At 53.4% G+C, this 461,373-nt stretch carries 368 protein-coding genes, 17 tRNA genes, 4 pseudogenes and 1 riboswitch (2 of these 390 running past the window's edge); of the genes and pseudogenes, 98 read left to right on the forward strand and 291 right to left on the reverse strand.

Translation table 11 applies throughout. The features are described from left to right. Positions 1-572, forward strand: partial view of a uracil-xanthine permease family protein gene (locus HMPREF9156_RS0103120; RefSeq protein ID WP_007147347.1) — the end only. 880 nt of this gene lie to the left of the window's left edge; the window shows 572 of its 1,452 coding nt (coding positions 881-1,452); its start codon lies off the left edge, out of view; it ends in the stop codon at positions 570-572. 114 nt (positions 573-686) lie between these two features. Further along, positions 687-1,691 (forward strand): alpha/beta hydrolase, encoded by a 1,005-nt coding sequence (locus HMPREF9156_RS0103130; RefSeq protein WP_007147348.1) that lies wholly within the window; start codon positions 687-689, stop codon positions 1,689-1,691. 165 nt (positions 1,692-1,856) lie between these two features. Here the strand turns inward: HMPREF9156_RS0103130 and HMPREF9156_RS0103135 are convergent, their stop codons facing one another. The 8 genes from HMPREF9156_RS0103135 to HMPREF9156_RS0103170 form a co-directional block, all read right to left on the reverse strand. After that, positions 1,857-2,624 carry a carboxymuconolactone decarboxylase family protein gene (locus tag HMPREF9156_RS0103135; RefSeq protein ID WP_007147349.1) on the reverse strand — a complete coding sequence of 256 codons (768 nt, stop codon included), beginning with the start codon at positions 2,622-2,624 and terminating at the stop codon, positions 1,857-1,859. A 79-nt stretch (positions 2,625-2,703) separates the two neighbouring features. After that, positions 2,704-3,354 carry an SDR family oxidoreductase gene (locus HMPREF9156_RS0103140; protein ID WP_231198058.1) on the reverse strand — a complete coding sequence of 217 codons (651 nt, stop codon included), beginning with the start codon at positions 3,352-3,354 and terminating at the stop codon, positions 2,704-2,706. A 318-nt stretch (positions 3,355-3,672) separates the two neighbouring features. Then, a complete protein-coding gene (locus HMPREF9156_RS0103145) occupies positions 3,673-4,800 on the reverse strand; it encodes an SPFH domain-containing protein (protein ID WP_007147351.1) in 1,128 nt (375 codons plus the stop codon). An 18-nt stretch (positions 4,801-4,818) separates the two neighbouring features. Further along, positions 4,819-5,337, reverse strand: coding sequence for a hypothetical protein (locus tag HMPREF9156_RS0103150; RefSeq protein WP_231198059.1), 519 nt, complete (start codon positions 5,335-5,337; stop codon positions 4,819-4,821). Between the two features lie 315 nt (positions 5,338-5,652). Then, positions 5,653-6,744 carry a response regulator gene (locus tag HMPREF9156_RS0103155; RefSeq protein WP_007147353.1) on the reverse strand — a complete coding sequence of 364 codons (1,092 nt, stop codon included), beginning with the start codon at positions 6,742-6,744 and terminating at the stop codon, positions 5,653-5,655. Continuing rightward, positions 6,737-8,944, reverse strand: a complete 2,208-nt coding sequence (locus HMPREF9156_RS0103160; RefSeq protein ID WP_007147354.1) for a sensor histidine kinase — start codon at positions 8,942-8,944, stop codon at positions 6,737-6,739. The genes HMPREF9156_RS0103155 and HMPREF9156_RS0103160 overlap by 8 nt, the downstream gene beginning before the upstream one ends. After that, the gene (locus tag HMPREF9156_RS0103165; protein WP_007147355.1) at positions 8,944-10,197 is read right to left on the reverse strand and encodes a DNA cytosine methyltransferase; all 1,254 of its coding nucleotides are present in this window, start codon (positions 10,195-10,197) and stop codon (positions 8,944-8,946) included. The genes HMPREF9156_RS0103160 and HMPREF9156_RS0103165 overlap by 1 nt, the downstream gene beginning before the upstream one ends. A gap of 38 nt (positions 10,198-10,235) precedes the next feature. After that, positions 10,236-10,688, reverse strand: coding sequence for a very short patch repair endonuclease (locus HMPREF9156_RS0103170; protein WP_007147356.1), 453 nt, complete (start codon positions 10,686-10,688; stop codon positions 10,236-10,238). Between the two features lie 801 nt (positions 10,689-11,489). Here HMPREF9156_RS0103170 and HMPREF9156_RS0103185 point away from each other — a divergent pair. Next, on the forward strand, positions 11,490-12,422 hold the full coding sequence (locus HMPREF9156_RS0103185; protein ID WP_007147358.1) for a Fic family protein: 933 nt from the start codon (positions 11,490-11,492) through the stop codon (positions 12,420-12,422). 78 nt (positions 12,423-12,500) lie between these two features. Here HMPREF9156_RS0103185 and guaA read toward each other — a convergent pair whose 3' ends face one another. After that, positions 12,501-14,063 (reverse strand): glutamine-hydrolyzing GMP synthase, encoded by a 1,563-nt coding sequence (guaA, locus tag HMPREF9156_RS0103190; RefSeq protein ID WP_007147359.1) that lies wholly within the window; start codon positions 14,061-14,063, stop codon positions 12,501-12,503. A 348-nt stretch (positions 14,064-14,411) separates the two neighbouring features. Between guaA and HMPREF9156_RS06850 the strand changes: the two genes are divergently transcribed. The 6 genes from HMPREF9156_RS06850 to glgX all read left to right on the forward strand — a co-directional run bounded on the left by HMPREF9156_RS06850 (position 14,412) and on the right by glgX (position 25,411). Further along, entirely contained in the window at positions 14,412-15,290 is an 879-nt protein-coding gene (locus HMPREF9156_RS06850; RefSeq protein WP_007147360.1) for a GDSL-type esterase/lipase family protein, read from the forward strand. A 189-nt stretch (positions 15,291-15,479) separates the two neighbouring features. Then, positions 15,480-17,957, forward strand: a complete 2,478-nt coding sequence (locus tag HMPREF9156_RS0103200) for a phosphoketolase (protein ID WP_007147361.1) — start codon at positions 15,480-15,482, stop codon at positions 17,955-17,957. A gap of 226 nt (positions 17,958-18,183) precedes the next feature. Beyond that, positions 18,184-19,920 (forward strand): phosphate acetyltransferase, encoded by a 1,737-nt coding sequence (pta, locus tag HMPREF9156_RS0103210; protein ID WP_231198060.1) that lies wholly within the window; start codon positions 18,184-18,186, stop codon positions 19,918-19,920. A 256-nt stretch (positions 19,921-20,176) separates the two neighbouring features. Further along, complete coding sequence (locus HMPREF9156_RS0103215) at positions 20,177-20,869, forward strand: DUF3862 domain-containing protein (protein WP_007147364.1); 693 nt, start codon at positions 20,177-20,179, stop codon at positions 20,867-20,869. 155 nt (positions 20,870-21,024) lie between these two features. Continuing rightward, positions 21,025-22,251, forward strand: coding sequence for an acetate/propionate family kinase (locus tag HMPREF9156_RS0103220; protein WP_007147365.1), 1,227 nt, complete (start codon positions 21,025-21,027; stop codon positions 22,249-22,251). A 910-nt stretch (positions 22,252-23,161) separates the two neighbouring features. Then, on the forward strand, positions 23,162-25,411 hold the full coding sequence (glgX, locus tag HMPREF9156_RS06855) for a glycogen debranching protein GlgX (protein ID WP_007147366.1): 2,250 nt from the start codon (positions 23,162-23,164) through the stop codon (positions 25,409-25,411). Between the two features lie 14 nt (positions 25,412-25,425). Here the strand turns inward: glgX and HMPREF9156_RS0103240 are convergent, their stop codons facing one another. Further along, positions 25,426-26,688, reverse strand: a complete 1,263-nt coding sequence (locus HMPREF9156_RS0103240) for a hypothetical protein (protein ID WP_007147367.1) — start codon at positions 26,686-26,688, stop codon at positions 25,426-25,428. 149 nt (positions 26,689-26,837) lie between these two features. Between HMPREF9156_RS0103240 and HMPREF9156_RS0103245 the strand changes: the two genes are divergently transcribed. The 3 genes from HMPREF9156_RS0103245 (at position 26,838) to HMPREF9156_RS0103255 (ending at position 28,749) form a co-directional block, all read left to right on the forward strand. Further along, positions 26,838-26,911 (forward strand) — tRNA-Pro (locus HMPREF9156_RS0103245). Positions 26,912-27,574: 663 nt separating this feature from the next. Further along, entirely contained in the window at positions 27,575-28,207 is a 633-nt protein-coding gene (locus HMPREF9156_RS0103250; protein ID WP_007147368.1) for a GyrI-like domain-containing protein, read from the forward strand. 8 nt (positions 28,208-28,215) lie between these two features. Further along, entirely contained in the window at positions 28,216-28,749 is a 534-nt protein-coding gene (locus HMPREF9156_RS0103255; protein WP_007147369.1) for a PadR family transcriptional regulator, read from the forward strand. 322 nt (positions 28,750-29,071) lie between these two features. Here HMPREF9156_RS0103255 and HMPREF9156_RS07365 read toward each other — a convergent pair whose 3' ends face one another. From HMPREF9156_RS07365 to HMPREF9156_RS0103280, 6 genes are all read right to left on the reverse strand, one after another. After that, a complete protein-coding gene (locus HMPREF9156_RS07365; protein WP_007147371.1) occupies positions 29,072-29,902 on the reverse strand; it encodes an IS1249 family transposase in 831 nt (276 codons plus the stop codon). Next, complete coding sequence (locus tag HMPREF9156_RS07385) at positions 29,848-30,072, reverse strand: transposase-like zinc-binding domain-containing protein (RefSeq protein ID WP_457851263.1); 225 nt, start codon at positions 30,070-30,072, stop codon at positions 29,848-29,850. The genes HMPREF9156_RS07365 and HMPREF9156_RS07385 overlap by 55 nt, the downstream gene beginning before the upstream one ends. 172 nt (positions 30,073-30,244) lie before the next feature. Continuing rightward, positions 30,245-31,168, reverse strand: a complete 924-nt coding sequence (locus HMPREF9156_RS0103265) for a Nif3-like dinuclear metal center hexameric protein (protein WP_007147372.1) — start codon at positions 31,166-31,168, stop codon at positions 30,245-30,247. 66 nt (positions 31,169-31,234) lie between these two features. Beyond that, positions 31,235-34,351, reverse strand: coding sequence for a DNA polymerase I (polA, locus tag HMPREF9156_RS0103270; protein WP_007147373.1), 3,117 nt, complete (start codon positions 34,349-34,351; stop codon positions 31,235-31,237). 141 nt (positions 34,352-34,492) lie between these two features. After that, entirely contained in the window at positions 34,493-35,197 is a 705-nt protein-coding gene (locus HMPREF9156_RS0103275) for an ANTAR domain-containing response regulator (RefSeq protein ID WP_007147374.1), read from the reverse strand. A gap of 104 nt (positions 35,198-35,301) precedes the next feature. Next, a tRNA-Leu gene (locus tag HMPREF9156_RS0103280) sits at positions 35,302-35,375 on the reverse strand. 178 nt (positions 35,376-35,553) lie between these two features. Between HMPREF9156_RS0103280 and HMPREF9156_RS0103285 the strand changes: the two genes are divergently transcribed. Further along, positions 35,554-36,150, forward strand: coding sequence for an NUDIX domain-containing protein (locus tag HMPREF9156_RS0103285; RefSeq protein WP_007147375.1), 597 nt, complete (start codon positions 35,554-35,556; stop codon positions 36,148-36,150). A gap of 176 nt (positions 36,151-36,326) precedes the next feature. After that, positions 36,327-37,796: a L,D-transpeptidase gene (locus tag HMPREF9156_RS0103290; RefSeq protein WP_007147376.1), complete on the forward strand. Its 1,470-nt coding sequence runs from the start codon at positions 36,327-36,329 to the stop codon at positions 37,794-37,796. 83 nt (positions 37,797-37,879) lie between these two features. On the opposite strand, the gene pyk is transcribed toward HMPREF9156_RS0103290, so the two are convergent. The 6 genes from pyk to HMPREF9156_RS0103325 all read right to left on the reverse strand — a co-directional run bounded on the left by pyk (position 37,880) and on the right by HMPREF9156_RS0103325 (position 46,110). Next, the gene (gene pyk, locus HMPREF9156_RS0103300; protein WP_007147377.1) at positions 37,880-39,322 is read right to left on the reverse strand and encodes a pyruvate kinase; all 1,443 of its coding nucleotides are present in this window, start codon (positions 39,320-39,322) and stop codon (positions 37,880-37,882) included. A gap of 167 nt (positions 39,323-39,489) precedes the next feature. After that, complete coding sequence (locus tag HMPREF9156_RS0103305; protein WP_017147453.1) at positions 39,490-40,476, reverse strand: TerC family protein; 987 nt, start codon at positions 40,474-40,476, stop codon at positions 39,490-39,492. Positions 40,477-40,516: 40 nt separating this feature from the next. Beyond that, positions 40,517-42,649: an excinuclease ABC subunit UvrB gene (gene uvrB / locus HMPREF9156_RS0103310; RefSeq protein ID WP_007147379.1), complete on the reverse strand. Its 2,133-nt coding sequence runs from the start codon at positions 42,647-42,649 to the stop codon at positions 40,517-40,519. Positions 42,650-42,736: 87 nt separating this feature from the next. Beyond that, the gene (gene coaE / locus HMPREF9156_RS0103315; RefSeq protein ID WP_007147380.1) at positions 42,737-43,369 is read right to left on the reverse strand and encodes a dephospho-CoA kinase; all 633 of its coding nucleotides are present in this window, start codon (positions 43,367-43,369) and stop codon (positions 42,737-42,739) included. A 140-nt stretch (positions 43,370-43,509) separates the two neighbouring features. After that, entirely contained in the window at positions 43,510-44,991 is a 1,482-nt protein-coding gene (gene rpsA, locus HMPREF9156_RS0103320; RefSeq protein WP_007147381.1) for a 30S ribosomal protein S1, read from the reverse strand. Positions 44,992-45,225: 234 nt separating this feature from the next. Further along, positions 45,226-46,110: a bifunctional methylenetetrahydrofolate dehydrogenase/methenyltetrahydrofolate cyclohydrolase gene (locus HMPREF9156_RS0103325; RefSeq protein WP_007147382.1), complete on the reverse strand. Its 885-nt coding sequence runs from the start codon at positions 46,108-46,110 to the stop codon at positions 45,226-45,228. Positions 46,111-46,294: 184 nt separating this feature from the next. Here HMPREF9156_RS0103325 and HMPREF9156_RS0103330 point away from each other — a divergent pair, with 184 nt between their 5' ends. From HMPREF9156_RS0103330 to HMPREF9156_RS0103340, 3 genes are all read left to right on the forward strand, one after another. Further along, complete coding sequence (locus tag HMPREF9156_RS0103330; protein ID WP_007147383.1) at positions 46,295-47,305, forward strand: metal ABC transporter solute-binding protein, Zn/Mn family; 1,011 nt, start codon at positions 46,295-46,297, stop codon at positions 47,303-47,305. Between the two features lie 72 nt (positions 47,306-47,377). Next, a complete protein-coding gene (locus HMPREF9156_RS0103335; protein ID WP_007147384.1) occupies positions 47,378-48,307 on the forward strand; it encodes a metal ABC transporter ATP-binding protein in 930 nt (309 codons plus the stop codon). Next, a complete protein-coding gene (locus tag HMPREF9156_RS0103340; RefSeq protein WP_007147385.1) occupies positions 48,300-49,142 on the forward strand; it encodes a metal ABC transporter permease in 843 nt (280 codons plus the stop codon). Before HMPREF9156_RS0103335 ends, HMPREF9156_RS0103340 begins: the two co-directional genes overlap by 8 nt. Before the next feature lie 18 nt (positions 49,143-49,160). On the opposite strand, the gene HMPREF9156_RS0103345 is transcribed toward HMPREF9156_RS0103340, so the two are convergent. After that, the gene (locus HMPREF9156_RS0103345) at positions 49,161-49,877 is read right to left on the reverse strand and encodes a CarD family transcriptional regulator (RefSeq protein ID WP_007147386.1); all 717 of its coding nucleotides are present in this window, start codon (positions 49,875-49,877) and stop codon (positions 49,161-49,163) included. A 202-nt stretch (positions 49,878-50,079) separates the two neighbouring features. Here HMPREF9156_RS0103345 and glgB point away from each other — a divergent pair, with 202 nt between their 5' ends. From glgB to HMPREF9156_RS0103370, 5 genes are all read left to right on the forward strand, one after another. Beyond that, positions 50,080-52,326: a 1,4-alpha-glucan branching protein GlgB gene (gene glgB / locus HMPREF9156_RS0103350; protein WP_007147387.1), complete on the forward strand. Its 2,247-nt coding sequence runs from the start codon at positions 50,080-50,082 to the stop codon at positions 52,324-52,326. A 118-nt stretch (positions 52,327-52,444) separates the two neighbouring features. After that, complete coding sequence (locus tag HMPREF9156_RS0103355; RefSeq protein WP_007147388.1) at positions 52,445-53,179, forward strand: response regulator transcription factor; 735 nt, start codon at positions 52,445-52,447, stop codon at positions 53,177-53,179. A 2-nt stretch (positions 53,180-53,181) separates the two neighbouring features. Then, a complete protein-coding gene (locus HMPREF9156_RS0103360; RefSeq protein WP_007147389.1) occupies positions 53,182-54,420 on the forward strand; it encodes a sensor histidine kinase in 1,239 nt (412 codons plus the stop codon). A gap of 102 nt (positions 54,421-54,522) precedes the next feature. Continuing rightward, positions 54,523-54,996, forward strand: coding sequence for a LexA family protein (locus HMPREF9156_RS0103365; protein ID WP_007147390.1), 474 nt, complete (start codon positions 54,523-54,525; stop codon positions 54,994-54,996). Beyond that, positions 54,977-56,302, forward strand: a complete 1,326-nt coding sequence (locus tag HMPREF9156_RS0103370; protein ID WP_007147391.1) for a Y-family DNA polymerase — start codon at positions 54,977-54,979, stop codon at positions 56,300-56,302. The genes HMPREF9156_RS0103365 and HMPREF9156_RS0103370 overlap by 20 nt, the downstream gene beginning before the upstream one ends. On the opposite strand, the gene HMPREF9156_RS0103375 is transcribed toward HMPREF9156_RS0103370, so the two are convergent. Together HMPREF9156_RS0103375 and HMPREF9156_RS0103380 are read right to left on the reverse strand one after the other, a co-directional pair. Beyond that, positions 56,299-57,144 (reverse strand): ComF family protein, encoded by an 846-nt coding sequence (locus HMPREF9156_RS0103375; RefSeq protein ID WP_017147455.1) that lies wholly within the window; start codon positions 57,142-57,144, stop codon positions 56,299-56,301. The genes HMPREF9156_RS0103370 and HMPREF9156_RS0103375 overlap by 4 nt on opposite strands. A 224-nt stretch (positions 57,145-57,368) precedes the next feature. Beyond that, positions 57,369-58,205, reverse strand: coding sequence for an HAD-IIB family hydrolase (locus tag HMPREF9156_RS0103380; RefSeq protein ID WP_007147393.1), 837 nt, complete (start codon positions 58,203-58,205; stop codon positions 57,369-57,371). Positions 58,206-58,314: 109 nt separating this feature from the next. Here HMPREF9156_RS0103380 and HMPREF9156_RS0103385 point away from each other — a divergent pair, with 109 nt between their 5' ends. Then, a complete protein-coding gene (locus HMPREF9156_RS0103385; protein ID WP_017147456.1) occupies positions 58,315-58,800 on the forward strand; it encodes a metallopeptidase family protein in 486 nt (161 codons plus the stop codon). A gap of 55 nt (positions 58,801-58,855) precedes the next feature. Here HMPREF9156_RS0103385 and HMPREF9156_RS0103390 read toward each other — a convergent pair whose 3' ends face one another. Continuing rightward, complete coding sequence (locus HMPREF9156_RS0103390; RefSeq protein ID WP_007147395.1) at positions 58,856-60,556, reverse strand: DUF5719 family protein; 1,701 nt, start codon at positions 60,554-60,556, stop codon at positions 58,856-58,858. Then, entirely contained in the window at positions 60,556-63,756 is a 3,201-nt protein-coding gene (locus HMPREF9156_RS0103395; RefSeq protein WP_007147396.1) for a hypothetical protein, read from the reverse strand. Before HMPREF9156_RS0103395 ends, HMPREF9156_RS0103390 begins: the two co-directional genes overlap by 1 nt. A 237-nt stretch (positions 63,757-63,993) precedes the next feature. Between HMPREF9156_RS0103395 and HMPREF9156_RS0103400 the strand changes: the two genes are divergently transcribed. The 4 genes from HMPREF9156_RS0103400 (at position 63,994) to HMPREF9156_RS0103415 (ending at position 69,487) form a co-directional block, all read left to right on the forward strand. Then, on the forward strand, positions 63,994-65,427 hold the full coding sequence (locus HMPREF9156_RS0103400; protein ID WP_007147397.1) for an LCP family protein: 1,434 nt from the start codon (positions 63,994-63,996) through the stop codon (positions 65,425-65,427). Between the two features lie 26 nt (positions 65,428-65,453). Beyond that, the gene (locus HMPREF9156_RS0103405) at positions 65,454-66,875 is read left to right on the forward strand and encodes an LCP family protein (protein WP_007147398.1); all 1,422 of its coding nucleotides are present in this window, start codon (positions 65,454-65,456) and stop codon (positions 66,873-66,875) included. A gap of 105 nt (positions 66,876-66,980) precedes the next feature. Next, positions 66,981-69,128 carry an FtsK/SpoIIIE domain-containing protein gene (locus tag HMPREF9156_RS0103410; protein WP_007147399.1) on the forward strand — a complete coding sequence of 716 codons (2,148 nt, stop codon included), beginning with the start codon at positions 66,981-66,983 and terminating at the stop codon, positions 69,126-69,128. Positions 69,129-69,217: 89 nt separating this feature from the next. Then, complete coding sequence (locus tag HMPREF9156_RS0103415; protein WP_007147400.1) at positions 69,218-69,487, forward strand: WhiB family transcriptional regulator; 270 nt, start codon at positions 69,218-69,220, stop codon at positions 69,485-69,487. 42 nt (positions 69,488-69,529) lie between these two features. Here HMPREF9156_RS0103415 and HMPREF9156_RS0103420 read toward each other — a convergent pair whose 3' ends face one another. Beyond that, positions 69,530-71,029: a sensor histidine kinase gene (locus HMPREF9156_RS0103420; RefSeq protein WP_017147457.1), complete on the reverse strand. Its 1,500-nt coding sequence runs from the start codon at positions 71,027-71,029 to the stop codon at positions 69,530-69,532. A 111-nt stretch (positions 71,030-71,140) separates the two neighbouring features. Between HMPREF9156_RS0103420 and trhA the strand changes: the two genes are divergently transcribed. Then, the gene (gene trhA / locus HMPREF9156_RS0103425) at positions 71,141-72,076 is read left to right on the forward strand and encodes a PAQR family membrane homeostasis protein TrhA (protein WP_007147402.1); all 936 of its coding nucleotides are present in this window, start codon (positions 71,141-71,143) and stop codon (positions 72,074-72,076) included. A gap of 54 nt (positions 72,077-72,130) precedes the next feature. Here the strand turns inward: trhA and HMPREF9156_RS0103430 are convergent, their stop codons facing one another. From HMPREF9156_RS0103430 to HMPREF9156_RS0103480, 11 genes are all read right to left on the reverse strand, one after another. Next, on the reverse strand, positions 72,131-72,616 hold the full coding sequence (locus HMPREF9156_RS0103430) for a GreA/GreB family elongation factor (protein WP_007147403.1): 486 nt from the start codon (positions 72,614-72,616) through the stop codon (positions 72,131-72,133). A 135-nt stretch (positions 72,617-72,751) separates the two neighbouring features. Beyond that, the gene (locus HMPREF9156_RS0103435; protein WP_007147404.1) at positions 72,752-73,165 is read right to left on the reverse strand and encodes an FKBP-type peptidyl-prolyl cis-trans isomerase; all 414 of its coding nucleotides are present in this window, start codon (positions 73,163-73,165) and stop codon (positions 72,752-72,754) included. A gap of 146 nt (positions 73,166-73,311) precedes the next feature. Continuing rightward, positions 73,312-73,398, reverse strand: a tRNA-Leu gene (locus HMPREF9156_RS0103440). 54 nt (positions 73,399-73,452) lie between these two features. Further along, on the reverse strand, positions 73,453-74,448 hold the full coding sequence (locus HMPREF9156_RS0103445) for a Ppx/GppA phosphatase family protein (protein WP_007147405.1): 996 nt from the start codon (positions 74,446-74,448) through the stop codon (positions 73,453-73,455). Positions 74,449-74,542: 94 nt separating this feature from the next. Then, positions 74,543-75,196 carry a DUF501 domain-containing protein gene (locus HMPREF9156_RS0103450; RefSeq protein WP_231198090.1) on the reverse strand — a complete coding sequence of 218 codons (654 nt, stop codon included), beginning with the start codon at positions 75,194-75,196 and terminating at the stop codon, positions 74,543-74,545. Between the two features lie 196 nt (positions 75,197-75,392). After that, a complete protein-coding gene (locus tag HMPREF9156_RS0103455) occupies positions 75,393-76,163 on the reverse strand; it encodes an FtsB family cell division protein (RefSeq protein WP_017147458.1) in 771 nt (256 codons plus the stop codon). A 124-nt stretch (positions 76,164-76,287) separates the two neighbouring features. Continuing rightward, positions 76,288-77,583, reverse strand: a complete 1,296-nt coding sequence (eno, locus tag HMPREF9156_RS0103460) for a phosphopyruvate hydratase (protein WP_007147408.1) — start codon at positions 77,581-77,583, stop codon at positions 76,288-76,290. Positions 77,584-77,654: 71 nt separating this feature from the next. Beyond that, on the reverse strand, positions 77,655-81,344 hold the full coding sequence (mfd, locus tag HMPREF9156_RS0103465; protein ID WP_007147409.1) for a transcription-repair coupling factor: 3,690 nt from the start codon (positions 81,342-81,344) through the stop codon (positions 77,655-77,657). Continuing rightward, positions 81,331-81,933 (reverse strand): aminoacyl-tRNA hydrolase, encoded by a 603-nt coding sequence (gene pth / locus HMPREF9156_RS0103470; protein WP_007147410.1) that lies wholly within the window; start codon positions 81,931-81,933, stop codon positions 81,331-81,333. Before pth ends, mfd begins: the two co-directional genes overlap by 14 nt. Before the next feature lie 402 nt (positions 81,934-82,335). Beyond that, entirely contained in the window at positions 82,336-83,421 is a 1,086-nt protein-coding gene (gene ychF / locus HMPREF9156_RS0103475) for a redox-regulated ATPase YchF (RefSeq protein ID WP_007147411.1), read from the reverse strand. 97 nt (positions 83,422-83,518) lie between these two features. Then, positions 83,519-84,910 carry an alpha/beta fold hydrolase gene (locus tag HMPREF9156_RS0103480; protein WP_007147412.1) on the reverse strand — a complete coding sequence of 464 codons (1,392 nt, stop codon included), beginning with the start codon at positions 84,908-84,910 and terminating at the stop codon, positions 83,519-83,521. 150 nt (positions 84,911-85,060) lie between these two features. Here HMPREF9156_RS0103480 and HMPREF9156_RS0103485 point away from each other — a divergent pair. Together HMPREF9156_RS0103485 and HMPREF9156_RS0103490 are read left to right on the forward strand one after the other, a co-directional pair. Further along, positions 85,061-85,134, forward strand: a tRNA-Arg gene (locus HMPREF9156_RS0103485). A gap of 31 nt (positions 85,135-85,165) precedes the next feature. Next, positions 85,166-86,359, forward strand: a complete 1,194-nt coding sequence (locus tag HMPREF9156_RS0103490) for an SLC13 family permease (RefSeq protein WP_007147413.1) — start codon at positions 85,166-85,168, stop codon at positions 86,357-86,359. 74 nt (positions 86,360-86,433) lie between these two features. Here the strand turns inward: HMPREF9156_RS0103490 and HMPREF9156_RS0103500 are convergent, their stop codons facing one another. After that, positions 86,434-88,968 (reverse strand): ATP-binding cassette domain-containing protein, encoded by a 2,535-nt coding sequence (locus HMPREF9156_RS0103500; RefSeq protein WP_007147414.1) that lies wholly within the window; start codon positions 88,966-88,968, stop codon positions 86,434-86,436. Between the two features lie 81 nt (positions 88,969-89,049). Further along, on the reverse strand, positions 89,050-89,727 hold the full coding sequence (locus tag HMPREF9156_RS0103505; protein WP_007147415.1) for an ECF transporter S component: 678 nt from the start codon (positions 89,725-89,727) through the stop codon (positions 89,050-89,052). Positions 89,728-90,002: 275 nt separating this feature from the next. Between HMPREF9156_RS0103505 and HMPREF9156_RS0103510 the strand changes: the two genes are divergently transcribed. From HMPREF9156_RS0103510 to glnA, 4 genes are all read left to right on the forward strand, one after another. Then, on the forward strand, positions 90,003-90,683 hold the full coding sequence (locus HMPREF9156_RS0103510) for a DUF3043 domain-containing protein (protein ID WP_007147416.1): 681 nt from the start codon (positions 90,003-90,005) through the stop codon (positions 90,681-90,683). 12 nt (positions 90,684-90,695) lie between these two features. Beyond that, positions 90,696-92,225 (forward strand): dihydrolipoyl dehydrogenase family protein, encoded by a 1,530-nt coding sequence (locus tag HMPREF9156_RS0103515; protein ID WP_007147417.1) that lies wholly within the window; start codon positions 90,696-90,698, stop codon positions 92,223-92,225. Between the two features lie 74 nt (positions 92,226-92,299). Beyond that, entirely contained in the window at positions 92,300-93,106 is an 807-nt protein-coding gene (locus HMPREF9156_RS0103520) for a DUF4191 domain-containing protein (protein ID WP_007147418.1), read from the forward strand. A 116-nt stretch (positions 93,107-93,222) separates the two neighbouring features. After that, complete coding sequence (gene glnA / locus HMPREF9156_RS0103525; protein WP_007147419.1) at positions 93,223-94,659, forward strand: type I glutamate--ammonia ligase; 1,437 nt, start codon at positions 93,223-93,225, stop codon at positions 94,657-94,659. A 159-nt stretch (positions 94,660-94,818) separates the two neighbouring features. On the opposite strand, the gene HMPREF9156_RS0103535 is transcribed toward glnA, so the two are convergent. The 5 genes from HMPREF9156_RS0103535 to HMPREF9156_RS0103555 all read right to left on the reverse strand — a co-directional run bounded on the left by HMPREF9156_RS0103535 (position 94,819) and on the right by HMPREF9156_RS0103555 (position 106,945). Then, positions 94,819-96,114 carry a hypothetical protein gene (locus HMPREF9156_RS0103535; protein ID WP_007147420.1) on the reverse strand — a complete coding sequence of 432 codons (1,296 nt, stop codon included), beginning with the start codon at positions 96,112-96,114 and terminating at the stop codon, positions 94,819-94,821. A gap of 72 nt (positions 96,115-96,186) precedes the next feature. Further along, complete coding sequence (locus HMPREF9156_RS0103540; protein WP_007147421.1) at positions 96,187-99,141, reverse strand: multicopper oxidase domain-containing protein; 2,955 nt, start codon at positions 99,139-99,141, stop codon at positions 96,187-96,189. Continuing rightward, positions 99,138-100,358 carry a P-loop NTPase gene (locus tag HMPREF9156_RS0103545; RefSeq protein ID WP_100214500.1) on the reverse strand — a complete coding sequence of 407 codons (1,221 nt, stop codon included), beginning with the start codon at positions 100,356-100,358 and terminating at the stop codon, positions 99,138-99,140. The genes HMPREF9156_RS0103540 and HMPREF9156_RS0103545 overlap by 4 nt, the downstream gene beginning before the upstream one ends. A 124-nt stretch (positions 100,359-100,482) precedes the next feature. After that, the gene (gene ligA, locus HMPREF9156_RS0103550; protein ID WP_007147423.1) at positions 100,483-103,086 is read right to left on the reverse strand and encodes an NAD-dependent DNA ligase LigA; all 2,604 of its coding nucleotides are present in this window, start codon (positions 103,084-103,086) and stop codon (positions 100,483-100,485) included. A gap of 91 nt (positions 103,087-103,177) precedes the next feature. After that, positions 103,178-106,945 carry a tetratricopeptide repeat protein gene (locus HMPREF9156_RS0103555; RefSeq protein ID WP_007147424.1) on the reverse strand — a complete coding sequence of 1,256 codons (3,768 nt, stop codon included), beginning with the start codon at positions 106,943-106,945 and terminating at the stop codon, positions 103,178-103,180. A gap of 92 nt (positions 106,946-107,037) precedes the next feature. On the opposite strand from HMPREF9156_RS0103555, the gene HMPREF9156_RS0103560 reads away from it, so the two are divergent. Beyond that, entirely contained in the window at positions 107,038-109,491 is a 2,454-nt protein-coding gene (locus HMPREF9156_RS0103560; RefSeq protein ID WP_007147425.1) for a hypothetical protein, read from the forward strand. Positions 109,492-109,501: 10 nt separating this feature from the next. On the opposite strand, the gene HMPREF9156_RS0103565 is transcribed toward HMPREF9156_RS0103560, so the two are convergent. Together HMPREF9156_RS0103565 and ppgK are read right to left on the reverse strand one after the other, a co-directional pair. Then, on the reverse strand, positions 109,502-110,725 hold the full coding sequence (locus tag HMPREF9156_RS0103565; protein WP_007147426.1) for a pyridoxal phosphate-dependent aminotransferase: 1,224 nt from the start codon (positions 110,723-110,725) through the stop codon (positions 109,502-109,504). A 57-nt stretch (positions 110,726-110,782) separates the two neighbouring features. Next, on the reverse strand, positions 110,783-111,553 hold the full coding sequence (gene ppgK, locus HMPREF9156_RS0103570; protein WP_007147427.1) for a polyphosphate--glucose phosphotransferase: 771 nt from the start codon (positions 111,551-111,553) through the stop codon (positions 110,783-110,785). A 131-nt stretch (positions 111,554-111,684) separates the two neighbouring features. On the opposite strand from ppgK, the gene HMPREF9156_RS0103575 reads away from it, so the two are divergent. From HMPREF9156_RS0103575 to HMPREF9156_RS0103600, 6 genes are all read left to right on the forward strand, one after another. Further along, positions 111,685-112,506, forward strand: a complete 822-nt coding sequence (locus tag HMPREF9156_RS0103575) for a nitroreductase family protein (protein WP_007147428.1) — start codon at positions 111,685-111,687, stop codon at positions 112,504-112,506. Between the two features lie 52 nt (positions 112,507-112,558). After that, a riboswitch (FMN riboswitch) is annotated at positions 112,559-112,676 on the forward strand. Between the two features lie 3 nt (positions 112,677-112,679). After that, positions 112,680-113,246 carry an ECF transporter S component gene (locus HMPREF9156_RS0103580; RefSeq protein ID WP_007147429.1) on the forward strand — a complete coding sequence of 189 codons (567 nt, stop codon included), beginning with the start codon at positions 112,680-112,682 and terminating at the stop codon, positions 113,244-113,246. A gap of 9 nt (positions 113,247-113,255) precedes the next feature. Continuing rightward, positions 113,256-115,820, forward strand: coding sequence for an energy-coupling factor transporter ATPase (locus HMPREF9156_RS0103585; protein ID WP_007147430.1), 2,565 nt, complete (start codon positions 113,256-113,258; stop codon positions 115,818-115,820). 274 nt (positions 115,821-116,094) lie between these two features. Next, entirely contained in the window at positions 116,095-116,367 is a 273-nt protein-coding gene (locus HMPREF9156_RS0103590) for a type II toxin-antitoxin system RelB/DinJ family antitoxin (protein WP_007147431.1), read from the forward strand. Then, on the forward strand, positions 116,364-116,654 hold the full coding sequence (locus HMPREF9156_RS0103595) for a type II toxin-antitoxin system YafQ family toxin (RefSeq protein WP_007147432.1): 291 nt from the start codon (positions 116,364-116,366) through the stop codon (positions 116,652-116,654). Before HMPREF9156_RS0103590 ends, HMPREF9156_RS0103595 begins: the two co-directional genes overlap by 4 nt. A 221-nt stretch (positions 116,655-116,875) precedes the next feature. Then, positions 116,876-117,706, forward strand: a complete 831-nt coding sequence (locus tag HMPREF9156_RS0103600; RefSeq protein WP_007147433.1) for a type III pantothenate kinase — start codon at positions 116,876-116,878, stop codon at positions 117,704-117,706. Positions 117,707-117,766: 60 nt separating this feature from the next. Here HMPREF9156_RS0103600 and HMPREF9156_RS0103605 read toward each other — a convergent pair whose 3' ends face one another. From HMPREF9156_RS0103605 to map, 11 genes are all read right to left on the reverse strand, one after another. Continuing rightward, positions 117,767-119,518, reverse strand: a complete 1,752-nt coding sequence (locus HMPREF9156_RS0103605; RefSeq protein ID WP_007147434.1) for an MDR family MFS transporter — start codon at positions 119,516-119,518, stop codon at positions 117,767-117,769. Positions 119,519-119,591: 73 nt separating this feature from the next. After that, complete coding sequence (locus HMPREF9156_RS0103610) at positions 119,592-120,428, reverse strand: pseudouridine synthase (RefSeq protein ID WP_007147435.1); 837 nt, start codon at positions 120,426-120,428, stop codon at positions 119,592-119,594. After that, positions 120,425-121,459: an ADP-dependent NAD(P)H-hydrate dehydratase gene (locus HMPREF9156_RS0103615; RefSeq protein ID WP_007147436.1), complete on the reverse strand. Its 1,035-nt coding sequence runs from the start codon at positions 121,457-121,459 to the stop codon at positions 120,425-120,427. Before HMPREF9156_RS0103615 ends, HMPREF9156_RS0103610 begins: the two co-directional genes overlap by 4 nt. Positions 121,460-121,483: 24 nt before the next feature. Then, positions 121,484-123,370: a glutamine--fructose-6-phosphate transaminase (isomerizing) gene (gene glmS, locus HMPREF9156_RS0103620; protein ID WP_029246346.1), complete on the reverse strand. Its 1,887-nt coding sequence runs from the start codon at positions 123,368-123,370 to the stop codon at positions 121,484-121,486. 197 nt (positions 123,371-123,567) lie between these two features. Then, positions 123,568-124,140: an NADPH-dependent FMN reductase gene (locus tag HMPREF9156_RS0103625; protein ID WP_007147438.1), complete on the reverse strand. Its 573-nt coding sequence runs from the start codon at positions 124,138-124,140 to the stop codon at positions 123,568-123,570. A 129-nt stretch (positions 124,141-124,269) separates the two neighbouring features. Then, positions 124,270-124,755 (reverse strand): SsrA-binding protein SmpB, encoded by a 486-nt coding sequence (smpB, locus tag HMPREF9156_RS0103630; RefSeq protein ID WP_007147439.1) that lies wholly within the window; start codon positions 124,753-124,755, stop codon positions 124,270-124,272. A gap of 116 nt (positions 124,756-124,871) precedes the next feature. Then, a complete protein-coding gene (locus HMPREF9156_RS0103635; RefSeq protein WP_007147440.1) occupies positions 124,872-126,326 on the reverse strand; it encodes a CHAP domain-containing protein in 1,455 nt (484 codons plus the stop codon). A gap of 192 nt (positions 126,327-126,518) precedes the next feature. Continuing rightward, positions 126,519-127,442, reverse strand: coding sequence for a permease-like cell division protein FtsX (ftsX, locus tag HMPREF9156_RS0103640; RefSeq protein WP_007147441.1), 924 nt, complete (start codon positions 127,440-127,442; stop codon positions 126,519-126,521). Continuing rightward, a complete protein-coding gene (gene ftsE / locus HMPREF9156_RS0103645; RefSeq protein ID WP_007147442.1) occupies positions 127,442-128,488 on the reverse strand; it encodes a cell division ATP-binding protein FtsE in 1,047 nt (348 codons plus the stop codon). The genes ftsX and ftsE overlap by 1 nt, the downstream gene beginning before the upstream one ends. A 48-nt stretch (positions 128,489-128,536) precedes the next feature. Then, complete coding sequence (prfB, locus tag HMPREF9156_RS0103650; protein ID WP_007147443.1) at positions 128,537-129,658, reverse strand: peptide chain release factor 2; 1,122 nt, start codon at positions 129,656-129,658, stop codon at positions 128,537-128,539. 183 nt (positions 129,659-129,841) lie between these two features. Continuing rightward, positions 129,842-130,639: a type I methionyl aminopeptidase gene (gene map / locus HMPREF9156_RS0103655; RefSeq protein WP_007147444.1), complete on the reverse strand. Its 798-nt coding sequence runs from the start codon at positions 130,637-130,639 to the stop codon at positions 129,842-129,844. A gap of 147 nt (positions 130,640-130,786) precedes the next feature. Here map and HMPREF9156_RS0103660 point away from each other — a divergent pair, with 147 nt between their 5' ends. Then, the gene (locus HMPREF9156_RS0103660; RefSeq protein WP_007147445.1) at positions 130,787-132,880 is read left to right on the forward strand and encodes a M13 family metallopeptidase; all 2,094 of its coding nucleotides are present in this window, start codon (positions 130,787-130,789) and stop codon (positions 132,878-132,880) included. A 121-nt stretch (positions 132,881-133,001) separates the two neighbouring features. On the opposite strand, the gene HMPREF9156_RS0103665 is transcribed toward HMPREF9156_RS0103660, so the two are convergent. From HMPREF9156_RS0103665 to orn, 4 genes are all read right to left on the reverse strand, one after another. Then, positions 133,002-133,571 (reverse strand): single-stranded DNA-binding protein, encoded by a 570-nt coding sequence (locus tag HMPREF9156_RS0103665; RefSeq protein WP_007147446.1) that lies wholly within the window; start codon positions 133,569-133,571, stop codon positions 133,002-133,004. A gap of 252 nt (positions 133,572-133,823) precedes the next feature. Then, positions 133,824-135,617 (reverse strand): proline--tRNA ligase, encoded by a 1,794-nt coding sequence (locus HMPREF9156_RS0103670; RefSeq protein WP_193378044.1) that lies wholly within the window; start codon positions 135,615-135,617, stop codon positions 133,824-133,826. Positions 135,618-135,736: 119 nt separating this feature from the next. Further along, entirely contained in the window at positions 135,737-137,170 is a 1,434-nt protein-coding gene (locus HMPREF9156_RS0103675) for a PIF1 family DEAD/DEAH box helicase (protein WP_029246347.1), read from the reverse strand. A 72-nt stretch (positions 137,171-137,242) separates the two neighbouring features. Next, a complete protein-coding gene (orn, locus tag HMPREF9156_RS0103680; protein ID WP_007147449.1) occupies positions 137,243-137,968 on the reverse strand; it encodes an oligoribonuclease in 726 nt (241 codons plus the stop codon). 241 nt (positions 137,969-138,209) lie between these two features. On the opposite strand from orn, the gene HMPREF9156_RS0103685 reads away from it, so the two are divergent. Beyond that, positions 138,210-139,976 (forward strand): glycoside hydrolase family 13 protein, encoded by a 1,767-nt coding sequence (locus HMPREF9156_RS0103685; RefSeq protein WP_007147450.1) that lies wholly within the window; start codon positions 138,210-138,212, stop codon positions 139,974-139,976. 25 nt (positions 139,977-140,001) lie between these two features. Next, positions 140,002-140,535, forward strand: coding sequence for a peptidylprolyl isomerase (locus HMPREF9156_RS0103690; RefSeq protein ID WP_007147451.1), 534 nt, complete (start codon positions 140,002-140,004; stop codon positions 140,533-140,535). Between the two features lie 108 nt (positions 140,536-140,643). Here HMPREF9156_RS0103690 and guaB read toward each other — a convergent pair whose 3' ends face one another. The 13 genes from guaB to HMPREF9156_RS0103755 form a co-directional block, all read right to left on the reverse strand. Continuing rightward, positions 140,644-142,194, reverse strand: a complete 1,551-nt coding sequence (gene guaB, locus HMPREF9156_RS0103695) for an IMP dehydrogenase (RefSeq protein ID WP_007147452.1) — start codon at positions 142,192-142,194, stop codon at positions 140,644-140,646. 94 nt (positions 142,195-142,288) lie between these two features. Continuing rightward, complete coding sequence (locus HMPREF9156_RS0103700; protein ID WP_007147453.1) at positions 142,289-142,840, reverse strand: hypothetical protein; 552 nt, start codon at positions 142,838-142,840, stop codon at positions 142,289-142,291. Then, positions 142,824-144,170 carry a glycosyltransferase family 4 protein gene (locus HMPREF9156_RS0103705; protein ID WP_007147454.1) on the reverse strand — a complete coding sequence of 449 codons (1,347 nt, stop codon included), beginning with the start codon at positions 144,168-144,170 and terminating at the stop codon, positions 142,824-142,826. The genes HMPREF9156_RS0103700 and HMPREF9156_RS0103705 overlap by 17 nt, the downstream gene beginning before the upstream one ends. 38 nt (positions 144,171-144,208) lie before the next feature. Next, positions 144,209-144,907 (reverse strand): L-threonylcarbamoyladenylate synthase, encoded by a 699-nt coding sequence (locus HMPREF9156_RS0103710; RefSeq protein ID WP_007147455.1) that lies wholly within the window; start codon positions 144,905-144,907, stop codon positions 144,209-144,211. 66 nt (positions 144,908-144,973) lie between these two features. Then, positions 144,974-145,600 (reverse strand): YesL family protein, encoded by a 627-nt coding sequence (locus HMPREF9156_RS0103715; protein ID WP_029246350.1) that lies wholly within the window; start codon positions 145,598-145,600, stop codon positions 144,974-144,976. Between the two features lie 155 nt (positions 145,601-145,755). Continuing rightward, complete coding sequence (locus HMPREF9156_RS0103720) at positions 145,756-147,084, reverse strand: ABC transporter substrate-binding protein (protein ID WP_017147468.1); 1,329 nt, start codon at positions 147,082-147,084, stop codon at positions 145,756-145,758. A 199-nt stretch (positions 147,085-147,283) separates the two neighbouring features. Next, positions 147,284-148,153 carry a carbohydrate ABC transporter permease gene (locus HMPREF9156_RS0103725; protein WP_007147458.1) on the reverse strand — a complete coding sequence of 290 codons (870 nt, stop codon included), beginning with the start codon at positions 148,151-148,153 and terminating at the stop codon, positions 147,284-147,286. Then, the gene (locus HMPREF9156_RS0103730; RefSeq protein WP_007147459.1) at positions 148,150-149,004 is read right to left on the reverse strand and encodes a carbohydrate ABC transporter permease; all 855 of its coding nucleotides are present in this window, start codon (positions 149,002-149,004) and stop codon (positions 148,150-148,152) included. Before HMPREF9156_RS0103730 ends, HMPREF9156_RS0103725 begins: the two co-directional genes overlap by 4 nt. Before the next feature lie 116 nt (positions 149,005-149,120). Next, a complete protein-coding gene (locus HMPREF9156_RS0103735; protein ID WP_007147460.1) occupies positions 149,121-149,882 on the reverse strand; it encodes a TraX family protein in 762 nt (253 codons plus the stop codon). 52 nt (positions 149,883-149,934) lie between these two features. Next, complete coding sequence (locus HMPREF9156_RS0103740; protein ID WP_007147461.1) at positions 149,935-150,879, reverse strand: HAD family hydrolase; 945 nt, start codon at positions 150,877-150,879, stop codon at positions 149,935-149,937. Positions 150,880-151,008: 129 nt separating this feature from the next. Continuing rightward, a complete protein-coding gene (locus tag HMPREF9156_RS0103745) occupies positions 151,009-151,863 on the reverse strand; it encodes a sugar ABC transporter permease (RefSeq protein ID WP_231198091.1) in 855 nt (284 codons plus the stop codon). A 56-nt stretch (positions 151,864-151,919) separates the two neighbouring features. After that, positions 151,920-153,326: a carbohydrate ABC transporter permease gene (locus tag HMPREF9156_RS0103750; RefSeq protein ID WP_007147463.1), complete on the reverse strand. Its 1,407-nt coding sequence runs from the start codon at positions 153,324-153,326 to the stop codon at positions 151,920-151,922. Between the two features lie 121 nt (positions 153,327-153,447). Continuing rightward, the gene (locus HMPREF9156_RS0103755) at positions 153,448-154,674 is read right to left on the reverse strand and encodes an extracellular solute-binding protein (protein WP_007147464.1); all 1,227 of its coding nucleotides are present in this window, start codon (positions 154,672-154,674) and stop codon (positions 153,448-153,450) included. Positions 154,675-154,938: 264 nt separating this feature from the next. On the opposite strand from HMPREF9156_RS0103755, the gene HMPREF9156_RS0103760 reads away from it, so the two are divergent. Beyond that, the gene (locus HMPREF9156_RS0103760; protein ID WP_007147465.1) at positions 154,939-156,705 is read left to right on the forward strand and encodes an alpha-amylase family glycosyl hydrolase; all 1,767 of its coding nucleotides are present in this window, start codon (positions 154,939-154,941) and stop codon (positions 156,703-156,705) included. A gap of 1 nt (position 156,706) precedes the next feature. On the opposite strand, the gene HMPREF9156_RS0103765 is transcribed toward HMPREF9156_RS0103760, so the two are convergent. The 7 genes from HMPREF9156_RS0103765 to HMPREF9156_RS0103800 form a co-directional block, all read right to left on the reverse strand. Beyond that, positions 156,707-157,894 (reverse strand): N5-glutamine methyltransferase family protein, encoded by a 1,188-nt coding sequence (locus HMPREF9156_RS0103765; RefSeq protein WP_007147466.1) that lies wholly within the window; start codon positions 157,892-157,894, stop codon positions 156,707-156,709. Further along, entirely contained in the window at positions 157,860-158,954 is a 1,095-nt protein-coding gene (gene prfA, locus HMPREF9156_RS0103770) for a peptide chain release factor 1 (protein ID WP_007147467.1), read from the reverse strand. The genes HMPREF9156_RS0103765 and prfA overlap by 35 nt, the downstream gene beginning before the upstream one ends. A 221-nt stretch (positions 158,955-159,175) precedes the next feature. Next, positions 159,176-159,388: a 50S ribosomal protein L31 gene (rpmE, locus tag HMPREF9156_RS0103780; RefSeq protein WP_007147468.1), complete on the reverse strand. Its 213-nt coding sequence runs from the start codon at positions 159,386-159,388 to the stop codon at positions 159,176-159,178. Positions 159,389-159,581: 193 nt separating this feature from the next. Beyond that, positions 159,582-159,655, reverse strand: a tRNA-Ile gene (locus HMPREF9156_RS0103785). Between the two features lie 132 nt (positions 159,656-159,787). Beyond that, complete coding sequence (locus HMPREF9156_RS0103790) at positions 159,788-161,104, reverse strand: hypothetical protein (protein ID WP_007147469.1); 1,317 nt, start codon at positions 161,102-161,104, stop codon at positions 159,788-159,790. A gap of 285 nt (positions 161,105-161,389) precedes the next feature. Then, positions 161,390-162,070 carry a DUF4097 family beta strand repeat-containing protein gene (locus HMPREF9156_RS0103795; protein ID WP_007147470.1) on the reverse strand — a complete coding sequence of 227 codons (681 nt, stop codon included), beginning with the start codon at positions 162,068-162,070 and terminating at the stop codon, positions 161,390-161,392. Positions 162,071-162,108: 38 nt separating this feature from the next. Beyond that, positions 162,109-162,369 (reverse strand): hypothetical protein, encoded by a 261-nt coding sequence (locus HMPREF9156_RS0103800; RefSeq protein ID WP_007147471.1) that lies wholly within the window; start codon positions 162,367-162,369, stop codon positions 162,109-162,111. Between the two features lie 148 nt (positions 162,370-162,517). Between HMPREF9156_RS0103800 and ettA the strand changes: the two genes are divergently transcribed. Both ettA and HMPREF9156_RS0103810 read left to right on the forward strand, forming a co-directional pair. Then, entirely contained in the window at positions 162,518-164,197 is a 1,680-nt protein-coding gene (gene ettA / locus HMPREF9156_RS0103805) for an energy-dependent translational throttle protein EttA (protein WP_007147472.1), read from the forward strand. A 92-nt stretch (positions 164,198-164,289) separates the two neighbouring features. Further along, on the forward strand, positions 164,290-165,291 hold the full coding sequence (locus HMPREF9156_RS0103810; RefSeq protein WP_007147473.1) for an acyl-CoA thioesterase: 1,002 nt from the start codon (positions 164,290-164,292) through the stop codon (positions 165,289-165,291). 53 nt (positions 165,292-165,344) lie between these two features. Here HMPREF9156_RS0103810 and HMPREF9156_RS0103815 read toward each other — a convergent pair whose 3' ends face one another. The 9 genes from HMPREF9156_RS0103815 to HMPREF9156_RS0103855 all read right to left on the reverse strand — a co-directional run bounded on the left by HMPREF9156_RS0103815 (position 165,345) and on the right by HMPREF9156_RS0103855 (position 176,296). Then, a complete protein-coding gene (locus HMPREF9156_RS0103815; protein WP_007147474.1) occupies positions 165,345-166,268 on the reverse strand; it encodes a hypothetical protein in 924 nt (307 codons plus the stop codon). Continuing rightward, positions 166,269-166,802 carry a DUF3180 domain-containing protein gene (locus HMPREF9156_RS0103820; protein ID WP_007147475.1) on the reverse strand — a complete coding sequence of 178 codons (534 nt, stop codon included), beginning with the start codon at positions 166,800-166,802 and terminating at the stop codon, positions 166,269-166,271. Further along, positions 166,799-167,857 carry a 2-amino-4-hydroxy-6-hydroxymethyldihydropteridine diphosphokinase gene (folK, locus tag HMPREF9156_RS0103825; protein WP_007147476.1) on the reverse strand — a complete coding sequence of 353 codons (1,059 nt, stop codon included), beginning with the start codon at positions 167,855-167,857 and terminating at the stop codon, positions 166,799-166,801. The genes HMPREF9156_RS0103820 and folK overlap by 4 nt, the downstream gene beginning before the upstream one ends. Before the next feature lie 9 nt (positions 167,858-167,866). Then, the gene (gene folP / locus HMPREF9156_RS0103830; RefSeq protein WP_007147477.1) at positions 167,867-168,826 is read right to left on the reverse strand and encodes a dihydropteroate synthase; all 960 of its coding nucleotides are present in this window, start codon (positions 168,824-168,826) and stop codon (positions 167,867-167,869) included. Between the two features lie 62 nt (positions 168,827-168,888). Then, positions 168,889-171,483, reverse strand: a complete 2,595-nt coding sequence (ftsH, locus tag HMPREF9156_RS0103835) for an ATP-dependent zinc metalloprotease FtsH (RefSeq protein WP_007147478.1) — start codon at positions 171,481-171,483, stop codon at positions 168,889-168,891. Beyond that, positions 171,480-172,046 carry a hypoxanthine phosphoribosyltransferase gene (gene hpt, locus HMPREF9156_RS0103840; RefSeq protein WP_017147473.1) on the reverse strand — a complete coding sequence of 189 codons (567 nt, stop codon included), beginning with the start codon at positions 172,044-172,046 and terminating at the stop codon, positions 171,480-171,482. The genes ftsH and hpt overlap by 4 nt, the downstream gene beginning before the upstream one ends. A 57-nt stretch (positions 172,047-172,103) precedes the next feature. Continuing rightward, positions 172,104-173,378 (reverse strand): tRNA lysidine(34) synthetase TilS, encoded by a 1,275-nt coding sequence (tilS, locus tag HMPREF9156_RS0103845; RefSeq protein ID WP_007147480.1) that lies wholly within the window; start codon positions 173,376-173,378, stop codon positions 172,104-172,106. A gap of 6 nt (positions 173,379-173,384) precedes the next feature. Beyond that, entirely contained in the window at positions 173,385-174,635 is a 1,251-nt protein-coding gene (locus tag HMPREF9156_RS0103850) for a glycosyltransferase family 2 protein (protein ID WP_007147481.1), read from the reverse strand. Continuing rightward, a complete protein-coding gene (locus HMPREF9156_RS0103855) occupies positions 174,635-176,296 on the reverse strand; it encodes an AI-2E family transporter (protein ID WP_231198061.1) in 1,662 nt (553 codons plus the stop codon). Before HMPREF9156_RS0103855 ends, HMPREF9156_RS0103850 begins: the two co-directional genes overlap by 1 nt. Before the next feature lie 179 nt (positions 176,297-176,475). Here HMPREF9156_RS0103855 and HMPREF9156_RS0103860 point away from each other — a divergent pair, with 179 nt between their 5' ends. Beyond that, complete coding sequence (locus tag HMPREF9156_RS0103860; protein ID WP_007147483.1) at positions 176,476-177,375, forward strand: glycosyltransferase family 2 protein; 900 nt, start codon at positions 176,476-176,478, stop codon at positions 177,373-177,375. 61 nt (positions 177,376-177,436) lie between these two features. On the opposite strand, the gene HMPREF9156_RS0103865 is transcribed toward HMPREF9156_RS0103860, so the two are convergent. Beyond that, entirely contained in the window at positions 177,437-178,009 is a 573-nt protein-coding gene (locus HMPREF9156_RS0103865; RefSeq protein ID WP_007147484.1) for a TetR/AcrR family transcriptional regulator, read from the reverse strand. A gap of 129 nt (positions 178,010-178,138) precedes the next feature. Here HMPREF9156_RS0103865 and HMPREF9156_RS0103870 point away from each other — a divergent pair, with 129 nt between their 5' ends. Continuing rightward, complete coding sequence (locus HMPREF9156_RS0103870; protein ID WP_007147485.1) at positions 178,139-178,648, forward strand: HXXEE domain-containing protein; 510 nt, start codon at positions 178,139-178,141, stop codon at positions 178,646-178,648. 6 nt (positions 178,649-178,654) lie between these two features. Here the strand turns inward: HMPREF9156_RS0103870 and HMPREF9156_RS0103875 are convergent. Continuing rightward, positions 178,655-178,726 (reverse strand) — tRNA-Glu (locus HMPREF9156_RS0103875). A gap of 132 nt (positions 178,727-178,858) precedes the next feature. Beyond that, positions 178,859-179,725 (reverse strand): tRNA (guanosine(46)-N7)-methyltransferase TrmB, encoded by an 867-nt coding sequence (trmB, locus tag HMPREF9156_RS0103880; protein WP_007147486.1) that lies wholly within the window; start codon positions 179,723-179,725, stop codon positions 178,859-178,861. Positions 179,726-179,835: 110 nt separating this feature from the next. Here trmB and galE point away from each other — a divergent pair, with 110 nt between their 5' ends. The 3 genes from galE (at position 179,836) to HMPREF9156_RS0103895 (ending at position 181,115) form a co-directional block, all read left to right on the forward strand. Then, on the forward strand, positions 179,836-180,846 hold the full coding sequence (gene galE / locus HMPREF9156_RS0103885) for a UDP-glucose 4-epimerase GalE (RefSeq protein ID WP_007147487.1): 1,011 nt from the start codon (positions 179,836-179,838) through the stop codon (positions 180,844-180,846). Positions 180,847-180,924: 78 nt separating this feature from the next. Beyond that, positions 180,925-180,998, forward strand: a tRNA-Asp gene (locus tag HMPREF9156_RS0103890). Positions 180,999-181,042: 44 nt separating this feature from the next. Beyond that, positions 181,043-181,115 (forward strand) — tRNA-Phe (locus HMPREF9156_RS0103895). Between the two features lie 461 nt (positions 181,116-181,576). Here HMPREF9156_RS0103895 and HMPREF9156_RS0103905 read toward each other — a convergent pair. From HMPREF9156_RS0103905 to HMPREF9156_RS0103915, 3 genes are all read right to left on the reverse strand, one after another. Next, on the reverse strand, positions 181,577-182,104 hold the full coding sequence (locus tag HMPREF9156_RS0103905; RefSeq protein WP_007147488.1) for a low molecular weight protein-tyrosine-phosphatase: 528 nt from the start codon (positions 182,102-182,104) through the stop codon (positions 181,577-181,579). Positions 182,105-182,265: 161 nt separating this feature from the next. Continuing rightward, positions 182,266-182,961, reverse strand: a complete 696-nt coding sequence (locus HMPREF9156_RS0103910; protein WP_007147489.1) for a dihydrofolate reductase — start codon at positions 182,959-182,961, stop codon at positions 182,266-182,268. A 75-nt stretch (positions 182,962-183,036) separates the two neighbouring features. After that, positions 183,037-183,912, reverse strand: a complete 876-nt coding sequence (locus HMPREF9156_RS0103915; protein ID WP_029246354.1) for a thymidylate synthase — start codon at positions 183,910-183,912, stop codon at positions 183,037-183,039. A 205-nt stretch (positions 183,913-184,117) separates the two neighbouring features. Here HMPREF9156_RS0103915 and HMPREF9156_RS0103925 point away from each other — a divergent pair, with 205 nt between their 5' ends. Continuing rightward, a complete protein-coding gene (locus tag HMPREF9156_RS0103925) occupies positions 184,118-184,528 on the forward strand; it encodes an OsmC family protein (protein WP_007147492.1) in 411 nt (136 codons plus the stop codon). A 20-nt stretch (positions 184,529-184,548) separates the two neighbouring features. Here the strand turns inward: HMPREF9156_RS0103925 and HMPREF9156_RS0103930 are convergent, their stop codons facing one another. From HMPREF9156_RS0103930 to manA, 3 genes are all read right to left on the reverse strand, one after another. Next, entirely contained in the window at positions 184,549-185,625 is a 1,077-nt protein-coding gene (locus HMPREF9156_RS0103930) for a universal stress protein (RefSeq protein ID WP_007147493.1), read from the reverse strand. A gap of 102 nt (positions 185,626-185,727) precedes the next feature. Continuing rightward, positions 185,728-186,819 carry a CHAP domain-containing protein gene (locus HMPREF9156_RS0103935; RefSeq protein ID WP_007147494.1) on the reverse strand — a complete coding sequence of 364 codons (1,092 nt, stop codon included), beginning with the start codon at positions 186,817-186,819 and terminating at the stop codon, positions 185,728-185,730. 118 nt (positions 186,820-186,937) lie between these two features. After that, positions 186,938-188,266 (reverse strand): mannose-6-phosphate isomerase, class I, encoded by a 1,329-nt coding sequence (gene manA, locus HMPREF9156_RS0103940; RefSeq protein WP_017147476.1) that lies wholly within the window; start codon positions 188,264-188,266, stop codon positions 186,938-186,940. A 126-nt stretch (positions 188,267-188,392) separates the two neighbouring features. Here manA and HMPREF9156_RS0103945 point away from each other — a divergent pair, with 126 nt between their 5' ends. Next, entirely contained in the window at positions 188,393-188,659 is a 267-nt protein-coding gene (locus HMPREF9156_RS0103945) for a DUF2530 domain-containing protein (RefSeq protein ID WP_007147496.1), read from the forward strand. Positions 188,660-188,943: 284 nt separating this feature from the next. On the opposite strand, the gene HMPREF9156_RS0103950 is transcribed toward HMPREF9156_RS0103945, so the two are convergent. Genes HMPREF9156_RS0103950 through lysS form a run of 3 tightly spaced genes read right to left on the reverse strand, consistent with a single transcriptional unit; the run spans position 188,944 to position 192,519 of the window. Then, positions 188,944-189,684 carry a phosphoglyceromutase gene (locus HMPREF9156_RS0103950; RefSeq protein ID WP_007147497.1) on the reverse strand — a complete coding sequence of 247 codons (741 nt, stop codon included), beginning with the start codon at positions 189,682-189,684 and terminating at the stop codon, positions 188,944-188,946. Between the two features lie 41 nt (positions 189,685-189,725). Then, positions 189,726-190,880, reverse strand: coding sequence for a prenyltransferase (locus HMPREF9156_RS0103955; RefSeq protein WP_007147498.1), 1,155 nt, complete (start codon positions 190,878-190,880; stop codon positions 189,726-189,728). Then, positions 190,873-192,519: a lysine--tRNA ligase gene (gene lysS / locus HMPREF9156_RS0103960; RefSeq protein ID WP_390156898.1), complete on the reverse strand. Its 1,647-nt coding sequence runs from the start codon at positions 192,517-192,519 to the stop codon at positions 190,873-190,875. Before lysS ends, HMPREF9156_RS0103955 begins: the two co-directional genes overlap by 8 nt. 339 nt (positions 192,520-192,858) lie before the next feature. Here lysS and HMPREF9156_RS0103965 point away from each other — a divergent pair, with 339 nt between their 5' ends. Both HMPREF9156_RS0103965 and HMPREF9156_RS0103970 read left to right on the forward strand, forming a co-directional pair. Then, positions 192,859-193,224, forward strand: coding sequence for a YhbY family RNA-binding protein (locus tag HMPREF9156_RS0103965; RefSeq protein ID WP_007147500.1), 366 nt, complete (start codon positions 192,859-192,861; stop codon positions 193,222-193,224). Positions 193,225-193,442: 218 nt separating this feature from the next. Then, positions 193,443-193,519, forward strand: a tRNA-Pro gene (locus tag HMPREF9156_RS0103970). A gap of 92 nt (positions 193,520-193,611) precedes the next feature. Here the strand turns inward: HMPREF9156_RS0103970 and HMPREF9156_RS06860 are convergent. The 8 genes and pseudogenes from HMPREF9156_RS06860 to HMPREF9156_RS0104015 all read right to left on the reverse strand — a co-directional run bounded on the left by HMPREF9156_RS06860 (position 193,612) and on the right by HMPREF9156_RS0104015 (position 201,990). After that, positions 193,612-194,808, reverse strand: a pseudogene (locus HMPREF9156_RS06860) (IS1249 family transposase). Positions 194,809-195,513: 705 nt separating this feature from the next. Next, positions 195,514-195,726 carry a hypothetical protein gene (locus HMPREF9156_RS0103985; protein ID WP_007147502.1) on the reverse strand — a complete coding sequence of 71 codons (213 nt, stop codon included), beginning with the start codon at positions 195,724-195,726 and terminating at the stop codon, positions 195,514-195,516. A 979-nt stretch (positions 195,727-196,705) separates the two neighbouring features. Then, positions 196,706-197,074 carry an ATP-binding cassette domain-containing protein gene (locus HMPREF9156_RS07370; protein WP_390156756.1) on the reverse strand — a complete coding sequence of 123 codons (369 nt, stop codon included), beginning with the start codon at positions 197,072-197,074 and terminating at the stop codon, positions 196,706-196,708. After that, positions 197,007-197,513, reverse strand: coding sequence for an EXLDI protein (locus tag HMPREF9156_RS0103995; protein WP_231198062.1), 507 nt, complete (start codon positions 197,511-197,513; stop codon positions 197,007-197,009). Before HMPREF9156_RS0103995 ends, HMPREF9156_RS07370 begins: the two co-directional genes overlap by 68 nt. Before the next feature lie 65 nt (positions 197,514-197,578). After that, positions 197,579-197,725, reverse strand: a complete 147-nt coding sequence (locus HMPREF9156_RS0104000) for a hypothetical protein (protein ID WP_155998855.1) — start codon at positions 197,723-197,725, stop codon at positions 197,579-197,581. 48 nt (positions 197,726-197,773) lie between these two features. Further along, on the reverse strand, positions 197,774-198,199 hold the full coding sequence (locus tag HMPREF9156_RS06985; protein WP_155998857.1) for a hypothetical protein: 426 nt from the start codon (positions 198,197-198,199) through the stop codon (positions 197,774-197,776). Between the two features lie 496 nt (positions 198,200-198,695). Next, positions 198,696-200,384 carry a UvrD-helicase domain-containing protein gene (locus HMPREF9156_RS0104010; protein WP_007147508.1) on the reverse strand — a complete coding sequence of 563 codons (1,689 nt, stop codon included), beginning with the start codon at positions 200,382-200,384 and terminating at the stop codon, positions 198,696-198,698. A 1-nt stretch (position 200,385) separates the two neighbouring features. Further along, positions 200,386-201,990 carry an ATP-dependent nuclease gene (locus tag HMPREF9156_RS0104015; protein WP_007147509.1) on the reverse strand — a complete coding sequence of 535 codons (1,605 nt, stop codon included), beginning with the start codon at positions 201,988-201,990 and terminating at the stop codon, positions 200,386-200,388. A gap of 45 nt (positions 201,991-202,035) precedes the next feature. Here HMPREF9156_RS0104015 and HMPREF9156_RS07265 point away from each other — a divergent pair, with 45 nt between their 5' ends. The 4 genes from HMPREF9156_RS07265 (at position 202,036) to HMPREF9156_RS0104040 (ending at position 205,378) form a co-directional block, all read left to right on the forward strand. Continuing rightward, entirely contained in the window at positions 202,036-203,175 is a 1,140-nt protein-coding gene (locus HMPREF9156_RS07265) for a helix-turn-helix domain-containing protein (protein ID WP_231198063.1), read from the forward strand. A gap of 247 nt (positions 203,176-203,422) precedes the next feature. After that, a complete protein-coding gene (locus tag HMPREF9156_RS0104030; protein WP_007147511.1) occupies positions 203,423-203,881 on the forward strand; it encodes a hypothetical protein in 459 nt (152 codons plus the stop codon). 362 nt (positions 203,882-204,243) lie between these two features. Next, positions 204,244-204,507: a hypothetical protein gene (locus HMPREF9156_RS0104035; protein ID WP_007147512.1), complete on the forward strand. Its 264-nt coding sequence runs from the start codon at positions 204,244-204,246 to the stop codon at positions 204,505-204,507. Between the two features lies 1 nt (position 204,508). After that, positions 204,509-205,378: a hypothetical protein gene (locus tag HMPREF9156_RS0104040; protein WP_007147513.1), complete on the forward strand. Its 870-nt coding sequence runs from the start codon at positions 204,509-204,511 to the stop codon at positions 205,376-205,378. A gap of 142 nt (positions 205,379-205,520) precedes the next feature. On the opposite strand, the gene HMPREF9156_RS0104045 is transcribed toward HMPREF9156_RS0104040, so the two are convergent. The 5 genes from HMPREF9156_RS0104045 to HMPREF9156_RS0104070 all read right to left on the reverse strand — a co-directional run bounded on the left by HMPREF9156_RS0104045 (position 205,521) and on the right by HMPREF9156_RS0104070 (position 209,365). Beyond that, entirely contained in the window at positions 205,521-205,919 is a 399-nt protein-coding gene (locus tag HMPREF9156_RS0104045) for a hypothetical protein (RefSeq protein WP_231198064.1), read from the reverse strand. Positions 205,920-205,988: 69 nt separating this feature from the next. Further along, positions 205,989-206,198 carry a hypothetical protein gene (locus tag HMPREF9156_RS0104050; protein ID WP_007147515.1) on the reverse strand — a complete coding sequence of 70 codons (210 nt, stop codon included), beginning with the start codon at positions 206,196-206,198 and terminating at the stop codon, positions 205,989-205,991. A gap of 1,284 nt (positions 206,199-207,482) precedes the next feature. Further along, positions 207,483-207,731, reverse strand: a complete 249-nt coding sequence (locus HMPREF9156_RS0104060; RefSeq protein ID WP_007147518.1) for a hypothetical protein — start codon at positions 207,729-207,731, stop codon at positions 207,483-207,485. Positions 207,732-208,296: 565 nt separating this feature from the next. Then, on the reverse strand, positions 208,297-208,536 hold the full coding sequence (locus HMPREF9156_RS07270) for a hypothetical protein (RefSeq protein ID WP_231198065.1): 240 nt from the start codon (positions 208,534-208,536) through the stop codon (positions 208,297-208,299). A gap of 358 nt (positions 208,537-208,894) precedes the next feature. Continuing rightward, a complete protein-coding gene (locus HMPREF9156_RS0104070; RefSeq protein WP_007147520.1) occupies positions 208,895-209,365 on the reverse strand; it encodes a GNAT family N-acetyltransferase in 471 nt (156 codons plus the stop codon). Between the two features lie 347 nt (positions 209,366-209,712). Here HMPREF9156_RS0104070 and HMPREF9156_RS0104075 point away from each other — a divergent pair, with 347 nt between their 5' ends. The 4 genes from HMPREF9156_RS0104075 (at position 209,713) to gdhA (ending at position 214,935) form a co-directional block, all read left to right on the forward strand. Then, positions 209,713-212,049: a DUF4037 domain-containing protein gene (locus HMPREF9156_RS0104075; RefSeq protein ID WP_007147521.1), complete on the forward strand. Its 2,337-nt coding sequence runs from the start codon at positions 209,713-209,715 to the stop codon at positions 212,047-212,049. A 1-nt stretch (position 212,050) separates the two neighbouring features. Then, the gene (locus tag HMPREF9156_RS0104080; RefSeq protein ID WP_007147522.1) at positions 212,051-212,740 is read left to right on the forward strand and encodes a DUF4125 family protein; all 690 of its coding nucleotides are present in this window, start codon (positions 212,051-212,053) and stop codon (positions 212,738-212,740) included. Positions 212,741-212,910: 170 nt separating this feature from the next. Beyond that, positions 212,911-213,465, forward strand: coding sequence for an amidohydrolase family protein (locus HMPREF9156_RS0104085; protein ID WP_007147523.1), 555 nt, complete (start codon positions 212,911-212,913; stop codon positions 213,463-213,465). Positions 213,466-213,585: 120 nt separating this feature from the next. Further along, positions 213,586-214,935 (forward strand): NADP-specific glutamate dehydrogenase, encoded by a 1,350-nt coding sequence (gdhA, locus tag HMPREF9156_RS0104090; RefSeq protein ID WP_007147524.1) that lies wholly within the window; start codon positions 213,586-213,588, stop codon positions 214,933-214,935. Positions 214,936-214,993: 58 nt separating this feature from the next. Here the strand turns inward: gdhA and HMPREF9156_RS0104095 are convergent, their stop codons facing one another. From HMPREF9156_RS0104095 to HMPREF9156_RS0104130, 8 genes are all read right to left on the reverse strand, one after another. After that, positions 214,994-215,290, reverse strand: coding sequence for a hypothetical protein (locus HMPREF9156_RS0104095; protein ID WP_007147525.1), 297 nt, complete (start codon positions 215,288-215,290; stop codon positions 214,994-214,996). Beyond that, on the reverse strand, positions 215,283-215,630 hold the full coding sequence (locus HMPREF9156_RS0104100) for a hypothetical protein (RefSeq protein ID WP_007147526.1): 348 nt from the start codon (positions 215,628-215,630) through the stop codon (positions 215,283-215,285). Before HMPREF9156_RS0104100 ends, HMPREF9156_RS0104095 begins: the two co-directional genes overlap by 8 nt. Then, the gene (locus HMPREF9156_RS0104105; RefSeq protein WP_017147486.1) at positions 215,621-216,277 is read right to left on the reverse strand and encodes a hypothetical protein; all 657 of its coding nucleotides are present in this window, start codon (positions 216,275-216,277) and stop codon (positions 215,621-215,623) included. The genes HMPREF9156_RS0104100 and HMPREF9156_RS0104105 overlap by 10 nt, the downstream gene beginning before the upstream one ends. Further along, entirely contained in the window at positions 216,268-216,924 is a 657-nt protein-coding gene (locus HMPREF9156_RS0104110) for a hypothetical protein (RefSeq protein ID WP_017147487.1), read from the reverse strand. The genes HMPREF9156_RS0104105 and HMPREF9156_RS0104110 overlap by 10 nt, the downstream gene beginning before the upstream one ends. Further along, positions 216,915-219,023 carry a hypothetical protein gene (locus HMPREF9156_RS0104115; protein ID WP_007147529.1) on the reverse strand — a complete coding sequence of 703 codons (2,109 nt, stop codon included), beginning with the start codon at positions 219,021-219,023 and terminating at the stop codon, positions 216,915-216,917. Before HMPREF9156_RS0104115 ends, HMPREF9156_RS0104110 begins: the two co-directional genes overlap by 10 nt. Positions 219,024-219,096: 73 nt before the next feature. Beyond that, entirely contained in the window at positions 219,097-220,308 is a 1,212-nt protein-coding gene (locus HMPREF9156_RS0104120; RefSeq protein WP_007147530.1) for a hydroxymethylglutaryl-CoA synthase, read from the reverse strand. Further along, positions 220,308-222,059 carry a hydroxymethylglutaryl-CoA reductase gene (locus HMPREF9156_RS0104125; RefSeq protein WP_007147531.1) on the reverse strand — a complete coding sequence of 584 codons (1,752 nt, stop codon included), beginning with the start codon at positions 222,057-222,059 and terminating at the stop codon, positions 220,308-220,310. The genes HMPREF9156_RS0104120 and HMPREF9156_RS0104125 overlap by 1 nt, the downstream gene beginning before the upstream one ends. Further along, positions 222,059-223,438, reverse strand: coding sequence for a thiolase family protein (locus HMPREF9156_RS0104130; RefSeq protein ID WP_007147532.1), 1,380 nt, complete (start codon positions 223,436-223,438; stop codon positions 222,059-222,061). The genes HMPREF9156_RS0104125 and HMPREF9156_RS0104130 overlap by 1 nt, the downstream gene beginning before the upstream one ends. Positions 223,439-223,646: 208 nt before the next feature. Between HMPREF9156_RS0104130 and HMPREF9156_RS0104135 the strand changes: the two genes are divergently transcribed. Beyond that, positions 223,647-224,699 (forward strand): aldo/keto reductase, encoded by a 1,053-nt coding sequence (locus tag HMPREF9156_RS0104135; RefSeq protein ID WP_007147533.1) that lies wholly within the window; start codon positions 223,647-223,649, stop codon positions 224,697-224,699. Between the two features lie 19 nt (positions 224,700-224,718). On the opposite strand, the gene HMPREF9156_RS0104140 is transcribed toward HMPREF9156_RS0104135, so the two are convergent. The 5 genes from HMPREF9156_RS0104140 to HMPREF9156_RS0104160 form a co-directional block, all read right to left on the reverse strand. Next, entirely contained in the window at positions 224,719-226,029 is a 1,311-nt protein-coding gene (locus tag HMPREF9156_RS0104140; protein ID WP_007147534.1) for an NAD(P)H-dependent oxidoreductase, read from the reverse strand. A gap of 105 nt (positions 226,030-226,134) precedes the next feature. After that, on the reverse strand, positions 226,135-226,800 hold the full coding sequence (locus tag HMPREF9156_RS0104145) for an NADPH-dependent FMN reductase (RefSeq protein WP_007147535.1): 666 nt from the start codon (positions 226,798-226,800) through the stop codon (positions 226,135-226,137). Positions 226,801-226,902: 102 nt separating this feature from the next. Then, on the reverse strand, positions 226,903-227,898 hold the full coding sequence (locus HMPREF9156_RS0104150; RefSeq protein WP_007147536.1) for an FAD:protein FMN transferase: 996 nt from the start codon (positions 227,896-227,898) through the stop codon (positions 226,903-226,905). A 30-nt stretch (positions 227,899-227,928) separates the two neighbouring features. Then, positions 227,929-228,096 (reverse strand): hypothetical protein, encoded by a 168-nt coding sequence (locus HMPREF9156_RS0104155; protein ID WP_007147537.1) that lies wholly within the window; start codon positions 228,094-228,096, stop codon positions 227,929-227,931. 653 nt (positions 228,097-228,749) lie between these two features. Continuing rightward, positions 228,750-231,023 carry a hypothetical protein gene (locus tag HMPREF9156_RS0104160; RefSeq protein ID WP_007147538.1) on the reverse strand — a complete coding sequence of 758 codons (2,274 nt, stop codon included), beginning with the start codon at positions 231,021-231,023 and terminating at the stop codon, positions 228,750-228,752. A gap of 809 nt (positions 231,024-231,832) precedes the next feature. Between HMPREF9156_RS0104160 and HMPREF9156_RS0104165 the strand changes: the two genes are divergently transcribed. After that, positions 231,833-232,951, forward strand: a complete 1,119-nt coding sequence (locus tag HMPREF9156_RS0104165) for a GmrSD restriction endonuclease domain-containing protein (RefSeq protein WP_007147539.1) — start codon at positions 231,833-231,835, stop codon at positions 232,949-232,951. Positions 232,952-233,187: 236 nt separating this feature from the next. Here the strand turns inward: HMPREF9156_RS0104165 and HMPREF9156_RS0104170 are convergent, their stop codons facing one another. Then, positions 233,188-233,997, reverse strand: a complete 810-nt coding sequence (locus HMPREF9156_RS0104170; protein WP_007147540.1) for an alpha/beta fold hydrolase — start codon at positions 233,995-233,997, stop codon at positions 233,188-233,190. Positions 233,998-234,232: 235 nt separating this feature from the next. Between HMPREF9156_RS0104170 and serS the strand changes: the two genes are divergently transcribed. From serS to HMPREF9156_RS0104210, 7 genes are all read left to right on the forward strand, one after another. Then, entirely contained in the window at positions 234,233-235,519 is a 1,287-nt protein-coding gene (gene serS / locus HMPREF9156_RS0104175; protein WP_007147541.1) for a serine--tRNA ligase, read from the forward strand. 114 nt (positions 235,520-235,633) lie between these two features. Further along, positions 235,634-235,716: transfer RNA gene (locus HMPREF9156_RS0104180), tRNA-Ser, on the forward strand. A gap of 308 nt (positions 235,717-236,024) precedes the next feature. After that, positions 236,025-237,314 carry a diacylglycerol/lipid kinase family protein gene (locus HMPREF9156_RS0104190; RefSeq protein WP_007147542.1) on the forward strand — a complete coding sequence of 430 codons (1,290 nt, stop codon included), beginning with the start codon at positions 236,025-236,027 and terminating at the stop codon, positions 237,312-237,314. Between the two features lie 73 nt (positions 237,315-237,387). Then, positions 237,388-239,064, forward strand: a complete 1,677-nt coding sequence (gene pgm / locus HMPREF9156_RS0104195) for a phosphoglucomutase (alpha-D-glucose-1,6-bisphosphate-dependent) (protein ID WP_007147543.1) — start codon at positions 237,388-237,390, stop codon at positions 239,062-239,064. Positions 239,065-239,265: 201 nt separating this feature from the next. Further along, entirely contained in the window at positions 239,266-239,835 is a 570-nt protein-coding gene (locus HMPREF9156_RS0104200) for an NAD-dependent epimerase/dehydratase family protein (protein WP_029246359.1), read from the forward strand. A gap of 4 nt (positions 239,836-239,839) precedes the next feature. Beyond that, entirely contained in the window at positions 239,840-240,292 is a 453-nt protein-coding gene (locus HMPREF9156_RS0104205) for an SRPBCC family protein (protein WP_007147545.1), read from the forward strand. After that, positions 240,289-240,774, forward strand: a complete 486-nt coding sequence (locus tag HMPREF9156_RS0104210) for an RrF2 family transcriptional regulator (protein WP_007147546.1) — start codon at positions 240,289-240,291, stop codon at positions 240,772-240,774. The genes HMPREF9156_RS0104205 and HMPREF9156_RS0104210 overlap by 4 nt, the downstream gene beginning before the upstream one ends. 127 nt (positions 240,775-240,901) lie before the next feature. Here HMPREF9156_RS0104210 and HMPREF9156_RS0104215 read toward each other — a convergent pair whose 3' ends face one another. The 4 genes from HMPREF9156_RS0104215 to HMPREF9156_RS0104230 form a co-directional block, all read right to left on the reverse strand. Next, the gene (locus HMPREF9156_RS0104215) at positions 240,902-243,556 is read right to left on the reverse strand and encodes a polyribonucleotide nucleotidyltransferase (protein ID WP_007147547.1); all 2,655 of its coding nucleotides are present in this window, start codon (positions 243,554-243,556) and stop codon (positions 240,902-240,904) included. 172 nt (positions 243,557-243,728) lie between these two features. After that, a complete protein-coding gene (gene rpsO / locus HMPREF9156_RS0104220; RefSeq protein ID WP_007147548.1) occupies positions 243,729-243,998 on the reverse strand; it encodes a 30S ribosomal protein S15 in 270 nt (89 codons plus the stop codon). Positions 243,999-244,139: 141 nt separating this feature from the next. Then, complete coding sequence (mscL, locus tag HMPREF9156_RS0104225; RefSeq protein ID WP_007147549.1) at positions 244,140-244,565, reverse strand: large conductance mechanosensitive channel protein MscL; 426 nt, start codon at positions 244,563-244,565, stop codon at positions 244,140-244,142. A 112-nt stretch (positions 244,566-244,677) separates the two neighbouring features. After that, positions 244,678-245,334 carry a hypothetical protein gene (locus HMPREF9156_RS0104230; RefSeq protein WP_231198066.1) on the reverse strand — a complete coding sequence of 219 codons (657 nt, stop codon included), beginning with the start codon at positions 245,332-245,334 and terminating at the stop codon, positions 244,678-244,680. Positions 245,335-245,426: 92 nt separating this feature from the next. Here HMPREF9156_RS0104230 and HMPREF9156_RS0104235 point away from each other — a divergent pair. Together HMPREF9156_RS0104235 and HMPREF9156_RS0104240 are read left to right on the forward strand one after the other, a co-directional pair. Next, positions 245,427-245,500, forward strand: a tRNA-Gly gene (locus tag HMPREF9156_RS0104235). Positions 245,501-245,537: 37 nt separating this feature from the next. After that, entirely contained in the window at positions 245,538-247,682 is a 2,145-nt protein-coding gene (locus tag HMPREF9156_RS0104240) for a DUF6020 family protein (protein ID WP_007147551.1), read from the forward strand. A gap of 148 nt (positions 247,683-247,830) precedes the next feature. Here HMPREF9156_RS0104240 and HMPREF9156_RS06885 read toward each other — a convergent pair whose 3' ends face one another. From HMPREF9156_RS06885 to HMPREF9156_RS0104300, 12 genes are all read right to left on the reverse strand, one after another. Then, positions 247,831-248,688, reverse strand: a complete 858-nt coding sequence (locus HMPREF9156_RS06885; protein ID WP_007147552.1) for a ribonuclease HII — start codon at positions 248,686-248,688, stop codon at positions 247,831-247,833. Continuing rightward, on the reverse strand, positions 248,663-249,511 hold the full coding sequence (gene lepB, locus HMPREF9156_RS06890) for a signal peptidase I (RefSeq protein ID WP_017147493.1): 849 nt from the start codon (positions 249,509-249,511) through the stop codon (positions 248,663-248,665). The genes HMPREF9156_RS06885 and lepB overlap by 26 nt, the downstream gene beginning before the upstream one ends. Before the next feature lie 109 nt (positions 249,512-249,620). Next, positions 249,621-250,004 (reverse strand): 50S ribosomal protein L19, encoded by a 384-nt coding sequence (gene rplS / locus HMPREF9156_RS0104255; RefSeq protein ID WP_007147554.1) that lies wholly within the window; start codon positions 250,002-250,004, stop codon positions 249,621-249,623. 295 nt (positions 250,005-250,299) lie between these two features. After that, positions 250,300-251,889, reverse strand: coding sequence for an NAD(P)/FAD-dependent oxidoreductase (locus tag HMPREF9156_RS0104260; protein ID WP_007147555.1), 1,590 nt, complete (start codon positions 251,887-251,889; stop codon positions 250,300-250,302). Positions 251,890-251,973: 84 nt separating this feature from the next. Beyond that, positions 251,974-252,285, reverse strand: coding sequence for a DUF2469 domain-containing protein (locus HMPREF9156_RS0104265; protein ID WP_007147556.1), 312 nt, complete (start codon positions 252,283-252,285; stop codon positions 251,974-251,976). A 112-nt stretch (positions 252,286-252,397) separates the two neighbouring features. Then, positions 252,398-253,813 carry a GNAT family N-acetyltransferase gene (locus tag HMPREF9156_RS0104270; protein WP_007147557.1) on the reverse strand — a complete coding sequence of 472 codons (1,416 nt, stop codon included), beginning with the start codon at positions 253,811-253,813 and terminating at the stop codon, positions 252,398-252,400. A gap of 45 nt (positions 253,814-253,858) precedes the next feature. Beyond that, the gene (gene gatB, locus HMPREF9156_RS0104275; RefSeq protein ID WP_007147558.1) at positions 253,859-255,358 is read right to left on the reverse strand and encodes an Asp-tRNA(Asn)/Glu-tRNA(Gln) amidotransferase subunit GatB; all 1,500 of its coding nucleotides are present in this window, start codon (positions 255,356-255,358) and stop codon (positions 253,859-253,861) included. 24 nt (positions 255,359-255,382) lie between these two features. After that, a complete protein-coding gene (gene gatA, locus HMPREF9156_RS0104280) occupies positions 255,383-256,951 on the reverse strand; it encodes an Asp-tRNA(Asn)/Glu-tRNA(Gln) amidotransferase subunit GatA (RefSeq protein ID WP_007147559.1) in 1,569 nt (522 codons plus the stop codon). A gap of 20 nt (positions 256,952-256,971) precedes the next feature. Further along, positions 256,972-257,265, reverse strand: a complete 294-nt coding sequence (gene gatC / locus HMPREF9156_RS0104285) for an Asp-tRNA(Asn)/Glu-tRNA(Gln) amidotransferase subunit GatC (RefSeq protein WP_007147560.1) — start codon at positions 257,263-257,265, stop codon at positions 256,972-256,974. Positions 257,266-257,371: 106 nt separating this feature from the next. Next, the gene (locus tag HMPREF9156_RS0104290) at positions 257,372-258,064 is read right to left on the reverse strand and encodes a TrmH family RNA methyltransferase (protein ID WP_007147561.1); all 693 of its coding nucleotides are present in this window, start codon (positions 258,062-258,064) and stop codon (positions 257,372-257,374) included. A 78-nt stretch (positions 258,065-258,142) separates the two neighbouring features. Continuing rightward, positions 258,143-259,033, reverse strand: a complete 891-nt coding sequence (locus HMPREF9156_RS0104295) for a hypothetical protein (protein WP_017147495.1) — start codon at positions 259,031-259,033, stop codon at positions 258,143-258,145. Between the two features lie 143 nt (positions 259,034-259,176). Beyond that, on the reverse strand, positions 259,177-260,133 hold the full coding sequence (locus HMPREF9156_RS0104300) for a hypothetical protein (RefSeq protein ID WP_017147496.1): 957 nt from the start codon (positions 260,131-260,133) through the stop codon (positions 259,177-259,179). A gap of 500 nt (positions 260,134-260,633) precedes the next feature. On the opposite strand from HMPREF9156_RS0104300, the gene HMPREF9156_RS0104305 reads away from it, so the two are divergent. Beyond that, the gene (locus tag HMPREF9156_RS0104305; RefSeq protein ID WP_007147564.1) at positions 260,634-263,210 is read left to right on the forward strand and encodes an HAD-IC family P-type ATPase; all 2,577 of its coding nucleotides are present in this window, start codon (positions 260,634-260,636) and stop codon (positions 263,208-263,210) included. 213 nt (positions 263,211-263,423) lie between these two features. After that, positions 263,424-264,590 carry a low temperature requirement protein A gene (locus HMPREF9156_RS0104315; protein ID WP_007147565.1) on the forward strand — a complete coding sequence of 389 codons (1,167 nt, stop codon included), beginning with the start codon at positions 263,424-263,426 and terminating at the stop codon, positions 264,588-264,590. A 102-nt stretch (positions 264,591-264,692) separates the two neighbouring features. Here the strand turns inward: HMPREF9156_RS0104315 and HMPREF9156_RS0104320 are convergent, their stop codons facing one another. From HMPREF9156_RS0104320 to HMPREF9156_RS07205, 12 genes are all read right to left on the reverse strand, one after another. Next, complete coding sequence (locus tag HMPREF9156_RS0104320; RefSeq protein ID WP_007147566.1) at positions 264,693-265,166, reverse strand: flavodoxin; 474 nt, start codon at positions 265,164-265,166, stop codon at positions 264,693-264,695. A 47-nt stretch (positions 265,167-265,213) separates the two neighbouring features. Beyond that, positions 265,214-265,447: a putative quinol monooxygenase gene (locus HMPREF9156_RS0104325; protein WP_007147567.1), complete on the reverse strand. Its 234-nt coding sequence runs from the start codon at positions 265,445-265,447 to the stop codon at positions 265,214-265,216. 128 nt (positions 265,448-265,575) lie between these two features. Next, positions 265,576-266,124, reverse strand: a complete 549-nt coding sequence (locus tag HMPREF9156_RS0104330) for an NAD(P)H-dependent oxidoreductase (protein ID WP_007147568.1) — start codon at positions 266,122-266,124, stop codon at positions 265,576-265,578. Between the two features lie 234 nt (positions 266,125-266,358). Continuing rightward, the gene (locus tag HMPREF9156_RS0104335) at positions 266,359-267,399 is read right to left on the reverse strand and encodes a zinc-binding dehydrogenase (RefSeq protein ID WP_007147569.1); all 1,041 of its coding nucleotides are present in this window, start codon (positions 267,397-267,399) and stop codon (positions 266,359-266,361) included. Between the two features lie 52 nt (positions 267,400-267,451). Further along, entirely contained in the window at positions 267,452-270,118 is a 2,667-nt protein-coding gene (gene clpB / locus HMPREF9156_RS0104340) for an ATP-dependent chaperone ClpB (RefSeq protein WP_007147570.1), read from the reverse strand. 156 nt (positions 270,119-270,274) lie between these two features. Continuing rightward, positions 270,275-271,312, reverse strand: coding sequence for a nucleoside hydrolase (locus tag HMPREF9156_RS0104345; protein WP_007147571.1), 1,038 nt, complete (start codon positions 271,310-271,312; stop codon positions 270,275-270,277). Between the two features lie 27 nt (positions 271,313-271,339). Further along, entirely contained in the window at positions 271,340-272,464 is a 1,125-nt protein-coding gene (locus HMPREF9156_RS0104350; RefSeq protein WP_007147572.1) for an ABC transporter substrate-binding protein, read from the reverse strand. A 244-nt stretch (positions 272,465-272,708) separates the two neighbouring features. Continuing rightward, positions 272,709-274,481, reverse strand: a complete 1,773-nt coding sequence (argS, locus tag HMPREF9156_RS0104355; RefSeq protein WP_007147573.1) for an arginine--tRNA ligase — start codon at positions 274,479-274,481, stop codon at positions 272,709-272,711. A gap of 45 nt (positions 274,482-274,526) precedes the next feature. Continuing rightward, positions 274,527-274,599 (reverse strand) — tRNA-Arg (locus tag HMPREF9156_RS0104360). A 192-nt stretch (positions 274,600-274,791) separates the two neighbouring features. Further along, positions 274,792-275,505: an ABC transporter ATP-binding protein gene (locus HMPREF9156_RS0104365; RefSeq protein WP_007147574.1), complete on the reverse strand. Its 714-nt coding sequence runs from the start codon at positions 275,503-275,505 to the stop codon at positions 274,792-274,794. Between the two features lies 1 nt (position 275,506). Continuing rightward, the gene (locus tag HMPREF9156_RS0104370) at positions 275,507-276,145 is read right to left on the reverse strand and encodes a hypothetical protein (protein WP_231198067.1); all 639 of its coding nucleotides are present in this window, start codon (positions 276,143-276,145) and stop codon (positions 275,507-275,509) included. Then, positions 276,138-276,491 carry a hypothetical protein gene (locus HMPREF9156_RS07205; RefSeq protein WP_017147500.1) on the reverse strand — a complete coding sequence of 118 codons (354 nt, stop codon included), beginning with the start codon at positions 276,489-276,491 and terminating at the stop codon, positions 276,138-276,140. The genes HMPREF9156_RS0104370 and HMPREF9156_RS07205 overlap by 8 nt, the downstream gene beginning before the upstream one ends. Before the next feature lie 314 nt (positions 276,492-276,805). On the opposite strand from HMPREF9156_RS07205, the gene HMPREF9156_RS0104380 reads away from it, so the two are divergent. Beyond that, positions 276,806-277,435 (forward strand): CYTH domain-containing protein, encoded by a 630-nt coding sequence (locus HMPREF9156_RS0104380; protein WP_007147577.1) that lies wholly within the window; start codon positions 276,806-276,808, stop codon positions 277,433-277,435. A 74-nt stretch (positions 277,436-277,509) separates the two neighbouring features. Here HMPREF9156_RS0104380 and HMPREF9156_RS0104385 read toward each other — a convergent pair whose 3' ends face one another. The 3 genes from HMPREF9156_RS0104385 to HMPREF9156_RS0104395 all read right to left on the reverse strand — a co-directional run bounded on the left by HMPREF9156_RS0104385 (position 277,510) and on the right by HMPREF9156_RS0104395 (position 281,409). Further along, entirely contained in the window at positions 277,510-278,529 is a 1,020-nt protein-coding gene (locus HMPREF9156_RS0104385; protein WP_007147578.1) for a co-chaperone YbbN, read from the reverse strand. A 131-nt stretch (positions 278,530-278,660) separates the two neighbouring features. Further along, entirely contained in the window at positions 278,661-279,728 is a 1,068-nt protein-coding gene (locus HMPREF9156_RS0104390; protein ID WP_007147579.1) for a hypothetical protein, read from the reverse strand. Continuing rightward, positions 279,721-281,409 carry a prolipoprotein diacylglyceryl transferase gene (locus HMPREF9156_RS0104395; RefSeq protein ID WP_007147580.1) on the reverse strand — a complete coding sequence of 563 codons (1,689 nt, stop codon included), beginning with the start codon at positions 281,407-281,409 and terminating at the stop codon, positions 279,721-279,723. Before HMPREF9156_RS0104395 ends, HMPREF9156_RS0104390 begins: the two co-directional genes overlap by 8 nt. 172 nt (positions 281,410-281,581) lie before the next feature. Here HMPREF9156_RS0104395 and HMPREF9156_RS0104400 point away from each other — a divergent pair, with 172 nt between their 5' ends. Beyond that, the gene (locus HMPREF9156_RS0104400) at positions 281,582-282,547 is read left to right on the forward strand and encodes an FKBP-type peptidyl-prolyl cis-trans isomerase (RefSeq protein ID WP_007147581.1); all 966 of its coding nucleotides are present in this window, start codon (positions 281,582-281,584) and stop codon (positions 282,545-282,547) included. Between the two features lie 38 nt (positions 282,548-282,585). On the opposite strand, the gene HMPREF9156_RS0104405 is transcribed toward HMPREF9156_RS0104400, so the two are convergent. Then, positions 282,586-284,211, reverse strand: a complete 1,626-nt coding sequence (locus HMPREF9156_RS0104405) for a malolactic enzyme (RefSeq protein ID WP_007147582.1) — start codon at positions 284,209-284,211, stop codon at positions 282,586-282,588. A gap of 147 nt (positions 284,212-284,358) precedes the next feature. Between HMPREF9156_RS0104405 and HMPREF9156_RS0104410 the strand changes: the two genes are divergently transcribed. Further along, complete coding sequence (locus HMPREF9156_RS0104410; RefSeq protein ID WP_007147583.1) at positions 284,359-285,264, forward strand: LysR family transcriptional regulator; 906 nt, start codon at positions 284,359-284,361, stop codon at positions 285,262-285,264. Positions 285,265-285,279: 15 nt separating this feature from the next. On the opposite strand, the gene nucS is transcribed toward HMPREF9156_RS0104410, so the two are convergent. The 3 genes from nucS to HMPREF9156_RS0104425 are packed head-to-tail and all read right to left on the reverse strand — an operon-like array spanning position 285,280 to position 289,935. Further along, the gene (gene nucS, locus HMPREF9156_RS0104415) at positions 285,280-286,065 is read right to left on the reverse strand and encodes an endonuclease NucS (RefSeq protein ID WP_007147584.1); all 786 of its coding nucleotides are present in this window, start codon (positions 286,063-286,065) and stop codon (positions 285,280-285,282) included. Positions 286,066-286,077: 12 nt separating this feature from the next. After that, positions 286,078-289,047, reverse strand: coding sequence for an ABC transporter permease (locus tag HMPREF9156_RS0104420; protein WP_007147585.1), 2,970 nt, complete (start codon positions 289,045-289,047; stop codon positions 286,078-286,080). Positions 289,048-289,065: 18 nt separating this feature from the next. Continuing rightward, the gene (locus HMPREF9156_RS0104425; protein WP_007147586.1) at positions 289,066-289,935 is read right to left on the reverse strand and encodes an ABC transporter ATP-binding protein; all 870 of its coding nucleotides are present in this window, start codon (positions 289,933-289,935) and stop codon (positions 289,066-289,068) included. A 389-nt stretch (positions 289,936-290,324) separates the two neighbouring features. Between HMPREF9156_RS0104425 and HMPREF9156_RS0104435 the strand changes: the two genes are divergently transcribed. Next, positions 290,325-294,125, forward strand: coding sequence for an ABC transporter ATP-binding protein/permease (locus HMPREF9156_RS0104435; protein ID WP_007147587.1), 3,801 nt, complete (start codon positions 290,325-290,327; stop codon positions 294,123-294,125). Positions 294,126-294,147: 22 nt separating this feature from the next. On the opposite strand, the gene HMPREF9156_RS0104440 is transcribed toward HMPREF9156_RS0104435, so the two are convergent. The 12 genes from HMPREF9156_RS0104440 to HMPREF9156_RS0104495 all read right to left on the reverse strand — a co-directional run bounded on the left by HMPREF9156_RS0104440 (position 294,148) and on the right by HMPREF9156_RS0104495 (position 310,157). Beyond that, positions 294,148-295,464, reverse strand: a complete 1,317-nt coding sequence (locus tag HMPREF9156_RS0104440) for a C1 family peptidase (RefSeq protein ID WP_007147588.1) — start codon at positions 295,462-295,464, stop codon at positions 294,148-294,150. 385 nt (positions 295,465-295,849) lie between these two features. Continuing rightward, positions 295,850-296,965, reverse strand: a complete 1,116-nt coding sequence (locus HMPREF9156_RS0104445; RefSeq protein ID WP_029246363.1) for a glycoside hydrolase family 5 protein — start codon at positions 296,963-296,965, stop codon at positions 295,850-295,852. Positions 296,966-297,085: 120 nt separating this feature from the next. Continuing rightward, positions 297,086-300,655 carry a DNA polymerase III subunit alpha gene (gene dnaE, locus HMPREF9156_RS0104450; RefSeq protein WP_007147590.1) on the reverse strand — a complete coding sequence of 1,190 codons (3,570 nt, stop codon included), beginning with the start codon at positions 300,653-300,655 and terminating at the stop codon, positions 297,086-297,088. A 42-nt stretch (positions 300,656-300,697) separates the two neighbouring features. After that, entirely contained in the window at positions 300,698-301,645 is a 948-nt protein-coding gene (locus HMPREF9156_RS0104455) for an RluA family pseudouridine synthase (protein WP_007147591.1), read from the reverse strand. Continuing rightward, positions 301,645-302,247, reverse strand: a complete 603-nt coding sequence (locus HMPREF9156_RS06900) for a signal peptidase II (RefSeq protein WP_007147592.1) — start codon at positions 302,245-302,247, stop codon at positions 301,645-301,647. Before HMPREF9156_RS06900 ends, HMPREF9156_RS0104455 begins: the two co-directional genes overlap by 1 nt. Then, a complete protein-coding gene (locus HMPREF9156_RS0104465; protein ID WP_007147593.1) occupies positions 302,222-303,586 on the reverse strand; it encodes a DivIVA domain-containing protein in 1,365 nt (454 codons plus the stop codon). Before HMPREF9156_RS0104465 ends, HMPREF9156_RS06900 begins: the two co-directional genes overlap by 26 nt. Positions 303,587-303,770: 184 nt before the next feature. Beyond that, entirely contained in the window at positions 303,771-304,052 is a 282-nt protein-coding gene (locus HMPREF9156_RS0104470; protein ID WP_029246364.1) for a YggT family protein, read from the reverse strand. A 119-nt stretch (positions 304,053-304,171) separates the two neighbouring features. Beyond that, positions 304,172-304,648 (reverse strand): cell division protein SepF, encoded by a 477-nt coding sequence (locus HMPREF9156_RS0104475; protein WP_007147595.1) that lies wholly within the window; start codon positions 304,646-304,648, stop codon positions 304,172-304,174. 27 nt (positions 304,649-304,675) lie between these two features. Next, positions 304,676-305,986, reverse strand: a complete 1,311-nt coding sequence (ftsZ, locus tag HMPREF9156_RS0104480; RefSeq protein WP_007147596.1) for a cell division protein FtsZ — start codon at positions 305,984-305,986, stop codon at positions 304,676-304,678. A 240-nt stretch (positions 305,987-306,226) separates the two neighbouring features. Further along, a complete protein-coding gene (gene dusB / locus HMPREF9156_RS0104485; RefSeq protein WP_007147597.1) occupies positions 306,227-307,396 on the reverse strand; it encodes a tRNA dihydrouridine synthase DusB in 1,170 nt (389 codons plus the stop codon). A 13-nt stretch (positions 307,397-307,409) separates the two neighbouring features. Next, positions 307,410-308,840, reverse strand: coding sequence for a glycine--tRNA ligase (locus tag HMPREF9156_RS0104490; protein WP_007147598.1), 1,431 nt, complete (start codon positions 308,838-308,840; stop codon positions 307,410-307,412). 54 nt (positions 308,841-308,894) lie between these two features. Further along, complete coding sequence (locus tag HMPREF9156_RS0104495) at positions 308,895-310,157, reverse strand: glutamate-cysteine ligase family protein (protein ID WP_007147599.1); 1,263 nt, start codon at positions 310,155-310,157, stop codon at positions 308,895-308,897. 132 nt (positions 310,158-310,289) lie between these two features. On the opposite strand from HMPREF9156_RS0104495, the gene HMPREF9156_RS0104500 reads away from it, so the two are divergent. Then, on the forward strand, positions 310,290-312,374 hold the full coding sequence (locus HMPREF9156_RS0104500; protein WP_007147600.1) for an aryl-sulfate sulfotransferase: 2,085 nt from the start codon (positions 310,290-310,292) through the stop codon (positions 312,372-312,374). Between the two features lie 32 nt (positions 312,375-312,406). Here HMPREF9156_RS0104500 and HMPREF9156_RS0104505 read toward each other — a convergent pair whose 3' ends face one another. The 8 genes and pseudogenes from HMPREF9156_RS0104505 to HMPREF9156_RS0104540 form a co-directional block, all read right to left on the reverse strand. Continuing rightward, a complete protein-coding gene (locus HMPREF9156_RS0104505) occupies positions 312,407-313,090 on the reverse strand; it encodes a peptide deformylase (RefSeq protein ID WP_007147601.1) in 684 nt (227 codons plus the stop codon). Between the two features lie 90 nt (positions 313,091-313,180). After that, positions 313,181-314,575 carry a phosphoglucosamine mutase gene (glmM, locus tag HMPREF9156_RS0104510; protein ID WP_007147602.1) on the reverse strand — a complete coding sequence of 465 codons (1,395 nt, stop codon included), beginning with the start codon at positions 314,573-314,575 and terminating at the stop codon, positions 313,181-313,183. A gap of 40 nt (positions 314,576-314,615) precedes the next feature. Next, positions 314,616-317,231, reverse strand: a complete 2,616-nt coding sequence (gene pepN, locus HMPREF9156_RS0104515) for an aminopeptidase N (RefSeq protein ID WP_007147603.1) — start codon at positions 317,229-317,231, stop codon at positions 314,616-314,618. Between the two features lie 87 nt (positions 317,232-317,318). Beyond that, on the reverse strand, positions 317,319-319,172 hold the full coding sequence (locus HMPREF9156_RS0104520; RefSeq protein WP_007147604.1) for a ribonuclease J: 1,854 nt from the start codon (positions 319,170-319,172) through the stop codon (positions 317,319-317,321). 121 nt (positions 319,173-319,293) lie between these two features. Further along, on the reverse strand, positions 319,294-320,625 hold the full coding sequence (locus tag HMPREF9156_RS0104525) for an MFS transporter (RefSeq protein WP_390156901.1): 1,332 nt from the start codon (positions 320,623-320,625) through the stop codon (positions 319,294-319,296). Positions 320,626-320,791: 166 nt separating this feature from the next. Continuing rightward, positions 320,792-321,478: pseudogene (locus tag HMPREF9156_RS0104530) on the reverse strand (GNAT family N-acetyltransferase); the annotation flags it as partial. Between the two features lie 106 nt (positions 321,479-321,584). Then, positions 321,585-326,252, reverse strand: coding sequence for an ATP-dependent DNA helicase (locus HMPREF9156_RS0104535; RefSeq protein WP_007147607.1), 4,668 nt, complete (start codon positions 326,250-326,252; stop codon positions 321,585-321,587). Further along, the gene (locus tag HMPREF9156_RS0104540) at positions 326,245-331,110 is read right to left on the reverse strand and encodes a PD-(D/E)XK nuclease family protein (protein ID WP_007147608.1); all 4,866 of its coding nucleotides are present in this window, start codon (positions 331,108-331,110) and stop codon (positions 326,245-326,247) included. Before HMPREF9156_RS0104540 ends, HMPREF9156_RS0104535 begins: the two co-directional genes overlap by 8 nt. A gap of 473 nt (positions 331,111-331,583) precedes the next feature. On the opposite strand from HMPREF9156_RS0104540, the gene HMPREF9156_RS0104545 reads away from it, so the two are divergent. Beyond that, complete coding sequence (locus HMPREF9156_RS0104545) at positions 331,584-332,618, forward strand: alpha/beta fold hydrolase (RefSeq protein WP_007147609.1); 1,035 nt, start codon at positions 331,584-331,586, stop codon at positions 332,616-332,618. A gap of 363 nt (positions 332,619-332,981) precedes the next feature. Here HMPREF9156_RS0104545 and HMPREF9156_RS0104550 read toward each other — a convergent pair whose 3' ends face one another. Beyond that, the gene (locus HMPREF9156_RS0104550) at positions 332,982-333,404 is read right to left on the reverse strand and encodes a PIN domain-containing protein (protein WP_007147610.1); all 423 of its coding nucleotides are present in this window, start codon (positions 333,402-333,404) and stop codon (positions 332,982-332,984) included. Continuing rightward, the gene (locus HMPREF9156_RS0104555; protein WP_007147611.1) at positions 333,401-333,616 is read right to left on the reverse strand and encodes a type II toxin-antitoxin system Phd/YefM family antitoxin; all 216 of its coding nucleotides are present in this window, start codon (positions 333,614-333,616) and stop codon (positions 333,401-333,403) included. The genes HMPREF9156_RS0104550 and HMPREF9156_RS0104555 overlap by 4 nt, the downstream gene beginning before the upstream one ends. A 237-nt stretch (positions 333,617-333,853) precedes the next feature. Between HMPREF9156_RS0104555 and HMPREF9156_RS0104560 the strand changes: the two genes are divergently transcribed. Continuing rightward, positions 333,854-334,954, forward strand: a complete 1,101-nt coding sequence (locus HMPREF9156_RS0104560) for a glycerol dehydrogenase (RefSeq protein WP_007147612.1) — start codon at positions 333,854-333,856, stop codon at positions 334,952-334,954. A gap of 185 nt (positions 334,955-335,139) precedes the next feature. After that, on the forward strand, positions 335,140-336,456 hold the full coding sequence (locus tag HMPREF9156_RS0104565; protein ID WP_007147613.1) for a PucR family transcriptional regulator: 1,317 nt from the start codon (positions 335,140-335,142) through the stop codon (positions 336,454-336,456). Here the strand turns inward: HMPREF9156_RS0104565 and gmk are convergent. From gmk to HMPREF9156_RS0104605, 8 genes are all read right to left on the reverse strand, one after another. Further along, a complete protein-coding gene (gene gmk / locus HMPREF9156_RS0104570) occupies positions 336,410-337,048 on the reverse strand; it encodes a guanylate kinase (protein ID WP_007147614.1) in 639 nt (212 codons plus the stop codon). The genes HMPREF9156_RS0104565 and gmk overlap by 47 nt on opposite strands. Beyond that, the gene (gene pyrF, locus HMPREF9156_RS0104575) at positions 337,048-338,049 is read right to left on the reverse strand and encodes an orotidine-5'-phosphate decarboxylase (protein WP_007147615.1); all 1,002 of its coding nucleotides are present in this window, start codon (positions 338,047-338,049) and stop codon (positions 337,048-337,050) included. The genes gmk and pyrF overlap by 1 nt, the downstream gene beginning before the upstream one ends. A 47-nt stretch (positions 338,050-338,096) precedes the next feature. Beyond that, positions 338,097-338,729, reverse strand: a complete 633-nt coding sequence (gene nusB / locus HMPREF9156_RS06905) for a transcription antitermination factor NusB (protein WP_007147616.1) — start codon at positions 338,727-338,729, stop codon at positions 338,097-338,099. A gap of 15 nt (positions 338,730-338,744) precedes the next feature. Then, positions 338,745-339,308, reverse strand: coding sequence for an elongation factor P (gene efp, locus HMPREF9156_RS0104585; RefSeq protein ID WP_007147617.1), 564 nt, complete (start codon positions 339,306-339,308; stop codon positions 338,745-338,747). A gap of 51 nt (positions 339,309-339,359) precedes the next feature. Further along, complete coding sequence (locus HMPREF9156_RS0104590) at positions 339,360-340,574, reverse strand: amidohydrolase (protein WP_007147618.1); 1,215 nt, start codon at positions 340,572-340,574, stop codon at positions 339,360-339,362. A 4-nt stretch (positions 340,575-340,578) separates the two neighbouring features. After that, complete coding sequence (locus tag HMPREF9156_RS0104595) at positions 340,579-341,193, reverse strand: methionine ABC transporter permease (RefSeq protein ID WP_231198093.1); 615 nt, start codon at positions 341,191-341,193, stop codon at positions 340,579-340,581. Positions 341,194-341,321: 128 nt separating this feature from the next. After that, positions 341,322-342,542 (reverse strand): methionine ABC transporter ATP-binding protein, encoded by a 1,221-nt coding sequence (locus tag HMPREF9156_RS0104600; RefSeq protein ID WP_390156791.1) that lies wholly within the window; start codon positions 342,540-342,542, stop codon positions 341,322-341,324. Between the two features lie 110 nt (positions 342,543-342,652). Beyond that, complete coding sequence (locus HMPREF9156_RS0104605; RefSeq protein ID WP_007147621.1) at positions 342,653-343,714, reverse strand: MetQ/NlpA family ABC transporter substrate-binding protein; 1,062 nt, start codon at positions 343,712-343,714, stop codon at positions 342,653-342,655. A 363-nt stretch (positions 343,715-344,077) separates the two neighbouring features. Between HMPREF9156_RS0104605 and HMPREF9156_RS0104615 the strand changes: the two genes are divergently transcribed. Then, positions 344,078-345,097: a C40 family peptidase gene (locus tag HMPREF9156_RS0104615; protein ID WP_007147622.1), complete on the forward strand. Its 1,020-nt coding sequence runs from the start codon at positions 344,078-344,080 to the stop codon at positions 345,095-345,097. 148 nt (positions 345,098-345,245) lie between these two features. Here HMPREF9156_RS0104615 and ribF read toward each other — a convergent pair whose 3' ends face one another. Beyond that, positions 345,246-346,469 (reverse strand): bifunctional riboflavin kinase/FMN adenylyltransferase, encoded by a 1,224-nt coding sequence (gene ribF, locus HMPREF9156_RS0104620; RefSeq protein WP_007147623.1) that lies wholly within the window; start codon positions 346,467-346,469, stop codon positions 345,246-345,248. A 155-nt stretch (positions 346,470-346,624) separates the two neighbouring features. Continuing rightward, the gene (locus HMPREF9156_RS0104625) at positions 346,625-347,221 is read right to left on the reverse strand and encodes an NAD(P)H-binding protein (protein WP_007147624.1); all 597 of its coding nucleotides are present in this window, start codon (positions 347,219-347,221) and stop codon (positions 346,625-346,627) included. Between the two features lie 195 nt (positions 347,222-347,416). On the opposite strand from HMPREF9156_RS0104625, the gene HMPREF9156_RS0104630 reads away from it, so the two are divergent. From HMPREF9156_RS0104630 to HMPREF9156_RS0104640, 3 genes are all read left to right on the forward strand, one after another. Next, a tRNA-Ser gene (locus HMPREF9156_RS0104630) sits at positions 347,417-347,503 on the forward strand. Positions 347,504-347,740: 237 nt separating this feature from the next. After that, positions 347,741-348,262 carry a Panacea domain-containing protein gene (locus HMPREF9156_RS0104635; RefSeq protein ID WP_007147625.1) on the forward strand — a complete coding sequence of 174 codons (522 nt, stop codon included), beginning with the start codon at positions 347,741-347,743 and terminating at the stop codon, positions 348,260-348,262. Positions 348,263-348,264: 2 nt separating this feature from the next. Continuing rightward, the gene (locus HMPREF9156_RS0104640) at positions 348,265-348,744 is read left to right on the forward strand and encodes a Fic family protein (protein WP_007147626.1); all 480 of its coding nucleotides are present in this window, start codon (positions 348,265-348,267) and stop codon (positions 348,742-348,744) included. Between the two features lie 19 nt (positions 348,745-348,763). Here the strand turns inward: HMPREF9156_RS0104640 and HMPREF9156_RS0104645 are convergent, their stop codons facing one another. The 6 genes from HMPREF9156_RS0104645 to HMPREF9156_RS0104670 form a co-directional block, all read right to left on the reverse strand. Beyond that, positions 348,764-349,720: an EamA family transporter gene (locus HMPREF9156_RS0104645; protein ID WP_007147627.1), complete on the reverse strand. Its 957-nt coding sequence runs from the start codon at positions 349,718-349,720 to the stop codon at positions 348,764-348,766. A 149-nt stretch (positions 349,721-349,869) separates the two neighbouring features. Next, a complete protein-coding gene (locus HMPREF9156_RS0104650) occupies positions 349,870-350,601 on the reverse strand; it encodes a holo-ACP synthase (protein ID WP_007147628.1) in 732 nt (243 codons plus the stop codon). Position 350,602: 1 nt separating this feature from the next. Then, positions 350,603-360,280 carry a type I polyketide synthase gene (locus tag HMPREF9156_RS0104655; protein ID WP_029246370.1) on the reverse strand — a complete coding sequence of 3,226 codons (9,678 nt, stop codon included), beginning with the start codon at positions 360,278-360,280 and terminating at the stop codon, positions 350,603-350,605. 115 nt (positions 360,281-360,395) lie between these two features. Beyond that, entirely contained in the window at positions 360,396-362,033 is a 1,638-nt protein-coding gene (locus HMPREF9156_RS0104660; protein ID WP_007147630.1) for an acyl-CoA carboxylase subunit beta, read from the reverse strand. Further along, positions 362,033-363,994 (reverse strand): ATP-binding protein, encoded by a 1,962-nt coding sequence (locus HMPREF9156_RS0104665; RefSeq protein WP_007147631.1) that lies wholly within the window; start codon positions 363,992-363,994, stop codon positions 362,033-362,035. The genes HMPREF9156_RS0104660 and HMPREF9156_RS0104665 overlap by 1 nt, the downstream gene beginning before the upstream one ends. Before the next feature lie 21 nt (positions 363,995-364,015). Next, complete coding sequence (locus HMPREF9156_RS0104670; RefSeq protein WP_007147632.1) at positions 364,016-365,077, reverse strand: biotin--[acetyl-CoA-carboxylase] ligase; 1,062 nt, start codon at positions 365,075-365,077, stop codon at positions 364,016-364,018. Positions 365,078-365,342: 265 nt separating this feature from the next. On the opposite strand from HMPREF9156_RS0104670, the gene HMPREF9156_RS0104675 reads away from it, so the two are divergent. Next, a complete protein-coding gene (locus HMPREF9156_RS0104675) occupies positions 365,343-365,978 on the forward strand; it encodes a biotin transporter BioY (protein WP_231198070.1) in 636 nt (211 codons plus the stop codon). Between the two features lie 89 nt (positions 365,979-366,067). Here HMPREF9156_RS0104675 and HMPREF9156_RS0104680 read toward each other — a convergent pair whose 3' ends face one another. The 6 genes from HMPREF9156_RS0104680 to HMPREF9156_RS0104710 form a co-directional block, all read right to left on the reverse strand. Then, a complete protein-coding gene (locus tag HMPREF9156_RS0104680; protein WP_231198071.1) occupies positions 366,068-366,397 on the reverse strand; it encodes a hypothetical protein in 330 nt (109 codons plus the stop codon). Between the two features lie 100 nt (positions 366,398-366,497). Then, a complete protein-coding gene (locus HMPREF9156_RS0104685; RefSeq protein ID WP_007147635.1) occupies positions 366,498-366,905 on the reverse strand; it encodes a hypothetical protein in 408 nt (135 codons plus the stop codon). Between the two features lie 68 nt (positions 366,906-366,973). Further along, entirely contained in the window at positions 366,974-367,513 is a 540-nt protein-coding gene (locus tag HMPREF9156_RS0104690) for a hypothetical protein (RefSeq protein ID WP_162097891.1), read from the reverse strand. A gap of 591 nt (positions 367,514-368,104) precedes the next feature. Beyond that, positions 368,105-368,707, reverse strand: a complete 603-nt coding sequence (locus HMPREF9156_RS0104700) for a hypothetical protein (protein WP_007147638.1) — start codon at positions 368,705-368,707, stop codon at positions 368,105-368,107. A gap of 5 nt (positions 368,708-368,712) precedes the next feature. Further along, complete coding sequence (locus HMPREF9156_RS0104705) at positions 368,713-369,309, reverse strand: hypothetical protein (RefSeq protein WP_029246371.1); 597 nt, start codon at positions 369,307-369,309, stop codon at positions 368,713-368,715. A 5-nt stretch (positions 369,310-369,314) separates the two neighbouring features. Beyond that, complete coding sequence (locus HMPREF9156_RS0104710; protein ID WP_007147639.1) at positions 369,315-371,408, reverse strand: hypothetical protein; 2,094 nt, start codon at positions 371,406-371,408, stop codon at positions 369,315-369,317. Positions 371,409-371,600: 192 nt separating this feature from the next. Here HMPREF9156_RS0104710 and dinB point away from each other — a divergent pair, with 192 nt between their 5' ends. Next, positions 371,601-373,001: a DNA polymerase IV gene (gene dinB / locus HMPREF9156_RS0104715; RefSeq protein ID WP_007147640.1), complete on the forward strand. Its 1,401-nt coding sequence runs from the start codon at positions 371,601-371,603 to the stop codon at positions 372,999-373,001. A gap of 13 nt (positions 373,002-373,014) precedes the next feature. On the opposite strand, the gene fdxA is transcribed toward dinB, so the two are convergent. After that, positions 373,015-373,362, reverse strand: a complete 348-nt coding sequence (gene fdxA, locus HMPREF9156_RS0104720; protein ID WP_007147641.1) for a ferredoxin — start codon at positions 373,360-373,362, stop codon at positions 373,015-373,017. Between the two features lie 96 nt (positions 373,363-373,458). Further along, entirely contained in the window at positions 373,459-374,685 is a 1,227-nt protein-coding gene (locus HMPREF9156_RS0104725) for an FAD-binding protein (RefSeq protein ID WP_007147642.1), read from the reverse strand. Between the two features lie 234 nt (positions 374,686-374,919). Between HMPREF9156_RS0104725 and HMPREF9156_RS0104730 the strand changes: the two genes are divergently transcribed. After that, a complete protein-coding gene (locus tag HMPREF9156_RS0104730; protein WP_007147643.1) occupies positions 374,920-375,513 on the forward strand; it encodes a DUF4854 domain-containing protein in 594 nt (197 codons plus the stop codon). A 193-nt stretch (positions 375,514-375,706) separates the two neighbouring features. Here HMPREF9156_RS0104730 and HMPREF9156_RS0104740 read toward each other — a convergent pair whose 3' ends face one another. The 9 genes from HMPREF9156_RS0104740 to HMPREF9156_RS0104785 form a co-directional block, all read right to left on the reverse strand. After that, positions 375,707-377,212 (reverse strand): amino acid permease, encoded by a 1,506-nt coding sequence (locus HMPREF9156_RS0104740; RefSeq protein WP_007147644.1) that lies wholly within the window; start codon positions 377,210-377,212, stop codon positions 375,707-375,709. 312 nt (positions 377,213-377,524) lie between these two features. Then, positions 377,525-377,695 (reverse strand): 50S ribosomal protein L33, encoded by a 171-nt coding sequence (gene rpmG, locus HMPREF9156_RS0104750; protein ID WP_007147645.1) that lies wholly within the window; start codon positions 377,693-377,695, stop codon positions 377,525-377,527. 84 nt (positions 377,696-377,779) lie between these two features. Beyond that, a tRNA-Met gene (locus HMPREF9156_RS0104755) sits at positions 377,780-377,853 on the reverse strand. A 1-nt stretch (position 377,854) separates the two neighbouring features. Continuing rightward, a tRNA-Thr gene (locus tag HMPREF9156_RS0104760) sits at positions 377,855-377,929 on the reverse strand. Position 377,930: 1 nt separating this feature from the next. Next, positions 377,931-378,012, reverse strand: a tRNA-Tyr gene (locus HMPREF9156_RS0104765). Between the two features lie 96 nt (positions 378,013-378,108). After that, the gene (locus tag HMPREF9156_RS0104770; protein WP_017147516.1) at positions 378,109-379,203 is read right to left on the reverse strand and encodes a histidinol-phosphate transaminase; all 1,095 of its coding nucleotides are present in this window, start codon (positions 379,201-379,203) and stop codon (positions 378,109-378,111) included. 228 nt (positions 379,204-379,431) lie between these two features. Further along, a complete protein-coding gene (groES, locus tag HMPREF9156_RS0104775) occupies positions 379,432-379,725 on the reverse strand; it encodes a co-chaperone GroES (protein ID WP_007147647.1) in 294 nt (97 codons plus the stop codon). Positions 379,726-379,933: 208 nt separating this feature from the next. Beyond that, complete coding sequence (locus tag HMPREF9156_RS0104780) at positions 379,934-381,010, reverse strand: hypothetical protein (RefSeq protein ID WP_017147517.1); 1,077 nt, start codon at positions 381,008-381,010, stop codon at positions 379,934-379,936. 76 nt (positions 381,011-381,086) lie between these two features. After that, positions 381,087-381,839: a GNAT family N-acetyltransferase gene (locus HMPREF9156_RS0104785; RefSeq protein ID WP_007147649.1), complete on the reverse strand. Its 753-nt coding sequence runs from the start codon at positions 381,837-381,839 to the stop codon at positions 381,087-381,089. A gap of 204 nt (positions 381,840-382,043) precedes the next feature. Between HMPREF9156_RS0104785 and HMPREF9156_RS07050 the strand changes: the two genes are divergently transcribed. Beyond that, a complete protein-coding gene (locus tag HMPREF9156_RS07050; RefSeq protein ID WP_081482457.1) occupies positions 382,044-382,256 on the forward strand; it encodes an FmdB family zinc ribbon protein in 213 nt (70 codons plus the stop codon). Between the two features lie 592 nt (positions 382,257-382,848). Continuing rightward, a complete protein-coding gene (locus HMPREF9156_RS07175) occupies positions 382,849-383,604 on the forward strand; it encodes an SAF domain-containing protein (protein ID WP_007147651.1) in 756 nt (251 codons plus the stop codon). 77 nt (positions 383,605-383,681) lie between these two features. Here HMPREF9156_RS07175 and HMPREF9156_RS06920 read toward each other — a convergent pair whose 3' ends face one another. The 15 genes and pseudogenes from HMPREF9156_RS06920 to HMPREF9156_RS07055 all read right to left on the reverse strand — a co-directional run bounded on the left by HMPREF9156_RS06920 (position 383,682) and on the right by HMPREF9156_RS07055 (position 399,748). After that, positions 383,682-384,002: a hypothetical protein gene (locus HMPREF9156_RS06920; protein WP_007147652.1), complete on the reverse strand. Its 321-nt coding sequence runs from the start codon at positions 384,000-384,002 to the stop codon at positions 383,682-383,684. A gap of 9 nt (positions 384,003-384,011) precedes the next feature. Then, complete coding sequence (locus HMPREF9156_RS0104810; protein ID WP_007147653.1) at positions 384,012-387,941, reverse strand: hypothetical protein; 3,930 nt, start codon at positions 387,939-387,941, stop codon at positions 384,012-384,014. Next, a complete protein-coding gene (locus tag HMPREF9156_RS0104815) occupies positions 387,938-389,065 on the reverse strand; it encodes an FHA domain-containing protein (RefSeq protein ID WP_007147654.1) in 1,128 nt (375 codons plus the stop codon). The genes HMPREF9156_RS0104810 and HMPREF9156_RS0104815 overlap by 4 nt, the downstream gene beginning before the upstream one ends. Before the next feature lie 274 nt (positions 389,066-389,339). Further along, a complete protein-coding gene (rplL, locus tag HMPREF9156_RS0104820; RefSeq protein ID WP_007147655.1) occupies positions 389,340-389,723 on the reverse strand; it encodes a 50S ribosomal protein L7/L12 in 384 nt (127 codons plus the stop codon). A 105-nt stretch (positions 389,724-389,828) separates the two neighbouring features. Continuing rightward, positions 389,829-390,350, reverse strand: coding sequence for a 50S ribosomal protein L10 (rplJ, locus tag HMPREF9156_RS0104825; RefSeq protein WP_007147656.1), 522 nt, complete (start codon positions 390,348-390,350; stop codon positions 389,829-389,831). 213 nt (positions 390,351-390,563) lie between these two features. Then, complete coding sequence (locus HMPREF9156_RS0104830) at positions 390,564-390,896, reverse strand: hypothetical protein (RefSeq protein WP_007147657.1); 333 nt, start codon at positions 390,894-390,896, stop codon at positions 390,564-390,566. A 52-nt stretch (positions 390,897-390,948) separates the two neighbouring features. Further along, positions 390,949-391,314, reverse strand: coding sequence for a hypothetical protein (locus tag HMPREF9156_RS0104835; protein WP_007147658.1), 366 nt, complete (start codon positions 391,312-391,314; stop codon positions 390,949-390,951). Between the two features lie 2 nt (positions 391,315-391,316). Next, positions 391,317-392,585, reverse strand: a complete 1,269-nt coding sequence (locus HMPREF9156_RS0104840; RefSeq protein ID WP_007147659.1) for an alpha/beta hydrolase family protein — start codon at positions 392,583-392,585, stop codon at positions 391,317-391,319. 38 nt (positions 392,586-392,623) lie between these two features. Then, positions 392,624-393,205: a DUF1310 family protein gene (locus tag HMPREF9156_RS0104845; RefSeq protein WP_007147660.1), complete on the reverse strand. Its 582-nt coding sequence runs from the start codon at positions 393,203-393,205 to the stop codon at positions 392,624-392,626. Between the two features lie 195 nt (positions 393,206-393,400). Then, a complete protein-coding gene (gene mtnN, locus HMPREF9156_RS0104850; protein WP_007147661.1) occupies positions 393,401-394,102 on the reverse strand; it encodes a 5'-methylthioadenosine/S-adenosylhomocysteine nucleosidase in 702 nt (233 codons plus the stop codon). Between the two features lie 40 nt (positions 394,103-394,142). Further along, positions 394,143-395,474 (reverse strand): C1 family peptidase, encoded by a 1,332-nt coding sequence (locus tag HMPREF9156_RS0104855; RefSeq protein WP_007147662.1) that lies wholly within the window; start codon positions 395,472-395,474, stop codon positions 394,143-394,145. 114 nt (positions 395,475-395,588) lie between these two features. Next, positions 395,589-396,905: a hypothetical protein gene (locus HMPREF9156_RS0104860; RefSeq protein WP_007147663.1), complete on the reverse strand. Its 1,317-nt coding sequence runs from the start codon at positions 396,903-396,905 to the stop codon at positions 395,589-395,591. A 93-nt stretch (positions 396,906-396,998) separates the two neighbouring features. After that, on the reverse strand, positions 396,999-397,658 hold the full coding sequence (locus tag HMPREF9156_RS0104865) for a pyroglutamyl-peptidase I (protein ID WP_007147664.1): 660 nt from the start codon (positions 397,656-397,658) through the stop codon (positions 396,999-397,001). 22 nt (positions 397,659-397,680) lie between these two features. Then, a complete protein-coding gene (locus HMPREF9156_RS0104870) occupies positions 397,681-398,850 on the reverse strand; it encodes a polyphenol oxidase family protein (RefSeq protein ID WP_017147523.1) in 1,170 nt (389 codons plus the stop codon). 4 nt (positions 398,851-398,854) lie between these two features. Next, a pseudogene (locus tag HMPREF9156_RS07055) lies at positions 398,855-399,748 on the reverse strand (aldo/keto reductase). A gap of 298 nt (positions 399,749-400,046) precedes the next feature. Here HMPREF9156_RS07055 and HMPREF9156_RS0104885 point away from each other — a divergent pair. The 3 genes from HMPREF9156_RS0104885 (at position 400,047) to HMPREF9156_RS0104900 (ending at position 404,045) form a co-directional block, all read left to right on the forward strand. Beyond that, positions 400,047-400,781, forward strand: coding sequence for an ABC transporter ATP-binding protein (locus HMPREF9156_RS0104885; RefSeq protein WP_007147668.1), 735 nt, complete (start codon positions 400,047-400,049; stop codon positions 400,779-400,781). Then, positions 400,781-402,304 carry an ABC transporter permease/substrate-binding protein gene (locus HMPREF9156_RS0104890; RefSeq protein ID WP_007147669.1) on the forward strand — a complete coding sequence of 508 codons (1,524 nt, stop codon included), beginning with the start codon at positions 400,781-400,783 and terminating at the stop codon, positions 402,302-402,304. Before HMPREF9156_RS0104885 ends, HMPREF9156_RS0104890 begins: the two co-directional genes overlap by 1 nt. Positions 402,305-402,899: 595 nt before the next feature. Then, on the forward strand, positions 402,900-404,045 hold the full coding sequence (locus HMPREF9156_RS0104900; protein ID WP_007147670.1) for an ATP-binding protein: 1,146 nt from the start codon (positions 402,900-402,902) through the stop codon (positions 404,043-404,045). Positions 404,046-404,125: 80 nt separating this feature from the next. On the opposite strand, the gene pulA is transcribed toward HMPREF9156_RS0104900, so the two are convergent. The 3 genes from pulA to fmt form a co-directional block, all read right to left on the reverse strand. Then, positions 404,126-409,723 carry a type I pullulanase gene (gene pulA, locus HMPREF9156_RS0104905; protein WP_007147671.1) on the reverse strand — a complete coding sequence of 1,866 codons (5,598 nt, stop codon included), beginning with the start codon at positions 409,721-409,723 and terminating at the stop codon, positions 404,126-404,128. A 196-nt stretch (positions 409,724-409,919) separates the two neighbouring features. Further along, positions 409,920-411,452 carry an RsmB/NOP family class I SAM-dependent RNA methyltransferase gene (locus tag HMPREF9156_RS0104910; RefSeq protein ID WP_231198072.1) on the reverse strand — a complete coding sequence of 511 codons (1,533 nt, stop codon included), beginning with the start codon at positions 411,450-411,452 and terminating at the stop codon, positions 409,920-409,922. Beyond that, positions 411,445-412,425, reverse strand: coding sequence for a methionyl-tRNA formyltransferase (gene fmt / locus HMPREF9156_RS0104915; RefSeq protein WP_007147673.1), 981 nt, complete (start codon positions 412,423-412,425; stop codon positions 411,445-411,447). Before fmt ends, HMPREF9156_RS0104910 begins: the two co-directional genes overlap by 8 nt. 188 nt (positions 412,426-412,613) lie before the next feature. On the opposite strand from fmt, the gene HMPREF9156_RS07060 reads away from it, so the two are divergent. After that, positions 412,614-413,960, forward strand: a complete 1,347-nt coding sequence (locus HMPREF9156_RS07060; protein ID WP_017147525.1) for an MFS transporter — start codon at positions 412,614-412,616, stop codon at positions 413,958-413,960. Between the two features lie 35 nt (positions 413,961-413,995). On the opposite strand, the gene HMPREF9156_RS0104925 is transcribed toward HMPREF9156_RS07060, so the two are convergent. The 52 genes and pseudogenes from HMPREF9156_RS0104925 to rbfA form a co-directional block, all read right to left on the reverse strand. Next, positions 413,996-416,302, reverse strand: coding sequence for a primosomal protein N' family DNA-binding protein (locus HMPREF9156_RS0104925; protein ID WP_231198073.1), 2,307 nt, complete (start codon positions 416,300-416,302; stop codon positions 413,996-413,998). Between the two features lie 41 nt (positions 416,303-416,343). After that, entirely contained in the window at positions 416,344-417,582 is a 1,239-nt protein-coding gene (metK, locus tag HMPREF9156_RS0104930; protein ID WP_007147676.1) for a methionine adenosyltransferase, read from the reverse strand. Between the two features lie 131 nt (positions 417,583-417,713). After that, positions 417,714-418,004, reverse strand: a complete 291-nt coding sequence (gene rpoZ, locus HMPREF9156_RS0104935; protein WP_007147677.1) for a DNA-directed RNA polymerase subunit omega — start codon at positions 418,002-418,004, stop codon at positions 417,714-417,716. Between the two features lie 155 nt (positions 418,005-418,159). Beyond that, the gene (locus tag HMPREF9156_RS0104940) at positions 418,160-419,104 is read right to left on the reverse strand and encodes an aldo/keto reductase (RefSeq protein ID WP_007147678.1); all 945 of its coding nucleotides are present in this window, start codon (positions 419,102-419,104) and stop codon (positions 418,160-418,162) included. A 185-nt stretch (positions 419,105-419,289) separates the two neighbouring features. Further along, entirely contained in the window at positions 419,290-423,378 is a 4,089-nt protein-coding gene (locus HMPREF9156_RS0104945; RefSeq protein ID WP_007147679.1) for a DNA-directed RNA polymerase subunit beta', read from the reverse strand. Between the two features lie 57 nt (positions 423,379-423,435). Further along, positions 423,436-427,011 (reverse strand): DNA-directed RNA polymerase subunit beta, encoded by a 3,576-nt coding sequence (gene rpoB, locus HMPREF9156_RS0104950; RefSeq protein ID WP_007147680.1) that lies wholly within the window; start codon positions 427,009-427,011, stop codon positions 423,436-423,438. Between the two features lie 258 nt (positions 427,012-427,269). Beyond that, a tRNA-Ser gene (locus HMPREF9156_RS0104955) sits at positions 427,270-427,355 on the reverse strand. 82 nt (positions 427,356-427,437) lie between these two features. Further along, complete coding sequence (locus HMPREF9156_RS0104960; protein WP_007147681.1) at positions 427,438-428,193, reverse strand: ABC transporter permease; 756 nt, start codon at positions 428,191-428,193, stop codon at positions 427,438-427,440. After that, positions 428,193-429,002, reverse strand: coding sequence for an ABC transporter ATP-binding protein (locus HMPREF9156_RS0104965; RefSeq protein WP_007147682.1), 810 nt, complete (start codon positions 429,000-429,002; stop codon positions 428,193-428,195). The genes HMPREF9156_RS0104960 and HMPREF9156_RS0104965 overlap by 1 nt, the downstream gene beginning before the upstream one ends. Positions 429,003-429,132: 130 nt before the next feature. Next, positions 429,133-430,125, reverse strand: a complete 993-nt coding sequence (locus HMPREF9156_RS0104970; protein WP_007147683.1) for a tRNA pseudouridine synthase A — start codon at positions 430,123-430,125, stop codon at positions 429,133-429,135. A gap of 448 nt (positions 430,126-430,573) precedes the next feature. After that, a pseudogene (gene rplQ / locus HMPREF9156_RS07275) lies at positions 430,574-431,017 on the reverse strand (50S ribosomal protein L17); the annotation flags it as partial. A gap of 73 nt (positions 431,018-431,090) precedes the next feature. Next, a complete protein-coding gene (locus tag HMPREF9156_RS0104980; protein WP_007147685.1) occupies positions 431,091-432,086 on the reverse strand; it encodes a DNA-directed RNA polymerase subunit alpha in 996 nt (331 codons plus the stop codon). A 77-nt stretch (positions 432,087-432,163) separates the two neighbouring features. Then, positions 432,164-432,562, reverse strand: a complete 399-nt coding sequence (rpsK, locus tag HMPREF9156_RS0104985) for a 30S ribosomal protein S11 (RefSeq protein ID WP_007147686.1) — start codon at positions 432,560-432,562, stop codon at positions 432,164-432,166. Between the two features lie 70 nt (positions 432,563-432,632). Then, a complete protein-coding gene (gene rpsM / locus HMPREF9156_RS0104990; RefSeq protein ID WP_007147687.1) occupies positions 432,633-433,007 on the reverse strand; it encodes a 30S ribosomal protein S13 in 375 nt (124 codons plus the stop codon). A 121-nt stretch (positions 433,008-433,128) separates the two neighbouring features. Beyond that, positions 433,129-433,242 (reverse strand): 50S ribosomal protein L36, encoded by a 114-nt coding sequence (rpmJ, locus tag HMPREF9156_RS07065; RefSeq protein ID WP_006291230.1) that lies wholly within the window; start codon positions 433,240-433,242, stop codon positions 433,129-433,131. A gap of 50 nt (positions 433,243-433,292) precedes the next feature. Continuing rightward, entirely contained in the window at positions 433,293-433,511 is a 219-nt protein-coding gene (gene infA, locus HMPREF9156_RS0104995) for a translation initiation factor IF-1 (RefSeq protein ID WP_007147688.1), read from the reverse strand. Between the two features lie 151 nt (positions 433,512-433,662). After that, positions 433,663-434,352, reverse strand: a complete 690-nt coding sequence (locus HMPREF9156_RS0105000; protein ID WP_007147689.1) for a LemA family protein — start codon at positions 434,350-434,352, stop codon at positions 433,663-433,665. Positions 434,353-434,420: 68 nt separating this feature from the next. Continuing rightward, positions 434,421-436,739 (reverse strand): DUF2207 domain-containing protein, encoded by a 2,319-nt coding sequence (locus tag HMPREF9156_RS0105005; protein ID WP_007147690.1) that lies wholly within the window; start codon positions 436,737-436,739, stop codon positions 434,421-434,423. An 88-nt stretch (positions 436,740-436,827) separates the two neighbouring features. Next, complete coding sequence (locus HMPREF9156_RS0105010; RefSeq protein WP_007147691.1) at positions 436,828-437,391, reverse strand: adenylate kinase; 564 nt, start codon at positions 437,389-437,391, stop codon at positions 436,828-436,830. Between the two features lie 144 nt (positions 437,392-437,535). Continuing rightward, the gene (secY, locus tag HMPREF9156_RS0105015; RefSeq protein ID WP_007147692.1) at positions 437,536-438,876 is read right to left on the reverse strand and encodes a preprotein translocase subunit SecY; all 1,341 of its coding nucleotides are present in this window, start codon (positions 438,874-438,876) and stop codon (positions 437,536-437,538) included. Between the two features lie 164 nt (positions 438,877-439,040). Further along, positions 439,041-439,502 carry a 50S ribosomal protein L15 gene (rplO, locus tag HMPREF9156_RS0105020; RefSeq protein WP_007147693.1) on the reverse strand — a complete coding sequence of 154 codons (462 nt, stop codon included), beginning with the start codon at positions 439,500-439,502 and terminating at the stop codon, positions 439,041-439,043. 2 nt (positions 439,503-439,504) lie between these two features. Further along, a complete protein-coding gene (gene rpmD / locus HMPREF9156_RS0105025) occupies positions 439,505-439,696 on the reverse strand; it encodes a 50S ribosomal protein L30 (RefSeq protein ID WP_007147694.1) in 192 nt (63 codons plus the stop codon). Then, positions 439,696-440,445, reverse strand: coding sequence for a 30S ribosomal protein S5 (gene rpsE / locus HMPREF9156_RS0105030; RefSeq protein ID WP_007147695.1), 750 nt, complete (start codon positions 440,443-440,445; stop codon positions 439,696-439,698). The genes rpmD and rpsE overlap by 1 nt, the downstream gene beginning before the upstream one ends. After that, the gene (gene rplR, locus HMPREF9156_RS0105035; protein WP_007147696.1) at positions 440,442-440,813 is read right to left on the reverse strand and encodes a 50S ribosomal protein L18; all 372 of its coding nucleotides are present in this window, start codon (positions 440,811-440,813) and stop codon (positions 440,442-440,444) included. The genes rpsE and rplR overlap by 4 nt, the downstream gene beginning before the upstream one ends. Next, entirely contained in the window at positions 440,813-441,352 is a 540-nt protein-coding gene (gene rplF / locus HMPREF9156_RS0105040; RefSeq protein ID WP_007147697.1) for a 50S ribosomal protein L6, read from the reverse strand. The genes rplR and rplF overlap by 1 nt, the downstream gene beginning before the upstream one ends. 12 nt (positions 441,353-441,364) lie before the next feature. Beyond that, positions 441,365-441,763, reverse strand: coding sequence for a 30S ribosomal protein S8 (gene rpsH / locus HMPREF9156_RS0105045; RefSeq protein ID WP_007147698.1), 399 nt, complete (start codon positions 441,761-441,763; stop codon positions 441,365-441,367). A gap of 80 nt (positions 441,764-441,843) precedes the next feature. Beyond that, the gene (locus tag HMPREF9156_RS0105050; protein ID WP_007147699.1) at positions 441,844-442,029 is read right to left on the reverse strand and encodes a type Z 30S ribosomal protein S14; all 186 of its coding nucleotides are present in this window, start codon (positions 442,027-442,029) and stop codon (positions 441,844-441,846) included. Position 442,030: 1 nt separating this feature from the next. Next, the gene (gene rplE, locus HMPREF9156_RS0105055; RefSeq protein ID WP_007147700.1) at positions 442,031-442,600 is read right to left on the reverse strand and encodes a 50S ribosomal protein L5; all 570 of its coding nucleotides are present in this window, start codon (positions 442,598-442,600) and stop codon (positions 442,031-442,033) included. Next, positions 442,597-442,932, reverse strand: a complete 336-nt coding sequence (rplX, locus tag HMPREF9156_RS0105060) for a 50S ribosomal protein L24 (protein ID WP_007147701.1) — start codon at positions 442,930-442,932, stop codon at positions 442,597-442,599. Before rplX ends, rplE begins: the two co-directional genes overlap by 4 nt. Beyond that, the gene (rplN, locus tag HMPREF9156_RS0105065) at positions 442,932-443,300 is read right to left on the reverse strand and encodes a 50S ribosomal protein L14 (RefSeq protein WP_007147702.1); all 369 of its coding nucleotides are present in this window, start codon (positions 443,298-443,300) and stop codon (positions 442,932-442,934) included. The genes rplX and rplN overlap by 1 nt, the downstream gene beginning before the upstream one ends. Positions 443,301-443,372: 72 nt before the next feature. Beyond that, complete coding sequence (rpsQ, locus tag HMPREF9156_RS0105070) at positions 443,373-443,639, reverse strand: 30S ribosomal protein S17 (protein ID WP_007147703.1); 267 nt, start codon at positions 443,637-443,639, stop codon at positions 443,373-443,375. A gap of 2 nt (positions 443,640-443,641) precedes the next feature. Next, the gene (gene rpmC, locus HMPREF9156_RS0105075; RefSeq protein WP_007147704.1) at positions 443,642-443,896 is read right to left on the reverse strand and encodes a 50S ribosomal protein L29; all 255 of its coding nucleotides are present in this window, start codon (positions 443,894-443,896) and stop codon (positions 443,642-443,644) included. Continuing rightward, positions 443,896-444,315: a 50S ribosomal protein L16 gene (gene rplP, locus HMPREF9156_RS0105080; protein ID WP_007147705.1), complete on the reverse strand. Its 420-nt coding sequence runs from the start codon at positions 444,313-444,315 to the stop codon at positions 443,896-443,898. The genes rpmC and rplP overlap by 1 nt, the downstream gene beginning before the upstream one ends. Positions 444,316-444,319: 4 nt before the next feature. Continuing rightward, positions 444,320-445,153 carry a 30S ribosomal protein S3 gene (rpsC, locus tag HMPREF9156_RS0105085; RefSeq protein ID WP_007147706.1) on the reverse strand — a complete coding sequence of 278 codons (834 nt, stop codon included), beginning with the start codon at positions 445,151-445,153 and terminating at the stop codon, positions 444,320-444,322. Beyond that, the gene (rplV, locus tag HMPREF9156_RS0105090; RefSeq protein ID WP_007147707.1) at positions 445,153-445,512 is read right to left on the reverse strand and encodes a 50S ribosomal protein L22; all 360 of its coding nucleotides are present in this window, start codon (positions 445,510-445,512) and stop codon (positions 445,153-445,155) included. The genes rpsC and rplV overlap by 1 nt, the downstream gene beginning before the upstream one ends. Before the next feature lie 21 nt (positions 445,513-445,533). After that, positions 445,534-445,812 (reverse strand): 30S ribosomal protein S19, encoded by a 279-nt coding sequence (gene rpsS / locus HMPREF9156_RS0105095; RefSeq protein WP_007147708.1) that lies wholly within the window; start codon positions 445,810-445,812, stop codon positions 445,534-445,536. 15 nt (positions 445,813-445,827) lie between these two features. Next, positions 445,828-446,658: a 50S ribosomal protein L2 gene (gene rplB / locus HMPREF9156_RS0105100; protein ID WP_007147709.1), complete on the reverse strand. Its 831-nt coding sequence runs from the start codon at positions 446,656-446,658 to the stop codon at positions 445,828-445,830. Between the two features lie 30 nt (positions 446,659-446,688). Further along, positions 446,689-446,985 carry a 50S ribosomal protein L23 gene (gene rplW / locus HMPREF9156_RS0105105; protein ID WP_007147710.1) on the reverse strand — a complete coding sequence of 99 codons (297 nt, stop codon included), beginning with the start codon at positions 446,983-446,985 and terminating at the stop codon, positions 446,689-446,691. 2 nt (positions 446,986-446,987) lie between these two features. Further along, entirely contained in the window at positions 446,988-447,647 is a 660-nt protein-coding gene (gene rplD, locus HMPREF9156_RS0105110; protein WP_007147711.1) for a 50S ribosomal protein L4, read from the reverse strand. A gap of 2 nt (positions 447,648-447,649) precedes the next feature. Then, a complete protein-coding gene (gene rplC, locus HMPREF9156_RS0105115; protein ID WP_007147712.1) occupies positions 447,650-448,300 on the reverse strand; it encodes a 50S ribosomal protein L3 in 651 nt (216 codons plus the stop codon). Between the two features lie 13 nt (positions 448,301-448,313). Continuing rightward, the gene (rpsJ, locus tag HMPREF9156_RS0105120) at positions 448,314-448,622 is read right to left on the reverse strand and encodes a 30S ribosomal protein S10 (protein WP_006288664.1); all 309 of its coding nucleotides are present in this window, start codon (positions 448,620-448,622) and stop codon (positions 448,314-448,316) included. A 225-nt stretch (positions 448,623-448,847) separates the two neighbouring features. After that, positions 448,848-451,550: a bifunctional acetaldehyde-CoA/alcohol dehydrogenase gene (adhE, locus tag HMPREF9156_RS0105125; RefSeq protein WP_007147713.1), complete on the reverse strand. Its 2,703-nt coding sequence runs from the start codon at positions 451,548-451,550 to the stop codon at positions 448,848-448,850. A 342-nt stretch (positions 451,551-451,892) separates the two neighbouring features. Next, the gene (adhP, locus tag HMPREF9156_RS0105130) at positions 451,893-452,903 is read right to left on the reverse strand and encodes an alcohol dehydrogenase AdhP (protein WP_007147714.1); all 1,011 of its coding nucleotides are present in this window, start codon (positions 452,901-452,903) and stop codon (positions 451,893-451,895) included. Positions 452,904-453,187: 284 nt separating this feature from the next. Continuing rightward, positions 453,188-453,673 carry a 30S ribosomal protein S9 gene (gene rpsI, locus HMPREF9156_RS0105140; protein WP_007147715.1) on the reverse strand — a complete coding sequence of 162 codons (486 nt, stop codon included), beginning with the start codon at positions 453,671-453,673 and terminating at the stop codon, positions 453,188-453,190. 22 nt (positions 453,674-453,695) lie between these two features. Continuing rightward, on the reverse strand, positions 453,696-454,145 hold the full coding sequence (gene rplM, locus HMPREF9156_RS0105145) for a 50S ribosomal protein L13 (protein WP_007147716.1): 450 nt from the start codon (positions 454,143-454,145) through the stop codon (positions 453,696-453,698). Between the two features lie 232 nt (positions 454,146-454,377). Further along, positions 454,378-456,579 (reverse strand): 4-alpha-glucanotransferase, encoded by a 2,202-nt coding sequence (gene malQ / locus HMPREF9156_RS0105150; protein ID WP_007147717.1) that lies wholly within the window; start codon positions 456,577-456,579, stop codon positions 454,378-454,380. Between the two features lie 91 nt (positions 456,580-456,670). Continuing rightward, positions 456,671-457,261, reverse strand: coding sequence for a hypothetical protein (locus tag HMPREF9156_RS0105155; protein ID WP_007147718.1), 591 nt, complete (start codon positions 457,259-457,261; stop codon positions 456,671-456,673). 32 nt (positions 457,262-457,293) lie between these two features. After that, the gene (locus HMPREF9156_RS0105160; protein WP_007147719.1) at positions 457,294-457,995 is read right to left on the reverse strand and encodes an IMPACT family protein; all 702 of its coding nucleotides are present in this window, start codon (positions 457,993-457,995) and stop codon (positions 457,294-457,296) included. After that, positions 457,970-459,451, reverse strand: a complete 1,482-nt coding sequence (locus HMPREF9156_RS0105165; RefSeq protein WP_007147720.1) for an Mbeg1-like protein — start codon at positions 459,449-459,451, stop codon at positions 457,970-457,972. The genes HMPREF9156_RS0105160 and HMPREF9156_RS0105165 overlap by 26 nt, the downstream gene beginning before the upstream one ends. Before the next feature lie 80 nt (positions 459,452-459,531). Then, complete coding sequence (locus HMPREF9156_RS0105170) at positions 459,532-459,738, reverse strand: hypothetical protein (protein ID WP_007147721.1); 207 nt, start codon at positions 459,736-459,738, stop codon at positions 459,532-459,534. 148 nt (positions 459,739-459,886) lie between these two features. After that, the gene (truB, locus tag HMPREF9156_RS0105175; protein ID WP_050958432.1) at positions 459,887-460,969 is read right to left on the reverse strand and encodes a tRNA pseudouridine(55) synthase TruB; all 1,083 of its coding nucleotides are present in this window, start codon (positions 460,967-460,969) and stop codon (positions 459,887-459,889) included. Beyond that, positions 460,947-461,373: the 3' portion of a 30S ribosome-binding factor RbfA gene (gene rbfA, locus HMPREF9156_RS0105180; RefSeq protein WP_007147723.1), read on the reverse strand. It continues 65 nt past the right edge of the window; 427 of the gene's 492 nt are visible here — the last part of the coding sequence; its start codon lies off the right edge, out of view; its stop codon occupies positions 460,947-460,949. Before rbfA ends, truB begins: the two co-directional genes overlap by 23 nt.

Below are 461,373 nucleotides of genomic sequence, written 5' to 3' on the forward strand. Positions count from 1 at the left end.
CCATTGCGGGCGACGGATTTATCTCTTCTGTCGCAGGCTTCTTCGGTGTTATGCCGCTGACCTCTTTTGCCCAGAATATTGGCCTTGTCGCCATGACTAAAGTCGTCAACCGCCGCGTCATCCTGTCCGGCGGCCTTATCCTCGTCCTGGCGAGCTTCTTCCCGCCTGTTGCTGCTGTTTTCAATTCGCTGCCTCCAGCTGTACTGGGCGGCTGCACGATAGTCATGTTTGGGAACATTGCCGTATCCGGCTTCCAGATGATAGCAAAAGCAGGCTTTACTGAACGCAACATCACCATTGTTGCCCTGTCGCTGACGATGGGGATAGGCTTTACCCAGGTCCCTGAGATATTCAAATATGCGCCCGCGCTTGTCCGGCAGATTTTCGCCAATAATGCGATTGCTATTGCCTTCATCGTAGCCCTCGCCCTTGCCTGGGTGCTTCCCGGGGACAGCAAAGCTGACAAAACCGGTGCCGCGGCGGCGTCGCGGAAAACAGAAACGGCAGGGACAGCGCAGGCGGCAGAGACGGTAAGGGCAGCAACTACAGCGACGGATAGCCTATCGGCGTGAGCCGTAACAGCAACGGCACAGAAATTCAGGCAGCCTCACAGGAAGCAGGCAGCCTGACTGGCGATAACGTCAGGTATTTTAAGTACTAAAATATTAGAGCATTAAAGGAGGATCATGCCGGCATCAGTCAAATCTATAGCATCGGCAAAGGCTATGCGCCTTCTCATCAGGAAAAATGACGACAGGCGGGATAAAGGCCTCCCCACCGAGGTCAAAGGCGTTACCCGATTCAATGATATCAGCTACGGCCCTGCGGAGAAATGGAACCTTCTTGATATTTATGTGCCTGCTGCTTCATCGGATGACAAGTATCCCCTGCCCTCTGCCTCTGCTCATGGCTCCAACGGCACCACTGCCTCTGCTGCGGATAGCGCCTCAAATGCTGCTTCTCCGTCCGGACCATCACACAGGCGGCCTGTACCTGCGATCATCAATATCCATGGAGGCGGATGGATCTACGGCACAAAGGAGACTTACCAGTTTTACGGCCTGAGCCTTGCCCGGCAGGGTTTTGCATTCGTCAATTTCAATTACCGTCTGGCCCCTGAAGCTGTATTCCCTGAAGAGCTTGACGATGTAAACAGCGTTTTCCATTGGGTAGCAGGCCATGCAGAACAGTATGGGCTTGATGCAGATAATATTTTTGTGATCGGCGACAGCGCAGGAGGCCAGATGGCCTGCCAGTATCTGACCGCCCTTGCCGATCCGGGATTCCGAGCCAAGTTCGGCTATGAAGTGCCGCGCCTGACTATCAGGGCTGCGGCCATCAACTGCGGTGCCTCTTTTATTGATACCCCTGAAGCGGTAGCGGGGGCTGCCGAATGCTATTTCACTCCAGAAGTTTTCAGGGATAAAGCAGATATGCTCAGGACTGAGGACCATATGACTGATGGCTTGCCTCCGCTGTTTATACAGACGGCGAACCATGATTTTATCCGTGACTGCAGCGTCAGGCTTGACGGGTTCCTTACAGGCAAAGGTATCTTTCACGAATTCCACTCGTACGGGACAGATAAACATCCCCAGGAACACGTTTTTGAATGCAATATCCGCAATAAGGAAGCCCAGAAATGTAACCGTGACGAGCTGGATTTCTTCCGGCGGTATATCCGGCAGTAGCCTCCGCGCTCAGCAGCTTTCAAAAGTAAACAAACAGTACCATCGTAACAATACCCGTTATATCTGTGTATCTGCGTATCTTGGTATCTTTCTGCTGTCAGACTGAGTTAGTGCCGGACCGTAATCCGGTCTGGCCTATTTTTGGCAGACGGCTGGCCGATGTCGTCAGGCCAGGGAATTGTATTCTTCCTCGTCCACCGGTTCGAGCCATTCATTGCCAGTATCCCGCCCCGGCACCATGAATGCCAGATGCGAGAACCAGCTGTTCGGCGAAGCGCCGTGCCAGTGCCTGGTATTCGGCGGGATGAAAACTGTATCTCCCGGAAGCATCTCTACAGGCTCATGACCCTCCAGCTGATAGTATCCGCGTCCGCCAACAGCTATGAGCATCTGTCCGCCGCCCTGGGAAGCGCGGTGGATATGCCAGTGGTTGCGGCATCCCGGTTCAAAAGTGACATTAGAGATAGCCACCCCCTCAGCCTCTACAGGAGCCAGGTAGCTGTGCCCGTCGAAATACTGGGCATATGCATCATTCGGCTCCCCGACAGGGAAGAAAATAGTTTTTGCATATTCGTTTAATTCAGGGCTCCCGTTGCCGGCATCACCGCTGTCATCAGCCCAAATATCCTTAGCCATATTAAAGACCGCCCACGCTACAGGCCAGCCCGCATAAAATGCCGCGTGGGTAATAAGCGCCGTGATCTCTTTTTTGGTGATGCCGTTCTTCTTGCCTATCTGCAGATGCGCTTTCAGAGACGGATCAACAAGCCCGCGGCCCATGAACACAGAGATCGTAATGATACTGCGTGTTTTTGCCGTGATATCCTCATTGTTCCATTCTTCGCCGAAAAGCACATCATCGTTGAAATGGGCGAACTGCGGGGCGAAATCACCCAAATTGTCACGCCCTGCTGTCTGTACTATTTTTGCCATTATTAGGCCCTCCTTGTCGGCTGGATCTAATCAGACCCAGATAGTATATACCCTTATAGGACTATCGCTATTACTGCTGTCAGGCTTCAGACACGGCCTCATCTACCGGCGTCTGCCCGTTCGACATGAGGAAGGTTTTGCCGACCGTATTATCGTGCCAGAGCGAGCTGACCAGTACAGCCGCCACATCCTCATACGTGTTGCTGCCGGTCTCGCCAATAGTGACTTTCCCTGTGCCGGGGTCATCCGTTATCGGCCCGGGCTGCACAATGGTGTAATCAAGCCCGGAATCATTGATCAGCCACATATCAGAAAAATACTTGGCAATATTATAGTCCGTTATAGAAGCGAGAGACGGCACTTTCACCCACATATCCTGGTCTGTTGCATATGCTGAACTCAGCTGGATATACCGTTTTATGCCCAGCTGCCGCGCAGCTTCCATTATTTTGACAGCACCATTGAGGTCAGTCTGCAGGAGGTCTTTCCCGCGCGACCCTGCAGTAAATATAACGGCGTCGCTGCCTTCAAGAAGCGGTTTGATCTGCCCGAGCGGATTGTGGAAATCAAGCACCACCTTACGGACCTTCCCGTCTGTCTCCGTGATGCCTTCCGGGTACCGCGAACCGGCGACTACCTCATACCCTGCTTTTACAAGATCCGATACGACTGCATTTCCGACCCGCCCTGAGGCCCCTGCCACGAATACTTTCATTGTTTCCCCTTTCATTGGCTGTGACTTTACATTGAACCAGGTATATCGCTTTCACACTCAGTACTGCTGGATACTACCTAATACCTTAAATTCTAAGCCTGCATCGCTAACAACTCGCCTGTGTCTGCTCGCAGCTGATTCTATAGGGCTCCCTAGCCGGCATGCTATCTGCACCACTATTACCCAAGAGAGAAACTCTGCATGGCTGACTCTAGTTTTCTATAGGGCGCATTATATGCATATGCAAAGTTGCTCAATAACATTCGGAGAAGTATCCCAGCGAAGAGGTCGGGGGCTGGGGACTTTTGTGCCATAGCTTGGCATATCTGAAAATCAGAATCCCATGACCTCTTTTTTCTTCGCATCGAATTCGTCCTGTGTCAGAACACCCATATCGACCAGTTCCTTCAGCTTTTTCAGAGTCTCGATCTGGTCGTCCAAAGATTTCTGCGGAGCTCCGCTTCCGGCTGCGGGCTGGCCCTGAGGCCCTATCCCCTGTGCCATATTCATCCCGAGCAGCATACCTCCCGCATTGCCAAAACCGTTATCCTGGATACCCTGTGCGATCTTCTGCTGAGCTACGACGTTAGATGCCTGCTGGGAAACATCTTCGTAAGCTTTCATGCCCATCCTATCGGATGAGAAGCGATTTACCAGTTCCCTTGATTCCTCAGAAAACTCGATATTCTCAACAGCAACTCTTGTGATTTCAAAACCAAAACGGTCTTTCCATGAACCCGCATTATAAGCATCTTCGCCGATCCTTCGGGCGATCTCGGTAGCTTGGGAAGGAAGCTGCGATATCCTGTACGCAGTAGAAAGCGAATTCAACGCCGCAATGAATGATTGGGTGAATTCTGCTAATATCTGCGCTCTGACTTTTGGATCGGCAAAAGAATAGTGGCTGACATTAGCAGGCACAAAATTCAGTATAAACTTTTTGGCATCAACGATCCTGATTGAAAAACTGCCATAAGCGTATATTTCCAGATCACAGTTATAATAAAGATCGTTGTATACTTGGGGACCACGGGTCCCGAACTTGATACCGCGTATTTCACGCAGGTTGACAAAGGCTATTTTCTTTTCAGAATCTGATATACCGCCATATCCAAATCTGTTCTTAGCCTGACCGAAAATAGACTTCTTTATCCCATCGCCATTGAAGACACTATTCTCACCATTCTGATACTCGTAGCCGCCCGGGACTGTGATGATATTTTCTATGCCGCCCTGACTGAAAATAAATGCAGCCGTATTTTCAGGAATGAAGATTTTTGAACCATTAGATATTACATCCGTTGAGCCATTCCTGTTAACACCTCGACCGTTGTTCGAATTCTTCAAAATTCCCGGTGATACTGCTGTATACTCATCGAAGTACCCGGCTGTAATCAGATCCTTCCACTGATCTGCCAATACCCCTCCGACTGAATCTGTAAAAGCTCTTAATATTCCCATATCGATATATCTCCTATTTTATAATGTCTGTTCGGTGTCACAGTAGCTGCAGCGGATACGCTGCCCCGCTGTACCAACGATAGGTGCCATGCACCCGATACACCTTTTCGTGACGGTTCCCGATATACTGCCATTCTTTGGTTTGATACCGAAAGTATCTTTAAATACGCCAACTGTATCCTTTATGGTTCTCGCCAAATACTCCGTTCCCGGAATTGCAGTCTGCTTCCGTCCCTCTTCCGTATTTACCGAGGAAATATGACCAGTCAAAACCTTACTAATTTCGTTTATCCACTCTATGATCTCTTTTTTCCCCGTGCTCCCAAACTGGAAATACTCCTGACCTCCAATAAAGTAAAGCTGAAGCTCGGAATATCCACCTGAGTTTTTTCCCAAGCGGGCCTGCACCTCCCCATTTATGATTTTAAGATGACTAAGAGAATATTTTTGTATGCTCTTAGTTTTCCCAAACATACTTTTGCTGATAAGGATGATATTCAGATTAGTAAGCAGCAGTTCATCAGAATAATTTTCCATAAAACTGCCGGTCTTATGCAGAACGCCAGTGCTCTGCATAATGACCGATTCGTTTGGCTCCAGCTAGACTTTTTCCATAATGTTATGCCTTTGTTTCGCTCTTTAAGCTTTATACCCTATGAACTTCTATCCAATAAGCCGTTTACAGCTTACTTACAACTCTTAAAATACCCCCTTCCCTCACCATTTTTCAGAGGCGTGTCGGGAGAACCTATATCACACTCTCACAACTCTCGCAGAAAATATGCCGAGTCTATCTCCCAAGTGTATAGATATTTGACTGAATATCTCGCTGATGTTTATTAGTTGATAGAGCTATTTATTTTCTTCAGTATCTTCCTTTCTAGCATCATGTAGGATCCTAGATAGTTCATCGAAATCAAAATCCGGCTGTCCTTGGCGGGAATAAAATACCGAAAACCGGTTAAGAATATTCTTCACAAAATCATTCTGCACTTTAACTATAGGCTTCGAAAACAGCTTTGAGAATTCTTCCTGAGAATAAGTCTCAATTCTCCTAAAATTAATAAAACCTCCCTCAAATAGTTTATTTGAAGGCAGCCAATGATAATAGTTTTTTCTGTTATTCTTTATAATCTCTTTAATACGGTTCTCCTTTTTATTTTTTGCTTTTATATCTTGCAACTCTTGGCAAAGTATATCATCATGATTTTCGATTTCACAGGTTAAAATACGATCAGTCTTAAACGTACTATCGCGAACAGCAAGATCGCATGGGGGAGATAGAACAATACAGAACATATCATCATCTTTTCGCTGTACCAAACTTCCTGTTTCTAAATTGTCCGTCAAAGGCGGACTAATATACATCTCCTCGGTCTCATACAGTACGCTATTGCTCACAGTTTCCTGTATATGTGATATAACGTAGCGCAGCAAAATTCTCTCAGTTTCCTTATTGTTATTACTCTTTTCTATCCAAATATCAAGTTGCTGGTATATATTGTCCCAGAAAATTTTCCTGAGAATTCTTTCAATTTCTCCCCTTCCACCCAAAACCTTAAACATGCCGGTTCCTATTATAGAATCCAAGTACTTAATAATATCTTCCTGCTCAGCCTTGCCTTTAATATAAATAGGAACCTGTAGTGATTTCAGGTCCTCTATTTCCGGAGTACCCGTGAAGATAACAACAGGTACGCGATAATTACTTTTTATCCAACCAATTATATCGCTGCCATCATTCCCGTTCGATAACTTAATATCTACAATAATACCTTCATAGCCATTGATTTCTTTATCAAAATCTTCGCGACTAAATTCTTTCTTAGTAGCCAGCTCATGTTTATCATCTTCTTTATTAATCTCATAATTCATTCGTTCAACAGTATCCCTGAACGATTGAATATCCTGATCATTATCTTCAATAAGTAAATATTTAATCACGGTTACTCCTCAATATAAAATGTGCACCATTATCATCATGAACTGCAGTCAATTCTAGATCATTTCTTGAAGCAGCTTCACCTGCAATAGCAAGGCCTAATCCTGTTCCATTCTCTTTCGTCGTAAACTCAGGTTCAAAGATAACACTATTTTCAAGTAATTCATCGCTTATTCCTGGACCAGAATCAGTATAATCTAATTGGAATATACCATCTATCCTTCGCGCATTAAAAGAAATAACACGCGAAACGCATTCTTTCTCATTAAACCAGAATATACTGTTATCCAATAGATTGACAAAAATTGCAATAAAATCCTGTTTCCATCCTTGAATTGATAAATCCTTATCACAATTAATCACAACATTAATCTTGTCTTTTTCGCAGTCAGCATTGAAGATAGCTACAGCTTCATTAATTGCTTCAGCAACAAGAATTTTTCTTTTCGAAATCCTTGTCCGGGCTGAAAGAGTATCCAGTCTGCCAAATAAATCAGCAAAACTATCAGCATTTTGGGCTATGCCTGCAGTCAATTCTATGACTTTCTGATATGCGTTATCATTCCGGCTCTTCTTAAACTCAACACCATAATAAGAGAGGTTTTTACTCTGGTTCTTTATATAATTTAAGGGTCTTCTACCTTCATGCAGAATAACATTAATCACTTTCCCTAAAGTAGCCTGTCCCTGATAAATTGCTACAGCTTTTTTGATCTCTTCGGCTGTTTTATTCTTTTTCTGCGCTTCTTTGGAAATAATATCATCAACTTGGTTAATTACAGTTTCAGACAATTCAGCTTTTTTCAAAGTTCTGGAAATTGAATGGCTTAGCTCAGAATAATCAAATAATATATCAATGTTGTCTGCAACCTTTTTCGTTGGATCAATCAGAGCAGATTTCCTTCTGAAAATAAACCTCCTTTTTTCAAGTTCGCTGATAACCTCTTTCGTAACACGCCTCAAGGCATTATAGGCATCATTCTCTTTAAGACCATCGCGAGCACTTTTCTCTTCCAAGCCGGAACTCTCTTCTGATTGAATATGCACATAACCAACAACTTGGTTACTGCCAATTTTGATGGAAGGACGCTGCACCCTTTGCTCATTCAATTTCAGCCAATCAAAATCTGCATCTCCTAAAGGTCTAATTCTAAATCCATTCCGATACACTCCAATACCGTTAACGTCATTCAGCAGCGCCCTAGCCTGGTTTTTTTTAACATACGAGCCACGTTCATCCTTAAGTCCCCTTGAAATTAACTGCTCTATAGATTCTTTATCGCGATCATAAACTCGAATATCGATATCTAATGAACCGCAGCCAGTTTCTCCATAATTTATAAGCACAGTTTCAGTCTCAATTGGCTCAATCTTATGATTTTCATAAATGAGTTCCCCTCCCCCGGATGCTTCGATTTTGCCGCTTATACGATAATCAAAATAATCCAGAATAGGGTATGGCTTGATTGGCTCCACAGTATTATCCTCCGTATTCTCAAAATAATTATCAAATTTTAAACTAATATCAAATACAGAAGAGCTATCTTCCTTCCCAACCGTTGGAGGAATTAACTTCTTGAGCTCAAAACGTAATTTACTAAATGTATTCTCATTCCAGTATTTATTATCAGTAAATTTGGAACGCATTATCAATTTTGTTCCTGGACCTTTCTCAGTCCGGTAGGTTCTTATCGGAAATTGGACCTGATCCAAGTACTCATATTCTTTAAACTGACTCCAGTCAATAGCAACTTCAGTAAGAACATGCTGCGAATCAACAGTCTGCATTATTAGATTATTTCCCAGAATACTTGCAGCATATCTTCCTATTCCTTTTCTCCCCTGCATAATCCTTCCTTTAGGACTAAAACGTTTCGACGCTTTATAATCTGTTGAAGGTACGAGCCACTTTTCTGTAACATCTTTCGTTGTCATTCCATGACCATGATCAATAACTTGAATCTCTAAAATATCTTCTTCAACTACACGTTTAAAAACAATAATAGCATCAGGAGAATCTGCATCATAGCAATTTTTGACTAATTCAACAATCGCGGCATATGGGTCCTGAATAAGTTCAGCTCCAATCGTAAGAATGTGCCTCCCTGCAGGTCTCATCTTATAAAGTGACGAAGCATTATTCTCAATTGAGGAATTGACTTGCGAAATATGCTCTTTATTCCTGTTTATTTCGTCTTTCATTACCATACCTCTAATAATGTTTTTGCTATTTTCTCTGCCAGCAGTACCGGAACAGCATTGCCTATCTGACGATACGCTGCTGTACGTGAAGGCTTGCCAGAAACAGACTCAAAATAATAATTATCTGGGAACGTTTGTAATCTTGCAGCTTCTCGAGGAGTCAACGATCTATTCTGATTGATATCAGGATGAATAAAATAATGTCCATCCTTAGACATATGAGCTACTACGGTCTGTGAATATGGCAAATTATCCGCAACCACCTTGAATCTGTCACAGAAAGACGTTATATTTTTCTGCGACCGCAGCCTGTCAGGCAAATCATTATAGCGCAGTCTTTTCCTCTCTTTATTCCACGACATTACGACTCTATTATATATTTCTAAATCCTGCTCGGTATTAGGCCTAGAACATTGTTGCGTTACACTCTCTCTATCGTAAGATTTAATTCCCGCAGCATATAGATATTCTCCGTAATAGTGACTAGTTTTAACAGCAAACCACTCTCCTTCTCCAGATTTAACTTTTGGCAAGTCTGTGAATATTTCTCGTACTAAACAATCAAAATGACCTTTTGGAATATTAGGATAAAACTTAGAATGGTTTCCCAGCTTGCCTATCAGGATAATCCTCTTCCTATTTTGAAGAACTCCGTAATCCTTGGCATTTAATACATCGTATTCTATTGAATATCCTATTGAAGAAAATAAATCCTGCATTTTTATAAAATGCAGCTTTCCATCAATATCTTTTGCAGAAAGCAGTCCAATCACATTTTCAAATACAAAATATTTCGGTCTGTATCTCTTCAGAAATTCAGCGTACAAAACATAAAGATAATTTCGTTTATCTCCTGTCATGCTATTCTCATCACGAGCCCTGCCGACTAATGAATACGCTTGGCATGGTGGACCGCCTATAATTAAGTCAAGATGTTGTCCTTCTAATCGATTATCGACTTCACCAAATATCCTCGACAGATTTCTCACGGAAATTTCATAGTTTAAAACAGAATTCAGTAATTGTTCAGGAACCTTACTATATAAAAACTGGCGATCAATTTCTCCTTTAAGATAGCAATTATATATGCTATCCTTCTGATTATTTTTTAAGTAATTAAAAGCTAGTCGTGTTTTCAAAGTAAAGCATGCTGCTTCATCCATCTCGATATGCGCCAGAGGCCTATACCCCACTCTGGCAAAACCTTCAGACAAACCTCCCGCTCCAGCAAAGAGATCCAAGTAGTTCAGCATCAGTTACCTCCTAAAATAAACTAAAAATAATCATACATCTAAAACTCTCCATGTTTTTCATCAGACAATATAAAATCTATAATTTGTGTAAGTATTTTTTGTCTATACTCGGGGTTTTTCTTCATTTTCTTCAGTGTGCATTCCCAAATTATTAGCTGCCGAATTCCTTGCTTCTCTAGTTCACTTCGAACTCGCCTGTCTCTGTTTATATTCGAAGCAAATTTTTCCCGCCAATATTTGATATTTGTCTTAGGTATAGTGGCGTATTTACAGTTTATATGTCTGTGCCAAAAACAACCGTTAACGAATACGGCAAGATTATATTTCTTAATAAAAAGATCAGGTGTTCCGATAATTAAACGGTTTGAAATTCTATATCTAAAACCTCGCGCGAATAACAGCTTACGAATATATATCTCAGGAATCGTATTCTTTGAATGAATCGCAGACATGTTCTTACTGCGCTGCCTTTTACTTATTCTATCAGTCATAACCCATCTTTTCCTAAATGTTTAAGAACTAACCAACGATTTTACGCTTAAACAGTTAATCAACATAGTTTCGGCGCTTCTCAAATTATAGAATTGTCTTTTCTCTTTACGCCTACAGTATTTCCTTCAGCTTATCCAGAAAAGCTTCTTCACCGAAGACATCGACTTTGAAGAATATCGCCTAGCTACCGCCTGAAATGATTGTGAAAAGATGTATCAGCCCATTCTTCTCATCAGTATAACGTCGCATTCAGGCTGACACGGTTTCCTCCCGAAACTGTACCGCTCCAATACGCAGACGCCGCACTGACTTTTAGCGTCAGTAAAGTCACCGCTGTCTTCAGAAGTTGCGGATCTGCTGCCCCTCAATACCTGTTTTCAATACGGCTGACCAGCCCATGAAATCCTCACGAAGGGTAGTCTCAAATCTTGCCACGATAGTGCTCCTTCCACTGTTCTTTCATATATCATCAAATACTTATACCTTTCTCTATAGTCCTTCTCATGAGATAAATCCAGCAATAGCCTGTGCAACCATATTATGCCCTTCTGATTCCTAACCTAATTCCTAACTGCCTCATCTTAATCTTATCTGCATCATTTGTATATAGTATGAGGCAGTTTATATTTATATTTGAATGATGTAGAAAAGGAATGCCTATGTCAATGAAGACATTCGATTATTCGGCAACATCTGAAATCATTTTAACGGCGGAAACTATGCATTTCATCTCTGCCATCCACGAATATAAAGACCGGCAGGACCTTTATCTGTCATAACAGCCCGGCATCCTGGACACTATGGTTGAGGTCGCAAAAGTGCAGTCTACTGAAACCTCAAACCGCCTTGAAGGGATCCATACAAGCGATAAGCGGCTCCGTGAAATCATGCAGGAGAATACAAACCTCAGGTCGCGCGATGAAGAGGAAATTGCCGGCTATCGTGATGTGCTCAAAGCTATACATGAAAGCTATGAATACATTGATGTTACACCCAACATTATCCTTCAGCTGCATCGTAATCTGTATCGCCACACCGCATCATCAATGGGAGGGAATTTCAAAATAGGCGATAATGAGATACATGGCATCCGAAACGACGGAACCGAATATGTCCGTTTCAAAACTGTCCCCGCAGTATCGACCCCCGATGCCATGGAACGGCTATGCGCCGCGTTTCGCGAAGGATTCGGCACCGGAGCACTCGACCCGCTCCTGATATCACTGGAGTTCGTTTTTGATTTCACATGCATCCACCCGTTCAACGACGGCAACGGACGTATAAGCTGGCTACTCACGCTGCTGCTGCTTTATAAATCAGGATATAAGATTGGCAAATACGTATCCCTTGAGAAAGAGATTGAACGCACAAAAGGAGATTACTATGATGCACTGGCTATCAGCTCCAGAGGCTGGGAAAATGGTACAAACGATCCAGGCCCGTTCGTGCGCTATATGCTGGGGGTCATCCTTGCCACATACCGTGATTTTGAGGACAGGGCTGTAACAGTTTCCGCGGCAAAACTGACTAAGGCGGAGCGGGTCGAGAAGGTTCTGCAGAACAGCATAGGCAAGATCACGAAATCAGAAATCGCAGATGCCTGTCCTGATATCAGCATAACCACTATTGAGAGGGTCTTGTCAACCCTGCTCAAAACCGGGAGAATCAGGAAAGTCGGCGGCGGACGCAGCACCGGATATATGTGGATGGGTCACGCGGCGGTTCAGAAATAGAATAAGGCTTGCAGTGCGCTATGAGCGTGGTTCCCCTGTACAACACAACATGCCAGCGCAGACCAGCAAGGATCCGGCCTACTCCCACTCGATAGTCGCGGGGGGCTTGGACGTCACGTCAAGGACCACGCGGTTGATGCCGCGGCATTCATTGGTGATGCGTGTTGAGATCACCGCGAGGACATCGTAAGGCACACGCGACCAGTCCGCAGTCATGGCGTCTTCGGAACTGACCGGGCGCAGCACAACAGGGTTGCCGTAGGTACGTTCATCGCCCTGGACACCCACCGAATGGACATCTGCAAGCAGAACGACCGGGCACTGCCAGACATCCCTGTCAAGGCCAGCCCTGCTCAGCTCCTCGCGCGCAATAGCATCAGCATCCCGCAGCAAGCCAAGGCGTTCCCGCGTGATCTCGCCGATGATCCTGATAGCAAGCCCCGGCCCGGGGAACGGTTGCCTCCATACCATTTCCTCCGGCAGCCCCAGCTGAGTGCCAATGGCACGCACCTCATCCTTGAACAGGGTGCGCAACGGTTCAATAAGCTCGAAACCAAGGTCTTCCGGCAGTCCGCCCACATTATGGTGGCTCTTGATATTAGCCGTACCGTCGCCGCCCCCGGACTCCACAACATCGGGGTACAGCGTCCCCTGAACAAGGAACTTTACTTCCCCGCCTTCGCTGCCGGCCTGCGAAACGATATCCCGTGCGGCCTTCTCAAAAGTACGGATAAATTTCTCGCCGATGACCTTACGTTTACGTTCCGGCTCGCTCACACCTTTAAGCGCGCCAAGAAAATCCTCGGAAGCATCCACAGCAACCAGTTTTATCCCTGTCGCCTCGACAAAATCATGCCGGACCTGTTCGGCCTCACCTTTACGGAGGAAACCATGGTCTACGAACACGCATGTCAGCCGGTCGCCGATAGCTTTATGCACAAGCGCAGCGGCAACAGCAGAATCCACCCCGCCGGAAAGCCCGCAGATCACCTGGCTATTGCCGGCCTTTTCCCGTATCTGCTTAACCTGCTCATCGATAATGCCGGAAGGGTCCCAGCTGCGTGGGAGCCCCGCTTCCTGATGCAGGAAATTCTCAAGAAGGTCCTGCCCCAAGGGGGTATGCTTCACCTCGGGATGCCACTGCACACCATACAGTTTCCGCGACTTATCTTCCATAGCGGCTATAGGGGCGCCGTCGGTATGCGCCAGCACTGTAAACCCCTCCGGAGCCTTACGCACTGCCACGCCATGACTCATCCATGTGGACTGCCCCGCAGGGGAACCTGACAGGATGCCTTCCGCCTTGTCAACAACTGCCTCAGTTTTGCCGTACTCCCCCAGCGCAGCCTTATCAACATCCCCCCCAAGCTCATGCGCCATGACCTGGAAACCGTAGCAGATGCCGAGCACAGGAACGCCTGAATCAAATATCTTCCTGTCAACGCTGGGAGCGCCGGGCTCGTATACAGACGAAGGGCCGCCCGACAGGATGATAGCTTGGGGATTTTTCGCCAGCATCTCATCAGCCGGCATAGAATGCGGGACCAGCTCGGAATACACGTTAGCCTCGCGCACACGCCGGGCAATAAGCTGCGCATACTGTGCGCCGAAATCAACAACGAGAACCGGTCCTTGAGCCATGCCCGTTACCCTCCAAAGCAAAATCATACTGCGGCCAGACGCAGAACAGTAATGGAAACGATCTGCGTTACATTATCCCGGCTTAATACGACAACCGGGGTCATGCTGCACTGCGCATCTCAATACCTGAAACCAGGTAGAGGCAGCGCCGCACATGCACAATACACAGCATCGCGCGGGATACTTGGTATGCCGCCGCCCGCGCACACAGGACGTTACAGGGCACACATACGTACCGCACAAGTAATCGTGCACAGTAGTGCCGCATAAGGCTACACACTGGATACCGCGCATGCAATGCCCGCAGCAAAACGCTGTTGTCTCACTGAAAAGCTTAGGATGGAGTATATGACGTCACCTACACCTTTTTCTGAGCAGACACAGCACGATAAAGACAGCGGCGGTAATGCCGGCAGGGATATCAGCAAGGAAACCGGCTCTGAGCCCGGCGTCTCTGGCAGCCCCAGCGTACCCAACGGGCTTGCCGGCAGGCTCAGCTACGGCGAAAAACTCCTCGCCCGCATAGAAGGCCTGTATGCAAGCAAAACAGTGCATCTGGCACCGGAACCTGAAGGCGGGCGCCATGGGATCATCGGCGTAGACGGCATGGATATGGGAGCCACCCAGCCCTCGCCGTATCTGAAAACCGCGATCTTGGGGGATTCGATGGCCGCCGCATGCGGAGTGGAAAACCAGAGCGAAGGCCTGATGCCGAGGATAGCGCATGGCATTGCGCAGCGTATAAACAGGCCTGTTTCATGGGAGACTTACGGCCGGCTTGGAGCAACGATGAGGCGCGTACGCTTCCGCGAGTTCCCGGAAGTTGCCGGCACGGATTATGACATCATGTATATTTGTGCAGGGTCCAATGATCTTATGGCACAGCGTTCCACTGCCGAATGGCGTGAAGACCTTCTCGCTGTCATCAGGCAGGCAAAAGAGAAATCAAAGGCAGTCATCATCCTCAGTCCCGGACAGCTCTACAACAGCCCTTCCCTGGGCCGTGCGCTGCGCAAGGCCATGCTTATTGCCAGTGACCGTCAGACTGCTGAAAGCGAGCGTATCTGCAAGGCACAGGGCGTGACCTACCTTAACCTGACACATGTTGAAGTGAACGCCGATGTCCCAGAGTTCTATGCCTATGACCATTTCCACCCCGGAAAGCAGGGATACCAGATCATTGCTGATTATGTGACGGAACACACACCTTTGAGCAGTATCATTTAGCTGGCCGGCCGGGCACATTTTTATGACCGCAGGTTCCAAAATGCCGGGAAATAAGCAACATTCTGCGCCTGAACACGCACTGTGAAAGTCGAATGGCTCACGTAACATTATTAGCGAAACGGGACAGTTCTCTGTCTCTGAACAGTAATAATCAACCGCACTGAAAAGTGCAAAAGTACAGGAGTATTTATGACAAGTCCTGTTATTGGAACTCCGTGGAAGAAGCTGGACCGCCCGGTGACGGATGATGCCCTTGAAGGCATCGACAAATACTGGCGCGCGGCCAACTACATGTCCATTGGTCAGATTTACCTTCGCAGCAACCCGCTTATGAAAGAGCCTTTCACGCGCGAAGATGTCAAGCATCGTCTGGTAGGCCACTGGGGAACGACTCCGGGCCTGAACTTCCTGTTCGGCCATATCAACCGCCTCATCGCAGACCACCAGCAGAACACTGTGTTCATCATGGGGCCAGGTCACGGCGGACCTGCCGGCACTTCACAGTCCTACATCGACGGCACATACACCGAATACTTCCCTAAGATCACAAAGGATGAAGCTGGCCTGCAGAAGTTCTTCCGCCAGTTCTCCTATCCGGGCGGTATCCCCTCCCATTATGCGCCTGAGACCCCGGGCTCCATCCATGAAGGCGGCGAGCTTGGTTATGCACTGTCCCATGCATATGGTGCTGTAATGAATAACCCAAGCCTTTTTGTCCCTGCTGTCGTTGGTGACGGCGAGGCGGAAACAGGCCCTCTGGCTACAGGGTGGCAGTCAAACAAGCTTGTTAACCCGCGCACTGACGGTATCGTCCTGCCGATCCTCCACCTTAATGGGTATAAGATCGCCAATCCGACCATCCTCGCCCGCATCACTGATGAAGAGCTTCATGACTTCTTCAGCGGCATGGGCTACAACCCATACGAGTTTGTTGCTGGTTTCGATGATGAAGACCATATGTCGATCCATCGCCGCTTTGCTGACCTGCTTGAGACCGTATTCGATGAGATCTGCGATATCAAGGCAACGGCAGAGACCAATGATGTTGACCGTCCGTTCTATCCGATGATCATCTTCCGTACCCCTAAGGGCTGGACTTGCCCGAAGTTCATTGACGGCAAGAAGACTGAAGGCTCATGGCGTGCCCATCAGGTCCCGCTGGCTTCCGCCCGCGATACCGAAGAGCATTTCCAGATCCTCAAGAACTGGCTCGCTTCCTACAAGCCTGAAGAGCTCTTTGACGCAAACGGCGCACTGCGCGAAGAAGTCACCGAGTTCATGCCGAAAGGCGAACTGCGCATCGGTGCAAACCCGAATGCTAACGGCGGCGTGATCCGCGAAGAGCTCAAGCTTCCAAAGCTTGAAGACTACGAGGTCAAGGAAGTTCAGGAGTATGGCCACGGCTGGGGCCAGCTTGAAGCTACCCGCCGTCTGGGCGTATATACCCGCGATGTCCTTAAGCTCAACCCTGACAGCTTCCGCATTTTCGGGCCTGACGAGACCGCTTCCAACCGCCTCCAGGCTGCATACGAAGTCACCAATAAGCAGTGGGATAACGGCTATCTCTCTTCTCTCGTAGACGAGCATATGGCTGTGACCGGCCAGGTGACCGAGCAGCTATCTGAGCATCAGATGGAAGGCTTCATCGAAGGCTATGTGCTTACAGGCCGCCATGGTATCTGGAGCTCTTACGAATCCTTCGTCCATGTGATCGATTCCATGCTCAACCAGCATGCCAAGTGGCTTGAGGCTACAGTCCGCGAGATCCCATGGCGCAAGCCCATCTCTTCTGTGAACCTTCTGGTCAGCTCCCATGTATGGCGCCAGGACCATAATGGCTTCAGCCATCAGGATCCAGGCGTTGTATCGGTGCTCCTCAACAAGACCTTCAACAACGACCGCGTTATCGGCATCTATTTCGCAACAGATGCGAATATGCTGCTGGCTATCGGCGAGAAGGCCTACAAGTCCACTAACAGGATCAATGCGATCATCGCCGGTAAGCAGCCTGCGGCAACATGGCTGACCCTTGATGAGGCACGTGCAGAACTTGACAAGGGTGCTGCTGAATGGAAGTGGGCAAGCACAGCTCAGAATAATGATGAAACTGAGATCGTCCTTGCTTCTGTTGGTGATGTGCCGACGCAGGAGATCATGGCTGCGGCTGACAAGCTCAAGGCTTACGGCATCAAGTTCAAGATCGTGAATGTAGTTGACCTCCTGTCGCTGCAGAACCCGAGCGAAAACAGCGATGCCCTGAGCAATGAAGAGTTCACTGAGCTCTTTACTGCCGACAAGCCTGTCCTCATGGCATACCACTCTTATGCACGCGAGGTCAAGGGCCTGATCTTTGAGCGTCCGAACCACGATAACTTCAATATCCATGGTTACCAGGAGCAGGGCTCCACGACCACGCCGTATGACATGGTCAGGGTCAATGATATTGACCGTTATGAGCTTACTGCCGAGGCACTCCGCATGCTTGATGCAGATAAGTATGCTGAAGATATCAAGAAGCTGGAAGACTTCCGACAGGAAGCATTCCAGTTTGCGGTAGACAAGGGCTATGACCACCCGGACTACACTGACTGGGTATGGTCGGGCGTTAAGACAGAAAAGCCCGGTGCTGTTTCTGCGACTGCCGCTACCGCCGGAGATAATGAGTAAATAAACCCGTAACCGGCTGCCTTAAGCAGCATGTCCCCTCTGTCCGGAAGGCAGAGGGGACATTATATATACCTAAATACTATATATATACGATTTATGCACGTTCCCTACTACACTGGTATACATGCCTATACACACGTATACACGCATGATATATGCCCGGTAAACCGGCACAGCAGCCGCGAAATCCGGCATACCAGGGCCTGGAAAGGCCTGAAACAAGGTAATGGGAACAAATAGCAAATCAAAACAAAGGAACAAAGGAGTGCAGACCGTGTCCCTGACAACAATATTCATTGCAAGCCCTGAAGGTGCTAACGGCCGCAATGTGGTGGCCAATGGAGTAACCGCGGCCCTGGCCCAGGATAACAGGAAAACAGCAATTTTCCACCCAATAACCTGCCGCCATGATGCATTCACTGATGTACTGATCCATACAGCGGGAGCGGATGAGACACTGGAGCAGGCCCGCGTGATATGCCCGAACAGGGCTATCCTTGACCATGATACAGCCCGTGATGAGATAGTCCGCCGCTGGGAAAGCTTTGTCCCGGAAATGGGAGCAGATGCTGTAGTGATCGTCGGCAGGGATAAACGCCCGACTTTTGACCCTGAAGGCTTTACCCTTGACACACAGGTTTCCGCAGATCTGAAAGCCCCTGTTTTCCTCGCTGTATGCTGCATCAGCCGCAGTCCGAAAGAAGTCCAGCGTACAGTCGCAGCATGTGCCAGCGAAACCGCTAAGGCAGGAAGCTCCGTAGCCGGCATATTCATTACCGGATGGGATCCCCATGATATCGATAAAGCTAAAGATATCAGGGAAGAGCTTTCCGCTTCGGCAGCCCCTGTATGGATCATCCCCGCACACAGCTGCACAACAGATGAGGAGGCGGCTGCTTCGCTGAAACTGTTCCAGCAGGCTGCGCCTGCAGCTGAAGTACTCGCGGCCATCGACCGGTCTGATTTCCGGCGCCCGGAGACCCCCTACGCTTTCCAGGCTGAGCTTCTTACCCGCGCAAAAGCAGACAAAAAGACTATCGTCCTTCCGGAAGGTGAAGAAGGGCGTATCCTCAAGGCTGCTGATTACCTTCTGGAACGGGATATCGTTGACCTTATCATCGTAGGCCGGCAGGATAAAATCCTCAGCCATGGCAGGGAGCTTGGCCTGCAGAACCTCAGAAAGGCACACTTCCAGGCAATGGATGATGAATCGGTCCTCGGGCCAATGGCTGACAAGCTCTGCGAACTGCGAGCAAAGAAAGGTATGACACCCGAACAGGCACGCGAAACACTTAAAGACCCGTCATACTTCGGCACAATGCTGGTTGTCCTTGGAAAAGCTGACGGACTGGTGTCAGGATCTGTCAACACGACAGCTGCCACAGTACGCCCTGCACTCCAGCTCATCAAGACCAGGCCGGATGCGTCGCTGGTGTCAGGGGCATTTATTATGTGCTTCCACGACCATATTGCCGTATTCGCAGACTGCGCTATAAACCTTAATCCCACCGCACAGCAGCTGGCGGATATCGCTGTCCAGTCTTCCCAGACAGCCCGCGCTTTCGGAATAGACCCGAAGGTAGGCATGCTCAGCTATTCCACCCTCGGCTCCGGTTCCGGCCCTGATGTTGACCTTGTTGAAGAAGCGACAAGACTGGTCTCGGAGAAAGCCCCAGAACTGCCCGTCGTCGGGCCCATCCAGATGGATGCCGCATGGTCCCCTGAAGTTGCTGCAACAAAAGCCAAAGGCAACCCGGTAGCCGGACACGTCAATGTGTTCGTGTTCCCCAGCCTGTCTGTAGGGAATATCGGGTACAAAGCTGTCCAGAGGTCTTCCGGTGCGCTCGCCATCGGGCCTGTGCTCCAGGGGCTGAACAGGCCGGTCAACGACCTCTCGCGAGGCGCGCTGGTGGCTGATATCATCAACACTATTGCCCTGACCGCTGTATACGCACAGGAATAGGCGTGTCCTGCAGCAGCTGACGCTGAGAGACAGCTTGCTAAGCGGGTATCAATATGCTGCTTTTCCGTAAAAGGCATACTGATACCCGCCGTTTTTATGTAATGGATCGCTATAGCTGCTGTGCAATCAGCATATATTTGTATAATCGTTCCTGCAAGGCACTCCCTTTTCCCGTCTTAATCAAAGAATTGTATATATATATATATAATTTCTTCTGTTCAGACTCAACGATTCCATAGCATCAAAGGAGAAAAATATGTCCGAACAGAATGAAACTTTACCTGTTAAATCCACAAAACCGGGAAAGAAGCGATTCTATAAACGTGTGTGGTTCTGGGTGCTTGTAGTTGCAGTTATAGCCATCTGTATCCCCTTGGCTAACAGCCGTAACACAACTCCGGCAGACAGCACACACAGCCCCGTGGAAAACTCTGCTGCAAAGAACAATAATACGACTGGCTCAGATAAAACAATCTCTCAGGATGAAGAATTCAGAAAGAATTTTGATTCAATAAAAGTCGGCGACCTTATGAAGAGCGGAGAAGGCGGATCTATAGAATCAGATGTAGAGAAACTACTTGGGAAACCTTTCTCTTCTTCAACATCAGATTTCCAGGGAGTAAAAACTCAAATCAATATGTGGTCAAAAGGTAGTGTAAGCATTACAGTCCAATTTACTGACAGCAAGACAGTTTCTAAAAATATCACTGGTTTCAAATTCTCCCGTCAGCCCAAGCTGGATATCAATGCTTATAATACTATCTCAGACGGCTCAAGCTACAACGACGTTGTGGCTAAATACGGTGAACCGGATGGATTAAATGAGATGCTCGTAAGCGGACAGAGGACTGTTACTGCATACTGGTTTACAGGGGCTAAAAACGGTTCAGCAGTACTTACCTTTACCAACGGCCGATTGACTTCAAAAAGCCAAAGCAATCTGGAGTAAGAAAATATAAACCGTGCAGAACCACGAGCCTGGATATTTAGGCTGAAGCAGCCGGATCGGCAGGCCGATACGCCTCACATCCCTGTGCAGACGTATCGGCTTACGAGTATATTAAACAGTGTTAATTACACCACTAGTGATACAAAGGAGCCGTAATGGCGAAAACCGTTCTGGTTATTAATTCAGGTTCAAGCTCAATCAAGTATCAGCTTGTTGATCTGGAAAACGGGGAGGGCCTGGCCTCCGGACTCGTAGAAAAGATCGGCGAACCGACCGATGGCATTTATACCCATAAATTCAACGGCGAAAAGCATACGTTCACTGAAAAGATCGAAAACCATGAACAGGGCCTTAAGAAGGTCCTGGGGTTCTTCGATGAGTTTGGCCCCAACCTTAAGGATTATGAGCTTGTGGCGGTTGGCCACCGCGTGGTCCAGGGCGGGTACATCTTCCCTACGCCTGCGCTGGTGACCCCTGCAACTATCCAGCAGGTCAAGGATCTGGCGGTGCTCGCACCTCTCCATAACGGCCCTGAGGCGATCGGCGCCGAAGTTATGACGCGTCTGCTTCCTGATGTCCCGCAGGGATTCGTTTTTGACAGCTCCTTTTTCTTTGAACTCCCTGAAGCTTCGAGCACATATGCCCTCAACAAGGAAGTTGCTGAAAAGTACCATATCCGCCGCTACGGCGCGCATGGGACAAGCCACGAGTATATCGGCTCCGTTGTCCCTGAGACCGTTGGCAAACCGGCTGAGGGGCTTAGACAGATCGTGCTGCACATCGGCAACGGGGCATCCGCTTCGGCGCAGGTATCAGGCCGCCCCGTAGAGACTTCCATGGGGCTGACCCCGCTGGAAGGCCTTGTTATGGGCGGGCGGACCGGGGACATTGACCCTGCTGTCGTTTTCCACCTCATCCGCAATGCCCATATGGATGTTGACCAGCTTGATACGCTGTTCAACAAGGAGTCAGGCATGATGGGGCTTACCGGCCATGGTGATATGCGCGATGTTGACGACCTGCGTTCCCATGGTGATAAAGATGCCCAGCTGGCATTCGATATTTATATCCATCGCATTGTCAGCTACATTGGGGCATACACTGCACAGATGGGCGGATGCGACGTGATCACATTCACTGCCGGCGTCGGCGAGAATGATGCGTCCGTACGTGAAGCTGTGTGCGATAAGCTTGCACCTTTCGGTGTTAAACTCGATAAGGAAAAGAATGCCGTCCGCTCCGGCGATCCGCGCGTCATTTCCGCGCCGGACAGCTCTGTGACCATTGCAGTGATCCCGACAAATGAGGAGCTCGCTATTGCCCGCAAGGTTGCAAAGCTCGCTGAAGAGGGCGATGCGTACGGGAATGTTTTTGGGCGTTAAGGTAACCATATTAGGCCTGAAGAGGCAATAAGCGCTAATAAGCCCATTTCAGGCCTGGAATAAGGATTTTAGAGGTATGCCATTCTGGCATGCCTCTTTTTTATTGCCCGGCTCCATTCTTTAATACCCACTCTGCTGACTCTGGTGGTAAAACACGCAGATATAAAAACGAAAAATGTGGAAAACCGCCGAAACAGATTTTATATCTGCGTGTTTTACCACCAGCAGCTACATAACTGCGATTGCATAGCTGCCCAAATCGCATATATCCCCTGACATACCTGGCGAGCCGCCCCCTCCTCCCCCATAAACGCATAAAGCCGGGAGAACATTTTGCGCGCTATGTCCGCATTGCATATCCGCACATCCGGAATATACAGTCTGGCCATAGCTGCAAGTGCAGGCACAAACCCGCCGGAATCAGACAGGCCGCAGTCCCCCACCCCTTTCACTGGTCATGCTGCCGGCCAGCATATAGTATCCTGGCGTCCTATGGATATGCAGTAAACCGGAGATCCTGGTGTCTTCGTGACGAAGGATTATCCCGCCGGGATATCTGCTCCCACCATAAGCAGCCCGGAGACGAACTAAGATGACCTTGAAGAATATTGCAACTGTGCGTATATCCCTCCTGCATCTGCCTCTGCATAAAATCCACGCTGGTTGAGGAGTATAGCGGGAAACCTGCTATTTTTTGCTTCCTTGCCTGTCACAGCCCTTGCAGCAGAAGCCTTCACCGTAGGGAACATTTTATTATTAACATCATTGGACTATATTAATGCTTTGTTGACGGGTACGCCCCATGCGCGGGATATTCTGCCAAAATCACTGATAAATATGGTATCCGCAGCTATCCGGCTTCCCACACGCTGATATACAAAATCTATGTATTATATGAGAGAATAGTAATATGCAAATCAGACCTGGTTCTATGTATCCGCTGGGCTCAACTTTTGATGGCGCAGGCGTTAATTTTGCTCTTTATTCTTCCGCGGCTACGCGCGTGGAATTATGCTTGTTTGACGACAACAACCGTGAAACACGTATAGAAATTACCGAGTGCAATACTTTTGTATGGCACGTTTACATAGTAGGGATACAGCCCGGGCAGCGCTACGGCTACAGGGTGTATGGGGCTTACGATCCCGACAGCGGGCTGCGGTGTGACCCCTCAAAGCTCCTCCTTGACCCTTATGCCAAGGCGATAGAAGGGATGATAGACTCAGACGCCAGCCTGTTTTCCTATGACATTACGAAACCTGACGACCCTGATGCCCGGAATACTGAAGACTCCGCCGCACATACAATGAAATCAGTGGTTATCAATCCGTTCTTTGACTGGGGCAATGACAGGCATCCGCAGATCGCTTACCATGACAGCGTCATCTACGAAGCCCATGTACGCGGTATGACTAACCTCAATGAAGAGGTCCCTCCCGAGATCCGCGGCACATATGCAGGCCTTGCCCACCCCAGTGTGGTGAAGTATCTGAAAGACCTGGGGATCACCGCGCTGGAGCTGATGCCCGTCCACCAGTTCATCAACGATTCTTTCCTGCAGGCAAAAGGCCTGAGCAATTACTGGGGATATAACACGATCGGCTTTTTTGCGCCTCATAATGCATATTCAAGCTCCGGACAGCGCGGCGAGCAGGTCAATGAGTTCAAGTCCATGGTGCGGGCATACCATGACGCAGGTATTGAGATCATCCTTGACGTGGTTTATAACCACACAGCGGAAGGCAATAATATGGGCCCCACGCTGAGCTTCAAGGGGATCGACAACCGGTCGTACTACCGCCTCGTTGACGGCAATGAACGCCACTATTTCGACACTACGGGGACGGGGAATTCCCTGCTTATGCGCTCCCCCCATACCCTTCAGCTGATCATGGATTCACTGCGGTACTGGGTCTCCGAAATGCATGTTGACGGTTTCCGGTTCGACCTGGCCGCCACGCTTGCCCGCCAGTTCTCTGAAGTTGACAAGCTCTCTGCCTTCTTCGATATTATCCAGCAGGATCCGGTCATTTCCCACGTCAAGCTTATTGCCGAGCCCTGGGATATCGGTTCCGGAGGATACCAGGTAGGCGGGTTCCCCCCGCTGTGGAGCGAGTGGAACGGCATGTACCGCGATACCGTGCGCGATTTCTGGAGATCACAGCCCTCCAAACTCCCTGAGTTTGCAAGCCGCATTATGGGCAGCTCCGACCTGTACCGCGCAGACGGGCGCCGCCCCGTTGCATCCATCAACTTTATTACAGCCCACGACGGCTTTACTATGAACGACCTCGTCAGCTATAACGATAAGCATAATGAGGCTAACGGTGAAGACAACCGCGACGGCGATAATAATAACCGTTCATGGAACTGCGGTGTGGAAGGCCCTACAGACGTGACTGACGTCAATGAGCTCAGGGCCCAGCAGATGAGGAATTTCATTTCAACTATGATGGTCAGCCAAGGCATCCCCATGCTCGACGGCGGCGATGAGATCATGCGCACGCAGCAGGGCAACAACAACGCTTATTGCCAGGACAACCCCATATCATGGACACATTGGGACCTTGATGAGAGGCGCCAGCAGCTTCACGATTTTACGCAGAAAATGATCCATCTGCGGCTGAGGCATCCCGTACTCCACCGCCGCAAGTTCTTTGATGCGGAAGCAGAAGGCAATAATGCTCCGCAGGTAGAATGGTTCGACCATACGGGTTCTGTTATGGACCAGGAAGACTGGGACAATACCAATGCCCTGACGCTGATGGTCTTCCTCAACGGCCATGCCATACCTGAAGCCGACGTCAACGGGAACCAGATCAAAGACAACGATTTCATCCTTATTTTCAATGCCTATTATGAACCTATGATGTTCAGGCTCCCTGGAGAAAAATACGGCAGAAAATGGCGCCTGCTGGTAGATACCCATGACCAGTTCTCCCCGGAGCTTGCTTTCGAAGCGAACTTCGGCATCATGGCCCAGGCCCGCAGCTTCATGCTCCTGGTAAGCGATGAGGGCGATATCTCCGGTACAACGCATCAGGTCCAGGAAATCAAGGTCATTGAGAAGCCTCAGGATGACCAAGATAACAGTTCGGCACCAGATACCGGCGCGGAAACATCCAGCCCCACAGAACAGGCTGAGGGTAGTGAGAAGTAGTACAGGGCCTTCTGCTACGTTGCCGGACTGAGACGGGAAGCTATCTCCTGCGAACCGTTAGCATACATGCTTGAATACATAAGCATTTCTGACTGCAGCCTGTCAGCTTCCATCGCAGCGATCTGCCGCGAGAAAATGACGAACCACGCCATGAAAAGGAATACTGCCAGAGCTTCAACATTAGTGAATGTGGTACCTCCGCGTACCCAGTCGATCGCAGAAGCCGATATAACAACAATGATCAGATCGGAAACAACGTAGATCGTTTTGGAAAGCTGCGGGGCAAGCCACGGCAGGAAAACCATCAGCGCAGTCAGGGGGAATGCAAGCCCCCGGGCACCTACATTATGCAGGATCGGATGGGGCGTATACCGGAAAAGCCCGACGCTCATGAAGCACAGCGCGGTAAGGATAAGAAGCACTCCCATAATGATGATGCGGGCCATAAAATGCCTGATAGGAAGCTCTACACGGCGCGGTTCTGCAAGCCTGCCCAGTGACATCTTCAGCTTTGCCCCCCGGGAAGTGCCGCCGCTACTGCCGGTACTATCATCACCTGCGCCTTCTTTACCCTGTACATCCTCAGTCGGTTTGCCGGCCATCAGCTGGGGATGCGCCAGCGAAAGCCTGTAATTGGTAATCAGCTCTGACAGGGAGAAGTAGCTGATGATGATAATGCATATCCCGGCCATAACGATCGTATAGTTGAAAAGCGTGGCCGCAAAAGTAGTCCTGTCGCCCAGCTGAGAGAAGTTATTGCGCCACCAGACCGGGTCGTCTGACGTCATCCCTGCGGTCGTCACCCCGGACACAACGAAGAACGGGAGAAGCGATGCGACTGTTTTCGCACTCAGCTGGCTTCCCTGGACAAAAACAATATACCCGCTGACGGCAGCCAGCCCGCCTACAAGCCAAACCAGATACTGCCCGAACTCAGCGCCGAAAATATTGCTGATAGTTGTCAGAGCAGCAAGGACAATGAAGAAGATCGTCGTAGCATAGACTACCGTCAATGAAACGATCTCCAGCAGACGGCGGACAGGCACCCACCATCCGCTCCTGAGGTCCCACGACCGAGAATGCCGCGCATACCCAACCACAAACGCAATACTGCTGAAAACCGCGACTATAGCAGAACCGACAAGCCGGCGGCGCCCTGCAACAAGCCAGACCGCGGGAGCATTGTCTAAAAATATCGACATGAGAAGCGCCGACAGCAGCATGGAGAAAAGCCCCGCAATAAGGCCCGCTGTTTCAGACCGCTGATTCTGTCCCATTTATATTATCTCTGCAATTCTTATCTTAAGGTATTCTTCGATTGTTGATTCCATTGTACTGATGCGGGGGTATGTAGGAATCCCGGGATCCAGCATGTTGTTCGCAGGCGTGCGCTATAGTGTAAGGGTTGTTTGCATATGTAAACATTCGGGCTGTAGCGCAGCTTGGTAGCGCGTCTGCTTTGGGAGCAGAATGTCGCAGGTTCAAATCCTGTCAGCCCGACCGCAAAGTCCTACTTCCGCTCGGGATGTAGGGCTTCTTCTTTTTGCTCTGAAACCGGGTTAATGCTCAAAAGTGTGTATGGGCGGGTGTGTTGTTTTAATAGCTTCTGCCTGCCCATCCATGGTGGAGACCTAGTTCTCCGGGATCAAAGTTGATGAAGACACTAAGGTGGGAGGGGTATCATAATTGAATATAAATAATTTCACCTTGATTCAGAAAATCGACAGAGTGGTAAATCTTTAGAGGTCCTTCATCCTAAGTATGAAGAATCTGGTGCTTCCGATAAAAGGTGGAAAAAAGCAGAGCTCCCACAAGCAGATTTAAACACAAGTGTTTACGAAATTGAAGGCTACACCTGTGTAGTGTTGTCGGATTTGGCATGTCTAAGTAATATGCCCTCTTGAATCGAACAAGCGGTGTGAGAACAAATAGGTGCTTAATCTGGTTTTTTATCTATGGTAATTGGAGGATGATTTTTCATCAAAGAAGTCGGGTAGATTAATAAATCTTAGGTTAGCAAAAATTAAAATAGTGTAAGAGCAGTAGACTTCACGGTTTACTGTTTTTTGTTTGACAGAATATATTCTAGTGGTAGAATATGGATAGGTAGTATTCTAGCGCTAGAATAAAAAGTTAAACCCCTATCAAAAGGAGGGAAACATCATGGCATTTGATTTCAAAAAAGAGCTGAAGGAGTTCTATCCGACAAAAACCAATCCAACGATTGTCAAGGTTCCTAAAATGAACTTTTTGGCAGTTCGAGGGCAGGGTGATCCTAATGAAGAAGGTGGCGAATATAAGCAAGCTATTGCTTTACTTTATCCGCTGGCCTATGCTATTAAAATGAGCAAGAAGACAAATTACAAGATGGAGGGGTATTTCGATTTCGTTGTCCCACCCTTGGAAGGTTTCTGGTGGCAGGAGGGAATCACAGGTGCTGACTACAATCGTAAGAGTGATTTTCATTTTATCGCCATTCTTCGCTTACCTGATTTTGTCAGTAAGGAAGATTTTGACTGGGCAGTTGCGCAAACGACCGTCAAGAAGAAAATGGATTTTTCTAAGGTTGAATATTTTACCTATGATGAGGGGTTGTGTGTTCAATGTCTGCATATTGGTTCCTACAATGATGAGCCTGCAACAGTTGAACGCATGCACGATTACATGGAAGAAGAGGGTTACCAGCTGGATATTACCGATGAACGTATGCACCATGAAATCTATATCGCTGATGTCCGTAAAGTAGTGCCAGATAAGCTGAAAACAATCATTCGTCATCCCATAAAAAAGAGATAGGAGCAAAAATGAGCACTAAGACATCTTTAACGGAAGAGCTCATACTTGGTTTATTAGCAGAGCAGCCTAGACATGGCTATCAGATTGAAAAGTTAATTGAGGATAGAGGAATGCGGAAGTGGACCGAGGTTGGATTCTCTTCAATTTACTATGTTCTTGATAAGCTGGAGAAGAAAGGATTTGCTAAAAGTGCACCAGCAAAAGGAAAAGATAAAAAAGAGTATGCTATTACGGGCTTGGGCTCAACGGTTTTGACAGAAAAAACTAAACAGCGTTTAATAGATCGCCAACCAGCTAATTCACATTTCATGACGGCCTTAGCTAATAGTCAGAATATGTCAACGAAGGATTTATTGCAGGCTTTTGATGCGCGTAAGAAAATTCTAGAAGAGGACTTACAGGTCTTGAAACTTCAAGAAACAGGGGAGCAATATGCACCACGCTCTGCCCAGCAATTATTCAATTTGGGAATGACCATGCTTCAAGCAGAATTAAAGTGGTTAGAGGGAGAAATTGAGACTTTGCAAACGGGAGAAAAATAGAACAAATCTGAGACAGCAGATTTCAAAGGTTTGATGTTTTCTGGTTTCATCATTAATTTTGATATGGTAGAAAAATGTTATAAAATAAATACAAAGATGCAGGAGAAAATTATGAACGAAATAGGGGTTAATGCTCAAAAAGTGTGTATGGGTGGGTGTGTTGTTTTAATAGCTTCTGCCTGCCCATCCATGGTGGAGACCTAGTTCTCCGGGATCAAAGTTGATGAAGACACTATGGTTTTCCATAGTGTCTTCTTTTTGCGTGTCTATTGGCTGCTTGTTTACTTCATGTACCTGTTCGTGACAGTGTTTACGAAGATAATCAGTGATAGTAATAGGTTTTTTCACTCATGCTTTGAAGAATCCATTCCACGGCGCATCGCATGTGAGGTTCGCTTAACCCAGTATGCACGAGCAAAAGTCTACGAATCGTTTTGTTTGGTCCGCCTTCTAGCCGATTCGTAGACCGTAAGAGTTCACCATGTTTGGCCAGTTCTGGGTCAAGATAGGTAAACAGATTCTGTTTCTTGGTTAACCGTTCTAAAAGCCGATAGGCTTTCCTGAGTCTGTTATGGGTATACCACCATGCTGGAGACTCATACGGGTAGCATGGATTCCTTGTTCTCTCATGGATGAGATGCCCATAGGTTTGATACCACTGGTTCAAGAGTTCTTCCCATTGTATTGCTTGGTTTATGGTTTCTACCTTGAGTAGCTTTTTACTTAAGCCTAACAAGCTTCTACCAGCGTCAGAGTGAGGATGACTCGTTAGATACGTACGAACATTACGAGCAACATGCACTAAACAGCGTTGAACCTTCACCTCAGGCCACACATTCTTTAAGGTTGTATGAGCACCGATTCCACCGTCTAAACACACGCAATCAGGCTTAACAAGCTGATGTAACAAAGCTGTATACGAGGCTGTGCTTTCTCGTGTGCACCATTGCCACGCAAGAACATGCTTGGTATTCATAGCAATCAGAAGACACCACCCATAGGGCAGATAGATTCCGTCCATGAGGATCTGGGATTCAACGACACCAGTCACAGGTGGTCGTGGAACAGGAACATTCCAACACCAGGCAATATGGCGCGTTAATGTTGCCCGCGCAATAGGCAATGAGCGCGCTGGCACGTTAGGAAGAGCCACGATACAAACAATTCTGCGTCTTGGCTCTTCTTCATCTCGTCACGGTGTTGGACTCGGCTAGCACCACAGTTCGCGCATCGCCACCGGGTTGTTCCTGCACGGGTTTTCCCGTTTTTAACCATTCGCGTATCGCATACCACACAATGAGGAATCCTTCCACCAGATGCCATACATTATGGTCTCACACCATAATCACCCCACCACACACCAATAATCCCAACAGCTAACAGCCAATTTCATACACACTTTTTAAGCATTAACCCGGCTTTGCCCTTTACGCAGGCAAAGCCTTTATTTTTATACCCCGGTCCCGTATTCCTGCATATATATCCTGTACGTCTGTCAGATCCTTAAACTCCACGGATCAGTATTGATATCTGACAGTATCATCTCAGGGCGGTACTGCTCCCCGAATTTATCAGCTATCGCCTCAGGGATGTCATAGATCCCATATGTTGACATCCATAATTTTTCGATAGCGGAGTGCGGGGTATTGATAAAAGCGGGCCTGGGATGCAGATCCCCGCGGGCTGCAAAGCTTTCGCGCAGGCGCGCCTCATGCCTGGCCTGCTCAAGGGCATCTGTGACAGGATGATGCCGCAGGTCGCTGGTGATATAGACATCAGCCCCGCTGGCGGCAGCGTCGGCAATCATGGAATCCCCCGATCCCGGGAGGACTGCTGCCCTGCTTACCGGCATATCAGGATCTCCCGCAACAGTGATGCCAAGCCTGGTTTCAGGAAGGATGCGGACTACCGCGCGGGCAAAGCTTTCCAGATCCTGCGGCACCTCCAGCTCCCCGATACGCCCGAGCCCTACGGGGCCGCGGGCAGATGCATCTTCTACCGGCAGCAGGGGGCCGAGGTCTTTGAGATGAAGCTGCTCGATGAAAGCCTGTGCCTGGCCGCGGTACGCACTGTCAGCATTCGTATGCCCGACCCACAGCCCGCAACGGTGCCCAATGAGCTCAGAGACTATCTCTCCCCGGAAGCCCTGCCCCCCGACAGTATGCGTAGCACGAAAGAACAGCGGGTGATGGGTGATCAGCAGATCGGCATGATGCCTGATTGCATCCTGTACCACTTCATATGTAGGGTCTACAGCACAATAGACAGTGCGGACCGGCCAGTCCAGGCTGCCGACGATAAGCCCCGGTTCATCCCAGTCTTCCGCATACCTCAGAGGATACAGGTCTTCCAGAACCGAAACTGTGTCCTTAAGGGACAGCACTGCGCCGCCTGATTCAGATGCAGATGTATCCGTCATACAGCCTTTCCTTTCTAACTATCGATTACCAATATCTGTAATCTGTACGGATCCTCAAAAACGGCTTTAATGGGCTGCAAGCTGCCAGTCTGTGCCGGTCCCGGTAGAGACATCCAGAGGGACGGCAAGATCAACTGCATGTTCCATCGCCTCCCTGACGATCCCGGTGACTTCCTCTTCCTCCCCTGCTGCAAGTTCTACTACCAGTTCATCGTGGATCTGAAGGATGATGCGGCTTTTTACCCGTGCCTCGCATAATTGCGTGTATGCTTTCTCCATAGCAATCTTCATGATATCGGCAGCAGACCCCTGGATCGGCGCATTAAGCGCTGCACGCTCAGCGGCATCCCTGAGCTGGCGGCGCGGGGACCGCAGCTGCGGGAAATAACGCCTGCGCCCGAACATCGTTTCCGTATAGCCTCTCGACTTTGCCTGGGAAACAAGGGATTCAAGATAATCATGGACCCTGCCGAAAGTGGCGAAATACTTGTCTTTCAGCACATCACTCTGCGCAGGGGATATCCCCAGCTGCTGGGCAAGCCCATATGTGCTCAGCCCATAAGCAAGGCCGTAGCTCATCGCTTTGATATGGGATCTCTGGTCAGCTGTGATCCGGTCAATAGGGATGTCATACACCAGTGAAGCAACATATTTATGGAAGTCAGCACCTGACCTGAACGCTTCGATCAGCGCCTCATCCTGTGATAAATGCGCCATAAGCCTCAGCTCCACCTGTGAATAATCGCAGCTCAGCAGGGATACATAGCCCTGCGAAGGCACAAACGCCGCACGGATCTCCCGCCCCTCAACATTCCTGTTAGGGATGTTCTGCAGGTTCGGGTCTGTAGAGCTTAACCGGCCTGTAGCCGCAACGGTCTGCTCAAATGTCGTATGGATACGGCCGTCATGGGTATTTACTGAATCCATAAGGGTCTGGACTATCTGCTTAAGCTTATTGACTTCACGATGCCGCAGGAGGGCCCCCAGGAAAGTATTCGCCCGTTCATTATGGACGGACCTGATATATAATTCCTGCAGCGCCGCGGCATTTGTTGTATAGTTTCCGCTTTTTGTCTTCTTGGTGGCGGCCAGGCCCATATCATCAAACAGTACAGACTGCAGCTGTTTGGGGCTTTGCAGGTTGATCTCCTTCCCGGCCTGGTCCCAGGCCACCTGCTGGGCCTGCTGGGCCTGGGACGTAAAAGAATCCCTCATATCCAGCAGACGCTGCTGGTCAACGCCCGAACCGGCTATTTCCATATGTGCCAGGACACGCGATACCGGCAGTTCGATATCCTTTAACAGGCTTATCTGGGAACGCGCTGCGATAACAGGGGAAAACAGCTCATGCATTGCCAGGACATATGCGCACTCGCGGGCATCGCGCACGGCCTGCCGCTTCCCTGCTTCTGCAGAGTCAGCAGTATCTGCCGGGGCATCATCTGCCCCGCCGTCAAAATCAAAAGCCCCCTGCTCCGCAGCAGGCTCAGCGGCCTCGTCCGTATCGATATGCAAAAAGTATCCGGCATACTGACTGGCGCTCTGAATCCTTGCAGTAGCGTCGGGCTGAACCAGATACCCTTCAAGTTTCGTATCGCTTAGCGGGACAGGGATGTCTTCGCTGCTTTCAGCTGTGATCCCTAATGAGCTTAACAGGTGTATATGCTTCTTGAAATCATGGATAACAAGGCTCCCCGAGCAGCCACGGCACACCGTCCTGAGCATATCCCTCAGCTGCCTGTCCCTGTGGATATTTTCGGCAGCAATAACACAGGCTGAGCCTTCGTTGGTCATGAAAGAGACTGACTGCGCGCTGCTGGCACCCTTCTCGACTGTGCCCCGGATATTCATCACCCATACACGGCCGGGCTTCCCGGAAGGCTGCGCGCCGGGAAGCGAAGTATCTGAAGTACTGGAAACTGATGTACCGGAAAAGGTATCCTGGATATTTTCCTCAAGCCAGCGGACAGCAGGCTGAAGTCCGCCGGACCCATCAGGCAGGGACGCGGACGGAGATTCTGCCGCTTCTGAAGATGCTGCAGATACCGGGATATACAGCGGATCGGGCTCAATAACAGTAATACGGGAAGGGTTGATATCATCGGCGCTGTCTTCAAACCCATTCCCGGCCCCTCTCCTGCTGCCGGCCTGCGCTGATAAAGGCCCGGAACCGGGCTGAAGCCTGCCTGTCGGGGAACCTTCCTGGTGCGCCTGCCGGCTGCTCTGCACAGATGCTGCTGCACTTTGTTCATCGCGCCCTTCGGCTATGGCCATAGCCTCAAGGATACGGTTCTGGATATTACGTCCGAACTGGAGGGAAGCAAAAACGGCATCCACATCAGTGATATGCGGTTCATGGAGTTTGAAATCATCAATATCCACACCGAGGTCTGCATCACGCACCAGCGCATTCACTTTACGGTTAAGAAGGACCTGGTCGATGCTGCTGCGCAGGGCTTCACCTTTTTTGCCCCCAATTTCAGATGCGTGCTCGATTATCCCCTGCAGCCCGCCAAACTCATTGATCCATTTTGCAGCGTACCCGTCGCCGACTCCCGGGACACCAGGGATATTATCGGCCTGTTCCCCTCTCATCGCAGCCAGGTCCGGGTACTGTGCAGGGGCTACCTTATATTTCTCGCGTACCGCTTCAGGGGTCATAGGCTTCAGGTCTTTGAAATGGTGTCCCGGATAAAGCACGGTTATAGAATCATCGACAAGCTGGAAGGCGTCCCTGTCCCCTGACAGGACGAAGGTTTCGTATCCTTCCTCCTCTCCCATGGTAGCCAGCGTAGCAATAATATCATCGCCCTCAAGGCCCTGTTTCTCCACATAGCTGATATCCAACGCCCTAAGAAGGTCCTGGATAAGCGGCAGCTGGGACAGGAGGTCTTCAGGGGCAGCATCGCGCGTACCTTTATATTCAGGCAGCAGCCGGTTGCGGAAAGTCCCGCCTTTAACATCAAACGCCACTGCCACATGGCTGGGCCGCCTGTTCTTAAGCACCTGGGCAAGCATGGTTGTAAAGCCGTAAACAGCATTCGTGGCCTGGCCGTCCGAAGTCGAGAAACTCTCCGCCGGCAAAGCAAAGTATGCGCGGAAAGCCAGTGAATGCCCGTCAATTACAAGCAGGCGTTTGCCGCGGGGACCGTTTGTACTTTTTGCAGGATATGTTTCAGCCATATTCCTATTTTAAGGGCCTGCCTCTAGAAAGGCAGGATACTGATTTCGCAGAAGCCGGATACCCATGTTCGGCCAGGCCTGTGCATGCTGCCGGCTGTCCTCCGGTTCACACACTCAGGAGCCGATGCAATAGACGCGGCCTCAGCCTCTGCTCTCCTCGATCTGCTGGACGACCGCATCGGCGACTTCCATCATCGTCAGCCGGCGGTCCATGGATGTTTTCTGTATCCAGCGGAAAGCTTCCTGCTCGGTCAGGCCCATATGCTGCATAAGAAGGCCTTTTGCCTTATCCACATGCTTCCTGCTTTCCAGCCGGTTTTTAAGCTCATCGACCTGTTCACGGAGATCCTGGATCTCCTTATCAGCAGCGGCAAGGCTTTCTGACGCATCAGCAGAAGATGCGCCGGAATCAGGGATGCCGCTGATCCTGTCGCGCAGCGCCTTCATCTGTTTAAACCGCTCCTGCGCCACTGCCAGTGCCGGGAACAGGCGCTCGGGGACAAACGGCTTGACCACATATGCCATAACACCGGCATCAACAGCCTCTGCAACGAGGTCTTTCTGAGAGAATGCCGTAAGCATTACAACCGGGGCAAGGAAATCTTCGTTAAGCTCGCGCGCAGCCGTGATGCCGTCTTTTTCAGGCATCTTAACATCCATTACAACGATGTCAGGCTTAAGCTCGCGGACCCTGTCTACAGCTTCCTGCCCATTGGCAGCCTCCCCGATAACGTTATAGCCGTTCTCGTTGAGGGACTCAATAATATCGAGGCGGTTCAGCGCCTCATCTTCGGCTACGACGACGGTAGGCAGGCCTTCCGTATCAGTCTTTTCTTCAGCAACCATAATTGCCCTCCTCGTGGAAGGACGTCTGACAGGCCTCTCCACATTGAGCGAACTTCAATTGAATTATACTGTGTATAAGTATATATATTCATTATATACCGTTGTGCCTCGGGTGGGACTCGAACCCACACTGCACAGATTTTGAGGCTGTTTCCTCTACCAATTGGGATACCGAGGCGTCGTACATAAACTTTATATATAACAGGGTTAAATGTACTACAGATCACAGACCAACACACCACATACATGCATATCTGCCGGCCCCGCGCGACACCAGGTGCACCCGTCTTTACTCATCGTTTTACCGCAGCTAGAATAGGAATGATACTAAGCATCCTTACAAGGAAGTGAATTATATGGCAGAAAAAACATACCGTGAATTCGACCCATGGCGGGTTTCCCCCATACGTGAAGAAAAACGCGAGGAAGTCCTTTCCACACACTATTTCGATATTGACCGTGTAAGCCTGAGCAGCACTGAGATAGGCCATTTTGAACGGTATATACTGCGCGAGAATGATGGGGATACCATATGCGTCCTGCCTATTACCGATAACGAAGAAGTCATCCTGATTGAGCAGTACCGCGTGCCTAACCATTCATGGACGCTTGAGCTCCCAGCCGGGCATGCCACTGAGCAGGGGCAGCATCCCGAAGATATTGCTGCCCTGAAGCTTGAGGAAGAGGCAGGATACCGGGCACAGGATTATGCCCAGGTTGTCCGGTTTGTGAATACCCCGAGCTTCTCAACACAGCATACGATCATCTACAGGGCTACCGGCCTGGCCGAAGTCCGGCGCGGTACTCTCGGGCCGGAATCCCCCTCCTCCGCAGCACGGGCGATCCCTCTGGATAAGGCATATGAGCTGGCTCTTAACGGTACTATCGTTGATGCGAAGTCAATAATCGGGATACTGAACGAATACACACGGCGCCACAATACCGCCGCCTGAGACCCAGCACCAGGATGTTCTGGCTGCTTGTGAAATAAATCACATACAGGGAATCTTGCTCGCTTGTAGCCATGATAAGCGTCCCTTCCCTGCACTGGGGAAACCGACACAAAACCTGCACCCCGGATTGTCCCTACCGCCTTATTTTGTAAGGTTTAAGGTGTATCCTGCTAGGTATGGCCAGCTCTCAGAATAACACTAAAAAGCCTGGTCCGAAGAAAGGAAGAAAGCTCAGGGCTATATCCATAGCGGTAATTGCAGCTCTTCTTCTCGCACTCTTCGGCGGCGGCTATGCGGCTTTTGCATACTATCGGAACCGTGTTGCCCCGGGAGTAACCCTTGGGACACGGGATATCTCAGGCCAGACAAGGGAGCAGGTCGCCGAAACCATACAGGACATGGCCGGCAGAACAACGCTGACGGTAACTGCAGACGGGGCTGTTGCGAAGAAGCTGTCCCTGGAGGATATAGGTGTTAAAGTCGATATCGCTAAAACAGTAGATGCCGTTTTCAGCGCAAAGGACGGATCATCTTTCTCCCGGCTCAACCCTTTCACCCAAAAGAATATATCGCTTGTTGCCCGCAGCGATGATGCTGCTGTCCAAAACCATCTTGCTGACGCTCTTGCCAATAACGACGGAGCCCAGGAGCCGAGGGTGGAATATGACAGCTCGGCAGGGAAATTCGTATCGTTCGGCGGAAAAAGCGGGAAAACCGTCCCCCTGGATGAAGTACAGAATGCCGTGTCAAAGATGCTGGCCCATCCCGGCGAAAATACGTATGCCCATATACAGCTTGACCCCGCCAAGCCGCTGGTCCCCGATGAAGCTGCCCGCACTGCAGCGCAGCAGGCGAATACACGTATCTTCTCAAGAATCAGTATTTCCAACGGATCGAAAAAAACATACACTATCTCCTCAGCAACACTGGCATCCTGGATATCCTTCAGCCTCAACCGGCCGCATAAAACCATAGATCTCACCTATGATGAAGGGGCCGCCCGCCGGTTCCTGAAAACAGCCCTCCCCAAAGCCCTCAACCAGGCAAAAGTTGACCAGACCCAGAATGTCAGCAGCACAGGAAGGGTCATTTCAGTCGTTGCCCGCGGTACTGATGGTGTTGCTGTTACCGATACTGATAAAACATCTGCCGAGGTCATCACCAGCCTGCGTGAGGGGCGCAGCGCGACCCTCACAGCATCTGCAGAGGTAACGAAATTCGCCGTCAAGAACCGGGTATTGCGGTACGATGCCGCAGATGGGGATCCCTGGGCACTGGTAGACCTCAGCCGTCAGCAGATGTATGCATATAAAGGCACTACACTCGTCCAAACTTTCAATGTTTCTACAGGCAAACCAGATACCCCTACACATGCAGGGACATATTTCGTAGCTTCAAAGCTGCCTCTGCAGACGATGCGCGGCGACGACTATGTTACACCGGACGTCCAGTGGATAAGCTATTTCCACGGCGGAGAAGGCTTCCATTCGGCCCCATGGAATATAAACGGGATTGCCCGGGGTGTACCTAAATCCCACGGCTGCGTCAATATGAACCCCGCAGAAGCCAAATGGCTTTATGATTTCCTCCCCCGCGGAGCAATGGTCAAGGTCATCGGCTCGACCCCTTCAGGCCCGGTCAGATAACACTCTGCCTATATAAAAGTTATACAAAAGGCGGGGCAGCCCATCAGCTGCCCCGCCTTTGCTGAAATCAATCCAGATCAGGATCAATCCTCATGGCCAATTACATGGACATACACGGAATCAGTGGATCCTGCCTCAGTAGCAGCCGGTGAGCAAGAAACAACAACGATGGTATCGCCATCTTTGACTTTGCCGGTATCCTTAACAGCCTCATCTGCAAGCTGCATCAGTTCAGCACGGGTAAGCCCATGGTAATCCCTGCCAAGCTGGATGCCCTGGGTACCCCAGCTCAGGTTCAGGAAGGACTTCGTGTGGACATCAGTAGTCAGGCCGAAAATCGGGGCCTGAGGGCGCTCTGCAGAAATACGGTGTACAGTGGCGCCGGTACGGGTGAATGCCACAATAGCATCCACATCAAGCTTGGAAGCAAGCTCTACGGCGGAATGCGCTACGGCGGACGAAACCGTATAATGCTCATCCCTGATGCCGGGGATACGGTCATACCCGTGCTCAGTGGCATAGGAAGAAATACGGCTCATCGTGTCAACAGTAACAACAGGATAGTCGCCTACAGCCGTTTCATTCGATGTCATAGTTGCATCTGCACCGTCGAGCACCGCATTAGCGCAGTCGGATGCCTCAGCACGTGTCGGTACCGGGCTGTGGACCATGGAACCGAGGACTTCAGTAGCGACGATAACCGGCTTGCCGTAGTTGCGGGAAAGCTCAATGCAGCGCTTCGTGATCAGCGGTACCTGTTCAAAAGGCATCTCCACAGCCATATCGCCGCGGGCAACCATGATACCGTCGAATGCCTTGACGATCTCTTCCAGGTTCTCAACGGCCTGGGGCTTCTCGATCTTCGCAATCACCGGGACGCGGCGGCCTTCTTCATCCATGATGGCATGGGCGCGGTCGATATCAGATGCAAAACGTACAAATGACATGGCGATAAGGTCTGCACCGGTCCGGATACCCCAACGCAGGTCTTCCTCGTCTTTTTCTGTAAGCGCCGGGATAGAAACCGCAACGCCGGGAAGGTTGATCCCCTTGTGCGAGGACACAGGACCGGCAACGATAACCTTAGTATGGACATCATTGCCTTCTACCCGGGTCACTTCAAGGCGTACTTTCCCGTCATCGATAAGGATAGGGTCCCCGGGGTTGCAGTCAGCGGGAAGGCCTTTGAAAGTAGTGGAAACACGGTCTTTGTTCCCCGTTATATCATCTGTAGTAATAACGAATTCCTGGCCTTCGTCAAGCTGGACCTTATCTTCGCCTTCAGCATCCTTTTCAATCCAGCCGCAGCGGATCTTCGGCCCTTGAAGGTCCACGAGTACAGCTACATCCTTACCTGCTGCGCGGCCAGCTTCACGGATATTGTTATAAATAGCCACATGCTCATCAAAAGTCCCGTGGGAACGGTTGATGCGCGCTACATCCATCCCCGCTTTAACGAGTTCGGTCAATGTCTCCAGTGACGAAGTAGCTGGTCCGATAGTATCAACAATCTTTGCTTTTCGCATGAATGCCTGCCTATTTCTTGTAATTGTAATTAAATATGGACGGGAAGTTCCCGTATTCACAACATCTCTTATTTTATAGGTAAGTTGCGACGCTTTGGGGGTCCCGGAAACGCCATGCGGGCAGCCTTCCGTATCCGCTTCCCACGCAGGCGGCGCACACGAGCTGCCTACCCTTTTTTCCCAGTCCCGGGCACACGTGCCTTCATAAGGCTGGCCGCTGCAGCAGTTCCCAGGGAAACGATGATAACAGCCAGAGAAGCCCATGTAGGGATATCCGGTATGGACGATATCCCCTTCCCCCCGTTGATAAACGGCAATGTGTTGCCGCGAAGGGCTTCCATGATCAGTTTGATGCCGATAAACCCTAAAACTACAGACAGCCCTATGGGCAGGTAGACCAGCCTGTCCAGAAGCGACCCCAGGAGGAAATACAGCTGCTGCAGTCCCAGGAGAGCAAAAACATTGGTTGTGAAAACGATAAAAGGGTCCTTCGTCAGACCGAAAATCGCAGGGATAGAATCAAACGCAAACATGACATCTGTTGTCCCGATAGCGATAAACACAATAAGCATAGGGGTAAAATACCGTACTCCGCCCTTTACCGTACGGAGCCTGCGTCCATCATACTCATCAGTGAGCTTCATAACTTTGCGCAGAAACCTGATAAGCCTGTTCTCCTTATACTCATCGTCGCCGCTGTCACCGTGAAGAAGCGAGACAGCTGTATAGATCAGGAATACCCCGAAAAAGAGGAATACCCAGGTGAACCGTGTAACTATTGCCGCGCCAAGAAGGATAAAAATACCGCGCAGCACCAGTGCCAGCGTGATACCAACTCCCAGGACATATTTCTGCATCTGTCTGGGGACTGCAAAATTCGACATGATGATCACGAAAATAAACAGGTTATCGACACTCAGGGAATACTCGGTAAGCCAGCCTGAATAAAACTCCACTGCGGGTTTGGGTCCGGCGCATATCCATATCAGGCCGCCGAAGATAAGGGCAGCTGCAATGAAGAACCCTATATGCAGAAGGCATTCCTTCGTACTCGGGACATGCGGCTTCCGGCCTGTTACTATCAGATCTGCAGCAAAGAAAACCGCCAGGGCTGCAAGGGTGATGATCATAAAGGGGACTGGCGTTTCGCGCATACTTTCAGCATACGTGCATGCGGTGACGGCTGCAGGGGCATCAGCCCTGCATCATCTGGCGGAGCTCTTTCTTAAGGTCCTGTATTTCATCGCGGAGGCGGGCAGCCAGCTCAAACTGGAGCTGCTCAGCTGCCGTATGCATCTGGTCGCTCAGCTGCCCTATAAGATCAGCCAGGTCCTGCGCAGGAAGCCCGGCATCGATAAGCTGACGGCGTGCGGAAGATGCCTCATCACTGTCCAGTGAGGGCACCCCAAGATGGGAGTTGCCCGCCTTCCCTGAGTTGCGGTATCCGCTGTCAAGCAGTGTCTGGGTATCTATATCCTCTTTAGCAAGCATGTCATTGACATCGCTGATCTTCTTGATAAGCGGTGCCGGATCGATACCATGCCTGGCATTATAAGCCATCTGCACTTCACGGCGGCGGTCCGTCTCCTCGATAGCCTTGGACATTGCCTCGGTCTGATTGTCCGCGTACATGATCACGGTGCCGGATACGTTACGGGCAGCACGCCCGATAGTCTGGATCAGCGAACAGTAGGATCTCAGGAACCCCTCTTTATCGGCGTCAAGTATGGCGACCAGGGAAACTTCGGGAAGATCCAGGCCTTCACGCAGGAGGTTGATCCCCACGATAACATCGATCTTCCCTTCGCGCAGCTGGCGCAGCAGTTCCACCCGGCGTAAAGTATCAACGTCTGAATGCAGGTATTCGACTTTGATGTCACGGTCCAGGAAGTAGTCTGTAAGGTCTTCAGCCATTTTTTTGGTCAGCGTTGTGACGAGCACGCGCTCATGCCGGCTGATCCGTTCTTTTATTTCATAAAGGAGATCATCGATCTGGCCTTCTACGGGACGTACCTCTACTTTGGGGTCAAGCAGCCCTGTAGGGCGGATGATCTGTTCCACTACCCCATCGGAAAGGTTGAGCTCATAATCCCCCGGCGTTGCGGAAAGGTATACTGTCTGGCCTATATGGGTCAGGAATTCATCCCATTTCAGAGGGCGGTTATCCATAGCGCTGGGCAGCCGGAACCCATATTCGACAAGGGTGCGTTTACGGCTTGCATCGCCTTCATACATCGCCCCGATCTGCGGGACCGTCTGATGTGATTCATCAATAACAAGCAGGAAATCTTCCGGGAAAAAATCAAGCAGTGTATGGGGAGGCGTGCCGGGATCCCTGCCATCAAAATGCCTTGAATAATTCTCAACCCCGGCACAGGTCCCTACCTGGGAAAGCATTTCCAGATCATATGTAGTACGCATCTCCAGACGCTGTGCTTCCAATAGCTTCCCCTGCTTCCTGAACTCGGCAACACGCCCGTCAAGCTCTTCCCTGATAGTCCTGATCGCGCGGTTGAGCCTGTCCGTTCCGGCAACATAATGGGTTGCAGGGAAAATATGCACGCTCGTAACGTGTCCGATAAGGTCTCCGGTAAGGGGATGCAGGGTAGATATCCGGTCTATCTCATCGCCGAAGAATTCAATGCGGATAGCAAGCTCTTCATACACAGGGATGATTTCAACGGTATCCCCCCGGACACGGAATGTGCCACGGGTGAACGCAATATCATTACGCTTGTACTGCATGCTGACAAAGGTCCTGAGGAGCTCATCACGGTTGACAGTATCGCCTTCATGCAGGAGGAGCATCTGGGATGCGTATTCTTCAGGGGTACCCAGGCCGTAGATGCAGGAAACTGTTGATACGACTACACAGTCGCGCCTTGTAAGCAGGTTCGCTGTAGCTGCATGGCGGAGCCGTTCTACATTATCGTTGATTGAGGAATCTTTTTCAATGAAGGTATCGGTCTGCGGGACGTATGCTTCAGGCTGGTAATAGTCATAGTACGATACAAAATAGCTGACAGCATTATCCGGCATCAGTTCGCGGAATTCTGCGCACAGCTGCGCTGCCAGCGTCTTATTGGGTTCCAGGATCAGCGTCGGCCTCTGCAGCTTTTCAATAAGCCATGCTGTTGTGGCGGTTTTACCGGTGCCTGTAGCGCCCAGAAGGACGACATCGCTTTCCCCATCATTAAGCCGCTGCGCAAGCTCATCAATAGCTTCAGGCTGGTCGCCGGAAGGCTTATAGGGGGATTTGACCACAAAAGGCCTGTCCTCGCGCTGGATGAGTGAATCCAAAGTCCGTATCCGTGTATCTTCCGCCATATTCTTTTACGCATCCTCCGTGAAATCCGCTGCAGCTTTTTCCATTTTTCCGTAGCATTAATAGCTAGTGTAGCTCCGCACGCAGTATCACCGAGCGGGTTTCTCTGTAAGCGCCGTGATTATGGACTGTGCCTGGGCGCACATCCGGCCTATGGGCTGGTCAGCAGAAATAATATAATCGGCGTACCGTTCACGTTCCTGACGCGATGCCTGGGCACGGATACGGTCCTGCGCCTGGGCCTGCGTCATGCCGCGGGTACGGGCCATCCTCCGGATCCTTGTCCCATCGGATGCCTCTACGGTTATGATCACGTCCGGTACTATATGGTACTGCACCATATCCGGCAAAGATTCTATAAGCAGGGGTACATCATGGACAACGGCCGCGGCGCCCTGCCCCCTGGCTTCATCATCAAGCCTCCGGGCTTCCCTGAATACCAGCGGATGGATAATACCATTGAGCTTCCTGCGGTTCCCGGCGGCATTTTCGGAAGCACCGAATACCTGCCCGGCAAGCCATCTGCGGTTGAGCGACCCGTCAGGCGAACATGCCTCATCGCCGAATTCTTCGCAAATACGGCCCAGGCCCTTACTGCCCGGGGAAGCTGCATCATATGACAGCCGGTCATAGTCGATCACCGGGATGCCCTGCCGGCCCAGATACGTACTGATCGTAGATTTCCCTGCGGCTATGCCGCCTGTGAGGCCAATGCGGATCATATCATCATATTATAACGATTGTAAAGAAAGCATTATAAGAGGGCCTGCCATACCAGACAGGCCCCCCTTACTCATGTATGCCGTTATCCGTTATGCTCCCCGGCATGCAGGCCATACCAGGGAACCGCTAAAACGGGTTTTTATTTGTCTTCGCTGAGCAGCTGCTCACGCAGTGCAGCAAGCTGGTCATCAGCAGCAAGCGTCCCTTCGGACTCATCTGCGGAAGAATATGTGGTGGCTTCTTCCTGCCCCTTAGGCTCAGGTTCTGCCTGCCCGTCTTCAGCTGCAGATGCGGCTGCCGTTTCAAGTTCCCTGGCGGCGAAGACCTTATGCTCTTCCCACAGGTCATGGGCTGCAGCGTACTGGGACTCCCATTCTTCACGCTGCTTCTCATACCCTTCGAGCCACTCATTAGTCTCAGGGTCGAAACCTTCAGGATACTTGTAGTTGCCGTTTTCATCATACTCTGCCGGCATGCCGTACAGCGCAGGATCGAAGTCCTCCGAAGCCGGATCAACAGAGTCGTTGGCCTGCTTGAGGGACAGGGAAATACGGCGGCGGTCAAGGTCAACATCAATAACCTTGACGAACACGGTCTCACCCGGCTTAACAACAGTTTCCGGATTCTCAACATGGCGGTTGGCGAGTTCGGAAATATGGATAAGGCCTTCAATACCGTCATCCACGGAAACGAATACGCCGAACTGCACGATCTTGGTGATCTTGCCTTTAACGATCTGCCCGGGGACATGTGTACGGGCAAAATGCTGCCACGGATCTTCCTGGGTAGACTTCAGGGACAGTGAAATACGCTCACGGTCAAGATCCACATCAAGGACTTCAACCGTTACCTTATCGCCGACTTTAACAACTTCAGACGGATGGTCGATATGCTTCCATGACAGTTCAGAAACATGGATGAGGCCATCTACACCGCCAAGGTCAACGAATGCGCCGAAGTTGACAAGGGAGCTGATAGTCCCCTCACGGACCTGCCCCTTCTTAAGCTGCGACAGGAATGTCTCACGCACTTCAGACTGGGTCTCTTCAAGATACTCACGGCGGGACAGGACGACATTATTGCGGTTCTTGTCAAGCTCAAGTATTTTAGCCTGGATCTTCTGCCCGATATAAGGCGCCAGGTCACGTACACGGCGCATCTCAACGAGGGATGCGGGAAGGAAGCCGCGAAGGCCAATATCAACGATGAGGCCACCCTTAACAGCTTCAATAACGGTACCTTCAACAACACCGTCAGCTTCCTTGATTTTCTCTACATCGCCCCATGCACGCTCATACTGTGCACGCTTCTTGGAAAGGATAAGGCGTCCGTCCTTATCTTCCTTGGTAACGACCAGGGCTTCGATAGTATCGCCGACTTCGACAACGTCTTCAGGGGCGATATCTTTTTTGATGGAGAGTTCTTTTGAAGGGATAACACCTTCAGTCTTGTAGCCGATATCAAGGAGGACTTCGTCGTGATCAATCTTTACAACGGTCCCCTCAACGAGATCACCATCATCAAAGTTCTTGATAGTGGAATCGACTGCTTTGATGAAGTCGTCAACAGTACCAATATCATTAATCGCTACCTGTTCGACTTCTGTTTTATTATCTGTCATTGAATAAATTTCTTGTAGTCAGTGGATAAAATCGATATTCGGTTATGCCATGGGAAGCATCGGGAAAGGCATCCGCCTGCATAAAGCCGGCTGCGCTGTCTGCAAAACCTTCCATGACTGCATGCATACACTTATACACACGCCAGAGAGCAATACTACAGGAAGCTCTGGTCATTCACCGGTTCATGGATACCTTCTGCCGCCCTGGCGCAGCCAGTGACAGCCAGAGTAGAATCAGGCTTCCTGCATAATACGTTCAGCCATGTCAACAACATTGCTCAGCAGCATAGCCCGCGTCATGGGGCCTACTCCCCCGGGATTAGGGGTATAAGCGCTGGATATCGGGTAGCATTCAGGGTCGATATCCCCCTGGATACGCCATTTGCCGGCAGCCTCATCCCACACACGCGATACGCCGACATCTATAAGGACCGCACCAGGTTTGACCATCTGCGGTTTGACGAAATGGGCCTGTCCTGTAGCGGAAATAATGATATCCGCCTGGCGCAGCTTCGCCCCGATCCCCTCCGTCATGGAATGGCATAGCTGCACAGTAGCATCCACACCCCGCGTGGTCAGCAGCATCCCCATAGTACGGCCGATTGTGATCCCCCGTCCAAGGACGCAGACATCCTTGCCGCGCACATCAATATGGTACGTGTCCAGCAGCTCCAGGATGCCCCGGGGAGTGCACGGCATCGGTATATCTCTGATGCCGTTCGTATGGAGCACGAGCCGTCCAAGGTTGTAAGGGTGCATGCCGTCAGCATCCTTAAGAGGATCAACATGCTCAATAACAGTATCTGCATCCATTGAATCAGGCAGGGGAAGCTGCACTATGAAACCCGTACAGCTGCTGCTGGCGTTCAAACGGCTGATTGCGTCGATCACTTCGCCGGGCGATGCCGTTTCCGGCAGATCGATACGCAGGGATTCTATCCCGATCTCTGTGCAGTCACGATGCTTGCCTGCAACATACTTTATCGACCCCGGATCCTCCCCCACGAGGAGCGTCCCCAGGCCGGGGGTATACCCTCTGTCTTTCAAAGCCTGCACACGGGCTGACAGCTTGTCTTTGATCCGGGCGGCAGCAGCTTTCCCATCGAGTACTAGAGGCATGTCATATCCTTTTGTTTCCCATTTCCTAAACTCTACTTAGACAGCATAGCCTACTTTGCGGAACACCCGCTGCTGCGTCGTTTATCGTTACTGTACGCGACAATAGGGTAAAGTAGTAACCGGAAATCAGGCAGTATAATATAAGAACAGTATACTCATACTAAATATAAATGTGAGGCTAAGCATGGTACGCAGAGAAGCACAGTCGTCGGCAGGGATAGTATCAGCCCTGAAGTATATTATCGCCCTGTTCACTATGGCGTCACTACTGATGTCAGGCGCCTGCGGGGCATCGGGAAACAAAGGCCCGCTGCCGTCCGCTTCGAAAACATCAGGCACAGCAGCACTCAAAAAAGGCCCTATCCGCGTTGTTGCGTCAGTCAACCAGTGGGGCCTGCTGGCACAACAGCTTGGAGGGACACAGGTGCAGGTGACCTCTATCCTGAGGAATACTAATGTCGATGCCCACGACTTTTCCCCAACGAGCTCGGACATTTCAACGGTCACTAATGCGCAGATACTAGTAGTCAACGGTGCCGGATACGATTCCTGGGCTACGAAACCGTCAACCAAAGCCCTGTCAACAGTCAACGCTGCTTCTACTATCGGAGCTGAAGCCGGGGACAACCCGCACCTGTGGTTTTCCTCCGATGTCCGCGCAAAAGTGGCGCAGTCGATAAGGGATGCTTATATTTCTGCCCTCCCCTCGCAGAAGGATTATTTCACGAAGCTATACGACCAGTGGAAAACCAAAGAAGAGTCCCTGAAAAAAGTGATTGCCCGGTTCGCAAAAAAGTACAGCGGCAAACCTTATGCTGCCACCGAATCTGTGGCATATTACCTTATGGCAGACCTTGGCCTCAAAGATGCGACGCCTAAAGGGTATTCCACAGCTATGCAGAACGAAAGCGAACCGTCTGCGGCTGACCTGCAGTCGTTCCAGACCCTTATTGAACAGCATCGGGTAAGGCTTGTTATAAGCAATCCTCAGGAGGGGTCCGATGCCGTCAATATGGTCCTGGGGACGGCAGGGCGTGCTGATGTACCTGTTGTTGAAGTCACGGAACAGGTCCCCGATAAATATAAGACCCTTGATGAATGGATCACGGCTTTGACCGGCGATTTTACGAAAGCAATGGAGAGCTCCAAAAATAATGAAGTGCCGGATACAGCCGCTTCCGGGAATAATGCATGATCCGCAGCGCAGTTTCCAAAAACCCGGGAACTGTCAGGAAACCAGATCAGGACTATCAGGATTAGAGGCCTTATGCCAGTAACAGAACATCCGCCCATGACGCCTGCCGCATCCCCGGCGCCGGAAGACTGCATTATCTTCCAAGATGCGGGGATAGTACGCGGGAAAAAACTCATCTGGTCCCAGGGCAGTTTCTCCATACCGCGCGGTTCCGTGACCGCTATCGTCGGAACAAACGGCACCGGGAAAACCACTATGATCTCTGTGGAACTGGGGCTGCTCCCCCTGACCCGAGGATCGGTAAAAGTACTGGGGCTGCCTGCCGGAGCTGCTAACAGGTATATCGGATATGTCCCGCAGAATTATGATTCTGCAGGCGATATGAATATCACTGTCCGTGATTCCGTGCTGCTGGGGCTCACGGGAACAGTCTTTGGATGGCACCGTACCACAAAAGCTGAGAAGGACAAAGCATTTGAGGCAATTGATTATGTAGGGCTCAGCACTTATACAGGCCAGCGCCTTTCACAGCTGTCCGGTGGGCAGCGCCAGCGCGTCGCCATAGCACAGGCGCTTGTAGGCGATCCGCAGCTGCTTCTGCTGGATGAGCCTCTTGCAAACCTTGATATCTCAAGCCAAAGTTCCCTGATAGAATTGCTGGCGAAGCTTAACCGGGAACAGCATATTACCATCCAGGTAGTATCCCATGATCTTAATATGCTGCTGCCTATCCTTACAGGGGCGGTCTATCTGCTTGACGGGCATCCCCATTATTCCCCTCTTGACGGGATACTGAACTCCGATCTGCTTACACACCTTTACGGCACTAAAGTGGAAGTTATCGCAACACCGCAGGGCGATATGTTCGTTACCCACAACAGTTCCCTTGAACCGCCCAGCCGTACCCGCCATGACCTGCATACCAGCAGTGATGCCGCCCGCTTCCATACCGGGAAGCCGTGCAGCGTCGAAAAGACTGAAAAGGATGGGACGCATGACTGATACCATACTTTCCGCATATGCCGCAAACTGGATAGAGACCCTGCAGTCCCCGATGATGGTGAATGCCTTCCTGGCTGGTATCCTTATTGCACTGGCATCAGGGGCTATGGGGTATTTCACCATTTCCCGCCAGTCCACTTTTGCCGCCCATGCTCTGGCACATATCGGACTGCCCGGTGCAACCCTGGCAGCACTGATAGGCTGGCCTGTCCCCCTGGGGATGGGGCTTTTTGCAGTTGGCGGCGGGCTTGCTATCGGGTCACTGGGCAAAAAAGCAAACCAGAGGGAAATAGCTACAGGGACTGTACTGGCTTTTGCCACCGGGCTCGGACTGTTTTTCACACATTACTCGTCCAAGGCAACACAGCAGATGCAGAGCATACTGTTCGGATCTATCCTGACCATTACAAGCAGCGAACTCGTTGGGTTTGCACTGTTCGATGCGGTGCTCCTTATTGTTGTCAGCATCATATTCAGGCCTCTGCTGTTCAGTTCCGTTGACGAGCAGGTCGCACGGGCTAAAGGGGTCCCTATCGCCTTCCTAAATATAGTATTCATGGCCCTTATGGCGGGAGTCATCACAGTTGCCGTACCCGCAGTAGGCACGCTTCTGGTATTTGCCCTTGTTATTACTCCGGCAGCAGCAGCCAGCATACTGACAAAATCCGCTTTTAAGGCTATCGCTGCTGCCACCTTTATCTGCCTTGCCTGCATATGGCTGGGGCTGCTGGTATCGACGATTCTTGATACCCCGCCAAGCTTCATCATCGTAACGTTTAGCACACTCACCTGGCTGACAGCACAGGCTGTAGCAGGGATACGGTCAGACAGCTGAACAGAAAGTCAGGGAATATCAGATTTCAGGCAGGGAGCCGTTGCTGCTGTTAGGGCTGCTATCCGTATCGCTGCTGCTGTCTTCCCCACTCTTCTTAGTTTCAGCAGCAGCCTCACGCGCAGCCCTTGCAGCCTGTTTCGCAGCAATTTTTGCAGCGCGCTCCTCTTCTTCCAGCCTGTACAAAGTCTGGAATGCCGGCTCTTCAGGGGCTTCAGCATGATGCTTTTCATCCCCCGGTTCCGGATCCTGGTATCCTAAATTGACGTCCAGCAGACGCTGGGCTTCACTATCATCTATACCTTCGCTGAGAGCAATTTCAGAGGTCAGGACCCCTCTGGCCCGTGCAAGCATCCGTTTTTCGCCTGCAGACAATCCGTGGTCTTCATCGTCGCGCTGGGAAAGGTCCCTTACTACCTCAGCAATTTTATTGACGTCGCCTGTTGCAATTTTTTCAACATTAAGCTTATACCGGCGCGACCAGTTTGTTTTTTCTTCGACCACCGGGGTACGGAGTATCTCAAAGACCCGGGCTACTGCAACGCCGTTGACGACTTCCCGGACACCGACTTTTTCTACAGCATCGGCGGGGACACTGATCTCCAGTCCGTCCGATGAGAGTACGGCTAGACGGAGGTACTGGCGCGTGACCCCGCGAAGCGTGCGCTCCGTGATCCCTTCGATCCGCGCCGCCCCATGACGGGGGTAAACAACCGTATCGCCAATTTTATACTCCATCAAAAATGCCTCTCACGATAAAAGTCAACTGACTTATTATGCTCCCAGGCATGGACGTGCGGAAGCGCTGCAAAACAGGGGAAACAGAGCTATCTTCCTGCATCGGGGACCCTATAGAAACACACGGGTAGCCGTTTTCATAAATATCGCTTAGAATTGTAGGTACCTCATATCATTATGAAACTTAAGGTTAGGAGCAAAGATGCCAGTACCTGTACCGCACACAGTGCTAGATGAAGTCAGCAATGGTGTTTATTACGACCCGCACGAAGTCCTGGGAGCCCATCTGGATAATGCCGGTATGGGGCCAGACAGTCCGGCAAGGGGTACTAGGCCCTCAGCGACTGTACGGGTACTCCGCCCGCTCGCCAAAACAGTAGAGATACTCACTCAGGACGGCACATATAAAGCCGAGCATGAATGGAACGGCATATTCACTGCTGAAATACCCGCTGTAAAAGACGGGGAGCGGTGGACAGTCCCGGATTACCGGATCCATACTGTTTATGATCATGGGGAAGATAACATCCAGGATGACCCTTACCGGTATCTGCCTACAGTGGGGGAACTGGATACCTACCTTATTAACGAAGGCCGGCATGAGCGCTTGTGGGACGTGCTTGGCGCCCATGTACGGACGTATCTTGACCCCATGGGCGAGCCCGACGGCTCATCAGACGGTTCCGTGACGGGGACATCTTTCGCAGTCTGGGCTCCTAATGCGCGGACTGTGCGCGTTGTCGGGGATTTCAACGGATGGGGGGGCCGCCAGCATGCCATGCGCGAACTCGGGTCCAGCGGCGTATGGGAACTGTTCATCCCCGGGGTCAAAGCAGGGGAACGATATAAATACGAAATACTGAATGCCAATAATGAGTGGAAGCAGAAAGCTGACCCTATGGAGCGCTTCCACCAGGTGCCTCCGGAAACAGCTTCCATTGTTGTTGATTCCCGTTATGAGTGGAACGATGAAAACTGGATGCGGGAGCGCGCCGCGAAGAACCCGCATCTGGGCCCCGTAAGCATTTATGAAGTGCATGCCGGCAGCTGGAAGAAAGGCGAAGGTTACCGTGAGCTTGCTGATGACCTGGTAGGCTACGTCAAAGATATGGGATTCACCCATGTAGAGTTTATGCCGCTGGCAGAGCACCCCTTTGAAGGTTCATGGGGGTATCAGGTCACCGGGTACTATGCCCCGGATTCCCGGCATGGAAGCCCGGATGACCTTAAATACCTTATTGACCGCTTCCATCAGGAGGGTATTGGCGTCATTATGGATTGGGTACCCGCCCACTTCCCCAAGGATGATTTCGCGCTGGGACGTTTCGACGGCACACCGCTGTATGAAGACCCCGATCCGCTTCGCGGCGAACATCCCGACTGGGGAACGTACATATTCAACTTTGGGCGCAACGAAGTGCGCAATTTCCTTGTAGCCAATGCATGCTACTGGATAAATGAATTCCACGTAGACGGGCTGCGGGTCGACGCCGTGTCCTCCATGCTCTATCTGGACTACAGCCGTGAGGGAGGGCAATGGCGCCCCAATAAGTATGGCGGCAATGAAAACCTGGAAGCTATCGATTTCCTCAAAGAGGCTACAGCTACAGCCTACCGCAACGGCCCCGGCATTATGATGATCGCTGAGGAATCCACAGCATGGCAGGGGGTCACTGCCCCCACAAGCAGCGGCGGGCTGGGCTTCGGCCTTAAGTGGAATATGGGATGGATGCATGACACGCTCGATTATCTCAGCCACCATCCGCTTGACCGCAAATGGCATCACAGCGAGATCACTTTCTCCATGGTGTATGCCTATTCCGAGCATTATATCCTCCCGATCTCACATGATGAAGTCGTCCATGGGAAGGGGTCGCTTATAGGGCGTATGCCCGGTGATGACTGGCAGCGGTTTGCAGGCGTACGCGCCATTTTTGCATACCAGTGGACGCATCCCGGCAAGAACCTGACTTTCATGGGCAACGAGCTGGCACAGTTCGGCGAGTGGAATGAAAACTGGAGTATTGACTGGGACAGCCTGAACTGGGAAGACCATCGCGGGATCCAGAGGCTTGTGCGTGACCTTAACAGGCTGTATAAAGATAACCGCGAACTGTGGGAGCTGGATTTTGAACAGCAGGGGTTCCAGTGGCTGACCAGTGACGACGGCGACCACAATACCCTCAGCTATATGCGCCTGGATAAGGACGGGAACCCTCTTGTTGTCGTTGTCAATTTCTCAGGCACAGCATGGGACAACTATCAGGTGCCCCTGCCGAGCGGCGGGAAGTGGGCTGAGATACTCACCACAGACGACGCCAGATATGGGGGCTCGGATATCCATAATACGGATATCCATGCTGTTGAAGGAGAGTTCCATAGCCGCGGCTGGTCAGCCTATCTGACGGTCCCTGCTATGGGGGTGATTATCCTGAAACCTGAAAATTAAACACTTTAAGGATATCTGATAACGGCAATACTGTTATGCTGCAGCTGTAGGCCCGAATTGTGAAGGGCTGGCTGTAATATATACAGTATTGCCGTTATTCATAGGATCGAAAGTTATTATGATTAGCACTACAACTGATAAATCAAAACGCACCGGGCAGTACTCCATCCTCGTTGTTGAAGATGAGCCTACCCTCGCAACTGCTATCGGGCAGCGCCTGGCCTCTGAAGGATGGAATACCCGTATTGCCGGCGATGGCGCAACTGCCGTTGATCTGGCTGCTGCCTATAAGCCTGACCTCATTATTATGGATATCATGCTTCCCGTTATGGACGGCCTCGAAGCTACCAAACGCATTACGACAACACGCCCTGTCCCCGTCCTTATGCTTACTGCACGTGATGATGAGACCGATAAAGTTATCGGCCTGGGCTCCGGCGCTGACGATTATATGACCAAACCCTTCTCCATGCGTGAACTCGTTGCACGGTGCAAGGCGCTGCTTCGCCGGGTAGAGCGTGCAAAAGTTATCGCCAAGAATTCAGAAAATGAAAAGGTCCTTGAATTCCCGGGCCTGGTAATTGACCCCGCGCAGAGGCTTGTCGTATTCCGCGGAGAACAGATCCACCTGACCCCTACAGAGTTCGACCTTCTGGCCACTTTGGGGCGTAAACCCAAGCAGGTGCTGACACGCGAAAAACTCCTTGAAGAAGTATGGGACTGGGTAGATGCATCCGGTACCCGTACGGTAGATTCCCACGTCAAGGCGCTCAGGCACAAGCTCGGCCCGGAAATGATCAGGACCGTCCACGGAGTTGGATATGCCTTTGAGCCTCCGCTGGATAACAACTGAAAATGCCTGACCGAAAGGGTGACGCAACTCCCCGGACATCGTCTTCCGCGCCCCATCATACTTCCCCCCGCGGGCTGTACAGCAAATCTGCATACGATACATACCGTATGCAGCAGGAACAGGCAAGAAAAGCAGGGGGAAATACAGCGCCGAGGAAGAAGCGCCCCTCTGGAGCCAGGCCGCGCAAAAAGCCTTCCGCCGTCCGCCCTATAGGGGTTTTCACTTCCCTTAAAGCTGAGCTGAGTATCCTCATTATCATTTCAACAGCTATCACTTTCCTTATGTCGTGGTTCCTGCTGCAGTACGGTATCAGCGGATGGATAGCAATGCCCCTGACCCTTGCCGCCGCACTCGGGGTCACATACATATTCTCCCATGGCCTGACCTCCCCTCTCGGTGAGATACGCGATGCGGCAGAACAGATGCAGGAGGGGAATTATGAGATCCGCGTTACTTCTGCAGTATCCAGCCGTGACGAAGTGGGCCAGCTTGCACGGTCTTTCAATGCCATGGCAGAAGAACTGGAACATGCTGACCAGATGCGGCGCGACCTTATCGCAAACGTCAGCCACGAACTGCGTACCCCTGTTTCAGCGCTGCAGGCCCAGGTAGAGAATATGGCTGACGGCGTTATAGAGCCAACGCCTGCAAACCTGGATGGGCTGCTCAGCCAGACTATGCGCCTCACAGACCTTATTGCTTTCCTTCTTGATATGTCCCGCGTAGAGGCTGGGGCAGCAAGCCTGGAAATTACCGAATTCAACGTCAAGGATTTTATCGATGATGTGGTAAAGCCTCTGGAAATAGCTGATGGCGGGCATGGGCACATGATCAGCCTTGACGTCCCTCCCAATATCACGATGGAAGGCGACCAGGACCGTCTGCGCCAGCTCTATACGAATATCGTTTCAAATGCTATCAAGCATTCTGCTGACGGGACAGCTGTACTGGTGGAAGTCCGTGAAGACAGGGTCCATGACACGATCGTTTCCAATATAATCAATTTTGGTTCCCAGATATCGCAGGAGGCGCGGTCTGACATTTTCCGCCGATACGTTAAGGGCCAGGGATCCCGGCCCGGTACCGGATCGGGAGGTACCGGACTGGGCCTTTCCATTGCACGGTGGGCAGCCCAGCTCCATTCCGGTACTGTACGGGTCGTTGATGATTCGCGCGGGGCTAATTTTGAGATCACCCTCCCCAAGCATCACAATATCCCGCTTGTTGATGAGCAGCTGTAGGCCAGCGGGAATACAGCTGTTTCCAGCGCGTGTCGTAAATACTGTTTCTGTCTTATTCACCTGAAATAATATTCGAACATATGTTCGAAAGAGGTGATGGCAATGGCAGTCCCTATGGCCCTCGAGGCTGTGCACGCGGGCTTCCCTTCAGTTGCACAGGATTATTTTGACGGGGATTTTTCCTTCGATGATAATGTGATCACACACCCTGATACGACATTCGTTATGGCGGTAGCGGGCGACTCCATGGAAGGTGCGGGTATTTTCGACGGGGATATCCTTGTCGTCGACCGTTCACTCGCTGCTGAGGAAAACAGTATCGTTATCGCAGCCATTAACGGAGAGCTGACGGTGAAACGTCTGATTATGGGTGCCGACAACAGGCCTCTGCTCCATCCTGAGAATCCGCAATACCCTGATATACCGTTATATCTGGAGCAGGAAGTAGTTATTTGGGGTGTGGTGATTGGGAATTTCCACTGGCAGAATTCATACGCACGGCATTCGCGCCCTCTGGAGGCAGACGCTGCCGGAAAGCCTGACTGGGAAGGTAGAAATGGCATGCAACCGCTATAACAGTGTGATACTTGCTGACGCCAACAGCTTCTTTGCCTCCTGCGAGCGCGTCTTCGATCCGTCGCTTAACGGGAAGCCCATTGTCGTGCTTTCCAATAACGACGGATGTGTTGTAGCGCGCAGCAGCGAAGCAAGGGCCCTTGGGATCGGAATGTGCACCCCATGGTTTGCCATCAAAGAGGATGCTGCCAGGAAAGGCGTTATAGCAAGAAGTTCCAACTATGAGCTTTATGCAAGCCTGTCGCACCGGATGATGTCTGTTATGAGATCCTTCTTCCCCGGACAGGAGGTATATTCCATTGACGAGTGTTTCCTTACAAACCCCTGCACCGATGATGCGGCATCTATCAGTACGTGTATCCGTATGCGGAAAGCCATACTGCAGGGCATAGGCATACCGGTATCGATAGGGATAGCCCCTACAAAAACATTGGCTAAAATAGTGAACCATTGGGCAAAAAGCCATCCTGCCACACACGGGGTATTGTCATGGTCCCAGGTCAGCGCCGATATTCTGCAGCGTACCCCTGTTTCTGACGTGTGGGGCGTAGGCAGGCATCTGAGTTCAAAACTGATGAGCCACGATATCCTCACCGCTGCCGATTTGGGAAATTCCGACCCTGAAACCATAAGGCACCAATACTCTATTTCTGTTGAACGTACCGTCCTTGAGCTGCGCGGGATCCCCTGCATCCCGGAAGAGAATACTGACGATACCGTTGAGGGGGCAAGAAAAGCCCAGATAATGTATTCCCGGATGTTCGGACAGCCCGTACGCGGATACAGCACACTATGCCAGGCTTTAAGCGTGTATGCACAGAAAGCAGCACACCGCCTGAAACGCCAGGGGAGCCTGTGCGGGGCAGTCAGTATCTTCTGCGCAACCGGACACCGCAGGCATAGCAGAAGTACAAGCTCTCATGCCTGGAATACATGTATATTAGACAGCCCTACCGATAACCCCATTACTATTTCACAGGCAGCATGCGAGACGGCCCGGACTGTGGTTGATCCGGATGCCTGTTATGCCCGGGCAGGGATCACCCTTCATAAACTGGTCAGCAAAAGCAGCTATAACCTTCTCGATGCCGATACCCCGCTGAAGGGCACGGAAAAGCTGGGAAATACCTTAGACCTGATAACTGGCCGGTTCGGCCCAATGTCTGCAGGTATAGGGTACGGAGGTATCCGCGGGACAGGACGGTACAGTTCCGATACCGGCAGTCCATGGGCAATGAAACGCACCATGCTCTCCAAAAGATGTACAACGCGATGGAGCGAAATGGCAGTAGTCAAAGCCGATTAAGCGGTCCACTGCGGGTTACAGGCAGCCAAAGCTGGGCGCGGAAGCTGCAGGCCATCTGCATCCCCCGGGACCATAGACAGTGTCAGTGCCGCATATACCCGAGCGCCGGCCTCGCGGAGCACCCGCTCACACGAGCGAAGTGTAGAGCCGGTCGTCATAATATCGTCAATAAGGATAACCGGATGCCCAGCCACACGATGGGGATGCGCGACAGATACCCTTCCGGACAGACGGCCCATCCTGGACCTTCTGTCATTATGGGACACAGATTTTTGCAGCCTGCCGTGCATATGGAGAAACGGAACCACACAGGCATCAGCGCCATGGGCATTCAGCGCCCGTGCAGCAGCATAACACAGCGGCAGCACCTGCAACCGTCCACGCCTGTAAAACGACCCTCTGCCTGAGGGGGCAGGCATAACATATATGCACTCGTCTCTCATACTGCCGTCCGCCCCGACAGCAGCCTGCCCGGATGGCAGCAGGGACAGTACTTTTGGGTACAGGCCGTTCACCAGCTCCTCCATCGCATACGAAAAGGGTTTATCAAGCTCCTCGTCGCCATGGTCTTTCCACGACAGTATTGCCTGCCTTACATTCCTGTTATAGGCAGAACAGGAATAAACGGTACAGGCCATATCGGGGTCCGTAAAATAGTCATGGAGAGGCCTGGAGAGCCTCCTGTGCAGCAGGGCCGAACAGGATCCGCACAAAATACTGTCAGACATACCGCACCCGGCGCAGCATCTGGGGAACAGTACGTACCGCATATTCCTGCACCACAGCCCCGCAGCACGTTTTATACTGCTCAGCCGCCCAGGCGCTTCATTGACCGTACCCATAGCAGGACTATACATGGATACTTCTTCTTCCTGCAAAGGAAACCATCCGCTGTGTACGGATGGGCATGCTGTTTTGAGTTCTCCACAATGCTCCAAAATACTTTTGAGCTGAGTGCCCCGCCATACAGCCGGATACAAAACGCCTGCCCCTGCCCCTTATCTGATTATCCGGCAGAAAACAAGAGGGAACCGGGAAACCCGGCAAATAACCTCTGCGCCCCCTATCAGGCATCCATCGTGGAAACAGCGCCCGACTTTCTCCGCGCATCAATAAACCGGCTGATAAACTTTTCAGTATCTTCCGGGCCCGTGACTTTAACGGCATAGGTCCCCGCAGCAGCAGCCGGATAATCGTTGCCCTCAGGAGACATACGGTCCCCTACAAAAACGATATCAGGGATATCACATTCCATGGCCTCAGCAAGTTTACGAACTGCGTAGGCCTTATCAATACCTTTCACAGAAACATCTATACTGGTAGAGCCTCCCGCACGTACAGTCAGCTCGGGAAGATCAGAAGCAACGGCCTTCGCCAGGGCTTCACGCCTGGAGCCGTCAGGGTCCCATTTCTCTTTTTCATCAACAGGGGCATGCTGCCCCAACGCCGAAAAAGTGATCTGCGATCCCCTGTCTTCAATACGGTCCGACCACACACGCGAATCGTCATACCACAGCCCCAGCTGCTGTGCGCGTGATTTCAGCGATTCCATCACTTTCTGCTTAAGATCCCCGTCAATAGTGATCTCATACCGGCATTCCCAGCCCTCCCCATTCCACGTATAGTAACGGGTCCCGGTTGTCGGCATAAGATGGAGGTTTGACAGCCGTGCGGTACCGGACACCATGGAAAGGACCTGGCTGTCGATAAGGCCCCACTTCCCTCCCGAAATAACAGCAACAGGGCAGAGATGCGTCAGATCGCTGAGAAGCCTGGCAACAGGCGGCTTCATAGGCATTTTGGAGCGGGCAAGGGTACCGTCCAGGTCGAAGGCGACCAGCCTGGCCTTCTGTACAAGGTACCCATAATCTATACTGTCCCATGTTGGGAAAATATCACCCATAGTACCTCCCAGTTGCTGTTGCCGGCCTTACCCATTATGCCACATCGTTAACTACATCCATAGGCCGTTTTCAGTTATGATACTACCGTGGATAGGGTACCATAGAAGAATGAACGGCACCCCACTGCCCCATCCAGGCCATACAGAAGACCCGTCACCAGATGCATCAGAACCCCGTCCGTGGGAGGCACGCAGATACAGGGATCCCCATGGCCGGGGGCCACGGCAGCCGCAGTTCGGAAGGCATCTGCCGCATTACCGGACACGCGCGGGCCTGTTCGATTCTGTGGTTGCAGCCCAGTTAAAACGTCTGGCAGCCGGGTGGCCGGACCTTATTGCATCAACTGAATTCCTTGTTGAAGATGTGCCCGCAGCAAACCTGGTGCCATGGGAAGAGCCGGCTGTGCAGTTTTCAGTATCTTATGCTGCCGGGCATGATGAACCGGCCAGGATAATCCTATACCGCCTGCCGATCCAGTCCGCCACACGGAACCGTATAGAACTTGAATACATAGTCCATGACGAGATCGTGCGCCAGCTGGCAGGGCTGTCGGGCAAAAGCCCCGAAGATATTGACCCTGATCCCCTGTTCTGAAGCCTGCGCGGGGATGAGGACCCTGCTCCCCCTGGGATACAGGCCGTCCCCTGCCCTACCTGACCACGATCCCATTGCGTACGGCAACATTCTGGGATGAGGGGTCAAGGCTCGCAGCGTTCAATGCAGAAATACCGTTTACAGAAGCCTCTGATACATCTTTGACTGTAACTGCCAAAGACATAGTTACTGCTGCCCTCCGCTGCGACGCCCCGCTGGCAGTGCCGGCAGAACTGTCTGCCGTACCTTTCCCGACATCCATCGTAAGAACTGCTGCATTTTCAGCAATATCTGACGGAGCAAAAGCCTGCGATGTGCCGGCCTTGACAGTAATATTTTTTGATCCCGCATATAATCCCGCCGGGCCATACCCTGAAACCGTAACTTCCGCATCGTCCTGTCCAGTATTGGTCACGGTGAGGGTCCCGCCGGCCTTATCAGGTATCGCCACAGCAGAATGGGAGGCAGGGGCCTGGGAAGGAATGAACGCGAAATCGCCCTGTTCCGGGGTGCCTGTACTGCTCACTGCAGCCGCCGAAATCCCTGTATCCGATTCCGCCTGAAGGGCTTTGGCGTTGTCAGGGATATCCCCCAGGGATATAACAGTGACCTTCCCCCCTTCAACGCTGGCTGTCCTGGCATTTTCAACACCGTCAGAAGTGATCCACGATATCCGCACATTACCTGATTCCGCACTGTAAACGATCACAGAAGCAGACCTGCCGCCGCCCAGCGTACCTATAACCTGCCTGTTCGCAGCCGCAGGAAGCGGGGTAATATAATCCGATCCCTGCGGATTAAGCCCATCCATATGTGTTGCAGTGATAACCCCTGCTAACGGGGCTGCAGAACTCCTGACCGTAACATACAGCCCGTCCTGCCCTGAAGCTGCAGCTGACAGGTCAACAACAGCCTGTGACCTTGCCCCCACAGTAACCGTACTGTTTGATGATAATGCAAGCGCGGATGCCCCTGAAGTCCCATGGACGGAAACAGTGGCAACTGTCGCTTTTGATGATGCGTTCATAAGCACAAGTTTCTGAGCCCATCCGGTACGGGTAGGCAGTGACAGGAAACTCTGGGCAAGCTGAGGCTGTACACATGAAGCCGAAGATATCCCCCGCAGGTCACCCTGTGTTGCCCATGACACTACCGACCCTGCAGAACCCGTGCCTGCGTCAGCCTTAAGGAAAGTGGTATCCATAACGGCAGGCCCCTTATTGGTATCCCTGTTGAGAGTATACAGTGAGCCTGGGGTATGGGAGGGAGTTCCCTGGGGATTGGAAAGCGGATTGGCAGATGGAGTATCTGATGTATCGGAGGGGCTCGAGGAGGAAGGATCCGCCTGCGATCCGGAAGATGACCCGGGATGCGTAAGCGCAGCCGTATCCTGCCCGTTAAGCGCAGACACTGAGGATCCGGCTACCGAACCGACTGCTGCTGCCCGGAGCGAAGACTCGATATTTCCCGCACTTGTGCGGAAGCTTTCATCGCCGTATGCTCCAGAATCTGCCAGAGACATCCGTGCAGGGCAGATACGGCCTGCCTCAAGCTGGGCCACCCGGTATTCCCCCTTCACCGCAGCTGCCTGCGGATCATTGAGACCGGCAAGGGGGGCAAAAAGGATAAGGTAGGCGAAAAGCCCGACGAGAATACACAGCGAAACCAGTGCGCCGGCAGCTTTACCTGCGCGCTGTGCAAGCCGTACGCCCTGCACACCTGATGTGGGGCGAGCTGTATTTCTGCTGTCTGCCATTATGCCTGCTCCTGACTATAGCGGTTTCTGCGCGGGAAAGCGACAATACAATATATGATAAGAGTGACAGCCATAACCGCAATCCATGCGTACCGCCATGGTGATCTGGAATACCTGGTTTCCTGGCTGAGGCTGATCCCATGCGTATTCGTATCATCCACAGAAAAACGGATATAGGTCCCCTGCGCGGTACTCACAACACTTTCAGTACCGTTGCTGGCAATAAGGTGCGAAATAAGCTGTGCCGAATCGTCCTCTGCAGTATGCACAATATATATCCCCCCAAATCCCAGGGAACTCAACTGATCGACAGCAGAAGAGCTGGCGCCTGCAATAAGCAGGGACAGTGCGAATGATATTTTCCTGCCGGTATCCTCTGCTGCCTGCACTGAAGGGGAAACTTTCTGTCCCAATCTGTAGGAGACTGACTGCGCCTGTATGCTGGGATTGATATCAAGGATATCACCGCGGGAAGTGGCCATGGAATGATAAGTAAGGTCCTGAGCAACAGAAGCATCAACTGCGAGTACGCGCCGCGCAGGATTTGACGCCAGATAGTCCTGGACAACGGCGGGAAGCTGGTTCTGGGATGCAGCGATCCTGCCGGGAGCCGCAGGAGCGGTAAACCCTGACCATACCCAGGCTGCGGAGCATAGCGCAAGGATAACCGCTATAACCCCTCTTCCCGCTAAAACTGCGGGATTCAGTACGGCAGCAGATTCTACCGTACCTTCACTGGTGATCCTGCGCGAAAAGGCGGTGAATGTTTTTACACCCGTGCCGGCTGCCATACATGCGCAAGCCAGCATCCCAAGAAGGATAACCATCAGCCCCGGCATTACCGACCCCTTTGAATACCCCCCGGCATCCACGGCTATGGTGACCCGGGAAGACAGTACTGCCGCCAAAGCCCCTCCAAGCATCAGGGACCACATCATACGGGAGGCGCGCAGGACGATAGGGAGGAAAAGCGATACCACGCTCAGTACTGCGACTACTGCAAAGCCTATAACGGCTGCCCACAGTACTGCTGCCGATACTGCGCCGCCCCCTGTAAAATGCCCGGGGCCGAAAAGAGCGCTCATCTGGCTGAGAAGGGATGTAGCGCTGCTGCTGCCTGCAGCTGCGGGGCTGGCCGTATTCACATCCATAAATATCTGACGCCAGGCGCCTTTATCCCAATAGCGGATAACATCAATAACCGTAGGAAGCAGGGCGGCAAGGGCAGGTACCGGGATAAGCAGGAGATAAGATTTATGCGACCTTGCAAAAAGCGCGAATGCAGCACAGGAAACAGCCCAAACGATCATCAGCTGAGGTTCGCATAAAGCTGCAGCCATAAAGCACAGTGCCGCGCATGCCCCGTTCTGCGCAGAGGGGGCAGGCCTTTCAGGCTTTTCAGTGCGGTACATCCCCAATGCTTTAAGGGTAAACGCAACTGATGCAGGAAGGAAAACGGAAGATACCAGCAGGGGAAGGTTCCCCAATGAATAAAAGCCCATAAACATCCCGCCTGCGGCCCACGCACAGCCCGCCGTTATACGGACGGCATTGGATCGGGTCACTGTCCCCGCCAGCGCCCAGAAACTAAGGGCGGCACAGGGCGCAGTCAGAAGGATGATCACAGTCGGCGCATACTCAACATGTCCTAATGTTACCAGTGACATAATCAGAAGGACCAGGGAAAAAGGGGCTGGGGCAGCATGTGCCCCTAAACCTGACGCATATGACCAGTATGAGGTCGCTGACCGGGCAAGCTGCCCAAATGTGGCACCTGAAGGAGTAAGGGATACTGATGATAAAACGCTGCCGGTAAAGGCGGCCCGCAAAATCCCAAAATTTACAGCCAGCCCGACGGCCAGCATCACGGCTGCCATTATTGTTGCCCATGTATACCGTATGCGTTTGCGGGTGCGCAGATGGGCTTTGGCCAGCGGATCAAGGACAGTATTGCTGCCTTCATCTGAAAAAGCACGTACACGGTCATTCCATGATTTGACACGGTCGCGGGAAACGCTGAGCAGGGAAAGATCCCGCGCTGAGACCCTGCTGTGCGATGCTACCCTCATGCGTGCAGATATCATTGTAAAAATATTCCCAAGATCCCGCCAGGGGGCGCACATCTCAACGCATGCCTGATATACCTGCTTGCGTCCGAGGAGTTTTGCGAACAGGATAAAAGAGCCCAGCCATTTCCAAAACCATGAAAGAGGCCAGCGGATAACGGAAATATCAGAATAATAGTATGTATCACGCGCCTTCGCCTGCGCGCCGTAGCTCGGTACCGGAGCCCCGCTCCCATGGCCGGCCGGCTGCCCTTTCTGGGTACGCATGCCTTCGAAGCGGGCCCGGAGGTGTGCCGTTTTCACCTGTGGGGCAATAATAACGCGGCCGCCGCCGAGGCACACACGCCGGCAGAAATCACGGGACTGCCCGAACGTGCCGAACGGATAGTTCCCGTCAGAAGCATGAAGCCACACATCCATATCCACAAGTGCACCGGAAAGCGAAACGGCAAAAACATCACTGCGCGAATCGTACTGTTCCTGGTCCTGTTCCCCATCAACAACAAGGCTGTTGACTCTGTGGCCTGGTGCGGCGTAATATCCTGCATTATGCAGGGTTTCACCGTCCCAGCCCATCTGCTTCGTACCAATAACAGAAGCACTGGGGTTATTACGCTGCGCCTCTGTAAGGGACTCAATATACTGCTCCCCCACAGGCCGTGAATCATCATGCAACAGCAGAAGCTGCCTGACACGGTTGGAAATTATCCCATTATCACGCGCATAATTGAGCGCACCGTCAACGGCAGCAATAAAAGAGCCTGCCTTAACGGGAATCACTCTGATCTTCACCGTACCGCCGTGCGCCGGAACCATGATATTACGGCAGCTGCCGGAAGCAATATGGGAAATATGCACCTGGCCGCAGTATGCAAGGAATATCTCAGAAGGCAGTACTGTCTGTCTCAGGAGGGATACCAGCGTCTCCGGGAAATACCGGAGGTCATCTTCAAGTGTAACCACCGCCGCAAGCGAAGTGCTGACGGTAGCAGCCCTGGTGCTGTTTTCTGATTGGGCAACAGCCTCAGCCACGGTATCAGCAAGTGAGGCTTTACCTACTTCGCTGCCGGAATCCCGCATCCCGCGCACTGCCTCCTGAGGCCCGCCGTTTCCGCCAGCCATTGAACCATCCATACCGCACACCTTGCACTATCTGAGTATTATCTGTACTCAACTTTATTAAAAATTCCCGGAGATACTACTGAAATCCCCAAATCAGGACGTTTTCTTTACCTTTAGGACTTTTAATCACTGGCGCCGCTTTAAATGTAATGTTTAAGTGAGATTTCAACAAAGCAGTATTATATAGGCAGTCAACAGTTTAGAATATGAAACTGTATTTCTGTATCGTTTATCAAAAAGGATCCACGCATGGCCTCATCTTATGATCACCAGCGCCGTCATACATTGCTGCAGATCAACTCATATGACCCTCCCCTCCATGCAGTAAATTTCCTTACAGGAAAGCGCCTGGCCCGCTTTATCAGCATGTTCCTTATAGGCGTACTCGCTTTTATTATTGTAGCTGCCGGCGCACTGTATCTTGACCTGAGCAATGCTGTGATCAAAGCCTCAACAACGGTGATCGATTCCCATGGCCATGTAGTCAAAACAGCCGTTGATCCCAACAAGGGGAAGCCCCTTGATATCTTGGTCATAGGGCAGGATGCACGGGAAGGCAATAATGGTTCCCTCATTGGTGATAACAATCCGGCTGATGCCCAGAACCACCAGGCTGACACGACAATGGTCATGCATATATCCGCTGACAGGAAATTCGTTGACCTTGTCTCCATCCCCCGTGATTCGCTGGTCAGCATACCGTCCTGTGCTACGTCAAAAGGTACCCTCCCCGCTCGGAACAACGTTATGTTCAATTCAATTTTTGCAAATGCTTATGCCAAGGGCGGTGACATCTCCTCGGCTGCCAGCTGCACGATGAATGCTGTGAACCATCTCACCGGGCTCAAGATCAAACAGTTCATTGTCGTTGACTTTTCAGGCCTGAGCACCATGATCAATGCCCTGCATGGTGTAGATATCTGTGTGACCCAGGATTTCAGGGACTCCTATACTAACCTTTCCCTTACGAAAGGCCTGCACCATCTTAACGGTGTCCAGGCAACCCAATATGCGCGCATACGCCACGGCCTGGGAGACGGATCGGATGTTATGCGCACTATACGCCAGCAGTACCTTGTAAAAATGCTTTTACGGGAAGCAACACGGAAGAACCTGTTCACACAGACAGACCAGCTGTATCAGATGGCGAAATCTGCCCTTGAATCCCTGAACATGAGCAGCGGGCTCGCAGATATCAACGTTCTTATGGGACTGGCAGGCAGCATGTCCGGCCTGAAAACTTCCGGCATATACACACAGACTATACCTGTAGAGACCTCGCCGGTTAACCCGAACCGCGTGCAGTGGACAGCAGAGGCTCCTGCTGTATGGAAGAAGCTTGCCCAGGACCGCCCTCTGACCGATCCATCCCCTTCCGGCCAGGCAGGCTCTTCATCGTCCGGCTCTTCGCAGGCAAGCCCAGAGGGCTCTTCAGGAAGCCCATCTTCCCAGCAGTCGTCTTCCAGCCCTTCCGCAAACCAGCCTTCTTCATCCCCATCATCCGGATCTTCCGTTGATCCCGATACAGGGCTGGTCACACAGCAGGACGGGACGCTTATTGACCCGAAAACAGGCGGGATCGTTGACAAAAAGTCAGGCGCTATCCGTGACCCGCGTACGGGCTGGTATATAGGCATGGCTGAGAAGTATGTAAACCACTCTATCTGTAAGATCAGCAACTGATCCGTACGGCTTAAGGAGGACCGGCTATGACAGATTCTGAAGACCGTAATACCGTTGATCCGCCAAGCTTCCATCCTTCCCCGAAAAAAATCGGTGAGGGGAGCTCTGCACAAGCTGACAGCGGTCTTCCCGCAGGAAACTCAGCTGATGGGGCGGATGGAAGCGGGCAGCCGGCGGTTTCCGAGCCTGCCCCTCCATCGTTCGCACCCAGCAGCAGCCCTTCCAGACGTATATCCCGCCCCTCTGCTGACGGCATACAGGCTGATGGCATACAACCGCACTCTTTTGCACCGGACAGGCAGCCCCGGAGCCAGCGCAGCGCTTCATCCGGCAGCAATGTTGTACCTCCAGCGATCCCGCCGGCATCTCCTTCCCCTTATAGGCAGCCGCCGGACAGCAGTTATCCGGGTACGCCCGGGGCCCAGGGGGCAGGCGCCGGCTCCGGTTCCGGATCGGGTTTCAACGGAACGCCTGCATCAGGATCCGCGCCACGGAAACCCCGCAGGATCGGAAAAATAATCTTCCGCGTTATTGTTGCGCTTCTCGTTATCCTCCTTATATATGCCGGATGGGCATGGTTCTACGTCAATTCCCAGCTTAACCATAAGGACTACCTGTCTTCTGCTGCGGATACAAAAGGCAGTACCTGGCTTATCCTGGGGTCTGATGCGCGTGACGGTACTACCGGCGGGACGGCCAACCAGGTCCCGGGCTTCAGGACAGATACTGTTATGGTCCTCACGAAACCGGATTCCGGCCCCGCTTCACTGATCTCCATACCCAGGGATTCATACGTGGAAGTTGACGGCAAAGGGGCAAAAATCAATTCTGTGGCAGAACTGTATGGATATCCCAAGCTTGTAACTGCAGTTGAAGGTATAACCGGACAGAAAATAGACCATGTCGTATCAGTCGGTTTTGGAGGCCTCCAGACGATAGTTGACGCGCTTGGAGGGGTAGAGCTCTGTTATGACCGCACTGTCAACGATGAAAAATCAGGCCTGAACTGGACAGCAGGATGCCACACGGCTTCGGGGACCACGGCTCTGGCAATGTCCCGCATGAGGTATTCGGATCCTGAAGGTGATTTCGGACGCACAAAACGCCAGCGCATGGTCATTTCTGCAATCATAAAGAAAGCTGCCTCCCCCGCAGTGGCTGCGAACCCGTTCACACTGCAGAAAGTCCTGAAATCCGGACTTTCCTCGCTTACAGTAGACCAGAAAACATCGACCCTGACAATGGTCCGGATGGCTCTGGCATTCAGGAATGCAACGCGGGAGGGCGGCGTGACCGGTACCGTCTATTATTCCAGCCAGAATTACAGGCCGTCTTACCGTCTCGGGTCCTGTGTCCGGCTTGCGGAACAGTCCAACCATACGCTGTTTTCCAAACTGGCAAACGGTACCCAGCCTGCTGGGACTGTTGGCGGGTATGCTGCATCCTGAAAGTTATCCACAACTTATACTGGCTGGTATTCAAGGCGTTTCTTCAGTCTGACCACAATCCGGAAATATCTGGCGTTCGCCCGGCCTGCCGGCCATACTGGATATATGGCGCGCACGTTAAGCCCGCAGCAGATGTCACAGAAGAATGACCGTCTGGAAATACTGTCGGCAGTTGTCCCAGGGATCTCAGCGTTCTTCGGCCAGATCGTCATGCTTGTTGTTATGGTCTTCAATAAACAGTATCTCTATCTTGTTTTCCTCATACCGGGGATCATCTCGGCTTTAGCGATATCCATTATTATGCTTCTGCGGTGGCGCATGCGGAAATCCCTTCCTACTGCCGCGCCGGAAACAGGTTATGACAGTGCCGGCGGCCCATACAGCAGCGGGGCCGTTTCCTCAGACCCTATGCTCAGTATCCCGCCAAAAAGCGTGGGAAAGTTTTTGCCTGCAAAAAGCCTTTCCCAGCTGTACGGTACTGCTGTAACAGACTGGAGGAATATACTGCGGTTATGGCTCAGCCATTCGGAAACAGGCAGCGCTGCCTCCTGCCCTGCCCGCGGCAGCAGCACGGAAGCTCCTGTCGGCACTGCCCTTTTCCCCGCAGCTGAAAAACCTGCAGGCAGCATGGCAGGCAATACCGGCAGGCGGGATATCTCACCGCAGGAAGTCCCCTGCCGACTGGACCTTATACGCCAGGGGCCGCATGCGCTTATTGCCGGGACTACCGGGTCGGGAAAGTCAGTCTTTCTGGAAACCTGGTGCCTGTCACTCGCCTGTTCGTATCCTCCTGACCGGCTCAACTTTGTTTTCCTTGATTTCAAAGGAGGCGCCACTTTCCAGAAGCTGAAGCATCTGCCGCATACTGTGGGCAACGTAAGCGACCTTAATATCCCGCATGCGATGCGTGCCCTGCGCGCACTGGAATACGAGCTTAAAAGGCGCGAACAGATCGTGCAGGGCAGCGGCGGGAACAGCATCCTGCACCTTAAGGATGCCCCTGCCCACCTTATTATCGTTATTGACGAATTCCACGCTCTGCGCGACGCCCTCCCTGATTACATCCCCAGACTTATATCACTTGCAGCACTGGGCAGGTCTTTAGGGATACATGTTATCGCATGCACACAGAACCCTATGAGCCAGATCAGCAATGATATGAAAGCCAATCTGTCCCTCCACATATGCCTGAGGGTGCGCGACATCATGCAGTCGCTGGAACTCCTGGACATCCCCCATGCAGCAGCCCTTGACCCCCGGTCTCCCGGAACGGGATATATCCATGACGGTGTCCAGTGTGTGCCTTTCCGCAGCGCGTACAGTGCTGATACTGCCGACATCGTAAAAGCAGCAGAAGATTCATACAGGTTTATGGTGTCTGCACGCAGTATCCCAGCCCGAGGCAGAACCAGTTCTGATACCGGCGACCTGAGTACCGGCAGCAGCAGTAATGGCAATACAGGCACCAGAGGAGCCGGAAACCATCTGCCTCTGCTGTTCAGTGCACCACTCCCCGCTTTTCTCCAGTCCAACCCGCAGCCGGCTGGGCCGGTAGCCCCCTATCTATCCTCTTCGCCATGGATGCTGGATATGGGACTGAAAGATAACGGTATAACCACCTCTCCATGGCGCATACCTCTCCAGGGCCAGAATATTGCAGTTATTGCCCCTCATGGTTTCGGGAAGACAGCTTTCCTGCGCATCATCAGACGGTCATATATGCACAGGCTCAATGCCGTACAGCCTGCTGAATACCATGATGTCGGTATCCTGATACCACGCATCGCTGTATGTGATAATGCTGACCCCTATCTTGATCCGCTGGCCTCTCCTTCCTTCCATGCTTTAAGCGCCAATGATGGCGATCCACCAGCCATACATGCCCGCACTGTAAATATCAAGGATCACAGTGCAGGGGATGCAGATACTGCGGACAGGGGTATCGGGGAAACTGCCCGCTCCCCTTTTGTCACCGAGATACGCTCTGCTGAAGGGTTTTATGCGTGTATGGGCAGCAAAGATATAACACTGTTCTACACAGTCAGCGATCCGCGCGCTGTGCATTACCCTCAGAACTGCGATGCCCGTATCATCATCCCTACAGGCGAACGTTCAACTGATATCTTATGGGACTTGCCGGGAAGCCTGGCCAATGATGCCAGCTTTGCCGGCAAACGTATCCCCGGACGCGGCATTTACTGCGCTGACGAATCATATATCATCCAGACGTATACCGATATAACCGATATATAATACAAATTTTAATATTTTTTTAGCTGAACACTTGAAAAACGATACGATTCGTGGTTATCTCTTATATAGGTGATTTTTAGGAGGTATCTGTGAGTAGTTCACAAGATTGGCGCGCGAAAGCTGCATGCCGGGATAAAGACCCTGAGCTCTTCTTCCCAGTCGGCAATACAGGCCCTGCGCTCCAGCAGATCGAAGAGGCAAAAGCAGTGTGCAGGACATGCGAAGTCGTAGACGAATGCCTGAAAACTGCACTGGATACCAACCAGGATTACGGGGTATGGGGCGGATACAGCGAGGATGAGCGCCGTGCACTCAAGCGTAAGTATATGCGGGCACGCCGGAGTATGCATATGCAGTAGATCCGCATAAAGCTGCACATCCGGCACATCCCGGATTCCCGGCTACTCTGCCGCACGCAGCTTCATGCTGATATCAACCCGTGTACCATGGGGATGGTTTGCACTCCAGCGGATAGTGCCGCCAAAGTCATTCGTTACAAAGGTATTGACGATTTGAGTGCCCAGTCCTGAACCTGATTCCCGCGGGTTTTTACCTTTATCATCAACTTCAGTTTCAAGGCCGTTGCCGTCATCTTCCACAACAACATTAAGGCTTTTCCCGCTTCTGCCGACAGAAATACGGATATTCCCTTCTTTCCGGTTTTTAAAACCATGCTCGACGCAATTAGTCACCAGCTCCGTGAGTACAAGGGACAGCGGGGTCGCATCCTGTGCAGGCATCATGCCAAACTGCCCAAGGTACGATAACTTGATTTCCTGCTCATCGGTACTTGCCACTTCAACAGCCAGCCGCAGTATCTGTGAAATCACAGCGTCAAAATCAACTACCTCATCGGCGGTCTGGCTCAGCCCCTCATGGACAACAGCAATGGTTTCAAGCCTGCGCTGGGCTTCCTGAAGCTCTTTGCGTACTTCTTCATTTTTCGTCCTGCGCGACTGCAGCCTGAGGAGGGATGACACCGCCTGCAGGTTGTTTTTGACCCTGTGATGCACTTCTGCTATGGTGGCTTCCTTCGTTTCCAGCTCCATCTCCCGGCGCCGCACTTCTGTAACATCACGGCACAGGATCACCGCCCCTGTGCGCTCCCCTTTCTTAAAAAGCGGGAAGCACCGCAGCGCAATAGAAGCAGTAGGGGTCGTTATTTCAGAATCAGCAAAGAATTTGCCCGCAAGCACGCCCGGAAGGGATTCAGGGACTTTATCATTCTCGCGGAACTGTTCAGTAATGAATTCGCTCAGATATCTGCCGATAACATTCGTTACAACGCCCAGCCTCCTGAAGCAGCTGACAGCGTTAGGAGCTGCATACTCGACAACCCCTTCTGCGGATAAAACAAGAAAACCGTCAGATACCCGCGGGTCATGCCGCTGCTTCGACATAAGGTCATCGGTATAGGGGAAAGTCCCCTCGCCTATCATATCAAAAAGTTCCCGTCCCACATGGATGCTTTCTGATTCATAATGCCCATTTGCCAGGCGCATTATCATATTCGTCTCGCGTATGATCACGCCGAGGATCCTGTCCTGCCGCTTTACAGCAAGGAAGTCATCACACACGGTTGCAGTATCAACCATGCGGTAATGGTCAACATCCCCGTTGCCGACGCCGTTGAGCGCATCCATAACAGAAGGTACCAGGGCTGCAGGAAGATGCCTGCCTACCATATCGTCTACCTGCCGTGAAACAACGGTCGATGACCTGCACTGGGCCGCAATCACCAGCTGGGCCACATTATTCTCTTCGATCGGTATAACAAGCATAAGATCAGCAAAACTCAGGTCAGCGATGACCTGCCAGTCTTCAAGGATACGGCGGAGCCAGCCTTTATCCTCGTTAGTCAGCGAAGCGCTCCGCGCAAATACACTGGTAAAATCTGTCATACCCATATTGTACAAACGCGGCGCTATCGGGCGACCCGATATAACTTCATTACGGCTGTGTACGTCATATCCCTGATTACACTTAAAGAAGATGATTAAGGAGCAACAGTTATGAAGAGCACCGATGATGTCCGGACCGGGACCGGTAAAAAATCAGGGCAATGCGGCAGCCGCCCTGGTACCTCTAAGGACGGGGACAGCCAGGATATACCTGAAGTAAGCTCTGCTGCCGTCCAGCAAGTCCTGCTGGCCCGTATAGCCAAAGAACAGGCCAAAGCAGATGCCATCCGTGCACGGGCCAAGGCAAAAACTGCCCGGATACTTGCAAAAGGCGAATATAAAGCGAGCGTTATAGAGCAGAAAGCACAGGGGACGTATAAGAAAAAAGTACGCCTGGATGTCCACGGCCGTCCTAAACCCCTTATGCGCGGATGGATACATCTTGTGGCAGCCCCTCTGGCACTGGCAGCTGGGATCGTCCTTATCTGCCTGGCTCCGGGTGCAGGGCTCAAATGGGCATGCGCCGTGTTTATGGCAAGCTCGCTTATCCTTTTCGGCAATTCAGCGCTTTACCATATTGGGGACTGGCCGGAAAAAACTACCGATATCCTGCGCCGCATCGACCATGTCAATATCTTCCTTCTTATAGCAGGGACATACACCCCTGTGTCATTCGCACTGTCACCGGGATGGAGGAATACCATCATACTGACTATGTGGATATTCACCGGTATTGCGCTGCTGATACATGTTGTATGGATCAATGCCCCGCGCTGGCTGTATACGGTTATCTACATTATTTTCGGTGTATCCGGAGTAGCATACCTGCGCCTTTTCTGGCTTTCCCCGCATGCTGGTCCGGCTGTAGTCTGGCTTGTTGTAGCAGGAGGGGCATGCTACATACTGGGGGCTATAGCATATCTGCTGCGCAAGCCTGACCCCTGGCCCATGGTTTTCGGTTTCCATGAGATATTCCATATCGGTACCGTTGCAGGGTTCGCATGCCACACCGTCGCTATATACTTCGTAGCAGTTTCAATGATGTAAGCGCGAAGCTGACGGAGCCGTACGGGACTGCCCCGCTCCAGCCTTATGCTATTGCTATTCAGATCTCAGCGGCCTGGAATCTTTTACAGTAACAGTGATCTCACGCCCGTTGGGGGCAGAATACGTTACCGTATCGCCTTTTTTCCGTCCGTTGACTGCAGCACCGATAGGCGATTCCGGGCTGATGATGTCATAATCTGTAGCAACAGCCAGATCATGCGATCCCAGGACATAAACCATCTCACGCCCGGCAATATCAAGGGTGACAACCGATCCCGGGCCCACTTTACCTGCTTTGGGGGCTTTCAGTATTTCTGAATCACGGAGTTTAACTGTGAGCTCCTGTATACGCCCCTCGTTCTTGCTCTGTGCCTCCCTGGCAGCCTGGTATCCGCCGTTCTCACTGAGATCGCCTTCCGCGCGTGCCGCCGCAATTTTTTCTTTGATCTCTTCGCGAAGTTCGCCTTCACGGTAGGCAAGCTCTTCCTTCATCTTGTCGTATGCTTCCTGAGTCAGCATATAGACCTTATCCTGCGGCATAATAACCTCCTAAATTCAAACTTATGCTACGTAGCTATACTGCGGGCAAAAACTGCATCAGGCCCGCAGGCCTTTGCTGTCAAATCCTGAGACCAACCCCGCGACCGCGGTATTGCGGTTATCCCGGGCGGAACTTTACCGGGACGTGGAAATGATATCAATAACGAACACGAGCGTATCGCCGCCCCCTATGCCGGCAGCCGGCATGCCGTTCCTGCCGTAGCCGTACTCGGGCGGGATGGAAACGATCAGCCGGGAGCCGACGTTATGCCCCGGAACGAGCTGGTCCCACCCGCGGATAACCTGTCCTATCCCAATGCCGAAAGAAGCCGGCTGATGGCGGGAGAAACTCGAATCAAAAGGAGTGTCTTTGCCCCAGACAACACCGTGATAATTCACAGTGACCCTGTCCCCTTTACGGACTACAGGGCCGTCCCCCTCGGTTATTTCCAGCCCGCGAAGCCCTGCAGGCGCTTCCGGGGACGGGAATGTGATCACAGGCATGCTGCCGAATTCAGCGTTCACCTGAGGCATATCTGATGCATCCATAATACTCCTGCCTTTATATCTCAGCTTAACTTATTACTTTCCTGCAATCCTGCGGTGCCGGGACTGCTTCTGCAGCTTTTCAGCTTTTACACAACAGAGGTGGCCGTACTGCGGGCCTTCCGGTCCGGCACAGCCACCTCTGCTCCTGGTGCCCCGGGCGGGACTTGAACCCGCAAGACTTTAAGGTCGGCGGATTTTAAGTCCGCTGCGTCTACCGATTCCGCCACCGGGGCATGCCGCATGGCCAAAGCCGCGAGGCACCCACCTATTATGCCACAAGGCCAGGCCTAGCCTTTTCCTGCGAGCAGTTTTATGCCCAGATCCCTGACAATGCCGTCAAGAAGCCCGTGCTCGCTGACCATAACAGTGCTGAGTTCCCTGCCCCGGCTTTGGACAGAAAGGGATACACGTTTAAGGACCTCGGTGAAGATCAAAGCACCGGCCCCAATAACATCAAGCCTTCCCGGATGGATAACGCCGAGGCTGCCCCGCTGAGCGCGGTCCATATGGAGGACTGCGCTGTCCGCTTCATATATCCTGCTGATATCTAGCAGCGCACCGTCTACGGCATCGCGGTCATATGTGCTGAGCCCCAGAGCGACTGAAGCCATAGTGGTCACTGTGCCTGAGACCCCGATGAATGTCCCGGTCCGGGAAATATCCACTGCCGCACACGCCGTATCAATAGCAGCGTTCACATCGTCTGCAGCCCGGGCGATCTGCCCGTCATCAGGAGGGTCTGAGAGGAGATGCCTCTCGCTTATACGTACCGACCCTGTATCCATGGAATACGCCTGGGAAACATCAGTGACCGGGACACTGCGCCCATCCCCGCCAAGCACAAGTTCAGTGGATCCGCCGCCAAGATCCATCACCAGGTACGGTGCCTGATGGGCAGATGTATCGACTACGGAAGTAGCACCGAGAAAGCTCAGCCGTGCCTCCTCTTCGCCCGGAATGACATCGGGGCGTACGCCAAGCCTGCTGTATACGTAATCTTCAAATTCATTGCGGTTCCTGGCATCCCGCGTCGCGCTTGTAGCCACAAACCGGATACCGTCAAGATCGTAGCCGTTAAGGATACGGGCAAATTCATCAATAGCTGCAAAAGTACGCTGCAGGGCATCCTGGCTGAACCGGCGGGTTTTATCCACACCCTGGCCGAGCCTTACTACCCGCATGATACGCGGCACAAGGACGGTAACACCCGTCCCATCCACACGGGCGACCATCAGCCGGATCGAGTTAGTGCCGCAATCAATGCCGGCAACAGTTACAGCCATATTTTCCCCTGCTCAGATATGCTAAGTTACTTATTCTTATTCTGCATTGTATGCTGTTTTACATATTGGCATACTGATACCATGCACCACAGCGTCACGATTCTATACTATGCCCGGAACACCTGCACACCGACGGATCAAATTCGCCGGCAATAAGGTCCAGGACAATATCCCCGAAAGGATTTACCCCCCTGCCCATGACAAGGCTCTGGGCTGCCAGCGCATGCAGACATTTGACCCGTTCAGGCATCCCTCCCGCACTGATCCCGGAAATATGTCCTTCGCTGTCGCCAAGCTTTTGAGCCAGATGATGCCTGAAAATAAGATAGAGTTTATGGGCTTCACGATAGCTCTGCACTATCCCGGGATCTGGGCTTCCGGGATTTCCTGTACTGCCGGTGCCGCCGGAGCGTAAGGAACCATCAGGTTTGCCATGATCGTCAGACCTGCCCGTACTGCCGGAGCAGCCAAAGCTGCCCTCGCCCTGAAGAAGGGCAGTGAATTCAGCCATTTTCCCCGACGCTTCAACCCTGGAAATTGCCTTTGCTGCTGCGGGAAAGGTGAGATAAAACGTTGTTGGAAAAGGTATTTTCCCATCCAGCAACGGGCGGGTCACCGTAACAAGCGGACGGCCGCACACACACCTGGCACCAACTGCCACCATACCTCGGGGATACCGTCCCAGCTGCCGTTCAACCTCATTGATATCACATTGCCTAAGAGGCCCGGCAAGAAGAGAATCGCACAGTTTTTCAGCAGTCTTCGCCCTAAGGGCAAAAATACCGGCCTGCCCCTCAGCAGCGATACTGCCGCCTGTATCTGTTATGCCTGCTGTATCCACTGTGTTCCCCGGTCCTGCCTTGCCATATTACTGCCCACTACGCATATTACTTATATTACTTATCCCAATACTGCCCCGCCGCAGCCGGCAACCAACCATGCCGTTAATGCCGGTTACGCCTGTTCAGCCAGCGCTGCTGCTCTTCCTGGCTGGGAATGCGGTCAGAGGGCTTTGAACCGTCATTATTTCCCTTAGTATCTGTCGTATCTGCCTTCTGCATGGAATACAGCATCTCTTTGTACCAGGGAAGTTTCTGCCCGGATGAAGCTGCTGATGACGATGGTACGTTGCTGCTGCCTGAAGCTGAAGGCCCTGTTTTATGCTTTGAATTTTCAAGGATGATAGACTGCTCGCCGGGATACACGAATCCCAGGCGCTCACGTGCCTGCGCCACCACATAAGCCTTATCGTTCCACCGCGATATCTCATTTTCCAGGCCTGCCTTCCTGGCGGCCAGGCTTGCCTCCTGTACCTTGAGGGAACTCAGCTCAGACGTGCTTTTAACGTACAGCTGTACTGTCGTAAACAGCTGAATAAGGCAGAAAATCACGATTATCAGAGCCGCGAAAAATGAGATAGGGCCGTTCTGCTTTATTGAGTAAGCCGCCCTGGACATAGGGGAACTGCCGGCGCCGCGGGATCCCTGCGATTCACGCATATTTTCCCTCCGTAAGGAGTCCCTGCGCGGGGAACGTCCGGGCTGTGTATCCGGCCCGGTACCCTTATCCCGCCCGGTGCGGCCATCTTTCCCGGTACACCTGCGCTGTCCAGCCAGCCTGCCCAAAATGCCGTTCCGGTGGCTTTTACGGGGTTTGCGGGACGGGTCGGAAGAGCCGCCCCTGTCCCCCAAAAACCTGCTTTCCTGTGAAGGCATACGCAAAACCATATATACAAAAATACCCGTCCAACTCGACGTGGAGAAGGGCGGGTATTACTTTTACGGACTTCAGCCTTAAGAGCCTTCAGTTGGCAGCCTTAAGGCAGCCAAGCGGCAACCCTCAGCCGGCATACTTCCTGCAGGCTTTGAAAGCACTGTACCCTGCATACTGTGCTGTAGAACCGAGCTCCTCTTCAATCTCGAGGAGGCGGTTGTACTTTGCGATACGCTCACCGCGGGCAGGTGCGCCGGTCTTGATCTGGCCGGTATTCTTGGCAACAGCAAGGTCAGAAATCGTTGTATCCGGGGTTTCGCCTGAACGGTGGGAAACCATGGAGGTGAAACCGTTGCGGGTGGCAAGCTCAATAGCATCCAGGGTCTCAGTCACAGTGCCGATCTGGTTGAGCTTGACAAGCAGGGAGTTGGCAGCGCCCATATCAATACCCTTCTGCAGACGCTTCGGGTTGGTAACAAGCAGGTCATCGCCAACGAACTGGAGGCGGCCGCCAAGGCGCTGGGTTATGGCAGCCCAGTCTTCCCAGCCTTCTTCCTGGAACGGATCTTCAATTGATACGATTGGATACTCGTCAACAAGCTTCTCATAGAAATCAAGCATGTATGCGGAATCACGGTCTTCACCGTCAAAATGGTACTTGCCGGTTTCCTTGTTATAGAACTCGGAGGAAGCAACATCAAGGCAGATGCCGATCTGCCTGCCCGGCTCATATCCGGCAGCTTCAATAGCGTTGATAATATACTTGAGGGAGTCCTCATTGGACTTCATCTTCGGTGCAAAGCCGCCCTCATCGCCAAGGCCTGTGGCAAGGCCATCCTTCTTCAGGACGCTTTTCAGCGTGTGATAGACTTCAACACCTGCGCGCAGGGCCTCATGATAGGAATCGAACCCGTACGGGGAGATCATATACTCCTGGATGTCGGTAGCGAAATCGGCATGGGCACCGCCATTCATAATATTCATGTTCGGTACGGGGAGGATATGCCCATTGGTGCCGCCAATGTAACGGTACAGAGGCAGGTCAGCAGACTCTGCCGACGCATACAGGGCAGCAAGGGATACGCCGAGGATAGCGTTTGCGCCAAGGCGGCCCTTATTCGGGGTACCGTCAAGCTCGATCATGGTTTCATCAAGAGCGCGCTGGTCAGTGGCGTCCATACCGATGACCTTTGGGGCGATCTCTTCATTTACAGCCTTAACAGCATCAAGCACGCCCTTGCCCTGGTAACGGGACTTATCGCCGTCGCGGCGCTCCCATGCCTCAGCTTCACCGGTAGAAGCGCCTGAAGGGACAAGGCCATGCCCCAGTGCACCGTCGTCGGTTTCCAGAAGGACTTCTACAGTAGGATTACCACGGGAATCAAGGATCTCACGTGCATAAATACTTTCAATAATTGCCACAACTACTCCTTTTGTCTGGTTGTGTGAACAATCCTAAGATTACTCGATTTTCTGGACGTTTCGTAAACGTGTTACAGGGTATTTTTTACAGCCGGGGCATGCCATGACAGGTCATCAAGCAGCTGGCCTGTCCAGCTGATGACCTCCTGGGGATCCATGGGCGCTGAATCAAAGGTGCCCTGGAAAGGTGCGGGGATGATCACAGTATGTATGGAAGGCCTGTACTGGACAGTTTTATAAATACGCTTCAGCCTGAGCAGCACGGAATCTTTCGGATCATAGCCAACAACCCTGATATTCTTCCCCTGGGCGATCATATCGGTTATCCCCATGGCCCTGGCGCGCATACGCAGCCGCGCAACATCAAACAGCAGGTCCAGCGACTGGGGAGGTGCACCGTAACGGTCAGTAAGCTCATCCCGTATATCGGCAAAATCATCCTGAGAATGCGCTGAAGCGATCTTGCGGTAGGCTTCCAGGCGCAGCTTATCTGAACCGATGTAATCTTCGGGGATGGACGCCTCGACCGGAAGGTCGATGGACGTTGATACAGCCTCTGTACGCTCAGGCTCCTTATAATCCTGCACAGCATCAGATACCATGCGGACGTAAAGGTCAAACCCGACCCCTTCGATATGCCCGGACTGCTCGCCTCCAAGCAGGTTGCCCGTCCCGCGGATCTCCAGGTCTTTCATGGCAACATCGTACCCGGCGCCCAAAGCAGTGTTCTGCGCAATAGTTGACAGGCGGTCATGTGCCATCTGTGTCATAGCTTTTGCGGGATCATAGAGGAAATAAGCGTAAGCGCGTTCCCTGCCCCTGCCTACCCGGCCGCGCAGCTGATGGAGCTGGGACAGTCCGAAGCGGTCGGCACGGTCAACGATAAGGGTATTGGCATTGGAAATATCCAGCCCTGTTTCCACGATAGTTGTACATACAAGCACATCGATATCCCGATGCCAGAAATCTCTGATAATAGTATCCAGCTGCTTCTCCCCCATCTTCCCGTGGGCAATGCCGATCCTGGCTTCAGGAACGAGCTCCCGAATATGCGAAGCGATCGCGGAAATATCCTGGACACGGTTATGCACATAGAATACCTGTCCTCCACGCAAAAGTTCACGCCGCACTGCTGCAGCCACCTGGGCATCCTCATATACACCCACATAAGTAAGGACAGGCAGGCGGTCTTCCGGAGGGGTCGCCAGCGTAGACATTTCGCGGATCCCTGTGACCGCCATCTCCAGCGTACGCGGGATAGGCGTTGCAGACAGGCTGAGGACATCCACATTGGTGCGCAGGGCTTTCAGGGTCTCTTTATGTTCTACACCGAAACGCTGTTCTTCATCAATGATCACAAGCCCCAGATCCTTGAACTTGATTTTAGGGTTGAGCAGCTTATGCGTTCCGATAACCAGGTCAACGCTGCCGTCTTCAAGGCCTTTGGCTGTTTCAGCGCTTTCTTTCGATGTCTGGAACCGGCTGAGCATTTTTACTGTTACAGGGAAGCCTTCATAACGTTCTGTAAATGTTTCATAGTGCTGCTGCGCCAGGAGGGTAGTAGGCACAAGCACTGCAACCTGTTTTGAATCCTGTATGGCTTTGAAGGCCGCCCGCACAGCGATCTCGGTTTTGCCGAAGCCGACATCACCGCAGATAAGGCGGTCCATGGGGACGGGTTTCTCCATGTCGGCCTTGACCTCGTCAATCGTTGTCAGCTGGTCGGGCGTTTCCTGGTAGGGGAATGCTTCTTCAAGCTCATGCTGCCATGGGGTATCAGGGCTGAAAGCAAAGCCTGCTGTACGCTGGCGTGCAGCATACAGTTTGACAAGATCCTGGGCTATCTCCCTGACTTTTTTGCGTGCTCTGGCTTTTGTAGCAGCCCAGTCGGACCCGCCCAGCTTATTGAGTTTCGGGATCTCCGCACCAATATATTTGCTGATAAGGTCAAGCTGGTCTGTGGGGATATAGAGCTTGTCAGGCGCCGCACCCCGCTTGCCTGGGGCATATTCGATAACAAGGTATTCCCGGAACGCCTGGGCAGGCCGGGATGGCTGGAGCGGCCGGGATAGCTGTGATAGCGGCTGGGCGGGTATCCCCCGCCCGGACAGCCCCGCCGGGCGGACAGGGCGCCGGGCCATTTCCACAAAACGGCCTATGCCGTGCTGCTCATGGACAACATAATCGCCCTTTTTCAGTTCCATAATGTCAATGGCTTTGCGGCGGCGCGCGGGCGTGCGGACCTGGGAAGCTGCGCTGGAATGTCCGGTTATATCCCGTTCCGTTAGGATGGCGGTTTTAGCCTCCTCGTCTATGAAACCGTCAGACGCCATAGAGAGTGCGAAATCCAGGCCAGTGATATCCGCTGCAGCGGCAACACGTTTAAGGCGGCTGAGCGTGCCGCGGGCGGCGGCGGTCACGGTGACGGCTATGCCGCGCTCGCGCAGTGCTGCAATACCCCCCGCTGCCCTGGCCTCATCGCCGCGGTATTCTTCCGGCGGCACTGCCGCGAGCCGGGCGTGCCCGCCAACCGAACTGTCTACACCTAAGCTCGACAAGTCCCAGCACGATTTATGGGTAAGCCGGAGGGCACTGTGCACTTCATCAAAATCCATGAAGCTGGACTTGTCGAAACTGATGGGCGCGCCCGCACCCTGGCCGCCCGCCGCCGCATGCCAGCCTGCTGCCATGAATTCATTAGCTGTTTTTGCCAGATCCTGTGCGGCACGCTTCAGCCTTTCCACATCGCTGAACATAATGACAGCGTCCCGGGGAAACAGCGAATATACCGGCATCATGTCATCGATAAGCGCCGGGATCAGCGATTCCATCCCTTCTACGGGTACTCCCCGCGCAATAGATTCCAGCATGTCATCCGCATTAGGGATCGAACCGGCCAGCGCTTCCGCCCTGCGGCGCACACTCTCCGTCAGCTGCAGTTCCCGGCAGGCAGGCGCCCATATCTGGCGTATATTTTCGCCGAATGTGCGCTGGTCTGAAGCGTGGAAAGCATGTATGCTGTCTATGTCATCGCCAAAGAAATCAATGCGCACGGGGTGCGCAGCTGTGGGAGGGAAAATATCAAGGATGCCTCCGCGCACCGCGAATTCTCCGCGGTCCATCACCAGGTCTGTGCGCGTATAGGCATTTTCCACGAGGCGGCTGGCCGCCCGGTCCAGGCCCATCTGTCCGCCTGCCGTGAAAACCAGCGGTTCCACATCCTGTATGCCCCGCACCACGGGCTGGATAAGCGAGCGCACAGGCACTGCTATTACTTTCAGCGGCCCGAACAATGATGACCCTTCTACCGGATGGGCCAGCCTGCGGAAAACTGACATGCGGCGGGCAACCGTATCCGCCCGCGGGGAAAGCCGCTCATGCGGCAGGGTCTCCCAATCCGTTATAGAGCCGATATCCCCAGGGTCACCGCTATACCATGACCGTACTGACCCAACCATGTCCTGCGCTTCGCGGTTTGAAGGCACCACAATAACAACAGGCCTCCCGGATCCGCTATCGCTGCCTGTCTCGCTGCCGCCGGCAGAATCGGCTCCAGGCGCAGGCATCCCTTCTGCTGCTGCAGCTGCAAGCGCAGGGCGTATCCCTGCAGGAGTCCCTACAAGGGAAAAACCTGATCCGTCTTCTGCCAGCTGGGCAAAAGCAGTGTCGCGGAAAAGGGCGGGGATAAGCGGCGCCAGAGTACCGTTAAGAACCGGGGCGCCGCCTGGGGCAGTACCGGCAGCATCTTTATCTTCTGCCATTGAACTGCTCCTGGGTCTTCTCAATACCCTTGAAAATTATCATTTCCGCAGCATCGGCAGCATCCGCTATAAAACTGTCAAGCTGCTGTTTCTGTGAAGCGTTAAAACCGCCCAGGACCCAGCTGATGGCATTATCATGCGCATGCGATCCGCGCCGGGAATGCCCTACCCCCATGCGCACACGGTTATAATCAGCAGTACCGAGCGACTTGTCTATCGACTTGATTCCGTTGTGCCCGCCCGGGGAGCCGCCGTTCTTGGTTTTGATACGGCCGAACTCCAGATCCATATCATCGTGGACCACCACTATCCGGTTTTCAGGGATACCGTAGTACGCACTTATCGAAGCAACCGCATTGCCGGAATCATTCATAAAAGTCAGGGGTTTTGCAAGGAAAAACTTCTGGGCCGCGCCGTCCAGCGACATCACCCCTTTGCCAAGCAGCGCAAGTCCTTTATGGTCGCTGAATGAAACGGACCACCGTTCCGCCAGAAGGTCGGCACACATAAAACCCATGTTATGCCGTGTCCCCTCATATTTTTTGCCGGGATTCCCCAAACCTGCAATAAGCCAGAAATCAGATGCCATTCTTTTACCCGCCATACCCCATATCACAATCAATACCAATAATACGCCCATACATTCTATCAATCGGACGGACTGTTGACGGCCGGAGCAACCGAAATCCTTCAACGGCACTGTACTACATAATTACATATCATACCCAGCTATTCAAGCATAGTCGCCGCGACAGCATATATTTTCAGCACAGTATGCATTCTCAGCCTATTTTCAGAAAAACGCCAAGAGAGTGTTAAGCTTGGGGGCTTTTAATAATAAACACCAGCAAAAAAGTAACCTCGCTGGCCAAGAGTTTCCTCTTGATAACTTAAACCTTTCTTCTCTCTCCTTCTCTCTAAACAGCCCGGCTAATCACCGGGCCTTTGTTTTTTCCTGGAGCTGCCTGCCCTATAATGTTTCTTACGTTCCTTATACATTGAACTTGAACTCGACCACATCACCATCCTGCATGATGTAGTCCTTGCCTTCAAGGCGCATCTTGCCTTCCTCGCGCACTTTCGGGTAGGAACCGGCGGCAACCAGGTCATCGTATGAAACTACTTCAGCCTTGATGAACCCGCGCTCAAAATCTGTATGGATAACACCGGCAGCTTTCGGCGCAGTCCATCCTTTGCGGATAGTCCATGCGCGCACCTCTTTTTCCCCTGCAGTCAGGAAGGTTTGGAGCCCAAGCGTATCAAACCCTGCACGGGCAAGCTGGTCCAGGCCGGATTCGTTCAGCCCTGCATCGGCAAGCATTTCACGCGCATCAGCTTCATCAAGTTCAGTAAGGTCGGATTCAAACTGCGCGTTGAGGAATATTGCCTGTGCAGGGGCAACCTCTGCCGTGAGCTTCTCCCTGAGTGCGCTGTCGGCAAGCTCATCATCATCCATATTGAACACATAAATAAATGGTTTTGCGGTCAGCAGCTGGAGGTCACGAATATCTTCCTTGCTGATTTTCCCTTCACGGGATGCATGGTCGATAGTCTCTCCTGCCTCAAGTATTCCCTTCGCCTCCTTAACGGCATCAACATATTCCGGTCTGACTTTTTTGCCGCGCAGGTCCTTTTCAAGCCTGGGGATGGCATTCTCAACAGTCTGCAGGTCAGCAAGGATCAGCTCGGTGTTGATCGTCCCGATATCTGACGCAGGGTCTACGGCCCCGTTAACGTGGATAACATCATCATCGGAAAAAACGCGGGTCACTTCACAGATCGCGTCAGCCTCGCGGATATTCGCCAGGAACTGGTTCCCCAGCCCTTCACCTTCGGATGCGCCTTTGACGATGCCCGCGATATCCACAAACGTCACTGTTGCAGGAACGATCTTATTGGAACCCACCAGCTTCGCGAGGACAGGCAGCCGGGTATCCGGGAGCGGGACGATGCCCGTATTAGGCTCAATGGTGGCAAAAGGGTAGTTTTCCGCAAGCACATTATTGCGCGTCAAAGCGTTAAAAAGGGTCGATTTGCCTACATTGGGCAGGCCAACGATTCCAATGGTAAGAGACATGCTTTTCAGTTTAGGGTTGAGGGATGACGAAGGCTGAGGCGCAACGATAACAAAAGCGGTCCAGCAGCTATGCCTTCACCATCGTCTGCTGACGGCCTTACTGCCGCTGCCTGTCTAAATCACCGTGATCCATTGCTTCCTGATACAGGTGCGCAAAAACATCGGCCGAAGCCCTCGCGCCGTCATGCTCGTACCGGTTGGTCACCCACGCATGCGAATTGCCTACGCGGCTCAGCGTATCAAGCTGCAGGGAACTGTCCACATACATGTCATCAAAATATACGGCGCACCGCAGCGGCACCTCGTTGGCTGCGAGCTGGGCGGCATCATAGATCGTACCCCAATGGGTGTCAGACATCATAAGGTTAACGGGATCCCGGAACGGTTTCAGCGAACTGTCCTCTTCAAACATTTCAGGGAGTGCGGCCTCCCCGATGAAAGCCAGAGGGCGCGCATCCGTGCTGAACCGGGGGTCTGAACCAATAACATGCGAAGCTGCCCATCCTGCCGGAGCACAGTCCCCATTCTGATAGATGAACTCCTGCAGAGGCCAGTACAGAGGGCTTGCATATGAGGAAGTAAGGCTCAGGACTTCCTGGAGGAACCCGTCAGACAGCTGGATATCCCCCGCATGCCCGGGACCCTCAGGCACACTTCCGTCCAGGCCGGCGAGCGCCCCGTCGATAGTCCAATGCATGCGTTCAAAACCCGGCTTCATACCGAAATCGCCGCCCAGCATCTGCAGCCGCCTCACTGTGAACGGATCACCATTAGGCAGCCGGACGTCATAGGACGAAATATAATCAGCAATTATATTTATACGTTTTATATCCTGCGGATAGCGGCTATAATATTGCTGGGTCTTTTCATACATGCGTGGCACTGTATGCTCATATACTTCTTTCGGATCACCGGGGATATGCATAACGCCGCCGGTAATAAACGATGCCTGCACAGCCTCAGGGTACAGCGACAGATAGGTGAGGGTAAGGAACCCGCCGTATGACTGGCCTAAAGTCGTCCACTGCACGCCGCCGAATTCAGACCGGCGCAGATACTCAAAATCCCTGATGACCGAATCCGCCAGGAAATGATGGAGATAGTCCGCACCGGCGCGCGGATCGCCGGCAAAACGCTGCATGGCATGGGAATCGATACGTGAAGACCTGCCTGTGCCGCGCTGGTCAGGAAGGACAACACGGTAGTGTTTAACGGCTTCAGCAAGCCACGGGACCGAATCTGCGCTGTACGGACGGGGACCTGCACCGCCCGGGCCTCCCTGCAGGAAAAGGAGAAGCGGCATGTCATCATGCGCACGCCCAGCTGCACACACTGTCCGGTAAAACAGTTTCAGCCCGCTGCCTGCACCGCCTGGGATACCGGTACTGTCCGCAGTGATGCCGTCCGCACCGCCCCAGTCTAAAGGCACATCAACAGAATGGTCTTCAACATACAGGCCCGGCACATAATAAGAATCCAAAAGCGTCATAAACCCCAGTATAAAGCACAGCAGGCTCAATACCGGCAAGAAGGGCCCTTATCAGGCGGGCCGCCCTGCGACACCCGATGTTGCACGATTTTGATAGGATATAAGCAGTGTCTGAGTGCGCATCACACCGTTGCCCGCTCATGGTACTGCGGCCCCGTAGCTCAGCTGGATAGAGCAGGAAACTTCTAATTTCAAGGTCGTCAGTTCGAATCTGATTGGGGCCACGTTTTAGTTGCACTTTCCATGGAGGATGCGATGAGACGCTGGATCAGGCAGACGCTTAAGCGGGAAACTATACTCGTTATCGCCGCTATCCTTGCGATCATATCTTGTTTTATTGTCCATCCGGACAGCCAGTATCTGGGATACATACACACACATACCATTGCCCAGCTCGTATGCCTGATGCTCGTAGTGGCGGGGCTCCAGAGGATAGGTGTTTTCCGCATCATAGGTGCAAAAATGCTGAGCCACGCCCGCACACCGCGGCTGCTGGTACTGATTTTTATCAGCCTCACCTTTTTCTCCAGCATGTTCATTACAAATGATGTAGCTCTGGTGACTTTCGTCCCCTTTGCTATTGCGGTTATGATCATGGCCGGGATGGAAGACAAGACAGTCCTTGCGGTGACCCTTATGACGCTTGGGGCGAACCTCGGAAGCATGCTTACCCCTATCGGCAACGCGCATAACCTTTATCTGAAGGCAAAAACAAATATGCCGATGGGCGATTTTATCCTCATCATGGCGCCATACTCAGGCATAGCAGCGGTCCTGCTTGTTATTGCAACATTCATCTTCTTCAGCAGCAAGCCTATACCCGGTTTTGAGGGGCTGGATGCAGACACCATTGAACGTAATATCCTTGCCCCGCATCCCGATACGGAAGCCCCTGATGAGATCCGCATCATCGGATACGGTGCTGGCTACGGAGGATGGCGGCTGGGTGTCTATATCGCCCTGTTTGTTGTGTGTACTTTGGAAGTGGCCGGCTTTATACCCATGTGGGCTATGGTAGTGATCTGCTTTGCAGCTTTCATGTTCTGCGACCGCCGTGCCTTCTTCCACGTGGACTGGGGGCTTCCCCTCACCTTCATCGCGTTCTTTATCTTCATCGGGAATATGAAGCGGGTACCGGAATTCTATACACTGGCTGCGCATCTTGTGCAGATCGATCCCCTTGATGTATCCGTAGGTGCAAGCCAGCTTATCAGCAACGTCCCTTCAACACTCCTGCTCTCCAACTTCTCTTCGGCATGGAAAGAGCTTATCGTCGGGACGAACCTCGGCGGTATGGGGACACTTATCGCTTCAATGGCATCCCTTGTTTCGTTCAAGGCAGTTACTGGGAAATATCCGGACCAGAAGGGGAAATACCTCGGCGTCTATACTGTTACCAATATCATTTTCCTTGCGATCCTGCTTACTGCTGCCCATCTGATCCTTTAGCCTTCCCCTTCCTTCTTTTCTTTTCCCTTCCCCTTTCAAAAAAAACACGCCCGTATATCCCTTCTAATATGCCTTCAGGCATTAACATGCCCCATGAAGGTGAATGTACCTGCAAACCATGCTGTAATCAGCGCAAGTACGGGTATCGCAATGCATAGCGCAATATACACGTAATCCCGTTTATGTACAGTGCTCAGCCTCCAATGGGACCTTTTGCGATATCCGCCGAATCCGCGCGCCTGCATTGCAGTTGACAGGGATGTTGACCGCCGTATGGAAAGGACCAGGAGGGCAAAACTTTGGGATATAAAATCTGCTGTTCTGGATTTCCCGCCGATCCCGCGTGACCTGCGCGATAGGGACAGGGCAGCCCAGTCGTCTGAAATAACTGAGAACAGACGCATCCCTGCCAGCCCGCCGTAGACGAAGCGGTCAGGCAAATGGAACTGTTGTGAGAAAGCGTCAGCCAGGCCGGTGGGATCAATACCCGATATCAGGGCAATTGCAGGGACGCCTATAGCAATAATGCGCAGTGCGGTTGCCAGCGCAAGCATAACCGACCCCTGTGAAACCGTTATGATCCCCCAGTGTGCATAGACCTGCCCGGACACCTGCCCATACAGGAGCACGGATACTGCCGATGCTGCAGACCCAAGAAAAATGATCCATGTCCGCCGGATTATCTCCCGTATCCCGTATTTCGCCGCGGTGAGGGATACAAAAACAAGGAAGCATGCCACTGAAGAAGAAACAATATCAAGGCTTATGACCATCAGCAGGCACAATACCAGTGCCCCCAGGAGACGGACAGCAGGATTGATGGATGCAATAATTTTTGAAGGGCTGGACCGTTTCTCCTCTTCACAGCGCTGCCGCTGAGGGGTAACGCCGATAGTCTGCGGTATCCCTGTATCTGCGCAGGCGGTATGAGGCGCATGGCCTGCATCCGGACACCCCATACCTGGCGGATCCGCCCCCGGGCTGCCTGCGCCCAGGCCAACAGGCTGCAGCCGGATCACACGCGCACCGATACGTTCAATGAACTCTTCGTCATGGGTGACAACGACAATGCACTTCCCCTGGTCCCTGAGGCCTGAGATCATATCGACCATATATTCCCACGTCTTACGGTCCTGCCCGAATGTAGGCTCATCCAGGATCAGGACTTCGGGTTCGGCTGCAAGCGCCGCCGCGACAGTAAGCCTCCGCTTCTGCCCTCCGGACAGGGTATACGGATTAGCTGCAGACAGGCCGTCCAGCCCATACCGCTCCAAAAGGCTGTGCGCTTTCGCTGCCGCGCTTCCCTGAGGCTCGCTGCCAATCGACAGCAGGACTTCTCCCAGCACTGTCCCCGCTGCAAACTGATGTTCAGGGTTCTGGAACACATACTGGATCCTTTGGGCAAGGTCAGGCGATCCCCAGCCTGCGGGATCCGAGGACCCTAAATCCCCCTGGACAAGCCTGCCTGCTGTTACCGTACCGGATACCGGTTCAAGCAGCCCCGCCAGAGTGAGGGCCAGCGTCGATTTTCCGGAGCCATTGTCACCGGTCAGCGCAGTGATCTCGCTGGACCGGAACGCGCAGCTGATATGCTCAGCAATGGGGATGCTGTTGTATCCGATCGCAAGGTCTTCGGCAGTAAGGGCGATATCGGCACACAGAGCGGGCCGGTCCGCTGAAGCATCAGGCGCAGCAGGGCTGCCCATAGCTGCGCTGCCGGCAGCGGTATGGGTACCTGTATCTTTGGTATCTTTGGCATTAAGGTACGGTTTCTTCCTGTACCGCTGCGGGATCCACACCCCCAGATCATCCAGTTCCTGAAGATGCCCGCCAAAAACATCATCCGGGGCGCCGTCCGCAGCAATAGCCGTTGAGCCGCCGTCACTGCCGAGAACAACTACCCGGGTAATAATATCCAGCCATTCATCAGCTTTATGCTCCACAAGGAGCATAGTTGGGTTTTCAGCATCTAAAACAGTACGGATAGCATGCACCAGGCTGCGTACTCCGGCAGGATCGATCATTGATGCCGGTTCATCAAGAAGCAGGGCATCGGGCCGCATGGACAGGACCCCTGCAAGCGCAAGCCTCTGAGCCTGCCCTCCGCTTAAATGCGCTGCCTGCCTGTGCCATTGCACGCTGCCGAGGCCCGTTTCCTCCATAGCCGTACGGACGCGCTGCGTTATCCTGCTGCGTTCCACACCCATGTTCTCAGGGCCGAACGCCACATTATCCGCCGCCCGCTCAAAAACCGTCTGCGCCTCCGGATCCTGCAGCACCAGGCCGCAGCGCCCTATTGATTCTGTGGGGGGCTTCCCGTCAATAAGGATGCTGCCCTCCCCTATGCCGCCATCTTCATCCGGCAGCGCATCCAGGGATGCTGCGCGCCGGCCCTGCAGCCCCTTATCATCTGCCCCGGCCCTGCACGATGTACCTAAAAACCCTGCCGTAGCCTGCAGGATAGTCGATTTCCCTATGCCGGAAGCCCCCATAAGGAGCACACGCTCCCCGGCATCTATGGTCAGGCTAAGATGGCGGACGGCCCACTGCCAGCGCAGGGCGGGCCGGTACCCCCAATCGGAGAATACTATTGAGCAAGGCTGCGCCATGGTTCCAAATCCCCGGGCTGACAGCGGCTGCTGCGGTATCTGCCGGCAGCCGCATTGCTGGCCTCCAACGCAGAAAACATATCACTCAGCTTCAGCCGCAGACATACTATCCTGCCCATCCTGTACCTTCATACGCACTGCCTGCCCTGACGGGAAACGGTCCAAAGCACCGGTTTTCGCGATCGCCAGGTAAAGGAGCCACATACATATCCCGGCGATAACTGCCCCGGAAACTATTGTGCTTACACCTTCAACAGCCTTTTTCACAGCAGATGACCCCTGCAGGTATCCCAGGACTGCATATCCTATGTAGCATGCAGCTGCGGAGAATAGCCCCGACAGCACCGCTGTGAACCAGTTCCACACCCTGTAAAGGCAAAAAAGGAAAACCAGTTCTGCACCGATCCCCTGAAGGAGCCCGCTGATAACTGTTTCAGCGCCTCCCCAGGCGTTGCCGAGAAGGGATTCAAGCAGGGCTGCCACCATCTCGGCATAAACAGCAGCTCCAGGTTTTCTTACTATGATCGCTGCGAGCGGCCCGGCGAAAAGGAACAGTCCGTTAACGAGGCCTATCAGCCCTGGGATAAATGCGAACGCAGGCTTAAGCGCCTGATAAGCCCATGCCCCTCCCCAATAGATAAAAGCGCTGACTACCCCTATAACCGAGGCGACGACGATATCTACCACACGCCACCGCAGAGGAGCCGTGCGTGGAGATGGGGAATGTACTGGTTGTACTGATGGGATATTCGAGTCCATAATGTGCCTTTCCTTAGTAAAATACTCGAAAAGCACGGGTCAAGCGACTTTCCGTATGCCGGTATTACCCGGTGGACGTTCTATCGGTATCGGCCTGGCAGCCAGACCGTTTCTCAGCCTTGCCCCCTGCCGCAGATGATCGGGATACCATGCAGGTATCCGTATGGCCTGTCTGCCGGGCAGAAGGTAAAGCACCCGTGTCAGTTCCTATAGTGGCACAGGGCAGCGATAATTGCAGCGTTTAGCGTCTATCCTTGCCGGTATGGTAAAAAACCATGGAATGGAACTTGTTCAAGAGGAAAAAAGACTCCGAAGCTGCTTTATCAGACGAAGGCAGCGGTGCCTCATCACAGGCAGCTTCATCTGATACTGCCGGTAATGCTGCCGGCAGCAGCAAAAAAGGCAGGCCTACCCCTAAACGCAGCCAGGCAGAGGCCCGAAAGCTGCGCCCTCTGGTTCCCAAAGACCGTAAGGCAAGCCGCAAGGCTGCCCGGCTCCGGTCCCGTGAACGCCAGGACAAGGAATACGAAGCAATGCGTACGGGCGACATTGCGCACATGCCTGCCGCTGAGCGTCTCCCATTCCGTATTTATATCCGAAATTACGTAGATTCCCGGTGGAATATTGCAGAATACTTCATGCCCTTCATCCTCGTTGTCCTCGTCCTGTCGCTGGTCGTGATCAGATGGTTTCCTGCCCTCGCCCTTGTGCTTATGGTCCTGATTTACGCATATTTCTTTGTTGCCGTGGCTGATCTGATTATTATGTGGCGCGGGCTGAAAAAGCAGCTTATCCTGCATTACGGTGAAGAAAGCGTTAACCGCAAAATGCGCTCCGGGATGTATGCCGCCCAGCGGGCTATGAATATACGCCGCTGGCGCCTGCCTAAACCGGCCCATCCCAAACACAGCGGTTATAAGCAGTGGCGCGAAAAAAATATTATAAAAGATAAGTAGTATTGCCGGATTATGCCTCAGACAAACGGGAATATACGTAAAGGGCAGGAGCACGGCAGCTCCGGCCGCTATGACTATGATATTGCTGTTATCGGAGCCGGCCCCGGCGGATACGCAACCGCATTGCGTGCCGCAGAGCTGGGGCTGAAAACTGCGCTTATTGAAAAAGACGCTACCCTGGGAGGCACCTGCCTGAACCGAGGGTGCATCCCTACCAAGGCGCTGCTCACCGCAGCACATGCCCGCGAAGAGATATCGAAAGCACAGTACTGGGGTATTTCCGTAGATGAGACCGCCGTATCGGCAGATACCGGGAAACTGTTTGAGCGGAAGGCAAAAATAACCGGCACGATGGTTTCGGGCCTCGCCTCCCTTATCGATTTCTGCGGGATAACAGTTATTAAAGGATACGCTTCAATCAGCAGTAAGGATGGCCCGCATACGGTCCGGGTCTCTGCTGACGGCACCGGGAAAACATCCGTCACTGCAGGGCATGTGATACTTGCTTTAGGGTCGCGCACAGTACCATTCCCAGGCGTTGGATTCTCTGATACGGTCCTTGATTCTGACCGGGCACTTGAGCTCGCAGAGATCCCGGAAACTGTGGGGATCATCGGCTCGGGAGCCATTGCACTGGAGTTCGCCAGCTTCTGGAATGCGATGGGAAGCTCAGTCACTGTTTTTATGCGTAAAGGCCGTCCCCTGTCGCACGGCGATAGCCATATGGGGGAGTCTGTTATGCGGGGCCTGAAACGTGCAGGGATAAAATTTATACCTTCATCGCACGTTACAAATATTGCAGGAACCCATGAAAGCGAACCGCAGGCTGTTATCTCCTATACCCGCGGTACCGGGGACAGCAGCGAAGTGCTCGAATTCAAGGCAGACAAGGTCCTTATCGCTATCGGGCGCAGGCCTGCGACAGAAAGCCCCTGGCTGCGCAGCCTCAATATCGCGATTGACAGCGATGGGAGCATAAAAACCGATCCGTTCGGGAAAACATCGGTCCCCAACATCTGGGCAGCCGGGGACGTGACCGCCGGCCACCAGCTTGCGCATAAAGCTTTTGCGCAGGGTATTGTTATTGCTGAAAGCATCGCCTGTGAACAGGGGATATTAAGCGCCCTCCCCCGCCCGGTCGATGAAAAAACTGTCCCGCAGGTAGTCTACTCGACAACCGAGGCAGCAAGCGTAGGGTACACTTCCGAGCAGGCACAGGGGCTTGCCGGACAGTTCACAGATGTTGAGGAAACCGTCCTCCCCCTCCTGTCCAATTCACGGGTGCTTATGGAACAGTCAGGCGGGAGCATCACTGTTGTTACTGCACGGCATCCCGGGGAGGGCGGGGATACCCGTTATGTGATCGGGGTGCATATAGCCGGAGTGCGTGCAGGCGAACTGATTGCTGAGGCCGAACAGATAATCGGGAACCATATCCCCCTGGCTGATGCTGCCCGGCTTATCCATCCCCACCCTACGCTGAGCGAATCACTCGGCGAGACATTGCTTAAAGCTGACGGCAGGCCCCTTCATGTGCGTTAAAGTGCGTTAAGTAGTATCTGTCAAGTACACTGATATCAGGTAGTTTTACAGTTGACACTATATAAGAGGTATGTATGGCCGACCTGAAATCACGCAACAGCAGGAACACAAACCCTAAACCTTCCCCCACATCTTCAGCTTCCCGCAAAAACAGCGGGAAGCCCAAGCGCCGCAATATCTTCAAGCAGATGAAGATGATCTATGATTTTACAAAAAAAGAAGACCCATCCATCACATGGTGGATGCTCGGGGGCTTCATCATCCCTGCAGCCCTTATTGTCGGGCTGGGGTTCATCCTGCGGAACGGATGGATAGGCTGGATCCTCAACATCATCACAGCACTGCTGCTGGGGTTCCTTGTAATGACAGTCATCCTGACTAACCGGAGCGAAGCCGCCGGATACAAACGCCTTGAAGGCCAGCCCGGCGCCGCAGGGGCAGTGCTGGACAGCCTGTCAAGCGGGCGCTTCACAGGACGGGTCATCCAGTTCACTAAAGAACCGGTATGGGTCGATCCCCGCACGAAGAATGCGATCTGGCGCGGGACTTCACTGTACGGTGTCTACCTCGTGGCAGAGGGCCCGCTTGATGCCACAAATGCAGCGATGGACAGGGAGACCCAGAAAATACGGCGTGTTACACAGGGGTCTGATATCCCTGTCTACAGGGTTTCTGTAGGCAACGGCGACGGGCAGGTCCCGCTGAGCAAACTGCGCAGGCATTTGCGCAAACGCCATAAAATCAAATTCACTATGGATGAGCTTGAGCATGTCAACGACCGCCTGCGCACACTGCAAAGCAAAAATGGGCTGCCCATCCCGAAGGGCGTTGACCCTGCCCGTATGAAGAAGGTAAGCCGCAGGGCAATGCGCGGCAAGTAATTTACAGGAATTTACAGGACTTATGTGTACCCCGAACTACACTGGAAAGAAAGATATCTAGCCACAGATATCACAATATCCGCAAGGATAAATACGGTACTGGAAAGGAGCGGCATATGGCCGGCATAAGTACAAAAGAAGATGTAGAAGCCCTTATCGATAAAGAAGAAGTGGAGTACGTATCTGTACGTTTCACTGATCTGATAGGTGTCCAGCAGCATTTTACAGTACCGGCAGGCGAGTTCCTCAAGGACGCCTTTACCGACGGCATGCCGTTTGACGGCTCATCAATGCAGGGGTTCCAGGCGATCAACCAGTCTGATATGAAGCTTATCCCGGATGTGGAAACTGCTTATATTGATCCGTTCCGCACCCATAAAACCCTGAACGTAGCATTTTCTATCGTTGACCCTATAACGGATGAGCCGTATTCACGCGACCCCCGCCAGGTGGCTCTGAAAGCCGAAGCTTACCTTAACTCCACCGGCATTGCAGATACAGCTGATTTTGCACCGGAAGCTGAGTTCTTTATTTTTGACAAAGTACGGTTTGAAAATTCCATGCGCCGCTCTTTCTACGAGATCGATTCTGTGGAAGCACCGTGGAATTCCGCTGAGGAGTACGAAGAAGACGGTACACCCAACGTCGGGTTCAAGAACAGGGTGAAGCGTGGATATTTCCCTGTCCCCCCAATCGACCATAGCCAGGACCTCCGCGATGATATGGTTGCCAACCTTCAGAAAGTGGGGCTGATACTTGAACGATCGCACCATGAAGTCGGCGCTGCAGGGCAGCAGGAGATCAACTACCGTTTCAATACCCTGACCCATGCAGGCGATGACCTTATGAAATATAAGTATGTTGTCCACGAAACAGCATATCTTGCCGGGAAAGCTGCGACTTTTATGCCTAAACCCCTTGCAGGCGATAACGGTACGGGTATGCACTGCCACCAGTCGCTGTGGAAGAATGGGGAACCCCTGTTTTACAGCGAAAATGGGTACGGCGGGCTGTCGGATATTGCCCGCTGGTATATTGGAGGGCTGATAAAGCACTCTTCCTCTGTACTGGCATTCACCAATCCTTCCCTGAACTCTTACAAGCGCCTGGTACCCGGGTATGAAGCGCCTGTAAACCTTGTATACTCTGCCCGTAACCGTTCGGCAGCTATCCGCATACCCTTGGCCGGCACTTCCCCGGCTGCCAAGCGTATTGAGTTCCGCGCGCCTGACCCCAGCTGCAACCCGTTCCTTGCCTTCTCAGCACAGCTGATGGCAGGGCTTGACGGCATCCTCAACCACATCGAGCCGCCGGATCCTATCGATAAGGACCTTTACGAACTGCCGCCCGAAGAGCATGCCCTGGTAAAACAGGTTCCCGCTTCCCTTGATGAGGCACTGAAATCCCTGGAAGAAGACCATGACTTCCTCAGCGAAGGCGATGTGTTCACCGATGACCTTATCCAGACGTGGATAGATCTCAAGAATGCTGAGATCGAGATGCAGAGGCTTGCCCCTACCCCATTGGAATACGAGCTGTATTTCCATATTTAATGTGATCCCTGCTCTAGCTGCTGCCGGCAGTCAGAGCAGGGATGCGAGGAACCGGAAGTATTCGTGTTCTTCCTTTTCCAGAAGCTGCAGATCATGGATCCGAATTCCGGATCGGGAACGGGAAACAGCTGCCCTAACGGCAAAGTTTTTATCTTATGATTAAACTTCCAGTGTAACGTTTTCTCCAAATACTAAAAGGAGGGCGCAGATAATGATCGCAACTGCTACCACTACTATCTCGTAGCCTGCCAGCCATTCGAAATGGGCTTTCCTACGTTTTACGCATGTCCAATAGGTCGCCAGCTGCATCCGGAAACCGATAATACCCAAAGCAGCAATCATAAGAAGTACAAAGCCATCAAACAGCACTCCGTTAGCAGCGATAGAATGGGCGAACAGTGCCTGGACAAACAAGCCAGCGGCCAGAATACCAAACAGGACAGAGCTGGAAACAAAAGCGGGTTTCCAGTAGGCGTCAGGATTTCCTTTGCTCCGGATCAAATACATATGTATCGCCAAAAGGCATACCACAGCAATGACGCATATTACCACGGTAGGCACGATATTGGCCGGTACCCTGTTATGCAGATCATCCCACGTACCATACCACGTACACCATCCTCCCCGAATACAATCCTTATCCCCCATAGCACACACATGCCCCGGAGGGCTACCCTGCCACCGAGCCAGCCTCAAAGGAGTAGGCTTTACCACATCCCACTGTTCAGCAACGGGACCCGTCAGCACACCCGGCCTAATATACGAGTCATACCACCAGTTCCACCCTAAGCCATAGCCCACAAGGACAGAAAAAGCAAATAAAACCACTGCCGAACTAAAACGCAGCACAGGATACAGTATTTTCCCCGACACAATAACAGCGGTAGGATCCTTCTTCCACGCACGGTAACTGCTGATAGATACCCATAACGACATGAGCACAATACTCATCAGACCAAAAGATATAAATATATAATCGAATGCGCCTACGATAGTGTTGTCTTGCAGGTTCCAATACCAGTTTTTTACTGACTGCGGAACCCAGGAATCAGGCAAAATATAAATAAAATTAAACAGCCATGACTGGCCGCGGCTGCGGCTGTCCATACTCTGCCGGATATACCATGCCTCCAAAAACGTAGAAACACAAAACCCCACAGCATACACAACAGTCCATACCCACACACGCCGCCACGAATACGACGACCTCCCCTCCTTGGCATCAGGCATCGTTTTAGTGGACTGGACAGGTTCCCCCTCATTATTCGTATGCTTAGCCTCAGTAAACAGCATAGCGCCGGTAGGAAGCAAAGAGAGACTAGGATAGCCGTCATCCACGCCAGAAAAAGTAATGGGGTATTCGGCATCACCGACACGCTGTGTCAGACCCTTACCGTCATTATTATCACTATTCTCAGGCTTATCATTATGCTGAAGATTATCGGAATCAGACATACTATACCTTTCCCCTTATGCCCCTTTAATACTTTCAAGAGTACCTTTTCCTTTGGAAAATAATGCGTATCATTATTTACTTACATCAATATACCCATGCTGCCCCTTTTCAGCAAGGCCCATGGAATGGTTGACAAAGGGGTACCTTCCCGGCGTCTGGAAATCGATCTCCACGAATCCGCCCTGCGCAGGCATGAGGGGAAGTACCTGAGCCCCGGTATTATGTTCCATCGCACCGGATCCTGAAGAATTATCCTTCACCGTGTATCTGCCTTCGGTCCATACGCTTGAGAACTGCGCGCCTATCACGTGGAATGGCATGGAACAGCTGATCCCGTCATTCATCACCCAGATACGTATACGTTTGCCTGTCTGCGCAGTAAGGGGATGTGCGTCATACTGGAATGCGCGGCCGTTGAATACCGCTATATCGGGTACCATCCGTGCTATTTTTTGGGTGTCGGCACCTTTCCCATTGCCGCCAAGGTACATTTCCCCGCCGACAAGGACGTACTCCTTATCCACCCGAGGAAGGCCCGCCTGCGGTTCAATGACCACTGCCCCGTACATACCGCCCGCAATATGTACAGTCATCGGGGCAGTTGAACAGTGGTACATCCATATTCCTGCACGCGATGCCCGGAATGTGTAAGCTAGGGATTTTCCCGGTTTTACGGAACGCATCGCCTTATCCGGAGCAGCATCATCGCCTGCATGGAAATCAAGGGAATGATCCATAGACCCCTTATTGACCAGGGTCACTTCAAAAACATCCCCTACCTTCCCGCGGAGCACAGGTCCGGGGATAGTGCCGTTGTAGCGCATTACTGTCTGCGTAAACCCTTCAGCAACAGTGATTTTTGCCTCAGTGACAGTCATTGTTACCCTGCGTACTACGCCCTGCATACCATTAATGCTTCCGCTGCTCTGTGTTGACTGCGAATCCGTATAATCAGGCATACGGGGATCGTACGGCGCGCTCTTTTCCGCCTGCCTGCGCAGGGCTGCGGATGAAGGTACGGGAGTGGAAGGCTGGGCGTTGCTGTCACTGCCTGAAGGCTGCTCGACATGGCTTCCCCGCTGCGAAGAAGGGCCGGCGATCTCATTGCCTTCATTATCTAAGGCAGCGATATGGAGGGACATCCCCATCTGCCTGTGCCCTGCCAGGGAACACCATCCTTCCATACTGTACGCAATTACGCCGGCATCCAGCTTTTTAACCTCCCCGGGAGATACACGTCCGGTCGTTGCACCGTTATCCACCACCAGGTCATGCGTCTGATCACCCGTATTGGAGAACTCAATAACAAGCCTGTTGCCCGCAGGCACTGCCAGCCGTGCAGGGGCAAAGGACATCCCGTCAGCCCCTACACGGAGTTTGACAGTTGTGGTTTTCCCGGTAGGTGCAACTGCTGCAGTATGCTGACCCTGTCCCTGCAGCCCCTGCAGCCCCTGCGGCAGCGAAGGGCTGCCGGAAGCCCCGCCCTGGTTAGCCACAAGCGCAGGATGCATCCCGATTATCAAACTGCATACTAAAAGTACTGCTGCCGTACACAGTACAGACCACCCGGATACTGTGAAAAAAGTACGGCGGGACCGGGCATAGTCAGATATATCTGAATGCGTCTGCGTTACACGCCTGCGGACCCTTTCACGACCGGGCTTCTGCGCCGCAGGAGGCCCTGAGCCCTCCGAGTGCTTCAGATGGCGGGAATCCTCCCTATGGGGCTGTTCCGGTCCCTCCGGATGCCCAGACGGATGCGCAGCTGAAATTTCCCGGCGCGAAGAAACTGCCCCGGCAAGACCGGCAGGACCGGCAACGACGGCGGAACTGGCAGGATGAGCTGCAGGACGCTTATTCCTCCGGCGCCTGGATGCTGCGTAAATATTCATCCCCAGGACGCATAATATAAGCGAAAAGACTGCAATAACATCAATAAAATCACCTGTCTGCCACAGGGCAGATACCCCTCGTACAGCACCGAGCAGCCTTAATACCAGCCCAAGATGCAGGAGGGTCAGCGGCAGCCACAGGACGGGGCTGTAGGGCATTGCCCGCCGAATAACAGAGGGGACGATAACGCATACATGGGCAATAACCATTGATATGGTGAACCCCAAAGTCAGTGCATGTATCCCCATATCTGCCCAGTAACCGTTATCGCCGTAAACTCCGAATATCCATAAAATACTGGCGAACAGCGCCCATGCATACCCCAGGAGCATGCAGACGCCCATAAACCCTGTGACCCCGCGCACCTTCCATGTTTTTATTGCCGTATCATTAAGCAGCATTGTTACCAGTAATGCAAGTAATGCCAGGCCGAGGACAGCATATCCTGCAGAGGGGAGCATCAGCTGCAGCGGCAGCGAAAGCACAGCTGCTGCAGAAGAAGCCGTAAGAACGGGTTCAACATACATGCCGACAAAAGAAACATGCGCAAGTTCAAGACGCTCCCCAACAATAGTCAGCACAAGAAAAACCATCCACCATGGGGCAAGTGCAGAAGCATTGATGCCGGACGCCCATAATCCTGCTGAACAGGTGCCGGCAGCCGATCCAAGTAGCTGGATGAGGACAGACACAGAGTGCTGCCTGGTCCAGATAACGGCATATACCGCGCTCAGCAGGGACATCCCGGCAGCCCAGAAGATCCCCGGGACCAGCTGCCAGAGGGACATCGGGACCACCCTCATCATGATGAGGATCATGGACAGCATCCCCAGCGCTTCGCTCAGAGGCGCGAGAAAACCCCATGCAGGCTTGCGCGGGGAACCCGCACGGAAAGCGACACCCCGTTCCAGACATATCGCGGTGCCCAGGAAACCAAACACCATCAATGCCCCGTGTGCGTCGGCGAGCGGCGGGCGTGTGACCGGCGAGGGAAGATTGGAGCGCAAAAGCGCAGCAAAGGTCCCGGCCAGGGCGGCAAGGCCAGCACATATCAGCAGGAAGAACCGGGGCCATGGGAACGCAACAGAATGCCCTGTCCGGCGGGGGCCGTTTATTGTATCAAAATCTTTCATTTTTCCTGCCCCTTATCTTTTCCGTGGCTGCCTTCTGCCGTCCGGTACCTTGCTTCCTCATCGCCGCCAACACCCATAAGCTGGTCAACAATATGTTTGAACTGCTGCGCGAGGCGGGTATCGGCCAGAGAACCATCCTCATTGAGGACGACAGGACGCCCCGCCTCCCCTGTTACACGGATACTCTGATCCAGGGGAAGCTGTGCCAGCAGAGGGACATCATACCCCACATCCCTGGTCAGCTGGCTACTGACACGCTGGCCTCCCCCCTGGCCGAAAATATGCAGCCTTTCGCCTGCATGGTCGTACCATGACATATTCTCAATGACCCCGGCAACCTTAACAGGAAGCTGGAGGCTCACCAGCCCGGCACGCACAGCAATATCGGATGCTGACGGCTGGGGCGTAGTCACAACAAGCATATGGGCATTAGGAAGAGCCTGTACCACAGTGATCGTCATATCGCCTGTCCCGGGCGGCAGATCAATAACAAGCACATCAGGCTGCCCCCACCACACATCCGACAGGAACTGTTCCAGGGATCTCTGCAGCCTCGGGCCGCGCCACAGGATCGCCCTTTCGGAGCCGGCGAACATGCCAATAGATATAAGTTTGACCCCCCATGCTTCCATGGGCATAAGCATGCCGTTAAGATTAGTGGGGCTCCCGTGGATGCCGAACAGTTTCGGCAACGAAAACCCATAAATATCAGCATCAATGGCTGCTGTGCTGTACCCCATTGCTGCGAAAGCCGCGGCAAGGTTTGCCGAAACCGCGGATTTTCCTACCCCGCCTTTCCCTGACGCCACGGCAAAAATACGTGTTTTTACACCGCTTTTATGGAAAGGGTTCTCCTTGCGTTCTTTTTTAAGCTGTGCCACCAGGCTGTTAAGCTTTTCTTCGCTCATGGTATCGACCTGTGTGCTGATACTCACGTGTGCTGCCGAATAGCTGCCCGCCACATTTTCAATACCTGATACGATAGTGCTGCTCAGCGGACAGCCCGGCACAGTAAGCTCCAGATGGACAGTAATATCATAATATGGGCGCTCCCGGGAAAGAGGCATACCCTTGCTGCTGGCACCAGGGCTGTACCGGAACAGCTCCTCGAAAGTTGGCTTGCCTTCAACGGGCCTGATATCGATCCCCACGACCATATTAAGGTCTGTGATGCTCCTTCCAAGCTCAGGGTCAACCACCGCCGAAAGCCTGTTCATAATATCCGTGCGGACAGCCCGGCGGAATTCCTTTTCGTCATCAGAAATACTTTCCGGGATGCCCGATCCCGATACAATACCGCCAGCATTGCCGACGTCCCCGGGGATGCTGCTGACAGGAGAGTCATTCATGAGGGACGTCCCCATGCATAAGGAGCTGCCTGAACTGGTCTTCATCCAATATAGGTATGCCAAGCTCTTCAGCCTTTGCTGCCTTGGAGCCTGCAGAAGAACCGACAACCACATATGAAGTTTTTTTGCTTACAGAACCGGAAGCCCTGCCTCCCCTGGCTTCGATAGCTTCTTTCGCCGATTCGCGGGAAAAATCAGCAAGGGTCCCTGTGACCACGACAGTTTTGCCTTCAAGCGTCTGCTCCAGCCCAGGGTCTTCAGCCGCCTGGCTCCCAATACCGGCGGAAGCCCATGCATGCAGTATTTTCCCTCTCCAGCTTTCCGGATCCCGTGCCTGGAGGAACCATGATGCAACAGAGGCTGCGATCTCGGCACCGACACCGTCAACGGAAACAAGGTCTTCTTCCGAAGCAGCTGCAACAGCATCCAGGGTCCTGAACCTCTTCGCAATAAGCCTTGCTGTTGGTGCGCCGACATGGCGGATAGACAGCGCTACAAGGACTCTCCACAGTTCAGCATCCTTAGCTTTATCAAATTCGCTGAGCATCTCTACTGTTGTGCGTGAGGGCTGGGCATCAGAAGCCTTACCCCCCCTGGTAGGAAGGTTATAGAATGCCGGGGACTGCGACCATAGCCCGCTCCCTCCCCTGTTTTTACGGGTCTTTGTTTTCTTCCCTGTGACAGGGTCAATGCCCTGTACCACTTCAATAACAGGGATCTCACGCCATATCCGTACATCACGCAGGTCTTCTGCCCTGAGGGAGAACAGATCAGCTTCGCTTGTCACTGCGGGTGACTGCACTTCAGGGAGCTGCAGCGCAGGGTCGGGCTCGTACAATGGCGGCTCCTGGCCGGGGGCTACCGTTATCTCCCTGGTATCAGGCAGGTATTCCGATACCGAGTCGGGCCGGTTATTCTCAGGGTTAGTGAGGGCAAGCGCGCTCTGCTCCCCCAGATGCTCAATATCAAAAGCCTGGCGTGATGCCAAGTGCAGTATCCGGTTGGACAGCTGTGCCGGGCAGGATTCCACATTGGGGCAGCGGATATCTTTATCGCCTTCCTTCTCAGGGGCGAGTTCAGTACCGCAGCTCGGGCAGTATCGTGGCATAACAAACCTGCGCAGCTGCCCCTCGCGGCCTTTGCGCGCGGCAAGTACAGGCCCTACAAGCTCAGGTATCACATCCCCTGCTTTGCGTACAACTACAGTATCGCCGATCAGGACACCTTTATGGTCAACTTCATAAGCATTATGCAGGGTCGTCCGCGAAACAGTAGAGCCCGCTACACGCACCGGTTTCAGATGCGCTACAGGGGTAGCACGCCCCGTACGCCCCACCTGCACTGAAATATCAAGCAGTTCAGTATTGACTTCTTCGGGAGGGTATTTATATGCAATAGCCCATCGCGGTGCCCGCGCAGTGGAACCCAGCCGGCGCTGCAGCGCCAGGTCATCAACCTTTACCACGATCCCGTCAAGGGCATGTTCAATATCATAGCGGTGTTCATCGTAATAGGAGACCATTTCAAGGATCTGGTCAAAATTTACGGCTTCGCGGGTATGGCCCGATACCGGGATACCCCATATCTTATAAAGGCTGTATGCCTGCGACTGCGTGCCGGCCTGCGGATGCCCTGCATCCCCGTCCCCCCATTCAAGGGTCCCCATGCCATGCGCATAAAAACTGAGCCTGCGCAACGCAGTGATCCGGGGATCCTTCTGGCGCAAAGACCCCGCAGCGGCATTACGGGGATTGGCGAAAACAGCACGCCCCTCAGCCTGGGCCTGGCTGTTCAGGCTTGCAAAATCATCGAATTTCATGAACACTTCACCCCGGATCTCCACCATTTCAGGGACCTGTGCAGCTGTGCCCGACAGCTGCCCGGGGATCGACGATATAGTACGCACATTCATGGTGATATCTTCGCCGATAACACCGTCGCCGCGGGTCAGCCCCTGGTACAGTATCCCGTGCCTGTAAATGAGGTTCAGCGCAAGGCCGTCGATCTTGACCTCGCATGTCATAGGAAGCGGTTTCCCCTGCGGCCATTCCAGATCCCTGCGGACACCCTCATACCATTGTTTCAGCTCGCTGAGCGAAAACACATCATCCAGGCTCATCATCCTTGACGGATGCCTTACCGATGCGAAATCGTTGGAAAAAGTCCCGCCAACCCTGTGTGTAGGCGACTGGGGGGTATCCAGCTGCGGGAACTGCGCTTCAAGCTTCTGAAGCATGAGCATGCGTGCATCATACGCGGCATCTGAAGAAACCGGGGAATCATTAATGTAGTATGCGATCTGGTCGCTTTCTACCCATGAAGATACTTTTGCCCACAGCCGGGAAGCCTGCCTGATATCCAGCCGGGGAACATCGATCCCTGCCAGTTTCTGCGCATCCGCATCCGTACGCTGCAGGGATTCGATATAGGTATCCGTATTTTCCGGGGCTCCGGGGCTTCCGTATGCCAGACCGGTATGTGCAGCGCCGGCCGGCCCGGGATCCGCGGTACCTTCAGAAACGAGTTCAAAAGACAGTTGTCCCCCTTCATCCGCATGCATCCTGGCTGCACCGGACGACCCGTATCGCACATTCATAGCTCTATCCTATTCCCGTTAAAGTCCGATTTTCAAGACCTGACCGAGTGATCCGAATCACTCCTACAATACAGCATCTGTCGAGGACCCGCTAAGCATTCAATGATCTCAATACCTGTATCTGCTGGGATCTGGCCGATAACTCATCTGTGTCTTTCATCCTCGCTGAAGAAACGAGCAGAGTGCGTGCAGGTATGAATAAACGGTTATCTACACATACCTCAGCCGCAGCGCTCACAATTTCAAGAACCTGCGGGTCAGGCCACAGGGGGAGGCCATGGTCGCGCATAACTGCAGCCGCCTCTTCCTCGCCTGACGGCAGCTGTATGTCCTGGGAACGGGCACGCCGCACAAGCTCCTCAAGCTCCGAGCCTAGCGGCTCCATACGCTCAGGGCCGATCTGGGCACTAAGGATATATGCGGCTGCAGCTACATCAAACTCATCACGCATCCATGCCGCATATGCCATCCGGTAATACCCGAACGCGGCATCATCCCTGTCCTGGGCAATAGTTACCGCATTCACTGTTGCGGCAAAAGCCGAATCCCAGTCTTCTACGAGGGCGAGCCCTACCGCCTGGCGCAAATGGGCCATGGTATATGACGGAGCGTAGGAAACTGCCTTATTCAGATGCTCTGCAGCCTTGCGGGGCTGCCCCATAAGGAACAGGGCATCAGCCATCTTGAAATGGGCATCGAACAGTTCGTCCGGTATAAGGACTGTCTGCTCACCAGGAGTAGCAAATAAATGATTATAAATAATACGATCAGCATATGAATTAAAATACCGGGGAACAGTACCTTCAACATGGAAGTGTTCATCCAGTTCGGCGATCGCCTTCTCCTGGTTATCAACAGACTGTGCGATCCTCCCCTGCTGGATAAGCTCGTTGGAATGGAAACGCGCCTGCTCAAATTCCTTGACCCATGTCAGAGACAGAGGCGGCACATCATTGCCGTCAATAAGCGCTGAAGTAACAGCTGACGCCTGTGCCCTGGCTTCAGGATCGCCCGTTGCCTCAATATAGCCCATCACGGTTTGGGCTTTATCAGCACTCGACATATGCGGGTTCCGGGCTATCCTGCTGATGGAATCTGACAGCCTGTGGATAACATCCGCGCGCTGGATAGACAGCCCCGCAGTATCAGCGGCACCCATAACTTCAGCCATATCATGGCTGAAATCCCTTTCGGCCACCTCCGGCTCTTCATGGGCACCTCTCGGGGAAAAACGTTCATCATGGATATCGACAGGCGCAGTTATCTCCTTAAGCCTGCCCTTCTCATCCGGATCGATAACTGCATCAAAATGGCAGTAGAATCCCATCGGGTCATTAAGCCCCTGCTGTTCAAGGAGGCTGACGAACTCGTCCCTGGTGAAAGTCACCGCTGCTACCGGCGTCAAGGGCATTATGCCGTCCTCGCTTGAATCCACATTGACCCCCGCGCTGCTTACGGAATGCACCGGGAATGGGAAGGGAAGGCTTGCGTCAAAATCTGCCTCAAAACCTGCACCTGTATCCGTATCCGAACCCGTACCGGTACCTTCCGTATCGGAAGGATCCGACAGGCCGAGAGTATCCCCTGCATCCGGACCTGTGCCTGAACCGCCTGAGGGGCCCGTCCTATCCGTGTCCAGATCAATATCATGGACCATCTGCTCAAAAATACTGTTGATCTCTTCCTGCGACCTGGCCGTATCTTCATTCCCGCCCTGGCTGCGCATACCGCGGCTGCCGGCAGGGTTGACAACGCCCCGCGGCTGCCCCGCTACTGTCATGCCTACATCACGCCCGTGGACATCCCCGTCTTTTGGATTGGATTTTTTCTCTGTTTCATCATCATCACTGCCGCCGGACAGCATCTCTATCTGCTGGGAAAGGTTCTGGAGCTGCTGGGAAAGCGATTCAAACGAAGTAAGGATCTTTTCAATAATATTGTGGGCAAGTACAGTACGTTCCTTCAGCTTTTCTTCAAGGCCAAGGGAATCCAGGCGCAGTGAGACCTCCCTGATCTCAGGCGAAGATGCGAAAGCAGCAGCAGCGAGGATGATGCCCAGGCGCAGATTGTACTGGGTGCTCAGCTGTTCGCGTTCCTCTTCGGGGATGCCTATGCGTTCACCGGTATATGGATCATAGCGGTGCTGCGGCATCATCAAGGAACTGACCGCACTGTAAGCAACAGCAGCGACACCGCTGTCAATATTGGACCGGAAATTGATGTCATACCTGAAGGGGACACGCAGATGGCTGATAATACGGGCAAAAAGCTGCCTGTACTGCCACTCGGTAGTATGGGAGTCAGGGGAAGCATCAGGCCCGGGGGTGCCGCTGCCGGCCTGCGGGGCAAGCGACCTCACAAGCTGGTACAGCTCATAAGCTGCATTCGTAGAGCCCACTGTTTCCGCAAGGTCCCGCGTATCCCCCAGCAGAAAACGCCGGTCCCACGGGAGGCTGCTGCTGTGCGGGGAAACAGGAGGGCGTGCATCAGACGGTGTGAATCCAAAGGCAAACATACTGTCAGAAGTATCATCAGCGGATGCGGCGGGATCAGCCGCAACGTCGGCTCCGGGAAGCCCATCCTCAGTATCTTCATCGTCTGATCTGTCCTGATGGCCACCGGTATAACCATAGCCATCGCCTTCAGAGCGAGAAGCCTCAAGATAATCCTCTACGGGAAGGGATGACAGTGCGCCGAATGCGGGATTCCTCAGCAGCGCCAGATCCAGTTCACTGATATGCCGGGCATCAACGGTATCTTCAGTAAGGCGGTTCCCCATGGCATCATTTGTCTCAAGAATGTCGCTGATCATGCGGACACGGTTGATGGAGCTTTCCAGGCGGATGGCGTTAAGGGCCGGGGCAAGGTCCAGCCCAGCCCACGACATCATAAACAGATGGGTGTTTTTATTCGAAACCAGTTCGGCCGGCTCTTTGCCATGCACAGCTTCAAGGCCCGGCACAGGTTCAAACACGTGGGCATCATCAAGGGAGTCTATGAAATAGGCCTCCAGCCCGGAAACCCTGAAACCGTCGGATGCAAGCTGTTCAGCATCTTTTCTGATACTGCGGACAGCGCTTAGCGGAGCCTGCCGGGCCAGATGGTATGAAATATCCCCCAGCCCGTATATAGGGGTCACATTGCAGACCAGAGGATAAAATGCGATGCCGAAAAATGCTGCTGCAGCCATATCCTGGTAGCTGAGCTGTGCAGCCATGCGCGCAGGAAGATCCGACAGGATCTGTTCGAGGGTAAATTTCCCATCTGACTCAAGCCAGTTCGCTACCCACTGGCTGCGTGCAGAACCGGGCACCCGCAGGACTACAGCGCCATGGGAACCGTAGACGGTACCGCTGCCCGCCTCCCCGCCGTCTGAAAATCCGGTCCCCTCGATGCGGCCGGCAGCAAAATGCCCCTCCGCTTCCTTCATAAAGCTCAGCAGAGGTTCATTGGAGGCGCTGATGCTCGGGTACTGTTCATCCGTTGCATATATATTCCCTCTGCTGTCACAAAATGCCATCGGGATAATATGGCTGTCATCGGGAAAGAACCCTATAAGCACAGAGGCGGGAAGCCCCCCGGAAATGTCATGCGAAAGGCTGTCATCAAGCGCAGCCCATCCGATATGCGGGAACGGGAAATTATCACTGTAGGGGAAATCAGTGATAATATGCCGCTGTACAGAAGACGAAATACTGTACCCCTGCCATACGCTGTCGAACCCGCCGCTATGTGACTGCCGGAAATCGGCGGATGGGCCGGGCGCATGGAACTCCTGCGGTCCCTGCGTGCCGACCGGCACATCATTATGCTCGCGTTTGCTGCGGCGGCTGAAAAAGCCACGTGGAAATATAGGCATTATCTCCTCGTATATGGATTGCATTATGCGGTTCCGTCTATTTTCCCAAATTTACTAGACATCTCATGCAGCCGTAACGCTACAATATTCATGTGGCGAAAAAAGGGTATCCATCTGTCTCAGCGGCACGCAGGAAACATATTCCGCGTACTGCAGTGTACCTTATTGCCGCAGCGCTTATTACCCTTATCCTTGAAGCCTCAGTTTTTAACCTTTCATTCTGGAAATCGAAAGCCTCTCCGCCTGTGCAGCCTGCCGCCGAAACGTTCTCCCTGGTCCAGCTCCGCGCAGATAACCGCTTCGGCACGGGGCTGAGCTACGCATCTGCAGAGAATACGCTTACTATCACTGACCCTTCGCACGCCTATATTGATATCCCGGTAAAAGGGCGGATAACGCAGGTCTTTTTTGACACTTCAGGGGCACATCTGGATTATGCCAACCTTCCTGCTCACAACCTCGGCACTATCCATACAAGGATCGACAGCTGCACGGGTTCAGGCAGCACCTGTATTTCAGGGAAGGCTGTCCAGTTCAGCCCCTCTGTTACGCGGACTGCGTATGTACCTCTGCCGTCCCAGGTTTCCATGCTGACAGCCCAGGGGCGCAGCCCGGGGGCGAAACTGCGCGTCTGGTTCAGCGATTCTGCAGGGTCGCATCTGGCCCTCCACACCATTACGACAAACCCTGACACGCCTTTCTCTTTTAATCTGCTGCGCGTCGCCATACTTTTTGCACTGTTGTGTTTCCTGATCCTGCTCAGGCCCCGTTCAGAGCTTTACAGGATCACCCTTGAACCGGGATCCGCACGGTTCCGCATATTTTTCTTTGTATGCATTATTGCCCCCTGCATTGCGATAACCGTCCTCAGCGGTATTTTCCTGGGCTGGACTCAGGATTCGGGCGTGTACCTCCAGTATCCGGGAAGCTACACATATGATTTCAGCCAGTATCAGCTTTCAGCACAGGCTATCCTTAAAGGGCAGCCGTGGCTTGACCTGCCCGTTGACCCCCAGCTCCTCACTGCACACCACCCGCAATCAGTAGCTGAACGCAACGCCCTCCTCGCCAATGGCACAACGATCTACTGGGATTACGTCTTTTATAACAACCACTGGTATTCCTATTTTGGCATCGTCCCCGCCCTCGTTGCCTTTCTCCCCTTCCAGGCTGTTACCTCCCTGTTCCACACCGGAGGGCTGTGGCTGAATACTATTGTTGCCAGTTTCGCGTTCCTGTGCCTTGCCGTTATTTTCGGGCTCCTTGCACTCGTAAGGTTCCTCAAAAGGTATTTCCCCAATATATCCGTAGGGCAGACGCTTATTGTGACCCTTATGATGGCGGCAGGCAGCACTATCATTTCGCTGTTCACAAACCTGACCTTCTACTGCATCCCTACAGCAAGCGCTACTTTTTTCACTGCGCTTGGCTTCTGGCTCTGGCTCGGTGCACGCCGGACCTATGATCCCGGCCTTAAACGGTACCGACCATGGACCAGTGCCGATGCAGGAAATGCCGCAGGAAGCCGGATATCTTATCCCCGTATTATTTTTGGTACACTGTCTATCGCACTTACTGCGGGCTGCCGCCCGCCGTTTATCCTGTCTGCAGTTCTGCTTATCCCCCTCTATCTGGAATTGCTCCAGACGCAGCGCGGCACTGGAGCGCAGCCTGCCGCAGCTGCTGCAGGTACCGCAGCCCATGCTTCCGGCGCATCACGCAGGAACATAACCCGGCAGCAGATCAGGCTTACAGCTGCTGCACTTGTGTCAGCAGTTGCAGGGCTCCTCCCCGTCCTGCTCAACAACCAGATCAAATTTGGTTCCATTTTCGACTTTGGCAGCAAATACCAGATGACTGTTGACGACCTGACCGCATATAAACCTTCCGCACAGTCAGTAGTACAGGGGTTCGCGGCTTACTTCTGGTCGCCGCTGCAGCCCACAGCCAGCCGCGGGTTCCCGTTCTTCAACTCTTATAAGCCGCGCCTTATCCCCTGGATGTACTCGGATAATATTATTGCCGGGATATTCATATTCGCGCCGTTATGCTGGCTGGTTGTCTGTATGATATCCCCTTCTGTTCTGCGCGCACTCCGCCGGTCGCGGACCCTTCTGCTTACCGTGCTGTGCATTGCCCTCAGCTTCGCAATGTGCCTTATGGAAACATATATGGGAGGTGTTGACTGGCGCTATATGAATGACTTCTCCTGGATACTCACTCTGGCTTCTATCCCCATTTTTGTTATCCTGTCCACCTGGTGCCTGCAGGCCATGGACAGGACAGGTACGGAAGCAGCAGCCTCGGGCAGCTCAGGAAAATCGGTCAGGTTAAACAGCCCTAAAAGTCCGGCAATGCGCCGCATAATACGTTCTGCAGCACACTCGCCGGCTGCAGCAGCAGTACTTATGTGGATCCTCATACTTACTGCATTTTTCGAGCTTATCTTCTTTGTGCTGACGATTTTTGACCCCTCAAGATCACATGCCATCATAACGATGGCGCCTGCTGCATATCATCTGCTTGCCAGCGTATTTATGATTTAAACCTATATATTTACGGTTCCAGGGCGGGACCCTGCACCAGCCTGTCCACTGCAGCGAGCAGGGCATGTACATGTGTCCGGAATACTTCGGGATCAGGAAGAAGGGACAGTGTTACATACCCGTTAGACGGCATATCGAAAAAATAGCCGGGCTGCGGCACAATATGGCAGCTGTTCAGCAGTTCCAAGGCCAGAGTGTCCTCATCCACAGACGCCGGGAATTTCAGGAGGACGTTCCAGCCGCCTTCAGCATTCAGCACATCAACAGTAGAACCGCCCTCCTGCCCGAGCAGCCGGTGCAGGGTTTCCAGATTCTCCTGTATACGCCGGAGGACAATCTCTGTACGGGAGGGGACCTCGTTTAACAGGCCGGGAAAGGCGCTGATCTGGAACTGGGAAAGCGGGAGGAAATCATCAGCAATGATATCAAGCCTGCGCATAGCTTCACCAGCGTCATCCCTGGGGCCGCTTACCTGGATCCAGCCTATTTTGGCGTGAGGCGCAGCCAGCGCTTTCGACAGCCCATCCAGAGCAAAAGTAAGGACGCGGCTTTCCCCTGCGATCCTTCCCCTGTCTGGCACAGGCATAAGCGGATACCCAAAGAAGACTTCATCAGCAATAACCGCAATATTATTTTCCCGGCATAACCTGATAACGCCTTCACGCTCCCGCTTCCTGACATATGATCCCGTAGGGTTATTGGGGTTGATCAGGACGGCTGCCTTGATTTTCTTGCCTTCTGATGCATACCTGTGTATTATGCCTTCCATAGCCTCCAGATCAATGTTCCACTGCCCGTCATAAAACAATGTATATGGCACCGCTTCAACGGAGGCAAGCCGGGCTATGGATTCAATAAGCGGGTACCCCGGCTTGGGGCCAAGCACTGCGTCACCGGGATCGCACAGCAGCATAAAAAGCCACATATAGGCCTGGGATGTTGAGCTGAGTATATACAGGCTATTTTCAGATACCGGTCCCGATCCCGCATCATCGGTATGCTCTTTCTCTCGGCGTTCACGCAGGAACCGGGCAAGGCCGGTACGGGCGGATACATCGCCCCGCGGATCTGCAGTATACTCCTGAGGGAGCGCTGACGGGGCCAGTCCCCAATGGGTAGGGTTGGAATCATTCATCGCAGATAATGATATCCCCTGTGCCTTCAGGCGCGCAGCCTCACGGGCAACAGGGTTCACAGGCGATTCATCTATACGGTGCGAAAACTGGTAAGCCACCCCAACAGTGTAGCATCTGTACCCAGCCTCCCCGCAGGCGTATCAGGGGGGATCTGCCTATGCCTGGCGCCCGACCTGCTGTGAAGCGAAATAGGCTGCACCGACGATACCGGCATCATTGAGCAGCTGTGCGGGGATTATAGGCGTAGTGATATCAATATAGGGGAAGAATTTTTCGCTCTTTTTGCTGACACCGCCGCCCACAACGAAAACATCGGGGCTGAAATAATGCTCCAAGAGGCGGTAATACTGGGTCAAGCGCTTGCCCCATTTCTTCCATGAAAGGTCTTTGCGGGAACGCGCCGAATCCGCGGCATACCTCTCCGCATCCTTACCGTCAAGCTCCAAATGCCCCAGTTCCGTATTGGGTACAAGTACGCCATCCATAATCAGTGCGCTGCCGATACCGGTGCCCAGGGTCGTTGCGATCACAAGGCCCTGTACCCCTCTGGCCGCGCCAAACCGGGCTTCCGCAAGGCCGGCAGCATCGGCATCATTCACAACATGGCATTCCCGGCCGGTACGCTCGCTCATAAGCTGATTGATATCTACACCGATCCATGATTTATCGAGGTTAGCCATGAAATCCAGAGGACGCCCGGGCTTGATAGGTGCCGGGAACGCGATGCCGACCGGGGTGCCGTCATGGACATCAAAATGGTCAAGTATCTGCCTGGCAACATCTGCTACTGCTTCAGGCGTAGATATCTCGGGGGTGGGGATCCGAAGCCGCTCATCGGCGAATTTGCCTTCGTTAAGGTCTACCGGCGCACCTTTTATCCCCGATCCGCCAATATCTATACCGAATGCCTGTGCTGTTTCAATCATGATCCCTCCTCGGACCAAGCAATAATCAATACCTTTTGAATTTTAGCATACCCCTTTATCACCTTTACCGCCGATACCTGAAAATCGATATCACAGTGGAATATTTTACGGTTTTGGAGGATAATACAGGTATGGCTGATTTCCACACCTCTTTACTTGATGCTGTCAATGTGCGGATCACAACGCGCATGTACGAAGATAAAAAGATCGACAGCGACCTGTCCCGGCAGCTCCGCCAGAATATAGATGCAGTGAACCTGATTTCAGGCCTGCATATGCAGCTTATTGAAAACTGCCCTCAGGTATTTGCCCGGGCAAATGCAGAAGGGCATTTCAGGAACGCACAAAATTTTATTGCGCTTATCGGTCCTGCAGGCAGTGATGAAGCCCGCGAAGCAGCCGGATATTACGGCGAGCGCGTGGTACTGTCCGCCGTCCTTATGGGGCTCCAGACAGGATGGGTCGCCGGAAGCTGGGATAAGGCTGAAGCTGAACGCTGCTGCGACATCAGTGATAATGAAGTGCTGTACCTGGGCATTGTTATCGGATACCAGGAAGGATACAGCGCGCTTATGGAAGAATCATATGAGCAGCGGTGCGAAACCCAGCGGACCCACCGGCCGTCGAAAAGCGCTGATGAACTGTTCACTGTCAAGGCTGCCGAGGCTGCTGCAGGCGCTGATTCCGCCAGTGCTGCCCCTCCTTCTGCCGAGCCTCCCCAGTGGTTTATGGATGGTGTAGCTGCAGCCGCTAAAGCCCCTTCAGCAATGAACCGCCAGCCTGCCATGTTCTCCTATAATCCGGGAAGCGGCTCTGTTGAGGCTTATATCAGCGGCCGGGACAGCACTATGTTCGCATATACTGATCTGGGCATCGCAAAGCTCCATTTCCAGATCGGGGCCGGCGGCGGCTCCTGGGAATGGGGAAATCGCGGCGCTTTCAGCCAGCGCTGAAAGCGGCAGGCTTCTGCCTGATTGTCCGCGCCTGTGTTAGTGTTATAGGTATCACAAGTTTCAGGGCAGGGTGGGATTCCCTACTGGCGGTTGAGCCCGCGACCCGCGAAAGCGGCTGATCCGGTATGATTCCGGAGCCAACGGTATAGTCCGGACGGAAGAAACGAGGAAATATGGATAATTCCGGCAGCCATTCAACGAACAGGGCCGGTACACAGGGCTGGAGTACGCAGCAGGTAGCAGTCTATGCACTTTTTGTGGCGCTGGGGATAGCGCTGAGCTTCATATCTTTCCCCGTATTCCCCGCAGTGCCGTTCCTCAAGTATGACCTGAGCGGTGTTATCTGCCTTATTGCCGCTTTTGCATACGGCCCGGCTGCAGGGGCAACTGTCAGTATCCTCACGTATGTCCCGCATCTGTTTACCAACCCGGTTGGTGCGGCCATGAATATGCTTATCATGCTGTGCTTCACGATGCCGGCTGCATTCATATATAAACGCAGCCATACCCGGGCCGGCGCAGCGGCTGCACTTGGTACAGGAGCTGTCCTGGCTGTTGCCGCAGCACTGGTCCTTAACCTTGCCGCAACGCCTCTGTACTATCACGTTGATGTTATGCGTTATATCGCACTGATCCTGCCGGCGTATCTGCCCTTCAACCTTATAAAGATGGGACTGCACGCCGTGATCACTTTCCTGTGCTATAAACCGGTATCACGCATGGTCAAAAAGGATAGCTGACTGACGTTCATGGCTGATTTGACTGCTCCCCCCGCTGTTGTGCTCGACACGGTAACATATGTGTACAGCAATGCCGCTGCAGCTGCGCTGGACAGCATATCGCTCTGCATACGGCAGGGCGAATGGGTCTGCCTGGTAGGCGACAACGGTTCGGGGAAAACAACATTGTCACGCATTATCGCAGGTTTGTCGCATCCGGATTCGGGGAAGGTATCACTGCTGGGGACAACGGTATATAACAGCGGCCTTGCGGATACAGGGGCGGATGCTGTCGATTTTGATGCATACTCCGCGGTGAAGAAAAAGATCAGCATAGTATTCCAGAACCCGCAGGATCAGATAGTTTCCAGTATCGTTGAGGATGATGTGGCATTCGGGCCTGAAAACCTCGGAGTACCGTCGGATATTATTACCCAGCGTGTATATGGATGCCTTGATACAGTGGGCATGGGTACAGAGGCAGGATCGGATCCTATGGACCTTTCCGGCGGGCAGCAGCAGCGGATAACCATTGCCTCAGCGATGGCTATGGAACCGGAGATACTTATCCTTGATGAGCCAACTGCCATGATCGACCCTGCGGGAAGACAGAAACTGATGGCGGCCCTCCGCTCGGCACACCGGCAAGGACTTACGGTCATCTTTATTACCCATAATATGGAGGAAGCTTCGCAGGCCGACCGTATCATCGCTTTAAGCCACGGATCTGTACAGTATGACGGTCCGGCAGAAAACTACTGCACCCCCTGCCCCCAGGATAGAACGGGAGGGGAAATACCGGTCAGGACTGGGCGTCCGCCGTATAGAGCACAGGGCGCTGACCCCTGTACCGCTGACGGCGATGAAGAGATAACGGATGAAGCACTAAAACCGTACGGCATTCCCGTAACCCATATCTTTACGCATAATAATACTGTCTCCTACGGCAGGCATAGCATTCCGAGGGGTACTGCCCTGCCATGCAAATCCGCCTCCTTTTCAAATGGCGCCTCCGACATTTCAAATAATCCCGCTCCTGCAGTTGGGCTCTCGCATATCAGCTACAGGTATGCGGGCAGCAGCACTGATATCATAAACGGGCTGTCGCTCAGCATCCGTAAGGGTGAATTCGTTGCCTTATGCGGGGAAAACGGTACAGGGAAATCTACCCTCGCCATGCTTATGTGTGCTCTGGAGAAACCCCAGTCCGGGAGCGTGGCTATAGACGGTATGGATGCTTTTGCGCGCAAAAACCGTATAAAAGTCCGTTCACACATCGGGTATGTCATGCAGCATCCGGAGAACCAGCTGTTTGCCGATACTGTAGCTGATGATATCGCATACGGCCCAGCATGCCTGGGGCTTCCTTCCGATGAGGCAGATAGGCGCGTGGACGAAATGCTGAAGCTTGTGGGGATCGAACATCTCAGGCAGCGTTCGCCATGGGACCTCTCCGGGGGGGAACGCCGGCTCGCGGCCATAGCAGGGGTACTCGCCAATAAACCTGATATCATCGTGCTTGACGAACCGACAGTGGGCCTGGACACCCATGCGCGGGAACACATCCTTTCGATCCTGCGGAAGCTCCACAAAGAAGGAGCCACTATTGTCATCATCACGCATTCCCTGCATGTGGCAGCCGGGAATGCTGAACGCGTAGTGCTCCTCCATCCCGGTACCGGGCCTGGGCATAGTACCGATACGGACAGGGGCACAACGGATACGGGTACACATACACAACAGCCGCAGCCTTCAGATACCGGCCAAAAAACCGATCCGCCGCCCGGGACAGCTGCCCGCTGCACCCCGCAGGGCTCCCCTCTGTCGCGACTTGATCCTCGAACACTGATCTTATGCGCCATGGCGGTAATGGTCAGTTATTTTGCGGTCTCCAATGGTGCCATGCTGCTGTGGTCAGCAGTGGTCACGCTATCCGCAGCCGTCCTGCTGCGCGCGAATATCCGCGATCTGTGGGCAAGGCTCAAAGGGTTTATCGCCCTTTTCATTGTTATGGGAGTGCTCAATGCCCTGTTCACGCGCACAGGGCAGCCCCTTATCCGCTGGGGGGATTTCCTTATTACCACTGCCGGCGTATGGACGGCGCTGATCTATTCCATGCGGCTTATACTGATGGTCTGTATTGGCGCTCTGCTCCTTATGGCCATCCCCCCTATGCGTATGTCTGACGCTTTTGAATCGCTTATATCGCCGCTGAAACTGTTCAATGTCCCGACCCATGATGCAGCATTCACCCTCACGCTAGGGATGCGTTTTATGCCTGTTCTCTCAAGGGAATTCCGCCACCTTCGCCATGCTCAGGCTGCACGCGGGGCATCTATAGGGTACGGGAGCCTGCGCACACAGGCAAAATCCCTGTCTTCCCTTGTTATACCGGTACTGGCTGCAGCTATCAGGCACGCGCACCACCTGTCCGATGCACTGGATGCGCGGTGCTACACCGGCACAGCCCGCCGCTCCACGTGGCATCCGATGCATTTTACAGCCCGCGATATAACCGCAGCCGCCATCACCGCCTGTATGATCGCGGTACTGGTGCTTCTGCGCTTTGTTCCCGGCGGCATTTTCCAGATCTGATTGGGGTATTCCCCCCCCCCCCATGAACCTAAATGTCAATAGATTTTTAGTAGGTTTTCAAGATTTTTCCGATTCCGACCAGGAAAGCCGCTCGGAGCACTACCAGAATTGATTAACAACGGACAGGACAGATTTTTGAGTTCCTTTGAAAAATTCCCATAGCTGCTTCTACCGATAATTGTAAGTCTGAAATTTATAAATTTTTCGTGCGCTGTATTGCATTCCTCGTGCAAATAGCATACAATATAGATGACAGTGGAAAGGGATTGAACGCATGGCTACAACAAATATCAGTATTCGTATGGATTCCGATGTTAAGGCAAGAGCCGATGCCTTATTCGCAGAGCTCGGCATGAACTTAACGACCGCCTTCAATATTTTTGTGCGCCAGTCGCTCCGTGAAGGCGGCATTCCCTTTGAAGTCAAAGTAGGGCAGCCCAGCAAGGAAACGATTGCCGCCATGGTGGAAGCGGAAAGGATTGCAAAAGATCCGTCTGTAAAAGGTTACACCGACATTGACGAGCTTTTTGCTGACCTGAAGAAGTGAGAAAAACCAAATATACAGTCAAATCTACCACACAGTTCAGAAAAAATTACAAGTTGGTAATGAAGCGGGGACTGAAGATTACGCTTCTTGATGAGATCATCGCGAAACTCGCACTCGGTGAGCCACTCGACAAAAGCAACCATGATCACCCTTTATCCGGGAACTGGGCTAGACATCGGGAATGTCATATTCTTCCTGACTGGCTGCTCATATACCGGATTGAAGAAGATGTGCTGGTGCTGGTGCTGTCCCGCACCGGTTCACACAGTGACCTGTTTGGGAAATGAGTCTAACCGCTGCGTGGAAACCATTTCATACAATAGTCATTTCTATCGTGCAGAAATTCTTCCGCTCTCTAGACGCTGCGAAGATCCGCTGTATTTTCCGCTGTAGAGTCTCCCCGGCATCGGGTCATGTTTCTGCCGGGCCCGCTGACGGTTTGGCCTGCAGGAAGATACAATAGCAGTAAACGGTACGGAAAGTACACGATCTGATGAGGCAGGTGCGCATGCTCGTTGCAGTAGATATCGGCAATACAAATATCGTTACGGGGTTCCTTGATACCCCCTCAGAGGGGAAGGCCCCCGCCGTACAGAAGCATGCACCTGCACGGCAGATCATCAATACGTACCGTATGGCTACCCATATTTCCCGAACCGGCGATGAATACGGCATAGTGCTCCTCCAGTTCCTGGCGCTGAGCTCCTACAAGCCTTCCGACGTTGAAGGCGTTATTATCTCCAGCGTCGTCCCTCAGATCATGCACTCCTTCCGCGCAGGCATTATCAAGTTTTTAGGCCGCTCCCCCGTTATCGTTGGCCCCGGTGTCAAAACCGGCATCAATGTAAAAATGGATGACCCTAAGAGCATGGGTGCCGATTGTCTGGCTGACTGCGTTGCGGCATACCATCTGTACTCCCGTCCGGTACTGGTCATTGATATAGGGACGGCCACAACATATAATATCGTTGACCCTCAAGGTTCGATCATTATGGGTGCGATCAGCCCGGGGCTGCAGGCTTCGGCGCACGCCCTCGCCGGGGATACGGCACAGCTGCCGAATGTGGAGATCACCCGTCCGGATACTATACTTGCCAAAAACACCAGTGATGCTATCCGGGCAGGGCTGTATTACACCTTCCTCGGCGGCCTGGGGCATATCGTCAGCCGCTGCAGGGAAGAATATTCAGAAGATCTGACCGTCATCATGACGGGCGGCCTGGGGCATGTTGTCGAAGAAGATGCCCGGCGTTCAGGTCTTATTGATATATACGATCCCGACCTTATATTCAAAGGAATGGATATTATTTATACACGCACGGCACAGGGCAGGAAATAGGCTGTCCATGCCCGTACCGCGCCAATACTGTTGCTGGTGCAGGCCGTAGTCCGGATATATTCACATTGTGTGCAGGACGGGAAGATGATGCTTCGCCAGCTCACGGTTCATCCGTGCGATAGCCCGATGCGCTACATCATGCGATGACCCTGCACCTGACCCTTTGATACCGAACAGCACCAGCATCACCATAATAAATGCAATAACTGCCGATATCCTCAAAACCCATTTAACAGCAAAAATGCTGGAAATAATGCGCAGGGACTGCGCGGGGGCGCTTCCCGACAGGAAGGCAAAACGCGCTTTCGCCACTATATCCATAAGGATCACCAGTACTGGCGCCCCTACAGCCCCGGCTATCTGCCTGGCAGTATTAGTGACTGCCGACCCCGCAGATACCTCCTGAGGCTCCAGGCAGTTCAGCGACCACGTTGTTACCGGCATCAGGGTGAATCCCATGCCGATCTGGCGTATAAACTGGCAGACAGAGACCCACCATATCCCCGTGCGAAGGTCTATCATACTCATCATGACGGTCCCTATGCATAAAATGCCGGTACCCAGGAGAGCCACAGGGCGCGCCCCGAAACGGTCAAGCAGACGCCCGCCGAAAAACTGGGCGATGCACTGCCCCAAAGCGCCCGGCAGCATGATAAGCCCGCTCATCGTAGCTGTAAATCCGCGGTCATCCTGGATATACAGCGGGATAATAACTGTAATAGAGCTGAACGCAAAGAAGCTCAGAGCAGCAACGATTGTCCCTACACAGAAGCTGCGGTTCTTCAGCACGCTCAGGTCGAGCAGAGGCGGCTGCACAGTATTATGATTTTGGCGCAGGGCCTTGGGATCGCTGCCGTGCCCCGCTGCTGCGCCGACCTTTCCAGTGACATCTGCCGCTGCCCCAGATACGCCGGAGAGCCCGGCAGATACGGCATCCCCTTCCGCCGGCTCCCCTGCTGCAACAGCCTGCTTATACTTCTTCGCAGCATGGAGCTGCCTTGCGATAAACCATATGATCCCAATAATCCCTATACTGGCCGGGATCCAGACCTGCGGATGGGACGGAGGATATGCTTCGATATTCGTAAAACCGAACATCAGGCCGCCAAAGCCAAAAACGGAAAGCACCACAGAAAAGAAATCCGTTTTGGCAGAAGCATCATTTTCGCTGAAATTCCTCAGCCAGACAAAGGCAAGGATGAAAGCGATAATACCTGCAGCCGCAAGGGTAAAGAATATGGAACGCCACCCTGAATTATCTGTCTGGAGCCCGCCCAGAGTAGGCCCCAGAGCCGGGGCAACACTCATAGCCATCCCTACCGTCCCCATGGCAACCCCGCGGCGCGACATCGGGATAACTGAAAATACTGCAATCTGCAGTACAGGCCATAAAACGCCTGTACCAATCGCCTCAAGTATACGCCCCGAAAGTACAGCGGCAAAAGTGGGGCCGGCCCATGCAAGCACCGAACCTGCAATAAATATGGCCATAGATGCCAGCACTATCTGCCTGGTCGTGAACCTCCGTGTCAGGAAAGCGGTCAGCGGCACCATAACACCCATAACGAGCTGGAATACTGATGTCATCCACTGCCCTGTTGTTACGCTTATATGGAACTCATGGACTATAGTGGGCAGCGCGGAGGAAAGCTGGAGCTGGGTAAAATTGCCCAGGAACGTGATTGTTGTCAGGACTGCGAGGGAGATAAAAGCCTCATGGGTAAGATGGCCGTTACTGTAAGTCTCTTTGGCTGACAGGCTGCGGCCCAGCCTCCGGACGGAGAACTTCATGCGACCTTTCTGCGCTGCCATATCTTCGCGACCTCCACTATGGATGCTACACCGGATCCCAAACCTTTTTCAGGCTTTTATCTGGTCCCCGTTTCTATTCCGGGATATAAAGCGTGTCGGCAGAAAGGGGGTACCGTGATCTGAAAACCCGTATTTCATGGGTAACAGGATCGGTAAAGCTGAGCTGCCGCGCTACAAGCTGCAGCGGATGGCTGAAATCATCATATTCCTGCTCCCGCACCTGCGGATACCACATATCATTCATGATTGGCAGGCCTATGCTGTTCATATGCACACGAAGCTGATGTGTTTTGCCGGTAAAAGGGTACAGCGTATAGGCACGGAAGCCGCGGCGGACGGCTTCAGCCGGCTGCCCTGCACTAAGCGTCATAAGCGTGCGTGCATTGACAGTGCCCGGGACCTCATATGCCTGCAGGGTCCCGCGGTCTTTAACGATGCGCGAGCAGCGCAGAAGGGGGAAAGGGCAGGCCCGGCTGTGACGCGTATAACGCCTGGAACAGCCAGTGCAGACATCATGCCCAGGTTGGGCAGGATAGCCGGGAGATCCGCAGCAGGGGCGCAAAGTACCAAAACTTGGGACCGCTGCAGGCTTCATCGGAGCAAGGCATTCGTATACCTTATCTGCTTCATGGTTCTGGAAAAGCATCTGGTACGCGCGTCTGTACCTGGGGTCGCGGACGAATACCATCACCCCCGCAGTCATCCTGTCCAGCCTGTGCGCCGGGATAATATCATCACTGTTGTAGAGTTTCCGGAGCCGTATGACTGCCGTTGACCTGTACCACATGCCCCGCGGCATTGTCGGCAGGAAATGGGGCTTGTCCACAACGATAATGGCGTTGTTTTCATATAGTACAGGCAGGTCAAAAGGGATATCCGGCTCTTCAGTGACCCAGCGGTGCTGTTTCATCCCCTGCCCTGTTTCCGGGAGAGCACCAGGCCGACAGCAGAAGGTATTTGTGCGCATAGATCCATTGCAGTGATAGGATGCCCCTCACGGGCGCTCTGCCCGCTTTTCCTGCCCTGTGTATCCTGCCTGATATCATTCTGTATTCCCTTCATATCTTCGGCAAAAAGCCTTTCCACGCTCAGGCCATCCTCTGAGGCAAGGCCGGCGGCAAGGCTATGGATGAATACGGCGGCAGCAGCAACAGTCTGAATATCCTTCCCGCCTCTGTTTATAGCCTCACTGTTCTGAGCGAGAAGGGTTCCCATGATCCCGGCCAGCACATCCCCTGTGCCCGCAGTTGCAAGCCAGTGTGTTGAATTGAGGCAGACGGGATAAGGCGCATCTGGGCTGCAGATGACCGTGGGGGACCCCTTCAGCACAACACCGCATGCAAGCTTTTGTGCAAGCAGTACCGCATATTTCTCAGGATCACCTTCCACTTCTGTCCGGTCCACATCATAACCGCATATTCCCAGCATCGAAACAGCCTCCCCCGCATGAGGCGTAACAACAGCGTTCCGCACACTGCCGGTACCGGGAACAGCATAGCGTACCGCTGCCTGTGTGAAATAGGGCAAAGCGCCCGCATCAACAACACAGTATCCGCTGGTGCCTGCACCGCTGCCTCCCGACCCGGCACAGGCATCAAGCACAGCTTCCGCCGCTTCATGCCTGGCTTCCCCTACAGATGCGCTGCCGGTATCTGCCATACCGGAGCCTATGACCCATGCATCGATATGCGACCCGGGGCCGATCCCCATAACCGGCTCAGGCCTTGACTGGAGAACTAGCTGCTGCGTATATTCCGTACCCATATACCGGATATATCCGGCGCCGGCCTTTGCCGCTGCAGTGACGCCAAGCACAGCAGCCCCGGGATATTTATCCGAGCCGGTGATAAGCCCTACTACCCCGCGTGTGTATTTGGAATCTCCGGGCCCGGGGTAAGCAACCGCACCGCTTATATCCGCTAACGTTACAGATCTCAGCATAACCTCTCCTTGCCGGGGACACAGCTATTCTACGGTCACCGATTTGGCCAGATTCCTGGGCTTATCAACATCGTAGCCTTTCAGTTTTGCCATATCCATTGCGAACAGCTGCAAAGGCACTACGTCCACCAGCGGGCTCATCAGCGTCGGGCACTGCGGACGCCAGAACACTACATCAGCATAATCCCTGACATCATCATCGCCTTCCTCCGCGACTGCAATGCAGTAGGCCCCGCGGGCACGCACTTCCTGGATAGATGAAATGACCTTTGAGTGGAGGATATTGCGCCCGCGTGCAGGCGGCACGATAACGACTATCGGCTCGCCTTCTTCCACCAGGGCAATCGGCCCGTGCTTAAGCTCGCCGGCGGCGAAACCTTCAGTGAACGTATAGGCGATCTCCTTCAGCTTGAGCGCACCTTCAAGCGCAACAGGATATCCCACATGGCGGCCCAGGAAAAGGAAAGACCGCGCACCGGCGAGCCTCCGTGCAGCCTGTTCAATAACATCAGCCTGGGTATCAAGTATTTCCTGGATCTTTGCAGGCATATCCTTCAGGGACCGGATCACTTCGCGGATCTCATCCCGGTACATTGTCCCTTTTATCTGTGCCAGGTACAGCCCGACCAGATAAGCTGCAGTGATCTGGGCAACAAAAGCTTTTGTAGAAGCCACAGCGATCTCCGGACCTGCATGGGTATACAGTACCGCATCTGATTCCCTCGGGATAGTCGCACCCTGCGTGTTGCAGATAGCGAGGACGCGCGACCCCTGTTCCCTCGCATGCCGCAGCGCCATCAGGGTATCCATAGTTTCTCCTGACTGTGAGATCGCTACCACTAAAGTATGCGGGGTCAGAATAGGGTCCCTGTACCGGAATTCGTGGGCCAGCTCCACTTCGACCGGTATGCGGACCCAATGCTCAATGGCATATTTTGCCACAAGGCCTGCGTAAGAAGCCGTGCCGCACGCCACAACGATTATTTTGTCGACAGACCGGAAAACATCTTCACTGATATGGACTTCATCAAGATCAAGGCTGTTCTCCATATCGAAACGCCCCAGAAGGGTATTCTGTACAGACGCAGGCTCCTCATGGATCTCCTTGTCCATGAAGGAATCCCAGCCCCCCTTTTCGGAAGCCGACATATCCCAGTCCACAGTGTATTCTCTCGGCTGCGCCGGGTTGCCGTCAAAATCAGTGACCGTAACAGCATCTGCGCTGATCATGACGGCTTCGTCCTGCCCAAGTTCAAGGGCTTTCTTCGTATACGCAACAAAAGCTGCAACATCAGACCCGAGGAAGTTCTCCCCGTCCCCGATCCCCACGACGAGAGGGGAATCATGGCGCGCGCCGACTACTATATCAGGCTGGCGCACATCTACCGCCAGAAGGGTAAAGGTGCCGGTGACCATACGCGCTGTGCGGCGCATAGCCTTGAAAAGGTCCGGCTTGCCTTCCTCGCTGATGATCTGGTCCTGGATCTTGCCCAGAAGCTTTGCAGCCACCTCGGTATCTGTACTCGACGCAAAATGGTATCCCTCAGACTGAAGCTCGAATTTAAGCTGGGGCGCATTTTCAATAATGCCATTGTGGATAAGGGCAATACGCCCGTCTTCACTGGTATGGGGATGCGAATTCGTATCGCTGGGTACGCCGTTCGTCGCCCATCGCGTATGCCCAATACCAACAGTCGCATCCTGAAGAGGATGCCTCTCTATATCATCGACAAGGTTATTGAGCCTGCCTTCTTTTTTACGTACAGCGGCTTTGCCCATACCGGGGGCCGCCAGGGCTACTCCCGCTGAATCATACCCTCGGTATTCCAGCCTCTTCAGGCCCTGCAAGCATACTTCCAGCGGCTTCCCGCATGCAATGCCTCTACCGGCATATCCCACAATTCCACACATGGTTCCAATTCTAACGGAACCCTGTATTATCTGCCCTCATACGCGCCGAATATACACAAAAGCCGCAGAGCGCCTTATACGGTACCCTGCGGCATAGCACGACATCGCTGTAAAATGTGCAGGACAGATTCTGCACCAGGCCTGTCTGACCTCTGATACCAGTCCGGCCGGACAGGCCCTGCGCCATGCCCCCGTACCTAATGCCGGGGATTCTGTTCTACAAGCCTGACGAAACCGTCGATATAGCCTTTGACAAAATTGCGGGTAGATTCACTGGCGAATTCCCCGCTGCCGTTGACCATATCTGCTGACTTGCCCAGGAACACTTCAGGCTGCCCCATCAGCGGCATATCAAAATATGATAATGCCAGGCGCAGGGACTTCTGTGAGCTGTAACCGCCCATTGCGCCTACAGAATGGCTGATTATCCCTGCAGGCAGGCCTTTCCACGCTACATCGCCGTTAGGCTTGGAAGCCACATCAATAGCATTCTTCATTACTGCAGGGACGAGACGGTTGTTCTCAGCAGTCACAAAAAGTACACCATCACTGGCCTTGACAGTATTGCGGAAATCAGTATAGCTCTGCGGGAGGGGGGCATAATCCTCTTCAGGATTATCATAATCCGCGTTATACAGAGGCAGACCGCCAATCTCTGCTATCCGCGCGTTATACCCTTCAGGGAACATGGGGATAACTGCCCTGGCAATTTTACGGGCAATCGAGCCCCTGCGAAGGCTTCCTACAAGTACGGTAATTTCTTTTGCCACTATGGCCTCCTCAATCATTCAGATACATGCTGTATGCCTCTGGCACATAAGTATGCGCCTCTATCAACAATACAGCAGGCAGCATGCGGTATTCCACAAACGTGAGAAAAGCCACAGCACGTAAAATGTTCAGGCAGCCCCTAAATTATGCAGACGCATCTGCCGCTGGGCATCGCGCTTGTCCTGCTGCTCACGCAGGGCCTGGCGTTTATCGTACTCATGTTTGCCTTTTGCAAGCGCAATCTCGACTTTTGCCCTGCCGTCCTTAAAGTACAATGACAGCGGCACGATCGTATACCCTTTGGCCTCAACGCCGCGTTCAAAACGCATGATCTGGTCAGCATGGAGAAGCAGTTTGCGTTTGCGTTTCGGGACATGGTTCGTCCATGTGCCATTAAGGTATTCAGGGATATTCGCCCCTTCAAGCCACATCTCATGATGCAGGTCAATGCTGACAAAAGACTGGGTCAATGATGCCCTGCCTTCGCGCAGGCTCTTTACCTCAGTTCCCTGCAGGACAAGCCCGGCCTCAACCGTGCTGTCAATAGTGTAATCATGTCGGGCGCGCCTGTTCACTGCTATTGTCTGTGTGCCGGCACTGTTATTCTTCGGCATACCGATACCCCTTGTTTTATAGAGAAATACAGATATGAATATATGAATATATGGCCACTGCCTGCTGCCTGCCGCGCCTGCCGGCACCCCGGGATGCCTTGAGCCTGCGCACAGGCCTAGTAATGGATATAGCGGTAGGAACCTGCATTTCCCAGTATGCGGGTTAATATCCTTCCATGGTTCTTGGCTCCGCATTCGGAAATAAGGATCGTCCCGTTCGCATTCACACGTTCGACAACAGCCACATGCCCGTAAACCGGCGATGAGCCCGCCTGCCCGGGAAGGAAGGATACTGCCGCACCCACGTGCGGGGTATTATTCACATAATATCCTAAAGCCGCAGCCTTAGATGCCCATTCCCCGCCGTTGCCAAGATACGACCCTACCGGCAGCGCAAGCTGAGTACGGCGTATATACGCCCACCATGTGCACTGGCTCCACGGATAGGCCCCGCCCAGAACAGACGTGCGCCCGGTGGCATGGCCGTAACATGTGGTGGCAGTTGCAGAGCAGTTACCCGGCACGGAATAATTCATACCCCGTGCGGTAGCACCTGGGTTCGCCGGTGCCGGGATCACTGCCGGGGCTGTATTCCTGCCTCGGGAAGATGATCCTGATGTATTCCTTTGCGCAGCTGCCCTTCTGGCCGCTTCGGCGTTATACTGCTGGGCAGCCAGCTGTGCAGCCCGGGCCTGCTCGGCAGCCCTTTGCGCAGCAAGCTGCCTGTTATACTGCTCAACTGCCTGCTGGGCCTGGAGCACAGCCACAGCTTCCCTGGCTTCCTGCGTAGTAAGCTGGCTCTGCATCGCAGTAAGCTCAGCCTGCTTCTGCTGGGACTGTTCCTGCAGCCGTGCAAGGCCTGCTGCCTTCTGCTGCGCCTGGTCAGCCGCAGACTGTGCAGCTGCCGACGCAGAATCAGCCTGCTGTTTCAGAGAGGAAACACGCTGTTCTATAGCCTCAAGTCGCTGGCGCCGGTTCAGCGACGCACTCAGGGTATGTGCGGCATCGTCTGCCTCATTGGCTTCCACACGTGCCACAGCTGAATTTGTCTGCATGTTTTCAATAAAGCTGTCCGCACTTTTCGATTTGGTCACTACATTCATGATCTGGCCGGAAGCGGAACTGTGGAAGCTTTCCCGCGCTGACTGGGCAACCGCAGCTTTTGAATCATCATAGTCTATGCCGGTCTGGCGGATACGTTCTTCAAGGGCGGCCCTGTCATTTTTAGCTGCGGCCAGGCGCTGGGCAGCTTCCTGGGCTGTCTGCTGCGCCTTTGAAGCCGTATCCTGTGCTGAATTTGATGCATCTTCCGCAGCAGGTATCTGATTGTTCACCAGGTCATTAAGCTGCAGCACAGTCTGCTGGAGGTCTGAGTTGACCCCGGCAAGTTTTTTCCTGACATTTGCCTGGCTCGTCTGGGCCGCAGTCAGATCTTTATACGGGTCGGCATAAGCGCGCGGAACACCTGCCCCTGACAGCGACGCCGCAGCCATACCGCTGATAAGTACAGCGGATACAGCCAGCCCTACAGCCGGCCGGAACCGGGATACTCTGCTCCATATAGTCGTCATACCAGTCCTTCCATCCTTCGCAACAACAGCTTTTGCCTGTCATCCATACGAACCTGCTTATCTATCCTATGCGATATGGCCGTACAATAGCAAAAATACGGGCACCTTATCCTGCATATCCAAGCCTATATCGCACATAACACCTTATTTTCCAATGTTTTCAGCTCAACGCATATATGCGTTCATATGCACCTATACCTTCAGATACCTGCGGAGGGAAACAGATGAGGCAATAATCGACAGGAGCACCGCACCGGCGATGAGGAACGGCGACATCATAAGCACCGTATTGATATTGACCATCGTCATCCATGCCACATTCTGCGCAGCCCAGTCTGTGATGAACACTTTGACGATCACCCCGAGGGCGGCGCATGACAGGGCTACCCCAATAAGGGTAACGATTATCCCCTCAAGTATGAACGGCATGCGGATCGTCCAGTTCGACGCCCCGACAAGCCGCATAATCTCAGTCTGGGTCCTGCGTGAAGCCGCGGACAGCCTGATAGTAGTACTGGTAAGCAGGATCGCCACAAGGACCATAACTGCAGCCAGGACTATGACAACAACAGTCACATTATTCATGACCCGAAGGATCGGGTCGAAAACATCGCGCTGGTCCTCGACGCTTTCCACATACTTCTTATTGGCCAGGACTTCGGAAACGATCTTATACTTATTAGGGTCTTTCAGCTTGAGATGGATAGAGTCCTGCATATCCCCGGCTGTCAGGGTCCTCCCCTTGTAGACGCCGCCCGGATACCTTTTAAGGAACGTATTCTTATAAAAATCCTCTTTGCTGACGAAAGACATATGTGCTACAGCGCCATCCGTATCATCGGAGATCGAATTCTCAATATCGACTATCTGATCCTGAGTTGGGGATTTCCCCGCAGAACAGTTCGCAGACTGGCTTGAGCCGTCGGGGCACAGCCATACGACAACTTCCACCTGCGAATACCAGTCGTTTTTCGCCTGCTGCACCTGCACCTGGGTAAGCACAGAAGCGCCGATGAACAGGAACGAGATAAAGGTCACAAGCATAAGCGACACTACCATGATCCCGTTATGCTTCAGGCTTGACCATGTTTCAGAAAGGATCAATCGTAAACGCATCAGTTGCCGCCTTCCTCGTGCGTATCATGTCCCGGATCGTCAGGCTGGTCCGGGCTGCCGCTGTTTTCAGGCAGCAGGCCTTTGCCCCATGTCAGCGTATCTTCTGCAGACTGGAAAGTATCGGCATACCGTCCGGTACGGCCGGAATGCACACTATTGGCAAGCCGTTTCAGGCCGTCGTCCTCAGCCTCATCGCCGGCCGGGACGCTTCCCTCCTTGTACCCCTTATCCGCTGCCCGATCCATACTGCCGGCAGGCTTATCATCTCTGCCTTCACTGTTCTGCCTGTCATCCTCAGCCTGGCTGCCCTGCCCTGAAGATGCCTGTGCCTCGGTTTCCTTGTCGGGGAAATAAACGGAGGAATCATACCCTCCTTTGCGTTCATCACGCACGATCTCCCCTGTATGGAGTTCAACTACACGCCGCCTCATGGAATTGACGATCTCTTCATTGTGCGTAGCCATAACAACTGTTGTCCCGGTACGGTTGATAGCATCAAGGACCTCCATGATCCCCACTGAAGTCGTAGGGTCAAGATTGCCTGTAGGCTCATCTGCAAGGATGATCTGGGGATGGTTCACGTATGCGCGCGCAATAGCCACACGCTGGACTTCCCCGCCGGAAAGCTCATGCGGAAGCCTGTCTTCCTTGCCCTTCAGCCCAACAGCTTCCAGCACCTGAGGGACAAGGGTCCTGATAGTGGAACGTTTGGTGCCGATCACTTCAAGGGCAAATGCTACATTCTGGTAAACCGTCCTGTTCGGCAGGAGTTTATAATCCTGGAAAACAAAACCGATCGTACGGCGGTACCGCGGGACATGGCGGTCAGGCATGCGCCGAAGGTCATTGCCCGCAACACGGATATCGCCGCCAGTAGCTTCCTCCTCACGCAGAAGAAGGCTGAGAAGCGTGCTCTTGCCCGCACCTGATGCCCCCACGAGGAAAACGAATTCGCCCCTGCTGATAGTGAGGCTGATATCATCCAGCGCAGGCCGCGAAGCGCGGGGGTATATTTTGCTGACATTCTTTAATGAGATCAGTGCCATGGTTGTTCCACCCCAGCTTTCCGCAACATGTATACAGTATTAAAATTTCTAAGCATTACCGGATCCTTTGCGCTGCTGATGCCTCCACCGGATACCCGCATCAATGAGCCCGTCGATGTCGCCGTCAAATACATTCTGGGTATTTGACGTTTCATAGCCCGTGCGAAGGTCTTTGACCATCTGATAGGGGTGCAGCACATAGGACCGCATCTGATCCCCCCAGCTGGCCTTGATATCGCCGGCAAGCTCCTTCTTTTTAGCCGCCTCTTCCTCCTGTTTGATGACCAGAAGGCGGGACTGGAGGACAGACATGGCTGCAGCCCTGTTCTGGATCTGGCTGCGTTCGTCCTGCATCGTGACCACTATCCCTGTAGGAAGATGGGTGATGCGTACAGCTGAATACGTTGTATTGACACCCTGCCCTCCCGGGCCATGCGACATATACGTATCCACACGGATATCAGAGTCCGGGATATCAATGTGGTCTGTCGGCTCAACAAGCGGGATAACTTCCACAGCAGCAAAACTTGTCTGACGGCGTGAATTATTGTCGAACGGCGAAATGCGCACCAGCCTGTGCGTGCCGCCTTCTACTGAAAGCTTTCCATACGCATAAGGCGCATCGATCTCAAATGTCGCTGATTTGATGCCTGCTTCTTCGGCATATGATGTATCCATGACCTGAAGCCTGTACCCATGGCGTTCCGCCCACCGCACATACATGCGCATAAGCATCTGGGCCCAGTCTGCGGCGTCCACCCCGCCGGCTCCGGAACGGATAGTCACCACTGCAGCACGGTTATCGTATTCACCGTCAAGGAGTGTCTGTATCTCTACATCTGACAGCTCTCTGCTCACGGCTTTCAGCTCCTCACGGGCCTCATCCCTGCTGTCTGCGTCTTCTTCTTCGCTGCCGAGGCTGTACAGCACCTCAATATCGTCAAGCCTGCTGCCGATATCTTCGAGCTGCTTCAGCTCATTCTGCGCCTGTGCCAGCTGGCTTGTCACCCTCTGGGCATTATCCTGGTCATCCCACAGGCCGGGGGCTGCCGCTTCCTTTTCCAGTCCGGCGATTTTACGGCGCAGGGAATCCAGGCCTACCGCCCGGGTGATCGTAGTGAATTTAGTGCGAGCTTCGCCTAAGTCCTGGGTAAAGTCATAGTCAGCCACACATATAAGACTAGCGTTATGCCGATAACACGCCCCATAATAGCCGATTTTTTAACAGGCTCCGCACAAAACTGCCTGCATGCTGCCTGAAATATACACTAAAACACGCAAATCTACGGATTCCATGCCCGGCTGTATTTCTGTTCTTACCGTTATACCGTAAAGCCTATCTGAGAAAATCTCCTATCTGAGAAAATCTTTTTCATTCGGCCGCCGCGTGAGGACAATCGGCCCGTCTTCCGTAACCGCAATAGTATGCTCGCTGTGAGCCCCGCGCGACCCGTCAACAGATTTAAGGGTCCAGCCGTCGCGTTCATCCTGGTAAAGCTCATCAGTCGTTTCAAAGAACCAGGGTTCAATAGCGATGACCAGCCCGGGGCGCAGCCTGAATCCGCGGCCTGCACGGCCGTCATTGGCAACGTACGGCTCGCCATGCATAATATGGCCGACGCCATGCCCGCCGAACTCAAGGTTGACAGGGTATCCGTAGCCGGCAGCGATCTCGCCGATAGTCGCTGAGATATCTCCCAGACGGTTGCCCGGAACGGCTTTGCGTATAGCTGCGTGCAGTGCTTCTTCCGTGCACTGGATAAGGCGGAGGTCTTCAGGCCTCTTGTTTTCACCGACAACGAAGCTTATGGCCGAATCGCCTACCCAGCCGCCAACATTGATAGCCAGGTCAAGGCTGACCAGATCCCCGTCTTTGAGATCGTAATCATAGGGCATCCCATGCAGCACGGCATCATTGACCGAAGTGCAGATGTAGTGTTTGAACGGCCCTGTGCCGAAATCCGGGGCATAGTCTACATAGCATGACTGCGCGTCAGGCCGGGATTCGATCTGCCCTTTAACATAGTTGTCTATATCAAGCAGATTCGTGCCAACAGTCGTCGTTTCACGCAAGTGTTCCAGTATCTTCCCTACAAATGCGCCTGCTGGACGCATGGCTTCGATCTCTTCAGCCGATTTCAGTTCAATCACAACAGTGCCTTTCCATCGTTCCCTGCCGGAGCATACAGGTTCGCATACGCAGGATGCTTTATACCCTTACTAAGGGTACGGTCTCAGGATACAGACATATTCCGCACTCCCCTGGATATTGACCGTTCCATACGCTACCGTATAGGTATGTCACAAAATAATAATATAACACCTCATGATGCCGAATTAGACGGCATCCTCAGTTCACTGTCGGACAGCGTGCGCCCGCAGGACGATTTCTTCCGTTATGTCAACGGTCCGTGGATCGACTCCTATGAGCTCCCGGCTGATAAACCTGCATACGGGGCTTTCGCAAAGCTGGTTGATGAAGCTGAAGAGCATATCCGCGATATCCTGGAGAATTCGCCTGAAACTTCACCCAAATCTGCTGCCCTGTACAACGCCTATCTTGATAAGGAAACACGTGAAAAAGCGGGCCTGGACCCTATCCGGGAAGACCTTGGCCTGATCGATACTGCGCAGACTAAGGAAGACCTTACCCGCGCGCTGGCAGTCCTTAACGTTGCCGGCGGGCCGGTGCCTTTCAGCAGCTTTGTTTACGCTGATTCCAAGAACCCTGAGGCCAATATACTCACTATTGGCCAGGGCGGCCTTGGGCTTCCTGATGAAGCGTACTACCGTGAGGATAATTTTGAACCCGTCCGTCAGGCATACAGCCAGATGGTCGGCAGGCTCCTTGCTGCTGCCGGCTACACGAAAGGCGATTCTGATGCCCAGAAGCAGGGACGGGCGCTCCTTAATTTCGAGACACGTATCGCTTCACACCATTGGGATAATGTGAAGACCCGCGACGTCAATAAGACATATAACCGCTATTCGATCTCCCAGGCTGAAGAATCCCTGCCCCATTTCAATCTCAGTGCATGGCTTGATTCATGGCAGGAGGCTTATGACAATACCCCTGCCGCTGCCGCCCTGCCGGTGGATATCCGTCAGGTTTTCGCTGAGGTCGTAGTTTCGGAACCTGATTTCCTTACCGGGCTGGATATGGAATGGGATAAGGCCTCCCTGGAAGACCTCAGGCTGTGGTCGCGTGTGCACGTGCTTCTGCATTGGGCTGATTCGCTTACTGAAGAGCTGGATGACATCCAGTTTGATTTCTTCGGCAAAACCTTGATGGGGACATCCGAGAAAAAGGAACCATGGCGCCGTGCCGTCCGCCTTGTTGATACCTTGTGCGGTGAAGAGGTCGGGCAGGAATATGTTAAGCGCTATTTCCCGGCTTCCAGCAAAGCGCGCATGGAGAAACTGGTCTCGAATCTTATTGCAGCTTACCGCGTGTCCATTTCGCACAGTACCTGGCTGGGCGAAGGCACCAGGGAAAAAGCGCTTGAGAAGCTGTCGCTTTTCACTCCGATGATAGGATACACGGAACACTGGCGTGATTACACTGCTATGGATATTTCCACAGGATACAGCCTTGTCCGCAATTTAAGGAGTGCAGCTTACTGGCTTAACGGCTATGAACTTGGCAAGGCCGGCAGGCCTGTTGACAAGACTGAATGGGAAATGACCCCGCAGACAGTCAATGCGTATTACTCGCCTAATACCAATGTTATCGTGTTCCCAGCTGCTATCCTGCAGCCCCCGTTCTTTAACCCGGATGCTGATGATGCAACGAATTACGGCGGCATCGGTGCTGTGATCGGCCATGAGATAGGCCACGGTTTCGATGACCAGGGAAGTGAATTCGATGGGCACGGCAGGCTGACAAGCTGGTGGACAGAGCAGGACCACAACAACTTCACTGAGCGCACCAGGCAGCTGATTGCAGAATACGACAGGTTCACCCCGGCAGCAGTAGCTGAGAAGTATAAGGCCGAGGGCAAAACCGATAGTATGCCCCACGTGAGCGGCGCCCTTACTACCGGGGAAAATATCGGCGACCTCAGCGGCGTCAATATTGCCCTTAAAGCTCTGGCGATCTCACTTGGCGCCAGCGATGATTCCGCAGAGGAAATGGATAAGGCTCTGGATTCGGCAACTGTTATCAGCGGGAAGAGTGCCCTGGAACGTTTCTTCCTTTCTTATGGGCATATCTGGCGCGAAAAGGCAACAGAAAACTTTGAAGAACAGATGCTGCAGATCGACCCGCATTCCCCTGCGGAATTCCGGGTCAACGGCATCCTCCCTAATGTTGACCGTTTCTACGAAGTTTTCAATGTGCAGCCTGAAGATGCCATGTATATTGAACCGGGCAAGCGTGTCCATATCTGGTAGGCTTCAGGCCTCTGGCTCAGGGTACTGAGTCTCTATGGTCTGGCAAGAGGGGGATGGCAGTCTGCCATCCCCCTCTTATGTATCACTCGCATACGAAAAGACGAATTACCTTCATGTATTGTTATACTGCTGTTCCCACCTCCTCCAGCTCATCAGAGACAGAAAACTCACCGGATGTATCTTCTGAAGGGCCGACGTTGGCCTTCCCGGATACGTTTCCGCTGCCATCCTGATCATCTATGCCATGGTCCTGCTCAGGGTCCGGTGTTCCGCGGTCCCCATCCTGCAGCCCGTCAGCTGCTGCATCATGTGCAGGGTCATTATCCGACCGCTTTATCCTGACAAAAGCGGAACGTCCCAAAGCCAGATCATGCCCTATGCTTGCAGCATCAAGGACAGTTGCCGAATGGCGCTGCCCATCCTTTTCCCACTGGTCAGTGGTCAGGCTTCCGGTAACGATTACCGGATCCCCTACATGCACAGATGTCAAAACGTTGCCGGCCAGCTCCCGGTAGCACCTTACATCCATCCACGTTGTTGAGGATTCCTGCCATTTCTGGGCTTTACGGTTCCAGTAATTGCGGGTGGATGCTACCCGGAACCTGCAGATAGGCGGCGTATCATCTGCTGATACCTGCCTGGGTTCCTGCCCTACATATCCGACGATCGTCACAGCGGTTTGCTGTACCATACCATCTCCAATCCTGATGTTTTATTACCGCCGGCAGAAGTCTCATTATCTGCCCTTGCGGTGCGGTAACTCCACTATCTCTCAGAAAGCAGCAGGAAGGCAAAAAAGAAAAGGGGATGTGGTCGAATGGTCCATCACATTCGGGTTTTCCACATCCCCTGTGTACAAAAGGTATGCACATATTGTATATATGTGTATGTATATACCTAAGCGTATACCGCGTATACCTGCCGCATGGGGCAGATCCTGCCGTCACGCATCAGCAAGGATATCTGATATCACGCCTAAAGCATCTTCCGCCGGGACAACAGCCTTTTCACCGGTTGCACGGTCCCGGATCTCCACAGTGCCATTATCTGCTGTGTCCCTGCCGGCAACAACGATAAGCGGTATGCCGAGAAGTTCGGAATCTTTGAACTTGACACCGGGGGAAACTTTAGGCCGGTCATCGTACAGCACTTCAATATCTGCCTCTTCCAGCTTCTTTGTCAGTGAATCAGCAACAGCGAATGCCCTATCATCTTTGCCTGTTGCAACTATATGCACCTGTGCCGGCGCCACAGACCGGGGCCATATAAGGCCTTTATCGTCATGATGCAATTCTGCGATACAGCTCATAACCCGGGAAACACCAATACCATAGCAGCCCATCCACACAGGGACGGCTTTGCCGTCCCGGTTGAGGACATTGAGGCCCATTGCCTTAGAATACTTCAGGCCAAGCTGGAATACCTGCCCGATCTCAACTCCGCGCTCAAAGCTCAGCGGCCCGCTTCCGTCAGGGCTCATATCCCCATGGCGCACTTCCACTGCCTCAACAGTACCGTCAGCTTCAAAGTCGCGGCCGTATACAAGGTCCTGCACATGCATGCCTTCGCTGTCAGCACCGGTAATCCACACAGAACCCCGCACAATATGGGGGTCGATCAGATACCGCACCGCATCCTTATTGCCGGCAGCCCTGCCCTGCGGTCCAAGCGCACCCGGGCCTATATACCCCTTCACGAGTTCGGGGTGCCCCTGCAGGTCTTCAGCCGTAGCTTCCTCTATCTCAGCCGGGGAGAAACTTGCTTCGAGCCGTTTCATATCGACCTGCCGGTCCCCCGGGACGCCCACTGCAACGAGCTCCCGCTCACCTTCAGGATGTTTGACCGCAATAATAACGTTCTTCAGCGTATCAGCTGCTTCCCAGCCTCTGCCGTCCGGGCGCGGGTACAGGGTATTGAACTGGCTGACCAGTGCATCGATAGTTGCCGAATCGGGGGTATCCCTGATCTGGGCTGCAGGCACGGAGCTGAAATCAAGGTCCTCCATATGCGGGGTGGTCAATGCCTCCACATTCCATGCTTTGCCGGAAGGGGCAAGGGCAAAGGTATCTTCGCCGATGCCCATAGGGGCAAGGAATTCTTCAGATTCGGAACCTCCCATCGGACCCGACACTGCATGCACGATCACATAATCTACGCCGAGGCGCCTGAATATCCTTTCGTAGGCAGCGCGTTCCTCCGCGTACGACTGCTTCAGCCCTTCCTCATCGATATTGAAAGAATACCCGTCTTTCATAATAAACTGCCTCCCGCGGATCATACCTGCGCGGGGGCGGAATTCGTCACGGTATTTGCCCTGTATCTGGTACAGGGTCACCGGCAGATCCTTGTAAGATGTGTACATATCTTTGACCATAAGGGTAAACATCTCTTCATGCGTGGGCGCAAGAAGGTAGTCGGCCTGGTGCCTGTCCTTGAAGCGGAAAATATTGTCGCCGTATTCTTCCCAGCGGCGGGACATCTCATATGGTTCACGCGGCATCATCGCGGGGAAATGGACTTCCTGGGCACCTATGCCGTTTATCTCTTCCCGGATAATAGCCTCGATCCTGTTCAGCACACGGAGTCCCAGCGGCAGCCAGGAATACAGCCCCGGCCCGATTTTGCGCACGTATCCTGCACGTATGAGGAGTTTCGCCGAATCAACGTCAGCGTCGGAAGGGTCGTCGCGCAAAGTGCGCAGGAACAGCGTAGACATACGTAATGCTTGAGAACTCATAGTTCCACACATTACGGAGGTTTATAGACAATTTTGAGGTTCCGGTTCCCGGTTTTACAGCGGACCCGTATTCGGCAGTCCCCAAAACAGCGCTCGATACTGCGCTGCTTTGCTGAAGCTTAAAACAGCTCCCCCTGGCCAGATCCGCTGCCTATCCTGTCCTGGGATGACATATCTGCTGCAGCCCGGGCATACTGCCGCGCAAAACCCTCTGCACCCTCTTTCCCCAGCAGTGCAGATGCCTCCGTGGACTCCTGTCTGAGCCGGGAATCCGCATAGACAGCCTGTTCAGATACATAAAATGCCCTGCTGCTGATCCCCATCAGATAAAGCCCGCCCAGTGATTCAACACGTGACAGGGCTACATATCCCATTCCCGGGGCAAAAGTATTCCGCAGGTCCATTACTGCACCATCAAGCGTCATCCCCTGGGATTTATGGATAGTTATCCCCCATGCCAGGCGCAGGGGAACCTGCGTAACAACTGCCAAAACAGCTTCCCCGTCAGCGATCTCCCAGTTTGCCGGCGCCATCACTGCGCTGTGCCCATTCTCAAATTCAACTAAGGGATATCCGCCCTTTTTCTTATCCGCAAACCCAACTACTTCCCCTAATGAGCCGTTGACGAACCGCCGGTCGGCATCATTACGCAGCGCCATCACTGCAGCACCTTTTTTCAATACCAGCCTTTCAGGTGCCAGCATATTCATTTTCAGCTGCCGCACAAGCTGCGCAGAACCGCCTGACTCCGCGATAAACGTATGCTCCTGCCCGTCAATATGCGCCAGCTTGCTCATATTCAGGGTATCTGCCGCCCTGTTGACAGGGAAAAGGTGGACGGCGCTGCGGTCCGGTGGAGGCATCACCCCTACACGGGAACTGAGCATATCACAGTCTTCCTGGCTGACCTCCGCCCGACGGATATCTGTCAGCACAGACAGCAGCTGGCCGTCATCCTGGCGGTACTGACCGGTCAGATAGCAGACTGCCGGATGCAGCGTATCCCAGCACAGCGCCTCAGTGATAAAACCTTCCGGATCTTTTCCCGCAGCAGCATAACGCTGGCACTGCCTCATAAAAACTTCATCTTCGGCAACGGGATCAGTCCGGTATTTTCCCCTGCTTACCGGCGGCAGCTGGTACAGATCCCCGGCAAGGACTACCTGTATGCCGCCAAATGGCTCATTAACGCGCCTGACTGCCCTGCAGACTTCATCGACCATATCCAGCAGCCACGCATGCAGCATGGAGACCTCATCAATGACCAGGATATCTGTCTCTTTGATGGCTCTGCGCCTTCGGGTCCTGATCCGTTTAAGGACTTCAGGGGTCAGCACAGTATCTATCCCTATACCGCTCCAGGAATGGACCGTCTGCCCGTTGATATGGGTAGATGCGATACCTGTTGACGCCGTCATGGCAACGTTTTTGCCAGCCTGCCTGCTTATCTCCACAAAACGGTTGAGCACATATGTTTTGCCGGATCCCGGCGCACCAGTGAGAAACACCGGCACACCAGACGAAAGGATCGTTAGCGCTTCTGACTGTTCCAGTTTGCCGCCCTCTGTTCCGTTTTACCGTATGCCGGGCGCGTAAAACCCCGCGTTCCAGCAACCCGGATGATCTTAATAATCTTTCTTTTCAGCTGATGACCGGTCCGTGAGCGGATCGCCCTCCTGCTCATATTCCCGCAGGAGGCTTGTCCCCTCAACGTGTGCGCATCCCTGCGCGGCCTGGTCGAATGTCGGGCCGGGATCAGGCACGAACATCATCTCGCGGTAGTACCGCAGCTCATCAATAGATTCAATGATATCTGCAAGCGCACGGTGCCCCCCGTGCTTGACAGGACGGTTGGAATACACATACGGATACCATCTGCGGGAAAGCTCTTTAAGCGTACTGACATCAATAGTACGGTAATGCAGCAGTTCCATAAGGCCAGGCATGAAACGGTCAAGGAATTTCTTATCTGACCCGATAGTGTTGCCTGCCAGATGCGCTTTGCCCTGCCCTTCGGCAGGAAGGAACTGCCGGACATATTCAATCACCTGTTCCTGTGCCGATTCAAGGGGCAGCCCCGTTTCCATCTCGGCGATAAGCCCCGATGACGTATGCATTTCGCGCACAAAATCATCCATATGGTCAATGGCTTCCTGGGACGGCTTTATCACCAGGTCGATTCCCCTGTCGAGGACTTTCATATTAAAATCTGTGGGCACAACAGAGACCTCGCACAGCTCATCATGGCCAATATCCAGCCCTGTCATCTCGCAGTCTATCCATATAAGCCTGGAGCCTTCCGGCGTGAATATCTGGTTATCACTGTGTACTGCATGGCTGATTACTGCCATTATGCACCTCCCGTTCCTTACCTTTCTGCTGATAAAAGCGTAACAGGCCATTTTAGCATATACCGCTAAACACACTGCGGTGCAGGCATACGGCTGATTCCGCAGATGTACTGGGAAGGGCTGCCGTTACGGTATCCTTAGTATCTGTATTTATTGATCCATTATAAACAGGCCGGCAGCACAGGGCAGAGCTAAGGCAGACAAGGCAGACAAGGCAGACAAGGCAGACAGGACAGGCAGGATGGCAGAGCAGGCAGGCAGCAGCCGGTATATACGCGGCGAACAGATCGACATGTCGGATCCTGATAACTGGTGGAAGCAGGCGGTGATCTATCAGATATATCCGCGGTCTTTTTCTGACAGTACCGGCAGCGGTATCGGCGATCTGCGCGGGATCGCGGAGCGTATGGGATATCTGGGATCCCTTGGTGTGGATGCCATCTGGCTCAGCCCTTTTTATCCATCACAGCTTGCGGACGGCGGGTATGACGTAGATGATTACCGTGATGTTGACCCCCGCCTGGGGACTGTCGCAGATTTCGATGACATGGCACAGGCTGCGCACAGGCACGGTATCAAAGTGATCGTTGATATAGTGCCTAACCATTCATCCAATCGCCATCCATGGTTCGTAGAGGCCCTCCAGTCCCCGCCCGGGTCGGAGCAGAGGGACAGATATATTTTCCGTGACGGCAGGGGTGACCATGGGCAGCTGCCGCCCACCGGCTGGCAGTCCCATTTTGGAGGGTCGGCTTGGACCCGTGTACCGGACGGACAGTGGTACCTGCATCTTTTTACTGAACAGCAGCCGGACTGGAACTGGAATAACCCCGATGTCCACGAGGATTTCATAAAAACTATCAGGTTCTGGAGCAGCCACGGAGCTGACGGGTTCCGCATAGATGTAGCGCACGGGCTCGCGAAAGACCTTGACAGGGACGACCTCGATGATTACCCGGTCCTTATGCAGCTGCCCGCGGACGGTTCGCACCCGCTGTTCGACCGCAACGAAGTGCATGATATCTACCGCGAGTGGCGCACAGTATTCAACGAATATACCCCTCACCGTTTCGCTGTGGCCGAAGCATGGGTCAATCCCGACCGCCAGTATTTATATGCAAGCGAGGATGAGCTTGGGCAGATATTCAATTTTGAGTTTGCTAAAGCCGACTGGTCACGGAACCAGTTCCACACAGCTATTGAGGAGGGGCTGGCTGCATCCCGGCGTGCACACTCGCCGGCCACATGGGTCCTGAGCAATCATGATATCCCCCGCCATGCTACACGGTTTGCACTGCCCCAGGTGCCTTCAGCCAACTACCATCAGTTTGCTGCTGACTGGATACTGCGCGGCGGCAAAACGTACGCGGAAAACCGTGAAGCCGGGACGCAGCGTTCCCGGGCAGCCATCATGATGGAAATGGCCCTGCCGGGATCGGCATATATCTATCAGGGTGAAGAGCTTGGCCTGTTCGAAGTGCCCGATATCCCCTGGGACCGCCTGGAAGACCCGGTAGCCTTCAATACCCGTCATTCAGAGCTGAATAAAGGGCGCGACGGATGCCGTGTCCCCCTTCCATGGACCGCTGACAGGCTCCCCGGCAGCAAGGACCCTTTCGGCTTTTCCCCCGCACACAGCGCCGCAGCCCCTCATCTGCCCCAGCCCGCATGGTTCAAGGATTTTGCTGTGGACCGCGAGGAACACGACAGCACATCAATGCTCAATTTCTACCGCCGTGTGCTCCGCCTCCGCCATAAGCTGCAATGCCCAGATACCTCCCTGGAATGGTTTGATGAAGATATGCCGAGCGGGCAGCCTGACGGCGCAGGCGGGCTTGAGGGAGGCGTCATCGCCTACAGACGCGCAAACGGCTGGGCATCGGTGACTAACTTCAGCAGCAGCCCTGTAAAACTCCCCCCGGGGGATATTATCCTTACCTCATCGCGGCTTGAAGATGACGGAAGCCTCCCGCAAGATACCACAGCCTGGGTTATGCTGAAACAGTAATATCAAAACTACACAAAGGATCACTATGAAAGCTGTACTCCATACTTCCCTCGGCGATATCACTGTTGAGCTCTTCAACGATGATGCGCCGAAGACAGTTGCCAATTTCGCCGGCCTTGCCGCAGGCACCAAAGAATGGACTGACCCTATTGATGGCATGAAGCACACTGAGCCTTTCTATAACGGCCTGACATTCCACCGTATCATCAAGGATTTCATGATCCAGGGCGGATGCCCTCTGGGGAACGGCACAGGCGGCCCCGGATACGAATTTGACGACGAGATCAACAGCCATAAATTCGATAAGCCATATATCCTCGCTATGGCTAATGCCGGACGCAGGCGCAGCCCTGATGGCGCTGTCCACGGCACCAATGGTTCCCAGTTCTTTATAACAACTGTCCCAACCCCATGGCTGGATGGGCATCACACTATTTTCGGCGAGATCACCGATGCTGATTCCCAGAAAACTGTCGACGCGATCAATTCAGTTGAGACTGATGCCGGCGACGCCCCGCTGGAACCTGTATTCATTGAAAGTGTTGATATTATCGAATAGTTTTACAGGTACCGGATACAGACGGGGGTGCTGCACACTTTATGGCGCGCGGCACCCCTGTTTTCAGCGCAGTTTATGCGCATTCATCCTGACTGGCCCAACCCGCATTTACTCATGGAATCCTGTATAGTTAGGGGCTTCCTTGGTCATGACGATGTCATGCGGGTGGGATTCCCGCAGGCCCGCATCGGTGATCCGTATAAAGCGCCCTTTTTCCTGCAGTTCCCGGATAGTGCGCGACCCTGTGTAGAACATACTCTGGTGGAGCCCTCCCACAAGTTCATAAAGCACATACCCCAGCGGTCCGCGGTAAGGTACCTCGCCTTCCACGCCTTCGGGAACTACTTTATCCCCGCTGGATACATCAGCCTGGAAATAGCGGTCCTTGGAATAGCTCTTCTTCCCGCGCGGGGCCATAGCACCAAGCGAGCCCATCCCCCGATAGACCTTGTACTGCTTGCCGTGCAGGAGCACTTTCTCCCCCGGGGCTTCTTCGGTCCCGGCAAGGAGGCCTCCCAGCATTACTGTTTCTGCACCTGCTACGATGGCTTTGGCAAAATCGCCTGAATAATGGATGCCTCCGTCAGCCACAAGCGGGATATCCGCAGGCCGGCACGCCAGGGATGCGTCATAGACAGCGGTCAGCTGCGGTACGCCAATGCCTGCCACTACACGTGTTGTGCAGATGGATCCCGGCCCCACACCTACTTTGACAGCATCAACGCCTGCGTCGATCAGCGCCTGTGCCCCCTCCCGCGTAGCCACGTTGCCGCCGATAATATCTACACCGCTGAATGCAGGGTCAGCTTTCAGCCTGGCGATCATATCAAGCATCAGCCTGGCATGGCCATGGGCGGTATCGACTACAAGCACATCTACCCCGGCCTCCACTAAGGCAGTGCAGCGCTGCCATGCATCGCCGAAAAACCCTACTGCAGCAGCAACGCGCAAACGCCCCTGGCTGTCTTTCGTCGCATCCGGGTACTGTTCCGTTTTAACAAAATCCTTGACAGTAATAAGCCCGGTAAGCTTTCCTTCGCCGTCAACCAGCGGGAGCTTTTCGATCTTATTCGCGGCAAGGATCTTATGCGCATCTTCTTTTGAAATTGCTGAAGGCCCTGTAATAAGACCTTCTTTTGTCATAACATCGCTGACGCGGAGTTTTTCGTAATCCGCAGGATCGATGAAGCGCATGTCCCGGTTCGTAATGATACCGACAAGGCGGCGTTCATCATCAATAACCGGCAGCCCCGATACATGGTAAGTCCCGCAGAGCTTGTCAAGATCCGCCAGAGTCACATCCGGGGATACTGTCAGAGGGTCGGAGATCATGCCGGATTCGCTGCGCTTAACAATATCGACCTGGTTCGCCTGGTCTTCAATACTCAAATTGCGGTGAAGGACACCGATACCGCCGTTACGGGCCATAGCAATAGCCATCTGTGATTCAGTCACTGTGTCCATAGCGGCAGAAAGCACCGGCGATTTCATTGTGATATTGCGCGTTAGGCGCGTAGTCGTGTCCACTTCGGAGGGGATAACATCAGATTCGTTAGGGAGCAGGAGCACATCATCATAAGCAAGCCCGAGCTTCTCAAAAGGTGAGGGCAATGGTGAATACTGTTCTGAAGGATGATTATTAAAGATATCAAAAACCATAACATAACTTTAGAAAAGCGGTATGACGAAACAGCATACGGTATTTCGTCCATTTCGCATGGTGAGACCTGCCCGGGTGCCTTCCGCTTCCTGCCTAACCGTCCGCGCCTGAATGCGGGTCAACATAAGGCACCCTGGCGCGGGCCACCCCGAAAACATTGATGGGGGTAACCAGTGCGGCACATATAAGGATAGTAAGCGCAAACACCTGTGTATCCAGAGGGGCAAGGCGCAGCATAATAAAACAGAGAAGGACGGTTGTTATAACTTTGAACACCCATATAATGATGAACCCGGCAGTGAATGCCCGGCCCTTCAGGCCTATCCTTTCCAGCAGTATCACGCTTGCAGGGGTCATCTCACTGAAAACGGCAACGATGGCGGCCCCGCATATGGCACCCCACAGGCCTGTCGTACCTTTCACAGTGAATGATACAGCAGCGCATATAGCTGATGCAGCCAAGAAAACGCCGGCTGACCATTTCATCACAGGAATAAGCGCATGGGATAAAGGGTACCTGAAACTGCTGCCATCGGGGATGCTGATACCGGTTTCCGATCCCGGTGCCGTACCGTCCTGAGGAATATGCCCGTGAGGGGCGGCTATGCCCTCCGACCTGCTGGCATCATTATCTGTCTGAACCATAGTATGAATACCTCCGTGTCCCCGCAGCAGGAACGCTTTCATCTGCCACCGTACGGGCAATATCCCCGATGCCGGCATGCCTTCCATTACCGCTATTATTATCCGGACGCCCATGCAGGCCGTAAACAGCATGTCCCCTGTCCCCTCGCCCGGCGCGGCGGAGCTGCCGGCCACCTCCATGGCCGAGTTTGCCATCCGCAGCCGTGTCCCCAGCTTTATCCGGGCTATTGCTGCCCCCTTCACGCCGCTTCTGTTTATAATATGGTGCCAGCGTAGCGGCTGTCAGGAGTACCGCAGCAATACCTGCACCAATAAGCACGTACCGGACCCGGACAAAAATAGTCATTACTGAGCTGAATGAAATGAGCGCAGCCCACGCCCACAGGATAAGCACTGCAGACTGGACGCTGTGCCCTATGCGAAGCATGCGGTGATGCAGATGCATGCGGTCAGGATGCATGGGGGACTGCCCTCTGCTCACCCGCCGCACTATAGCCAGGACCATGTCCAGCACAGGGAGGAACAGTACGAGTATGGGCAAAAGAATAGGCATGAACAAAGGCAGATAAAGGCTGGCATGGACGGCTGACGGGTCAAGCCGGCCTGTCATCATAATGGACGCACAGGTGATCAGATACCCCAGGAGCATTGAGCCGGCGTCGCCCATAAAAAGCTTTGCAGGATGCCAGTTATGCAGCAGAAAACCCGTGCATATGCCCACAAGGGCAACATCCAGAAGGGTCGCCACTGAAGCATAGCTCGCTGAGTTCCTGCCAAGGATATAAGAATACGCGCCGAAAGCAATGCCGCCGATAGCCACGATCCCTGAGGCCAGCCCGTCCAGCCCGTCCACAAAGTTCACCGCATTGATCGATGCCACAAGCAGGAATGCAGTGATTGCCATAGACAGGCTTGGGGATGCTGTCAGCAGGCTGTTGCCGAACGGCAATATTACTATCTGCAGTCCGCCAACAGAAACAAGGACTGAGATAAGGAGCTGGCCGGCCATTTTAAGCATCCAGTCCAGGTCGGCAATATCATCGATGATCCCGAGAAGGCAAACGAGGAAAGCCCCCAGAAGCACTACCCAGATAACATTATTATCCTGGAACAGGCTGGATACAAAAGGGAGCCTGCTGGCAAAAAGAAGTGCCGCAGCCAGCCCGATAAGCATCGCCAGCCCGCCCATCCGGGGTGTCGGTACTGTATGCACATCACGGGAACGGACTTCGCCGACTGCCCCCCAGCGGATGGCTATATGGCGGACCAGGGGGGTCACCAGCCATGTGACACCGCCTGCGATAGCAGCTATAAAAATATATACGCGCATCGGGGCGGACCTCCTGAAAGATGACGGACGTTATAATTTTACTGTGACCTCATTACAGTGTGCATGGCCGCGGCCACATCTTCCGCGCTGATAACGCCTTCCCGCAGTACGTCAAGCTTTGCCTGGGAAGTATCGGCATCCTTCCCTTCTGCGATCCGCAGCATAGTCGCCCTGTCCAGGGATACAACCGTACTGGCTGCAGCTCCCGGGGTGCTCCCCCCGTCTACATACAGCGATACAGCCTCGCCCAGTTCATCTTCCGCCTGTTCCGCATCTGTTGCCGATGCTTCCCCTGAACGGTTGGCACTTGATGCGGCTACAGGGCCGGCTGTTTCCAGCAGGTACTGCAGGGTTCTGCCGGCAGGGAAACGGACAGCCTGTGTACGCATACCGCCTTCCTCCCTTGCTGTCGCAAGCCTGCATCCATCCGAAGCAGGGCAGACGATGCATAAGGACCCGGCCGGGAAGCAGGCCAGCAGGCGTGTATACAGAGGGGGTATGATAATGTCGCAATCCTGCGCCTGACGGATATCCGAGCATAATATCTGTACGCTTTTCTGCACCGGCCGGTGCTTTGCAGCAAAGATCCCCTCCACTGCAGCGGCCGACCACGGATCGGCGATGATCCCGTACACCGTATCCGTCGGTATTACGGCAGTTTCCCCTTTACACAGGACTTCCCTGATCCGCCGGGCCGCCTCATGGGGGTCATCTTTTATACTGATATGTCCGCTCATCCTTCACTGCACTTTCATAGGTCCCGCACTTACACTGCACTGCACAAATACCTCAGTACAAATACTTCAGCCGGCCTGCGTCTGCGCACTTTTGCCGGTATACGCACGCAATGCCCTCTCAATAAGCGGCACATGCAGTGCGACCATCATCCCAGGCCCCATCACCATAAGGAAGAACAGCGACTGTATCCAGTACATATACGACACATACACCAGAATCAGGCACGCGGTATCGATGAGAAGGATGGCCACTGTTGTTATGATATGCGAAATGCCGAAAATAAAGGAATTGGAAACCGTCCTTCCTACAGGGTTCTCAAAACGCGACTGCACAGGGAAGACCCACCAGAAAAGGAGCAGCCACAGGAATGCTGCCAGTATTTTGAAAGGCAGAAGCAGGGGTATCTGCAAGGATATCCACGAATAGCCCAGCAGCGCACCCGCAGCTGCCATAGGGATCCATATAGCTGTTGACTGTACGAAATTCTTCCTGAACGATGTAAAGTAATTCCTCGTCAGGTTCCCTCTGGATTCCTGGGAACGGCGCGCAGCATCATATGCTGCTGTTACTGAAGCACCAACAGTTATTATCGGGATCGATGTAATGATCAGGTAGATATTGATAAGCACGATATCCGTAAACCACCACAGTCCCCGCATAAAAACAGAATCCTGGCTGAAAATACGACCCATATATCCCAGCATATACCGTCCGCTTTACCGCCAGCCCCTGTATCTGCCTTCTCCCCTCCCCTCCTGCCCTCAGACAGCCCTGCCGGATGGCATGCAAATATGCATAAGGCGCCCGGACCGGGATCCGGACGCCTTGAGTTCAGTTTTCAGCAGTTCTAGTGTGTAGCGTCGTATTCGGTCTTCCAACCGTCTACGAATGCCTTCTTGACACTATCCCACGTCCCGGTGCCCTGGGCGTAAGCAAGCAGTGCTGAGCCGAGGTCATCCTTCCACTTGGTCGAAGGGATAATAGTGAAGTTCCACGTTACATCCTTCTTGCCGGATTTAGCATCTTCCTGGGCGATCTGGGTCAGAGGGTTTTCAGATTTGATGTTTTCCATGGACTTGAAGGGGGTCACGAAGCCCATATCCTTGGCAAGGGCGTCCTGGCCTTTCTTATTGGTGACCATCCACTTGAGGAATGCCTCGGTAGCCTTCTGGTCAGCCGCAGAAACCTTGGAATTGATGCACCAGTAATTCTCAGACCCTGTAGTCAGGCCCTGGTTCTTTTCATCGCCTGCACCAATATACAGAGGCATCATACCGAGGTCACCAGCCTTGAAGCCGGATTTCTGCAGATCGGACCATGCCCATGTACCGTTCTGGTAGAATACGGCCTTCCCCGTAGCAAACTCTGAATTCGCATCATCAGCAGTCTTGCCGGACAGCTGTGTTCTCGGAGTTGTGGAATCATTGAGGTAAAGGTCAAAGATATTCTTGTACTGGTTGAGGTAAGTCCCTTTCAGTGTCTTGGGCTGGCCTGTGATATGGCCGGCAAGCATTTCAAAATACAGAGGCATATTCGCCAGATGGGTCTTGAAACGCCAGTCAGAGCTGGAGTCGAAACCTGCAGAAGTGAATGCGCCGTCTACCCCAAGATCCGACTTGTGCTCCTGGATGCTGTCGGCAACAGCCTTGAGCTTTTCAAAAGAGTTGATCTCATCTGCAGACTTGACAACCGCATAGGATTTCTCACAATACTTGTTCAGTATCGCCTTGTTATAGATGATGCCGTAGGTTTCCATTGCATACGGGACCGCTTTCACTACACCGTCTGATTTCAGGGCGAGATCAGGGTTCTGCAGCTGTTTGTAGACCTCGCTCTTGCTCATATCGGCAAGATACGGCTTCAGCCATGATGAGTCCTGTATCGGCCCGCCGACCTGGAACAGTGTTGGTGCATTGGACTTGGCCATTTCGGACTTCAGTGTCTGCTCATAAGTGCCTGACGCCGCAGTGCGGATATTTACTTTAACACCTGTCTCCTTGGTGTAGGTCTCCGCGATCTTTTTCCACTGGTCAGCGGCTTCCGGCTTAAAGTTCAGGTAATATACCTTGCCTTTCCCATTCGACCCGCTGCTGCTGCCGCATGCAGCAAGGCCCCCGATAGCCAGCACCGACGCTGCCAGCGCGCCGATTACCCGTGTAACTGTACGATTCATCATCGAGCCTTCCTTTTACTTGTACTGTTACCTAAATGAAAGGATACTGGCGGGAACTGCCGTATCCGGGCTGCACAGGGTTGTGAGGCCCCCGCAGGCAGGACCGGTATCATCCCCTCCGGCATTGCTTCATTTATACCTTTATTTATTTGAACGTTCAAACCGCTGTAATACCATAAGCGCAAACAGCCCCTGAACATCCCTAACCTTTCACCGCACCGGCCGTAACACCACTGATGATGTACTTCTGGCAAATGAGGTAAAAAACTATGATCGGCGCTATAGCGAGGACCAGGCAGGCCATCATCGCGCCCATATCTGCCGAACCGTATCCGCCCTTAAGGTATTGGACGGCAATTGGAATTGTCTGGATTTCCCGCGGAAGGATAAGGTATGGGAGAAGATAATCGTTCCATATCCACATGGTCTCCAGGATACCCACGCTGATAATACTGGGTCGCATCAGCGGCACAACGATGCCGAAGAATGTATAGGGAACGCTTGCACCATCTATCATGGCAGCTTCCTCGATCTCGGAGGGGAGGCTTTTTATCACCCCTGTGAACATGAACACAGCAAGGCCTGCGCCGAAGCCAAGATAAATAAACCACAGCCCGTACGGCTGGTTCAGCCCTATCCTGCCGCCGTCATCCGGAAGGTCGAAGCCAATAACATCCGCTATTTTGACCAGGGGGAACATGACCATCTGGAACGGGACGATCATATTGAACAGGAAAAGGGTATAAATAAATTTGGCAAACCAGTTATTCACCCGCACTATCCACCACGCGCACATGCTGGTGCACAGAAGGATAAGGAACACAGACCCTACAGTAATGAACGCAGTCCATCCGAAGGATTCCATGAATCCCGTGCGTGCAACACCCAGCGTATAGTTGTCCAGCCCCGCAAAGGATTTGGAGTTGGGAAGCTGGAAGGTATATGTTGATGAAATATAGGCTTTCGTCTTAAAAGAGTTATACAGAATAACAGCTATGGGAAAAAGCCATGCCAGCGACAGGATACCGAAGAATATAGTCCATAATGGGGCATGTTTGACTTTCCGGTTCATGCCTGCACCTCCCTGCTTGTTGTGAGATGGTTCTGCAGGAGCGCAATAGCAGCAACGATAATGAAGAAGACCACTGCCTTAGCCTGCCCTACGCCTTCGAATCCCGGGCGCCCGTAAATCGTATTGTATATATTCAGGGCCAGCATCTCGCTCTGGCGCCCGGGCCCCCCGTTAGTCAGCGCAAGATTCTGGTCAAAAAGCTTGAAACCGCCTGTCACCGTAAGGAATGTGCAGACCGTAATGCTGGGCATCATCAGCGGGATAATGACCCTGAACATGGTCTGAGGGGGGGTTGCCCCGTCCACCTGCGCTGCTTCAAGCACGTCCGTAGGCAGGCTCTGCAGGCCTGCTATATAGATGATCATCATATAGCCGATCTGCTGCCAGCACACAAGGATAACAAGCCCCCAGAAGCCGTATGCCGGCGAAAACGTGAGCGACTTGCCCCAATGCGCAAGTACGCCATTGAGGATAAGCTGCCACACCCATCCCAGGATGATACCGCCAATAAGGTTCGGCATGAAAAATACAGAGCGGAAGAATGTTGCACCTTTCATTGCTTTAGTGAACATATAGGCAACAGCAAAAGCCAGGACATTGATAATAACCGTTGTTACTACGGTGAACGCTATAGTGAACAGGAGCGCATGGAGGAACGTCCCGTCAGCGAAAATGCCCTGATAATTCTTCAGCCCCGTGAACCGTGCGTCAGCTACTGTCCCAAACTTGCAGAAGCTTAACCAGATGCCCATAATAAACGGGGCAATGAACCCTATAATAAAAGCGATAAATGTTGGCATTGCAAACAGCCACCAGTACCGCCTGATGGATTTCCCCATCATAGTGATCATAGAAACCTCACTCAGCTCTGAGTCAATAAGATATACCTATTATACGCACGTTCTAATAATCTGCTGGCAAGCGTGTTGCCTTCAAACTGCGCCGGTCTTATGCAGCAGGCCTGATGCTAATACACCAGATACCTGACGGCAGCAAAAGCCGCCAGCAGCAGCGGGTATGCGGCAACAAGCATCCAGCGGAACGGAGGGGCCGGATACTTCTCCTCATCATTGCGCGCATGGAGGAACAGCACCCCAATCCCCGGGGCAAGGAGGAACAGTGCGCCCCATGCCCCCGCAATGTAAACCATGGTGTTTTCTTTAGATTTCAGTGCATGGAAAATGACAACAAAACCTATAAGGGCAATACCCTGGTAAAGGATATGCTCGCGCAGGCCCAGGCGGAATACATAGGCCCATGTCAGCGCACCGATGATGGCTATGATACGCCAGATCCAGCGGGTAAATTCTTCGAAGCGCCCCAGCCAGTCCCATGCAGCGAGGACAACGGAACATACTGCAAGTGCCCACAGGGGGTTCTGCGTTTCCCACGTGACCCACTGGCCCGTAGAAACGAAATCATACGGTACTTCAGACAGCGCCGCAACAGCCAGGAGTATAAGCGAATATTGCAGCTTCATACCCCATGTCTCAAAATGTTTGACAAACAGCCATGCTGCTATCGGCAGAGCCATCCACGATAAAGCTTCACAGAGGACAGCAACGGTCAGCGTAAACATATCCATTTTTGAAGGGTCTATGGATCCGGTCCGCACAAGGCTTGAGCCAAGCATGGAAAGAACCATGAACAAAATAACAAAACAGCTCAGGCGGTAATCGCTGTTCCCCCTGTGTCTGCGCTTTTTCTTAAGTTCGCTGCTTGTTGGCATATCAGTTCAACCCACTTATCCTGTTCCTGATCTGTTGATGGATGCGTCCTCATTATAAACTGCGGCCTGCTATAAAATCATAAACAGCCTGATAGTCTGCACCATGAACGGATAACACCGCCTGCGGCTCCTGTGCAGAGGAACGGCAGGTGCCGTTATCCGTTCCGGCAGTTCCTGCAGTATCTGCTGCGCCAGCTGTACTATCGGCATTACCGGGACCACCGGTGCCGCCTGTATCAAGGTATATCCCGTCAATGCCCACACCGGCTGCTCCCCTGATATCACATACGCTGTCGTTGCCTATCATAACCGTTTCGGCCGGAGCAGCGCCCGTGCACTGCAGAATATGCTCGAAAAAGGCGGGGGACGGTTTTTTATACCCTATCCGGGATGAGAGGAATACCCTGTCCAGGAAGGGTTTAAGCCCCTCTAGTTCCTTATCCGTATACAGCTCCTGGGCATTGGATGCGAGCACTGTGGTCAGTCCCTTCTTCCTCAGTGCCGTGAGGAAGTCAGCAGCCCCAGGGAATATGCGGATCCACTGGCGCGACGCCTCCCTGAAAACGGTAGGTGCACGCACAAGCAGATGTTCCCCGCTCACAGTTTCCGCGCTGATGCCCATGTCGGAGAATATCCCTGTATACACCTCAGCAATATCTATCTCGACCTGCGAAGCATCCTTCCCGTCCCGTAACGCTGCTTCCGGGTGTCCCGCAGCGCCGTCCGCCGGGACAGCGCCGCCAGGCAAGCTGCCGTTGCCCGTACCGGCAAGCGCCAGCTCGGTTTCACGCTGTTCCCTGGCCATAAACCTCTGCCTGAGGTTTTCCGGCGAATGTATACCGGCACCGCTGTCCTCTGCATCCGCCCCGGAGCTGTGATTCCCTCCAGAGTATGGAAGCAGATAAGCATACAGGGCCTCCCACGGCTCCGGGGACGCTTCATCTGTATGGATATCAAGCAAAGTACCGTACAGGTCAAGAAAAACGAATTTATACATCACACCTCGTTTCCCCGGAAACACCCCCGAAACATAACAGATGCCCGCCTGCGGAACCGTAAGCGGGCATTGTCCAATGTGTCCGGCTGCATATATCCCTTGCAGCCTCTGTCATTATCCTGCGATATGTCAGCCCTTGACGGAGCCTGACATTGCTTCCTGGTAGAAGCGCTGCATAAGGATGAAGAGGATAGCGATAGGGACCGATACGCATACCGCACCCGCAGCAAAGCGGGTGTACCACTGGTAGATATACTCTTTCTGAAGCATATTCCACAGGCCCAGAGCCACCGTCCAGCCATGCTGGTCGCGGGCAATCACCCCTGCCATGACGAAATCAAGCCACGGGGCAAGGAAGCCGACAATAGCCTGGTATACGATCATAGGCTTGCAGATAGGGACGATGATCTTCCAGAACACCTGCCATTTGGTGCAGCCGTCCAGGTAAGCAGCCTCATCCAGGGAGGCCGGGATCGTATCCATATAGCCTTTCATCACGTAGAAACCTGCACCGGAACCTGCAGAATAGACAATGATCAGCGCAATCAAAGTGCCGGAACTGCTGGTCAGACCCATAGCCTTAAGGATGAAGTAGATAGCCACAACAGCCATGATCCCCGGGAACATGCCTAGGATAAGGGCAATATTCATGAAGGTCTTGCGGAAATGGAAGCGCAGGCGGCTCATGCAGAATGCTACCGACAGCACAAAGAACAGGCTGATAAGGCAGACAAAAACTGCAATAATGAATGTGTTGAGGAACATCCTCGGGAAGTTCATCACATCCGTTTCCGTAAACAGCTTCACATAATTGTTTACCGTATATTTAGTCGGGAAGAAGGTATTCTGGGTAGCCCCCTGGTCTGCGTTGAAGCTTTCCAGGAATACCCAGACTATCGGCAGTATCCAGATGATCCCCATCACTGCGAGGAACAGATGCGTGAGGATATCAAGGATGATCCGTCGCGTCCTCTGGTTCTTCAGCCCTGAGGCGCCATTCTGATACTGGCGTTCTTCCTGTGCAACTGCTGTACTGTTACTCACTGGAATCCCTCCTCATTCTTGTAGGAGCCGGAGTTGCGATACGTTATCAGTGAAACTACGGCAAGGACGATGAACGTCATAATACCTATGACTGCGCCAAGGCTGTAATTCTGTTTATCTACAGTCAGCTTGTACAGCCACGTGATAAACAGGTCCGTCTTGCCCGCGGACGCGCCGACAGGGGTCGGGTCGCCGTTCGTAAGAAGGTAAATAACGTTAAAGTTATTGACGTTGCCGGTAAATGTCGTGATCAGGTAAGGCGTCATGACGAAGAACAGGTACGGCATGGTGATCTTGCGGAATATCTGCCACCAGTTCGCACCGTCTATCCTTGCTGCCTCATACAGGTCAGCGGGGATATTCTGAAGGATGCCGGTAACCTGCATGATCGTGTACGGGATACCCACCCACAGGTTGATGACGATAACAGTCACACGAGCCCATGTCGCGTCGGACAGCCACGGCAGCGGTCCGCTGATCCATCCCCAGCTTTCAAGCAGGCGGTTTATTGCGCCGTTCTGCTGCAGCATCGTACGCATAACAAGGAGCGAGACGAACTGCGGGACAGCAATAGACATTGAGAATACTGCGCGCCAGAACCCCTTCAGGCGGGTCGTCTTACGGTTGATGATCATAGCCATGAACAGCCCGAAGAAATAATTGAGGAATGTAGCAAAGAATGCCCATACCAGGGTCCAGACGAGGACACTGGCAAACAGCCCGATATTGATAGTGGAACCGGTAGTCGAGAAGACCCGCTTAAAGCTGTCAAACCCTACCCATGTGAACTGGTCGGTATGGCCTTCATCATAATTTGTAAACGCCATGGAAATCATGAAGACCAATGGCAGGATAGTGAAGATGAAGATGCCCAACGTCGGCAGGAACATCAGCGATACTGAAGCATTCTCATTGGTAAGGCTCTTCAGGTCATCGATGATCCCTGGGGCATGCCCGTTCTCCCTGGCAAGGGTCTCTGCCTTGTACGCCGAAGACATCGATATGGACATCAGCCATACGAAAATCAGGATAAGGACAACGGTTATGACCCCATAGAGGAGTACTTCAACTGAAGGGTCCGGATTAATATAGTTCCAGACACCATCGATTTTGACCCGCCGCTGTGTGCCTCCGCCAAGGCTGGGAAGCCGTGACAAATTGTGGATACCTGCAGTAACGAAGAAATAGATAAAAGCCGCTTCTACAGCGAGGAAAGCTATCCCCTTGACGAACTGTTTATGGATCAGATTGCCTAAACCAAATATGAAGAAAGAAAGCTTAGAAATAACGCTTCCGTGTTTCAAAGCGTGTATAAAAGAGAAACGGGACGGGGCAACATAATCTTTGCTTACCTTTTTTTGCTTCTTCTTACTGACTGCCGGCGTCTGTGCCGTCGCTGTCACGATCCACCTCCTTTTATTGTGTGGAATGAATATGGAATAATGATGGGTGCCCGCTGCACAATCTGCTACGGGCCCCCATTCACACTAATGTGGACTTTTCAGCCCTGTGTAGTTATATGAACTACTTCTTATAGGAGTTCAGCCATGACGTGGTCTGAGCTTCAGCATTGGACTCAGTCACGGTCTTGCCTGAAAGTGCCTTGCCGAAAGTCGTTGCCGGCTCCCAGAAGTTATTCATAGCAGAAATCGTAGGCTGGTTCACAGAGTACTTCTCAATGGTCTCAATCTGAGCAATAGCGGCAGGATCAGACTTGATATCGGCCTGATCCGCAAGGGTCTTGTCAGACGGGACAACATTGCTCATTGTGTAATGTGCCTTCTGTGCCTCCTTGCTGCCAAGGTATGCAGCAAACTTCGAAGCCCACTTCGGGTTCTTGGAGTTAGGGTTGGAAGCGATTGCCTTGGAACCGGAGAATGGCTTGATCTGTACAGACTTGCCGTTCAGGGTGTAGGAAGGCGCCGGGGCAGCAGCATAGTTGTCGCCGAGGGCTTCTTTAGCATTGGAAGCATCCCATGTACCGGAGAAGAAGACATCAGCCTTCCCTGCCTTGACAGCAGCGATACCTGAACCGTCAGCATCATCTGAGAAGTTCGGGTTTGCAACGAGCTTAGCAAGGTATGCGGTTACAGCAGCAGCATCCGGGAAGTTTACGCCGGCCTTTGCATCTGTGCCCTTCGCGCCAAACATGGTACCGCCATTGCCCATGTAGAATGCAGGGAAATACCATGAGTTGGAAACGGGGAAAGTCACCTTGCCCTTCTGAAGCATGGTGTCAAGGCTCTTAATGTCCTCGGAAGTGAACTTTGACTTGTTGTAATACATGAACCATGTATTGCCGGTGAACGGCACGCCATAAAGCTTGCCGTCAGAACCGGTTACAGACTGGATAACAGAATCGGAATTCTGCTCCTTTACCTGCTTTACAGCATCATCAGAAAGCTCTGAGATAGCATTGGATTCTTTCAAAGTACCGAGCTGGTCGTTAGCAAACATGTATACGTCTGCTGCAGCCTTGGCATCTGTCTTTACCTTCTTGCCGGCATCCCCTTCAGACACTACAGCGTTCTTCCATGTGAACTTGGTATTCGGATTGGCCTTCTCAAAGTTCTTTTCCATGGTCTGAAGCCATGAATCGGACTTGGCCTGATCCTCGGAAGGACCCCAAACAGTGAGCGTCACATTGCTGTCATTTGAGCCGCCGCCATTGTTGCTGTTACCGCATGCGGACATACCAAACAGCACGGCACCGGCAGCTGCAATGCTCATTACTTTTGTGAGTTTTTTCATAAATAACTCTCCTTAAACCCCCACTGCTTCGCGGGGACTATTCCTTTTTCCGCGTTCCTCATATACCTACTGCGGTATCAATTAGAACGTTCACTTTTGATGGTAGCAGAAATGTATTTTGCGTACAAATCAGACACGCGAATAATGCGGACCAAAATCCAATAATATTTTTAACTGGTATTTTCAGCAGGCCGCAGGAAACGGGCACAGAAGGACTCTCTGCAGTTCCCCGACGGGTACCTATGATGCATTAAAGTATCCTTCATGACCAGTACTAAAGAAAAACCGGCAGCACGGCAGAACCGGCAGATGAGTACAGAGGGCGGCAGCTGCCCCGCATCCCCAGATGCAGGCAGCGGGCCGATCCCTATTGCGGAAAGTACAGCCCCATGGCACAAAGACAGCCCGCAGTGGCTGCAGGATGCAGTGTTCTATGAGATATACCCCCAAAGCTTTTACGATTCCAACGGTGACGGGATCGGTGACATCCCCGGCATCACACAGAAGCTGGGCTATATACAGTCGCTGGGATGCAATGCCCTGTGGATCAACCCCTGCTTCGATTCGCCTTTCAAGGATGCCGGTTATGATGTGCGCAACTATAAACTGGTTGCGCCGCGGTACGGCACTAATGATGATCTTATCGGGCTGTTCAGTGAAGCTCACAGGCGGGGGATGCATGTGCTGCTGGACCTTGTCCCGGGGCATACCAGCGAGGAGCACGAATGGTTCACACGCAGCTCGTCTGCAGATCCTGGGGAATTCGCCGACCGGTATATATGGACCGACAGCGCCTTCAGCAACGGCGATTCACTCCCATTCATAGGAGGCGAAAGCGAGCGTGATGCTACGTATATACTGAATTTCTTCAAATGCCAGCCTGCCCTCAATTACGGGTTCGCCCATACGCGCAAGCCCTGGCAGCAGTCGGCGGGAAGCAGGCATGCTGCGGAAACCGAAGCCGCAATGGTTGATATCATGCAGTTCTGGCTTTCACGCGGATGCGACGGCTTCCGTGTTGATATGGCCGATTCGCTGGTGAAATTCGATCCTGACGACAAGCCGTATACAACCGCAGCATGGAAACGGATGCTTGCACCTGTCAGGGAAGAGTTCCCGCAGGCTGCTTTCGTATCGGAATGGGGGCGCCCGTGGCTTTCCCTCAAGGCAGGCTTCGATATGGACTTCTATCTCGACTGGCGCTGGGGAAACCCTAACGGGTACAACCAGCTGCTGCGGGATACGGATACACCTCTTGTACGCGATGATGACAAAAGCTATTTCAACGCCGATTCAGGAACATCACCTGTAGGGTTCCTCAAAGATTATCTGCCCCAGTATGAGAGGTCACACTTGCTCGGCAGCTTCAGCTTCCTGACCTGCAACCATGACACCCCGCGTATTGCACCCCGCCTGACAGCGCGTGAGATAAGCCTGGCCTACGGGATGGTCTTCACTATGCCCGGGATACCTTTCCTTTATTATGGCGATGAGATCGGGATGCATTACCGCGATATCCCTACAAAAGAAGGAGGATACCGGCGGACCGGCAGCAGGACCCCCATGCAGTGGGCGCCGTATAATGCCGGAGCGTCGCCCTCATGCGGCTTCTCTTCTGCCGATCCCTCACGCCTTTATCTGCCCGTAGACACTTCCGGCGCGGATGACGGCATAAACGTGGAATCACAGGATGCTGACCCGCATTCACTCCTCAGCATCATCCGGGATATCATAAGCCTGCGCCGCGCACATCCTGCGCTTTCGCCGTCTTCAGGGCTGTCAGCAGTTTTTGCACAGGAGGACATGCGGAGCCTTGCCTATACCAGGACAGACCCGAAGTCCGGTGAGTCTGTCCTTATTGCCGTCAATCCGGGGACATCCGAAGAAGCATTCGACATTGGGACTGGCCCTGCTGCCGGCCTGCTCCTGCATATCGGCGGTATGCCCCGTTGGGAAACAGCCGGAGGGGATGCCTCCCGATGCCGCCTGCACTTGCCGCCGCAGGCATTTGCAGCTTATCTGATGCAGTAACTCACCGCTTTATTGCTGTCAGGAAGCGGTCCCTGCCTGTAAGGTCCCGGCGGGTCCGGACGTCACTGAACCCATTCCGCGATGCAAAGCTCCGCAATGCCGCTGCCTGGGAAATATCATGCTCCATAACAAACAGGCCGCCGGGACGCAAAAGCCGGGAACTGCTGATGATGATTTTCTGCGGGATCTCCAGCCCGTCTGCCGAGCCGCCGTATAAAGCGATGTCAGGGTCATATTCACGGACTTCAGGCTGCTGAGGTATCCGGCTGAGGGGCACATACGGCGGATTGCTCAGGACAGCGTCGAACCGGCCTGTGCCGAGGGTACCAGCGATTGCGGGATCCGCAGCATCGCCGTGGACAAGGTGATAGCGGTTTTTAGCTGACGGGTCAGCCCGGCAGATTTTATCCGCATTTTTATGCGCCCATTCCAGCGCATCACCGCTAATCTCAACGGCATATACTTCGGTACCGGGGCACTCTGTTAACACTGAAAGCCCTACTGCCCCGCTGCCTGCGCACAGGTCGGCAATACGCGGGCGGGCTGGGGGCCTGCCCCGGCCGTTCCCATTATCCGGCCCCAGCTCTGCCTTGCTGCCTTTTCCTGTACTGTCGGTCCCCTCTCCGGTGCTGCTGTCCCCTGCTCCGGCACTGTGCCCTTCCGCGCTGACACTTTGCCCTTTATCCCGCAGCCAGTCAAGGCCTATCTGGACGAGGGTCTCTGTTTCAGGGCGGGGGATAAAAACCCCCGGTCCCACGGATATCTTCAGGAACCTGAAAGGGGCATATCCTACTATATATTGCAAAGGTTCCCGGGCCTGCCTGCGCATAACACGCTGCCTTAAGAGCCGGAAATTCTCTTCCTGGGCGCCCGCAGCGCTGATCGGGCAATGCCCGGCAGACTGCAGATCTTTCAGGCTTATCCCCATAATAACTGCAAGGGTGATATCTGACGAAGACACCCCAAACGTAGAGCTGAGAAGGAGCCGCGCCTCATTATCCGCATGTTCTATGCCTGCCTGCCCCAGAGCCTGCGCAATCCCGCTGAGGGCATCCCCGACCTGGGAATTGAAAGAAAAACCAATATCCATCGTAGTGACCCGCAACCCTGCCGTAGCCTTGCCGCCGTACTGTGTCTGCAGCTGCTGCTCCCCGCTACTGGCTCTGCCGGGCAAGGCGGGCTTCCTCATCAGCCTGTATATCGGAATCGATCACAGCCTGGAGGTCGCCGTCAAGGACAGCGTCAAGATTGTATGCCTTATAATTCGTGCGGTGGTCTACGATGCGGTTCTCGGGGAAGTTGTATGTGCGGATACGCTCCGAACGGTCAAGGGAGCGGACCTGGGAGTGGCGCATATCAGCGGCCTCCTGGGCTTCCTCCTCATGCTTCATTGCCAGAAGCCGCGATTTGAGGACACGCAGCGCTGCCTGCCGGTTCTGTATCTGGGATTTTTCATCCTGCATACTTACTACGATCCCCGTAGGGATATGCGTCATACGCACAGCAGAATACGTAGTATTTACTGACTGTCCGCCGGGGCCGGAACTCATGAATATGTCGATCTTCAGATCTTTAGGATCAATGGTAATCTCATCATCGTCATCATCGGCCTCAGGGAACACGATCACGCCGGCGGCGGAAGTCTGGATACGCCCCTGGGATTCAGTCACGGGGATACGCTGCACACGGTGCACGCCGCCCTCATATTTGAGCGATGCCCACACACCGTCGGCAGGCGCCACCGCCCCTTTAGTGCGGAATGCGATCTGGAGGTCTTTTACGCCGCCGAGCTCAGTCATATTCTGGCTCATGACCTCGGTGGACCACCCGCGCTTTTCGGCGTACCGGGTATACATACGCAGCAGGTCGCCCGCAAAAAGCGCCGCTTCTTCGCCGCCGGCGCCTGCTTTGATCTCCATGATCGTATCGCGGGCATCGTCGGGGTCGCGTGGGATCAGCGCTGTACGCAGCTTTTCTTCCAGCTGCGGCAGCTGCGCCTCCAGCCGGGCAGCTTCCGCGGCGAAGCCTTCATCCTCGGCGGCAAACTCCTGTGCCGCTTCAAGGTCGCCTGCAACGCGCCTGTACTCCTCGTATATGGAGACGATCTGTGCCAGCTCGGCGTGGCGCCGGCCGAGCTTACGTATCTTATCCGGATCCGATGCCACCTCCGGAGTGCTCATCTGCTGCTCAATATCATGGTACTCATCCAGTGCCAGCTGTGCTGCCGGAAAATCTTCAACCTGTGCCATTCGTATATTCCTTATTTGATATTGTGCGGGATATTATGAGGGACCGCCAGTATCCTTCTGCTGCCGGCGCCCTCAACGCCTGTTGCCAGGCGCATGGGTTATGCCTGTTTATATCTGTTTATGCCTGCCTGTTTTGTGCAGAGCCAACTCAGCGGAAGATACAATGTAGAATACAAAAACGCCAGCCCCAGCGTATGCCGGGCCTGGCGTCAAACGTATAGCTACTTGTTCTTCTTGCCGTAGCGTGCCTCGAAGCGGGCAACGCGGCCGCCGGTATCAAGGATCTTCTGCTTACCGGTGTAGAAAGGATGGCAGTTAGAGCATACATCTACGGTCATATGTCCGGATGTGACAGTTGAACGGGTAACGAAGTGGTTACCGCATGAGCAGGTTACCTCGGTAGGTACGTACTCCGGATGGATATCCTTTTTCATATTTCTCCTAGGGACTTAGGGGAACCGGGTCGCCATGCCCCTTTAGCAGGCGTGAACCGGAAACCTTGAGTGATTATACGCTTTGCGGGCGACGTGTCAAGTCCTGGGAGAATTCCTCTACAAGCGGATCGGAACAAATCAGAGCGGATCCCGGCTATTTGCAGTTCATATCCGATGCTCTAGAAGCAGTACGTGGGGATGCAGGGGCTTGAACCCTGGACCGAACGATTATGAGTCGTTTGCTCTAACCGACTGAGCTACATCCCCAAGTCGCTACGCAGTACATAGTAGCAGCCGCCGCGTAAAACCCGCCGCACTGATGTGTCTCATAATAATTCTTCTATACCAACACTAATCGCGTATATTCCACTATTGCTCGAAGCGTAGCAATTATGTAAATTAATCAGTTTTCGTTTTTCTATAACCAAATACTAGATATTCTGTCGGATTTAGTTTTCCTATTAATGATGGTGGGAGGTTTGGATGTTTCTGTATATAATCAATATTAAGAAATTCAACACTCTCTAGCTTATTTTCTATATTAATTAGTTCTTCACGATTCTTAGTTTCTCTAATTTCTTTTGTTCCAATGAACAATTCCCCGTCGGGTTTAAGAAAAGAGACTATTTCTTTTTCTTTCAGTTCTTCCAGTACTCCACTACTAATATCCCCCTCATCAGTGGTCCAAGTGCTAAAGTCCATAATGATAGTACCATAGGAGCTTTCTTTCAAATCTTTCTTTTCGTTTTCGAAATCCTCTTTATTCATATATTTACTACCAGTACTTACAAGATCAATATAATGCGAAGGGACGCTACCCTCTACATCCGCGGATCCAATATATAATACAGAATCCCTAGACTGTGCTATATATTTAACTAGCTTATAAAAATATTCTTTTTTACCTTTATTCTCACACCATTCCTCATTCTCACTTTCGACAGTCTTAATCTTTGGCAGCTCGCCCATTTTAGGACAGAAGGCAAAGCACCATAGTAGGATGAGCACCGATGCTGTCAATAATACGAATGATAATGTGCTCCACGGGTGTGACAATGATTCCGTACACAATACTCCTATACTATTCGCTATTCCCAACGTGAAAAAACCAACCTTCCACCACTTACGTTGCATATCACGTAATCTAATAAGTTTGAATGAGTTCTCGAAGGAGTTTTCCTTACATCTGCCTAAAACCTCTTCATAATAATGATCGCGATAAAGGTATGGTTTTGCTATATCCGTCCTAAAACTTCTGTGCCAAAAGCACCATCGATACAAATAAACACTAATCAAAGCCATAAAAGGTACAAGTACAATCACAATAAAGAAACATAATAGACTAAATTCTATTTTTGTTTCCCTCGTAATTCTATCGTCTATGAACCAACAATAAATAATAAAACTTAGACATAATGATAATAAAATACCGGAAAAATAACAAAATATATAGCCTAGCCAGGGCTGATATCTAGCATTCTTCTTCCTTATATTCCTATAATATGAATCTTTAGAGTAACCAAGCAACTTATAAGCTAGTACTTTTTTTCTCCGTTCCTCTAGAAGTTCCTTTTCTACACCGTTAGAACTCTTAATCCTCCTTTCAATTCGCTCAAGCTCATCAAGCACATTAATATTATCGTTACTATGGAGTGGTGTAAGTTTTAAGAGTGGTGTAAGTTTTAATAAAAACTCGACTAATTTCCCATTAACCATACCTTGCCGACCTCCATCTTAAAATGACCCACCGCATTTCAGGACGAAAACGTAGCCTTGGGTGGGTGCTGATAGCTTTATTCTAGCATAACTGCACGCCTAATTCTCCGCATGAAATACGGATTAAGTGTTAACAATAAATCGCCGGCTACTCCCTAAAAATTGGATAGTTTTATCGTGCTTTTATCACGTATCAACAGCTGTATCTTCATGATCTTTTAATATTCACACTGTAACGCCAACCCTAAAAGGACTGCTTCTATACGTGTCAGCCGGCAAACCAACCTACCGGATAGACACATTCCCAACGTCGCATGTGATTTTGAAAAATGGGGTGCCTTTTTTAGTATCCGCAGCGGTCAGGGCGCTGATCTGCCGGGAGCCCAGGGACAGCTTCCCGACACGCAGTTTTGCATCATACCCGAAATCTTCCGGGATGCCTTCAAACGTCGCGTTGCCGGCAGAGCACGCCAGTTCTATGGATTCGCGGAGCACGCCGCTGCGCCACTTCACGTTCCCGGCCTCAATACTGACTTTAGCAGTCCCGATATCAACATTGTCCAAATCAATATTCGCCGCTCTGTTCCTGATAGTCAGTTTCTTTGAATTCAAGCCGTTTACAGTACAGGCAGCCCCATTCAGCTTGATTTTAGTGCTTTTGAGGACACGGTCAGGAAGGGTGATCTTCACCCGCGGTATATCAGCGTCAGTAAGGACAAAAATATTCTTGAGCAGCGGCTTCTTGCGCCTGACAGTCAGGATCGAATCAGCATATTCAATAAAGAAATCCGACTTCTTGCAATTCTCAAACTCAAGCGATTCAGCCTCACCCACATCGACGCTGCAGCTAACACCTGCAAGGTTGAGTTTCAGCCCCACCATCGTTTTCCCGTTAAAACTGGCATGATGCTCATCCCTGCCGTCTTCGGCGCCTTTATTATCTTTTTTGCTGTCTTTGTCGCTCATCGTGTTTCCTTTCACACATGTACCTCTATTATAGCCGCTCATCTGAACCCTGAGCCGGGTTCCATGCCAATAAGCCAGTCAAGCTGACGGGCTATAGGCAGGCTATCTATCTGCTGATTATCCGCTAAAAACAGGCTGTATTTTAATTTTATTTTCTGTATTTTTGCCGTACTATTCATCCCCGGTGGTAAAACACGCAGATATAAAATCCGATTCGACGGTTTTTCAGCGATTCCTATTTTTATATCTGCGTGTTTTACCACCGGCATAGGGGAAAGTGGAAAACAGACGCTTTCCATCGCCTCACCTCCGCAATACGCGCATCGTCACACATATCCAGTATTATTGGAGCCGTTGTAAAACCTTGGAAATAACCGCGGAAACTAAGGGCTGAGGACCTTCAAAGCCCTGAGCGGCCAGAACTGCAGACAGAGAACAGGACATACGTTGGCTGAATTTATTTATCAGATGATAAACGCCCGCAAGGCTTTCGGAGACCGCGTCATCCTTGATGACGTGACGCTGAGCTTCCTCCCCGGCGCCAAAATCGGCGTCGTCGGCCCTAACGGCATGGGCAAATCCACGCTGCTGAAGATCATGGCAGGGCTTGACACGGTATCAAACGGCGAATCAACGCTGACGCCCGGCTATACGGTAGGCATACTCCAGCAGGAACCGCCGCTTGACGAAGACAAAACAGTCGGCGAAAACATTGAAATGGCGTTCGGCGATATCCAGAAGAAAGTCCGCCGCTTCAATGAGATCGGCGAAGAAATGGCTTCTCCAGATGCTGATTTTGACGCTCTTATGGCAGAAATGGGCGAACTGCAGACTGAGATCGACGCGGCAAACGGCTGGGACCTGGAAAGCCAGCTGTCCCAGGCGATGGACGCCCTGCAGTGCCCTGATCCGGATACCCCGGTGGAAGTGCTGTCAGGAGGCGAACGCCGCCGCGTAGCACTGTGCAAACTCCTGCTTGAAGCCCCTGACCTTCTGCTGCTTGACGAGCCGACCAACCACCTGGATGCGGAATCGATCCTGTGGCTGGAGCAGTTCCTCCACACGTATAAGGGTGCCGTGCTCGCAGTGACCCATGACCGGTACTTCCTTGACAACGTTGCGGAATGGATCTGCGAAGTTGACCGCGGGCATCTGTATCCGTACAAGGGGAACTACACCACGTATCTGGAGACCAAGGCCAAGCGCCTTGAAGTCCAGGGGCAGAAAGATGCCAAACTCGCCAGGCGGCTCAACAGCGAGCTCGAGTGGGTGCGGAGTTCGCCGAAAGCGCGCCAGGCAAAGAACAAGGCACGCCTCGAACGGTATGAACAAATGGAAGCTGAGGCCAGGAACTCCAGGAAGCTTGATTTCTCAGAGATCCAGATCCCGCCGGGGCCGCGGATGGGTTCCAAAGTCCTTGAGGCTTCACATATCCATAAGGCTTTCGGCGACCGGGTGCTTATTGATGATCTGAGCTTCACCCTGCCGCGCAACGGCATCGTCGGCGTCATAGGCCCTAACGGTGTCGGTAAGTCTACACTGTTCAAGACTATTGTAGGCCTGGAACCGCTGACAGGCGGGAACCTGGAAATTGGCGATACCGTAAAGGTCTCTTATGTTGATCAGAACCGCGAAGGGCTGGACCCCAATAAGAATTTATGGGAAGCAGTTTCCGACGGTAATGATTTCATTGAAGTGGGCGGCATTGAAGTACCCACCCGCGCATATGTTGCCAGTTTCGGCTTCAAAGGGTCAGACCAGCAGAAGCCGACGGGCGTGCTTTCCGGGGGCGAGCGCAACCGCCTGAACCTGGCGCTTACCTTGAAACAGGGCGGGAACCTTCTGCTTCTTGATGAGCCGACGAACGATCTGGATGTGGAAACACTGGAAAGTCTGGAAAATGCGCTTATCGCATTCCCCGGATGCGCTGTAGTCGTTTCCCATGACCGCTGGTTCCTTGACCGTATTGCGACCCACATCCTCGCATGGGAGGGCGATGACGAAAACCCTGCCAACTGGTACTGGTTTGAAGGCAACTTCCAGTCATACCAGGAGAACAAAGTACAGCGCCTGGGCGAAGAGGCCTCCAAGCCGCACCGCCTGCACCGCAAACTTACCCGTGAATAGCAGGTGTATACGAGTAACAGCTGCACATAACGGACAGGCGGTTCCCAGCTTTTTATCACGCCAGCGAATACAATAAAGCTATGTCCGAAAATATGCCTGGCCGCAGTACACCTGCAGGATCTGCGCAATCGCCTGTCAACCGTCTCATAGATGTCCTGTCGCTGGGAGAGCCGGCGGCAAGCCTTCAGCATACGTATATCAAGGGCGAGAGCCTCTACTTCCCTACCGGCCATGTTTATGGCGGACAGGTGATTGCACAGTCTGTTGTCGCTGCATCGGAAACTGTGCCTGAAGGCCGCCTCCCCCAGTCTATCCACGGATATTTCATAGCGGCAGGCGATATCCATCAGGATGTCCTGTTTGATGTGGAAAACCTCCGCGACGGCAGGTCTTTCTCCTCCAGGCGGGTGAATGCTACTCAGCGCGACGGGGCAATATTCACTGCGATCACAAGCTTCCAAGAGTACGGGCAGGACGGGTTCCAGTTCCATGATCCAGCGCCGGATGCGGCCGTGCAGCCTGAAGACCTTCCCAGCGTCAAAGAGCTTATGAAGCCTTATGAGAAAGTTTCTCCTCTTGCGGCGTATTATGCTAAGGAATCACCGTTCGACATCAGGCATGTTACGCCGACAGTCCTGCTCGGGAACAGCAACAGCAGCGGTAATAACGGCGGGAAAGGCAAAAATGACAGCAAAACCAGGGACCAGGGCCGCAGCCAGAACAGCACGGCAGGCAGCGCACATGCAGAGGGCGGGCATCAGCTCGTATGGATGAAAGCGGACGGGAATGTGGACGCAAGCCAGACCATACACCGCGCACTGCTGGCTCTGGGATGCGACCAGATCATGATGGAGCCGATACTGAGACGCGCGGGGATAAGCTTTACGACTAAAGGGATATCATTCGCTTCCATAGACCACTCCATGTGGTGGTACGACAATATTGACATGAATGACTGGACCCTTTTTGAGCAGGATACACCGGTTGCAGGCCACGGCCGCGGGCTTGCCACGGCAAAGGTTTACAGCCGTGACGGGAAACTTGTAGCGGCTATGGTCCAGGAAGCTATGATCCGGGTGCCGCAGGCCGAGTAAATATTTTATACCTTCATAGGTATCTTATAACTTCAGTCCGCAGGATAAGCCAGCTAAGAACGGAGATCCTGCTTCGGGGCGATGATATTAGCAAAATGCCCTGCAGCAGAAAGCAGCTGTGCCGGAAGGTACCGCGGATCATCCTTATCAAGGCTTTTATCAGGGACAGTATAAACTTCTACAGGGGTATCCGGGAAAACCGCATCGTGCTGCCCCGCTTCAGAACGCAGCCACTGGGCAAGGGACTCGGCATTATGAAAAACAAGCATATTAGAATCCCCAAGAAGGGCAGCGATTTCCCCATAATACGGATAATCAAGGTTTTCTGCAATAGCTTCACGGATCTGCCCTGCTGATGAAGAAACGTCCCCAGTACCCTCAGCACGCAGCAGGGCTTCGAAAACAGCATTGATCCCGCGATACGCCTTCACCGCATCTTTCCGGGGGTTAGACCGCGAATATACTTCTGTGACGAACCACGCATCAGGGTTCGCAGGGATATCTTTATAAGGCTGGTTTTTCTTCCAGTTATGCGAGCGCCTTACATCCGTTATCGGCTGCGCTTCAGGCGTAACAATACGCGCCAGGACATGCTTTTCAATCTTGTCCCACAATGTCCGGGCATCCTTAAAACGGCGGGCATTGCCCGACCCGTCAGCAGCACGCCTGGCGGCATGGGTGCACAGGGACCTCAGATGTACCACGGAACCGGGGGTCCCGGGGAGTGATCCCGCATCAGCAGTATCTACAGCATGGTAATCATCGGCATTACCGTCAAGGATGTCAATGATATCAAGGAAAAGGTCCGAGGCATCATTGATATACCGGCCGTTCGCCAAAGGGTACTGTTCCTGCGGAGGATACACATGGATAAGTTTCAGCGCGTCTATGCCGCGCAGCCCTGCCTCCTTCCGATAAAGGGCGATACCCTCCCCATCCTCATGGCTGCGTACCATCTTCATCTCGTAATGCGTCATTTATGCCCTCCTCACGTTCGATTCGCCTGCAGCACGGGCACGGCGTTTTTTATGGGCAGCCTTACGTTTAGTTTCAGGATGTTCAGGCCCTGGGGACGGAGGCCTCCTGCACCACCTCTCGCCGACGATGCCAAAAATAACATCGGCTATGCATACTGCTATTGCTATGGCACACTGGATAACAGCGGACCTGTAATATTCGATCTGCACATGCGGCAGGCTCAGCAGCAGCTGGCCGCCATACCAGCCCGTAAGCGCCGAACAGGCAAGGGATAACGCCTTGCTCATGATCAGGGTATTGACCGCCTGCTGCGGGTTGATCTCTTTGCGGTCCCCTTTCGCATACCTTCTCACCTGCCATGCAAACCAGAGGATAATGCAGCCTACAAGGAGCAGGATAACGGAAATGAACCACGGCACACCAAGCAGATAGATGTTTGCCTGCTCTGTAAGGAATTCCAGGAAGCCGCCTGCGAGCAGCCCCAGCAGAAGGGCGACAGCAAGATGCCACCACGGCGTGAATCGTGCTTTCATGCTAAACCTCCCAGTATCCAGTCATCAGAAACTTTGTTGACAGCATCCCTGTCGGGCGCCTGAAGGATGAGCTCGCCAACCGGCCCGCCATGCTTGCCACGGAGCACCGCATCAGGTTCAATATCACGCCAGGGGGAAAGAACAAAGGCCCTCTGCCATGCACGCGGATGGGGCAAAGTCAGATGGGGGCTTTCACTCACTATACTATCAAAATCTATAATATCCAGATCCAGAGGGCGCGACCCCCAGTGCACTTCACGGGACCGCCCATGCGCGGATTCGATCATATGCAGGCTGTCAAGGAGCTCTTCAGCACTATGCGTCGTGTCCACCTGGACTACAGCATTGAAGAAATCAGGGGTACCATCCGGCATCCCCCAGGGAGCAGTCCTGTACAGCGGGGATATGCCGGTCACCTGGTTCCCGGGTATGGCATCAATCGATACCACTGCACTTCGCAAAGCCTGTTCGCAGTTGCCCAGGTTTGCACCCATCGCAATAACAGCATGATGCACAGCAGGTGATTGCGGTGCGCCGGGCACGCCGGCATCACCCACAGAGCGGCTGTCCGGCGGCATACGGTTTCCATCCCCGTACGCGGTAAACGCTCCGCTGGCTGCTGACCCCGCATTCCCTTTCCCGGCGCTCTCGGCTGTTTCGGCGGACAGCTCAGCCTGCACATTATAATCCTGTGACTGGCGCTCAATAGATACGCTTACATCATCAAACAGTGCCCCAGAGGATCCCGCGGCAGTTTTATGCACTGTTACAGCAACTTTCTGTACACGGTATGACAGAAGGACAGCATCGGCGATTTTCTGGGCAAGCCTTTCGAGCAGATCAACATGGTCTCCTCCGACCACTGATATGACCCGGGAAGCTATCTGATCATAATTGACTGTGTCTACAAGCTCATCGCTGCGGACAGCATCAAACAGATCCAGATACATGATGACATCCACGGAAAACAGCTGCCGGGCCTGCGGACTGCTGCCGGTGCCGTACAAACCATGGGTACCGTATGCATGGATGCCTGTAAGTGTTATCCTGTCCATCCTTCACCGTCACTTCCCCATATAGTGCCGCAGAATATCCCCCGCAGCGACCGCACATACATTCCTGCGCACATCATGCACCCGTACCGCCCACGCCCCGCGCTCGGCGATAAGTGCGCTCAGCCCTGCCGTTACAGCATCTTTATCATCAAGGCTCACATCATCCTGCTGTGGCACAGGCTTCCCCTTCACGGTGCTGCCCTGGCCCCTACGCGCAGGATCAGGATAAGGGCCGGAGGCGATACTGCCAATAAACCTTTTGCGGGAATGGCCTATGAGCACCGGATACCCTGCTGCCTGGAATCTGGCAAGAGAACTGATAAGCGGCAGGTTGTGGGATATCTCAGGCTTGGAAAAGCCGAGCCCCGGGTCAATAATGATCCTTTCGTCGCTGACCCCTGCAGCGCGGACAGCATCCACCTGATGCATAAGTTCTGCATACACGTCATTGACAACGCCATTCCCGTATATCTCAGAGCCGCCGGCAGCGCCGGGATCCAGCCAGCCGCGCCAGTGCTGCACAATATAGGGGCAGCCGTATGCGGCAGCAACATGAGGAAGTTCCGGGTCAAGCTGCCCGCCGGACACATCATTGATGATTGCAGCCCCATGCTTCAAGGCAGAATCGGCGACTTTTGACCGTGTCGTATCAACAGAAACAGGCACCATGTGCCTGCCGCTATCAGATCCGGCTAAGGCAGCCAGTACCCCAAGCACACGCTGTTCCTCTACATCTTCAGGGACCCGGCGGGCACCGGGGCGGGTCGATTCGGCACCGATATCAATAATATCAGCGCCTTGTTCAGCCATATCATGCGCATGCCGGACCGCGTCTTCAGTACGCAGCCATATACCGCCATCAGAAAATGAGTCTTCAGTAACATTCAGCACACCCATAACAAGCGTACGCGATACGGGTATCCCAATTACCGCATTGATACGCCCGTTTATGGCCAGCACAGTTTCCATATCAGGCTCTTTCCCATTTTCTAATATCCTCATACAGCTACAGACCAAGCAGCAGTTCACAGTTACCTGGTAGGCTGTTGCCCGCCTTCTTCGGATGCACCGCTTTCCCGGTTTTCCGGATCATGCTGCTGGGTATCCGGATAGGGGCCATCCCCATTATTCCCGTTATCCCCGTTATTATCGGGCTGGGCTTCCCCTGCCTGCTGCTGGCTCCCCCATGGTGCCTGGCCTGGCTGAGGCAGAGGCGGCATCTGGAGTGATGGAGCCGGCTGCACAGGTGTACCGGCCCCTGTATTGGGGTATTGCCCATCCTGGACAGGAGCCTGCCCCTGCATCGATCCCCCTCCTGGAAGCTGCTGACCCTGACCCTGCTGCCCCTGAGCCGGGTCCTGGAATCCCTGTACCCCCTGGGCATGGCCTGCAGACGGCTCCGTCCCCTGTGCAGGGGCAGGGGTATCCGTACCTGCACCGTTGCTGCTGCCATCAGTGCCGGCACTGCCTGAAGTAGCATCTACAGCAACTGAACTCCGCAAGTTCTCAGGGATGGGGACGGGAGGCAAATCTGAATCAGGGCGGCTGCTGTCTGAAAGCCACAGCTCCCGTTCCGGAGCCTTCTTCAAGCCCTTGAACACTTCATCAAGCTCTTCACGGTTGAGGGTCTCCTTGACCAGCAGCTGGCGGACAAGCTCATCAAGTACATCACGGTTCTCGGAAATGATTTTCCACGCCTCCGTGTGCGCTGTTTCAATAAGCTGGCGGACTTCTTCATCAATAGTGCGCGCGGTCTCGTCAGAGAGACGCCTGTCCTTGAGGTCTTCCAGGCCGCCTTCCTGCTGGCTGTCTTCCCATTTCACAGATCCCAGCTTCGAAGAGAAACCATACTCCAGTACCATTGCGCGTGCTATCTGCGTGGCATGCTCAATATCATTGGAAGCCCCTGTACTGGGATCGTGGAAAACCACTTCTTCAGCGGCACGCCCGCCCATCGCATAAGCCAGCTGGTCGAGAAGCTCATTGCGCGTCTGGGAATAACGGTCTTCTGTAGGCATAACAGCTGTGTATCCAAGCGCACGCCCGCGCGGAAGGATAGTCACTTTAGTGACAGGGTCTGTATGGTGCAGAGCAGCCGCAACCATAGCATGCCCGCCCTCATGGTACGCGGTGTTGCGCAGCTCGCGCAGCGCCATGCCGTTCGACCTGCGCCGCGGGCCGGACATCACACGGTCGATCGCCTCATCGATAGCCCTGTTGTCGATAAGGTCCGCGTTGGAACGGGCTGTAAGCAAAGCAGCTTCATTAAGCACATTTGCCAGATCGGCACCGGTAAAACCGGGGGTGCGTACGGCAACTGTATGCAGATCAACATCAGGGACAAAAGGCTTGCCCTTGGCATGGACTTTCAGGATCGCTTCACGCCCGGCAAGATCAGGGGCCTCCACGGCTACCTGGCGGTCGAAACGCCCCGGGCGCATAAGCGCAGGATCCAGGACATCCGGCCGGTTGGTGGCAGCGATAACGATCAGGTCTGTATCGTTCTTGAAACCGTCCATTTCCACCAGAAGCTGGTTGAGGGTCTGTTCACGCTCATCCACTCCGCCTGAAGCGCTTGAACCGCGGCGGCGTCCAACAGCATCGATCTCATCAATGAAGATGATCGCGGGCGCAGTCTTCTTGGCTTCCTCGAACAGGTCACGGACACGCGAAGCTCCAAGCCCCACAAACATCTCAACGAAATCTGATCCGGCCATGGAATAGAACGGCGCCCCCGCCTCGCCTGCGATTGCACGGGCCAGAAGGGTTTTACCCGTACCCGGCTGCCCGTACAGGAGCACGCCCCGCGGTATCCGAGCCCCGAGCTTGCGGTATTTGCCCGGGTCCTTCAGGAAATCACGTATCTCTTCAACTTCCTGGACGGCAGCCTCTTCACCCGCAACATCGGAGAACCTCGTCTGCGGCACTTCGCCTTCAAGCAGTTTTTTATTCTTAGGGCTTCCCAGACCAAACATCTCGCCTGTCCCGTCGCCCATCCTTCTGAACAGCCACCACATGGCGACAAACAGAAGGACAAGCGGGAGGACACTTGTAATAAGGACAGCCCAGAAATTATTTTCCGTTACCGTTGTGGAATCAAACCCGTGCTGTGCTTTCGCATTCTGCACGATGTCCAGTATCTGCTGCGTCTGACCGCTGACAAAATAGAACTTGACGGTTTTCCCGTAATTCTTGTTCCTGATACTTCTGTCAGGTGAATTAGGGTTATAAACGTTAACTTTATAGTCCTGGTCAAGCCATATCTCAACATTCGGCGATATCCCGTTGGATACTTTTACATACCGTATAGTATATTTCGGAGCATTTTTTGAAGTACCTTTAGCAGATTTCCCCTGAAGGAGGGCTATCCCCTGCTCGGTAGTGATAACAGGGGTATTCCTGTTGTTCCGGTTGACAAAAAAGAAAACCCCCGCTACAAGGACTGCCAGCATCAGTACCCAGATAACAGTATTCCTCCACCATGGGCGCCCGGCATTAGGACCGTTCCCCTTATTCCCATTGGGGTTGCTGCTGTTGCCCTGCCCGTCCCCCTTATCAGCCGGGTCCTGCTGGAATGGGTTTCCTGATAACGGGTTGCGGCGCTGCGGATCACGTCCGTAAGTCATGCGCATTCTCCTTCTATGTATACCGATGGTTTAAGCACTGCTATGGAATTAAGGTTACGGTAATACTCGTTATAATCCAGGCCATATCCCACAACAAATTTATCGGGGATCTCAAACCCCCTGTATTTAACATCAACATGATATTTCCTGCGTGCAGGCTTCTCCAGCATCGCAAAGATCTCGACAGACGCTGCACCGCGCCTGTTCAGTTCCCCCACAAGCCAGTTCAGAGTGTATCCGGAATCCACAATATCTTCGACTATCAGCACATGACGGCCTGCCACATCAGTAGTCAGGTCTTCGCGTACGGTGATCTTCCCGCTCGATTCTGTCCCGGAACCATAACTTGATAAGCTCATATAGTCGATTTCAAGGGGGATGCTCATAGCCTGGGAAAAAGTAACCATAACGTTGGCAGCACCTTTGAGCACCGCTATAAGGAGCGGATTTTTCCCTTCATAATCACGGCTTACGGCGGCAGCCACATCAACTATCCTTCTCTCAAGAGCATCATGCGATATCAGTTCTTCATCAATATCGTCTTGTATGTCTTTGATTTGCATAGGTATTATTCTGTCATAAATGAATGACGTTAGAAACGGCTTTCGCTGAAAGGTTCCTTAGGTTTTATCCAAAGTTCTGCGATTTTTTCCGATAATATATATCCAGAAACGCTTATCACGGGTTTTTGCTGCGAAAACATCGGCCCCATATGGATGTCCGTTTTCTGCCGATATCCGCGGGAAGGGACCCGAAACCCGTTTATACGCCAGGAAATCATCATATTCTGATACGAGTTTCTCCACAGGGTGGATCCCCCAGGATTCCAGAATTTTTATGAGGATGCGCGACCGTATAGCCGGATGCAGGCTGCTGTAGCCCAGCAGCTCGTAGACGGAAATATCTGCCCGGCTTTCCAGCCCATATTGCCGGAGGTATCCCCCAAGTGCCGCAAGATCCTGGGGGCTGCAGCCATCCTGCGTATCAGCTCCGCCTGCTCCGCCTGCCCCGCCAGCCCGGACCAGCCGGTGCCCGTCCCATACTGCAGGATATTCACGGACCGACTGCCTGTATGCCGCTGCAGCATGGCTGTCGATATAATCACGGTCCTGCCGGTTGACGTCTGTATAGTGCGACCAGAGGCCCGAAATATCTTTCCTCGCAAAACCGGCCAGATACGGCATAAGGTCCTGCCGGATACGGGATCTCAACGGGAACTGCCCGCTGCTGAGCTCATCAGGGGACAGCGCTTCGGCATTTGTGGGATCATCCCACCATGAAATGCCCGCGTTTTCGCATATGCGGGTAGTATCCTGCCGGGCCAGGCCTTTGAGGAAGGGCCGCAGGAATGTAACACCGCCTTTTTCAATGCTGGAGGGCATCCCGGCAAGCGCTGAAACAGTTGGTGCCCTTAGCAGCCCGATGGCAACCGTCTCCGCCTGGTCCGTGGATGTATGGGCAAGCAGCACTACAGCAGAGCTGTGCTTATGGGCTGCAGCGATAAGCTCATCGAACCGCGCATCCCGGGCATCAGACTCCTCCCCTAAGCCCGTAGCCTGCACCTGGGCATCAGCAATGATCACCGGGTCCAGGCCCAGTTCCGTGCACTGCCGGGCTGCAGTGCACGCTGCCTGAGCGGAGCCTTCCTGAAGATGGTGGTCTACGACCACCGCACCGCACCGCACGCCAATGCTGGAGCAGACGATACGGGAAATATAAGCCAGCGCCATGGAATCGCGCCCGCCTGAACATGCCACCAGGACCAGAGGGGAATCAGCGTGCGGAGTGTGGTTCCCATGCTCACGGAATTCGCCGGACTGCAGGGTGACGCCGCTGTTCCCCAGAGCCTCACGGACAAGGCCGACAGCACGTTTTATCTCTGCGGAATATACCATGGCATCCTACTTATCCTCTTTGCCTGCCGCACCTGTACCTTTATGCGTAATAGGCTTCCACTGGGACTTGGAGAAAATCGCCACGAAGGAGATAGGGACATAGCTGAGCATAAACCAGGGGAAGCTCAGGCAGTAGGCGACAAGCTCCCGGTTTGTAGCGTTGATCTTTTTCCGTTCAAGGATGCAGACGAAAACCGCCAGGACTGTGAACCCGACCACTGTGCCGACCAGCGACACCCAGTATGTCGAGAAATTCGCCAGCTGGCTTTCCCACGATACATACCCAAGTGCAGCGTAAAGGATGCTGAGGGCAAACCTGATCAGGGAGATCACCATGAAGGGGCAGATAATAAGCGTCAGATCCATTGCAGACAGGTCGCGTTCACGGATCGACCAGCGGATCATGCTCAGCCCGTAGTACCGGAACACCTGAAGGAACCCTTTGCTCCAGCGCACCCTCTGGTTCCAGCTCTGTTTGAAGGATGCGGGCTGTTCGTCATAGAACACAGCTGTTGAGCAATATCCAATGTGGTCTCCGCTTAAGATGCAGTCCATGGTAAATTCCACATCTTCGGTCAGCAGATGGAATTTCCAGCCGGCATTGCGTTCCATGATTTTTTTTGAAAACATAAAACCGGTGCCGCCGATCCAGCCGTTATTCCCCAGGATAGAGCGTCCGGCATTCAGCAGGCGGGACTGGAAGATGAACCATAGTGCCGAACCGGCAGATACCCAGTTCTCCGCAAGGTTCGTGGAATTCCTGTAGCTGGTAACGGCATCATAACCCTGCTGGAAAGCATTGTTCATTTCTTCAATGTACTTCGGATCAAGAAGGTTATCGGCATCAAAAATAAAGTACGCATCATAAATATCGCTGAACTTCCTGTCGCGCATATAGTTGAACAGGAATTTCAATGCGTATCCCTTGCCCACCTGCTCCTGGTTGAACCTTTCAAGTACGCGGCATCCCAGGCCCCGGCACACATCAGCCGTATCATCCGTGCAGTTATCGGCGACGACCCATATATCTACAAGCTCTGAGGGGTATGTCTGTTTATGCAGGGACCCTATAAGGTTGCCGATGACCTGCGACTCATTCCGCGCTGAAATCAGGACCGCATAATGTTTATCCTGCGGTGCAGCTGCATACTTCTGCGGTTTGCCGAAAAACCCGGCAATAAAGTAAAGCACCTGATACCCGAAGCTCAGTATGCCAAGGATAAGGATAACAACATCAAGGAATTGCAGAAGGACCATTATTTCCACTGCCCCCGGGCGCCCCTGCCTCTGGAACGCTTATGCTGCTGCCTGCGGCTCCCTGTACCAGTTTTGGTACCAACTGCTTTTCCGGTATCTTTTCCGTCAGCTTCATCCTGGCCTTTACCGGTAGCGCTGCCAAGCACGTTACTGCTGACAGGGACTACTGCGGGCTGTTCGTCATCATCGTCCGGTCCCTGCGCGCCAATAACAGGCCGCTTGCCCGATCCTCCTCTGCCATACCCTGCACTGCCCTTCTGCGGGATAGCAACTGTTTCTGATGCATCTTCCTCTTCGGAAGTACGGTACGTGGCCGGATCCTGCTCCCCTGCGCGCCTTCGCAGGTCAGCAACACTGTCAGCCATAATATTTGCGGATGAGCCCCGGGAACTGCGCGGCATATGTTCAGCGATCGGCTGTATTACATTCTTTTCGATCATTTCAGCCCCGGAGACAATACCGGATTTTTTCACCGGCCTAGGATCATCAAGCAGATCAGAATCTATGAGGTCATAGCTGCGCGTATACGCGCTCAGAAGGGCCTGGAGGCTTGCAGTTATAGGCAGTGCAAGGAATGCGCCCAAAGCGCCGAACAGCCCGCCGAAGAAGAATACTGACAGGAATGCTATAGCCGGATTGATATCCATCGTATCTTTTGAGATACGCGGCGACAGGATCATATTCTCAATCTGCTGGTACACCGTTATGTAGATCAGCAGATAGACTGCATACGGCCAGCCGTTGGTGCTCCATGCCGAGACCATAGGGACTACAGCACCGATATATGTGCCGATAGTAGGGATAAACTGTGATACAAGCCCGCAGAAGATCGACAGCGGCAGCCAGTACGGGATCTTCAGGATGATCATAAAGATTGCCAGGAAAGTCCCGTTCAGGATAGCAAGGATGAACCGGCTGTACAGGTAATTCGATATCTGGGTCTGTACCGTGGTCCATACAACAATGAATTTACGCTGGGATTTACGGGGAATCCACTTGCACAGGCCCCTTCTCATCTTAGGGCCTGCAGCACAGATATAGTATGTGACCAGAAGGATCGTCAGGACTGCGAACAGCCCGGAAATAAGCGAAGAAACGGTAGAGTAAGCCCGGGTCAGGTATTCCTGCATGCCGTTCGTATTGAAGAACGACATAATGCTGGAACTCAGATCCTTGATCTCCGGAAGACGGTACCCCGACATATCCAAAATACTCTGACGGATATTCCTGTACGTATCGGGAAGCCCCTCGATCATTGTTGTAAGCTGCTGTACAAGAAGCACGCCAAACATCGAGAAAAAAACTGCGCACAGCACCACAAAACCTATAAGCACAACGCCTGCGGCTGCACCACGCCTCCACCCATGCCTGATAAGCCGCAGGATCAGAGGCTCCAGTGCCAGCGCAATAAAAAGCGCTACGATAACGTAAAAAACGACATTTTCGATTTTGGGCCATGAATTCCACACAAAGATAGCAAGATAAACTGCGATCACTGCATACAGCAATGCGCGCCCCAGCCACTCAGGAGGCCTGCGCGGATCGCCCTTCGACGGGAAGATCGTAGCAAGGTCAATGCGCCGGATGGCGCTTGTATCAGAAATATTTACTGTCCTGCTGCCATCATTACTGTTATTGTTCCCCGGCTGATCACTGCTCATATCTGTACCTTTTGCCAGCTCCTGTCCAATGTGCGTGCTTTTATAACTGCCCCTATTATCGCACAGGCGATAGAACGATACTGCATAATCGTACAGAGTATATCCGGGATACAGAACACTTGGGGATAAAACGGCAGACGGGATCATCCCATGGCATATATCTGCTTATAATGGAATCCATGACCTCAGTTTCAATAATTATTCCTGCATGGAACGAATCTGACCGTATTGCGCAGTGCCTGCTCAATGCTACGGCGCAGACGGTCCCTGCCCATGAAGTTATTGTTGTTGACAATAAGTCAACCGACGGTACCGGCCAGATTGTTGAACAGTTCATAAAAGACAACCCTCACAGCAATGTGGTCCTGCTCCATCAGGATGAAGAGCAGGGGCTGATACCGACCCGCAACGCCGGTTTCACTTATGCAACGGGGGATGTGCTCGGACGTTTTGATGCCGACTGCATGATAAAGCCTGACTGGGTAGAAGTGGTCAGCAAGCTCTTTGAAGAGAACCCTGAGGCCATGGGCGCCACGGGTCCCTGCACTTATTATGATATGCCGGGGAAAAATATCAGCCTTGCCGGGGATAATTCCATCCGTAAGCGCATCTATATCGCCGACGGCAAACGACAACTGCTGTACGGCTCAAATATGGCCATCCGCAGGTCGGCATGGGAAGCGATAAAAGGCGAAGTATGCCGAGATAAGGAAGATATCATGCATGAAGATATCGATATTTCCCTGCACATGTTCGACCATGATTTCGAGACTGTATACAGCCCCAGTATGATCGTAGCCTGCAGCGCGCGCCGTATGGATACCGAGCTGTCATCGTTCCTCGCTTATATGAAGCGCTTCAAGAATACTTTCGCGGCGCATCCCCGGCACTGGCGCGAAAAACGGCCCGAATACACGCTGACTGCGCTGTATCCGGCGATCCGTGCCTTCTACTCCACCTATCAGAAGCATCTGGAACGGCATGATATTGACCCTGCGGAAGAAATGTGGATCAAAGAATGGATCGAACTTGCCGAAAAAGACAAGATGGAATTCCCCGGGCAGGTGCTCAACCCTTAGCCCAGGCCATCGGCATCACCGCCCATGCCGGGCATGCCGATGTACACGCCCGCCGTACCGTTTATGCCTGTCGGGTTACCGGGCCCCTATCGCCAATATACTGTGTATAAAATCTCAGCTCACGCAAAATCCTGTGCGTGATATCTGAGGCTTCCAGCTTCATCCCGCCTTCCAGCCAGTAGAGGAGGACTGTCCATGTCCCGCCGATAACGATCAAGTTGACACAAGTCTCGTCTACGCCATGGATCCCATGCCAAGGAAGACTGGAACCGGGCAGGGCCCTGAGGAATTTCTTTCTCTGTACATCGAAAACCATATCCAGAAGATGGTGCCGCTTCAGAAGGCCGATATACTTCCTCCGCTCTTTCCAGAATGTAAAATACAGTACCAGCAGGCTTTCAAAATCCATTACCCCCTGCCGCCTGACTTCAGCCAGATAACTGTCCAGCAGCCACTCCACAAAGAATTCGACCACAGAATATTTATCTGTAAAATGGCGATAGAACGTATTGCGGGATACATGGGCATGGGCTGTGATCTCAGAAACAGTCAAAGCGCTGAAATCATCACTTTCCATTAACCGGAGGAGCGCTTCTGTTATCCGGATCTTGGACTGGTATACCCGGCTGTCCATTTTTCTCCTTATTCCGCTGACACACTATCCGCTGATCTGTACCTTTTCCCGAAATCCGCTTGCTGCTGCATGGCCCGCTTTCTATAGTATAAACGAATTCCGTTATATAAGTTCAGGAGGAAATAAATTATGCTGATCCTATTCCATTATTGGAGCTTGCCTATACTGTTCCTGCTCCACGATTTTGAAGAAATGATTTTTATGCCGTTATGGAAAAAGAGGACAAAATTCATTTCCCTGAAAGAAACGAAAATCGGCAGCTTCTTTGGGAAAGTTACCGACGGCTCCGCATTCAGCGTAGGGGTACTGGAAGAGTTCACCGTACTCCTCCTAGTCTCGGCGTTCTGCGAGCTGAACCATAATAGCAGGCTTTACCTCAGCTTCTGCATCGCATACATGCTCCATTTCATTATGCATTACACGATGTGCTTACGGTTCAAAGGATATGTCCCCGGAGTTGTGACAGTTACCGTACAGCTTCCTGTTATGCTGCTTCTTATTTCCCATTACTGGACAATGGACTGGCTGACGCTGACCTATTTTGGTGCCGCTATGCTTATTGCCTACACTAACCTGTATGTTATGCACCGCATTATGCCCCATATCCAGCGGATCCTTGCACGCTATGCGCAAGGGTGAAACCGGTACCCCCGAGGAGAGTCGAACTCCTGTTGTCAGATTGAAAGTCTGGTGTCCTAACCGTTAGACGACGGGGGCGCACTTGATACAGGATATACGCAGGTGTAGATTTACGCAAATAGGGCGCGTCCCGGTATTCCGCAGCCGGCACGGCCCGGAAGCCGGGGTACGCACCCCAGCCTGGCAGCGCGCCGACACTGCGCCGCCAGGCTATTCGTATCCAGATATCCCATGGCGTGCATGGAACGTAAAATCATGGATCGTCCGGCCCGCTGCGAGACCTTTCTTTTCAAAATTTGTGAGTATCCTGCCCTCGAAACGGTGGGATTCCTGGAAATCGGCATGCTCAAGCAAGTACGCCCTGTCAGCGTTCCCCTTGCTGACATGCTCCACCGGGAGGCTGACCGTCAGGGTGCCTGTATTCGTGAAGTCATCCCTGTGATCCATAACCTCATGGATATGCAAAGCATAATCGTCAATATCCGTAGCGATCCTCCACATACAGCCGTCTTCCAGAGCAGTACCTACCGAATGCGCAAACTTCCCCTGGATAAGGCGGCGCTTATGGTGTTTTGTCTTCGGCCAGGGATCAGGGAAAAATGTCCATACTTCCCTGACTGTGCCCGGCTGCACTGCCGCAAAGAACTCGGGGGCATTGACCTGCGCAACCTTAACATTCGTCAGCCCGTTTTTCCCCCCAAGCAGCATTGTGTGGGCCACGCCAGGCTTATAGACCTCTAAGGCAAGGTAATTATTATCCGGATGGGACAGCGCGGCAGCAGTGATATTCTCGCCCTGGCCTGAGCCTACTTCTACTATGAGCGGGTTGCTGTTCTTCCAAATCCTGCTTATGGAACTGCGGGAGAATACGAATCCCCGCGGCATGCCCAAATCATATTCTGTTTCGCCAAAATCACTAAAATCCAGAAGGAAACTGTCCGCATAATCATCCCATGCATTCTGCAGGCGCCTGTCCAGGTGTGAAGAGCGACGCACGAAAGAAACTATCGATCTGGTATGATGCCCCTTCCCGCTGCCGCCGTCCGGCAGGCCTGCAGAGGACGTAAAATCTGTCATAAAGGATATTGTAAGGGCGGGCGTGAATCACGCATACCCTTCCTCACCCCGAGATATGTGCTCCGAGTTATGATAGTGGCGGCAATAGAAGCTCACAGATTGGAAGAAAAATGACAGTCCTTGTTACAGGCGGATGCGGATATATAGGTGCCCATGTCGTACATGCATTGCACCAGGCTAAAGATGAAGCAGTCGTTGTTGACGACCTCAGCTACGGGAAGCCCGACCGGATCGAAGGTGCACGCCTCTATGGCATGGATATTTCCGCCGCAGGGGCTGATAAACGTATGGCAGAGATCATGCGCGAGCATAATGTGGATACGGTTATCCATTTCGCTGCCCGCAAGCAGGTGGGCGAATCCGTTGAAAAACCTCTGTGGTACTATCAGCAGAATATCAACGGGATGCTCAATGTACTCCAGGCGATGAAAGATTCCGGGGCACAGAAGCTCGTTTTCTCAAGCTCAGCGGCGACCTATGGCGTACCGCCTGTAGATGTTGTCCCTGAAGATGTTATCCCTATGATCCCTATCAACCCTTACGGGCAGACGAAGCTTTTCGGCGAGTGGATGGGGCGCGCCTGCGCCAGCGCTTTCGGCATCCGCTTCTGTGCGCTGCGCTATTTCAACGTTGCGGGATGCGGCCCTGCAGAGCTTGAGGACCCGGCGATTCTTAACCTTGTGCCTATGGTATTTGACCGTTTGAAGAAGGGGCTTGCCCCGGCGATTTTCGGGGATGATTACCCTACCCCCGACGGCACCTGTGTCCGGGACTACATACACGTGTCCGACCTGGCCGATGCCCATGTGGCGGCTATGCGCTATCTTGACCGCGACGAACGTGCGTACGACGCATTCAACGTCGGTACAGGCAAAGGCACATCTGTGCGCGAGATCGTTGATGAAGTCAAGAAAGTGACAGGGCTGCCTTTTACCGAGACCGTCAAAGAACGCCGCGCAGGCGACCCTCCGCATCTTATCGGTTCCCCTGAGCGTATCAATACTGAAATGGGATGGTATGCCCAGCACGATGTGCACGATATTGTAGAGTCGGCATGGCAGGCGTGGCAGGCCAACCCTGACCATCATATTGACGTTGATGCATGGAAACAGGTGGGCTGAAGCTCCTGCAACATGCCGATGCTTGCACTTGACCAACCGTTCATGTAATATTTCTACTCGGTTGCGAAATGCAGCTGTGGCTCCGTAGCTCAGTTGGTTAGAGCGCCGCCCTGTCACGGCGGAGGTCGCCGGTTCAAGTCCGGTCGGAGTCGCTTGGAGCAGGACCCGGTTTCTCCGGGTTTTTTTGACGCTCCATGGCTCTGTAGCTCAGTTGGTAGAGCGTACGACTGAAAATCGTGAGGTCAGCGGATCGATACCGCTCGGAGCCACAGCACATGAAAGGGCCCTGCGCATGCGGGGCCCTTTCATTTTTGTTTTATATCCAGCTGGTATATCCTGAGACAGCTGCTCACACAAAATCCTATATAAACACCGCTGCGGGCGCAGGCACTGTCCTTGGCACATGTCTGACAGCAACCTCATGGTGGTAAAACACGCAGATACAAAAACAGGAATTGTGGAAAAATGCGGAATTGTATTTTGTATCTGCGTGTTTTACCACCAGGGTCTGCAGACAATCATATACACTCACTATTTTTCATCATAAACAGTAAAGGCTGTCCAGCACGTCACCGAACAGCCTTACAAAATATCAAAATACAGTACAGTATACGGTTACAGAATCTCTCTCCAGCCGGTACCTCTGCACAGATATCTGACTCCGCTCCCCGATATCCGTATTAAGAGGACACGGAGGACCGCCGGAATATCGCCTGACGGTTGATTCATGTCAGTTTGTATTCGCCTGCAGCCGTCGTCTGATCCAGCCGACGATATACGGTGCAGCAGTTTCGATCTGGTCCATAGCGGTTTCAAAATCTTCAGGACCGCCGTACCATGGGTCAGCAAGGTCAATAGTCTCCTCATTCCCGGCTTCCGGCTGAGGAAGCTTCGGGTCAAAAGAACGGTACATATGGACTTTCCCCGCATCGCCAGACGGTATCTGACGCAGCAGCGACCGCATATGCGCTGCGGTCATGGGCAGGAACAGATCCGTGCTCCTAATCTCATCAGCAGTGATCCGATGAGCGTAATGGCTGCCGGGCAGGCCATACCCCCGCTCACGGAGCACACGCCGGGCACGGGGATCTATAGGGTTCCCCTGTTCCTCAGAACTGACTCCGCTGGAACGGACTTCCACGGAACCGTCCAATCCGGCATCAGCAACATATTTGCGCAGCACTATCTCTGCCATAGGAGACCGGCAGATATTCCCTGTACATACTGTCATCACTGTATATTTTCCGTCAGTCGGCATATCTTGTTTCCCCCCTTACAGGAACTCCTTTACAGGAACCCGCAAACTGCTATTAGCAGCTCAGCCCCGCAGGGCACTGTTGCGCTGCCCTGCCCATTTACTCTGGCCTGGGCTATTTTCTATTTTATTTGGCTATTGCAACCCTGTGCCCGGCAGCACCATCATTCAGCAGCATACCTGGAATCATTACGGTGCAGTGTCCGGAAACGGTACCGCGGGATATCCCCCTGCCCCGACGGGACCATCCAGCCGCTGTCAGAAACCACTTCGAATACGCCGCGCTGCAGCAGGTCGTCAATATCCGGAGCAAAAGCATCCGCTTCAACAGCAACATCAATATCTGTTATATAGATATTATCTGCACGATAGATAAGGCCGTTGTACAGTTGTGCCCCGCCGATAGCCCAAATCTCCCCCCGCAATATGCCGTCATCCGGGATCGCCGGCTGAGACGCCATATGCAGCGCCTCATCAATACTGTCCACTACAGACGCTCCAGGGGCCTTATATCCCATATCCCGCGAAACTACGATATTATCACGCTGGGAAAGCGGCCTGTACTGCGGATCGATCGACTCCCACGTCCTGCGCCCCATGATGACAGGATGCAGGACAGTAAGCTCTTTGAAATGCTGGAGATCCTCTTTCAGATGCCACGGTATAGCACCACGCGCACCAATTGCGCCGGGCTGCCCCAGCTGCGAATATGCCTGAGCCCAAATCAGATTGAGCTTCGGCACCGTATCAATACCGCCCTCTTCGGGCTCTTCATCGTCCCATGCATCGTCAGAAAACTCTGGCCCGTCTGGCTCGGGCCTGGGTTGGTGGTAACCGCTGCGGCTACTATCATGCTCCATAATGGACATACTCCTTTTTGCTACTCACATCATCATACACTACACGGGCTATTACAGCAGCAGTACCAGGCCCGCCTAAACCGCTACAGGTGCTGAGATCTTAGGATGATGCACATAATTGATAACGTGGAAATCCCCGTATGCATACTCCCCGATCGAAGGGGCTTTGTCGATCTCCAGAGTGGGATACGGATACGGTTCGCGCCCAAGCTGCTCAAGGAACTGCTCAACATGGTTGTCGTAAATATGGCAGTCCCCGCCGGTCCAGACAAATTCCCCGGGCTCCAGATCCGCCTGCTGGGCCATCATGCATGTAAGCAGAGAATAAGAAGCAATATTGAAAGGCACTCCAAGGAACATGTCTGCCGAACGCTGATAGAGCTGGCAGCTGAGTTTCCCGTCAGCAACATAGAACTGGAAAAGCGCATGGCAGGGGGGCAAAGCCATATACTCGACTTCTGCAGGGTTCCACGCCGAAACGACCATCCGCCGGGAATCAGGATGGTCCCTGATGAGCTCAAGGACATTGGCGATCTGGTCGATAGTCCGCTTAGGGTCTTCCTGCGTCGGTGCAGGCCAGCTGCGCCACTGTACGCCGTAGACTGGCCCAAGCTCGCCGGTCTCCGGGTCTGCCCACTCATCCCAGATATGGACATTGTTCTCCTGGAGCCAGCGCACATTGCTCGACCCCCGCAGGAACCACAGCAGCTCGTACGCTACGCCTTTGAAATACACAGATTTGGTAGTTATCATGGGGAATGAATCCTGCAGATCGAAACGCATCTGCTTCCCAAAGAGTGAGATCGTCCCCGTGCCCGTGCGGTCAGATTTCAGAGTACCGGTCATAAGTATTTCACGCGCCAAGTCTTCATACGGGGTTGGAATACTGCTTTCGGGACGAGCCGGGACACGTCTGCGGATAGCGTCAAGCTGTTCTTGGGTCAATGCCATACCTTTTATATTAGGAATAAGGCTTAACAATTTTTGTGTAATGGGTCCGCGCATACTCCTGCCGCTTAGTCCGCGCCTTTTCTGACATGCATACGGTATCCTGTAGGTATTGCCCGTCGCGGCCTCCGCCTGTGTATAATTTACGCGCGGTGCGGATGCCGGAGTACGGCAGCATAATTCCATCCGCTACTGGAAATGAGGTAAAATGGCTCGTTTATGGGTTGAACGCAAAGAAGACGGAACATGGGTAGGCCATAAGGATGATAAGGCGGAAATCGTTTTCGGGCATGGGGACGGGCTTTTTACACCCGGCGACCTGCTGAAAATCGCGCTGGCAGGATGCGGCGGCCTGTCCAGCCAGTTTGCCGTAGAATCCGCTCTCGGCGAGAATAAAGGCGCACGCGTGATCGTTGACGGCACGTATGATCCAGACTCAGACGCCTATATCAATTTCAGCGAACAGTTAGTAGTCGATGCAGCAGATGCACATCTGAGCGACGAGGACGCGCAGAAGCTCAAGGAACGCATCAGGCGTCACGTAGACAAAAGCTGCACAGTTATGCACACCCTGAACGAAGCGCCCTCTACACGGCTTGACATTACTATACGCCGTTAAGGCCTGAAGGCCTGGTGCCGTCAGGGCCTGTCCGGGGGATCAATGATATCGGACAGGCCCTTCGCAGTATTATCATCAGCCTGGGATATCGAGACTTCCTGGATGCCCTTAACGCTTTCGAGAGGGACTTCCGGCACATTTTCAGCAGTCTGCGCAATCCCCTCTTCCGATTCGGATTTAGCCGACTCAACATATTTGCGCGGGACAACATAGACGGGCCCTACCGCATGCTGGATAAGCCCCTGGCTTACTGAGCCGAATATCAGGCCTGTAAAACCGCCTCGCCCGCGGGAACCTACCACAACGACATCATTATCCTTGCTGGCCTGTGTCAGTGCCTCAATAGCAGAACCTTCCACTACCGATTCAGTAATGTTCAGGTTGGGGTATTTCCTGTGCAGGGGGCGTATGCTGGACCGCAGGTCTTCAAGATACGATTCCATAACAGAATTCTGCTCCGAATTGTCGATCCCGCTGGCACCGGTGCCGGTCATACTGGTCAGGTTCGGCACAGCTGAAAGCACTGTAAGCATAGCCCCCCAGTGATCCGCAAATTCAGCAGCAGTTTCGATAGCCTTAACACCCCACCTGGATTCGTCAGCCCCAACGACAACACGCCTGATCCTGTTATTCAGATGCATCACTTTGCCGCTGTCATCAGTGTATGGGATAACTACAACCGGGCAGTACGCAGCAGCGGGAAGGCTTGAACTCGTAGTGCCCAGCATGCGCTCGGCAAGTCCGCCCTTACCCCTGTTCCCAATAACGATCAGATTATAATTATGCGACAGCTCAACAAAAACGCTTGCCGTATCACCCGTGACAATAAGCGTTGTTGCCTGCACACCCTGCTCATCAGCGATCGCCTTAGCCTTAGCGAGGATAGTCTGGGCATCATTATGTGCAGCTTTATCATCACCCATTGAAGTATAGGTAACATCAAAAGATACCGCAGCATAGCTCGGCAATGAATATGCACACACGATATGAAGGGTCAGCCCTGCATGATGCGCATAATTTGCAGCCCACCATACGGCCTTATAGCTGGCATCGGACCCATCCACCCCTACAAGGATCGCTTTATCATACTTAGCCATAATTCCTCCTTTGGAACAATTCTGATAAAGGCCATACTTCTATTGTATACTCTTTACCTTATACCTGTATGGGAATTATGCCTTTGCCCCGTACACTGCCTGTCAGCTGTGGATGAACTGGAAACGCCCTGGATTCTGGAGCGTCCTGGAAGCGATGCGTCCATGGAGTTTTGCACCGCTTTCCGAAATCGTGATCGTCCCATTGGAATTCACAGACTCAACGATCCCGACATGGCCGTACCGGGAACTGGAACCTTCGTTCCCGCGGGCAAAGACTATAACATCGCCTACCTGGGGGTTATTGTCTACTGAATATCCCAGAGCCTTAGCCGATGCCGCCCACTGTGCCGCATCCCCGAAATGAGACCCGACCGGCAGGCCCAGCTGATGCCTGCGGATATAAGCCCACCATGTGCACTGGGAGAAAGCGTAAGCATTGCCCGAGTCCCCCGTGGGATGGCTGACATGGATCGTAGAGGCAAACGGCGCGCTGGCGCTGTATAAAGTATTCGTTGTATAGGTAGCCCATGAATCCGAACCGGAACGTGCAATGCCGGCCAGCTGGTCACGGGTCTGGGGGGTCTGATGCGTCTGTGCAACTTTAGCCTGCTGGTTATCAATACTGACTTGGTCAGTATCAACATTGAAAGCGTTAGCCTCAAGGCTCCAGTCTGATTCTTTGCTTTCGCTGACGGACTCTTCTTCGCTGTACAGCGAGGTACGTCCCGAACCGCGGCTTACAGCATTCCCGCTATTCGGATCAGCCTCATATATCTGTGAAGCCAGTGCCCTGTTCTGCAGCCCCTGGCCTGCTGCAGAAGCGTAAATAGAACCAAGGGTACCTGCAAGGAGTGTTACCGCACTGGCCATCATAAAATGTGCTTTGCGGTTGGATTGCTGTGCCATCCTGCGCATTGCCTTGCGTGTTGCAGGGGCATTATTAAGCTCCTTTATCAGTGCAGCATTAAGCTGCCTGCTTACCGTCGGCGTAAGGGCAACACTGGTGCTGCGGGAGCTCCCCGGCAGCAATGAAGGGACTACGGCATGCGCCCCACGGCCTGAACGGCCTTTTTTCTCCGGTATATGCCTGGAGTTTATATTCTGAGCTATATGCCTGCCTGCGTCACGCTTCACTACACCCTTATTACGTGCAGTTCTGCGCGACGAATGTACTGCGTGTACACCACCTGGCATATATGACTCCTTAGATTTGCTAAGAATCAAGAGTAACAAATACACCAAACTTTATAGCTTGGAGTTTCTTAAAACTTGCATTAACCTGTCCTAACAGCACCGTCCACATACCGGACGGCTAAACCGCCGTAGTCGCAAGGATATACGATCCCGGCTCTTCCACTGCACCGCTGACGGTAACTGAAGGCTCGCTTGCCGGTATAAAAACAGCTTCCCCCTGATGCAGGTCTATACTGTGGCTGTTGCTCCGGCACCGTACTACCCCATCCAATGCCACGATCACACGCGGCCGCCGCCGGGAGGCCACTACATGCTGCGGGCCTACAGCCTGGGAAAATTTAGCCTGGGTGCGCCGGAGCCTGTCGCTTACTGTCCACCACCGGCCCGTCGCACCCGATTTAGGATCAACATGCCCATACGCCACCATAAATTCATCCAGAGGCGGCCTGTACGTCACGATATCTGCCTGGAAAACAAGCTTCAGAAGGCCTGAAGCGGGGTCTATCGGAGGGGACGGGATACAGTTGAGGTTCTCCATAAAACCGCTGATATCCTTATGCTTAGGCGTCATCCCCGCACGGAGAACATTATCCGAATTTGTCATGATTTCAGCGCCTGTGCCGCGCAGATATACATGTACTGTACCGGCAGGTATAAAAACTGATCCGCCCTGCTCAAGCTCAACAGGGTTCATCATCGCGATACACAGTGTACTGGGATCATCAGGGAAAGACTGCGCTGCATCCTGCGCATGGCGGAGGGCACTGAGCACAGCAGAGCTGGGAGGCTGGCTTCGGTCTCCCTCACTGCCCTCACGGCTGAGAGCTTCTGAAATGGCAGCAGTAATGCCCGCACTCATAGTGGAAGCTGATGATACAGCCAGCCGGAATGCGGAATAGATCCTCTCCTGCCTGCTGCCGGCGCTTTCATCAGATAAAAGCGCGGCCATACTGCGGGCAAGAGGATGCCCGATAGCGCCGAGTGCTCTGATCTGCTGACGGATGGGCATAAAACCTACCGATGCACTGAAGGGTTCCAAAGCAACAACCATCTCATGTTTGGCAACAGCATCTTTGAAGGATCTGCGCGGATCGCTGATATCGATATGACTGCTGTTCTCTTTTTTGAACCCTTCCTGCGCATTCTCCTGCGAAGGGTGGACCTGCAGCGACAGGGGCTTACGCGCAGAAATCACCTTGAACAGGAACGGGAGTTCATCGCCCCACCGGTCCGCTATAGTACGGCTGATCATGAATTCCGGCGCGCGCCTGATAGCAGTTGCTGCATCAATAGTATCACCGTCACTGCTGAGCATGGAAGGGAACTGGGGATGCCCGCTGAACCACAGCTCAGCGAGAGGCCCCTCATCATCAACGCCAAAAAGCGACTGCAGGCGCATATCAGATCCCCACGCATAATTACGATGGACAGGAAATATGCGGTACATGCGCCACCCCGATCTGCTGCTGTGATCCAGCCCGAATATGTGTATATATGCGATCTGCGTATATGGCTATTATCATAACAACAATGCCTGCCTATCGCCGTACATAGCCCGAGTAAGATAGGAAGTGTGAAGATTGCCCCGATTTATGACCCGGAAGTGCGCAAACCCGCGCCTCATGCTGAGCAGGTTGATCTCCGTATACTTTTTGCGGCCGGAACTGTTTTATGGACTATTGCTGCAGTTGTTTATACTGTCCTGCTTATTGCAGGCTTCCATGTACGGCAGCCGCTGTTCGTATGCCTATGCGGCATCGGTATCGGCATCGCACTGCTGCTCTGGGAACTCGCCAACCGCAGGAATTACCGGCTTCTCGCTTTCCTCCCCCAGAGCTGAAACCCGGGACCGGCAGACGGGATACCCGTACGCCCGCATTTATGATTTATGCCTGTCCAGATTATTCCTGTATCTGTTAGCTGAACATTAATTAATGGATAATGCAAACATAAATAATGTTACAGATAAAGCATAAACAAAAAGGCCCGTGCTGCAGCCGGCCGGGCCTTTTACTATTGCTGTACCAATACCGTCAGGCTAACATATATCCCTGTAAAACACTGTAAATACCGTTCCAGGAATTCTCAAGGCCGGGGGCATCGCTGTCCTGGCTGCAAAACAGCTTATTTCTGCCCCTGTGCGGCAACTGCAGCAGCACCGGCAGCAGCAGCCTCAGGATCCAGATATTCACCGCGCGGCTTTATCGGCTTGAAGTTTTCGTCCAGTTCATACAGCAGCGGGATAGCTGTAGGGATGTTCACTTTGGATATCTCCTCTTCGCTCAGGTTGTCAAGCATTTTGACAATAGCGCGCAGGGAGTTGCCGTGGGCTGCGATAAGGACGGTCTTCCCTGATGTGAGCTCAGGGATGATATCGCTTTCCCAGTACGGGGTCACACGTGCAACAACGTTTGCCAGCGCCTCAGCCTCAGGCACTTCACTAGCACTGTACCGCGGATCATGGTTCTGGGAATACCGGTCGTCAGGATCGATATCAGGAGGCGGGGTACCGTAAGAGCGGCGCCAGATCATGAATTTCTCATCGCCGAACTCTTCACGGATCTCAGTCTTATTCTTGCCCTGCAGCGCACCATAGTGGCGCTCATTCAGACGCCAGCTGCGCTTTACAGGGATCCACAGGCGGTCAGCCTCATCAAGCGCATAATTTGCCGTGTTGATGGCGCGGCGGAGCAGAGAGGTGAAAACAATATCCGGCAGGACATTCTTCTCCTTAAGGAGCTGCCCGCCGCGCTTTGCCTCTTCAACGCCCTGCCCAGTCAGGGGGACGTCCACCCAGCCGGTGAACTGGTTCGTTTTATTCCAGGCGCTCTGACCATGTCGGAGCAATACTAATTTGTATGTCATATCTCAGATACTACTGAGTGATACAGACGAGGGCAAGGCATTCAGAATACAGCAATAAAGCCTTCAGCAACCATAACGGCGACGTAGCTGTACGCCAGGGCGATGCATACACAGAAAGCCGGATAATATTTGCAGGCATAGGCAAAAATAATGATAAAAACCGCAAATACCAGCTGCAGCACACCGATGGCTGCGACCGCCGCTGCAACAAGAGGATACATTGCGCAGCTCATACCAGCGACGTATATAACAGTGCGCGACTGTATGCACTGGCAGACGGCCACTGCGGCAATAAGGGCAGCAAGGCTCCAGCCCCGCGAGGCTGTTGCAGAGAACGTGAGCTTTCCATGAACGCGGTCAGACTCAGCATCACGCATATTATTGAGCAGCATCAGGATGAGGGCCAGCGCTCCCGACCCTACCGGGGCAGCCAGGCTCCGGGCTCCGGAATATCTGATATAGCCACCCATATATACGCCTAAAAGGGCCCACTCAGTACCAAAAACGGCAACAGGGCCAAAAATGGTAAAGGCTGCAGCTTCGCCGAGCCCTCTGTATCCGTAAGGCTTCTTACCGCCTGAATAAAACCATGCTGCTGCAGCGCATAAGAGCCCCACAGCAGGCAGCGCCCATAACCTGGTAATACCAGCTGCCGCTATACCTGCCGCAACTGCAACAGCCGTGCATATCACGCCTGCCTTGAGGACCTTCCGGGGCGGGACACCCGACGCCACGAGCCTCTGCGGCGCATTAAAACCGGGGCCGGACGCCGCCTTTATCCGGCCGGCACCCGATTCCGGCCGCTTAGCATCTTCATCCGAACGCCCTGCATCGACCCCTTTCACTCCATCCGCATAATCATTGAAATAGTTTGCGGCAATCTGCATTGAAACAGCGACAGTCAGGCATAATACTGCAACTGCTGCAAAACGCAGGATAGCTGCGCTGTCGTTCGTCCGGGAAACCGAGGTGTATACAGCCCCTTTCCTGCTGGCATGCCCCCGCAGTACGAAAAGCCCATATCCACGCGCAAAAAGGTATGATGGGACAGCTGCCGAGAGTACTGATACCACACTTATGACAAGGGTCAGAGGGCGGGCACCCTTTATCCACATACGCACACAGCCCCAGGCTGAGCCTGCGGCGCATCCTTGGCCTATGCGGTCCGTACCCGGGGCGGCCTGACGCTCAGGCATTAAGAGGCTTTACCAGCGGGAAGGTAATAGTCTCGCGTATGGTTGCACCGGTAAGGGCAATCAGCAGGCGGTCGATCCCCATCCCCATGCCGCCGGCAGGAGGCATACCTACACCAAGCGCCTCGAGGAAATCCTCATCAATATCCATCGCCTCGGCATCACCGGCAAGCGCCATTCTGGCCTGGTCAACAAAACGCTGGCGCTGGACAACAGGGTCATTGAGCTCCGAATACGCTGTAGCCAGTTCAAAACCGCGCACATAGAGATCCCACTTCTCCACCTGCCCCGCTATGGAACGGTGCGATTTCGTCAATGGGCTAGTTTCTACCGGAAAATCACGGACGAATGTCGGTTCCCATAAGGTATGGGGATCTTCCGTATAAAAATGCTCCCACAGATGCTCAACAAGCTTGCCATGGTTTTCCACTTCTTCACGCTCAACGCCAAGCTTATCTGCAATCTGGCCCAGGTGCTCCACAGACGTCTCAGGTGTGATCTCCTCGCCAAGCTTTTCTGACAGGGAGCCGTACATTGTGATGGATCTCCACTCACTGCCCACACTGTACTGCGTACCGTCCGCAAGCGTGAGTTCCGTGCTGCCAAAAGCATCAAGCGCCGCCTGCTGCACAAGCGACTGGGTGAGTTCGGCCATAGTATCGTAAGTGCCGTATGCCTCATAAGCCTCAACCATAGTAAATTCAGGGGCATGCGTGCCGTCTGCGCCTTCGTTGCGGAAATCGCGGTTGATCTCAAAGACTTTGCCGATCCCGCCCACAAGCAGGCGCTTAAGGAAAAGCTCCGGCGCAATGCGCATAAAAAGGTCAATATTAAAAGCATTCATATGGGTCTCGAACGGGCGCGCAGTAGCACCGCCATGATTTGTCTGAAGCATTGGCGTTTCAGCCTCGACGTAACCTCGCCCGTCAAAATTACGGCGAAGGGAAGAAACGACTTTGGCCCTGTTACGAACCATATCACGCATTTTGCTGTCTGCGATCATTCCCAGATAAGGCTTGCGGGTGCGCTGCTCTTCGCTCAGCCCCTTATGGAGTGCCGGAAGCGGCCGGAGCGCCTTTGCCGCAATCTTCCACGAATCCACCATAACGGACAGTTCACCGGTATTCGATACGGCCACGGAGCCGTGAAGGTACAGATGGTCGCCCAGATCTACCAGCTGCTTGTACTGTTTCAGCGACTCTTCGCCTACCGCACGCTTGGAAATCATACCCTGGATATGCGAGCCGTCCCCTGACTCCAGCTGTACGAAACACAGCCCTCCGCTGTTGCGCATAAACATCACGCGCCCAGCGATACCGACGATGTCATCTGTCTGTACACCTTTTTCAAGCGTGAGCCCCCCGTCATCCCCAGTATATTTATTACGGATATCATCAATAGTCGTTGTAATATCAAGCCTTACCGGATATGGATCGATACCTTCCTTGAGCATCAGTGCGCGTTTTGCCACGCGCATCTGCACCTGCTCAGGATGGGCAGAAGGTCCGAATTTCCTGTTAGAAATGTCAACCGCATCATCCAGTGCAGCGCCGCTATTGATACGGCCTGAAATCGCTTCATCCTGCTCCTGCAGCATCTGCGCATGCCTGATCGTTTCCATGGCGCGGATACCCTGATCCATACTGTCCCCGGTATCCTGAATATCTGCATTATCCCCGGTGTTACGCATCTCTTCAGCCGCCGCTTCCTTCCAAGCCATATCCCTGTCCATATCTGTCCGTGAAATCCTGTCAATACTTTTTCCCGGTTCCGCACATATAGTCATATATCACAGAGCCGGCTCTACCGTCATAGTGTACACATGTGCTGCTACCAGAGTGCATCCGGATTTTCCTGGCTGTGCGATACAGTATCCCCGGCAGGCTTTCGACTGCCGCAGCTACCATACACTAGTAAAATAAAGAAGCATATACTGCCCGCTGACATACACATACATTTATATATTGTGAGGACACATAAGATGGCATTTACTGAAAGAGCCGGTACCGCACCATCCGGCGCACATTCCGCAGCACCGCAGCTGGCCGTCCTGACAAAGGCACAGCTCAAAAAGCTCAGAAGCCTCTCCCACCGGATAAAGCCTTTGCTGATCATAGGCAAGAACAATATTACTGACGCTGTCCTCAGGCAGGCAGACAGTACTATTGAACAGCGCGAACTCATCAAATGCCAGGTGCTCGGCGAATCTGAGGTTACCGCTGAAGAAGCGGCCTCTGACCTGGCAGAAAAGCTCGGTGCGGCTGTGGTCACTGTGATTGGGAACCGCGCAGTCCTGTTCCGGCGCTCACATCGTGACGATATCGAACATATCCGGCTGGATGGCTAGGCCCTGCCTTCTTTTACCCTTTTTTACCCGGATACCGATATTGGTTATAAATACGATACAGCTTATACGTATAGGTTACGTGCAGATTAAAAAAACCTGCCTTTAGTGCTCAGACTTAAGGCTTGTATGGACTGAGGCAGTCGGGCACGAAACACGTCCATACTCCTAAGCCTCCCTGTTTATTCCACTGCTGCGTGTAGTATGTCTTTTTGTGATTACGGGCTGTAGCGCAGCTTGGTAGCGCGCTTCGTTCGGGACGAAGAGGCCGCGGGTTCAAATCCCGCCAGCCCGACCAATTGCATAGCACTCAAACCCACGTCATGGTCGTCCCATGACGTGGGTTTTTAGGGTATCCGGAGGAAAGGTGTGTTTTTATTTTGGGTGTGTTTAGCCTATGTGTCTTTTTCTGGTAGAGATTCCGGGTAGGTAGTCCGTGTGGGTGAGGTTTATTCCGGTGTTAATATGTGCTGGTCCGGTTTCTGGTTCTATGGTTTCTTGTTTCTTGTGTAGTTTTAGATCTGTTTGGCAGAGGAGGCTGATTGGGTCTTGGGGATTTGGTGAGTGCAGATAGCACCACCATTCCACCGCTCGTTTCATATGATCTTCAGACAGCCCACGGTGGTATCGTACGAGATTCTTGATTTGCGCGTTGATTCCACCCTTAAGAGCATTTGTTGGTGAAGTGAGATTCTCGTGAGTTTGTGCGATGAGTTCAGGATCGAGAAAGGTAAAGAGGGTTCCTTCCTGCGCCATGTTTTTCCAGGGTTTTATACGCTCGTCGAGTGTTGTAGTGAGTCCACCACCATTCTTGGGTGGATTTCACCCAGTGAGGAATATCACCGGGAAGAGTATTCCTGTGCCATGTTTTCTCGTTCACCCATGGAGCAAACTGTTCATAAAACTTGTGCAGAAGAGTTAACCAGTAGGTCGATTCTTCAATCGTACGAACAGTAACAAGCTGTTTAGCTAAACCCCACAAGGCTTGTGGTGCAGGCAGTTTTGGGTGCATGCTAGCGCAGGTTCGAATGTTACGTTTGATGTGCACCAGACAGCGTTGAACACGAGTATCCGGCCAACAGTTACTGATTTCTGTTAGTGCTGCGGCATGCCCATCCGTAACCACCATAAGAGGGTCAGCAAGCCTGGAAAAAAGAGCGTGGTACGCGTTCTTGTTTTCTTTATCACACCACTGCCACGCGATACCCTTGCCCTGGGCTAGAGCAACCAGAAGACACCAGCCATACGGTAAATAGATTCCATCAATCTGGACTTGATTATAAATTTCCCCGGTCATAGGAATACGAGGCTTCACCTGCCAGCACCAGCTTATTCGTGTTCTCAACGTCCGTTCTGTAAAAGAAGAACTACCCTGAGGTTGAAAGTTTTTCCCCCCCCCCCCCCATGAGCCAGTCAAGAAAACTTGTGAACACGGCTTCCTGACTGATATCTGGCCTGTGACGACTACTCGATGCTGCGCACTGCGTGCACCGCCACCGGATCTTTCCCGAGGATATTACCCCCGTTCCTTTTCATCCCAGTTTGCTGACAGATAGGACACTTGCGTGTGCTTTTCTTACGACCCATACACTAAACAAACCGCAACTAACACAGTCTACCAAGAAAGCCAAGCACACCCAAGAACAAGCCTCAAAAACTTAACTACACCCAATTTCGCCCGTCATCCCAACCCAAACCCCGAAATAAAGACACACTTTCCTTCCAGATACCCCAGTTCTGAGCCGTCAAGACGAGCTGAGCGGGCCGTGATGTGAACTGCCTGAGGGACGATGAGGTCGGTTGTTCCGACTTCGTCGTCTCTTTCGACTTCCGTCTCTCCACCACCGCCACCTCATCTCGGCAGGCGACCGTTCCCTCAGCACCTGATACTGCGTGTCTCGTTTCCTGCTTCATAGGTGTCCCTCCTTATCTTCACTAACTATCTGCATTCGGGCGAACGATCTGCTGGCATTTCACGCCATGGCATGCCATCGCCCTTATCCCATACACTCCACGAACATCCGCCTGGTACAACCCCACCAGTCTCGCCATTCCGACCGATACGACACCATGAGCCACTGCAGCCACCAGCCCAGATCCGCCCCAGGCGATGAAATGGACGCCCGGGCCAATTAATGGCAGAGAATGTTGCTGCTGTAGTTTTTGCAACAAGGCACCGTGACACGACGATTTAGGCGCCGCATCTGCCAGACTGGCTCGTCGGGTAGAACCGCATCGGCGAGAGGTTCCGCTCGCTGATGCGAGGGGCATCCGTCCGTATGGGTTGGTGTGTCAGCCAGGCAGCGTTGAATCGTCCGGCAGCGCACCAGGCTCGTCTGCGTCGTCACCGATCCGGTTGTCGTGGGCGGGGTCCTGCCCGTCGCTGACGCCCGTAGTGGCATCCGCGATCTGTTGGTCTCGCAGCACCTGCGCCATCGCAGCCTGCATGGTATGGCTCGCCTGCTGACGCTGCTGGCTCAGCTCACTGCCTAGGGTCTGGACCATGGCCCAGGGCGGGGCAGGGGACCGCTGCTCGTCGGTGGCGTCCGAGGCGGCTCAGCTAGGCCGTCTCGCACTCCCTGGACGACCAGCCAGGCCACGCCAACCACCACCGTCAGCCCGATAAGCACCAGCAACCACACGATAGCCATCATGATGAAACCTCCATATAGCGATACGACAATGAAAAGAAACGAAGCAGCGCCGAGGAAGAACGCGAGTCCGCTGCTCCAGTGGAGCACCCCAGCGCTGCCGCAGTGCCAGCTCACGGACAGCGGCCCTACAGCCGCCCGATCCGCTGACCCGCGCCCAGGGCGTGCCCCGTGATGATCGCCTCGTACAGCTGAGCCCCGTCCGACGCTATCCGGGTCTGAGCCTCGGCCCTGCGTCACCAGCGTGGCGATGTTGGTCAGCACCTGCGAAGTTAGGAAGGCCCGGGCCTGCTCGGCTTGGGCAGCGACCTGCTCGACCTGACGGCGGGTCCGTCGTGCCTGGCCAGCGCCGAGTACCGCCCCCGTGCCGGTGCGCTGGGGTGAGAAGAGACTGAGAGCGGTTGTTGACATAGGAAGCGTTCCTTTCGAAGAGGGGGCCGGTGGCGACGATCTGCTGGACGCCTTCTTGATGTTCCAACGCGAACTGACCCGCTACCAGCACAGTGGTCGCACCGAGGCTGCCGGCGCCTGGGTCCTTGTCGGCCCCGGCTGACACCGTCCTTGACCGCCTCCAGCTGACCGCTGAGGCCCTGTCTCCCGATGAGGACTGGCGTGACCAACGCACCGCCCGGCGCTGGAGTGATGCTGGTATGCCGACGATCGCGCGAGACTTGGTCTACTTCGCCCAGGTCGCCGGACGCACAGCCGCCCAACGTCCCAGTCCATGAGGTAGCCACAGTTCAGCATCGCCGCGACGGCGTCGACGCTCGACCGTGCCTGACGGGCTGACTGGCCGAAACACTGGGCATGGAAGGTCATCTCCTCCCGGCAGGTCAGGCCGTACTGGAGTCCGCCCTTCTGGGACACATATCCCAAACAGGAACGCCCTTCGGGTGATCCCCATGCGACGTCACCGAAGTCGGCGGACAAGAGACCGCTACAATCCTGACGAGAGTGGTCTTCCCGGCGCCATTTGACCCGAACAGGCCCACCATCTCGCCGGGGTAGAGATCCAAGGAAACCCCTCGTAGTGCCGGGACCTCGTACCCGCCATGGACGACGTACTTCTTCGTGAGCTGTGCGATCGACAGTGCAGGTCTTGGTAGAACGCGCTCTGGGATGGCCGATGACATGTCAGATGTCCAGGACTTCGAAGGGGGGAATAGCGAGAGCTGATTCGACGCGTTCAGCCAAGGCGCCATCGACCTGGCCCAAGTGCTCAATATCGGGGTACACGACCATCGTTTTGTCGCCCGCGACCCAGAAGTCACGATCCCACGTCTCGGGGTGGGACCACAGGTTCTCCTGGCCTGCGGCCCAGTCGGGCAGCTTCCGCTGGATCCTGGTGACGACAGCCAGCTGGTTCTTGGCGGTCTGGTAGACGGTGTCGATGCGGGTCCCCTCGGGGGCTGGTTGACTGACGCGGACCAGGCGTCGCCCCATGAAGGTGACCCTGTGGTCTACGCCGTCAGTGCGCAGCGCGAGTTCGATCTCCTCGTAGCCCGCGCCCGCTCGTTGGTGCTTCTTCACGTAGTCGCGGAGCGCCTCCGCGACAGCCGCCGACAGCCCACCAGCGATCTCGCTAGCTTCGGTGAACAGGCTCACGTCGTCTTCCGCGACATACACGTTTCTACTAGGCATGATCATAATTATACGCATATTTGTGACGCTCGTCAAGTCCACCCACACACTTGACTCGTGCCACTTTAGTGCCCTGGGAGCTGGACGGCTGTGATGATGTCGGCGGCTTCGGCGGTGATCTGGGGTTGGGCGGTGATGGTGTGCCCGGCGATGGTGACCTCCACCACGCCGCAGGGGTCGACATCATGGGCCTTCAGGAAGTCGGTGACCATGGGGATGATCGTCTTGGTTTCGGCCTTGTTGCCCTGCCAGCACCCCACCTAGGGGGAAGCCACGGCGGTCGGTGAGCATCCCAATGGTGATCTGGGGTCGACGCGCTGCTCCCTGGAGAACCCCACCTTCCTGAGACTGTCTTCCTTATCGATCTCGAAATAGAGCGTGGACACGTCATAGAGGACGAGAGAGATCTCCACTGGCCGCCGCGTGGGAGCGCAGGGCCGCCTGGATCGCCGCCCGGCCAGCGCCACCGGCCCGGCTCCGGAGGGCGAGGTCAGTCTCTCCAGGTCAAGGGCCTGCTGGCCCGGGTGCAGGCGCTGGCGGCCGATCTCCATCAGGGCCGCCAGCTCAGCCTCGTCGTGGAACGAGCCCAGGTGGGCCAGGATCGTGCGCCTCCCGCCGGACTTGTCCACGACCTGCACGGCGGTGGCGCCCGAGGCGGTACGCACTTTGCGCAGGTAGGGGCTCACCCCCACTACCCACCGCCTTAGTGCCCCAGAGCCCCCTGCCACTCACGCCGTTCCAACGAAAACCCCACACCGATCACCGAGAACCCGAAAAGTGGCACGAGTCAGGTCTGTGGGTTACCAAACAGAACGGAGCAGCGGGGATGGCTGAAATTATCGATAACCTCGGCGGGTACGGACAGTTCACAAGTGCGGCAAATAGCCTGATCCGTTCCCTTGAGAAGACTGCTGTGTCGAACGCGGCACCAGGATTACGCGCGCAGGGGGGCAGTTCTTGGTGTACTTGGCACATGCGGTTTGTTGGGCGCCGTCGGCGGACTGCATCACTGGCACAATCAAAGCAAACAAGCGAAGAGCGCTACCCAAGAAACAGCTCGAAACGAACTCCGCACCGCTCTGAACGCTGAAGTCCCTCAACAGACTGACCATTACGATGAGGATGCGTTCCGCGAGGAAAGTCGCGTCGATAGCTCAACTTTACTTCGGTAGGGCTATCGGCTTACTTCGCAGCAATAGCTTGCCAATCGGCGGCAGCGAGCCAATCGCGTATCTCCTGGCGACTAGTCATCATCGTCGGCGCGACGTTTTCCAGAAAACGAGATCTTTGTTTCGGACGCTTTGGATTATAGTCATCGGGCACTACATCACTTGAAGTCACCAGGACCCCATGGCGAGCCCTGGACAACATGACCGCAAACGTTCGTGCTTCCTCCGCGATCTCCGCATTTGATACTGCGTGATAGTTTGGAAGGCATTCTTCCTCGAGACCGACGATGATCATCCAGTCGAATTGCTGACCTTTGCCAGCATGGCCGGTGAGTAGATGCACTCCGCCCTGGGTGATGAGCGAGTCGGTATCGCCGATCTGAATGCGCTTCTCAACCTCGTCCGGCGTGACATTGTCCCGCAGGAGGTCCACACACCAGTCGATTGCGTTCGAGAGCGCCGTGCGCTCGTCAGGATCCTGCTCCTCGTCCAGGCGAGCCGCCTGACGTACGAATTCAGGCGGGTCGTCTGCGTTGCGGAACTTGTCGAGTGTAATCTCCCGTAACATACTTCGGATCTTTTGCGCAATCGACCTATCCAGCACTCCTTCGTCCCACAGGCTATACTGTAGGCCGCTATTCCGTATCGCCTGGTCTACGAAACGGCGCCGGTACTTGGTTCGCGCTGAGATTCCGATTCGTTGACGAGGCGCTCGTTCTTGCGACAAGATACCTGCGCAGAATTGTGTGATGTAGCGAGCCTCTTCTTCCGTATCAGTAAAGTTGATACACCCTGCGAAACCGTCAGACGGCCACGAACCAGGATTAGCAGCAGTCAGCGTTTGTCCACCTGTCATATCGCTCAGTGAATTCACTGCCTTCAGCACGGCGGGTGACGAACGGAATGACTCGGCGAACTCGATAGTCTTTGAACACTCAGCTTGCAGTTGTCCCATGACCAGCTCAGGTCTGGCTCCAGCAAAGCTATAGATTCCTTGCGCCATGTCACCGGCGTAGGTGGTCCTTCCATACCCGATACGCTGCACGATTCGCAGCTGTTGTGGCGTTAGGTCTTGAAACTCGTCGACTATGACAGCCCCAAAGTGCCGTTGATATAGCCTGGTTACCTCGTCGTTGGCAAGAATCAGTTCAGCTAGTCGTGGCAAGTCATCGTAGGTCAGTCGTCGCTCAGACTGACGCTGCCGCTCAATCCCCACAGCGTATTCGTTGCCCGAACGCTCGAGTTCTGCTAGAACCTGTTCATCGCTGAACCCGTGCCGCTTTACTGAGCTGATCTTGCTCTGTACATCAGCGCTTAAGCTTTTCAGATTCCGGGCGCGACATTGTTGAGCAACCCAGTCACTCTGCGGCATGGTCCATAATGCCGGGTCAACGCCGACCACGTTGCCGTGCGCCTGAATAATCCGGGCAGAGAGACCGTGGAAGTTGCACACGGTGACCGCCTCACGCATCTGGTGAGGTGTCAGGTAGCGGCTCAGGCGATCGCGCATGTTGTCACGTGCTCGATTAGTAAAGGTCGTCACCAAGATGCGCTGCGGTGACTTGACGTCCTGCCGAGACAGCAGTCCCTCTACTCGCAGCGCCAATGTTTCAGTCTTACCGCAGCCAGCTGGAGCGATGACGAGGAGCGAGAGCTCGGGATAGTCTCGGACTTGTGTCTGTTCTGAAGTGGTATCAACCATCTCAAGCGCTCTCGATATCGTCGAGCAGGTTCATGATGCTTGTGATTCTCGAAGCAGTTGTTTTATCAAGAATATTCGCCACCATGATCGCCCCTTGAGTCTTGTACTTGCTCTTGCTTCGGAGGAAGTTGGCGAGGTCAGCCCCGGTTGGCGAGGCGTTCGCGCCCGTACGCTTGACGTTGCTCAACTCGTTTTTGCTGAATGCGCCGCTATGCTGCATCGCGTCCCACAGATGCTCAGCATCGAACGCTTTAGAGTATTCTTCTTCAAGATCTCTCTCAGAGACCCAAATCGAGCGCTTTTTGAAATCACGCTCTTCAACGCCGATGCTCTTGGAAGTTTTCTCAACGGCATCGCGGTCGATCAACACAGAGAGCTGTGCATTGAAACCATCCTCACCGAACAATTTCCAGATGACGCCCATGTCGCCAGCACCTTCAGCCTCAATCACACTAACCCCTAGACGATCTAGATCACGTCCGGTGAGTTCGGCGACTCGCTCGAGGATGATTCGATCTGCTATTCCCTCGACGGCGACGACATGACGGGCGGTTAACGGCTCCAGTTTGTTTCGTACCCACCATCGAAGCACGGCGCGTTGATCATCATCAAGAAGTCTACTTGTTGGTTGAATGACTCTACCGCGGTCTCGTACCGACACGATCAGTTCGGGATCAAACGCGCTCACAATATCAGACGAGTGAGTGGCGATGATCTTCTGGTTATCGCCATCCTTCAGCAGTCGAGCCAGGCTTCGCTGACTGCTGGGGTGCAGATGAATCTCCGGCTCATCAATAGCGACGATGTTCGCTCCATTCGAGACGAGGTCGTACAGCGCGATGGCATAGAGCGCCCGTTTTCCATCCGACTGGTCACCAATAGACTTTCCGTGGACTTGAAGTCGTACGCCGTTCAGAACGTCATCGTTCGCAATGGCTCCCGGGATGAACGTTAAGTCGTCTCTATCGATCCGCTCGGGAAGCGCGGTACTGAGCTGACTGGACATTTGTCCGCGAAGGTCAGATAGAACATTCGAGTTTTGGAGCTGTTCGCCGATCGCACCTAGTAGGTTGTCGAACCTATCCTGTTCGTCGCCCAGTTCCACGCCTGCAAGCACTTCATCGAGAAGAGTACGGCGATCATCGTCAAGGGTACGAGCGCGATCATTGGCATTCAACAGCGTCCAGCCGATAGCCCGCAGCTGCTCGCGCGAGATCTGTCGGCCTATATTCTTATTGGGCACAGTGCGATTGATCGACAATGTCTCATTGTCATCGAAGGTAGCTTCGAGACGTACGGTCAGTGTCAGTTCGGCTTCGCCTGTCGGGTCAACGGTGATCTCATCCGCAAACAGTGCCTTCTCGTCGTCTGAGAACCCACAAAGGTCAGCCTCGACAGAAAGAGGCAGACCGGGATCCCGAAGATCGTCAAGCGTGATCTGATTGTACAGCTGGGCCGTGCTTGCGCCGAGCAATAGGTTGAGACAACGCAACAACGACGATTTACCCACGTCATTCGGCCCAATGAGCACCATATGGCGTCTCACTTCCAGTTCCAAGTCCTGCAGACGGCTGTGGTTTTCTACTTTGACTCGCGCGAGATGCATAGTATGTCCTTTACATATCCCAGCTCAGATCAGCAGCCTGGGCTTGTGGTCACCGTCACGACTCTACACTCTTTCTTCGACCTAATAGTTCGCTGGGAGTACACGGTGGCGCCGAAGCACCGCTTCCGCAAGTTTGTCGTGGTCAGTAACCGCCAGCGCTACGAGGAGCTGGTAGCTCAGCGCGGCGAGACCAGTGTCTGGTACCGCCGCCCCATACCGGGCTTCGACGTGAGTGACCCCGAGGTGTTCTCGCTGGAGCAGTTCACCATCGATGGTGTCGATGTCGCCTTCCAGCGCCACGCTGACAGCACCTCACAGGTCTATGTGGTCGATCTGGGCGACGAGATCATCCGGGCAGGCAAGCCGGTGGTCGTGGCTTTCCGGTTCCGTACCAGGACCCGCCAGCAGGGGCATGTCGTCCACATCGACATTGACCGGCCGACCAGAGGACTGGACATCGAGTTTCACTATGGCGATGCGGCTGTCGCCGAAGCCAGGATGCTTGACTTCGCCTCGATCGGTGAGGGAGGACGTGTCGAAGACGATCGCGGTACTCAGACGCTGCGCTACCGCTACGACGGCTGGCTGTTCCCCAGAGCCGGCCTGGTCTTCTTCTGGAGCCTTCCAGAGGCCGGCGCCCCAGCGAGGACGAGACTCAGCTACCCCATCATGGCACCACAGACGCCAGCGACACGCATCCCGTCCATGACTACTGGCGTACCAGCAAGCGACAGCGACCCTCAGCACAAGACACCCGTTCAACCAAGGCGGCCTGAGCGGGCATGCTCGTGCCGGACCGGTGGGATGACCCACCTCACGGTTCAGTCGCCGCCCATAGCGCTCACCTCCTTGATCGGCCGGATCGGGCAGCAGCAGGATACATCGTCTTTAGACTCATCGTCTCTGGATCGAAAGTCATGGGGCCTATGGGATGTGGTGGTGCCCAGCCTCAGCCCCAAGTCGCCGCTCTCCGCCATCACTGGCGAGTTCGGTAGGCGGGTGCGCCTGCGCCGCGAGGAGCTGGAGCTGTCCCAGGAGAAGCTGGCTGAGCGCTGCGAACTGCACTGGACCTACATCGGCCAGGTCGAATGTGGTCAGCGCAACCTCAGCCTGCACAACATCGTGCGTATCGCCAAGGGCCTGGTCAGCGATCCAGGGGAGTTGGTGCGAGGGTTGGGAGCGTAGAGGCTCGCCACATCAGCCACGCCTTCACTGATGTCCTGGGTGTGCACCGTACCTCCATGGGTGGTGTTGAACGAGGAGAACGTAACCTCACCCTGCAGAGTTTGGAACGCATCGCTGCTACACTGCACATCGATCCGACGGAGTTGTTGCAGCGGCGAGGAGAGCAGTCCGAAGTCAAGACCCCTCGTCACCCATCTCGGTAAAAAAACTCATTTTACCCGTTCAACCCAAAAGAAAAGAGGATGTCATGGATCCCGTCCTGGAAAAGCTCCTGGCAGATCTTGCTTTGATTGCCGCCAGAAATACTGCTTCAAGTATATCAACAAAAGTATCAGCCATCCGGGCCAAAAAACAGGATGCACAAGCAATCAATGAACTGTGCGAGATAATTAACGACCTCGTTTCCGACAGAGAACAGCTTCTCGGGATCTCGCGCGGTCTTGAAGAACAATTCACTGCGCAGCACATTAGCGACGATGAGATCCGACATCTCATCGAAACGGTCATCCCCGCCATCAAGAACTTTATATCAAAGATTGGTGACGAGTCGGCGCTTCAGGCGATAGACCAATTCACCCCCGTTGCTCTCTACAGACATGCTGGCAGTTCTCCAGACAGTCGGATTCAACTACTGTGCAGCGATCGGAGAGCCGCTCACGGAACTTCTTCGCTCCTTTATCCTCTCCAAAACGACACCCAGCACTGAAGAAAGGCGGGAATTGGAGTTAGAATCAATCAAGCAGCAGACTGAATTGCTACGTATGGTCAACGACCCGAAGGCTCACGCGCGGTATAGAAAACTGTCGACCGACACAATTTAAATGCTCTTCAACAGAGTGTTCACTCTCTCGGCCGGTGGTGTACCATCTACGATGTGCATCTCCCCGCCACCCTCAACGTTCCCAGTGCCGTGAAGCACCGACGGACCTACGTCGGCCTCGACCATGTGACAGGCAAGGTCGCAGGGCTCGGTGTGCCGGGCTTGGTTTTGATCATCGCGATGGGCGCGACCGGCTACACTGGCGCCGCCGTGCTAACTGCTGCCCTGGCTGCGCTTGGTCCTGGGGTATGCTCGGCGGCATTGTGACGTTTGGATTTGGCGTACTGATTTCGGACGCTGGCGACAGGTACGGTATTTCCGCAATCGTGCTGGCCGTCGTTAAAGAACTACACCGTCGCGGCGAAACGAAGGAAACGATTATCGACAAGGTCGAGCGGATGCCGCTGTCGCTGGGCTTGAAGGCTGCGATCACGCAGATACTCGATGAACTCGAACCTGTTTCTGGGGAAGAGCTAACGTTAGACGACACACCTTCTACTAGCAGGGCGTGACATGACCAGACATCGAAAGTCTGATGGCCGCTATGAGCTGCTGCTGCACTTCAGGCGGTACAGTAGCAGCTCGGTGGTGGCCAGCTTGAGGCGCACGCATGAGGTGCGAACTGAACGCATCCGCCCCATCGACGAACAGTTTCCATACTGGTTCGATGGTGTTGATGAGGTGATGGCCGGACTACAGTCTATCCGGTCGAAGACAGCCTGTAACGAGCTCAAGACGCTACTCGGTCGTGTTGAGGACGAAGTGCTTCGCAGCATCGAAGCTATCCTCAGGGATGCTGAACAGACGCTCAATGACTCTTCTCGTGTCTTGATGGAGATCGAGGTCCTCCTGATGGAGTGGGCGCTCGATCCTAGCCGCATCGAGAGGCGGGGTAAAGCTACTGAACATGAGCGACACTCGACATACGGCTTCGGCAAAGTGCTTCAGCGCGTTAAGCAAAAGCTGAAGGTTGATGATGGTCTGGATATGCCGGAACGGAAGGAATACGACATTCATTCGCAGGCGCTTCATCCGTCGCCAGGGACAGCCGACAGACTCCTGGACACATTCGAGCATCAGACATCGGAGGTGGTCGCGCATGTTGGACGTATCTTCCGTAGAACACTTGACGCTGTGCGTACCTCCGGATCTCCGGAAGAGATCGCAGAGGAAGAGATCCTTTTCCCTGGAGAGGCATGGGAGCGTCTTTATCGGGTGTTCATTATCCAGCGAGATTACTATCTCGCAGCCATGCTGGCGTCGCGAGGAATGCGTATGATGCCTCGGCAACCGCACCCAAAAGGTACGCAGCGAGTGGTTCCAGTTGACTCAGGCTACAGCAAGGGCGCGTCATTCTTCAAGCAGATCACGGAGACCTCTTGAAGTATGTTTGGTTGTTAGCGGGGTTGCCACAACTCGACAAGACTCATGACGGATGCCCGCGAACTCCACGGACTGTTGTGGACATGGGAAGCGAGCTGTCGATGGGGGCCGAGCCGCTGCCATCGACACAATCCCTATCCGCCTATTCTTCAATCATACCCTTCACGGCGCCATTGGCTATCGCCGTCGTAACGGCTACAGCCATTGGGTTAGAAGTGAAGACTGATAGCTTCTCACGAAGCTTTTGCCAGACACTCGAGGAATCTTTGCTCATCGACTGGTCTGCTGCGACAAGGAACTCCAGTTCCGTGATGGCTCTACCCAGATCGAATATCTCGACGATTTCGAAATCATCAAGACAGGAGCGGACATGCTCTAGCATTCTCAGGATGTGAACCCGGAGTCGTTCGTCCAAATCGTCATCATTTTTAAGTGCTGTGGCAACCTCAACGAGTAGTTCATTAATGCGAGATACGTTCGGATCCAAACGGCAGTAGCCTGACATTTCGATCATTGGAATAAGGGCCTTAAGCATAGGCATACTATCCAACGTGGATGACGTGTTTTGCCAGGAGTATCCATAGTGCAGCACCGACCTCAGCCAAGCACCTCAAGCATCTTTGTACACCGTCATCTCGTGCCCGGCACCGCTTAGACTCTCCAGAACTTCACGCAATGCCAACAGATGTCTAACTGCAGCACAGATTTCTTCGATACCCTCCGGTTCGCCCAACTTGCGTTGAGTATCAGCGCGACCAGGGCGTGACGACCATGTTTCAAACAATGCAAGAAGCTCTTTGGCTGGATTGGTGGCAGGCATTGACAAGAGTCTCCTAAATTCTACTATGCTAAGCAGATGATTGGAACGCAGGGCAGAAGCAAGGCGGCGTACCTTGAAGTTAGGCTAACTGACACCCTCTTCTATCCGCCTGCCACATTATAAGCAAAGAAATAGTGTTGCAAACGCAGTATAATGACGCCGACAGCAATGCACCGCCGGTAACAACTACAGAAAACAGTTTTACCAAAGACATGGATGAACTAAAAGTTGCCAATACGCCACTCAGAAATACGAAAAGCGAGATGATGCCAAAAGTTAGTCTACTACGAACGCAAACAAGAGACGCGATATCATGCTGGAGATCGCGAGTGAGGAATGCCGCTCCCATTGCGAGCAGCCCCATGATACTAGTTGGGAATATTGATATTTTTTGATCGCAGAGAAGAGAAATTAGAACTTGGATGAGACATGCAATATAAGCTCCTGATAGTAGCGTTGAAGGCATAATAAATGCGGTTCGTCGCGGCATATAAATCAACTGCAGCCGAATCGCTCTTTCATCGACGCCATTCTCCGAACTCCGTACTAACTCAATCAATTGCGGTGTGAGGACAGAGCGGATATCCTTGCTGTCGTAATGGATTTTTGGATCCCGTCGATCAATAAGACAAACTTTTGACATTTTCATGCCGGGGGGCGCTTCAACCCTAACATGTACACGTCGATCCTAGCCGTCAAATCCTGTGGCCCAGACGTCGTGCTTATAGCCAGATCTCACCGGCTTTAGAGGCCCAGGCTCGAAATCGTTTGCGTACGTGAGGCGACAGCTAATTACCTGCAAGTCGACATCTTGCTTGACGTCGACATAAACCAGAAAAATGTAAGAGTGGATGAACGCGCTTAACAGTTCCTTATCAACTCGCTCCATGAACTCACTCCAACAGGCGAAACGACGCATCTTCGCCCACTGAGATGCTGTTAGACTACGTTCCTCGAGGTTGGCTCAAAAATCCTAAATTGTTCGATGAATCGTGTTGAAGCGAGTCACATCTGAGTTCGCAAGAGTCTCATACAACTCAGATGAAAGTGATTCAAACGCAGCGACATACTGTTTTAGCAGAAGAGCGAGATCAGCGCTCGCCATCAAAATATTCTGAGCGAACTGCGTATTTTCACTGCGAGTCGCTACAGGCAGGCGACCACCAGTACCGCTCTTAGCATCTACAGTGACAAAATTTCCATCCCTCGGGAGTGGCGAGCGCGGTTGAAACCATAGATAATTCCAAAATTCTATTCGAAAATGTTAGGTTGACAGGAGATACATCAGTCCTCATCAAAAATGTAAGGGAAAAAGGGTGGATTATCCACAAAAGCGGCCTTGCTTGCCCTCATCCCTTCTTCTTGGTCGCGGAGTCCCCGTGGGACTCGAGTTGCTCTGCTCGCCTGTTCCTGGAATCGAAGCAGTCGATTGTCTAAATCTGCAATAAAGGCCTGCGGATCAGCATCGAAATCAGCAAGTTGGTCGGCAACATCTTGGGTGGCAACTGATTCAACTATGGCCTGCGCGCCCATCTCTTTACCCCGTTCTTGGTCATGAGATTTAATCTCATCAATAGCCTTTGGTCCACTGTCTTCATGACATGCGCAATCGCGTGCGCGTTGTTCGGTAACATACGTCGCCGGGTTCAGCGGTTACCTGCGACCAGCTCTCGGTCGTCGCTTCGTTTTTTGGAGTATATCCTCGTTCCATACACTCCACATATACCAAGAATGGCGCATTGAGTCAATGAGGGTGACTGCAAAATCAGTGTTGTTCTGGGTGTTGTGGGAGTAGATGGTTGGTTCGATAAACGCCATATATTTCAGTGGCGTGGTGTGAGGAATAAAAGCGCACCGATTGCGTCCGAACGACCCCCCCCCGGGCTGTCGTTCGGCGTACCGAGTGTCCACTCGGTCGTTCCATCGTGCGTTCATTTCGCTCTGTCTCGCATCGTCGCTCGTTGTGTGGCGACTTGGTTGTCGTCAGTGTAAGTGCGAGGGTGACCTGCTGGATGACGCCATGCCGCGGCGATGGGCGCCCTGCCAAGTCTCCTGGCAGAGTCCAGGCCCAACCACTGAGTGCCACTCACACCTCACCTCACCCCCGTAGCACCTTCCGCGCCGTGTCCTTGCTGATGCCGAGCTGCTGGGCTGTGCCCTTGACGGTCCCGATCGTCTGGTAGGTCTGACGAACCCGCTGGCAGAGGGCCTCGTCCTGGAGGCTGGTCCGCAGCGTCAAGCCCGCCCGCTTCAGGTGGGTGGCCACCGTTTCGCGGTGGAAGCCGAACTGCTGGGCGATCTCCTTGACCGTACAGCCGCTGCGATGCAGCTGGACCATCTCATCGACGACCTCAGGCCTCAGGCGGCGGTTGATGCGCCGAGGGGCGGGTCCAGAGGGCTTGTCTGCGCCGTCTGAGGATGTGGTAGCACTGGCCTCCGCCTGGCGCACCGCCTTGGCGTCACCGCGCATCGAGCGGCGAGCAGCCCCTCCAGCGGTGTCTCCCTCCGGCGGCAGTCCCCACCAGCCATGTCCTGCTGCTGCACCTGCTGGAGCTGCCGCACCACCTCTAGCACATGCTGCATCACGTAGCGCCAACACTCGTCCCAGAGGTTTGAGTGCGATAGGGCTGGGCCGACCTGCATGGGGGGTACCTTCAGTGCCTCCCTGTTTTCCATTTTCAGAGCCGTTTGTTTTGTTATTTTAGGCTTCCTGCCTTTAATCGGTAAATATCTAAAGTACTGTCCCTCCCCAAAAAAATAAAACCATTACGTTCAGCAATCCTTTTCGTTATTCCCTGCCCGGGGCTGCACTCAATAACCAGATACCCTGTCTTCTCTCCCGCATACGCTACCAATGCTTCAGTAAGTTCCTGGGCATATCCTTTTCCCCATTCATCTTTTCGCAGTACCCACCCTATCTCATAAGATTCCTCATCATATGGATGGAAAATGACATAACCGATAAATTTTCCACGCCAATCATCAACGGCATAGATCAGAGGCGGCCGGGAAAGCCCCGCCTGATTGAGGAGCAGCGCTGTTTTATCTTTTGAGTAAGGCTTCTCAAGATATCTCATCACCTCCGCATCAGACAGGAGCTGATAAAGGCTTTCGGCATCATCCTGCCTGAAATCCCGGATGACCAGCCTTCTGGTTCTTATCTGCATTCAGCGGCCTCACACATGTTTTGTTATCTGTTTATTATTTACTATTTTGTTTTTGATCCGTTTTTCATTCTAACAGCAGCCCTGCGGACATATCCCATCGATATCCCGCCGCGCCGTGTTCTCACCCTCTGGTGGTAAAACACGCAGATACAAAAACTATTTTGGCAGTTTTCCACATTTTTTGTTTTCGTATCTGCGTGTTTTACCACCAGAGGCTGCATATCAGTGACAGCTTTACACTGGAAGCAGCTTCGCAACGGCAGCAGCTGCACATCATTATTGGATAGCCGCATGCTGCCTTCCACCGCTGCGTGCTGCAATACCTGTAATCATCGTCAGGCGATACCATGGCAGGTATGAGCAACACCAGTGCTGACGAATACAAAGACGAGTACGGCGGCAGCGAATGTCATGCCGGAAACATGGCTGCCCCTAAGCCTCCTGAGCCTGGACCCGGTACCTCCAGAAACCGGGACGGAAGCACCGGCGCTTACGTAAAAGGCGGGGATCTTCCCGATTTCGATCCGCAGCGTTTCCTCTCGGGGCTTGACGCTATATATTCCAGGCATGAAGGCGCTTCCAAAGCCGAACCGTACATGACTCAGGCGCTTGAGCGGGCCGCCGAAGCCGGAGATGAGCCCGGGCAGCTGACTGTGATCAACGAACTCATGGGATTTTACCGCTCCCAGTCCAGGCATGAGGACAATATCCGCCTCGCGCATACTTCTCTTGACCTCGCGCTTCACATGGGGCTTGAAGGAACTGCCCAATGGCTTGCAGTGCTTATCAATGCCGCGACAGCGATGCGCGCTGCCGGGCATTATGATGAATCCCTTGAGCTTTATGAGCAGGCGCTTTCGGCAAGTACAACAGTTCCTGATGCAGATCCGCGCAATATTGCTGCACTGCATAACAACCTTTCTATGCTCTATTCAGAAACCGGCGATCTTGGGAACACCCTGAAGGAGCTCAGAAAAGCGCTTGATATGATAACACTGGCAAGCCCTGATCCCGCGAATGATATTGATATCGCCACTACGAAAACTAATATCGCCCTGCTGTTTCTGCAAAGGCCCGCGGAAAATGGGGGCGGCGGAAACCACCGCGAAGAGCACGGAAACCGCAGTACAGAAAACGGCGAAAGCTCCGGAAACAATGCGAAAGGCACCAGCGGCACCGACGACTGTACAGACTGCGGCTCCGCTGTTTACAGCAGGGATATCCAGGAAGCCCTGGATTATGCCCGCGAAGCCCTGGAAATATACCATCATGATCCGTCACTTAGCCTGACGGACAGCGCCCACTATGCTTCTGCCCTGGCAGGATACGCCCAGGCTTTGCTGATGTCGGGCGCTGCAGCTGAGGCACAGGAATTTTATGATAAAGCACTGCAGCATATCTCTAAGGCCTACGGTACACAGAATGACTATTACCGTACGACCCTTGCCAATGCCCGATCTGCCAGGGAAATCGCCGAAAAACAGGGGCAGCAGGCAAATACTGCAGATCCGGTAACACCTGTACCGCGCATAACAAAAAGCATGACAGCAGATATGGCCTCAAGCCCTGTAACGGGTATGGCAGAAAATACAGCAGCAGAGGGCACGGCAGCAGGACCTGCAGCGGGCATAGAGGAAGCCTCTGCAGAGAGCATGACGAAGAGCCCCGCAGCGAACGTTAAAAACCCCGATATCACAGGGCTTGAATTGTCACAACGATACTGGGAAAAATACGGCAGGCCTCTTCTCAGGCAGAAATACCCCCAATATGCGGGCCGTATAGCTGCCGGGCTTGTGGGGCACGGTTCGGAATGTTACGGTTTCGACGACGGGTATTCGCGGGATCATGATTTTGGCCCGCGCTTCTGCCTGTGGCTTACCGATGACGATTATGCTGAAATCGGCAGCCGGCTTCAGGAAGATTATGACAGCCTGCCTAAGAGGTTTATGGGATATTCACTTGAAGCTTCTGCCTCTACCCTACGCTCGCAGGGGGAGCACAGGCGCTCGGGCGTTTTCCGGATCGGTGATTTCTTTGAATCAGTCACAGGGCTCCGGGAGGCACCCGGAGACGATGAACCGCTGCTGTGGCTGAATATAGATGAGGCAACGCTGTCAGCAGCAACTAACGGAAAGGTATTTGCCGATCCTCTCGGAGTCTTTTCTTCGCGCAGGCAGGGCTTCAAGAATATGCCCGATGACGTGCGGCTTGCCCTGATCTCGCAGCGGGCAGGCATGATAAGCCAGTCGGGCCAGTATAATTTCCCCCGTATGTCCGCGCGCGGCGATACTGCAGCCGCTATGCTGTGTATTTCCCAATTCGCAGAGGCGGTAACCTCGCTGGTATTCCTTATCAATAATCCGCTGACTGTAGGCTATGCACCGTATTATAAATGGCGGTTTGCCGCGCTGAGGAGCATCAGTGCCAGGCCCGCCACACGCCTGCCCCAGTCCTGCGGACAGCTTGAACAGCTTATGGGCAGCGCATCGGACGCAAGCCGCGGGCAGAGGGATAATCCGGCTTACGCGCACGCTAACGTACTGATATCGCAGATATGCAATGAAATTGTTGCAGAACTCAGGTACCAGGGGCTTACATCAGGCAGCGAAGATTTCCTCGAATGGCACAGGCCTTATATTGAAAGCCATATCTCGCAGGAATACCCATTCCTCAGGAGTTTATAATATGCATGAAACAGATGGAAGCATAAACAAGGCAGGCAGCAGTGCAGCAGGATCCGGCACTGTCCGGCTCACTGACGAAGAATTCCTTCACACTGCTGAAAGCATAGTCAGGCATGAGTGGGAGCAGTTCCAGCGTGTTGATAATAAAGGCGGCAGGGCACTCTGCCAGGGTAACTGGCCGGTATTCCATCAGATGCGCATCAGCCAGTTCCTCACATGGGACGCTCCCTTGCTGCTAAGCTACGCGCAGGACCTCAACGATGCCGATGTTGCCGGGCGCAACCTCCTGACCGAGAAATATGCGCGGATGATGGGATCTACCGATTCTGTGTATTATCATCAATATCTCGAAACTTTTATGCCCGTCCTGAGCAGGCAGCGCATTGCACAGCAGGAGCATATTATCGTGCAGCAGCTCACATGGGCACGTGATTTTAAGGACAGATATCCCAGGCTCGGGCAGAAAATGCGCACCCTTACCACGGACGGGGATTCGCCTGAGAATACGAGCTTTGAAACATATCTGCGCGGGGAACTGGGCACATATTCTGAACGCACACTTGACCTGTATGGCATTTTTATTGAAAGCTGCATAAAAAAGGGGATCAACCTTACTGAGCAGGCTATTGGCTGGACCGTACGCATCGCCGGATTCCCAAACCTTGCCGACGCAGAAAATGCTGAAAGCTGAAAGCTGACAGTGCAAGACCGGCAAGATACAATATGTTATATTTATTAAGCAAAGATCTGTATTCCGGTTCCGCTGCACCGTTATTTAACGCTGTCCAGAATTGCGGAATATAGCCCCACGGAGGTACCGGCGGAGAAAGTTTTAAATAACTTTATAAGAAAGAATTTATTATGATTATTGATGGCCATCAGCACGTTATGCTGCCTACAACATTCCAGCTGGCCAAGATGGATGAAGCAGGAGTGGACAAAGCAGTCCTGTTCACCACTACCCCTCATGTTGAGAAGGCTGAAAAGGCTACGTTAAAAGAGATCTCCCGCGAAATGGCCGTACTGTACAACATACTTAACGGCAGCTATACCGTGGAAGAACGCTTAGCAAAAATAAAGGAAATAATTACGGAACTGAAAACCGCGATTTCCGTAGCTCCAGACAGATTTGCCGGTTTCGGGACAACACCGCTGGGGCTTTCTGAGGAAGAAACATCACAATGGGTCGAAGACTATGTTGTCAGTAATTCATTCAAAGGGGTGGGAGAATATACTCCCGGCTCCTGCAGCTGTAGCACTTCCCCGTATTACCTGTCGCAATGCTTATTACATTGCTTATTACAGATATCCGATCCGCCCTCTCCTATTCTCCCGTATATAAAATCCTATCAGAATTATCAGGAGATCTGCAGGGATAACCGCGGATTGAGACGGGATACGAGGATAGTCTTTTAATACAGTTACGATAAGTTTTGTGTTGCGGCTCCGTTACGGCGGCTGCGTAACACCATTAACAGGTAACGATATTAAATAAGACGGCAGTAAGACGATACAGCCTGAAACCTAAGGAGTGCTATGGCTTTTTCTGACCCATATCTTGAGCGTGTATACCAGCAGGCGGAACGCCGCGACGGCGGACAGCAGGAGTTCCTGCAGGCTGTACGGGAAGTTTTTGAGACATTGGAGCCTGTTATCAAGGCCCATCCGGAGTATGAGGCGAACGGCATCCTTGAACGTTTCATAGAGCCGGAGCGGGAGATCAAATTCCGCGTGACATGGGTTGATGACAATGGCAGGACCCAGGTAAACCGCGGCTACCGCGTAGAATTCAACAGCGCTATCGGGCCGTACAAAGGCGGTTTACGTTTCCACCCTACCGTTACCGAATCAGTAGTCAAGTTCCTCGGCTTTGAACAGATCCTGAAGAACTCGCTGACCGGACTGCCTATGGGCGGGGGTAAGGGCGGATCAGATTTCGATCCCCGCGGCCGCTCTGACGGCGAGGTCATGCGCTTCTGCCAGGCATTCATGACGGAGCTCCAGAGGCATATTGGGCAGTTTACTGATGTACCGGCAGGTGATATCAATGTCGGCGCCCGCGAAGTTGGATACCTTTTCGGCCAGTACAAACGTATCCGCAATGAATACACTGGGACACTGACCGGCAAGGGGCTTGAATTCGGCGGTTCGCTTATACGTACAGAAGCAACGGGATACGGCCTGTGCTACTACACGAACGATGCTATGAAAGAGCTGCGCAATGATTCTTTTGAGGGCAAAACCGTAGCGGTATCAGGCTCAGGGAATGTGGCTATTTTTGCCATTGAAAAGGCACAGCAGCTGGGAGCAGCAGCAGTCACAGCATCTGATTCTGACGGTTATGTGTATGATCCCAACGGGATTGATTTAGATGTGCTCAAAGATATCAAACTCATTGAACGCGGGCGCATCAGCGAATATGCGCAGCGAGTTCCCGGCAGCGAATACCATGAGGGCTGCTCGGGCGTGTGGGAAGTAAAATGCGATATTGCCCTGCCCTGCGCTACACAGAATGAGATCAGCGAAGAGTCGGCAAAAAAGCTGGTTTCCAACAGATGCACAGTAGTGTGCGAAGGCGCGAATATGCCTTCTACCCCAGCTGCCATTGCTGTATACCGCAGCAATGGTGTGCTTTATGGCCCGGCCAAAGCGGCGAATGCGGGAGGCGTGGCAGTTTCCGGGCTTGAGATGAGCCAGAATTCGCTCCGCCTCCAGTGGCCTTCTGAAGAAGTTGATCAGCGCCTGCAGGATATCATGAGGGGGATCGTCAGCGAGAGCCTTGCCGCAGCGCATGAATATGGACATGACGGAGATCTGATGCTGGGTGCGAATATCGCGGGCTTTACTAAGGTCGCCAATGCCATGGTCGCACAGGGAGTGATGTAGGCCTCCGGGCTATAAGCTGAGCAGCCAGTCGGACACGCAGGGAGATATGGAAGTTTTACTATCTTCCTAATATCTGATTGGCTGTCTTTCTGTCCGCTTCAGTGAGTTTATCAACAATCACCCCAATAGCAGCATCATCGCTGATAATAGCTTTGCGATATTCTTCCAGTACGCGGTCAACCACCGGAGACATGGCGTCATGGGCTCTGGCAGCAGAGTTTGAATCGTCTGCAGCCAATTCGGTAAGCGAAAACATTGTATACCCTTCGGCACCTTTAAGGCATCCGCGGGCGGTTGAAGCCCCGTCAGCTGAGGATGCGATTACCTGCTTCGCGCCTGTAGCCAAATCACCCATGATAGGTGTTCCTCCCCTCCTGGAGCTCATCAAAGACCTGACGCCGCTCCCTTCGTATACTAAAAATAACCTGTTCGAACTCGTTGTCTGCTTTTACACGGGCTTCCTCAACTCTGCACAGGATATCACCGGTCTCATTGACCAGGCCTGTATCCATGTTATATGCAGCCTCCATAGCAAATTCACGCACCTTGCGTAGATACTCGCGGCTGCTGTCCCATGCAGATTCCCATTCACGTTCGCTTTTTTTCAATGCGTCATACAGCTTTTCGCGCCTGAGACGAAGCTGCCTCGCCTCATCCTCTGAAGACGATGGACCAGTCATACTATTCATCGCCATGTCTGCCCCTCTCTCCCTGAACGGTGCGCAATAAAATCCCAATTAGTGTATGTGCTATTTTCAGGCACAGGCTCACCCGCCCGATGTGAAACACTGCCATCCGGATTGATTCCCACTTCCACATACTTCAACTTCGCCGGTTCCCCGAGCCATTTTAAAAAAGCACGCATTCCAGCAGGCCACTTCAGCTTGCCGCCAGCCGCATACACATATGGGGGATCTTCCAGAAAAGATTCCATCCGCCTCTCTGAAGGTATCTCACGGCCGGGATGCACCACTTTATACCGTGCAACCGCAAGCGGAAAAACTTTCTTCGCAGAATCAGAAAAAACATACCGCACACATTTGACCCTGGGAGATACACCATGCCCGCAAGAGGCTTGCACCAGTGTAATATCCGATAACCCCTCATCAGCTAACGGAGACCTTGATACTACGTAATCCAGCTCCACAACCTGCACGGACACTGCCGCATCAAGGTACTCCTGCGGACGATGAACCGCTTCAGCCACCTTATCCCATACCACACGTCCAACACTGAAACCAACAAACCCGGTAAAACAAACCACAGCCACCGCCATCACAGAAACAATAATATTCTCCCAGCGGATACGCTCACCAACCTTAAAGAAACCCTTTACCGCCATGTTTGCCCCTCAAACTTTTCAGGATGCTTAATATAAAACCAATTAGTAAAATCATTATCTTCAGGCACAGGCTCACCCGCCCGATGTGAAACACTGCCATCCGGATTGATTCCCACTTCCACATACTTCAACTTCGCCGGTTCCCCGAGCCATTTTAAAAAAGCACGCATTCCAGCAGGCCACTTCAGCTTGCCGCCAGCCGCATACACATATGGGGGATCTTCCAGAAAAGATTCCATCCGCCTCTCTGAAGGTATCTCACGGCCGGGATGCACCACTTTATACCGTGCAACCGCAAGCGGAAAAACTTTCTTCGCAGAATCAGAAAAAACATACCGCACACATTTGACCCTGGGAGATACACCATGCCCGCAAGAGGCTTGCACCAGTGTAATATCCGATAACCCCTCATCAGCTAACGGAGACCTTGATACTACGTAATCCAGCTCCACAACCTGCACGGACACTGCCGCATCAAGGTACTCCTGCGGACGATGAACCGCTTCAGCCACCTTATCCCATACCACACGTCCAACACTGAAACCAACAAACCCGGTAAAACAAACCACAGCCACCGCCATCACAGAAACAATAATATTCTCCCAGCGGATACGCTCACCAACCTTAAAGAAACCCTTTACCGCCATGTTTGCCCCTCAAACTTTTCAGGATGCTTAATATAAAACCAATTAGTAAAATCATTATCTTCAGGCACAGGCTCACCTACTTGATGCATAGTACCATCAGGATTCCTGCCAGCCGCCACATACTTCAACTTCGCCGGCCGCATCAGCCACTTCATAAACTCCTGTACCTGCTTTCTATTCTTCTTTAGGCTGCCCACAAGGTTATTCATAACATCATTAAAATCAACCCTGACATGTGTCCGCCGGTAATACTCTTCAATTGCAGCATTAACAAGCGAAGTATTTGTATACAGCTTATTGCACGTCTCAGCTGTAGTGTGGTTTCGGACTGTCCCCGAGCTCCATCCGTAAATGTTCAGACGCGAATCGTCGCGGATGATAGCACGCTTTGTACCATGTATATCATTAGTTTTATCGTTTATCTTCCTGGCAAACCTCTCCCATTCTTCCTTCTTAACTTGGGCATCGTGGATTCCAATTCCTGCACTGATCAATGCTGCCACGAAACCAGCCACATAGCTTACTCCAGAAGCACCGCCAAACATTTCTTTTATTACCTCGCTTCTCAGTTCCCCAATCACCCAGTCTGTCACACTGCCAAACGTCTTTTTAGCTATACCAATATTCTCATTATTTGAACCAACTATTAAGAAATGTTCAAGGGCATATACAGACTGGGGATTGCCAACTATCCCCAGACTCACCGTACGGAAAATAGACCCCGTATCCGAATGCCTGATCTCACTTTTTTCCCCTACGATCCCATTGAACCGGGTCATTACATATGCCGCATCATAATTGTTGTCGGCTTCATCCTTTTTATATTTTCCTGGCTGGATGCTGAACTTAAATTTAAGGTTATACCCTTCCAACGTCCAGATGCTCTTTGAAGCCATACTGTTAGCCTGCATTATCACAGAAGCCAGCCTCTCATGATCCAGTATAGTTTTCCCATACTTTTCATCTTTCAAAAACACCGCATCATTATTACACCGGGAATCCGCATATACACTTAATAAATCGAGCAATACTGAACCCTGATATTTCCAGCAGGGCCTGTCTATACTTTTTCTTCCCGGCCCGATAGGCACCCGCGGTATCTGCAACTCCACGAACCTTGACAGCGCTGCCCAGTCTTTAGCAGCATACATACTATCAAGTGCTGCCGTAATGTTATGGACATCTGCAGCGGTAAAGAAATACCTGGGAAGGAGTGCCAGAACGGAACAATTGATACTGTTAAGCTTGCCCTTATCGTATATCTCCGGCGCGCCTACAGTATCATCAGCAAATATATCGCGCACAGCCTTTTTAAGCTTTTCACGCTGAGCAGGATCCTTCACCCTGCTATCGATTATCCTATCTGCATCTTTGATCCGCTGACGGGAAAATGCCCGGTCTATCTCATCCCGCACCCCAGCCGGGAATACCCATCCATTCCCTTCAGCTGCAGCAGCTTCGGCGGAAAGTACTTGGGAAAGCATGCCCTTCTCTGATACCATTGCTGCGGCAGAGGAATAAATATCCCTCTGTTGTACAGTATAATCCCTATAAACAGTCCAGATCTTCTGCAGCACAGCAAGAAGGCGCTCTAAAGCTGCGCGGGAGAATCTTATATACGAAATATCAGCATCAACAGTTTTCATATATGCTGACCCTGCACCATCAGTCGGGTCGATATACATCTTCTCCGAGCTATTTGCCATGTCCTGCCTGCTTGGTTCAACTCCTTCAGCCGTACTCGGAATTTGGGGAGGATTGCTAAGCAAAGCGGTAACACGCCGGATACGGTCATCCAGCTGCCCGTCATCTACGAAACCGCATGCTTTATCTGACAGCAGGAGCCCCTGTGCCAGATTTACATGCCTCTGTACAGCCTCAAACAGTGCAGAAAAAAACAGATAATGGGATTTAGCTACCAGACGCTGGCTGTCAAGGTGTTTTTGGACAGCATTATACGCTTTGCCCTGCAGCCCTTTATCGGCAAGGTCCATCGACAGCTGAGACACCTGTTTCTGTGCAAGTTCTATCTCAGTTTTAACTTTTGCAGCTTCATCTTTAAGATCACTGATAAGCCGGTCCCTGTATACTCGCGCCATAATCTTCCTCTTAACAGCTCAGTAGCCGAATACTTACAGGCTACCACTGCGATTGGGGAGAAACGCCGTATACTTATTGTCTCCCATAAATCCGTTCCTGATCCTTGACCTCTTTCAGGATAAAAGGGTTCCGAGGATCAGCATGCTTTATGTCCGCTGTGGAGTCTTCACTGCTGTATGGGATTGGGTTTGTAAATATTTGTTCATATTCATTAATATCCAACTTATGCCGCTGGTCCAGAAGCTTTTTATTATGCCGGGCATGCAGCCTGGCCCCAAACCCCGGCTGCAGGATCCCTGTGAACAGTTCCCCGACAGCCCCGGAACCGTAGGAAAAGAAACCGATCCTGTCCCCCGGATCCAACGACTGGTCGTTATCCAGCAAAGAGAGAAGGCCCAGATAAAGCGATCCCGAATATATATTCCCAACTCGACGCGAATATGCAATACTGCTGTGATACCTCTGCTCCAGCTGCCCGCGGGCTTCGCTGCCAACCGTACCGAGGATGGAGGAGAACGCCTTCATACCCATCTTTGTGTAGGGCAGGTGGAAGCACATAGCAGCAAAATCATCAAGCGTCAGGCCGGCTTCCGCACTGAAACGGTCCCATACCTTACGGAAAAAACCTATATACTGTTCCGTAGAATACCTGCCGCGGGCAATTGCGGAATCTGCATAGACCGGCCTCCAGAAATCGCTGATACTATGCGAATAAGCTGTAGTATACGGTTCTATAGCGAGGATATGCGGATCCTCAGAAACAACCATGGCAACCGCCCCGGCCCCCTGGGTCACCTCGCCGGGCGTACCAAGCCCATACCGGGCGATATCCGATGCTATCACAAGCGCGCGTTTCCCCGGATGGGTACGCACATAGTCGCACGCAGACATCAGGCCTGCGGTGCCGCCAAAACAGGCTTCTTTGATCTCAATACAGCGGCACCAGGAGGACAATCCTATAAGGCCATGGATAAATAACGCTGAGGCCTTGCTCGCGTCAACGCCCGATTCCGTGCCCACGATAACAAGCCCGATATCATCCGGCTGTGATTGCCGGGGCGGCTGTGCGGAACAGTACTGCGCAGAATAATACAGGACTTTCACAGCTGCCGCCGCACCCATCGTCACTATATCCTGATTGGAAGGCGCGACCGCCTGTTCATCCTGCCCTATCCCGATACTGTATTTATCAGGATCCACACCGCGTACCTCAGCAAGTTCTCTGAGGTCAATATAAAAACCGGGCGTATAGAACCCGATCGAATCAATGCCTACGGCTGCCATTAGCGGATACCGCCTTCCTCAGGTTCCTCAGATTCCTCAGGCCTTCTGCTGCCGCGGATATCTGCCAGTATTTCTACCGCAGTTTCAAGATTTTTATCACGCCCCTGAAGAATGCGGCTTACCTGTTCGATCTCACTCCCCCGCGCGCCTGCAGCCATAGCGAGTGCATTCGCATGCAACGCCATATGGCCCTGCTGGATACCCGGCCCAGCAAGGGCACGCAAAGCCGCAAGGTTCTGCACCAGTCCCAGGGAAGCAAGGACACACTGGAACTCCTGCACGGATGGATAGCCGCCGATTTTTTTAGCCAGGCGTGCCATCGGAAGGGCGCCGGAGGCACCGCCGATGATGCCGACCTGCAGCGGGATACGGATCTCGCCGTACAAATTACCCCTGCTGTTCAGGACCCATTCGCTCAAAGGCATATAACACCCTGTCCTCGCAGCGAATGCGTGGGCGCCAGCCTCAACTGCGCGCGTATCATTACCGGAAGCAAGCACGGCGGATGAAATGCCGTTCATGATCCCCTTATTGTGGGTCACCGCACGGTCAGTGTCGATCCGGGCAAGCGCAGACAGCTCCGCAATGCGCCGGGCAATAAGCTCACCGCTGCATGACCGGGTTGCCAGCGTATGCGGCTGCACTTCTACGCGCGCAGATGCGGCCGAAGCTGCGGGCACGTTATTGCTGAGTATTGCGGTGAGTGCCCTGTATCCCGTCCAGCCTTCCGCTGCAGCGGCCACAGCTTCGCATATTGTATTCACAATATTGGCGCCCATCGCATCGCACGGGTCAATAATCAGGGAAAGCTTAACAAATCCCTCCGGTCTGCAGCTACTGCAATCATACGGCTTGCAGCTATTGCAACCACTCGGCCTGCAGCTACTGCCCGGCCTGCTGCCATTCAGGCTGCCACCCGGATCCTCTCTGCCCGCTAAGCCTTCTCTGCCGGCCGATTCCCCTTCCTTAGGCATTGGGCTGCTGTAGGCCGCCGGTACATCACCGCCAAGTATCTCAACCTTATAGCTGAGCAGGCCCCCTCCGTACCCGACTATCGAAGGGTGGGCAGCATTGGCCACAGTACGGATATCATCACTATGTGTTTCAAGTATGCGGGCGATCCGCGCAGCCTCAATGCCGCCGCGAGCATCACCGGCAGCCCCGCAGCTATTGGCGCCGCTGCCGGCATAACCCTCACCAGCGTCAATAACGCCAGCATCACCGGAACTGCTGCCGCAGCTGAAAATTATCTCTCCTGTTACGCAATGTGAACCGGCCTGCGCCGCTACTCCCCCATTCGCACGGGCGATCCGCGCCCCGTTGCTGGCCGCAGCAACTACGGACGGTTCCTCCGTCACTACAGGCACCTGGTATATTTTGCCGTTAACTTCAAGGTTCCGGACTATACCCATCGGAAGGGCAAACTGCCCTATCTGGTTTTCTATAAGGTTCCGGGCGGCATCAGCATCCAGCCCTGTAAATCCGGCGATCTCCTGCATATCTTCCGCAGTAATGACGCCTTCCTGCATCAGAACCTGCAGGCGGCCCTGAGGGGATAACCGGTAGAATTTAGATCCGCGCATCTCACGCAACTCACGTACTGCGCACCCGCTGCCCGTCTCGCCATCCCCGTGCACCTCACGTACTTCGCGCTCCTCGGATCCTCCACGAAACACTGGCTCCCTGCGCTCCCTGCGCACAGCCTGTTCCCCGTGCTGTGCCTGATTATCCGGCTGTTCCTGCCTGCACATCAGCGGTCTGTCCCGTCAGCCATCCGGACCTGCATTGCCACACCGATACCGCCGCCGACACATAAAGCGGCAACACCTGTCGCCTTTTTACGCGCGCGCAGCGCATACAGCAGAGTCACCAGGATACGCGCCCCGGATGCGCCCAAAGGATGCCCCAGGGCAATAGCCCCTCCATTAACATTCAACTTATTTTCAGGGATCTCCAGCTGATCCATGACTGCAATACTCTGTGACGCGAATGCTTCATTTATTTCAAACAGGTCGATATCCTCAATAGCTGAATGCGTATTACGGAGCATCCTTTCAATCACGCGCTTAGGCGCATAACCCATAAAATCAGGGTCGATACCGCCTTCCGCGTAGCCTGATATCTCAGCCAGATAACTAATGCCGCGCTCTATGGCAAGGTCTTTGCGCATAAGCACCAGCGCAGCGGCACCGTCATTGATGCCGCTGGCATTGCCGGCAGTTACCGTACCCCGAGCCTGCACAGTATCAGCGGGACCTGCAGTATCAGTATCCTGCGCTGTACCCGCATTATCCGGAAAACCAGAATCACCACGTCCAGCCTCCCCACGTCCGGGCTCACCGCGTCCATTCTTGCCATACCCGAGTTCACCGCAGCCGGAACCGCCGGATCCTGCTGCCGCACAGCCAGGCTTCACGAAAACCGTCCGCAGGCGGCCAAGCTTCTCCATATCAGTATCGTCACGCGGGCCGTCATCCTTGTCAACAAGAATGCTGTGATCGCCGGTATGTCCGGCGGGAACAGGGACAGGGGCTATCTCTTCATCAAAAGCGCCGCTGAGCTGGGCATTCACAGCTTTGATGTGGGACCCCAGGGCAAATTCATCCTGCTGCCGGCGTGTTATCCCGAAAGTTTTCGCCACATTCTCAGCAGTCATCCCCATAGGCTGACCTGTGAAAGCATCAGAAAGCCCGTCCCGGAATATCCCGTCAACGAACTCCACACTCCCGTATTTATGCCCGGACCGCATATCCGGGGCATAGTAAGGGGTATTGCTCATGCTTTCCGTACCGCCGACAAGGACGGTATCGGCATCGCCCAGCAGGATCGCAGCCTGCCCCATACGCACAGCTTTAAGCCCTGATCCGCATACTTCATTCACCGTCATAGCAGTGCTGGAAGTATCCATACCTGACTGCAGCGCAATCTGCCGTGCTATATTCTGCCCATTATTCGCCTGAAGCACATTGCCGAAAATCGACTGGCCGATATCAGAGGCGCTGATCCCCGAACGCCGGATCGCTGCCTTTGCAGCTATCGTGCCCAGTTCCACAGCCGTGACCGATGATAACGATCCGTTAAGGGTACCGATCGGCGTGCGCGCGGCACTGACAATCACAACTTCAGCCATACTTCACCTAAAAACTGTCACAGGTCAAAATCCATAATACTTGATACGGGATATCAAGTTTATCTGGATTTATATAATACTCTCAGCCATTTAATTTTTCAGCACAATAGTTTTACGCTGCAGGCAGGCACATCCTTACGGCAGTATAATAAGGACATATCTGATACCAGGACGGTATCAGCACCGGCAGCCATCTAAAGGAGCACACATGGACCTGACCCCACGCTATAACGCAGACGATAACCGCTATGATGGCCGCATGCCTTACTCCCGCTGCGGGAAGACCGGGCTGAAAATGCCGCAGGTCTCTCTTGGTTTATGGCATAATTTCGGTGATATCTCTGATTTTGCTGTTATGCGTCAGATGTGCCGGACGGCATTTGATGCAGGGATCACCCAGTTTGACCTTGCCAATAATTACGGTCCGGAGTACGGGGCGGCCGAACGCAATTTCGGGAAGATCATGGCAATGGACCTTAAACCTTACCGTGACGAGATGCTGGTCACTACAAAGGCCGGTTTTGATATGTGGCCGGGACCGTATGGCGACTGCGGGTCACGCAAATACCTGCTGGCGAGCCTTGACCAGTCCCTCGGCCGTTTAGGACTGGACTACGTTGATATCTTTTACAGTCACCGCATGGATCCCGATACTCCCCTTGAGGAAACAATGGGCGCACTCGCGCAGGCTGTCAGCTCAGGCAAAGCACTATATGCAGGAATATCCAATTACGATGCTGCACATACCAGGGAGGCAGCAGCACTGCTGAAGAGGCTGCACACGCCGTTCGTCATCAACCAGGTGAGGTATAACATTTTCGACAGGCATATTGAGAATGACGGCACTGAAGAAGATATCCGCCGGGGCGGGCTCAAAGCGGCGGCACAGGAAGCAGGGATCAGCCTGGCTGTGTATTCCCCGCTGGCGCAGGGGCTTCTTACCGACCGCTATCTGGATGGTATACCTGCTGACAGCCGGGCAGGCCATGATCCGAGGTTCCTGCATGAAAGCGATATCCGGCTGCGCCATAACCAGATACTCCAGCTCAATGATATAGCGCGCAGCCGCGGGCAAAGCCTGGCGCAGATGGCATTATCATGGGTGCTGCGAGATGGACCGGAGGGCCCCGTGAGCACGGTGATCATTGGCGCATCCAGGCCTTCACAGATACTCGACTGCGCTAAAGCAGTTTCACAGACGGCTTTCAGCGATGATGAACTGGCAGCAATAGACAGAATAGCGCCAAAATCTGCCAGTTAGGCATCAGTCTGGATATTTATCAGCTGACAGATGCGCTGCTTCCCGCATCAGCACTGCCGTCGGCACCGCTGATAACGCCGCTTCCAGTTTCGCTGCCAGCAGCAGAAGATGCATCAGATACAGAAGCCGATGATACCGCTTCTGCGCCGCTATCCTGTGTACCGGAACCGCTTACAGAAGCACTTGACGCAGCATCAGCTTTACCGGCGTTTCCATCCGGGACCAGCTTCTGCCCTGTCCTCTTTATATATGCTTCGACAACAGGCCACACATCAAGCACCCACTCGTTGACACCGCGGTAACGCCCGTCAGCATCACGCATCGCCTTATAATAATGCATTATATACTTAGAATTTACTTTATTCCCAGGCACAGGCATCGACACCAGGTCTGTTTTGCCTGTACGGAGCGCATGGATCACACGTTTGACTCCGGGGATAGCACGCTCCGGATGCACAACAGACATAGGGTCGCCCGTCTGCTCCTGTTCACGCGGGGCAAGCATTTTATCCGACGGCAGGTTATGGTTGTAGTAGATGAACTGATTATTGTCATCAGCGTACGTCAGCTCCATCGGCATAGTGTTGAGGAACCAGTTAAGCTGATCAACAGTAAGGATACCTCTGTCAAGAACAACATAATCACTGCCACGCGCAGCACCGGTCTTCTCAGCTGCCTGTTCCACCCAGTCATCAGCAGTCATATCGACATCTTCAACTGTCGTATCAATAACTGAGCTTGCAGTAAGGTCCTCATCGTCAACCTCACTGCGTGCATCACCGCTCATAGCCCTCATGACCTTCACCCAGGTAACAAATTTCTGCATAACGCTTGTCAGGAATGCGACGGTGCCTTCATCTTTCAGATTGCCGTTCTCATTAAAAGCAGTAAGGGCATTGCCAAGCAGGAATTCATCGCTGGGCATTACAACAGCATTCACCCCGGGGGATTCGAGTATCTGGCGGACATCCAGCTGCGCACGCGAAGACCCCTGGTCCGTCCACGAAGCACCAACAAGAAGGACCGGCTTGCCCTCAAACGGATGTATCTTATATGACATCCATTCAATAATGCTTTTAAGCGCAGCAGTTGTAGTGTGGTCATGCTCGGGGGTCGCGATAATAACGCCGTCGGAATTGCTGATCTTTGCTGCCAGATACTGGATTATCTCGCTGTCCGTCTGGTCATCGGACTCATTGAACATGGGTACCTGCGAAATATCAAGGATATCAATGTCAGCCATGTTCCTGAACCTGTTCGCCATGAACATCAGCAGTTTCGTATTATACGAACCCTTATCTATAGATCCGCTGATCGCCGCAAATTTCATATAAACTCCTTATGTGTATAGATATCCTGGGATATCTGCTTTCCCTTATTTTTCCGTTATTTCCAAACTTATTACGCCGGGTACACGACACTTCGCATATGGACCCTATGCTGCATCCTCCGCAGAAGATCCGCGTGCAGAACGCCATTCATCATAGACCGGTGAATCCGGGGATGAAACATACGCATACCGTTTCATATCTTCCTGCTCATACTGCCGCGGCGAAACGCTGCCTGCAGCAGAAGCAAGCTCTATAAAAGAATCAACCATAGAATCCAGCTTGGCTGTCAGTTTTCCATCCTTAAGCTGGCCGTTATCATCAAAAGCCTGCAGCGAATGGTCAACCAGGAATTCCGAACTTGGCAGGACAAAAGCATGAAGCTCAGGGGCATCCAGCATACGGCGCAGATGCAGCTGCGCGCGCGAAGTCCCAAGGGTGCCGAAAGAAGCCCCCACTATAAGGACCGGCTTGTTATAAAACGGATGGATGCCGTAAGACAGCCATTCCAGCGCATTCATAAGCACAGCAGGGACTGAATGGTCATACTCCGGCGTTGAAATAATAACGCCGTCACTGCTGGAGATCGCCTGCGCCAGATCCAGGACACACTGAGGGACCTCCGGTTCCGGCACCTTTGAATACACAGGGAGCCCTGATATATCAAGTACCTCTATATCAGCTTTATACGAGTACCGGCTCCGGATAAACTCAATTAACATGCGGTTCGTAGAGCCGATCTTATTCGTTCCCGCAATCGCAACAAACTTCAAACTATACCTCCGTAAACGCCGTTGTATAGTACCGCACCAGGGTACTGTACACTGATATCACACTGCGATTCTACTAAAGACCTCTGGAAATGCGGGCGGCTGTTATCGCTGCCCATATCTTTTGACCGTGCCATACCGGTCAACGGTAATAACTGAGATCCCGCTCAGCTCATCGGCAATACGCCTTATCACGCTCGCGGAAGCACCGAAAAGGACGGTAGTCCACAGTTCGCAGGTCACAGAGCGCCCGGCCAGCACGGTTATTGACGCCATATCGGACGTGACGGGATATCCCGTAACAGGGCTGATAATATGATGATACGTTCTGCCTCCCGCTGTGAGTTTCCTCTGGTAAATGCCCGAAGTCACTGCAGACCCGTCCGCAACGTGTACAATACGGCAATAATTGCCGAGGCTTCCGGCCGGATCCTGGATGCCGATATTCCATGCCCTGCCTTCCGGGTTCTTCCCGACTGTAATAATATTCCCGCCAAAATCCAGCAATGCAGACGATACGCCGCATTCCCTTAACCGGTCAGCAATAATATCCCCTATATACCCTTTTGCCAGCGACCCCAGGTCAATCTCCATGCCTTCATGCGCAAGGAAAACAGTATGCCGGGCATCATCCAGGATTATATCGGAAGGATCCGTGAGGCTCAGGCGTTCCCTGACAGCACGGCCATCCGGCACGGCTGCATCGGAGAACCCGATATGCCATAGCTTCACTACCGGCCCTATTGCAATATTGAGATTGCTCCCGGGGATCCTGCTATACGTTTTTCCCAGGGAGATAAGGCTGTAAAGTTCAGGCTGCACTTCAACAGCTGCGCGGCCGGCATTCTTATTGACGCGCATAAGGTCTGAGCTGCCGCTGTTTGCGCTGAACATGTGCTCATAGTGGCGGACCAGCCGCTCAGAATCATCAAGGAGCCCATCTGCGCGATCCTGCGTTTCAGCCGCTATCTGTATACGGACCGTTGTCCCCATTGCGCGGAAAGCCCGGGACCGGACAGACGCGAGCCCAGCGGGGCCAGAGGATCCCGCTGGATCCGTTGCATCCGATAACCGGACTGGATGCGACGTCCCTATACCCATAACCGTTAACTGTACTATATGCACTAAAAGTCACCCGAATTCCGCATAAATACCGGGGCCCTGCTCCTTCACACCGCTGCAGGAAGAGCCGATCACAATAGCCGGATTCTCCTGCCTATCCATACCCGTAAGCGTATACAGGCCGGCCGCAATAGTTATGCCAAAACAGTTCTTATAGAAAACGCGATCCCTTTCCACATCGCTGCTCAAATTATATATTGCTCATTCGCCATATACTGTCCTTTGATCAGTAATGTACACTTCTTTTATTTAATCTATATTTATCGGTCGCCTGCAAAACCTTTCGGAATGAACCCTCAACAGACAGTAATACCCATTAGAATCCCTATCCAGAGCTCCCAATGGGTACCACTAATAGTAGTATAAACAACCCTGCTGACTGAACGGGCATTCCAGGGGAATAAACGAATCGTTTCTGTAAAAACATAAATAAGCGCTTACAGAAAACCACCCTTCGGTCAGGACGGCCCAATATCTGACATGGATATCATAGGCCCGTAAGAGAAAACAAAGGCTGATCCTGTACACAGATAGCTATCTTTCACGGTCATTTATCCTTAACCATCTATCTCTGGTGGTAAAACACGCAGATACAAAATCCATCCTGGTGGTTTTCCACATTTTTTATTTTTGTATCTGCGTGTCTTACCACCATCGTCAAGTCTTATTACGTTCTGCAGATATACAAAATATACAAAAGCGCCCCATCATCCGAAGATGACAGGGCACTTTTCATATTCTGCTAGTTTCGGCTTTCAGCGGATCGCCTGGGATTTACAGGTACAAACATGGCCGTCAAATCCCCGCTGAATCTGCCTTACCATGGCCCCCTACTGCAATGTGCTGCGCTTCCTGCCGGCAAAGGTTATACCAGCACCGGCAAGCGCTGCAGCTGCAAACACAAGAACCATAACACCGGAACCTGTCTGCGCAAGCCGGCCATCCTGTTTCTTACCGGAAGGGGTTGCAGGGACATTCTTCTTAGGTTCTGGCTTAGGCTGCGTCCGCGGCTTTACCTCCGGCCTGTATTTCACCGTAAAATTGATACCTTCCGGAGCCGCTGCATCAGCCTCATCTGGCTGCTGCACACCGGTCCACTCGAATGCGAACGGGATAGTGCGTCCGGAAAGTGTAGTCCTGGCGCTGAAGACGCCTGATACAGTACCCCTGATCGTGTAATTCGTATTCGCCTTGGAACCCTTGGCGAATCTTACTCCAGGCACATTGACGTACAGGGTATCCTGGAGCTGTTTGATGGTGTCGCTGAGCTGTCTGTAATTCACTATTTTAGATTTGAGCGAGAAGTGCACAGTTACAGTGCGCCCCTTGTAGAATGTCTGTGCAGGGTCCTGGCTGATTTCAAACCCGGGGGCACCCTCAAGAGTGATCTTGGAGATATCCGTATCACTATACTCCATGCCTTCAGGAAGGGTAAGCGTAGCGGTGAAACCATAATCTACATTGCTCAGGCCGATCTTTTCAAAACCGCCGGAAGCCTGGCCGTACTTTTCTTCGATTTCTTTCATCTGCTTCTTCACAATATCGCGCACATGCAATGCGCCGGACATGGTCAGGACAGACTTCCTGCTGGAAGCAGTATAAACTTCATCATGTTCAGTAACACGGGTTTTGCCGGTTTCTGCACCGAGCAGATCAGATGGGAGGTCCATAGGGACAGCCTTCACATAATTCACAGTCAGGGCAAGTGCGTTCGGCTTTACGGAATCAGCCTCATCCGGCTTCTGCGCTGCAGTATACGAGTATGCAAACTCGTGTGTGACGCCGTTCTGCGTAGCGGAAGCGCTGAACTTGCCGCCCGCAGCACCTTCAATAGTGTAGTCAGTATCCGGTTTTGCATCATCAGTGAAGGTGATGCCACCAACCGTAACGGACAGATCTTTATCAAGGCTATCAATAAGGCTCTTGAGCCGGGCGAAATCCGTTATGCTTTCCGGATTTTTCAAACCGATAGTGATATTTACCGTCTTGCCGTCTGCAGACACAGTACTGCTCTTTACCTCAAACCCGGGGGCACCCTCAAGCGCGGCTGCAACGCGGGACTGGGCATCTGCCATGGTGAATTTGAGCTCTTGAGGGAGGGTGAGCTTAGCATCGAAACTGAACTTCACCTTGCTGAGCGCAATATCCGAGAAGAGCTCAGGAGTTTCATTGTACTTTTTGATAACCTCGCCCATCTGGCCTTTAACCAGGTCATTGACGTGCAGCGTACCGGTCACTGAGAATACGGACTTCTTGCTTTGTGCTGAGAGCACGTAGTTATGTGCAGTGTCGCGGGCAGAACCGTCTACGCTGCCGAGAAGGTCGGCAGTCAGGTCTGCCGTAGTTTCGCCTTCCGGCAGCGGAGCAGGCTTCGACGGACAGCCTGCCTTGGTGAAATCAGCAGCTTCAACCTTCATAGGCGAAGATTCATCTACACCTACATGGGTCTTCACGCTGAAGAAACTCCTGCCCGTCCAGAAATCAAGCTTGCCCGAACCGGTGATATACTGCTTTTCAGATGTAGCGGAAGTAGAATGGTAGCGGATGCTGACACTTACCGTTTTCGCACCCGCGTCCTCCTTAGCCTTGTCAGCAGCATAATTGCGTTTGATAGTAGGCCAGTCTTCATTCATCTGGAGTGCAAAAGTATAAGAGTTCCCATTCTGTACAGGGGCTTTAACGTTCTTCTTGATCAGATTAGACGTGACTGACACATCCGTACTGTCAACTACTACGTTGCTGGGGAACGTAAGCGTATAGTAAATGTAAGCATCAGTAGTTTTAGTTTCGTCCCAGGGGAATCCCATCGACGGAAACTTGTCAGAAAAATCTGACATAGCAGTAGCCAGCGGGATATCAGCTTTCAATGTACCGCTGTATGGGTGCGCAGACGATTTATCCTGGCTGCACTCAGCCTTGGCATCTGTGCTGAAATACTTGGCGAGCTTAACTTCCAGTTTGCCCGTTTTCAGAGCAGCTGCCTGCCCGCCTGTTGCTGAATCTGTCGCATATGCCGCCTGCGGAGCAGCCGCCGCTGCCATACCCGCAAAAAGCATTGCAGCAATAACAAGCATGCTGCCAAATATTTTACTTTTAGTTTTCATTTTTTGTTTTCCTCTCAAAAAACAACCCTTTTCTGTTTTGCCTATAGTAAGATTACTTTTTACTATACAGCAATATATTTATTATATGCTGACTATAGGAATCCGCAGCGGTGTCGATTCCGCTGGCGTATTGCCGGGAGCCTTGTATCTGAGCGGTTTAACGCGATCCTGAGTTAAGGGAGCCCGGATCAAGGGCAGTATTTGTTTCTATTTCTAATGCTTCTATTTTTTATAGACAAAGCTGAGATCGGCCTTCAGATACTGCATCGCACGTTCTTCGCGGTTCTCTCTCCCCCCAAAAAAATAATCCAATAATAAAGATTACGAATAAACCATGTGTCACAAGAACCTCCGCGTGTGAATAACGCTTATATGAGTTCCCGTTACACCCCTCTGATAAACGTTACTAACCAGATGCATATCCAAGCACCAGCTTAAGGCACTCTTAATTTGCCCATTAATACACGTTTCTGCGCTCATATGTAAAAAAGAGATCCGGTAAAAGTCCCCATGCGGGACGATCACCGGATCCGATTCAACATTATAGCACACAGGGGAAAGGAAACTAACCTCTAATACATGTATATATCTTTTATATATCCTTATCTTGGCTCCTGGTGGCAAAACACGCAAATATAAAATTACTTTCGGCGGTTTTCCATATTTTTTGATTTTGTATCTGCGTGTTTTACCACCAACAGCTGCATAAGAGTATCCAGGATAACCACGAATCGCCGTTGTACTTTATTTTCAGCGACAGGAACTATACTCTAAGTGTCCACTTATTGGTGAGAACAAAGGGAATCAGAATGATAAATCAAACTGAAAAAAATAATAAAAAAATTAAAAACTCGCGTCCTATGGGAAAATATATCGGTATTTTTACCGCTCTGTGCTTGAGCACCGCACTTATTACGTCCGGATGCTCAGAAAGCTCATCATCATCAGCGCCTTCCGGCTCCCCGGCCAGCACTCAGTCTGCTACTGCCAGTACCCCTGAAACAACAGATGAGAACGCTACGGATGCCCTTGCAAAGCTTGCGGTCAAAGGCCGCGCGCCCAAAACCGGATATTCACGCGACCAGTTCTCCCACGGCTGGGAGGACGTTGACCATAATGGATGCGATACCAGAAATGATATCCTCAACAGGGATCTGACCAATAAAACTTACCGCAAAGGCACGCACGACTGTGTCGTCCTTACCGGTACGCTGAACGACCCCTACACCGGGACAACGATAGATTTCCAGCGCGGGAACGATACAAGCACTAAAGTGCAGATCGACCATGTCGTAGCCCTTTCTGATGCCTGGCAGACCGGTGCGCAGCAGCTTACCGAAGACCAGCGCAAGAACTTCGCGAATGACCCTTACAACCTTCTGGCTGTACAGGGCGAGGCCAATACTCAGAAGTCAGACGGGGACGCTGCCACATGGCTGCCCGGCAACAAAAGCTACCGCTGCCAGTACGTGGCACGCCAGATCGGCGTAAAGTACAAGTACAATCTGTGGGTAACACAGGCTGAGAAAGATGCGATGTCACAGGTGCTGGAGACCTGCCCTGCGCAGAAGATGCCCAAGGACCCCGGTACTGTATCAGATTCCGTCCCATATACACAGCAGAGCACCCAGGAGGAAAGCACCCCATCCCAGGAGAACCCGGATACTTCCAATCCCGAAAATAATAATTCGTCTGAGGCCCCTTCCTCACCTGCAGCCCCTGCCCCGGCACCGGCACCTTCGACCCCAGCCGCACCGAGGAAGCGCACACAGCGGCGTACCGCACCTTCTGCTCCGCAGCGGTCGAACGTTTACTACAGGAACTGTGCAGCAGCAAGGGCAGCAGGGGCAGCGCCGCTATACAGAGGCCAGCCCGGATACCGTCCGCAACTTGACCGCGATGGAGACGGCATCGCGTGCGAGAAGTAACCCGCTGTAGCCATCAGTCCCGCCTGTCGGCAGCAGCTGCATCCATTGGATCGTGCTGCTGCTAGCGGGATTTGGCAACCTTCCCTGTTACTGTACGCAAGCCGCGGCTGACAGATGACATTGACCTGCTCGGCGAAGCAATAGCAGTGCTCCGATGGAGCTTATCCAATATGTAGGGTTACCGGCATCATATACGTATATATGCAGATGCGATATAAATCCTTCCGGCGCAGGATTTACTTTTTTAAAAACTCCAAAATCCTGTGATTGAAATCTTTTGCCTCTATATAGGCAGCATGGCCGAAATCCCTGTACTCATAATACTCCGCATCAGCAATCCCTTCTTTCAATGCCCTGGCACCGCTGACTCCCAGCACTTTATCCCCGGCGGCGCCAATAACTAAAACAGGGCATGTGATCTGACGCAGCTTATCAGTAAAGTTAAAGTTTTCAATGGCCTTAGCCTGGATAATAAAACGCGGAAGATCAGCATTGCGGCCAAGCATGCTCATCAGACCAGCTAACATCTTCAGCCATATTTTATGGCGGCGCACATAACGTTCGGAGTAAGCTCTGTCCAAAGAATCGTAAGCCAGCGGATACAAAGCATTGCGTTCCGCCAAACTGATCCATTTGTCCATCGTACTTTTGCTGGTCTCAGTATTCCTGCCTAAAGTCACCGCTAAAACCAGCCTGCTGACAATCTCAGGATGCCCGACAGTTAAAACCTGTGCAATCATACCGCCCTGTGAAACCCCGACTATATCTGCCTTACGGACACCTAACTGACATAATGCCTGATAAATATCCTGAGCCATTTGTCTGATAGTATAGTTATCCGGCAGTTTTTCTTTGCGCTCAAACAGCAGCACTTTATATTCTTTTCCAAATTGCCGATAAAAATACGACATCTGCTGCGCCTTGCCTTTGATACCCTGCAAACTTAAACCGGCAATCAGCACAAGCCATCTGCCCCCCTTCCCGAATGTTACGTAATCCATTGTACTGCCGTTGATCAGTAATTTTTTATTTTTAGCGTTATACATAGTCCCGTACCGCCCTTTCCCCATTGCCATTGTGCTTATTTGATAATCTGCATCGCACAGTAACGGATCAGTAGGGATATTCTAGCACGTACAGACATCGCCTATTTAAAGAATAGAGTTCTGTTTCGAAACTTCTCAATGCAGTCTACTCTGCATAGCAGCAGCCGGCGCCGCCACCCTCCCTCGTCCGCTTTACGTCGGCTCCACGTCTGTAATAACGGCTATCCTTTAAATCATGCTTGATATTCAATTTGTCCGCGAAAACCCTGACGTGGTAAAGGAATCCCAGCGCAAGCGCGGGGAGTCCGTGGAGCTGGTCGATGACGTGCTCCGGTACGATAAGGTCCGGCGCGATTCCCTGTCTGATTATGAAAATACCCGTGCCGAACAGAAGCGCATCGGCAAAACGGTAGCTGCTGCATCCGCCGAAGAACGGCCTGCCATTATTGCCAGGACTAAAGAGCTCGCAGGAAAAGTCTCAGAGTATAAAGAAGCTGCAGATAAGGCAACGGAAGAATACACGGCCGCTATGTGGAAACTGTCCAATATAGTTGAGCCGGAAGCCCCTGAGGGCGGGGAAGACGATTATATAGTCGTTAAAAAGGTTGGGGAGCTGCGTGATTTCAGGGCAGAAGGCTTTGAGCCGAAAAACCATCTGGAGCTTGGCGAAGGTGTTGCCGGGATAGATATGAAACGCGGAGTGAAAGTTTCCGGGTCGCGTTTTTACTTCCTGCGCGGGGCTGTAGCCCGGCTTGAGCTCGCCATGCTGACTATGGGCGTTGACCAGGCGGAAAAGCACGGTTTCATCATGGCGACTGCCCCGACCCTCGTGCGCCCGGAGATCATGGCCGGCACAGGCTTCCTGAACTCGCATGCCGATGAGATATACAGGCTGCGGGAACCTGATGACCAGTATCTTGTAGGCACATCGGAAGTTGCACTCGCCGGGATGCATGAAGATGAGATCCTTGATCTGAGCAATGGCCCGCTGCGGTATGCCGGCTGGTCAAGCTGCTACCGTCGCGAAGCAGGGTCGGCAGGCAAAGACACAATGGGCATTATCCGCGTACACCAGTTCAACAAAGTAGAGATGTTCGTATACTGCAGGCAGGAAGATTCCCGTGCTGAGCACCAGCATCTGCTGGAGATGGAACAGGAGATGCTGGCGAAAGTAGAGGTCCCATACCGCATCATCGACACGGCTGCAGGCGATCTGGGAGCCTCTGCCGCCAGGAAATTCGACTGTGAGGCATGGGTGCCGACACAGGGACGCTACCGCGAGCTTACCAGCACATCAAACTGCACCGAATACCAGGCACGCCGCCTGAATATCCGCGAGCGTATGGAAGAAGGCGGCACCCGTGCCGTTGCCACGCTGAATGGGACGCTGGCAACAACACGCTGGCTGGTAGCTATCCTGGAGAACCATCAGCAGAAAGACGGCTCTGTCGAGATCCCTGAAGCCCTACGGCCATATATGGGCGGAAAAGAAGCTATTGAACCGACGGCATGGGAGTCATAAACGGTTTCAGGCCTCCAGCGTGTTGCGCCTATTTTCTGACCAATACGTGCAGTATTATTAAAGCCTGTGCATCGGGAATGGACGAAAGAGCCTCCTGATGCACATGAAAATAGAGGACAGGTGTCCGAGCGGTCGAAGGAAACGGTCTTGAAAACCGTCGAACGAAAGTTCCGTGGGTTCGAATCCCACCCTGTCCGCCCCAGCCCTCACAGTACATCTGCTGTGAGGGCTTATTTTATGTCGGAGCCGCAGGATAACGCGCATAATACCGGCCTCCATCCAAACCATGTATATAATATAAATGTGGCAGAATCAGGCACAATAAAGCAGGATTTAAACAACAAAAAACACAACAAAAACAAGCGCACAAACCGTGACGGCTTAGTTAATCACAATTAATTATTCCTCCAAGACATTCCCTGTTCCTGCCTTGCGTTCGTGCAGAATCAGGGGATTTTTCCTGCAGCACCCGCCCGCGGACAGGATTTGAGGCATACTGATAGTTATGGTCCAAGGACAGATAATAGCAGCCCTGTGTATCGCGGCAGTGCTTATTGCGGTTGCTGCAGCAGCAGGCCTTATTGTGCTGCTGCGCCGCCGCCACGAGATCACCCAGGCAGGGCAGCGCTACGGCGATAAGGTCAGCTACGCCTTTATTATCAATCCTTCAAAACCACAGGCCCGGGCAACCAGGGCATATATAGAACGGTATTGTGAAAGCCATGGCATAACCAACGAAATTTTTATTGATACGAAACTCGATAAAGACGGCTATGTCTGTGCAAAGGAAGCCCTCGAACGCTATAATGCAGATGTTGTTATTGCATGCGGCGGCGACGGCACGGTACGCACCGCTGCAAGCGCGATGTCGGGGACAACACACGCATTCGGCATCATACCTATCGGCACCGGAAACCTTTTTGCACGCAATATGGGGATCCCTGTAGACAATATAGAAGCTGCAATGACGATTGCCACGTCGCATGGATCACGCAGAGTCGATATGGGACGCATGGCCCTTCTGGACTCGGATGACCCTGGGCATAAACACGGCTTCCTTATTATTGCCGGCGTCGGTTTTGATGCCCAGATGATTGACGACACCGATCCGAACCTGAAAAAATCAATCAGCTGGTTTGCTTACTTCTGGGGGGCATTCAAGCATCTGTTCGGGTCCCGGAACCGCGGGACGGTCATCCTCACGGAAGCCGACGGGACAATGCACGAAATGCGCGGGGAAACTTTCCGCACATTCATGGCAGGAAACTGCGGGAGGATACCCGGATTTACGCTTATGCCGGACGCCCGCTACAATGACGGCATACTGGATTTTGAAACGATCGATACTACTCACGGCTTATGGGGATGGTTCAACCTCCTCGTTGATGTTATCCATCAGACACTTACCAGACGTTCTGAGCAAAGCCCGATATCACAAAAATCAAAAGTAAGACAATATCAGGGCAGCAGTGCAGAGATCATGCTTGATAAACCTGTGCTGGCAGAAGTTGATGGGGATATCCTTGAAAAGACGCAGCATATCCGTTTTACTGTTGACCACAACTCGCTGATAGTCCGGGCACCTCAAACGGGCGGAGCTGTTGACGCAACAGGGGTCCTCTCCCCCATTACCGGCAGCACCGGGGATACTGCTGCGGCGGACGCAAACCCGGTTTCGGCGGATCCCGGGCCGGTGTCAGGGCAGCCCCAGACGGCTGCATCAGAAAACACCAGTACAGCAGTCCGTGCTGATATCCCGGAACAGCCAGGGACCGGCAGCAGCCTGCTTATGTGAAATCCGTATGGACCGCTATAAAAATCCATAATATTTTAAGGTTTGCGTCGGCTTGGCGTGGCACAATAGATATATGGTTGCGAATAATGCGGGAATGCCCGCCACCCCAGAAGATCTGATCAATGTTGACGAGGTCCTAGGCTCATACTATGACCTTATCCCTGATGCTGCTGTACCTGAGCAGAGAGTTGCTTTCGGTACATCCGGGCATCGCGGCTCCAGTTTGAAAACATCCTTCAATGAAGCCCATATCGTTGCGATAACCCAAGCGATTGCCGAATATCGCGCCCAGGCCCATATTGACGGCCCGCTCTATATTGGGCGGGACACCCATGCGCTCAGCCTCCCTGCGTGGAAAACTGCAATTGAAGTACTTACCGCCAATGGTGTGCACGTGCGTATTGATTCACGCGATGACTACACCCCAACGCCAACTGTCTCACAGGCGATTCTGACACATAACCGCGCGACGGACGGCACACAGCGTTTCAGCGGCCCTGACCTTGCTGACGGTATTGTGGTTACCCCATCGCATAACCCGCCAACTGACGGCGGCTTCAAATACGACCCTCCAACAGGGGGCCCTGCACCTGCTGAAACAACGAATGCTATTGCGCAGCGGGCAAACGAGCTCCTCCCCGACTGGAAGAATATAGCCCGTATCCCGTTCAGCCAGGCAATCGCTTCAGACCTTATTGAGCGTTTCGATTACCGGGAACACTATGTTGATGATCTGAAGAATGTTATTGATTTCCAGCTTATTAAAGATTCCGGGGTACGCCTGGGCATTGACCCGCTCGGCGGAGCATCGGTCAATTACTGGGACCTTATCAACGAAAAATACGGGCTTAATATTGGCGTAGTCAACCCCAAAGTTGACCCCCAGTGGTCCTTCATGACGATTGACCATGACGGCAAGATACGCATGGATCCAAGCTCCCCCTACGCTATGAAAGGCCTTGTAGACCGCCTTAATGCAGGGGCCTGGGACCAGTATGACCTTGTAGGCGGGACAGACCCCGACGCCGACCGCCACGGCATCGTATGCCCCGGTACCGGTGTTATGAACCCTAACCATTACATAGCCGTATGTGTGGAATACCTGTTCGGAGGAAACCGCCCGGGATGGCCGGCAGGTGCGGGCGTAGGTAAAACACTTGTATCGTCATCGCTTATTGACCGTGTAGCTGCTTCGATCAACGCCAGGCTTGTAGAAGTCCCCGTAGGCTTCAAATGGTTCGTTGACCCGCTGTTCAACGGCGAAGTAGGTTTCGGCGGAGAGGAAAGTTCCGGCATGAGTTTCCTCCGCTTTGACGGCCATGTATGGACTACCGATAAGGATGGCATCATCCCCGACCTCCTTGCTGCAGAGATCACTGCCAAAACAGGTAAGAACCCAGGGCAGCTCCATGAGGAACAGGTAGCGCGTTTTGGCGAAAGCTGGTACAAGCGTGTAGATACGCCCACGACCCTGGAGCAGAAGCAGAAGTTTGCCGGCCTTACGCCGCAGTCGGTAACAGATACCGTTCTCGGCGGAGAGCCTATTGAACAGAAAATGACCGAGGCTCCCGGCAATAATGCACCGATCGGCGGGATCAAGGTAACGACTAAGGATAACTGGTTCGCTGCCCGTCCATCCGGTACGGAAAATATTTATAAGGTATATGCGGAGTCCTTCGTGTCTGAAGAGGTCCTGGACACAGTGCTTGAAGAAGCCGCATCCGTAGTAGATAAAGCTCTGGAAGGCTGATCTGCTCTAAGTTTTTTCGGGCATATAACTCCATATGCGGGCAGTAATGCGTAATGCACTGCCCGCTTTTTATTGCCGTTTTATTTCCCGGAGATACTTTTATGGGGGTGCAGCAAATTTGGTTTCGTAGATCCCAGGATATAAAATAATCCTAGGATACTCAAATATCCTTAGATAAAGGAAAAGATGAAAGGCATAACAATGACAAATATCGTACTGCTCGGAGGGAATGGATACCTTGGCAGGAATGTGACCAGGAAGTGGCTTGAAAAGGATCCTCAGGCAACTTTCTACGTAGTATCACGCTCAGGGAAGAATACGCTTGAAGACAGCAGGATTATCAATATCCAGGCAGATGTAACTGACTATGACGATGTAATCAGCAAATTACCAGATACGATAGATCGCATAGCAGATTTCGTCGGGCGCCCTGAAAGTGATCCGGAAAAGTTCCGTAAAGTTAACGACGAGCCGGCCGAAGTCATGCTCGCCATAGCCAGGAATAAAGAAGTACCGGCAATGGGATTCATCAGTGGGGCTACGGGCCCCAAGCCTTTTGTCCGGGGCAAGGCACGCCTGGCCCGGATGCTTAAAGACAGCGGGATCCCAACAGTAGTCGTAACACCAACGATCGTTTACGGAAATGGCCGCAGTGATACTATAAGCAAATTCGTTCCCCTGCTCAAATTCTTCGGCATCTTCTCAAAAAACCTGAAGCCTGTCCATGTTGACGATGTTGCGGAACAGCTGGTCTCAGGGCTTGCCGGATAATGCTATGGCAAAACGTGTTGAGATCAGCCTGGAGATAGCGGCTCCCAGGGACGATGTATTCGCATGGTTCTACCACTCCGAAAACTTTACGGCCTCCCCTATAGTCTTTACATCTGCATGGAGGCCCGGGAAAAGGTATGATGTAGGATCGCAGCGCGATATCATTATGGTCGCAGGCTGGTACCATGAAGAAATAACTGCCGTCGATAAAGGGCATTATATCCGCTACAGAGTCAGGCAGTCTTTCCCTGCAGTCAGGCAGGATTTTACGGAGATCGCTTTTACAGAACTGCCGGAAGGCCGCACCCTGGTAAAGTGGACCATTGAGATTGAAGTCCCTTCTCCCATTTTCAGATCTGCCCTGACAAATGCAGGCGGCAGGATGGCTGAAATACTGTATTCCACGATTATGCGGGCCGGCAGGAAAAAGCTGGAACACACAGGACACACGGTATGAAGCTTAGTAAAAGCATTGAACAGGCAATCTTCGTGCTCCTCATGCTTGCCCTCCAGGAAGGCCATAAACCTGTTAAAAGCCGTGTGCTGAGCCGCCTGCTGAACGTTTCGGATTCGTATCTGAAAAAGGTCCTGATGAAGCTGTCCAAAGCCGGGCTTATTGACGCCAATGCCAGCAAGCGCGGAGGCTATACACTTCATAAACCGATACACGAAACCAGCCTTAAGGATGTTGTCCTTGCTGTAGAAGGCAGCCGATTTGAGGCGGGATTCCCGTCCCGGGGGCACGTACTTTTCAATGATGGCCCCCACGTGGATGAGGGGGAGACAAAAATAGCCGCTGCCTTCAAAAAGGGCATGGAGAGCTATTATCGTGAGCTGGACCGGCTCAAACTGTCCGAATTGCTCCATGAACACGCATACCGGGACGGGGCAGTCAACTGGGAAGATCCGGCCAGGCTCGATAAAGCCGGGAAACACTGATACCGATTGATATAAAAGTTAATATGAGAAATCCCTGACGGGCACCGGACCCGGCAGGGATTTTTCATATACTTTCAGTGCAGCTCCTTAACAGGCGGAATAACCTTGATTACCCGCCGGGAGCCCTTTAGTCCTCGTCAAAGGGGTCAAAATCACGACGGATACGGCGGCGTGGACGGGCTGTACGCTCTTCACGCTCCTGGCGGTACTCACTGTAATCATTATCCTCATAGCGGCTGTTACGGCGTTCTGCCCACTCTGCGCGGCCGTCATAACGACCCTCATAGCCATCATTGTCATGACGGGTATGGTGCGGACGGTAATCACGGTCATCATCGCTGTACCGCGGGCTGCGGCGGCGGCCGTCATCATCATACCGGGAATTGCGGCGATAGGAACGTTCATTCCTGCTGTCACGCTCCCCCAGGTCGTCATCATCATCGCGGCGGGAACGGCGCGGACGGTAATCACGGTCATCATCACGGTCCGGCCTCTCATCGCGGCTGCGGTGTTCCGGACGGCGCCCGCCGCGGAACCCGCGGTCCGGACGGCCGGCATTAGGACGGGAATTACTCTCCTGCTCCTCAAAACCCGGAATAGCGAGGGAGATCTTCCCTTTATCATCAACACCCTGGACGACTACCTCAACGGTATCACCTTCACGGAGCACATCCTCAACAGCATCGATACGATCACCGTTGGCAAGGTTGCGGATCTGGGAAATATGGAGCAGGCCGTCAGTACCTGGGGTCAGGTTGACGAAAGCGCCAAAGCTTGTAGTCTTCACTACCTTGCCCTGATAAGCCTCCCCTGCTTCAGGGATATGCGGATTGGCGATCTGGTCAATGAGCTCGCGCGCCCTTTCAGCGGAATCCCCGCCTTCAGAAGCAATATAGACCGTACCGTCATCCTCAATACTGATATCAGCGCCGGTCTTTTCCTGGATCTCGTTGATCATCTTGCCTTTAGGCCCAATCACTTCGCCGATCTTATCGACCGGGATGGTAGTGGTAATGATGCGCGGCGCATACGGGCTCATCTCATTGACCCCGTCAATGCATTCATCAATGACTTCAAGGATTGTCATACGGGCCTCAAATGCCTGCTGCAAAGCGGCTGCCAGGATATCGGCAGGGATACCGTCAAGCTTGGTATCAAGCTGCAGAGCAGTAATGAACTCAGATGTCCCGGCAACCTTGAAGTCCATATCACCGAAGGCATCCTCAGCACCAAGGATATCCGTAAGGGTCTTATACACCATCTGGCCGTCAACATCACCCGAAACAAGCCCCATTGCGATACCGGCAACAGGAGCCTTCAGCGGCACGCCGGCGTCAAGGAGAGACATAGTTGAAGCGCACACAGACCCCATTGATGTTGAACCGTTAGAACCGATAGCTTCCGATACCTGACGGATCGCATAGGGGAAATCTTCGCGGGAAGGGAGCACCGGAATGAGGGCACGCTCGGCAAGGGCGCCGTGCCCGATCTCGCGGCGCTTCGGGGACCCTACACGCCCGGTTTCGCCGGTGGAATACGGAGGCATTTCATAATTGTGCATATACCTGCGGGTATTCGGGCCGGACAGCGCATCCGTCGTCTGCTCCATTTTCAGCATATTCAGTGTTGTTACACCCAGGATCTGGGTCTCACCGCGCTGGAAAAGCGCAGAACCGTGCACACGGGGAACAACATCGACTTCAGCGGAAAGGGTGCGGATATCGCGTAGCCCGCGGCCGTCAATACGGTAATCCTGGGTAAGGATACGGCGGCGGACTATCTGGCGCTGCAGCTCTTTGAATGCATTGCCGATCTCTTTTTCTTTCTCGGCATCATCCATATCAGCAAATTCATTGGCCAGGGTATCAACTACTGACTGCTTGATCCCGGCGATGCGGTCCTGCCTTGGAAGCTTTTCAGCTATAGAAAGAGCATCATTGAGATCATTATGTGCAAGCTGGTCAATACGGGCATACAGTTCATCCGTATATTCAGGAAACAGAGGGAATTCCTTTGTTTCCTTCGCGGCAATACGCTTCAGTTCATCCTGCGCCTCGCAGATAGCCTTGATGAACGGCTTGGCAGCTTCAAGGCCGCCCGCAACAACGACCTCATCAGGCCTGGTCATCCCTTCGTCATAAATAAGCTTCCATGCATTCCTGCCGGCCCCTGCCTCGATCATAGCGATAGCAACATCGCCATTGTCAAGTACGCGTCCCGCAACAACAAGTTCAAACACTGCACGTTCACGCTCAGACCAGCGCGGGAAAGCCACCCACTGGTCATCAATCAGAGCCAGGCGCACGCCTGAAACCGGCCCTTCAAACGGAAGGCCTGAGATCATAGTAGATGCTGACGCGGCATTCATAGCGATCATGTCATAAGAGTCATCAGGATCAATGGACAGGACCGTCTCAACAACCTGTACTTCATTACGGAGCGTATGCGGGAACAGCGGGCGAAGCGGGCGGTCAATAATACGGCACGCCAGCACTGCCTCATTGGAAGGGCGCCCTTCGCGGCGGAAGAATGAGCCGGGGATCTTCCCTGCTGCGTACATCTTTTCTTCCACATCGACCGTAAGCGGGAAGAAATCAAAATTTTCTTTAGGGCTGCTGCCTGCTGTAGTAGTAGACAGGATCATGGAATCATCATCAAGATAAGCGGCAACAGCACCATCTGCCTGCTGTGCCAGCCTGCCTGTTTCAAAACGCAATGTGCGTGTACCAAAACTGCCGTTATCAATTACGGCTTCTACTGCTTTTATTTCGGGACCCTCCATGGGTTCCTCCTTTTACTGCCTCATTCGGAGACCCTCTCCGAATCATCATTTCTATATAGTTACTGTTTAATCTTTACCAAATCATGTACTGAATCAGCTCATTAATTATTGGTGTTATCAAATCCAGCCATCAAACATAAAAGAGCCCAGGCATGATACCTGGGCACAAAGTTTAATGACGCAGTCCGAGACGCTCAATAAGCGAACGATAACGATTGATATCCTTATCCCTCAGATATTCAAGCATACGGCGGCGTTCACCGACCATGAGGAGCAGCCCGCGGTCTGAATGGTAATCATGCTTGTGCTGCTTCATATGGACAGTGAGATTATTGATACGCGCGGTAAGCAGGGCAACCTGTACTTCAGGGGAGCCTGTGTCACCCTCATGAGTTGCGTACTCAGAAATAATCGTCTGCTTTTCTGCATTAGTAAGTGCCACAATGGCCTCCTTAGTCCGTTGCGCGGTGCCCCAGCCTTATGCTGAAGCGCTCTGTATCCGCGGGCGATATATACGCCGCGTCATACTATAGCACGCGAGTGCGAAAACCCGAGGTACAGATACAGGCAAGGCTAGGTAAGCCTAGGCTGCCTGCCCTGCCCCTGAAGTGCCCTGGCCCTGAGCGGACAGCAGGGACTTGATCTCGGCAAGGAGCTGGGTCTGTTTTTCTTCGTCAGAAAGCTCTTCCTTGCCCTCTTCCTTTTTACGGCTGGACATTTCAGCAAGCTTGTTCATGGGGACAACGATGCAGAAATATACGACGAGGGCGATGATCAGGAAGTTGATGATCGCGCCGACAAAAGACCCGAACCTGACTACGGAACCATTCACAGTCACGTTCCACACCTTGTCCATATCCGGCATACTGAAAATAGCTGCTATCAGAGGGTTGATAACGCTATCTACCAGAGATGTCACAATAGCTGTTACAGCGGAACCCATAACAAAGGCAACAGCCATCTCTACCATATTGCCGCGGGCAATAAAATCCCTAAAGCCTTTCAACATTATTTTTCTCCATTTTCCTATGGTTTGATTACTCCAGATTAAATTGTTGCCCCTGCCTATAGAGGACAGTGCCATTATAGGAGGACGTGTACCTAAGGATAGCTGGGAATGCCTAGGAGATAAAAATGCCGGCTATACCGCTTAGATAAGCCAGGAAGAGCACTATTACCTCAATAATGCTGAAACTGATCAGCGACACCCAGCTGCGCGACAGGACGTTGAAAGATGACGTCTTTTTTACTGTAAACAGGATAAACAGATATACCACCACAAATACGGCAAGGCCTGCAGCCGACGTAAAGACCCCCACATTAAGCGAATTGGCGTAATTGGCGTAAGCACCGTACACTACGCGGGTCCCGTACCAGAAACCCGTTTTCACAAGCGCTATACCGCAGATGAACTGCTGTGCCGAAAACAGGAAGAGGGCCACAAACCCCCATAAAACCCTACGGTTATCCATAAAGACCATGCCGAAAGCCATAAATGTAAGCGTCGTGACAGCCCATGCCAGGAATACCATGCTCCGTGCGTCATAAGGCGCAAGGGCCCGGGACACTTCGGCAGTATGCTCCAGCGCCAGGAAACGTCCCGCGCCGTACGGGGCAGTTATCGCACCGAGGGCCAGGACGGTGAACACAGCAATAAGCACCGGATGCGCCCGTCTGCGCTGCACATCTGCAACAGATATGCCGTTTTTCTCGGCGGATTCCACCACCTCATCCCGCACCGGGCGGCTCGCTGCTATAGTGATCCGTTTTCGCGCCATACATTCAGATTAGCAATGCGGGAGGAACGTAGGCGGCGCGGCATATTCCACGAGTTATGTATAATAGTGATTTGGCTGGCTGGACAGCCGATGCGAACGTAGCTCAATGGTAGAGCCTCAGTCTTCCAAACTGATTACGCGGGTTCGATTCCCGTCGTTCGCTCCACTGACAGGCAATCGGCAACAGGCGAATGGGGTATCTGATGGCAGGTCCTGAGGCAGCAGACAGCGCTGCAGCGTCTGTTCCCGGCACCGCCTCCAGCCCCTTCCATCAGCCGCAGCATCCCAGGCTGGCGCGTTTCTGGCTTATCCTGCGCTGGACAGCAGTTTCCCTTGTATGCGCATGGATGGCATTATGCACCGCGGTCGGGCCGCTGTATCGCGCAAATTCCTCTATCACTTCTTTCCGCGCACATAACTGGATACTGCTTATCACTTTTTTTGCCGGTTATATGGGGATCGTCGGGATCGCTGTGAATATAAGCCAGGCGCATTCGCGGATCAGGGGAATATGGCGCTGTGCACAGTCATATATCCTCGATACTGTTGGTCCCGCGGCCGTCCGGCTCTGCAGGGATTCCGGGATGATGCTCCGCAGCACAGTGCGCAAAGTTGCGGTCCGTTTAAGGGCAGGCCGCAGCGCTCCGGACAGGAATGCAGCTAAAACATCAGCAAAAGATGTAGAACGGAAGCCCTCCGGCAGGAAGGGGAAAGCCAAAAGGATCGCCGGAATTGCTGCACAGGCCATACAGCATGCTGCACACCTGGTCCGCAGCAACTGGCGCCCCTGGATCGTCAGCCATACGAGGTATTCCTGGCAGATTGCCTGCGTCCTTGCTGTTGTGTGGGGTATTTTTTTCATCTTCATACCCACTGTGTTCAGCGCTGATGCAATATCACAGTGGAGTGAAGTAAACCGGTGGGCTTACTTCATGCAGGGCGGGAAACCCGCTTATTCTGAATCTTTCAATGTGGCGGATATCTATCCTATAGCCCACTATCTGTGGCCGGCTACGTCCACTTACCTCACCAATCAGCACAATATTGTGCTTACCCTGTTTACCGGCGGTACACTTGAGCTTTCCAACCAGTGGACGGGATCAAAGGACTGGGGCCTTATTATTGCTTCAGGGCTGCAGGCGGTTTTTGCACTTTTCTGTGTTTCTGTTACTATGGCCCGCTTTTTCCGTTTTGCACGGCCGGCATATACATACGGCCGTGCAAACGCTATTGAGCAGAGGGCTCCTGCCGGGCCGTGGACGCGCCTTATCATACTGGCATTTTTTGCTTTTAACCCGCTTCCGCTGTTCAGCATCTCTGCCCTGACGAAATCCCCCGTTTTCGCTTTTGCTTTCTTATGGTGGTTCGGCCAGTGGTACGAAATATTTGCTGCAGCACCATCCGTAAAAATATCCAGGAGGCTTACTGCAGGACTGTTTATAAGCAGCGGAGCTATGCTCATATCCGCAAAATATGCTGTCTATATTATTGCTGTGCAGTGCATCCTCGTCCTTATTGCCAGCCGTGCACGATGGCGCACCTGGCTCATAGGGCTTGCCATCCCTCTGGTTATCTTCCAGGTGGGGCTTAATATAGCTGTAGGTACGGGGGCTATAATCAGCGGGGATCCCATTGAAAGCCGGGGGGTGCAGATCCAGCAGATCGCACGGACGATGAAGCTTGCCCCGCTTAATATTTCCACGGAAACTAAAAACGACCTGTCACCTATTTTCAACCTTTATGCTATGGGGATCACTTATTTCCCCAATGATGCCGATAAAGTCAAATCTTCAGGGACCGATTCCAAAATCGAAACATATAAGTGGCGGACAGTAACAGCCAAAGATATGGAAAAATTTAATAAGGCATGGCTTGAACTGGGCAAGCGCAATCCTGTGATCTACTATGACGCTTTTATGGCTAAAGTTTACGGATATTTTGATATCAATGATGAGCCCTACACCGGGGCCGCATACTATATCAAGACGCCGCAGCTTGATACCCAGTCGCAGTGGCTGCGTTATTATTTCCCGCAGGTGCGTGTATTCGTGCAGTCATCAACAGATACAGTCTCGTCAGAACCCATACTGGGATGGCTTATCCACGGCAATTTCTACGTGATCATATGCCTTCTCCTTATGTGTGCAGAATTCATCCTCAAACGGTGGAAATACCTTCTCAGGCAGTTTCCGCTGCTGATGCTTATGGGGGTCATGGTTATGTCGCCGGCCAATAATTTCGACCGCCATATGCTGCCTGTCGCCTTTGTCTGCCTGTTTATCCTCATTAATTTCGCATACGAATCACGCCGCCATATTGCGCGCGTCCGGCGGGCGCTGCTCATGTAGGCCCGAATCAGAATACTCAACAGAGGCGCCGAAGAAAAGAAGGATGTGCCGGACGCTGTAAAACCCGGTACCCGGCAAAAAGGTTTCCGGGCAGTGCTTACCGGATGCCGGCAAAATCCGGCGGCAAAATGGTAGGAGGATGCCCCCCCTACCCCAGGTTCCATGAGACCCTGTGATAAGGCGTTGCCCCATATAACCGGATCGCCCGGCGATGCTCCGCAGACCCGTACCCCTTGTTTTTCTGCCATGCGTAAGCCGCCCACTCAGGATGGCGGCTGGCCAGGCCAACCATGTACCGGTCCCTGGTGACTTTGGCAATAACAGATGCCCCGGCAACGCTGACACATTTCTGATCGCCTTTGACGACCGGGAATACCTCTATTCCGCAGCCGGACAGGACAGGATATGCCTCGCCGCCGGCTTCGATGGCAGGGGTTATGTAATCATGAGGGCCGTCAAGGATCACCGCAGCTTCTCCGCAGGAACAGCCGACGGTTTCCAGTATATGCCTGATCGCGCGGGCAGCGGCATCACCCAAAGCCGCCATGATCCCCTGCCTGTCGATCTCCTGGTTAGTTGAACTGCCTACCGCATACGCATCGCACCACTCCTGTACCGGATCCACGAGCTGTTCCCTTTTCTTTTCCGACAGCATTTTGGAATCTTTAAGCCCCGCAGGGAACAGCGAACCGGCAGCTTTGCTGAGTACTGACGGGACGCTAAAAGCACAGGCCCCCACCATAACGGGGCCGGCGAGGCATCCGCGGCCCACCTCATCGCATCCAATCACTATATCAAAATTACTTTGGCCATAGCCGCCCCGGCTGGTATCCTGCTGCGAAGCAGAATGGACCGTCTGTAATTCAATATCCCATGTCGGGGAAACTGCTGCCGGAAGGACTGCACGCTGCCTGCCCTGCGGAAAGCCTGGATGGGCGGAGTCCGGACCGGATGCGGGATTATCCATGAGACGGGTACCGCTAACTGTTGTAAGGGATAGGGACATTGTCAAAAACTTTCGTCCCGCCGGTGAGCCCGCGCCACTGGGAAACAGGCCAGATCACAGCTACTGCGACCCCGGTAACAGCGCTCATAGGAACGAGACCGTTATTGCCGTCATCGGTATGATAGCGTGAATCGGCGGAATTGGAACGATTATCGCCCATAACAAATATATTCCCTGCAGTTACACGTACTGTAAAAGCCACATCACTGGGATCTGTCCCAGGCTTCAGATAAGAGCTTTCATTGATCGGCTGCCCGTTCACGGTGATAGGGTGGCCTGCCCCTTCACATGCGACCGTATCCCCGGGAAGCCCGATGATCCGCTTTATCAGATACCTGTCACCATTTTTGTTCCCAGTTATCTTATTGAAAAGGCCGGCAAAACCGCCTTGTGTACTGCTTGATTCCGATGAAGACAGCCACCCATGGGTATCTTTGAAAACGATAATATGCCCGCGTTTAAGGGAAGACTCCCCTCTCATCAGCTTGTTAGCCAGCACCTGGGAACCGACAGGGAGGGTATCCTCCATTGAGGATGACGGGATAATATACTGCGTGATAACGAAAGTGCGCAGAAGCGCAATAATGATGCCGACAAGGATAATGGTTATAAGGGTATCCCGTATATATGCCGCAGCCTCTTTCCTCCGTGCAGCCCGCTTGCCGTACTGGGGGATAATGTACCTTCTGCCTGCAGGATCAAAATTTCTGGAATGCACACGCCGGGCCGACTGTCCGGCTGACTTCCTCCGGGCATATATCTGGGTCCTGTCCATCAGCCCGGAACCGTCAAAAAGGTTATTGGATTTATCCTGGTCCGCCATGCTGCAACTAATCTGTTCTGTAACCTGCTGATTTGGAAGGAGCCCCAAGAGGTCAACTTTCCCTGGGGCTCCTTAAATACTCAAGAAAACCGGATAGCTGTAATCAGAGCTACTCTGATTTCTGCGCATTAGCTTTCTGCGTATTATCACGGCGCTCAACGATTCGTGCAGCCTTTCCGCGCAGCTTACGCAGATAGTAAAGCTTTGCACGGCGTACACGGCCTCTGCGCACGAGCTCAATAGAGTCGATCACTGGGGAATGTACAGGGAAGCGCCTTTCCACACCTACGCCGAAACTGACTTTACGGACTATGAAAGTCTCGCGCAGCCCGGCACCGCTGCGGGCAATCACAACACCCTGGAAAGCCTGGATACGTGCGTTATTGCCTTCCTGGATCTTCACGTTTACCTTGACGGTATCCCCGGAACGGAAATCCGGGATGCCTGCAGCATCTTTAAGCTGTTTTGCTTCAAACTGTTCTACAGCGTTCATTATTATCCTCCATCACCGCCGCATACCAGTGCATGATAAAAATTGAGGTGTATCCAGGTTTGCCTGTATACAGCTGTGACAATCCGCAGGCCGTGTAACGCACGGCCAGCTTGACCTGAAAGATCCGGCCCTATGCGGCAAACCAGATCCGACACATGCAAAATCCCATTATACACACAGGGTAAACCAGCCCCAAGCCTTGGGGCTGGTTTACCCTGTCAAAACGCCAGCCGGATCCCAGCATCTGCTGGGGATCAGATCACGGCAGACCCCCAGCAGGTATCCTGGCTAAAATCTATTTGGACTCGTGATATGACTTTTCAGTATTCACTGACCAGACATTCTTCTTCGATGTCTTTCCTGACTTGATATTGCCGACGGCCTCAATAGCCGTAGCCATCGAATGATCCTGGTTATTGTAATGGTGCTGCCCGTTACGGCCCACGCAGTACAGATTGCCGAATGAATCAAGATATTCAATAAGCTGGTCGATATCCTTATACGTATCGAAATACGCCGGATATGCCTTCTGGACAAGCTCACGGTGCGAATCCAGGACATCCTGCTTGCCGCTGATAACACGCATGCGGGTAAGTTCTTTTATCGCAAGGTTTGCGGCTTCCTCATCACTCAGGTTCCAGAAGTCGTCACCTTCATTGCAGAAATACTCCATTCCGATCCACACAGTATCGTCAACATCTTTGACCAGATATGGGCTCCAGTTGTTGAAAATCTGGAAACGCCCGACTTTGTAGCCGGGATCCTGGACATAGATCCAGTTATCGGGGACAATAGGCGGATGCCCAAGCGTGGGGATATCCGTATTATTACGGATGCGGAGTTTCCTGACCAGCAGGCCAACTGTGACGAAATCGCGGTACGGAAGGCCTGAAGCAATCTCTTTCATATCCTGCGGTGCCTTGGTATCAGACTTATCAATAGCATTGACAAGATCTTTCAAGGGCATGGAAGAAATGAACTCATCAGCCTGGAGCGTGTTCTCTTTGCCGCTTTCATCAACGTAAGAAACAGAAGCTATCCTGCCGTTAGCCTGGTTTATTTTTGTGACTGTTGAACCGGTCAGTACCTTGACACCCTTAGCACGGGAATTCTCTTCAACAGTTTCCCACAGCTGGCCCGGACCAAGCTTGGGATACCAGAATTCCTCAATAAGGGAAGTTTCGACTTTGGAATTATCAGTCTTATGCTTAGGCATCAGCTTCAGGAACGCATTCTTCAGCACGTTCATGATGCTCAGGCCCTTGACCCTCTGGGCACCCCAGTCAGCTGATATCTCAGAAGGATGGCGGCCCCACAGCTTCTCGGTATACCCCTCGAAAAACATAGAGTAGAGCTTGCGGCCAAAACGGTTGATATAGAAGTTCTCCAGGCTTGTTTCAGGGAGTTTATGGAAAACAGATGCCAGATAGCTGAACCCGGCCTCGATAGTGATCTTCGGTCCCATAGCCTTCAGTGTGCCGGGGCTCAGCGTGATCGGATAATCAAGGAAATGCTGGTTCCAGAAAATACGGGAAACACGATGGCGCTTCAGCATGACCTTATCGGTTTTTTCAGGGTCAGGCCCGTCCGGTTCCAGATCATGATGGCGGCCCAGCTTCTTGTCATCGTAGGAAGGGGCTCCCTGAAGAGGCAGTACTTCTTTCCACCAGTTCATAATGCTTTCATCTTTGGAAAAGAAACGATGCCCGCCGATATCCATGCGGTTCCCGTTGTATTTCACTGTACGGGAGATGCCGCCGAATTCTTTTGTGGCTTCAAGGACGGTCACATCATAAGCATCTGAGCTGTCTTTAACAAGCTCCCATGCAGCTGTAAGGCCTGCAGGGCCTCCGCCGATAATAACGACTTTCTTCTTTTCTGGCACATTTCCTCCTTATAGGAACCAATAAAAAGCCATACTTAGCTTAACTATTTTACCGATATGGGCGAATAAAACTATCGCCCGGCTTTATATACCCTGGGGGACGTCAATGTCAGTTTTCTGTATCTCTTCTACATTAACATCTTTGAAAGTGACAATGCGGACGCTTTTAACAAAACGGCTCGGACGATACACATCCCATACCCATGCATCGGTCAGCTGGACATCGAAATATACATCCTGTCCTGCAGAGCGCGTGTTGAAATCGACCCTGTTAGCCAGGTAAAAACGCCTTTCGGTTTCAACAACATAAGTAAAAAGCTTGATAACGTCCCTATACTCACGGTACAGGGAGAGTTCCGCATCAGTTTCGTACCTGTCAAGATCTTCTGCACTCATAATTGAGATCCTTTCCTGTTGTTTTCCCTGAAAAATAAAGCGGCGGACTGCACGGCGGGGCGAGACGGCCGCCAGGTGCGCTGTACATACAGCTGCGTACAGCTACTGGTAGCTACTGGTCACGCCTCCGGTTCCTGCCGAGCCGGCGCCACCATGGGACCTTCTGCGATGCGCCGGATGGACCGGACCCATGTAACGTATCAGACGTATCCGGCGCCTCTGCACTATCCTGCCCGGCGGCTTCGCCTGGACTATTGGATATGCCTGATACCTCCCGCCTATCGGCTTCCGAACCGGTGCCATCAGGACTGTTGGAAATACCATGAACGGCAGGATCCCCGGACTTCCTGGCGGATCCGGGATCCCCTGTACTGCCCTGCTGCGCAGAAGTCCCAGCCCCGGTGGAGTCTCCGCCTTGTGCAGGTATCCCGGCCGCATCGGCTATATCCTGCTGCCCAATCTGCGAAGGGATACCGTCGGTATCATCAGTTCCTTCTTCCGGGCCGTACTCGTCATATCCGTCAATATGGTTGCCGCGCCAGTTCTCGCGGTTCGATACTGCGGAAGAAGCCTCATCATCAAAAGATATATCAGCAACGTTACGGACAAAAGACCTGTGCTGTTCAATCTCTATGGAATGCTCGTGCATCGACATCGCCTCGCGGATCCCGGGATTCGTCATAATAGGGCGCATCCCGAATGCTTCAAGGGAGCCTATCGGATCGAACTCATCTGCAAGCATGCCCTGGACCTCAAGGTCCTGGTACCGCTCATTCCCGTTATCCCACAAAGCATCACGTGAATTGCCTTCTGTTGTGAAACCAAGGGATTTGTAGACCGTTGAGGCACGGGTATTACGCTGCGGTACCCCTACCCAGATGCGATGCATACCCAGCCCTGCGGGCTCAGGGGCAAAACCATACGTCATAACACGCGGCATGGCGTCACGGGAAAAACCGCGGGAGCGGTAATCGCGGCCAAGAAGGACCTGGATACGCGCCGACTTGGCCCAGCCGTCAATATCAATAAGGAAAACCATGCCGATAAGGACAAACCCGTTGCCGTCGCTTTCGTTCTTATCGTCAGAGCCTGTAAGGTCAGACTGAGCAAACATAGACCAGGCTATGACCCCTCGGGCTTCAGGGTCAGAGAAACTCTCCTGGGCACGCAACTCCCCGCGGGACCATGACAGGTACCGGGACACCCACGCACGCACAGTAGAGCGCTCCGCTTCCTTGCTCTTGCCTGTGATCCGCGCAGAATCATGGAATGCATCAAGCTCATCAAGCTTTTCACAGTCTTCCCATACTGCCGGCCGGAGGACCAGCATCTCCCCCTCAATCTCAGGGATAGAAATGCTGGATGGAAGCGCGCGAATGTCCTTCTGTACATCCTGCATACCTTTATGCGTATCACGGCCCTGTGCGCCCTGAGGGCTGTCCGGCGGCTGATTTTGCGGAGAATCCGGCTTCTCCCCGTCAGCTGTGTGCGGAACTGTTGATTCTGGTGTCATATCGGATCGTGTCATCTCGATTGATTTCCTTAATATGTCGGCGACCTTCAGCCTTCGGCTTCAGCTTTTGACCTTCCGCATAACAATAGCAGATACAGCTTTAGCATCAGCCTGTCCGCGTGTAGCTTTCATAACCGCACCGATGATCGCGCCCATCGGCTTCATATTGCCGGCCTTCAGCTTTGCGGCAATATCCGGATCGGCGGCAAGGGCTTTATCTACTTCCGCTTCAAGGGCATCGTCATCGGAAACGACCTCATACCCATGTTTTCTGACGACCTCATCAGGTGTGCCTTCACCGGCGAGAACGCCGGCAACCGTCTGCTTGGCGAGTTTGTCATTAAGCCTGCCTTCAGCTACGAGCTTTTCCACCCGCGCCACATCAGCCGGGGTAATGGGCATATCCTCCAGCAGCGTTTCACGCTCATTGGCTGCACGGCTGATCTCGCCAAGCCACCACTTGCGGGCCCCGCCCGCAGTGGCTCCAGCGGCGATGGTGGCTTCTATGAGGTCCAGGGCATCAGCGTTGACTACATCGCGCATCTCAAGATCGGAGAAGCCCCACTCGCCCTGGAGACGGTTGCGGCGTTCCCGAGGCATCTCAGGCATCTGCGAAGCCAGCTCATCAATATGCCCCTTCGTCACATGGACCATAACAAGGTCAGGGTCAGGGAAATACCTGTAATCGTCCGCATCAGTCTTTACGCGGCCGCCCGCAGTAGCCTGCGACGCTTCGTCCCAGTGGCGGGTTTCCTGCAGTATCTCGCCGCCGTCATCCAGGATCGCAGCCTGGCGTCTGATCTCATAAATGATCGTTTTTTCGATCCCGCGGAAGGAATTGACATTCTTTGTTTCTGAGCGTGTCCCCAGTGGGGCCTCAGGGGACGGGCGCAGCGACACATTAACATCAGCACGCATATTCCCCTGTTCCATACGGGCGTGGGAAATATTCAGAGCGCGCACGATATCGCGGATCGTGCGCACATACGCGCCTGCTACTTCTGCGGCACGTTCACCCGCCCCCGTTATGGGTTTGGTGACAATCTCCACCAGCGGCACCCCGGCACGGTTATAATCCACAAGCGAATGGTCGGCCCCTTCAATACGGCCGTCGGCACCTCCCACATGGGTATTCTTGCCGGCATCATCTTCAACATGCGCGCGTTCCACAGGCACACGGAAAATATCACCGTCTTCAAGCTCAACGTCCAAGTACCCTTCACCATTCAGCGGCTTATCATACTGGGAGATCTGATAATCACGCGGCATATCAGGATAGAAATAATTCTTGCGCGCGAACTGCGACCATTCAGCGATATTGCAGTGCAAAGCCAGCCCGAGCTTAACAGCGTAGTCGATAGCCATCCTGTTCACGACCGGAAGGCTGCCCGGAAGCCCAAGGGACACAGGGGTCAGCTGGGAATTGGGCTCGCCGCCGAAATGGACTTCTGCAGGGCAGAAAAGCTTTGTTTGTGTACTTAATTCCACATGTACTTCAAGCCCGATCACAGGATCGTATTTTTTAACAGCATCAGCAAACTTCATCAATTTTTCAGCCATATTTACTGTATCCTTTCCTGTGCCCTACTCAGCCTGCTCTGGGCGGGTATCGCTGCCTGTATTGAGCCACGCCGCATCCATTGCCTTCCAGACCGGGCCGCCCCACTTTTCTTCAAGGGCGGATTCAAGCGCCGCAGCAGGTTTATACATCTTATCGTCCTGCATCTGGGGCGCAATAAACTGGAAACCTGCCGGAAGCCCGTCATCGCTTAACCCGCAGGGAACGGACATCGCAGGCACCCCAGCCAGGTTTGCCGGGATGGTGGCAATGTCATTGATATACATCTCCATAGGGTTATCCATTTTTTCACCGAATTTGAATGCGGTAGACGGTGATGTGGGCGATACGAGCACATCAGCCTGTTCAAAAGCTTTCCTGAAATCTTCGATGATCAGGGTCCGCACCTTCTGAGCGGAACCGTACCACGCATCATAGTAGCCGGCTGACAGCGCGTACGTCCCCAGGATAATACGGCGCTTCACCTCATCGCCGAAACCTGCTTCGCGTGTATAAGCCATCATATTAGCGGCGGTCTGCGGTTCGCCTTCAGGCGGCATAACACGCAGGCCGTAGCGCATGCCGTCATACCGGGCCAGGTTGCTGGAGACCTCCGAAGGCATGATCACGTAATACGCAGCCAGCGCATACTCTGCATGCGGCAATGAGACCTCAACCACTTCAGCACCCATTGCCCTGAGCTGTTCCACTCCCTCGTTGAACCGCGCTTCCACACCGGCCTGGAACCCCTTGCCTCCAAGTTCCCTTACCAGCCCGATCCGGACGCCTTTAAGGTCCCTGCGTTCCCCCAGACGGGCCTGCTCAGCAAGAGCTGGCACAGGCTTCGGGATAGAAGTTGAATCCTTAGGGTCGTAACCGCCGATGATCTCCTGGAGCAAGGCTGCGTCAAGCACGGTCCGTGATACAGGGCCTATCTGGTCAAGCGAAGAAGCCATAGCGATGGCTCCGAAACGCGACACACCGCCGTAAGTAGGCTTTACCCCGACGGTACCGGTCAATGCACCAGGCTGGCGGATAGATCCGCCGGTATCTGTCCCCAATGCCAGGGGAGCCTCAAAAGCCGCGACTGCAGCTGCCGAGCCGCCGCCTGAGCCGCCGGGGACACGCGAAGTATCCCATGGGTTGCGCGTTATCCCAAAAGCAGAGTGCTCCGTTGACGACCCCTGTGCGAACTCATCCAGATTGGTCTTGCCTAAAACAGGCATGCCGGCCTTCTTAAGCCGTTCCACCACTGTTGCATCATACGGAGGCACCCAGCCCTGCAGAATCTTGGAAGCGGCTGTAGTTTCAATACCTTTGGTGACGATCATATCCTTAACGGCAACCGGCACGCCTGCCAGCTCGCCTGTATCCTCGCCTGCTGCGCGGCGCCTGTCCGCTTCATCTGCCTGGCGGCGCGCCTCATCCTCACTGACCCTCAGGAAAGCATGGATATCGCCTTCTGCCGCATGGATCACATCAAGATGGGCATCAACGAGCTCACGGCTTGATATCTCACCATCAGCCAGCTTTTTTGCCATCTGTGCTGCAGAAAGCCGGACAAGGCTGTTGCGTTCGCTTGTGCTAAAAGCCATAATCCTTCCTGTCCTCCCCGTTAGTCAGCCAGTATCTGAGGTGCAACAAACATACCGTTTTCCCTGGCGGGCGCACCTGACAGGGCTTCTTCCTGGGTCAGCGGTACCGCCGGCTCATCAGGGCGCATATACGCTTCCAATGGGACGGGATTAGCCGTTGGTTTTACATCATCTTTCGCCACTTCCTGCACCTTAGCAATAGAATCAGCGATAACATTCAATTCCCCCTGGAGGCGTTCAATTTCCTCATCTGTCAGTGCAATGCGGGAGAGATCCCCTAAATGCTCAATATCTTGTCGTGTAAATCTGGACATAACCTCAACTATAAGAGTCCAGCATGACACTTTCAGGGTGCTTTGCCGGCGCTGCAGCAGATCACATCAGCACCGCAATATCCGACGGTAAAACACTCATGCTGGATCACCCGTGCTGCATCATCCATGCATGCATTGCTATTGCGGCAGCCGCGCCGGCGTTGAGCGAACGCACTGAACCGTACTGTGTAATATACACAACATCATCGGCCGCTTCAAGCGCCTTACCGGTCAGACCGGGGCCTTCAGAGCCGAAAAGCAGGATGCAGTTTTCAGGGAACTTATAACTCTCAATCGGGACTGCACCCGGAACAATATCCAGGGCAATAATGCGGGTATCCTGCCCAAGCTGAGCGTCCCGGATACGGATGTCGCGCATAAATTCATCAACGGATGCATGATATCCAATATCCTGATACAGCTCGGTCATCAGCGAACCCTTGCGGTTCCACTTATGCGGGCCGATAATATGCACCTGGCGGGCAGTGAATGCATTGGCAGTGCGCACGATAGATCCGATATTGAAATCATGCGTCCAGTTCTCAACAGCCACTTCACACATATGCCGTCCGCGCTGGTCAAGGTCATGCTTGATCGCCTCAACGCTCCAGTACCGGTAGCGATCCATCACATTACGGGTATCGCCTTCATCAAGCAGCTGCGGGTCATACCGAAGGTCCTCCGGGTACGGCCGCGGCTCCCCCGGATGTTCGGATTCCCATGGGCCTACGCCGATCTGTCTCAGCCCGGGATCGCCCGCCGCCATTACACGTTTCGTATATTCGCTTGGTTCATACATGATTATCGTTCTGCCTAAAACTCTGCCTCAATACCGGTCCTGGTGCTGTGCCGTTCCAGCTCTTCCCGGTACCGGATATCAGCCTTCAAAAAGGGGGATGAATGGGACAGACTGTCTGCCGCCAGTTACGGGGTCCACAATATCTATCGTCTTAGCAGTGCCGGCACCTGTTACGCCGCGGCCCATCAGGCTGTTATCTGCTGTACCGGCAGCAGGTCTGCCCGTATCCTCGCTTCCATCCCCTATGCCGACGCTCCCCACAAGCGATGCAATCGCCAGGAGCCGGGCACCGCAGCTTTTCAAAACTGCAAAATCAAGATTGAGTTCATTGCCGTGACGAAGCGTGACCAGGGACGAAGTCTGGACGACTGATTTCTCAGACAGCCATGCATCCAGCAGGATCACGCGCTGGCCTTCAACAGATGGACCTTTCACAGACGGGTATACAAAATCCATTACAAAGCCGTTGACCGCCTGCCCGCGCGAAGCTGCAGCATGCATAACCGCGCTGACCAGAGGGATCGCAGCCACTGTCAGGGCACCAACCGCATCAAAATCATCAATGGAGAACCCATGCTCCTCCAAAGTATCCAGCATCACATGCCCGGCAAGCTCTGCGCCTTCATGGTCATAGGTAACGGCTGTCAGTTCGCTGAACGGCTTCCCCGTAATATCGGCACGTACCATGCGTTCAAGCCGTTCCCGGGGATCCAGCATATCTGCCGGCAAATGAGCGATTTCTTCACGCAGCCCCTCGGGGCCGGTAGCCCTGAAAGTGCCTTCCCCAGAAGTTCTGCCGGATACGGTACTATCCGCCCTACCGGATGCGGTACTGGTTGTGCCGCTGCCCGACCTGTCGCCTGCAACGCCTCCCATACCGCTTTTTTCATCATTTCCCGAGCTGCTTCCCAAACTGCTGTCATTGCTTTTAGCCTGTGTCCTGCCGCTGCCCGCCCTGTTACCGTGCATTCCGCTATCGTGTGTCATACCGATAACTCTAATTCATGCTCAGGAAAGTTCATACACACTTATTGATATACCCATTTTGAATGCCCATTGATATGCCAATTCGCGAATCCTGCAGAAAATCTCTTCCCAATCTCAAATATCCTTCAGGATAACAGCCCTGCAGATAGGTTATTGAGTGCTTCATTAGAATATCTGCGGTTAACCGCCGTTCTTCCATCGCATAACTGACTGACTGACAAAGGCTTGGGCCGTATATTGATACCTGTCGCTCCAGCATTATACAGAGCGCGGGCTATCTCTGAAATAAACCTGGCGCGCCAAAGGTGATTGTCTACCATTCTGCTTTCTGCAACGAAAATATGCCATCCCCGGGACTGGAATGCATTGAAGCGATCAAGATCCTCCGCCCACTGGCCATGATGGTGCCTCCCATTATACTCCATTCCAACACGGTATTCCGGATAAGCAAGGTCAAGATAGAACCGCTGCCTGGATCCATCCTGGACTTCATAATTGACCGTTGGTTCAGGAAGCCCATATCTCAGCAGCCACAGCCGCAGGTATGTTTCCCGCGGGGAATCAGTATCTTCACGGATAAGCCTGAGGGCTTTGCAGCATTTCCGTGAGCCCCGGAAACGCTCACAATCGGCAAGGAACCGCGCCAGAAGATATTTCGTTGTCCGCCTCAGCAGCCTGTCCCTGCACATAAGCGCATCCCCCAGCGCTATAAGGTCTTCAAGTTCAAGATACTGAGACATCTGGGCAAACACTGCCTCAGGGGAAGAACATGAATATCCTGCAACATCAATTGTTGCGCCTAGCGTATCCGCATTTTTGGAATAATGGCAGACCACATTATTGATATGGCGATGGTTACGCCATTCCTTGACAACAATATGCGTGCGAGGATCAAGGCTTCGGGGCGGGGCGACGCCCAGCAAACTGATTGCCGTGGCGTGGCTTGCTGTTATATCGGCAAGGTTTCCAGCCCTTATCCTGTGCCCGAGGGATCCCATCTGGAGAAACGCATCATTCTGACGCTTCCATGCTCCGTACCGCATTATCTGGCTGCGGACGGGCTGCTGTACTAGCTCAAACATGAGCGCAAGGTTAGCGGATTCTGGCCCTGTCCTGAAGTTATTTTGCCCAATGTGGTCGAATAAGGAACCCCTGGTGGTAAAACACGCAGATATAAAAACAAAAAATGTGGAAACTGCCGAAACCATTTTTGTATCTGCGTGTTTTACCACCAGCGGTTTTCAGACAACCTCAATTTATAGGTTTCAGATAATCCAAATCCCACAGGAAAGAAGGCCCGCTAAGTTGTTAGGCTGCGAGAGGGCCGGGCCTTATGCGGCACCGAATCTCCGCAAAAGGGAACATCTGGACCGGGAAACCGAGGCCGGCATGGCACAAATTTTCACGCAAAATGAATGGCTTTGGCTGCGAACCAGCTGCACTGTCTTTAGCCTTAAGCCCAAAGGCGAACTGCGGAATGGAATACGCTATGCGCGCAGTTTACAGGTGTGGATTGTTACACAGATGCGAACCGTTACAGATGTGGACCGCCGGTAACATACAGCAGCACAAGGAGTACATTATGGGAACTGCCATTACGGTTATCACGATAGCAGCCGCCGCGGCGCTCAGCGTTTTTATCCTCTGGTTCTTCTTCTCCCCCGGCAAGGCTGGGCATGCGGCCGTTGAAGGGAAACGCCAGGTGGCACAGATAACAGTTAAAGGCGGATATTCCCCGGCACTTGTTGAAGTAAAGGCCGGCATGCCCGTGCAGCTGGTCTTTGACCGGCAGGAAACGGGCGAATGCACTTCGCACGTTGTATTTTCCGATCTTGGCATTGATGCGCATCTTCCCGGGAATAAGGAAACTTCGGTTGACCTGCCTGCGCTTGATCCGGGGGATTACCCTTTCGCCTGCGGGATGAATATGGTACATGGGATGCTCCGTGTCTCAGGGAAAAGTACAAATAGGGAAAACACGGACGCCGCCACTGAGGAAGACACAAATGCCGCTGAGGAAGGTACAGGTACTAACGCCAGGAAAAGTGCGGATTCCGCCGCCGGGAAGAGTAGCAGCACAAATAACATAAGCAACATAAATAATGCAGGCGGCACAAACGCCGTACACACGCCGGAAACGCACAGCACCCGCTCCCCGATTGACCGGCAGAATACCGAAGAGGAAGAACGCATCCAGGAAATACGTGAACTCAAGCGCCTTATCCTTATTGGCGCTATCCTCACAACCCCTGTCTTTATTGCGGCTATGGGAAGTATGATCATATCCGGTATGCCTGCGTGGCTTATGGATCCATGGTGGCAGGCCGTCCTCATCACACCCGTCATGTTCTACTGCGGCTGGCCGATCCACCGTATAGGCTGGCTTGCGATCGCCCACCGCTCCCCTGATATGAATTCCCTTGTTACAGCAGGCTCATTCGCAGCATATATATACAGCCTTGTTGTATGCATTGCGCCGCAGATACTCCCGTCCCAGTCCCGTACTGCGTATTTTGAGTCTGTGGGGGTCGTCATAACCCTGGTCCTTGTAGGGCGCCTTCTTGAAGCGCAGGCACGATCCGGTACAGGCAACGCAGTCAAAACCCTGATCAATCTGCGCCCCCAGACAGCAATAAAAATCTCACAGTCAGATATTGACAGCGACATATGGCGCAGGCCGGATATCGGCACAATAGTTCAGAGCACTGAAGGCGCAGCACAGAAACAGAAAATGCCTGATTCCGGCACCAGCGGCCCCTCCACAGACAGCTCCGCAATTGCCGTCACCGGCAGCGGTGAAGCAGATCCCGGATCGGAAGCCGGCGAAGGTACCAAAACCGGCGCAGGCAGCGGGATGGTCCAAATCATTGATGCCAATTCAGTCAGAACCGGCGACCTGCTCGTCGTCAAAGGCGGGGATACCGTCCCAAATGACGGGATCATTGTAGCCGGTGAGAGTGATATCGACGAATCTATGATAACCGGTGAATCCCAGCCTGTGCACCGCCGTCCGGGAGACCAGGCGACCGGGGCAACACTGGCCCTTGATTCCCCTATCGTTATCCGGGTAAACAGGACAGGCCGCGACACCGTCCTCTCCCAGATCATCGACCTTGTGTCCCGCGCGCAGGCCACCAAGGCACCGGTACAGAAGCTTGCCGACCGGATTTCCCGCGTATTCGTCCCCGTCGTCTTCCTGATCGCCATATGGACATTTGCCGCATGGTCCATCATCGGTCCTCAGCCTCGGCTGGCCCATGCTGTAGTTACTGCGGTCAGCGTAGTCATTATCGCCTGCCCGTGCGCACTTGGGCTTGCTACCCCGCTGTCAGTCACGATCGGGATGGGGCTTGGTGCACGCAACGGCATCCTGATCACAACAGCGCATGCCCTGCAGGATGCGCGCCGGATCGGCACGGTTGTTTTCGATAAAACAGGTACGATAACGCGCGGCATAGCCCAGGTGAAGGGCAATGGGAATGAAGGCAGCAAGGGCGGAGAAAGCGGCAATATCAGGGATAATAAAAGCAGCAGAAACCATACTGAGTTCTCATACAGCAACGATGAGATCAGGCCCTCTGCTCCGGCAGCTGTGCGGCAGCTCCACGCACTGGGGATCAGGACCATCCTGCTGAGCGGGGATAAAAAGGAAACTGCACAGGATATCGCGGAAAAAGTTGGAATTGACACGGTCATTGCCGAGGTGCGGCCCGACGGCAAGGCTTACTGGATAGAGCGCATACAAAATGAGATCTATGATAATAGCCGTGCCGGAGGCAGCAGAAACCGCGGTAAAACACTGGTCGCCATGGTTGGTGACGGCATCAATGATGCCCCGGCACTGGCTCAGGCAGATATAGGCTTCGCTATTGGGACAGGCACCGATATCGCCATGAGATCGGCAGATATCACGCTTATGAGCGGCGACCTGCAGGGGGTGGCGCGGACTGTTGCCCTGTCCCGCGCAACCATGCGCAATATCAGGCAAAACCTGTTTTTTGCTTTCGCCTACAACATTATTGGCATCCCTCTCGCAGCAGGCGTCCTCTACCCGCTGGCCGGATGGCTTCTCAGCCCTATGATTGCAGGTGCAGCCATGGCATTGTCATCGGTATGCCTCGTGCTCAACGCGAACCGTTTGCGCCACGCCGCCATATAGCTCCGCTATAAGATATTTTGTATACAGCTCCGGCAGACAGCTGGCTGTGCTATAAGTACGGTAAAGCGCAGTTACTGGCTGCTGCAACTGCAAGCAGTGTTGTGGATCCCGATCAGCTTTTCGGGCTGAGGCAGCCAGTTGCACTGCAGTTATATAATAACGCATAGTTTCTGATATCGGCATAACCTTTTCCCTGTATGAAAGGACACACTTATGGCTGGGAAAACAGCGCAGGAAAACCGGGCGCATGAAGAGATGGAATCTAAGCGTGTCTCCCTTATAGAGCTGTTTTACGATCTTGTATTCGTATATATGATTTCACGGGCAACTGAGCTGCTGCACCACCTCCACAATGGCATGATCAGCCCAACCGCCCTGATTATTTTCATATTCGTTGTTATCGTTTTTATCAACTCGTGGATGGTACAGACAGTTTTCACCAACCGTTACGGCGAATCTTCGTGGACGAACATCCTTTTTTCCTTCGTTGATATGGCGATCATCCTGTATATGTCCAACACTTTTTCCGCCACAATAGACTATAACCTGCAGCCGTTCTTTATAGCTGCAAGCCTGCTGTCGGTGACCCTGGCCCTCCAGTACGCCCTGGTCTATATTAAAACCGACAATCAGGATGACAAGGATATCGCCCGGATATTTTCCATTATCCTCGGCATCAGGGCTTTGTCATTGCTCGCCGCAGGATTCCTCCCCCTGCCGGTTGGGGCGCCTTTTGCTGCAGCAGGGATACTGCTCAGCTGGATAGCACCGGGATTCACCGGGAAATACACCAGCAGGCATCCTGTTATTTTCTCCCATCTTCTGGAACGTCTGACACTTCTGATTATTATTACTTTTGGGGAAACGATCGTAGGGATCGCGGGTTATTTCACACGCAATACACTGTCATGGGGATCAGCCTTTATTTTTGTTACAGTTGTCAGCCTGTTCCTCACCTACATTATCCAGTTCGATCACGTTATTGAGGACAGGAGGAAAGGTGAAACCGGGAACCGCCTTATTTACCTCCACTATCCTATACTTTTTGGCATCAGCATGGTTACAGCGGCTATTGAACTCATCAGTGAGGATAAAGCTAATATCTATTTTGTGATCACTCTCCTGTATGCAGGGATACTCCTTTTTTATTCCGGGCTTGCTGTTGCGAATACTTACAACAGGGAAGGGTTCCGCCTTAACAGGGCCATTATCGCATCCTTCCTCAGCGTGACGATCCTGGCCTATCTGCTGTGCATAGCCCTGCATACCTTCTTCGCAGCCACCCTGATAACTGCTGTCTCTACAGCAGCCTGCACAGGCATCCTTATCAGGGCCCTTACCCTGGATTCGCGGAAGCAGCCTGCTTCCCTGCCTCGGTAGGCAGATTTCCGGCATCGGATATGGGCATGGTACAGTGGGATATCCGCCTCTGCGCTCTGCTGCTGTATCCTTATCCCTACCAGCTAATACGTCTGTCAGAGCTTATTCCAGCCCGGCCTGCTTAAGCCACGCATCAACACTGGCCGGAGAAGACAGAACTGCACCAGGTTTAACATCAGGGCCGAGCAGCCTGTCCATTATCTGCTGCGCACCGCTGTATCCGGAGCCTCCCGAGGTAGCGAAGGTTGCCACTGTTTTCCCTGTGAAGTCCATGTGTCCGATCACTGTTTCGATAATGCGGGGAGGTATCCCCCACCATGTGGGATGCCCTATGATCACAGTATCATACCGGCTGATGTCGGGAAGCTCACCCTGATAAGCAGGCCTGCTGCCCCCGTCATTCTGTTCGCGGTTCGCGCGGCTGCCGGGATCGTTCCAATCCAGATCAGCCGGCGTATAAGGGTTTTCAGCCTTGATCTCGTACGTATCGGCATTGAGCTTTTGCGCGATAATATCAGCTGCCCTGCGGGTATGCCCTGTACTGGAAAAATACATGACTAAAGTTTTATTGGCCATATCTGCCTTCCTTTACACAATATAACTGTTTACACTATCCCTGCCATCTATGCATTGTCTATGCTGCTGAAACGCTCGACCCGCATACGAAGACGGTATTTTTTACGGAGCTCAGCGATTTTCCCCATCATTTCAGATTTATGATGGGCATCCAGGCTGGCCTGGTCTTTCCACTGGTCTATCAGAAGGACTGTTTCCGGATCATCTATGGGGAAGAAATAGGCGTAGCGGAGAGTGCCTTCCTCAGCGCGGATATCGGAAACTACACCGCTGGAAACCATCTCCTCAGCGTACCGCCGTGCAGAACCATCCCCCCGTATAATAAATATTAACTGTCAGGCTCATGGGACCTCCAATCAGCCAGTCTACATAACTGCGATATTCATATAATCAGTGAGCCTACGCCTGTCTATTCGTACGCCCCTAAAGCTTCCAGCTGTCCGCGGGTAATATATTCAACATATTCCTGTGCCTTCCGGGCGGCCTCCCCGTCAGTCATGCCTGAAGCACCGGCAGTAATAAATGGTTTGATATATTTCGTACCGATAAGGTTACTCGTTGCCTGGAGCGGTCGCAAAAGATCAGTAACGGTATAATTTTTACCGCTGCCGTGCACATAGTCGTCCCCGGAACCGCCGGGCGAAACAGCGACGATCAGCTCCTTGCCTCGGAGTGCAGTCCCTGTACTGCCATACGCCCAGCCGTATTCAAGCACATCATCTTCCCACTGTTTAAGCAAGGCAGGGGTGCTGTACCAGTACATAGGGAACTGGAGGACTATCCTGTCAGTATGTGTTAATACTTCCTGCTCCCTTTTGATATCGATCCTGAAATCAGGATATATCATATACATATCCCTGACATCAAGCCCTATCTGCCGCGCAGCATCAGAGAGCTTTTTATTGACCCGGGAGCTGCCCTCCAGGGAAGGGTGGAAAACAAAAACTGTTGTATTCATAATAACCTGCCTTCTTGCATAATACCGGGTATCCGCCGAAACCGGCCGGATACTGGCCGAAATAACGGGTGCCGATTCTCCAGCCAGATCAGCCGGATCAGGGGGTCCGTTTACAGTACACATGTACTGCAGACGTCCCCATGATCCCGACCTGTATGGGGGTCTGGCCCGGTCCTGCATCCGTTAAAGTGCCTGTACCTGTAGCCTCTGCGCGGAGCCCGGACCCGCCCGCTCTTACTCCATAACAACCAGAGACTTTATCGCCTCGCGGTTATCCATTGCCTTATAGGCATCATCGATCTCATCAAGGCTGAAACGCTTCGTAAATACCTTTCCGGGGTCAATATCGCCTTTAAGCACAGCATCAAGAAGTACCTGCTTGTCATATGTAGTTACTGAAGCAGGACCGCCGGCAAGGGCGATATTGCGCATAAACGAAGATCTGATATCCATCTTGGGGACATGGGGCAGCCCAACCCGGCCAATAATGGCGCCAGGCCTGCCGACTTTCATCGCAGTGTCAGTAGACAGTTCCGTGCCCACGCATTCCAGTACTGCATCAGCCCCGGAGCCATTGGTCAGCTCCATAACCTTGCTGACTGCCTCATCACCACGTTCTGCAACAATATCCGTTGCGCCGAATTCGACGGCGAGTTTCTGACGGTCTTCGTGCCGACTCATCATAATGATGCGCTTCGCACCGCGCAGCCGGGCCGAGATAACTGCACACAGCCCTACCGCACCGTCACCGACAACAACTACGGTGTCGCCGGTTTTTACATCAGCCACACGCGCAGCGTGGTATCCGGTAGCCATAACGTCAGAAAGCGCCAGGAACGAATTAAGCATGCCGTCGCTGTAATCCTCCGGCTTCCCGGGAACCTTCACAAGGGCCCAGTCAGCATGCTGGAAACGCACATACTCGGACTGATACCCCGAGCTGAAATTATCCGAATGGCTCTGGCAGTCAGCATCGAAACCTGCACGGCATGCAGCACAGTGCCCGCAGCCGTGGGTGAACGGTGCAATCACGAAATCCCCCGGTTTTACCGACGTAACAGCAGGACCGGCTTCTTCAACAATACCGATCGCTTCATGGCCTGTATTCTCGGAATTATTGCTTTTACCGTCCTGCCCGCGGTAAGACCACAAATCTGACCCGCAAACACAGGCGCGGACCACGCGGAGGATAACATCGTCATCAGCCTTGATCACCGGTTTGGGGGCTTCCCGGGCTTCAACTTTCCCTGCCTCTACAAAAATAGTTGTTTTCATACTGAATATCCCTTTCTTCCGGCAGATGCCGGAATGTGAAGCTACTATTTTACTACTTTTCCGAAACAGGCTCACTGACCAGGTCTTCTGTCGGCCATGCGGTGAGTTCCAGATGCTCGCCGCCGGTATGGTCAACAAGCACGGTATCACCATCGTGGACCTGCCCTGCCAGCAGCATCCGTGCAAGCTTATCGCCGACTTCGCTCTGTACCAGGCGCCTGAGCGGGCGGGCGCCATACGCAGGGTCATATCCCGTGTCCGCAAGCCACTGGCGTGCAGAATCAGTAACGTCAAGCGTAATGCGGCGGTCAGTCAGGCGCGATGCGACCTGCTCGACCTGGATATTGACGATCTTCCCCAATTCCTCGCGGGTAAGGGGGTTAAAGATGATCAGGTCATCCAGACGGTTGATGAACTCAGGCTTGAAATTCATATGGACTGCATCCATCACAGCCTTGCGGCGCGCATCGGCATCCATACCCATATCCACGAGGAACTGCGACCCCAGGTTGGATGTCATGATGAGGATCGTATTCGTGAAGTCCACGGTACGGCCCTGCCCGTCAGTCAGGCGCCCATCATCCAGGACCTGCAGGAGGATATCGAAAACCTCGGGATGGGCTTTCTCGACTTCATCGAAAAGGACCACTGAATAAGGCCTGCGGCGGACGGCTTCAGTCAGCTGGCCGCCCTCCTCATATCCGATATATCCCGGGGCTGCGCCAATCATACGCGACACGGAAGCTTTCTCCATGTATTCGCTCATATCTATGCGCACTACTGCGCGCTCATCGTCAAAGAGGAAATCTGCAAGCGCTTTTGCCAGTTCTGTTTTACCCACGCCGGTAGGCCCAAGGAACATGAAACTTGCAGTCGGGCGGTCAGGGTCGGAAATACCCGCACGGGAACGCCGCACAGCGTCCGAAACAGCCTGTACTGCTTGCTGCTGGCCGATAACGCGCTTACTCAGTTCGTCTTCCATATGGAGAAGCTTCTCATTTTCACCCTGCATCAGGCGCCCTACGGGGATGCCTGTCCAGCTGGATACGATAGCTGCCACGGAGTCGGCATCCACATGGTCAGGGACCATCGGTTCCGTATCCGGGCTGCCGCCCTCAGCACCTGAACTGCCGGCCTCCGCGGCACCGCCATGCTGATCGGCTTTAGATTCAGCTTCGGTAAGCTGTTTCTGGATTCCAGGGATCTGCCCGTACAGGATCTTGGAGGCATGCTCCAGGTCACCTTCACGGGTTGCCTTATCTGCTTCCACACGCAGTGCATCAAGCTGTGCACGCAGATCGCCGATCTTGTTATGGCCGGCTTTCTCCGCACTCCAGCGGGAGTTCAGGCCTGCAAGCTGTTCGCGGGTATCGGCCAGTTCTGACTGGATCTTTTCCAGGCGCTCGCGCGAAGCTGCATCCTCAGCTTTTTTAAGCTGCATTTCCTCCATTTCCAGCCTTGTAACGCGGCGCTGGAGCTCATCGATCTCTTCCGGCTCAGAATCCAGTTCCATACGCAGATGGGCAGCAGCCTCATCGACCAGGTCGATCGCCTTATCCGGAAGCTGCCGGCCTGAAATATACCGGTTTGACAGTGTGGCAGCAGCCACCAGCGCATCATCGCCGATAGTAACTTTATGATGTGCCTCATACCGCTGCTTCAGCCCCCGAAGGATAGCGATGGTATCTTCCACACTGGGTTCTCCGACGAAGACCTGCTGGAACCTGCGTTCGAGGGCAGGGTCTTTTTCAATATTCTCGCGGTATTCATCAAGCGTTGTAGCACCAATAAGCCTCAGCTCGCCGCGGGCCAGCATAGGCTTGAGCATGTTGCCGGCATCCATGGACCCTTCGGTTGCGCCTGCACCAACGATAGTGTGGATCTCATCAATGAAAGTGATAATATTGCCGTCAGACTTTTTGATTTCATTGAGCACTGCTTTCATACGCTCTTCAAATTCACCGCGGTATTTGCTGCCTGCAACCATAGAGCTCATATCAAGGGAGATGATCCGCCTGTTCTGCAGCCCCGCAGGGACGTCACCTGCAACTACGCGCTGGGCAAGTCCTTCTACTACAGCCGTTTTCCCTACTCCCGGCTCGCCGATAAGGACAGGGTTGTTTTTGGTCCTGCGGCTCAGTATCTGGATGACACGGCGTATCTCTGCGTCACGACCGATTACGGGGTCAAGCTTCCCTTCGCGGGCACGCTCTGTCAGGTCGATTGAATATTTCTCTAAAGCTTTATATGACCCTTCCGCATCCGGGCTCGTAACTTTAGCACCGCCGCGCACCTCAGGGATAGCTTTGCGGAGGGCTTTTGCATCGGCACCTGCGCTGCGCAGGATATCCCCTGCTTCCCCGTCGCTCTGGGCAATAGCAATCAGCAGATGCTCTGTTGAGATATATTCATCTCCCAGGCTGCCCATTTCCCTGCGGGCGTCTGACAGCACTTTTGCCAGCTGGCGGCTGGCATCGGGCTGGGCCGTAGAGGATCCGCTTGCGCTTGGCAGGCTGGCCAGTGCGCGGCGTACCTGCGCCCCTATCTTCTGCGTATCAGCACCCGAAGCCTGGATCAGCCCTTTGACGACCCCGCCATCCTGGCGGAGGAGGGAATCAAGCAGATGCAGCGGCCCCACCTGGGGATTCCCTGCAGCGGAAGCGCTCTGCACCGCATCACCTATGGCCTCCTGGGCCATCGTTGTAAACTTTTCGTCCATTGAGTCTCCTGTTCATACTGCTGCCGGGTCCTCCCGGCATCACTTTATATATCCTGCAGTATTTAACAGGGCTTCCAGCACTATTATTCCAAACTTGAGTGTTTGCGGCTCAAGTTTTTAGATGGTCCTGATACATACTGAGATGCCTTGCTGCCCTTACCTTTGCGGATACTCCGAACACACCTTCAGCAGGCGCTTACGCCACGCAGATACAAAACGCACAGAATCAACGCCAAGGGCTGCCCGAGTATGGGAGACAGATGCCTTGCTGCCCGGCTCATCCGCAGACGTATGGAGCATAGCTGGATCACCGACAGTACGGCCGCGCACCCCATAGCCGTCCCCTGTCCTCGTTTCTGCACGAAGGCTGATCGGGAACAGTTGCACCAGAGAAGGCTCAAGGGCAACAGCCGCAGCAAGTGGGTCATGGAGCGGGCTTCCCTGTGCAAAAACCGGATCTGCGGCTTCGTTAGCGGAAATATAATAATCCGCCATCTGGCAGATAAACTCCGCCAGCGGTGTATCCGCCTGCCTGACAGCACGCATATGGCCGCGGGTCATCAGGCACTGATGGGTCACGTCAAGCCCGACCATTGTAATATCAGCGCCTGAATGGAAAACCCTGTCGGCAGCTTCCGGATCATTGATAATATTCGTCTCGCACACCAGATCATAACAGTTGCCGGGCTGGGTAAGGGTCCCGCCCATCATCACCAGCTTCATCTTCGGGGCAATATCCGGTGCCCGGCGAAGGGCTTCATCAATATCAGTCAGCGGCCCTGTAGCAAGTATGGTCATACCAGTGCCGTAACGCCTCACCGCTTCAGCTATTGCCGCCGCACCATCTGCATATATACTGCCGCGGGAGTACGAAGAAGGGAGGCCGGGAAGCTGTGCCCCTCCAAATCCGTTTTTCCCATGGAACCGCTCACATCCCGGGTCTATTGTATACGGCTTCCCTGCGGTCCCGGGGCCGGCCTGCCAATATGACGGTTCGCCGGCACCTTCATACACAGGGATATCCGGCCGCCCAAGGCAGTCCAGCAGGCCGCGGCTGTTGCGTACAGCCACACTCCCCTGCACATTGCCGAAAACCCCCGTTACCCCAATCAGCTCAGCATCCGGCGACCCCAAAAGGTACAGGATGGCCAGGGCATCATCAATACCGGTATCGCAGTCCATCATGATCCGCATAGCAGTCCTTCCTTCCTGGGCCCTGAGCTATCTTTCAATACCTTTAAGCACAGCCTCCTGGCTGGCCAGATACTTTCCGGTCGCCTGTGCCGCAGCGGCCGGAGCAGATTTTACCGGCCGGCCCTGCGCGTCCTTATACGCACCGGATTCGAAGAGGAAATCGAAATATTTCTGCCCTGAAGCATAATCTATAGCCCCAAAAGTAGATGTGCCGTTTTTCAGGCGGGAAATATCCCCCCAGTACTGACCGGAAGTAATGGCTGCCATACTGCGTTTTACAAAATCAGGCCTGAGCCCGGCGACTTTGCCTTCAGAAGAACTGGCAAGTATCTGTGCCGCATCGTCAGGGTGAGTATACGAGTACATGTAGCCTTCCTGGGTCGCTTTCACGAATTTCTCTGCAATATCAGGGTGCTGTTTTAAGTAAGAGCTGCTGGAGACTATGCCCAGCTCATCAGCATTGCCGGGTACACCGTAGTCGGGTTCAGTGAAACATTTCAGCTTAGGGCCGTACATTTCAGCCTGTATGCCCTCCCATGTGGCATAAAATCCGCCAAAATCAGCCCTCCCTGAAGACAGGGCGCTGAACGTTGATGTGCCTGCTGTGACCTTGTCGAATTCGCCTTTGCCTCCCGCTTTCCTGATCATCCTTTTGACAACAGCATCAGATTCGCTGCCGCCAAAAGTTGCAAAAGTCTTGCCGTCAAAATCTTTGGGGGAAGCAATGGCTTTGTTTGAAGCCAGAGAGCACCAGATAGCAGAAGTTTTCTGCTGTACCTGCATAATAAGGGAAAGCTGCCCGTCTTTGATGTTCGCATCTGCAACGTTAGCCATACTGGACAGCGTAAAATCAGCCCCGCCCCCGGAAACAGACTGCTCGGCACCGGTCTGGCTTGCTGCCAGGATATCAACATCAAGGCCAAGCTTCGCATAATACCCTTTTTCACGCGCCACGAACACGCCGATATGATTAGTATCGGGCGCCCACGACATCATAAAAACCACTTTAGCCAGGCCTTTGCCGCCTGTTTTCCCCCATGGGGCCGAACATCCGGCTATGCTGCTGCCCGCGATGAAAACCGCAAGCACTGCTGCGATGATTTTTACAGTGCGACGCCTGGAGTTACCTTTAACAAACACCTTCGCATGCATAACAGTAAAACTGCTCCCCCGCCTCCGGCACTAAGCCCTATACCTATGCGACGGCAGGGATCGGCAGAGACGGGAGGTTCAACCCCAGCCGCCCCGATGCCATGCGGGATCATACGTCTGAAGCCGTCACGTGCCACGCACCGGTAAGCTTGATAATTATGGGGCATCAGCAGGACATCGCCGGCACCGTACGGCACCCTGCCATGTTACAGCAGTGTCTGCAGCAGCATACTCCGCAGCAATGCTACATTTTATCGGGAGCTGTGACTGCCAGCAGCCCGAGGCCGTTCTCGAATACCTGGCATGCAGCATCGTTCAGCTTAAGGCGGGCGGCAGCGCAGGCAGGACCAGGGTTTTTGGCCGCGCGCAGGGCCTCGGCATCTGCCGCCTTTTCTTCCGGACCCGTCAGCGGCATGGGGACCACCCGTTCCGCAGCATACCACTGGTGGTATTTGCCTGCGAGATCCTCCAGATAATGGGCGATCCTGTGCGGTTCGTTAAGGTCCGCAGCTGTCAGCACTGCTGCCGGATACAGGGCCAGCTGGGCCAGCAGCTCGGAATCCGCCGCCGTATCCAGAAGGCCCAGGTCGGCATCCTCTCCGGTAATGCCTGCAGCCTGTGCGTTACGGTCAACATTTCTGGAACGCGCATGCGCATACTGCACATAGTATACGGGATTTTCATTGGAATGCTTCGACATCAGATCCAGGTCAATATCGATATTCTGGTTATACGTAGTCCGTTCCAGGGAATAGCGCGCAGCATCGACCCCAATGGCATCAACAAGGTCATCGATCGTCACTACATTGCCGGCGCGCTTGCTCATGCGGACCGGCTGCCCATCCTTGATAACGTTCACCAGCTGCCCGATGAGGATCTGCATATTGTAATTCTGTTTATCGCCGAAAGCCGCGCATACCGCCTGCAGGCGCTGCACATACCCGTGATGGTCAGCCCCAAGCATATAAACAGCAATATCTGCAGGATCCTGTGCACGGTGACGCTTATTGAGGTAGTAAGCAATATCGGCCATGATATAGGCTGCCTCGCCATTGGACTTAATAATGACCCTGTCTTTATCATCACCGTACTTTGTAGACCGGAACCATGTAGCACCGTCCTTCTCGTAAATATCGCCAAGGCTTTTAAGACGTTCTACAGCTTTATCGACCTCACCGTCCTCATAAACGGAGTTCTCATGGAAGTAGACATCAAAGTCCACGCGGAAATCAGCCATGGACTTCTTGATCTCATCAAACATCATGGCAACTCCGCGGTTGCGGAATTCTTCACGCTGCGGGCTGTCCCCTTCTGCCCCATCTTCAGCTTTTACGCGGGGCAGGCTGAGGATATCGATACCTTCAGCATGAGCCTGGGCGATAACAGCATCGGCAATTTCATTGATATACGTGCCTTTATAACCGTCTTCGGGGGTAGGCTCGCCATGGGCGGCAGCCACAAGCGACCGGGAAAACCTGTTGATCTGCTCGCCGTGGTCGTTGAAATAATACTCACGGATAACCTTCGCACCGTTCGCTTCCAGCACCCGTGCAAGGGCATCGCCGATAGCAGCCCAGCGTGTCCCCCCAATATGGATAGGCCCTGTAGGGTTTGCCGAAACGAATTCAAGGTTCACAGTTTTCCCTGCAAGATGGCTGTTCATGCCGAACCTGGGACCCTGCTCCAGTATCTCATTGACGATCTGGGAGGCAGAAGCTGAATCCAGGGTAATGTTGATGAAACCCGGTCCTGCTACTTCCACGGAAGAAATGCCGTCAGCCGCAGAAAGCACATCAGCAAACCTCTGCGCCAGGTCACGGGGTGCCATGCCTGCCTTTTTGCCCAGCTGCATGGCAATATTTGTTGACCAGTCACCGTGCGCCCGGTCTTTGGGACGCATAACGACGATTTCGCCGTCTTCAGGAAGCATGGTATCGGTAAGATCCCCGGCCTTCCCTTCAGCAACAAGGGTATGTGCGGCCTGCGCAATAATCTGTGCGAGTTTTTCAGGGTTCATGGGATCTCCATCTGTCTCCTGCATCCAGGAATTCCACTGTTTCCGTGGGCTTGAAGGGATTCGAACCCTCGACCTTCTGTTCCGGAGACAGACGCTCTATCCACTGAGCTACAAACCCGAGCGCTTCTACTTTAGCGTATCTGGCGGTCAAAATCGCCGGTCCGGGCGCGCAGGGTTTCATATACAGGCGCCCAGGCCCTTATTTAGGCCATACTGAGAGCCATATGAGGGCTCTGCCGCTGCTCATATATGCATGGACTATTTTATTTATCTTTTATCTATCCTGATGCCTGCCTGTTTTACTGCGTACCTACTGCATATCTGTTATTTTCCCGTCAGAAATAGTAATAATACTGTCGCACTGTTCAGCGAGCCGCATATCATGTGTCGCCACTATCAGCGCCCGAGGGGTATCCGGATCATGCGCAAGGCTGAGGAGCCGCCCTGTTATATCCGCTGCATTTTTATGGTCCAGCGCTGCTGTAGGCTCATCGGCAATAATAATCGACGGATCATTGACCAGGCACCGCGCAATAGCTGCCCTCTGCTGTTCCCCGCCTGACAGCGCATCAGACTTACGGTGTATCGCCCATTCCATCCCGACCTTCTGCAGCGAAGAAAAAACCCTGCTGCGCCGGTCAGCACGTTTCACTTTAGGCACGGCATATTCAAGCGGTATGGAAACATTATGCCCTACAGTCTCCGTCCCAATAAGCGCATAATCCTGACGGATATATCCGAAAGTGCTGTTCCGCAGCTGCGACAGTGTTTTGTCTGTACGCTTCGGCTCATGCCCTTTGATAAGCAGCGTACCCGAGTCCGGAGCCAGCAGGCAGCCGATAATATTGAGAAGGGTCGTTTTCCCGCAGCCTGAAGGCCCGACGACCGCGACTGCACGTGAGGGAAGGATTTTAAGCGATACTCTTTCCAGCGCCTGGACCTTTTCCCTTCCCTGCCGGTATGCCTTGCTGATATCCCGGCACTCCACAAAAGCAAAGTCCTCAGAACCCTGTATCTGCGCCATTTCAGATCACATCCTTCGAAGTAAGGTATCGTGTTGCCCGTACAGCTGCGAAAGCATAAATCAGCGCAATTATCCCAGCGATCACAGCAGCGGACTGATGATAAGGGGAAAGCATCGAATAGAACAGCAGCGGAGCCAGCGCCGGCAGGACTATAACGAATGCGAGGAAAGAATACACCCTTGTAAGGAGCAGGCTTCTGGGAGCACCGAACAGCCTGCGGACAGCCAGATCAGGCAAGCTTTCCCTCAATGTTTCAAGGCTTGCTGACGAAAACAGGATAAGCGCGATAAGCATAAGGGCAAGGGCTCCAACAATGTAAACTGCGGAAACGACAAGAAGGCTTCGGAACGATTCTGGCTGTTCACGGTCCAGGTCATGCTCAACAAGATACAGAAAATCATTTCTTGCCAGTTCAACAAGAGTGCCAAGATCAGCATCAAAGAAAACTGCAGAGCATAGTGCGGTTGATTTCTCAGTCTGCCCTACTCTCCCGATTGCTTCCCCAGGAAGAAAAATCAGTATTTTATTATTTAAGCTTCCGCCGTTTCCTTCAGGATCGAAATAAGACTGCCCCCGGGGGATATAGCCATCTGCTTTCAGATGATAACCGGCATAATCCACAGTTGAATGTTTATCCATATCCTGCACATCCGGTCCCAGAAGCATACAGAAAGGCTTGCTGCGGCATTGTGCTACAGCAGGCACAGCTTTCTGCGACTGCCATAACATCGCTGCTGCCGGCCGACATCACCTGTTTTGCCCATCGGATGGAATGGGAGGGGGAATAGACAACAGCCTGAGGGAATGAATCCCCTGTCGGGACAGCAACTATATCAATATTTTTCCGATCTAGAAAATCTTTCAGCTTTGAAATAGCGCCGCTTTTTCCGATCCGTTCACGATCGGCCCTGCTGAGAGCGCTGTCGTCCTGCACGACTAAAGAGGAATAGCTTCCCTGTATACCGAAAAGAATCTGTATGCACATTTTCAGCAACCCACGACACAGCAAAAGCAAAGAATATGATTATCACACCCATCAGGGCAGAAATAACAGTATTCTTTATCCGCATTCCCAGTTCCTTGCATCATGATACTGCCTGTAACCGTGTGTCCTGCTGCTAAGTTTAATACAGCCTGTCCCATACGGGACCTGTGCAGACACAGATGCACAATAGGGACAAAAACCATACGGATGGCTGCCCATGCCTTAGCCGTATCTTAGCGGATGTAAAGATATAAAGTACGCAGAAACATCTAAAATATGGGTGAAGAGCAAATCTACGGAATGGAGTTCCAGCGATGAGCGACCCTTTTTCTGATTTTGAATACGACCGCCGGTTTTTCTGCTACAGCCTTCCAGGCGACCTCACCATCAGCGAAGAGCCTTCCCTGATAATCCAGAGCTATTACATACATGAAGATAACTACGCTCTGCGGGTCCGGATCAGGGCTGCGAATACAGACGCACAGGTAGATGAACATACAGACCCCCTTGAGGCCGTTGATAAATACCGCAACCGTTTCCGCTCAGCATCGGTAACAGTCAAGGGCCCTTCCATGAGCGGGACACGCTACGAAGCAGACAGGGAGATCGACCCTGACATCGCTGTGGAACTCATCAGGCGGGGAGGCAAATCCTTAGTCAAAACACGGTATACCGCGTGGATAGGCGAAGACGGATGGAACCTTGATGTATTCGGCGGGGACAACTATCCGCTTGTAGCTGTGGAAACAAGCCGGAGCAAGCCTGTAACTAATCTGCTGATCCCCGAATTCTGCATCACCGAAATAACCGATGACTGGCGTTTCTCCAATGATGGCCTGGCCGAGCATCCCTACAGCAGCTGGAAAGACCGTTATATTGCCGAGCTGGATGCCTCCGGCCCCCAATTCCACGAAGGTTTCGGGACGAACCGCATATCAGCCTGAAAGGTGCAGCAGGGATAATGGGCAGACCGGCATATTGCCGGTACTGCCGGTACTGTGTCAGTACATTAAAATTGTCAGTACATTAAAGCGGAAAGCCGCGCACGCGCCCTGCGTACCCGGTCATCACCAGCCTCAGGGATAGCAAAATATTCAAGGAGCCTCTGCCTGACAGCATCAGTATTCTGCTTATGGCCTGCTGCGAGGAAATCGAGAAGCCTGCTGAAAGCATCCTCAATGTGCCCGCCGATCATATCGATATCGGCCACATCCATCTGGGCCTCCACGCTGTCCGGATCATCCCCCGCAGCCTGGCGCACAGCACGCACATCTGAGGTGCCGTTGCGGTCGAGAAGCGCAGCCTTGGCATACTCACGCGCCGCAACACTGTCATGGGGATCGGATTCGGCGATCTTCTTATACGCGGCCGCAGCCTTCGCATATTCACCGTTACGGGCAAAACCGTAAGCTTCTTCATGGCCGGCGGGGATCTGCGGTCCGGAGGGGCCGGCATCCCCTGCATCGGAAGCATCCTGTCCGCCGCTGCCCTGCGTGCTGTCAGAAGAATCAGGGCTGTCGTCACCGATATACGGTGCGTTCCCGGTTATGCCTGACTGCCGGGCTGCGGCTATAAGCTGCGGGAGTATCTGATCCCTGACCTGTGCAAGCTCGTCATCAGAAGGCATCCCCTGAAGGATCGGCATAGGCCTGCCGCCAATAAGCGCATACAGAGCGGGAGCGCCCTGCATCCGTAGCGCCTGGGCTATCTGAGGGTTCGACCCGATATCCATGCGGGCAAGCTGCATCTGGCCCTTAAGCCCGTTAACGATATCGGCAAGCTTCCCGGCCAGGTCAAAATACCTGTTATCATCCGACTGCCACATCAAAAGCAGGATCGGATACGTAGCTGACATACGGACCATCGATTCGAAGCCTGAAGAATCTACATCCGTCACATACCCGCCGGCTGCGGGGGCGCCGCCCGATTCGCCTGCAGCAGCATCTACTTTATGTTTAAGCGCCTCCAGGTCCACAGCACCGGCAAGGTTCATGCCCGAGAAAGGCTGGGGCTGTGCGCCGCTTTGAGAATTAGTCATAATATCCCTCTTTTATCCAGTTATCCAGTTATCCGATCACCCGCTATGCTATGCTGTGCTGTTCCCCATGCAGCGGTGCCGCCTCTGTTCAGGAGCAGCACCGTCTGTCATACGCAGCAGCCTGCTGCAGGTTACCGCGCCTCTACGGACACGGGGACCCGTTCGGCCCCCACACACTCCACTTTGGCATTAGAGCCGCTGTTCGCATAGGGGACGTATAAGGCAACCACATTAGTGTAATTGGCTACTATTGTCTGCTTGCCTTCCTGGTCACCGAACAGTGCTTTTTCTGCATCAGAGATCGGAAGCGATGTACGGTCCTCACCTGCTGTCCTTGTCCACGAAGAATCGATCTGGGCAATGACCAGCGCCCCCAGCTTCGCCCCTTTCAGGCGGGAGGCCTGGGCAGTCATAAGCACGCGGATCGCCCCATCCTTATATGTGAATGTCTGCTGCTGCGTACCGCCGTTGCGCTTCACACCGTCATCTATAGTCGCAGTAAGTTTCGCAAGTTCAGTGCGCAGGGAATCGTTCTCAAAACTCTTCGCATACTTGCTTGAAGATCCGTTCTGCAGGATATCTGCATACTGCCGTACCGCATCGGCAGGGGTCATAACAAGCCCGCCCTGATCTGCCATACCGGTATGGTTCGGATCATTGATCTCAGCAGAGCTTTTTGTTGCCGGGGTCTGCTGACGGAACGTAGGCAGCTGGACACCTGAAAACAGGCGGACCAGCCCCCACAGCTTATAATTCTGACGGGCAGAATCCTGTGAAAACACCAGCAGGCGGCCTGACTGCTGGTTTTCTGTGGTCGTTGTGATGGAGAAGATCGAACGCGGCCAGTTTGCCTCAGTCGGGATCATGATCTGCTGCACGCCGTCAGGGATATCTGCAGTCTGGTCTATGGAATCCGTTGCCTTAGCTACTGCCAGCTGGCTTGTCCGCACTGTCAGTTCAGGGCCGGAGGCAAACTGTTTGAGCGCCTCAGTATCTTTTGAATCATCAAGCTCTAAAATACGCTGGATGATACGCTTGCGGATCCTCTCTTCCTGGCTTACCGTTACCACTGTTGTATTCGACATGTCCGTTTTCTTAGGTCCGGGAGTACCACACGAAGCAAGGGCAGCCACAGCAGCTATACTGAACAGGGCAGCCCCTGCCCGCTTGGCAGTCCGTATCCACTTATCTTTAGTCATTGGCACCTCCGCTGCTTTCGGTATTCTCATCAGTATTCCTGTCCGTGCCGCCGCTGTCGTTGCCAGTGGGACCAGGAGCCTCAGCATCATCTGCGGCCGGCCCCTGGATATCACGGCTGCCATCCAGCGCCGATTCTATGTCTGTTATCTGTGTATTGTCAGAGTTTTCAAATAGCCTGCGGCGGGCAGCATCTTCTTTTTCATCCGCAAGGATATCAACTGTATTATCTTCCGGAGGCTCGGACCCTTCGCGCCTGACACGCTCAAGCCATGCTGCCATTTCGCTGAACGATGCGGTAGTAGATGCATCTTCAGCTGCCTCGCTGCCGCTGCCCTCTGCACCGGAAGGCCTTTCTGCGGCCCGGGCTGCCAGTGCGGACAGCCTTTGATTTGAGGGGCTGTCAGCATCGCTGCAGGAACCTCTGTGCGAACGGGCACGGTTGAGTATATCGGCTGCAGTCACGGCAGAATCGGGGGATCCGCCGGCAGTAGCATCACTTCCCTCTGAAGCATTATTCCGGGCTACCCGCTCAACCATATTCGCCCTTCTGGGATCAACGATCGCAGGTGTCCCCGAAGCAGCATCCAGCTGGGAATCAGCAGTAAGCGCCTCTTCAGCGCTTATCACTCCACGGTTCCTGCGCCGGAACAAGCCGCGTCCGCGCTGCCGGCCGGGATCACGGTGGGTAGGGACTACATCAGGCCGCTGATACCGGAACTGCTCTGTAACATCCATAAGCACCTGTGTCTGTTCTGCATCCTGATGCTCAGCGCCATCTGCCGCCAGATTCCTTTTCGCCTTTGGCCGGCGCTTGAATGCAGCGAGTATAGTAGCGCTCAAAATAGCAAGTACGGCGCACACTCCGGCAGCGATGTACCATGGCCGGCTAAAGTTTACAGGCGTGAGACGCACCCAGTCCATCGTTACCGAACTGATTGGCCGGGACGAGCCTGCAATAACAGCCTTCCCGTCAGAATCTGGGACATTCACGGTCACAGACCCCTGGTTACAGGTAACGGACTGCCACAGGTCAGAACTGCGGAAGGTATCCATGCTGCTTTGCGCAGCGGTGCCGCCTCCAACCCGTGAGGAAAGGGAAGACCATGATGCCAGCCCGGTGAGGACAGTATGCTTTTCGCTGGCTGCCCATTCAGAAATATCACGTGCATTGGCAACCGCCACACATACTTCAGTACCAGTTCTGCCTGTAACTTTTACCGTCAGGCGGGAACCGCTGATATTCGCCACACCATCGGCCGTATATACAATATTGGTGTTCAGGTTTTCAGCACGCGCGCTTAAAGTGTGCCGCGGCCCCCATACCGTTGAAAACAATATCCCGGCAACAAGCGCAATAACGGCAGCTACCGCAAAAAATGGCGCCAGTATATACCGTGCAATAAATTTACGTGTGGATTTCCGTGTTTTTCGCGGCCGTTCGCGATGCGATGCCCGGCCGCCGGATCCCGCCTCAGCTTCGCCTTCCTGACCGTTATCAGAAACATCAGCTGTATGCCCCGCATTGCCATCCTGCAGCCGGTCTTCCGGCACAGCAGCGCCCGGACCCTCGCCGCGCCCACTGTCCCCGCTGCGGAAAGCCAGCCTGCTATCCGGCTCACCGGCCTGAGGACCACCATTCTCTTCAAGCTTCTCATCAGTTTCTGTTTCGTTGTTTGTCACTATGAAGCTCCTGGTTTTTCCTTTAACGTACCTATTTTAACGGAACATGGGCATAACTCCCTCATACTTCGCCCGAAGCTGTAGAAATTCAGGAGGCTTTCAGGGTTTTCCCACTCCCGGGGAGCGGCCCTCATACCCATCTTTTTACACTCGCCCCACTACCATAGGTACTATGGTAAATAAGACTGTTCGAAAAATCGCGTACACCCTTACAGCAATAATCTGCACAGGGGCCATATGCATAACTGCGACCGCCTGCGGTTCATCTTCACAAAAAGAAGGGACGAAAGATGCTTTCGCTGAACTGAGCGACAAACCGTTCACCGTCAAAGGCGAAATGGGTAAAAAGCCCACGATCACTTTCAAGACCCCCTACGATGTAAAAAACTATACCTATCAGATTGCCCGCGAAGGCAACGGGAAAAAGGCTGAAGACGGTGATCAGCTATGCCTCCATCAGATAGTGCTGAATCCCTCTACAGGAAAAGAGATCAGCTCCACATGGGCAAGCAGCCCTGTATGCAATACTCTCCTGACTAAATCGGGGATGCAGGAGGGGTTCTACAAGCTTTTCAAAAATATGCGGGTAAACTCAACTGTTGTTATTGGAGTAAAAAGCAGCAGCACTTCCACGCAAAGCAGCTCAGCGCAGCCCGCCAGCTACCTTCTCGCCCTCACCCTGACCGATGCGAAGAAAGTGCCCACCCGCGCATCGGGTACACCAGTTACCCCTACCAACCCTTCGCTGCCTAAAGTAGCCCTGGGGAAGAACGGGGAACCGTCAATTTCAGGGCTTGATACGTACAAATCCAATGGAAGCCTGGTAGCGCAGACGCTTATCAAAGGATCGGGCGCAGCAGTCAAAGCCTCTGATACCGTGACCGTGCAGTATAAAGGCTGGCTTCTGGGCGGAGACGCCAGCAAGCCGTTCGACAGTTCATGGTCACGCGGAGGCCCCGCGACTTTCAGCCTCTCCCAGGTGGTCAAGGGCTGGACGAACGGGCTTGCCGGCCAGACTGTCGGCTCACAGGTCCTGCTGGTAGTCCCTCCGTCCGAGGGTTATGGCGATACCGCGCAGAACGGCATCCCGGCAAATTCGACCCTCGTGTTCGTTGTTGATATCCTGAGCGCCCAATAAAACCGGATTCGGAAGCTATCCTGAAGCTATTCCGGCAGCTAATTATACTCCGGTACCCATTTTTCAGATGCGATAGCTGCATCGATATCAGTGATATCCTTACGGTTCAGCTTCTGTTCAAGTACACTTTCAACAACGGCATGGGCGATAGTATCGGAGAACTCCGTCAGGTCAGAAACAGACGGAAGCACAGCAGCGCCCGGCTTAGAGGCATCAACGATACCTCCCAGGGCATGGCTTGCACGGGATATCGTTTCGCCATTAAGTACTTTTGCGCCAGATACCAGGATACCCAAGCCAAGCCCGGGATACATCAAGGCATTATTTGCCTGCCCAATCTGATACGTCACACCATTGTATTCAACATCCGCAGCAGGTATGCCTGTGCCCACGAGCGCACGGCCTTCCGTCCAGCGGATCAGGTCCTCAGCCTTGGCCTCAGCGAGCTCTGTGGGGTTCGACAGCGGGAAGATAATAGGCCGTTCGGTATGGGAAGCCATCTCCCTGACGACCTGCTCCGTAAAAGCGCCGGCCTGGGTAGATGTGCCGATCATCACTGTGGGATGTACCGCCCTGACGATTGCCAGAAGGCCTGTCAGGCTATCTGCATCCTCAAATTCAGAACGCTGGCGGGCAAATGGCTTCTGCTCTTCAGTCAGGCCTTCAGTATCCTCAAACAGCAGCCCCTGCTTGTCAACAAGGTAGAAATGCTTTCGGGCTTCCTCTTCGCTCAGGCCTGAACGGACCATCTCATCCATAATGAGGTTTGCAATACCAACGCCGGCAGTCCCTGCACCAAAAGTCAGCACACGCTGGTCAGCAAGCCTCTCCCCCGAAATATTGAGGCCGCCAAGGATGCCTGCCATGGAGACAATACCCGTCCCCTGCACGTCATCATTAAATGTTGTGATCCTGTCCTGATACTTTTTAAGGATTCTCGTAGCATTCGAGCGCCCGAAATCTTCCCAGTGGAGGTAAAGCCCCGAGAACAGCCCCTCAGCTGCCTCAACGAATTTTTCAATAAAACCGTCATATCGCTCCCCATATATCCGCGCATGACGGTTCCCCAGATACAGAGGGTTTTCGCGCAGTCTTTCATTATTCGTACCGACATCAAGGGATACGGGCAATACTTCTGCAGGGTCAATACCGGCAGCAGCCGTGTAGATCATCAGTTTCCCGACAGATATCTCCGACCCGTTCGTCCCCCAGTCGCCAATGCCCAGGATACCTTCGGCATCAGTGGCCACGATAAGGCGGATATGGCGTCCGTCAGCAGCATTTTCAAGGCTTGCCCGGATATTTTCCGGATGGTTGATATCCAGATAGGCTGTTCCCTGCGGCTGGATGAACAGCTCATGGTAATGTTCAATATCCTGCGCAATAACAGGGTCGTAGACTATCGGCATGAATTCCACCAGATGCTCTGACATCAGCCTGTAAAACAGGACCCTGTTCGTATTGAAAACCGTCATAAGGAAATTGCGTTTTTCAATATCCGAATCTTTGGAAAGGAACTGGGCATACGTCTGTGCAGCCTGTTCCTCCAGTGTCTGGACGTGGATAGGGAGCATCCCTGTTAAACCGTATTCTTTACGCTCCTCTACTGTAAAAGCCGTACCCCTGTTCCGAAAAGGGTCGTTCAAAATTGCCTGGCCATCCATAAAATGAACCTCCTTAAACTGCCAGTATAAATGAAAATTATGGTACATATTATGTATCCCTACAGAGCCTATAGTCAAACCTGATAACAGTGATAGAAGACTCCTATATGATGCGTTATGTAGCATCGAAACCATAGGATAGTATAAATGCGGTTAAAAGACATCCAATATTTCATCGCCCTTACCGAAGAAAAAAGCTTCACCAGGGCAGCTGAAAAGTACCATGTCAGCCAGCCTACTATTTCATATGCTATAAAACACCTTGAGAATGACTTCAAAGCGCAGCTGATTATACGGAACCAGTCCCACAAAAGGATGGCTCTGACGCAAAACGGCAAAATATTTTATAAGCACGCAAAATCAGCCCTGTCAGAACTGGGAAAGGCGCAGGAAGAGATTTCCAGCATAAACGGCGCAGTCATACATGCGGGTATCCCTAATACTATCGCTTCCTATTATATGGCAGCAATAATCCCCGCACTCGAGAAGGCCGGCATCAGCGGTAATGTGGCCCTGACTGAGGGCAGTTCCCATGACTTGCTTAACGCTCTTGATAACGGTGATATTGAGCTGGCAGCGATATTCTCTCTGGAACCACTCACAGTCCCCTACCTAAAAAGCGAGACGATACTGCATATCCCTTTTGAAATCACTGTCAGCCCGCAGCACCCTCTGGCGGACAGGAGCAGCGTCAGGTTTGAAGAGCTGGCAAATGAAAAATTCATTTTATTGAGCCCAAAAAGCAGCCATTATAAGGCATTCAGGCTAATTTCACGCAAAACTGGCACCTACCCTTCTATCCTGTATCAGAACAAGAATATCAACATAGTCAACAGCATGGTAGAAAACAACGCAGGGATCGGTTTTCTGGCAGATATCGACCCGTTAAAGGACAGGGGGAGGCTCCATCATCTGAAACTGGAGAATACGTCAGTACCGCCGCTTCTGCTGAGCATCGTCCAGCCCAGGCAAAAGCAGCTGTCCGCCATACATACGCTGTTTACGGATATTTTTAAGGAGATAATTAAAGGATCCCTGCCGGCAGCCTGCTGAACCCGTCAGGACAGCTTAGAACAGCATGATCTCGCTGGAATTGTCATCCTTCATTTCCTCATAATCAAGGATAAGGCATTCAAAACCGCGGTCTTCCGCCAGGGTGCGCGCCTGTGCCGTGATAGTCTGTGCGGCGAATATCCCGCGTACCGGCGCCAGCGACATATCACGGTTGAGCAGCTCACAGTAGCGCGTCAGCTGTTCCACACCGTCAATACCTCCGTGACGCTTGATCTCAATTGCCACATGCATGCCGTCAGCATCCACTGCCATGATATCCACCGGTCCGATAGCAGTTGGATATTCACGGCGCACCAGTTTTGCGCCTTTCCCTATGCGTTCGATCTGCACGGCAAGATAGTGCTGCAGATGGTCTTCAACCCCATCCTTGGTCAGCCCCGGGTCTTCGCCAAGATCAAAATCACTGTCGCTGAAAATATCCCACAGCGCAATAATGAGGGTGTCGGAAGACTTGTCAGCCGATACGTGAAGGAACTTCCTGGGAGGGGCAGGCATATCCTGGGGGCCGGGAACACCTTCAGGGGCCTCATCCCTATCGCCCCTGCCCTCACTGTCGATATCCATATCGGTGCACGCAGACGCATACCGGGGGCTGCCCTTGCTGATCTCACGCAGCGTACATGGCGCAGCCATCCAGTTGAGCGGTTTATACGACCCAAGCTCGGAAAAGATCAGGCAGCTCTGATCAGCTTTAACCAGTATCACCCTTTTTGCTCGGGGAAGCGAAGCATTGAGGCGCCCTGAATACCGGGCGGAACAGTCTGCAACTATTATGCGCATGCCCCAAGCCTATCATTCATCACTAACGGCATTGAGAACCGGTATTTTAAGGGCGCTTCGGGCCGGCCACAGGCTTGCTATAAGGCCTATCACTACAGACAGCCCCAGGAATACGAGGATCTGCTGCCATGGGATATCCAAAGTCCCCAGGCCATTATCAGTGTAGACCTTCTGGACAACTGCCCCTGCAGCGACCCCGGTAATGATCCCCAGCACAGTGCCAAGGACAGATATCATAACTGCCTCTATGGCTATCATGCCCCTGACCTGCCCGTTGCCGGTACCGATAGCCCGCAGCAGGCCGATCTCCCGGGTCCGTTCAGATATTGACAGCGCCATAGTGTTGACTACACCAAAGACTGCAATAATGATCGACAGTGCCAGCAGCGCATAAATGATCACCATGATGCCGTTGATCATCGTAGCGATCGTGGATTTGAACTCTTCCTTGTTGAGCACAGAGATCACGTAATATTTCTTGACTTTTTCCTTTATCCTTTTCTGGACTGCGTTCAGGTCCGTACCCGGTTTTGCAGTAACGTACATGACTGTTGTATGTTCAGCAGTGGTTTTCGACAGCTTTTCGGTCACGGCCTTCGGAAGGAAGACAACATAACTGAACTCCGTAGAATCGGTAATGGCGCCGACCCTGGCTTTGGTCTCGCCCTCTGCCGTAGAAAGGGTAAGGGTCTGGCCGACTTTCCATTTATTATTGTCAGCCAGCGTTTTGCCTACAACGAGTTCACCCCTGTTCACAGCGGAATCGGCAGTGCCGCTGACCATGTGCACATCCATGACATCCCTGAAATAGTTCCCTGAAACATTGACGCTCCTGCTTCCCATGCCAGAAAGCTCTTTGCCGTCATACTTCACATTGGTTACAAGGTTCATGCTGGTCACGGATTTGACACCGCCGACCTTTTCCAGATCTGCCTTCAGATCTGAGGGCAGAGGCGATGTTAAAACTTGCGAGCGCACAACAAAGTCCGACTTCATCCCGTTATCAACTATCCCCGCTGTTGATGCCGTAATGCTGGAGGTCAAAGTGCCTACACAGCTGACAATGGCAAGGCCGACAAAAAGCGCAGCAGCCGTGTTCGCAGTACGGCGTTTGGACCTGTCAAGATTGCGCGAAGCCAGTTTCCCGGAAACCGGGAAAAGGAGCTGCGGTATAGCCCCCAGCACTTTCTGCGCAGGTACCACCAATGAAGGCGTGATAATGATGACAGACAGCACTACGAAACCTGCGCCGATGCCCAAAGCAACGTCAGCAGGCAGCGAATTGAGCCATCGGACCGGAGTCGGCCCTTCGCCTGCCTTTCCGCTGTACATTGCACGGGCAGCGGCGAACCACCAGAACAGTGCCCCGATGACCATCATGGCAAGCCCCAGCCACCCGCGCAGCCGGGTAGGCTTCTGAGGGTTGACAGTTTCATTCATCGCCTGGATTGGAGGGGCCAGGGCAGCCCTGCGCGCAGGAAGCGCTGCACCGATAAGGGAAATGATGAGCCCCACGGCAAAGGCAGTACCGACGGCATCAAACCCGGGGATTGAAGACCCTGACATCGCAAAGCCGAAGCGGGCAAGGCCTGCTGATATAAGTGCGATCATGCCCCATCCCAGAAGGACGCCAATCACTGAACCGACAACACCCATCATGAGCGCCTGGATGATCACGGTGCTGAACACCTGGCTCGGGCTCGCCCCTACTGAACGCAGGAGGGCATATCCGCGCATAGATTCGCGTACTATCATGGAGAAGGTATTGGCAATAATGAATGTACCTACAAAAAGTGCAATGAAGGCAAATATCAGGATCATCGGCTGGACAAACCCCATAGTGTCGTTGATACTGTCCTTCTGCTCGGAACGCAGGGTATCGCCTGTGACTGCACTGGCCTTATGCTTCCCTGAATTTGCAGGGGCGTTTTTGATCTGTGAACCGATCTTCTGCGCAAGTGCTTCCTGCTGAGACTGCGTCAGAGGTTTTCCGTTATTGGTATCTCCATAGACCGTTATTGATGTGACGTACTCATTTGCGGAATCAATGGCTTCCTGGCGTTTACGTTCAGCCTGTTCCCGAGCTTCACGGAGCCTGCGTTCCTGGAGCTCCTTCTGCTGCGCGGCACTGCGCCTCGCCTGCGCGGAGGAAAGTCCGGAACCTGCGGAGGAGTTCTTCTTAACCCCGGCAGAGGGGGATGAGGAAGGGCTGGGGGCCGATGCGGGGGAACCTGAAGCGGATACGGAAGAACCGCCTGTACCTGAAGCAGAGGAAGCCGCAGCTGCCTGCGCTGCAGCATCAGACGCCTGTTTGGAAGTTGCACCGCCTGTGAGCATATACGCGGTTTCCTCCCTTGCTGTAGAAGGGTCAATGCCCACAAAAAGGGTCCCCTGGGCGACTTCATCCAGCGTAAAGATACCGCTGACTTTCACTTTCTTCGGGCCGCTGGGATATACAAAAGTTGTGCTGTCCCCTGTTTTCAGACCGGCAGCATCTGCTGTCGCCTTAAGCAAGGCTATCTGCTCCAGACCCTTCGGATACGTACCGGAAGTAAACCGGGTAGAACGCCACGTGGCATCTTTAGCCATCGATACAGTCGTTACACCCGCTGTCCCCGATGTTACCACTTCTTCATTCCTGCCCACCAGGGCTGTACCGCTTACCGTAGTAAGGGCAAAAGCTGTCGCAACTCCGGGGGTTTTCTTTATTTCCGAAACCAGCTTTTCAGAGACCGTATTATAATTTGCCGACGAAGACGCTAAAGAACCGAAAGAGGCTGAGGACCCTTCTGCCTTATCGGCACCGCGCACATAAACATCGCCTTCGCTTGAGGAAGCATATGCAGCGGCCAGCTGGTCTTCCAGCATATTCCGGAAACTGAACGATCCCACAATAAAAGCGGTACCCAGCGCAATGGCGATAATAGACATGATAAAGCGCGTAAAATGGGAGCGCGCATCCCTGAAACCGATTGTAAACATGCCTCTGCCTACCTTCCTTTATTCGTTGCCGGAAGCGAAAACATCAAGGATGTCGTCGTATGTGGGTTCATCCATATCATTGGTAATGCGGCCGTCAGCAAGGACAAGGACGCGGTTGGCGTAAGACGCTGCTTTCGGGTCGTGGGTCACCATAATAATGGTCTGCCCGTCTTCCTGTACAGAATTGCGCAGGAAGGACAGTACTTCCCGGGAAGACCGGGAATCAAGGTTCCCTGTAGGCTCATCCGCAAAGATCACTGCGGGCCGCGACATAAGCGCACGGGCGCAGGCGACCCTCTGCTGCTGCCCTCCTGAAAGCTGGCTTGGCCTGTGGTCCAGGCGGTTTTTCAGCCCTACCACATCTACGATCCGGTCGAACCAGCTGCGGTCGATCTTCTTATGCCCTATCTGCAGCGGAAGAAGGATATTCTCTTCTGCGGTAAGGGTAGGTACCAGGTTGAAGCTCTGGAAGATGAAGCCTATCTGCTCCCGGCGAAGTTTCGTCAGCTGTTTCTGCTTCATTGACGATACTTCAAGGCCTTCAACTATCACCTGGCCTGAGGAAGGGGTATCAAGACCCGCCATACAATGCATCAATGTAGACTTTCCTGATCCTGAAGGGCCCATGATCGCCGTCATTTTTGCCTTCTCAAAATCAACATTAAGATGGTCCAGCGCAACTACCTGCGTGTCCGCAGATCTGCCGTATACCTTATAAAGCCCTATCGCACGGGCAATAACTTTATCCTTCGGGATATCACGGATACCAGCGTGCCTGGCATGATGCGGGGAGGCGCTGCTTACAGTGCCGTCGCTGTGGAGCCCGCTGCCGGCACCGGTACTGGTGACGGGGGCTGTGAGGTCTGCTGTTCCTTCTGATGCGTCCATAAGGTCCTGCCTTTGCGTCCTGTTCCGGCCAGGCTATAGCTGCTGCCGGAATGCTAGCTTGCCGACGATTTTAGCACGCAGCAGATAAATCATCCGCCGGACCCTGCCCCCGCTATTCGCGCTCCAGACCCTTATACTTCTTATACCCCTTCATACCTTTTATACCCTTTATACACCGCAATGCCTGCGCTATTTTCCCTGCTCCTGCCCGTTCCCCGATGCCTGCTGCATCATGTCTGCTGCCCTCAGCTCTGCACTCCTTGCCCTGCACTCTCCGTTCTACACTCCCTGTTCTACACCCCCGGTGAACTTTTACATTCCGCTGGAAAGTTGTTCCATGTTCCTTTACTATGAGTGATAGCTATTCGTGATGAAAGAAAATAGAAAATATGTTCAACAAAAAAATGATGCAACTGCCGGGCGTATCCGTAAAACGTTCTGTCCTCATTGGGCTGCGGCGGTCCCTGTCTTTTCTCACCGATATTGCCATTATCATCTATCTGGCGGATATCCTGGCGCTGCTGTGCGGCGCTCATACTTCCGGCGGATCACCGGCGGCACACGTATACGGCTGCTTCCATTCAGTTCTCCCGGCTGCTGCCGGGGCGGCAGCAGCGTCAGTAACTGTGCCTTCGCTGATACTGGTAGTGGTACGCATACTCCTGTCGCGGACCGCAGACTCGGCTGCAGTAAAAAGCGACGAAACGGTTGCCCGCGCCCTGACGTCTGATATGACGCATGCATTCCTTGTACCGCAGGATATTTCAGTCAAAAGCCTGAAAAGCAGCGGGAGGCCGAACCAGACCCTTGCTATGCTTGATACTGAGGGGATCAAAACTGTCTGTTCGTATTTCAGCAATTTTATCCCGGCAATGGTGCAGACAGCTTTTATGATATGCACTGCGGTCCTTATTTTCCTGCCTTTCAATGTATGGGCCGGTATAGCCATTGCTGCCGGGATGCTTGTGATGCCGGTATTTGCCAACATGATCCGCGATTCCAACCTTAAATATCTGTCTGCGCATCTGTCCAAATATGATAAAGTCGGGATCCACTTTGAACAGGCGGTGCGGGGCCTTTCTACCCTGACAATTTTCAGGGCCGATAAGAGGGAATCCGAGAAGATCAGAGAGGAATCTGAAGGCTTCAGGCGTATAACTATGCAGATCCTTAAAGGGCAGCTGCGGAGCCTTATTGCTGCAGATTTCGTTATAGCGGCAGCTGTGATAGCTTCTGTCCTTATTGCTGTTTTTACTTCTGCGCCTGCAGCCCCGGTCGGGGCTGCAGGTACTGCCCTGCCTGCAGCGGCATTCAACGGGATCCTTGTAGCGGTACTGGGGGTGCGGCTTTTCATCCCCGAACGGTCCCTGATCTATCTGGTGCACGATGCAGCAAAGGCAATGAAGCTCGGCAGGCAGATCGTTGAGGTCCGGGATGATTTCACAGCTGGACAGCAGGCCTCTGCCACAGTCCCGCTGCCTGCGCCGGATACTGCCTCAGTACCTGCACCTTCCCCAATCCCTGTCCCGGCCGGGGACAGCAGCGGCGGGCGTCGTGTCCGCGCTGGCACCGCCGGCACCGGCGCAGATACTGCTGTTACCAGTACTGCCGGCGATGAGCTTATTTCCCTGTCCGGCCTGTCAGTAGCATACAGCGACGGCTTTGAAGCCCTCCGCAGCATCACTGCCTCATTTAAAGCCCATGGGTTCGTCGGGATCGCCGGGCGGAGCGGCAGCGGCAAGTCAACACTTGTCAATGTGCTTACAGGGCTTCTGCCGCAATACGCGGGTTCCGCCGTTATTGATGGACGGGAAGCCTCCTCGTACAGTTATGCGGAACTCTCCCATCTCGCAGTGGCGGTCCGCGGTACAGATACATTATTTGCCGGGACTATTGCGGACAACATGGATATCGGAAAGCGCGGCATCAGCAGAGAGCACATAGCCAGTGCACTTAAGCGGGTGGATATGTGGCCGAAGATTGAAAGCCGGGGCGGGCTTGACGCACCCGTCAGTGCCGGCGGGTCAAACTTCTCAGGCGGGCAGCGCCAGCGGCTGTGCATCGCTCGAGGCTTGCTGCATGACGCACAGATATACATTTTCGACGAAGCGACAAGTGCAGTGGACGCCGCCCATGACCGGGCCCTGGAGCGGCTCCTCCTGGACCTTTCCCATGAAGCATGTGTCATCGCTGTTACCCACAGGCTTTCCAATATCCGCCATGCAGATACGATCATGATGCTTGACGGCGGGAACATCGCAGAAATGGGGACTTACGACGAACTTATGGGCATGGACGGGCTTTTTGCAGACCAGTGGCGGCATCAGAATACTGTTGAGAATGCAGGGGCCGCGCCAGAGCAGGACCGCGGGCATGGGCCGAAACCGGGAGCTGAAGCGGCAGCACCGGCAGAGAGTATCCCCGTGCCAGCTTCGGATGCCGGCAGCAGCAGCCCGGCAGCAGCCGTCAGGGGCGCACCGGAACCTGTACCCGGCAGCAGCCCCTCATCCCCATCCGGCAGCGCGGCACTTTTCCGCACCGTGAAGCGTATGGCACGATTCCTGGGCAGCCACAGGAGGACCGTAGCCGGTGCAGCTGCCGCAGGGCTGACTGGGCACCTGCTTTCAACCATCGCAGTCATGGCAGCAGTCATGGCGATTTTTACAGGATTCCAGGGGCACACGGCTGTATGCGCCCTGCTGGCGGTTATCGCCTCAACAGCCGGGCTGGTGCGGGGGATGTTCTCTTTCCTCGAACAGTACCTCAACCATCAGGCAGCATTCAGTATTTTACGGGATGTCCGGGTGCTGGCTTTTGACCATGTACGCTCGCTCTCCCCCGCAGGGGTCGCCGGGAAAGCCCGGGGCAATCTTGTCACAGTCCTCACTGAAGATATTGAGCTGCTTGAAGTATTTTACGCCCATACCCTTTCGCCGCTTATGATAGGCGCAGGCAACAGCATCATTATGTGGGCAGTACTCAGTGCCATCCATCCCCTTCTCGGCGGCATAGCCCTCGGAAGCTACCTGATCGTTGGCATACTGATCCCCCTCTTCTTCGCAGGCCCTACGAGTGCATATGCGTATAAAGAACGTCAGAGCCAAGGGCAGGTGCACACACAGGTCCTTGATTACCTTGACGGGAAAAATACCCTTCTCCAGTTTGACGCCAGCAATGAAGCGTACTCGCAGGTCATGGATGCCAGCGGCACCATGCTGGGAAGCCGGTCACACGCAACTTCATACCGCTACTCAAATATGCGCACTGCAGATGCCGCAAGCCTTATCATGCTTATCCTGTTCACGCTTGCCGCTGCTTCCCTGGCGGCCCACGGGAACCTGCCTATTGCACCAGCCTTCGCCGCCGTCACCGGTTTTGCCACATCCTTCCCTTCCCTGATCTCAGTATCGCGGCTCGGTGCGGGGCTGCAGCCCACCCTTGCATCCGCCAGGCGTGTATTTGCACTTCTTGACGAAAAACCCGCAGCAGCACCGATCATTGACGGAGCCCGCATCGAAACCATGCCTTTTACCGGCGAGGCTGCATCGCAGATGGGCTTCAGCTACTCAAACGGCAGAGCCGTACTCCGGAATATCGACCTGACGATAGCCCCCGGCAGCAGCATCGCTGTCCAGGGGCCGAACGGGGCAGGGAAATCTACCCTCATCGACCTGCTTATGCGCTTCAGGGTACGCAGCACCGGGAATATCAGCATCGACAGTACGGATATCAATACTGTTGCCACCGACAGCCTGCGTACCGTACAGACGCTGTCAAGCCAGGATATTTTCATATTCGACTCAACACTCCGTGACAATATCGCCGTCGCAGACCCGGATGCCTCTGAAAACCGCATCATGCAGGCCGCGCATCATGCCTGCCTGGATGATCTCATTGACCAGCTGCCGGACGGCCTGGATACACAGCTCAGCCGCAACGGTTCGCAGCTGTCTGACGGGCAGCGCCAGCGTGTAGCCATTGCACGTTCTTTCCTGAGCAGTGCCAGCCTCATGTTCTTCGACGAGCCAACGAGCAATATGGATGCCCTGCTCGAAGCAGAACTGATGCAGTCCCTTATGAAGCATCAGGGCAGCAAATCCTATGTGATCGTTTCCCATCGGGGAAGCACCCTCAGGTATGCGCAGGAACTCTTCACGCTTGACGGTGGGTCACTGGCCAGGATCCGCTGACCCTGCTTCGGCATAGAACAGATCAGAAAGGCAGATAGTAAGGAAGCACCTCAGGCTCGGTTTCATACAGCTTTGCTATATCCTCACTGAGATACTTTTTATTGACAACGACCTCAAACGTGTATTCATCGAACCACGGATCAGTCATCACAAAATACCCCTTCTGGCCGTTCTCATCGCCCCAGCTGTTCTCGACCTTCCACCGCACAGGCTTGCCGTCGATCACATCAACGCCTGCAAGGGTCATGGCATGGGTAGCTGCACTTTCACGGGTCATTATGCGTTGACGCTTATCCATGGTAAAATCAACGCCTACGAGGGTGGCCATATCATACAGGTCAGTGTCCATAACACCGCTTTTACGGTCTGAAGACTGGCCGACATCGCATCCAAACCATACCGGCTCACCGTCCTGCAGCTGCTTCACTGCAGCAACCTTCATATCATCAGCCGTAACATTGAGCCAATGAGGGTCAGGGCTGCCTACCATATTGCCCATCAGCTCCCGGGAATAATGCCTGTTGAACTGGAGCCTGTCTGCCGGATAACTGCCGAGTGCTACATAATCATCCATATCAGCGCCAATGAATGTGTCAAAGAACCCTTTAGGCGTCATAACACCTTCATCATGGTATTTCTTATCTTTATCCTGGTACTGGAAACGGAAACTCTCAGGAGGCGTCCCCAGTGCTACAGACACGATGCTGTACACACCCTCAAGCATATGGGCACGCGCAGCCTCAATATCATCGCCGGAAGCGCCTGCCCTGACCATGTCGCGGAGCCTCAGGGCATCCTGGCGGAGCTTGCGGTTAAGGAGCTCATTCATTGCATCAGAGTTCTCGGTATTGGCGGTTTCAGGCATGGAATTTTTGGGGATCACGCCATACTTCTTTACCAGGTTGACCACATACTGCCACCAGCCGCCGTCGCTCTCGGGTTCTTCAAAGAGCATGGCTGTCTTGCGATCATCAAGGCTGTCATCAGCTGTAGCAATAACGTTCTCATAAAAATAGTTGGATTTCTCCAGCTTGTCATAAAAATAAAGGAAATTCTGGGAAAGCTCGAAATTTTCAACATTGAGCTTCTTCTCCAGATGGAACCGCAGCACATTGAGCCCGGCAAACATCCAGCACCGCCCGGAATGCTTCTGGTTAGTCACCTCGTCAGAAACCAGATCGGTCGAGTACGGGTTTCTGTTGCGGGCAATAACGAACGGGTCTTCTGCCGCCTTCAGCAGGCCATTCGTCGCCGACGCACGCTGCGCAAGGATATTCTTTTTATCCTGGCTGAACGCCTCTTTCATCTTCAGTGTATCCTCACTGGAAATAACTGCCATCGCTGTCCTTTCTTAAGCCCGGATGCCGTACCTGTATCCGGATGGCCTGTGGTCCTGATCGTGATTCTTATCATAGAGTGAGGGCAGTATCAGATATTCCCATATCCGAAACTATGCTCCCTGCTCCTGCCTGGGGGAAAATCCGCCTCTTCTGCCCGGGACGCTCACCCAACACGCATATATGGATTTGCCGGATCAGACACAAACGGCAGGCTGCAGCCAGTACTGAAAGGATACTGTGTTGCAGTACCGCGCACATCTGCGCTTTGGGTGAGCCGACACATTTGTACGCTGGGCGAGCCGCGTTGGCAAACACGCGGCCGGGACTCTGAAGGGTATGCTAAATCCAGCAGGAATACAGAAGGGCGGGCATCATGCGGAAAGGTCAGACGATCCCTGCATCATGGCACATGCGCCAGTCCCAGAATTCTTTCCATGTACCGCGCATCGAATCCCGCCGGGCCGGATCCCTTTCTATCTGATAGCTCCAGAAAAACTGGCGGGGAAAAGCTTCCCGGTGAAGCTGCGCTACAAAAGAAGTGAAACGGGGAGCCTCTGCAATCCCCTTCGCACTGGCCTGCAGCTTGCCGACAGAACTCTCTGCACACCATTCCCCTGCTATCACAGGGACGATCTTATCCACACTGCGGATGAACAGTTTATCGAGCCCTATGCCCCATGTATACAACAGCTGACGGTGGCGCTCACGCGGAGTACGCCCGGCATGCATGCCGGGGGTATGCTTTAGAAACCGCTCGATCTTCTGTTCCGTGAAAGTAAGGTACACATGCGTATCCACATATACGTTATCCATTGACCTGAAGCGTCTGTCTGCCAGGAATGCGGCTGCCATACCAGGAAGGTTGAAACCGTCATGGAAAACTACTGCTTTCTCCGGCGGGAGTATCCGCCGCAACCTTATATACGCTGTTGCATAGAACCTTTTCAGGAACCGCATCGGGAGCTTGGGCTCGTTCAGCACTTCAATGCCGAACAGTGCGTCATCCCTGCCGTATCTGCGGGCCATACGGTCAAGCACAGACAGGGCAAACGCAATATCCTTGTGCGATGTATGCCAGGAGACCACACCAATCTGTCCGCCGTTGTCAAAACCGTTCTGGCTTCCCGGAACGGTATGGAGGTCAAGCAGGATCTTCAGCCCATAACGGTTAGCCCAGGCAAAAGCTTTATCCACATAGCTGGTACACCCGATATAGGGAGGGCAGCCGCCGAAAAGGAAAAAGGGCACGGGAAGCCTCACTGTGTCTATACCTTCTGCAGCGAGACAGGCAAAATCTTCTTCCGTAATATACGTATCCCTGTGAGCCTCCAGCCGGCGCGCAAGTTCATCATACGCAAGGTTCCGGGAAAGGGAATACTCATCTTCTGCCCCGCCTGCATCAGCAAAGACAGAAGGGGACATCCATTTTTCAAGGACAAGCCAGTTGCCCAGATTGACGCCGCTGATACCTGCCGCAATCCTGTGCTTCCTGTTATCCATACTAACAGGGTATGCGCAGGCACCGATCATAATAAAAACGGATCCTGATGCCTGGGATACCACGCGGTATCATCACAGCTGCCGCCCAATGCCGCGCCTTCCTGCAACCTTTCCCCAGGCTCAGGCTTCAATGCACCGGGGCCCAAAAATCGATTTAAGCTCACCAAAAAGCGATGTGTCGCGTGTAACGCGGTACTTGTCCCCAAAGCGGATAATCTCGGTCTTCCTATCCGGCTGCATAACCGCCAGACTGACTTCACAGTATCCCGGGTGATGCGCCAGCACTGCCGACAGCCGCTGGAGCCTCCCCTGCTCAAGCGCCCTCGCAGGAAGGCTGATCTGCACCGGCTGTACATCAACAGAATCCACATTGGGGATCTCGACTTCACGGCCGTAAATGCTGACGCCGTCATCGCGCACAGATACACTGCCCTTGACCTGGACAATACTGTCGATGATGAGCTTATCCTGGTTCTCTGTATACGACTTGCTGAAGAACAGGCACTGGATGCTGCTTTCCAGATCCTCTATGGTCACCAGCGCCCACGGCTTGCCGGCTTTAGACACACGGCGGTCAACACCGGTTACCAGCCCTGCGATGGTTATCTGGGAACGCTCCGGCATATCAGAAGCGCGGTTCAGCAGCTGCGGGATGGACATGTCGCTCAGGCTGGACAGTACTGCGGCAAGGCCGCTCAGGGGATGGTCGGATACATACAGCCCAAGCATCTCACGCTCAAAATTGAGTTTGGTCTTTTTATCCCATTCGTCAATAGGAGGAACGCTGATATTGGCATCGCCCAGGGCCGCAGAAGCTGCTGATCCCGAGCCGCCAGCATCGGCGAACAGGTCGAACTGCCCCTCAGCCTCCTTGCGCTTCAAAGGTATCACCTGGTCGATCGCCGATTCATGGACAGTGAACAAAGCCCGCCGGTTAGGGTCAATACTGTCGAACGCACCGCTTTTTATAAGGGATTCCACAGTACGCTTATTAAGCGTGGATACAGGCATCCGGTCCACCCAGTCAAGGAAGCCGGAAAATTTCCCTTTCCCGTCTGCGCGTTCACGTTCTTCGACTATTGATTCAACGATTTTTGTGCCGACGTTGCGGACTGCCCCCAGGCCAAAACGGATATCATCCCCCACAGCGGAATAATGGTCAACTGATTCATTGACATCCGGCGGTAGGACCCTGATATTCATACGCCTGCATTCGCCCAGATACAGTGCCGTTTTATCCTTATTCGAATGCTCGCCCTGCAGCAGCGCAGCCATAAACTCCACCGGATAGTGGGCCTTCAGGTACGCTGTCCAGTACGATATCAGCCCATACGCCGCGGAGTGGGCTTTATTGAAAGCATATCCCGCAAAAGGCACCAGGACATCCCATACAGCCTGCGCTGCCTCCTGGGAATACCCGTGTTCTTCCATACCCTCGAAGAAAGGCACTTTCTCTTTTGCCAGCACCTCGGGCTTCTTTTTGCCCATAGCGCGCCGCAGGACATCTGCGCGCCCCAGGGAATAGCCTGCAAGGATACGCGCAGCAGACTGGACCTGCTCCTGATACACGATCAGGCCGTATGTCTCGTCAAGCACCGACGCAAGAGGCTTCTCCAGTTCAGGATGGATCGGCTTGATCTCCTGAAGGCCATTCTTACGCTTTGCATAATTATTATGTGAATCCACATCCATGGGACCAGGCCGGTACAGTGCGATAAGGGCTGAAATATCGTTGAAGTTATCGGGCCGCAGCTGTTTGAGCAGGCTTTGCATACCGTCGGAATCCAGCTGGAACACGCCCAGGGTATGCCCCGAAGACAGGAGCTCATATGTAGCCTTATCATCAATGGGGATCTGGGCAATATCAACATGGCCTTTACCGTTTGCTTCAATATTGTTAAGGGCCTCCTTGATCACTGTCAGGTTGGCCAGCCCCAGGAAATCCATTTTTACAAGCCCGAGGGTCTCACATGTATGGTATTCAAAAGTCGTTGTGATAGTGCCGTCAGTACGCCTGAGTAGCGGCGAGGTATTTGTGATAGGCTGCGATGCCATAATGGTAGCGCATGCGTGCACGCCTGTCTGGCGGATCAGCCCTTCAATACCTTTTGCTTTCTCTGTAATTTTCTGCACATCAGGATTCCCGTTGTACAGGTCGCGGAATTCCTGGGCTTCTGCATAGCGTTTGGCTTTAGGGTCAAAAATATCATGAAGGCCGATATCCTTGCCGCCCACAGCCCCGGGCAGCGCTTTTGTGATCGTTTCACCCATCTGGAATTCATAATCAAGGATGCGGGCGGAATCTTTAAGCGCCTGCTTGGTTTTGATGGTCCCGTATGTTACGCACTGGGCAACTTTATCAGCGCCGTATTTCTGGGTGACATACTGCAGGACTTCATCGCGGCCTGCAGGGTCGAAATCCACATCGATATCAGGGAGGGATACACGCTCCGGGTTCAGGAAGCGCTCAAAAATAAGGCCATGCTCAAGCGGATCCAGCTCTGTGATGCCCATCGCATAGGAGACCATGCTCCCTGCAGCAGAGCCTCTTCCCGGACCTACCATAACACCGTGGGTTTTGGCCCAGTTGATATAATCAGCCACAACAAGGAAGTAGCCGCAGAACTGCATCTGGCAGATCACGCCGCATTCATAATCAGCCTGTTTCGCCACTTTTTCAGGGACGCCGTCAGGATAGCGCTTCTCCAGGCCCTTCTCAACATCACGCAAAAACAGCGATGTAGCATCCCATCCTTCAGGACAGTCAAATTCGGGCATATAAGCGCCGTCTTCATGGTCGTCGAACATGACATTGCACCGCTCTGCGATCTCAATAGTGTTATCGCATGCACCGGGAAAATCCTTGAAAAGCCTGCGCATCTCTTCAGCAGGTTTAATGTAGTACCCGCTGCCGTCAAAATGGAACCTGTTGGGGTCAGTCAGCCGTGACCCCGAGTTGATGCACAAAAGGGCATCCTGCGCCTGGGCATCTTCTTCCAAGCCATAATGCGAGTCATTCGTCGCCACCAGCGGGGCGCCAATCTCATCCGCGATCCTCAGCAGGTCCTCAGCCACACGCTTCTCAATAGGCAGCCCATGGTCCATAACTTCAACATAGAAATTGTCCCTGCCAAAAATATCCTGGAGCTCCCCCGCTTCCCGCAGCGCCTCCCTGTACTGCCCCAAACGGAGCCTTGTCTGCACAGCACCTGACGGGCAGCCCGTAGTAGCAATGACCCCGGAGTGGTATGTGCTCAGGATATCCCTGTCCATACGCGGATTCTTGCCCATAAGGCCTTCAAGGTTCGCCAGGGAAGACGCTTTGAGCAGGTTGACCAGGCCTTCATCATTTTCAGCCCACATGGTCATATGTGTATAGGAGCCGTTGGCTGAAACATCGTCAGAATGCTGATCCTGCGTCCCCCAGTGCACCCGGGTCTTATCTGACCGGGCCGTCCCCGGGGTCACATACGCTTCGATCCCGATAATCGGCTTGATCCCTTCATCAACTGCAGTACGCCACATTTCATACGCACCATGCATATTGCCATGGTCAGTGATGCCCACGGCTTTCTGGCCCAGGGATTTGACTACGCTGACCAGCTTCTTTACCGGTACCGCCCCGTCAAGGGTAGAGTAATCCGTGTGGTTATGGAGATGCACGAAATCCGCGGTAGTCGAAGAAGCCATATACACCAATCTAGCGTAATGTATAGTCCAGTTTACCGGCAGCTAAACGGCCTGCCTCTGCTGCCGGCTGCGGGCACGGAGCGTTTCCAGGGAATGTGCCAGGTCCCCGGGAAGTTCAGATTCTACATGGACCACGAGCCGGGTATGGGGATGCTTGAATTCAAGTTTCATCGAGTGCAGCCACTGGCGGCCGATGCCGAGCCCGCGGGCCAAAACGGGGTTAGCCCCGTACATAGTATCGCCTACAAGGGGATGGCCTATAGATGACATATGCACGCGGATCTGATGTGTGCGCCCGGTCTCCAGATTAACGGAGATATATGTCGTCTCACCGAAACGTTCCATAACATCCCAATGGGTAATGGCAGGACGCCCGTCAGGCATTATAGTGAACCTGAAATCGGCAACAGGGTCACGGCCGATCGGAGCGTCAACAGTAGCTTTATCCTGCTTAAGGCTGCCCTGGGCTACCGCATAATAGATCTTGGTTACTTCATGCTCGGAAAACTGCCGGCGCATTTCCCTATATGCCAGCTCGGACTTGCATACCAGCATCAGCCCGCTGGTTCCTGCATCCAATCGTGATACTATGCCCTGCCTTCCCTGCGGGCCGTATTCCGTGATGTGCACGCCGCGCGCTTTCAGCGTCCCCAGGACGGTAGGGCCGGTCCATCCTACGGATGGGTGCGCAGCCATACCAACCGGCTTATCCACTATAACAAGGTCATCATCTTCATAAACAATACGCATACCGTAATCAACCGGTTCAGGCTTATCCCTCTCTTCCGCAATCGCAACTTCAATCGAATCGCCCTGTGCCAGTTTTTCTGATTTCTGTGCTGACCTCTGAGACCCGCGGCCGGCAATCGATACTTCCCCTCTGTCAATATAAGCCGCTGCCTGTGAACGCGAAACCCCCAGCATCCTTGATACCGCAATATCAAAACGCATACCTATCAGCGCTTCGGGGACAGGCATGACGCGGTCCATCACACTGCCCCCCGGGGAGGATCCTGTGCATTGCCTCCGGGGCCTTTTGCCGCTGCTTCCCTGCTTCGCAGCGGTACCCCCTTAAATATAAGGATAATAAACCCTGCAGCGGCAAAAGTAAGGAACACATCGGCCAGGTTCCCTACCGACCAGCCATAGTTGATAAAATCAACGACTTTGCCGTCCATGAAACCGCCGGCATAAACGATCCTGTCGATCGCATTGCCTCCTGCACCGGCAAGTGCCAGCCCCAGTACACAGGACCATGCAGCCGAATCAGACCGGATGCCCGCAATGATAAGCGCAGCACAGGCGCACAAAGCAGCAGCGGAAATCACTGCAGTCACCGAAGACCCGAATCCCAGGGACGCGCCGGCATTCCTGTAAAGCTCCAGGCTTATCACATTCGGGATAACGGTTATGGATCTGCCCCCGCTAAGCACCCGCAGTGCACAGGCCTTTGCCGCCTGGTCTGCGCACAGGCCGAAAACCGCCACAACTATAAAGACGGCTATACAGCGGATACTGCCGTACAGCCGTCCCGATACCTGCTTGCCCACAAGATAAGCCCTGGCTTTACTTGGCCTGGGAGCTGCCGGCATCCTGCTGGGCTCCCCCTGAATAATTATCGGTATTATTGATCTGGTCAGAAAGCTGGGAAAGGAAGCTCGTCAAACGTCCGCGGTAATCCGACTCAAACTGTTTCAGGCTGTCAATATTGCCCTCAATAACCTTGGAATCCGCATACAGCTTATCCTTGACCTGGCGTGAATACATATCAGCATCGCCGCGGGTCTTGGTGTTATAGGCATCAGCATTCTGACGTACCTGCGCAGCATATGCTTCGCTGTCGGAACGCTGCTGTTTGCTGTATTCATCAGCTTCACTGCGTGTTACTGCAGAGTAGTTGTCTGCATCATTACGGGTCTTTGTGGAGTAGGCATCAGCCGTTGCGCGGGTCTCCTTGGCATACTGGTCAGCCTCAGAAATGATCTGGTCGTGCTGGGAATGCCCCTCGTTAACAAGCTGGTTTGCCTCATCCTTGCCGCGGTTGACATACTTGTCATGCAGCTCCATAGCCATAGCGAGCATCTGAGCTGCCTTCTCCGATGTGCTCTTGCGCTCATCTGAGGCAGCGGCAGCGATTTTCTCCAGACTGCCGGTCTCGGTGCTCGGCTCCGAGGCAGAAACCTGCTGCCGCAGCGTTTCCTCGCGCTGAGCGGATTCATTGAGCTCGTTCTGCATCGTTGCCAGCTGTGCCTGCATAGCCTCAACCTGCCTGCTGGCCTCCTCGGCCCGCTGGGCAGCCTCCTGGAGGCGATGCTCGGCGTCCTCAGCCTTACGGTTTGCTTCCTGTACGGCAAGCTGTGAATTCTGCAGCTCCTGAGTAAGCGTTTCCCCACGCTTCATATATTCGTCTCTCTCATTACGGAGCCCGGTAAGCTGCTGCTGCAGAGCCTCGGAAGCAGAGCTGCCCTGTGCGGCCTGGTCTGTCAGCTGGTTGATCTGGTCGTTCAGCTGATCGACCTGTGTTTTAAGCTGCTCATTCTGCTGGTTTACAGTGTCCATCTGGACTTTTGCCTGGTCAACCTGGCCAGTCAGGGTCTTGATCCGATCGTTGGCTGAATCAAGTTCACTCCGCAGTGACGACTCCGCCTCCGATGAAGAAGCTGAACTCTGCTGGAGCTTTTCCTGCGCAGCACTCAGCTCGCTGCGGAGCCTTGTATTCTCCCCCGTCAGCTGTGATACCTGAGTATTCAAAGCCGCAACATCAGGGCCCAGGGACTGGGTCTGCGTTGCATACTGCTTTCCAAGCTCATCAACCGTCTGGGCGCACTCCTCGAGGAAATCGTCAACTTCATCCAGGTTGTAGCCCTGCTGAAAACGACCCGCAAGAGGAATCTTCTTATTACGGATATCTCCTGGTGTTAAAAGTGCCATATCTGCTCCGGTATGCAATTGTCCAATATACTACCATTAATTATGGTATCACGATTGTTGTAAAACAGTATCCTGACCGTCCGGTTAGCTTTGGGTTAGCCTTATCTGGACAGCCCCTCCGCCTCCCTGCCAGCAAGGCTGCACACCGGGTACAGCACAGAAGCTGCGTACGCAGGCCTCAGGACTACGGCAGGAAATATGTGACCATGGTTATGCCGAAATACAGGATCATAAACCCTACATCAAGAGCGACCGGCCCGATCCTGAGCGGAGGGATGATGCGCCGCATCAGGCGCAGGGGAGGCTCAGTCACTGTATAAACAGCATTCACAATGGGGTACGCGACCCGTCCCGGCTGCCATCTGCTGAGAAGGGCAACCCAGTCCAGGACAACCCGCACGGTAAGCACAAACAGGTACGCGCTGAGCAGGATGCGGATAATGCGCAGTACGAAGAATAGAGACATAAGGAACATTATATCCGCCTTGCGGTATGGTACCTGTGAATCTGCTGACCGCTAAGAAGAAGCGGTACAGGGCAGCAAACCGCTCAGAGGTGCAGAGGGCGGAACAGGGACCGGAGCTCTCAGTCAAAAAGCCCGGCAGCAGTACTGTCCTGGGCAGCCTGTTCAACCTTGATGTTGACCTGGGCAGGGCTCAGGAGGAAAACACGCGGGGTGACACGTTCGATGGACCCACGGACCCCGAAAACTACGCCTGCAGAAAAATCAACAATACGGTAGGCAACTGCCTCAGGGACACCGGTCAGATTGAGCACGACAGGGACGCCGTCGCGGATAGCCCTGCCCACCAGCTGTGCCTCTTCATATGTTTTAGGATGGATCGTTGTGATGCGGTTCATGCGCGACCTCGGGGTTGGGGTATGTGTGACGGAAGATGGCGGAGCGGACTCAGTCGTGTAAGAAGGCCGGGGGGCAACATCCTCGTCATCATCGAAAGTCGAATCCGACGGTTCGGCCGAGTATTCCTCTATATCCCGGTCTTCATCTTCGGTACTTGCCAGCCCGAAGAATGACATAGCGCCTTTAAAAGGGTTCGCCATCATACCTCCTTAAGGTAATTCCCTGCTTCAGCGCAGGAAGTCAGGGATAATAAGGCCATCGTCAGGGTCGGCTTCAGGTATTTCAGGGGTATCATCCTGTTTTGGCCGGGCCGGCTGCGCGGGCTGTGCCGGCTGCGTATCCTGGCTGTGCTGTTCCTGCGGATGCGGCTGGGAAGCCTCAGATACTGCAGGGCGTTCACCTGTATCATCAGCAGTACCGGCGGGCTCAGCATGCGGCGCAGCTTCCCTGTATGCAGAAGCATCAGCAGCGGTATCGCCGGCACCGGCCCTGCCAATAACAGGCTCTTCAGAAGTTTCATCTGCTATCAGCTGGCTTGGAATGCTGCGGCCAGGAGCACGGCTTTCATCCCGGGCGACCCCTTCAAAACCTGTTGCAATAACAGAGACGACTACCTCATCACCATAAGCATCATCATTAACCAGGCCGATAATGATATTTGCCCCTTTAGCAGCATACTTATTAACAAGCTCAGATGCCTGGGTGAACTCTTCAAAGCCCATATCAGTCGGACCCGCAATATTTACCAGGAGGCTGGTAGCGCCATCAATAGGGGTATCAAGGAGCGGCGAGTTGACAGCGATCTCAGCCGCCTGGACAGCCCTGTCTTCACCGCGGGCATGCCCGATACCGAACATCGCCGTCCCTGCATTCTGCAGGACAGAACTGACATCCTGGAAGTCAACGTTGATCGTGGGGTTAGTGCTGGAGATCAGGTCTGTGATGCAGCGCACTCCCGACATAAGGGACGTATCAGCCATCTGGAATACTTCGCGGATATTCATGCCCTTGATATCCATATCCTGGAGGCGGTCATTCGGGATGACGATAAGGGCATCCACTTCTTTACGGAGCTTCTCAATCCCGTCCTCAGCCGATGCCGCGCGTCGCCCGCCTTCAAAACTGAAAGGTTTTGTTACCACACCAATAGTTACGGCACCCTGCTGGCGTGCAGCACGCGCTACGATTGGGCTGGCGCCGGTACCGGTGCCGCCGCCTTCCCCGGCAGTCACAAATACCATATCCGCGCCTTTAAGGACCTGCTCGATCTCACTCTGATGGTCCTGCGCGGCCTTTGCACCACGCTCAGGATCTGCACCGGCCCCAAGGCCCCGGCTGGAAGAATCCGTCAAAGCGATGCGCACATCCGCATCACTTTTGTTAAGATCCTTCATATCAGTATTAACAGCTACAAACTCAACGCCTGCAATGCCCTCGTCGATCATACGGTTGACAGCATTCCCGCCGCCACCGCCGACGCCTACAACCTTAATGACTGTTTTACTGTTCATCTCTTCATTTGGGTCAAGGTCGGTCATGCTGCTCCTGTCGTTATGCAATTTTCAACGCTATACACAACTTTAACGCAAAAAACTATTACATATAAATGTTCGCAAAAAATAAAGACATTTCGTAAAAAATGTGTGTTTTAAGTATAACTTTATGAAGGAATTGTGAATGTCTGCTGAAACATGGGATCGGGCAAGCCGCCGTTATGCTGCCGGGCGGGGATATGCCTGCGATGGGAAGGCTGAGGGGTCATTCCCCTCCCCCTGTGGTCAGTATGACGCATCATCAACATCGCCCTCAAATATGTTTGCACGCTCAGCATCTGTAAGGGAGTGCGATTCCAGCCATCCATACGGCAGATGGACCTTTCTGGCATAGCGTGTCCGCCCGCGCGGCTTATCAGCAAGCTCCCGGGGGAAGCGCGCACCGGGATCAAGCCTGTCCAGCTCGCGGCGTACGTCGGCCAGGGACTCGCAGCGCATAAAAGCCGACCGGGTATGCCCTCCAACAGGGAAACCCTTAAGGTACCACGCAATATGCTTGCGCAGATCGCGGACAGCCATCTGCTCATCGCCGTCACAATATTCAGTCAGCAGCTGCGCATGCCGCATAATCACCCGGGCGACCTGCCCGAGATCCGGGTCAGTACGGCTGCTGCTGCCGGCGAACGCATTCCTGATATCCGCAAAAAGCCACGGACGCCCCTGGCATCCCCGCCCAACAGCCACACCGTCGCACCCGGTCTGGTTGGACATGGCAATGGCATCTTCTGCAGTCCAGATATCGCCGTTCCCTATAACAGGTATTGACACACACTCTTTCAGCCTGCTTATCTGCGACCAGTCAGAATGCCCTCCGTAATACTGGGCTGTTGTACGGGCATGGAGCGTAACATAAGCGCATCCCTCAGACTCTATGATATGCGCAGCTTCAATCATCGTTTCATGCGAATCATCAATACCCACGCGGATCTTTGCTGTTACCGGGATACCGGCAGGGCTGCACACACGCACCACCCTGCGGATAATATCCTTGAGGAGCCCCGTCTTCCAGGGCAGGGCAGACCCTCCTCCGCGGCGGGTGACTTTAGGGACCGGACAACCAAAATTAAGGTCAATATGGTCTGCCATATTGCCGTCAACGACCATCCGGGCTGCCTCTTCAACGATCGCAGGGTCAACCCCGTACAGCTGGAGGGAACGGAACTTTTCCGAAGGCGCAAAGCGGCACAGACGGAAAGCTTTAGGATTGCGCGCAGTTAAAGCACGCGCAGTCACCATCTCTGCAATATACAGCCCGTCAGGACCATATTCCTCGCATAAGACCCGGAACGGCCAGTTCGTCACCCCCGCCATCGGCGACAGGACAACGGGTACGCTTACTGTGTGGGTACCGAGCATGAAGCCGGGCAAAACCCCTTTCTGGCCCATCCCTGCCATAAAAACACCGGACCTATGCAGCGGCAGCCGCGCGGACAGCTTCAGGGGTGCGCGGATACGTATTGCGCTTATCTTTAATAAACGCCCCTACATAGCCTGCAACACGGTCCAGGGCTACACGCTCCTGCTTCATGGTATCGCGCTCACGGATGGTCACAGCCTGATCATCCAGCGTGTCAAAATCAACAGTAACGCACAGCGGGGTACCGATTTCATCCTGGCGGCGGTACCGGCGTCCGATAGCACCCGCCTCATCGTAATCGATATCCCAGCCATCCTCGCGGAGATCATCGGCAAGGTTATGGGCAATGCCCTGGAGTTCGGGTTTCCTCGACAGCGGGAAAACCGCCGCCTTCACCGGCGACAGCCGCGGATCAAGGCGCAAGACCGTACGGGTATCAACCCCTCCCTTAGTATTGGGGGCTTCATCCACATCATACGCATCAACAAGGAATGCCATAAGCGAACGGGTCAGCCCTGCGGCAGGCTCTATCACGTACGGTATGAAACGCTCGCCGGAAGCCTGGTCAAAATAGCTCAGGTCCTTGCCGGAATGCTGCGAATGTGCGTTCAGGTCATAGTCGGTGCGGTTTGCTATGCCTTCAAGCTCCCCCCAGTCAGAGCCCTGGAAACCGAACTTATACTCAATATCCACTGTACGCTTGGAATAATGGGACAGTTTCTCCTTCGGATGCTCATACAGGCGGAGGTTATCAGGGTTAATACCAAGATCGACATACCACTGGCGGCGTGCATCGATCCAGTACTGATGCCACTCTTCATCGGTCCCCGGGACAACGAAGAATTCCATCTCCATCTGCTCAAACTCGCGTGTACGGAAAATGAAATTCCCCGGAGTGATCTCATTGCGGAAGCTTTTGCCCATATTGGCAATGCCGAAAGGGGGCTTCTGACGGGAAGTCCCCAGGACTTCCGCAAAATCAACGAAAATACCCTGCGCCGTTTCCGGGCGGAGATAATGCAGCGAATTCTCATCTTCAACAGGCCCCAGATGGGTGCGGAGCATCATATTGAAATCGCGGGGCTGGGTCCATTTGCCTACAGTGCCGCACTCAGGGCACGGTATAACACCCATACCCTCAGGCGTATGGCCATGTTTAGCCTCATAATGCTCTTCAAGATGGTCTGCACGGAAGCGCTTGTGGCAGTTCAGGCATTCAACCAGCGGGTCATTAAAGACATTGACATGCCCGGAAGCGACCCATACTTCGCTGGGAAGGATGACTGACGTATCAACACCGACTACATCGCCGCGCGTGGTCACCATGGAACGCCACCACTCATGCTTGATATTGTCTTTGAGTGCAACGCCCAGAGGGCCGTAATCCCATGCGGAACGTGTGCCTCCGTAGATCTCTCCCGCGGGGAATACGAACCCCCGCCTTTTCGCCAGCTGGGTGACTGCTTCAAGCTTTGACTCCATTAAGACCGCCTCCTCAAGCAGCTCACAAGTCCTATACAAACATTACAAAGATAGCTAACGCCCGCGATATGTCCCGTCCCTGTCAAGGCCCAGGAGCCTTCGCCAGAAATCAAGCGGACGCCCGTACGGCAGCGCAGCATCGCCATACACCTGGAGGCCGAGCTTGCACTCTTCGACATCAACTTCCCGGATCCCGCTGACATAGCTGCTGGCCTCCGTGAATGCTTCCCGGTCATAGAACACATGCGCAACACAGCGCAGCAGCTGTACGGTCCGCCCGATCGGAAGCGAATCCCAGTGCCGCAGCTCGATAAAGTTCTTCAGGCGCACATCATTAAAATGCGTAGAGATGATATGGGATATCTCATAATCATTGAGCGCGCGGTCAGGATACACATCGGCAGCATTATCAAAGGCCGCTATGCGGACAGGGTCACTTTCCTGCGCATATTCAGGGGTCTGCGTAACATCCGCAACCATAAGGGGTGATGCTAGGACATTATATGCAGCCTGTTCAAAGCCGAAATTGCCGTCAAAAAGCCCCGGCGTAACACCGGCGCGGCTATTTCCGATACGTGTCCAGAAATGCTGCCGCAGAAGGCGGTAAGGGCTGGCCTGCCCTTCAAAATAGGGGGAATTGCGGAAGAAGTAGGCAAGGACAGGACCCAGTGCTGTCCCGGTACGCATTTTAGCGACAGCATCTTCTTCGCTGAAATAATCAATGCTGATCTGCACAGATGCTGATGCTCGCATCATATTGCGCCCGAAGCCCGACATCCTGCCAAAGTAGGCGTCCATACACCGGTAGCGCTTCCTGGGGATGACATCAATATCTTCGCTGAGGGAATGCGGCTGATATCCCTGGGTTACCAGCTGTACACCGTGCCGGCGCAGGGCCGGCCCGATATTCTGGAGGAAATCGGCATAAAGCCTTTCCAGCCCGCCGGCAGAATGTACCACACTGAATGAGCATTCTATCTGCCCGCCGGGCTCCAGCGAGATCCTGATACCCTCTTTCCCCAGGCCCAGCAGGAAATCCCCCTCGTACACCTCTTCAGCGGGATCATACAGCCCTCTGAGGTCTTCCAGTACACTGCGGATGCCATGTTCCTCAGCATAGGTGACAGCCGTACCTTCCGGTGCAGAAACAGGGTTATCTGCCGTCCGGACAGGCAGATGTTCGATCTCAACGCCAAGTCCGCCCCCATGCCCCGCTGCGTCTTTGATCCCTGCCCTGTGGAAAGCTGCGACTGATTCCAGATGCTGCGGATTGACATGCCTGTCCTGATGCCAGTAATCAAATTCCTGTATAGACATATCTTTCAGCGTACTCATCGGGCAAAACCGCACACGTCCGGAAGCAGAATAGGCAGGCAGGATATTAGTATTAGAATGGAAAATATTGTTCTATCAGCACTCAGACAGCAGCAAACAGCACCAGGGGGATATATGGCCGATACCCATAGCAGCCCTGCCCGCACAGCAGACGGACGGGATCCGCGGAAGGCTGCCGGACGCAATCCCTCACATGTAGCTGTAGTCCCTGATCCCGGAACGCGCGCTGCCGGCACCGGGCAGGCTTTCCTGAGGGCACATGATATACGGACCCGCCAGCGCAAAGATATGGCCGAAAAACCGCGTTACCGGGCATTTAAATGGATCATCACCCTTACTGTTATTGCGATGATCGGCGTGCTGGGGATATGGACGACCCGGCAGTATTACCGTGCAAAAAACAGCCTTGCTGCCACTACTGTCCTTACAGACCGGATAAAGAAAATCTATACGCTTGACTATCAGGACCAGGCACAGCAGAAAATCGACAGTTACAAAAAATCACGCCGCTATACGCCCGGCAACATGCTGGTCCTTGCCAATCCATACGGTACAAATACGACATCGCTGTACACGTACTTTGAGACCGATTCCCCTGCAAAAGTCAGCTATACTGTGTCAACACCGGAAGACAGGTCCTATCCCGCTTTCACCCGCAGCGCCTTCCAGAAGCAGATATATCAGACATCCCATGAATTCAGCGTTATCGGGCTTATCCCTGCAGCAAAAAATATAGTGACCTATACTGTCACTTACGAAGACGGCCATACAGACATACAGAAGTTCACTTATGTTACGGGCGACCTGTGGGGTTCTGCGCCTGTCAGGCTGAAAAAAACTGTTACAGCACGGTTCAGGGAAACAGATAAGGGTATCCGCGCCGGGCTTGCCCGGGGGCTGTTCGCAGTTTTTGGGCTGGGGACGAATTCGCGCGACTACGTTTACCTGTATGACGCAGACGGGATACTGCGCGCTGAATTCCCCATGATGAACAACCATGGGAAAAATTTTTCCTTCCACGACGGCCTTATGTACTACGTCAGCGACTTCAACCAGATCAGCGCAATGGACAGCCGGGGCAAGCTGGTCAGCATTTTCAACATCCCCAGCATCTACCAGATAAACAGCGCCCACACTTTTGACAGCCAGGGGAACCTCCTCCTTATCGCTTCAGATAAATCACAGCTTGATACGAACAACCTTATAGTGAAGGTCAGCAGCGTCACAGGCACTGCAACCGAATACATCAATTTCAGCACCTTGCTCAACGACTACCGCAAAACCACCCGGCGGCCGCTGTCCACAGACAATGACCTGCGCTGGAACTGGCTGATGCTGGATTCGATCCAGTACGTGCCCGGGGGCTCGGTCATTGTCAGCTCGCAGGAAACATCAACTGTTATGAAGATCCGGCTCCCTGACAGCGCTGCTTCACCTGCTTCATCAGCTTCAGGCGCCTCCTCCGGGGACAGCACTCCAGGCAGCACTTCAGCAGATGCTGCAGGCACCGCTGCGTCGCAGCCTTCCATCACCTATTTCCTTGGCCCGCATCAGATATGGGATGCAACTGTCTACTCTGACTACCTCTACCGCAAAAGTGAAGATTTCAGTACCCATGCAGGGCAGCACAGCGTTGAGCAGCTTGATGACGGGGATGCGAATTCATGGATCAGCGAATATAACAGCCTACGCAGGAAAAAACATACGGCTGAGGCTTCAGACGGCACATCCCAGCCCTCCGGCACCGGAGAGGGTGCGGAGCTCCAGCCGCTGGGTGACGGGCAGCATCTCGTGTATATGTTCAACAACAACTACGGCTACAGCCCTACCAATACTGCCGTCAGCTGGCCCGGCATGGTTCCCGGCGTCAATACAGTTTCCCAGGGGGACCTTTCCCGGTATAAGTCACGTTTTTACATATATCGCGTAGATGAAAACTCAGGCACCTATACCCTGGCCTCATCCTTCGACATCCCCTATTCCCCGCGGTACTCCAACGCCCAGATGATACCCGTGCCCCAAAGCAGCACTTCAGGCGATACCAGCCATACCATGCTGGTCCTTGCCAACACCGCGCAGCAGCATACGTGGGGGATATACAGCCCCCAGGGGGATGAACTCGTCCGGTTTACCGCATCAGGCATCAGCAGGACAGATTCCGTATACTGCTATACCTTCACCGGGTTCTATTTCAGCTAAGATCCGGCCGCATGGATCCGATGCCGGCACCTTTAAATATCAAAACCTAATATTTCTGCAGCTTCTGAGGGATCAGGGTCATAAGCCCAGTACTCGTCAAGATTATCATATGACGACATGCTTCGGATCTCGGCCCTGTCAATATACACTTCCCCGTTCAGATGGTCGGTCTCATGCTGGAAAATGCGGGCGTGCCAGTTATGCAGGTCAGCCTCATGCTCAACATTATTTTCGTCGAACCAATGGGCTTTGATATTCAGCCAGCGCTTCCGCACAGCCTGATACCCGTCAAAGGAAAGGCAGCCTTCGTAAAAGCTCGCAGTTTCGCTGCCCAGCGGTTCATACGACGGGTTGATGACCATATAAAACGGGACATCGGAAATACCGCGCGGGTCCCGGGCCTCATCCGAATACTCAGAACTGTTATCTGCCTGAGGCCGCGCATGGTCCTCAATCACAGCGAGGGAAAGCCCCAGCCCGATCTGCGGGCCTGCAAGCCCTACGCCCGGAGCATCAAGCATAGTCTTGCGCATGCATTTTTTCAGCCGGTCAAGTGTGCTCTGCCGCAGCTGTCCGGTATACCGCACAGTCTTCAGCCGCAGCACCGGCTCCCCCATCTGTACGATAGGGAGCGTCCCGTTCCCATCCGCCGCAGAAAGGAGCTCACGCACCTCACGGTCTAGCTCTGTATCGATATGTGCCTTGTCCCAAGCCATATTCCTGCCTTTCTCTGCTGCATACCATGCGCATCCGGGCACCCGGCGGCCCGTATCCTGCGATCATATGCTGATGACGCTATAACGCTGCTACAGTGCCAGTTCAGATGCCACAACATCAGCCAGGCGCCTGCAAACTTCATCAGCCTGCTCCTGTGTTGCCGCCTCGACCATGACCCTTACCAGCGGTTCCGTGCCTGACGGCCGCAGCAGGACACGCCCGGTATCAGCAAGAAGCTTTTCCTCACGGCAGACCGCTTCCTGCACTTTCGCATTAGTGCCGGCAGACAGTTTATCAACATTGGGGACGTTGATAAGCTGCTGTGGGAGCTGGGGGAAATCGGCAGCAAGATCTTTAAGGCTCCTGCCTGAATCCATGACCTCATAGCATAAACGCAAAGCAGTAAGGGTACCGTCGCCTGTCGTAGCAAATTCACGGTTGATCACATGGCCGGACTGTTCGCCTCCGAGGGTGTAATCCCCACGGAGCATCTCTTCAAGCACATAGCGGTCGCCGACGTTAGTCTGCACTGTTTTGATCCCCATATCCTTAAGCGCCAGGATCAGGCCAAGATTGCTCATAACCGTAATAACGAGGGTGTCATGGCTGAGCTTGCCTTCGCGTTTATACGCCCGGGCGAGTATGCCCATGATCTGGTCGCCGTTCACCATGGTACCGTCTTCATCTACTGCAAGGCATCGGTCAGCATCACCATCAAACGCAACGCCCATCTGGGCGCCGGATGCCCTGACCATAGCCTGGAGCTGCTCGGGGTGGGTGGAACCGGCATGGTCGTTGATATTATAGCCGTCCGGCGAGGCGTTGATGACCACAACATCAGCACCCGTACGGCGCAAAGCTTCCGGAGCCACTACGGATGTAGCGCCATTGGCACAGTCGGCAACGATGCGCAGCCCGCGCAGAGGCTGGGGCCGGGTGCCGCCTTTATCCGCAGGAGCAATAGTATCCACAAGATGGTCGATATACATATTGGTGGCTGTCGTTATATCATGCGAGATCCTGCCTACACCCGCGCCGGTGGGACGCTGCCAGTCAGAGCCCATAATGCTTTCGATCTCATCCTCTTTAGCATCAGGGAGTTTGAAGCCGCCGCGCGCAAAAAACTTGATGCCGTTGTCCGGCATAGGGTTATGGGACGCGGATATCACTGCACCCATTTCCACATTCAGCACTGATGTCAGATAAGCAACGCCGGGGGTCGGGATTATACCTACATCAAGCACATCGAATCCGGCGGAGCTCATCCCCGCTGACAGTGCAGCGGCGAGGAAATCCCCCGATACACGGGTATCGCGTCCCACGAGCGCGCGGCGGCGGCCGTGATGCGCATCATCGCTGTCTGCAGCAGTACTGCTGTTTCCCAGGACGCGGGCAGCGGCATCCCCCATATCAAGGGCAAGCCTGGGAGTCAAAAAACCGTTCGCTAAACCGCGTGCACCATCGGTCCCAAATAAACGTGGCATATATCCTCCTGGAATAGTAGAAAACGGACCCAAACCCTGTTTACAGGCCAGCGTTATACTTCTGCACCTTGAGCACCCGTAAGGAAGAATCCATATTTTCTTCCACCATGCGGCGCAAAGCACGGTCAGCATCCCTATGGGAATCCAGCCACGCTTTCCCTGCAGCGGCGAGGTCTGACGGATGCGCAAACTGCGGATACAGTCCGGCACCGCTGAGCGGGCAGATAAGGGTCTCGCTCATATGGAACGTCTTGTTTTCCCATATCCAGTCAATGCTGTCAAAAAACCGCGATACATATCCGGCATACAGCTCAGGGCGGTTATTGAGGCCGAACCCCTCGGCCACCGCTTCGATCTGCGAATTCGTCAGCTCCCCATTGTGCAGTGCCTGCTCGAATGCCCACTGCTTTGCTTCAGGGGTCGGGATGGAAGCTTTGGCCTTATACGCGAACTCGCGGTTTTCTGTTGTATCATGCCTGGACAGTTCAGCATCGATATCATCGTTGGTGATCACACCCGCACGTGCACGGCAGATGGTAATAAACCAGCGCAGGTTGTTGTCGATCTCAAGGCCTGGAAGCACAATAGTCCCGTCAAGCAGGCCCTGCGTACGGCGGTCGAATTCCGAGCCCACACAGTAGTTCGCATATGCCGTGAGGAGCTGGAACTGTTCATCCGACCCTGCCGAAGCAGCCTGGGCCAGATGCCACAGCTCATCGGATACCTGTCCGATAGCCGCATCACGCCTGTTAGGCGCCACGTAAAAGCTCGCAGCAGTATTGACCTGCCCAAGCGCGTAACGGAAGGTTGTCGATTCCCTCTCTGTTACCAGGGCCTTCAGTGAAGTATCAATGAAGGACTGCGCAGGGAGCTCAGCGCTGCGGGCCATATCCCACAGGCTCAGCCACGTGATCGCACGCGCAAGCGGGTCAGTGAAACGGTCCAGATGCCCCAAAGCAAACCGGAGTGATTCCGGATCAAGGCGGATCTTGGTATATGTCAGATCATCATCATTGATCAGGATAAAATCAGGTCGTTTGCGCCCCTGCGCATCAGATACAACAGTACGCTCCCCATCAACATCAAGCTCAATACGGTCAGTACGGACAATATTGCCGTCATCATCAGCATTATAGAAGCCGACTGCAAGGCGGTGCGGACGCAGCACGGAGTTATCAGCGGGGGCAGTCTGCACTAAAGCAAGCTCTTCGATCGTGCAGTCAGGGGCAACCCTGACTTCCGCAGAAATGGTATTGACTCCGGACTGTTCAAGCCACAGGCCCGACCACTTTTTCAGGTCGCGTCCGGATGTCGCTTCCAGCTCGGAAAGGAGGTCATCCAGCGTAGCATTGCCGTACTTATGTTTTTCCAGGTAGTTATGGATCCCCTGGAAGAACTGGCTTCGGCCAGTATAGGCTACAAGCTGGCGAAGCACAGACGCACCTTTTGCATATGTGATGCCGTCAAAATTCACATACGTATCATTGAGGTCATTGATAGGGGCAACGATAGGGTGGGTTGTAGGCTTTTCATCTTCAGCCTGCCCCCAGCTTTTTTCACCAGAGCAGAATGTTGCCCACGTATCTTTCCACTCAGTTGCCTCAGCAGCCGCAAGGGTCGATGTAAATTCAGCGAAGGATTCATTCAGCCACAGGTCATTCCACCATTTCATGGTCACCAGGTCGCCGAACCACATGTGGGCCAGCTCATGGAGGACAGTGACTACGCGGCGTTCTTTGCTGGCATCGGTAGTTTTCGATTCATAGATATAGGAATCACGGATAGTCACACAGCCGATATTCTCCATAGCACCCGCGTTATATTCGGGCACGAATATCTGATCATACTTTTCATAAGGGTATTCTACAGCCCATGTGCTGTTATAAAAATCCATGCCTTTGGCAGTGATATCAAAAAGATAGTCTACATCCCCGGATGCAGCATCTTTCAAAGCCTGACGGCAGTATATGCTCATCGGCACATTCCTGCCGCTGGCCAGGGTATGCGCAGTGCTCCACTTGGCATACGGGCCGGCGCATATAGCTGTAAGGTAGGGGGACATGACCGGGGTAGATTTGAATGTCCAGAAGCGGATGCTGTCATCATCCGGAGCAACTTCAGGCGTATACGCTGTGGGCTGGTTGGAAATGACTTCCCATTCAGACGGGGCTGCTACGGAGAAATCGAAAGTAGCTTTTATATCCGGCTGGTCAAATACAGCATAAACGCGGCGGGCATCCGGGACTTCAAACTGTGAATACAGGTAGACCTTGCCGTCACTGGGATCTACGCTGCGATGCAGGCCTTCCCCCGTCCGTGAATACTGGCACTTGGCCACCACAGCCACCGAATTGTTCTCCTGCAGCCCGGTAAGGCTTATGCGGGAATCCTTGTAAACTTTGGCAGGGTCAAGCTCCTTGCCGTTGACTTTGACAGTCATGATCTCGTCAGCAACTATGTCAAGGAAAGTGCTGGAACCCGGCCTGGCGTCAAAATTGACCGTAGTAGTCGATATAAAATTAGCCTCATCCCCTGTTTCCGGCGAGGCATGGCCTGGGATATTCCCTGTGAGGTCAAGATGGACCCGGTAATTGGTTTCGCCAATAACAGCTTTACGTTCTGCTGCTTCTTCGCGTGTAAGGTTCGTACCCGGCATTTTTCTCCTTAGTTTTTCGCACGGCTGCCCGGATGCTTGGTTTGGGGCTGGTTTGCTGGTTTTCCTTTTTCTTTACTATATATTGTATTAATCATGCTGAATAACATCCCGTGCAAGGTCTGCAACGACAGGGACGATCATAGGCCGGCGGCGGCGGAGCTTGCGCCCGATCCATCCGCCCAGCGTACGGCGCATCTTCTGCTGGAGCTGGTAAGTGTCTTTTGTCCCGGAAAGCATCGCATTCTCAAGGTCCAGCACGATCTGGGCACGGACTTCATTAAATTCGCTTTCATCCTCAGCGACAGCATTCAGATAGATCTTCGGCCCGCTGATGACCTCATTCCTGTCAGTGTCTACTACAACGAAACTGGAAACAAAGCCTTCCTCGCTCAGGATGCGGCGCTTTTCCAGCTCATCTTCTGTGATCTCGCCGACAGAAGTACCATCGACATAGACGTATCCGCAGGGGACACTGCCAACGATAGCAGCCTGTCCATGGTACAGGTCAACGACATCACCGTCCTCGGCAAGAACGACATTCTTGGGATCCACACCGGTCTTGACAGCTACCAGGCCATTGGCAATAAGATGCCTGTTCTCTCCGTGGATAGGCATTGCGCATTTAGGCTGGACGATATTGTAGAAATACAGGAGCTCGCCTTCATTGCAGTGCCCTGACACATGGATAGCCGCATTATCGCGGTTGACTACGCGCGCCCCGAGGCGGGCAAGCTTATTGATCACCTTGTAGACTTCATGTTCGTTGCCCGGGATCAGGGAGCTGGCCAGTATCACGGTATCAAATTCATTGATAGTGATGTCCTGATGGTTCCCGTCTGCTATACGCCCCAACGCTGCCATGGGCTCCCCCTGGGACCCGGTGCACATATACACCAGCTGGTCATCACGTATATCACGGGCTTCTTTAAGGTCTACAACAGTGTTTTCAGGAAGATGCAGATAGCCCAGATCAGCTGCAATGCCCATATTGCGGACCATAGAGCGCCCTACAAAAACCACCTTGCGGTTATACTTATGCGCAGCATCAACGACCTGCTGGACCCGGTGCACATGGCTGGAGAAGCTGGCTACGATTATCTTGCGCTTAGCATCGCCAAATGCCTTGTCAAGTGCCGGGCCGATCGACGTTTCCGGTTTGACGAACCCGGGCACTTCAGCATTCGTGGAATCCGCCATAAGAAGATCCACACCCTGCTCGCCCAGCCGCGAGAACTCACGCAGATCAGTGATCTTATGGTCCAGCGGCAGCTGGTCAAGCTTCATGTCCCCTGTGTCGATAATATGCCCTGCAGGTGTCCTGACAGATACCGCAAGTGCATCAGGGATAGAATGCGTCACCGTAATAAATTCAAGGCTGAAAGGCCCCGCCTTCATCTTGTCCCGGCCCTCAACAGGCTGCATAACAGGTTCAATATGATGTTCCTTGCATTTCGCCTCCACGAATGCCAAGGTGAGCTTTGAACCGATCAGAGGGATATCCGGACGTTCCCGCAGCAGATACGGGACAGCGCCGATGTGGTCCTCATGCCCATGCGTCAGCACAAGGGCTTCAACTTTATCAAGCCGTCCGCGGATATAAGAAAAATCAGGGAGGATAAGATCCACGCCCGGCTGTTCCTCTTCAGGGAAAAGGACACCGCAGTCAATAAGGAGGATATGCCCGTTATACTCGACCACATTCATATTGCGGCCTATCTCGCCTAACCCTCCAAGCGGGACGATGCGCATAGACCCTTTACGGTACTTAGGGGGTGCAACCATCCTGTTTCCGCGGGTATCAGCACTGTTCCTTGATGCCGCAGCAGAGCGGGTCTGCGGCGCATTCGCCTTTGATCCCGGGCGGGCCGTATTTTTCTTCCTGCCCCCGTTCCTGCTGCTGTTCTTTCCGGTATTTTTCGTAGTAGTGTTCTTATTGTTCATTCTTATCAATTTTCTGTCTGTAATTTATCTGTCTTCCGGTACTGTCCGTGAGCTCCCGTTTACACGCACGGACCGCAGTACCGCTCATAACTTTCTTTCCATTCTACTCTCTACCCAGGTTTTACGTACGGCGCGCGTATCTCATATAGCCTGCAGCAAGGAAAATAAGGGAAACTGCAGTCAGTATCCATAAGGAAGACAGGCCTGCGACCGGGCCGAAGCTGTCGAGTATGCGGCCGCATACCGCTGAGCCCAGCGCAGCACCGACCGTACTGGCAGTTGACAGCCAGGACAGCCCCTCCGTCAGGGATGAGGCGGGGACTATCCCCTTGACCATAAGATTGCCGGAAGCGAAGATCGGAGCTACGCTTAATCCTGCTATGACTTCGATAATACCAATAACAGCTATATTCCGCGAGAATAATGCAATCCCTACAAAACCCAATGTCAGATAAGCCATAAGGATCACGAGCCGTCTCCACGGATTGCCGTGGTGCTGCCGGGAGCCGAACAGGATCGCCCCTGCGCACGATCCTGCGGCAAACAAGGCCAGCTGAAGCCCGAGCAGGCGTTCCTGCCCCATAGATTTCATCAGGGCGGTCATTGCCACGTCGAAAGCGGAGAAAGTGGAGTTAAAAGATATGAAGGCACAGCACAGGAGGAGCATGCCGGGATACATAAACGCCAGCCGTTTAGGATGCCGGTCTGCCAGCCCGGACGATGTAACTGTGCTGCTGGAATCATAATCGGCCCGGCCCGCCTCATCCTGCACAGCCGGCGAAACAGAAGGCGCCGGAGAGATATTCCCTCCCTCAGGGACACCCGACAGTGCCAATGTATCCACCGCATGAAAAGCTGCAGAAGGTAGGAGGAAGAAGACAAGTCCGCCGATCCCCTCTGCGGCTGCACATACATAGAACGGAAGCGTGGGGGTACCTCCAGAAGCAAGGAACGCCACAAGTATCGGACCAATTATAAAAACCGTTTCATCGACTGCAGATTCAAGGGAATATGCGGTATCCAGCAGGCTGCTGCCGTTCTGCTGTGCTGTTGCCCATGCCCAGCGGGTCCTCACAAGGGCCCCAATGGAGAATGAGGTAAGACCCAGATACGCAGCCAGCACGAACAGAAGAGCCAGATGCACGCGGTTCTGCGCCGCGGCGGCAAAAAGGATAAAGCCCGCCGTCTGAAGGGCGGTCAGCAGCAGGCCTATGCTGCGCTGCCCGAACCGGTCGAAAAGCCTGGCATACACAGGGGTGACAACGGCCGCACACAGTACATACAAAGCGGTCATGAAACCCCCTGTAGCCCAGTCCTTATACAAATGGTTAAGGGCAAGGACTATGCCCAGGCTGACCATAGCCATAGGCATACGGGCAACAGCCGCAGCAGCACAGAATGCCGCAGAGCCGGGCAGGGAAAATATCTGCAGATACGGTGAACGCGGCTTCACCGGCCTGCGGTATTCATTGGCGTTGCCCGTCATCGCTCAGGCTTTCGGTCGGCGAACCAAGATATATGAACTTGTCAAGCGGCTCCCCCATAGGGCCTTTGGCATTTATTTTTTCAGCTACACGCAGAAGGCCGCGGTATTCATAAAACATATAGTTGCATTCAGTATCCGTATACAGGAAATACCTTCTGACCCTGTGCCGGTCAAGAGTTTCAAGCATACTGAGCCACAGTGCCTTGCCCAGGCCCTGCCCCCGCATACTGCCGTCAACAATAAACAGGACGATCTCGGCCTCGGTATGGGGTTTTACAGGATCGGATAATTCGTGCGTCCTCGCATCATCCTGCCGGATAGCTTCCGCATATTTATTCCCGTCAGGGACAGCGGTACGGATCCATGTATCATAATCAGCAAAGATAGTATCCTGCCCTTTGAGCGCCTGTACCCCGGACTCGTGGGATGAATATATATCAGCAAGTACTATCCCCAGAGGTTTCCCGTCGGCTTCTGCCACCACAGAATGTGTGCATCTGCTGAGGTACCACAGGAAATCGTACTTCGCTGCGTAAAACTTTCTGCGGGCCTGGCTCTCATTCTGGGCCTGATCCGGAACAGGGGCGCGTCCATCTTTTTCCTCCCCATCAGGGCTGACGGGAACCGGGCTATCCATGGCAGAAAACCATGTTTTCTGGACTATCCGGGCAATACTGTCAATATCGGACTCACGAAGCTCCCGCAGGGATACCTGGCTTTCGCTGCTGATACCATCCAGATTTATGCTTTCGCGGGGAGAAGCACCGCCCTCACCGGACTCATGGTATGCCATATGCAGATAATTCCGTCTTTCATACATAGTGTCCCAGTTTACATAAACGTGTCAATATAAACCCCGCACGCGCCGCCTATGCGCCGCTGATGCTGCCTCCCGGTACACGGCAGGCGCAGCCGGGTACAGGCTGTCATTCATCATCGCCGGCCGGTACGTCCATACCTGATACAGGGTCAGCATCGCCATCCGCATCGTCAAGGGTGCCGCCGCGCAGCCGGGCTTCAAGGACAGCTGCCAATGCATCCGCAATCGATTTCCCCTGCAGCGGAAGGCTCGCGATGCTCCGGTCAGGCTCATTATCAATATCAACATAATAAAGTACAGCATCAATATGGCTGATATCAATGCCCGTCATATGAGAGAACATTAGCCTGTAGATATCAAGCTGGGCAAGCTTCACCCTTTCCTGCCGGCTGCCGCATTCCGGCTTATGCCCTGTTTTCCAGTCAACGATAGTGTAATATCCCGGAGCCGGGGAAGCCGGATCATCCTCTGCGCGCCCCAGGAATACCGCATCAAGGGAGCCGCGGATATGGTATGCTGTGCCGTCTGCGCCCGTAATGGTATCAGTGATCGACTGTTCCACTGCATAGGCTCTGCGCCGCGACCAGGCTGAGGATGCCAGGTTCCGCTTCCATCTGGCCATATCAGGAGCCCCCTTTTCCTGGGGATGTGGCGTCTCCCCCGGCAGCCCGCCGGATACCGCAGCCTTATGCACCATCTCCTGATATGCCTCCTCAGCATTACGGGCTTTATCCTGCCGGATCTGCAGGATGGCTGCAAAATCATCCGGATCTGCACAGTCCGGGAGTATGAATTCCTGGGCCCACGCATGGAATTCCGTGCCGCGGCGCGCCTGGAGGGAATCTACCTGGGGCATAGGGCGGTATACGGAATCATGGATCATGCCTGACGTCCCGGCAGAAGAAGGTTCCTTCCCCGATACAGGCGCTTCACTCCCGGAGCCTGATCCGAGGCTATCAGTAAACTGCTCCTGGATTTTTGTCACATTGACTATGCCCGTGCGGTCTGCCTGCGTGAAGCCGGGCGCATCGCTGCGCCTGTCCTGCGGGGCTGTACCGCCCCCTTTCTGCTGTCTTTCCCTGATCAGCCTAACAGCTGCCCGGGCAAGCGGTTGCCCTTCTTCATCATCTATTGTTGCCCCTTCGCAGCTTTCTGCCCGGCCTTCTACAAGCCGCGCGCTGCCGGACAGCACATCCTGCACAATGCTGCTGCTCTCCGCCGGCCACACGGCAGTACGTTCAACTACCTGTGCCTGTGCCGATTCCGCCAGGGCTTCGGCAACAACAGCATCCCGGAAACGGCCGGCTTCTTCACCGACGAACAGGCCGACGGGAAGCTCGCAATGCCTGCCGGTGATATCTGCGGCATCATCAATATCGTAAACCGGATAGTCCGGATTCCTATAATAATGGCTGAAAAGCTCAAGCCAGAAATTAGAAGCATGCGACCGCAAATCGACAGTACAGTTCCTGACCCATGCATCTATGTCGTCTGCGCCCGGCTGTCCGCCTATGGACTCTTCAGCAGTTACAAAATGGACACGGTCATACGCCTTCGGGTCCTCGGCATCTGTATTCGTCTCGCAGAAGCTGAGGAACAGGTCATATTCTGCGCGGGTAAAGGCTACATATGCCAGGCGGCGCTCATCATCCAGCCGTTGCCGGCCCGTTTCGCTGCGCAGGCTGAAATACCCGGTATCCTGCTCATGCTTCCCGTAAAGCCTGTTCAGGGCACTGTACACTTTTTCTTCAGCAGAGGCAAGGGATCCTGCCGGGAGCTTCCCGCGTTTCAGTTCAGCAGAAAGGATGCCGGCGACAGCCTCATCGTCGCCTGACCTTACTGCAGCAGCCAGCCTGTCAGCTGTCTCTTCATACCCCTTGCCGCCCCGGAGGGCCGACTCAGCAGCTTCCACTGCTGCCTCAATACTGCCCCCTACGATCCGCCTTTCAAGGTCTTCCACAGTCCCGAATTCAGACTGCAGGCCGTCAGCATCAGGGAAACCCGGGAGCAGTGCGCTGTCTGCGCGCACGGGGGAAGGCACGGCAGTAGGGATCATCACCCACGGCAATGCATATGTATAGTACTGAGGATCCTTAAAAAGCATGCGGCATCTGGTTTTTGTATCCTCACGCTTTCCTGCCGCAGCACTGTCTTCAGCAGTGCTTTTAAGCACAAATCCCTTGGGGGTGCGGTCAATAAGGCTGTCAGCATACTTTTCATCTGCGGGTGTGCCTGTATCATCAATGCGGGGAAACAGGCGGATGCCCAGATGTTCCCCCTGGCTGGAGGGGAATGCCGCCCGTGCCATACCCGCTACGGCTACAGCATCCCATTGCAGGCCTTTGGACTGGTGGATCGTCATCAGCACCACATCAGGATGCGACGAAGGCGGTACAGGCGCACTGTCCTGCATATCCGGGTTCTCCTTATTCGCCGTCAGCCATGCAACAAACCCCGAAATAGAAGGGAGCCGGCCCTGCGGAAGCTCATCCTGGTATGTCTGGGCAAGCGATATGAACGCCGGTGCGCATGACGGGGAAAAATGTTCAGGTGCATGCTGAAGGGCAATCGACTGCCCTACCGCGCTGTCAATATCAAAGGTCAGGACCCGGGCGGCGCAGGTGATGATATCGCTGATCGGTTGGCTAATATGTCCGGAGACGAAACAGATGGCCTCTGAAACCTGCAGTATCCTCCGCAGGCCGTCGGCACTCAATGCCCTCGGGGCAGATTTACCAAGCTCTTTGCGCCATCTGCGGTAGCAATTTTCAAAGTCTCCGCTGGCGAGGAGATCTGTCAGATACACCCCCTGGGGCAGCCTGTCCTTCGCCTGCCTGAGCTCCCTCTCGCTGAGGTGATGTACCGCAGCAATCCGCGCAAGCGCCTGTCTTTTATAGCCGCTGTTCAATAATTCCGCCATGGCGGAAAGGCTCCGGAGGTCTTCTTTTGATATGCCGAACCGTGGTGTTGCGAGCAGCCTTAATGCTGCAGCAGAATCCGTATGGTCCGTTATAACAGCGAGCAGGGCCAGCAGGTCCTGGGCATCCGGCCTGTCCCAGAGGGATTCGTTACCTACTATCTCATAGGTGAGCCCTACCCTTTCAATAGCATCGGCATATTCCTGCATATGCGTTTTGGAACGGAACAGCACAGCGACATGGGTCTTCTCCATATTTTCAGCGGTTTCAGTGTAGCCCGCCTTTTTCCCGCTATACGCTTTGAGCACACGGTCACGCGCACGGTCCCTGGCATATACGGCAAAGCGGGCTATGGCATCCGCTTCCTGGGCCCGCGTCCTGTAGCCCGCAAGCCCAAGCACAGCATCGTTTTTCCTGCTAACATAGGAGAGTTTTTTTACTGCAACTTCCTGGGCCTCAGCGCGCAGGCGGCGCCCGAGGGGGTCTGAAGGCCCGGCAATGCTGCCTGCATTGCTGTTACGCCTCATTGATGCAGTGAGATGGTTGGCGGCATCAAGGATGATCCCCGGGTTGCGCCACGTATAGTTCATAGTGAAAATATCATCAGCATCCATGCCGTAGTCGTCAAGGAACATACGGAAAGCCCCCGGGCTGGCCCCGCGCCACGCATATATGGACTGGTAGGGGTCGCCGACCGCCGTTACATAGCTGCGCAGCGGGCTGTCCATACTGCCCCCGGATACACTGTCCGCGCTGTGGAAAAGCATATGGAGCAGTTTTGCCTGGGTCGTAGACGTATCCTGGTACTCATCAAGGAACACATGGGAGAATTTCTTCCGGTATTCCTCACGGATCCATGGATACCGCATTACCAGCTGGAACGCAGCTATCATAAAATCGCTGAATTCTGCAAACCCCTGGCGCCTTTTTTCCTCATCGTAGGCAACGACCATATCAAGGAGCATGTCCCGCCTGCGGGTGGAGTACTGGAGGCTGCCGATAAGCGATTTATAGTAGCTTTCACGCTTCTCTTCCTCCATATCTTCCGGAGCGGATAGACCGGGGCCGAATTTCTGGGGGAATACGAGATTCGATGCGTCGGCAAGCGCGTCCTCGCCGTTATATGTGCGGACAACATCTTCTGCCAGACGCCCAAGCGTAAGGAGGAATTCCTGATCCCACGCACGCACTTTTTCTGCTGCTGCAGCAACCGTCTGGCATCCGGGGCTGATCATTGAGTTGGATATTTCAGCATTCAGCTGAAGCGTATCCTGTATCAGCCTGGTATAACTGCCTGTATCATCCTGCGGGGATCCCTGCCCGGAGGATGGCGTCCTTCCCCCGTCTGGGGTTTCAGCATCCGGAGCAGCAGCCAGCTCGGACATGTATGCGCCGACTGTGCGGCTTACCACATCGCCGGCAAGCTGGTAGCTGCCTGCGGGGCTCAAAGGCACGGCAGCACTGTCAACGCCTGCAAGAGCACCATACTGGCGCACTATCGACTGGAAAAATGCATCGTATGTATACACTTCAGGATGCATAAATAATGCGTTAGGGTCTTCCCTCCCCTGCGGACCCCGGCGGCGCAGGTTTTCATGCACACCCTGGGAAACGCGGGAAAACAGTTCCCCCGCAGCTTTCCGGGTAAAAGTAAGGCCCAGTATTTTTTCGGGCATGATATGGTCTTCACTGATCAGTTTGATAATGCGGTCGGTCATCACACGGGTCTTGCCGGACCCTGCCCCTGCCACAACAAGGATATCCCTGTCAGCAGGTGCCTGCCGTATCCTCTCCTGCTGGTCCTGCGCAGCCTGCATATATCCGGCCTCTGAACCTGTATTGACTGTACTACTCATTGCCTGCCTCCCCGGTATCAGCTCCGGGACGCGCCTGGGCAGCATTATCCGCGGGCTGGATAACCGTACTGACATACCCCGAGCATGCCGGACACAGGTCCTGATGCCCTACTGAACTGTCTTTGTATGCGCAAAAACGCATATGGTCAGAAGTCGGCTGATGCTGCCCTATGTCAACCCTGTCAACAAGGCTGATACTCGCTGCATAAAACACCCGGGATATCATTGACAGCGCCCACAATGTGGAGGGTCCATGCGACAGGGGGTGCTCCTTCCCGCGCTGGCCGGCAGCGCTGCTGTCCGCTGCTGTATCCCAGCTCACCGGCGCATCGCCTGTTATCCGCTGCCACTGTTTTTCAGGTATGCTGTCAGGTTTTTTATCCGGCAGGGCTATCGGCTGTGCGGAATCAAGGAATGCCTCCCAGCCTTTATGGAATGGCCTGGGAGGGCCTCCGGTAACGGTAAAAACAGTAGTATCGGGATGCGCCTTTGTACCCGTCTGTTTTTCCTGCTCTCCTATGCGGTAAGCAATACAGCCATCGTCAAAAAGCGGCGACTGATAGTATACTTCGGGATAAAATTTGCTGTTGCTGCGTGTCGCAGCTATATCAATGGTACCGTCATCACGCATTACAGCATTGCCATATGCGGCAGGCAGCGCAGACAACACCACGGTAAACAGGTCGGCCTGTGATATCTGCGGGGCATTACGGAGGATTTCCTCACGGTCACTGTCCGTACGGCTGAAGGCTGCCTCGGCGTAATCGGTTTCAGACATGCGGTCCGCACCATGCCTGTCTTCAAAGATAAGCCCCAGCTGATAGCACACCAGCTGCAGGTCATTGAACGTTTTCTTTGCATGCAGCGAACGGCCTGTTTTATAATCAATGATCCGCTTATATACTTTTGTTTCCCCGCCTGCTGAGGCTTCGCGTGTTTCCAGGCGGTCTATACTCCCATGGAGTGAGATCACGCATCTGTAGAACATGTCCATGGTGATCCCCTTGGGGAACCCTCCTGCAAGCATCTGCATAAGGTCAAAGAAAACACGCTTGCTGACCGGCTCTGTGCCTGGGATACGGTTATAGGCATACCGGATATCTTCCATTGTAAAATGTGCGGAGAAAGCTTTTTCGCTTTCAGCCTCCGTAAGATACCCTATCACCGGGCGGAAATCTGCGGATTTTTTACTTGAAGTTTCCCTTTGGCCATAGCCCGGGACCTGCGATTCGAGGAGATAGAAAGCTGCATTCTGGAGTACAGCCTGCGCTGATGCATCATTACGCAAAGCACGGTATACGTCTTGCGTAATATGCCCTGTATCAATATCTGTTTTCTCACGGCGATAGATTTCCATAAGGGCATCCGTAAGCCCGCTGAGGATATCCTGCTGGATTTCAGTATCGGCATCCCTGTAGCGCTCCCCGTATTCCATATCAAGCTTCTGCTCCGCAGCCGCCTGAAGGACTTTGTGGATAAGCGTGCCGTAATCTGCAGCAGGGGACGGGGCTGACGGCCCGGAAAGCCTGCGGTCGAACAGATAACAGATGGGGCATCCCCATGCCATATCCGCTGCCGAAGGGGACAGGGATACTGGGAGAGGGCCGGGACGGTCCCGATACTGTGCACGGGAGGATCCATCGCCCGGCACCAGGCCCGGAGTTATGGTATCGGTATCGTCGGTATCATCAGTATTGACGCCGTCTTTGGCCCCGCCGTAGAAAAACGCCCACCGCGAAGGATCGCTGCAGCCGGCAGCATCCCACCCTGCTGCACCGAAAGGATCCGTTTTTGAGTTTTTATACAGAAGCGCCAGAGCATCAACAGCGTCACGAGCCTCCTGTGAAAGGCTGTCATAAGAAGCCTCCCACATAGGCCTTTCAGTTTCAGGGAGCGCATTCAGCTGACGGGACAGTTCCCCTGAAATGATGCTGCGGGAACGGGCAATAATTTCCGAAGCACTCACGGCCCCGCTCACGCCCCGCTGCTGCACCTGGCCATTTTTATCCGTGCCGCCGGCCGGTACATGGCCGTCAGCCTGAGACACAATATCAGGCATATAGACATCAAAGAAATCTGACGGTTCCTGCGTATCGCTGCGGACTGAGCTGACTGCTGCGCACCGTTCTGCACGGGTGAGCGCTATGAGGAAACTTTTCTTTTCGTTCTGCAGTATAGCAATGCTGCGGGCATTATGCCCCGAATCAGAACTGCGGATACGCCCTGTAAGCATGATATCCGTCAGGTCATCTGCAGCAAAGATCCTGTCGCGCAGAGCCATATTAGGCCATACCCCGTTAAGCACCTGCGGTATCCATACATACTTCCATGACTGTCCTGCTGCAGCTGCGGGCGTAGCAAGCGTAACAGCGTTTTCGACAGGGGCTTTCTTTGACAGCGAATCTGTAGCAATATCCTGGGTCCTGATATACCTCATAAACCCGCCGATATCTGAACTGCCATCAGCATACGACGATGCTTCTGTAAACAGCCTGATAACAGTATCAAGCTGGTCATTAGCCTGCGCTTTCACGCTTTCCGAGGGGCCATTGGTTGCCTGCTTTCCCCACAGTTCAGAAAGGCCAATGGCTGTCCATGCATCCATAAGGGTATCGGCTGGACTGGCATGCTTCTTTCCTGCATGCTTCCTGACCCGCCGTATGATATCAATGAATATCTGTACATCTTTGCGCGCAGTCAGGCTGGATGCCGACAGGATAAAACCTTCAAGCAAAGCGCTGTACCGGCTATCTCCCGTATGGCTGCCGGCCAGCAGATCCAGGACTATCAGCTGAGGGGTCACATCAGACGAAGCCTCCTTTTCAGCATATGCTGCCGAAGAATAGCAGCCTTCACGGCGCCGCGAAAGGCGTTCAGGCATAGCTCTGTCAGACAGGGAAGCATAGGCCTGTGCGTGGGCAGCCAGCTGGCCCAGGATACCGCTGCCTGCTTCCGGAGAAGGCTGGCTGCGGATAAAGTTTGCCATTGTGCTGACAGCCTGGAGGGCAGCTGCAACAGGACCGGCATGCACATGCGTCCCGGTACTGTCCTGCCCGTAAGGGCTGTCCATATAATCAGAGATGAGCCTGTACACTGCCCCGGAAACCTCCGATAAAGAGGATACCGCGAAAAAGTCCTGCATATCTGTGCACGATACTTGGGACAGTTCAATAAAGTCGAAAAGCCCATGGACTGCACGGCTTTCACCGAGAGGCGTGCCTATCTGCCGCATGCGGGCTGCGATGCCCTGCTCCCTGAGGGCGGCGGCATACGCAGCAAGCGTACTGCTGTCATGGGCAATAATGGCCATATCATCGTAGGGGATACGGGCATCGGAAAGATGTGCTCCCATAATGCTGCGTACAACTGCAGCGGTTTCTTCCTGCGGGCTGCCGTAGTACACAGCGGTTATTGAACCGTCATCCTGCCGCGGCTGCGTCCCCGCGCCTTGCCCGGCGCCCAGCTTCCACGGGCGGGCGCCGACAGCTTCCTCGAATTCAACCTGTGATGTGATCGACATGCTTATACGGCTGCATACCTCATCACGCGCATCCCGTCCACTGCCTTCCGGCTGCGGGAGGATCAGCTTCTGCGCATCCAGCCGCCCGAGGGAAGCAGGGACAAGCCCCTGACCGCCGGAACTGCGCGGATCTTCCTGCACCCGCTGCGCGAGGTACTCCGGATAGGAACCGCGGAATGTCTGCGCTGCCTCATCGGGGCACATTACTACGATCAGCCCTGTACCGCACTCCTGCAGCTGCTGGAGGAATGCCGCGCCTGCCAGTGTCACTTCCTGGTAATCATCCACAATAACTATGCGCGGCAAATCATGCCGGATAGTCCCAGCAAGCCCGTCAGCCACATAATCCGCCAGAGACCGCTGTGCCTGGATGAGAAGGTAGGAACTGTCAACATTGAATTTCCCGCGGGCCTGGTTCAGGCTGCTTACTGCAGCAGCATACTCACCGCGCAGGGCGAATGCCGCAGACCATGCATACCTCAGACGGAGGTGCGGGCCGTTCCCTGCAAGGCTGAGGATGCGGTCCTCAAGCCCGTGCCGCGCTCCAACTTCATTCATACGGGCAAACATGGAGCGCAGCTCATCAACGAACCTGTCACCCAGCTGACGGTCAAAAAGCGACTCCGTGGTCTCAGCTGCCGCTGCCATCCCATGCGCCTCACGTGCCTTGTGTGCCGCTCCAGGCTCTTCATGCGCACTGTCCTCATACGTACTTTCCCTGAGGAAATCCACAAGCTTCATGCATGTTGCGCACTCAGCAGACTCACCGCTCCTGGCATGCTGCTTATGTCTGTCAAGTATCCCGTGGAGCAGCGAATCCTGGTCTGCCGCATCCAGATAATCGGGCGGAGTCTCCCCCCGTTTTGCGCGTACAGCTGCAAGCATCTGGAAAGCCAGTGCGTTGATTGTCTGCGCAATACGCGGTTTCGCCGTGACCTGTATTGCGTCCAGCAGGCGGTTGTTATATGCCTTTGCCTGCCTGGCAGTAGGGGCTACAAGGGCAACAGCATTAGCCAGCTCGGGGGTAACGGTTATCCCGCGGGTCCCTGTGCGCATTTCGCCCGCATTTCCGGCCCCCTCCCCGGATGCACCCCTGCTGCCGGCAGCAGATCCGGACGGAGCCCTGTCTGAGGCAGCCGCTGCCTCCAGAGCATGGACTGCGGCATCTATGGCAAGGGACGTTTTCCCAGAACGTGGAGGACCGAAAACCGAAAGTGCCGGCCCCCTGTGTGAAACCTCATAATTTTTGAGGGCATCATCAATAAACTGGAAAGCCTGGGCCAGGATATGCCCGTAAGGGCCCTGCGTATCTGCCGCCCGGCTGCCCTGCGTTCCCATAGCACATCCTTTCCTGCATCTGTATACCTGATATCTGTATACCTGCGGTCCCCTCGCACAGCCATAAGACCTATTGTCCCCCACTCCCCCGATACTCTGCGGCCGGCCGTTTTGCTTCCGTCCTTTCCCGGCGTTTCTTGCTCCCGGTTACACGTAAATTTACGGCTAATATATCTTATCTAAGATTCCAGAATAAATCAGGAGTGCTCAACTCCGAGTGATTAATATATTAATATACTGCAATAAATTATCCGGCTGAAATTATCCGGCTGAACGGCTATACGCTTTCAATAAAGTAGCCTAATATATACGTATTCTATAAATTACACAAGAAAGAGCGTTTAAAGTGATTACTGCTAAGGACAACATGTATATTGAAAATCTAGTTAAAATTAAAGAATATCTCGATTTAGTGATTTACGGAATTACCATCAGATAAAACTTTTCAATATTATAATTAGGAGGAATGCTGAATGAACTATAAAAATCCATACGAACATTTATCTGGAAAATTAAATAATAGAAAACTGATTACCGCTGGTTTTTCAGAAAAAACTTATGATACAGGGACTGTTAAACTGAACTTTGTCGTTGGTCCTGATAATGGACCAAGCTTATTGTTGATTCCAGCTCAAATCGGTATATGGGAAAGTTATAAGAAAGTGCTTTTACCGCTATCAAAATTTTTTCAGGTATATGCCATAGATGTGAGAGGCCATGGAAAATCTTCTTGGACACCGGGATATTACTCATGGAAGATTATTGGTGAGGACATAAAACTATTTATAGAAAATGTAATAAAACAAAAGGCGATCATCAGCGGAAATTCATCGGGCGGCATTATCGCTCTTTGGTGCGCTGCTAATATTCCCGAATATGTTTCCGGAATTATTCTTGAGGACGCACCTATTTTTTCTGCTGAAATGCCGCGGTTTAAAGAACAGGATAAATTTGTATACAACGGGCTGAAACACCTTGTTGATCAAATCGGAAATATACCAGATAGAGATTTAGCAAATTATTTTAAAGATATGGAAGTACCAGCCTCTGATAAGAGAATCAAAAAAATCCCAAATTGGTTTGTCAGTTGGTTGTCACGAAAGATAAAGAAGTTTCAAAATAAATACCCTGATAGTCCAGTCGAAATTGGATTCCCGGATAGCATGCGTTTGCTCATTAAATCATTATCTATGTTTGACCCGGATTTTGCCAGAGCCTTTGTAGATGGCAGATTTTATGACGGTATTGACCATGCAGAAGCTTTTAAGAAAACGAAATGCCCCATATTGCTTATTCAGGCCGACTGGAAGCGATATGAAAATTACGGACTTGTAGGAGCATTTGATGATGATGACGCTCAGCATGCTATTTCCTTGGCTCCGCAAATAATATATAAAAAAGTTTCCGCTAATCATGTTATCCATGCTTTCAAGCCAAAAGAGTATATTAAACTACTATCAGAATTCAGAGAAACAGTATCTGACAATTCTATATGTAATGGTGCGTGATGAAGACGAGATTAACGTCCGAAAGCAATTATTTGAATTGTTACATGCTGCGGAAAAGGGGCAATATTTAGAGTTAACTCCAAATTTCTTTTCCCGAAAACTATTGAAGTATTTATATGATATTGGTGCATTCCAGGCAACTCGGTGGAACGGCAACACTATAAAGATTATCAGTTTATGCCCGATATGTTTAACAAGCGCACCCGGGCAACTGGACAGAATAAAAAGGTAACGGCTATACTTTTATATTCAATTAAACCCTTCTTACAGCAATACTTGGAAAATAAAGTTAGAAACTATACGCCGAGAAAGTAAAGCACCATCAGCAAAATAATAGGATCGAGAAATTCCCGGATAGAACCCCTATCCTTCCTGCTCTAGGAGCTGTACAAACTGTTCAGGTGTATAAACAGGGATCACTGATCTGGCATAATCTTTGGTATTCCGGGTAATAATACAATCCATACCCGAACGGACTGCCGTTTCTATCATAACTGCATCTTCAAAGTCAGATACCTCTGAGGGGATAGCACGGAGTACATCATCCGCAGCACTGTCGAGCATCCCGACAATACTCAGCAGCTGCTCCAGTTTCGACCTAGATTCCTTATCGTTATGGGTACAGCGATGGGTGAGATAGTAAATATCAGTTGCAGATTTCGCAGTGATGCAGCAAAGGCAAAGCTCGGCTGCCGCGGCGCGTAAAACAGCACGGGCAGATTCAGCAAAAGGTTCCCTCGCCTGAAGGAAATCTACGATAATACAGGTATCTACCAAGGCCTTCATACCCTGTTGAGCCTCTCTTCCTTCGACTCTTCCAGAGTCATACCTGCCGGGATACTGCCGAACAAAGAATTTACAGTATCCAGTTTATTCTGGTACGGGGAAGTCAGCTTGGCGACTGTCCTGCCGTTGCGCGTAACATAAACATCCTCTGTCGCTGCCATCAGGAGATATTTCCCGAGGTTTGCCTTCAGCTCTGTTGCAGTGATAGACATGGCTTTTATCCTCCTTTCCATGTAATTGGTACTTCTAGTATACTTAAATCGTACGAATTGATCAATAATATCGAACGGAATTGCTATACCGTATGTAGCATCCACCGTTATGGGGGAATCAGCACTTTTAATCTTGTATTTTCCAGATAAAAAGCCGCAAACACTCTAAAATATCTTCAGCTGAAGTACAGACACGTGTATCATATTAGAGTACATCAAACGATCCAAAGGAGGATTATGCGTACAGTCCTATGCTCACCAGGAAGCTATATCCAGCAGGAAGGCGCTATTTCCCAGCTTGCCGGGGAGTACGCCCATGCAGGCAGCACAGGTGCTTACATACTTGTAGATCCCACTATAGACAGCCTGTATCATGACAGCATCGTATCCAGTTTCGATAGCGGCCAGGTTCCCTATACCCTCGCAGTCTTTGGCGGCGAGTGCTCCGATGCGGAAATACAGAAGCACGTTGCGCTGCTCGCCGATACCGATGCAGTTATAGGCATAGGCGGCGGCAAAACGCTTGACTGCGCTAAAGCTGTAGGATATTACGGCAAGCGGCCTGCCATCATTGTGCCTACTGCTGCTTCAAGCGACGCCCCGTGCTCACGCCTGTCCGTTGTGTATACTGACGGCGGCCAGTTCGACCATTACCTTCCGCTTCCCGAAAACCCGCGTATGGTGCTGATGGACACGGAACTCATATCCAAAGCGCCTGTCCGCTTCCTGACAGCAGGTATTGGGGATGCCTTCGCCACATATTATGAGGCAGCTGCCTGCGTGCAGTCCAGCGCTATCACCATGACCGGAGGCCATGCCACAAACGCCGCTTTCGCACTGGCGACCCTGTGTCACGACAGCCTGCTCGCTGATGGTGTGAAGGCTGTATCTGCCGTAAAGCTGGGCCTTCGGACGAAAGCAGTAGAGAATATTATCGAAACGAATACCCTCCTCAGCGGGCTGGGGTTTGAGTCCTGCGGCCTGGCTGCAGCACACTCCATCCACGACGGGCTGACGGCTATCCCTGAGACCCACTCCTACCTTCATGGGGAAAAGGTTGCATACGGTACCCTTGCCCAGATGATCATGGAAGACCGTCCCCTGGAAGAGCTTGCCGAAGTGTACCATTTCTTCCGTGCAGTAGGGCTGCCGACGAATTTTGCCGGTATCGGCATCCACGATGTTACCGATGAGCAGCTCCTCCACGTCGGGGAACTTGCCTGCAGCCCGCAGGACACTATGGCTAATATGCCTTTTGAAGTCACACCGGCAGATGTTGCGAATGCCCTCCGCGCCGCAGACGCCCTGGATAAAGAATTTTCTGTTGGTTCCCACTAATCTGCAGGGATCTTTTCAGATAAAGCTATACCTTCACCGAAGCAGGGGGGTAACTAGAATCCCCCTGCTTCTCAATGTTTTTCCATACCCTTTTATAAGCTGTTCAATATCAGAGATACAGATACCTTAGGAATCGAGATTGTAATTCCCTACAAAATGGGGTGCTTATGAGAACAGGGCAAACAATGGCAGATACTACCGCTGCACACACCAGCAGCACTGACCGCGCCAGCCGCGCTAACCGAGTTCCTCAGGTTCCCGGGGATGCCGCCAAGGCTGCCGAAACATCAAAACAGGCTATGCGGCTGTTCAACCTCAGCAAAAACAAGCTTGTCAAAATAGCCCAGTGGTACAGGGATCTCGGCGAACAGGAACGGGAATTCCTCAACCTCATTACAGTGACCGCAATCGAAGACTATCTGGAATGGGCCAACCTCCCGGAGCCTATCGATAAGCGCGGAAAAGTAAGTGCTGACCATCTCTTCTCCATCGCGCCTATTGAAACAGCACGCGCGATCAGCCTGTCGAATGTGCTTGAAGTGACCCGCACTGTCGTTGATATAATCACGGAGAATATCGGCATTATTGCCCCAAAAGGGAAGGAACGCGACTATTACGAGGCAGCCCTGTACTACTCGCGCGAAGTTTCCTTCTCGGCAGCCGAAGTATATGCTGAGGTAGCCGAAACGCGAAGCCGCTGGATGACGCGCGAAGAAGGCCTGGTGCTCAACTCCCTTCTGGAGAATAAGCTTGACCTCGCCCTCCAGTCCCGCATGGGCGTATACGGATGGGATGACTCCACTGCCTTTTTCGCTGCAGTTGGCAGCGCACGGGCACAGGAGAATTCCGAGATCACAACCGGATTCTTCCAGGCCCAGACACGCCTTGCGGTACAGGGCCTTGATGCGGAGATCCTTATGGGCACGCATACGAATACCCTTTTTATGGTCCTTGTGGGAGCCGGCAGCAGCGAAAATTTTGATAGCATACGCACCAAGATCGCAAACCTCTTCAGCGAAGACGACTGCCTGTGCATTGGGCCGTATGCCACAGGGTATGAAGGGGCGTCGCACAGCATCCGCGCAGCGTATAACGGTTACTATGCCAGCGCGATGGAACTTGATCCGCCGCATCCGCTTTTCGCTGATGACATCATTGCAGACCGTGTGCTTTTCGGCGATGCAACAGCAGCAGACCAGCTTTACAGTATCTACAGGTCCCTTGAAGATTCCGGCAAGCGCAGCGAAGTACTGCCGACAGTGGAATACTATCTCCTGAAAAACTGCTCGCTTGAACAGACCGCGGAACATATGGTCGTACATCCGAATACTGTAAGGTACCGGCTGCATAAAGCTATGGAGCTCACAGGGTGGGATCCGACGAACCCCAAGGAAGCGCACGCACTGCGGATCGCCATCAAAATAGGCCGGTACCGCGAGGCGCGCAGCAGGAGTTCTACTTATCCCCGGGCTGTCCCCCAGCTGGGCAGCCATGATCAATGATCTCCCACAACTGCGACGCAGCTTTCCCTACTTCATCGTTGATGATGACCACATCGAATTCGCCTTCTTCAGCCATTTCCCGCCGTGCTGTATCAAGGCGGCGGGCCTGCTGTTCGGAGGTCTCGGTATGGCGCGACTGCAGACGGCGCTTCAGGTCGTCAAAACTTGGAGGCGCAACAAAAACATAAACCGGATCCAGGCCCAGCTCCTGTGCGCGCGCCCGTACACGGTGCACCCCCTGTACGTCTATTTCCAGCATTGAGGGGATATTGGCCTTAAGATGCTCCAGTACGGGCTTCAGCGGCGTGCCGTAATGGTCCGTGCCGTGCACCACGGCCGATTCCAGGAGCTCACCGCGGGCATCCATCCGTTCAAATTCTTCAGCAGTTGTGAAATAATAATCTACACCGTCTTTTTCACCGGGGCGCGGCCGGCGGGTAGTTGCGGAAACAGATATCCACAGTTCAGGGTGTTCCGCCCGGACCGCTTTCTCTATCGTCCCTTTGCCCACAGCAGTAGGTCCGGCCAGTACAACAAGCCGGCGTTTATATGCGGTTATATCAGGGGTTACGTCAGGAGTCTTATCCGGCATCAGTCAGCGTCCTGCCCTTCCCGTATGCCGTGGGCAATCTGTTCAGCGGTTTCGCCATTTGCCATGCGCCTGTCCATATCATCGAAAGACTGCTGTATATCGGTTTTATATTCGTCTATCTTTTTCCGCAGGGAACTGATATCGGGCCCGTACGCAGCGATCGCGCGCGCAGCCGTAACAAGGACATTATGATACGTCCCGGCAAAAACCACTTCAAGGTCTTTGCCTTTTGCCCCCTGCCAGCCGTATCCGGGAGACAGGATCGGCCCGGTAAATTCGGCAGGGTTCATGCCGTTAAGATCCATCTGATGCCCTATGGTCGCCCCGATAACAAGGCCCACAGACCCCATGCCGGGATAGCCGTCATTGTAATTCTGCGCGCCGCGCGCGATCCCATAGGCAACCGTCCTGCCTTCATATTCCCCGCGCTGGCGGATAGATGTCTGGAGGTTTGCCGCTTCAGGGTTTGAGGTCAGCGATGCGATAAACACCCCATGCCCCTGGCTCAGGGCATCCTCAATCAGCCCGTTGAGCGAATGGAACCCGTAATAAGGGATAAGCGTGATCGCATCAGTGTATAAAGGCCCGTCTGATTTAAGATAGGCATCAGCGATAGATGACAATGTTGTAGGGAGCCCCCCGCGCATACAGTCAACTATAGTGATCATCCCAAGCTGCCGGGCAGCATACAGTGCACGTTCCAGCGCTGCTATGCCTTTCGAACCGTAGCGCTCAAACATCGGCATCATGAACTTGACTGCGGCACACCGGCCTTCAGCAGCCTGGAGCATCCGCATAGCGAACAGCTCCGCGCCCTGCGGATCTACAGAGTAGCCCCAGTCAATAAGGTTTTTACGGTGCGGGTCAATACCGACGCACAGGGGGCCGTACTCCTTCATGGAGTCGCTTAGCCTCAGGCCGAATTCATACCGGATCGGATCCACAGAAGGGCCGGCGGAGGAGCCTGCTCCGCTCAACGCAGTTTCAGGGGAATCAGTCATACTTATATTGTACTTGCCTTAAGCGCTAAACACATCATATGCGTCATTTATTTTATTATCTTATCCTCAGATGCTCCAGCCTTTTCCCATTCTGCAGCATCAGCTTCAGGATGGCTTTTATCGGCAGGCTCATACGAAACTTTATTGCCGTTATCTTCGCTGTCCGGTCCGGCAGCCCTGTCAGATCCGGGATCCTCATCAGGCCAGCCGGCACCGTCAGGCTTTTCTGCGGCGAGCTGCGCACGATGCCCCTGCCATTCAGCTTCTTCCTGGCGGACAGCATCCGCATCCTTCTCTACAGCGCTGAGGAGCCCGTGCAGGAAGTTCGGGGCTTCGTCATCCGAATACGATTTCGCCAGGCTGAGGGCCTCATCGATAGCGACCTTTGCAGGCACGTCATCGTTATAGACGATCTCCCACACCGCTATACGCGCAATATTGCGGTCAAGGGCATGCATACGTTTCACATCCCATCCTGTGGAATGCTCGCCGATAGCCTTGTCTATCGTCCGGCGATGCGAAGCGACCCCCCTCACCAGCTCCTGGGCATACTCAGGAAGCGGGGTCTGCGCACCGGGGAATACCAGGCGTTCCTCGAGAAGGGGCATTATCTCCTGCCCCTTCTCATCAGCTTCATACAGCGTGTTAAGCGCGCGTTTGCGTGCGGTCGATCGTGCCATGCTCAGCTCTGGTACTCAGTTTTCACGACCCAGGTAAGAACCGTCGCGCGTATCGATTTTGACCTTTTCACCTTCAGAGATGAACAGAGGGACCTGTACCTCTGCCCCGGTCTCAACGGTCGCAGGCTTGGTGCCGGCACTGGAACGGTTCCCCTGGAGGCCCGGCTCCGTATGGGACACAGTCAGGATAACAGAAGCGGGCAGTTCAACAGACAGGGGGTTCCCGTCATGGAACGAAACGATGCAGTCTGTGCCTTCAAGGAGGAATTTCTCCTGTTCGCCGACCAGCGATTCAGGGATGAATACCTGGTCATAAGTCTGCATATCCATGAAAACAAAATTGTCACCGTCACGGTATGAGTACTGCAGTGTCCGGTTATCTACAGTCTCAAAATCAAGCTTGACACCTGCATTGAATGTTTTATCTACGATCTTTCCGCTCAGGACTTCCTGGATCGTCGTGCGGACAAAAGCAGGGCCCTTGCCTGGCTTCACATGCTGGAATTTGATTACTTTCCAGAGTTTCCCTTCAAGGTTGAGTACAGATCCGTTCTTGATATCGTTTGATGTTTGTGCCATCTTTATACCTTCATATTTTCGCGTTTATTACCTTAATAAAAGTCTCATTAATTATGCCATGGGGGATAAACGATTATGTGCGCCAAGCTCTTTAAGCACGCATTGTGCTGAGTTCACATAAAACTGCGCAGCAGTATCCAGGCAGCTGTCAAGCGCTGTAAACCTGGGGCTGTGCCACGGGTAATGCCCCTTTTCGCCATTCGACCCTATAAAAGCAAAAACCATAGGGGCTTTAGTACCGTACTGGGCAAAATCCTCCCCGACCATAGACGGCACTACAGGGACAAGCTCCGCATACCGCGGTACATCCCCGGCGACTGCATCAGACAGCACTTTGTCGCCGGCCAGCGGCTCCGAGAGGTGTTCCCATTCCACGTCGGCGCCTATGGAATAAGCAGCCGCAGTATTCTGCACTATGGAATTGAACCTCTTTATGGCCAGCTCTTCATCGGCACTGTAGAATGTCCTCACCGTCCCGATGAAATACGCTTCCGGAGGCACTACATTCCAGACGTTCCCGGCATGCACGCTGGTAACAGAAACAACGGCCGGATGGAAGGGATCGATATTGCGGCTTACAACTGTCTGCAGGGACTGGACCATAGCCGCCATTGCCTCAATCGGCCCGGTGCCGGTATCCGGGCGGGCACCATGCGAACCCTGCGCATGGAGCGATACGCGGAACCTTAAGCATCCTGCCATGATGGGCTCACTGCCGACCGCTATCTCCCCCGGCTTCATATCAGGGTTATTATGGATCCCGATTATTGCATCGGCATCATCAACAGCCCCTGATGCAATTACAGCATCAGCCCCCTCGCCAAGCTCTTCAGCAGGCTGGAAAAGGATTATGATCCGCCCCGCAAACGTGTCTGTGTGGTGCGACAGGTAATATGCGGCACCCAGCAGGGCCGCCATATGGATATCATGCCCGCAGGCGTGCATCACCCCTTTATTGTGCGATGCATAACCGGGGGAAACCTCTTCCGTAACAGGGAGGGCATCAATATCGGCACGCAGTGCGACACAGGGATCCCCGGCATCTGCATTGCCTTCCTGGGTTCCGCAGATCATCCCGGCAAGCCCGGTCCCGAGGCCCGTGTCAGTAAGCCTTATACCCCATTGTGCCAGCAAAGAACGCAGGAACTGCGTGGTCCTGTATTCGTGGAATGACAGTTCAGGGTTCTCATGAAGGTAATGCCGTATTGACGTAAGGTCGGCAGTTCCGTCATCTTTTATAAATCCCCCGGATGCTTCACCGTCCATAAGATCATATCCCCTGCCTGCGCAGCAGGCGTTTGGCTATGGCATTGGCTATCAGCTGGACTATCTGCACCAGGACCACCATAATGATTACACATATCCACGTGACATACGGGTTGAATTTCTGGTACCCAAAAGCGATAGCAAAATTACCGATGCCGCCGCCGCCGATATATCCGGCCAGAGCCGACATATCAAGTACAGAAACGAAAAGGAACGCATAGGCGAGGATCAGGGGGGCAAGGGATTCCGGCACCAGGACAGTCCTGATGATCCCCATCCTTGATACCCCCATGGAACGGGCGGCTTCCACCACACCGGGGTCCGTTGAGACAAGGCTTTGTTCTACAAGCCTGGACGACGCCAGCGTACACATGATGACCATGGGGAAAGTGGCGGCAGTATTGCCGATGGATGTCCCTATAAGCTGGATGGAAATCGGCTGTATCGCCGCAAGGAATATGATAAACGGGATCGGGCGGATAACGTTGATGATGATATCAAGCACCCTGTAAACAACGGTATTCTCAAACAGGCTCCCCGGCCGCGTCCCCCACAGGACCACGCCAAGGACCAGGCCGAGCAGCCCGCCGATTATAAGGGTGACGCTTACTATCCCCATAGTCTCGCCAAACGCCTTCAGCAGGGTCCCGTCCTGTATGTATCCCTGAAGGTCGCCAAAGTTCGTTGTATTTGCAGCAATCACTGTGCTGCCTGCTGATATGTGGATATCCATTATCTGCCCCTGCCTTAAAAACTGCCTGAGCCTGAACCGGCAGCAGTATATTTATCGTAATCTATGTTCCAGCCTTCGCTCCTGGCCTTTTCAAGGCGCTTAGCCTCATAGCCATAATATGTCCGTACTGCTTCCGCATAATCAACGGGGTCCTGGGCAGTGCCAAAATCTACGATGCCGTTTGCCATGCGCAGCTGCTTGATATAGGTATCAAGATTGCCGTCTGCACCATAAAATTCATAGGTAAAGGCACCCAGCCCCCTGCCCGCCACTTCCTGGACACCGCCCATAAGTATGGAATTGGTGATATTCCTGTGAGTCAGCATTGCTGAAATGCGCTGGCCTGAAGGGGTAATATCGAACTCCGGGGCAGGCTCACGCATGATGACTGTCACCAGCCGGCCCTGGTTCATTGCCCGAAGCCGCTCTACATCCGCCTTGGACGGGATAGTGTTGATTGCGGTGGAAACAAACTCGCGGGTAATATCCTGCTGCGGCTGGGCAAATACCCGGTACAGGTCTCCGGATTCGACCGCTGCGCCCCCGCTCATGACCAGGACCCTGTCAGCAATGCGCGTAATAACATCCATCTGATGGGTAATAAGTACAATAGTGACACCGAACCGGGCATTCGTGCGCTTCAGGAGTTCCAGCACCTCAGAAGTCGTCTGCGGGTCAAGCGCGCTTGTAGCCTCATCAGCGAGCAGGATATCCGGACGTGTGGCAAGCGCACGGGCTATGCCCACACGCTGCTTCTGGCCTCCTGAGAGCTGGGCGGGATATGCATGTGCATACTGTGAAAGCCCAACGAATTCAAGCAGCTCCTTGATCCGCGCCTTCCTGTAGTCTTCACGCCACCGGTCCTGCTTAAGCGGGTATTCAATATTACCCGCAACAGTTTTGGAGGCAAAAAGGTTGAACTGCTGGAAAACCATACCGATTTTCTGCCGTATAGGCCGCATTTTAGATTCAGAAAGTTTCGTGACATCCTGTCCCAGCACAGTTACCGTGCCCCCAGTAGGCCTTTCAAGCTCATTGATAAGCCTTACCAGAGTAGATTTCCCCGCACCTGAATAGCCTATGACGCCGAAGATCTCACCTCTTTTGACACTGAATGACACATCATCTACCGCCACCCGGGGTGCACCGTGAGGCTTTGCCGGCGGGAACTGTTTGGTGACGTGGTCAAAAGTGATAATGCTGTCGGCGTCCTGGGCCATTGTGTTTATCTCCATCCTGTATATGTTTCTGCTAAGCGTATCCACTGCATAGGGATGTATTCAGGTGCTATCTGATACCCCTTAATGCCCCATGCTTCCGGGCGTTTCGGGTACTGTTCCTGCGCCTACTTCGCAGAGCCGGTCTCCTGTTTCTGGACTTCCCTGAGTATCTTCTGGAGGGATTCGGGGGAATCATTATTGAGAACTGCCTGCCCGCTGAAATGGTCCTTAAGGGCCTTGGTGACTGCGTCATTATGGAATATTTCTACCAGTTTCCGGTAAACAGCATTGTTGGCATCCGCCTTGCGCGAGACCCAGACATTGATGTACGGCTTCGCTGATTCCGATGAGGCGCTGTCATGATAAATCGCATCCTGAGGGCTCAGCCCTGCATCTTTGACATAATCATTGTTGACCACTCCGGCACTGACACTCGGGTCGCCCAGTGCATTTGCCACTTTTGCCGCCTCTACAGCTTTAACGGTAACTTTGGAAGCAGAAGCATCAATATCGTTAGGCGTCGTGAAAGCGGTCCACCTGCCTTTCAGCTTGATAAGCCCGGCGCCTTCAAGGACACCGATAGCACGGGCCTGGTTCGTCTCATCATTAGGGATGGCCACAGTTGCCCCCTGCGGGATACTGCCGACATTTTTATACCGTGAAGAATACAGGCCAAGAGGGTATACAGCTACCCCGCCGATCGGCTGCAAGTCCTGGTTATTCTTGACATTATAGTTGGCCAGATACAGGATATGCTGGAATTCGTTAAGATCAAGGCTGCCCTGCGCTAAGGCAGGGTTCTCAGACGTATAGTCTGTGAAATTTTTCAGCTGGACGTAGATACCCTGTTTCTGCGCCTCTTCCTGGAACACTTTCCACTGAGGGTCATTCGCGCCTACGACCCCTATCACTACCGGGTTGCCTTTTGAACCCTTGGGGGCTGACGGCCTGTTCGAACTGAAAGCCCTGAAAACAAAAAACGCTCCCACAGCCAGCAGCGCAACAACAACAAGAGCAATTATCGAATTGCGCACACGGTTATCAACACGTACCGGTTCAGCAGTCGAGATATCCCCTGCAGCCTGCTGATCCTTCGATCCGCTCTGCGAACTCCCGGATCCGTTGCCTGTACCGGTATTATCAGCTCCCTGCGGATCTGTCCCCTGGAGGTTTGTTGGAGAAGCCATACCTCACCTTTGCCTTTCTACCCTTAAGCATTAATAGTTTTCCAGCTTTATGCGGCAGGCGCAGCGATCCATATCAGACCGGGATATCCTTCGTCAGCCATGCCGTTAAGCACTGGTTTACAGATTAGAGCATGAAACGCTGCGATCGCTGCAAAACGGATGATTTCCTTATACGTGTTATTTATGGCTCCTTCGAAATCCCCCTTTTTCTGCGGTCCGGCTCTGAACCTGCTAAATCCTGAATTGTGATGGCTTTGTTCAGACATGTGGCTATCATGTATACAGTTATCTGAAGTCAACAGTAAGGATTGCGTTTTGCCTAAAGGTTTACACGTACCAGAACAGTCAGGCTTCTTCCCTTCAATGAAGAAGCAAGTCACGGCTTTTGCCGGCGGCGTTCTTAAAGTGCCTACCAATTCAAAAGCATTTCGGCTCGGGGCGGTCGCACCAAGTGTAGCTGTCCTCGCAGCGCTGGCGGGCTCTACGGCACCTGCTATAGCTTCCAGCAACAATGGCATCCTGAGCGCAGATGCAGCATCAGGGTCTTCAGTTTCCCGCTCTACACAGCGTGCAGACCTCCTGGATGAATCTTCCAATGTGACTACTGAGGCTGCAGCATCATGGTCTCTGAGCGATAACAGCTCGAATGCAAGTGTCCCCTACTCCCCTACAAAGAATGAGCAGGAAGCACGCACTAACCTTCAGAATCTGGTCAACACGGCCACTTCTGTATATAATTCTTCTTCGCGGGCCGAGGCTTCAAAACGTACCACGCTCAAAGGTGCGATTGATAATGCTTCTTCGAAGCTGGCAGATACCCATACAGGCACCGATGACCTCAACTCAGCAGGGACTGCCCTCAGCAATGCCGCAAATGATGTCAAAGACAGCCAGTCAGCTGCCGTTGCTGCTGCCAATGCCGCAGCTGAACAGCGTACAGCATCACGGCGCGCTGCAGCAAACACAAACCGTGCCACAGCAGCGGCACCGGTTTCTGCCCCTTCCGCACCCGTTGCCATCACCGGGAACGGCTCCGGGGCGCAGGTAGCGCAGCTTGCATCAAGCTATGCAGGCAAAGCGCCCTATCGCTGGGGAGGGACGACTCCTTCCGGCTGGGACTGCTCCGGTATGGTCATGTGGGTCTATGCACGTTTCGGCGTCAGCCTTCCGCATTCTTCAGGCGCACAGGCCCGTATGGGTACAGCGGTCCCTTCGCTTGCACAAGCCCAGCCTGGGGATATCCTGGCGAACGGGGCTCACGCAGCAATCTATGTGGGCAACGGCATGATCATCAATGCCCTTAACCCCAGCCAGGGGACAAAGATAACCCCTGTTTCATGGGGGTTCCATAGTGGCTATTCTATCCGCAGGATCTTTAATTAGTTTGTATTTCTAATTAGTTTGTGAATGGCCTGGCTGCTCATAGAGCTGCCGGGCCATTAGTCACTGAGCAGTTTACCTGTTCCCTGGTATGAAACCGGTATCTTCTGTTTTTACAGTTCCCTGTTTTCCATAACTGCCCAGCTGGAAGTTATGCCGTTTTTCTTCTGCCTGATATAATCGCTTTTGCACGTTGGGAGTCTTCCCCAAGCTGGGCAATAAGCTCCTGAAAGCTGCCGAAACGGGCCTGCGGGCGCATGAATGCTGTAAATTCTATGGTGACGGTATGCCCGTACAGGTCCAGGCCTGTTTCATCGATAATATAAGCCTCAACTACACGTTCAGAGTCTGAATGTGCATCTGCAGCGTCACGGAAAGTCTCTTTCGTCCCGACAGAAACAGCAGCGGGCCATCTATGCCCTGCATCTGTTACATACCCCGCGTAAACGCCATCAACAGGGATAAAACCTTCAATGGTTCCGCCCAGGTTTGCTGTGGGGAAACCAAGCTGCCGGCCGCGGGCTTCACCATGGACTACCTCGCCCCTGATCTGCGGGCTGCGCCCAAGCACCTCGGCAGCCTCAGCAATGCGCCCTCCGGCAAGTGCATCACGCACGTGGGAAGAACTCCAGTCACGCACCCGCACCATATGATGCTTTTTTGTCCATGCGCGCCTGTCTGCCTTGCTCATGGAATTGAGAGGGTTAGCAGGCTCTCCAGCACTGTCCGGGACATGGTACTGCACATCCGGGAATACCCATGTGAAGCCCCGACCCTGGTCTTCAACAGCATCAACTTCAAAAACCCCTGTAGAAGCAGCAACAGTGCGTGAAGTTTTGACATTGCCTTCAAGGCCGCGCCCAAACCGCGCATCTGCACCCAGCACCAGCGTGCGCATCCCCAGCTTTCCTACCAGCTGGCCTAGGAAATTGATATATGTCTGACGGGCAAATCCCGGCGTATACCGGACAATAAGCAGATACTGTATGCCAAGATCCCTGATCCACTGTATCCGCTGGCCGGCACTTGAAATAGCCTCAGGATCTTCAGGATCGGGTTCATTATTCCCCCCAAACTGAATGCTGCCGTCCTGAGGGGAACCATCATCCTGCACAGGGGCGGGTGCAGCAGGGATATGGATGCCGGGCCCTATACTACTGTGCGAGTGTACGAAAGACGGGCGCGGATCGAACATAATAACTACAGAAAAACTGCCGTATTTTTCTGCCAGCTCTGCTGTACGCCTGATAACTGCAGCGTGCCCCTTATGCACGCCATCAAACGTCCCTATAGTAACGACCGACCGTTTCTCTTTATCAAGGACTGGCCAGGGGACTGCGCCGTCAGTATCCGGAACAAGACGAATAACTTTCACATCTGCCTCAAACAATATTTATTCCATACTCAGCGTATGGATTTGCCCTAACGTAAGAATTATATCCGCAGCCGTGTAACCTGGGGCGAGCCTGCAAAGTATACGGTATTGCCTTTCTTACACGTCTTGCATGGGTGGTTCTGCAGGCCGTAAAACTATTGTCCCAGTGTATTGATCCCTATACTGTCGTGGGAATATAGCGCTGGGTCTTCTATGATCTTCCTGACTGCATCAGCGATACTGCCCACCGACACATCATGGCCTCCGAACGGCTCACCCTTATGGGTTACTTCATAGTCCACGGGGCCGGAAGTAAACCATCCCGGGCGGATCACTGTATAGTCAAGACTGCTGGACTCAATAACATCAGCTGCCTCACGGTAAGGCCGCAAAACAGGGTTCTGGCTCACATTCCCACCACCCAGGGAATCCGGGATCTCATCGTATATCCCCATTGAAGAAATGAATATAAGGCGGGCGACACCTGTTTTCTCCATTGCCGCAACAATGCTTCGGGCATAATCTGCCATGTCCCCGCTTAATGCGGCAAAAACGATATCCTGCCCGGCAACCGCCCCTTCCAGTGAAACCGGATCCTTCACATCCCCTGTTACCGCATCCTCACGGCTATTGTCAGAAACTATACGATGCCGCGCAAACAGAGTAAGATGCGCATCAGTCTCGCGTATAAGGGTCTGGCGTACTGCTCCCCCTACAGTCCCTGTTGCACCAATAATAAGCACGCGCTTCATAACAGGCCTCCCAAAAATACCTCAACGCCAGCTGTCCGCAGCACTTGCTGCGCACCTACAGATATTAGCCTGTTTGCGTGATACTGGCCGGCAATTTTTCTTTTGACTGATTCCATGGTACCGGCAACACTGCCAGCTGCGGTAGTCCATATAATTGCATAAACTACTTAAGTCGCCTCATTTTGCGGCGACTGTGGAGACATGCCTGAGTGGCCGAAAGGGGCACCCTGCTAAGGTGTTAACTGCGCAAGTGGTTCGAGGGTTCGAATCCCTCTGTCTCCGCCCCAGCCCTTACAGCACATCTGCTGTGAGGGCTTATTTATGCCGAAACCGCAGGATAACGCGCATAATACCGGCCTTCATCTGAACCGTGTATGAAGCACTAAAAGAAAGAAATCAGCAGAAGCGTCAAAAATACGATGCCGAATAAAAGGATCCTGTAATGATAGAATAAGGTAGCGGGCAGCCGTAAACGATAATGTACAAATATCCTGTGTTTACAAAAGGGGGGTGTTACCAATGACGGCACTGAAGGCAATGGACATTGCAAATGATTTCATATCACGGTATGGGGCTGATTTATATCTGACGAACCTCAAGCTCAATAAGCTTGTTTACTATGCCCAGGTAGAGTCGCTGCGTGAAACTGGTAAGCCCCTTTTTACTGACACTGTTGAGGCATGGGATTACGGTCCCGTAGAACCAGAAGTATACCGCAGTTTCAAGCTATTTGGTGACGGGCATATCCAGACACCTTTAGGAGCATATACCACTGATACTTATGTTAACAGGATCGTTGATACTGTAGTTGAAAAATACGGGTATCTGACTGCATTCGATTTAGTCAACTATTCCCACCGTAATGGTGGCGCCTGGAAAATGGTTTACGATGGCAGCCGTAATAAGCCGATCAGTATAAAAACGATCCTCAGTTCTCAGGATGTTAAAGAGTATCCCCAGTTAAAAGGGACCCTTGCCCAGAGCGCCGACACTGTTAATAAGCAATTTGCCAACGCCCTAAAGTTACTGGAAGACGCCTAAAGATGTGTATCCGTCCTGTCGTTATTGATGACGAAATACAGATTGACGCACTTGTTGAAGATATAGCCAGATTCCATAATGATGCCATCAAAATAAAAGGTTACGCAGGGAGTGCCGCGGAAAGGGATAAAAGACAGCTGCAGGAAAAACAACATTTGAAAACAGTCCTTGACAATGTTTTCCATCCCCTCTTCGGCACCCCACTTGAAAACCGTTTTAAGGATGCATTTGCCCAGCTCGCGCATTGTATGGTGATAATTGCTAAGGACCACATCTTTCTGGACGGAAATAAAAGGACCGCAGTAAAATGCATGTCAATATGGTACAACTATGGAGTAAACCTGGATATTGATGATCCTCCTGATCCTGAGAAGAATTTAATTTACAAGTGGATAGAAGGCATCGTGAAAAAAGAGAGGACTGAAACCGAACTTGCAGATTATCTCAGACAGCATCAGACTCCGGCCGATACTAATAATTAAACCAACCGGCTGCAGACGCTCAGAGCTGTGCCCCTTTGGCCCCAGCTTCCCCGGCTGCGCGCTCATCTGATGAAAATGTAATAAATACTGCAACAATAATAAGGCCAATACCAACGATATCAACCACTGTAGGTACCTCCCCAAAGAACAGCCCGATAATCGTAGCAACCGCAGGGCTTATCGACTGCATCACGGAGAATTTGCTGGGAAGCGTGCGCCGCATAATAAACAGGTCAAAAATATATGGCAGGAATGACGCGCATAACGCCACACAAAACATGAGGGCTATCAGCGCAGGTGTCCCCCACGGCCGGTGCAACCACGTTGCCGAGGGCTGGGGATGGATAACGCTATTGATACCGGGGAGCATAAGGAATACCGACTGTGCTGCGAAACCGATAGTAAGGGCTATTGTCATACTGTCCAGAGGGCGCCCACCGAGTGCAATGCGCCTGCCGGAGATAATATAAGTCCCCCACAGAACCCCGCTGATCAGGATTGCCGCCAGCCCTGCCAGGGATGTCCTGTTCTGCGAGGCAAAAGAGCTCCAGCTGAGCGTAACGATCCCGCATACCGCAATAATTATCCCCACGTATTCGCGCCAGTGCCTGCCTGTCATCACTGCAACGGCGAGCGGCCCGATAAATTCTATAGCGACTGCCACACCTACATTGAGTGTGCCGATAGCCATGTAAAACGTGGTGTTCATGAACACAGATGAAATGCCCAGCGCTGCCAGCCACAGCCAGCCGCGTGCATGTGTGGGGAGTATCTCTGTAAATTTTTTCCATGGTTTACGCCATACCCATAAAAAGAGCAGCGCAAAACCGACACGCCACCATGCTGCGGGAAGAGGGGCAATCTGCGTGAAAGCAAGTTTCGCCACCATTGTTGCAGCAAAAATTATGATGGACTCAATAACCGTTAAAACAACGACCGGTACATCATTAAAAAACCTTATCGCGAGCTTTCTCACAAGAATACTCTACAGAAACCTCGGATATCCAGGGGTGTCCGACACGCCGCGGAAAGATCAGTTATTTTTATAATCCGTTATATCAGATATGCAGATATGCCGGCTGCCGCTAGCTGCAGGCGTTGAGGCTGTACCGTCGTATGAGCAGATCAGCAGCTCCCGGCTGCAGGGGCTGCGCCGGCAGTATGGGCAGTACCGGCAGTACCAGTGATCTCCAGGATCATTACTACCGCAGAAGCAACAGGCCCGTCATGGCTCAAAGATACATGGATATCAATATATGGTGATGCCCCGCAGCCGGCTTCCCCGCGGCTGTTTTCTTCCCTGCCTTCGATACCCCCCTCTCCGTTCCCAGCACGCACACCCAGGCTGCGGCTGAGATACTGCTCCATTTCTGCAGAAAGGGTGATATGCGGTACGCCCCTGTTGTCTGAAACGACTTCCACTTCCCTCCATGGGAAGTTATCCACAGTGTACGGATAAGTGTAAGGCGCCCGGGTGCTTGGGGTCGGAATACCGGCTTCCCCAGCGCTGCTGCCAGTCCCTCCGCTGCGGCGTGACAGAGCCTCGCACCATGCTTTGAGGAATGCTTCTTTGCCCGCCCAGCGCGCAGCCAGATGGGCAGCTATTTTATCCCCTTTAGCAGCACTGCGCTGCTGGGACTGGCGTATTTCACGTACCGAAAAGGCGCAGGCGAGAAACTCGGACTCCGGCGCAGCACACTGTGCAGAAAATTCCTGCACACTGACCACGTCATGCCCAAGACCTGCCACGATATACCGCGGCCCCTGCAGCTCCTGCGTCCCCTGCGCCGGATAAGGAAGTCCGTGCTGCGCAGACGGAGGAGTATCCTGCCCCCCAGCCTGCGCAGTATCGTGCATATTATTGTGCATTCCTGAATTCATAATACCCATTATCTGCCAGACGTGCCTGAGGGTCAAGCAGCATAGCCTTTTCCGCCTCGTGGGAATCATAATGGCGGGAATCCTCGTGGAAGCGGCGGTTATCGATCAGCTCAAACAAAGGTTTCCTGCCGATCATACCATCCCTGCGGTGGCGGCCGCCCTCAGCAAGGCGCTTATTGGCCCTTCCTTTCCATGTACGGAGGACATCCTGCCCATAAGCATGCTCTACCGCTGCTTCAAAAGCACCAGGATGGACAAGCGCTATGAAGCCCGACACATGACCAAACCCTAGGGAAGTGACCAGGCCGGCCTTGATAGTGTGATGCGCCTTGCCCAGATCCAGAGGCCTGCGCAGCCAGACCATAAGGTCATCGCCCGCAAGCTTGGGGTCTACGCAGTCCAGGGATGCATTAGCCGGGATAATACCCGATGCGAACACCTGGACCAGGCCGTTTATCTGGAAGATAGCCGCCCCTCCCTTGGCATGGCCGGTAAGGGTCTTCTGAGAAATAACATACAGAGGGTTGCCTTCGGACCTGCCGATAGCATGCGCCAGCGTGTTATGAAGTTCAGACTCGTTAGGGTCATTAGCATTCGTTGACGTGTCATGCTTGGAGACCACAGCTATATCATCCGGGGCAACACCCAGTGCAGCAAGCTGACGGACAAGCGCCGAATCACGGCCGCCGCGGGCCGCTGCAAGCGCCCCAAGCCCAGGGGCGGGGATCGATGTGTGGGCGCCGTCTGCGAACGAGTTAGCGTACCCGACGACGGCTGCAACCGGAAGGCCGAGTTTCATGGCCAGGTCACCGCGCGTGATGAGTATGGTCCCCCCGCCCTGGGCTTCGAGGAATCCTCCTCGGCGGCGGTCGTTCGCCCTGGAAAAGAACCTGCTGTCAATACCTTTGCCGTACATCTCCTCAGAGTTGGCCGTGGCATTCATATCGCCGAAACCGTTTACAGACTCGACGCCAATATCATCGATCGCACCGGTAACAACAAAATCTGCCTTGCCGAGCTTAATCTTATCAACGCCCTCCTCAAGCGATACGGCTGCAGTTGCACAGGCGGATACCGGCTGTATCATATTGCCGTAACCGCCAACATAGGACTGCATTACATGTGCCGCAACAACATTAGGCAATGCTTCCTGAAGGATATCCGTCGGGTACGCCTGGCTCAGATAACGGTTTACATACAGCTGCCGCATGGAATTCATGCCGCCGAAACCGGTGCCCTGCGTTGAAGCGAGCATTGACGGATGTATGGACTGGAGTATTTCTGAAGGCGAGAAACCTGCGGAAATAAAGGCATCGACCGTGGTCACAATGTTCCATAGGGCGATTGGGTCCACGGAATCGACCATAGATGCCGGTATACCCCACTTGCGCGGATCAAAGCCCTTCGGGAACTGCCCGCCCACAGTCCGCGTCATGACAGCCCGCCGCGGCACGAAAACGGAAGCGCCCTGCGTACGTGTAACGAGCCATTCATCCGACCCGTCATCATGACGGATAACAGTATGCTCACTGTCAGCATCCATATATTCACGCGCAGCAGCCTCATTCGCCACACTGAACGTGACGTCGTGGTCGAGGAAAACTTCCGCAGACTTGCTGTCAGTCCCATGAAGGTAATCTGACCCCATGCCGTCATCGAACGGGCGGATGCCGCTCCGCGCTACAACATCGTCATGGAATTTTTCGTAAATATCCTCTTCCGCGATGAGGTTGCCGTCAGTATCGATCCAACCGGGTTCGGGCGAATCCTGCCATGAGATGAGGCCCATATTCCATGCCAGTTCCAGCACACCTTCAGCACTCAGGTCAACGGTACCGTCCGCTGCAATACCCAGCTCAGCATCACGGCGGGTACGTCCGGAACCCCATGTACCCAGTTCGCCGATGGAAACAATAACTATCTCATCTTCAGGACGGGCAGTCACGGAATCCCATTCACCCATTCTGACATCAGGCTGCTGCGGTGTATGGAGGGTGGGAAGGGCCTTGACTTCAGAAGTATCTTTACGGGTATTTTCTGAGACCGCTCCTGCGGAAGCACCAGCCTTTGCAGAAGGATCCGGGGTAATCCCTGCGAGAGAACCCGGAGCGTCTCCGGCCTCTAAGGAAGCTCCGGACACATCTTCCGGAATAGTGCCGGCATCGCTATGCTCTCCGCTGCTGTCAGCTTCGGATCCGGTACCCGCTCCGGCCAGAGCCTCCGCGCGCAGCTGGGACATATCGATATCCAGAGACCCCATTCCGCCTGTAAGGTCAGCCTCGACAGGATCCTGCCCAGCCTGCTTGCGGATTTCCGCCGAAGACAGTTTAAGGAGCTCGGCTGCTATCTCTTCAGTGCTGTAGGTCCGGACCCCCCGGCGTTCAATAGCCTCGACAAGCGGATCGTTCCCGCCCATCAGGCCGGTACCGCGCACCCAGCCGATCCGAGGATGGGCAAAGGTAACAGTGCCGGACCAGTCTTTTTCGACCCGGGACCGATTGACTATGGCATCAAAAGCACTCTTGACTTCGCCGTACGCACCGTCACCGCCAAGGGTGCCGCGGTTAGGTGAACCCGGAAGCACCACATGCAGGCGATGGTCCACATCGGTGTCCGCCCCAAGAACGCCCAGCCGGGAGATAAGCCTCTCGACCCCCCAGAGCATAAGCCTGGCTTGGGATTCAAAAAGCTCGCCGGAATCAGACAGCGTGCCGTGGACGCCGGGCGCAGCGAACGGGAACAGCAGCGTCGGGGCGTATCCCGGTTTGACCACGGTGGTTGTTGCGCCATGGGTCTCTTTCTGCTCATTGCCTACCCACGCAGCAAGCGCATCCACATCGCGGTAGCTGGACAGGTTTGCCGGGACTATCCACAGGCGTGCTTCCCCCGCGGCATGCGTACGGTATATCTCTTTAGCCCACTGGATGAAACCGGTGTCAAAAGAATAGCTTGTTGCAATAACGGTCGCGCCGCCTGCAAGCAGCTGGGCAGCCACCTGGCCTGCGATCGACTTTTCGGATGCGCCGGTAACTACAGCAATATCACGGGCGAACGGGAGCGTGCCGGCATCTTCCTGTGCAGAAGATACTGTACGCAAAGCCTCCCGGGATATACGGCCGAATGTTTCCGCATGGCGTGCAGCCTCTCCCCCGTGCAGCCTGGCCTGCTGTGCATACCATGCTGCCTGGCGGGCCACAGCCTCCCCTGCACCCGTATAGCTTTCCGCAGCGCATTGTTCATCATCGCCGTAATAGATATGCGCAAGGTCTTCGCGTGCACTGGCCCAGCGGTCGTCCAGAAGGACAGCTTTGCGCGCATCGAACCGCGGGGAAACGAGTTTCGGCCACTGCGGTCCAAGCTCGGCGTTGACCATATCAACGATTCCGCTGTTATCCTCGGTTTCCTCAGCAGGTCCTGAAGCCTTTATGCCAAGCTTGTCCAGGATAAAATGTGCTGCGGATGCAAGGATGCCTGATTCCCCTGTGATCTGCTCGGAGAATTCTTTCAGGGCAGCAGAATCCACCATCGCCCCAGCTCCGGCAGACTGTGCCGACTGCGGGGCTACCGTAACGCCATGGGCTGCAGCTACTGCCTGGACTGCTTTATCAATAAGCGCGTCAGCACCGGAAGTATTGGATACTGCGCCGGCAGGAAGTGTGGCCAGATCGCCGCCGCGCGTGCTGGCACCCTCACGGGTCCCCAGAAGCAGTTCTGCAGTAACGAATGCTGCCCAGCCATCACCCAGGCCCCAGGCATCATGCACATGCTGCGCAATATGGGACTGTTTCACGCCTGCCGAACCGAACAGCTGGTGGATACGCTCCCGCACAGCGTCAGAAAGCACATGCCCGAAAGCCTTATACCGGGGAGCTGCCTTGGTTATAGTCGGCTCAAGCGCGCTGACAGCCGCTTCAGCAGCACCTTCAATGCTGGGGACACCCAGCTCTGCACTCATATCCATAAGCAGCTGGTTGCGCCGTGAAGATACGCCATTGGTCAGGGTATCAGTAGTGTCTTGTGCCCCGATCTGGTCTGGACGGATCTTTGCGCTGTATGCTATCAGCGTCCTGATGCCGTCCCACGCTGTGAACGGGATATCTTCAGCAGGCGCGGCACCGGAAGCGGGAACAGTACCGGCGGAAGCGGGAACACCGGAAGCACCGGCAGCCGGCACAGCTGCAGTATTGGTATCTGCTGACTTTGCCGGCGCTGCTGTACCCTGCCCGGCGGCAGGCGCGGTTGCCGGGCTGGCAGCCTCCCCAGCAGAAGCAGCCTCGGAAACACCCGGCTCGGTATCAGCCTCGGGAGCCGTCTCCTCAACAAGCGAATCCGGGTCATCGTCTGTCATGTAGACACGCTTCCCATCGCGGCCTGCATTGAATACATCCACAGTTACGCCTGCAAACTCGGGGAGCAGCAGGGTGCGGGACCCGAGGTTCGCCAGCGTTGGGGAATTGCCAAGACCGACTTCAACATAATTTTCAACCCCAAGGCCGCCCCGCCCTTCAGGGGTGAACAGCAGGCTCTGGGTTTCGATCCACCGTACGGGGGACGCAAACTGCCAGCATAGGAGTTCGATAAGAAGGAGCCGTGCGAGTTTGCCTTCGTCAGCGGCATACTCATTCCACCGATCATCATTGTCTGCGATCGCGCGCAGCTGTTCTGAAGGTACCACATCAAGGATAGCCCGGGCGAAATCGCGGGTCAGCTCAAACGGGCGTGCTACCAGGTTGGGGATATAACGCCCTACAAGGCGGCGGTACTTAATATTTTCAGGAAGCAGGGAATCCAGTTTTGCGCGGAACTCCGGAACACCTTTGCGCAGCAGGGTGGAATGGAATGGGACGTCAATGCCGGGGACCAGCATAAACGGCTTCTTGCCGCCCGCTTCACGCGCACGGCGGGAAGAATCCTTCTCAAGCGCTTTCAGTCCGGCAATAGTCCCTGCTATTGCATACTGGGAGCCTGCAAGGTTATAGTTAACGATCTGCAGGAATTCACCTGACTGGCGTGATATGCCATCAATGTAACCGTTAACATGGGCATCATCCACACCGAACTGGTTCGGGCGCAGAGCCCCCATACGGTAATTCGACCGGCCCTGTGCATCACGTTCAATAAGATGGTGCATGGTGGAGCCGCGGTGGAAGACCAGCTCAAGCTCTGTTTCCAGCGGGATTATCTGGGCAAAAGCGCTCAGTGCATTATATTCCCCCAGGGAATGCCCGGCAAAATATGCGGGCTCGAAAATCATTCCCGCTTCACGCAAACGGGCGGTCTGCGCCTGGGCCACGGTTGCCAGCGCGACCTGGGTAAACTGCGTCAGATTGAGCAGCCCTTCGGGATGCCGGTATGTCACGCCGCGCGCGGTAAGCTCTTTAGGGTTATCGCGCACAACAGCAAGTATGGAGAACCCGAGCCTGCTGCGGGTAAGCCTGTCTGCGCGTTCCCATACCTGGCGAGCTGCCGGTGACTGCGCGCGCTCATCAAGCGTCATGCCCTGCTTCTGGATACCCTGCCCGGGGAACACGTAAGCCGACGTATAAGGGCGACATACAGCAGTAGCACGGGATACGGTCTCTTCACCGATGCGGCATGTCACTTCAATAACGATCCCGCCGTCATTGACTTTGCCTACGCGCTCAACGCTGATCTCAACGCGGTCATTCAGCTGGACCATACCGTACATGGCATACGTCCATCCTGCGATCTCATAGTGCGCACCCTTGGTATCTGCCGCCTGCACAACATGCTGCGCAGCCGCGGACAGCCACATCCCGTGGACCAGCGGGGCCTGGAGCCCTGATACACGCGCTGCACGGGCTGACGTATGGATCGGGTTGAAATCCCCTGATACACGCGCAAAGGCAGTCATATTATCCGGCGCCTGCACTGTAACGCGGCGCAGCAGACGGCGCGCAGCCGGGCGGATATCCGCCTTTATGCCGCCGTAATCAGGGGCGTCTTCAGGAAGCTGTGAAGAATAGACACGCCCGCGTATTGCGAAACGCTCCGTCTCATGGGCCAGTACAGTACCGTCCTGCCCAGCGTGCTCCACATGTATAGTGACCACACGCCCGGCTGAAGATTCCTGGAAATCCTCAGCCCAGCTCTTCAGATCTATACGCTGGCCATAATGCCCCTGCAGCTGCGCATCGCTGACAAGCAGCTCAACGGAATGGTCCAGATGGACAGCATTGAGCAGGCCTTCAATAATTGGGGTCTCCCCTACATAAACAGAGCCGAGCGCAGTATATATCGCAGGCCATGCCGGTCCCGTAAGCGCATCAGGGACAATACCTGAGGGGATGAGGGACTGCGGCAGATGGCCGGCAGTAGCACTCTCATGGTCATACCCCAGATTTGCGCTGAGCGTATAATGGGCAGCCGCTATACCGAACGGATGGGCTGCATCCTTTGTTTCAGGGGATATTTCAGGCATACGGTCAAGTACATCGCCCGTGACGGCAGTATTGCCGATACCGGCAGTCCCTGCAAGGAGCACATAGATATGCCCCTTCAGGCGGTCACGGTCTACTACCGGCATGCGGAACGGATGGCCGTGGTCCACAATAAGCGGGATAACAATATGCCGCACGGCGTAAGGCTCCTGTTCACCGGTCCCATGCCGCCTTTCACCATCCCAGAATGTATCAAGATGGATATCAAGGTCATAAAACTCCTGCATCCCCTGTGTCTGGACATGTGTCAGCGTGTAGTGAGGATCATCCCTGCGGGTATTGTACGCAGGATTGTCCATAACATGCCCGACCCATGAAATCGTTGGGGATTGGCGGATAAAGGCCTCGTCATCATCGCACCCTTCCTGGGCGGAAAGGCTGGCAGGGATCCGGTACCCTTCTTTACTGTCCGCAGTGCGGACACGGTCAGCAACGGCTTTATCAAAACGGGAGAGGATATCTACTACGGGCTCATTCATCGTTGTGATGCCTGCAACAGAAAGCGGCCCGGGGATTATCCGTACAGAATCGGCGCTGTACCGGCTGTCTTCAGCCTGCCACAGCTGGTCGCGCCCCCACCAGCGCAGAAGGTCCCCGTCGATCACAGGGACGAACGGCAGCGGTTTCGGATATTCCTGGGACAGCTGTGGGAACCATGCGGCATCTGTGGCAGCCACATGGGCGGTACGGGACTTCGGGTATTCCCTGCCCAATATTTCCAACGCCTGCTGCGGGTTTTCCACAGCCTGCGCATCAGAAAATACTGAGGTGAATGTGCCTTTATCCTGTTCATTGATACGCGCTTCAATACGGTGGAGGAGGTGAAGGAACCGCAGCCCGAAAGTCCTGTCTGCCCACGGGTAGGTCAGTTCCACAAAACGCCCGGCCCACTCATAGTAGGTCATATCTTCCACATCACCGAAATACGGCTTGGCAGTGCTGTCAAGCGCCTGGATGATCTCATCTCTGCGGCTTTCCAGTTCTTCAGGATGCTTCTCCAGATGCACGATCAGACGCCCTGCGCGCGCAGAAGCATTTTCGATCTCATAAATATCAGCATGGAGATGGCTCAGCCCCGAAGACATACCGCCGGCGACCCCTCCGCTGGGTACCCAGCTTTCCCCCAGCGGCGCAAAAGGGTCCCCGTTCTTTTCAGTATCTGTGATACCGGGCGTTTCCACAAGGAATTTCTTGACCTGCGGGCTTGTATGGGCTTCTTTCGCCGTCATCAGTGCGGTCCCCACGAGCACACCGTCAACAGGCATCGCAGGCAGGCCGTACTGCTCAGACCACTGGCCGGAAATATAATCTGCCGCACGCTCAGGTGTCCCGATACCGCCGCCGGCAACCAGGACGACATTATGCCGGGCACGGATATCCGCATATGTGTTTACCAGCAGGTCATCAAGGCTTTCCCATGAATGATGCCCGCCTGCAGCACCGCCTTCAACTTCCATGATCACGGTAACCGGATCAGCTTCCTTCGCAATATCCAGTACCTGCCTGATTTGTGCAACAGTACCGGGTTTGAAAACAACATAGGTGAACCCGTCATCATGGAGCTGCGTTATCAGCTCCATAGCTTCGTCGGCCTCAGGGATACCTGCTGAAATCACTACCCCGTCAACAGGGGCACCTGAGATACGCGCCTTGGATACTATCCGCTTCCCCCCAAACTGGAGGTTCCACAGATACCTGTCCATAAACATGGCGTTGAATTCTACGGATGTGCCTTCGTCAAGCAGGCTTTTAAGCCGCGCAATATTATTGTCGAACACTTCCTCAGTGACCTGCCCGCCGCCGGCAAGCTCGGCCCAGTACCCGGCGTTGGCCGCAGCCGCAGGCAGATCCGGCTCTACCGTTGTAGGGGTCATACCTGCTACCATGATGGGCGAACGGCCTGTCAGGCGGGTAAAGGCAGTACTGACTTTGTCACCGGCCTCAGTGCTGACAATATGCGGCGCAAACTGCGACCAGTCTTCAGCTGGTTTATATGTACGGCCGGGCGTAGCAAGGTCAAGGCGCTTGCCGGCACTTGCAGCGCTGACGACGCCGGCACCGGTGCCTTCAATAAGGGCTGCAGTAAGCTTTTCTGCAACGACGCCCGGGCCGTAATCGATAAACCAGAGCGTCTGCCCGTCACGCTGGCTGCTTTCACTGCCGGCGCCGGGCTCATCTGTGCTTCCGGAATCCGTGCCTTCGCCGTTGGCGGAGGCTTTCTTCCATGCACGGTAATCGCTGAGTATCCCCTCAACCTGGGCCGCCCAGTCAACACTGTCAACGAGTACGGCCTGGGCCAGGCGCCGCGCATATCCGCTGTCGATGCCGCATTCGTCAGCCCAGCGGCCGACAAGCTCCACTGCGTCTGCAAGTACCGGCGAATGGAAGGGGATCGATACCTCCAGATACTCCACTGACGGATCGAATACGCTGCCTCCCCGAACTTTCTGCTCACGCAGCTTCTGCTGGTGCTTATGCTCGTTGTTTATGCAGGTTTCAAGCTTGCGCAGATCCTCAGGATACCCCGATACCACATAGTTATCACGCGAATTTTTCACACCGATAACGATTTCGCCCTGACGCTCAGGGATCCGTGAAATAAGTACTTCGATCTGTTCGCGGGTGGCCCCTTTAACAGACAGCATGGGCGATGCACCCTTCACCGGGACGATCCCCCGTGCCCCGGCGATACGGCTTCCCGCAGCGCCAATCAGGCGCGAAACAGCCAGTATGGATGTAATCTGCGCATCAGCCCCGGCCTGGGATATTTCGCCGCGGGCAAGGCTGCTGAGTACGTCTACGATATCAGTTGACAGAAGCCCCTGTGAATGGCCGGCTGCCCTGACAAATGAACCGGAAGCAAAAGGCATCCCCAGTTCTTTCGAGTCCAGAAGGGCTGCCAGCTGTGCCAATACAACTCCGGGCACACTGACCTCAGCATACCTGGCATCCCCCAGGATAAGGCTTTGCGATGCATAGGAGAAAAGGTCCAGGCGCCTCCCATAGACCGTCAGAAGCTCAGTTGCCGCAGGCTGCAGCAGTGCCTCAGCAGCAGCATCGTAGGCACGCAGCTGTTCGAGGAGCCGGCTGTTCTGTGCAGCTTCATCCACAGTGCTGGTCCATGGCGTTGACTGTCCGGCGAAAAGGAAAGCATGCGGCTGGGTATCCATAGAGGAAAAGAACGAGTTGTCCATTGTATTACCTTTTTCTGTATTATTTTTTTGCATTATCGGTTTCTTCTGTGCTTTTATTATTTATTTGCTGTAGATATTTCTTCTGTTACAATCTGCATCCCGCGTTTCCGCGCGTTTACAGAGGCTGGTTACCGTGCCTCCTCGCATACCGTGGCTGGGCTTTTTTATCTTTGAGCAGTTCAAGCGCCTGCGAAACAGCAGAACGGGTATCCTCGGGATCGATCATGCTGTCTATCTCTCCTATCTCCAGGGAAAGGTTGGCATTCACCGTGGTCTGCTCATATTCTTCAACGAGTTTCTGCCTCAGCCCGTCTACATCGCCGCCATCATCTGCAGTACGGCGGAGTTCCTTGCGGTGAAGGATATTCACGGCACCCTGCGCGCCGAGGACGGCTATCTGCGAATTGGGCCAGGCGAGGTTGATGTCGGCGCCCATCGATTTCGACCCCATAACAATATATGCGCCGCCAAAAGCCTTGCGCAGGATCACAGTAACCAGGGGCACCTGCGCGTTGGCGTATGCATAGATCACTTTGGCACCGCGGCGGATAATGCCGGCATGCTCCTGGTCGCTGCCAGGCTTATATCCCGGGACATCCACGAGTGTAACGACAGGGACGTTGAAGGCATCGCAGAGCCGGACAAAGCGGGCAACTTTTTCAGACGATTCAACGTCAAGGCTGCCGGCACGCACACAAGGCTGGTTGGCAACTATCCCCACACTGCGTCCGTTGATGCAGGCGAACCCTGTCACCACGCTTTGCGCAAAAAGCTCATGGACCTCAATGAATTCACCGTAATCTGCAATGCAGCGGATCACGTCAAGCACGTCATAAGGCTGACGGTCATTTTCAGGGACGATATGGCTTATGCGCTCTGCCGCGAGGTCTTCTGCGCGCCCTTCGGCATAGGCGTAGGAGGGAGGGGCGCTCTCGCAGCTGGAAGGCAGATATGCCAGGAGCGTACGGGCATAATCAATGGCATCGGCCTCGTTTTCACCCAGATAGTGTGCTACGCCCGATGTGGCATTATGCACATGCCCGCCGCCAAGGTCTTCCATGGAGATATGCTCGCCGGTAGCAGCTTTAACGACCTCCGGCCCTGTAACAAACATATAGGAATTCTCTTTGGTCATGATCACAATATCGGTGAGTGCCGGGCAATATACTGCACCACCCGCGCAGGGGCCGAGGATCAGCGATATCTGAGGTATGTATCCTGATGCCTGGCATGTTTTTTTGAATATCCTGCCGTATTGGGTCAGGGCTTCTACACCTTCCTGGATTCGGGCACCGCCGGAGTCTATGACTGCTATGACAGGCACTTTCAATTCCATTGCCATATCAAGCAGATGGCATATTTTTTTGCCCTCCGCCCGGCCCATAGTCCCCCCGCGGACGGAAAAATCCTGGGCATATACCCCGGCTGTCCGGCCCATGATCTGGCCGAAGCCGGTCACAACGGCTGAACCCGGGATATCTTTATTGATATTGCCGCCGCTGAAACGCCCTATTTCATGGAAAGTCTTGTCATCAAAAAGGAGGTCAAGGCGCTCACGCGCTGTATATTTCCCTTTTGGATGCTGGCGCTCCCGGGCGTTTTCCTCTGCATCAGCCGCAAGCTTTGCCGCGTGGACGATCTCCTCGCGGATTGGCTGCCGTCCTGCCGTAGTAATGACTGATGATGAGGCTGCCGGCGGTACTGGTATCTGCAAAGATACTTCCTGCTCATCCAGTGTATGTACTGCTGCCATTATTTATCCCCTTCTTTCCGGTCTCTGTCAACCGCCCCATCATTGTCCGCCCCGCGGCCGGTGCCATCGGCGCCGCTGGTGCTGCCTGCACTATCCGCGGCAGTACTGCCGGCATCTTCCGTACCGGCAGAAGCCTCCCCGGAACCGTCCTGAGAGATAGTTACCAGAGGGTCGCCTGCATCGACACTGTCAGACGGCCCGACCATGATCTCAGCCACACGCCCTGACAGCGGGGCATAAACATAATTTTCCATTTTCATAGATTCGAGGACCACGAGAAGATCGCCTTTGGAAACCTTCTGATTCGTAGCAACATTGACCCGCGTGACCACAGCCTGCATAGGGGCGCTGATCTGCCCATGGGAATCAGATGATGCCTGTGACCCGCTGTCAGCATGCGCCGTGCTGAGCCCGTTCCCTCTCAGGGGCTGGGCCGGGCGGCGCTGCGAACGCAGCCGTCCCTGGGTAAGCAGCCCCACAAAATCTGTGGGGACGTTGAGCCGCACACGCTTGCCGTTGATCTCCATAATAAAGGACTGCGGCGCAACGCTGCCTATTATCTCCTGCGGGGACTGCATCTGGACAAGGCTCTGCGGCATACCCGCCCGCGCAGAAGCAGCGCTCTGCGAAAGGTAGTTCTTCTCCAGCCAACGTGTAGTAACAGCGAAGCTGCCGTTTTCGGCGGTGAAATCAGGATTGTGGAATATATCGCGGTACAGTTCGCAAGGTGTTGTGATCCCTGTGATCTCAAATTCATCAAGTGCCCTCAGCACGCGGGGTATAGCCTCTTCACGGGTACGGGCAGTAATGATAATCTTTCCCATCATGGAATCAAATTTGGGTGAAACAGTGTTGCCTTCAGCCACGCCGAAATCGATCCGTATGCCCGGGCCTGAGGGGAAATGAAGGTGCTCTATGGTGCCGGAACCCGGGGTAAGATTTTTCTGCGGGTCTTCGCTGGTGATACGCAGCTCGAAACTGTGTCCGCGCGGCTCCCCTGCCCGGGTAAGCTCTTTGCCGTCTGCAATATTGAGCTGCTCCCGTACAAGATCGATCCCGCATACTTCCTCGCTTACCGTATGCTCTACCTGCAGACGGGGGTTGACTTCCAGGAAATACACGTCGCTTGTTGGGGTCACCATGAATTCGCAGGTCCCCAGGCCTTCATATCCGACTGAATCAAAAAGCCTGCGGGAGTATGTCATCAGGCGTGCCTGCACCTTGTCGCTGAGGAAAGGCGCAGGGGCTTCTTCAATGAGTTTCTGGTTCCTGCGCTGTACAGAGCAGTCGCGGGTGGAATACACGGTAAAATTCCCCAGCGAATCACGCCCGCACTGCGTTTCCACATGCCGCGCGTGGGCTACGAATTTCTCAATGAAGTATTTGCCCAGATCACTGCCCTGGAGGGAATCATGGGCAGAGTAGAAAGACCTGAGCCCGTCTTCGTCCTTCACTACAGTAATGCCGCGCCCGCCGCCGCCATCGGTACGTTTCATCATTACCGGATACCCATAGCTTGCACCAAATTCCACCAGTGTGTGCACATTATCGACGGGTTCACTGACGCCCGGTACCGGCGGAACCTGTGCTACATGGGCCACACGCCGGGCACTGATCTTATCCCCGAGGTCTTCAAGCACCTGCGGCCTGGGGCCGACCCATGTAAGCCCGCGTTCCAGCACATGCGCAGCAAAATCCGCAGATTCCGAGAGGAACCCGTACCCCGGGTGTATGGCATCTGCCCCGCTGCGGCGGGCAATATCAAGGATCGCATCCTGGTTAAGATATGTTTCGTTATATGTATCCCCGGGAAGATAATACGCTTCTGCCGCCTGGTCAACATAAGGGGCACGGCGGTCCGGCTCGGAGTACACGGCTACTGTTTCAATCCCCATTTCCTTTGCCGTGCGGATAACACGCAGGGCGATCTCGGACCTGTTGGCAACGAGCAATTTTTTCATATCAGACTCCCTTATGTACCCTTATCTGCCTTTATTTACTGTGCTATTTACAGTTACTGTGTGTATTGTGTGCTGCGCAGGCTGCGGAACGCCGGCAGAAACATCCCCGACGGTTATACGCCGCCGGGAACCGTCTTCAAGCCCGACAGTCAGCGAAGCATCAGCAGATATCCCTTTCGCCGTGCCCGTAAATGTTTCGCCTGAGGGGAGTGAGACAGTTACAGGCTGGGCCCTGAGAAAATCAAGCTTTTCAGCCCTGTTTCTGAGGTACCGGCATGTTTCTGACGGCGAGGACTTAAAATCAGACAGCATCTGCGACAGGCGCACAGCGATACTTTCAGCGAGCCCGTCCCGGAAAGCTGCAAATGAAGGCCCTGCAGCCGGGACATCCATAACAGAGCTGAGCGATGTCGCATCAAACCCGTTAAATTTCTCAGCGGGGACTGCGCAATTGATCCCTATCCCAATCACAGCAAGAACCATAGGCTCTCCCCTGCCGGCAGCCGCAGTACCTTCACGTGAAGTATCCCTGTCGGAACCGCCATCAAGGCTATCTGTCCCCAGACGGATCAATATGCCGCCGAGCTTCCTGCCGTCCATGTAAATATCATTAGGCCATTTAAGCTTCAAACTGGCAGGTACAGGGATAGCAGCACCGCTATTATTACGTCTATCAGATCCCCCCGGCAGGGCAGATGCCGTATCCTCAGGCTGGCTGGCGCCGGAGCACGAAACAAACATATCTTCCAACGAATCTGCTGCGGCCACGCCGGCGAGCACCGTCAGCCAGTTTGAATACCCTTTAGTGACAGCCTCCTGAGGGATGGCTGCAGCAAAAGAGGCAGTCAGCGACCCTCCCGGATAGGAGACCCACTCGCGCCCAAGCCGCCCATGCCCGCCTGTCTGGTTATCGGCGATAACGGCTATACAATTTTTTGTAGATTCTAACAAGAACCGGGTATCGCTGCCGGACCCGCCGGCAGTATGTTCGAATGCATAGTCATTCGTAGAGTTAACAGTGTCCAGATGAACTAGCCTTATATGCCCCGAACGATCCCGATCCCATCTTTTCCCATAAAACACAACTTCCAAAGTACTACAATCATGCGGATAGCGCTTTATATAAACCTATAAAAATTGTACCTGTTTTTTATCGATCCCAACAATAAACAGGGCATGTGCGTACAGCTATCATAGTGTATGAAATTTACCTGAAATATGTGGAAAACTGTAGGGAAAATACAAAATCAGCAGTAAAATTTTGTTGTTTTATACAAATTTTCCAGGAAAACGGCTGTATATGGCCGGTTACGTAACCGATTTTCAGGAAAACACTAAAGGAGCATTTATGGAAACTCTGTCAGGCCTTATCCCGCGGCTGCGCGCCGCAGCTGCACACCACCGGCTGCTCTCCTCAGCACTGCGGTCCACCATCGCCCTGATCTCCCTGGTCATCGCTAATGCCCTGGGACGCATCCCCATTCCAGGTACACCGGTAGGGATCACCCTGCAGACAGGGGCTCTTATGTGCATGGCGCTGGCGCTTTCGCTAAGCGAAATCACCGCAGCGGTAGGCGCATATATTACATTAGGCGCTATGGGGGCGCCCGTATTTTCAGGAGGGATGTCCGCCGCCGCACTTATAGGGCCCAGCGCAGGTTTTATCTGGGGGTTCCTCGCAGCTACACTTATCTCCGCACTGCTGGCCGGCGCAACATGGTCCCATTCCGCAGCAGCGGATAGCGGGCATACACACAAAGCGCTGCTCGCACTGCGCTATGCCGCTTCCTGTGCAGCAGGGCTTATGGCCGCCCTTTACGGTATTGGCATTGGGGTACAAAGCATTATTACGCATGTCCCTTTTATGCCTCTGCTTTATGCATCCGCACCGTTCCTCATCCTTGATTCTATAAAAGTGGTGATCGCCGTTATGTTTGGACTGTCGCTGGCTGCAGCACGGCAGCCAAATAATGAAGCTCAGTAAAAGCATTTGAGGGCATTTGAGGCGGAGCGCGCACTCGCTCGCAATCGCCGCACTGCCTTTGCGTCCGCAGGCAGCCGCCCAAAGCCGGTTTATTTGCCTTGCTGCTTGCCCTGCTTAAAGTTCCGGCTGGCGGCGTGGTCGCCTTCGCTTAAGGCAGCAGCGGCCTCCATGATACCTTGCTTATCGGATTCAGCCAGCAGCTCCCATGAGCCGAGGGTATCAGACACCGCTTCCACTACTGTGTCATCATGCTGCTGGTTCCCCGGCACCTGCCCCTGCACAGCAATAAGCTCCATAGGGCAGTTCTGATAATCCGCCATCCCCGTAACAAGGTCAGAACCAGCTTTAGATGCTGTATCAGACTTAGAAACAATAGATCCTTCTCCAAACGATACGGTGCTTTTTGTTATATCCGCCATAGTATTTACCTCCCTGCTGCTGTTTTCTGCTGTATATTCCTTTTTCTTTTCCAGTTTGTCTATATTGTCTATGCATATCTTATCTGCCGGCTCAGGCCGGTCACGTGCCCTGTGAGTAACCGCCCTTTCCGAGGCCTTCATCCAGGCGGCGGATATCCCTGGCATACTCAATATCCAGCTTCTCCATAGTGCCGCGGATTTTATCCAGTTCAAGCCGAAGCCGGTCCTGTTCCTCGTCAAGCTCCAGCAGCTGTTCTTCGCGGAGAAGACGGATACCATACAGGTCGTTATCAAAATGCCGGAGCAACGATCCTGCTGCAACCTGTTCGCCAATCAGCCGCTCAACCTGCATGCTGCATACATCGAATTCAGAACCCAGCTCTTCAAGCCCTTTCCTCAAGCCTTTAAGCTTTTCTTCACGGTCCGACATCTCATCCATTGATGCCGTATATTCCCTGCGCAGATCGTCATATCTGCGCGACCTTTCGCGATCAGGCAATAAACCCATAAAACTGTCTCCATTAATGGTGTTAAATTGTTAAATACTGGCCACACTCAAAAAATAAAAATTAGTGCCTAATAATAGTCAGTATCAATGTCATCCCAACTACTCCAGAACGTATAATCCTTATACTTCCCGCTGGTATCATTGACGTAATCAAAATTTGTAGGAGGGTATTCAACACGCTCATTCTTATGATGGAGCTCATCCTGCATTACCACAGGATGCCTGTATACCAGATCGGCATCATTCCTGCACCATACTACAAACTGCTTTTCCTTCCTGCCCAGCTGCCACCTGTGCCGTATATTATACGCAAGGTTCCTGCCGTATGCCCGTTTTACACTTTCATAAGTGACGGTCCAACCTGGATATAATTTACGGATTCTGGAGTTATACACACTGATTGCTTTCTTGACAGCAGGCACCCTTTCAGCGGGGATAGGATCAGCGGGCCACCACTCCGGAAGCGAGAGCCCGGGTATGAAATTCGCGGGTTTTTCCCCAAAAGGCGGATGGTCTGTGTCAAGCAGTCCTTGGAACTCATCCACCATTGACACCGAAGTCGCCCGCATATCCTGGATGTATCTCAGTATATTGGTACTTCCGGCCATAATAACTGGAGAAAATACCAGAACTGTGATAACCGTTATAATGCCGATCCGTACCCGACTATCATATTGACGGTCTGATAACATCGCATACACTCCTATATCCTTATACTGTTAAGCTCCATACTTAATTCCCGACTTATAATCCCCATACCAATAAGCAAAATACATCTCCCTCGTATATATCCGCCATCCGGTTGAAATATTGCGCGCAAGATCCCTGCCATACGCCCTCTTCACACTCTCAAAAGAAACTGCCCTTTTAGGGTATAAGAAGTTATATTTACTGATTGCCTTTTTGATATCCTGTATCTGTTCGGAAGAAAATGGGTTGTCAGGCCAGTCGTCAGGGGTATGCCCGTATCTGGGTGAACACTGAGCAGGGGCATTCCCAAAATGACTGCTAAATTCCAGAATCATACTCTCGCACAATTTCTGCTGCTGTGGGACTTCCACTTCGTTATGGTACTGTGCCCGGATTGTTATTGCGATAATTCCGAGCAGGAAAACAAGGATGCATATCAGTACTGTGCGTAATGACGGTGTGCGCAGGAGGCGGCGATGGATATGGGCAGATGGCATCATTTGTCTTCGTCACTCCCCCTGACCCGGAGCAAACATATAATCCTGAAACGCATGCGAATCACTATGAGTAATAAAATAATAATTAGTTATACCATCAACATCTATAGCCTTATCACCCTTATGATGAATTAAACGACCATCAGAAAAAATATCATTCTTATACACCAGGTTCGCGTAGTGTCGGCTCCAGTGTATGAAGGCGTGTTCTTTCTTATCCAGCTTCCAGCCCTGCTCAACATTACGCTTCAAATCCCTGCCATACGCCCTCTTCACACTCTCAAAAGAAACAGTATCCCCAGGAAACAGAGAATTATACACACTGATCGCCTTCCTGATACCAGATACCCTGCTAGAAGGAATAGGATCAACAGGCCACACATCAGGATCCGAAACACCAGGAACAAAAGACCCGGGAGCCTCCCCCAAAGGAACAGCCCCAGGACGATCCCCCTCAAACTCCTCAACCATCACCGACGATAACGCCGCACGAGCCTGACGCAAATCCCGAACACGCACAACCACCACACCAGCACCAACAACAAGAATTAAAACAATAACAACCACCACACCAGCCAACCGTACCCGGCGCGAATACTCACAATCAGACAACATTTCTATCACTCCCCCTGATCCGGAGCAAAAGCATAAAGACCGCCATTATTATCTGTAGCAGCCAAAGTATAATTCGACATCATCCTCTCACTCTCAACACTATCCCCCCTATGATGCACTACACCATTAGGATCCCGCCAATCTAAAGCATACACAAGCCTTGGATATTGCCGGCTCCAGTGTATGAAGGCGTGTTCTTTCTTATCCAGCTTCCAGCCCTGCTCAACATTACGCTTCAAATCCCTGCCATACGCCCTCTTCACACTCTCAAAAGAAACAGTATCCCCAGGAAACAGAGAATTATACACACTGATCGCCTTCCTGATACCAGATACCCTGCTAGAAGGAATAGGATCAACAGGCCACACATCAGGATCCGAAACACCAGGAACAAAAGACCCGGGAGCCTCCCCCAAAGGAACAGCCCCAGGACGATCCCCCTCAAACTCCTCAACCATCACCGACGATAACGCCGCACGAGCCTGACGCAAATCCCGAACACGCACAACCACCACACCAGCACCAACAACAAGAATTAAAACAATAACAACCACCACACCAGCCAACCGTACCCGGCGCGAATACTCACAATCAGACAACATTTCTATCACTCCCCCTGATCCGGAGCAAAAGCATAAAGACCGCCATTATTATCTGTAGCAGCCAAAGTATAATTCGACATCATCCTCTCACTCTCAACACTATCCCCCCTATGATGCACTACACCATTAGGATCCCGCCAATCTAAAGCATACACAAGCCTTGGATACCTCCCCGTCCAATCAATAAAGTCCCTCGTTCCCGCAAGTTTGCTTTTATCAGATGCCTTGGGTATATCTAAAAGATTCTTTTTAATATCTTGGGCGAATTCCGAGAAACGATACTTTTTCCCGGGGTGTAGCCGGTTATACATTTCTATAGCGTGTTTGATTTTAGTTTGTACCTCAGGTTTAGAAAGCATCTCAACTATTGGATCCACATAGCTTTCATCATGCTCCCCATGGATACCCTTGTACCGGAAGATAACTCCCATATCATTGAATATCTCTTTACGCCCATAAAAAAGCACAGCATCATTAAGCTTATTCACTTTATCCGCACGCTTCCTGTCCCTTTCTTCATCCATTACATCACTGGCAAATTCCTGCAGGATCGTAAAAGCCTCTACAGTTTTACCCGCAAGTTTAGGAAGCTGTTCAGCAATAAAACTCTTCACCTTTCCAAAGCCCTCATTAAAAGCTGCGTGCCCTGAAGCTCCCACTACATCCCAACCCTCAAATCCTTCAATGTTTTGTAAATTATGCGCAAAACTGATAAGGTCTGCCATACCTCCCGACATTGCTACATACATATATGATAAGTTTGCAGTTGTCCCATCTGGTTTGGTTTCGGCAGTTACCACATGCGAGAGATGCGGTTCTACCCCTATGATGACCATACGCGCCGAGCTTGTATTCCCTTGAGGAGGCAGCATAATACTCAGATTTATGCCTAAACCGACAGGGGTACTGCCCCAGATAGATTTAGTGATCTCACCTGTATCAAGCCTGACCCAAACGGGCTTAATATTCTTTATCAAATTCAGGATATTATTAACCATCGCCCGCCCTACCCAAGGAGCATGAGGATCCCCCTTATCTGTTGAGACCATGAGCGTATTATGGGCAAAGGAGTCAGATGCACCTATCATCCAGTCTAATAACGCACTCTTTTTATACCCATACAGGTGAACATTGGCAAAAGAAGATCTCTTTGAACCATCCCTTGCAAAAAGGAACCTCACTGCCTCCTGCAGGGATTTGATATCCGGGTTGAACTCCGTATATTTGCCGTTAGCCATATTTTCCATAGCCTTCACAGCAGCAGCTGCCATCCCGGATGTAAGAAGCCACGACGGAAGCTTCGCCAGGCCTTTCCATAACGCTTTATTATTCTTCGCAGGATCCTTTTCCCCACTCCCGGCGCTATAAAAATCAGAAGCCTGCCAGCCGTCAGCAACGGCCTTCTTATAAGCCTCCCACTCCTCTCCGGTCATATATTTTTTTATTTCAGACTGTACGGCAACACCCCACTGGTTATCTACAGCTTCTGCCCATGCCATATCAGCATCCCGGCCTTCCGCTATCGCACGGGCGGCAGCGGACGCCTGTGAGATAACAGGGATAAGGTTCTGGACATCCGCATAAAACGTTGATGACATATTTATATAGTGGTGCACCCGGTCAAGGGCATCCCTGTATCCCCGGGCAACAGCCTCACACACCGCATTAAGATGCTCAGTCGCCTCCGCCAGGCTGTCAGCCGCGGCATTGCCCTCTGCCGACTTCGAAAGGGAGCGCGCCCTGCCGCGCATATCCTCCAGCTGCGAAGCACGGCTCTGCATATCGCTGATAAGCTGTTCCAGATGGCCTGTGTCCACAGAGCCGTCAGGTTCGGTCGGACGCAGCTCACCCAGCGCAGCAAGGTTTTTCCTGTCACCTTTTTTAACAGCATCAAAAAGCAGCGACTGGGAACGCAGGAACTCAGAATGCGAATGGATCCTGGATGTCAGCGCCGTATAAGCCTCCCCCTGCAGCTCATACGACTGCAGATCAAATACAGAAAACCGCGACAGCCATTGGCGGCACTCACTGGACTTCCTGTCCATCAATTGGATCTCGGTGTTAAGCTGCTGCTTTAACTCCCGGATTTTGATCCTCATTACAAATCATCCCCGCATCTTATATATGATCTCAAACTCATAACTCATTATGTCTACGGTATAAAAACCTAAGGCACTATATCTTCAGCATACAAAGGGCGACAGACAGCCCCCCCCCGCCAGTATCTCTCCCCTTCCCCTGTGTATCCCCCTTTCCTGACAGTTCCACACACCCGGTCTAGAATTGGCGACATGAGTACTGCGCCGCGCCTTGAATCCGCCAAGCATGACTGGGGCGATGATATCAGCGGATGTACTGTGCTGCATATCGATATGGATGCGTTCTATGCCTCATGCGAGATAGTGCGGCATCCTGAGCTCAGAGGGAAACCTGTCATCATAGGGACAGGCCGCCGGGCAGTAGTATCCGCAGCCAGCTATGAAGCCCGGAAATTCGGCGTCAACTCAGCCATGCCGGCAGCTACCGCACACAGGCTTTGCCCTCAGGGTATATTCCTCCCTGTAGATATGCAGTATTACCGCAGCATGAGCAGCCAGGTTTTCGGAATATTCGCCCGGATCACCGACAGGATCGAAAAAGTATCTGTAGATGAATGCTATATGGACGTTTCAGGCGCGTTACTGCAGTGGAAAGACCCGCGCGAAATAGCGGCGTGGATACGCCAGACGGTAAAGAGGCGCATTGGAGTGACCTGTTCCGTTGGTATCGCATCAAATAAGCTTATTGCCAAACTTGCTTCAACAAATGCGAAACCGGATGGCATGCTCATGATCCCCCAGTCCCGGCAGGCCGAATTTATCCAGATGATGCCCATACGGGCAATCCCCGGGATCGGCCCTTCCACCGAACGGGCCCTATCAGCCTGGGGGATATCCACTGTGAAGCAGCTGGCGGATATGAGCATATCCAGCCTCACAAGCGCACTCCGGTCCGCAGCGCATGCCCGGTACCTTTACCAGGCAGCACGCGGGCTGGGGTCAAGTGGAGTAGTCGTATCTGCGGCCGAAAAATCTATTGGCGCAGAACGCACATTCGCGGAAGATACCAACAGCTGGCTGAAAATTTCGGGGCTTCTGCGATGGTGCTGCGACGATGTAGCTTCAACCCTGCGCCGCAAAAAGCTCTACGCCCGTACCGTCACGGTAAAATTACGCTTATCAGACCTGTCTCACATATCAAAATCACTGACTGTAACGCAGCCGATGAATTCTGCCGCCCAGATATACCCTATTTCCCGTCAGCTCCTGGCCCGGCTCCTTAAAATGCAGCAGCCGGAAAAAGGGAAGGACGCTGAGGTGCCCCGGCTTATCCGGCTGGCTGGCGTCAGTACCTCCCATTTTTCCCCTGCATCTTCGACTATGTACCAGCCTTCCATAGATGATTTAGATGAGGGGGATATGGCGGTACCTGCCGGGGAAAACAAAGATGCCTGCAGCGCCTCTGCCGGCTCCGGACACGATACTGATGCGGCAGAAGCAGGCAAAAACGCTCAAAGCCTTCTGCAGCAGGAGCCGTATCAGAAAAGTAAAAATAAAAGTAAAAACCCTGTGCCAAATACTGCGAAAATTGAATCTGCGCTTGACAGGATCCGCGAAAAATTCGGAAAGGGTTCAGCAAGTCTGGGGATCTGAGTCAGCCGGGCACTCACAGGCTATGGTTGTTGAGATATTCCGCGTTAACATCAGCAGGGAGCTCAGCAACACGCGGATCATCATGGTCAATAATGCCAAAAGCCTGCGCACCGCCCGGATCCCCTACTTCATCAAAAAGGGTGGCCGCGGCATCTTTATACCAGACCCAGTCATCAGGAAGGTCATCCTCATAAAATATGGCTTCCGTAGGGCAGACGGGCTCGCAGGCGCCGCAGTCCACGCATTCGTTCGGATCAATGTACAGCGTCCGCTGGCCCTCATAAATACAGTCAACAGGGCACTCATCAACGCATGCACGGTCTTTCACATCTACGCAAGGTTCCGCAATAACGTACGCCATAATGCCTCCTGCTTCGGCTGCCGTTTCAAAACTTCTATCTACAGTGTAGCGTTACCGGTGAAAATGAAACACCCGCATGCAGACAGCGATGATACATTACAGCCCTATAAACACCGGCTCGGGGACAAGATCAATATTGAACGCCTGCTGTACGCCTTCACGAATTGTCCGGGCAAGCCGGACAATATCATCCGAACGCGCGCCACCCCTGTTAGTCAAAGCAAGCGTATGGCGCGATGACAGCGCAGCACGGCCGTTAACGGTAAACCCTTTATGGAACCCCGCACGGTCTATAAGCCATGCAGCCGAGGTTTTAATGCCTTCGCTGCCATCCGGAAGTATCGTTGCAAATCGGGGGGCATCAACTGGGAGAACGGCATCAGCCTGGGCAGGGGTGATAACGGGGTTGACAAAAAAGCTGCCGCAGCTCCAGCGGTCATAGTCAGGCTGTATCCTATCAGCCTGATGCGCATTATGGACTTCTGTCGGATCCTTTGTCCCCTTCATCCACGGATTCCCATACCGTGAAGGGTCTTCCACCATGCCCTTCCCGGTACGTATCTGCAGTACTGCGGTCCGGATATCGCTCGCAGCAATGCGTTCCCCGATCCTGGCCTGCAGCGCCTTCGCAAGCTGTGCCATGCCAACCACACCTGTTGCACTATGCCTCAGCTCAAAAACCACTGAAAGGACTATATAGCGCGGGCTGGGGAAATACTGCGAGGGGGTGCGCCCGTTCGTCCTCTCATCCATACCTTCATACATTGTCTTTTTAAGCAGTGATGTCCGGTACCCGAAGCCCATTTCCTCTTTTTTAAGGTTTATGACCTTCTGGGCCTTCCGGTCCCATACCTGCACCGAACTGACCGCTGATGCCGCTTCCTGCCCATAAGCGCCGATATTCTGCACTACGCTCGCACCAACGGTCCCGGGGATGCCGGACAGTCCTTCAATGCCTTCCATTCCCATGCGGACAGTATACTCCACGAAATCATCCCAATTTGTACCTGCTTCTGCCTCAACGTGCACCAGCTTCGGCTCCCCAGGCCCTGCCGGGACTGCTTCATCCAGTATGGAAACCTTACGGCGTGCGTCACGCACAACAACCCCATTGAAATCATCATCACTGACGAGCATGTTGGAACCGCCGCCAATAACGCATAAAGGCAGGTGTTCGCTGTCAGCATCAACAAGGGACAGGATAAATTCAGCGCGCGATGCGGGCTGGATGAACTTCCCTATGCGTCCCCCGATACGCATAGTTGTAATATCTGCAAAAGAAGCGGGCTTGCTGCCCACAGTATCAGGATGGCCTGCCGTCATAAATACGCTCCAAATTCCACAACTATTCCTGTTACTATCCTATCTTTCCGCAGTGATTTATCCTCTGTCAGATGCCGCTGGCGTCGCAGTACCATGCCGCAGATACTGCTGCAGCACCCGATCTGCCCAGCCCATACGTTTCCCCTGCTATACTTAGCACCGTATGTTAAAAACGCTATGGACGCTGTACGGCAGATACAACAGGCCGTACAAAACAAGATCGAAGGACCGGCGATGCACAAAACGCCTAAAATAATTTCCCGCGGGATAACCGCATTCGTTGCTTCTGCAGCGCTGCTGGGCATGGCAGCGTGCGGACCACAGCAAAAACCTGCTTCACAGCCAAAAGGTACGCCATCTTTATCCGCATCATCTTCACCTTCTGCGGGGACTTCCCGGCAGGCCTCTTCCGATGCCAAAAAACTGGCTGATTATATAGCATCCCCCGATATCACAAAGCAGGTTGAAACTGCTAACACCCAGATGGGCAAAGACGGCAGGGTTTCGCTGGCTTCCGAAGGCAAAACTGTTGTTATGACAGTCACCCTCAATAACTCGCTCTTCGGTTCACAGCCTCTCGATACGGTCAAACAGAACCTCAGGAGCAAGAAAGACCTTTTTGCCGACCAGTATGCAACCATCGGAGGGCAGATTGTCAAACAGATCCAGCAGCAGACAAAGCTGGAGGATCTGCATCTTAAGCTCAATATCTGCACTGAAGATGGGGAGGCTATCATCACAAAAACATATGATGAGAAGTCTTCAAGCTCTGCTTTGAAAAACTCGCAGTCAGGATCATCATCGCCCTCATCATCTTCATCACATTAAGCTGAGCTGCCGCGGCTGAGGCTGCCGGTCAGGAGCAACGCGCCTCTGCCCAGCCAGACTGCCGGCCAGCCAGGCCATCTTTTTAATAATTTATCTGTATAATCTGTTATCTGTATAACCTGCAGTTTTCCGGCTGTCATGCAGCCTGGACCCTTTCCAGCCTGTCTGATGAGGCCTGTACCGTCCGCAATAATTACTTATATTGGCCTATATTATTGGCAGTTTCACTATTCAGCTTCGAATGCCTGTACGAATAGCCGAAATAGACAGCCAAGCCGATAGCAAGCCATACAAGGAAACGCAGCCATGTCAAAACGGACAGGTTGATCATCATGAACAGGCACAGCAGTGCCACGATCCCCGGGACCCACGGGCTTCCCGGGACCTTAAAAGTGCGGTGCAGGTCAGGGCGTTTCCTGCGCATGATCGGCACAGCAGCAGCTACCAGCATAAACGCTGACAGTGTACCGATGTTGACCATATCGGACAGGATCGAGACATCAAAGAACGAGGCGATAACTGCGATTATTACTCCGCAGCCTATCTGAAGCAGTACCGGTGTCCCGCGCTTCCCGGTTTTTGACAGCCCTCTTGGCAGAAGGCCGTCGCGGCTCATGGCGAATACGACCCTCGAAAGGCCGAGGAGCAGCACCATAACCACAGTCGTCAGGCCCACAACGATACCAAAGGAAATAATTTTCGCTGCCCACTGTGCGCCCGCAAGTTCAAAAGCAGTTGCCAGCGACGGGTCTTTGGCAGCAGCCAGCTGTTTATACGACACCATGCCGGTCGTAACGAATGCGACGAGTATATACATAACTACAACGATGCTGACGCCGAGGATAATGCCGCGCGGCACTGTCCTGCCGGGGTCCTTCGCCTCTTCCGAAGCGGTAGCAACAATATCAAAGCCGATAAAGGCGAAAAAGACCAGAGCAGCACCTGAAAGTATCCCTGGCACCCCATATATGGAAGGCGTCATGTGAGTAGCCCACTGCCACAGCGGCTGCTCAACTGCTGACCCTGGTACTGCGCCGGATGCGCCCGCCGCAAGATGTTCCTGCGTCGGTATAAAAGGAATAAAATTACTCCAGCGGATGTAGAAGAATCCGGCAATAACAATAAAAAGCACGATTGCTATTTTGAGCACTGTCAATGCCCCATCAATGCGTGATGACAGATGGGTCCCCAGCACCAGCAGAAGGGTAAAAAAAGTAACGATCACAGCGGGCGCCCAGTCGAAGGTAACGGCACCGAAATGGATGCGGGTCGAAATGTTCCATCCCATGAGTTTGGTGAAATCGGTCAGATATATACCCCAGTACTTGGCAATCACAGCCCCGGCCATCATCATTTCAAGGATCATATCCCAACCGATTATCCATGCAATGAACTCGCCTATTGTGGTATAGGTGAAGGAATACGCTGATCCTGCAACAGGGACCATTGACGCAAATTCCGCATAGCATAATGCGGCTGCAGCACACACTACCCCGGCAATAATAAAACTGATGATCACAGCAGGCCCCGCATGGAAAGCTGCAGCCTGCGCACCTACAGAGAATATCCCCGCACCCACAGCGACCGCAACACCCATCATTGCAAGATCCCATGCGCTCAAAGTACGCTTAAGGCTCCTGCCTTTTTCCGCAGTCTCTTCAAGCGAATGTTCAACTGACTTTGTGCGCAGTACATCCATACTAGCCTCCGTCCCGGTTTCTGCTGCTGTCAATATGCGGTGGAACTTAAGTTATATTCCGCTAATGTACACAAGAACCCCGATAAAGCACGGCAGCTTGGGGATATTCCGTTCATATTCCGGGATCCCGGTTTATATCCGGATAACTGCTGGGGTAAAAAAGCAAGAAAAATAAAACCCGGCATGAAGCCGGGCAAAGTCATAATTCAGATTATCTGGAGCGCAGACCTGTTTACAGCCTTTCCAGTGTCTGGCAATAAAAGCAGGACTGATGCGGCACAGCACTGCCGCCGCCTCTGAAAGACCGGAGAATCAGCGGGTCTCGCGATGCAGCGTCTGCTTACCGCAACGGGAGCAAAATTTTTTCAGTTCAAGGCGATCCGGGGTATTACGGCGGTTTTTAGTTGTAATATAGTTGCGTTCCTTGCATACGGTGCACGCCAGCGTAATGCCAGGACGAATATCGGCACTTTTCTTTGCCATTGTTCACCTTTCATTAATGTATTAAGTGTTCCAAGCACACTAAACTATAGTGTGCTATGGACTACACTTACACAATTTGCCTCGTAGCGAGAGGGAGACTCGAACTCCCGACCTTACGATTATGAGTCGTACGCTCTAGCCAGCTGAGCTATCCCGCTATGGAGCCCCGAGCGAGAATTGGACTCGCGACCTCTTCCTTACCAAGGAAGTGCTCTACCACTGAGCTATCGGGGCGTGGCGGATAGTGGATTCGAACCACTGAAGCTAATAGCGGCTGATTTACAGTCAGCTCCCTTTGACCGCTTGGGAAATCCGCCTTTGCCGATGCTCATGGCATGGGCAACTTTGTTAGTCTGCCACTTTTTATGCAATTATGCAAGTCCAACATGCCGGATTCAGGAAAATTTTTCTATTTACCACACAAAACCATCGGCACTCAGCCCTGCACAGACCTCAATAACTGCATCATTAGCCTCAGGGACACCAATGGAGACCCTGATACCCTCACCGTCAAATGCCCGCACTGCAAGGCTTTGTGCACGGAACCTCGCAGCAGCCTCTGCAGTCCTGCTGCCCAGCGGAAGCCAGAAATAATTCGCCTGCGATTCCGGGACAGACAGCCAGCCCTGGCCCCGAAGCGCCCCCATAACACGCTTACGTTCAGCCACAATGGTATCCACCCTGTTCTGCAGCTCATCAAGGGCATCCAGGCTTGCCAAAGCTGCCTTCTGGGCCAGATCTGATACACCGAAAGGTAGCGCGACTTTGAGCATAGCGCTGACGACTTCAGGTTGTGCAATACCATAGCCTATGCGAAGCCCCGCCAGCCCATACGCTTTGGAAAATGTCTGGGCAATCACCACGTTAGGGTATTCATCAAAGATATCACGGGCAATACTGCGCTCAGGATCGGTATTAAACTGGAAATAGGCCTCATCAAACAGTACAAGCACATCTTCCGGCACTGCATCCATAAGCCTGGATACTTCGCCGCGGGTTACAGGAGCCCCTGTAGGATTGTTAGGGTTATTGACGACGACCAGGCGGGTACGGCTGTTTATAGCGGCAATCATGGCATCAATATCATGCCGCCCGTCAGAGGCAAGAGGTACCGGCACACCCGTAGCACCTGAAGCCGCAATGATGATCGGATAAGCTTCGAAACTACGCCACGGATAGATGATCTCATCGCCCGCCCCTGCAACTACGCTGACCAGCTGGACGATCACCTCTGTGGAACCGGAGCCTGCAACGACATTATCCAGCGAAACATTATTCAGCTCTGCGATACGCCTGCATATATCAGTGCAGCGCATTTCAGGGTACCTGTTGATCTGCGGTATGGCATTTTCCTCAAGTACTTTTTTTACGCTTTCCAAAGGTTCGTAAGGATTCTCATTGCTGGAAAGCTTATAGGGGATCACGCCCGGGATATGGGGCACAGCACTGCCCTGCTGGTAGCCAGTAATAGTATCGACTATTGCGCGGTGCTTAAAATCGTATGCCACACAACTATTTTAAGTGCTGCCGGGGAATTGGGAGCAGCCGGGGACCCCATGCGTTTCAAAATCTGATATAGGACGCGGCACGGAATCTGACAGGGCAGCGCCACACAGCTTCGCATATAAAAATCCCCTCTGCTGATATGCAGAGGGGACCCGAAAACCAACGGCCATATCCCCGGTCAGCTTACTGCGCTTTCCGGCACATGGCAGCGTATCCGGCCGCGTATCCTGCTACTGGAGGATAGCCAGGACGTCGCGCGCAGATACGATCAGGTAATCTTCGCCTTTATATGTTACTTCAGTACCGCCGTACTTGGAATACAGGACGCGGTCGCCTTCCTTGACATCCATCGGTACGCGCTCACCCTTGTCATCGCGGCGGCCGGGGCCAACAGCAAGGACTTCACCCTGCTGGGGCTTTTCCTTAGCAGTGTCAGGGATCACAAGGCCGGATGCAGTTGTAGTCTCTGCAGGGGCCTGCTTAATGATGATCTTATCTTCTAATGGCTTAAGTGTTATTGCCACTGTTACCATCCTTTCCGAAAAGTGTTCTTTCTTTTCAGCGTACGGGCAAGTGAGCAGCTGACGAACACCCATCCGCACTGAACGCTAAAACCTATAATAGCGTGAGGCTGGCACTCAATCAGCCCGAGTGCTAAAAGCTATGCTGAAAGCGTTACAATATATAGGAAACGCCAGAGCCGCCGCCATCACGCATGACACCTGCGCCAGCCTATTCTTTGCTGCCGGCAAACTGGCGGCGCTCAATCACTGCATCAATATCAGCGCCAAGCGAGTCTGATGTCTGTACAGGGGCCTGAACGCCCGCAGCCATATCAGAGGAAGGGATCGCAGGAGGGTCAGCAGGCGGAACAGCCCGGGCCACCTGACGGCGGGATATGATCTCACGGCTGCTGACAGCAGCGGCAGTACTGCTGAGGAAAGTATCAGATGCTGATACCTCAAAGGATGAAGCAGGATCTTCAGCCATGCCGGCCTCCGGGACAGAAGTATCGGTGTTTGCGGTATTAACACTGGCGTTGGTACCAGCTATGCCGTCATCATAGGGATATGCAGCAGGCGTATGGGAAGATCCTGCTTCTTTAAGGGAACGGCGGCGGATTGCAGTGCCCTGTTCGCGGATCGCAAGGGTCAGGGCTTCCTGGATCTCCATCTGGCTCATAGCATCCGTCTCAGTTTCAAACTCCTCTGAAGGACCGCCGAAATCCCGAGCTCCTGCAGACACCATATGGATATTATGGTTAAGGGTATGCCGCCTGGTGCTCTCCCATGCAGGCCTGTTTTTTACAGCATGTACTGTGTCCTCCCATTTGCGTGCCTGCGAAGCAGCACGGGCTCCGAGAAAAAGTACTGCCGCTAATACAGCAGCCGGTATAAGGGCGCATAATAAGAATACCCTGTATACAACGCCAATCGCTGCGAGCACCACAGCGAGCACGGCCAGGATACCCGCTACAGCCCTGCGGCGCCTGATTGCTTTACGCCTTTTTTCCCTTACGCTGTCAATATAGTCCTGCGTAATCCGTCGGGCAGCTCCATCCATATGAGAACCTCCATCATGTTGATGCGCATCCCTGTCGATCTCTGTTATTTCAGACTCCACGACGCCCGAATCCTCAATACTGCGGAAGCCGTCTCCTTCACAAGCGGCCTCAGCAGGACGGAGCAAAACCGGCTCGCCGTCATCTTCATCCTGCTGTACAGCATTCATCATCCCTTTCTTAGTGGCAAGAGGGGTGATGCCAAAAAGCGTCACGAGAACGATGAGCACGAATACAATTCCACTCATCGATCCAATGTCCATATATCTAACCTTAAATCACACGCTTGTCATTTACTGCGGTTTTTATCGGCGTGTCGCACAATTATTTATAAGGTTTCAATGATACGCGGGGAAACTCGTCGGAAAGCAGCGAAAATATCCGATGGTCCTGCCATCGCCCGTTAACATACATATACCGCTTTCTGACCCCTTCATCAGTAAAGCCCAGCTTCTGTGCCACACGCACCGATCGCGTATTTTCAGGGATCATGTCTATCTCAAGGCGGTGGAGCCTGGGACCCGCCGGATCAAAAAAAGCCCAGTCACTCAGAACCGCTGCGGCGCGCGGGATGTACCCATGACCGGCCTGCGCCTGATCGATCCAGTACCCGATAATGCCGGAACGGATAGCCCCGTATGTAACAGCGCCCAGTGAGATCTGCCCGATCAGGCTTCCCCTGTGGAATACGGCAAAAGTGCTGCCCCTGCCCTGCTTCTCTGACCTGCGGATACCCAGTACCCAGCCGCTGAACGTGAGCCCGGGACGATGGCGCCCTTCAGCAGCAGCCAGGGGGTTCCCCGATTCCCACGGGTCAAGCCACCCAGCATTACGCCATCTGACCGCATTCCACTGATCCTCGAAGCTGTCCTGCATGGGACGCAGGGAAATGGCATCAGAAGGGTCATAATCATTGCGGATACCCTCAGGAAGGGACATCTTATAATATCGGCTCAGGACCCCTCCCTGCATTTCTCCGATCTGCTCAGGGAGATAAAAATGAGTATCGTCAGGATGCCTGGGATCAGGGCGGACATGATGGTCCCCGCTAAACAGTTCACGAAAAAACGACGGCATATATGTATAGTATTCTCGGTTCATGACGGTTTACACTGCGGAAGCAGCTACCGGGAAGGGAGCGCATGTTACAATCCTCTCCTTCCGCCAGGGCTCGGGAAACCGCTCAGTCCATGGGTTTATTAGGATAGTTTAAGGACATGTTTGCTCATGCAAAAGCCCAATAATGGCCGGAGCCTGTTAAAGCTGTGTTTAAGGGGAAAAATGCCAACATATCATTACTGCTGCAGGAATTGCGGATATGATTTTACCGAAGTCCGCTCTTTTAATGACGATCCTTTGACGCGATGCCCCAGATGCGGACAGGACCAGGTGCACCAGATATATTCTGCTGTGCCGATCAGTTTCAGGGGACATGGGTTCTATCGTACTGACAGAAGCTCCGGATCATCAGACACAGCATCCCATAAAGGGTAAGGCCTCTGTCCCGGCTTGTGCCCGCATAGGCCTGCACAGGCACTATTAACTTATCCACATAGCAACACGCCGGAAATATCAGGCATGTCTGTCATCCGACCACATTAGCGCCGAAAGGCTGCATGCACTACGGGATTGCTGTATACCTGTGTGTATGACTTCACTACAGCGGTTCCCCGACAGCCATCCCAGCTGCAGCAGCCTGCCCGCAGCCGGCAACAGGCCGGTGCTGTCCGGGCAATACAGCAACTGGGATATAAGGGGCCTGCGGGAGGGCAGCCTCGATAGGACAATGCTGGCGCATGTGTATCATAAAACCGGCAGTTCCCGTAAAAATTCTCGCAGAAAGCGGGATATGAACAAAAGGAAAGCGCTTCACAGCGAGGCACTGCATTATAGAGGGTCCTCCCGGCCGGGAGTATCCTCCAGGCCTGAAGGATATCCCCGGTCCCGTAAGGCCGGCAAGGCCTTTTCAGTTTTATTCTCGCGATTATCCGGTTCTCTGAACCTCCCGCGCAGGGACAGCCCAAAATACAAAACCCCAACAAACCTGGAAACCCGCAGGGCCCGCTATATCGTACGCAGGATATCCATGTCTGTTTTGACCGGGCTCCTTGTATGGGGGATTTTCCAGTGCATACTGGCATTCCATGCACACGACACTGTTATTATTGCAAAGCATGATATCGCCCAGGGCACTATACTCCGGCCATCTGATATTACAGCTTCACAGATACCGGCAAACCCTCTTACATCAAAAACAGCCCATACCCGGAGCGAGGTAGCCGGACGCATATCAAAAATACCTCTGAAGGCGGGAGATCCCGTACTCCTGGCTAGTATCACCGACGCGCCGCTGTACCCCAAGGAATACACTGTGATATCCATCACCCCTGCAAGCGCAGTGCAGCCCCTCTCCCCCGGGCAGAAGGCAGACCTCGTGAGTACAGGGCCATGCAGTCCGCAGGATCACCAAAAAACCGACAACGCAGACACCCCCGACAGCCGTGATAAAGCCGGCGGCGATAATAACAAGGGCGATAATAACGGGGGCGGTGCAGGCGATGAGAATGGCAATACTGATACTGGCGCGGATGACAGCGGGAACAGCAATATTCCGGCCAGCTACGATAACAGCGGCGGCGATACGGAAACCGCCGGCACATGCCTGATAGCAAAAGACGCAATAGTGGTAAAAACGCAGCAGGGCCAGAACCGCGGATTCGCGCTGACGGCCCAAAGCGACCCTAAAGCAGCGGTTTCCTTTGCCATGCCGGTAAAAAATGCTCTGGCTATAATGCGTTCAGAAACTCCACCGCCTATCGTCATCACTAATATCCGTGACTGAGGCAGCGGCCGGCCTGGGACAGCACGCAAAAATGCGGAAAAATAAAAATAAAATAAAACGGTACCCCGGCCTCCACCTCACCGTTTTTCCGCATCAAAAATCCCCCAGTGGGGAGGGAGCTCATTGAGGATCCGTTCCTCTTCATCGGCTTCACGCCAGCCTGCACCGCTGCTGTATACCGTATCCCCATCGGCAGCACGCATTCCGGATACTGATGCGCCTGATAAGCCGTCCATGCTGTCAGCATCAAACAGCTCAGCCCCTTTACGGACAACACGTTTATGCCTGCGACGCACAGGCGCACGGCCGGTCCCGCCGCTGCCGGCAGCTTCACTGTCCCTGGCCTTACCGCTGCCGGAGTTGACGCCGGCAGGGCTTTCGGACTCTGTATCCATCATATTCACGATTCAGGAAGCCTTTCCATGAGCAGCTGTACTGGAACCGCTCCCGGGCCTCTGCTGCTTTCCGGAACTCCTGCCGGAATGCCTGCTGCTTTCATCCCCGCTGGAATCCCTGCCGGAAACTTCGGGCTCCTTCTCAGGATTGCCATCAGAGCCGGTATCGGAACCGCTTCCGGGGCCTTTGCCGGAGCCGGAAGCCCTGTTGCCCTTATGGTTCCCTTTATTTTTATCATTGTACTTCCCGTCATAAGCATTGGCGAGGTACGCAACTATCCGGTCCACTTCTTTATCGGGGTCAACGAACATGCCGACACTCCACACGTACATAACCGACCAGCCAAGCATTTCCAGCTTTTCAATGTTAAAACGGTGCCGTACCCGCGCAGATGCGGTATCCATAAACCGCGCATCATCCGTGCATACAGCAAGCGTATAAGGCTTGTCCGGCAGACCGACAACAAGCGGTATGCGATCCCCGCGGTTATACCCATAATTCATGCTGACGTTCAAGCCGCGCTGTCTGATACGCCGTGCGAGATCAGACAAAAGTGCTTCAGAATCATCGCTATGTTCGCACGGTAAAGCATAATCAGCAATATCCTCTGCGGAGCCGGACAGCTCCTGCGCCCAGGCAAGGAGCCGCTTAAGCAGCAGCGGGCCATCCCTGCGGATACGCTCATCCCTCATATCTGAAGCCTTGAACGTAGTGACAATATCCAGGTCATGCTCGGCCAGGGCCAGCGCGTCAAGAAGCATAGCATCCGCATGCGGGCGCTCAAGGGCGCCAAACTGCTGCAGCAGCACACCCTGGCTGTTTTTGCCAAAGCTCACAGAAAGGATCACATCTGCAGCACGCATGCCTGCAATCTGATCAATAGTGATGATCTGTATATGCCTGACGAAATTCAGCAGATCACTGTGCCCTGCAGTACGGGACTTCAATTCCGCTCCAAGGCGGATCCTCTGGGTATCCGTAAGGCAGACGATGCACAGCCTGTATGACGCAGGGATATGGCCAAGTTCCCTGGACTTCTTCTCAACAATATCCGCAACAGCTTCTACTTCCCTTCCCGTACTTTCTACAGCACCGGTAGACGTTGACGCCATCCCGTTCGCGGCCACAAAGTGGTATGCAACACGGCCTCTGGCAAAATCAGTTGCCAGCGACGGGGTCTCGTTGTTATACCCGTTATTGCGCAGGAAAGCACTCAACCGTATATCACGGGCATCCCGTGAGCTCCCGCGGGTACGGGATTCTACTGAGGGGAGCAGGTGTATAAGTTCCCTGACAGATTCAGAGGAAACCGTATTCTCATGCGCAATAACTATAACACTTTTCGCCCGGGCAAGGATACTGAGTATCTCCAAAGGATGGGTATGTGCAGAAGCATCGATCACAGCAACATCCGCAAGCTGTTTTAACGGTGTCGATGAAGCGAGCGCTGCTGCAGTCGCCACCATGATCGGCTTGGCAGCATTGATGATATCGCCATATTCATTATGGAGCCGCTCAAAGCCAACAGAATTCCTGCTTGCCAGCAGTGTATGCAGCTGGTTCGCCTCCTGGGTCCTTGAATAAAGGATCTCCGAAAGGCGGCGGGTGAGTTCCTGGCTGACCATACCGCCGATACTGCGCACATGCTCAGTATCGATCTGTATAAACCGTTCCGTAACGGACGACAGTGTTGCACCATCCTGATTGGAAATAATTGGGGAAGACTTTACTATATCCTCAAAAACCGTAGTCCACCAGGACAGGAGAAGTTCGGCGGGGGCATTCTGAGGCTCCAGCTGGCGGCTGCGGAAATCTTCGACCAGTTCTGCAAGGCCAAGGCTGCTGCACTCATCCATCAGCCGGGTACGCTCAGGAAGGGTATCCAATGCACGGTGGTCATCAAAAAGCCTGCGCAGCCTGCTTTCAAGGTCAACGAACTCCATACTTTCGAGCCCCGCCCCTTCCGGCGTACCTGACAGCACGGCATCAAGGGCAGTGATATCACGTTCAAGGTTTTCCTGAGCCTCAACAATATCATCAAGTTTATTGGGAAGGACCGGCCAGCCTCCGCGCGGCACAAAATTACGCCACTGCTGGGCCTGTTCAGCAACCACTGCAAGCGCATCATACAGGCTGTCCACACGGGCACCGGGACGGAGCAGGCTTTTGGCCTCTTTCGTGAGCCTCCTGCGATCCCAGAAACTGAGGTCAGTACCGTCAGCCTTCCGCCCTTCCTTAGGCCGTACCGCCTCAAGCATAGAATCTATATCCCGCTCGAAAACAGCTGGCTGGAACACATCAAGCACCCTGCGCAGATTAGACAGGACAGCCACCTGGCGTGACCATTCCTGTACATTATGGGCAATAGGGAAACCGCATGTTTCTACAGTCCTCTGTATCTGCTCCCGGATACGGGGAAGAAGGGTATCCAGCAATTCGACTACACGCTGGTACGCTTTGATGGCATCATCTTCGCTGCGCAGGGATGCCCCGTACCACGCGGTATCATCAGGGCCAATGATATATCCGCCTAACTGCCCCAGGCGGACAAGCTTTTTGCCCCACTCCTCTTCCCTGCCTATCATTTCATGCGCAGCGGAAGGTTTTAAGCGCACATGCGTTGAAGGGTGCATAGGCAAAGCGGATATCCTGGCGAGGTTTTCCAAAGTCTCAAAGGCAGATACCCCCCACACTGCATTTGTGCTGTGGAGATCACCCAGATAACGGCTGAGGCGCGCCCTTATCCCCACAAGCTCATCCGAGACCTGCTCAAAATGGCTGCCTGCGGTACCCTGCTGAAAGCCTACAGCGCTGATAAGCTGACGGTCTATAGAAGCGTTGAAACCTTTATCCGATATATCGGCAACAAGGTTATCAACCCCATGCACTGCAGCCTGATGGATAAACTGCTGCTTCTGGTACGATACCCCCGGAGCGTACAGAACCGTTTTCCCGCCCATAGCAATACGGGTCGTTATAGCAAGGGCATTCTCGGCAGCATCCGTGTTGGCGCTCATCAGCAGCGCCATTGACTGGCCGTTATTCGCCGCCTGCGCTGCATACCGCGTTTCATTATCCACATCGCCTGCGCCCACCTCATCATGCGGATCGCCATCAAAAGGGCTGAACCCGGGCATATCCGGCTGGCGGAGGGATTCCCTGGCAGCTTCAATGCCCGCCAGCGCGTCCAGTACCGTGTTGCCGGTTTCCCCGCTTATCTCATCATTGATGATCGACCGGGCATCATTAAGCACAAGTGTGGAGGTCTGGATAAAATTGCCGATTATGATATCGCGCTCAACGGCGAAATCCGGCAACTTATCGCCCACCTGCTGTGTGATCGCTTCGTATAGCCGTGCAGATTCTTCCAGTACGCTGGAATATTCAAAACTGTCGAGTATATCATCGACTTCAAGCCTCACGCCGGCATTCTTCATAGCAGCAGCGAATACTTCATTGAGCTCGGCATTACCGCTGATAGATATTTTTGCGCGGAACAGCGAACTGCTGTTTTCATCTGGGATCACTTCAATGGGATACAGGACTATAGGCATACGGCGGCTGCCGGCCCATGTAGCAATGCCCATACTCATTGACAGGAAAGCTGCGCCGTTATTTTTCTGGTTTTCGTCCCTTTCGGCAAGCACACGTCCCAGCCGGCGCCCGCCGGCAGTTAAAGATGCCGTATCGCGGAAAAGGCTGTCAAGCCGGACGCTTTTATTGACAAGGAACTGCGACATGCCCGCAGGATGGGCGCCGCCCATGTCAAGACGGCTGCGCAGGCGCAGGATATCTTCAACAGGCGTCGTGCCGTGGATCGCATGGTAATCCCTGTACCACGAACGCATAGCATCAAGTGCGGCTTCACGTACTGAGGCCCTCTCCTCTGTGGCAGTACCGGCAGAGGTTTCCTTATCAGCAGTGTTTTCGTTTCCGGTCATGAGTCCTGTTCTTCCTGCTTTTGCCATGCCTTATAACCAATATTATTTCTTAAAGCCTTATCAATATCCGCATCCCCCAGCGCCTCAAGCCAGGCATAAAGGTCCCCATATAATGTTGTATTGAGTGCGAGGAACCGCAGAAGCTTAGGCTGACGGGCTATTTCAAACTGTTTTTCAAAATCCCCGGTATGCTTCGCGTCGTCAGAGGTGAATCCGCCAGCTTCAACAGTTTCTTCTTTGCGGCTGAACTCTCCGCGCGACAGGCGGTCGAATACAGAGCCCGGCTCAAACACCGGCTTATACTCCGGTGCCCCCGAGCCGGCCGTCCCGGTCTCAGAAGGGTCAGCTTCCTGCGGCTGCGGGCGGTATTTGAGGTCAGGGTCCTGCGGCGCAGCATCATGATGTTCTGCCTGCTGCCCGCCCTGCTGTGCTTTGCCATCCTGTTCACTCCGTCCGGCATCATCTGTTTCAGCAGGATGGCCGGCTTCAGTACCATGCCCTCCATCAGTGCTGACCCCTGCCTTCCGGGCGCGGCCACCGTTAACGGCAGTGTCATGTATGCGGCTGAAAGGGCTGAAGTCCTGCTTCATAGCATGGAACATCTGTGTCGGTTCGCCCTGGCGCACATCAAGGATATCATCTACTGACATCCTCACACCTCCATGGGCATCATCCTGACGGACCGATGATGCATATGAAAACAGGCTGGATACTGCCGCCATAGGCTGGGAAACAGGTTCAGGCTCTTCATATGCAACAACGGGGACGGCATTCACCGGAACATCCCCCAGCTGCAGATGCACAGTTTCCGCAGGCAGGTCAAAAGGGATATCCGCGACTATCCGCCACAGATCGTCATTGGCAGTAACGACATATGTGCCGTTAGTGGAATCAAGGTCTTCCACGGTTGCGTTGCCCGCCTCATCAGCAGTGAAAAGCGCATGGCGCTTTGAAACCGATTTCGTATCATCGATAATATCCAGGCGGGTGCGGCCTTCCTCTTCGGGCAGAGGGCGTATCGGTTTCCTCCCGATGACAAGGGACTGGCCGGGCCGGACCCGTGCAACATTTTTATTGCCTACCCGTATATCCCATTCAGCCGGTCCAGCTGAGTTATCTGCCATGCCACGCCTTCCGCTTAGAAATACTTACAAGTCTCCACTACAATTGTGGCATACCCTCCAGAACAGCACTGCAAAACGCCGAATAAGTGCAAAGTCTGCAAAACTGGCATGGCTGTATACATAAGAACATGTAAAAGCTATTTACAGTGCCGGCTATGAGGATGCGTCCTATACCGCCCCGCACTGCTCCCGGCAGAAAGAAAAAACACCTGTAAAAATAAAACCCCGATATCCGTACAAGATACCGGGGAATGTAAACCTGTTAAAGAAGAAACTACTTGAGTTCGACAGTTGCGCCTGCTTCTTCGAGTGAAGCCTTCGCTTTGTCTGCGTCTTCCTTGTTTGCGTTCTCAAGAACGTTTGCCGGAGCGCCGTCAACAAGGGCCTTAGCCTCAGCAAGGCCGAGGTTGGTCAGAGCGCGGACAGCCTTGATTACCGGGATCTTCTTGTCGCCTACAGAAGAAAGGACTACAGTAAACTCGGTCTTTTCCTCTTCAGCAGCGGCAGCGCCGGCAGCTGGTGCAGCGGCAACAGCGGCTACAGGGGCAGCAGCCTCAACATCGAATTCTTCTTCAAACTTCTTTACGAACTCAGAGAGTTCTACAAGTGTCATTTCCTTGAAAGCATCAAGGAGCTCATCGCTAGAGAGCTTAGCCATAATCGGCTTCCTTTCTTTTGGGGCACCCGTTACGGGATGCCTGCATCTTTTATATACAGCTGTATGTGCATGCGTATATTTTCACATGGAAATACCGCACTGCAGTCAGGCAGCCTTCTCCTGCTTCTCACGCAAAGCATCAACTGTGCGGACTGCCTTGGTAGGCAGAGCGACAAATGCGTATGCAGCCTTAGACATGGTACCCTTCAGGGCGCCAGCCATCTTAGCAAGAAGAGTCTCGCGGGATTCGAGATCTGCGAGTTTGTCAACACCTTCAGCGTCATACACGGTCCCGTCTGCGAAACCGCCTTTGACGACGAGCTGCTTGTTATCTTTGGCAAAGTCACGCAGGACCTTAGCGGCTTCAACGTAATCGCCTTTTACGAAAGTTATAGCAGACGGGCCTTTGAGCATATCGTCAAAGCCTTCAATGCCTGCCTCTTTCGCAGCAATACGTGCCAGCGTGTTCTTTGCGACGTTATAGGTGGTATCGTTGCCAAGCTTTTCGCGCAAATCAGAGATCTGCGGAACGCTCAGGCCGCGATACTCGGTGAGGTAGATCGCATCAGCATCACGGAACTTATCCGTAAGCTTGGAGATCACCTCTCCCTTTTCGGGCCTTCTCATTGGCATTTCCTTCCTATTATCGCGTTGCTGTCCGCAGAAAACCAGACCAGGGCAATAAAAAAGCCCTGCACACAGGCAGAGCATACAAACCGCGGGTCAGCACCCGCTTATTCCTATTCTCAACCTGCGCTGGCCGCATCTGCGATTGTTGGGGATACCCAACCAACGGTCTGTGGTTTACAAGTAGGAATTGTACACAACGGTACGGATAAACTACGGGCGCGCGCCGCGGCAGGATGCCCGTAACTTACCATCCTCTGCTGTCTTCAGGGCTTTTTGAAGGCTCCCGATCCTTTCGGTATATGATTCCCTCGCAGCCTTGCTGAATTTACCCTCAAGATAGCCCTCCATAAGGCTAACCTCCGAGTTAAAATCATCAATTGCCCCGCTGAGGACATCTGACATTCCTCCAGGGAATATCATCCTGAGCCTCATCAATCTTTGCTCAATAAGTGCAGAACCGCTCTGCCCCACAAAAGTATACTCATTACGTCTGGTGTAATCCTGGATATCCACATCCGAGACCAATGCTTTATTAATATTCATAATATATCTTTCTGTTTTAACTGTTTAACACAATATTATTATTTATTCTGTTTTACTGTTTACCCTTCTTTTCCATAGACTGCTCTTCCATCCTTCTGATCTCAATGATTATTTCATCACGCTGCTGCTCTGCAAGCGATACCTCTCTCATATTATTGTCCCGCAGCCACTGCAGATAGGGGGCTGCAAATGCCATAATACCGGATGCAGCATCGGGGAAACGCTCGCACAGCTTCGCTGAAGCTTCCTCCCATCCATCGATAAGCCTGCTTTTCTGCTGCGCAAGTTCTTCTGCCTGCTCAAAACTGCGCTGGACATCATACATAGTATGTTCCAGGTGCTCCTCACTGGAAGAACACTCCGGGCAATCCCTGTGATCCAGGATATCGCAGATAGGGAGGGTCATATAATTATCCATCTTTACCTTCCCCCAAAGGTAGGGCCGCGCTGAGGAAGAATGCCAATATTATAATTCTCGATATTCCTCCCAAGACTGCTATCTTTCTCAACCAGTTTGGCAATGCCCGCTTTTACCTGTTCGCCTGTATCACGCATTTTCCTGCACTCCTGTTTCACTGCCCTTTCTAACTTATCTATGCTTTCTTTCACTTTGCCCATAAATGCCTCTTTGCTCCACCCCACAGCCTCCAAAGCTGAGATGATTTCTTCGTCGGACAAGTGGGATGCATAGCACACGTGTAGATCGTTTACTATACCTGCCCAATCAGATTCGGCTTCCCCCAATGCTTTATCCTTCAAAGCCTGCATGTGGAATTCCAACGAATCTATCTGGGAATCAATAGCTTTTACAACCGCACAGGCCTGTATCGCATCTATAAATATCCTCTCACTCGATGGAAGCCGGTACATCCCAATAGCACTGGGATAATACCCTTTTAAGGTATTTATAGAAATACGCTCCATATCTTTGATAGAATCGGATTCCAGTACAATTTTCCCGTCTTTGGTGAACTGGTAGCCTCCCCAATTATGCTGCCTGCCGATATAATCCCCAATATCTTTCCCGCCAGCAAAAGCGCTGTCAACATAAAAAGTATTGCCAATAACATGATCCGAATCTACATAGCCGAAAGGGACAATATCCCTGTGATCAAGATAATTATTGATCTTATTCCTGTACTTGTCCACCCGTCTCCGTTTTTCATCGTCCAAAACATTATAAACATTCGGCCCTTCATACAGCCACGCGCCTTTAAGACGGGATGCCTCCTGTGTACTCAAAGATGCAATGGCATACTGCCCATCCATTGATCCCAAAGAATGGCCATAAACCTCAAAAGAGTACCCCTTATTCTCAGCCAGTACCTTCTTCGTAAACGCTGCTGCCCTCTCCAGCTGGGGAGTAGCACCCTTGCCGTCAACGATATGCTTGCCCCACATCGGCCAATCATTGCCGCTCCAATCTTTGCTGTTAAACATACTTCCCTGTGAGCCCTGGAAGATTATGCGGATAGTCTTCGTTTTCTCATCTTTAATAGCAACGGCATCCAGGCCGGTAGGGTCGTCGCCCTCAACATTGTCACGTCCGCGGACAACCTTAACGACTGTACCAATAGATGTTTTACCCTTATCGATTCGAACGTTTTTATTCATTTTCCATATATCGTTATAGTATGCAACCTCTGTAATTTCTTTACGCTGAAGATCAGTGAAGTCCTGAACTGCCATAAACCAACCTTTCTATTCTAAAATATACTGGTTCCTTTTTATTTATCTAAATAATCTTTGCCATACCTCGCCTCTAACAAATCTTCTAACTCTGGCGATGTAATCTCAACATCATCAGTAAGCTGCCCGTCAGGATGGTCATGGTCAAATGTGTAAGAAGGCTTATCCACTATAAATCCAATTGTTAATTTTTTATCATTATTAATAATCACTGTAAAAGAAAAACCTGCCATCGGATTGTTCTCAATAGATGAATCATTGATTTTATATGATTTAATAACCCCCGTATCAGTAAAAGCATTAGGGTCCCTATATTTAAGCTGCTTTTCGATAAGCTTCCTGCACTCCTCGGAATGGGCAATCTTACGATACTCCTGAAGATGCTCTTTTTCCTGCTGGATTCGGGCCTGTTCCTGATGATGAAATACCTGATTCACTACTGCATAACCTCCAATACCAAGCAGAGCCAAAACAGCTATCACGATAATGGCCGCATGCCACCCTTTCAAACGCGGACGCCGCACATCAGCCCCGGCCGCCAGGGGGCCGGCAGGCGCCCAGGGACTGTCCGCTTCCCCGGGAGAGGGGTTTATATTATCCGTACCATTGATATCAGTCATATACCCTGCTTCTTTAGTGCTGAACCACTGCTTATACGTATAAGTATAACACCATTCCAGGCGCCAAAGCCCGGCTGAACAGAATATATGAATCAAATCACAAAACCCTTATCCCCAATCCTGTTGCTTCCCGCCGATACAGCACCGATCTCCGTAGCGTCTGAAACTGTCCGAGAACTGCATATCTATGCACTGTCAGGACAGCGCCTTGATGATCCCTACAACTACCCTTGCAGCAGTATGGGCATATTCGCTGATATCAAAATCCCTGAACTTTTCGTATTCCGTATCCGCGTTATCGCTCAGCGCTCGGATCACGAGTGCAGGGGTATCATTCCTGGCTGCAACATGGCATACTGCAGCCCCCTCCATCTCGGCCACATCAGCCCGGGTCTGGGACCTGACATCAGCAATCCTATCTGCGCCTTCAATAAAACGGTTGCCGGAAGCAATAATGCCTTCCCTATGATGTATCCCCATACTGCTGAGCACATCGGAAGCGATCCCCATAAGGCGGGGATCGGAATGGTATTCGCTCAGCCCGGGATAGGCCTGGCCGATAAGCGCCATGTCAGAATCAAGGTATCTCAGCGTTTTGCCGAGCACAACATCATTGATATGGAGATCCGGGCTGAGATTCCCGCCTATACCGGAAAAAATAACAGCTTCGGGTGCAAAAGCGTCAATCATATATTGCGCTGCAGATGCGGCATTGACAAGGCCCATCCCGGCAACAGCCGCAGCAACACCAATCGGGCCCGATGCAGAAGCAATATCCCCCAGGGCTATATCCAGGCCCGCCGCATGCGTATGCGTCAGGTCCTGCAGCGACTGGGAGATAAGCTCAACTTCCTCATCAAGGGCGCCGATAACAGCAACCGTCCTGTGCTGCTGCATACACCGCGGCTGGCCTTTCTTATCCACGTCCGTTCCAGCCCTACGCAAGCGCCCCCATCGGATCCCACGCGGGGAGCATCAGCGGCGGCTTCGTGAGGGCTTCCTGATATTCTGCGGGCAGCATGGACTTAGGCACAGCCACTTCGTAAACATATTCGTCGAACCACGGGTCGTCCATGGTGAAATAGCCTTTATCGGCGATCTCCGTGCCCCATGAATTCTCAACGCGCCAGCGCCGTGTAGCACCGGAATCGTCTACATCTACGCCGTCGAACGCCATCGCATGGTTCATAGCGGATTCGCCGAACCGTACCCGCTCCTCCTTGCTGAGGTTGAAATCGAAATCATACACATGGTTATACTCAAAAAGGTCAGTCGCCCATGCACCGCTGTCGCGGTCCATCATCGGATGGCAGTCAGCGCCAAACCATACAGGGATACCCTGCTCTGTCAGGATCTTTTTGACGCAGTCTTTCATGAATTGAGTATCTACATTCAGATAAGCCGTTGGCGTACCGCCAACAACATTCCCCAGATGCTCGATCCCGATCATCTGCCCTTTCGGATGCTCCCTGCGGGGATCATCAACAAGGCATACGTAGTCTTCCAGGCCTGCGGTCACATACTTCTTCCAGAACCCTACAGGCGTAAGGGTCCCATCGCGGTGGAATGTACCGTCTTCGTCCGTCCACTCCCAGTCAAATTCAGTTGGAGGGGTGCCCAGATGTATCGTCAGGATACGGTGGCATGCTGCCAAGGCATTCTGCACAATATCAGCTGAACGGGAAGGCTTCTCGAACATGTGAGCTACCGCCTGATGCAGAACGCTGCGCAGCTGATGGTTCATCTCTCCGGTATTTCCGGATGACTCGGTTTCCGGATAAAGGTCACGCGGGACAGCACCATACTTGGTATAGATATTCATAGCCATTGTCCACTGGCCGCCGTCACCCATAACATCGCCAAGCATAAACTGGATAAGCCGGGAATCACTTTTCTCACCCTGTTCTGCAAGCTCTCTGACATCCTGAAGGAAGTAGTTGACACGTTCCAGCTTGTCATAATACATCGCATAGTTCTGGGAAAACTCAAATTCTTTAAGGCCCAGATTCTTTTTCGCCACAAACCGCGCTACGTTCAGCGAGCTGAACAGCCAGCAGCGCCCGGACCTCTTCTGGTTAGTTGCAGGACCGTTATCAACTATCGTTGAGAACCTCCGCTGGAGCAGGCGGGCCCGGTCATAATTCTTCGCCGCCTTATTGATTCCCGAAGATGTAACAGCATTCATTGCAAGACGGTTCTCAGGACGGGCATTGAAATTGTCCTGCAGCCCGGAAAGCTTTTGGCTGTCTAATGGTTTGAACTCAGTCATGTTAACCTTTCATTACTTTTTACCGCATATTTTGCGCAGCCAGTTGCATGGCCAATTTTAACGTAACGTTATGCTTACTGCCAGTGTACTAGACAGCAGCCACCAGCGGGCATCCTATTTTCCGCTGCCGGCCTTTTTCCCGTCGGCGCCGGAACCTTTACCGCTTTCCCCCTCCGGCTGTGCAAAGGGCCCGAACTGCCCGAAGGCCTGCGAGAAGATGGAACGCAGCTCATCGACACGCGAAGTGATTGCCGCCTCACGCTCCTGCAGGGAAGATATCTGCTCCTGCAGACCGCTGATTTCCTTCTGGGCTGCATTACGCCGCTCACTGATAAGTTCACTGGCCTTTTTATCGGCATCTTCCAAAGCGGACTTCAATGCCTCATCGGCCTCTGCGCGCTTCTGGTCAGCATACTCATCAGCCTGGGCGCGTGTATTCCTGGCCTCTTCCAGAAGCTTATTAGTCTCATTTTCAACCTGGTCACGCTGCTGGGCAAGCTGCTCGAGCAGCTGGTTCACCTGGCGGGAAGCATCGTCCTGCTGCTTCTGGATGGCCTCCCGGGCGGCTTTTGCCTCCTCTGCTACGGCACTTTCCGACTTGGCTTTGTCAATAGTAGACTGGTCAGCAATCTGCTGGGCCTGTGCCTTTGCCGTATCAGTAATCTCAGTTGCCTGCCTCTGGGCGTCAGAGAGCATTTTACTGACACGTTCCTGCGCCTGCGCCAGCTTCCTGTTAGCAGAATCCAGCGCCTCTTCGATCTGGTCGTTAGCTTCGCCCCTTTTCGCAGTGATATCTTCGTTCGCATCACGCCTGATCTGTGCTATCTCCTCAGCAGCCTGCCGGCGCATGTCTGCAATCTCTTTTTCCTGCTCAGCCCTTTCAGATTCCATTGTTTTGTCATGCTCGCTCCTGCTGTTGGCAAGTTCCACCTCCAACGCATGGAGCTGGCTGTCGCTCTGCTGCCTGGCGGTGGATCGCAGCTGCTGCGCCTCTTCCTGGGCATTCTGTCTGAGGGCCTCAGCCTTGCTTTTTGCCTTTCCGAGTATAGATTCAGCATTCTTCTCGGCTTCTTCAGTCATGCGCTGGGCATCAAGCTTGGCGTTGTTGACAAGGGTATCTGCCTGCGACTGGGCATTCGCACGCACGGATGCAGCGTCCTGCTGCGCACGCTGGATAAGCTCCTTGCTCGTCTGCTCGGCAGATGCCAGAAGCTGCTGCGCATTAGCACCAAGCGAAGCAAACGATGTGCTCCCCTTCCCCTCAGATTTGCGCTTCTCTTCCTGCAGCTGGGCATCAAGCTGAAGGATACGGGCATCATACGCCTTGATCTGCTCACGCAACCGGGAAATATTCTCCTCCTGCCTGGCAAAAACCTCATCTACTCGTTCCTTATCATAACCGCGAAGGGCAGTAGGAAAATTCTCTGGCATCTTATCTCCATTGCATATTTATTATTTGTATTTATAGTTATTGTTATAGTTGTCGGAAACTTGTGAAACACAATTCACGAGTATTATACGATACTACGCGCGAAGAATCTCGGGGGGAAGCGGTTTTCTGTAATAATCTACACTCATCTTCACAACATCCTGTGCAGCAGTGATCATCTGATCCAGCGACATGCCCGGGGTATAGCCGTGTTCCTTGCCTACAAGGGGAAGGCTCACGAAACCGGCCAGGGTATTATTGTGTTTATTGCTCCAATTCAGGAGCTGGTAGAAAAGCGAGTTGCATACAAAAGTCCCGGCATCAGAACTCAGGGATGCGGGGATGCTGTTCTTCGCAAAACACTGCAGGATGCCGTGCAGCGGCAGATGCGTCCAATATGCCTGGGGTGCGCCGGGTATTATAGGCATGCGGCGGGGCTGGACATCGTCCGCATCCGGCTTCTGCGCATCAATAAAATTCGTCGCACAGCATTCAAGGATCACTGACTGGGCATGTGTTTTCAGCCCAGTGGCAATAACTATATCCGGATGGGCTGCGTCAAGCGTTTTCAGCAGTACAGGCCATGCATTCTGGAAACTCAGCGGCATCAGGACTGATGCAACGTTAATATGCACATCAGTTTTTTCATCTGCAACACTGTCGCGGGCAAGCGTTTCGCATACCTCTCTGGACGGGTTGACATCAACATTGTCATAATGTTCAAAGCCGCATACAACAACGTTTACTGTATCCATGACACCACCGCACTCCCTGTTATCATTTGCTGCCCTGCTGATCCGGGACAGCTGCAGTCCCTTCTTCGATTATACTTTCTGCCCCTGCCTCCGCAATATCCTCAGCTGCAAGCTGCGCCCTGAGAGCAGCCTGTTCCTTTTCCAGCCTGGCCGGATCTGTCCGAGTAATAATGCTTAAGGCCCGTCCGCTGTCAGCTTTTCCTGATCTGACAGCCCTGCGATGGGAATACCACAGCGGGTTTTCAAGCGTACACAGAGGATGCTCCATCTTATCAAGCCGCTTACTGAGAGGGCCGCCCTCAGCATCGGCCCTGCACAGCGCCTGGAATTCAGGATCAGTTTCAAGGTAATATGTTGCAGCCCGTACACGCGGTCCGGAATCTGCTATCCTGCTGCCGGAAATACCCTCATGCGCAAGTATCTGGAGTGCTGCCAGCGTAATATCAATACCTTTTCCGCCGAAACGGGTCACCGTAGCAGTCCCGGGGAACTGCCTGTCAAACTCATCTGCAATATCACTGCCGACTTCATAGCAGCTGCCGCAGATACACGGGCCCAGAGTTGCTGCCATATGGGATGACCGGGCGCCCCGGCTCTCCATCGCATGTATCAGGTTCTGCAGGACGCCGCGCTGCAGGCCTTTCCGTCCGCAATGCGCCGCACCGATGATCCCGGCATGGGGATCGGCAAGTAGTACGGGCAGACAGTCCGCAGTAAAAACCCCAATAGCCCTGTCCTGCTGCAGCGTATACTGCGCGTCGGCTTCGATCCCGTAAAACCTGTCGGCACAGGCTTCTGCAAATGATTCTCCACCGGCTTCTCCCTTAGGGCCGGGAACGCTGCCGTCAGAAGCCTGGGCGCCAATGACGCTGCGGATCCGTTCCAGCTCATCATCTGTGCTGACGGCCCGCGCAGAGTGGATCTGGGATACTGTGTACACGCGAGACCCCACAACACCGTCTACAGCAAACCTGTTCGCATACACATGGCTGGGATCATCTCCGACTTTCGACCCGAGATTGCAGAATGCCCAGTCTCCCTGGGAGTGCCCGCCGAGGCGCGTCGTGTAGTGCACAGTGATGCCCGGAGCCAGCGCGATAGGGATAAGCGCAGGGGTACGGGCAGTTGAGATGCTGGCCCCATCGGGAAGCTGAATCATACCGGATGTATTATATGTATTATCGTTTTCCATAATGCTAGCCAAGATATTCCAGCTCCTGCGCCGACAGCTCCACGCAATCTGCGTGCAGTGAATCAATAACAGTTTCCGCACGATGGGTCCCGGGGAGCACGAACACGTGGTCCCCACGCGCGAGTTCCCACGCAAGGACTATCTGCTGACAGCTCACACCATGCGCTGCAGCAACCCTGCGGAAGGGGTCGAACATGGATTCATCGTACGGCTTGCGGAAACCGCCCAGAGGGCTCCAGCAGACGAAAGCCAGCCCAAGCTCGGCAGTGCAGTCAATAGTATCCTGGGTATCGCGGTGAATTGGCGAAAACTGGTTCTGCACCGCTACCAGGGCATCGCCCAGTATCCTATGCGCAATACCGATCTGTTCAACGCTTGCATTGGATATCCCTATCGTTCTGGCAACCCCCTAGTCATAAAGGGACTTCATAGCCTCAATAGATTCAGCATAGGGCACCTTAGGGTCAGGGCGATGGAAATACAGCAGGTCGATAGCTTCTACGCTGAGCACCGCAGCAGACTGTTTGGCATATCTGATCAGGGATTCCGGACGGCCATCGATCCCCCATGTGGGCCTGCCGTCTGTAAAATTCCGGAAATGGCCTGCCTTTGTTGCCACTGTCACTTCCCCGCGCGGACCGTCCCATGTCTCCAGGGCAGCCTTCACAAGCTTTTCTGCCGCCTGCTCTTCCCCTCCGGATTCATAATATGCCCACGCAGTATCTATATGGCGGCAGCCTGCATCCAAAGCGGTATGAATAATATCTATTGATTCCTGCCGGCCGGGCTTTTTCTCAATTGCAAGGCCCATAGTCCCCAGCCCAATGGCAGTTGTGCGGATACTGCCCATACGCCTCATCAGCCGATGTCCCCCGCCGCGGCTTCCTGTATTTTCCATATTATGCTTCCTGACTGCCGTCACTGCTCCATAGTGTTACAATGCCTTATTTTACTATACTTTACAGCATAAGTGCTGTATGTACCGCATACCGCATGTTTCTGCGGGCAAACCCCATTTTCCGGCTGCATCCCGCTGCCGGGAACTATGTTCCCCCGCTTTCTGCTTCCATGCAGGCACTGCCAAAATCGAACGGATGTGCTAAACTCGTTACCACTCAAAATTAAGGGTCTGTGCAGGCTGGCCTTTATACAGATATTCTCACGAGCCGAAAATAAACAACGGAAAGGGGGAGAATATGATTGAGTTCAGAAACGTTTGCAAACAGTTCGATGATACCGCAGTCATCAATAATGAATCATTCACTATCAGTACCGGGGAGTTTTTTGTCCTTGTCGGCCCCAGCGGCGGAGGGAAAACAACAACGCTGAAAATGATCAACCGGCTTGTTGAGCCTACTTCGGGAAGCATCCTTATAGACGGGGAAGATATTACCAGCCTGCCCCTGCGTGACCTCCGCCTTGAAACGGGTTATGTACTCCAGCAGATCGCGCTTTTCCCCAATATGACCGTTGGACAGAATATCGGGCTGATCCCTGAAATGAAGGGCTGGTCAAAGGCAGACCGTGCCGAAAAAGCCAGGAGCCTTCTTAAAAGGGTTGACCTTGACCCGGAAACATATTACGGGCGTTACCCTGATGAACTGTCAGGCGGCGAGCAGCAGCGGATCGGCATACTGCGGGCACTGGTTGCCAGCCCTAAGGTAATACTGATGGATGAGCCTTTCAGTGCGCTTGACCCCATTACCCGCGTCCAGCTGCAGGACCTTACGCTTGACCTCCATGACGACCTCGGCACCACGATAGTTTTCGTGACCCACGATATCAACGAAGCCCAGTATCTTGCAGACCGGATATGTGTTATCAATGACGGCCGCGTTGCTCAGACCGGCACCCCTGATGAGATCAGGGAGAATCCGGCTGACGATTTCGTCAGAGACCTTTTCCACCACACCCGAAGGAGGAAGCACTGATGAATGACCTGGTCACAACATTCCAAAACCGCTTCGGCGACTGGGCAGAAGCCCTTCTCCAGCATTTGCAGATATCCCTGCTGTCGCTGCTGATAGCGATCCTTATTTCGGTCCCCCTAGCGGTCTGGCTTTTCAACAGGAAAAAAGCATCAGAAGCCATCCTCCAGATAACAGGGATATTCCAGACTATCCCCTCCCTCGCACTGCTGGGACTGCTTATCCCCGTTATAGGGATCGGCACAGTACCCGCAGTGACGGCACTTGTCGTTTATGCGCTATTCCCTATCGTCCAGAACACTATTACCGGCCTGCAGGGGATAGACCCTAATCTTGTTGAAGCAGGCACCGCGTTTGGTATGACCCGTTGGGAACGCTTACGCAAATACGAGCTTCCGCTCGCTATGCCGGTGATAGTTTCCGGCGTACGGACTTCGGCTGTGATGATCATCGGCACCGCTACCCTGGCTGCCCTGATCGGTGCGGGAGGCCTGGGGTCTTTTATCCTTCTGGGTATTGACCGTAATAATAATTCGCTGATCCTTATCGGCGCCATATCATCTGCACTGCTTGCCATCCTTTTCAGCCTGGTGATCCGCTGGCTGGAGAAGCGCTCGCTGAAGCAGATCCTCGCAGCATTCCTTGTGCTCATCGTAGGGCTGGCCGGTTCCTATGCCCCGAATTTCGTTTCGGCAGCGCAGAAACAGGATACTGTTGTTATTGCAGGCAAGCTCGGCCCTGAACCCGAAATCCTCATCAATATGTATAAGCAGCTTATTGAGGCAGACAGCAATATCAAGGTTGCCCTCAAACCGGATTTCGGGAAAACGACTTTCCTCTACAAGGCTCTGAAGCGCGGCGATATTGATATTTACCCGGAGTTCACCGGGACTATTACGGAAAGCCTGCTGACGGATAAGCCGAAGGCATCGAATGACCCCGGTGCTGTCTATAGTGCCGCGCGCGATGGGATCCTCAGGCAGGACAGCCTTGTCCTCCTTAAACCCATGAGATTCCAGGACACGTATGCCGTAGCAGTGAAGAAGCATTATGCGGACCAGTACAGCCTGAAAAATATCTCGGACCTGGCAAATGTCGGCGGCTCTGTGCAGGCAGGGTTTACGGCTGAATTCAATGACCGCGATGATGGGAACCGAGGTCTGAAGAAGGTGTACGGGCTTGACCTCAATGTCAGGACGATGGATCCTGCTCTGCGCTATACGGCTATCAATGATGGCCAGGTGCAGATAGTGGATGCATATTCTACCGATGCTGAGATAACACAGTACAATCTGATAGCCCTTAAGGACAATAAGCATCTGTTCCCGCCGTATCAGGGGGCTCCGCTTATGAAGTCTTCCCTGCTGAAAAAGCATCCTGAGCTGCAGCGGATCCTCAATAAGCTCAGCGGTAAGATCACTGATGCTGAAATGAGCAGGATGAATTACGAAGTCAAAGTCCGCAACCGTGCAGCTGCTGATGTTGCCCACGAATATCTGCTGAAGGAAGGCCTTTTGAAGAAATAGCCCTGATTCTTACAAACTTCCCAGCAAACCATGCAGGTTTTATTCAGGGTTACGGTCTTTAATGTAATTACTGATGCAGGAAGCCGGTAGTCGCGAGTTAACGGCTGGAGCGTCAGCCAAGGTGGGTTGTCTATCTTGAGAACTGAATTCTTATAACTGAAAACCTTTCTTCTCTCTCCTTCTCTGAAGAGCCCGGTTCTCCGCCGGGCTCTTACTTATATCCCCTTCCCATCTTCTGCACCTTTCATGCTCTGCTCCCCACATGCTGGTGGTAAAACACGCAGATACAAAAACCATTATGGCGGTTTCCCGCAATTTTTGATTTTGTATCTGCGTGTTTTACCACCAGCTAACCAGATAAGCGGAACCTTACCCCCCTCCTCCTGAAAACACCCGGGACATACCTCAGGTATCACTGTAAAAACGGGGTTTAGAGACTTCCCCCCCTCTCCCGGTCTCCTTGTTATCCCGGAAAATATAAAAGAATAAAGTATAAAGAAATATAAATCCAGACTTGAAATATAAAGGAATATAAAATATCCTGGAGTATATAAAGAAATATAAAATATTATTACGCCCGCACGCAGGAGATATCATGAACCCATTCAACCCCGGTTTCGGCAAAAAGCCCGAAATATTCCTTGACAGGCAGTTCTTGGTACAGAAAGTGACAGACGAACTGGAAAACCCGAACAGCCCTTACCGGACATCATTGATATACGGGCTCCGCGGATCAGGAAAAACAGCATTCCTTACCGACGCCAGCACAGCAGTCGCAGCGAAAAAAGGATGGATAGTCCTCAACCTTGCTATGAGCGACAGCATACTCCCCAATCTTATCGTCGAACTCTACCGGAAGGCGAACAGCCCCCTGCAAAAGCTGTTCTCCCAGATTAAGGGGGTCAATATTTCAGCATTCGGGGTCGATTTTTCTATCGGGTCATCGCAGCCGTCGCTGACAAGCTATCAGACGCTTTTTGCAGATATGCTTGATAAGCTCAGATCCCGCGGACTGGACCTCTTCATCACCATAGACGAAATTGACAATACGCCCGCCATCAAGGAATTCGCGTCACTGTATCAGCTGATGCTGCGTGAAAATTACAGCCTTGCGCTGATGATGACGGGCCTGCCTCACAAGATTTCTGAGCTGCAGAATGATAAGATCCTGACATTCCTCCTGCGAAGTTCACGGATAAATCTGGAGCCTATTGCGCTGACATCCATCAAATACAGCTATCAGAAAAGCTTCCGCGACGCAGGGTTCACGGTTGAAGATGCAGCCTTCACAACGATGGCAAGGATGACCGCAGGATACGCATATGCCTTCCAGCTTCTGGGCTACCAGATATGGAACAGGGCTGCGCAGGGCGCGCCTGTGACTCCGGGCCTTCTTGAACAGGAAGTGCCCGAATTCAAAATGCAGCTGTTCCATAATGTGTATACGAAAGTTTTCCAGGAGCTGTCCCCTAAAGACCGGGAGTTCCTGCTCGCCATGGCGCAGTGCGTCAACGGCGCATCAGCCGTGCCGAGGGTACCCACGAATACGGGCATTGCGAATGTCAGGATAAGCGATATCAGCGGGCGCATGGGAAAAGGGCCGAATTATATTTCAATGTACCGCAGGCGGCTGCTTGACAGCCAGATCATACAGGCCACAGGCCATGGGACAGTCAGTTTCACCCTTCCCTTCATGAGCGATTTTATCATTGAAAACCATGAATTATATGCGGGAGATTAACAGCAGAAAGGCAGGGGCGGCAGGCTTTTACACCTGCCGCCCCTGTCCGTGAGCCGGTTTCGAAACCAGCTGGGATGCACTTACCTCAGGGAATCATCCCCTTTGCCATGCAGCCCTGTGCTCGACGATCCGTCAGCCTCCTGCTGCTTACGGACTATGAGCACTATTACCGCAAGGGCAACAAGCACTATGAGCACAGTAACTGTCGTCCCAATGCCTACACCTGTCTGGGACAGCTTTAACGGATGGTGGGACCGGCCAGACTGGCCGCGCTTGTGCCGGCCGGCGGTGCCGCCCTTCTTTGCAGGACTGTTATCCCGCCCGCGCGGAACAGAGCCGGCGCCGGCAGTGCTGCCCTTACGCGAGGGCGCCGCCTGGCTGCCGGGCTTCGCCGAAGTGCCCGGTGTCCCGTTATTGCCTGGCTGCTTGCCAGGCTTGCTTGGATCCGCAGGCTTACCCGGAGCCTCCGGACTACCCGGATCTGCCGGATCGGCAGGTTTGCTCGGATCTGCAGGATTATCCGGATTCACAGGAGGATTCTGCTTCTGAGTAACATCCAGCTTTTCGCTGGCAAGCACATGCGAGCTGTCGGCATCCTTATCCGTAACTGCAACAGTATGCTCACCGACCGCAGTACCGGCAGGGATGGTGACATCCGCCTCTGCGCGCCCCTGCGCATCAGTAGTTACCACAGCCAGTTCAGCCGGGACGGATTTCAGCCACAATTTATACTGGGTGTTGGGCTTCAGGCCCTCAACAGTTGCGTGTACTGTGCCGCCGGCTTCTACGGTATGCTTATCAAGCTTCAGCGCAGGCGTCGGTTCCGGTTCCGGTTCCGGCTCTTCAAGAAGCTGCCCTTCCCTGAGCACTACCGCACTCAAAGCCGGGACCGTATAAGTACCGTCAGACTGCACTTCAGCAAACTTCGGCGAGCTGCCTGTGCGGACATTCTTAGCCCCATTCCTGACAATGGAAGCTATCTCATTGACGGCAGCCTCATCAACCTTGCCTTCAGAAGCCACCACAGTATACTTGGCATTCTTCAGGCCGCTGATCTTACGCCCTTCCGTATTGGCATTGAACGCAACAACATAGGTACCTGTCGGATCTGACAGCTCGAATGCCAGGGTACCGTCCGCCTGGGCAAGCACCCTGCTGTGTGCATTGAGATCTGCGAAACCCTTCTGGCGCAGGGCAGGGACAGCCTTACGCAAGGCAATAAGCCCGCGTACATAATCTGCCGATGCCTTGTACTCGCTCAGACGGTCCCAGTCAACAGCATTAACGCTGTCAGGCTTATTGTAGCTGTTATCATCGCCGCCTTTGGTACGCATGAAGGCCTGCCCGATCTGGATCTCCGGTATGCCCTGCGACAGCAGGACCATTGAGTTTGCAAGCTCATCACGCTTTGTGATATTCTGCTCGCTTTCCCCAGGCATACTGGCTTTCAGCTTATCATACAGGGTGAGGTTGTCGTGGACTTCCACATACTGCACTACCTGCGACGGACCGCTGTAATTCGTATTGGCATTGCCGTTCGTGCATGGCGTAGATCCGCTGCGGTTCTGGCAGCCCAGGAAATTATTGGCAAGCAGGTTTTCCTGCCCCTTGTTCCCCTGGACGAACCCCTTCGCCTTCGAATCGAACACGCTGCCCTTAATGGCATCGCGGTACGAATCATTGAAGAAGCCGATCGTAGATTTATCTGTTGTCAGTTCACGCGCATTCGGCTGTATGGACATTTCGCTCTTGGGCATCGTGGAATTCATATCCCAGCCTTCGCCGACGATCATGATCGACGGATCGATCTTATCAAGGGCGGCACGGACTTCCTTCATAGTTTCCTTGTCGATAAGGCCCATAAGGTCGAACCGGAAACCGTCGATATTGTAGTTCTTCGCCCAGTAGGTGACAGAATCCACAATATACTTGCGCATCATGGCACGCTCAGAGGCGGTATCATTGCCGCACCCTGAATTGCTCACGAGGTTCCCGTTGCTGTCATAACGGAAATAGTATCCCGGGACCACCTGGTTGAAAACATGCTTATTGGCGTCATACACATGGTTGTAGACCACATCCATGATCGTGCGGATACCGGAATCATGCAGCCCCTGGATCATCTGCTTCATCTCCGTGATGCGGGTGGCAGGGTTAGCAGGGTCGCTTGAATAGGATCCTTCGGGGACGTTGTAGTTCATAGGGTCATAGCCCCAGTTATACGCCACGTTATTCCCGATCTCGCCATTGATATTGTTGAAATCATACATCGGCATGATCTGTACATGCGTAGTGCCCGACTTCTTCAGATAGTCCAGGCCTGTGGATTCGCCTTTGGAATTCTTAGTGCCTTTTTCGATAACGCCAAGATACTTGCCCTGCTTATCTTTGGATACGCCGGAAGTATCAGACTTGGAGAAATCACGGACAGACATTTCAGTGATCACTGCATCAGTCGGGCTGCTGAATGCAGGCATACGGCTTCCCCAGTGTGCAGGCTTCATCTGCTCGGGGCTGAGGACTACTGAACGCCCGCCATTGGCTGTAGAGGCACGGCCATACGGGTCAGCCGACTCATTCTTCCTGCCGTCAGCAAAACCGACAGTAAAATCATATGCGAGATTCCTGCAGTCGCCAGGTACCGTGACGGTCCATACGCCTTTCTCGCCCCGCTGCATATCATATGCCTTGTCAATTTCAGCATCAGGCTTAGTGCCTTTATAGGTATTAAGCTTGACCGATGCTGCTGTAGGCGCCCATATCTTAAAGGTTGTGCCTTCAGGCGTATAAGAAGCGCCAAGGTCATCCCCGCTGTAGGCATATTTCTTATCGAATGCCTCCGTGCGTACTACAGAACCTGCAACAGCTGTCGCTTCGTTGTAGCCGGCTATCTTTACCTTAACAGCTGAGTCCGGTGCGATCTCAGACTCTGTAGTGATAACCACCTTTGAACCGTCAACTACCTTGAACGACTTGATTTTTGCCGTATCCAGGGAGATCTTCCCCGCAAGGTCGCTTTCGCTTACGGGGCGGTTGAGCTTAAGGGTGATCTCATTAAGCCCGCTGATCTCAGCGTTCGTGATCTTGTTGGAGGTATCGACATTATTGGGGGATGTATACACAGTCGTATCGCCCGAGACTATCCAGATCTCTGCCTTGGCAGTATCTGTGCCTGTCATCGTGATGGCAGACCACGGGATCTCACGGTCGCCGTTAGCATCCTTGCCGTTGCCTTCACGGCCTTTCCATGCACTGCCGCCGTAGCGGATAATGAATTTCGGATGCTTGACTGAATCACCCTGCAGGGAGTACTGTGCGATCTTGCCGAACGAATCGTGGCTCCTGAAAGTAGCCGGAAGGTTATCAGCTATACCGTCAGCCCACTTCCATACGTCCCAGCCGGCATAATTATTATCTGCACGCCGGTAATGGATGGTTACATCCAGCTTCCTGATAGTTTTGCCTGCATCAGCCGGAGGATCAGTGTAGGTAGTTTCATCACCGCCCTGCACCCACACTTCAGCCGAGCCGCCGGAAGTGTCGATTATACGGTCCTTCTGGCCGTCCTTATTCCAGTCCTCAGTGGTAACGATGGCTCCCAGATGGTCGAAAGCCCCATCGAATTCCATGGTGAATACTTTGCCGAAAGCATCATCAGCCTGGTTGAACTTGTAATGCTTGCCGTCAAGCTGGGTACCGTCTTTCTGCGTACCCCACACATAGACACCGCGCTTATCTGCAGCAGCATCACCAGCTTTCGGCTTGTAATGCACTGTCAGCTTCGTTTTGGGCTGGTACTTGACAGGGCACGGATTGGCGGCCGTTATTGTGCCATCAGCAACAGTGATGTCTTTCTTTTCCGTGACGGTGAAGTTCCCGTTAGGGTTACCGGCAGGATGGTCCCAATTATTGTTGCCGTCGTTGAAAACGAATTCCAGTTTCCCGTTGACCAGAGGCACCGAAGCGGAATAGTAGCCGTCGCAGGCTTTGGTCATTTTATCCCCGGGGACTTTCGTCCATCCGTCAGCAGTCCCCGCCGCCTGATGGTGGATATGAGGATTGCTCCAGCCAGTCCTGTAATAAACAGTAATACTGTTATCAGTGTCTTCCTGTTCCGGCTTAGGCTGGTCTTCAGCCGGATCCAAGGGATTGGACTTCTGTCCGCCCTGCCAGGTGCTTTTGAGCGCCTTTGTATAGATCGCTACAGCAGAATGCGCGGGGACCGTTGTTTCAAACGAGCCGTCTGCACCGACAGTAACAGTGGATGAGCAGTCGCCTGCTGCGTACACGTTGCAGTATTCCCCTGCCGGGAGCGATGATGTGAATGTGCGCCTGATCTCTTTGTCGGAATTGTTGATAGCCAGATAACCGGTCTTATCCCGTTCGAAACTGATAGCGTCGGATCCGTTCGACCACCAGTTCGTTACCTTTCCGGTGACATTATTGTGGAACCCGACCATGCCCCGGATAGCGGTCCAGCGCTGTACGCAGAGCCAGCCTGAATCCGTGGAGCACACGGTATCGGGGACTGTGGTATCGGTGGCGCCCGGCGCGCCGGAATCATGCCCGGCCTGGGAATCCTCGAATTTATAACCGGAATTGATGCTTGGCGTGCCATATCCGTAAGCAAGCATAAATGCATTGGCCAGAAGGTAGCGTGAGCCGTCCTTATAGCTTAGGGTGCTGCCGTTGCGCTCAGTATCCCAGTTGGAAACGAACACCCCGGCCTGCTGGGAAGGCAGAAGCTTGTTCTCAATATCTTTAAGTCCGGCGACACCGCCAAAATTGCCGTTGAATGCATTCTTCAGCGAATACGCAAAGTCCATTTCGTGGACTTCACCGGTACCGGTGTAATTCTTCGGCTGGATCTCAGCTGCCTCGCTGGCATTGCCGAGGGTCTCCTGGTTCCAGTAGATCTTATCTTCTGCGATGCCTGACTTTTGGGCAAGCTTAGCTTTAATGGCACTGACATCTTTAGGATCGATATGCTTGACTGCATCTACACGGAATCCTGCGACCCCCATTTTCAGGAGTTTCGCCATATACCCCGCTATAGTGTCCTGGACATGTTCCCTGCTGGTATCAAGGTCCTGCAGCCCGGACAGGCGGCAGTTCCATACTTCCTGGGCATCATGGTAATTGCCGATATTATGGTCGCACGTATGGAAATCATCCTTCGTGTACCCAATCGCAGGGAAATTCCCTTTGGTATCAAACGTGCTGCCCGCAGTCCCTGCGCCTTCCTCACGGTCTATACCGGTAGTATGGTTGATAACAGCGTCAGCAATGACGCCTACGCCCGCAGCACGGCACGTAGAGATCATCTGTCTGAATTCAGCTTCAGTCCCCAGCTTGGAATTCAGATTATAACTGGCGACCTGGTATGACGTCCACCACTGCTTGCCCCTGACTGTTTCCTGCGGAGGCGACACCTGGACGTACCCTACGCCTTCAGGGCCGTAGGTTTCCGTACATTCCTTCGCAATAGAATTCCAGTTCTGCTGGAAAGCAGTAACGGTTACGTTCCGGTTCGTAGAAGACGCTGCCCCCTGCGCCGTAGCCGTATTGGCCGGCATCGTTGCATATGCTTTAGGGGTCAGGCCTGTGAAACCGATGAGAATCATGGCGGCTGCCGGCACAATAGCCAGTATCGCCTTTGCAATTCTTAACTTTTTCATCCCTAACCTTACTGTCCGCGCACCCTTCGGTGGATGCGTACTGTTGATTTCCTGCTAATATGCACGCCAGCGGCTCCGTCTGCGTGCAAAATTAGACCGTTCAAATAGTGACTCTCTGATTTTACAAAATTTCCTCATCTGCGTCCACCGAACCCGGCTATAGCGTGTCACCTGAAAACATAATCTTCAGGGAAGCTCACTGTATTTTATGCAGAAGGCTGATGAACATCTGGTCCGTATTATGCAGGTGTTCAAACAGCTGTACGTCGCCGGCACGGGAAGGGAGCTGGATCCCGGGATCAGCAGAAATACCGCGGATAACTGCGGCCGTATCCATGCGCCGCATATCGGGATGGGAACTAAGGAAGGGGTCCACTATACGCGCCGTTTCCGCGACAGCCGGGGAACATGTTACATAAGCTATAGTCCCGCCCGGTTTCAGCGCCTTATATGCGGAAGACAGAAGCCCTTGCTGGAGGGCCGCAAGCGCAGCAACATCCTCAGGCTTTTTCCTCCATCGGGATTCAGGCCGGCGGCGAAGGGCTCCGAGCCCGGAACACGGCGCGTCTACAAGTATGCGGTCGAATGAATGCGGATACAGTTTCCCCAGTTCGCGGCCATCATGTTCAGTAACATTTTCTGTCCCTGCGCCTAAACGTCTGAGGCTGCTGTGTACGAGATCCGCCCGATGGTGCGCAGGCTCATTGGCAAGGACCGCAGCTCCATGCTGCGCAGCATACGCAGCCAGGAGGGCCGCTTTGCCTCCGGGGCCGGCACACATATCAAGCCAGCGCTCGCCCCGGCTGACCGGCGCCGAAAAGGCAAGCGCCAGTGCTGCCAGCTGGCTGCCTTCATCCTCGACGCCGCACAGCCCCCGCCTGACCGATGGCAGTGTTTGGGGATCGACGCCTTTAACATGTACGGAATACGGCGAAAAACGCCCATGCCCGCATGTCCCCCGGGTCCCCGCGATGCCATGCACTTCCGCCATAACATCTTCAACATTGATAAGCCCGGGGCGGGCGCACAAAACAACGTCCGGCGGTTCATTATCGGCTGCAAGCATCGCCTCAAGCTGGCCCTCAGCACCGGCCCCTCCCTCAGCAGCCTGGTACTGGCTGTATCCGGCCCCTTCCCACGCTTCACGCAGCAGGCTGACGATCCACTCGGGATGGGAATACCTCACCGACAGCCGCTTATCCTTATCTTCTTTAGGGATACGCGATACAACCAGGGACTCCCATTCCTGGCGGGGGCGCTGCGTGACTGTGCGGAGCACTGCATTCACAAATCCGGGCAAAGGGCCCGGCGCATACTTACGCATGATGTCCACATTCTGCGAGACAGCAGCATAACCGGCTGTCCCCATGAAAAGTATCTGGTAAACCCCGCTTCGAAGGATATCAATGGCCTGGGCACTTATCCCGGCAACAGGGCGACGGGCAGCAGCGCTGATAACGGTATCAAGTAGCCCCTGCCAGCGCAGGGAGCCGTATACGGCTTCAGTAACAAACGCTTTATCCCGCGCATCCAGGGCAGAGCGGGAAAGCTCGCGCGGTACCAGAAGGTTTGAAAAGGCGCCAGTACTGTGTACGCGCGCAAGCAGAAGATACGCCAGCTCACGCGGGTTGCCGGCCTTACCGGCCCCCGCGCCTTTACAGGCCGGCCGTGCTGCTTTCTGTTTGTTATTCTTACTATGCCGCCGCCGACGGCTGTAATGCTCAGTCACAATAAGCACCTTCAGACAGCCTTGCCCCCCGGGCCCAGTCCGCTGCAGCCATCTGTTTTTTCCCCTGCTGCTTCACCTGGTCAAGTTCCAGCGGATCAGTAAGCGTCCCTATCCATACATGTTTTTTCGATACGGCAATCATGCCCGGCCGGAGCCCTGCAGGCTTCTGCGGATCATCAGACATATCAGGATGGGCACGGACAACAGTGAGTTTGATGCCCCCCTCTGCTCCCTGTGCATCCGTCTCCGTACGGTTATGGAGCAGGCACCATGCACCGGGCTCTGGCGTGCAGGCACGGATCTGCCTGTCAGCAGCAAAAGCAGGCACATCAAACCGGATCCTGGCATCATCAGGATGTATCTTGGGGGCAGGTTCAAACACCCCTTCAGGCTGCTTAACCAGAGCCAGATGACCGTCTGCTATGCCTTTCAAAGCTGCACACAGAAGGTTCGAGCCGTCTTCGGACAGCCGGCCAAGCAGTTCGCCGGATGTTTCATGAGCCCCTATCTCAACCGTTGACTGTGCGGCTACAGGGCCGTTATCAAGGCCGGGACCGATCTTAAACACTGTAGCGCCCGTAACCGTTTCACCCGCCCAGATAGCCCTCTGCACAGGGGCTGCTCCGCGGTACTGAGGCAGCAGGGAAAAATGGAGGTTGAACCATCCGAGGGGGACAGCATCCAGCGCGGGCTGGCGCAGGATACTGCCGTATGCCACCACAGCGGCAATATCAGGCTTGAAACGCTCGACTGCTTCAAAAAAACCGTCCGACGTGGGCTTATCCTCGATCACCGGCAGGCCGAGCTCCATAGCTGCAGCTTTCACAGGGCTTGGCGCCAGCCTGCACCCGCGTCCCTGCGGGGCATCAGGCCGGGTAAGGACAGCAACGACTTCCATACCCCCGCCCGCGGAGGCGAGGGCCTGCAAAGGTTTAATTGCCGCTTCAGGGGTACCGGCAAAAAGTATTCTCATACCTGCCTACTTTAGCGAAAGGGCTGACTACCGCAGCCGGCTGCAGCACCTTCCGTCATCCAGACGGCAGCTATGGCACGGCAGCAGAAAACGCCTTGCATTTTTACTCCCTCCCCCCCCGTATGAAACACCCTGACCGACATTGCACGCACAGGGAAGCTCGCACTATATAATGCAGGAAAGACGGCATGCACCATACTGCAGGAGGATCGGTAATGCGGCGCGGATCATTATGGACAATACGCAACTACCGCTGGTGGTTCCTTGCCGATACTACGGATGTCCTGGCTGTTACTGTGCGGAGCTTTGCCGTATCCCTGCTCGCATGGAAGGTATCCCATTCTGAAGCCGTAACGGGGGCTATCGTCGCACTCGAAAATATAATCAACCTTGTTATGATGCCGATTGGCGGTGCTATAGCTGACCGCTGCAACAGGCGCCGACTCATGATAATCGAGAATACCGCCGGCATAATACTTTCCGTTATTTTTACAGTCCTGGTTGCTGCTAACCTGCTCAATACCTCCCTGCTTATTGCCGTCACTGCTGCCTATGGCCTTCTCGTAGGCCTGTGCGGTACTGCAAATGATGCTATCCTGAAATCCCTTGTCCCTACAGAAAAATTTGCCAGCGCACAGGCGATCCGGGAAACCCGCGAATCAGTGGTAGGCCTGCTTGGCGGCACTGCAGCGGGATTCCTGTACAGGGTTTTCCCCTGGTTCCCTATAGCCTTTGCAGCGGTTTTCTATGCTGCCAGGCAGACAGCTACGCTTCAGCTTCCCTCTCAGGGAGGGGAAGAGGCCCTCAAGGGCGGCAGCAGCGGCCCGGGTACTGGTGGAAAGCCGAAAAATGGCGCAGACGAAGTAATCCCTGCCCAGGAAATACCTCAAAGGCAGGACCCCCTTCACAGCTTTATCCGCACCCTCCGCGAGGGGCTGGCCTGGGCCATGTCAAAAAAGAAGTTCATGGCAGCACTCGCCGTCGGGGCTACGGTCAATATTGCATTTACTGCAATCGTTGCCGGAGCCCAGATATACCTCATAGCTCAGGGGACGGATTCCATACTGATAGGTTTGCTTGATTCAGGCATGGGGACACTGACCCTTATCGGCTCGCTTCTGGCGAACTGGGTATCCAGCCGTATACCTACCGGAAAGCTTATTATCCTTTCTCTCGCCTTTGACACCCTCTGTTTTATCCCCCTGATCTTTTTCCATTCCTACACGGCTGTCCTGATATCCCTTTCACTTATGGGGCTTCCGCTGCCATCGCTCAACACAGGCCTGTACGGATTCATATTCGGGAAAACGCCGGATACCATGCAGGGGCGCGCCACAGCAGTATTTGAAACAGCAGTAGGCATTTTCGGCGCAGTGACGCCTGCAGCTATAGGGCCGGTGCTCCAGCTGCAGTATGGGTTCACTATAACTGCTGTGATTGCAGCAGTTTTTGCCGCTGTAAGCCTGGTTATTTCTATCGCAACATCACTGCGCACAGTCCCCCGGCCTGAAAAATGGGAAGATACGGACCTGTGAACCGGACCATCTGAGCCGTTCAAAAACGGAATATATCAGCTCAAATTTTTAGGGTCGATCTGGATATGCAGTTCCCCTTTGACGCGGGAAGCTGCATGCTTCGCCGCTGCAGAACGCAGCCGCCGGGACAGCGTCCCGGTCCGGTCCAGGCTGGCCCGTACTACAGCACGCACCCGGTCATTGCTTCCCTCAAGCTGACGGTCAGAAATATTAGACGGCTCCGGTATGGAGACAGGGCCCAGTACTGACGGGATGCCCGAGGGCAGCAGGGCAAGATCAGATTCTGCACCGGCTGCGCCTATATCCGCACCGATATCTTTAAGCACCCATTCCACAACTTCACGCCGCCCCCATATATTCGCCGCAGTAACGGAAGGGGGCATGCCGGCCTCCTTACGCTCCTCGACCTCTTTTCGAGCCAGATACGAGGGGTCCCACGCAATCAGGGACTGCGCTATCGCAGGCTCGCATTCCCCCAGGAGGAGTACCTGCCCGCCGTCCTCATGGGACGCACACAGTGCAGCCGCATGCATCCACGCAGTGAGGATATCAATACGCGAATCCATATGCGAAGCATACAGACTTGTCCATGTATCAACAATGGCAACAGCCCTGTAGCTTGGATGATAGGCGCCGTCAACATTCTGGTAGGCGGTATCAGACTTTTCCACGCCGATGCCTTCACGGTGCTCCATGCGCGTCAGCCCTGTACTGACTATCTGCGGTTCGGCCCCGGGGGAAGCTATGACTACCTGAGGCCTGTCTTCAATACATTCTATGGTACCGCGCGGCTGGTTTGGAGTGGAAGTAACGATCCGCGTACGGGGAAAAAGCCCGCGGAGCTCCTGGGCCGTGCCCAATGCCCCTACACGGATAACGCGCATCGCGCTGCCCCCGCAATGAGGACAGGACCACTGCGACGCTGCAGCACCGCACCATGCGCAGCGCGGGGATCCATCCCTGCGCAGGGCCTGCTGCAAAGGCCCGGAACACCGGAGGCAGCGCGCCTGGCGGCGGCACCGGGAACAGATAAATACCATGGACTGCCCGTCATGCGGGACACATAGGAGGACAGAGCCGGACCGCAGCGCATTTTTGAGTATGGAGACTGCGGTATGCGGGATACGGGCACCGATTGCGGGGTCAGCAAGGCGCTCAAGCTCCTCACGGTTGAACAGCCTGACCCATGGCATTGCTTTCTTCAACGGTGCCGGCAAAGGGCTCACTTCAATAGCCTGCCCCACCTCTATGGCAGCATCCCCCGACTGCCTTCCTGTCACTTCCCACTGGCTCTGCGGGCTGCGGCTATGGCCCAATGCGACAAAAATGCCTTTGTGCCCGCGGGCGCGCAGGCGCATAACATCACGCACATTGGCATAGGGGGTAAAACCGTCTGCATTCTGGTAAGCGATATCATCCACCGCAACAAATACAGCATTGCCCTGCACGGGGGCGTACATTGCTGCACGGGTGCCGATCACGCACTGTACAGCCCCCTGCGCAACCGCCATATACGAACGGTAGCGTTCCTCAGGGGTCATAGCCCCGGCAAGGACGCAGTAGTCCCCATTCCACACGCCCCGCCTCGAGCGCAGCGCAAAAGGAAGGAACCCCGCAGCCTGCAGCTGCTGATGGACAAGCCTAATATGCGCGATATCCGGAAGCTCAACTATTATCGGCCTCTGCGAAAGGAAACTCCTGCTGATCAGCCATACGATATCATCAGCCCATGCAGTTACTCCCGGCATGGCATTCCAGACAATACCGGCCGGAGAAGATCCTGACCATGCCCGCTCCACGTCGTCGATATGCCCGTAAGACGCCTCCACACGCCGGGTCTGCGCCTCATACACCTTCCGGGCACTGTCCGGCAGCTTTCCCTGTACGGGCCGCGCTGCCGTCGGCTGCGGTTCTTTGTCTACCTTTGCCACGCGGGAGGGGATGGCAAGACGGATGATATTAGCCCGCGTACCCGCAAAATAATCCGCTATCTCTTCAATATCACGCCTCATCTGCCTGGGTGCAACGGGCGAACTGCCTATAACACGCTCAATGAATTTCAATGAGCTGCGGGGCGTGCTGCTGGATTCCACGCGGTCCCAGATAATGCCGTTGACAAGACGGCCGCCGAAACGCACGCGCACGCTCATCCCCGGTACAGCGCTGTCGGAATGTTTGTCTTCAACAAGATAATCAAAAGCCTGGCCCAGATTTGCAGCCTGTACGTCAATAACCACCTGGGCAACAGGAAGGCGGGCCGCCGGCACCTTAACATGCGCAGAGCTTTTCCTCCTGCGCGGCGCCAGGCCATCCAGGGCCATCTGCTCGCCTATTATTACCATAGTTTCAGATTACTACAGCCATATCATTATGTCATTGTATGTCATTGCTGCCGGGCAGCAGACAGCGCAGCTTCCCTGAGCTCGCCGGCTTTATCTGTCTGTTCCCACGTAAAGCCTTCATCTGCCCTGCCGAAATGCCCATATGCCGCAGTTTTGCTGTATATCGGCCTCAGAAGGTCCAGTTCATCAATAATAGCCGCAGGGCGCAGGTCGAACACCTGCCGGACCGCCTGCGCAAGCACAGGATCAGTTATCCCAGGGCCTGTCCCCGTCCCCATCGTATCGACAGTAACAGATACCGGTTCAGCCACCCCTATTGCATACGCCAGCTGGACCTCAGCTTTACGCGCAAGCCCTGCTGCAACAATATTTTTGGCGACCCACCGGGCAGCATATGCTGCAGAACGGTCAACCTTGCTGGGGTCTTTTCCCGAAAAAGCGCCGCCGCCATGATGGCCCACACCGCCATAAGTATCAACGATGATTTTCCTGCCCGTCAGACCGGCGTCAGCAGCAGGTCCGCCAAGCACAAAAGAGCCCGTAGGGTTCACCAGGAGCCTGTAATCATCATGCCTGACTGTGCCGCCCCTGCACGAGGCCAGCGTACTGTCAAGCACCGGCTTGATAACATTCCGGATAAGCTCCCCGCGCAGCCATTCCTGGGAGGCCTCCGGATCATGCTGGGCAGAAATCACTATGGTATCGACCCTCCGCGGCACACCGCTTCCATCATATTCCACCGTTACCTGCGTTTTACCGTCAGGCCTCAGATGCGCAACGATCCCCTTTTTGCGCACATATGCCAGCCTTTCCGCCAGCCGGTGCGCAAGTTCGATCGGCAGAGGCATAAAGGCGTCAGTCTCATCACAGGCATACCCGAACATGATCCCCTGGTCGCCGGCACCCTGCACGGCATAGCGTTCCTCCTGCGTTGCGGCCTGCCGGGATACGCCTGCATTGATCTCAGGGCTCTGTTCGTTGATAGATACAAGGACCCCTGCAGAACCCGCATCCAGCCCGATGTCCGAACTGGTATACCCTATACGCTCCAATGTCTCGCGCACTATCTGATTGATATTGACATACCCTTCTGACGTGATCTCGCCAAAAACAAGGAACTGCCCTGTCGTTGCACACGTTTCTACTGCTACATGCGAAGAAGGGTCCTTCTTAAGGAGCTCATCAAGGATAGCATCAGATATCTGGTCGCATACTTTATCGGGATGCCCTTCCGTAACAGATTCAGACGTAATGAGCCGAATATCCTGTGCAGCTGCCATATCAAACCTGCTTTGTACCTGTCGCCATAAAACCGTTATAAACTGCTATAAAACTTGCCCTGAAACAAAATCCCCGCACCGTAGGGGCGGTACGGGGATCCCTATGATCATAAGATTATTTAAAGCTGAGATCAGTTCAGCACGCCTTCAGACAGATCGTCCTCACCAAGCGTCTCCTCAAGGAGGCCGTCATTGATCTCACGGAAAGCAATAGTCAGAGGCTTTTCCTGGTTCTTGTATTCTACCAGGGGTCCGACGTTCTGGAGGAGGCCCTCATTCAGCTGCGTGAAATATGAGTTGATCTGACGGGCGCGCCGTGCAGCAAACATAGCAAGCGCATACCGCGACTGGGCATGCTGGTCGAGCTCATCAATCGGCGGGTTTGCCAAGCCTTCAGGCTGCGGGACTGTACCTAATGCCATTTTTCTCCAATACCTGTATACGGAACCTAACTGTGTTAATACTTCCTAATACTATACTCCGGCACGGCGAAAACTGGAAGGGCCGGTATCCAGCTTTCTGCGCCGGCAGTGCCGCAAGGCTGCAGCAGCCCGATCTTCCCCCGATACGGCATCCCCTAATACTTTTTCTTAGCGGTAAAAAGGCCGAACCGCTGCATGCTGGAAAACATCCTGGCATAACCAAAAAGTGATTTGCCGGTATCCAGCGCATCTATCTGGTTCATATCGGAATCGGAAAGCTCAAAATCCCAGATATCAATATTTTCTTCGATCCGCTCCCTATGCACCGATTTCGGGATAACTACGATATCGCGCTGTACAAGGGACCTGAGCGCTACCTGCGCGGCAGTCTTGCCGTACTGTTCGCCAATCTCAGTAAGGACAGGATGGGTGAACAGCCCGTTCTTGCCTTCTGCAAACGGCGCCCATGATTCAGGCTGGATCCCATACTCGCGCATAATGCCCAGCGCCTCGCGCTGCTGCCAGAATACATGGTTTTCTATCTGATTCACGGCAGGGATGACATGCGCGCGCTTTGCCAGATCGACAAAACGGTCAGGCTCCATATTGGATATGCCTATCGCACGGATAACACCGTCATGGCAGAGGTCTTCCAGTGCACGGTACGCCCACAGGTAATTGCCCACACCCTGATGGAGCAGGACCAGGTCCGCATAATCTGTCCGCAGCTGGGCCAGGGAATGCCTGATGCTCTCTATCGTTTTATCATATCCGTAATGGGTGATCCATACTTTTGTTGTCAGGAAAATATCTTCGCGCGGGACGCCGCTTTCTGCTATGGCTTCGCCGACAGAACCTTCATTGCGGTAAAACTGTGCAGTATCAATAAGGCGGTACCCGCATTCCAGCGCATCCATAACAGCTTTTTTGCATTTGGAGCGCCCGGATATCTGGAATACGCCGAAACCTTCCTGCGGCATGGCAACGCCATTATTAAGCGTAACGTACGGGACCTTATGCGGAAGCGGTTTGCTCAACGGTTCGCGGGCTTCCCCGCCTTCCTGTGTCCCCTCAGAATCTGTGCTGGCAGTACCGACCATATATGGCCTCCCGGTTACATATTTACTTACGTATATTGTAATCTTTCCAAGGGCCCGGCGCAAACGGGGGAAGCCCGTTATACGCTGTCTGCGGACATGCAGAAGCCCGGCACAGCATAATGCCGGCCGGGCTTGATGCTTACCTAAATACTTATAACCTTGTACGCTGTCTCCAGCGCCCCGGGCTATTCCTTGTCCGGCTTCACATCCGGCAGCCCGGTAATATCCGGGAGCGGTGAGCCGGAAGCCGTATCAGGACCGAGCGGATCGGTACCGTCCAGCCCCAGGCCGCCGCCAAGGTCATTAAGGAAATCATCAGGATTGAAATCATCGCTGATATTGAGCTGGTTGAAATCAATACTGTTAAAATCGATACCATCCAGGCTCTCATTGCTGTTGACTTCAAGCTCCTTAGGCTCCTCGCCCAGGCCGAAGCTCGGGTAGATCGTGTCGCGGATCGCCTTATCAGGCTCTACCTGGGCATTGCGGTACCGCGCAAGGCCGGTACCTGCAGGGATAAGCTTACCGATAATGACATTCTCCTTGAGGCCCTTAAGGTCATCGACTTTCTGCTGGATCGCCGCTTCAGTAAGGACACGGGTAGTTTCCTGGAAGGAAGCCGCGGACAGCCATGATTCAGTCGCCAGGGATGCCTTGGTGATACCCATAAGTTCCGGGCGCCCGTCAGCAGGGCGGCCGCCTTCAGCGGCAACCTTGCGGTTAGTTTCGCGCAGGATCTGGCGGTCAACAAGCTCACCCTCAAGATACCTAGTATCACCCGGAGAGGTGATAACTGCACGGCGGAGCATCTGGTGCACAATCACTTCAATATGCTTATCGTGGATATCCACACCCTGGGAACGGTACACATCATGGACGCCCTCAACGATAGAAACCTGGGCTGCGCGCGGGCCAAGCACCTCAAGGATGCGCTTAGGATCCACAGAACCCTCAATCAGCGCAGTACCTGCACTGATATGCTCGCCATCCTTGACAAGGAGCGGCACACGGCGTGTCACCTTATACTCGAAGTTCTCATCGCCTTCATCCGGGGTGACCGTAATAGTACGGCCCCGCTCATTATCTTCGACATGTACGGTACCGTCCACATCGCTGATAGGCGCCTCGCCCTTCGGCGTGCGGGCTTCAAAAAGCTCAGCAACACGCGGAAGGCCCTGGGTGATATCAGATGCTGATGCAACGCCGCCGGAGTGGAAGGACCGCAGCGTCAGCTGGGTACCAGGCTCACCGATAGACTGCGCAGCCACGATGCCTACAGCTTCGCCGACATCGACAAGGCGGTTCGTTGCCAGGGACCATCCATAGCACTTTGCGCAGACCCCACGCTTAGATTCGCAGGTCAGCACGGAACGTGCGCGCACGCTTGACACCCCGTGGGCAACAAGGTCTTTGAGCACATCCATGGACAGGGCTTCATCCCGGCGGTACAGGACCGTCTTCCCGTCGGAAGGGTCAACAACATCTGCAGACAGCAGGCGTGAATACGGACCGCCGTCAGCATTCCTGACAAGCTGGAGGTTGCCGTCCTCATCAGGCTCAGCCACAGTAACAGCAAGCCCGTGCTTAGTCCCGCAGTCTTCTTCGCGGACAATAACATCCTGCGATACATCCACCAGACGGCGGGTCAGATATCCCGACTCTGCCGTACGGAGTGCCGTATCAGCCAGGCCCTTACGGGCACCATGCTGTGAAATGAAGTACTCAAGCACTGACAGCCCGTCACGGTAATTGGATTTGACCGGGCGGGGGATGATCTCGCCCCGAGGGTTCGCCACCAGGCCGCGCATACCGGCGATCTGGCGGATCTGCATCCAGTTGCCGCGGGCGCCTGACTGGACCATGATATTCACATTATTATCCTGGTAGAAGTTATTCTGCATGGCGTCAGCAACCTTATCGGTGCATTCCGTCCACAGGTTGATAAGCTCCTGCCGGCGCTCTTCTTCAGTAAGAAGGCCCATAGCATACTGGTCATTGACCTTATCAGCCTGGGCTTCATACTCGTCAACGATCTGCTTATGCTCCGAAGGGGCAACGATATCAGAGAATGCGATAGTCACGCCTGCCCACTGGGCACGGGTGAACCCAAGGTCCTTCAAAGCATCCAGCGTTGCAGCAACCTGCTCGGTGGAATACCTGGAAGCGATATCGTCAACTATGGACGACAGCCTGCCCTTAGGGACCTGCTCGTTGATATACGGATAATCCTCAGGGAGTGTCCCGTTGAACAGGATACGCCCGTAGGTCGTGGCAAAAAGCACGCTGCCGTCTGCAAAACGCTCTTCCCTGGCAACATCGCTTTCACCCTCACGCGGGTCCCTGACCTTGACTTCGCCCGGCTCCCAGTTATCGGGGAGGACAAAATCTGAGCCGACGCGAAGGAGTATCTTAGCCTGCATATCGATCTCATGCAGGTCAAGCGCCATGCGCGCCTCTTCTATTGACCCGAAAATACGGCCCTGGCCCTGGGCGTCTTCCTTTTCAGTGCTCAGATAATACAGCCCGAGGATCATATCCTGGGAAGGCATAGTTACAGCGTGGCCGTCCGCAGGCTTAAGGATATTATCCGACCCGAGCATCAGGGTGCGGGCTTCAGCCTGGGCTTCAGCACCCAGCGGAAGGTGGACAGCCATCTGGTCGCCGTCGAAATCTGCGTTGAATGCTGCGCAGGCCAGAGGGGGCAGATGGATAGCCTTGCCCTCAACAAGCACGGGTTCAAACGCCTGGATACCCAGACGGTGCAGCGTAGGTGCACGGTTGAGCAGTACAGGATGGTTGGAGATGACTTCCTCAAGGACATCCCAGACCACGGAATCGCCGCGGTCCACCATACGCTTCGCGCTCTTCATATTCTGTGCATACTGCTGTTCCACAAGGCGCTTGATGACAAACGGCTTGAAAAGCTCCAAAGCCATAGACTTCGGCAGGCCGCACTGATGCATGCGCAGGCTCGGCCCCACAACGATCACGGAACGCCCGGAATAATCCACACGCTTGCCCAGAAGGTTCTGACGGAAACGCCCCTGCTTGCCCTTGAGCATATCAGAAAGCGATTTGAGCGGACGGTTCGATGCGCCTGTAACGGCACGCCCGCGGCGTCCGTTGTCAAAGAGGGAATCAACAGCTTCCTGGAGCATGCGCTTTTCATTATTAAGCATGATCTCCGGCGCATGAAGCTCGATAAGGCGCTTCAGACGGTTATTGCGGTTGATCACGCGGCGGTACAGGTCGTTAAGGTCAGATGTTGCGAAACGGCCGCCGTCAAGCTGGACCATTGGCCTCAGATCCGGCGGGATGACCGGGATAACATCCAGGACCATATTTGCCGGGCTCTTGCCTGTGTTGATGAAAGCCATAATGACTTTCAGCCGCTTCAGGGCACGGGCTTTGCGCTGCCCGTTGCCGTTTTCCACATCTTCACGCAGCTGGGCTGCTGCACCTTCGAGATCGAAATCCTGAAGGCGCTTCTTTATAGCTTCTGCACCCATGCTGCCGTCGAAATAGTCGCCGTAACGGTCTTTCATTTCGCGCCACAGGTCTACATCGCCTTCCATATCGCCCGGCTTCAAAGCCGTGAAACGGTCCCATACCGCGCCGATACGGGTGATCTCGTCATCATAACGCTGGCGGATCGCCTTCAGATCACGCTCTGCACTGGTATGGAGCTTTGTTTTTGCCTTTGGGTCGGCATCTTCCGCCTCAAGCGCTGCGAGATCCTCTTCAAGCTTCCTGGAACGCTTGTCAAGCTCGCTGTCACGGCGGTTGCTCAGGCGCTCAACTTCCGAGTCAAGCTCAGCCTGAAGGTCCGGAAGATCCTGCTGGCGCTGCTCCTCATTGACCGCTGTCACCATATAAGCGGCGAAATAAATCACTTTCTCCAAGTCTTTAGGGGAAATATCCAGCAGATACCCGAGCCGGCTTGGCACACCCTTAAAGAACCAGATATGCGTTACCGGGGCGGCCAGCTCGATATGGCCCATACGCTCGCGGCGCACACGGGAACGGGTCACTTCAACACCGCAGCGTTCGCACACGATGCCCTTGAACCGCACCCGCTTATATTTGCCGCAGGCGCATTCCCAGTCACGGGTCGGCCCGAATATCTGTTCGCCGAACAGGCCGTCTTTCTCAGGCTTAAGGGTCCGGTAATTGATGGTCTCCGGCTTCTTGACCTCTCCGTAGCTCCAGCTGCGGATATCATCGGCACTCGCAAGGCCTATGCGTACTGTATCAAATGCATTAACGTCCAGCACTGTTTATCCTGTCTGCTTAGTTTTCCAAATTCTTTTCTTACAAATTGCCGGGCAGGCTCAGAAGCCTGCACCTGCGGGTTCACCGGCTTCAACAGTGTCATTCGCTGCCATGGAGGCATCCGGACGGGCACCGATATTGAAACCGAGGTCGTCAGTTTCAGATTGAGGATCGTCATCTTCCTCCTTCATGTCGATTACCTGCCCTTCGGCATTCAGTACTTCAACATTCAGGGACAGGGACTGCATTTCCTTAAGCAAAACTTTGAAGGATTCAGGTATCCCGGCCGGAGGGAGGTTATCCCCCTTGACAATAGAACCATATGCGCGTACGCGGCCATCAACATCATCGGACTTGGTGGTCATCATCTCATGCAGGGTATATGCCGCACCGTATGCCTCAAGCGCCCACACTTCCATTTCGCCGAAACGCTGGCCGCCGAACTGGGCTTTACCGCCCAGCGGCTGCTGAGTGATCATGGAGTACGGGCCTGTGGACCGTGCATGAATCTTGTCATCAACAAGGTGATGCAGTTTGAGCATATACATATAGCCCACCGAAATAGGCTTCGGGAAAGGTTCGCCTGTACGGCCGTCAAACAGCTGTGCCTTGCCGTCATCGCCAACAAGATAGTTGCCGTCACGGTCCGGGAGCGTCGTGTGGAGAAGGCCGTGCATGGCATCTGTACGCACACCGTCGAAAACAGGTGTTGCCACATGGCTGTTAGGCCCGCCCTTTTCAGCGCCGGCGGGTATATGCTTCTTCCATTCAGCTTCCAGATCCGGATCAATACTAATATCCCAGCCGGAATGCGCGATCCATCCAAGATGGAGTTCAAGCACCTGGCCCAGGTTCATTCGGCTCGGCACACCAAGCGGATTGAGCATAATGTCAATAGGGGTGCCGTCCGCCAGGAACGGCATATCTTCTTCAGGGAGTATGCGGGAGATAACACCTTTATTCCCGTGCCGCCCGGAGAGTTTATCGCCCTGGGTGATCTTACGGTGCTGCGCAACATAAACGCGGATCATCTGGTTGACGCCGGTCGGCAGCTCATCGCCTTCCTCCTCGGCTTCTTCCTTGGTAATCTCTTTAATGGAGATCACAGTACCGCGTTCACCATGAGGCACCCTCAGGGAGGTATCGCGAACTTCGCGGCTCTTCTCGCCAAAGATTGCACGCAGCAGGCGCTCTTCAGGGGTAAGCTCGGTCTCGCCCTTAGGCGTTACTTTGCCTACGAGAATATCGCCGGCCTCGACTTCAGCGCCGATCCTGATGATCCCGCGCTCGTCAAGGTTAGCAACCGCATCCTCAGAAACGTTGGGAAGGTCGCGGGTGATCTCTTCAGCACCAAGCTTGGTTTCGCGGGCATCGATCTCGAACTCTTCAATATGGATCGAGCTCAGCGTATCATCGCGTACCAGACGCTGCGAGATGATCACAGCATCTTCGTAGTTATAACCGTTCCACGGCATAAAAGCAACGAGGAGGTTCTTGCCCAGCGCCATCTCACCCTGGTCAGTAGCAGGGCCGTCAGCAAGCACAGAGCCTTTCTCCACGCGCTCACCCTTAGCAACCAGCGGTACCTGGTTGTAGCAGGTCATCTGGTTTGAACGCTGGAACTTGGTCAGCTTGTAGCTTGATGTGGTACCGTCATCATTCATAGTGCGGACAAGGTCAGCTGCTACATAGGTAACTACGCCGTCCTTATCAGCGATAACAACATCGCCTGAATCTACCGCTGCGCTCCATTCGCCGCCTGTACCGACAAGCGGGCGCTCGGATTTCACCAGCGGGACGGCCTGGCGCTGCATGTTGGCACCCATCAGGGCGCGGTGCCCTTCATCATGCTCAAGGAACGGGATCAGCGAAGACCCTACGGATACCATCTGGCGCGGCGAGACGTCCATATAATCGACCTGGTTTACAGGCACATCTTCTGCTTCAGCGTCATCGTCGCGGACAAGTGCATTCCTGGTAAGGAAATCGCCGTTGGCGTCAAGTTCCTGGTTAGCCTGGGCAATAACATGCCCATGCTCCTGGTCAGCAGTCATATAGACGACATCATTCGTGACATGCCCGTTTTCGACCTTACGGTACGGGGTCTCAATGAAACCGAACGGATTGATGCGCGCAAATGTAGACAGGCATCCGATAAGGCCGATATTCGGGCCTTCAGGGGATTCGATAGGGCACATACGCCCGAAATGGGAAGGATGGACATCGCGCACTTCCATAGACGCGCGGTCACGCGACAAACCGCCGGGGCCGAGGGCGGACAGGCGGCGCTTGTTGGTCACGCTCGCCAGCGGGTTGTTCTGGTCAAGGAACTGCGACAGCTGGGATGTTCCGAAGAACTCTTTGATAGTTGCAGCTACCGGGCGGATATTCAGAAGGGACTGGGGGGTTATCGCCTCAGGGTCCTGGGTCGTCATACGCTCGCGGGCTACACGTTCCATACGGGACAGGCCCGTACGCAGCTGTGTCTGGATCAGCTCGCCCACCTGGCGGATACGGCGGTTGCCGAAATTATCAATATCATCCGTATCTACAGCAAGCTCGATATTCTTGCCGTCACGCCGCCCGGGGAAAGTATCCTTCCCGTCATGCAGGGTCACGAGATATTTCATCGTTGCAAGGATATCTTCGCGGGTAAGGCTGCGGTTCTGATAATCAGTGTCAAGTCCAAGCTTGCGGTTGATCTTGTACCGCCCAACGCGGGCCAGATCATAACGCTTGTTGTTGAAATAGAAGGACTCCAGAAGATTACGCCCGGCTTCAGGGGTAGCTGTGTCCCCCGGGCGGATACGGCGGTAAAGCTCAGTCAGGGCCTGGTCCTGTGTGATCTCAGGCTCCTTGGACAGTGCCTCCATGACCAGCGGATAATCTTTGAAAGCCTCGGCGATCTCACTGCGGGTCATGCCTATAGCCTGAAGGAAGACTACAGCAGACTGCTTGCGCTTGCGGTCAATACGGACGCCGAGCACATCACGCTTGTCTATCTCGAACTCGAGCCATGCGCCGCGGCTCGGGATAATCTTCGCATCGAAAACTTCCTTATCCGATGTCCTGTCAGGGGTACGGCCAAAGTAAACACCCGGGGAACGTACCAGCTGGGATACGATAACGCGCTCGGTCCCACCGATAATAAAGGTGCCGTGCTTGGTCATCAGCGGGAAATCACCCATAAAAACGGTCTGTGACTTGATCTCGCCAGTATCATAATTCGTGAATTCCGCATTCACATACAGCGGGGCGGAATACGTCTGATCTTTTTCGCGGCATTCCTGGACAGTGTGGCGCGGCTCTTCAAAATAGGGGTCAGAGAAAGTCAGGGACATAGTCTGGGCAAAGTTTTCGACCGGGGAAATCTCATCGAAAACTTCCTGCAGGCCGGAGATATGCCCAACGGTATACGTACCGTTTTTCTCATCTTCTTCAACACATTTCTTCCAGCGCTCATTGCCTACCAGCCAGTCGAAACTGTTCGTCTGCACCCCCAGGAGGTCGGGGACAGAGATAGGTTCGCGGATAGATCCAAAATTAATGCGATCAGTTGCTTTACGGAGCTCAATATCATGCTCATCGGCATGGGCAAAAGGAGCCGCAGCACTTTGTTTCTTCTTCGCAGCCAAGGATATTCCTTCGTTTACTGTATTTCTGATTACCTATTTGCAAACGCAGGCGACGAGCCGCTATATACTTCATCGCGGGCGTAAGCGAGAGTGCCCGCAATATGACACTTCTCAAAACATAACAATACTAGCAGAGCATGCAGACCAGTCAAGATCCCGCGGGGTTTTATGCTCCGGGGAAAAGAGGGCAGCGTAGCCCTGGCTATATATAAACACTGCTGTGGACCCCGGCTGATGCCGCGGCCCACAGCATACGTGCGGATGATGAGAGATTCGAACTCTCGGAGGTATTGAGCCTCACACGATTTCGAGTCGTGCTCCTTCGACCGCTCGGACAATCATCCAAATACTGCCGCAGCCCCAACGGCTGCACGGCACGACATACTATTATGCCACACCCTCACAACTTCACTGGTCCCCGGAATGTCAGTACCGCATATTGATCCCTGTTTTTCTGCCGTGCCGGATAATAACGGTAAACAGGGCATATCCGATAAGTATATAGGCAGCACTCTGAGCGGCAGCAGCCAGCCACTGTGCAGCAGATATGCCGGATGAGAATGATTCCTGCACAAGCTGGTAGCCATACTGGAGCGGCAGTACGCGCCCTATCCAAATTACCGGTGCAGGCAGGGCATCCAGCGGCACCACTATCCCCGACAGGAACATCAGCACATACGTAAACAGGTCCGAATACGCCTGCGTCCTCGTATAGACCACAGTGAGGGCCGCAGCAATAAGGGTGAAACCGAACAGACCGCATAAAATAATGATTATCAGCCCGGCACTGCTCCAGTTCAGGCCCATGGGGATACGCAGCACCGCGAACAGCACTGCGATAAATACTGCGTCGATCATAACTGAGGCCAGCACCCATGTGAGAGTTTTCACAATAATCTGCCTGAGCAGCGACACAGGCCTGAGCATAAGCTGGGTGAACGTGCCGTCCTGCTTATCTGTCGAGATCGATATGCTCGCCTCGGTAATCATTGTTGATGCTGAGGCCCACAGGAAATAGCCGGCCCATGCTGCGGGGTTCGATCTGGCATCTGTCGATAAAGCAAACATGGCTATAAGCATCCCCGTCAGGACAAGGCCGGAAATATAATTGCTCAGATATTTCCTTGTTTCACACCCGTAACGGTGGAATTCCGCAGCCAGCAGCAGCGCGAATTTACGCATTATCTTCCGTCCTCCCCTTCCATGTCATTGATATTGCCATCATTGTCAAAAATATCCAGGAGTATCTGTTCAAGCGTCCGTCCCCCGGCTCCCCCGCTGCCGCCGGATACCCCAGAAGGGCTGTGGGTACGGATAAATTCCTGATAGTCCCCCGACCATCTTACTGTGCCTTGTGAAATCAGGACAATATCATCAGCGAGGTCTTCTATCACCTCAGACTGGTGCGAAGCAATAATGATCCCCACACCATGCTGGGCCAGCTGCCTGACAGCCCTCAGGAAATCGCGCTTGGCGACTACGTCCAGCCCAAGTGTAGGTTCATCAAGGATAAGCACCTCAGGCTGCGGGATCATGGCAGTGACCAGCGCCAGTTTCTGCTGGGTCCCGCGCGACCAGTCGCCTACAGGCTTATCCATATGCTCTGTCAGTTTCAGGGAATCCATAAGGCTGACGGACCGCCCTTTCACTTCCTTATGCGAGAAACCGTACAAAGCGCCCTGGTAGTACAGGTTATCCCAGCCGCTGAGGAACATATATGTCAAAGATGAATCTTCAAGTACGCATGACAGATGTGAATACAGGCTGCTCCCCCATTTGTCAAGGGGTTTCCCTTTGAATGCTACCGTCCCCGAGGTGGGGGCTATCAGTCCGCACATCATGCGCAAGGTTGTGCTTTTACCAGCCCCATTAGGGCCAAGAAGCCCAAGGATGCGCCCCGGGACGATATCCAGATCCATCCCGGAAACTGCATAATGTGCGTTGAACTCTTTAGATATAGTGCGCGCACTGAGAACACTGCTGCTGTTCATATAACCTGCCCTGTCCTGAATGGACCGCCTGTACTGCATCTATAGCGCATGAGCTGTTATGCCGGCACTATTGCCCTATACTTTCCTCCCGCATATCATAAAACGTGCTGTGTACTGCCTCCGGCATCATTCAGGCCAGCGTGCGCCTGGCCCGGACCGCATCAGCCCTTGCCTTCAGCAGGTTTTCCGCCGGATAGTTCACCCGTTCAAGGGTGAGGCCGCAAGCGGGGGCAGGACCGGTCGCCCCTTCACGCACAGGATGGGCAAGTTTCTGCCTGAACCATGCCGTATCCTTTTTGCCCATCCCTATCTGGATGCTGGCATTGACCAGCGAACGGACCATATTCCGCGCAAAAGCATCGGCAATAACGGTAAATTCAAGCAAACCGGATTCCACCGCCGTAACGGCATACGCGCTGGCCGCCTCCTCTGTGCCTTCTGCGCCCTTGCCCTCCGGCTCTGAGCCGACAGCCCGTGTCAGGCCCGGCCGGGCCTCTCCATGGTATACGGAATCCGCCAGGACGGCAGGTTTTATACGCTGCCACACGGCAAATTTGACTTCCCGGATAGTTGTGCCGCCCGGGTTCGGTGAAGCGAAAGAGCCGAAATCATGCAGGCCGACAGCATATCCCATTGCTTTATTCATTTTCTTGCTGTCAAGCCTGCAGCGGATCGGCAGGACGAACTTCCGCATCCGGGGGTCATACCGGGACGCGCTGTCTGCCACACGGTATACATATACGCGGTCGGAGGCAGAAAACCGCGCATCAAAGCCTTCGGGGGCGGGAGATATTTTCCTGACCGCGATATCAGGCGGAAGTATCCCCTGCAGACGGTATGCGAGTGCATCCCACGGTGCGTACAGGCTGCGGTCCAGATGCCCAACAGCACGGCCAAGGATATCATCATCAATATCACAGTGGCATACCTGCCCGGATGCATGCACCCCGGCATCTGTCCGCCCTGCAACGGTAAGCCCGATACCCGGCTGCCCCGCCCTGTCCAGATGGAGCACTGTATTGACAGCTGTTTCCAGTTCCCCCTGCACAGTGCGCTGGCCCCGCTGTTTCGCCCACCCATGAAAATCGGTACCGTCATATGCACAATCTATCCGCAGTCTCATACCCCATATCTTTCCATATGCGTCCGAGAATCCCGGGAATACAGCGCAGCCTGGCTCCCGGGTATATATAACAAAAACCCGGGGTATTGATCCCGGGCTTTTGTTCTAAACCGGTTTTATGGCATCCGGCCAGAGAAGGGATTTATTTATTGTCCTTCTTATCAGCCTCGCTGCCAGCATCAGATTTTTCCGTATCCTTTTTAGCCGCAGGTTTTGCAGCAGGCTTCTTCGCGGAAGCTGCCTTTTTGGCCGCAGGTTTCGCGGCAGACGGTTTTTCGGCAGAAGTTTCCTTCTTAGCTGCATCGTCAGCTTTATCAGCCTTTTTAGCAGCGGGCTTCTTAGCCGCCGGCTTTGTGCCTGCAGCCTCGGCGGTTTTATCGGACACCTTGGCATCTGCCTTTTCTGCTGCAGAAGTTTCAGCTCCGGCCTCAGGCCCTTCCTTGGCTTTGTCAGCTTCCCCAGTGTCCTCAGGGAGCTTCGCAGCAGACTTTGCAGCCGCTTCAGCTTCCTTCACCGCAGCTTTCCTGGCGGATACCGACTCTGTAACAAGCTCAATAACAGCCATCGGGGCTGAGTCTCCCTGGCGCGGAGCAATCTTAATGATGCGGGTGTAACCGCCTTCACGCTGCTCCATCTGCTGGGCGATCTCAGTGAACAGCTTGTGGACCACTGATTTATTGCGGACAATGCGAAGCACACGGCGGCGCGAATTCAGATCACCACGCTTGGCGAAGGTGATAAGGCGTTCCGCAAGCGGACGCAAACGCTTTGCCTTCGGCAGGGTAGTTTTAATCTGGCCGTGTTCATACAGGCTTGTAGCCATGTTTGCCAGCATCAGGCGTTCATGTGCCGGGCTTGAAGCCAGGCGCGGCCCTTTCTTTGGTTGTGGCATAATTCTCCTTTCCGAGGCAGGTGGGCATCAGCCCGAACATCTGCTCGGTTCTTACATTAATGATCTTACGGGTTCAGATATCTTCAGGGCTGAAGAAATTGCCGTCGTTAAGATCTATCTGGTCAAGCCCCAACGGCGACTGCTTCAAAGAAAGCCCCATACTGGTAAGCTTGTCTTTGACCTCGTCAATAGACTTCTGACCGAAATTGCGGATGTCAAGCAGATCCTGTTCGGAACGTTTGACCAGTTCGCCAATGGTGTGGATGCCTTCACGCTTCAGGCAGTTATAAGAGCGCTGAGTGAGGTTAAGGTCCTCAATAGGGACCTCCATCTGAGGATCAGCCTCTTCAACCACCGGTGCCGCACCGATTTCAACACCCTCAGCCTGGTTATTAAGCTCATGGAACAGCCCGAACAGCTCAACGAGCGTAGAACCGGCAGAAGCGACAGCATCACGGGGTGTGATGGCCGGCTTCGTCTCTACATCCACGATGAGCCTGTCAAAATCGGTACGCTGCTCCACACGGGTAGCCTCTACCTTATAGCTCACCTTAAGCACGGGGGAATAAATGGAATCAACCGGGATACGGCCGATCTCATCGTTTTCCTGCTTATTCATCTGAGCGGGCACGTATCCGCGGCCACGCTCCACTGTGAACTCAACCTCAAGTTCGCCGTCTTCAGCAAGGGTTGCAATGTGAAGGTCAGGGTTTGCAATCACTACGCCTGCAGGAGGCGTAATATCTGCCGCTGTCGCTTCGCCCTCGCCGCTTTTGCGGAGATACATAACGACTGGTTCGTCGTATTCAGAGGTGAGTACCAGTTCTTTAATATTCAAAAGAATTTCAGTAACGTCTTCTTTGACACCCGGCAGAGTTGTAAACTCGTGGAGCGCCCCGGTAAGACGGACTGATGTCACTGCTGCCCCAGGGATAGAGCTCAAAAGAGTACGGCGCAATGAGTTACCCAGTGTGTACCCAAAGCCCGGCTCCAGCGGCTCAATCGTAAAGCGTGAACGCTGCGGGGTAATTTGTTCCTCAGTAAGTGACGGACGCTGTGCAATAAGCACGTTATATCCTTTCAGCTAGATTGGCTGTGCACGTACCAATCAATGCGGGTTGGATGGTATTTCTACGTCTTAGTGCTTCAGACGCGGCGACGCTTCGGAGGGCGAACGCCATTGAATGCCTGAGGTGTACGGTCAGTAATGGAACCGACCTCCAGACCTGCAGACTGCAGGGAACGGATCGCGGTTTCACGGCCTGAACCCGGTCCCTTAACGAAAACGTCAACCTTCTTGACGCCATGTTCCTGTGCCTTACGGGCTGCCGCTTCTGCAGCCATACCCGCTGCGTAAGGCGTAGACTTACGCGAGCCCTTGAAACCTACATCACCGCCGGATGCCCAGGATACAACTGCACCGGACGGATCGGTGATAGAGATGATCGTATTGTTAAATGTTGATTTAATATGCGCCTGGCCAACAGGTACCGACTTGCGGTCCTTGCGGCGGGGTTTGCGCGAGGCTTGCTTTGTAGCTGCCATTAACCCTCGTTTCCTTTAGCGATTACGTCAGTTATAGTTTTCTATAAACTGCCGGCTCTTAAGCTCCTGCTTAAGCAGCCTTCTTCTTACCTGCAACTGTGCGCTTTGGACCTTTACGGGTACGCGCATTTGTTTTTGTACGCTGGCCGCGTACAGGCAGATGCCTGCGGTGGCGGATACCTTGATAGCAGTTGATCTGTATCTTACGACGAATATCTGCATCGATTTCACGACGCAGGTCACCCTCAATCTTGTAATTGCCTTCAAGGTAATCACGAAGCTGAATGAGCTGCTCGTCAGTCAGATCTTTGACGCGGATATCTGGTGAAACACCAGTCGCCTCGAGTGTCTCTTTTGCACGAGTACGCCCTACACCGAAAATATAGGTGAGTGCCACTTCGATGCGCTTCTCATTGGGGATGTCGACTCCGGCAAGACGTGCCATTGCGATTCCTTCTGTTCCTACGGAGATCGTGCACCTAACCGTCCGCATATGCGGCCTAAGTCTCCGTACTTAGGGTTCAGCTTCTGCTGTGGCCAGGTGCCTTACTGTGCCGCTGTGTCTGCTAGCCCTGACGCTGCTTATGACGCGGGTTTTCACAGATCACCATGACGCGGCCGTGGCGGCGGATAACGCGGCATTTCTCGCAGATCCGCTTTACACTTGGACTAACCTTCATGGCTTTCCTTTTTCTTGTATTACCTGTGTACTGCGTACATGCGTAATAAATTACTTGTATCGGTACGTAATACGTCCACGAGTCAGGTCGTAAGGGCTCATTTCCAGCACCACACGATCCTGCGGAAGGATGCGGATATAATTCTTGCGCATCTTTCCGGAAATAGTAGCCAGTACGATGTGCTTGTTCTCAAGTTCCACACGGAACATAGCATTCGGCAGAGCCTCAATGACCCGGCCTTCAACCTCAATCACATCATTTTTCGCCATATATCTCGTTTTCCTCGTTATGAATTACTATGCGTTCCCTATATGAAAACACACCAAACAAGTATAATAACATAATAAAGCGACGAACTGCATGTTACTGCGATTCGCCGCTGTGCCCAAGCCGGGGATGCCAGGCTCCGATTATCTGCTATTACTGCGCCGAGGGCGAGGGGGCGGCAGGAGCTGAGGGAGTACCATCCGGAGCTGCAGCTGCAGGGGGATCCCCTGCGCCAGGGGTATCGGAGGCATCCGGTGTGCTGCCGGTATTGAAGCTGACCTGCGGCACTTCACGGTCCCTGGCCTCAGTAACGGAGAAGCTGTCGGCCTTCTCAAAATGGAACATCCCGGCAATAATATTGGACGGGAAAACTTCCAGCCGTGTATTGTACTTCATAACAACATCATTATAGAACTGGCGGGCATAAGCAATCTTCTGCTCAAGCTCGGAAAGCTTGTTCTGCAGGTCAAGGAAATTCTGATTCGCCTTAAGCTCCGGATAATTTTCAGCAGTTGCGAGGACATTGACAATAGCACGGCCAAGCGCAGTCTCTGCAGCTGCGCGCTGGTTGACATTGCCGCTGGCCACGGCATCGCGCACGCCCGCCCGCGCCCTGGTCACCTCTTCAAAAACTGAAGATTCATGTGAAGCATATCCCTGGACAGTTGCAACAAGATTAGGGATCAGATCCGCCCGCTGCTTAAGCTGGACGTCAATCTGGGCCCAGCCATTCTTTACACGGTTGCGCAGGGCAACAAGGTTATTGTAGCCGCTTATTGCCCACAGGATAATGGCGACCACAATAACCACCACTACAATCCCAATAATTAAGCCTGTACTCATTATCACACCTATTACCTTTCAATGAGTCGGATTATATTTACCTATAGTACAGCACACCTGCTATCCGGTCAGCGGCCGCCGAAGGAACCGCCGCCTCCGCCGCCTCCGCCGCCTCCGAATCCGCCTCCGCCGGAGAACCCTCCTGAGGACCAGCCGCCTGACCCGAATCCGGAAGACCCTGATCCTGATGTGCTGTCGATAGTCTGGATAGCATCCGAGATCGTATCCCCTACGCTGCCGAGGCTGTCGCCGAACGCAGAAGCAAAATCGCCGAGGCCGCCGAAACCTGCTGACCCCAGATCATTAGCGAACCCTGACATATCGGGCGCGCCCTGGCCCCCAAACATTGTGCCGGAAGATCCGCCGCCGTAGTATCCGTACCATGCATACCCCGGCATCCAGAGCCACCGGGTAGATATCGCGTCCATAGCCGCAGCGTCAGAAAGCTGCCCGGAAGAGGTGAAAGCGCTGATCTCATCGCGCAGCTGCCTGAGCACTGCCTCAGTCATGCCGAAAGCAGCGGCATAAACGAGATACCTGTCCCACAGGACCATATCTTCAACCGAACGGTCCTTGAAGTTGCTGAAATCGCGCAGATAATTCCGCAGCCCTTCGATCTGCCTGAGATATCCCTCCCCTTTCTGGGTGGGTTTCCTGATATTCCCGTACTGATATGCGAAAACAGCGAAAAACAGCGAGACCATCCCTGCGACAACATAGTAAGCAAATGGAGCGAAAAGCTGTGACAGGACGAATATCTCAATGAACCCGGCCAGGCCGAGTATTATGCACAGCGCAGCAAGGCCAGCCGTGCCTCCTGTACTTTTGATCCGTGCGGATGCATACTCCGAAGTCAGCGAAGAATTGAACCGCCTGAGCGTACCGTTATCAACATCATGGGCACTGATGGCAGCCTTCAGCTCGCCGCTGGAAAAAGTATCAGTGCGCAGCTTTTTAGATGCCTTATACAGTATTTTCAAAAGGGCATTTTCTGTTTTGCTCAGGTTAAGGCTTGCCCACGCTGTGCTGTCCGGATCCGTTGCAGCCGGCAGCAGATGGAAAGTAAATGTTCCTTTGGCCGCCGACTTTTCATTCCCTGCGAATGCCTGCGCAATATCTGCATTCGATGCCGTGCCCAGATCCAGGTTTGCGTACACTGAGGGAGTCCCAGGGTATACCGCAATAGCCTTCTTCGATACCAGGGACAGCATCAGGGCTGAGACCTGGCGGCTGCGGGTCTTGCCTTTGGCCGATTCTCCCGTATAGTCTGCAAGGTCATCATAAATACGGGCTGCCAGGGACGGGCTTACAGGGGGCAGATCACGGTAATAATCCCCTGTCGGCGTATACCTGTTTTTGCGGAACGTAATGAAAGCTGCAATAACACAGGCGAGTGAGAGGAAAACTGCCAGCACAGCCGCAGCCCCAAGCATAACAAGCGTCAGGACAGCTTCACGCCGCCTGTTCTCGTTATATCTGTTCTCAGAATTAGTTTCCCTGGAGATAGTCTGCCGGACGGTGCTGCTGTCAGATATGCGCCGGCATTCAGCATGAGGGTTCTGGTACATAGCCACGATATCCAGGTACTGGTATGGATGTACATTCTCTGCAGTAAAGACCAGGGAATTGTCTTCACCCCGATGTTTTGCCGATTTGCCTTCAAAATGGTACCACGCCCATGACTTCGCCGTCCCCTCCGGGAAATAGAAATGCCCCTGCACATGCTTCACGGGAAGGGAGTTCTTATCATCGATAACTGACCACTGGAATTTTGCCGCATCCTTGTACTGGGAAACTGCGTTTTTGAACGTCATCTCCAGCTTATATGTGTATTCCCCGCTTGTGGTGACCGGTATATTCCAACCCAGTTCTACTTCCGTGGTCAGCGGGGTGGAGCCCGGTGCGCTTACAGCAGGAGCATCTTCAGACGAATGGTAATCACCGTAGGGGGTCCCGCCGGAGGTAGTTTTTGCGATATACCACGAGTTTGCAGCCTCACTGTCCCACGTTACGGTGCTGATCCGGTTCGTATCAGTATCTGAATAGGATTTCTCACTGTATACCTTGTTATCGGTAACGCTGCTTACCGATATATCAGTAATATCATTAGCCTGGGTGCTGTCTAATGTGAAGTGCTGGAACAGCTGCCGCCAGGTCCTCCCGCGGTCTTTGAGTTTGACGGTCACATACTCGGTGACTTTCAGATCGCCGTTCGACTGTATATGCGCCGTATAATCCATATTGGTATAGGTCATATCGCTGTTTGAGGCGCTGGCGCTTCTTGCGCGCACAAAAAGGAAGATACACCCGACCAGTGTGACTATTACAGATGCGGCCAGTGCAACAAGTGCTGCTTTCCCTAACCGCCTGCGGCTGACAGCTCCCATCTTAGCTCCAATCCTGGTTTACTGTTACTGTAAAATATCCGGTTCCAATATATCACGGACCGTACAGAAGGGGCAGGAAGGATGGCCGCTATTTATCAAGCTCGGTTATGATATCCCTGCTGATGCCGCTGATCTCGCCCACGCCGTCAACTGTGAGCAGGAGCCCGCGCTGGCGGTAGATATCCAGCAGCGGTTCTGTTTCCCTGGCATATATATCAAGCCTTTTTGCGATGACCTCAGGGGTATCATCTGCACGGCCTTCGATCTCGGCGCGCTTCAGCATACGCTCCATAAGGACATCATGATCGGCATTAAGGGCAATGACCCTGTCAAGGGTGATCCCCAGCTCGGAAAGGATGGAATCAAGGGCTTCCACCTGGGCAGCATTACGCGGATATCCGTCGAGAATCCACCCATGGGAAGCATCATCCTGGGCCAGCCGGTCTTTGATAATGGAATTAGTCACCTCATCGGGGACAAGCTCACCCTTGTCGATATAAAGCTGTGCCTGCCTGCCCAGCTCAGTCTGGTTTTTAAGGTTATAGCGGAAAATATCCCCTGTTGAAACAGCCGGGATATTGTAGTGCTCTGCAAGCAAAGCCGCCTGGGTGCCTTTCCCGACGCCCTGGGGGCCCATGATAAGAAGACGCATAATTTTCCTTTCATTCCTGTGCCGGTACTGGTATGGCACTGCTGTGCACTGCGGACTTCCGCCGCGCCCATCTGTTATGCCCAGCACGGCATATTGACAAAAGCGGTTTCAGCATGCAGCCAAAACCACTTTCCTGTTCACATCTTAATCGTTCAGTTCAGCTTTTGCACTTTCTTCATCCGCTTTAAGCAGGAACCCTTCATACTGGAACTGCTCTGTCTGGGCAGCCGCCTGGCGGAGTGTATCAAGGCCGACACCGGCGATAATCAGGATGGTTGTACCTCCGAACGGAAGCCTGGAATTCAGCTGGAGTGCCATGATCAGCACTGTCGGGACCAGGCAGACGAACAGCAGATAGAATGCGCCTACCGTGTTCAATCTGTCTACCACATACTTCAGATACTGGGATGTGGCCCTGCCTGCGCGGATACCGGGGATGAACCCGCCGTATTCCTTCATATTGTCAGCAGTCTCATCCGTATTGAAAATAATGCCGGTATAGAAGAAAGTAAAGAATATGATCATCAGCGAGTAAAGGGCAATATACCAGGTACTCGTGGTGTTGGCGAAATTGGAATTGACCCACATGACCCACTTTGACTTCGGGTCAAAGAACTGGGCTACCAGCGTCGGGAGAGCCAAAATCGAGGAAGCGAAAATCGGCGGGATAACACCTGCCATATTCACTTTGATAGGCAGATAGGTGGACGTGCCGCCGTACATTTTCCGTCCGATCATACGCCGCGTGTACTGTACCGGGATACGGCGCTGCATAAGTTCAACGTAATCTACAAAAATAAGGATAAAGATGATAACGGCTACAACAATGCCGAACTGTACCCACTGCCCCTTGATGCCGACATTCCACAGCTGCGGCAGGAAGCTGGAGCAGATAGACGTAAAGATCAGGATGGACATGCCGTTGCCGATCCCTTTATCGGTGATGAGCTCCGCCATCCACATAATAAGGCCTGTTGCACCGGTCATAATAAGGACCATCATGCTGAGATTGCCGATAGACCCGTCCGGGATCACCTGGCGGTTGCAGCGGCCGGCGAACAGCTGCCCGGAGCGGGCTGTGACCAGGATAGTCGTGGACTGCAGTACAGCAAGCCCGATAGTCAGGTACCGCGTATATTCAGTAAGCTTTGCCTCCCCTGACTGCCCCTCCTTATGAAGCTCTTCAAAACGCGGTATAACTACGCGCAGCAGCTGGATAACTATTGACGCCGTAATATACGGCATAATGCCCAGCGCAAAAATAGACAGCTGGAGCAGGGCGCCGCCCGAGAAAAGGTTGACCAGCCCTACGAAATTCTCGGTCGGGTTAGCCTGCTGCAGGGTGGTGCAGGCCCTTACTGCTGTATAGTCAACGCCTGGAGTAGGTATGGAGGAGCCTATACGGAATATGATGATCAGGAAGATCACGAAAAGGATCTTATTGCGTAATTCCCTAGTTTTTAATGCCCGAATGAGAGTTCTCACTTGGCCTCCTCTTAGCTACTGCTTTCTACAGCTTTTCACAAACACACTAGTTGCACATTATACAAAAAACATAAGACCCTCTCAACAACATAGGCATTGAGAGGGCCAATACTCCTGCTTATACGATATACAGCAAGATTCCCGGCATATTTCTGCGAAGCATCTTATTCAGCTTCAACAGAACCGCCGGCTGCTTCGATTTTCTTCACAGCGGATGCGGAAGCTCTGACACCCTTGAATGTATAGGCAGCGCTGATATCGCCGGTTCCGAGAACCTTCACCGGACGGTTCCTGCGCACTGCGCCTTTTTCAACAAGTGCTTCGACAGTGACTTCGCCGCCCTTGGGGAAAAGCTCAGCAACTTTATCAAGATTAACGACCTGGAACTCTACCTTGAAAGGGTTCCTGAAGCCGCGCAGCTTGGGAAGGCGCATGTACAGCGGAAGCTGGCCGCCTTCAAAACCTGGGCGCACCTGATAACGCGCCTTTGTACCCTTGGTACCGCGCCCGGAGGTCTTGCCCTTTGAGCCTTCGCCGCGGCCGACACGTGTGCGGGCTTTTTTCGCACCCGGTGCCGGACGCAGGTCATGCATCTGGAGGATATCTACTTCTTGTTCTTTAGCCATGGTTACGCCTCCTCAACTGTTACCAGGTGGGCTACCTTGCTAATAACACCGCGGACATTAGGATTGTCTTCGCGTACGGTGCTCTGCCCGATCTTATGGAGGCCGAGTGTACGGACACAGTCCTTCTGATACTGCTGAGAACCAGCAAGACCCTTTTTCAAAGTAATCTTAATCTGTTTCTTCTTGGTAGGCATTACTCACCGTCCTTCGCTGCTTTTGCCGCCTGGGCTTCCTCACGGGCTTTGCGCTCTTCGTCGATCCCTGCAGCCTGGTCACGAAGCAGGCGGTCAGGGGCGACTTCCTGAAGGGTCATGTTGCGGCGCGCAGCAACTTCCTGCGGCTCTTCGAGGTTCTTCAGTGCAGAAACCGTTGCACGGACTGTATTGATAGAATTGCCGGAGCCCATAGTCTTGCTCAGGATATCGGTGATACCTGCGCACTCAAGGACAGCACGCACTGCACCGCCTGCAATAACACCAGTACCTGGCGCCGCAGGGCGGAGGAGCACAGTACCTGCCGATTCATGCCCGATAATCGGGTGCGGGATAGTGCCGCGCAGCCGCGGGACTGTGAACATATGCTTTTTAGCCTCAAGCTGCCCCTTAGCAATAGCTGAAGGGACCTCGCGGGACTTCCCGTAGCCTACGCCAACAGTACCCTTGCCGTCGCCGACAACAACAAGCGCAGCGAAACTCATAGTCCGGCCGCCCTTATTAGTCTTTGACACACGGCGGATAGTAACTACGCGGTCCATAAGTTCATCACGGTTATCATCGCGGTCACGTCGCGAGCGGCGTTCACCGCGGCCACGCCCGCCGCGGCGGGATGACCTGCGCTCGCCTGAAGCCTCTGTGGCCCCATCAGCGGCAGCCGCAGAAGCCTCACCGGTATTGTGTGCGTCCACAACCTCTTCGGTTTCTTTTACAGTCTGATCATCGCTCACAGCTGCAAACCTCCTTCACGGGCGCCGTCCGCAACAGCTGCGACGCGACCATGGTATTTATTTCCGCCACGATCGAAGACTACTGCAGTGATACCTGCATCCTTCGCCTTCTTAGCCAGCAATTCGCCAACTTTCTTAGCAGCTTCAGTCTTAGTACCTTTGAATTCGCCGAAATCATTAGCCAGTGTAGACTCGCTTACCAGGGTGACCCCTTTGGTATCGTCAACGATCTGTGCGATCATATTGCGGTTCGTACGGGTAACTACAAGACGTGGGCGCTCAGGTGTGCCCGTGATCTTCTTGCGAAGCCGGGCATGGCGACGCAGGCGGGATATCTTTTTACCTTTACCGATAATAGTGACTGCCATTACTTACCAGCCTTTCCTGCCTTGCGGATGATGCGTTCATCATCATACTTGATGCCCTTGCCCTTGTACGGTTCAGGGGCACGAAGCTTGCGGATATTCGCAGCAACCTGTCCAACTGCCTGTTTATCAGTACCCTTAACGATAACCTCATTAGGATTCGGGAGCTCAAATTCTATCCCCTCGGGCGGGTTCACAGTAATAGTATGCGAATAGCCGAGAGAGAACTCGATGCCCTTGCCCTTGGCAGCAGCACGGTAACCGGTTCCGACGATCATCAGGCGCTTGCTGAATCCTTCATGAACGCCTTTAACGATGGAAGCGAGGATGGAACGGCTCAGGCCGTGCCGTGCACGGGTCGGGCGCTGGTCATCAGCTGCTTCTACAGTGATCTCGCTGCCGTCAATTTTCAGGGTAATGCCTTCGGGAAGAGTATAGCTGTCTGTCCCCTTAGGGCCTTTGGCAGTAACTACAGTCCCGTCAACCTTTACTTCTACCCCAGCCGGGATGGTGATGGGGAGCTTACCAATATGTGATGCCATCTATGCTCCTCCTTACCACACGTAGGCAACGATTTCGCCGCCAATGCCCCTGTCGAGGCATTCCTTCTGGGTCATCAGGCCGGCGCTTGTAGATATGATAGCAATACCAAGGCCTCCGAGAGGCATAGGCAAAGCGTCGGATTTTGCGTAACGGCGCAGGCCGGGCTTGGAAACCCGCTTGATGCCGTTGATGCTCTGCTCGCCGCGGGAACCATACTTGAGAGTGATCTCAAGTGTCTGTCCTACGCGCGCTTCCTTAGCTTCGAAGCCTGAAATGTAGCCTTCGCGCTTAAGGATCTCAGCAATATGTGCCTTGAATTTCGAGTATGGCATGTCCACAGTCTCATGTTTTGCCGCACTCGCATTACGCAGACGTGTAAGCATATCTGCGATTGGATCTGTCATTGTCATTTGGGCTTATGCCCTTCCTCGCCGTGGTTTCCGCCGCCCGGCACAAACAATGCCTGGCCGCGGACCTTCAGCGTCGATATTTACCAACTGGACTTCGTAACGCCTGGGAGCTCGCCGCGGTGTGCCTTTTCACGCAGGCATACACGGCAGAGGCCGAATTTACGATAAACGGAATGGGGGCGTCCGCACACCTGGCAGCGCGTGTATCCACGCACAGCGAACTTAGGCTTACGGGCCGCCTTATTCTTCAGAGCGGTTTTTGCCATTTTAGTTCTCCTTGAACGGGAATCCGAGGTGCTTCAGAAGCGACCTGGCTTCCTCATCTTCCTTGGTGTTCGTAACGACTGTAATATCCATACCACGGCGGTGGTCAATGGAATCCGGATCGATCTCATGGAACATGGACTGCTCAGTCAACCCGAAATTATAATTCCCGTTGCCGTCAAACTGCTCGCTGCTGATACCGCGGAAATCACGGATACGGGGAAGAGCAAGCGTCAGGAGGCGGTCAAGGAATTCCCACATACGGTCGCCGCGCAAAGTCACGAATGCGCCGATAGCCTGGCCTTCGCGCAGATGGAACTGTGCGACAGACTTCTTTGCATGCGTTACCTTCGGTTTCTGCCCTGTGATAAGGGTAAGGTCACGGATCGCGCCTTCGATGAGTTTGGAATCGCGGGCTGCAGCCCCGACCCCCATGGAAACTACGATCTTCTCAAGGCCTGCTACCTGCATGGGGTTGGAGTAATTGAACTCTTTCTCCAGCTCAGGCACGATTTCCTTGAGATAGCGCTCCTTAAGGCGTGGAACTGCTGGTGCTTCTACTGTAGTGCTCATGCCAGCTCCTTACCTGACTTTTTGGCAATGCGCACACGTACGCGCTTTACCTTACCGTCACGTGCTTCTTCAGTTACCTTGACACCAACGCGGGTAGGCTTGCCGCTTTCAGGGTCAATAACCATCACGTTGGAGCGGTGGATAGGAGCCTCAACGGAAATGATCCCGGACTCCTGGCCCTGCTGTGTAGCACGGACATGCTTCTTTACGATTTGAACGCCCTCGACAATAAGCCTGTTATCCGGCAGTACACGGAGGACTTTGCCTTCAGCACCGCGGTCCTTGCCGCGGATAACCTTCACCTGGTCGTTCTTCTTGATCTTGGCTACCATCAGATCACCTCCGGAGCAAGAGACACGATCTTCATGAAACGCCTGTCGCGCAATTCACGTCCGACCGGTCCGAAGATACGGGTCCCACGAGGTTCGCGGCCGTTGCCAAGAATAACAGCGGCATTCTCATCGAACTTGATATATGAGCCGTCTTTACGACGGTGTTCCTTTACTGTGCGGACGACGACAGCTTTCACCACATCGCCCTTCTTGACCGACCCGCCAGGGATTGCATCCTTGACGGAAGCGACAATGATGTCGCCGATGCCGGCATAGCGTCGCTTCGATCCGCCGAGCACGCGGATAGCCAGGATCTCCTTGGCACCCGTGTTGTCGGCAATATGAAGCCGTGATTCTGGTTGAATCATTGATTCTCCTTAGCCGAGCTGGTCCTCCTGGTACACCGCTAAGGGGTGTACCAGGAGCCTTGCCGAACTTATTTACTTAGCACGCTCAACAATAGCGCTGAGACGCCAGCGCTTTGTTTTGCTCAAAGGCCTGGTCTCCATAATTGTAACAAGGTCGCCAACATGCGCCTCATTATTCTCATCATGGGCCTTAACACTACGGTTGCTACGCACGACCTTACCATAAAGGGGGTGGGTAGAACGCTGTTCCAGCGACACGGTTATGGTCTTGTCCATTGCATCGGACACGACATATCCGCGGCGAACTTTGCGCTCATTACGCTCAAGCTTTTCAGCCATATTTATTTCTCAGCCTTTCCGCTTGTTTCTTCCGGAGCCTGGGTAATACCAAGCTCACGCTCACGCAAAACCGTATACATGCGAGCAATGTCGGTTTTTACAGCCCTGATACGTGAGCTGTTCTCGAGCTGACTCGTTGCCTTCTGGAAGCGCAGGTTGAAAAGCTCTTCCTTGGACTTGCTGATGGATTCTTTGATCTCAGCATCAGTCTTCTCGTTCAGATTCTTAATACTATAATCAGGAGTACCGATAGCCATTAGTTATTACCGCCTTCACGTGCGATTATCCTGCACTTCATAGGCAGCTTATCGACTGCCCTGCGAAGCGCTTCGCGTGCTACCTCTTCCGAGACACCCGAAATTTCAAACATAACGCGTCCGGGATGCACATTGGCGATCCAGAATTCAGGGGCACCCTTGCCGGACCCCATTCGGGATCCCAGAGGATGCTTGGTGAGCGGACGGTCAGGGAAGATAGTGATCCATACACGGCCGCCGCGCTTGATATAACGTGTCATTGCAATACGCGCAGCTTCGATCTGACGGTTGGTCACATATGCAGGAGCAAGAGCCTGGATACCGAAATCACCGAAGTTGATCTCGTTACCGCCCTTAGACATGCCACGGCGGCCAGGCCGCTGCTGCTTACGGTACTTTACTCTTTTTGGAATAAGCATTCGTTTACTCCTTTACTTCTGCTTCTTGGGCGGCAGGAGCCTGCTCGGCAGGCTGTCCGGCCTGCTGCGCCTGAGGCGCTGCACCCTGAGCATTCTGCTGCTGCGGCCTGCCGGCGCCACGGCCGGAGCGGCGCGGGCGGCCATTGCCGCCGCGGCGGGAACGGTTATTCTGCTGAGCCTGCTGCTCTTCGAATTCACGCTCGGTCATATCGCCCTTGTATATCCATACCTTGACGCCAATACGCCCATATGTTGTATGCGCTTCAAAGAAGCCATAATCAATAAGCGCACGCAGGGTCTGCAGAGGGACACGGCCTTCACGGTAGAACTCGGAACGGCTCATTTCAGCGCCGCCAAGGCGGCCTGACAGCTTGATGCGGATACCGCGGGCACCCGCACGCATAGCATCCTGCTGGGCCTTGCGCATAGCACGGCGGAATGTCACTCGGTTAGTAAGCTGCTCAGCGATGCTCTGTGCAACAAGCTGGGCATCGATAGCAGCATTCTTGACTTCGAAGATATTGAGCTGGACCTGCTTGCCGGTGATCTTCTCCAGCTTGGCGCGGACGCGGTCTGCTTCAGCACCGCGCCGGCCGATAACGATGCCCGGCCGTGCCGTATGGATATCCACACGGACGCGGTCACGGGTGCGCTCAATGACCACGCGGGATACGCCTGCGCGCTCAAGGTCCTTTTCCATCTCCTTGCGGATCTTGTCATCCTCAAGAACGAAATCGCGGTAACGCTCCCCCTTCTTGGTGGAATCGGAGAACCACTTGCTGCGATGCGATTCAGTTACGCCGAGGCGGTAGCCAAACGGGTTAACTTTTTGTCCCATTACCGGGCTCCTTCCTTGTCGGCGACTACAACCGTAATGTGGCTGGTGCGCTTGTTGATGCGGCCTGCGCGCCCCTGTGCACGGGCACGGAAACGCTTCAGGGTTACACCCTCATCAACATATGTTTCTTTAACGATCAGTTCATTCTCGCGCAATGGGGTGTTATTCTTATCCGCAAGTACGCGGGCATTGGCAACTGCGCTCTCCAGTACCTTGCGTACTGGGACAGATGCATCCTGCGGAGCAAACTTGAGGATAGTAATAGCTTCGGCCGCTTTCTTGCCTCGGATGAGGTCGACCATGCGGCGAGCCTTGCGCGGTGTCACACGAACATGACGGGCAATTGCTTTAGCTTCCATGTGTCTTTACTCTTCCTCGCCTTAACGGCGTGCCTTTTTATCATCTTTCACATGCCCGCGGAAAGTGCGCGTAGGCGCGAACTCCCCAAGCTTGTGACCGACCATTGCTTCTGTTACAAATACCGGGACATGAGTACGCCCATTGTGCACAGCAAAAGTGTGCCCAATGAAATCCGGCGTGATCATGGAACGGCGGGACCATGTTTTGATAACATCATGGCTGCCGCTGGCATTCTGTGCGTCGACCTTTTTCTGCAAGTGGGCGTCGACGAATGGCCCCTTCTTGATGCTTCGAGTCATCTGTACGACACTTCCTTACTTGCGATGCTTACCAGCTGGACGGCGACGGACAATCATCCTGTTCGAAGCCTTCTTCGGATGGCGGGTACGGACTTCGCCCTTACCCCATGGCGATACTGGCGGTTTGCCGCCACGTGTACGGCCGCCATGCGGATGGTCAACAGGGTTCATGGATTCACCGCGGGTTATTGGGCGCTTGCCCATCCACCGGGCGCGGCCTGCCTTGCCAAGCTCAATATTGGCATGGTCGGAATTACCAACTTCGCCAACGGTTGCACGGCACCGGGCATCAACATTGCGGATTTCGCCTGAAGGCATGCGCAGCTGGGCCAGAGCGCCATCTTTTGCAACGAGCTGGACAGCGGTACCGGCAGAGCGTGCAATCTTAGCACCGCCAAGGGGGCGGAGCTCAATGGCATGGATAACAGTACCTGTGGGGATGTTACGCAGAGGCAGGTTGTTGCCGGGCTTGATATCTGCCTGTGCACCTGTCTCAATAACATCTCCCTGCCTCACACCCTGCGGGGCAATGATATAGCGCTTCTCGCCATCTGCATAATGCAGGAGCGCGATGCGGGCCGACCTGTTCGGATCATATTCGATCTCAGCAACTTTTGCTGGTACGCCATCTTTATCCCACCTCTTGAAATCAATAAGGCGGTACTGGCGCTTGTGTCCGCCGCCACGGTGGCGGCTTGTCATACGGCCGTAACTGTTACGGCCGCCGGTCTTGCTGAGTTTACGCAGCAGAGACTTCTCCGGGGTGGAACGCGTGATCTCTGAAAAATCAGATACAGAAGCGTTGCGGCGCCCTGGGGTTGTTGGCTTATATTGACGGATAGCCATAATTTAGTACCTAACTTTCTCGGCTAACCTTTAGTTACCGAAGATATCGATCGTCTGGCCCTCAGCAACAGTAACGATCGCGCGCTTCTGCGAAGCCCTGCGTCCGAAACCTGTGCGGGTGCGCCTGGTTTTGCCCTGGCGGTTAAGGGTGTTGACGTTGGTTACCTTTACTTTGAATATCTCTTCGATGGCCTGCTTGATTTCTACCTTATTGGCATTATCAGCGACTACGAAAGTGTACTGGCCACGGTCAGAGTTAGCATAGCTCTTTTCGGAAACTACAGGCCTGAGGATAACATCATGGGCTGCCCTACGTGTTACTGCCATGGTTAAGCCTCCTTACCAGACTTCGTGCCACCGGTGAATGATTCAAGGCCTTCCTTAGTGAAGACCACATCTTCAGCTGTGACAACATCGTATGTATTCAGCTGGTCGGCGAAAAGCACATGTACTGTAGGCAGATTGCGTACAGACATCCACTCATTGATATTCTCGCGGCCAAGGACAACTGTAGTGAAACGCTGCGCTACCAGAGGCTCAAGCACAGACAGTGCCGCTTTTGTAGACGGCCTGTCGGCTATCCCAAAATCGACTACATGCACGCGGCCTGCATTGCAGCGGTCAGACAGTACATAGCGCAAAGCTGCTGCCTTCATCTTCTTGGGGGTACGCTGCGAATAATCGCGCGGTACCGGCCCATGGACTACCGCACCGCCTGCAAACTGGGGGGCGCGGATGGAACCCTGACGGGCACGGCCTGTACCCTTCTGTTTCCATGGTTTCCTGCCGCCGCCTGATATGCGGGCACGGTTCTTGACAGCGTGCGTCCCCTGGCGCGCTGCAGCAAGCTGTGCGATAACAACCTGATGCACCAGCGGGACATGGCTGCGGACTTCGTCCTGCCCAATGCCGAAGAGTTCTGCAGGGACTTTTACGTCGCCTGCGGCCTTGCCCTTGGCACCTGTAACATTCAATGAAACATCTGCCATGGTTACGCTCCCTTCACTGCTGAACGAAGAAGGACAATAGCGCCTTTAGGCCCTGGGATAGCACCCTTGATTGCTACTACGCCATTCTCTGCATCTGAAGAAACAACTGTGAGGCCCTGGGTCGTATGGGTCACATGCCCCATATGCCCGGCCATGCGCTTGCCCTTAAGGACGCGGCTTGGAGTTGCGCAGGCACCAATAGAACCGGGACGGCGCTCATTCTTATGGGAGCCGTGGGTACGGCGGTAGGACTTGAAGCCCCAGCGCTTAATGGTTCCGGCGAAACCCTTCCCCTTTGTGGTACCGGTGACATCGACGCGGTCACCATCTTTGAAAGTATCTGCTGCTAATTCCTGCCCCGGTTCATAGCTGTCAGCATCCTCTGTGCGGACTTCTACGAGATGGCGTCGAGGGGTAACGCCTGCCTTGGCGAAATGGCCGGCAAGCGGCTTTGTCACCTTAGTAGGGTCTATAGCACCGTAGCCGAGCTGGATAGCTTTATAGCCATCGGTGTCTTCGCTCTTAACAGCTGTAACAACGTTTGTGGCAACATCCACAAGGGTTACCGGGACGAAGAAGCCATTCTCATCCCACACCTGCGACATCCCGAGCTTTTTGCCTATGAGCGCAGTACGATTCTGATTTGACGACATTTCTTCCTCCTCCCTACAGCTTTATCTCGATATTAACGTCTGCCGGCAGATCAAGACGCATGAGTGAATCAACAGCCTTGGGCGTTGGATCCACTATATCAATAAGACGCTTATGCGTACGCATCTCGAAATGCTCGCGAGAATCCTTGTACTTATGAGGGGAACGAATTACAACAAAGACGTTCTTCTCGGTAGGAAGAGGCACAGGCCCAACTACTGTTGCGCCAGCGTTCGTAACCGTCTCGACAATTTTCTTTGCCGACTGGTCAATGACCTCATGGTCATAGGACTTTAGCCTGATGCGGATTTTCTGTCCCGCCATTGCTGTTCGCCCTTTCTGCGATTTGATACATTACCAACCTGTTCCAAAGGGCACCGAGCAAGCTCCCCATACGTGTACGGGCGAGACCACATCAGTGCGCAGTATACAGCCTTGGGCTGCAGCCGCGCTCGCTTTTCATAATTCAAATATAAACGAGCCTTCAACAGGCAACTTGACTATTTAAGCACACCCTATGGCCAAAACGCCGCTGCGTGTTGCCAGATATTATTTACCCTGTTCCCGGGTGCCGTCTGCCTTCCCCGCATCGTGCTCGAGACGGAGCTTATGCCCCTCCTCCCGGGACACACCGTAATAGGCTGCAATAGAGATATCTTTCATATCTTCGATCAGCGGGATCCTCGGGTTTGCAGGGGTGCACTGGTCCTCATACGCGCGCATGCCGATACGGTCAAGCTCAGACCAGAAGAAATCCTCATCGACCCCGCATGACCTGAAGTCATGGTCCATGCCAAGCCTGTTGTCACGGTAGTCTTCAAGGGCTGCTGCAAGGTTTTCAACACCTTCCTCAGGCGTATCAGCCTTGAGGCCAAGATATCGGGCAACCTGCTGGTACCGCTCGGGAGCAACGTACTTATTGTACTTCGGCCAGCTGGTGGGCTCATCCGGGATGGTGCCGTTGTACCTCACTACATACGGCAGCAGGATAGAGTTAGTGCGGCCGTGGGCGATATGGCACACAGCGCCGATCGTATGGGCCATGGAATGGCACATGCCCAGGAATGCAGAACCGAATGCCATGCCTGCCATCGTCGCCGCATTATGCACGTGCTCCTGGGCATCAGGGGCCGAAGTGCCTTCGTTGACCGCCATGGAAAGGTTATCCCACAGCAGTTTCATACCGTGCAGAGCCATAGCATCGGTGAAATCATTTGCATAGCACGACACGAAAGCTTCCAGGCAGTGTGTCATGGCGTCAAAGCCGGAATCGGAAGCTACCCGCCGCGGCTGGGTACGGGCAAGTACAGGATCGACTACAGCCACCGACGGTGTCAATGCATAATCAGTGATTGGGTACTTGAACCCTGTTTCCTGGTCAGTAATCACTGCGTAAGGGGTAACTTCCGACCCTGTCCCCGAGGTTGTCGGGATGCACACGAGCTTGGCTTTATGCCCAAGTTCAGGCAGGCGGAATGCACGTTTACGGATATCGAAGAATTTTTCACGGATATCGCGGAACTCAATTTCCGGATGCTCATACAGAAGCCACATGATCTTGGCAGCATCCATCGGGGAGCCGCCGCCGATAGCGATAATCGTATCCGGATGGAAATCTTCACGCATCATTTGCGCGCCGCGTTCAACGGTCTGTACCGAAGGCTCAGACTCCACATAATCAATGATCCGCCATTCGACTTTGTTCAGCCGCAGCTGCAGCTGATGGATCGCCTTGTCGATAATCCCCAGCTGAAGGATCGTTTTATCGCACACAAAGCATACGCGGTTCACACCCACCATGTCGCGCAGGTAGCGGATAGCATTTGGCTCGAAATAGGTTTTCGGCGGGACTTTGAACCACTGCATATTATTGTTCCTTCGTGCAATACGCTTGATATTGATCAGATTGACAGCCTGGACATTCCCTGATACGGAATTGCGCCCGTACGACCCGCAGCCCAGCGTCAGCGACGGCGCAATAGCATTATAGATATCACCGATACCGCCCAGCGAAGCCGGGGAATTCCAGATAATCCGGCAGGCATGCATCCGCAGCCCGTACTCATCGACCAGCGCCTCATTATTTGTATGGATGGCTGCCGTATGCCCGGTACCGTAAACAAGCATCTGCTCGCACATGCCGAACGCCTGGTTTTTATCCTTTGCCTTCAGCAGCGCATGCACAGGGCAGAGCTTCTCAAGGGTCAGAGGCTCATTGAGCCCGACCTCTCTGCACTCTGCCACAAGGATAACTGCATCATCGGGGATAGAGAATCCTGCCTGCTGCGCGATCCACTGGGGGGATTTTCCGGGGACAGCAGAGTTCAGCTGCGGCTTGGGCGCATCCTTGCCTGCATATGCTGTAACGCCGAACATGTACTGTTCAAGTTTTGCCTTTTCTTCTGCATTGACGAAATAAGCTTTACGGCGCTTCATCTCTTTAGCCAGAGAAGGGTAGATATCTTTATGCGCAATAATAGCCTGTTCAGTTGCGCAGATCATACCGTAATCAAAATGCTTGGAAAGGACCAGATCGTTGACGGCGCGCTCCACATCAACATCATTATCCACATAAGCCGGGGCATTGCCTGCACCCACGCCAAGAGCCGGTTTGCCGGAAGTATATGCAGCATGGACCATTCCGGGGCCGCCCGTAGCAAGGATCGTGGCCACACCGGGATGCTTCATCAGGGCGCCGGTAGCTTCAATGGAGGGGTGTTCGATCCACTGGATACAGTTTTCGGGGGCACCTGCAGCAACTGCCGCATCACGGACTATCCGGGCGGCTTCCGCCGAGCATTTCTGAGCGTAAGGATGGAACCCGAATACGATCGGGCAGCGCGTTTTCAAAGCGATCAGCGACTTAAAGATCACTGTTGACGTCGGGTTTGTCACAGGGGTCACGCCGGCAACTACGCCAACAGGCTCTGCAACTTCCGTAATGCCGTCAACATCATTCTCACTGATCACGCCTACTGTGCGCTGGTTCATCATATGATGGGTCACATGCTCGCAGGCGAAAATATTCTTCGTTGCCTTGTCTTCAATAAGCCCTCGCCCTGTTTCCTCAACCGCCATCTGCGCAAGGGCAAGATGGGCGCTGAGGGCCTCAATAGAAGCCTTGCCGACAATGTAATCAATCTTTTCCTGATCATAGCTGCTGTATTCATCCAAAGCCGTGAGCGCTTTAGCTACAAGGGTATCGACCTCTTTTTCAGCGTCGCTTACCGCAGTACTTTCTGCTGTTGCCACTAGAGTTCCTTCCGTCAGGCCGTATATGCCGCGCAAGTTCTTCAGCAAACCTGCTGCATCCTGGCCACACCTCAATAAAAATGTGTCTTATGTGAATTACATCACATAAGCTAGATAAATTCCCTGCACCGTGTTGTGCATTCCGGCGCCGCACCCCCACTCTCCATAACCGGGCTGCAGGCCGGCCCCAGCAGCAGCCCAAAACTTCACCGCGCATGCATGCGGCCCGGTCCCCATAGAGTGGTACCGGGCCACATGCATTAAGCGTATCACGGCCGCATACCGCAGCCTCAATACATAAGGCTGTTCTCAAACTCCGGCATGCCTGGCCAGTACGGAGGATCAGTGCTTGAGATCAATGACCATACGGCCGCGGATCTTACCCTCAAGCATTTCATCGAAAATATCATTGATATCTTCCATACTGCGAGGGGTGCACTGTGGGACAACCTTCCCTTCAGCCCCGAACTGGAAAGCCTCTTCCAGGTCTTTGCGGGTGCCGACGAGGGACCCGACCACACGGATCCCGTCAAGTACGAGGCGCGGGATGCTCAGATCCATTGATTCGCTCGGCAGCCCTACAGCTGCGACCGTGCCCCCTGCGCGTACAGCGCCAACAGCAGCATTGAAAGCAGCCTTGCTCACCGCAGTAACAACCGCAGCATGGGCGCCGCCAACCTTCTCCTGGACGAATGCGGCAACATCCGTATCAAGCGGGTTCACGCACAGGTCTGCGCCATATTCACGGGCAAAATCAAGCTGGCCTTCATTAACATCTACTGCAATAACATGGGCCTCAAATACATTCTTGGCATACTGCAGAGCAAGGTTCCCAAGCCCGCCCAGGCCGGAGATCAGAAGCCATTCGCCCGGATGGACGCCGGATTCCTTGATAGCCTTATACGTAGTCACGCCTGCGCAGGTGATTGAGCTGGCAGGCATAGGGTCAAGCCCTTCAGGGACTTTCACAGCGTAATCTGCAGTGACGATGCACTGCTGAGCCATGCCGCCGTCAGCAGTGTACCCGGCGTTCTTTACTTCACGGCACAGCGTTTCCCGGCCCGTCGTGCAGTATTCACAGTGCCCGCAGCCCTCGAAGAACCATGCAACCGACGCACGGTCGCCGGGCTTCAGGGTAGTCACCCCTTCGGCAACCTCACGGACGATTCCAATGCCTTCATGCCCCAGTACAACGCCGGTCTTATCGCCGAAATCCTGATTCTTAACGTGAAGGTCCGTATGGCACACACCGCAGCATTCCATGTCAAGAAGCGCTTCACCATACCTCAGCGGGCGCAGTTCCTTTTCTACAACCTTTGCCTTTTTATCTTCAGTAGCAACTATTGCTTTCATATGGAAACCCCTTTGTTCTTGGGCAGCCGACCCCATATTGTCCAGCTGCCGGTATTCGGCGTCTTTCCTTTTAGTTGAAAGACCTTTTAATTATATAACTTTACAGTGAAGAGTGTGATGATATGCCGTGTTGCATATGGGCGGCACGCCGCGGTGCAGATATACCGGCATGCGGGCTGCCTGCAGCAGCTGCAGTACAGCAAAAGGCCCCGGAGAACAAAATCTCCGGGGCCTTCCGTACCCTTTCGCCGGCAGCATGCAACAGGCCGGCGGGAAGGGCAGCCTTAACGCTTTGAGTACTGTGAAGCCTTACGGGCCTTATGCAGGCCAGCCTTCTTACGCTCAACGATGCGGGCATCGCGGGTCAGGAACCCTGCCTTCTTCAAGGCAGCACGGTTCGCATCCCTGTCAATAGCATTGAGTGCACGGGCCACACCCAGGCGGACTGCACCGGCCTGGCCTGTGACACCGCCGCCGTCAACACGCACCTTAACATCGAACTTGCCTTCCAGCTTGAGAAGCACGATAGGCGAGTTGACTTCACGCTGCTGCAGGCGGCTTGGGAAATACTCTTCAAGGGTACGCCCATTGATAGTCCACTTGCCTGTGCCCGGAAGGAGGCGCACACGCGCAACAGCCTCCTTGCGCCGCCCCGTGCCGTAGCCTGGAGCAACAGCAGAAGTGCCTGTTCCGGCACCCTGGTTCGTTTCAGAAGTAAATACTGTGGTTTCCCCGGTTTCGGTAACCGTGGAGTTTTCATTATCAGCCATAAGTTGATTCTCCTTTCGGTTACTACTTAGCCTGCTGTGAGACCTGTTCGATCTCGTAGGCTACTGGCTTGTTGGATGTATGAGGATGTTCAGCACCGCGGTAAACACGAAGGCGGGTGAGCTGGGCACGGCTGAGCTTGTTCTTCGGCATCATTCCCTTAACCGCAGCTGTAACAATGCGCGCAGGGTTGCTTTTCAGAAGTTCCGCGTATGAATCCGCACGGAGCCCTGACGGAAAGCCTGAATGATGGTACAGGTTCTTATCAAGTTTGCCTCCGCTCAGGGATATCTTCTCAGCGTTAATAACAATAACAAAATTGCCTGAATCCGCATGTGGTGCGAAAGACGGCTTGTTCTTGCCGCGCAGCAAATTGGCAACTGCTACGGAAAGACGGCCGAGGACCACGTCAGTAGCGTCTACGACGTACCACTCATGGCTCAGATCGGCTGGTTTAGGTGAAAATGTTTTCACGGTACGACCTTTTCTTTTTATTGTGTTCCAGGCGCAGCGCACACAGCATACTTATATACCGCTATTGCGATGCACCATTTACTGTGGGCTCCCTGAAAGTCCTTATGCGAGTGGGAAGCGCTTTGAAGGACCCCGAAGGGAACACAACAATCGTCTATGATAACGCGGCAGGCAGACTAACGCAAACCGGGGTATATGTGTACCCCGGTTCTGCGCGCACGGCCTGCTTCACTTATTTCCTGCCGTTCATAACATCCGCAAGCGAACGGGTCCGCTGCAGATCGAACAGGTCATTGAGATACACGGCATGCCCGCTGCTGTCTGCCAGAGGCACACGCCAGTTGGGATACTCATTATCCGTACCCGGCTGGTTCTGCGCGCGTCTCTCCCCTACTGCATCCACAAGGGCTGCCGCTTTCAGCTTTGACGGCGAATCCAGCAGGGCACGGTGCAGCGCCTCTACGACCTGCTGTTCGTATACCTTTATATCCTGCGCATACGCTTTGTCAAGATAGCCGTTCTCAACAAGCATGCTGATCACCTGCTTCTGCTCATATTTAGCGCTGGCAAGGAAATGCTCGGGAGGCACTGCGAGAAGCCCCAGCCGCTCCCGGATTTTGGCATGCTCGAAAGCAAGATACCCGGCAGTCGGAGGCATATCATGGGTAGTCACACTGGCAAGTGCCATTTCGCGCCACTGCCGGGGAGGTACGAATTCTCCGTCATACTGCTGATACCATTCGATAACGCATCCCATAAGGCCATGGGTTTTCAGGGAATCCGCCACATAGTCCGGCACAACCCCCAGATCTTCGCCCACAACTGTACCGTTCACCCGGCTGGCTTCAAGCGCCAGGATGCCCAGCATAACAGAGGAATCATACTGCACGTATGTGCCTTTATCCGCTGTGTTCCCCTCAGGGATCCACCACAGGCGGAAAAGCCCAAGGATATGGTCTATGCGGACGGCGCCGGCTTTGGCAAACATCCCCGCAACCATATTGCGGTATGTGGAGTAACCGGTCTCCTCAAGATGCACCGGGTTGAATGGCGGCTGGCTCCAGTTCTGCCCCTGCTGGTTGAACATATCCGGCGGCGCACCGACAGTAACGCCCCTGGCAAAACGCTCCGGGTTCCACCATACTTCAGCGCCCTGGGAATGCACACCTACAGCCATGTCGCTCATAATGCCGATCTTCATCCCGGCCCTGAGCGATGCCTTCTGGGCTTCTGCCAGCTGCTGCGTAGCGATCCATTCCAGCCACATGTAGAATTCAAGCGTATCTGCATATTTTTCGCACAGTTCTTTGATTTCAGGGGAATCTTTGCTGTACTTTTTCTCCCAGCAGCCGGGATCATCCTCGACAGCGCCCCACTTGTCGTAGGCTAGGCACCATATTGCATATGCCCTGAGATCCTCGCCTTCATTGGCGCAGTACTGCGTGAACTGCTCCTGGCGGGCCTTGGAACGCGGCGCTTCAAATATTTTCCATAATGCCGGACGCTTCAGCCTCCACATCGCATCACGGTCGATCCGGTTGGGATCCTCGTTGAGTTTACGGGCCTGCATATGCAGCTTTTCCACTTCATCGGCATCAGGGCCGGGCAGTGCCGCATACTCTTCAATATTTTCAGGACGGATATATGTAAAGTTGATATACCGCCGGGAAACAGGCAGATACGGGGAAGGCGTAAGCGGAGCAACAGGCTCTGCAGCATGGACAGGGTTGATAAGGATAAAATCAGCACCGGTCTTGCTTTTTGCAGCTGCGAGCATATCGCGCAGATCAGCGAAATCACCAACCCCCCATGAATCCCTGGAGCGCACTGAATACAGCTGCGCCATCCAACCCCACAGGCTTCCGTCTTTCAGAGGGCCAATAAGGTCGATCTTTTCCGGGACACTGATCAGATGGGAATCGATAGTTTTCCTGCCCACAGTTATATGGAGCGTATGATATCCCAGGGGGAGCACGGCAGGGACTACGGCATATGATGTATCAATGAGTTCGCCATCGATCATCCTAGGCTCATCTTCAGGGCTGTATCCCTCTTCGAGAGCAAGCGGTTTGCCGCCGTTGAACTGCGTACCGTCTTCCAGCGTGACCGTAGCCTTAGGGAGCCTTGTGCTGCCATGGTGCAGTTTGACTTTGCTGTCCACACCCTGCACATGCAGGACCGTTGGCCTGACAAGCTGGAGATGTTTGGTACGCCGCTTCTTTTCAAGGGCTTTCAGTGCCTTTGCATCGTCTGACGCATCTACATTGAGCGCCTTGAGTACGGCAATAAGCACCTCATCGCCTATTTCATAGAATTCGCCGTCCTGGCCGGTGTACGCCGTTGCAACACCGTATTCGTGGGCGAGCTGGATAAGCGTACGGCCACTTCGCTCGTCACTTTCCTTCATGAGTTTTGTATTTTTTTTAGTCGCCATATCTTAAGAATAACCCACTTCACCACAGCGACATGCGCACGTTCTAATAATGTTCAATAAGTTTTGCCACAATTAGAGCCCGTACAAACTATCAGGACAGCCTTTTCTGTGCTGCATGGCTGACATCATCGTTCCCGTCATGCGCAAGCGCCCGGACCAGCGTATCCGGGGCATTCGGGTTCAGCGCAACAGCCCTGCGCACCATAGCGGAAAGGATAGCATTATCTTCCGAGCCCTCTTCCGCCCCTAAAGTGCCCAGATACTCAAGCACTTCAGGGTCAGTACGCGGATCCTGCGCACCTTCAAGCCTCATTTTCCATGATGTCTGGGGATTCAGCAATGCCGCCCTGCGGACACTGGCATCGTCATCTTTTGTCAGCCGCCCTGCAAGCCAGTCTTTGACATTGCGGTTGGCCGCAACAGCTGCGCGGACCTGCGGTTCCGGATCGCCGGACAGTTTGACCAGGATATTCGGGAATGGCATGGCCTCAGCCAGGAAAGCCCGGTCTTCAACAGGCGTATGGAGGTTGCCTGCCACAGCCTCCAGCAACGCAGTGGCTCTGGAAAAGGCGGCCCCGTCGTCCCTGCCGGGCAGCGGCATACGTGCCCGCCTGCTCAGCTCCTGCGAATCATCAGAATGCCGCAGCCTTTCATATGTTACCGTTAAAGTTTCCTGCTCCATATGGCCTCCATCTAATACTGCCCATTATAACGTTACGCAGGTAGTGTTATGCTGGCAACGCCTGCGCCGGAAGTTCCGGGCTCAGACTTGCCGGAAGCTTTAACGGGGACTGTGATATAGCTTTCCTCAAGGGTATCAAGCGTTACAGCATGGCGGAACGCAGAATCAATACATCTGCTGAATTCTTCCGTCCGGTCAGATGCAACAGCAAAAACCATGCGCACCTTCTCAGTGAACCTTTCTTCCCGCACGATCCCGCCGGACTGCGTGATACAGTGCTTAAGCTGGCTATAGGAGGGATAATCTATAACTGTTCCATAAACGGCTGCAGGTACCAGCTTCGCAAGCTCGGCCCCTGCCACAGCAGCGGATGCGGCAGAAGAATATGCCCTGATAAGCCCGCCGGAACCGAGAAGGATCCTTCCGAAATACCGGGTGACAGCAATAACGCACCCCGTAAGGCCTGACTGCCGGAGCACATTGAGCACAGGCCGGCCCGCAGTACCGGCAGGCTCGCCGTCGTCGCTCATCCGCTCGTGCGCCTGGCTGCTGTCCCCAACGACCGCGGCATATGCAACATGACGTGCTTTAGGGTTCCGGGACCGGACTGACTGCACAAAATCAAGCGCCTCTTCCAGCGAACCGGCATGGCATGCCTCACCGATAAACTCCGACTTTTTCTCGGAGTATGTGCCTCTTGCGGGGTCTTCAGGAGCGTTCAGGACTGTCTGCATTCTTATCAGCACCTGATTTGCCGGATCCGCTGTCTGCCCCGTTCCTGCCTCGGAGGGAAGCCAGTGCAGAAGGCACAGCCGGAGGGATAAGAGGTGACATCAGCGAGCCGATCATTGACGGGACAAGCAGCCCCATCAGATCCCTTACTATCGCAAAAATCACCGACCTGTCCCGGGGATCGGTATTCCTTACTGCAGTATATATTTTGGGCCACGCATGCGAAAAATCGCTGCTCAGCTCATTAAGGTTCTCATACCCGCCGGCACGGATTGCCTCATAAACGCTGCCTACCACCAGCTTGCGGCGGTCCAGCGGGATCTTTTCCAGCCATTGGCTGATGGAAGAATTGATCGATACGGCTGCAGGGTCTGTACTCTCCGCATACTCAAAATCGCCGTCAACAACATTCCAGCTCATACAGTAATGCTGCCGGATCCCGCTGACGCTGCACTTCACAACGGAGTAAGGGGCTTCGGGATTAAGGAGCTGGCCTACCACAGTAAATTCCGGACAGCTTTTATCCTCTTTCCCCTTGATTTCAGCCCACCCTGGATTCCTGAAAAAACTGTCCTGGAACCCCGGGCCATCATGGGAATACACTGCCACTATCCTCTGCCTGATCCCGGGATCTGCGAGGGTACTTGAGTATACCGCCAGATTCCCTCCTTTGGAATGCCCGCCGACGCGCAGAGGCCGCCCTGACTGTGCGGCAACAGCTTCAAGATACTCATATGCTTCAGTCTGGGAGGGGATAACGGCATGATACGTCATCTCGAAGTCTTCCTTCCACCCCAGGATATTTGCCTCTGTACCGCGGAATGCAATATATTCCGTACCGTCGGGGAGGAGGAAGGTCACAGCGCCGAACTGCTGTTCTTCGCCGTTGACAGAATTCTGGTTCTGGATATACTGCCCTACCTGGATGCCGCGATACCGCGGGGATTCACATACTGCGCGCAGAAGCTGGAGGTCCTCATTATCAGGGCCGGCATCATCAAACATTTCAGTATAATCTTCAGCCCGCAGAACATCAGCGAGGGGTATAAAACGCTCGGCATCTCCGCGATATGAAGGCCCGGCCAGTCCATCGCCGCGCCCATCTGTACCGGATCTGCTGCCGTGCACCAGAGCCTTCAGCCATGCAGCAGCCTTCTTTCCCTGACGGACGAACCAGTTGCCGCGGGCCTCAATACGTGCTTCGGCATCAGCAGACGGACGGCCTGACGGGCCCGCATAGGATGGCTCCATATCATCCGTATCATCTGAGAGGGCGGCTTCATCCTTTCCGGGCTTTGCGTATGCTGCGCCGCTGAACCGGGGAAGGTACAGACGCGGGACATCCCCCTTCATATGCACATATGCCAGGCTTGACAGGACGAGGGAATCTACCCTTGAGAAGGGGCGCGCATCGAAAGTATCAAACATCGTCTGCGCATAAGTAAGGATATTTGGCATACCGTCTCCATAGCCCTGCTGTCTTCTGCCATCAGCTTCCTTTTATCTGCCTGCACGGCCATCCGCTAATTTTCGAGAGTTTACTTGAGTTTTTCAGTAATACTGTCAATAACAGAATCAGCCCGGTCGGGCAAAATATCCTTTGCCTTCCGGGCCAGCCCCTCAACATCGGCATTTTTCACAGCTTCCCTGGCTTTATCGGCCAGTTCGCCTGCATTGGCATTGCCAAGATCAATACCGGTAAGCTTTTCAGCCTGCTCTTTCATTGAACCTAAAATATCGTCCATCATTTCCTTACTGTTTTCTGTTATAAAGGTGTTTCTGCTATAGATATGCTTTCTGCGCGGGATGATGCCCAGCCCCAAGAGGCACAGCGTAAGCCTTCCCTGCGCAAAGAGCTGATTCAAGTATTGTATCAGCTGCACGCCACAGGTGCTATGCAATAAAAACGGCAGCAGGTTTGGCAGTATGATGTTTCCACGGCTCCACAAGCGCAATAAGTTCGTGCGAACCGGTGTTGACAGCCGCTGTCAGAGACGTAATATGCGCAGGAAGCATTCCTCCGTGACGGAGTATTTCGGTATCGGCATCAGATACTGCCAATACAGGCATCGCCAGTGCAGCCGCTTCAGCGGGGGAATACAGGCAGTGCTGAAGCTTACGCTGCACATTGTCAGGGAAAGCTGCCCTGTTCCGGACCGCCGTGCCTCCATCGCGTGCCGCAAAAACCTGTTTTTCAGCTACAGCAGGGACGGCAGGCCTCACAGGCTGGTTTGCCTGCGCGGCATCCAGCGCAAATTTCCCGACCCGTATGCGCCTCAGCATAGTCAGATGGGCGCCGTTACTGAGGATCGCGCCCAGATCGCGGGCGACAGCACGGATATATGTCCCTGAAGAGCATGTGATATGGGCGTGGATATCTATTACAGCCCCGGCAGAGCCGGCAGTGCTGCGGGAGCCATCAGGACTGCTGCTGTCATCCTGCCGGATCTCCCGGCGCACAATACTGTCAACTGTAAAATCAGATACAGTGACTGTGCGTGCAGCCAGCTCGGCCGGTTTGCCTTCACGGGCCAGATCATAAGCACGCCTTCCGTTGACTTTCACCGCAGAAAATGCGCTGGGAACCTGCCTGATAGTCCCTGTCAGGCTGCGGGCAGCAGCGTATATCTGCCCGTCCGAAACAGCTGACGTATCATATTCCCGGGTAATACTGCCTTCAGCATCGTCAGTCGCTGTGGACTGCCCCAGCCGGATCACTGTTTCATACGTTTTATCAGCACCAGTGATCACATTGAGCAGGCGGGTTGCCTTACCGAAACCAATAACAAGGGCGCCGGTAGCCATGGGGTCAAGAGTGCCCGCATGCCCCACCTTTTTCATATGGAGCAGCTTACGGGCAGCCGCAACAACATCATGGCTGGTGACACCCTGCGGTTTGTCAACAACGAAAACACCGGAAGAAGGGATGCTGTCCGCAGGCTCCGCTGCAGCATCAGTGGTCAAAACCGCTGCCATCCTGCACTGTTTCATCCCCGTCCGGCCCGTTATCAGTACTGCCGTGCCTGTAGGGGTCTTCCTCGCCTGCATAGCGGGCATTTTCACGCAGCCTGGCAAGCTGCTCGTCACGATGGCGGGCAGCAACCATAATATCTTCAACGGCGGTTGCATGGGCAGGGACTTCATCATACACGAATTCCAGCTGGGGGGTCAGGCGCAGCCCTGTTGAACGCCCGACCAGCGTCCGCAGATGGCCTGTTGCCTGCCGGAGGGCCTGCGCCGCACGTTTGCGTTCGCCGTGGGCATGCCCCGGGTCTCCAAGCTGCGTCCAGAAAATACGCGCGATCTGCATATCGTTCGTTACACGGACTTCTGTAACAGTAACGCTTTTCAGGCGCGGGTCATGCAGGCCGGTAGACAGC

The sequence above is a fragment of the Scardovia wiggsiae F0424 genome (genome assembly GCF_000269605.1).
Taxonomy (GTDB): Bacteria; Actinomycetota; Actinomycetes; order Actinomycetales; family Bifidobacteriaceae; genus Scardovia; species Scardovia wiggsiae.

What these genes read in the sequence shown, in the direction of transcription:
- HMPREF9156_RS0105005 (WP_007147690.1), bottom strand. Translation starts at nt 436,739, where the DNA reads ATGGGAGCTGTCAGCCGCAGGCGGTTAGGGAAAGCAGCACTTGTTGCA.
- HMPREF9156_RS0103540 (WP_007147421.1), bottom strand. Translation starts at nt 99,141, where the DNA reads ATGAAAGATTTTGATACAATAAACGGCCCCCGCCGGACAGGGCATTCT.
- HMPREF9156_RS0104555 (WP_007147611.1), bottom strand. Translation starts at nt 333,616, where the DNA reads ATGTCTATCACTGCAACAGAGCTGAAGGCAAACCTCGGGAAATATCTC.
- HMPREF9156_RS0104115 (WP_007147529.1), bottom strand. Translation starts at nt 219,023, where the DNA reads ATGGCGCGAGTATACAGGGACCGGCTTATCAGTGATCTTAAAGATGAA.
- HMPREF9156_RS0104505 (WP_007147601.1), bottom strand. Translation starts at nt 313,090, where the DNA reads ATGGCTTGGGACAAGGCACATATCGATACAGAGCTAGACCGTGAGGTG.
- HMPREF9156_RS0104015 (WP_007147509.1), bottom strand. Translation starts at nt 201,990, where the DNA reads ATGCATCTCGCGCGAGTCAAAGTAGAAAACCACAGCCGTCTGCAGGAC.
- HMPREF9156_RS0105050 (WP_007147699.1), bottom strand. Translation starts at nt 442,029, where the DNA reads ATGGCAAAAACCGCTCTGAAGAATAAGGCGGCCCGTAAGCCTAAGTTC.
- HMPREF9156_RS0104095 (WP_007147525.1), bottom strand. Translation starts at nt 215,290, where the DNA reads ATGGGTGATTTGGCTACAGGCGCGAAGCAGGTAATCGCATCCTCAGCT.
- HMPREF9156_RS0103795 (WP_007147470.1), bottom strand. Translation starts at nt 162,070, where the DNA reads ATGAGCGACAAAGACAGCAAAAAAGATAATAAAGGCGCCGAAGACGGC.
- HMPREF9156_RS0104400 (WP_007147581.1), top strand. Translation starts at nt 281,582, where the DNA reads ATGGTAAATAAGACTGTTCGAAAAATCGCGTACACCCTTACAGCAATA.
- glmS (WP_029246346.1), bottom strand. Translation starts at nt 123,370, where the DNA reads ATGTGTGGAATTGTGGGATATGCCGGTAGAGGCATTGCATGCGGGAAG.
- HMPREF9156_RS0105010 (WP_007147691.1), bottom strand. Translation starts at nt 437,391, where the DNA reads ATGCGTCTTCTTATCATGGGCCCCCAGGGCGTCGGGAAAGGCACCCAG.
- rpsJ (WP_006288664.1), bottom strand. Translation starts at nt 448,622, where the DNA reads ATGGCGGGACAGAAAATCCGCATCAGGCTAAAGTCCTATGACCATGAG.
- HMPREF9156_RS0104685 (WP_007147635.1), bottom strand. Translation starts at nt 366,905, where the DNA reads ATGGGTTTATTGCCTGATCGCGAAAGGTCGCGCAGATATGACGATCTG.
- rplC (WP_007147712.1), bottom strand. Translation starts at nt 448,300, where the DNA reads ATGTCGTCAAATCAGAATCGTACTGCGCTCATAGGCAAAAAGCTCGGG.
- HMPREF9156_RS0104900 (WP_007147670.1), top strand. Translation starts at nt 402,900, where the DNA reads ATGAACCCATTCAACCCCGGTTTCGGCAAAAAGCCCGAAATATTCCTT.
- HMPREF9156_RS0103910 (WP_007147489.1), bottom strand. Translation starts at nt 182,961, where the DNA reads ATGGAGCATGATAGTAGCCGCAGCGGTTACCACCAACCCAGGCCCGAG.
- HMPREF9156_RS0103610 (WP_007147435.1), bottom strand. Translation starts at nt 120,428, where the DNA reads ATGAAACAGCACCGCTGGGTCACTGAAGAGCCGGATATCCCTTTTGAC.
- pyrF (WP_007147615.1), bottom strand. Translation starts at nt 338,049, where the DNA reads ATGACTGATTCCCCTGAAACTGCGTTGAGCGGAGCAGGCTCCTCCGCC.
- HMPREF9156_RS0103760 (WP_007147465.1), top strand. Translation starts at nt 154,939, where the DNA reads ATGACCAGTACTAAAGAAAAACCGGCAGCACGGCAGAACCGGCAGATG.
- HMPREF9156_RS0103755 (WP_007147464.1), bottom strand. Translation starts at nt 154,674, where the DNA reads ATGAAAAAACTCACAAAAGTAATGAGCATTGCAGCTGCCGGTGCCGTG.
- HMPREF9156_RS0104725 (WP_007147642.1), bottom strand. Translation starts at nt 374,685, where the DNA reads ATGACGGCAGGCCATCCTGATACTGTGGGCAGCAAGCCCGCTTCTTTT.
- efp (WP_007147617.1), bottom strand. Translation starts at nt 339,308, where the DNA reads ATGGCACAAACATCAAACGATATCAAGAACGGATCTGTACTCAACCTT.
- HMPREF9156_RS0104730 (WP_007147643.1), top strand. Translation starts at nt 374,920, where the DNA reads ATGCACAAAACGCCTAAAATAATTTCCCGCGGGATAACCGCATTCGTT.
- glgX (WP_007147366.1), top strand. Translation starts at nt 23,162, where the DNA reads ATGCAAATCAGACCTGGTTCTATGTATCCGCTGGGCTCAACTTTTGAT.
- nusB (WP_007147616.1), bottom strand. Translation starts at nt 338,729, where the DNA reads ATGGCACGATCGACCGCACGCAAACGCGCGCTTAACACGCTGTATGAA.
- HMPREF9156_RS0104815 (WP_007147654.1), bottom strand. Translation starts at nt 389,065, where the DNA reads ATGGCAGATAACTCAGCTGGACCGGCTGAATGGGATATACGGGTAGGC.
- guaA (WP_007147359.1), bottom strand. Translation starts at nt 14,063, where the DNA reads ATGGCTCAAGGACCGGTTCTCGTTGTTGATTTCGGCGCACAGTATGCG.
- rplV (WP_007147707.1), bottom strand. Translation starts at nt 445,512, where the DNA reads ATGGAAGCTAAAGCAATTGCCCGTCATGTTCGTGTGACACCGCGCAAG.
- HMPREF9156_RS0104135 (WP_007147533.1), top strand. Translation starts at nt 223,647, where the DNA reads ATGGACCTGACCCCACGCTATAACGCAGACGATAACCGCTATGATGGC.
- HMPREF9156_RS0104205 (WP_007147545.1), top strand. Translation starts at nt 239,840, where the DNA reads ATGGCAAAACGTGTTGAGATCAGCCTGGAGATAGCGGCTCCCAGGGAC.
- lepB (WP_017147493.1), bottom strand. Translation starts at nt 249,511, where the DNA reads ATGGCGGACCAGGATAAATCCAATAACCTTTTTGACGGTTCCGGGCTG.
- gmk (WP_007147614.1), bottom strand. Translation starts at nt 337,048, where the DNA reads ATGCCGGATAAGACTCCTGACGTAACCCCTGATATAACCGCATATAAA.
- HMPREF9156_RS0103275 (WP_007147374.1), bottom strand. Translation starts at nt 35,197, where the DNA reads ATGGTTGCTGAAGAAAAGACTGATACGGAAGGCCTGCCTACCGTCGTC.
- HMPREF9156_RS0103520 (WP_007147418.1), top strand. Translation starts at nt 92,300, where the DNA reads ATGGCCGACCTGAAATCACGCAACAGCAGGAACACAAACCCTAAACCT.
- fmt (WP_007147673.1), bottom strand. Translation starts at nt 412,425, where the DNA reads ATGAGAATACTTTTTGCCGGTACCCCTGAAGCGGCAATTAAACCTTTG.
- trmB (WP_007147486.1), bottom strand. Translation starts at nt 179,725, where the DNA reads ATGACAGATTTTACGTCCTCTGCAGGCCTGCCGGACGGCGGCAGCGGG.
- rplR (WP_007147696.1), bottom strand. Translation starts at nt 440,813, where the DNA reads ATGGCAGTCACTATTATCGGTAAAGGTAAAAAGATATCCCGCCTGCGT.
- HMPREF9156_RS0103220 (WP_007147365.1), top strand. Translation starts at nt 21,025, where the DNA reads ATGGCGAAAACCGTTCTGGTTATTAATTCAGGTTCAAGCTCAATCAAG.
- rpsM (WP_007147687.1), bottom strand. Translation starts at nt 433,007, where the DNA reads ATGGCACGTCTTGCCGGAGTCGACATCCCCAATGAGAAGCGCATCGAA.
- HMPREF9156_RS0103715 (WP_029246350.1), bottom strand. Translation starts at nt 145,600, where the DNA reads ATGGGTCGTATTTTCAGCCAGGATTCTGTTTTTATGCGGGGACTGTGG.
- HMPREF9156_RS0104855 (WP_007147662.1), bottom strand. Translation starts at nt 395,474, where the DNA reads ATGACTGAGTTCAAACCATTAGACAGCCAAAAGCTTTCCGGGCTGCAG.
- HMPREF9156_RS0103165 (WP_007147355.1), bottom strand. Translation starts at nt 10,197, where the DNA reads ATGCTGAACTACTTGGATCTCTTTGCTGGAGCGGGAGGTTTGTCTGAA.
- hpt (WP_017147473.1), bottom strand. Translation starts at nt 172,046, where the DNA reads ATGCAAATCAAAGACATACAAGACGATATTGATGAAGAACTGATATCG.
- HMPREF9156_RS0103290 (WP_007147376.1), top strand. Translation starts at nt 36,327, where the DNA reads ATGGCCAGCTCTCAGAATAACACTAAAAAGCCTGGTCCGAAGAAAGGA.
- HMPREF9156_RS0104500 (WP_007147600.1), top strand. Translation starts at nt 310,290, where the DNA reads ATGGCCGATACCCATAGCAGCCCTGCCCGCACAGCAGACGGACGGGAT.
- HMPREF9156_RS0104885 (WP_007147668.1), top strand. Translation starts at nt 400,047, where the DNA reads ATGATTGAGTTCAGAAACGTTTGCAAACAGTTCGATGATACCGCAGTC.
- rpmJ (WP_006291230.1), bottom strand. Translation starts at nt 433,242, where the DNA reads ATGAAGGTTAGTCCAAGTGTAAAGCGGATCTGCGAGAAATGCCGCGTT.
- HMPREF9156_RS0104810 (WP_007147653.1), bottom strand. Translation starts at nt 387,941, where the DNA reads ATGACCGGAAACGAAAACACTGCTGATAAGGAAACCTCTGCCGGTACT.
- HMPREF9156_RS0104925 (WP_231198073.1), bottom strand. Translation starts at nt 416,302, where the DNA reads ATGGTAATAATAGGCGAGCAGATGGCCCTGGATGGCCTGGCGCCGCGC.
- rpmD (WP_007147694.1), bottom strand. Translation starts at nt 439,696, where the DNA reads ATGCCTACCAAGAAGAAACAGATTAAGATTACTTTGAAAAAGGGTCTT.
- HMPREF9156_RS0104160 (WP_007147538.1), bottom strand. Translation starts at nt 231,023, where the DNA reads ATGAAAACTAAAAGTAAAATATTTGGCAGCATGCTTGTTATTGCTGCA.
- HMPREF9156_RS0104625 (WP_007147624.1), bottom strand. Translation starts at nt 347,221, where the DNA reads ATGAAGCGCGTGCTTATTATTGGTGCAACAGGGACTGTAGGGGGAGCA.
- HMPREF9156_RS0103150 (WP_231198059.1), bottom strand. Translation starts at nt 5,337, where the DNA reads ATGGAAAATTATTCTGATGAACTGCTGCTTACTAATCTGAATATCATC.
- HMPREF9156_RS0104165 (WP_007147539.1), top strand. Translation starts at nt 231,833, where the DNA reads ATGATAAATCAAACTGAAAAAAATAATAAAAAAATTAAAAACTCGCGT.
- rpmC (WP_007147704.1), bottom strand. Translation starts at nt 443,896, where the DNA reads ATGGCTATCGGTACTCCTGATTATAGTATTAAGAATCTGAACGAGAAG.
- rpmG (WP_007147645.1), bottom strand. Translation starts at nt 377,695, where the DNA reads ATGGCAAAGAAAAGTGCCGATATTCGTCCTGGCATTACGCTGGCGTGC.
- metK (WP_007147676.1), bottom strand. Translation starts at nt 417,582, where the DNA reads ATGGCAGCTGCACAGGATATTCGGCTCATTACGTCTGAATCTGTTACG.
- HMPREF9156_RS0103335 (WP_007147384.1), top strand. Translation starts at nt 47,378, where the DNA reads ATGCCAGTAACAGAACATCCGCCCATGACGCCTGCCGCATCCCCGGCG.
- HMPREF9156_RS0104865 (WP_007147664.1), bottom strand. Translation starts at nt 397,658, where the DNA reads ATGGATACAGTAAACGTTGTTGTATGCGGCTTTGAACATTATGACAAT.
- HMPREF9156_RS0103865 (WP_007147484.1), bottom strand. Translation starts at nt 178,009, where the DNA reads ATGGACAGCCGGGTATACCAGTCCAAGATCCGGATAACAGAAGCGCTC.
- HMPREF9156_RS0104050 (WP_007147515.1), bottom strand. Translation starts at nt 206,198, where the DNA reads ATGCCTGCCACCAATCCAGCCAAAGAGCTTCTTGCATTGTTTGAAACA.
- HMPREF9156_RS0104170 (WP_007147540.1), bottom strand. Translation starts at nt 233,997, where the DNA reads ATGTATAACGCTAAAAATAAAAAATTACTGATCAACGGCAGTACAATG.
- ftsH (WP_007147478.1), bottom strand. Translation starts at nt 171,483, where the DNA reads ATGACTTACGGACGTGATCCGCAGCGCCGCAACCCGTTATCAGGAAAC.
- HMPREF9156_RS0104200 (WP_029246359.1), top strand. Translation starts at nt 239,266, where the DNA reads ATGACAAATATCGTACTGCTCGGAGGGAATGGATACCTTGGCAGGAAT.
- HMPREF9156_RS0103720 (WP_017147468.1), bottom strand. Translation starts at nt 147,084, where the DNA reads ATGATGAATCGTACAGTTACACGGGTAATCGGCGCGCTGGCAGCGTCG.
- HMPREF9156_RS0104270 (WP_007147557.1), bottom strand. Translation starts at nt 253,813, where the DNA reads ATGACACGATCCGATATGACACCAGAATCAACAGTTCCGCACACAGCT.
- gatA (WP_007147559.1), bottom strand. Translation starts at nt 256,951, where the DNA reads ATGGCTTTTAGCACAAGCGAACGCAACAGCCTTGTCCGGCTTTCTGCA.
- rpsC (WP_007147706.1), bottom strand. Translation starts at nt 445,153, where the DNA reads ATGGGACAAAAAGTTAACCCGTTTGGCTACCGCCTCGGCGTAACTGAA.
- smpB (WP_007147439.1), bottom strand. Translation starts at nt 124,755, where the DNA reads ATGCCGAAGAATAACAGTGCCGGCACACAGACAATAGCAGTGAACAGG.
- HMPREF9156_RS0103455 (WP_017147458.1), bottom strand. Translation starts at nt 76,163, where the DNA reads ATGCCTTCACAGGAAAGCAGGTTTTTGGGGGACAGGGGCGGCTCTTCC.
- gdhA (WP_007147524.1), top strand. Translation starts at nt 213,586, where the DNA reads ATGGCTTTTTCTGACCCATATCTTGAGCGTGTATACCAGCAGGCGGAA.
- HMPREF9156_RS0104590 (WP_007147618.1), bottom strand. Translation starts at nt 340,574, where the DNA reads ATGGACGGTGAAGCATCCGGGGGATTTATAAAAGATGACGGAACTGCC.
- folK (WP_007147476.1), bottom strand. Translation starts at nt 167,857, where the DNA reads ATGGACAGGATAACACTTACAGGCATCCATGCATACGGTACCCATGGT.
- rplO (WP_007147693.1), bottom strand. Translation starts at nt 439,502, where the DNA reads ATGGCTAAAGAACAAGAAGTAGATATCCTCCAGATGCATGACCTGCGT.
- HMPREF9156_RS0104060 (WP_007147518.1), bottom strand. Translation starts at nt 207,731, where the DNA reads ATGGGCGCGCAGGCCATAGTTGAATCAGTTGCCACCCAAGATGTTGCC.
- HMPREF9156_RS0104300 (WP_017147496.1), bottom strand. Translation starts at nt 260,133, where the DNA reads ATGTTTGAGCTAGTACAGCAGCCCGTCCGCAGCCAGATAATGCGGTAC.
- HMPREF9156_RS0104705 (WP_029246371.1), bottom strand. Translation starts at nt 369,309, where the DNA reads ATGTTGTCTGATTGTGAGTATTCGCGCCGGGTACGGTTGGCTGGTGTG.
- ppgK (WP_007147427.1), bottom strand. Translation starts at nt 111,553, where the DNA reads ATGATTGAAACAGCACAGGCATTCGGTATAGATATTGGCGGATCGGGG.
- rplS (WP_007147554.1), bottom strand. Translation starts at nt 250,004, where the DNA reads ATGAACGCTGTAGAACAGTTTGAAGCAAAACAGCTTAAAGATGCTGCA.
- HMPREF9156_RS0103710 (WP_007147455.1), bottom strand. Translation starts at nt 144,907, where the DNA reads ATGAGCGGACATATCAGTATAAAAGATGACCCCCATGAGGCGGCCCGG.
- HMPREF9156_RS0104960 (WP_007147681.1), bottom strand. Translation starts at nt 428,193, where the DNA reads ATGCGTAAATTCGCGCTGCTGCTGGCTGCGGAATTCCACCGTTACGGG.
- HMPREF9156_RS0104600 (WP_390156791.1), bottom strand. Translation starts at nt 342,542, where the DNA reads ATGGAGATAAACACAATGGCCCAGGACGCCGACAGCATTATCACTTTT.
- HMPREF9156_RS0103390 (WP_007147395.1), bottom strand. Translation starts at nt 60,556, where the DNA reads ATGGCAGACAGCAGAAATACAGCTCGCCCCACATCAGGTGTGCAGGGC.
- HMPREF9156_RS0104210 (WP_007147546.1), top strand. Translation starts at nt 240,289, where the DNA reads ATGAAGCTTAGTAAAAGCATTGAACAGGCAATCTTCGTGCTCCTCATG.
- HMPREF9156_RS0103500 (WP_007147414.1), bottom strand. Translation starts at nt 88,968, where the DNA reads ATGGCGCAGCCTTGCTCAATAGTATTCTCCGATTGGGGGTACCGGCCC.
- pulA (WP_007147671.1), bottom strand. Translation starts at nt 409,723, where the DNA reads ATGAAAAAGTTAAGAATTGCAAAGGCGATACTGGCTATTGTGCCGGCA.
- HMPREF9156_RS0103855 (WP_231198061.1), bottom strand. Translation starts at nt 176,296, where the DNA reads ATGAGCAGTGATCAGCCGGGGAACAATAACAGTAATGATGGCAGCAGG.
- HMPREF9156_RS0103985 (WP_007147502.1), bottom strand. Translation starts at nt 195,726, where the DNA reads ATGGTCCAGACCCTAGGCAGTGAGCTGAGCCAGCAGCGTCAGCAGGCG.
- HMPREF9156_RS0103265 (WP_007147372.1), bottom strand. Translation starts at nt 31,168, where the DNA reads ATGACGGATACATCTGCATCTGAATCAGGCGGCGCAGTGCTGTCCCTT.
- HMPREF9156_RS0103430 (WP_007147403.1), bottom strand. Translation starts at nt 72,616, where the DNA reads ATGCCGCAGGATAAGGTCTATATGCTGACTCAGGAAGCATACGACAAG.
- HMPREF9156_RS0103140 (WP_231198058.1), bottom strand. Translation starts at nt 3,354, where the DNA reads ATGAAAGGGGAAACAATGAAAGTATTCGTGGCAGGGGCCTCAGGGCGG.
- HMPREF9156_RS0104495 (WP_007147599.1), bottom strand. Translation starts at nt 310,157, where the DNA reads ATGTCTATACAGGAATTTGATTACTGGCATCAGGACAGGCATGTCAAT.
- HMPREF9156_RS0103700 (WP_007147453.1), bottom strand. Translation starts at nt 142,840, where the DNA reads ATGGTTCAGACAGATAATGATGCCAGCAGGTCGGAGGGCATAGCCGCC.
- HMPREF9156_RS0103690 (WP_007147451.1), top strand. Translation starts at nt 140,002, where the DNA reads ATGAAAGCTGTACTCCATACTTCCCTCGGCGATATCACTGTTGAGCTC.
- dusB (WP_007147597.1), bottom strand. Translation starts at nt 307,396, where the DNA reads ATGGCAGGGATGGGCCAGAAAGGGGTTTTGCCCGGCTTCATGCTCGGT.
- HMPREF9156_RS07175 (WP_007147651.1), top strand. Translation starts at nt 382,849, where the DNA reads ATGTCTGTTTTGACCGGGCTCCTTGTATGGGGGATTTTCCAGTGCATA.
- HMPREF9156_RS0103130 (WP_007147348.1), top strand. Translation starts at nt 687, where the DNA reads ATGCCGGCATCAGTCAAATCTATAGCATCGGCAAAGGCTATGCGCCTT.
- rplD (WP_007147711.1), bottom strand. Translation starts at nt 447,647, where the DNA reads ATGGCAGATGTTTCATTGAATGTTACAGGTGCCAAGGGCAAGGCCGCA.
- glgB (WP_007147387.1), top strand. Translation starts at nt 50,080, where the DNA reads ATGCCAGTACCTGTACCGCACACAGTGCTAGATGAAGTCAGCAATGGT.
- truB (WP_050958432.1), bottom strand. Translation starts at nt 460,969, where the DNA reads ATGGCAGCGGTTTTGACCACTGATGCTGCAGCGGAGCCTGCGGACAGC.
- HMPREF9156_RS0103330 (WP_007147383.1), top strand. Translation starts at nt 46,295, where the DNA reads ATGGTACGCAGAGAAGCACAGTCGTCGGCAGGGATAGTATCAGCCCTG.
- HMPREF9156_RS0104365 (WP_007147574.1), bottom strand. Translation starts at nt 275,505, where the DNA reads ATGGCGCAGATACAGGGTTCTGAGGACTTTGCTTTTGTGGAGTGCCGG.
- mfd (WP_007147409.1), bottom strand. Translation starts at nt 81,344, where the DNA reads ATGGCAGAAGATAAAGATGCTGCCGGTACTGCCCCAGGCGGCGCCCCG.
- HMPREF9156_RS0103635 (WP_007147440.1), bottom strand. Translation starts at nt 126,326, where the DNA reads ATGACGACTATATGGAGCAGAGTATCCCGGTTCCGGCCGGCTGTAGGG.
- HMPREF9156_RS07270 (WP_231198065.1), bottom strand. Translation starts at nt 208,536, where the DNA reads ATGGTCCAGCTGCATCGCAGCGGCTGTACGGTCAAGGAGATCGCCCAG.
- pepN (WP_007147603.1), bottom strand. Translation starts at nt 317,231, where the DNA reads ATGCCGGGTACGAACCTTACACGCGAAGAAGCAGCAGAACGTAAAGCT.
- rpmE (WP_007147468.1), bottom strand. Translation starts at nt 159,388, where the DNA reads ATGAAAAAGGATATCCATCCGGAGTACGTACCTACCGAGGTAACCTGC.
- gatB (WP_007147558.1), bottom strand. Translation starts at nt 255,358, where the DNA reads ATGGCTGAAAAATTGATGAAGTTTGCTGATGCTGTTAAAAAATACGAT.
- pth (WP_007147410.1), bottom strand. Translation starts at nt 81,933, where the DNA reads ATGGCATCTGATTTCTGGCTTATTGCAGGTTTGGGGAATCCCGGCAAA.
- fdxA (WP_007147641.1), bottom strand. Translation starts at nt 373,362, where the DNA reads ATGGCGTACGTTATTGCGGAACCTTGCGTAGATGTGAAAGACCGTGCA.
- HMPREF9156_RS0103905 (WP_007147488.1), bottom strand. Translation starts at nt 182,104, where the DNA reads ATGCCGACTGACGGAAAATATACAGTGATGACAGTATGTACAGGGAAT.
- HMPREF9156_RS0104010 (WP_007147508.1), bottom strand. Translation starts at nt 200,384, where the DNA reads ATGGTTGATACCACTTCAGAACAGACACAAGTCCGAGACTATCCCGAG.
- HMPREF9156_RS0104565 (WP_007147613.1), top strand. Translation starts at nt 335,140, where the DNA reads ATGGCAGATACTACCGCTGCACACACCAGCAGCACTGACCGCGCCAGC.
- HMPREF9156_RS0104860 (WP_007147663.1), bottom strand. Translation starts at nt 396,905, where the DNA reads ATGCCAGAGAATTTTCCTACTGCCCTTCGCGGTTATGATAAGGAACGA.
- HMPREF9156_RS0104385 (WP_007147578.1), bottom strand. Translation starts at nt 278,529, where the DNA reads ATGACTAATTCTCAAAGCGGCGCACAGCCCCAGCCTTTCTCGGGCATG.
- argS (WP_007147573.1), bottom strand. Translation starts at nt 274,481, where the DNA reads ATGAACCCTGAAAAACTCGCACAGATTATTGCGCAGGCCGCACATACC.
- HMPREF9156_RS0104105 (WP_017147486.1), bottom strand. Translation starts at nt 216,277, where the DNA reads ATGGCGGTAAAGGGTTTCTTTAAGGTTGGTGAGCGTATCCGCTGGGAG.
- HMPREF9156_RS0104100 (WP_007147526.1), bottom strand. Translation starts at nt 215,630, where the DNA reads ATGGCGATGAATAGTATGACTGGTCCATCGTCTTCAGAGGATGAGGCG.
- HMPREF9156_RS0104845 (WP_007147660.1), bottom strand. Translation starts at nt 393,205, where the DNA reads ATGACTGATATCAATGGTACGGATAATATAAACCCCTCTCCCGGGGAA.
- HMPREF9156_RS0104380 (WP_007147577.1), top strand. Translation starts at nt 276,806, where the DNA reads ATGAGCGACCCTTTTTCTGATTTTGAATACGACCGCCGGTTTTTCTGC.
- HMPREF9156_RS0104455 (WP_007147591.1), bottom strand. Translation starts at nt 301,645, where the DNA reads ATGGACCGCGTCATGCCTGTCCCCGAAGCGCTGATAGGTATGCGTTTT.
- HMPREF9156_RS0103215 (WP_007147364.1), top strand. Translation starts at nt 20,177, where the DNA reads ATGTCCGAACAGAATGAAACTTTACCTGTTAAATCCACAAAACCGGGA.
- HMPREF9156_RS0103380 (WP_007147393.1), bottom strand. Translation starts at nt 58,205, where the DNA reads ATGGGTGATATTTTCCCAACATGGGACAGTATAGATTATGGGTACCTT.
- HMPREF9156_RS0103735 (WP_007147460.1), bottom strand. Translation starts at nt 149,882, where the DNA reads ATGCCAACAAGCAGCGAACTTAAGAAAAAGCGCAGACACAGGGGGAAC.
- HMPREF9156_RS0104675 (WP_231198070.1), top strand. Translation starts at nt 365,343, where the DNA reads ATGGAAACTCTGTCAGGCCTTATCCCGCGGCTGCGCGCCGCAGCTGCA.
- HMPREF9156_RS0104490 (WP_007147598.1), bottom strand. Translation starts at nt 308,840, where the DNA reads ATGGAGTCAAAGCTTGAAGCAGTCACCCAGCTGGCGAAAAGGCGGGGG.
- HMPREF9156_RS0104305 (WP_007147564.1), top strand. Translation starts at nt 260,634, where the DNA reads ATGGGAACTGCCATTACGGTTATCACGATAGCAGCCGCCGCGGCGCTC.
- HMPREF9156_RS0104120 (WP_007147530.1), bottom strand. Translation starts at nt 220,308, where the DNA reads ATGGCAGCCGTAGGCATTGATTCGATCGGGTTCTATACGCCCGGTTTT.
- HMPREF9156_RS0104445 (WP_029246363.1), bottom strand. Translation starts at nt 296,965, where the DNA reads ATGGATAACAGGAAGCACAGGATTGCGGCAGGTATCAGCGGCGTCAAT.
- ftsZ (WP_007147596.1), bottom strand. Translation starts at nt 305,986, where the DNA reads ATGACCGACCTTGACCCAAATGAAGAGATGAACAGTAAAACAGTCATT.
- HMPREF9156_RS0103575 (WP_007147428.1), top strand. Translation starts at nt 111,685, where the DNA reads ATGGCTGATTTCCACACCTCTTTACTTGATGCTGTCAATGTGCGGATC.
- rpsH (WP_007147698.1), bottom strand. Translation starts at nt 441,763, where the DNA reads ATGACAATGACAGATCCAATCGCAGATATGCTTACACGTCTGCGTAAT.
- HMPREF9156_RS0104640 (WP_007147626.1), top strand. Translation starts at nt 348,265, where the DNA reads ATGTGTATCCGTCCTGTCGTTATTGATGACGAAATACAGATTGACGCA.
- HMPREF9156_RS06920 (WP_007147652.1), bottom strand. Translation starts at nt 384,002, where the DNA reads ATGATGGATACAGAGTCCGAAAGCCCTGCCGGCGTCAACTCCGGCAGC.
- HMPREF9156_RS0103815 (WP_007147474.1), bottom strand. Translation starts at nt 166,268, where the DNA reads ATGACGCATTACGAGATGAAGATGGTACGCAGCCATGAGGATGGGGAG.
- HMPREF9156_RS0103600 (WP_007147433.1), top strand. Translation starts at nt 116,876, where the DNA reads ATGCTCGTTGCAGTAGATATCGGCAATACAAATATCGTTACGGGGTTC.
- HMPREF9156_RS06885 (WP_007147552.1), bottom strand. Translation starts at nt 248,688, where the DNA reads ATGTCCCTATCCCTTACAACAGTTAGCGGTACCCGTCTCATGGATAAT.
- HMPREF9156_RS0103285 (WP_007147375.1), top strand. Translation starts at nt 35,554, where the DNA reads ATGGCAGAAAAAACATACCGTGAATTCGACCCATGGCGGGTTTCCCCC.
- HMPREF9156_RS0103355 (WP_007147388.1), top strand. Translation starts at nt 52,445, where the DNA reads ATGATTAGCACTACAACTGATAAATCAAAACGCACCGGGCAGTACTCC.
- nucS (WP_007147584.1), bottom strand. Translation starts at nt 286,065, where the DNA reads ATGCGCATAATAGTTGCAGACTGTTCCGCCCGGTATTCAGGGCGCCTC.
- HMPREF9156_RS0103925 (WP_007147492.1), top strand. Translation starts at nt 184,118, where the DNA reads ATGGCTCGTTTATGGGTTGAACGCAAAGAAGACGGAACATGGGTAGGC.
- HMPREF9156_RS0104470 (WP_029246364.1), bottom strand. Translation starts at nt 304,052, where the DNA reads ATGTCTCTATTCTTCGTACTGCGCATTATCCGCATCCTGCTCAGCGCG.
- HMPREF9156_RS0103955 (WP_007147498.1), bottom strand. Translation starts at nt 190,880, where the DNA reads ATGCCTGAGCGTCAGGCCGCCCCGGGTACGGACCGCATAGGCCAAGGA.
- ftsE (WP_007147442.1), bottom strand. Translation starts at nt 128,488, where the DNA reads ATGGCACTGATCTCATTAAAGAATGTCAGCAAAATATACCCCCGCGCT.
- HMPREF9156_RS0104265 (WP_007147556.1), bottom strand. Translation starts at nt 252,285, where the DNA reads ATGAGTGCAGAAGATCTTGACAGGTACGAAACTGATGCGGAACTCTCC.
- rplX (WP_007147701.1), bottom strand. Translation starts at nt 442,932, where the DNA reads ATGGTAGCCAAGATCAAGAAGAACGACCAGGTGAAGGTTATCCGCGGC.
- rplN (WP_007147702.1), bottom strand. Translation starts at nt 443,300, where the DNA reads ATGATTCAACCAGAATCACGGCTTCATATTGCCGACAACACGGGTGCC.
- HMPREF9156_RS0104410 (WP_007147583.1), top strand. Translation starts at nt 284,359, where the DNA reads ATGCGGTTAAAAGACATCCAATATTTCATCGCCCTTACCGAAGAAAAA.
- HMPREF9156_RS0103730 (WP_007147459.1), bottom strand. Translation starts at nt 149,004, where the DNA reads ATGATCACTATGATGGGGAAATCCATCAGGCGGTACTGGTGGCTGTTT.
- HMPREF9156_RS0103660 (WP_007147445.1), top strand. Translation starts at nt 130,787, where the DNA reads ATGTCACAAAATAATAATATAACACCTCATGATGCCGAATTAGACGGC.
- HMPREF9156_RS0104635 (WP_007147625.1), top strand. Translation starts at nt 347,741, where the DNA reads ATGACGGCACTGAAGGCAATGGACATTGCAAATGATTTCATATCACGG.
- glnA (WP_007147419.1), top strand. Translation starts at nt 93,223, where the DNA reads ATGGCCGGCATAAGTACAAAAGAAGATGTAGAAGCCCTTATCGATAAA.
- HMPREF9156_RS0103995 (WP_231198062.1), bottom strand. Translation starts at nt 197,513, where the DNA reads ATGCCTAGTAGAAACGTGTATGTCGCGGAAGACGACGTGAGCCTGTTC.
- HMPREF9156_RS0103305 (WP_017147453.1), bottom strand. Translation starts at nt 40,476, where the DNA reads ATGCGCGAAACGCCAGTCCCCTTTATGATCATCACCCTTGCAGCCCTG.
- HMPREF9156_RS0104700 (WP_007147638.1), bottom strand. Translation starts at nt 368,707, where the DNA reads ATGTTGTCTGATTGTGAGTATTCGCGCCGGGTACGGTTGGCTGGTGTG.
- HMPREF9156_RS0103860 (WP_007147483.1), top strand. Translation starts at nt 176,476, where the DNA reads ATGACCTCAGTTTCAATAATTATTCCTGCATGGAACGAATCTGACCGT.
- HMPREF9156_RS0103535 (WP_007147420.1), bottom strand. Translation starts at nt 96,114, where the DNA reads ATGTCTGATTCCGATAATCTTCAGCATAATGATAAGCCTGAGAATAGT.
- rpsK (WP_007147686.1), bottom strand. Translation starts at nt 432,562, where the DNA reads ATGGCAGCTACAAAGCAAGCCTCGCGCAAACCCCGCCGCAAGGACCGC.
- HMPREF9156_RS0103160 (WP_007147354.1), bottom strand. Translation starts at nt 8,944, where the DNA reads ATGAAAGACGAAATAAACAGGAATAAAGAGCATATTTCGCAAGTCAAT.
- HMPREF9156_RS0104390 (WP_007147579.1), bottom strand. Translation starts at nt 279,728, where the DNA reads ATGACTAAAGATAAGTGGATACGGACTGCCAAGCGGGCAGGGGCTGCC.
- HMPREF9156_RS0104045 (WP_231198064.1), bottom strand. Translation starts at nt 205,919, where the DNA reads ATGCCTATGCTTAAGGCCCTTATTCCAATGATCGAAATGTCAGGCTAC.
- HMPREF9156_RS0104650 (WP_007147628.1), bottom strand. Translation starts at nt 350,601, where the DNA reads ATGCACGATACTGCGCAGGCTGGGGGGCAGGATACTCCTCCGTCTGCG.
- HMPREF9156_RS0104890 (WP_007147669.1), top strand. Translation starts at nt 400,781, where the DNA reads ATGAATGACCTGGTCACAACATTCCAAAACCGCTTCGGCGACTGGGCA.
- HMPREF9156_RS0104325 (WP_007147567.1), bottom strand. Translation starts at nt 265,447, where the DNA reads ATGGTTTCCAGCGGTGTAGTTTCCGATATCCGCGCTGAGGAAGGCACT.
- HMPREF9156_RS0103810 (WP_007147473.1), top strand. Translation starts at nt 164,290, where the DNA reads ATGCCTGGCCGCAGTACACCTGCAGGATCTGCGCAATCGCCTGTCAAC.
- HMPREF9156_RS0105000 (WP_007147689.1), bottom strand. Translation starts at nt 434,352, where the DNA reads ATGAGTACAGGCTTAATTATTGGGATTGTAGTGGTGGTTATTGTGGTC.
- HMPREF9156_RS0103405 (WP_007147398.1), top strand. Translation starts at nt 65,454, where the DNA reads ATGACAGATTCTGAAGACCGTAATACCGTTGATCCGCCAAGCTTCCAT.
- HMPREF9156_RS0104290 (WP_007147561.1), bottom strand. Translation starts at nt 258,064, where the DNA reads ATGTATGAACCAAGCGAATATACGAAACGTGTAATGGCGGCGGGCGAT.
- HMPREF9156_RS0104295 (WP_017147495.1), bottom strand. Translation starts at nt 259,033, where the DNA reads ATGCACGGTAACAGGGCGGGCAGCGGCAGGACACAGGCTAAAAGCAAT.
- HMPREF9156_RS0104680 (WP_231198071.1), bottom strand. Translation starts at nt 366,397, where the DNA reads ATGGCGGATATAACAAAAAGCACCGTATCGTTTGGAGAAGGATCTATT.
- HMPREF9156_RS0104085 (WP_007147523.1), top strand. Translation starts at nt 212,911, where the DNA reads ATGATTATTGATGGCCATCAGCACGTTATGCTGCCTACAACATTCCAG.
- HMPREF9156_RS0104035 (WP_007147512.1), top strand. Translation starts at nt 204,244, where the DNA reads ATGCTCGGCGGCATTGTGACGTTTGGATTTGGCGTACTGATTTCGGAC.
- HMPREF9156_RS0104710 (WP_007147639.1), bottom strand. Translation starts at nt 371,408, where the DNA reads ATGAGGATCAAAATCCGGGAGTTAAAGCAGCAGCTTAACACCGAGATC.
- mscL (WP_007147549.1), bottom strand. Translation starts at nt 244,565, where the DNA reads ATGTTGAAAGGCTTTAGGGATTTTATTGCCCGCGGCAATATGGTAGAG.
- malQ (WP_007147717.1), bottom strand. Translation starts at nt 456,579, where the DNA reads ATGGCGACTAAAAAAAATACAAAACTCATGAAGGAAAGTGACGAGCGA.
- rplJ (WP_007147656.1), bottom strand. Translation starts at nt 390,350, where the DNA reads ATGAGAAGGCCCGAAAAGGGAGAGGTGATCTCCAAGCTTACGGATAAG.
- HMPREF9156_RS0104540 (WP_007147608.1), bottom strand. Translation starts at nt 331,110, where the DNA reads ATGGGAACGCAGGGCAGCCGGGCGGCAGATACGCAGGGCCCTTACGGG.
- rplE (WP_007147700.1), bottom strand. Translation starts at nt 442,600, where the DNA reads ATGAGCACTACAGTAGAAGCACCAGCAGTTCCACGCCTTAAGGAGCGC.
- HMPREF9156_RS0103545 (WP_100214500.1), bottom strand. Translation starts at nt 100,358, where the DNA reads ATGAACAGGCTTTCGGCGGTGGTTGACCCTGAGCTTGGAAGGAGCATC.
- rplL (WP_007147655.1), bottom strand. Translation starts at nt 389,723, where the DNA reads ATGGCTAAGCTCTCTAGCGATGAGCTCCTTGATGCTTTCAAGGAAATG.
- HMPREF9156_RS06850 (WP_007147360.1), top strand. Translation starts at nt 14,412, where the DNA reads ATGACGTCACCTACACCTTTTTCTGAGCAGACACAGCACGATAAAGAC.
- coaE (WP_007147380.1), bottom strand. Translation starts at nt 43,369, where the DNA reads ATGATCCGCATTGGCCTCACAGGCGGCATAGCCGCAGGGAAATCTACG.
- lysS (WP_390156898.1), bottom strand. Translation starts at nt 192,519, where the DNA reads ATGGATCAGGGTATCCGCGCCATGGAAACGATCAGGCATGCGCAGATG.
- HMPREF9156_RS0103515 (WP_007147417.1), top strand. Translation starts at nt 90,696, where the DNA reads ATGCCTCAGACAAACGGGAATATACGTAAAGGGCAGGAGCACGGCAGC.
- HMPREF9156_RS07205 (WP_017147500.1), bottom strand. Translation starts at nt 276,491, where the DNA reads ATGTGCATACAGATTCTTTTCGGTATACAGGGAAGCTATTCCTCTTTA.
- HMPREF9156_RS0104660 (WP_007147630.1), bottom strand. Translation starts at nt 362,033, where the DNA reads ATGGCAGCAGTACATACACTGGATGAGCAGGAAGTATCTTTGCAGATA.
- HMPREF9156_RS0104545 (WP_007147609.1), top strand. Translation starts at nt 331,584, where the DNA reads ATGAACTATAAAAATCCATACGAACATTTATCTGGAAAATTAAATAAT.
- HMPREF9156_RS0103370 (WP_007147391.1), top strand. Translation starts at nt 54,977, where the DNA reads ATGGCATGCAACCGCTATAACAGTGTGATACTTGCTGACGCCAACAGC.
- folP (WP_007147477.1), bottom strand. Translation starts at nt 168,826, where the DNA reads ATGGAAACTGTGCTGGCCATAAACGGGCGTATCAATGCGGTAATTGGG.
- HMPREF9156_RS0103950 (WP_007147497.1), bottom strand. Translation starts at nt 189,684, where the DNA reads ATGACATACAAATTAGTATTGCTCCGACATGGTCAGAGCGCCTGGAAT.
- HMPREF9156_RS06900 (WP_007147592.1), bottom strand. Translation starts at nt 302,247, where the DNA reads ATGCCGGCAGCTCCCAGGCCAAGTAAAGCCAGGGCTTATCTTGTGGGC.
- ftsX (WP_007147441.1), bottom strand. Translation starts at nt 127,442, where the DNA reads ATGCGTTTACGATTGATCCTTTCTGAAACATGGTCAAGCCTGAAGCAT.
- HMPREF9156_RS0103185 (WP_007147358.1), top strand. Translation starts at nt 11,490, where the DNA reads ATGGTTGAGGTCGCAAAAGTGCAGTCTACTGAAACCTCAAACCGCCTT.
- rpoZ (WP_007147677.1), bottom strand. Translation starts at nt 418,004, where the DNA reads ATGGCATTAGGTACAGTCCCGCAGCCTGAAGGCTTGGCAAACCCGCCG.
- guaB (WP_007147452.1), bottom strand. Translation starts at nt 142,194, where the DNA reads ATGGTTTTTGATATCTTTAATAATCATCCTTCAGAACAGTATTCACCA.
- gatC (WP_007147560.1), bottom strand. Translation starts at nt 257,265, where the DNA reads ATGTCCAGATTTACACGACAAGATATTGAGCATTTAGGGGATCTCTCC.
- HMPREF9156_RS0104125 (WP_007147531.1), bottom strand. Translation starts at nt 222,059, where the DNA reads ATGTGCAGGCAGGAACAGCCGGATAATCAGGCACAGCACGGGGAACAG.
- HMPREF9156_RS0104840 (WP_007147659.1), bottom strand. Translation starts at nt 392,585, where the DNA reads ATGGCAGTTCAGGACTTCACTGATCTTCAGCGTAAAGAAATTACAGAG.
- HMPREF9156_RS0103605 (WP_007147434.1), bottom strand. Translation starts at nt 119,518, where the DNA reads ATGGCAGCGCAGAAAGGTCGCATGAAGTTCTCCGTCCGGAGGCTGGGC.
- HMPREF9156_RS0103200 (WP_007147361.1), top strand. Translation starts at nt 15,480, where the DNA reads ATGACAAGTCCTGTTATTGGAACTCCGTGGAAGAAGCTGGACCGCCCG.
- HMPREF9156_RS0104440 (WP_007147588.1), bottom strand. Translation starts at nt 295,464, where the DNA reads ATGGCAGTTATTTCCAGTGAGGATACACTGAAGATGAAAGAGGCGTTC.
- HMPREF9156_RS0104655 (WP_029246370.1), bottom strand. Translation starts at nt 360,280, where the DNA reads ATGGACAACTCGTTCTTTTCCTCTATGGATACCCAGCCGCATGCTTTC.
- serS (WP_007147541.1), top strand. Translation starts at nt 234,233, where the DNA reads ATGCTTGATATTCAATTTGTCCGCGAAAACCCTGACGTGGTAAAGGAA.
- HMPREF9156_RS0104370 (WP_231198067.1), bottom strand. Translation starts at nt 276,145, where the DNA reads ATGGATAAACATTCAACTGTGGATTATGCCGGTTATCATCTGAAAGCA.
- HMPREF9156_RS0103360 (WP_007147389.1), top strand. Translation starts at nt 53,182, where the DNA reads ATGCCTGACCGAAAGGGTGACGCAACTCCCCGGACATCGTCTTCCGCG.
- HMPREF9156_RS0103615 (WP_007147436.1), bottom strand. Translation starts at nt 121,459, where the DNA reads ATGCTGAGATCTGTAACGTTAGCGGATATAAGCGGTGCGGTTGCTTAC.
- HMPREF9156_RS0104420 (WP_007147585.1), bottom strand. Translation starts at nt 289,047, where the DNA reads ATGTTTACAATCGGTTTCAGGGATGCGCGCTCCCATTTTACGCGCTTT.
- HMPREF9156_RS0103410 (WP_007147399.1), top strand. Translation starts at nt 66,981, where the DNA reads ATGGCGCGCACGTTAAGCCCGCAGCAGATGTCACAGAAGAATGACCGT.
- HMPREF9156_RS0104405 (WP_007147582.1), bottom strand. Translation starts at nt 284,211, where the DNA reads ATGGATGGCCAGGCAATTTTGAACGACCCTTTTCGGAACAGGGGTACG.
- HMPREF9156_RS0104040 (WP_007147513.1), top strand. Translation starts at nt 204,509, where the DNA reads ATGACCAGACATCGAAAGTCTGATGGCCGCTATGAGCTGCTGCTGCAC.
- trhA (WP_007147402.1), top strand. Translation starts at nt 71,141, where the DNA reads ATGAAGAGCACCGATGATGTCCGGACCGGGACCGGTAAAAAATCAGGG.
- HMPREF9156_RS0103240 (WP_007147367.1), bottom strand. Translation starts at nt 26,688, where the DNA reads ATGGGACAGAATCAGCGGTCTGAAACAGCGGGCCTTATTGCGGGGCTT.
- rpsS (WP_007147708.1), bottom strand. Translation starts at nt 445,812, where the DNA reads ATGACTCGAAGCATCAAGAAGGGGCCATTCGTCGACGCCCACTTGCAG.
- HMPREF9156_RS0103345 (WP_007147386.1), bottom strand. Translation starts at nt 49,877, where the DNA reads ATGGAGTATAAAATTGGCGATACGGTTGTTTACCCCCGTCATGGGGCG.
- HMPREF9156_RS0104000 (WP_155998855.1), bottom strand. Translation starts at nt 197,725, where the DNA reads ATGGTCACCGACTTCCTGAAGGCCCATGATGTCGACCCCTGCGGCGTG.
- HMPREF9156_RS0103250 (WP_007147368.1), top strand. Translation starts at nt 27,575, where the DNA reads ATGGCATTTGATTTCAAAAAAGAGCTGAAGGAGTTCTATCCGACAAAA.
- HMPREF9156_RS0104425 (WP_007147586.1), bottom strand. Translation starts at nt 289,935, where the DNA reads ATGGACGCATCAGAAGGAACAGCAGACCTCACAGCCCCCGTCACCAGT.
- HMPREF9156_RS0104030 (WP_007147511.1), top strand. Translation starts at nt 203,423, where the DNA reads ATGGATCCCGTCCTGGAAAAGCTCCTGGCAGATCTTGCTTTGATTGCC.
- HMPREF9156_RS0103670 (WP_193378044.1), bottom strand. Translation starts at nt 135,617, where the DNA reads ATGAGTTCTCAAGCATTACGTATGTCTACGCTGTTCCTGCGCACTTTG.
- rpsI (WP_007147715.1), bottom strand. Translation starts at nt 453,673, where the DNA reads ATGGCTGATAATGAAAACTCCACGGTTACCGAAACCGGGGAAACCACA.
- HMPREF9156_RS0104835 (WP_007147658.1), bottom strand. Translation starts at nt 391,314, where the DNA reads ATGGATAATTATATGACCCTCCCTATCTGCGATATCCTGGATCACAGG.
- HMPREF9156_RS07050 (WP_081482457.1), top strand. Translation starts at nt 382,044, where the DNA reads ATGCCAACATATCATTACTGCTGCAGGAATTGCGGATATGATTTTACC.
- HMPREF9156_RS0103820 (WP_007147475.1), bottom strand. Translation starts at nt 166,802, where the DNA reads ATGAAAGCACGATTCACGCCGTGGTGGCATCTTGCTGTCGCCCTTCTG.
- HMPREF9156_RS0104785 (WP_007147649.1), bottom strand. Translation starts at nt 381,839, where the DNA reads ATGCCGTCGTTTTTTCGTGAACTGTTTAGCGGGGACCATCATGTCCGC.
- HMPREF9156_RS0103930 (WP_007147493.1), bottom strand. Translation starts at nt 185,625, where the DNA reads ATGGCTAAGTATGATAAAGCGATCCTTGTAGGGGTGGATGGGTCCGAT.
- HMPREF9156_RS0104345 (WP_007147571.1), bottom strand. Translation starts at nt 271,312, where the DNA reads ATGCGGATCATGATGGACTGCGATACCGGTATTGATGATGCCCTGGCC.
- HMPREF9156_RS0105170 (WP_007147721.1), bottom strand. Translation starts at nt 459,738, where the DNA reads ATGGACGATATTTTAGGTTCAATGAAAGAGCAGGCTGAAAAGCTTACC.
- HMPREF9156_RS0104130 (WP_007147532.1), bottom strand. Translation starts at nt 223,438, where the DNA reads ATGGCTGAAGTTGTGATTGTCAGTGCCGCGCGCACGCCGATCGGTACC.
- HMPREF9156_RS0103580 (WP_007147429.1), top strand. Translation starts at nt 112,680, where the DNA reads ATGGATAATTCCGGCAGCCATTCAACGAACAGGGCCGGTACACAGGGC.
- mtnN (WP_007147661.1), bottom strand. Translation starts at nt 394,102, where the DNA reads ATGCAGCAGCACAGGACGGTTGCTGTTATCGGCGCCCTTGATGAGGAA.
- HMPREF9156_RS0104150 (WP_007147536.1), bottom strand. Translation starts at nt 227,898, where the DNA reads ATGGGTATAGGGACGTCGCATCCAGTCCGGTTATCGGATGCAACGGAT.
- HMPREF9156_RS0103790 (WP_007147469.1), bottom strand. Translation starts at nt 161,104, where the DNA reads ATGGTTAATGGGAAATTAGTCGAGTTTTTATTAAAACTTACACCACTC.
- HMPREF9156_RS0103505 (WP_007147415.1), bottom strand. Translation starts at nt 89,727, where the DNA reads ATGGACTCGAATATCCCATCAGTACAACCAGTACATTCCCCATCTCCA.
- HMPREF9156_RS0104320 (WP_007147566.1), bottom strand. Translation starts at nt 265,166, where the DNA reads ATGGCCAATAAAACTTTAGTCATGTATTTTTCCAGTACAGGGCATACC.
- rplP (WP_007147705.1), bottom strand. Translation starts at nt 444,315, where the DNA reads ATGCTTATTCCAAAAAGAGTAAAGTACCGTAAGCAGCAGCGGCCTGGC.
- HMPREF9156_RS0104550 (WP_007147610.1), bottom strand. Translation starts at nt 333,404, where the DNA reads ATGAAGGCCTTGGTAGATACCTGTATTATCGTAGATTTCCTTCAGGCG.
- HMPREF9156_RS0104690 (WP_162097891.1), bottom strand. Translation starts at nt 367,513, where the DNA reads ATGGCCGGAAGTACCAATATACTGAGATACATCCAGGATATGCGGGCG.
- HMPREF9156_RS0103420 (WP_017147457.1), bottom strand. Translation starts at nt 71,029, where the DNA reads ATGACAGATTTTACCAGTGTATTTGCGCGGAGCGCTTCGCTGACTAAC.
- HMPREF9156_RS0105165 (WP_007147720.1), bottom strand. Translation starts at nt 459,451, where the DNA reads ATGCCAAATATCCTTACTTATGCGCAGACGATGTTTGATACTTTCGAT.
- HMPREF9156_RS0103555 (WP_007147424.1), bottom strand. Translation starts at nt 106,945, where the DNA reads ATGCCTATATTTCCACGTGGCTTTTTCAGCCGCCGCAGCAAACGCGAG.
- HMPREF9156_RS0103965 (WP_007147500.1), top strand. Translation starts at nt 192,859, where the DNA reads ATGGCATTTACTGAAAGAGCCGGTACCGCACCATCCGGCGCACATTCC.
- HMPREF9156_RS0103325 (WP_007147382.1), bottom strand. Translation starts at nt 46,110, where the DNA reads ATGCCTCTAGTACTCGATGGGAAAGCTGCTGCCGCCCGGATCAAAGAC.
- HMPREF9156_RS0103170 (WP_007147356.1), bottom strand. Translation starts at nt 10,688, where the DNA reads ATGACTGATAGAATAAGTAAAAGGCAGCGCAGTAAGAACATGTCTGCG.
- HMPREF9156_RS0104665 (WP_007147631.1), bottom strand. Translation starts at nt 363,994, where the DNA reads ATGAAAAAATTGCTCGTTGCCAACAGGTCCGAGATCGCCCTGCGTGTT.
- HMPREF9156_RS0104520 (WP_007147604.1), bottom strand. Translation starts at nt 319,172, where the DNA reads ATGAACAATAAGAACACTACTACGAAAAATACCGGAAAGAACAGCAGC.
- HMPREF9156_RS0104535 (WP_007147607.1), bottom strand. Translation starts at nt 326,252, where the DNA reads ATGAGTAGTACAGTCAATACAGGTTCAGAGGCCGGATATATGCAGGCT.
- HMPREF9156_RS0103585 (WP_007147430.1), top strand. Translation starts at nt 113,256, where the DNA reads ATGGCTGATTTGACTGCTCCCCCCGCTGTTGTGCTCGACACGGTAACA.
- pyk (WP_007147377.1), bottom strand. Translation starts at nt 39,322, where the DNA reads ATGCGAAAAGCAAAGATTGTTGATACTATCGGACCAGCTACTTCGTCA.
- HMPREF9156_RS0104070 (WP_007147520.1), bottom strand. Translation starts at nt 209,365, where the DNA reads ATGCAGATAAGAACCAGAAGGCTGGTCATCCGGGATTTCAGGCAGGAT.
- HMPREF9156_RS0104740 (WP_007147644.1), bottom strand. Translation starts at nt 377,212, where the DNA reads ATGGATGTACTGCGCACAAAGTCAGTTGAACATTCGCTTGAAGAGACT.
- HMPREF9156_RS0103480 (WP_007147412.1), bottom strand. Translation starts at nt 84,910, where the DNA reads ATGACGCTTTTGGATTCTTATTATGTGCCGGGCCTGTATGTTGAAGAC.
- HMPREF9156_RS0103385 (WP_017147456.1), top strand. Translation starts at nt 58,315, where the DNA reads ATGAACGGCACCCCACTGCCCCATCCAGGCCATACAGAAGACCCGTCA.
- HMPREF9156_RS0104240 (WP_007147551.1), top strand. Translation starts at nt 245,538, where the DNA reads ATGGCAGGTCCTGAGGCAGCAGACAGCGCTGCAGCGTCTGTTCCCGGC.
- HMPREF9156_RS0104080 (WP_007147522.1), top strand. Translation starts at nt 212,051, where the DNA reads ATGCATGAAACAGATGGAAGCATAAACAAGGCAGGCAGCAGTGCAGCA.
- HMPREF9156_RS0104110 (WP_017147487.1), bottom strand. Translation starts at nt 216,924, where the DNA reads ATGGCGGTAAAGGGTTTCTTTAAGGTTGGTGAGCGTATCCGCTGGGAG.
- HMPREF9156_RS0103445 (WP_007147405.1), bottom strand. Translation starts at nt 74,448, where the DNA reads ATGGCTGTAACTGTTGCCGGCATTGATTGCGGCACTAACTCGATCCGG.
- HMPREF9156_RS0103915 (WP_029246354.1), bottom strand. Translation starts at nt 183,912, where the DNA reads ATGGCATTGACCCAAGAACAGCTTGACGCTATCCGCAGACGTGTCCCG.
- HMPREF9156_RS0103685 (WP_007147450.1), top strand. Translation starts at nt 138,210, where the DNA reads ATGGCAGAGCAGGCAGGCAGCAGCCGGTATATACGCGGCGAACAGATC.
- HMPREF9156_RS0104830 (WP_007147657.1), bottom strand. Translation starts at nt 390,896, where the DNA reads ATGAATATTAATAAAGCATTGGTCTCGGATGTGGATATCCAGGATTAC.
- HMPREF9156_RS0104940 (WP_007147678.1), bottom strand. Translation starts at nt 419,104, where the DNA reads ATGGTCGGTACTGCCAGCACAGATTCTGAGGGGACACAGGAAGGCGGG.
- HMPREF9156_RS0103435 (WP_007147404.1), bottom strand. Translation starts at nt 73,165, where the DNA reads ATGGATGCATCAGATATGCCTCAGGTGAACGCTGAATTCGGCAGCATG.
- rpsQ (WP_007147703.1), bottom strand. Translation starts at nt 443,639, where the DNA reads ATGGCTGAAAAGCTTGAGCGTAATGAGCGCAAAGTTCGCCGCGGATAT.
- HMPREF9156_RS0103255 (WP_007147369.1), top strand. Translation starts at nt 28,216, where the DNA reads ATGAGCACTAAGACATCTTTAACGGAAGAGCTCATACTTGGTTTATTA.
- manA (WP_017147476.1), bottom strand. Translation starts at nt 188,266, where the DNA reads ATGTACCGCATATTTCCTGTCCATCGTAATTATGCGTGGGGATCTGAT.
- HMPREF9156_RS0103765 (WP_007147466.1), bottom strand. Translation starts at nt 157,894, where the DNA reads ATGAGGAAGCCCGCCTTGCCCGGCAGAGCCAGTAGCGGGGAGCAGCAG.
- HMPREF9156_RS0104615 (WP_007147622.1), top strand. Translation starts at nt 344,078, where the DNA reads ATGAAGAAGCAAGTCACGGCTTTTGCCGGCGGCGTTCTTAAAGTGCCT.
- HMPREF9156_RS0104970 (WP_007147683.1), bottom strand. Translation starts at nt 430,125, where the DNA reads ATGAGACTGCGGATAGATTGTGCATATGACGGTACCGATTTTCATGGG.
- HMPREF9156_RS0103590 (WP_007147431.1), top strand. Translation starts at nt 116,095, where the DNA reads ATGGCTACAACAAATATCAGTATTCGTATGGATTCCGATGTTAAGGCA.
- HMPREF9156_RS0104595 (WP_231198093.1), bottom strand. Translation starts at nt 341,193, where the DNA reads ATGGGGATAGTAAGCGTCACCCTTATAATCGGCGGGCTGCTCGGCCTG.
- HMPREF9156_RS0103850 (WP_007147481.1), bottom strand. Translation starts at nt 174,635, where the DNA reads ATGGTCCTTCTGCAATTCCTTGATGTTGTTATCCTTATCCTTGGCATA.
- HMPREF9156_RS0104215 (WP_007147547.1), bottom strand. Translation starts at nt 243,556, where the DNA reads ATGGAGGGTCCCGAAATAAAAGCAGTAGAAGCCGTAATTGATAACGGC.
- HMPREF9156_RS0103725 (WP_007147458.1), bottom strand. Translation starts at nt 148,153, where the DNA reads ATGAACCGGAAAGTCAAACATGCCCCATTATGGACTATATTCTTCGGT.
- polA (WP_007147373.1), bottom strand. Translation starts at nt 34,351, where the DNA reads ATGGCTGAAACATATCCTGCAAAAAGTACAAACGGTCCCCGCGGCAAA.
- rplW (WP_007147710.1), bottom strand. Translation starts at nt 446,985, where the DNA reads ATGGCAGTAACACGTAGGGCAGCCCATGATGTTATCCTCAGGCCTGTA.
- HMPREF9156_RS0104465 (WP_007147593.1), bottom strand. Translation starts at nt 303,586, where the DNA reads ATGGCACTTTTAACACCAGGAGATATCCGTAATAAGAAGATTCCTCTT.
- HMPREF9156_RS07385 (WP_457851263.1), bottom strand. Translation starts at nt 30,072, where the DNA reads ATGGCATCTGGTGGAAGGATTCCTCATTGTGTGGTATGCGATACGCGA.
- orn (WP_007147449.1), bottom strand. Translation starts at nt 137,968, where the DNA reads ATGGCAGTAATCAGCCATGCAGTACACAGTGATAACCAGATATTCACG.
- prfA (WP_007147467.1), bottom strand. Translation starts at nt 158,954, where the DNA reads ATGGCACAGGTTGAAGATTTTCCGGCAGCACAGCTGGCACTGGATGAG.
- HMPREF9156_RS0104075 (WP_007147521.1), top strand. Translation starts at nt 209,713, where the DNA reads ATGGCAGGTATGAGCAACACCAGTGCTGACGAATACAAAGACGAGTAC.
- tilS (WP_007147480.1), bottom strand. Translation starts at nt 173,378, where the DNA reads ATGGTATATTCCGCAGAGATAAAACGTGCTGTCGGCCTTGTCCGTGAG.
- adhP (WP_007147714.1), bottom strand. Translation starts at nt 452,903, where the DNA reads ATGAAAGCAATAGTTGCTACTGAAGATAAAAAGGCAAAGGTTGTAGAA.
- rpsA (WP_007147381.1), bottom strand. Translation starts at nt 44,991, where the DNA reads ATGACAGATAATAAAACAGAAGTCGAACAGGTAGCGATTAATGATATT.
- HMPREF9156_RS0104330 (WP_007147568.1), bottom strand. Translation starts at nt 266,124, where the DNA reads ATGAATACAACAGTTTTTGTTTTCCACCCTTCCCTGGAGGGCAGCTCC.
- HMPREF9156_RS0103490 (WP_007147413.1), top strand. Translation starts at nt 85,166, where the DNA reads ATGAGACGCTGGATCAGGCAGACGCTTAAGCGGGAAACTATACTCGTT.
- HMPREF9156_RS0103740 (WP_007147461.1), bottom strand. Translation starts at nt 150,879, where the DNA reads ATGTATAAATTCGTTTTTCTTGACCTGTACGGTACTTTGCTTGATATC.
- HMPREF9156_RS0104230 (WP_231198066.1), bottom strand. Translation starts at nt 245,334, where the DNA reads ATGGCGCGAAAACGGATCACTATAGCAGCGAGCCGCCCGGTGCGGGAT.
- HMPREF9156_RS0103145 (WP_007147351.1), bottom strand. Translation starts at nt 4,800, where the DNA reads ATGGGAATATTAAGAGCTTTTACAGATTCAGTCGGAGGGGTATTGGCA.
- HMPREF9156_RS0103395 (WP_007147396.1), bottom strand. Translation starts at nt 63,756, where the DNA reads ATGGATGGTTCAATGGCTGGCGGAAACGGCGGGCCTCAGGAGGCAGTG.
- HMPREF9156_RS0104190 (WP_007147542.1), top strand. Translation starts at nt 236,025, where the DNA reads ATGGTCCAAGGACAGATAATAGCAGCCCTGTGTATCGCGGCAGTGCTT.
- galE (WP_007147487.1), top strand. Translation starts at nt 179,836, where the DNA reads ATGACAGTCCTTGTTACAGGCGGATGCGGATATATAGGTGCCCATGTC.
- dnaE (WP_007147590.1), bottom strand. Translation starts at nt 300,655, where the DNA reads ATGGCTTCTTCGACTACCGCGGATTTCGTGCATCTCCATAACCACACG.
- HMPREF9156_RS0104350 (WP_007147572.1), bottom strand. Translation starts at nt 272,464, where the DNA reads ATGCATGCGAAGGTGTTTGTTAAAGGTAACTCCAGGCGTCGCACTGTA.
- HMPREF9156_RS0103870 (WP_007147485.1), top strand. Translation starts at nt 178,139, where the DNA reads ATGCTGATCCTATTCCATTATTGGAGCTTGCCTATACTGTTCCTGCTC.
- HMPREF9156_RS07370 (WP_390156756.1), bottom strand. Translation starts at nt 197,074, where the DNA reads ATGGCGCCTTGGCTGAACGCGTCGAATCAGCTCTCGCTATTCCCCCCT.
- HMPREF9156_RS0103340 (WP_007147385.1), top strand. Translation starts at nt 48,300, where the DNA reads ATGACTGATACCATACTTTCCGCATATGCCGCAAACTGGATAGAGACC.
- HMPREF9156_RS0103665 (WP_007147446.1), bottom strand. Translation starts at nt 133,571, where the DNA reads ATGGTACAGCAAACCGCTGTGACGATCGTCGGATATGTAGGGCAGGAA.
- HMPREF9156_RS0104965 (WP_007147682.1), bottom strand. Translation starts at nt 429,002, where the DNA reads ATGAACAGCAGCAGTGTTCTCAGTGCGCGCACTATATCTAAAGAGTTC.
- HMPREF9156_RS0104475 (WP_007147595.1), bottom strand. Translation starts at nt 304,648, where the DNA reads ATGGCGAACCCTTTTAAAGGCGCTATGTCATTCTTCGGGCTGGCAAGT.
- HMPREF9156_RS0104435 (WP_007147587.1), top strand. Translation starts at nt 290,325, where the DNA reads ATGTTCAACAAAAAAATGATGCAACTGCCGGGCGTATCCGTAAAACGT.
- rplF (WP_007147697.1), bottom strand. Translation starts at nt 441,352, where the DNA reads ATGGCATCACATATTGGTAAGCTCCCCATCACCATCCCGGCTGGGGTA.
- dinB (WP_007147640.1), top strand. Translation starts at nt 371,601, where the DNA reads ATGAGTACTGCGCCGCGCCTTGAATCCGCCAAGCATGACTGGGGCGAT.
- HMPREF9156_RS0104605 (WP_007147621.1), bottom strand. Translation starts at nt 343,714, where the DNA reads ATGGCTTCTCCAACAAACCTCCAGGGGACAGATCCGCAGGGAGCTGAT.
- HMPREF9156_RS0104315 (WP_007147565.1), top strand. Translation starts at nt 263,424, where the DNA reads ATGGCTGGGAAAACAGCGCAGGAAAACCGGGCGCATGAAGAGATGGAA.
- HMPREF9156_RS0103365 (WP_007147390.1), top strand. Translation starts at nt 54,523, where the DNA reads ATGGCAGTCCCTATGGCCCTCGAGGCTGTGCACGCGGGCTTCCCTTCA.
- HMPREF9156_RS0104140 (WP_007147534.1), bottom strand. Translation starts at nt 226,029, where the DNA reads ATGAAATTTGCGGCGATCAGCGGATCTATAGATAAGGGTTCGTATAAT.
- HMPREF9156_RS0103400 (WP_007147397.1), top strand. Translation starts at nt 63,994, where the DNA reads ATGGCCTCATCTTATGATCACCAGCGCCGTCATACATTGCTGCAGATC.
- ligA (WP_007147423.1), bottom strand. Translation starts at nt 103,086, where the DNA reads ATGAATGTGCGATACGGGTCGTCCGGTGCAGCCAGGATGCATGCGGAT.
- uvrB (WP_007147379.1), bottom strand. Translation starts at nt 42,649, where the DNA reads ATGGCGGAAGATACACGGATACGGACTTTGGATTCACTCATCCAGCGC.
- HMPREF9156_RS0104560 (WP_007147612.1), top strand. Translation starts at nt 333,854, where the DNA reads ATGCGTACAGTCCTATGCTCACCAGGAAGCTATATCCAGCAGGAAGGC.
- HMPREF9156_RS0103705 (WP_007147454.1), bottom strand. Translation starts at nt 144,170, where the DNA reads ATGCGCGTATATATTTTTATAGCTGCTATCGCAGGCGGTGTCACATGG.
- HMPREF9156_RS0104780 (WP_017147517.1), bottom strand. Translation starts at nt 381,010, where the DNA reads ATGAGTGGAATTGTATTCGTGCTCATCGTTCTCGTGACGCTTTTTGGC.
- clpB (WP_007147570.1), bottom strand. Translation starts at nt 270,118, where the DNA reads ATGGACGAAAAGTTTACAACGATGGCCCAGGAGGCCATAGGTGATGCG.
- HMPREF9156_RS0104335 (WP_007147569.1), bottom strand. Translation starts at nt 267,399, where the DNA reads ATGAAAACAACTATTTTTGTAGAGGCAGGGAAAGTTGAAGCCCGGGAA.
- pta (WP_231198060.1), top strand. Translation starts at nt 18,184, where the DNA reads ATGGGAACAAATAGCAAATCAAAACAAAGGAACAAAGGAGTGCAGACC.
- ychF (WP_007147411.1), bottom strand. Translation starts at nt 83,421, where the DNA reads ATGTCTCTTACCATTGGAATCGTTGGCCTGCCCAATGTAGGCAAATCG.
- rplB (WP_007147709.1), bottom strand. Translation starts at nt 446,658, where the DNA reads ATGGCTATCCGTCAATATAAGCCAACAACCCCAGGGCGCCGCAACGCT.
- HMPREF9156_RS0103935 (WP_007147494.1), bottom strand. Translation starts at nt 186,819, where the DNA reads ATGCCAGGTGGTGTACACGCAGTACATTCGTCGCGCAGAACTGCACGT.
- HMPREF9156_RS0105160 (WP_007147719.1), bottom strand. Translation starts at nt 457,995, where the DNA reads ATGCAGACAGTCCTGAACGCTCCTGAAGACCCCGCAAGAGGCACATAC.
- HMPREF9156_RS07060 (WP_017147525.1), top strand. Translation starts at nt 412,614, where the DNA reads ATGCACCATACTGCAGGAGGATCGGTAATGCGGCGCGGATCATTATGG.
- HMPREF9156_RS0105155 (WP_007147718.1), bottom strand. Translation starts at nt 457,261, where the DNA reads ATGGAGCAGGAAACTTTAACGGTAACATATGAAAGGCTGCGGCATTCT.
- HMPREF9156_RS0104870 (WP_017147523.1), bottom strand. Translation starts at nt 398,850, where the DNA reads ATGGAAAACGATAATACATATAATACATCCGGTATGATTCAGCTTCCC.
- HMPREF9156_RS0103800 (WP_007147471.1), bottom strand. Translation starts at nt 162,369, where the DNA reads ATGGAAAGCGTCTGTTTTCCACTTTCCCCTATGCCGGTGGTAAAACAC.
- pgm (WP_007147543.1), top strand. Translation starts at nt 237,388, where the DNA reads ATGGTTGCGAATAATGCGGGAATGCCCGCCACCCCAGAAGATCTGATC.
- HMPREF9156_RS0103510 (WP_007147416.1), top strand. Translation starts at nt 90,003, where the DNA reads ATGGAATGGAACTTGTTCAAGAGGAAAAAAGACTCCGAAGCTGCTTTA.
- glmM (WP_007147602.1), bottom strand. Translation starts at nt 314,575, where the DNA reads ATGCCACGTTTATTTGGGACCGATGGTGCACGCGGTTTAGCGAACGGT.
- HMPREF9156_RS0103375 (WP_017147455.1), bottom strand. Translation starts at nt 57,144, where the DNA reads ATGGGTACGGTCAATGAAGCGCCTGGGCGGCTGAGCAGTATAAAACGT.
- HMPREF9156_RS0103135 (WP_007147349.1), bottom strand. Translation starts at nt 2,624, where the DNA reads ATGGCAAAAATAGTACAGACAGCAGGGCGTGACAATTTGGGTGATTTC.
- infA (WP_007147688.1), bottom strand. Translation starts at nt 433,511, where the DNA reads ATGGCGAAAAATGATGTGATTGAGGTTGAAGGCCGGGTCATTGAGGCT.